This window comes from Curtobacterium sp. TXMA1, assembly GCF_020162095.1.
In the GTDB taxonomy this organism is placed as follows: Bacteria; Actinomycetota; Actinomycetes; order Actinomycetales; family Microbacteriaceae; genus Curtobacterium.
The window spans coordinates 2,917,523-3,370,840 of sequence record NZ_CP083910.1 but is presented as its reverse complement, the minus strand read 5'-3'; the positions used below and the strand labels follow the sequence as shown (position 1 = coordinate 3,370,840).

At 71.7% G+C, this 453,318-nt stretch carries 429 protein-coding genes, 4 tRNA genes, 5 rRNA genes, 2 pseudogenes and 1 riboswitch (2 of these 441 only partly in view); of the genes and pseudogenes, 293 read left to right on the top strand and 147 right to left on the bottom strand.

Translation table 11 applies throughout. The features are described from left to right. Positions 1-269, top strand: partial view of an SDR family NAD(P)-dependent oxidoreductase gene (locus tag LCG91_RS15960; protein ID WP_224441987.1) — the 3' end only. The gene continues 466 nt to the left of window position 1, outside the view; 269 of the gene's 735 nt are visible here — the last part of the coding sequence; its start codon lies beyond the left edge, outside the window; it ends in the stop codon at positions 267-269. Between the two features lie 99 nt (positions 270-368). Beyond that, positions 369-725 (top strand): hypothetical protein, encoded by a 357-nt coding sequence (locus tag LCG91_RS15955; protein WP_058749069.1) that lies wholly within the window; start codon positions 369-371, stop codon positions 723-725. Positions 726-770: 45 nt separating this feature from the next. On the opposite strand, the gene LCG91_RS15950 is transcribed toward LCG91_RS15955, so the two are convergent. Genes LCG91_RS15950 through LCG91_RS15940 form a run of 3 tightly spaced genes read right to left on the bottom strand, consistent with a single transcriptional unit; the run spans position 771 to position 2,496 of the window. Continuing rightward, positions 771-1,325, bottom strand: coding sequence for a GNAT family N-acetyltransferase (locus LCG91_RS15950; protein WP_224441986.1), 555 nt, complete (start codon positions 1,323-1,325; stop codon positions 771-773). 25 nt (positions 1,326-1,350) lie between these two features. Continuing rightward, a complete protein-coding gene (locus LCG91_RS15945; RefSeq protein ID WP_224441985.1) occupies positions 1,351-1,833 on the bottom strand; it encodes a MarR family transcriptional regulator in 483 nt (160 codons plus the stop codon). A gap of 9 nt (positions 1,834-1,842) precedes the next feature. Beyond that, on the bottom strand, positions 1,843-2,496 hold the full coding sequence (locus LCG91_RS15940) for a response regulator transcription factor (RefSeq protein WP_058728709.1): 654 nt from the start codon (positions 2,494-2,496) through the stop codon (positions 1,843-1,845). 191 nt (positions 2,497-2,687) lie between these two features. Here LCG91_RS15940 and LCG91_RS15935 point away from each other — a divergent pair, with 191 nt between their 5' ends. Genes LCG91_RS15935 through LCG91_RS15920 form a run of 4 tightly spaced genes read left to right on the top strand, consistent with a single transcriptional unit; the run spans position 2,688 to position 7,153 of the window. Further along, positions 2,688-3,605 carry a bacteriorhodopsin gene (locus tag LCG91_RS15935; RefSeq protein WP_224441984.1) on the top strand — a complete coding sequence of 306 codons (918 nt, stop codon included), beginning with the start codon at positions 2,688-2,690 and terminating at the stop codon, positions 3,603-3,605. Then, positions 3,583-4,914, top strand: a complete 1,332-nt coding sequence (locus LCG91_RS15930; RefSeq protein ID WP_224441983.1) for a lycopene cyclase family protein — start codon at positions 3,583-3,585, stop codon at positions 4,912-4,914. Before LCG91_RS15935 ends, LCG91_RS15930 begins: the two co-directional genes overlap by 23 nt. After that, positions 4,911-6,056, top strand: a complete 1,146-nt coding sequence (locus tag LCG91_RS15925) for a Brp/Blh family beta-carotene 15,15'-dioxygenase (RefSeq protein WP_224441982.1) — start codon at positions 4,911-4,913, stop codon at positions 6,054-6,056. Before LCG91_RS15930 ends, LCG91_RS15925 begins: the two co-directional genes overlap by 4 nt. Further along, positions 6,053-7,153: an AI-2E family transporter gene (locus LCG91_RS15920; protein WP_224441981.1), complete on the top strand. Its 1,101-nt coding sequence runs from the start codon at positions 6,053-6,055 to the stop codon at positions 7,151-7,153. Before LCG91_RS15925 ends, LCG91_RS15920 begins: the two co-directional genes overlap by 4 nt. A gap of 105 nt (positions 7,154-7,258) precedes the next feature. Here LCG91_RS15920 and LCG91_RS15915 read toward each other — a convergent pair whose 3' ends face one another. Next, positions 7,259-7,912 (bottom strand): NAD(P)-dependent oxidoreductase, encoded by a 654-nt coding sequence (locus LCG91_RS15915; protein WP_224441980.1) that lies wholly within the window; start codon positions 7,910-7,912, stop codon positions 7,259-7,261. Between the two features lie 62 nt (positions 7,913-7,974). Here LCG91_RS15915 and LCG91_RS15910 point away from each other — a divergent pair, with 62 nt between their 5' ends. Continuing rightward, positions 7,975-8,574, top strand: a complete 600-nt coding sequence (locus LCG91_RS15910; RefSeq protein ID WP_224441979.1) for a TetR/AcrR family transcriptional regulator — start codon at positions 7,975-7,977, stop codon at positions 8,572-8,574. Here the strand turns inward: LCG91_RS15910 and LCG91_RS15905 are convergent. Continuing rightward, the gene (locus LCG91_RS15905; RefSeq protein WP_224441978.1) at positions 8,561-9,544 is read right to left on the bottom strand and encodes a TerC family protein; all 984 of its coding nucleotides are present in this window, start codon (positions 9,542-9,544) and stop codon (positions 8,561-8,563) included. The genes LCG91_RS15910 and LCG91_RS15905 overlap by 14 nt on opposite strands. Positions 9,545-9,621: 77 nt before the next feature. Beyond that, entirely contained in the window at positions 9,622-10,077 is a 456-nt protein-coding gene (locus tag LCG91_RS15900; protein ID WP_058749079.1) for a MarR family winged helix-turn-helix transcriptional regulator, read from the bottom strand. A 164-nt stretch (positions 10,078-10,241) separates the two neighbouring features. On the opposite strand from LCG91_RS15900, the gene LCG91_RS15895 reads away from it, so the two are divergent. From LCG91_RS15895 to LCG91_RS15860, 8 genes are all read left to right on the top strand, one after another. Continuing rightward, entirely contained in the window at positions 10,242-10,895 is a 654-nt protein-coding gene (locus LCG91_RS15895; protein WP_058749080.1) for a hypothetical protein, read from the top strand. A 320-nt stretch (positions 10,896-11,215) separates the two neighbouring features. Further along, positions 11,216-12,097, top strand: coding sequence for a S26 family signal peptidase (locus tag LCG91_RS15890; RefSeq protein ID WP_224441977.1), 882 nt, complete (start codon positions 11,216-11,218; stop codon positions 12,095-12,097). After that, positions 12,094-12,954 carry a LamG domain-containing protein gene (locus tag LCG91_RS15885; RefSeq protein WP_224441976.1) on the top strand — a complete coding sequence of 287 codons (861 nt, stop codon included), beginning with the start codon at positions 12,094-12,096 and terminating at the stop codon, positions 12,952-12,954. The genes LCG91_RS15890 and LCG91_RS15885 overlap by 4 nt, the downstream gene beginning before the upstream one ends. Before the next feature lie 177 nt (positions 12,955-13,131). Then, entirely contained in the window at positions 13,132-13,569 is a 438-nt protein-coding gene (locus LCG91_RS15880; protein ID WP_224441975.1) for an ester cyclase, read from the top strand. Positions 13,570-13,649: 80 nt separating this feature from the next. Further along, positions 13,650-14,384 (top strand): copper resistance protein CopC, encoded by a 735-nt coding sequence (locus LCG91_RS15875; RefSeq protein WP_058750735.1) that lies wholly within the window; start codon positions 13,650-13,652, stop codon positions 14,382-14,384. An 89-nt stretch (positions 14,385-14,473) separates the two neighbouring features. Further along, positions 14,474-15,097 carry an NUDIX hydrolase gene (locus tag LCG91_RS15870; RefSeq protein WP_224443172.1) on the top strand — a complete coding sequence of 208 codons (624 nt, stop codon included), beginning with the start codon at positions 14,474-14,476 and terminating at the stop codon, positions 15,095-15,097. Beyond that, the gene (locus LCG91_RS15865; protein ID WP_224441974.1) at positions 15,049-15,591 is read left to right on the top strand and encodes a VanZ family protein; all 543 of its coding nucleotides are present in this window, start codon (positions 15,049-15,051) and stop codon (positions 15,589-15,591) included. Before LCG91_RS15870 ends, LCG91_RS15865 begins: the two co-directional genes overlap by 49 nt. Positions 15,592-15,635: 44 nt before the next feature. Beyond that, a complete protein-coding gene (locus LCG91_RS15860) occupies positions 15,636-16,022 on the top strand; it encodes a DUF1304 domain-containing protein (RefSeq protein ID WP_126891089.1) in 387 nt (128 codons plus the stop codon). Here LCG91_RS15860 and LCG91_RS15855 read toward each other — a convergent pair. Continuing rightward, on the bottom strand, positions 16,019-16,456 hold the full coding sequence (locus LCG91_RS15855; RefSeq protein ID WP_224441973.1) for an arsenate reductase ArsC: 438 nt from the start codon (positions 16,454-16,456) through the stop codon (positions 16,019-16,021). The two genes, LCG91_RS15860 and LCG91_RS15855, sit on opposite strands and share 4 nt — an antisense overlap. 140 nt (positions 16,457-16,596) lie before the next feature. On the opposite strand from LCG91_RS15855, the gene LCG91_RS15850 reads away from it, so the two are divergent. Then, positions 16,597-17,148, top strand: coding sequence for an AAA family ATPase (locus LCG91_RS15850; RefSeq protein WP_224441972.1), 552 nt, complete (start codon positions 16,597-16,599; stop codon positions 17,146-17,148). Here LCG91_RS15850 and LCG91_RS15845 read toward each other — a convergent pair. Both LCG91_RS15845 and LCG91_RS15840 read right to left on the bottom strand, forming a co-directional pair. After that, positions 17,106-17,930: a DNA-formamidopyrimidine glycosylase family protein gene (locus tag LCG91_RS15845; protein WP_224441971.1), complete on the bottom strand. Its 825-nt coding sequence runs from the start codon at positions 17,928-17,930 to the stop codon at positions 17,106-17,108. The genes LCG91_RS15850 and LCG91_RS15845 overlap by 43 nt on opposite strands. A 76-nt stretch (positions 17,931-18,006) precedes the next feature. Beyond that, complete coding sequence (locus tag LCG91_RS15840) at positions 18,007-18,393, bottom strand: MerR family transcriptional regulator (protein WP_058749844.1); 387 nt, start codon at positions 18,391-18,393, stop codon at positions 18,007-18,009. Positions 18,394-18,486: 93 nt separating this feature from the next. On the opposite strand from LCG91_RS15840, the gene LCG91_RS15835 reads away from it, so the two are divergent. Then, positions 18,487-19,188 carry an SDR family oxidoreductase gene (locus LCG91_RS15835; protein ID WP_058749836.1) on the top strand — a complete coding sequence of 234 codons (702 nt, stop codon included), beginning with the start codon at positions 18,487-18,489 and terminating at the stop codon, positions 19,186-19,188. Positions 19,189-19,247: 59 nt separating this feature from the next. Here LCG91_RS15835 and LCG91_RS15830 read toward each other — a convergent pair whose 3' ends face one another. Genes LCG91_RS15830 through LCG91_RS15820 form a run of 3 tightly spaced genes read right to left on the bottom strand, consistent with a single transcriptional unit; the run spans position 19,248 to position 23,093 of the window. Then, positions 19,248-21,095 carry a BCCT family transporter gene (locus LCG91_RS15830; RefSeq protein ID WP_082687587.1) on the bottom strand — a complete coding sequence of 616 codons (1,848 nt, stop codon included), beginning with the start codon at positions 21,093-21,095 and terminating at the stop codon, positions 19,248-19,250. A gap of 33 nt (positions 21,096-21,128) precedes the next feature. Continuing rightward, the gene (locus LCG91_RS15825) at positions 21,129-22,406 is read right to left on the bottom strand and encodes a DUF2254 domain-containing protein (protein WP_224441970.1); all 1,278 of its coding nucleotides are present in this window, start codon (positions 22,404-22,406) and stop codon (positions 21,129-21,131) included. Between the two features lie 42 nt (positions 22,407-22,448). Beyond that, on the bottom strand, positions 22,449-23,093 hold the full coding sequence (locus LCG91_RS15820; protein WP_224441969.1) for an NAD(P)H-binding protein: 645 nt from the start codon (positions 23,091-23,093) through the stop codon (positions 22,449-22,451). A gap of 113 nt (positions 23,094-23,206) precedes the next feature. On the opposite strand from LCG91_RS15820, the gene LCG91_RS15815 reads away from it, so the two are divergent. Together LCG91_RS15815 and LCG91_RS15810 are read left to right on the top strand one after the other, a co-directional pair. Next, a complete protein-coding gene (locus tag LCG91_RS15815) occupies positions 23,207-23,692 on the top strand; it encodes a DUF4126 family protein (RefSeq protein WP_224441968.1) in 486 nt (161 codons plus the stop codon). Positions 23,693-23,874: 182 nt separating this feature from the next. Then, positions 23,875-24,846 (top strand): NAD-dependent epimerase/dehydratase family protein, encoded by a 972-nt coding sequence (locus LCG91_RS15810; RefSeq protein WP_224441967.1) that lies wholly within the window; start codon positions 23,875-23,877, stop codon positions 24,844-24,846. Between the two features lie 24 nt (positions 24,847-24,870). Here LCG91_RS15810 and LCG91_RS15805 read toward each other — a convergent pair whose 3' ends face one another. Beyond that, complete coding sequence (locus tag LCG91_RS15805; protein ID WP_224441966.1) at positions 24,871-26,055, bottom strand: PQQ-dependent sugar dehydrogenase; 1,185 nt, start codon at positions 26,053-26,055, stop codon at positions 24,871-24,873. A 131-nt stretch (positions 26,056-26,186) separates the two neighbouring features. Between LCG91_RS15805 and LCG91_RS15800 the strand changes: the two genes are divergently transcribed. Then, entirely contained in the window at positions 26,187-26,852 is a 666-nt protein-coding gene (locus tag LCG91_RS15800) for an SDR family NAD(P)-dependent oxidoreductase (RefSeq protein ID WP_058749831.1), read from the top strand. A gap of 13 nt (positions 26,853-26,865) precedes the next feature. Here the strand turns inward: LCG91_RS15800 and LCG91_RS15795 are convergent, their stop codons facing one another. From LCG91_RS15795 to LCG91_RS15760, 8 genes are all read right to left on the bottom strand, one after another. Continuing rightward, positions 26,866-27,627 carry an SGNH/GDSL hydrolase family protein gene (locus LCG91_RS15795; protein WP_058729048.1) on the bottom strand — a complete coding sequence of 254 codons (762 nt, stop codon included), beginning with the start codon at positions 27,625-27,627 and terminating at the stop codon, positions 26,866-26,868. Positions 27,628-27,745: 118 nt separating this feature from the next. Next, positions 27,746-30,556, bottom strand: coding sequence for a hypothetical protein (locus LCG91_RS15790; RefSeq protein ID WP_224441965.1), 2,811 nt, complete (start codon positions 30,554-30,556; stop codon positions 27,746-27,748). Continuing rightward, positions 30,553-31,287, bottom strand: coding sequence for an ABC transporter ATP-binding protein (locus tag LCG91_RS15785; RefSeq protein ID WP_224441964.1), 735 nt, complete (start codon positions 31,285-31,287; stop codon positions 30,553-30,555). Before LCG91_RS15785 ends, LCG91_RS15790 begins: the two co-directional genes overlap by 4 nt. Then, positions 31,284-31,910, bottom strand: a complete 627-nt coding sequence (locus LCG91_RS15780) for a PadR family transcriptional regulator (RefSeq protein WP_318010463.1) — start codon at positions 31,908-31,910, stop codon at positions 31,284-31,286. The genes LCG91_RS15785 and LCG91_RS15780 overlap by 4 nt, the downstream gene beginning before the upstream one ends. A 115-nt stretch (positions 31,911-32,025) precedes the next feature. Further along, positions 32,026-32,907, bottom strand: coding sequence for an aldo/keto reductase (locus LCG91_RS15775; protein ID WP_224441963.1), 882 nt, complete (start codon positions 32,905-32,907; stop codon positions 32,026-32,028). A gap of 161 nt (positions 32,908-33,068) precedes the next feature. Then, entirely contained in the window at positions 33,069-33,653 is a 585-nt protein-coding gene (locus LCG91_RS15770; RefSeq protein ID WP_224441962.1) for a YdeI/OmpD-associated family protein, read from the bottom strand. 43 nt (positions 33,654-33,696) lie between these two features. After that, positions 33,697-34,245 (bottom strand): acyl-CoA thioesterase, encoded by a 549-nt coding sequence (locus tag LCG91_RS15765; RefSeq protein WP_058729052.1) that lies wholly within the window; start codon positions 34,243-34,245, stop codon positions 33,697-33,699. A gap of 110 nt (positions 34,246-34,355) precedes the next feature. Continuing rightward, positions 34,356-34,589 (bottom strand): hypothetical protein, encoded by a 234-nt coding sequence (locus LCG91_RS15760; RefSeq protein WP_058729053.1) that lies wholly within the window; start codon positions 34,587-34,589, stop codon positions 34,356-34,358. Between the two features lie 95 nt (positions 34,590-34,684). On the opposite strand from LCG91_RS15760, the gene LCG91_RS15755 reads away from it, so the two are divergent. Both LCG91_RS15755 and LCG91_RS15750 read left to right on the top strand, forming a co-directional pair. Then, on the top strand, positions 34,685-35,671 hold the full coding sequence (locus tag LCG91_RS15755) for an aldo/keto reductase (protein WP_137768519.1): 987 nt from the start codon (positions 34,685-34,687) through the stop codon (positions 35,669-35,671). A 197-nt stretch (positions 35,672-35,868) separates the two neighbouring features. Then, the gene (locus LCG91_RS15750; protein ID WP_224441961.1) at positions 35,869-37,272 is read left to right on the top strand and encodes a nucleobase:cation symporter-2 family protein; all 1,404 of its coding nucleotides are present in this window, start codon (positions 35,869-35,871) and stop codon (positions 37,270-37,272) included. A gap of 26 nt (positions 37,273-37,298) precedes the next feature. Here LCG91_RS15750 and uraH read toward each other — a convergent pair whose 3' ends face one another. The 4 genes and pseudogenes from uraH to LCG91_RS15730 form a co-directional block, all read right to left on the bottom strand. Further along, complete coding sequence (gene uraH / locus LCG91_RS15745; RefSeq protein WP_224443171.1) at positions 37,299-37,637, bottom strand: hydroxyisourate hydrolase; 339 nt, start codon at positions 37,635-37,637, stop codon at positions 37,299-37,301. After that, positions 37,638-38,108: pseudogene (gene uraD / locus LCG91_RS15740) on the bottom strand (2-oxo-4-hydroxy-4-carboxy-5-ureidoimidazoline decarboxylase); the annotation flags it as partial. Positions 38,109-38,141: 33 nt separating this feature from the next. After that, positions 38,142-38,624, bottom strand: coding sequence for an FBP domain-containing protein (locus LCG91_RS15735; RefSeq protein ID WP_224441960.1), 483 nt, complete (start codon positions 38,622-38,624; stop codon positions 38,142-38,144). 211 nt (positions 38,625-38,835) lie between these two features. Beyond that, positions 38,836-39,486, bottom strand: coding sequence for an SAM-dependent methyltransferase (locus tag LCG91_RS15730; protein ID WP_224443170.1), 651 nt, complete (start codon positions 39,484-39,486; stop codon positions 38,836-38,838). 48 nt (positions 39,487-39,534) lie between these two features. Here LCG91_RS15730 and LCG91_RS15725 point away from each other — a divergent pair, with 48 nt between their 5' ends. Continuing rightward, positions 39,535-39,771, top strand: coding sequence for a hypothetical protein (locus LCG91_RS15725; RefSeq protein ID WP_058729055.1), 237 nt, complete (start codon positions 39,535-39,537; stop codon positions 39,769-39,771). Positions 39,772-39,814: 43 nt separating this feature from the next. Here the strand turns inward: LCG91_RS15725 and LCG91_RS15720 are convergent, their stop codons facing one another. From LCG91_RS15720 to LCG91_RS16490, 3 genes are all read right to left on the bottom strand, one after another. After that, a complete protein-coding gene (locus LCG91_RS15720) occupies positions 39,815-40,720 on the bottom strand; it encodes a helix-turn-helix transcriptional regulator (protein ID WP_058729056.1) in 906 nt (301 codons plus the stop codon). A 272-nt stretch (positions 40,721-40,992) separates the two neighbouring features. Continuing rightward, on the bottom strand, positions 40,993-42,324 hold the full coding sequence (locus LCG91_RS15715; protein WP_224441959.1) for a hemolysin family protein: 1,332 nt from the start codon (positions 42,322-42,324) through the stop codon (positions 40,993-40,995). A 124-nt stretch (positions 42,325-42,448) separates the two neighbouring features. After that, positions 42,449-43,075 (bottom strand): M23 family metallopeptidase, encoded by a 627-nt coding sequence (locus LCG91_RS16490; RefSeq protein WP_318010444.1) that lies wholly within the window; start codon positions 43,073-43,075, stop codon positions 42,449-42,451. Between the two features lie 613 nt (positions 43,076-43,688). Between LCG91_RS16490 and LCG91_RS15705 the strand changes: the two genes are divergently transcribed. Together LCG91_RS15705 and LCG91_RS15700 are read left to right on the top strand one after the other, a co-directional pair. Next, complete coding sequence (locus LCG91_RS15705) at positions 43,689-44,177, top strand: hypothetical protein (RefSeq protein ID WP_058729541.1); 489 nt, start codon at positions 43,689-43,691, stop codon at positions 44,175-44,177. A gap of 113 nt (positions 44,178-44,290) precedes the next feature. Continuing rightward, positions 44,291-46,501, top strand: coding sequence for an NADP-dependent isocitrate dehydrogenase (locus tag LCG91_RS15700; RefSeq protein ID WP_224441958.1), 2,211 nt, complete (start codon positions 44,291-44,293; stop codon positions 46,499-46,501). Positions 46,502-46,840: 339 nt separating this feature from the next. Here LCG91_RS15700 and LCG91_RS15695 read toward each other — a convergent pair whose 3' ends face one another. Further along, complete coding sequence (locus LCG91_RS15695) at positions 46,841-47,293, bottom strand: DUF3817 domain-containing protein (RefSeq protein ID WP_224441957.1); 453 nt, start codon at positions 47,291-47,293, stop codon at positions 46,841-46,843. 131 nt (positions 47,294-47,424) lie between these two features. On the opposite strand from LCG91_RS15695, the gene LCG91_RS15690 reads away from it, so the two are divergent. Together LCG91_RS15690 and LCG91_RS15685 are read left to right on the top strand one after the other, a co-directional pair. Next, positions 47,425-48,201 (top strand): ThuA domain-containing protein, encoded by a 777-nt coding sequence (locus LCG91_RS15690; protein WP_202596818.1) that lies wholly within the window; start codon positions 47,425-47,427, stop codon positions 48,199-48,201. After that, positions 48,198-49,349, top strand: a complete 1,152-nt coding sequence (locus LCG91_RS15685) for a PP2C family protein-serine/threonine phosphatase (RefSeq protein WP_224441956.1) — start codon at positions 48,198-48,200, stop codon at positions 49,347-49,349. Before LCG91_RS15690 ends, LCG91_RS15685 begins: the two co-directional genes overlap by 4 nt. Before the next feature lie 27 nt (positions 49,350-49,376). Here the strand turns inward: LCG91_RS15685 and LCG91_RS15680 are convergent, their stop codons facing one another. Continuing rightward, positions 49,377-49,808 carry a hypothetical protein gene (locus LCG91_RS15680; protein ID WP_153001741.1) on the bottom strand — a complete coding sequence of 144 codons (432 nt, stop codon included), beginning with the start codon at positions 49,806-49,808 and terminating at the stop codon, positions 49,377-49,379. An 80-nt stretch (positions 49,809-49,888) separates the two neighbouring features. Here LCG91_RS15680 and LCG91_RS15675 point away from each other — a divergent pair, with 80 nt between their 5' ends. The 8 genes from LCG91_RS15675 to LCG91_RS15640 all read left to right on the top strand — a co-directional run bounded on the left by LCG91_RS15675 (position 49,889) and on the right by LCG91_RS15640 (position 57,044). Next, the gene (locus LCG91_RS15675; RefSeq protein ID WP_224441955.1) at positions 49,889-50,608 is read left to right on the top strand and encodes a ScbR family autoregulator-binding transcription factor; all 720 of its coding nucleotides are present in this window, start codon (positions 49,889-49,891) and stop codon (positions 50,606-50,608) included. Between the two features lie 116 nt (positions 50,609-50,724). After that, positions 50,725-51,603 (top strand): aminoglycoside phosphotransferase family protein, encoded by an 879-nt coding sequence (locus LCG91_RS15670; RefSeq protein WP_224441954.1) that lies wholly within the window; start codon positions 50,725-50,727, stop codon positions 51,601-51,603. 57 nt (positions 51,604-51,660) lie between these two features. After that, a complete protein-coding gene (locus LCG91_RS15665) occupies positions 51,661-52,296 on the top strand; it encodes a hypothetical protein (RefSeq protein WP_224441953.1) in 636 nt (211 codons plus the stop codon). A gap of 298 nt (positions 52,297-52,594) precedes the next feature. After that, complete coding sequence (locus LCG91_RS15660) at positions 52,595-53,242, top strand: ABC transporter permease (RefSeq protein ID WP_058749446.1); 648 nt, start codon at positions 52,595-52,597, stop codon at positions 53,240-53,242. Beyond that, positions 53,229-54,521, top strand: a complete 1,293-nt coding sequence (locus LCG91_RS15655) for an ABC transporter ATP-binding protein (protein ID WP_318010443.1) — start codon at positions 53,229-53,231, stop codon at positions 54,519-54,521. Before LCG91_RS15660 ends, LCG91_RS15655 begins: the two co-directional genes overlap by 14 nt. Next, positions 54,518-55,297 carry an ABC transporter permease gene (locus tag LCG91_RS15650; protein ID WP_411955813.1) on the top strand — a complete coding sequence of 260 codons (780 nt, stop codon included), beginning with the start codon at positions 54,518-54,520 and terminating at the stop codon, positions 55,295-55,297. The genes LCG91_RS15655 and LCG91_RS15650 overlap by 4 nt, the downstream gene beginning before the upstream one ends. Then, a complete protein-coding gene (locus LCG91_RS15645) occupies positions 55,294-56,337 on the top strand; it encodes a glycine betaine ABC transporter substrate-binding protein (protein ID WP_224441952.1) in 1,044 nt (347 codons plus the stop codon). The genes LCG91_RS15650 and LCG91_RS15645 overlap by 4 nt, the downstream gene beginning before the upstream one ends. 179 nt (positions 56,338-56,516) lie before the next feature. Further along, positions 56,517-57,044: a GNAT family N-acetyltransferase gene (locus tag LCG91_RS15640; protein ID WP_224441951.1), complete on the top strand. Its 528-nt coding sequence runs from the start codon at positions 56,517-56,519 to the stop codon at positions 57,042-57,044. 6 nt (positions 57,045-57,050) lie between these two features. Here the strand turns inward: LCG91_RS15640 and LCG91_RS15635 are convergent, their stop codons facing one another. Continuing rightward, positions 57,051-57,326 carry a hypothetical protein gene (locus tag LCG91_RS15635; RefSeq protein ID WP_224441950.1) on the bottom strand — a complete coding sequence of 92 codons (276 nt, stop codon included), beginning with the start codon at positions 57,324-57,326 and terminating at the stop codon, positions 57,051-57,053. Between the two features lie 100 nt (positions 57,327-57,426). Between LCG91_RS15635 and LCG91_RS15630 the strand changes: the two genes are divergently transcribed. From LCG91_RS15630 to LCG91_RS15615, 4 genes are all read left to right on the top strand, one after another. Then, positions 57,427-58,113, top strand: a complete 687-nt coding sequence (locus tag LCG91_RS15630; protein ID WP_058749441.1) for a hypothetical protein — start codon at positions 57,427-57,429, stop codon at positions 58,111-58,113. 125 nt (positions 58,114-58,238) lie between these two features. After that, positions 58,239-58,955: a hypothetical protein gene (locus tag LCG91_RS15625; RefSeq protein ID WP_224441949.1), complete on the top strand. Its 717-nt coding sequence runs from the start codon at positions 58,239-58,241 to the stop codon at positions 58,953-58,955. A gap of 36 nt (positions 58,956-58,991) precedes the next feature. Then, entirely contained in the window at positions 58,992-60,437 is a 1,446-nt protein-coding gene (locus LCG91_RS15620; protein ID WP_058749440.1) for a phytoene desaturase family protein, read from the top strand. A 3-nt stretch (positions 60,438-60,440) separates the two neighbouring features. Further along, a complete protein-coding gene (locus LCG91_RS15615; protein WP_224441948.1) occupies positions 60,441-60,884 on the top strand; it encodes an SRPBCC family protein in 444 nt (147 codons plus the stop codon). A 115-nt stretch (positions 60,885-60,999) separates the two neighbouring features. Here LCG91_RS15615 and LCG91_RS15610 read toward each other — a convergent pair whose 3' ends face one another. After that, complete coding sequence (locus tag LCG91_RS15610) at positions 61,000-61,818, bottom strand: shikimate 5-dehydrogenase (RefSeq protein ID WP_224441947.1); 819 nt, start codon at positions 61,816-61,818, stop codon at positions 61,000-61,002. Positions 61,819-61,905: 87 nt separating this feature from the next. Between LCG91_RS15610 and LCG91_RS15605 the strand changes: the two genes are divergently transcribed. Next, a complete protein-coding gene (locus tag LCG91_RS15605) occupies positions 61,906-63,279 on the top strand; it encodes an L-serine ammonia-lyase (protein ID WP_058749456.1) in 1,374 nt (457 codons plus the stop codon). Positions 63,280-63,296: 17 nt separating this feature from the next. Here LCG91_RS15605 and LCG91_RS15600 read toward each other — a convergent pair whose 3' ends face one another. Further along, positions 63,297-63,518 (bottom strand): hypothetical protein, encoded by a 222-nt coding sequence (locus tag LCG91_RS15600; protein ID WP_058749437.1) that lies wholly within the window; start codon positions 63,516-63,518, stop codon positions 63,297-63,299. A 102-nt stretch (positions 63,519-63,620) separates the two neighbouring features. Here LCG91_RS15600 and LCG91_RS15595 point away from each other — a divergent pair, with 102 nt between their 5' ends. From LCG91_RS15595 to LCG91_RS15570, 6 genes are all read left to right on the top strand, one after another. Further along, complete coding sequence (locus LCG91_RS15595) at positions 63,621-63,869, top strand: hypothetical protein (protein WP_058729524.1); 249 nt, start codon at positions 63,621-63,623, stop codon at positions 63,867-63,869. Positions 63,870-63,980: 111 nt separating this feature from the next. Then, complete coding sequence (locus LCG91_RS15590) at positions 63,981-65,666, top strand: bifunctional 3'-5' exonuclease/DNA polymerase (RefSeq protein WP_224441946.1); 1,686 nt, start codon at positions 63,981-63,983, stop codon at positions 65,664-65,666. A gap of 52 nt (positions 65,667-65,718) precedes the next feature. Then, positions 65,719-66,618, top strand: coding sequence for a phosphatase PAP2 family protein (locus tag LCG91_RS15585; RefSeq protein WP_224441945.1), 900 nt, complete (start codon positions 65,719-65,721; stop codon positions 66,616-66,618). Positions 66,619-66,628: 10 nt separating this feature from the next. Continuing rightward, entirely contained in the window at positions 66,629-68,332 is a 1,704-nt protein-coding gene (locus LCG91_RS15580) for a serine/threonine-protein kinase (RefSeq protein ID WP_224441944.1), read from the top strand. 56 nt (positions 68,333-68,388) lie between these two features. Continuing rightward, positions 68,389-68,619: a hypothetical protein gene (locus tag LCG91_RS15575; protein ID WP_058749433.1), complete on the top strand. Its 231-nt coding sequence runs from the start codon at positions 68,389-68,391 to the stop codon at positions 68,617-68,619. Positions 68,620-68,676: 57 nt separating this feature from the next. Next, entirely contained in the window at positions 68,677-68,880 is a 204-nt protein-coding gene (locus LCG91_RS15570) for a hypothetical protein (protein ID WP_224441943.1), read from the top strand. Positions 68,881-68,932: 52 nt separating this feature from the next. Here the strand turns inward: LCG91_RS15570 and LCG91_RS15565 are convergent, their stop codons facing one another. The 5 genes from LCG91_RS15565 to LCG91_RS15545 form a co-directional block, all read right to left on the bottom strand. Next, positions 68,933-69,871, bottom strand: a complete 939-nt coding sequence (locus tag LCG91_RS15565) for an aldo/keto reductase family oxidoreductase (protein ID WP_152999107.1) — start codon at positions 69,869-69,871, stop codon at positions 68,933-68,935. 143 nt (positions 69,872-70,014) lie between these two features. Next, positions 70,015-73,371, bottom strand: coding sequence for a carboxylic acid reductase (car, locus tag LCG91_RS15560; RefSeq protein WP_224441942.1), 3,357 nt, complete (start codon positions 73,369-73,371; stop codon positions 70,015-70,017). Between the two features lie 46 nt (positions 73,372-73,417). Then, entirely contained in the window at positions 73,418-74,077 is a 660-nt protein-coding gene (locus tag LCG91_RS15555) for a 4'-phosphopantetheinyl transferase (RefSeq protein WP_224441941.1), read from the bottom strand. Between the two features lie 90 nt (positions 74,078-74,167). Next, entirely contained in the window at positions 74,168-74,779 is a 612-nt protein-coding gene (locus LCG91_RS15550; protein ID WP_058749429.1) for a CG0192-related protein, read from the bottom strand. A gap of 75 nt (positions 74,780-74,854) precedes the next feature. Further along, on the bottom strand, positions 74,855-75,610 hold the full coding sequence (locus tag LCG91_RS15545; protein WP_224441940.1) for an SDR family NAD(P)-dependent oxidoreductase: 756 nt from the start codon (positions 75,608-75,610) through the stop codon (positions 74,855-74,857). Positions 75,611-75,644: 34 nt separating this feature from the next. On the opposite strand from LCG91_RS15545, the gene LCG91_RS15540 reads away from it, so the two are divergent. After that, the gene (locus LCG91_RS15540) at positions 75,645-76,535 is read left to right on the top strand and encodes a putative RNA methyltransferase (RefSeq protein WP_224441939.1); all 891 of its coding nucleotides are present in this window, start codon (positions 75,645-75,647) and stop codon (positions 76,533-76,535) included. Positions 76,536-76,539: 4 nt separating this feature from the next. Here the strand turns inward: LCG91_RS15540 and LCG91_RS15535 are convergent, their stop codons facing one another. Then, positions 76,540-76,959 (bottom strand): VOC family protein, encoded by a 420-nt coding sequence (locus LCG91_RS15535; RefSeq protein WP_058729516.1) that lies wholly within the window; start codon positions 76,957-76,959, stop codon positions 76,540-76,542. A gap of 62 nt (positions 76,960-77,021) precedes the next feature. Here LCG91_RS15535 and LCG91_RS15530 point away from each other — a divergent pair, with 62 nt between their 5' ends. The 12 genes from LCG91_RS15530 to LCG91_RS15475 all read left to right on the top strand — a co-directional run bounded on the left by LCG91_RS15530 (position 77,022) and on the right by LCG91_RS15475 (position 90,832). After that, positions 77,022-77,969, top strand: a complete 948-nt coding sequence (locus LCG91_RS15530) for a helix-turn-helix transcriptional regulator (protein ID WP_224441938.1) — start codon at positions 77,022-77,024, stop codon at positions 77,967-77,969. A 106-nt stretch (positions 77,970-78,075) separates the two neighbouring features. Continuing rightward, the gene (locus LCG91_RS15525; protein WP_224441937.1) at positions 78,076-78,216 is read left to right on the top strand and encodes a hypothetical protein; all 141 of its coding nucleotides are present in this window, start codon (positions 78,076-78,078) and stop codon (positions 78,214-78,216) included. Continuing rightward, on the top strand, positions 78,213-78,302 hold the full coding sequence (locus LCG91_RS15520; RefSeq protein WP_058729515.1) for a potassium-transporting ATPase subunit F: 90 nt from the start codon (positions 78,213-78,215) through the stop codon (positions 78,300-78,302). The genes LCG91_RS15525 and LCG91_RS15520 overlap by 4 nt, the downstream gene beginning before the upstream one ends. Beyond that, positions 78,302-79,993, top strand: a complete 1,692-nt coding sequence (gene kdpA, locus LCG91_RS15515) for a potassium-transporting ATPase subunit KdpA (RefSeq protein ID WP_058749425.1) — start codon at positions 78,302-78,304, stop codon at positions 79,991-79,993. The genes LCG91_RS15520 and kdpA overlap by 1 nt, the downstream gene beginning before the upstream one ends. An 11-nt stretch (positions 79,994-80,004) precedes the next feature. Continuing rightward, complete coding sequence (gene kdpB, locus LCG91_RS15510; RefSeq protein ID WP_224441936.1) at positions 80,005-82,116, top strand: potassium-transporting ATPase subunit KdpB; 2,112 nt, start codon at positions 80,005-80,007, stop codon at positions 82,114-82,116. Positions 82,117-82,119: 3 nt separating this feature from the next. Continuing rightward, entirely contained in the window at positions 82,120-82,725 is a 606-nt protein-coding gene (gene kdpC, locus LCG91_RS15505) for a potassium-transporting ATPase subunit KdpC (RefSeq protein ID WP_058729512.1), read from the top strand. 174 nt (positions 82,726-82,899) lie between these two features. Beyond that, positions 82,900-85,392, top strand: coding sequence for an ATP-binding protein (locus tag LCG91_RS15500; protein WP_058749422.1), 2,493 nt, complete (start codon positions 82,900-82,902; stop codon positions 85,390-85,392). Beyond that, entirely contained in the window at positions 85,389-86,090 is a 702-nt protein-coding gene (locus LCG91_RS15495) for a response regulator (protein ID WP_224441935.1), read from the top strand. Before LCG91_RS15500 ends, LCG91_RS15495 begins: the two co-directional genes overlap by 4 nt. 104 nt (positions 86,091-86,194) lie before the next feature. Further along, complete coding sequence (locus tag LCG91_RS15490; RefSeq protein ID WP_224441934.1) at positions 86,195-86,725, top strand: helix-turn-helix domain-containing protein; 531 nt, start codon at positions 86,195-86,197, stop codon at positions 86,723-86,725. Between the two features lie 75 nt (positions 86,726-86,800). Continuing rightward, entirely contained in the window at positions 86,801-88,948 is a 2,148-nt protein-coding gene (locus LCG91_RS15485) for a glycosyltransferase family 39 protein (RefSeq protein ID WP_224441933.1), read from the top strand. 61 nt (positions 88,949-89,009) lie between these two features. After that, positions 89,010-90,113 (top strand): bifunctional GNAT family N-acetyltransferase/class I SAM-dependent methyltransferase, encoded by a 1,104-nt coding sequence (locus tag LCG91_RS15480; protein ID WP_224441932.1) that lies wholly within the window; start codon positions 89,010-89,012, stop codon positions 90,111-90,113. After that, positions 90,110-90,832: an alpha/beta hydrolase gene (locus LCG91_RS15475; protein WP_224441931.1), complete on the top strand. Its 723-nt coding sequence runs from the start codon at positions 90,110-90,112 to the stop codon at positions 90,830-90,832. Before LCG91_RS15480 ends, LCG91_RS15475 begins: the two co-directional genes overlap by 4 nt. A gap of 75 nt (positions 90,833-90,907) precedes the next feature. Here LCG91_RS15475 and LCG91_RS15470 read toward each other — a convergent pair whose 3' ends face one another. Then, positions 90,908-92,263: an APC family permease gene (locus LCG91_RS15470; RefSeq protein ID WP_224441930.1), complete on the bottom strand. Its 1,356-nt coding sequence runs from the start codon at positions 92,261-92,263 to the stop codon at positions 90,908-90,910. A 217-nt stretch (positions 92,264-92,480) separates the two neighbouring features. Between LCG91_RS15470 and LCG91_RS15465 the strand changes: the two genes are divergently transcribed. The 3 genes from LCG91_RS15465 to LCG91_RS15455 all read left to right on the top strand — a co-directional run bounded on the left by LCG91_RS15465 (position 92,481) and on the right by LCG91_RS15455 (position 96,848). Beyond that, positions 92,481-93,242 (top strand): HAD family hydrolase, encoded by a 762-nt coding sequence (locus LCG91_RS15465; RefSeq protein ID WP_224441929.1) that lies wholly within the window; start codon positions 92,481-92,483, stop codon positions 93,240-93,242. 87 nt (positions 93,243-93,329) lie between these two features. After that, the gene (locus tag LCG91_RS15460) at positions 93,330-95,840 is read left to right on the top strand and encodes a glycoside hydrolase family 65 protein (RefSeq protein WP_058749417.1); all 2,511 of its coding nucleotides are present in this window, start codon (positions 93,330-93,332) and stop codon (positions 95,838-95,840) included. A 240-nt stretch (positions 95,841-96,080) separates the two neighbouring features. Continuing rightward, positions 96,081-96,848, top strand: coding sequence for an SDR family NAD(P)-dependent oxidoreductase (locus LCG91_RS15455; RefSeq protein ID WP_058729664.1), 768 nt, complete (start codon positions 96,081-96,083; stop codon positions 96,846-96,848). Between the two features lie 15 nt (positions 96,849-96,863). Here the strand turns inward: LCG91_RS15455 and LCG91_RS15450 are convergent, their stop codons facing one another. Then, on the bottom strand, positions 96,864-97,379 hold the full coding sequence (locus tag LCG91_RS15450; RefSeq protein WP_224441928.1) for a DUF1697 domain-containing protein: 516 nt from the start codon (positions 97,377-97,379) through the stop codon (positions 96,864-96,866). Between the two features lie 110 nt (positions 97,380-97,489). Here LCG91_RS15450 and LCG91_RS15445 point away from each other — a divergent pair, with 110 nt between their 5' ends. The 3 genes from LCG91_RS15445 (at position 97,490) to LCG91_RS15435 (ending at position 100,007) form a co-directional block, all read left to right on the top strand. After that, positions 97,490-98,062 (top strand): ArsR/SmtB family transcription factor, encoded by a 573-nt coding sequence (locus tag LCG91_RS15445; RefSeq protein ID WP_224441927.1) that lies wholly within the window; start codon positions 97,490-97,492, stop codon positions 98,060-98,062. Further along, positions 98,059-99,330, top strand: coding sequence for an MFS transporter (locus LCG91_RS15440; protein WP_224441926.1), 1,272 nt, complete (start codon positions 98,059-98,061; stop codon positions 99,328-99,330). Before LCG91_RS15445 ends, LCG91_RS15440 begins: the two co-directional genes overlap by 4 nt. Before the next feature lie 200 nt (positions 99,331-99,530). After that, positions 99,531-100,007 carry a hypothetical protein gene (locus LCG91_RS15435; RefSeq protein WP_058729660.1) on the top strand — a complete coding sequence of 159 codons (477 nt, stop codon included), beginning with the start codon at positions 99,531-99,533 and terminating at the stop codon, positions 100,005-100,007. Between the two features lie 153 nt (positions 100,008-100,160). On the opposite strand, the gene LCG91_RS15430 is transcribed toward LCG91_RS15435, so the two are convergent. Beyond that, positions 100,161-101,633, bottom strand: a complete 1,473-nt coding sequence (locus LCG91_RS15430; protein WP_224441925.1) for an NCS2 family permease — start codon at positions 101,631-101,633, stop codon at positions 100,161-100,163. 148 nt (positions 101,634-101,781) lie between these two features. On the opposite strand from LCG91_RS15430, the gene folE reads away from it, so the two are divergent. The 5 genes from folE (at position 101,782) to LCG91_RS15405 (ending at position 105,563) form a co-directional block, all read left to right on the top strand. After that, a complete protein-coding gene (folE, locus tag LCG91_RS15425) occupies positions 101,782-102,411 on the top strand; it encodes a GTP cyclohydrolase I (RefSeq protein ID WP_224441924.1) in 630 nt (209 codons plus the stop codon). Then, a complete protein-coding gene (gene folP / locus LCG91_RS15420) occupies positions 102,408-103,346 on the top strand; it encodes a dihydropteroate synthase (protein WP_224441923.1) in 939 nt (312 codons plus the stop codon). Before folE ends, folP begins: the two co-directional genes overlap by 4 nt. Continuing rightward, the gene (locus tag LCG91_RS15415; RefSeq protein ID WP_224441922.1) at positions 103,343-104,083 is read left to right on the top strand and encodes a pyrimidine reductase family protein; all 741 of its coding nucleotides are present in this window, start codon (positions 103,343-103,345) and stop codon (positions 104,081-104,083) included. Before folP ends, LCG91_RS15415 begins: the two co-directional genes overlap by 4 nt. Before the next feature lie 169 nt (positions 104,084-104,252). After that, the gene (locus LCG91_RS15410) at positions 104,253-104,906 is read left to right on the top strand and encodes an HAD-IA family hydrolase (RefSeq protein ID WP_224441921.1); all 654 of its coding nucleotides are present in this window, start codon (positions 104,253-104,255) and stop codon (positions 104,904-104,906) included. 111 nt (positions 104,907-105,017) lie between these two features. Next, the gene (locus tag LCG91_RS15405; protein WP_058750492.1) at positions 105,018-105,563 is read left to right on the top strand and encodes a type 1 glutamine amidotransferase domain-containing protein; all 546 of its coding nucleotides are present in this window, start codon (positions 105,018-105,020) and stop codon (positions 105,561-105,563) included. A gap of 115 nt (positions 105,564-105,678) precedes the next feature. Here the strand turns inward: LCG91_RS15405 and LCG91_RS15400 are convergent, their stop codons facing one another. Beyond that, on the bottom strand, positions 105,679-106,242 hold the full coding sequence (locus LCG91_RS15400) for a molybdenum cofactor biosysynthesis protein (protein WP_224441920.1): 564 nt from the start codon (positions 106,240-106,242) through the stop codon (positions 105,679-105,681). Positions 106,243-106,543: 301 nt separating this feature from the next. On the opposite strand from LCG91_RS15400, the gene LCG91_RS15395 reads away from it, so the two are divergent. The 5 genes from LCG91_RS15395 (at position 106,544) to LCG91_RS15375 (ending at position 112,492) form a co-directional block, all read left to right on the top strand. Further along, complete coding sequence (locus tag LCG91_RS15395) at positions 106,544-108,118, top strand: DNA-3-methyladenine glycosylase 2 family protein (protein ID WP_224443167.1); 1,575 nt, start codon at positions 106,544-106,546, stop codon at positions 108,116-108,118. Then, on the top strand, positions 108,115-108,723 hold the full coding sequence (locus tag LCG91_RS15390) for a methylated-DNA--[protein]-cysteine S-methyltransferase (protein ID WP_224441919.1): 609 nt from the start codon (positions 108,115-108,117) through the stop codon (positions 108,721-108,723). The genes LCG91_RS15395 and LCG91_RS15390 overlap by 4 nt, the downstream gene beginning before the upstream one ends. Positions 108,724-108,999: 276 nt before the next feature. Beyond that, entirely contained in the window at positions 109,000-109,788 is a 789-nt protein-coding gene (locus LCG91_RS15385) for an alpha/beta fold hydrolase (RefSeq protein WP_224441918.1), read from the top strand. 98 nt (positions 109,789-109,886) lie between these two features. Further along, positions 109,887-110,759 carry a hypothetical protein gene (locus tag LCG91_RS15380; protein ID WP_224441917.1) on the top strand — a complete coding sequence of 291 codons (873 nt, stop codon included), beginning with the start codon at positions 109,887-109,889 and terminating at the stop codon, positions 110,757-110,759. A gap of 257 nt (positions 110,760-111,016) precedes the next feature. Continuing rightward, complete coding sequence (locus tag LCG91_RS15375; RefSeq protein WP_224441916.1) at positions 111,017-112,492, top strand: APC family permease; 1,476 nt, start codon at positions 111,017-111,019, stop codon at positions 112,490-112,492. Positions 112,493-112,642: 150 nt separating this feature from the next. On the opposite strand, the gene LCG91_RS15370 is transcribed toward LCG91_RS15375, so the two are convergent. Further along, positions 112,643-113,425 (bottom strand): LysE/ArgO family amino acid transporter, encoded by a 783-nt coding sequence (locus tag LCG91_RS15370; protein ID WP_224441915.1) that lies wholly within the window; start codon positions 113,423-113,425, stop codon positions 112,643-112,645. Positions 113,426-113,495: 70 nt separating this feature from the next. On the opposite strand from LCG91_RS15370, the gene LCG91_RS15365 reads away from it, so the two are divergent. Continuing rightward, positions 113,496-114,416: a LysR family transcriptional regulator ArgP gene (locus tag LCG91_RS15365; protein ID WP_224441914.1), complete on the top strand. Its 921-nt coding sequence runs from the start codon at positions 113,496-113,498 to the stop codon at positions 114,414-114,416. 74 nt (positions 114,417-114,490) lie between these two features. Here the strand turns inward: LCG91_RS15365 and LCG91_RS15360 are convergent, their stop codons facing one another. Further along, positions 114,491-115,057: a TetR/AcrR family transcriptional regulator gene (locus LCG91_RS15360; protein ID WP_224441913.1), complete on the bottom strand. Its 567-nt coding sequence runs from the start codon at positions 115,055-115,057 to the stop codon at positions 114,491-114,493. Between the two features lie 112 nt (positions 115,058-115,169). Here LCG91_RS15360 and LCG91_RS15355 point away from each other — a divergent pair, with 112 nt between their 5' ends. From LCG91_RS15355 to LCG91_RS15335, 5 genes are all read left to right on the top strand, one after another. Then, a complete protein-coding gene (locus LCG91_RS15355; protein ID WP_058750487.1) occupies positions 115,170-116,204 on the top strand; it encodes an aldo/keto reductase in 1,035 nt (344 codons plus the stop codon). 464 nt (positions 116,205-116,668) lie between these two features. Continuing rightward, the gene (locus tag LCG91_RS15350) at positions 116,669-118,579 is read left to right on the top strand and encodes a glycosyltransferase family 2 protein (RefSeq protein WP_058750486.1); all 1,911 of its coding nucleotides are present in this window, start codon (positions 116,669-116,671) and stop codon (positions 118,577-118,579) included. Then, on the top strand, positions 118,576-119,316 hold the full coding sequence (locus tag LCG91_RS15345; protein WP_224441912.1) for an HlyD family efflux transporter periplasmic adaptor subunit: 741 nt from the start codon (positions 118,576-118,578) through the stop codon (positions 119,314-119,316). Before LCG91_RS15350 ends, LCG91_RS15345 begins: the two co-directional genes overlap by 4 nt. 84 nt (positions 119,317-119,400) lie before the next feature. Next, entirely contained in the window at positions 119,401-121,392 is a 1,992-nt protein-coding gene (locus LCG91_RS15340) for a glycosyl hydrolase (RefSeq protein ID WP_224441911.1), read from the top strand. Positions 121,393-121,516: 124 nt separating this feature from the next. Continuing rightward, positions 121,517-122,014, top strand: coding sequence for a hypothetical protein (locus LCG91_RS15335; RefSeq protein ID WP_058728574.1), 498 nt, complete (start codon positions 121,517-121,519; stop codon positions 122,012-122,014). A gap of 22 nt (positions 122,015-122,036) precedes the next feature. Here LCG91_RS15335 and LCG91_RS15330 read toward each other — a convergent pair whose 3' ends face one another. Beyond that, the gene (locus LCG91_RS15330; RefSeq protein WP_058728575.1) at positions 122,037-122,816 is read right to left on the bottom strand and encodes an Fpg/Nei family DNA glycosylase; all 780 of its coding nucleotides are present in this window, start codon (positions 122,814-122,816) and stop codon (positions 122,037-122,039) included. 260 nt (positions 122,817-123,076) lie between these two features. Then, a complete protein-coding gene (locus LCG91_RS15325; RefSeq protein ID WP_224441910.1) occupies positions 123,077-127,855 on the bottom strand; it encodes an ATP-dependent helicase in 4,779 nt (1,592 codons plus the stop codon). A 150-nt stretch (positions 127,856-128,005) separates the two neighbouring features. On the opposite strand from LCG91_RS15325, the gene LCG91_RS15320 reads away from it, so the two are divergent. Continuing rightward, positions 128,006-128,686, top strand: a complete 681-nt coding sequence (locus tag LCG91_RS15320) for a PadR family transcriptional regulator (protein WP_224441909.1) — start codon at positions 128,006-128,008, stop codon at positions 128,684-128,686. A gap of 167 nt (positions 128,687-128,853) precedes the next feature. Here the strand turns inward: LCG91_RS15320 and LCG91_RS15315 are convergent, their stop codons facing one another. Continuing rightward, the gene (locus LCG91_RS15315; RefSeq protein ID WP_224441908.1) at positions 128,854-129,474 is read right to left on the bottom strand and encodes an alpha/beta hydrolase; all 621 of its coding nucleotides are present in this window, start codon (positions 129,472-129,474) and stop codon (positions 128,854-128,856) included. A gap of 73 nt (positions 129,475-129,547) precedes the next feature. Between LCG91_RS15315 and LCG91_RS15310 the strand changes: the two genes are divergently transcribed. Further along, on the top strand, positions 129,548-130,090 hold the full coding sequence (locus tag LCG91_RS15310; RefSeq protein WP_058729559.1) for an NUDIX hydrolase family protein: 543 nt from the start codon (positions 129,548-129,550) through the stop codon (positions 130,088-130,090). Between the two features lie 82 nt (positions 130,091-130,172). Here the strand turns inward: LCG91_RS15310 and LCG91_RS15305 are convergent, their stop codons facing one another. Both LCG91_RS15305 and LCG91_RS15300 read right to left on the bottom strand, forming a co-directional pair. After that, positions 130,173-130,373, bottom strand: a complete 201-nt coding sequence (locus tag LCG91_RS15305) for a CsbD family protein (RefSeq protein ID WP_058750558.1) — start codon at positions 130,371-130,373, stop codon at positions 130,173-130,175. Positions 130,374-130,592: 219 nt separating this feature from the next. Beyond that, positions 130,593-132,242: a DEAD/DEAH box helicase gene (locus LCG91_RS15300; protein WP_224441907.1), complete on the bottom strand. Its 1,650-nt coding sequence runs from the start codon at positions 132,240-132,242 to the stop codon at positions 130,593-130,595. 269 nt (positions 132,243-132,511) lie between these two features. Here LCG91_RS15300 and LCG91_RS15295 point away from each other — a divergent pair, with 269 nt between their 5' ends. Then, complete coding sequence (locus tag LCG91_RS15295; protein ID WP_224441906.1) at positions 132,512-133,342, top strand: endo alpha-1,4 polygalactosaminidase; 831 nt, start codon at positions 132,512-132,514, stop codon at positions 133,340-133,342. 176 nt (positions 133,343-133,518) lie between these two features. Here LCG91_RS15295 and LCG91_RS15290 read toward each other — a convergent pair whose 3' ends face one another. From LCG91_RS15290 to LCG91_RS15275, 4 genes are all read right to left on the bottom strand, one after another. After that, positions 133,519-133,878, bottom strand: a complete 360-nt coding sequence (locus tag LCG91_RS15290) for a GntR family transcriptional regulator (protein ID WP_058729563.1) — start codon at positions 133,876-133,878, stop codon at positions 133,519-133,521. A 46-nt stretch (positions 133,879-133,924) separates the two neighbouring features. Beyond that, positions 133,925-134,494: a DUF1684 domain-containing protein gene (locus tag LCG91_RS15285; protein WP_058729570.1), complete on the bottom strand. Its 570-nt coding sequence runs from the start codon at positions 134,492-134,494 to the stop codon at positions 133,925-133,927. Between the two features lie 172 nt (positions 134,495-134,666). Beyond that, positions 134,667-135,149: a hypothetical protein gene (locus LCG91_RS15280; RefSeq protein WP_058750555.1), complete on the bottom strand. Its 483-nt coding sequence runs from the start codon at positions 135,147-135,149 to the stop codon at positions 134,667-134,669. Positions 135,150-135,299: 150 nt separating this feature from the next. Further along, a complete protein-coding gene (locus LCG91_RS15275) occupies positions 135,300-135,932 on the bottom strand; it encodes a GNAT family N-acetyltransferase (RefSeq protein ID WP_224441905.1) in 633 nt (210 codons plus the stop codon). Positions 135,933-136,040: 108 nt separating this feature from the next. Here LCG91_RS15275 and LCG91_RS15270 point away from each other — a divergent pair, with 108 nt between their 5' ends. Next, positions 136,041-136,667: a hypothetical protein gene (locus LCG91_RS15270; protein ID WP_058729566.1), complete on the top strand. Its 627-nt coding sequence runs from the start codon at positions 136,041-136,043 to the stop codon at positions 136,665-136,667. Between the two features lie 55 nt (positions 136,668-136,722). Next, positions 136,723-137,025, top strand: a complete 303-nt coding sequence (locus tag LCG91_RS15265) for a DUF427 domain-containing protein (protein WP_058729567.1) — start codon at positions 136,723-136,725, stop codon at positions 137,023-137,025. A 33-nt stretch (positions 137,026-137,058) separates the two neighbouring features. On the opposite strand, the gene LCG91_RS15260 is transcribed toward LCG91_RS15265, so the two are convergent. The 6 genes from LCG91_RS15260 to LCG91_RS15235 all read right to left on the bottom strand — a co-directional run bounded on the left by LCG91_RS15260 (position 137,059) and on the right by LCG91_RS15235 (position 142,524). Beyond that, positions 137,059-138,357, bottom strand: coding sequence for an Nramp family divalent metal transporter (locus LCG91_RS15260; protein WP_224441904.1), 1,299 nt, complete (start codon positions 138,355-138,357; stop codon positions 137,059-137,061). Between the two features lie 60 nt (positions 138,358-138,417). Next, positions 138,418-139,119 (bottom strand): CGNR zinc finger domain-containing protein, encoded by a 702-nt coding sequence (locus tag LCG91_RS15255; RefSeq protein ID WP_224441903.1) that lies wholly within the window; start codon positions 139,117-139,119, stop codon positions 138,418-138,420. Between the two features lie 47 nt (positions 139,120-139,166). Then, a complete protein-coding gene (locus tag LCG91_RS15250; protein ID WP_224441902.1) occupies positions 139,167-139,652 on the bottom strand; it encodes a SprT-like domain-containing protein in 486 nt (161 codons plus the stop codon). Continuing rightward, positions 139,649-140,524 carry a hypothetical protein gene (locus tag LCG91_RS15245; protein WP_058729569.1) on the bottom strand — a complete coding sequence of 292 codons (876 nt, stop codon included), beginning with the start codon at positions 140,522-140,524 and terminating at the stop codon, positions 139,649-139,651. Before LCG91_RS15245 ends, LCG91_RS15250 begins: the two co-directional genes overlap by 4 nt. A gap of 167 nt (positions 140,525-140,691) precedes the next feature. Beyond that, on the bottom strand, positions 140,692-141,501 hold the full coding sequence (locus LCG91_RS15240) for a DUF4064 domain-containing protein (protein ID WP_224441901.1): 810 nt from the start codon (positions 141,499-141,501) through the stop codon (positions 140,692-140,694). Positions 141,502-141,681: 180 nt separating this feature from the next. After that, a complete protein-coding gene (locus LCG91_RS15235) occupies positions 141,682-142,524 on the bottom strand; it encodes a spermidine synthase (RefSeq protein ID WP_224441900.1) in 843 nt (280 codons plus the stop codon). Positions 142,525-142,655: 131 nt separating this feature from the next. Here LCG91_RS15235 and LCG91_RS15230 point away from each other — a divergent pair, with 131 nt between their 5' ends. From LCG91_RS15230 to rpoC, 6 genes are all read left to right on the top strand, one after another. After that, entirely contained in the window at positions 142,656-143,156 is a 501-nt protein-coding gene (locus LCG91_RS15230; RefSeq protein WP_224441899.1) for a hypothetical protein, read from the top strand. Continuing rightward, positions 143,153-144,361, top strand: a complete 1,209-nt coding sequence (locus tag LCG91_RS15225; RefSeq protein WP_224441898.1) for a histidine kinase — start codon at positions 143,153-143,155, stop codon at positions 144,359-144,361. The genes LCG91_RS15230 and LCG91_RS15225 overlap by 4 nt, the downstream gene beginning before the upstream one ends. Beyond that, positions 144,358-145,038 carry a response regulator transcription factor gene (locus LCG91_RS15220; protein ID WP_058730141.1) on the top strand — a complete coding sequence of 227 codons (681 nt, stop codon included), beginning with the start codon at positions 144,358-144,360 and terminating at the stop codon, positions 145,036-145,038. The genes LCG91_RS15225 and LCG91_RS15220 overlap by 4 nt, the downstream gene beginning before the upstream one ends. 357 nt (positions 145,039-145,395) lie before the next feature. Beyond that, a complete protein-coding gene (locus LCG91_RS15215) occupies positions 145,396-145,989 on the top strand; it encodes a hypothetical protein (protein WP_224441897.1) in 594 nt (197 codons plus the stop codon). A 366-nt stretch (positions 145,990-146,355) separates the two neighbouring features. Continuing rightward, positions 146,356-149,844 (top strand): DNA-directed RNA polymerase subunit beta, encoded by a 3,489-nt coding sequence (gene rpoB, locus LCG91_RS15210; RefSeq protein WP_058728466.1) that lies wholly within the window; start codon positions 146,356-146,358, stop codon positions 149,842-149,844. A gap of 47 nt (positions 149,845-149,891) precedes the next feature. After that, positions 149,892-153,773, top strand: a complete 3,882-nt coding sequence (gene rpoC / locus LCG91_RS15205; RefSeq protein ID WP_058728465.1) for a DNA-directed RNA polymerase subunit beta' — start codon at positions 149,892-149,894, stop codon at positions 153,771-153,773. Between the two features lie 145 nt (positions 153,774-153,918). Here the strand turns inward: rpoC and LCG91_RS15200 are convergent, their stop codons facing one another. Then, a complete protein-coding gene (locus tag LCG91_RS15200) occupies positions 153,919-154,284 on the bottom strand; it encodes a VOC family protein (RefSeq protein WP_058728464.1) in 366 nt (121 codons plus the stop codon). 376 nt (positions 154,285-154,660) lie between these two features. Between LCG91_RS15200 and LCG91_RS15195 the strand changes: the two genes are divergently transcribed. The 43 genes from LCG91_RS15195 to map all read left to right on the top strand — a co-directional run bounded on the left by LCG91_RS15195 (position 154,661) and on the right by map (position 189,869). Then, complete coding sequence (locus LCG91_RS15195; protein ID WP_224441896.1) at positions 154,661-156,331, top strand: GspE/PulE family protein; 1,671 nt, start codon at positions 154,661-154,663, stop codon at positions 156,329-156,331. Positions 156,332-156,349: 18 nt separating this feature from the next. Continuing rightward, positions 156,350-158,068 carry a PilT/PilU family type 4a pilus ATPase gene (locus LCG91_RS15190; protein WP_318010442.1) on the top strand — a complete coding sequence of 573 codons (1,719 nt, stop codon included), beginning with the start codon at positions 156,350-156,352 and terminating at the stop codon, positions 158,066-158,068. Further along, positions 158,068-159,300, top strand: coding sequence for a type II secretion system F family protein (locus tag LCG91_RS15185; protein ID WP_224441895.1), 1,233 nt, complete (start codon positions 158,068-158,070; stop codon positions 159,298-159,300). Before LCG91_RS15190 ends, LCG91_RS15185 begins: the two co-directional genes overlap by 1 nt. 185 nt (positions 159,301-159,485) lie before the next feature. Further along, positions 159,486-159,935: a type IV pilin protein gene (locus tag LCG91_RS16485; RefSeq protein ID WP_411955811.1), complete on the top strand. Its 450-nt coding sequence runs from the start codon at positions 159,486-159,488 to the stop codon at positions 159,933-159,935. 79 nt (positions 159,936-160,014) lie between these two features. After that, a complete protein-coding gene (locus LCG91_RS15175) occupies positions 160,015-161,412 on the top strand; it encodes a prepilin-type N-terminal cleavage/methylation domain-containing protein (protein ID WP_224441894.1) in 1,398 nt (465 codons plus the stop codon). Beyond that, positions 161,409-162,137, top strand: coding sequence for a type II secretion system protein J (locus tag LCG91_RS15170; RefSeq protein WP_058728460.1), 729 nt, complete (start codon positions 161,409-161,411; stop codon positions 162,135-162,137). The genes LCG91_RS15175 and LCG91_RS15170 overlap by 4 nt, the downstream gene beginning before the upstream one ends. Further along, positions 162,134-163,888: a hypothetical protein gene (locus LCG91_RS15165; protein WP_224441893.1), complete on the top strand. Its 1,755-nt coding sequence runs from the start codon at positions 162,134-162,136 to the stop codon at positions 163,886-163,888. Before LCG91_RS15170 ends, LCG91_RS15165 begins: the two co-directional genes overlap by 4 nt. 5 nt (positions 163,889-163,893) lie before the next feature. Next, positions 163,894-164,718 carry a prepilin peptidase gene (locus LCG91_RS15160; RefSeq protein WP_224441892.1) on the top strand — a complete coding sequence of 275 codons (825 nt, stop codon included), beginning with the start codon at positions 163,894-163,896 and terminating at the stop codon, positions 164,716-164,718. A 21-nt stretch (positions 164,719-164,739) separates the two neighbouring features. Beyond that, a complete protein-coding gene (pilM, locus tag LCG91_RS15155) occupies positions 164,740-165,792 on the top strand; it encodes a type IV pilus assembly protein PilM (protein ID WP_224441891.1) in 1,053 nt (350 codons plus the stop codon). Next, positions 165,789-166,574 (top strand): hypothetical protein, encoded by a 786-nt coding sequence (locus tag LCG91_RS15150; RefSeq protein WP_224441890.1) that lies wholly within the window; start codon positions 165,789-165,791, stop codon positions 166,572-166,574. Before pilM ends, LCG91_RS15150 begins: the two co-directional genes overlap by 4 nt. A gap of 1 nt (position 166,575) precedes the next feature. After that, a complete protein-coding gene (locus LCG91_RS15145; RefSeq protein WP_224441889.1) occupies positions 166,576-167,328 on the top strand; it encodes a hypothetical protein in 753 nt (250 codons plus the stop codon). A gap of 171 nt (positions 167,329-167,499) precedes the next feature. Continuing rightward, a complete protein-coding gene (locus LCG91_RS15140; protein WP_411955810.1) occupies positions 167,500-168,081 on the top strand; it encodes a CBU_0592 family membrane protein in 582 nt (193 codons plus the stop codon). Between the two features lie 52 nt (positions 168,082-168,133). Further along, positions 168,134-168,592, top strand: a complete 459-nt coding sequence (locus tag LCG91_RS15135) for a DUF6121 family protein (RefSeq protein WP_058749814.1) — start codon at positions 168,134-168,136, stop codon at positions 168,590-168,592. 128 nt (positions 168,593-168,720) lie between these two features. Beyond that, positions 168,721-169,854: a hypothetical protein gene (locus LCG91_RS15130; RefSeq protein ID WP_224441887.1), complete on the top strand. Its 1,134-nt coding sequence runs from the start codon at positions 168,721-168,723 to the stop codon at positions 169,852-169,854. Positions 169,855-170,267: 413 nt separating this feature from the next. Next, complete coding sequence (gene rpsL / locus LCG91_RS15125) at positions 170,268-170,636, top strand: 30S ribosomal protein S12 (protein ID WP_058728453.1); 369 nt, start codon at positions 170,268-170,270, stop codon at positions 170,634-170,636. 5 nt (positions 170,637-170,641) lie between these two features. Beyond that, complete coding sequence (rpsG, locus tag LCG91_RS15120; RefSeq protein WP_058728452.1) at positions 170,642-171,112, top strand: 30S ribosomal protein S7; 471 nt, start codon at positions 170,642-170,644, stop codon at positions 171,110-171,112. Between the two features lie 101 nt (positions 171,113-171,213). Further along, on the top strand, positions 171,214-173,328 hold the full coding sequence (gene fusA / locus LCG91_RS15115) for an elongation factor G (protein WP_224441886.1): 2,115 nt from the start codon (positions 171,214-171,216) through the stop codon (positions 173,326-173,328). Positions 173,329-173,464: 136 nt separating this feature from the next. Further along, entirely contained in the window at positions 173,465-174,652 is a 1,188-nt protein-coding gene (tuf, locus tag LCG91_RS15110; RefSeq protein ID WP_058728450.1) for an elongation factor Tu, read from the top strand. Positions 174,653-174,809: 157 nt separating this feature from the next. After that, positions 174,810-175,787 (top strand): DNA topoisomerase IB, encoded by a 978-nt coding sequence (locus tag LCG91_RS15105; protein WP_058728468.1) that lies wholly within the window; start codon positions 174,810-174,812, stop codon positions 175,785-175,787. An 81-nt stretch (positions 175,788-175,868) separates the two neighbouring features. Further along, positions 175,869-176,684 carry a DarT ssDNA thymidine ADP-ribosyltransferase family protein gene (locus LCG91_RS15100; RefSeq protein WP_224441885.1) on the top strand — a complete coding sequence of 272 codons (816 nt, stop codon included), beginning with the start codon at positions 175,869-175,871 and terminating at the stop codon, positions 176,682-176,684. Positions 176,685-177,416: 732 nt separating this feature from the next. Then, positions 177,417-177,725, top strand: a complete 309-nt coding sequence (gene rpsJ / locus LCG91_RS15095) for a 30S ribosomal protein S10 (protein WP_022903286.1) — start codon at positions 177,417-177,419, stop codon at positions 177,723-177,725. A gap of 13 nt (positions 177,726-177,738) precedes the next feature. Then, entirely contained in the window at positions 177,739-178,392 is a 654-nt protein-coding gene (rplC, locus tag LCG91_RS15090; RefSeq protein ID WP_022903285.1) for a 50S ribosomal protein L3, read from the top strand. Between the two features lie 2 nt (positions 178,393-178,394). Further along, on the top strand, positions 178,395-179,054 hold the full coding sequence (rplD, locus tag LCG91_RS15085) for a 50S ribosomal protein L4 (protein WP_058728263.1): 660 nt from the start codon (positions 178,395-178,397) through the stop codon (positions 179,052-179,054). Next, positions 179,051-179,350: a 50S ribosomal protein L23 gene (gene rplW / locus LCG91_RS15080; RefSeq protein ID WP_022903283.1), complete on the top strand. Its 300-nt coding sequence runs from the start codon at positions 179,051-179,053 to the stop codon at positions 179,348-179,350. The genes rplD and rplW overlap by 4 nt, the downstream gene beginning before the upstream one ends. 18 nt (positions 179,351-179,368) lie before the next feature. Further along, positions 179,369-180,208 (top strand): 50S ribosomal protein L2, encoded by an 840-nt coding sequence (gene rplB / locus LCG91_RS15075; RefSeq protein WP_022903282.1) that lies wholly within the window; start codon positions 179,369-179,371, stop codon positions 180,206-180,208. Between the two features lie 11 nt (positions 180,209-180,219). Next, entirely contained in the window at positions 180,220-180,501 is a 282-nt protein-coding gene (gene rpsS, locus LCG91_RS15070; RefSeq protein WP_017885529.1) for a 30S ribosomal protein S19, read from the top strand. A 25-nt stretch (positions 180,502-180,526) separates the two neighbouring features. Then, the gene (gene rplV / locus LCG91_RS15065; RefSeq protein ID WP_035809257.1) at positions 180,527-180,919 is read left to right on the top strand and encodes a 50S ribosomal protein L22; all 393 of its coding nucleotides are present in this window, start codon (positions 180,527-180,529) and stop codon (positions 180,917-180,919) included. Beyond that, positions 180,919-181,716, top strand: a complete 798-nt coding sequence (gene rpsC, locus LCG91_RS15060) for a 30S ribosomal protein S3 (protein WP_022903280.1) — start codon at positions 180,919-180,921, stop codon at positions 181,714-181,716. Before rplV ends, rpsC begins: the two co-directional genes overlap by 1 nt. A 2-nt stretch (positions 181,717-181,718) precedes the next feature. Next, complete coding sequence (gene rplP / locus LCG91_RS15055) at positions 181,719-182,138, top strand: 50S ribosomal protein L16 (protein WP_022906346.1); 420 nt, start codon at positions 181,719-181,721, stop codon at positions 182,136-182,138. Next, positions 182,138-182,455, top strand: a complete 318-nt coding sequence (rpmC, locus tag LCG91_RS15050) for a 50S ribosomal protein L29 (RefSeq protein WP_058728265.1) — start codon at positions 182,138-182,140, stop codon at positions 182,453-182,455. Before rplP ends, rpmC begins: the two co-directional genes overlap by 1 nt. Then, on the top strand, positions 182,455-182,739 hold the full coding sequence (rpsQ, locus tag LCG91_RS15045; protein ID WP_058728266.1) for a 30S ribosomal protein S17: 285 nt from the start codon (positions 182,455-182,457) through the stop codon (positions 182,737-182,739). The genes rpmC and rpsQ overlap by 1 nt, the downstream gene beginning before the upstream one ends. A gap of 31 nt (positions 182,740-182,770) precedes the next feature. Beyond that, on the top strand, positions 182,771-183,139 hold the full coding sequence (rplN, locus tag LCG91_RS15040; protein ID WP_017885523.1) for a 50S ribosomal protein L14: 369 nt from the start codon (positions 182,771-182,773) through the stop codon (positions 183,137-183,139). A gap of 3 nt (positions 183,140-183,142) precedes the next feature. After that, positions 183,143-183,502: a 50S ribosomal protein L24 gene (rplX, locus tag LCG91_RS15035; RefSeq protein ID WP_058728267.1), complete on the top strand. Its 360-nt coding sequence runs from the start codon at positions 183,143-183,145 to the stop codon at positions 183,500-183,502. Then, a complete protein-coding gene (rplE, locus tag LCG91_RS15030; RefSeq protein ID WP_058728268.1) occupies positions 183,502-184,092 on the top strand; it encodes a 50S ribosomal protein L5 in 591 nt (196 codons plus the stop codon). Before rplX ends, rplE begins: the two co-directional genes overlap by 1 nt. A gap of 180 nt (positions 184,093-184,272) precedes the next feature. Beyond that, entirely contained in the window at positions 184,273-184,671 is a 399-nt protein-coding gene (gene rpsH, locus LCG91_RS15025; RefSeq protein ID WP_058725384.1) for a 30S ribosomal protein S8, read from the top strand. A 6-nt stretch (positions 184,672-184,677) separates the two neighbouring features. Then, positions 184,678-185,214: a 50S ribosomal protein L6 gene (gene rplF / locus LCG91_RS15020; protein ID WP_058728269.1), complete on the top strand. Its 537-nt coding sequence runs from the start codon at positions 184,678-184,680 to the stop codon at positions 185,212-185,214. Between the two features lie 2 nt (positions 185,215-185,216). Next, positions 185,217-185,588 carry a 50S ribosomal protein L18 gene (gene rplR / locus LCG91_RS15015; protein ID WP_058725386.1) on the top strand — a complete coding sequence of 124 codons (372 nt, stop codon included), beginning with the start codon at positions 185,217-185,219 and terminating at the stop codon, positions 185,586-185,588. Between the two features lie 5 nt (positions 185,589-185,593). Beyond that, entirely contained in the window at positions 185,594-186,328 is a 735-nt protein-coding gene (gene rpsE / locus LCG91_RS15010) for a 30S ribosomal protein S5 (protein ID WP_058728283.1), read from the top strand. Then, complete coding sequence (gene rpmD / locus LCG91_RS15005; protein ID WP_031273241.1) at positions 186,328-186,513, top strand: 50S ribosomal protein L30; 186 nt, start codon at positions 186,328-186,330, stop codon at positions 186,511-186,513. The genes rpsE and rpmD overlap by 1 nt, the downstream gene beginning before the upstream one ends. Continuing rightward, a complete protein-coding gene (rplO, locus tag LCG91_RS15000; protein WP_058728270.1) occupies positions 186,510-186,974 on the top strand; it encodes a 50S ribosomal protein L15 in 465 nt (154 codons plus the stop codon). Before rpmD ends, rplO begins: the two co-directional genes overlap by 4 nt. Positions 186,975-187,120: 146 nt before the next feature. Further along, positions 187,121-188,443, top strand: coding sequence for a preprotein translocase subunit SecY (gene secY, locus LCG91_RS14995; RefSeq protein WP_058728271.1), 1,323 nt, complete (start codon positions 187,121-187,123; stop codon positions 188,441-188,443). Continuing rightward, positions 188,440-189,030, top strand: coding sequence for an adenylate kinase (locus LCG91_RS14990; protein ID WP_058728272.1), 591 nt, complete (start codon positions 188,440-188,442; stop codon positions 189,028-189,030). The genes secY and LCG91_RS14990 overlap by 4 nt, the downstream gene beginning before the upstream one ends. Before the next feature lie 8 nt (positions 189,031-189,038). Beyond that, on the top strand, positions 189,039-189,869 hold the full coding sequence (gene map, locus LCG91_RS14985) for a type I methionyl aminopeptidase (protein ID WP_224441884.1): 831 nt from the start codon (positions 189,039-189,041) through the stop codon (positions 189,867-189,869). Positions 189,870-190,117: 248 nt separating this feature from the next. On the opposite strand, the gene LCG91_RS14980 is transcribed toward map, so the two are convergent. Then, positions 190,118-191,395 carry an LCP family protein gene (locus tag LCG91_RS14980; protein WP_153001827.1) on the bottom strand — a complete coding sequence of 426 codons (1,278 nt, stop codon included), beginning with the start codon at positions 191,393-191,395 and terminating at the stop codon, positions 190,118-190,120. 296 nt (positions 191,396-191,691) lie between these two features. Between LCG91_RS14980 and infA the strand changes: the two genes are divergently transcribed. From infA to LCG91_RS14940, 8 genes are all read left to right on the top strand, one after another. Beyond that, positions 191,692-191,913: a translation initiation factor IF-1 gene (infA, locus tag LCG91_RS14975; RefSeq protein ID WP_017885509.1), complete on the top strand. Its 222-nt coding sequence runs from the start codon at positions 191,692-191,694 to the stop codon at positions 191,911-191,913. 70 nt (positions 191,914-191,983) lie between these two features. Beyond that, on the top strand, positions 191,984-192,100 hold the full coding sequence (gene rpmJ / locus LCG91_RS14970; RefSeq protein ID WP_022903266.1) for a 50S ribosomal protein L36: 117 nt from the start codon (positions 191,984-191,986) through the stop codon (positions 192,098-192,100). A 147-nt stretch (positions 192,101-192,247) separates the two neighbouring features. Then, the gene (rpsM, locus tag LCG91_RS14965; RefSeq protein WP_058728274.1) at positions 192,248-192,622 is read left to right on the top strand and encodes a 30S ribosomal protein S13; all 375 of its coding nucleotides are present in this window, start codon (positions 192,248-192,250) and stop codon (positions 192,620-192,622) included. 9 nt (positions 192,623-192,631) lie between these two features. Continuing rightward, the gene (gene rpsK / locus LCG91_RS14960; protein WP_017885507.1) at positions 192,632-193,030 is read left to right on the top strand and encodes a 30S ribosomal protein S11; all 399 of its coding nucleotides are present in this window, start codon (positions 192,632-192,634) and stop codon (positions 193,028-193,030) included. Between the two features lie 205 nt (positions 193,031-193,235). Then, a complete protein-coding gene (locus tag LCG91_RS14955) occupies positions 193,236-194,231 on the top strand; it encodes a DNA-directed RNA polymerase subunit alpha (protein ID WP_058728275.1) in 996 nt (331 codons plus the stop codon). A gap of 66 nt (positions 194,232-194,297) precedes the next feature. Then, positions 194,298-194,870 carry a 50S ribosomal protein L17 gene (rplQ, locus tag LCG91_RS14950; RefSeq protein WP_224441883.1) on the top strand — a complete coding sequence of 191 codons (573 nt, stop codon included), beginning with the start codon at positions 194,298-194,300 and terminating at the stop codon, positions 194,868-194,870. Between the two features lie 189 nt (positions 194,871-195,059). Continuing rightward, complete coding sequence (locus tag LCG91_RS14945) at positions 195,060-196,172, top strand: FUSC family protein (RefSeq protein WP_224441882.1); 1,113 nt, start codon at positions 195,060-195,062, stop codon at positions 196,170-196,172. 89 nt (positions 196,173-196,261) lie between these two features. Further along, complete coding sequence (locus LCG91_RS14940; protein ID WP_224441881.1) at positions 196,262-199,516, top strand: BTAD domain-containing putative transcriptional regulator; 3,255 nt, start codon at positions 196,262-196,264, stop codon at positions 199,514-199,516. Positions 199,517-199,551: 35 nt separating this feature from the next. On the opposite strand, the gene LCG91_RS14935 is transcribed toward LCG91_RS14940, so the two are convergent. Further along, the gene (locus tag LCG91_RS14935; protein WP_058750047.1) at positions 199,552-200,394 is read right to left on the bottom strand and encodes an ABC transporter permease; all 843 of its coding nucleotides are present in this window, start codon (positions 200,392-200,394) and stop codon (positions 199,552-199,554) included. Next, positions 200,391-201,389 (bottom strand): ATP-binding cassette domain-containing protein, encoded by a 999-nt coding sequence (locus tag LCG91_RS14930; RefSeq protein WP_224441880.1) that lies wholly within the window; start codon positions 201,387-201,389, stop codon positions 200,391-200,393. Before LCG91_RS14930 ends, LCG91_RS14935 begins: the two co-directional genes overlap by 4 nt. Before the next feature lie 165 nt (positions 201,390-201,554). Here LCG91_RS14930 and LCG91_RS14925 point away from each other — a divergent pair, with 165 nt between their 5' ends. The 6 genes from LCG91_RS14925 to glmM all read left to right on the top strand — a co-directional run bounded on the left by LCG91_RS14925 (position 201,555) and on the right by glmM (position 208,840). Next, a complete protein-coding gene (locus tag LCG91_RS14925; protein WP_224441879.1) occupies positions 201,555-202,487 on the top strand; it encodes a tRNA pseudouridine synthase A in 933 nt (310 codons plus the stop codon). Further along, positions 202,484-203,230, top strand: coding sequence for an MBL fold metallo-hydrolase (locus LCG91_RS14920; protein ID WP_058750049.1), 747 nt, complete (start codon positions 202,484-202,486; stop codon positions 203,228-203,230). The genes LCG91_RS14925 and LCG91_RS14920 overlap by 4 nt, the downstream gene beginning before the upstream one ends. Before the next feature lie 149 nt (positions 203,231-203,379). Further along, on the top strand, positions 203,380-206,160 hold the full coding sequence (locus LCG91_RS14915; RefSeq protein WP_224441878.1) for an ExeM/NucH family extracellular endonuclease: 2,781 nt from the start codon (positions 203,380-203,382) through the stop codon (positions 206,158-206,160). A 312-nt stretch (positions 206,161-206,472) separates the two neighbouring features. Next, positions 206,473-206,919 (top strand): 50S ribosomal protein L13, encoded by a 447-nt coding sequence (rplM, locus tag LCG91_RS14910; RefSeq protein WP_022904636.1) that lies wholly within the window; start codon positions 206,473-206,475, stop codon positions 206,917-206,919. Positions 206,920-206,955: 36 nt separating this feature from the next. Continuing rightward, the gene (gene rpsI / locus LCG91_RS14905; RefSeq protein WP_058749472.1) at positions 206,956-207,441 is read left to right on the top strand and encodes a 30S ribosomal protein S9; all 486 of its coding nucleotides are present in this window, start codon (positions 206,956-206,958) and stop codon (positions 207,439-207,441) included. 22 nt (positions 207,442-207,463) lie between these two features. Beyond that, positions 207,464-208,840: a phosphoglucosamine mutase gene (gene glmM, locus LCG91_RS14900; RefSeq protein WP_224441877.1), complete on the top strand. Its 1,377-nt coding sequence runs from the start codon at positions 207,464-207,466 to the stop codon at positions 208,838-208,840. 123 nt (positions 208,841-208,963) lie between these two features. Here glmM and coaA read toward each other — a convergent pair whose 3' ends face one another. Both coaA and LCG91_RS14890 read right to left on the bottom strand, forming a co-directional pair. Continuing rightward, entirely contained in the window at positions 208,964-209,908 is a 945-nt protein-coding gene (gene coaA / locus LCG91_RS14895; protein WP_058727560.1) for a type I pantothenate kinase, read from the bottom strand. A gap of 139 nt (positions 209,909-210,047) precedes the next feature. Then, positions 210,048-210,533, bottom strand: coding sequence for a glutathione peroxidase (locus LCG91_RS14890; protein ID WP_058727561.1), 486 nt, complete (start codon positions 210,531-210,533; stop codon positions 210,048-210,050). Positions 210,534-210,603: 70 nt separating this feature from the next. Between LCG91_RS14890 and glmS the strand changes: the two genes are divergently transcribed. The 5 genes from glmS to tsaE are packed head-to-tail and all read left to right on the top strand — an operon-like array spanning position 210,604 to position 215,601. Continuing rightward, positions 210,604-212,451, top strand: a complete 1,848-nt coding sequence (glmS, locus tag LCG91_RS14885) for a glutamine--fructose-6-phosphate transaminase (isomerizing) (protein ID WP_058749469.1) — start codon at positions 210,604-210,606, stop codon at positions 212,449-212,451. Positions 212,452-212,460: 9 nt separating this feature from the next. Further along, positions 212,461-212,835 carry a holo-ACP synthase gene (locus LCG91_RS14880; RefSeq protein ID WP_058749468.1) on the top strand — a complete coding sequence of 125 codons (375 nt, stop codon included), beginning with the start codon at positions 212,461-212,463 and terminating at the stop codon, positions 212,833-212,835. Then, the gene (gene alr, locus LCG91_RS14875) at positions 212,832-213,935 is read left to right on the top strand and encodes an alanine racemase (protein WP_224441876.1); all 1,104 of its coding nucleotides are present in this window, start codon (positions 212,832-212,834) and stop codon (positions 213,933-213,935) included. Before LCG91_RS14880 ends, alr (LCG91_RS14875) begins: the two co-directional genes overlap by 4 nt. Then, positions 213,932-215,092 (top strand): alanine racemase, encoded by a 1,161-nt coding sequence (gene alr / locus LCG91_RS14870; RefSeq protein ID WP_224441875.1) that lies wholly within the window; start codon positions 213,932-213,934, stop codon positions 215,090-215,092. Before alr (LCG91_RS14875) ends, alr (LCG91_RS14870) begins: the two co-directional genes overlap by 4 nt. Further along, the gene (tsaE, locus tag LCG91_RS14865) at positions 215,089-215,601 is read left to right on the top strand and encodes a tRNA (adenosine(37)-N6)-threonylcarbamoyltransferase complex ATPase subunit type 1 TsaE (protein WP_224441874.1); all 513 of its coding nucleotides are present in this window, start codon (positions 215,089-215,091) and stop codon (positions 215,599-215,601) included. The genes alr (LCG91_RS14870) and tsaE overlap by 4 nt, the downstream gene beginning before the upstream one ends. A gap of 10 nt (positions 215,602-215,611) precedes the next feature. Here tsaE and LCG91_RS14860 read toward each other — a convergent pair whose 3' ends face one another. Then, entirely contained in the window at positions 215,612-215,791 is a 180-nt protein-coding gene (locus LCG91_RS14860) for a hypothetical protein (protein WP_224441873.1), read from the bottom strand. Between the two features lie 80 nt (positions 215,792-215,871). Between LCG91_RS14860 and tsaB the strand changes: the two genes are divergently transcribed. The 4 genes from tsaB (at position 215,872) to LCG91_RS14840 (ending at position 219,095) form a co-directional block, all read left to right on the top strand. Further along, positions 215,872-216,498 (top strand): tRNA (adenosine(37)-N6)-threonylcarbamoyltransferase complex dimerization subunit type 1 TsaB, encoded by a 627-nt coding sequence (gene tsaB, locus LCG91_RS14855; RefSeq protein WP_224441872.1) that lies wholly within the window; start codon positions 215,872-215,874, stop codon positions 216,496-216,498. Next, positions 216,495-217,037, top strand: a complete 543-nt coding sequence (rimI, locus tag LCG91_RS14850; RefSeq protein ID WP_224441871.1) for a ribosomal protein S18-alanine N-acetyltransferase — start codon at positions 216,495-216,497, stop codon at positions 217,035-217,037. The genes tsaB and rimI overlap by 4 nt, the downstream gene beginning before the upstream one ends. Then, positions 217,024-218,079 (top strand): tRNA (adenosine(37)-N6)-threonylcarbamoyltransferase complex transferase subunit TsaD, encoded by a 1,056-nt coding sequence (tsaD, locus tag LCG91_RS14845; RefSeq protein ID WP_200884118.1) that lies wholly within the window; start codon positions 217,024-217,026, stop codon positions 218,077-218,079. The genes rimI and tsaD overlap by 14 nt, the downstream gene beginning before the upstream one ends. A 170-nt stretch (positions 218,080-218,249) precedes the next feature. Beyond that, positions 218,250-219,095, top strand: coding sequence for a DUF4190 domain-containing protein (locus tag LCG91_RS14840; RefSeq protein WP_224441870.1), 846 nt, complete (start codon positions 218,250-218,252; stop codon positions 219,093-219,095). A gap of 147 nt (positions 219,096-219,242) precedes the next feature. Here LCG91_RS14840 and LCG91_RS14835 read toward each other — a convergent pair whose 3' ends face one another. Then, a complete protein-coding gene (locus tag LCG91_RS14835) occupies positions 219,243-220,445 on the bottom strand; it encodes a THUMP-like domain-containing protein (protein WP_224441869.1) in 1,203 nt (400 codons plus the stop codon). A 159-nt stretch (positions 220,446-220,604) separates the two neighbouring features. Here LCG91_RS14835 and groES point away from each other — a divergent pair, with 159 nt between their 5' ends. Further along, positions 220,605-220,901, top strand: coding sequence for a co-chaperone GroES (groES, locus tag LCG91_RS14830; protein WP_056121496.1), 297 nt, complete (start codon positions 220,605-220,607; stop codon positions 220,899-220,901). A gap of 168 nt (positions 220,902-221,069) precedes the next feature. Further along, positions 221,070-222,032 (top strand): EamA family transporter RarD, encoded by a 963-nt coding sequence (gene rarD, locus LCG91_RS14825; RefSeq protein ID WP_224441868.1) that lies wholly within the window; start codon positions 221,070-221,072, stop codon positions 222,030-222,032. A 145-nt stretch (positions 222,033-222,177) separates the two neighbouring features. On the opposite strand, the gene LCG91_RS14820 is transcribed toward rarD, so the two are convergent. Then, positions 222,178-223,512, bottom strand: coding sequence for an ABC transporter substrate-binding protein (locus LCG91_RS14820; RefSeq protein ID WP_058727577.1), 1,335 nt, complete (start codon positions 223,510-223,512; stop codon positions 222,178-222,180). Positions 223,513-223,772: 260 nt separating this feature from the next. On the opposite strand from LCG91_RS14820, the gene LCG91_RS14815 reads away from it, so the two are divergent. After that, complete coding sequence (locus tag LCG91_RS14815; RefSeq protein WP_058727578.1) at positions 223,773-224,591, top strand: SDR family oxidoreductase; 819 nt, start codon at positions 223,773-223,775, stop codon at positions 224,589-224,591. Between the two features lie 138 nt (positions 224,592-224,729). On the opposite strand, the gene LCG91_RS14810 is transcribed toward LCG91_RS14815, so the two are convergent. Further along, complete coding sequence (locus tag LCG91_RS14810) at positions 224,730-225,611, bottom strand: hypothetical protein (RefSeq protein WP_058749461.1); 882 nt, start codon at positions 225,609-225,611, stop codon at positions 224,730-224,732. Between the two features lie 132 nt (positions 225,612-225,743). After that, on the bottom strand, positions 225,744-227,246 hold the full coding sequence (gene guaB, locus LCG91_RS14805; protein ID WP_058727580.1) for an IMP dehydrogenase: 1,503 nt from the start codon (positions 227,244-227,246) through the stop codon (positions 225,744-225,746). A gap of 307 nt (positions 227,247-227,553) precedes the next feature. Between guaB and LCG91_RS14800 the strand changes: the two genes are divergently transcribed. From LCG91_RS14800 to LCG91_RS14770, 7 genes are all read left to right on the top strand, one after another. Beyond that, on the top strand, positions 227,554-228,990 hold the full coding sequence (locus tag LCG91_RS14800; RefSeq protein WP_224441867.1) for a branched-chain amino acid ABC transporter permease: 1,437 nt from the start codon (positions 227,554-227,556) through the stop codon (positions 228,988-228,990). A gap of 12 nt (positions 228,991-229,002) precedes the next feature. After that, positions 229,003-229,989 (top strand): branched-chain amino acid ABC transporter permease, encoded by a 987-nt coding sequence (locus tag LCG91_RS14795; protein WP_058727582.1) that lies wholly within the window; start codon positions 229,003-229,005, stop codon positions 229,987-229,989. Next, positions 229,982-230,914: an ABC transporter ATP-binding protein gene (locus LCG91_RS14790; RefSeq protein WP_058727583.1), complete on the top strand. Its 933-nt coding sequence runs from the start codon at positions 229,982-229,984 to the stop codon at positions 230,912-230,914. The genes LCG91_RS14795 and LCG91_RS14790 overlap by 8 nt, the downstream gene beginning before the upstream one ends. After that, positions 230,911-231,753 (top strand): ABC transporter ATP-binding protein, encoded by an 843-nt coding sequence (locus LCG91_RS14785; RefSeq protein ID WP_224441866.1) that lies wholly within the window; start codon positions 230,911-230,913, stop codon positions 231,751-231,753. Before LCG91_RS14790 ends, LCG91_RS14785 begins: the two co-directional genes overlap by 4 nt. 374 nt (positions 231,754-232,127) lie before the next feature. Next, positions 232,128-232,313, top strand: a complete 186-nt coding sequence (locus LCG91_RS14780) for a hypothetical protein (RefSeq protein WP_224441865.1) — start codon at positions 232,128-232,130, stop codon at positions 232,311-232,313. An 85-nt stretch (positions 232,314-232,398) separates the two neighbouring features. Then, positions 232,399-233,520: a GuaB3 family IMP dehydrogenase-related protein gene (locus LCG91_RS14775; protein WP_224441864.1), complete on the top strand. Its 1,122-nt coding sequence runs from the start codon at positions 232,399-232,401 to the stop codon at positions 233,518-233,520. Positions 233,521-233,610: 90 nt separating this feature from the next. Continuing rightward, complete coding sequence (locus tag LCG91_RS14770; RefSeq protein WP_224441863.1) at positions 233,611-235,533, top strand: glycerol-3-phosphate dehydrogenase/oxidase; 1,923 nt, start codon at positions 233,611-233,613, stop codon at positions 235,531-235,533. Between the two features lie 117 nt (positions 235,534-235,650). Here LCG91_RS14770 and LCG91_RS14765 read toward each other — a convergent pair whose 3' ends face one another. Continuing rightward, positions 235,651-236,169 carry a hypothetical protein gene (locus LCG91_RS14765; protein ID WP_224441862.1) on the bottom strand — a complete coding sequence of 173 codons (519 nt, stop codon included), beginning with the start codon at positions 236,167-236,169 and terminating at the stop codon, positions 235,651-235,653. A gap of 74 nt (positions 236,170-236,243) precedes the next feature. On the opposite strand from LCG91_RS14765, the gene LCG91_RS14760 reads away from it, so the two are divergent. The 5 genes from LCG91_RS14760 to guaA are packed head-to-tail and all read left to right on the top strand — an operon-like array spanning position 236,244 to position 241,096. Next, entirely contained in the window at positions 236,244-236,774 is a 531-nt protein-coding gene (locus LCG91_RS14760; protein ID WP_058728934.1) for a cation:proton antiporter regulatory subunit, read from the top strand. A gap of 3 nt (positions 236,775-236,777) precedes the next feature. Next, the gene (locus LCG91_RS14755; protein ID WP_224441861.1) at positions 236,778-238,265 is read left to right on the top strand and encodes a cation:proton antiporter; all 1,488 of its coding nucleotides are present in this window, start codon (positions 236,778-236,780) and stop codon (positions 238,263-238,265) included. A gap of 5 nt (positions 238,266-238,270) precedes the next feature. Then, entirely contained in the window at positions 238,271-239,047 is a 777-nt protein-coding gene (locus LCG91_RS14750) for an SURF1 family cytochrome oxidase biogenesis protein (protein ID WP_224441860.1), read from the top strand. Positions 239,048-239,057: 10 nt separating this feature from the next. Continuing rightward, a complete protein-coding gene (locus tag LCG91_RS14745) occupies positions 239,058-239,504 on the top strand; it encodes a DUF3817 domain-containing protein (protein ID WP_058728931.1) in 447 nt (148 codons plus the stop codon). Beyond that, positions 239,501-241,096 (top strand): glutamine-hydrolyzing GMP synthase, encoded by a 1,596-nt coding sequence (guaA, locus tag LCG91_RS14740; protein WP_224441859.1) that lies wholly within the window; start codon positions 239,501-239,503, stop codon positions 241,094-241,096. The genes LCG91_RS14745 and guaA overlap by 4 nt, the downstream gene beginning before the upstream one ends. 294 nt (positions 241,097-241,390) lie before the next feature. On the opposite strand, the gene LCG91_RS14735 is transcribed toward guaA, so the two are convergent. Further along, the gene (locus LCG91_RS14735) at positions 241,391-242,266 is read right to left on the bottom strand and encodes a Bax inhibitor-1/YccA family membrane protein (protein WP_058728929.1); all 876 of its coding nucleotides are present in this window, start codon (positions 242,264-242,266) and stop codon (positions 241,391-241,393) included. Positions 242,267-242,297: 31 nt separating this feature from the next. Next, a complete protein-coding gene (locus tag LCG91_RS14730) occupies positions 242,298-243,365 on the bottom strand; it encodes a DUF817 domain-containing protein (protein ID WP_224441858.1) in 1,068 nt (355 codons plus the stop codon). Positions 243,366-243,478: 113 nt separating this feature from the next. Here LCG91_RS14730 and LCG91_RS14725 point away from each other — a divergent pair, with 113 nt between their 5' ends. After that, complete coding sequence (locus tag LCG91_RS14725) at positions 243,479-244,492, top strand: glycerophosphodiester phosphodiesterase family protein (protein ID WP_224441857.1); 1,014 nt, start codon at positions 243,479-243,481, stop codon at positions 244,490-244,492. Between the two features lie 4 nt (positions 244,493-244,496). Here the strand turns inward: LCG91_RS14725 and LCG91_RS14720 are convergent, their stop codons facing one another. Further along, positions 244,497-245,000 carry a hypothetical protein gene (locus tag LCG91_RS14720; RefSeq protein WP_224441856.1) on the bottom strand — a complete coding sequence of 168 codons (504 nt, stop codon included), beginning with the start codon at positions 244,998-245,000 and terminating at the stop codon, positions 244,497-244,499. Positions 245,001-245,118: 118 nt separating this feature from the next. Between LCG91_RS14720 and LCG91_RS14715 the strand changes: the two genes are divergently transcribed. Continuing rightward, entirely contained in the window at positions 245,119-247,584 is a 2,466-nt protein-coding gene (locus LCG91_RS14715; protein WP_224441855.1) for an ATP-dependent helicase, read from the top strand. Positions 247,585-247,605: 21 nt separating this feature from the next. Here the strand turns inward: LCG91_RS14715 and LCG91_RS14710 are convergent, their stop codons facing one another. From LCG91_RS14710 to LCG91_RS14670, 9 genes are all read right to left on the bottom strand, one after another. Further along, complete coding sequence (locus tag LCG91_RS14710; protein ID WP_224441854.1) at positions 247,606-248,097, bottom strand: GNAT family N-acetyltransferase; 492 nt, start codon at positions 248,095-248,097, stop codon at positions 247,606-247,608. A 140-nt stretch (positions 248,098-248,237) separates the two neighbouring features. Then, positions 248,238-248,873 (bottom strand): pyridoxal 5'-phosphate synthase, encoded by a 636-nt coding sequence (locus LCG91_RS14705; RefSeq protein ID WP_224441853.1) that lies wholly within the window; start codon positions 248,871-248,873, stop codon positions 248,238-248,240. Positions 248,874-248,891: 18 nt separating this feature from the next. Then, a complete protein-coding gene (locus LCG91_RS14700; protein ID WP_224441852.1) occupies positions 248,892-249,545 on the bottom strand; it encodes a hypothetical protein in 654 nt (217 codons plus the stop codon). Then, positions 249,542-251,113, bottom strand: coding sequence for a nicotinate phosphoribosyltransferase (locus tag LCG91_RS14695; protein ID WP_224441851.1), 1,572 nt, complete (start codon positions 251,111-251,113; stop codon positions 249,542-249,544). The genes LCG91_RS14700 and LCG91_RS14695 overlap by 4 nt, the downstream gene beginning before the upstream one ends. Further along, entirely contained in the window at positions 251,110-251,940 is an 831-nt protein-coding gene (locus LCG91_RS14690; protein WP_224441850.1) for a ribose-phosphate pyrophosphokinase, read from the bottom strand. The genes LCG91_RS14695 and LCG91_RS14690 overlap by 4 nt, the downstream gene beginning before the upstream one ends. Before the next feature lie 49 nt (positions 251,941-251,989). Beyond that, the gene (locus LCG91_RS14685; protein WP_224441849.1) at positions 251,990-252,916 is read right to left on the bottom strand and encodes an oxygenase MpaB family protein; all 927 of its coding nucleotides are present in this window, start codon (positions 252,914-252,916) and stop codon (positions 251,990-251,992) included. Further along, complete coding sequence (locus tag LCG91_RS14680; protein ID WP_058748720.1) at positions 252,913-253,275, bottom strand: hypothetical protein; 363 nt, start codon at positions 253,273-253,275, stop codon at positions 252,913-252,915. Before LCG91_RS14680 ends, LCG91_RS14685 begins: the two co-directional genes overlap by 4 nt. A gap of 50 nt (positions 253,276-253,325) precedes the next feature. Beyond that, positions 253,326-253,619: a hypothetical protein gene (locus tag LCG91_RS14675; RefSeq protein WP_058728846.1), complete on the bottom strand. Its 294-nt coding sequence runs from the start codon at positions 253,617-253,619 to the stop codon at positions 253,326-253,328. A gap of 325 nt (positions 253,620-253,944) precedes the next feature. Next, positions 253,945-255,576 carry a RecQ family ATP-dependent DNA helicase gene (locus LCG91_RS14670; protein ID WP_224441848.1) on the bottom strand — a complete coding sequence of 544 codons (1,632 nt, stop codon included), beginning with the start codon at positions 255,574-255,576 and terminating at the stop codon, positions 253,945-253,947. 300 nt (positions 255,577-255,876) lie between these two features. Between LCG91_RS14670 and sucC the strand changes: the two genes are divergently transcribed. The 8 genes from sucC to LCG91_RS14630 all read left to right on the top strand — a co-directional run bounded on the left by sucC (position 255,877) and on the right by LCG91_RS14630 (position 267,366). Further along, the gene (gene sucC, locus LCG91_RS14665) at positions 255,877-257,046 is read left to right on the top strand and encodes an ADP-forming succinate--CoA ligase subunit beta (RefSeq protein ID WP_224441847.1); all 1,170 of its coding nucleotides are present in this window, start codon (positions 255,877-255,879) and stop codon (positions 257,044-257,046) included. Positions 257,047-257,060: 14 nt separating this feature from the next. Further along, positions 257,061-257,954: a succinate--CoA ligase subunit alpha gene (gene sucD / locus LCG91_RS14660; protein ID WP_058728843.1), complete on the top strand. Its 894-nt coding sequence runs from the start codon at positions 257,061-257,063 to the stop codon at positions 257,952-257,954. A gap of 140 nt (positions 257,955-258,094) precedes the next feature. After that, on the top strand, positions 258,095-260,254 hold the full coding sequence (locus tag LCG91_RS14655; RefSeq protein ID WP_224441846.1) for a DUF6350 family protein: 2,160 nt from the start codon (positions 258,095-258,097) through the stop codon (positions 260,252-260,254). Positions 260,255-260,285: 31 nt separating this feature from the next. After that, positions 260,286-260,879 (top strand): phosphoribosylglycinamide formyltransferase, encoded by a 594-nt coding sequence (purN, locus tag LCG91_RS14650; protein WP_058728841.1) that lies wholly within the window; start codon positions 260,286-260,288, stop codon positions 260,877-260,879. Beyond that, entirely contained in the window at positions 260,876-262,534 is a 1,659-nt protein-coding gene (gene purH, locus LCG91_RS14645; protein ID WP_224441845.1) for a bifunctional phosphoribosylaminoimidazolecarboxamide formyltransferase/IMP cyclohydrolase, read from the top strand. Before purN ends, purH begins: the two co-directional genes overlap by 4 nt. A gap of 631 nt (positions 262,535-263,165) precedes the next feature. After that, the gene (locus tag LCG91_RS14640) at positions 263,166-264,989 is read left to right on the top strand and encodes an ABC transporter ATP-binding protein (RefSeq protein WP_058728839.1); all 1,824 of its coding nucleotides are present in this window, start codon (positions 263,166-263,168) and stop codon (positions 264,987-264,989) included. Further along, positions 264,986-266,908, top strand: coding sequence for an ABC transporter ATP-binding protein (locus LCG91_RS14635; RefSeq protein ID WP_224441844.1), 1,923 nt, complete (start codon positions 264,986-264,988; stop codon positions 266,906-266,908). The genes LCG91_RS14640 and LCG91_RS14635 overlap by 4 nt, the downstream gene beginning before the upstream one ends. Positions 266,909-266,940: 32 nt before the next feature. Beyond that, entirely contained in the window at positions 266,941-267,366 is a 426-nt protein-coding gene (locus LCG91_RS14630; RefSeq protein WP_224441843.1) for a DUF805 domain-containing protein, read from the top strand. Positions 267,367-267,385: 19 nt separating this feature from the next. On the opposite strand, the gene LCG91_RS14625 is transcribed toward LCG91_RS14630, so the two are convergent. Further along, entirely contained in the window at positions 267,386-267,757 is a 372-nt protein-coding gene (locus LCG91_RS14625; protein ID WP_058748725.1) for an MGMT family protein, read from the bottom strand. Between the two features lie 8 nt (positions 267,758-267,765). Further along, positions 267,766-268,221 (bottom strand): GNAT family N-acetyltransferase, encoded by a 456-nt coding sequence (locus LCG91_RS14620; protein WP_058728836.1) that lies wholly within the window; start codon positions 268,219-268,221, stop codon positions 267,766-267,768. Between the two features lie 133 nt (positions 268,222-268,354). On the opposite strand from LCG91_RS14620, the gene LCG91_RS14615 reads away from it, so the two are divergent. Then, the gene (locus LCG91_RS14615; protein ID WP_224441842.1) at positions 268,355-269,605 is read left to right on the top strand and encodes an ROK family transcriptional regulator; all 1,251 of its coding nucleotides are present in this window, start codon (positions 268,355-268,357) and stop codon (positions 269,603-269,605) included. A 48-nt stretch (positions 269,606-269,653) separates the two neighbouring features. On the opposite strand, the gene LCG91_RS14610 is transcribed toward LCG91_RS14615, so the two are convergent. Further along, complete coding sequence (locus LCG91_RS14610; protein ID WP_224441841.1) at positions 269,654-270,082, bottom strand: hypothetical protein; 429 nt, start codon at positions 270,080-270,082, stop codon at positions 269,654-269,656. Between the two features lie 246 nt (positions 270,083-270,328). Here LCG91_RS14610 and LCG91_RS14605 point away from each other — a divergent pair, with 246 nt between their 5' ends. The 9 genes from LCG91_RS14605 (at position 270,329) to LCG91_RS14565 (ending at position 283,882) form a co-directional block, all read left to right on the top strand. Beyond that, entirely contained in the window at positions 270,329-272,881 is a 2,553-nt protein-coding gene (locus LCG91_RS14605) for a lamin tail domain-containing protein (protein ID WP_224441840.1), read from the top strand. 186 nt (positions 272,882-273,067) lie between these two features. Next, entirely contained in the window at positions 273,068-273,910 is an 843-nt protein-coding gene (locus LCG91_RS14600; RefSeq protein ID WP_224441839.1) for a PhzF family phenazine biosynthesis protein, read from the top strand. Positions 273,911-274,394: 484 nt separating this feature from the next. Then, positions 274,395-275,756 carry an extracellular solute-binding protein gene (locus LCG91_RS14595; protein WP_058728831.1) on the top strand — a complete coding sequence of 454 codons (1,362 nt, stop codon included), beginning with the start codon at positions 274,395-274,397 and terminating at the stop codon, positions 275,754-275,756. A 109-nt stretch (positions 275,757-275,865) separates the two neighbouring features. Continuing rightward, positions 275,866-276,816 (top strand): carbohydrate ABC transporter permease, encoded by a 951-nt coding sequence (locus LCG91_RS14590; protein ID WP_411955809.1) that lies wholly within the window; start codon positions 275,866-275,868, stop codon positions 276,814-276,816. Positions 276,817-276,818: 2 nt separating this feature from the next. Further along, positions 276,819-277,718, top strand: a complete 900-nt coding sequence (locus LCG91_RS14585) for a carbohydrate ABC transporter permease (protein WP_224441838.1) — start codon at positions 276,819-276,821, stop codon at positions 277,716-277,718. A 59-nt stretch (positions 277,719-277,777) separates the two neighbouring features. Next, on the top strand, positions 277,778-280,906 hold the full coding sequence (locus tag LCG91_RS14580; protein ID WP_224441837.1) for an alpha-mannosidase: 3,129 nt from the start codon (positions 277,778-277,780) through the stop codon (positions 280,904-280,906). 334 nt (positions 280,907-281,240) lie between these two features. Continuing rightward, positions 281,241-282,200: a hypothetical protein gene (locus tag LCG91_RS14575; RefSeq protein ID WP_224441836.1), complete on the top strand. Its 960-nt coding sequence runs from the start codon at positions 281,241-281,243 to the stop codon at positions 282,198-282,200. 70 nt (positions 282,201-282,270) lie between these two features. Further along, positions 282,271-283,011: a histidine phosphatase family protein gene (locus LCG91_RS14570; protein ID WP_224441835.1), complete on the top strand. Its 741-nt coding sequence runs from the start codon at positions 282,271-282,273 to the stop codon at positions 283,009-283,011. Continuing rightward, positions 283,001-283,882, top strand: coding sequence for an NAD(P)H-hydrate dehydratase (locus tag LCG91_RS14565; protein WP_224441834.1), 882 nt, complete (start codon positions 283,001-283,003; stop codon positions 283,880-283,882). Before LCG91_RS14570 ends, LCG91_RS14565 begins: the two co-directional genes overlap by 11 nt. A gap of 211 nt (positions 283,883-284,093) precedes the next feature. On the opposite strand, the gene LCG91_RS14560 is transcribed toward LCG91_RS14565, so the two are convergent. After that, positions 284,094-284,531 carry a YdeI/OmpD-associated family protein gene (locus tag LCG91_RS14560; protein ID WP_224441833.1) on the bottom strand — a complete coding sequence of 146 codons (438 nt, stop codon included), beginning with the start codon at positions 284,529-284,531 and terminating at the stop codon, positions 284,094-284,096. Between the two features lie 184 nt (positions 284,532-284,715). Between LCG91_RS14560 and LCG91_RS14555 the strand changes: the two genes are divergently transcribed. The 4 genes from LCG91_RS14555 to LCG91_RS14540 all read left to right on the top strand — a co-directional run bounded on the left by LCG91_RS14555 (position 284,716) and on the right by LCG91_RS14540 (position 288,894). After that, the gene (locus LCG91_RS14555) at positions 284,716-285,870 is read left to right on the top strand and encodes an ABC transporter substrate-binding protein (protein ID WP_224441832.1); all 1,155 of its coding nucleotides are present in this window, start codon (positions 284,716-284,718) and stop codon (positions 285,868-285,870) included. Positions 285,871-286,049: 179 nt separating this feature from the next. Next, positions 286,050-286,955 (top strand): ABC transporter permease, encoded by a 906-nt coding sequence (locus LCG91_RS14550; RefSeq protein WP_224441831.1) that lies wholly within the window; start codon positions 286,050-286,052, stop codon positions 286,953-286,955. Between the two features lie 23 nt (positions 286,956-286,978). Beyond that, positions 286,979-287,827, top strand: a complete 849-nt coding sequence (locus LCG91_RS14545) for an ABC transporter permease (RefSeq protein WP_224441830.1) — start codon at positions 286,979-286,981, stop codon at positions 287,825-287,827. Then, on the top strand, positions 287,824-288,894 hold the full coding sequence (locus LCG91_RS14540; RefSeq protein WP_224441829.1) for an ABC transporter ATP-binding protein: 1,071 nt from the start codon (positions 287,824-287,826) through the stop codon (positions 288,892-288,894). Before LCG91_RS14545 ends, LCG91_RS14540 begins: the two co-directional genes overlap by 4 nt. 161 nt (positions 288,895-289,055) lie before the next feature. On the opposite strand, the gene LCG91_RS14535 is transcribed toward LCG91_RS14540, so the two are convergent. Beyond that, the gene (locus tag LCG91_RS14535) at positions 289,056-289,535 is read right to left on the bottom strand and encodes an NUDIX hydrolase (protein WP_224441828.1); all 480 of its coding nucleotides are present in this window, start codon (positions 289,533-289,535) and stop codon (positions 289,056-289,058) included. A 70-nt stretch (positions 289,536-289,605) separates the two neighbouring features. On the opposite strand from LCG91_RS14535, the gene nagB reads away from it, so the two are divergent. Then, entirely contained in the window at positions 289,606-290,391 is a 786-nt protein-coding gene (nagB, locus tag LCG91_RS14530) for a glucosamine-6-phosphate deaminase (RefSeq protein ID WP_224441827.1), read from the top strand. Between the two features lie 19 nt (positions 290,392-290,410). Here the strand turns inward: nagB and LCG91_RS14525 are convergent, their stop codons facing one another. Then, entirely contained in the window at positions 290,411-291,580 is a 1,170-nt protein-coding gene (locus tag LCG91_RS14525) for a MalY/PatB family protein (RefSeq protein WP_058750218.1), read from the bottom strand. Between the two features lie 31 nt (positions 291,581-291,611). Continuing rightward, the gene (locus LCG91_RS14520; protein WP_224441826.1) at positions 291,612-292,550 is read right to left on the bottom strand and encodes an SDR family oxidoreductase; all 939 of its coding nucleotides are present in this window, start codon (positions 292,548-292,550) and stop codon (positions 291,612-291,614) included. 122 nt (positions 292,551-292,672) lie between these two features. On the opposite strand from LCG91_RS14520, the gene LCG91_RS14515 reads away from it, so the two are divergent. The 3 genes from LCG91_RS14515 to LCG91_RS14505 all read left to right on the top strand — a co-directional run bounded on the left by LCG91_RS14515 (position 292,673) and on the right by LCG91_RS14505 (position 295,745). Then, entirely contained in the window at positions 292,673-293,500 is an 828-nt protein-coding gene (locus LCG91_RS14515) for a helix-turn-helix transcriptional regulator (protein ID WP_224441825.1), read from the top strand. Positions 293,501-293,554: 54 nt separating this feature from the next. Beyond that, positions 293,555-294,094 (top strand): hypothetical protein, encoded by a 540-nt coding sequence (locus LCG91_RS14510; RefSeq protein WP_224441824.1) that lies wholly within the window; start codon positions 293,555-293,557, stop codon positions 294,092-294,094. 91 nt (positions 294,095-294,185) lie between these two features. Next, positions 294,186-295,745, top strand: coding sequence for an alpha-L-fucosidase (locus LCG91_RS14505; protein ID WP_224441823.1), 1,560 nt, complete (start codon positions 294,186-294,188; stop codon positions 295,743-295,745). A gap of 27 nt (positions 295,746-295,772) precedes the next feature. Here the strand turns inward: LCG91_RS14505 and LCG91_RS14500 are convergent, their stop codons facing one another. From LCG91_RS14500 to purU, 4 genes are all read right to left on the bottom strand, one after another. Continuing rightward, positions 295,773-296,168, bottom strand: coding sequence for a VOC family protein (locus LCG91_RS14500; RefSeq protein WP_224441822.1), 396 nt, complete (start codon positions 296,166-296,168; stop codon positions 295,773-295,775). Positions 296,169-296,199: 31 nt separating this feature from the next. Then, complete coding sequence (gene nagA / locus LCG91_RS14495) at positions 296,200-297,360, bottom strand: N-acetylglucosamine-6-phosphate deacetylase (RefSeq protein WP_411955844.1); 1,161 nt, start codon at positions 297,358-297,360, stop codon at positions 296,200-296,202. Between the two features lie 143 nt (positions 297,361-297,503). Beyond that, positions 297,504-297,917: a YrdB family protein gene (locus LCG91_RS14490; protein ID WP_224441821.1), complete on the bottom strand. Its 414-nt coding sequence runs from the start codon at positions 297,915-297,917 to the stop codon at positions 297,504-297,506. 7 nt (positions 297,918-297,924) lie between these two features. Next, positions 297,925-298,785 carry a formyltetrahydrofolate deformylase gene (gene purU / locus LCG91_RS14485; RefSeq protein ID WP_058728587.1) on the bottom strand — a complete coding sequence of 287 codons (861 nt, stop codon included), beginning with the start codon at positions 298,783-298,785 and terminating at the stop codon, positions 297,925-297,927. A gap of 158 nt (positions 298,786-298,943) precedes the next feature. Between purU and LCG91_RS14480 the strand changes: the two genes are divergently transcribed. Both LCG91_RS14480 and LCG91_RS14475 read left to right on the top strand, forming a co-directional pair. Beyond that, positions 298,944-299,267 carry a hypothetical protein gene (locus LCG91_RS14480; protein WP_058750211.1) on the top strand — a complete coding sequence of 108 codons (324 nt, stop codon included), beginning with the start codon at positions 298,944-298,946 and terminating at the stop codon, positions 299,265-299,267. Between the two features lie 26 nt (positions 299,268-299,293). After that, entirely contained in the window at positions 299,294-299,926 is a 633-nt protein-coding gene (locus tag LCG91_RS14475; RefSeq protein WP_224441820.1) for a nucleotidyl transferase AbiEii/AbiGii toxin family protein, read from the top strand. 34 nt (positions 299,927-299,960) lie between these two features. Here LCG91_RS14475 and LCG91_RS14470 read toward each other — a convergent pair whose 3' ends face one another. From LCG91_RS14470 to LCG91_RS14460, 3 genes are read right to left on the bottom strand one after another with little or no spacing between them, the layout of a single operon-like run. Then, positions 299,961-301,505 (bottom strand): MFS transporter, encoded by a 1,545-nt coding sequence (locus tag LCG91_RS14470; protein ID WP_224441819.1) that lies wholly within the window; start codon positions 301,503-301,505, stop codon positions 299,961-299,963. Then, the gene (locus LCG91_RS14465; protein ID WP_224441818.1) at positions 301,394-301,813 is read right to left on the bottom strand and encodes a MarR family winged helix-turn-helix transcriptional regulator; all 420 of its coding nucleotides are present in this window, start codon (positions 301,811-301,813) and stop codon (positions 301,394-301,396) included. Before LCG91_RS14465 ends, LCG91_RS14470 begins: the two co-directional genes overlap by 112 nt. 48 nt (positions 301,814-301,861) lie before the next feature. After that, entirely contained in the window at positions 301,862-302,320 is a 459-nt protein-coding gene (locus LCG91_RS14460) for a MarR family winged helix-turn-helix transcriptional regulator (protein WP_224441817.1), read from the bottom strand. Between the two features lie 60 nt (positions 302,321-302,380). Between LCG91_RS14460 and LCG91_RS14455 the strand changes: the two genes are divergently transcribed. Next, positions 302,381-303,259, top strand: a complete 879-nt coding sequence (locus LCG91_RS14455; protein ID WP_224441816.1) for an NAD(P)H-binding protein — start codon at positions 302,381-302,383, stop codon at positions 303,257-303,259. Positions 303,260-303,295: 36 nt separating this feature from the next. Here LCG91_RS14455 and LCG91_RS14450 read toward each other — a convergent pair whose 3' ends face one another. After that, entirely contained in the window at positions 303,296-303,772 is a 477-nt protein-coding gene (locus LCG91_RS14450; protein WP_224441815.1) for a DUF2017 family protein, read from the bottom strand. Continuing rightward, on the bottom strand, positions 303,769-304,068 hold the full coding sequence (clpS, locus tag LCG91_RS14445) for an ATP-dependent Clp protease adapter ClpS (RefSeq protein WP_058728592.1): 300 nt from the start codon (positions 304,066-304,068) through the stop codon (positions 303,769-303,771). Before clpS ends, LCG91_RS14450 begins: the two co-directional genes overlap by 4 nt. 78 nt (positions 304,069-304,146) lie before the next feature. Continuing rightward, positions 304,147-304,232: riboswitch (ZMP/ZTP riboswitch) on the top strand. 68 nt (positions 304,233-304,300) lie between these two features. On the opposite strand from clpS, the gene glyA reads away from it, so the two are divergent. The 3 genes from glyA (at position 304,301) to LCG91_RS14430 (ending at position 307,125) form a co-directional block, all read left to right on the top strand. Continuing rightward, complete coding sequence (gene glyA, locus LCG91_RS14440) at positions 304,301-305,572, top strand: serine hydroxymethyltransferase (RefSeq protein ID WP_224443162.1); 1,272 nt, start codon at positions 304,301-304,303, stop codon at positions 305,570-305,572. Further along, positions 305,569-306,492, top strand: coding sequence for a tetrahydrofolate dehydrogenase/cyclohydrolase catalytic domain-containing protein (locus LCG91_RS14435; RefSeq protein ID WP_224441814.1), 924 nt, complete (start codon positions 305,569-305,571; stop codon positions 306,490-306,492). The genes glyA and LCG91_RS14435 overlap by 4 nt, the downstream gene beginning before the upstream one ends. A gap of 183 nt (positions 306,493-306,675) precedes the next feature. Then, positions 306,676-307,125: a hypothetical protein gene (locus tag LCG91_RS14430; RefSeq protein ID WP_224441813.1), complete on the top strand. Its 450-nt coding sequence runs from the start codon at positions 306,676-306,678 to the stop codon at positions 307,123-307,125. A gap of 159 nt (positions 307,126-307,284) precedes the next feature. Here the strand turns inward: LCG91_RS14430 and galK are convergent, their stop codons facing one another. Next, the gene (gene galK / locus LCG91_RS14425) at positions 307,285-308,421 is read right to left on the bottom strand and encodes a galactokinase (protein WP_224441812.1); all 1,137 of its coding nucleotides are present in this window, start codon (positions 308,419-308,421) and stop codon (positions 307,285-307,287) included. Beyond that, positions 308,418-309,515: a galactose-1-phosphate uridylyltransferase gene (gene galT / locus LCG91_RS14420; RefSeq protein WP_058728596.1), complete on the bottom strand. Its 1,098-nt coding sequence runs from the start codon at positions 309,513-309,515 to the stop codon at positions 308,418-308,420. Before galT ends, galK begins: the two co-directional genes overlap by 4 nt. Before the next feature lie 64 nt (positions 309,516-309,579). On the opposite strand from galT, the gene LCG91_RS14415 reads away from it, so the two are divergent. Both LCG91_RS14415 and LCG91_RS14410 read left to right on the top strand, forming a co-directional pair. Further along, complete coding sequence (locus LCG91_RS14415) at positions 309,580-310,431, top strand: DeoR/GlpR family DNA-binding transcription regulator (protein WP_137768328.1); 852 nt, start codon at positions 309,580-309,582, stop codon at positions 310,429-310,431. Beyond that, positions 310,428-311,363: an aldose 1-epimerase family protein gene (locus tag LCG91_RS14410; protein ID WP_058728598.1), complete on the top strand. Its 936-nt coding sequence runs from the start codon at positions 310,428-310,430 to the stop codon at positions 311,361-311,363. Before LCG91_RS14415 ends, LCG91_RS14410 begins: the two co-directional genes overlap by 4 nt. A gap of 285 nt (positions 311,364-311,648) precedes the next feature. On the opposite strand, the gene LCG91_RS14405 is transcribed toward LCG91_RS14410, so the two are convergent. The 3 genes from LCG91_RS14405 to LCG91_RS14395 all read right to left on the bottom strand — a co-directional run bounded on the left by LCG91_RS14405 (position 311,649) and on the right by LCG91_RS14395 (position 312,499). Then, positions 311,649-311,969, bottom strand: coding sequence for a hypothetical protein (locus LCG91_RS14405; protein ID WP_224441811.1), 321 nt, complete (start codon positions 311,967-311,969; stop codon positions 311,649-311,651). Positions 311,970-312,208: 239 nt separating this feature from the next. Then, positions 312,209-312,284 (bottom strand) — tRNA-Lys (locus tag LCG91_RS14400). A gap of 53 nt (positions 312,285-312,337) precedes the next feature. Beyond that, the gene (locus LCG91_RS14395) at positions 312,338-312,499 is read right to left on the bottom strand and encodes a DUF2207 domain-containing protein (RefSeq protein WP_137768325.1); all 162 of its coding nucleotides are present in this window, start codon (positions 312,497-312,499) and stop codon (positions 312,338-312,340) included. 126 nt (positions 312,500-312,625) lie between these two features. On the opposite strand from LCG91_RS14395, the gene LCG91_RS14390 reads away from it, so the two are divergent. The 3 genes from LCG91_RS14390 (at position 312,626) to LCG91_RS14380 (ending at position 315,365) form a co-directional block, all read left to right on the top strand. Further along, positions 312,626-313,255, top strand: coding sequence for a hypothetical protein (locus LCG91_RS14390; protein ID WP_058750221.1), 630 nt, complete (start codon positions 312,626-312,628; stop codon positions 313,253-313,255). A 596-nt stretch (positions 313,256-313,851) separates the two neighbouring features. Next, the gene (locus LCG91_RS14385) at positions 313,852-314,451 is read left to right on the top strand and encodes a sigma-70 family RNA polymerase sigma factor (RefSeq protein WP_058728600.1); all 600 of its coding nucleotides are present in this window, start codon (positions 313,852-313,854) and stop codon (positions 314,449-314,451) included. Next, positions 314,448-315,365 carry an anti-sigma factor domain-containing protein gene (locus LCG91_RS14380; protein ID WP_224441810.1) on the top strand — a complete coding sequence of 306 codons (918 nt, stop codon included), beginning with the start codon at positions 314,448-314,450 and terminating at the stop codon, positions 315,363-315,365. Before LCG91_RS14385 ends, LCG91_RS14380 begins: the two co-directional genes overlap by 4 nt. A gap of 342 nt (positions 315,366-315,707) precedes the next feature. Here the strand turns inward: LCG91_RS14380 and pstB are convergent, their stop codons facing one another. From pstB to LCG91_RS14350, 6 genes and pseudogenes are all read right to left on the bottom strand, one after another. Next, positions 315,708-316,487, bottom strand: a complete 780-nt coding sequence (pstB, locus tag LCG91_RS14375) for a phosphate ABC transporter ATP-binding protein PstB (protein ID WP_058750201.1) — start codon at positions 316,485-316,487, stop codon at positions 315,708-315,710. A 60-nt stretch (positions 316,488-316,547) separates the two neighbouring features. Continuing rightward, positions 316,548-317,621: pseudogene (pstA, locus tag LCG91_RS14370) on the bottom strand (phosphate ABC transporter permease PstA); the annotation flags it as partial. 13 nt (positions 317,622-317,634) lie between these two features. Continuing rightward, positions 317,635-318,507: a phosphate ABC transporter permease subunit PstC gene (gene pstC, locus LCG91_RS14365; protein WP_224441809.1), complete on the bottom strand. Its 873-nt coding sequence runs from the start codon at positions 318,505-318,507 to the stop codon at positions 317,635-317,637. Between the two features lie 349 nt (positions 318,508-318,856). Continuing rightward, complete coding sequence (locus LCG91_RS14360) at positions 318,857-319,963, bottom strand: phosphate ABC transporter substrate-binding protein PstS (protein WP_058730112.1); 1,107 nt, start codon at positions 319,961-319,963, stop codon at positions 318,857-318,859. A 640-nt stretch (positions 319,964-320,603) separates the two neighbouring features. Next, on the bottom strand, positions 320,604-321,557 hold the full coding sequence (locus LCG91_RS14355) for an NUDIX hydrolase (RefSeq protein WP_137768322.1): 954 nt from the start codon (positions 321,555-321,557) through the stop codon (positions 320,604-320,606). Further along, positions 321,554-323,719 carry an RNA degradosome polyphosphate kinase gene (locus LCG91_RS14350; protein ID WP_058730110.1) on the bottom strand — a complete coding sequence of 722 codons (2,166 nt, stop codon included), beginning with the start codon at positions 323,717-323,719 and terminating at the stop codon, positions 321,554-321,556. Before LCG91_RS14350 ends, LCG91_RS14355 begins: the two co-directional genes overlap by 4 nt. A 251-nt stretch (positions 323,720-323,970) precedes the next feature. Here LCG91_RS14350 and LCG91_RS14345 point away from each other — a divergent pair, with 251 nt between their 5' ends. From LCG91_RS14345 to LCG91_RS14325, 5 genes are all read left to right on the top strand, one after another. Beyond that, positions 323,971-324,252, top strand: a complete 282-nt coding sequence (locus LCG91_RS14345; protein ID WP_058729289.1) for a hypothetical protein — start codon at positions 323,971-323,973, stop codon at positions 324,250-324,252. Positions 324,253-324,366: 114 nt separating this feature from the next. Continuing rightward, positions 324,367-329,706 carry a DUF6531 domain-containing protein gene (locus LCG91_RS14340; RefSeq protein ID WP_224441808.1) on the top strand — a complete coding sequence of 1,780 codons (5,340 nt, stop codon included), beginning with the start codon at positions 324,367-324,369 and terminating at the stop codon, positions 329,704-329,706. Positions 329,707-330,454: 748 nt separating this feature from the next. Then, the gene (locus LCG91_RS14335) at positions 330,455-330,832 is read left to right on the top strand and encodes a hypothetical protein (protein ID WP_224441807.1); all 378 of its coding nucleotides are present in this window, start codon (positions 330,455-330,457) and stop codon (positions 330,830-330,832) included. Between the two features lie 1,227 nt (positions 330,833-332,059). Then, on the top strand, positions 332,060-332,722 hold the full coding sequence (locus tag LCG91_RS14330; protein ID WP_224441806.1) for a hypothetical protein: 663 nt from the start codon (positions 332,060-332,062) through the stop codon (positions 332,720-332,722). A gap of 22 nt (positions 332,723-332,744) precedes the next feature. Further along, the gene (locus LCG91_RS14325; RefSeq protein ID WP_224441805.1) at positions 332,745-333,746 is read left to right on the top strand and encodes a DUF3592 domain-containing protein; all 1,002 of its coding nucleotides are present in this window, start codon (positions 332,745-332,747) and stop codon (positions 333,744-333,746) included. Between the two features lie 121 nt (positions 333,747-333,867). On the opposite strand, the gene LCG91_RS14320 is transcribed toward LCG91_RS14325, so the two are convergent. After that, positions 333,868-334,833, bottom strand: a complete 966-nt coding sequence (locus LCG91_RS14320; RefSeq protein ID WP_224441804.1) for a hypothetical protein — start codon at positions 334,831-334,833, stop codon at positions 333,868-333,870. A 276-nt stretch (positions 334,834-335,109) separates the two neighbouring features. Here LCG91_RS14320 and LCG91_RS14315 point away from each other — a divergent pair, with 276 nt between their 5' ends. The 3 genes from LCG91_RS14315 to LCG91_RS14305 are packed head-to-tail and all read left to right on the top strand — an operon-like array spanning position 335,110 to position 343,719. Further along, a complete protein-coding gene (locus LCG91_RS14315; RefSeq protein WP_224441803.1) occupies positions 335,110-337,884 on the top strand; it encodes a hypothetical protein in 2,775 nt (924 codons plus the stop codon). Next, a complete protein-coding gene (locus LCG91_RS14310) occupies positions 337,881-339,335 on the top strand; it encodes a hypothetical protein (RefSeq protein WP_224441802.1) in 1,455 nt (484 codons plus the stop codon). The genes LCG91_RS14315 and LCG91_RS14310 overlap by 4 nt, the downstream gene beginning before the upstream one ends. A gap of 52 nt (positions 339,336-339,387) precedes the next feature. Then, positions 339,388-343,719 carry an FtsK/SpoIIIE domain-containing protein gene (locus LCG91_RS14305; protein WP_224441801.1) on the top strand — a complete coding sequence of 1,444 codons (4,332 nt, stop codon included), beginning with the start codon at positions 339,388-339,390 and terminating at the stop codon, positions 343,717-343,719. 111 nt (positions 343,720-343,830) lie between these two features. On the opposite strand, the gene LCG91_RS14300 is transcribed toward LCG91_RS14305, so the two are convergent. From LCG91_RS14300 to LCG91_RS14290, 3 genes are read right to left on the bottom strand one after another with little or no spacing between them, the layout of a single operon-like run. Beyond that, on the bottom strand, positions 343,831-345,861 hold the full coding sequence (locus LCG91_RS14300; protein ID WP_224441800.1) for a protein kinase domain-containing protein: 2,031 nt from the start codon (positions 345,859-345,861) through the stop codon (positions 343,831-343,833). A 48-nt stretch (positions 345,862-345,909) separates the two neighbouring features. Beyond that, the gene (gene mshD / locus LCG91_RS14295; protein ID WP_224441799.1) at positions 345,910-346,770 is read right to left on the bottom strand and encodes a mycothiol synthase; all 861 of its coding nucleotides are present in this window, start codon (positions 346,768-346,770) and stop codon (positions 345,910-345,912) included. After that, a complete protein-coding gene (locus LCG91_RS14290) occupies positions 346,770-347,453 on the bottom strand; it encodes a winged helix-turn-helix domain-containing protein (RefSeq protein WP_224441798.1) in 684 nt (227 codons plus the stop codon). Before LCG91_RS14290 ends, mshD begins: the two co-directional genes overlap by 1 nt. Before the next feature lie 122 nt (positions 347,454-347,575). Between LCG91_RS14290 and LCG91_RS14285 the strand changes: the two genes are divergently transcribed. From LCG91_RS14285 to LCG91_RS14275, 3 genes are all read left to right on the top strand, one after another. After that, positions 347,576-347,857 carry a hypothetical protein gene (locus LCG91_RS14285; protein ID WP_137768304.1) on the top strand — a complete coding sequence of 94 codons (282 nt, stop codon included), beginning with the start codon at positions 347,576-347,578 and terminating at the stop codon, positions 347,855-347,857. Positions 347,858-348,033: 176 nt separating this feature from the next. Beyond that, on the top strand, positions 348,034-348,636 hold the full coding sequence (locus LCG91_RS14280) for an FABP family protein (RefSeq protein WP_058729297.1): 603 nt from the start codon (positions 348,034-348,036) through the stop codon (positions 348,634-348,636). Then, entirely contained in the window at positions 348,636-349,703 is a 1,068-nt protein-coding gene (locus tag LCG91_RS14275) for a YgfZ/GcvT domain-containing protein (RefSeq protein ID WP_224441797.1), read from the top strand. Before LCG91_RS14280 ends, LCG91_RS14275 begins: the two co-directional genes overlap by 1 nt. Before the next feature lie 96 nt (positions 349,704-349,799). Here LCG91_RS14275 and LCG91_RS14270 read toward each other — a convergent pair whose 3' ends face one another. Further along, positions 349,800-350,573 carry a hypothetical protein gene (locus LCG91_RS14270; protein ID WP_058749610.1) on the bottom strand — a complete coding sequence of 258 codons (774 nt, stop codon included), beginning with the start codon at positions 350,571-350,573 and terminating at the stop codon, positions 349,800-349,802. A 44-nt stretch (positions 350,574-350,617) separates the two neighbouring features. On the opposite strand from LCG91_RS14270, the gene LCG91_RS14265 reads away from it, so the two are divergent. After that, entirely contained in the window at positions 350,618-351,364 is a 747-nt protein-coding gene (locus LCG91_RS14265; RefSeq protein ID WP_224441796.1) for a phosphoglyceromutase, read from the top strand. Between the two features lie 122 nt (positions 351,365-351,486). On the opposite strand, the gene LCG91_RS14260 is transcribed toward LCG91_RS14265, so the two are convergent. Together LCG91_RS14260 and phoU are read right to left on the bottom strand one after the other, a co-directional pair. After that, positions 351,487-352,035 carry an AAA family ATPase gene (locus tag LCG91_RS14260; protein WP_224441795.1) on the bottom strand — a complete coding sequence of 183 codons (549 nt, stop codon included), beginning with the start codon at positions 352,033-352,035 and terminating at the stop codon, positions 351,487-351,489. 170 nt (positions 352,036-352,205) lie between these two features. Further along, on the bottom strand, positions 352,206-352,877 hold the full coding sequence (phoU, locus tag LCG91_RS14255) for a phosphate signaling complex protein PhoU (protein WP_058729302.1): 672 nt from the start codon (positions 352,875-352,877) through the stop codon (positions 352,206-352,208). Between the two features lie 158 nt (positions 352,878-353,035). Between phoU and LCG91_RS14250 the strand changes: the two genes are divergently transcribed. Continuing rightward, on the top strand, positions 353,036-354,202 hold the full coding sequence (locus LCG91_RS14250; RefSeq protein WP_224441794.1) for a sensor histidine kinase: 1,167 nt from the start codon (positions 353,036-353,038) through the stop codon (positions 354,200-354,202). Then, positions 354,199-354,879, top strand: a complete 681-nt coding sequence (locus tag LCG91_RS14245) for a response regulator transcription factor (protein ID WP_058749612.1) — start codon at positions 354,199-354,201, stop codon at positions 354,877-354,879. The genes LCG91_RS14250 and LCG91_RS14245 overlap by 4 nt, the downstream gene beginning before the upstream one ends. A 126-nt stretch (positions 354,880-355,005) precedes the next feature. Here LCG91_RS14245 and LCG91_RS14240 read toward each other — a convergent pair whose 3' ends face one another. Beyond that, entirely contained in the window at positions 355,006-355,659 is a 654-nt protein-coding gene (locus LCG91_RS14240; RefSeq protein ID WP_058730174.1) for a hypothetical protein, read from the bottom strand. 157 nt (positions 355,660-355,816) lie between these two features. Here LCG91_RS14240 and LCG91_RS14235 point away from each other — a divergent pair, with 157 nt between their 5' ends. From LCG91_RS14235 to rlmB, 4 genes are all read left to right on the top strand, one after another. After that, complete coding sequence (locus tag LCG91_RS14235; RefSeq protein WP_017888066.1) at positions 355,817-356,299, top strand: CarD family transcriptional regulator; 483 nt, start codon at positions 355,817-355,819, stop codon at positions 356,297-356,299. 51 nt (positions 356,300-356,350) lie between these two features. Then, positions 356,351-357,532, top strand: a complete 1,182-nt coding sequence (gene ispD, locus LCG91_RS14230) for a 2-C-methyl-D-erythritol 4-phosphate cytidylyltransferase (protein ID WP_224441793.1) — start codon at positions 356,351-356,353, stop codon at positions 357,530-357,532. A 104-nt stretch (positions 357,533-357,636) separates the two neighbouring features. Beyond that, positions 357,637-359,046: a cysteine--tRNA ligase gene (cysS, locus tag LCG91_RS14225; protein ID WP_224441792.1), complete on the top strand. Its 1,410-nt coding sequence runs from the start codon at positions 357,637-357,639 to the stop codon at positions 359,044-359,046. Positions 359,047-359,074: 28 nt separating this feature from the next. After that, positions 359,075-360,085, top strand: a complete 1,011-nt coding sequence (gene rlmB, locus LCG91_RS14220; protein ID WP_058730177.1) for a 23S rRNA (guanosine(2251)-2'-O)-methyltransferase RlmB — start codon at positions 359,075-359,077, stop codon at positions 360,083-360,085. A gap of 261 nt (positions 360,086-360,346) precedes the next feature. On the opposite strand, the gene LCG91_RS14215 is transcribed toward rlmB, so the two are convergent. Next, positions 360,347-361,657: a DUF4032 domain-containing protein gene (locus tag LCG91_RS14215; protein ID WP_224441791.1), complete on the bottom strand. Its 1,311-nt coding sequence runs from the start codon at positions 361,655-361,657 to the stop codon at positions 360,347-360,349. Positions 361,658-361,760: 103 nt separating this feature from the next. Further along, positions 361,761-362,861 carry an ABC transporter ATP-binding protein gene (locus LCG91_RS14210; protein ID WP_058729943.1) on the bottom strand — a complete coding sequence of 367 codons (1,101 nt, stop codon included), beginning with the start codon at positions 362,859-362,861 and terminating at the stop codon, positions 361,761-361,763. 254 nt (positions 362,862-363,115) lie between these two features. Here LCG91_RS14210 and LCG91_RS14205 point away from each other — a divergent pair, with 254 nt between their 5' ends. Continuing rightward, the gene (locus LCG91_RS14205) at positions 363,116-364,030 is read left to right on the top strand and encodes a DsbA family protein (RefSeq protein ID WP_224441790.1); all 915 of its coding nucleotides are present in this window, start codon (positions 363,116-363,118) and stop codon (positions 364,028-364,030) included. A gap of 105 nt (positions 364,031-364,135) precedes the next feature. On the opposite strand, the gene LCG91_RS14200 is transcribed toward LCG91_RS14205, so the two are convergent. After that, entirely contained in the window at positions 364,136-365,035 is a 900-nt protein-coding gene (locus tag LCG91_RS14200; RefSeq protein WP_224441789.1) for a neutral zinc metallopeptidase, read from the bottom strand. Between the two features lie 78 nt (positions 365,036-365,113). Here LCG91_RS14200 and LCG91_RS14195 point away from each other — a divergent pair, with 78 nt between their 5' ends. After that, positions 365,114-366,055: a 2-deoxy-5-keto-D-gluconate 6-phosphate aldolase domain-containing protein gene (locus LCG91_RS14195; protein ID WP_058729939.1), complete on the top strand. Its 942-nt coding sequence runs from the start codon at positions 365,114-365,116 to the stop codon at positions 366,053-366,055. A gap of 24 nt (positions 366,056-366,079) precedes the next feature. Here LCG91_RS14195 and LCG91_RS14190 read toward each other — a convergent pair whose 3' ends face one another. Next, complete coding sequence (locus LCG91_RS14190; protein WP_224441788.1) at positions 366,080-366,850, bottom strand: NAD(P)H-hydrate epimerase; 771 nt, start codon at positions 366,848-366,850, stop codon at positions 366,080-366,082. A 34-nt stretch (positions 366,851-366,884) separates the two neighbouring features. Here LCG91_RS14190 and LCG91_RS14185 point away from each other — a divergent pair, with 34 nt between their 5' ends. Then, positions 366,885-367,676: an alpha/beta fold hydrolase gene (locus LCG91_RS14185; RefSeq protein WP_224441787.1), complete on the top strand. Its 792-nt coding sequence runs from the start codon at positions 366,885-366,887 to the stop codon at positions 367,674-367,676. Between the two features lie 225 nt (positions 367,677-367,901). After that, complete coding sequence (locus LCG91_RS14180; RefSeq protein WP_224441786.1) at positions 367,902-368,933, top strand: aldo/keto reductase; 1,032 nt, start codon at positions 367,902-367,904, stop codon at positions 368,931-368,933. A gap of 134 nt (positions 368,934-369,067) precedes the next feature. On the opposite strand, the gene LCG91_RS14175 is transcribed toward LCG91_RS14180, so the two are convergent. From LCG91_RS14175 to msrB, 3 genes are all read right to left on the bottom strand, one after another. Further along, the gene (locus LCG91_RS14175) at positions 369,068-370,669 is read right to left on the bottom strand and encodes a DUF2142 domain-containing protein (RefSeq protein ID WP_224441785.1); all 1,602 of its coding nucleotides are present in this window, start codon (positions 370,667-370,669) and stop codon (positions 369,068-369,070) included. 28 nt (positions 370,670-370,697) lie between these two features. Next, a tRNA-Thr gene (locus LCG91_RS14170) sits at positions 370,698-370,770 on the bottom strand. Between the two features lie 36 nt (positions 370,771-370,806). Then, complete coding sequence (gene msrB, locus LCG91_RS14165) at positions 370,807-371,214, bottom strand: peptide-methionine (R)-S-oxide reductase MsrB (protein WP_058750676.1); 408 nt, start codon at positions 371,212-371,214, stop codon at positions 370,807-370,809. 65 nt (positions 371,215-371,279) lie between these two features. Here msrB and LCG91_RS14160 point away from each other — a divergent pair, with 65 nt between their 5' ends. The 7 genes from LCG91_RS14160 to LCG91_RS14130 all read left to right on the top strand — a co-directional run bounded on the left by LCG91_RS14160 (position 371,280) and on the right by LCG91_RS14130 (position 377,187). After that, positions 371,280-371,747: a GNAT family N-acetyltransferase gene (locus tag LCG91_RS14160; protein ID WP_224441784.1), complete on the top strand. Its 468-nt coding sequence runs from the start codon at positions 371,280-371,282 to the stop codon at positions 371,745-371,747. After that, positions 371,744-372,757 (top strand): DUF2332 family protein, encoded by a 1,014-nt coding sequence (locus LCG91_RS14155; RefSeq protein WP_224441783.1) that lies wholly within the window; start codon positions 371,744-371,746, stop codon positions 372,755-372,757. Before LCG91_RS14160 ends, LCG91_RS14155 begins: the two co-directional genes overlap by 4 nt. A 97-nt stretch (positions 372,758-372,854) precedes the next feature. After that, positions 372,855-373,148: a DUF3263 domain-containing protein gene (locus LCG91_RS14150; RefSeq protein WP_224441782.1), complete on the top strand. Its 294-nt coding sequence runs from the start codon at positions 372,855-372,857 to the stop codon at positions 373,146-373,148. Further along, a complete protein-coding gene (locus LCG91_RS14145; RefSeq protein ID WP_058750673.1) occupies positions 373,145-373,735 on the top strand; it encodes a LytR C-terminal domain-containing protein in 591 nt (196 codons plus the stop codon). Before LCG91_RS14150 ends, LCG91_RS14145 begins: the two co-directional genes overlap by 4 nt. Positions 373,736-373,917: 182 nt before the next feature. Continuing rightward, positions 373,918-374,121, top strand: a complete 204-nt coding sequence (locus LCG91_RS14140) for a cold-shock protein (protein ID WP_058726184.1) — start codon at positions 373,918-373,920, stop codon at positions 374,119-374,121. A 266-nt stretch (positions 374,122-374,387) separates the two neighbouring features. Then, complete coding sequence (groL, locus tag LCG91_RS14135) at positions 374,388-376,007, top strand: chaperonin GroEL (RefSeq protein ID WP_058729929.1); 1,620 nt, start codon at positions 374,388-374,390, stop codon at positions 376,005-376,007. Between the two features lie 304 nt (positions 376,008-376,311). Continuing rightward, the gene (locus LCG91_RS14130) at positions 376,312-377,187 is read left to right on the top strand and encodes a hypothetical protein (RefSeq protein WP_224441781.1); all 876 of its coding nucleotides are present in this window, start codon (positions 376,312-376,314) and stop codon (positions 377,185-377,187) included. A 190-nt stretch (positions 377,188-377,377) separates the two neighbouring features. On the opposite strand, the gene LCG91_RS14125 is transcribed toward LCG91_RS14130, so the two are convergent. From LCG91_RS14125 to LCG91_RS14105, 5 genes are all read right to left on the bottom strand, one after another. Next, positions 377,378-379,075, bottom strand: coding sequence for a sensor histidine kinase (locus tag LCG91_RS14125; protein ID WP_224441780.1), 1,698 nt, complete (start codon positions 379,073-379,075; stop codon positions 377,378-377,380). A 61-nt stretch (positions 379,076-379,136) separates the two neighbouring features. After that, positions 379,137-379,832, bottom strand: coding sequence for a response regulator transcription factor (locus LCG91_RS14120; protein ID WP_058729983.1), 696 nt, complete (start codon positions 379,830-379,832; stop codon positions 379,137-379,139). Between the two features lie 55 nt (positions 379,833-379,887). Continuing rightward, positions 379,888-381,582 (bottom strand): DNA repair helicase XPB, encoded by a 1,695-nt coding sequence (locus tag LCG91_RS14115; protein ID WP_058750589.1) that lies wholly within the window; start codon positions 381,580-381,582, stop codon positions 379,888-379,890. 98 nt (positions 381,583-381,680) lie between these two features. Next, positions 381,681-383,444 carry a helicase-associated domain-containing protein gene (locus LCG91_RS14110; RefSeq protein ID WP_224441779.1) on the bottom strand — a complete coding sequence of 588 codons (1,764 nt, stop codon included), beginning with the start codon at positions 383,442-383,444 and terminating at the stop codon, positions 381,681-381,683. 19 nt (positions 383,445-383,463) lie between these two features. Then, positions 383,464-383,763, bottom strand: a complete 300-nt coding sequence (locus tag LCG91_RS14105; protein ID WP_058729980.1) for a hypothetical protein — start codon at positions 383,761-383,763, stop codon at positions 383,464-383,466. A 53-nt stretch (positions 383,764-383,816) separates the two neighbouring features. Between LCG91_RS14105 and LCG91_RS14100 the strand changes: the two genes are divergently transcribed. Then, complete coding sequence (locus LCG91_RS14100; protein WP_058729979.1) at positions 383,817-384,194, top strand: cold-shock protein; 378 nt, start codon at positions 383,817-383,819, stop codon at positions 384,192-384,194. Continuing rightward, positions 384,194-384,889 (top strand): DUF3027 domain-containing protein, encoded by a 696-nt coding sequence (locus LCG91_RS14095; RefSeq protein WP_224441778.1) that lies wholly within the window; start codon positions 384,194-384,196, stop codon positions 384,887-384,889. The genes LCG91_RS14100 and LCG91_RS14095 overlap by 1 nt, the downstream gene beginning before the upstream one ends. Before the next feature lie 105 nt (positions 384,890-384,994). Here the strand turns inward: LCG91_RS14095 and serC are convergent, their stop codons facing one another. After that, positions 384,995-386,113, bottom strand: coding sequence for a phosphoserine transaminase (gene serC, locus LCG91_RS14090; RefSeq protein WP_224441777.1), 1,119 nt, complete (start codon positions 386,111-386,113; stop codon positions 384,995-384,997). A gap of 165 nt (positions 386,114-386,278) precedes the next feature. Between serC and LCG91_RS14085 the strand changes: the two genes are divergently transcribed. The 6 genes from LCG91_RS14085 to argG all read left to right on the top strand — a co-directional run bounded on the left by LCG91_RS14085 (position 386,279) and on the right by argG (position 392,112). After that, positions 386,279-386,974 carry a metal-dependent transcriptional regulator gene (locus tag LCG91_RS14085; RefSeq protein WP_137768274.1) on the top strand — a complete coding sequence of 232 codons (696 nt, stop codon included), beginning with the start codon at positions 386,279-386,281 and terminating at the stop codon, positions 386,972-386,974. Positions 386,975-387,265: 291 nt separating this feature from the next. After that, positions 387,266-388,213, top strand: a complete 948-nt coding sequence (locus LCG91_RS16480; RefSeq protein ID WP_318010441.1) for a C40 family peptidase — start codon at positions 387,266-387,268, stop codon at positions 388,211-388,213. A gap of 378 nt (positions 388,214-388,591) precedes the next feature. Continuing rightward, positions 388,592-389,086, top strand: coding sequence for an HNH endonuclease (locus LCG91_RS14075; protein ID WP_224441776.1), 495 nt, complete (start codon positions 388,592-388,594; stop codon positions 389,084-389,086). Between the two features lie 258 nt (positions 389,087-389,344). Continuing rightward, on the top strand, positions 389,345-390,448 hold the full coding sequence (locus LCG91_RS14070; protein ID WP_224441775.1) for an epoxide hydrolase family protein: 1,104 nt from the start codon (positions 389,345-389,347) through the stop codon (positions 390,446-390,448). Positions 390,449-390,461: 13 nt separating this feature from the next. Further along, positions 390,462-390,536: transfer RNA gene (locus LCG91_RS14065), tRNA-Arg, on the top strand. Between the two features lie 133 nt (positions 390,537-390,669). Then, entirely contained in the window at positions 390,670-392,112 is a 1,443-nt protein-coding gene (argG, locus tag LCG91_RS14060; RefSeq protein ID WP_058729646.1) for an argininosuccinate synthase, read from the top strand. Positions 392,113-392,357: 245 nt separating this feature from the next. Here the strand turns inward: argG and LCG91_RS14055 are convergent, their stop codons facing one another. Continuing rightward, on the bottom strand, positions 392,358-393,494 hold the full coding sequence (locus tag LCG91_RS14055) for an AI-2E family transporter (RefSeq protein ID WP_224441774.1): 1,137 nt from the start codon (positions 393,492-393,494) through the stop codon (positions 392,358-392,360). A 387-nt stretch (positions 393,495-393,881) separates the two neighbouring features. Here LCG91_RS14055 and LCG91_RS16445 point away from each other — a divergent pair, with 387 nt between their 5' ends. The 4 genes from LCG91_RS16445 to LCG91_RS14040 all read left to right on the top strand — a co-directional run bounded on the left by LCG91_RS16445 (position 393,882) and on the right by LCG91_RS14040 (position 396,912). Continuing rightward, on the top strand, positions 393,882-394,010 hold the full coding sequence (locus LCG91_RS16445) for a hypothetical protein (RefSeq protein WP_263480165.1): 129 nt from the start codon (positions 393,882-393,884) through the stop codon (positions 394,008-394,010). 162 nt (positions 394,011-394,172) lie between these two features. Continuing rightward, complete coding sequence (locus LCG91_RS14050) at positions 394,173-394,340, top strand: hypothetical protein (protein ID WP_161968445.1); 168 nt, start codon at positions 394,173-394,175, stop codon at positions 394,338-394,340. Between the two features lie 76 nt (positions 394,341-394,416). Continuing rightward, complete coding sequence (gene nadE / locus LCG91_RS14045) at positions 394,417-395,244, top strand: ammonia-dependent NAD(+) synthetase (RefSeq protein ID WP_058750655.1); 828 nt, start codon at positions 394,417-394,419, stop codon at positions 395,242-395,244. 219 nt (positions 395,245-395,463) lie between these two features. Further along, on the top strand, positions 395,464-396,912 hold the full coding sequence (locus tag LCG91_RS14040) for a flotillin family protein (RefSeq protein WP_224441773.1): 1,449 nt from the start codon (positions 395,464-395,466) through the stop codon (positions 396,910-396,912). 33 nt (positions 396,913-396,945) lie between these two features. Here the strand turns inward: LCG91_RS14040 and LCG91_RS14035 are convergent, their stop codons facing one another. From LCG91_RS14035 to LCG91_RS14025, 3 genes are all read right to left on the bottom strand, one after another. After that, entirely contained in the window at positions 396,946-397,431 is a 486-nt protein-coding gene (locus LCG91_RS14035; protein WP_224441772.1) for a hypothetical protein, read from the bottom strand. A gap of 196 nt (positions 397,432-397,627) precedes the next feature. After that, entirely contained in the window at positions 397,628-397,903 is a 276-nt protein-coding gene (locus tag LCG91_RS14030) for a GlsB/YeaQ/YmgE family stress response membrane protein (RefSeq protein ID WP_058730098.1), read from the bottom strand. A 126-nt stretch (positions 397,904-398,029) separates the two neighbouring features. Next, positions 398,030-398,293, bottom strand: a complete 264-nt coding sequence (locus LCG91_RS14025; protein WP_224441771.1) for a glutaredoxin family protein — start codon at positions 398,291-398,293, stop codon at positions 398,030-398,032. A gap of 73 nt (positions 398,294-398,366) precedes the next feature. Between LCG91_RS14025 and LCG91_RS14020 the strand changes: the two genes are divergently transcribed. The 7 genes from LCG91_RS14020 (at position 398,367) to LCG91_RS13990 (ending at position 405,670) form a co-directional block, all read left to right on the top strand. Next, positions 398,367-399,317: a PrsW family intramembrane metalloprotease gene (locus LCG91_RS14020; RefSeq protein WP_224441770.1), complete on the top strand. Its 951-nt coding sequence runs from the start codon at positions 398,367-398,369 to the stop codon at positions 399,315-399,317. A 105-nt stretch (positions 399,318-399,422) separates the two neighbouring features. Further along, complete coding sequence (locus LCG91_RS14015) at positions 399,423-401,168, top strand: adenosylhomocysteinase (protein WP_224441769.1); 1,746 nt, start codon at positions 399,423-399,425, stop codon at positions 401,166-401,168. Next, positions 401,165-402,628 (top strand): amidohydrolase family protein, encoded by a 1,464-nt coding sequence (locus LCG91_RS14010; RefSeq protein ID WP_318010440.1) that lies wholly within the window; start codon positions 401,165-401,167, stop codon positions 402,626-402,628. Before LCG91_RS14015 ends, LCG91_RS14010 begins: the two co-directional genes overlap by 4 nt. Then, on the top strand, positions 402,625-403,119 hold the full coding sequence (locus tag LCG91_RS14005) for a cupin domain-containing protein (RefSeq protein ID WP_224441768.1): 495 nt from the start codon (positions 402,625-402,627) through the stop codon (positions 403,117-403,119). Before LCG91_RS14010 ends, LCG91_RS14005 begins: the two co-directional genes overlap by 4 nt. A gap of 106 nt (positions 403,120-403,225) precedes the next feature. Then, on the top strand, positions 403,226-404,050 hold the full coding sequence (locus LCG91_RS14000) for an ABC transporter substrate-binding protein (RefSeq protein ID WP_224441767.1): 825 nt from the start codon (positions 403,226-403,228) through the stop codon (positions 404,048-404,050). 4 nt (positions 404,051-404,054) lie between these two features. Beyond that, a complete protein-coding gene (locus LCG91_RS13995; RefSeq protein ID WP_224441766.1) occupies positions 404,055-404,933 on the top strand; it encodes an amino acid ABC transporter permease in 879 nt (292 codons plus the stop codon). Between the two features lie 8 nt (positions 404,934-404,941). After that, entirely contained in the window at positions 404,942-405,670 is a 729-nt protein-coding gene (locus LCG91_RS13990; protein WP_318010439.1) for an amino acid ABC transporter ATP-binding protein, read from the top strand. A 23-nt stretch (positions 405,671-405,693) separates the two neighbouring features. Here the strand turns inward: LCG91_RS13990 and LCG91_RS13985 are convergent, their stop codons facing one another. Next, positions 405,694-406,659 carry an NAD(P)H-quinone oxidoreductase gene (locus LCG91_RS13985; RefSeq protein ID WP_224441764.1) on the bottom strand — a complete coding sequence of 322 codons (966 nt, stop codon included), beginning with the start codon at positions 406,657-406,659 and terminating at the stop codon, positions 405,694-405,696. A gap of 106 nt (positions 406,660-406,765) precedes the next feature. Between LCG91_RS13985 and LCG91_RS13980 the strand changes: the two genes are divergently transcribed. Next, positions 406,766-407,254: a hypothetical protein gene (locus LCG91_RS13980; protein ID WP_224441763.1), complete on the top strand. Its 489-nt coding sequence runs from the start codon at positions 406,766-406,768 to the stop codon at positions 407,252-407,254. 61 nt (positions 407,255-407,315) lie between these two features. Here the strand turns inward: LCG91_RS13980 and LCG91_RS13975 are convergent, their stop codons facing one another. The 3 genes from LCG91_RS13975 to LCG91_RS13965 all read right to left on the bottom strand — a co-directional run bounded on the left by LCG91_RS13975 (position 407,316) and on the right by LCG91_RS13965 (position 409,736). Continuing rightward, entirely contained in the window at positions 407,316-408,191 is an 876-nt protein-coding gene (locus LCG91_RS13975) for an aldo/keto reductase (protein WP_224441762.1), read from the bottom strand. A gap of 177 nt (positions 408,192-408,368) precedes the next feature. Next, positions 408,369-408,839, bottom strand: coding sequence for a DUF6264 family protein (locus LCG91_RS13970; protein ID WP_224441761.1), 471 nt, complete (start codon positions 408,837-408,839; stop codon positions 408,369-408,371). A gap of 9 nt (positions 408,840-408,848) precedes the next feature. After that, a complete protein-coding gene (locus tag LCG91_RS13965) occupies positions 408,849-409,736 on the bottom strand; it encodes an HpcH/HpaI aldolase/citrate lyase family protein (RefSeq protein ID WP_202596862.1) in 888 nt (295 codons plus the stop codon). Positions 409,737-409,849: 113 nt separating this feature from the next. Between LCG91_RS13965 and LCG91_RS13960 the strand changes: the two genes are divergently transcribed. The 3 genes from LCG91_RS13960 (at position 409,850) to LCG91_RS13950 (ending at position 414,652) form a co-directional block, all read left to right on the top strand. Further along, positions 409,850-413,677: an AAA family ATPase gene (locus tag LCG91_RS13960; protein ID WP_224441760.1), complete on the top strand. Its 3,828-nt coding sequence runs from the start codon at positions 409,850-409,852 to the stop codon at positions 413,675-413,677. An 88-nt stretch (positions 413,678-413,765) separates the two neighbouring features. Next, entirely contained in the window at positions 413,766-414,050 is a 285-nt protein-coding gene (locus tag LCG91_RS13955) for a hypothetical protein (RefSeq protein ID WP_224441759.1), read from the top strand. Positions 414,051-414,067: 17 nt separating this feature from the next. Then, positions 414,068-414,652 carry a CDP-alcohol phosphatidyltransferase family protein gene (locus LCG91_RS13950; protein WP_224441758.1) on the top strand — a complete coding sequence of 195 codons (585 nt, stop codon included), beginning with the start codon at positions 414,068-414,070 and terminating at the stop codon, positions 414,650-414,652. Positions 414,653-414,775: 123 nt separating this feature from the next. On the opposite strand, the gene mscL is transcribed toward LCG91_RS13950, so the two are convergent. Genes mscL through LCG91_RS13935 form a run of 3 tightly spaced genes read right to left on the bottom strand, consistent with a single transcriptional unit; the run spans position 414,776 to position 416,206 of the window. Then, on the bottom strand, positions 414,776-415,276 hold the full coding sequence (mscL, locus tag LCG91_RS13945; protein WP_058729911.1) for a large conductance mechanosensitive channel protein MscL: 501 nt from the start codon (positions 415,274-415,276) through the stop codon (positions 414,776-414,778). A gap of 56 nt (positions 415,277-415,332) precedes the next feature. Beyond that, positions 415,333-415,620, bottom strand: coding sequence for an FmdB family zinc ribbon protein (locus tag LCG91_RS13940; protein ID WP_058750452.1), 288 nt, complete (start codon positions 415,618-415,620; stop codon positions 415,333-415,335). 1 nt (position 415,621) lies between these two features. Beyond that, positions 415,622-416,206: a 5-formyltetrahydrofolate cyclo-ligase gene (locus LCG91_RS13935; protein ID WP_058729913.1), complete on the bottom strand. Its 585-nt coding sequence runs from the start codon at positions 416,204-416,206 to the stop codon at positions 415,622-415,624. A gap of 113 nt (positions 416,207-416,319) precedes the next feature. Here LCG91_RS13935 and galU point away from each other — a divergent pair, with 113 nt between their 5' ends. The 4 genes from galU (at position 416,320) to LCG91_RS13915 (ending at position 419,389) form a co-directional block, all read left to right on the top strand. Then, a complete protein-coding gene (galU, locus tag LCG91_RS13930) occupies positions 416,320-417,210 on the top strand; it encodes a UTP--glucose-1-phosphate uridylyltransferase GalU (protein ID WP_058729914.1) in 891 nt (296 codons plus the stop codon). An 89-nt stretch (positions 417,211-417,299) separates the two neighbouring features. Further along, complete coding sequence (locus tag LCG91_RS13925; RefSeq protein ID WP_224441757.1) at positions 417,300-417,959, top strand: GNAT family N-acetyltransferase; 660 nt, start codon at positions 417,300-417,302, stop codon at positions 417,957-417,959. 129 nt (positions 417,960-418,088) lie between these two features. Next, complete coding sequence (locus LCG91_RS13920; protein ID WP_224441756.1) at positions 418,089-419,219, top strand: hypothetical protein; 1,131 nt, start codon at positions 418,089-418,091, stop codon at positions 419,217-419,219. A 94-nt stretch (positions 419,220-419,313) separates the two neighbouring features. Continuing rightward, a tRNA-Ala gene (locus tag LCG91_RS13915) sits at positions 419,314-419,389 on the top strand. 58 nt (positions 419,390-419,447) lie between these two features. Here LCG91_RS13915 and LCG91_RS13910 read toward each other — a convergent pair. Further along, positions 419,448-419,831: a hypothetical protein gene (locus tag LCG91_RS13910; protein WP_224441755.1), complete on the bottom strand. Its 384-nt coding sequence runs from the start codon at positions 419,829-419,831 to the stop codon at positions 419,448-419,450. 74 nt (positions 419,832-419,905) lie between these two features. On the opposite strand from LCG91_RS13910, the gene LCG91_RS13905 reads away from it, so the two are divergent. Further along, entirely contained in the window at positions 419,906-420,958 is a 1,053-nt protein-coding gene (locus LCG91_RS13905; RefSeq protein WP_224441754.1) for an amidase domain-containing protein, read from the top strand. A gap of 15 nt (positions 420,959-420,973) precedes the next feature. Here LCG91_RS13905 and LCG91_RS13900 read toward each other — a convergent pair whose 3' ends face one another. Beyond that, positions 420,974-422,209 carry a mannosyltransferase family protein gene (locus tag LCG91_RS13900; protein WP_224441753.1) on the bottom strand — a complete coding sequence of 412 codons (1,236 nt, stop codon included), beginning with the start codon at positions 422,207-422,209 and terminating at the stop codon, positions 420,974-420,976. 145 nt (positions 422,210-422,354) lie between these two features. Between LCG91_RS13900 and LCG91_RS13895 the strand changes: the two genes are divergently transcribed. Continuing rightward, entirely contained in the window at positions 422,355-423,194 is an 840-nt protein-coding gene (locus LCG91_RS13895; protein WP_058750447.1) for an alpha/beta fold hydrolase, read from the top strand. A 122-nt stretch (positions 423,195-423,316) separates the two neighbouring features. On the opposite strand, the gene LCG91_RS13890 is transcribed toward LCG91_RS13895, so the two are convergent. Continuing rightward, complete coding sequence (locus LCG91_RS13890; protein WP_224441752.1) at positions 423,317-425,185, bottom strand: glycoside hydrolase family 2 protein; 1,869 nt, start codon at positions 425,183-425,185, stop codon at positions 423,317-423,319. Between the two features lie 103 nt (positions 425,186-425,288). Here LCG91_RS13890 and LCG91_RS13885 point away from each other — a divergent pair, with 103 nt between their 5' ends. Together LCG91_RS13885 and LCG91_RS13880 are read left to right on the top strand one after the other, a co-directional pair. After that, positions 425,289-426,272, top strand: coding sequence for a phosphotransferase (locus LCG91_RS13885; RefSeq protein ID WP_224441751.1), 984 nt, complete (start codon positions 425,289-425,291; stop codon positions 426,270-426,272). A gap of 10 nt (positions 426,273-426,282) precedes the next feature. Further along, a complete protein-coding gene (locus LCG91_RS13880) occupies positions 426,283-426,567 on the top strand; it encodes a hypothetical protein (RefSeq protein WP_224441750.1) in 285 nt (94 codons plus the stop codon). Positions 426,568-426,645: 78 nt separating this feature from the next. Here LCG91_RS13880 and LCG91_RS13875 read toward each other — a convergent pair whose 3' ends face one another. Continuing rightward, positions 426,646-426,993: a DUF1844 domain-containing protein gene (locus tag LCG91_RS13875; protein WP_058729925.1), complete on the bottom strand. Its 348-nt coding sequence runs from the start codon at positions 426,991-426,993 to the stop codon at positions 426,646-426,648. Positions 426,994-427,297: 304 nt separating this feature from the next. Here LCG91_RS13875 and infC point away from each other — a divergent pair, with 304 nt between their 5' ends. From infC to LCG91_RS13770, 21 genes are all read left to right on the top strand, one after another. Then, on the top strand, positions 427,298-427,957 hold the full coding sequence (gene infC, locus LCG91_RS13870) for a translation initiation factor IF-3 (RefSeq protein ID WP_082687698.1): 660 nt from the start codon (positions 427,298-427,300) through the stop codon (positions 427,955-427,957). Between the two features lie 78 nt (positions 427,958-428,035). Beyond that, entirely contained in the window at positions 428,036-428,230 is a 195-nt protein-coding gene (gene rpmI, locus LCG91_RS13865; protein WP_022903519.1) for a 50S ribosomal protein L35, read from the top strand. Positions 428,231-428,258: 28 nt separating this feature from the next. After that, on the top strand, positions 428,259-428,642 hold the full coding sequence (rplT, locus tag LCG91_RS13860) for a 50S ribosomal protein L20 (RefSeq protein ID WP_058730008.1): 384 nt from the start codon (positions 428,259-428,261) through the stop codon (positions 428,640-428,642). A gap of 71 nt (positions 428,643-428,713) precedes the next feature. After that, positions 428,714-429,577, top strand: coding sequence for a TrmH family RNA methyltransferase (locus LCG91_RS13855; protein WP_224441749.1), 864 nt, complete (start codon positions 428,714-428,716; stop codon positions 429,575-429,577). A 71-nt stretch (positions 429,578-429,648) separates the two neighbouring features. Next, positions 429,649-430,689, top strand: a complete 1,041-nt coding sequence (pheS, locus tag LCG91_RS13850; RefSeq protein ID WP_058750716.1) for a phenylalanine--tRNA ligase subunit alpha — start codon at positions 429,649-429,651, stop codon at positions 430,687-430,689. Next, positions 430,689-433,181: a phenylalanine--tRNA ligase subunit beta gene (gene pheT, locus LCG91_RS13845; protein WP_224441748.1), complete on the top strand. Its 2,493-nt coding sequence runs from the start codon at positions 430,689-430,691 to the stop codon at positions 433,179-433,181. The genes pheS and pheT overlap by 1 nt, the downstream gene beginning before the upstream one ends. 71 nt (positions 433,182-433,252) lie before the next feature. Continuing rightward, positions 433,253-434,350: an N-acetyl-gamma-glutamyl-phosphate reductase gene (locus LCG91_RS13840; protein WP_058750718.1), complete on the top strand. Its 1,098-nt coding sequence runs from the start codon at positions 433,253-433,255 to the stop codon at positions 434,348-434,350. Next, positions 434,347-435,546: a bifunctional glutamate N-acetyltransferase/amino-acid acetyltransferase ArgJ gene (argJ, locus tag LCG91_RS13835; RefSeq protein ID WP_224441747.1), complete on the top strand. Its 1,200-nt coding sequence runs from the start codon at positions 434,347-434,349 to the stop codon at positions 435,544-435,546. The genes LCG91_RS13840 and argJ overlap by 4 nt, the downstream gene beginning before the upstream one ends. Beyond that, positions 435,546-436,583, top strand: a complete 1,038-nt coding sequence (gene argB / locus LCG91_RS13830; RefSeq protein WP_058730013.1) for an acetylglutamate kinase — start codon at positions 435,546-435,548, stop codon at positions 436,581-436,583. The genes argJ and argB overlap by 1 nt, the downstream gene beginning before the upstream one ends. Beyond that, positions 436,580-437,803, top strand: coding sequence for an acetylornithine transaminase (locus LCG91_RS13825; RefSeq protein ID WP_058730014.1), 1,224 nt, complete (start codon positions 436,580-436,582; stop codon positions 437,801-437,803). Before argB ends, LCG91_RS13825 begins: the two co-directional genes overlap by 4 nt. Then, a complete protein-coding gene (argF, locus tag LCG91_RS13820) occupies positions 437,800-438,789 on the top strand; it encodes an ornithine carbamoyltransferase (RefSeq protein WP_082687762.1) in 990 nt (329 codons plus the stop codon). The genes LCG91_RS13825 and argF overlap by 4 nt, the downstream gene beginning before the upstream one ends. Before the next feature lie 20 nt (positions 438,790-438,809). Next, the gene (locus LCG91_RS13815; RefSeq protein WP_058750720.1) at positions 438,810-439,913 is read left to right on the top strand and encodes an argininosuccinate synthase domain-containing protein; all 1,104 of its coding nucleotides are present in this window, start codon (positions 438,810-438,812) and stop codon (positions 439,911-439,913) included. A gap of 88 nt (positions 439,914-440,001) precedes the next feature. Beyond that, positions 440,002-441,450 carry an argininosuccinate lyase gene (gene argH, locus LCG91_RS13810; protein ID WP_058750806.1) on the top strand — a complete coding sequence of 483 codons (1,449 nt, stop codon included), beginning with the start codon at positions 440,002-440,004 and terminating at the stop codon, positions 441,448-441,450. Next, positions 441,447-442,142 carry a DNA-3-methyladenine glycosylase gene (locus tag LCG91_RS13805; RefSeq protein ID WP_224441746.1) on the top strand — a complete coding sequence of 232 codons (696 nt, stop codon included), beginning with the start codon at positions 441,447-441,449 and terminating at the stop codon, positions 442,140-442,142. The genes argH and LCG91_RS13805 overlap by 4 nt, the downstream gene beginning before the upstream one ends. A 59-nt stretch (positions 442,143-442,201) precedes the next feature. Then, entirely contained in the window at positions 442,202-443,515 is a 1,314-nt protein-coding gene (gene tyrS, locus LCG91_RS13800; RefSeq protein ID WP_224441745.1) for a tyrosine--tRNA ligase, read from the top strand. A 583-nt stretch (positions 443,516-444,098) separates the two neighbouring features. Then, a 16S ribosomal RNA gene (locus LCG91_RS13795) occupies positions 444,099-445,620 on the top strand. A gap of 425 nt (positions 445,621-446,045) precedes the next feature. Continuing rightward, positions 446,046-449,173 (top strand): 23S ribosomal RNA (locus LCG91_RS13790). A 141-nt stretch (positions 449,174-449,314) separates the two neighbouring features. Further along, positions 449,315-449,431 (top strand): 5S ribosomal RNA (rrf, locus tag LCG91_RS13785). A gap of 220 nt (positions 449,432-449,651) precedes the next feature. After that, a complete protein-coding gene (locus LCG91_RS13780) occupies positions 449,652-450,491 on the top strand; it encodes a GNAT family N-acetyltransferase (RefSeq protein ID WP_224441744.1) in 840 nt (279 codons plus the stop codon). A 490-nt stretch (positions 450,492-450,981) separates the two neighbouring features. Beyond that, positions 450,982-452,503 (top strand): 16S ribosomal RNA (locus tag LCG91_RS13775). Positions 452,504-452,928: 425 nt separating this feature from the next. Beyond that, a 23S ribosomal RNA gene (locus LCG91_RS13770) occupies positions 452,929-453,318 on the top strand (it continues 2,739 nt past the right edge of the window). Together the 16S, 23S and 5S rRNA genes form the textbook arrangement of a ribosomal RNA operon.

The following is a 453,318-nucleotide window of genomic DNA, read 5'->3' as shown; positions in this document are numbered from 1 at the left end:
AGGCGGCGCTGGTCCTGCTCACGAAGTCCTGGGCGGCCGAGTTCGGCCCGTCCGGCGTCCGTGTGAACGCCGTGAGCCCCGGACCGACCCGCACCGAGGGCACCGCGGCCATGGGCGAGGCGCTCGACCAGCTGGCCGCCGCAGGTCCGGCGGGGCGCCCGGGGTCCGCGCAGGAGGTCGCCGAGGCGATCGCGTTCCTCGCCGCCGACACGGCGTCCTTCGTGCACGGCGCGGTCCTGCCGGTCGACGGCGGACGCATCGCCGTCTGATCCACCGAGGCACCGACCGCGACGGCCCTGCCGCGTCCGGGAGGCACGTGGCGGGGCCGCGGGAGGCGCCTCCCGGCCGGGACGACCTACCCTGGACGGATGCTCTCCCGCCGCGACGCCGCCATCCGGCTCGACATCCCGCTCGAGATGGCCGCTCGGCACGGCATCCCGTCCCACCTCAGCGAGTCCGAGCTCGAGCGGATCGAGCAGGACCCGCCCGCCTGGCTCGTGCAGTCGCGGAGCAACCGCACGGGCGCGAAGAAGGTCTGGGCGCACCTGGAGTGCGCCGTCTGCGGGTTCTCGGAGCAGGAGCGGCCGAAGAAGTGGTGGCCCGAGTGGACCCTGCTGGTGTGCCACGACCACGACGAGGTGCCGGCGCCCGCGCCCGGGACCACGCGGCACCTCGTGTACGGCGTCGGTGGTCGCTTCACCGCGCTGGTCGACGAGCCCGCCTGAGCGGGACCGCCCGGTCGAGAGCCGGACGAGGCCCGGACGAGCCGGTCAGCCGTCGAGCGAGACGTCACCCCAGCGGACCGGTGTCACCTCGCCCGTCTCCCAGTCGCGACGGAGCACCCCGTACGCCACCGACGCCTTCGGAGTGCCGCCCTCGACCGGCCACGACTCCCGGTAGTGCGCCTCCTGCACCCACCCGGCGCGCAGGAACACCCGGCGCATGGCGGTGTTGTCCTCGCGCGTCTGCCCCTCGAAGCGCGTGACCTCCGGCATCGTGCGGAACACCTGGTCGGTGACCGCGCGCAGGGCCGGCAGCCCGAGTCCCCGCCCACGGAACGCCGGCGCGAGCCGGAGGTCGAGCAGTGGGGCCGGGTCCTGCAGGTCCTCGAGCACGACCAGGCCGACGCGGCCGAGCCGGTCGTCGTCGAGCCACCAGGAGTCGTGCTCGTCGTCGCGGAACGCGCCGCGGTCGACCGCGCGCTCCAGGTCGGCGCGAGTGGGGTGTGCGCGGACGTGGAAGGGGAAGTCGGCCGACGTGTGGAAGGTGACCAGGGCCTCCCGGTCGGCACCCTGCGGGTCGGTCCTGGTCAGCGCGATCGTCACGCGACCACGCTACGGCCCGGCCTGATCAGCGCCCGGGCGGCGCGGTGGCGAGCAGGATCTGTGCGTCGAGCACCGGCTCCGCCCCCGTGGCCCGGACCAGCGCGTCTGCTGCGGTGCGGACCGCGGTCCGCTCCTCGGGGGTCATCCGGCGCAGCGCCGTCCGGATCTCGACCGCCCGGCGGGCGAGCACGTGCTCGACGAGTGCTACTGCCTCGTCACCGGCGGTGACCAGGACCTCGCGACCGGACGTCCGCCGGGTCACCCAGCCGTCACGGACCAGACGGTCGACCATACGCGTGATGCCCGACGGCAGCAGTCCGAGTTCGACCGCCAGGTCCCCGGCGCGCAGCGAGCCGCGGGTGACGAGGAGGACGAGGATCCGGTACTGCTGCAGCGTCACCTGCTCGAGCGCGGGTGCGAGTGACCGGAGCACGATGCCGAGTCCGACGACCGACGCGTCCACCACGGACGACTCCGTTCGTGACTGCTGCTCATCGTCGTCGCTCACCCGGCCAGCCTACGGCGAGGGCGTCCGGTCGACACTGCGGTGGTCCGGACGGAAGCCGTGGTCGGTGCCCCAGAGGACCGCGTCGACCCGGTTCACCGCGCCGATCTTGCTGTAGAGCGTCCGGATGTGGGTCTTGACCGTGTTCGGGCTCAGGTGCGTGAGCTCGGCGATCTCGTCGTTCCGCTTGCCCTGCGTGATCAGCGCGAGGATCTCGGACTGCCGGTCGGAGATCCCGTGCTCCCGACCTGGCCAGTCGACCCCGGGACCGCTCGGGACCCGGCGCCGAGGGGCGTCGAGCACCCGTTCGCCGGCGGCGACCCGGAGGAGCCCGTCGGCGAGTTGCTCGCCGGTCGAGCTCTTCGCGAAGTACCCCGTGGCGCCCCGGGCGACGGCCGCGTCGATGAGGTCCTGGTCCATCTTCCACGTGAACACGGCGACGGTCCGGATGCGCGGGTTCGACGCCAACCGGGTCACGTCCTCGTCGTCGGGCTCCGGCTGCGCGAACGTGTCGTAGAGCGCCACGTCGACGTCCACGGTGACGCGCCGTCGGGCGTCGAGCTGCACGACCTCGAGCCGGTCCGCGAACGGCGCGAGCAGGTCGGCGAGGCCTCGGAGGACCAGCTCGTAGTCGTTGACGAGCGCGACACGGATGCGGTCGGGCATCTGGATCCTCTCAGGACCACCCCTGGGGGTGAGACGGGTACTGGTCGACGCGAGTTCCGTCGGGATCACCACGCTACGGACGTCCTTGTACCCCGTCTGCAGCCGGGCCTGGGAACCGCGACGGTTGCCCGGGAGCAAGTTTTCCTGGTCGGCCGTCACACGCCGCCCCTCGATCCCCTGGAAGGAACCTCATGTCGGATGCACTCGCTCCGTGGAACGCGACGCTGACGCTCGCGGAGCACTCGATCATCGTCTACGCACTCTCCGTCGCCGGACTCGCGCTCCTCGCGTTCTTCGTGAAGTCGATCGTGTCCACGAACGAGGTCACCGGTCGCTACCGGACCGGCGTCTACGCCGGGACGGCGATCACCGGCGTGGCCTTCCTGTCGTACGTCGTGCTCGTCGCGTCCTTCGCCCTCGGCTACGACCGCAAGGGTGACTCGTGGGTCCCGAACGCGAACGCGATCCTGTCCTGGGCACCGCGCTACTTCGACTGGACCGTCACCGTCCCGCTGCTCGTCATCGAGCTCCTGGCCGTCGCCACCCTGGCCGGCGTCGCGGCCCGTCGCCTGCGCGCGGTCGGCGTGGCCGCTGCGTTCCTGATGATCAGCACCGGCTTCGTCGGCGGCGTCGTGATCGACTCCGGCACGAGCATGCCGGCCCTCTGGACCTGGGGCATCATCTCCGGCGTCTTCATGGTGATCCTGTACCTCCTCGTGATCTACGTGGTCGTCAAGGGCGGCCGCGACCTGAAGGGCTCGGAGGCGGCGACGACGCTCCGCAACGCGGGGATCCTGCTCATCGTCACCTGGATGGCCTACCCGATCATCTTCGGACTGCAGGGCTGGGGCCACGGTGGCGCCGTCATCACCTGGATGCAGGTCGTCCTGTCGGCCGCGGACATCGTCGCGAAGGTCGGCTTCGGCGTGATGATCCACAAGGTCGCCAAGTTCCGGTCCGCCGAGGACGTCCGCGCGGGCGTCGACACCCTGCCCGAGGCGCTGTGGGTCTCGTCCGAGAAGCTCGCCGACGGCACCCTGCCCGACACCGCGTCCGGGTCCGACACCGCCACCGTCGCTGGTCGCGGTGAGCACCGTGTCCGTCGCTGACACCGGCACGACCACCACGGGGGCCGGAGCGCGTGTCGCTCCGGCCCCCGGCCCCGTCGCGGGGCCGCTGCCCGCCACCGTCGACGTCGCCGTGGTGGGCGGTGGCTGCTCCGGTCTGGCGACGGCCGTCCGGCTCGCCGCGCTGCCGGGTGACCGGTCCGTGCTGGTGCTCGAGGGCCGTTCCACACCGGACCCGCGCGCGTGGTGCTCGTGGGACGACGGCAGCGATCCCCTCCCCGAGGCCCGCTCGGCGTCGTGGGGGCGGTGGGAGGTCCGGACCGACCGGGGAACGAGCGTCGGGACGGACCCCGAGCACCCGTACGTCCTGGTGCGGGCTGCCGACCGACGTGCAGCGGCCGAGCGACGGCTGGCCGCGCTCGGTGGCGTCCGGCTCGTCGACGGTGCCCCGGTGACCGCGGTGACGGCGGTGTCGGTGACGGACGGGTCGGGCACCCCGGTCCACTCGGCCCTCGGCACGGTGCGGGCGGCGAGCGTGCTCGATGCCCGGGGACCGCGCTGCCCGGAGCACGTCGGTGCCGGCCGGGTCCTGCTCCACCAGCGGTTCGTCGGACACTGGATCACCGCGGACCGGCCGGTCTTCGACACGAGGACCGCGACGCTCATGGACTTCAGCGGGCAGGCGGCCTCCGGACCAGTGCGGTTCGTGTACGTCCTGCCGGTGTCCCCCACCGAGGCCCTCGTCGAGAGCACGCTCTTCACGCCGGACGCCGCAGACCCGTTCGACCACGAGGACCACGTCACGCGCTACGTCGAGCGGCGCTGGTGCCTCCGGCCGGACGAGTGGCGCACGGTCGACTCGGAGCGGGGGTGCATCCCGATGACCGACGCCCCGCTCCGACCCGGTGCGCGGTGGCCGGGTGCGGAAGCCGTCGTCGGGACGACCCGGCCGAGCAGCGGCTACGGGTTCGCCCGAGGCAACCGGCACAGCGCCGTCGTCGCGCAGCACCTGGCGGCCGGCACGCCCGTCCCCCCGTTCGTCGACGGCTGGCGCACGCGGTTCCTCGACGCGGTCTTCCTCCGGTTCCTGCGGGACCGGCCGGAGCAGGCGCCCGAGGCGTTCCGTCGTCTGTTCGCGCTGCCCGGGCCGCTCGTCGTCCGGTTCCTGACGGAACGCTCGACCCCCGCGGACGACCTGCGGATCGTGCTGGCGCTGCAGAAGCCACCGTTCCTCGCGGCGCTCGCGCGCACCGTGGTCGACGCGGTCACCCGCCGCCGGACAGCAGTGGTCGCGCACAGCGCGCCCGACGCCGTCGCCCGTCGCACCCGTGCGGCGCGGAGCGCGCGGTGACCGCCGTGGACCCCGTGCTCGCGCAGCCGGAGACCGCTCCCCACGCGCTCCGCACCTGGGTCGCCGACCACGTGCTGGCACCCGTGACCGCGGTCCTGACGGTCGTCGCCCTGGTCTGCGCGGTCCTCCGGCTCACCGGCACACCGGTGCCGATGATCGTCCAGCTCGTCCCCTTCGCCGTCAGCGTCCTGGTCTTCGGGCTCCCGCACGGAGCGCTCGACCACCTCGTGCCGGCCCGGCTGCGCCCGGGGACGAGCACGGCGCGCTCGGTCGTGGTGGTCGTCGCCCTGTACCTCGTCGTCGGTTCGGCCACGGCGGCGCTCTGGATCGCCGCGCCGCTGCTGGGCTTCGCCGTGTTCGTCGCGATCACGTGGTTCCACTGGGGGCAGGGGGACCTGTTCATCGACCGGCTGCTGGGTGACGGCGTTCGGGGACGTGCCGGCTCCGTCCTCATCGTGCTGGTACGCGGCGCGCTGCCGATGGTCGTCCCCTTCGTGGCGCAGCCGGGTGCCGCCGTGCAGGTCGTCGTCGAGTCCGCGGCCGTGGTCGACGGCGGGATCGGCCGCGCCGTCCTTGTCGTCCCCGCGGTCGTCCGGATCGCGGGCGCCGCCCTCGTCCTCGTGCTCGTCGTGCTGCACGTCGTGGTGGTCGGGCGATGGGGCGGGCCGCGCTGGCGGCAGGTCTCCGAGGACCTCGTGCTCGTCGCCTTCTTCACCGTCGTGCCGCCCGTGCTCGCGGTCGGGCTCTACTTCACGCTGTGGCACGCGGTCCGGCACATCCTCCGGCTGGAGCTCACGGACCCGACCAGCGCGTGGCAGCTGCACCGCGGGCGACTACTCGCGCCGTTCCTCCGCTTCGCTCAACAGGCGTGGCCGATCACGGCGATCGCGGTGGCGGTGCTCGTGGTGCTCGCCGTCGTCGTCCGGCGGGTCGACCTCGGCGTCTACCTCGCCCTCATCGCCGCACTCACCACCCCGCACACGGTGGTTGTCACCTGGATGGACCACGTCCAGCGCACGTGGTCCCGACGCGCACCCGAGCTCGCACGCTCCGCACCCGAGCTCGCACGCTCCGCACCCGAGCTCGCACGCTCCGCACCCGAGCTCGCACGCTCCGCACCCCGAACGAAGGACGCCCCGTGACCGACACCCCCACACCCCGTGCCTCCGGCCTGCGCACCGGCGCGGTCTTCGCCGGTCGGATCCTCGTCATCGCCGCGGCCGTCGGCCTGGTCGGCTGGATCGCCTTCACCCTGTCGAACGTCGTGGTGCCGTTGCTCATCGGTCTGGTGGTCGCGGCGCTCCTCGTCCCGTTCAGCGCTGTGCTGCAGCGCCACGGCGTCCCGAAGTGGCTCGCGATCGTCATCGCGCTGCTGTCGCTCGTGGGCGGGATCGCGCTGCTCGTGTTCCTGGTCGTCTGGCGCGTCAGCGAGCAACTCCCGAGCCTCGAGGACCGGACGGTCGCGCTCATCGGGACCGTGCAGGACCTGCTGCGGCACCCGCCGTTCGGCCTGCCGTCGGTCGACCTCGACACCCTGTCAGCCGACGCCCGGTCGTTCGTCGAGCAGCACGCCGCCGAACTGCAGCAGGGCATCGTCGTCGCGGGGGCGACCCTCGTGCACCTGGGCGAAGGGCTCTTCATCGTGACCTTCGTGACGATCTTCGCGCTCACCGGCGGCCGCCACATGTGGGAGTGGGTCGTCTCGCTCTTCCCGCGGGCCGCGCAGCACCGGATCGGCGTCGCCGGTGAGGCCGGGTGGACGACCCTGACGCACCTCATCCGGGTGCAGGTCGTCATCGCCGCCACGGACGCGATCGGCATCGCCCTCGGCGCCTTCCTGCTCGGGGTTCCCCTCGCCGGACCCATCGGCGTGGTCGTCTTCGTCGGCGCGTTCATCCCGGTCGTCGGTGCCTTCGCCGCCGGGGCGGTCGCGGTGCTCCTCGCACTCGTGTTCAAGGGGTGGGTGGTCGCCCTCGTCATGCTCGGGGTCGTCGTGCTCGTGCAGCAGCTCGAGGGGCAGGTGCTGCACCCGTTCCTGACGGGCTCGGTCGTCGCGGTCCACCCGCTCGCGGTGCTGCTCGCCGTGATCGCGGGCACGACGATCGGCGGCATCGCGGGCGGGTTCTTCGCCGTGCCGCTCGCCGCGACCGCGAACTCGATGATCCGTGCAGCCCGGCAGGACGACCCCGACGTGGAGATCGCGCTGCCGATCCCGAAGAGCGCCGAGCCGGCCGGGTGACGGGTCGGCCCGGCGACGAGCCGGCCGGTCCGGTCCGCGCGGCGCCGCTAGCCCGCCGCCCACTGCGGCGCCGCTAGCTCGCCGCCCACCGCCGCGCCGCGCCGCTCACCGCCCCCGGCGGTAGGCGCTCCCGTCGCACGTGTGCACGGCGTCGTCGTCGAAGAGCAGGCGCAGCGAGTAGGCCGCGCAGTCCACGAAGGTCGCGATGCTGATCCACGTCCGGGACCGTCGCAGCTCGCCCTTCGACGGGCCGTCCGAACCGATGCCCGCACGGTGCACGACCCAGGCGATGTCGCGGGCCTCGGTGTCGAGCCAACGCATCACGGCCTCGTTGTCGCGGTGCTGCCCGTCGTACGAGCGCGCGATGGTCGCGCGGACGAGCCGCAGCACGGGCATCAGCCGCTTCCCCGGCGCCGCGCTCAGTCCACCCGCCTGGTAGAGCAGACGACGGACGCCCTTCCGGCGCATGACCGGGACGAGTGCCTGCACGAACGTGGTGTTCACCGGGCGGTCACGCTGCGCCACCACGTCGCCGAGCATCAGGACCACCGCGTCGACGCCCTCGAGCAGGGCGTCGAGGTCGAGCGGTGCCGAGATCGACCCCTGCACGACCTCGAGCCCCTCGTGCTGCAGCGAGAGCTTCGCAGGGTTCCTGGCGAGCGCCCGGACCCGGTGGCCGGCGTCGAGGGCGAGTCGGGTGAAGTGCTGACCGGTCTGGCCGGTCGCGCCGAGCACGAGGATCGTCTGTGTCGAGGTCATGCGGCCAATCTAGGCACTGACAAGAAAGTAGTCAATGACTAGTTCCGCGGTAGGATGGTCCCGTGAGCGACCGGCCCTTCCACCACGGGAACCTGCGCACCGCGCTGCTCGACGAGGCGCTCGTCGTCCTCCGCGGGTCCGGCGTCGACGGGCTGTCCCTCCGTGACCTCGCCCGACGGGTGGGCGTGAGCCACGGCGCACCGCGGAGTCACTTCGTGGACCGGCAGGCACTGCTCGACGCGCTGGCGGAGGCCGGATTCCACCGCCTGACGAACGAGGTCCGTCGCGCGGTGGCGGGGCAGCACGACGTCCGGGAGCGGTTCCTCCGCGTCGCCCGCGCCTACGTCGACTTCGCCATCGACGACGCCGCACTCATGGACCTGATGTTCCAGACCGGCCCAGGCGGCCGCTCGGAGGCCGTCTCGAGTGCCGCGCGGGACCTGTTCGACGCGCTCGACAGCGCGATGGGCCCGCGGGACGGGGGCACGGACGAGGGCGCCCGCGACACGTTCAAGATGCTGTTCGCCGCGTCGATGCAGGGCATCGCCGCGCTCGTCGCCGCACACCGGATCTCCCGCGGGGACGGGGACCGGCTCGTCGGTGACGCGATGGAGATGATGCTCGGGTCGGACCTGGCAGCCCGGACGGTCAGCGCCCGCTGACCTCAGTGTCCCGCCGCATCCGCACCAGGCTCGCGCCGGTCGCTCCCGCCATCGCGACGAGGATCACCACGAGCGACACCCACGTCGGGATCTCCGGCGCCCACGAGAAGCCCTCGCCGCCGTTGAGGAAGGGCAGCTCGTTCTCGTGCAGGGCGTGCAGCACGAGCTTCACGCCGATGAAGGCCAGGATGAGCGCGATCCCGTACTTCAGGTAGACCAGGCGCTCCAGCAGTCCACCGAGCAGGAAGTACAGCTGCCGCAGGCCCATCAGCGCGAAGACGTTCGCGGTGAAGACGATGAAGGCGCTCTCGGTGATGCCGAAGATGGCCGGGATCGAGTCGAGCGCGAACAGCAGGTCGGTGGTGCCGATCGCGATGAGCACGATGAGCAGCGGGGTGAAGTGCTTCGCGCCGTCCTGGGACACGCGGAACTTCATGCCGTCGAACTCGTCCGTGATGCGGACCCGTCGACGCAGCAGGCGGACGAGGGCGCTGTCCTGCTGCTCCTCGTCGTCGTCCTCGCGGAGCTGCTGGATCGCGGTCCAGATCAGCCATGCTCCGAACAGGTAGAAGATCCAGGTGAAGTCCTCGATGAGCTGCGCGCCGACCAGGATGAACACCCCGCGGAGCACCAGGGCGATGATGATGCCGAGCATCAGCACCTCCTGCTGGATCGCCTTCGGCACGCTGAAGCGCGCCATGATGATGACGAAGACGAACAGGTTGTCGATGCTCAGGCTGTACTCGGTCAGCCAGCCGGCGACGAACTGCCCCGCCGCGTCCCCGCCGGCGAAGACGAGCATGAGCACCGCGAAGACGAGCGCGAGCCCCACGTAGACGCCGACCCACGCCCCGGACTCCCGCAGGCTCGGCACGTGCGGTCGCCGGGCGACGATGAGCAGGTCGACGAGCAGGATCGCGACGAGCGCGATGATGGAGCCGACCTCGAAGACGACGGGGAGCTGGGGCATCGTCCCAGTCTGGGGCATGCGGACGGGAGGCGCGCGGCGGGGTCGCCCCGTGCCTCCCGTCCGTCGCGTTCCCGGGCTCAGTCCCCGCGGTCGCCGACCGCGTCGGCCGCCTGCTCGTAGAGGCTGGTCGCCAGGGCGTTGAGCACCTCGTGCAGCTCGCCGCCGTGCGCGCCGTCGACGGCGCGCAGCATCGCGCCGTACCGGGCCCGGTAGTCCTCGACCACGGTCTCGCCCGGGGGCAGCAGGCGCAGCAGCGATCCGCGTCGGTCGGCGGGGTTCGGTGCCCGCTCGAGCAGTCCCGCGGTGGTCATGCGGTCGATCATGTTCGTCACCGCCCCTGAGGTCAGGCCGAGGTACCCCGCGACTTCGGTGGGGGTCGAGTACCCGGTGTCGCTGACGAGCACGAGCGCACGCAGGGCGTTCTCGTGGATGCCGGCCCGTGCGCTCAGTTGCCCGATCAGGCTCGTGTTCGCGCGGACGACCGCGGCGAAGGCTGCCATGAGGTCGGCGTCGTCGTCGCTGGTGGGGGCCACGGGACCTGCTTCCGTCGAAGGGGGGACACGGGGCGTCCCCCGCTCTGGGGTAAGTGTACGAGTAGTCCATTTGGTGAATCAGTGACTATCTTGATGATTGAAGCAAGTCGGCCCGAACCCCTTGCTCCCCGACTCCCGCACCACACCGAACGAAGAGGTCCACCGTGTCCACCAAGCTCCGCACCTCCGCACTGAAGCGGATCCGTTTCGCCCCCGTGGCGCTCCTGGCCGGCATCTTCGCGGCCGTCCTGCTGTCGCTCTCGCTGACCGGCACCCTGTCCGGGTTCGCCGCGAGCATCACGAACTCGAGCAACACCGCCGCCACCGGCACCCTGGTCATGCAGGAGCAGAACGCCGGCGCGACCGTCACCTGTCTCAGCACCGACGGCGGCTCGGTCTCCACCAACTCGGCGACCTGCTCGACCATCAACAAGTTCGGTGGCAGCACGACGATGACGCCGGGCAACACCGTGAACACCGCGATCTCGATCAAGAACACCGGTACCGCGAACGCTGCGACCTTCACGCTCACCCCGGGTGCGACCTGCACGCAGTCGGCCAACGGCGCCCAGAACGGCACCGCGACCGACCTCTGCGCCAAGATGAACCTCGTCATCACCTCGGGTTCGACCACCGTCTTCAGCGGCACCCTCGCCAGCTTCAAGGGTGCGCCGGCCTCGTCCTTCACGATGCCGCAGGCCCCCGCAGCCGGCGCGACCGTCCCGTTCAACTTCGCCGTGACCCTCGACCCGTCGGCCGGCAACACGTACCAGGGTCTCGCCGCCTCGGTCCCGATGACCTGGACCTTCACCGCCTGATCCACGAGGAGCGAGCCGGCGTGACGCTCTGATCCCGCCCCGCCGGCACCGCTTGCGCTCCTGCAGCACGCAGCCGGCTCCCCGGGCCGACCTCCCAGACCGACGCCCCCCGACCGGCCTCCCCCTTCCGGCCGGGTGACGTCACCCCCGGCGCAGTCCGACCGTCATCCCCCCGTCCGGTCGGACCGCGCCCACCCCGGCGGCACTCGGACGACCCCCCACGTCCGAGTGCCGCCACCCCACTCCCACAGCTCTGCTACCACGCAGTCCCCCGCACCACCCGCCGTCCCCCGGGCCGGCCGACCCCACCGGAGCACCAGATGAGCCAGACCGCGGCGATCCCGCTCAGCGGCACGCTCGACCGGCCGGTCCTGCGCGGCCGGGCCGTCTCCCGTTCCGAGACCGTCCTCGCCTGGACCGTCGCCGCGACCGCCGCCCTGCTGCTCGCCGCCGCCGTGCTGTTCCTGTCCGCCGGCGGTCGCTGGTTCGTCGTCGAGACCCCCTCGATGGGCGAGGCGGCCCCGGTCGGCACGCTCGTGCTCGACCTGCCCGTCGACGTGGACACGCTCGCGGTCGGCGACGTCGTCTCCTTCGAGACCGACGCGAACCCCGGTGTCGTCTACACGCACCGCATCATCGGCATCGACGGGGCCGGACTCCACACCCGCGGGGACATCAACGGCGCCACCGACCCGTGGGCCCTGACCCAGCGCGACGTCATCGGCACCCCGGTGGCCCTCGTGCCGCACGTCGGCTGGCTGTTCCGCGCCGCCCCGATCCTGCTCGTCGGCACCCTGTTGATCTGGACCCTCACGAGCGCCTTCACCGACCGCGTGACGCGCACCTGCCTCCGCATCGCCGGTGGCGCCCTCACGACCTCGTACGCCGCGTTCGTGCTCAAGCCGTTCGTCAACGTCACGACGATCACGAACACCTCGAGCCCGCACGGCGTCGAGGCGACGATCGTCTCCTCCGGCATCTTCCCCGTCCGGGTCGACGCCCACGGCGGCACCTCGGTGCACCTCGTCGACGGCCAGGTCGGCCGTGTCGTCATCCACGAACTCACGGCGAACGGGCACTACCAGCTGACCTCGAACATCGACCTCGACCCGATGGGCTGGGCCGCCCTCGTCGCGGTGTGCCTCGTGCCGCTCGTGCTCTGCCTGGCGGTCGGTCGTGTCGAACCGGTGCGTGCCTCGTGACCGGCCACCCCCTGCGCTCCCTGCGTGACGGCCGGGTCGTCGCCGCCCTGCTCGTCGTCGCCCTCGCCGTGGTCGTGCTGCTGAACCAGTTCGCCCCGACCCGCTCCGCGTACAGCGCGACGGTCACGAACACCGGCAACACCGCGGCGACCGCTCCGTACTTCACCTGCGGCGCTGCCGCCCGCGCCGACGCGACGGGCGCCCTGTTCGCGTACGACCTCGACGAGGCCGCCGGGTCGCGCACCGCCGCGGACTCCTCCGGCAAGAACGCCGCTGGCACGTACCAGGGCAGCATGACGACGACCGCGAACCCCGCTGCCTGCGCGCGCGACGGCGGCACGGCGTACACGCTCAACGGGTCGTCGAGCTTCGTCTCGACCCCGCGTTCGTACGCGAACCCGACGACCTTCAGCGAGGAGGTCTGGTTCCGCACGACCGTCGCGGGTGGGCTCCTCATCGGGTTCGGCAGCAACCAGGTCGCCACCTCGGGGCAGCACGACCGGCAGATCTACGTCAACACCGCGGGGCAGCTCGTCTTCGGTACGTACAACTCGACGACCCAGGTGGTCACCTCGCCGAAGGCCGTCACCGACGGTGCGTGGCACCACGTCGTCTCGACGATGTCGCCGACGAACGGCATGCGCCTGTACCTCGACGGCACGCTCGTCGCGTCCAACGCCGCGTTCAAGTCCCCCGAGAACGCCACCGGGTACTTCCGGATCGGGTACGACACGATCACCGGGTGGCCGGGTGCCCCGGCGAACTACTGGTTCACCGGGTCGATGCGCTACGCCGCCGTCTACTCCACCGAGCTGTCCGCAACGCAGGTCGCGAACCACTTCGCAGCCGGTCGCTGACGCGACCACGAGGCGCAACGGGAGGCCCGTGGCGGGCGTGCCACGGGCCTCCCGTCCGGCTCCCCCACCGTCCCGGGCGCGTGCGCCGACCGGACAGCGTGTCCCTCGATGCCAGGGACCCTCCTGGTTGTCCGGCGTAGCCAGGACCTTCACCGTCCGACCACGGGAGGAACCCACATGACCAAGGACGCGAACGCCGCCACGCAGGAGAAGCTCGGCGGGATCCTCGAGGCACGCGACTGGAGCCGCATGCACGAGGCCTGGCACGAGGACGTCGTCGACCACGACCCCGCACCCGACCAGGCGCCGGGGCTCGCCGGCATCGTCGACTTCTGGAAGGAGTTCACGACGGCGTTCCCGGACGTCACGCTCGAGGCGGACCCGCTCGTCGTGACCGACGACTTCATCACCGCGGTGTTCACGATCCACGGCACGCACACCGGGCCGTTCCAGGGGCACGAGCCGACCGGCCGCGAGTTCACGGTCCGCGGCATCCAGGTGTCGAAGTTCGTCGACGGGAAGATCGCCGAGCGCTGGGGCTCGACGGACCAGAAGGGAATCGAGGAGCAGCTGCAGCTCGGCTCGTCCGACGCGCAGTTCGTCAGCAAGGACTGACCCGCGCCGCTGCACCGGACGGCCCGGGTACGCTCGGGGCGTCCGGTACCAGCCGGGTCCGCCGCCGATGAAAGGCACCCGTGCGTCTCCGAGCCCTCCTCGCCACCGTCGTCGTCGCAGCGTTCGCGCCCGTCCTGCTGGTCGCCGGACCCGCATCGGCCCACGACGTGCTGGTGGCGTCCGATCCCGTCGCCGACGCGACGGTCGCGGGCGACGTGGACCACGTCCTCCTGACCCTGTCCGAACCGCCGCTCAGCGGGCTGCAGACCGGCATCGTCATCAGCGTCACCGACGCGGAGGGCGCCGAGCACACGTCCGGTGACGTCAGCGTCGAGGGCAACACCATCGCGAAGGACCTCGACATCTCCGAGGCGGGGTCGTACCTGGTGCGGTGGCGGAGCGTCTCCGTCGACGGGCACCCGATCTCGGGCGAGTACCGGTTCCGGTCGAGCGGGCCGGCGGCGCTGGACTCCTCGACGGAGTCGGGCATCGCGGAGTCGCCGGCGCCGAATGTCACGGCTGCGCCGACCGCGACCGCGACGGCGACGGCGGATGCTGCGTCCGGCACCTCGAAGGACGTGTCCGCGACACAGGCGGCTGCACCCGCAGGTGGCCACCAGCACCACACGATCCTGCTGCTGATCGTCGCGCTGGTCGTCGTCGGGTTCGCCGGTGTCGTCGGCATCCGCGCCCTGCTGGCCCGTCGGAACGGCGTCCCCGCCGACGGCCCGGACGGGGCCGGACCGGACGGGGCCGGATCGAACGGGGACGACCCGGCAGCCGGCAGCACCGCCGAGGACGGCACGCGCCGGTGACGCGGACGGACCGTTCGCCGTCGGTCGACGCCGCCCGCGCGGCGCTCGCCGCGGTGGCCGGTCCCGGAGCCGCCCCGCTGGTCCCCGCGATGCCGACCACAGCGGATCCCCGCGCGGCGGCCGTGCTCATGCTCTTCGGCGTCCTCGACCAGGTGCCCGCCGATCGGTCGGCCGCGGCCGACGCCGTCCACCGCGACCTCGACGTCCTGCTGCTCGCCCGGGCATCGACGCTCCGGTCGCACCCGGGCGAGGTCGCCTTCCCCGGAGGGCGCATCGATCCCGACGACGCGGACGCCCCCGCGGCGGCCCTGCGCGAGGCCCGCGAGGAGACCGGGCTCGACCCCTCCGGAGTGGAGGTCCTCGGGACCCTGCCCGCCGTGCCCCTCGCCCACTCGAACCACCTGGTTCGGCCCGTGCTCGGGTGGTGGCGCGACCCGACGCCCGTGCGGGTCGTCGACCAGCGGGAGTCCGCCGCGGTGTTCCGGACGCCGGTGGCCGAGCTGCTCGACCCGGCGAACCGCGGCGTGACGGTCCTGCGCCGGGGTGGTCAGGAGTGGCGCGGACCGGCCTTCACGGTGCAGTCCGACCAGGGCGTCCACACGCTCTGGGGGTTCACCGCGATGCTGCTCGACGCGCTCTTCGACCGACTCGGCTGGACGGAGCCGTGGGACGCGTCGCACGAGCTGCCGCTCCCTGCGCACCGAAGGACCTGACCCTGCTCTCCACCCTGCTCGTCCCGGTGCCGTGGCTGCCCTTCGGTGTGCTCGTCGCACTCGTCGTCGTCGCCCCGTTCGTCGGAGTCCTGCTCGCGCGGGCTCCTCGGACGACCACCGTGCTCGCGGTCCTGGCGCTGGTCGCCGTCCTCAGAGCCACCCTGTACCCGGAGGGCACGCCGTCCGCCGCGGTGGGGTGCTCGGTCGGGCTGCCGTACCTGGCACCGACCGCCTCCGAGTCGGTCGCGAACGTGCTGCTCTTCGTCCCGGTCGTGTTCCTGGCAGGGCTGCGCACCGCCAGGCCGCTGCTGACGGCTGCTGCCGGGATCGGCCTGTCCGCCGGGATCGAGGCGGCGCAGGTATTCGTGCTCGGCATCGGCCGGGCGTGCGACACGAGCGACCTCGTGACGAACGCGATCGGCGCGGTCATCGGTGGTCTGCTCGCGGCCGCCGCGCTCGGGCTCGTGCGGCGACGGGCGACGCGACGGCGCTGACCGGGCGACGCAACGGCGCTGACCGGGCGTCGTAGGGTCGGGACATGACCGTCGTCGCGCTCGTGTTCGCCGCCCTCGCCGCGCTCCTGCACGTGTACATCTTCGTGCTCGAGTCCGTCCTCTGGACCACCCCGCGGGCGCGGAACACCTTCGGCACCTCGGAGCAGGAGGCCGCCGCCACCCGGTCGCTCGCGTTCAACCAGGGCTTCTACAACCTGTTCCTCGCCGTGCTCGTGCTGGTCGGCATCGTCGTCGTCGCCTCCGGCGGGACCGCGGTCGGCCTCACCCTCGTCGTCGCGGGCACCGGGAGCATGCTGGCCGCCGCCCTGGTGCTGTTCACGAGCGACGCGACGAAGCGCCGCGCCGCGAGCACCCAGGGCGCGCTGCCGCTCCTGGCGCTGGTCGCGCTCGGGATCGCCGCGCTGGTCTAGACGAGCTCGGCGAGCAGGGTCTCGACGCGACGCCGGACCTCGTCGCGCACCGGACGGACCTGCTCGATCGGCAGGCCGGCCGGGTCGGTGAGCGCCCAGTCCTCGTAGCGCTTGCCCGGGAACACCGGGCAGGCGTCGCCGCACCCCATGGTGACGACGACGTCGGCCTGGCGGACCGCGTCGGTGGTCAGGACGGCGGGTTGCTCACCCGCGATGTCGATGCCCTCCTCGGCCATGGCCTGCACCGCGACGGCGTTGATCCGGTCGGCGGGCTCCGACCCGGCGGAGAACACGTCGACGCGGTCGCCCGCCAGGTGCCGCAGCCACCCGGCCGCCATCTGGGAGCGGCCAGCGTTGTGGACGCAGACGAACAGGACGGCGGGCTTCTGGTCGGGCACGGTGACTCCGGGGGTGGGGGCGACGGGTGGGGTCATCCTGCCGCACCGAGGTGAACGGACGATCCGTCCGGCGGACGGGAGGCCCGTGGCGGGCCGCCACCGCGCCTCCCGTCCGTCCCGCAGCCGGTGCCGGATCGTGACCCACGCGCCTGGACCGGTGCGGTAGCGTCCGCAGGGTGATCGTGTGGATCAACGGCACCCACGGGGCCGGCAAGACGACGACGGCACGTCTGCTGCAGCCGATGCTGCCCGACGCCCACGTGCTCGACCCCGAGAAGATCGGCGAGGTCCTGATGGACGTCCGGCCGCCGCTGCCGGACCACGGTGACTTCCAGCACTGGGACCCGTGGCGGCCGCTCGTCGTCGAGACCGCGCGTCGGGTGCTCGACCAGGTCGGCGGCACCCTGGTGATGCCGCAGACCGTGCTCGTCGAGGCCTACTGGCGGGAGATCGCCGACGGGTTCGCGCAGCACGGGATCCCGGTGCGGCACGTCGTGCTCCACGCCGACCAGGACACCCTGCGTCGACGGATCGAGGACGACGCGGTCGTCGGGTACTCGACGTTCCGGATGAGCCGGCTCGCACCGTACGCAGAGGCCGCGGACGGCTGGTTGCACGAGGCCGCCGAGGTCGTCTCCACCGTCGACCGCACGCCCGAGCAGGTCGCCCGGGACATCGCCGACGGTCAGCCGGCAGCGGTCGCCGCCGCCTCGACCGTCACGGGCTGACAGCGGGGGCACCACCAGACGCGTCGGGGCACGGAACCGACCACCTCCACGTCGTCGCGGGCGCGCACCCGCGTCCCGCAGCGCAGGCAGGGCCGTCCGGCCCGGCCGACGACCCAGTGGCGCTCGCCGCGACGGAGCACCCCCGTCGTCACCTGGTACGCGTCGGGTGTGGTCGCGGAGTGGCGGAGCATGCGCTGCGCCGTGTCGAGCAGTGCCCCGACGTCGACCGTGCCGACCGGCCGGTCGGGGTGCAGCCCGCGGACGAAGCCGAGCTCGTTCGCCCAGAGGTTCCCGAGCCCCGCCACGCGCCGCTGGTCGAGCAGGACGGTGCGTACGGGCAGGTCGGGGTCGGACGTGCAGCGACGGACCGCCTCGTCACGGTCGAAGTCGTCGTGCAGCAGGTCCGGGCCGAGGTGCCCGACCGCCAGGTGTTCGTCGCGGGTGGGGAGCAGCTCGACCACGGGCAGCGCGATGCCCCACACGGTGCGGCCGTCGTCGAGTGCCATCCGGACGCGGGCGTCCCGTGCGGCGTGTGCGGGCAGGCGCTTCCCGGTGCCCGTCGTCGTCCACGAGCCGGTCATCCGCATGTGGGTGTGCAGCGTGCTGCCGTCGTCGAACCGGGTCAGCAGGTGCTTGCCGTGGGTCGCGTGCCCGACGATGCGGCGGCCGCCGAGCGGGGTGCCGGCGTCGGCACCACCGCGCAGTTCACCGCGGGCGACCAGGGCGCCGTCGACGACGCGGAGGCGCGCTGCCAGGCGATGGACGGAGTCACCCTCGGGCATGTCGTCACGCTAGGCGGGGCCACCGACAGCGGCGCCGTTGCGTCGTCACGGACCGCGGGCGGGCGTCGACCGTCCGTCAGGCCGCTGCGGGCTGCTCCCGCAGTGCCGGGCAGTGCTCGGCGGTCGGGTGCTCGGTGATCGCGATGACCTCGTCGAGCCGGTCCCGCGCGGCCTCGAGCTCGGCGAGCTGCGCGGAGATCCGGTCGCGCTCGGCGACCAGCAGGGCGAAGGACTCCGGCGTCGCCACCCCCGCGTCGACGCACGGCAGGAGCTGCACGATGGTGCGGCTCGCCAGCCCGGCGGCGAAGAGCTGCTGCACGAGCTGCACCCGCTCGACGGAGGACACCCCGTAGGTCCGCTGCCCTCCGGCCGTCCGGTCCGCGACGAGCAGCCCCTGCTCCTCGTAGTACCGCAGCGAGCGCACGCTTGCACCCGTCGCCGCCGCGAGGTCACCGATCCGCATGATGTCTCCGCTCCGCACTTGCACCTGACACCGATGTGAGGTCCTACCGTAGCCGAGCCGCCGCGGGAAGTGCCCGCTCGGCAGGAGGACACCATGGACATCGCCGGATCCGTCGCACTCGTCACCGGGTCGAACCGGGGCATCGGCCGCCGCTTCGTCACGCAGCTGCTCGAGCGCGGCGCGTCGAAGGTCTACGCGACCGCACGCCGCCCCGAACTCGTGGACATCGAGGGCGTCGAGGTGCTGCCGCTCGACATCACCGACGAGGCGTCGGTCGCCGCCGCGGCAGCCGTCGCGCAGGACGTCACCCTGCTCGTCAACAACGCGGGGATCGCCACCACCGGATCGCTGCTCCGCGACGACCTGACCGACGCCCGTCGCGAGATGGACACGCACTACTGGGGCACGCTCTCGGTGCTGCGGGCGTTCGCACCGGTCATCGAGCGGAACGGGGGCGGCGCGATCGTGAACGTGCTGTCGGCGCTGTCGTGGTTCGTGTACCCGGGGTCCGGCGGCTACGCGGCGGCGAAGGCGGCGGAGTGGAACCTGACCAACGCCGTGCGGCTCGAGCTCGCCGGGTCGGGCATCAGCGTGCAGGGCCTGCACCTCGGCGCGGCCGACACCGACATCATGGCCGGGTACGAGGGCTCCATGGTCGACCCCGCCGACGTCGCCCGCGCCTCGCTCGACGGGGTCGAGCAGGGCGTCGCGGAGGTCCTGGTGGACGAGTGGAGCCGCGGCGTGAAGGCGTCGCTGCAGGGGCGGCCGGAGTCGTTCTACGCGCAGTTCGCCTGAGCTGGACGGGAGGCGCGGTGCCAGCCGGCACCGCGCCTCCCGTCCGTCACCGGGTCACGTCAGGACCGCGGCTGCTCCTCCTGAGCGTCCGCTGCTGCGTCGGCCGGCGCCGGGTCGAGGCTGCCGTCGATGCCGGGATCCGGCGAGACGGTCTGCGTGTGCACCGGGAAGGCGTCCGGCGAGGTGCTGACCGCGCCGACGGTCGATCGGCTGCTGCCGCGACTGCCGCGGAGCCGCCGCACGAGGTCCCAGGGACGTGCCGTCTGCCGCTGCTCGGGAGCGTCGACCTCGAGCCCGTAGTACGCACCGACGTGCTCGAGCAGGACCTCGCGCTCCGCCTTGTCGTACGCCCGGCGCTCGCGGTTGAACGCGATCACCGTGGACCAGCAGGTCATCAGCAGCACGATGCTGAACGGCAGCGCGGTGGTGATCGCCGCCGTCTTCAAGGCGTTCAGCCCACCGGTGAGGAGCAGTGCGACGGCGAGCAGCGCGGCCACCACCGCGAAGAACACGCGCAGCCAGTTCTTCGGCTCGATGTCGCCACCCGACGCGATCATCGCCATCACGAGTGAACCCGAGTCCGACGACGTCACGAAGAACACGCCGATGAGCAGGATCGCGCCGAAGGTCAGCACGACGCCGGCGGGTAGGTCGGCGAGCAGCGTGAAGAGCGAGCCCTCGACGTCGACCGAGCCGTCCGCGCCGACGAGACCGCCGGTACCGTCCGTCTCCTGATGGATGGCGGCACCACCGAGGACGGCGAACCAGAGGAAGGTCAGGGCCGTCGGGACGAGCAGCACGCCGAAGACGAACTCACGCACGGTGCGGCCGCGCGAGATGCGGGCGATGAAGATGCCGACGAACGGCGCCCACGACATCCACCAGCCCCAGTAGAACGTGGTCCAGGCGCCCTGCCACTCCTCGCCGGCCGCACCCTGCTGCGCGGTCACGTTGAAGGAGAGGCCGACGACGTTCTGCAGGTAGGCGCCGATCGACTGCACGAAGTCGCGCAGCAGGAACTGCGTGGGGCCGACGATCAGGATGAAGAGCAGCAGCGCCGCCGCGAGGATGAGGTTGAAGTTCGACAGGATCTTCATGCCCTTGGCCACACCGGTGACCAGGGAGACGATCGTCACCGCGGTGATGACCGCGATGATCGCGATCTGGCTGACCGTGCTGCTCTCGGCGAGACCGGCGCTCTCGAGTCCGGCGCCGATCTGGATCACACCGAGGCCGAGCGAGGTCGCGACACCGAACAGCGTGCCGATCAGGGCGATCACGTCGATGAGGTTTCCCCACCCGCCGCGGACGCGGTTGCCGAGCAGCGGTTCGAGTGCCCACCGGATCGAGACCGGACGGCCGCGACGGTGGATCGCGTAGGCCAGTGCGAGGCCGAGGACGACGTAGATGGCCCAGGCGTGCAGGCCCCAGTGCAGGAAGGTCTGGGTCATCGCCTGCTGGGCGAGCTGGTTCTCGGTGCCCGTGACGCCGGGCCGGGGTGAGGCGAAGTGGCTGAGCGGCTCGGAGACACCGTAGAAGACGAGTCCGATGCCCATGCCCGCCGCGAAGAGCAGGGCGAACCACGAGCCGGTGGAGAACTCGGGCTCGTCCTGGTCCTTGCCGAGCTTGATGTCGCCGAACTTCGAGAAGCCGACGAACAGCGAGAACCCGACGAAGAACGCCGCGATGAGCACGTAGTACCAGCTGAAGTTGCGGACGATGCCGCTCTGCAGGGCGGTGAAGACGGCCTCGGCCGAGGACGGTGCGACGAGGGTCCAGGCGACGAAGCCGAGCACGATGACTGCGGCCGGCCAGAAGACCCAGCGGGCGAGCTCGGGGGTGGTGCGGACCGGCTGCCCGGGGCGGAGCTGGTCGGTGGATGGTGCTGGTGGTCTGGTCGTGGCCATCGGTCCATGGTGCCTGACGTGCTGTGTTTCCGTTCAGGTAGCCGGCCCGGCGTCGGGGTCGGAGCGCCCTGCCCGCGTCGCCGCGACCAGTCCACGTCGGTGCTCCGGTGCCTGCTGTTCGAGTCGTTCGGCCAACCGGTCGGCGGCCCGCTCGACGAGCGGTTGTCCGGCGCCGTAGTGCCCGACGGTCGCGAAGAGTCCGGCCACCAGCTCCTCGGGCGACGGCCAGTGCTGCAGGATCCGCGGCGTGCCGTCCGGCCCGAGCAGTGCCGTCACGGCGCTCCGGTCGCGCCAGAGCGGCACCAGGACCGGCGTCGCCATGTCCAGGGCGCTGACCGCCGTGTACGGGTCGTTCGAGCCGGACGCCAGACCGCGGACGGCGATCTCGACGAGCTGCTGGAGGGCGAACTCGACGTCCTGCACGGGCGTCCGGGCGGTACCGAGGACCACCGCGGCGCGCAGCGTCCGGGAGGTCGCCGCGTCGATCTTCGGGGTGCTGTCGTCGCCGCGCGATCGGTCGGCCGGGTCCCCGTCCGCGCGGACGCGCACGCGGACGACGACGTCGCCCTGGATGACGTACCGGCCCGGGGTCGCGACGACGTCCACCAGACGGTCGTTCCGGACCGCCCATGCCGTCAACGTCCGCCACTCCACCGACTGCGCGTAGCCGTCGGAGGCTGCCCGGACCGCGTACCACCCGTCCTCGGGGACGGTGACGGGCTGGATCGTCCGTCGCTCGTCGTCGCCGTCCCGGTAGGCCTCGTCGACCGCTGCACGCAGGTCGGTCTGCACCTGCCGCTGCAGCGACGTGATCTGCGTGCTCGACGCGATGTGGTGGATGAAGAAGACGAGCACGCCGACGTCGAGCACGGCGAGCAGGACTGCGACGTGGATGGCGACGACGGGCACGAACGCATCGCCGTCGTCGACGTCGGTGTGCACGGTCCGCAGCACGACCATCGCGTACAGGAACGTCGAGGTGAACGCCGCGAGCACGAGCTGGTTCGCCCGGTCCGCCGTGAAGTTCCGCACGAGCCGCGGCCCGTACGTCGACGACGTGGTCGCGAGGACCGAGATCGTGATCGAGAACGAGGTGCCCGCCACCGTGAGCATGGCCGTGCCGATCGTCGTGAGGATCGACCGACCACCGCCGGCGCTCAGGGCGTCGAGGAACGGCACCGCCGGCACCTGCCCGTCCAGGACCTCGCGGTCGAGCGTGACGAGCAGCTGCGCGACGACGATCGCCACGACCCCGAGCAGGGCGGGCAGGAACCAGAACGACTCGCGGACGCGGACGAGCAGCGCGTGCATCAGCAGGGCCGACCCGACCGGTCCGTCACCGACACCCGCGCGTCACCGCTGCTGCAGGAACTCGGCGATCGCCGTGCCACCGCCGTTGAAGCGGAACGTGCGGCCGGCCGTCGACGGGTCCTCGACGACGTCGGCGACCACGTGCGCCACGTCGCCGCGCGGGACCTGCGTGGCCGAGCCGTCCCAGTCCACCGACCCGGTCGGCTCGTCGTCGGTGAGGGTGCTCGGTGCGACGACGGTCCACTGCAGACCGGAGTCGCGGAGCACCGCGTCGGCGATCATCTTCGACTGCGCGTAGGCGAAGAAGTCCTGGTCCTGCGGGATCCCGTGGTCGAGCGTCGACCCGGACCACGAGACCATGACGTACCGGTCGACCCCGGCCTGCGCGGCGCCCTGCACGGACAGCACGGCGGCGTCGCGGTCGATCGCCCAGGTGCGGTCCGCAGAACCGCCGCCGGCACCGGCCGACCAGACGACGGCGTCGTGCCCGCGGATCAGGTCGGCGAAGTCGGTGAGCGACTGCTCCTGCACGTCGGCGACGCGCGGCTCACCGCCGTGCGCCCGCACCTCGTCCTGCTGGTCCGGGTTGCGGATCACCGACGTGACGCTGTGGCCGCGCCCGGTGAGGATGCGGGTGGCGAGGAGTGCGACCTTGCCGTGGCCGCCGAACAGGATGACGTTGCTCATGGCCCGGACGGTACGCGGCACGGCTCGGAGGGGGCGGCGGCGGTCCGTCCCCCAGCGCCCGGCGAGTACCGTCCGACCGGACACGACGTCCGAGCGGACTCGACAGGAGAACCATGAGCAAGCACGACGAGCAGCACACCCTGGTCCGGACCCTGGCACTCGGGTTCCTCAGCGGCGGACGGAGCAGCACCCCGCTGGCCGTCCTGGCGCTGAACCACGACAACAAGGCCGTGAAGGGTGACTGGCAGCAGTGGAAGGCCTTCAGCACGCCGCTCGGTCGCGGCCTGCTCGTCGCGTCGGCCATCGGCGAGCTCATCGGCGACAAGTCCCCCAAGGCTCCTGCCCGCATCTCGCCGCTCGGGCTGATCGGGCGCATCGGTGCCGGAGCGTTCGCGGGCGCGGCGCTCGGCACCACGGGCCGCCGCGACCTGCGTCTCGAGGGCGCGGTGCTCGGCGGGATCGGTGCGGTCGTCGGCAGCTTCGTCGGCTGGGCGGCGCGCAAGGCGCTCAGCAGCTCGGGCCTGCCCGACCCGGTCGGCGCGCTCGCCGAGGACGCCGCGGTCATCGCCGGTTCCGTCAAGGCGGTCAGCGGGTCCTAGACCCGACCACCAGACGGACGGGAGGCCCGTGGCGGACGCGCCACGGGCCTCCCGTCCGTCCGCGGTCCAGTCCGAATCCGGTCTGGTCACGTCGGGCCTGAGCCGGCCCGTCCGCGTCGCGTCCACCGGGGAGCACCGCCAGGACCTGCCGCGCACGGACGCACGCGCCTAGCGTGGCCCGCATGGACATCGTCGTCATCGGAGCCACCGGCCACATCGGCACCTTCCTGGTCCCCCGCCTCGTCCGGGCCGGCCACCGCGTCACCGTCGTGACGCGCGGCACCAGCACCCCGTACGCGGACGCCCCGGAGTGGGAGCAGGTCGAGCGGATCACCGCCGACCGTGAGCAGGAGGACCGCGACGGCACCTTCGGCGACCGCATCGCCGCGCTCGGTGCCGACGCCGTCGTCGACCTCGTCTGCTTCACGCTCGACTCCGCGGAGCAGCTCGTCCGGGCCCTCCGCGGCAGCCGCACCCACCTCGTGCACTGCGGCTCGATCTGGCGCGCCGGCGTCTCGCACGTCCTGCCGATCACCGAGGAGACCGCCACCCCGCCGTTCGGCGAGTACGGCACGCAGAAGGACGCGATCGCCCGGATGCTGCAGCAGGAGACCGCCGATGGTGGTGTCACGACGACGTCGATCCACCCCGGGCACATCAGCGGTCCGGGCTGGATGCCGATCGGCCCGCTCGGCAACCTCGACCCCTCGGTGATCACGCGGTTGGCCACCGGCGAGACCGTCGAGGTCCCCGGTCTCGGCGCGGAGTCGATGGCCCACGTGCACGCCGACGACGTCGCGCAGCTCTTCCAGCTGGCGGTCGAGCAGCGCGCCGCCGCGACCGGACGGGCCTTCTTCGCGACGGCGCCGACCGCGCTGACCGTGCGCGGGTACGCCCACCTCGTCGCGTCGTGGGCCGGCCGGGAGGCACGACTCGAGTCCGTCAGCTGGGACCGGTTCCGCGCGACCACGGCGCCCGAGCACGCCGACGCGAGCTGGGAGCACCTGTCGCGCAGTCAGGTCTTCAGCACCGAGGAGCCGCAGCGGGTGCTCGGCTACGCGCCGGCGTACACGGCGTCGGAGACGGTCCGCGACGCGCTGCGGTGGCAGGCGGCGCACGGCGACCTCGACGTGCCGGGGACGTTCCACCCCTGAGCGCCGTCCTGGCCGCCCGCCTGGTCAGCGCACGGTGGTGAGCGGCACGGACAGGATCCGGTCGTCGCCGTCGCGGGGGTCGCCCCGGCCGTCGGTGTTGTTCGTCACGAACCAGAGCGTGTCGTCGGGTCCTGGCAGCACCGTGCGGATGCGCCCGTGCTCGCCCTGGAAGTACACGGTCGAGCTCGACGGGTCGGACACCGGGACGGCGCGGACGGACTCCCCCTTGAGGTTCGCGACGAAGACGGTGTCGCCGATCACGGTCAGGCCGCTCGGAGACGCCTCGTCGGTCGACCACTGCTGCACGGGGTCGACGAACCCGCGGTCCTCGCCGCCGGTGCCCTCGACCTCGGGCCACCCGTGGTTCTCCCCCGGCTCGATGACGTTGAGCTCGTCCCAGCGGTTCTCCCCGAACTCCGCCGCGAACATCGTGCCGTCCTCGGCCCAGCCCATGCCCTGCACGTTCCGGTGCCCGAGCGACCAGACGGGCGACCCCGCGAACGGATTGTCGTCCGGCACTTCGCCGTCCGGGGTCAGCCGGAGGATCTTGCCCGCCCGGGAGTCGCGGTCCTGTGCCTCGGACCGCTGCCCCGCGTCGCCGACACTCGCGTAGAGCATGCCGTCCGGGCCGAAGGCGATGCGCCCGCCGTCGTGGAAGGTGTTCGCGGGCAGCCCGTCGATCACGGTGGTCGCCTCGCCGAGCCGGTACGAGCCGGTGTCCCCGGTCAGGTCGTACCGCTCGATCCGGTTGCCGTCGTCGGCGGTCGAGTACACGAACAGGTCGTCGTCGTGCAGCGCGAGGCCGAGCAGTCCGCCCTCGCCGCCGTGCCGGACGCCCTCGACCGTCCCGACCTCGCGGGTCGAGCCGTCCGCCGCGAGCTCGAGCACCCGTGCGGAGTCCCGTTCGCTGATGAACGCGTCTCCGTCGTCGCCGACCGGCACCACCGACCAGGGTGCCTCCAGGCCGGAGACCACGTCGGTGGTCCGCCCGTCCGGGGCGAGCTGCCCCGCGGCGAGGTCGGCCGGCGGGCTCGCGGTGCTGCGCTGCCCGGCGGAGTCGTCCGGACCGGTCGCCGCCCGGTCGTCGGAGCAGGCGGTCAGGCCGAGGGCGGCCACGGCTGCCAGCCCGATGGCAGACCAGGTACGGCGGCTGCGGCGTGCGCGTGCGGGGGCGCGGGTGCCGGCGCCTGTGGTGCGGGTGGTGTCCACGGTGATCCTTCCGGGTCGTGCGCCGAGTCCACACGGTCCCGTCGGGAAACGGCTGGGGGTTCCCGGCGGAACCCCTCACCGCTGCGCACCCCGGCCTACCGTCGGTCGCACACCCACGGAAGGACCACCGCATGACCACCATCGCCATCGTCGGCGCCGGCAAGGGCCTCGGGCTCGCCGTCGCGGACCGCTTCGGCCGCGAGGGCTTCGACATCGCCCTGATCTCCCGCAACCAGGACCGGCTCGACTCGCTCGCCGCGGAGCTCCGGTCGTCCGGGTACCGCGCGCAGGGGTTCGCCGCGAACGTCCGCGACGGGGACTCGCTCCGCGCCGCGCTCGAGGCCGCCACCGAGCAGCTCGGCCCGATCGAGGTGCTGCAGTACAGCCCGCTGCCCGCCAAGGAGTACATGCGCCCCGTGCTCGAGACCACGGCCGAGGACCTCGTCGGTCCGATCGAGTTCTCGGTCTACGGCTCGGTGAACGCCGTGCGCCAGGTGCTCCCCGGCATGCGGGCGATCGGCACGGGCACCATCCTGTTCGTCAACGGCGGCAGCGCCGTCCGACCGGGCGCGCGGGTGACCGGCACCTCGGTCGCCTTCGCCGGCGAGAGCGCGTACGCGCAGCTCCTGCACGACGCCGTCGCCGAGGAGCACGTGCACGTCGGCCAGCTGATCATCCCGTTCGGCATCGACGACGGGCAGGACGACCACTCGTCGGCCGCGGTCGCCGAACGCCTCTGGACCATGCACACCGAGCGCGGGGACTTCCGGACGTACGCCGAGCCGCTGCCGGAGTGACCGGACGGGGGGACTAGCTGGCGGTCCGTTCGATCGCCGTGGCCATCGCGGCAGCGACCGAGCGGTTGGCCTCGGCGGTCGGGTGGATGCCGTCCGGCGAGGTACCGGGCCGGTACGCGCCGTCGGCCGCCCGGAGGGCCCGGAACGGGTCGACGAACGCCCAGCCGTGGGAGTCGGCGTCGGCGTGCAGGGCGTCGGTCAGGACGATCTGCCCCGAGCGGCGATCTGCACCCCACCGGCTCCACGTCCAGTCGGACGGCGGACCGGCGACGACGAGCACGCGCTCGGCGCCGACCTTGCGCACGATCGCGTCCACGTTCGCGATGGTGCGGTCCAGCGGGACGGCCTGGTTGACGTCGTTCGTCCCCACCTCGACCACGAGCACGCGGGCCTGCGGCACCGGACCGATCTCGGCGAGCACCTGGTCGGCGCGGTACCCGCTGTGCGCGTAGCCGCCGACGGCGTGCAGCCGGTCGTCGCCCTCGAGCTGGTGCAGCCACGAGTCGGGGCGCGCGGTGATCGAGTCCCCCGCGTACGCGAACGGCACCGCGTCGGCCAGGGCCGGGGTGTCGAGCGCACCGGAGACCACCTGGTCCGGGGTGCTCGGACGCGGCAGGTCGGCCTTCCGCTCCACACGGGACGCCGCTGCGGTCGCGACGGGCCGGTCCTCGGCACTCGCCGTGTGGGGGGCGGCGACGACGAGGACGCCGGCCCCGACGAGGCAGGCTGCGGAGACGATGCTCGCGACGAGGGCGAGGCGGGTGGTGCGGGTCACGGGTACAGGTATCCCCCGGATCGCCCGACGGAACCAGTCCCCCGACCTGGGGAACGTGCGGTCCGGCTGAGGGTCCTCGTGGCCGTTCACAGGTTCGCGACCGCCGACGGTCTCGTCCTCAGTGCGCACGGCGCACCGCCACCCGGCGTCCACGGCCGGCGGTCAGCCAGGTCCCGGCCGTCACGACGAGCGGGAGGCCCAGGGCCAGCAGCGCGAGCACCGGCCAGTCCGCCACGAACGGCAGGTGCGTGGTCCCGGTCGGACCGGCATCGAACCGAAGGGTGAGCGCCCGGATCGGCAGCAACCCGAGCAGCGTGCCGACGACCGCGCCGACCGTGGTGAGGATCGCCGCCTGCCACGCCGACACGCGTCGACGCAGGACCGGCTCGGCTCCGATCGCGTCGAGGACCTCGTCGTCGCGACGACCGTCGGACCGGGCGAGTCCGACGGCGACCGCCGTGGCGCCGATCGTCACCGCCGCGGCGAGGGCGAGCACGAGGGCCTGTACCGTCGCCTGTTCGTCGACCGGTCCGCGTTCGTAGACGAAGCCCGGACCACCCCATCGTTCCCGGTCCGCGCCGCCACCGCTCTGCCACGCGGACGACAGCTCGTCGTACTGCGCCGGGGTCAGTTCCTGCGACAGGTGCATCGCGAGCATGCCGTCGACCAGCGGGACCGCGGTTGCCGCTGCCGTCTCCCGCGTCATGAAGACCCCGACCTTGATCCGTGGCGTCTGCACGTCGAGCACGGCCGGGATCGTGGTGGAGGTGTCGGGGCTGGTCGCACCGAGCGACGTGGGATCGTCGATCGTGCGGTTCCGGAAGGTGTCGATGCGGACTGCCCCGTCGTGCACGTACTCGGGCCAGAGCGACACGGCTTCGCCGTCCGCGAGCGCCCGTCGGACCTCGGCGGACGGGCGGTGCCCGGTGAGCAGGGCGTAGTCGTCGACCGTCCCCGCCACGATGTGCGGCTCGCCGCTCCCGACGCTCTGCAGGAAGGTCGCGCAGCCGGTCGTGTCGGAGGTCGGGCAGTCCCGCTGGACGAAGTCGTGCGGCGTGGTGATCGTGGTGGGCCCCTTGCCGGTGTCCTCGCGGTTCACGGCGAGCACGTGCAGCCGGACGCCGTCCAACGCGCCGGAGAGCACCCGCGCGGCCCGGTCGGTGACGGCGGCGTCGTACCCGTCGCTGTACCCGTCCCGGTCGGTCAGCGAAACGTTCGCGGTCGCGACCCCGACGGCTGTCGTGTACTCGTACCCCCGCACGAACCGGGCGTGCTCCGAGGCGCTCCACGTGATCACGACCGAGGCGACGAACACGACGCTCATCACGCTCGCGAGCACCGGGACCGTGCGGACCGGGTTTCGTCGGGCGTCCCGCGCGGCGATCCGGGCGGACAGACCGAGGCGGGCCGAGAGCCGTGCGAGGCCGGCCAGGACCCACGGCGACGCCAGCGCGACGCCGAGCTGCACGAGGCAGGGCCCGATCGCGACGCCGACACCGACGAGCACCGCCCACCGGTCCTGCTGCACGGGGCGGTCGTTGAGCAGGAGCACCCCGGCGCCGCACGCGAGCGTCATCACCGCCCCGGTGACGACCAGGACGGGGACCCAGGTGCGACGTCGACGCTCCGCCCGGGGACGGGGGACAGCGGGTCGCAGGGATCCACGGAGGGCCGCGAGGACGTCGATCCTGGTCGCCGCCCGTGCCGCGACCAGGGCCGCCACGAGACCGGCGACGACGGCGGCCGCCGCGATCGTGACGATGGCGAGTCCCGGGACGTGCAGCCCCGGCCATGTCCCGACGTTGCCGTCGTCGAGCAGACGGAACGCGAGCACACCGAGTCCTGTGCCGAGTGCGGTGCCGAGCAGCGCACCCGTCACACCGAGCACCAGCCCGGAGCCGGCGACGACGGCGCGGACGAAGCCACGACCGCCGCCGACACTCGTGACGATCGCGTGCGTGCGGGTGTCCGCCCGTGTGCCGACCAGGAAGGCGGCACCGGCGAGCAGTGCGACCTCGAAGGCGGCGAACACCCCGACGAGCGCCATGGCTCCGAGGTACGCGTCCACGGTCGTCCCGGTCGGGGCTCCCTCGAGTCGGTCCGACGGCGGGTCGAGCACGACCGGACGGGACTCGACGACGATCCCGTGCGCGTTGAGCGCGCGGATCTCCGACCATGTCGGGGCGACGTCGGGTAGGTACACGGTCGTGTCCGTCCCGTCGCGCGGGAACGACGCCGGGAGGTCGGCAGGAAGTGACCCCGACGGCAGGAACACGCCCTCGGCATCCGGGCCGGTCGCGGCATCGCGCATGGTGCCCGTGACGGTGAAGCGCTCGCGGACCGGATCGGTGACGGTGATCGCGTCACCGACGGACACGTGGAGGCGTTCGAGTGTCGCCGGGGTCGCCATCGCCTCGTCCGGCGCGGCCGGCGCACGGCCGGAGAGCACGTGCCAGTGCCCGTCGAGGGCGGGCGACCACGTCGCTCCCTCGTCCGCGGTGACGGCGACGGGGACCTCCGGGCCGCGGACGACGACCTGCGTGGTCCGGACCGTGATCGCATCAGCTCCCTCGGGCACGTGGTCGAGCAGTTCGGCCCAGGGTGAGTCCTCGTCTGCCGTCGTCACCGGGCTGTCCCGTGCGGAGTCGGTCAGCTGCCACTGGACGGGGTCCTGCCGCATCCCGGGCACGTCAGGACCGGACAGGCGCATCTGGGCCGCCGCGTGGCCGAGGTCGTACCGGAGCTGCTCCTGCACCGTGGGCAGTGTGGACTGGATGACCACGGCCCCTGCCGCGAACCCTGCAGTGGGGACGCCGATGAGCGACACGATCAACACCGCGCGGCCGACCTTCGCGAAGGCGAGGCGACGACCGAGACGGAGGGCGGCCCCGATCGCGACGGGCGTGCGGGTGCGGCGCCGGCCCCTCACGATGCTGCTCGGCCGACGAGGTCCTCGACGCCGGCGTACACCGTCTCGTCGACGACCCGGCCGTCGCGAAGGAAGACCACCCGGTCCGCCCACGCGGCGTGGCGCGCGTCGTGCGTGACGAGCAGTGCGCCCGCGCCGTTGTCGACGTGTCGACGGAGCATCCGGAGCACGACCTCGCCGGTCTGTGAGTCCAGGGCGCCGGTCGGTTCGTCGGCGAGCACCAGGCGCCGTTCACCGACGACCCCGCGGGCGATCGCGACGCGCTGCTGCTGCCCACCGGACAGGTCGTCGGGGAAGGCGTCGGCACGGTCCCCGAGCTCGACGTTCTCGAGCGCCAGCTCGGCTGCGCGTCGGGCCCGGCTCGCCTTCCAGCCGTCGAGCTCCAGCGGCAGTGCGACGTTCTCGACCGCGGTGAGCGACGGGATGAGGTTGAAGTCCTGGAACACGAAGCCGACCAGGCGTCGACGGAGTGCTGCGAGCTCGCGGGCGGGGCGGTCGGAGACCCACTCGCCGTCGATGCGGACCTCGCCGCTGGTGGGCGGCAGCAGGGTACCGGCGCATGCCAGGAGGGTCGACTTGCCGGACCCCGACGTCCCCATCACGGCGACCATCTCGCCGCGCTCGACCGACAGGTCGACACCGGCAAGAGCGGTTACCGCTCGCTCCCCGGAGCCGTACTGGACGCTCACCGCGTCGAGGGACAGCAGCGGAGCGGTCGCTGTCGTGCTCATCGGACGGCCTCACGTGCCGCTGCGGCAATGGCCCTGCCCTGAGCCGGTGCGTCGTGTACCGCGGGCGGCATGTACCGGCCGACGGAGCTCTCCACGTGGTCGAGCCACCGCACCTCGGCTTCGGCTTGGAAGATCATCGACTCGAGGACGAGCGACCACGCCAGGTCCTCGGCCGGGTCGGCGGTCCGCTTGAGCCTGGTCAGGTCCTGCAGCGCGCGCATCGCCGACGCCCGTTGGACCTGCACGAGTCGCGGGACGTCGACCCCGGGGACGGTGACGGCGAGGGCGAACTTGATCGCGAGCTCGTCGCGACCGCGCTTCGCGGGCACCGGTTCGCTGAACCAGCGTGCGACCTCCTCGCGGCCCGCGACGGTCGCCGTGTAGACGACGTGACCGTCATCGTCGGCTTCGCCGCGGGCCACGAGGCCGTCGCGTTCGAGGCGGTCGAGCGTCGTGTAGACCTGGCCGATGTTGAGCGGCCAGCTCCCCCCGGTCCGGTGCTCGAACTCCCCCTGAGCTGGTACCCGTAGCCGGGTCCTCCCACCAGCAGCGCGAGTACGCCCATCTTGACGCTCATCGTGACTCCCCCGTCTCCGTCCGCTTAGGACATACCGAGTATGCACATACGCGGTAGGCGCCGACAAGCCGAGCCGGGTCACGAAGTGGTCACGAGACGACGGGAGGCCCGTGGCGGCATCGCCACGGGCCTCCCGTCGGATGTCGGCCGGCCCCGGGGGCTCACTCCCCCAGCTTCGACAGCTCCGCGAACTCCTCGTCGGTCAGCTCGATCGTCGCGCCCTGCAGGTTGTCCTCGAGGTGGTCGACGCTCGACGTCCCCGGGATCGGCAGCATGACGGGCGAGCGCTTCAGCAGCCAGGCGAGCGCGAGCTGTGCCGGCGTCGCACCCTTGCGCTCGGCGATCTCGGTGAGCGGCGAGTCGTCGCCGGTCAGGCCGCCGGTCGCGAGCGGGAACCACGGGATGAAGCCGATGCCCTGCTCCTCGGACCAGTCGAGGAGCTCCTCGGCGTCGCGCTTCTGCAGGTTGTAGAGGTTCTGCACGGAGACGATGGTGGCGATCTCCTGCGCTGCCTTCACCTCGTCGACGGAGACCTCGGACAGGCCGATGTGCCGGATCTTGCCCTCGTCCTGCAGCTTCTTCAGCTCGCCGACCTGGTCCTCGAGGGGGACCTTCGGGTCGATGCGGTGCAGCTGGAACAGGTCGATGCGCTCGAGGCCGAGCCGGCGCAGGCTCATCTCGGCCTCCTGGCGGAGGTACTCCGGACGGCCGACCGGCGGCCACTCGTTCGGGCCTGTGCGGGTCAGGCCGGCCTTGGTCGCGATGACGACGTCGTCGCCGTACGGGTGCAGCGCCTCGCGGAGCAGGTCCTCGGCGACGTAGGGGCCGTACGAGTCGGCGGTGTCGAAGAAGTCGACGCCGAGCTCGACCGCGCGCTTGAGGACGCGGACCGCCTCGTCGTGGTCCTTCGGCGGGCCCCAGACGCCCGGGCCGGTGAGCTGCATCGTGCCGTAGCCGAGGCGGTGGACCTCGAGGTCACCACCGATGCGGAAGGTGCCCGAGGCGGCGGCAGGACGGTTCGTGGTGTCGGTACCAGTGGTCATGCGCCCGGTCTACGCCCGTCCCGTGACCCGTTCCTGGGTCGGTGTCCCCCTGGCGCGCGCACCGGATCGGGAACCGGACCACGTTCCCGACATCGAACCACGGCGTGCGGCTGGTTCGATGTCGGGATCATGGTTCGACGCGCCCCGCGGGGGCACGTCGGTCAGCGGGTCGGACGCGGGTGCGGCGTCTCGCCCGCGGCCAGGCCGGCGACGAGCTTCACGATCCGGTTCGCCCGCGCGGCGTCGCTCGGCGCCGTCACGACCCGGTGCAGCACGGCGTACCGGTTCGTCGCGTCGAGCTCGGCGAACAGCGCGGCCGCGGCGGGAGCGGCGTCGAGCGCCGCCCGGAGGTCGTCGGGCACGGTCACGGTGGCCGCTCCGGCGTAGGCGCGGTCCCACCGGCCGTCGCCCTTCGCCCGGTCGACCTCGGCGCGACCGCGCGGGCGCATCCGTCCGCCGTCCTCGAGCGCCGCGACCAGACCGATGTTCCGCTGCGACCAGAGGGACGCCCGGCGACGCGGGGTGAAGCGCTGCCGGAAGGTCCCGGCATCGCGGCCGCGCTTTTGTCCGTCGATCCAGCCGGAGCACAGGGCCTCGTCGAGCGCCTGGTCGTACGTCAGCGAGGTCGGCTCCGTGGTGCCCTTCTTCGCCAGCACGAGCCAGACGCCGTCGGGATCGTCCTCGTGCTCGTCGAGCCAGGTACGCCAGGCGGCCGCGTCGGTCAGCACCAGGTCGTCGTCGTCCACGTGGTCATCGTAGGACGGTCGCCGAGCCGGGCGGGTGCCCGGGTCAGCGCACGCTGCCGCCGCTGCTGATCCGCACCGCGTCGGCCCACTCGTGCACCCATCCCGGCAGCGTGAGATCCCGCGCCGCGCCGCCCGCTGCGGCCACCACCTCGTCGGGCGTCACCTGGCCGCCCTCACGCCGCAGGAACCGCGCCTGGACGACCGCCCGGGCAACGACCGCGCCCTGTCGGACGAAGGTCTGCTCCATGTACACGGCGCGCTCGTCGACGCCGAGCACCCGGGTGTGCAGGGTGAAGCGTTCCCCGAGCGTCAGGGAGCGCTTGTACGTGATCGTCTGCGCAGCCACGACGGCGTACCAGCCGCGGCGGGCGGACTCCTGCCAGAAGCCGGACCCGTGCAGCAGGTCGTAGCGGCCGAGGTCCATCAGCGTCAGGTACCGGCCGTTGTTCACGTGCATCAGCGTGTCCAGGTCCGTCGGCAGGACACGGAAGGGCGTGCGGGCCTCGTCCCACAGCGAACGGCGCGGCCCCGGGCGCAGGGCGGCCAGCCGGAGGCGCAGACCGAGCAGGAAGAGCCGGAGGTACAGGTTCACCGGTCGATCACACCAGTGCCGGGCTGTGCGTCCGATCCCGTTGGAGGAACCGCACGAGGGTGTCCGGTGCCGAGTGCAACACGGTGCAGCGGAACCTGCAACCGAGTGGGTCAGCCCGGGAAGGCACCGCCTGCGCCGCTGATCCCCGGGTGGGCGGACTTCGCCATGCCCTCGATGATCGCGTGCTCCCCCGACGCCTCGGACATCGCGCGCTCCCCGACGCGCGGGTCGACGGGCTCCAGGTGGGCGAGGGCCTTCCGGCGCCGGACGTTCTGCACCTCGAGCACGACGAGCGCGGCGGCGATGACCACCACGACCCCGATGACGATCCAGACCACGGTCATGACGTTCCCCTTCCGTCGTGGACACTGTCCGTCCCCTCAGCGTAGCCGTGCCGGTACCTCCCTGACGAGGGGCCGCCAGGAGTAGACCTGCAGGCATGCAGACACGCACGCTCGCAGACCTCGAGGTCGGTTCCGTCGGCCTCGGCACCATGGGCATGAGCGCCTTCTACACGGGCGCCGGCACCGACGACGACGAGTCGATCCGCACGATCCACCGCGCGATCGACCTCGGCGTCACGCTCTTCGACACCGCCGAGGCCTACGGCCCGTACACGAACGAGGAACTCCTCCGTCGTGCCCTCGGCGACCGCCGCGACCAGGTCGTCATCGCGACGAAGTTCGGTCTGTACCGGCACGAGGCCGGTGAGCAGACCCCCACCCAGCAGCGCGGCATCTCCAGCGCCCCGGAGTCCGTCCGCGAGGCGCTCGAGGGCTCCCTCCGCCGCCTCGGCACCGACCACATCGACCTCTACTACCAGCACCGCGTCGACCCGGCCGTCCCGATCGAGGACGTGATCGGCCAGCTCGCCGGCTTCGTGCAGGAGGGCAAGATCCGCCACATCGGGCTCTCCGAGGCGAGCGCAGCCACGATCCGGAAAGCCCACGCCGTGCACCCGATCACCGCACTGCAGAGCGAGTACTCGCTCTGGACGCGCGACCCGGAGGGCGACGTGCTCGACACCCTCCGCGAGCTCGGCATCGGCCTGGTGCCGTACTCGCCGCTCGGCCGCGGCTTCCTGACCGGCGCGATCACGAAGCCGTCCGACCTGGACGAGGACGACTTCCGACGCCAGAACCCACGCTTCGCGGAGCAGGCGTTCGCCGAGAACATGAAGATCGTCGACGCCGTCAAGGAGATCGCCGCCGAGGTCGGCGCGACGCCGGGACAGGTCGCCCTCGCCTGGCTGCTCGCGCAGGGCGACGACGTCGTCCCGATCCCCGGCACGAAGCGGGTCTCGCGGCTGGAGGAGAACGTCGGTGCAGCCGACGTGACGCTGTCCGCCGACCAGCTCGAGCGCCTGTCGGCGCTGCCCGTCCCGACCGGTGACCGGTACCCGGACATGTCGTCCATCGGTCGCTGAGGCGACCAGGAGACGGTCTGGAGGCTCGTGGCGACCCCGCCACGGGCCTCCCGTCCGTCCCGGTGGCGGCCAGCGGCCGGAACGTGCGTTCCGGGGTCGGGTCGCGTGATCCGCGCGACCCGTGCTCGTCACGGCGCGGAAACAGGGGCTCCCTAGCGTCGAGGTGACACGTGACCGGCGACGCGACGGGGGCACCCATGACCAGCACGAGGACACCACGCACGACCACCGGGCAGGACGGGGTCGACACGATCCCGCCGCTCGCCAGGCTGCTGCCGCTCGGGCTGCAGCACGTCCTGGCGATGTACGCGGGGGCGGTCGCCGTCCCACTCATCGTCGGTGGGGCGCTCGGGTTCGACCGGGCCGACCTGGCCTTCCTCATCAGCGCCGACCTGTTCGTCGCCGGCCTCGCGACCATCGTGCAGTCCGTCGGGTTCTGGCGCTTCGGGGTCCGGCTGCCGCTGGTGCAGGGCGTGACGTTCGCCGCCGTCGGGCCGATGATCGCGATCGGCGGCGCGCACGGCATCACGGCGGTCTACGGGGCGACCATCGCCTGCGGCGTGTTCATGGTGCTCGTCGCGCCGTGGTTCTCGCAGCTCGTGCGGCTGTTCCCGCCGATCGTCACCGGCACCGTGATCCTGATCATCGGCGTCTCGCTGACGAGCGTGGCCGCGGGGTGGATCACCGACGGCGGCAAGGACGGGGCCGCCGATCCGCTCGACGTCGCCTTCGCGGCCGGGGTGCTGCTGGCGATCGTCCTCGTCGAGCGGTTCGCGCCGCGGGGTCTCGCACGGGTGTCGGTGCTGCTCGGGCTCGTCCTCGGCACCGTCGCCGCGCTGTTCGTCCCCGGCATGGTCGACGGATCCGGCATCGGCGACGCGGCTTGGTTCGCCGTCGTCACCCCGTTCCACTTCGGCCTGCCGACGTTCGACCTCGCCTCGATCGTGTCGATGCTCGTCGTCGGGCTCGTCATCATGACCGAGACCACGGGCGACATGGTGGCCGTCGGCGAGGTCGTCGACCGTCCGGTGTCGCGCCGCACCCTGGCCGACGGACTGCGGGCGGACGGCCTCGGCACGGTGCTCGGCGGTGTGTTCAACACGTTCCCGTACACGGCGTTCGCGCAGAACGTCGGGCTGGTGGCGCTGACCGGCGTGCGCTCCCGGTACGTGGCCACGGCGGCCGGCGGCATCCTCGTGGTGCTCGGGCTCGTGCCGAAGGTCGCGGCCGTCGTCGAGGCGGTGCCGCACGCGGTGCTCGGCGGAGCGGGGGTCGCCCTGTTCGGCATGGTCGCGGCGAGCGGCATCCGGACGCTGTCGAAGGTGCGGTTCGACAACCGGAACGTGCTCGTCGTGGCGCTCCCGCTCGCGATCGCGCTGCTGCCGACCGTCGCGCCGGAGATCTACGGCGCGTTCCCGACATGGTTCACGCTCGTGTTCGACTCCGGCATCTCGGCGGGTGCGGTCGCGGCGATCCTGCTCAACCTGCTGCTCGGGTCGCGCGGCCTGCGGGAGCGGTACGGCGACGACCCCGTGCCGGGGTCCTACGACGCGGTGCGTTCGACGGCGCCGGTCGCCACGGTCGGCGACGGTCGCGCCTGACGCTGGCCAGCTCGCGCACGGCGAGGTCAGCTGCCGCGGTAGGTGCTGTGCGCGAAGGGGCTGAGCAGCAGCGGCACGTGCAGGTGGTCGGTGCCGGTCACCGTGAACGCCACGACGACGTACGGGTGGAAGGTCGGGACCCCGGCTGCGCGGTGGTGGGCGCCGGTGTCGAACCGCAGCTCGAGGTCGCCCCGGGGCAGCACGTCCGGCCCGAGCCCGGCACGACCGTCGGCGTCCGTCTCGCCGGTGGCCAGGACGTCGCCGGCGGCCGTGCGCAGGGTGAGCGCGATCCCCGCGGCCGGGGTCCCCGTTCGAGCGTCGAGCACGTGCGTGGTCAGGTGCGGGACGCCGAAGGTCGCACGGATCCGGTGCACGGCGATGTCCGCCAGGGCGGCGGTGGCCTCGGTGACCTCGGCGTCCGGCTCCCCCGCGAGACGCCGTTCGAGCTCGGCGAGGAGTTCCTCGGGCGTCCGACCGGCGGCACGCACGAGGAACACGCGGTCGAACCGGTCCTCGTAGGCGGCGTTCCCGCGTGCGATCGCCGCTGCGACGTCGTCCGCCGCGGTCGCCATCGCGCCCTGCTCGCGGGCCGACGACGCCTCCGTGGTGCGCTCGCCGATGCGGGGGTGCTCGGCGAGGGCGGTGTCGAGGTCCGCCGCGGTCCAGTCCGCCGCGGCCTCGGTCGCCGCCGCGATCAGGGCCGGCACGGTGCGGAACGGTCGGGCGGCCACGAGGACGTCGGCCCAGGCCGGTACCGCCGCCCAGTGCAGGGCGGTCCGTCGGGCGTCGTCGGCGGGGGCGGAGTCGAAGTCGCGGAGGTCCACCCGCCACACCATAGGGATGCCGCGTTACGCCGGCGTTTCCCGGCGTCAGAGCTCGGCGGCGAAGGACGCGATCCGGAGCTGCAGGTCCTCGATCCGCCGGACCCGGGCGGCCTCGACGTCGTAGCCCTCGTACGCCGGGGGGACCGGGCGCCGGACGTTCCGGGAGCACTGGAAGTCCTGGCAGACGAGCGTCCCGACGGTGTTGCCGTTCCGGCCGGCCTTCCCCGAGCGCTTGGCGGAGTAGAACACGACGTCGTTGGGCAGCTTCACGTCCTGGCACCACGAGCACTGCGCCCGTGCACGCGGCGACGCCTCGGCCTGCCGGAACAGGATGCCGACGAGGTCGCCCTCGAGCGTCGGCACCACGGCGTACGCGCGACGTGCGGTCTTCGGATCGCGCCAGCCGAGGAAGTCGAGCGACTCCCAGTCCAGCGTCTCGAGGTCGGTGGGCAGCGTCAGGTCCGTGACCTCCTTGCGGGAGGCGTTGACGAAGGACGAACGGATGGTCTTCTCGCTGATGGGCAGCACGGTGTGGTCGCTCTCGACGGGCCCGGGCGCGGTGGTCGCGCCGCACGGGCGGGGGTGTGGTCAGGGTTCGACGAACGCGGCCGTGCCTTCGGGCACAGCCGGGGGCGTCACGCCCTGATGCCGGCGCTCTGCGCGCCGACCACCTCCTGCTGACTCACGGCTCCAGCCTACGACGGCGTGTCAAGCCGGGCGTGTCGTGGCCGCGGAACGGTCAGGGGACGGAGCGCAGCAGGACGACCGACCCGTCGAGCACCGGCTGCCGGCGGAGTGCCCCGAAGCGGGCGTCCCACTCGCCAGACGCGAGCGCGGTGCGCAGGGCGGCGACCGAGCGGCGGGCGGTCAGGTCGTCGACCAGGCGCCAGGCGGGATCGGCGGCGCGGACGTCGGCGTCGAGCAGCCGTTCCGGTCGCGCGTAGTACCCCTCGCTGAAGCCGTCCACGCAGGTGAAGGGCACGGGCAGGCGCACGACCTCGGCGGACGGTCCGACGAGTGACGCGAGTGCGTCGACGGTCGGCAGGGTCCGGACCTCGGCGGTGACCACCTCGGACGCGTACGCGGCGAGCCACCCGGCGCGCAGGCGGTCCGGGTCGCGCGCGAGCACCACCACGCGGCTGCCGGCGGACAGCGCGAGGGCGGCGAGGGCGTCCACGGTCGGGAAGGTCAGCAGCGTGGCGTCGGCACCCCTGTCGGCGTCCCCGTCGGCGACGAGCTCGCGGTCCGCGGGCACGTACGAGACCGGCCCCGGGCTCACCTCACGCACGGTGTGGGCGTCACCGAGTGCCTTCGCGACCGCGCGGACGAACGACGGCTCCGGTCGGCGGTGTCGACGCACCAGCGCCGCGAGGTCCCCGTCCGCCGGCATGGTCGTCACCGGCCCCACCCTACGGAGCGTCCCTGCTAGCGTCGCTGCATGCTCTCCGGGGGATTCGCCGTCGTCAGTCTCGTCTACCTGGCGGTCGTGCTGCTGCTGCTCGTGCTCGTCATCGCGCTCATCGTGCTGGTGTTCGCCGCGGTCCGGGTGCTGCGGCTGACCGCGATCGAGAAGGAGCTGCGCATCGACCGGCTCCGTGTGGACGCGCTCGTCGACACGCTGGGTGGCGACGACGAGGACACGAGCGACCGCCCGGCGGGGCCGACGGCACCCTGACCCCGTCCGACCGCGCTCGCCCAGGACGCGCGACGCCTGCCGGTCAGTCGTCCTGCTCCGCCTCGCCGGCCCGCACGGCGGCGAGCCGCTCGGACCGCTCGGTCGCGGCCCAGGTCCCCAGCAGTGCGAGCGACCGCTCCGACTCACTGCCCGGCTCCGCTGAGTACGTGAACATCGTCAGTCCCGGGTCGGCGACGAGTTCGAGCGCCTCGAAGTCGAGCTGCAGTTCGCCGACGATCGGGTGCGCGATGCGCTTGCCGCCGCGTCGGTGCACCCGCACGTCGTGCGCCGCCCACCAGCCGCGGAACTCCTCGCTCCGGGTGGAGAGCTCGCCGACGAGGGTCACGAGACCGGGCTCGCAGGGGTTCGCGACGGCCGCGGCACGGAGGACGGCTACGGCCTCGCGTGCGGTGGCGGCCCAGTCCGGGAAGAAGTCGCGCGCGGCCGGGTCGAGGAACGTGAACCGCGCGGTGTTCACCGGGCGTCCGGGCCCCGCGAACATCGGTGCGTACAGTGCGCGACCGAGCTCGTTCGTCGCGACGACGTCGCCGCGCTCGTTCCGCACCCACGCGGGCGCGCCGGTGATCGCGTCGAGCAGGCGCTGCACGCCCGGTCGGACCCGCGTCGGCACGTTCCGGTGCATGACCTTGACGCCCGCGTTCGCGAGCCGTGCCAGGTCGAACAGGTGCACCCGTTCGTCCTCGTCGAGCTGCAGCGCACCCGCGAGGCCCTCGAGCACGCTGTCCGAGACGCCCTTGAGCGACCCGCGCTCGAGCCGCGTGTAGTAGTCGACGCTCACCCCGGCGAGCATGGCGACCTCGTGGCGGCGCAGCCCGGGGACGCGGCGCACACCGCCGCCGAACGACGGCATCCCGACCTCGTCGGGGGTGAGCCGCGCCCGTCGCGAGGACAGGAAGTCACGGATCTCGTTGCGCACGTCGATACCCATGCGACGAGCGTACGTGGCGGTGCGGTCGCGGCGACAGGCACGGGCGGTACCCGCCACGGCGCCGGGGGAGCGAGATGCGGGCGGAAGAGCGAGACGCCGCCGAACGACCGAGACGCCGCCGGAAGCGGCGCCTGCGGATGACGGGGCGTCCCGCACTGCGGGACCCGCGCGACCCACGGGACCGGCTGGACCCGCGAGCACGACGCGACCGGTGACGGACGGGAGGCGCGGTGCGGGCCGGCACCGCGCCTCCCGTCCGGTGGACGGACCGGTCAGGCGACGGGCGGGGCCGCGCGCGTCGACTCGGTGGCCGTCGGCACCGCCGCGACGGCGTCCGCCGTCCGCGCCGTGACCCGCACCCGGGCCACGCGGTGCCCGTCCATCTCGGTGACCTCGAGGCGGTGCTCACCGGCGTCGACGACGTCGCCGACCTGCGGGACCCGGTCGAGGTGCACCTGCACGAGCCCACCGACGGTCTCGTAGTCGCCGTCCGGCAGCTCCGGACCCCCGTCGGCGGCGAGGTCCTCGAGCACGGTCGCACCGTCGATGCCGTCGGCCTGGGCCGCAGCCGGGTCGTACTCAGCTGCGTCCCATTCGTCCCTGATGCGGCCGACCAGGTCCTCGAGCAGCGCCTCGAGCGTGACCATGCCCGCGCTGCCGCCGTACTCGTCCACGACGAGCGCGATCTGGTGGCCCTCGGTGCGCATGTCCGCGATCGCGCTCGACAGCGACTTCGTCTCCGGCAGCGCGAGCACCGGGCGGACGAGCGTCGAGACGGGCGCCGTCGGGTCGGTCGGACGGAGCAGGTCGCGCAGGTGCACGAAGCCCGAGACGTCGTCACGGGAGCCCTCGGTGACCAGGTATCGGGTGTGACCCTCCTCGATGGCGTGGTCGGTCGCGTCGGCGATGCTCAGCGACGCGTCGATCGTCGAGACGTCGTACCAGGGGCGCATCGACTCGCGGAGGATCCGGTCACCGGCGTCGAGCGCGCTCCGGGCGATGCGTCGGCCCTGCGCGTCGATGGCGTCGTGGTCCTCGACCAGGCCGCGGAGCTCCTCGGTGCTCATCGACTCGCTGCGGGCGTCCGGATCGCCGCCGAGCAGCCGGACGACGCCGTTCGTGGTCTTCGACAGCACCCAGATGACCGGGCGCATCAGGGTCGCGAAGCGGTCGAGCGTCGGTGCGACGGCCATCGAGAAGCCCTCGGCGCGCTGCAGGGCGAGGCGCTTCGGCACGAGCTCGCCGAACACGAGCGACAGGTAGGCGATGACCAGTGTCATCAGGACCAGCGCGACCGCCTCGGCCGCACCCTGGTCGAGTCCGAGGCCGGACAGCAGCGGTGCGACGTCCGGGGCGATCGACGACGCACCGTAGGCGGCCGAGAAGAACCCGGCGACCGTCACGCCGATCTGCACGGCCGACAGGAAGCGGTTCGGGTCGCGGCCGAGCGCGGCGACCCGGGCCCCGCGGGAGCCGCGACGTTCGAGCTGCTGCAGCTGGGACTCGCGGAGCGAGACGAGGGCGATCTCCGCCGCGGCGAAGACACCGCCGACGAGCACGAAGAGGATGACGAGCCCGAAGGCGATCCAGGTGTCGGCGTCCATCAGCAGGTCACCACCGAGGATCGGCGACGGGCGGGCGGTCTGTGGTGATCGTCCATGCTGTGATCCTGCACAGGACTGCTGGGACGTCGCCGCACCCGTGCTGCGCGAGTGCTGTGCGTCCGGGTCAGATCGTGAGCGAGCGGCCGATCCGCGCCTCGAGCCAGGCCTCGGGGTCGATCGGGGTCACGCCGTCCATGAGCACCTCGAGGTGCAGGTGCGCACCCGTCGAGACCCCGGAGGAGCCCACCTTGCCGATGAACTGTCCTGCGGCGACCGTGTCACCGGCCCGCAGCGGCGAGGAGCCGGGGATCATGTGCCCGTACAGCGTCGAGACCCGACGGCCGTCGATCACGTGGTCGATGATCACGGCGGTGCCGTACGAGAAGTACGTGCCCGAGACCCGGACCTTGCCGGCGGCGACGGCACCGATCGGTGCGCCCATGCCGGGGTTGAAGTCGAGGCCCTGGTGCAGTGAGGAGCACGCGGCACACGGGGCGGAGCGGTAGCCGAAGCCCGAGCTCATCCGCACCGGCCCCGGGAAGGGCGAGCGCACCTCGCCGCCGTACGAGACCGCCCCGTCGGCGCTGCCGTCGCCCGCGACGACGACCTGCTGGCCGCCACCGACCGTGAAGTCGTCACGGTCGAGCGTGGCTGCCGTGACCGCCTGGGTCACGGCGTAGTCCTGCGTGCGGACCTGCGGGGCAAGGGTCGAGGTGGCGGTCGACGTCCCGGCGCTGGCGTGGGCGGGCATCGCGGACGCGGCGAACATCGCGAGGGCGGCGGCGGCGCTCGTGAGCGTGATCCGGCTGGCACGGTGCGTGCGACCCGCGCGTGCGGGTCGTGCTGCGGAGGGCTTCGGGGCAGTGCGACGGACGACGCGGGTGATGCGGGCGTCGACGTGCTCGGTGGTCGCACGTGCCTCGGTCGCGCGCCGGCCCGAGCGTGCGGCGACGGCGACCGTGTGCGGAGCCGGAGCGGCCGCCGCGACGGTCGTGGGCGCCGGAGAGCCGCTCGCGGTCGTGGGCGCGGGGGAGTCGCTCGCGGTCGCGGGGGGCGACGTCCGGGCGGGCGGGGCGGGGAGCGCGGGAGCGGCGGGCCGGCTTCCCGGCTGCGGCGCGCTCTGCCTCGAGGGCGGCGCGACGGGACAGGTGCACGACCGGGGTCTCCGGCTGCTGCTGGTCGGTGTCGTGTGTCGTCGTCATGGCCGCAGACCATTCTGCACGAGTCTGTCGCTTTGTACAGGCCCTTCCGTGATCTCCCCGTTACCGAACTGCTGGCAGTCCGCCGCCGTGTCACCGGCGCTGCGTACCAGCTGGGCGTCTCGTCGGTAGTGTCCGAGTCCAGCGACCGGAAGGACCTGCGCCATGGCCCGAACGCCGCGGGAACGACACGAACCCATCGACCTCGCGACCGCCGAGGTCGTGCTCGCGGGCACGCAGGAGCTGCTGCCCGTGCTCCGCGCATCCGCCGTCCGAGCGGGGGTCGACGCCGCTCGGATGCGCGTCGTCGGGGTCGACGACCTGCCCGACCCGCACGACCACGCCGACGCCGACCTGGCCGTCATCGCGATCCGACGTCCCGGCGACGACCCCGCGTTCCACCGGGCACAGGAGGCCGCCGAGCTCATCGCGCCGCTGCTCGCACCGAACGCCGTGCGCATCGTCATCACGGTCTCGGGCGTGACCCGGCTCGCACCCAGGGTGGAGCGCACGCTGACGTCCGAGGTCCTCCACCAGATCGGCGTCGCCTCGGCCCGTTCGGGCTTCACGCGCCCCTTCCGGAGCATGCGGACCCGGCTCGGCACCGCGGGGCTGCGTGCCGCCGGCGTCCGGGTGTTCCGGATCTTCGTCTGACGCCCACCACGGCGGGGCCCGGACCAGGTATCTTGACGTCGAGAGAATCCGCGCCGCGAGTACCGTGGACGGACCGAGGTCCGGCACGGTCGAACAAGGGAGTACCCGCCAGCATGGCCAAGATCATCTACACGCTCACGGACGAGGCACCGTTCCTCGCCACCCACTCGTTCCTGCCGGTCGTCGAGGCGTTCGCGCGCACCGCGGGGGTCGACGTCGAGACCCGCGACATCTCGCTCTCCGGCCGGATCATCGCGCAGTTCCCGGAGCGGCTCACCGACGAGCAGCGCCTGGACGACGCCCTGGCCGAGCTCGGCGAGCTCGCGAAGACGCCCGAGGCGAACATCATCAAGCTGCCGAACATCTCGGCGTCGATCCCGCAGCTCAAGGCCGCGATCAAGGAACTGCAGGGGCAGGGCTACGACCTGCCCGCCTACCCGGACGAGCCCTCGACGGACGAGGAGCGCGACGTCCGCGCCCGCTACGACCGCGTCAAGGGCAGCGCCGTCAACCCGGTGCTCCGCGAGGGCAACTCCGACCGCCGTGCCCCGCTGTCGGTGAAGAACTACGCCCGCAAGCACCCGCACCGCATGGGTGCCTGGAGCGCCGACTCGCGGACGAACGTCGTGACGATGGGCAAGGACGACTTCCGCTCGAACGAGCAGTCGTGGATCGCGCCGGCCGACGACACCCTGACGATCGAGTTCGTGGCCGCCGACGGCTCCACGACCGTGCTGAAGCAGTCGATCCCCGTGCTGCAGGGCGAGGTCGTCGACGGCACCGTCCTGCACGTCCGCGCGCTCGAGGCGTTCCTCCGCGACCAGATCGCTGCCGCGCAGGAGCAGGGCGTGCTGTTCTCGGTGCACCTCAAGGCCACGATGATGAAGGTCTCGGACCCGATCATCTTCGGCCACGTCATCCGCGCGTTCTTCCCGACCGTGTTCGAGCGCTTCGGAGCCGACCTCGCCGCCGCCGGGCTGAACCCGAACGACGGCCTCGGCTCGATCCTCGCCGGGCTCGACAGCGTGCCGAACGGTGCAGAGATCGAGCAGGCCTTCGCGGACGGCCTGGACGCCGGCCCCGAGCTCGCGATGGTCGACTCCGACAAGGGCATCACGAACCTGCACGTCCCGAGCGACGTCATCGTCGACGCCTCGATGCCCGCGATGATCCGGACCTCCGGCCACATGTGGGGCCCGGACGGCGAGGAGCACGACACCCTCGCGGTCATCCCGGACTCGAGCTACGCCGGCATCTACCAGGCCGTGATCGAGGACTGCCGCGCGAACGGCGCGTTCGACCCGTCGACCATGGGCTCCGTGCCGAACGTCGGGCTCATGGCGCAGAAGGCCGAGGAGTACGGCTCGCACGACAAGACCTTCGAGCTGCCGGGCGACGGGAAGGTCCGTGTCGTCACGAGCTCCGGCGAGACGGTCGTCGAGCACGACGTCGAGCAGGGCGACATCTGGCGGGCGTGCCAGACCAAGGACGTCGCGATCCGCGACTGGGTGAAGCTCGCGGTCACGCGTGCCCGCGCCACCGGGTCGCCCGCGGTGTTCTGGCTCGACGAGACGCGCGCGCACGACGCGAACCTGATCGGTCTCGTCCGCACCTACCTCGGCGACCACGACACCGACGGACTGCAGATCGAGGTCATGGCCCCCGAGGACGCCATGCGCTTCTCGCTCGAGCGCATCCGCCGCGGCGAGGACACCATCTCGGTCACCGGCAACGTCCTCCGTGACTACCTCACCGACCTGTTCCCGATCATGGAGCTCGGCACCTCGGCGAAGATGCTCTCCGTCGTCCCGCTGCTCGGCGGCGGCGGCCTGTTCGAGACCGGCGCCGGCGGATCGGCCCCGAAGCACGTGCAGCAGCTCGTCGAGCAGGACTACCTGCGCTGGGACTCCCTCGGTGAGTTCCTCGCGCTCGCGGTGTCGTTCGAGCACCTCGCCGGTGTGACCGGCAACGCGCGGGCGAAGGTGCTGGCGGACACGCTCGACCGTGCCACGGGGACGTTCCTCGACGAGAACAAGTCGCCCGGTCGCAAGATCGGCACGATCGACAACCGCGGCAGCCACTTCTACCTGGCGAAGTACTGGGCCGACGAGCTCGCCCGCCAGACCGAGGACGCCGAGCTCGCGGCGGCGTTCCAGGGCCTCGCGGCGCAGCTCGACGAGCACGAGTCGCAGATCGTCGACGAGCTGAACGCGGTGCAGGGGAAGCCGGCCGACATCGGCGGGTACTACCGCCCCGACACGGCGAAGACGAACGCCGTGATGCGGCCGTCCGCCACCCTCAACGAGGCGCTGGCCGCCCTGTAGGGACGCACCCCACGACGGACGGGAGGCGCGGTGCCGGCCGGCACCGTGCCTCCCGTCCGTCGTCGGCCCGCCCGCCGCCCGGCCCGGCCCGCCCCGCCCCGCCCGCCCGCCCGCCCGGCCCGGCCGGTCCGCCCCGCCCCGCCCCGCCCCGGTCCGTTCTGGTCGCAGGACATGCCGTCGCGGCCGAAGGTGAGCGGCAGGTCGTGCGACCCGAGCGACCGCGGGCGGCGGGTCGTGCGACCTGGCGACCTGGCGACCCGGCGACCCGTCGACCCGGCGACCTGGCGACCTGGCGACCCGGCACGTCGCGAGGCAGCGAGCCAGCAGCAGCGCGCCGCGTCAGCCCTTCGGTACCGGGGGGCCGAGGACCAGCAGGGCCGAGAACACCAGCGCGACGGCGACGACACCGATGCCGGCCGACACCGCCGGGCGACGCACCACGAAGAACAGCAGGCGGTCCCAGAGCCCCGAGCGGTCGTCGGGCGATCGGCGCCAGGGCCCCGCGAGCATGCCGCGCCGGGCGACCGCGACCTCGAACGGCACGGTGGCGTAGGGCACGACGGCACTGACCCAGCCGAGCACGAGCGCCCCGGCCGACCAGCGCTGGTTCACCGCGACGACGGTCGTCACCACGAGGTACGCCAGGAACACGAACCCGTGGATGCTCCCACCGATCCGCACGCCCCGGTCGCCGGCGTCCAGCCCGTACTTCAGCACCATGCCGGCGATCAGGAGCGTCCAGGTCACGAGTTCGGCCACCGCAGCGGCACGGAACAGGGAGCGAGGGGTCATGCCCACATGGTCGCGCACCCGTCCGGGAGAAGTCCCGACAGCCGCCCGCACAGTCCCGCCACGGCCCCGCCACAGCCCGACACACCGGCGGTCGTATCGATTCGACCGGGGGAGCGGGTAGCGTCGGGGGCATGTCAGCGCCGACCGAGAGCCGTCCCCTGAACATCGTCGTCTGGAACGAGAACGTGCACGAGAGCCGCGGCGACGCGACCGTGCTCGGGCACTACCCCGACGGCATGCACTCCGTGATCGCCGCCGCGCTCCGGGAGCTCCACCCCGAGGCGTCGGTCAGCACCGCCACGCTGCAGGAGCCCGAGCACGGCCTGACCGCCGAGCGGCTCGCGCAGACCGACGTGCTGTTCTGGTGGGGCCACGTCGCCCACCAGGACGTCTCCGACGAGGTCGTCACCCGCGTCGTCGAGGCCGTGCACGCCGGGATGGGCCTGGTCGTGCTGCACTCCGGGCACTACTCGAAGCCGTTCACCCGGCTGATGGGCACCACGTGCTCGTTGAAGTGGCGCAACGACGGGGAGCGCGAGCTCGTCTGGACGATCGCCCCCGAGCACCCGATCGCCGCCGGCGTCCCGCACCCGATCGTCATCGACCGCCAGGAGATGTACGGCGAGTACTTCGACATCCCCCGCCCCGACGAGGAGGTCTTCCTGTCGACGTTCGCCGGCGGCGAGGTCTTCCGTTCCGGTGTCGCCTACCGCCGCGGCCTCGGCCGGGTCTTCTACTTCTCGCCGGGCGACCAGGAGTACCCCGTCTACCACCACCCGGACGTCCAGCGGGTGCTCGCGAACGCGGCGTCCTGGGCGGCGCCGACGTCCGCGCGGCGCGCGCTGACCGCCGACCCCCACCCGCGGGACTGGTTCCTCGACGCCGGTGCGGGTACACAGGAGGGATGACCGACCAGCTCGACGGTGCGGACAGGCGCACCGCGGTGATCGAGGCGCTCGCCGTCCTGGGTTCCGGCCCGGAGGAGCGCTTCGACCGCATCACCCGCATGACCCACGAGGCGTTCGGCGTCCCGCTGACCTTCCTCAACCTGGTGCACGCCGACCTCGTCACCACGCAGTCCACGTACGGGTTCCAGCAGGGCACCAGCGTGCCGGCCACCGGGCAGTTCTGCGCCACGACCGTCCTGACGCCCGGACCCATGGTGATCCCGGACACGCTCCTCGACGTCCGGTTCGCCGACACGCCGGCCGTGACCGAGTACGGGGTCCGGTTCTACGCGGGAGCGCCGCTGACGATGCCGGACGGCACCCGCGTGGGGACGCTGTGCGTGATGGACGCCGAGCCGCGGGTGTTCTCCGACGAGGACCTCGCGCTCCTCGGGGACCTCGCGCGCTGGGCGGAACGCGAGCTCGGACACTCGATCGAGCAGGGCCGGGTGCGGCGGGTGCTCACCGGGCTGGTGCCCGAGCCCGTCACGGTACCCGGAGCCGCGGTGGACGGGTTCCTCGAGCCGGACGAGCACGGCGGCGACCTGGTCGACTGGCGCGTCGCCGCCGACGGGACGGTCCAGGCCACCGTCGGGACGGTCGCCGCGGCAGGTCGGGCCTCGGCGCTCCTCGCCGCCTCGGTGCGGGCCGCGGTCGTCGCGCGCAGCGACCTGCCGCTCCGTGACGCCCTCGCCGGCCTGGAGGCGCAACTCGCCCCCGACCTGTCGGCCGGCGGTGCCGTCGGGTCGGTCCTGCACGTGCGCCTCGACCCGACGACGGGTCACGCGGAGTGGGCCGACGCCGGACACGGGCCGGCGCTGCTCGTCCGTGCCGACGGGACCACGACCGCCCTGGGGTCGTCGGACCTGCCGATCGGCCTGCAGCCCGTGGCCGTCCCCCGGACCGTCGGCGCGCTCGACCTCGCGCCGGGGGACCGGCTGGTGCTCGTCACCGACGGCACGCTGGCGCTCGACGGGATCGGTGACGTGCAGGCCCTCGCGGCGGCGGCAGCGGCCCACCCCGATGACCTCGTCGCGCACGTCCGGTCGCTCGTACCGGCCGGCGGCGGCGCCGCGGACGTCGCCGTCGTGGTGCTCACGCGCACCTGACCGCGCGGAGTCGCCGGGAGCGGGTGGTCAGCGGTCCCGCGGGGCCGGGCGTCCGGTCGCGGTGGCGACGAGCAGCGTGGCCAGGAGCGCGACGCCGGCGAGCTCGATGCCGAGGCCCGCGGTCTTCCAGTAGGCGCTGCCGACGACCTGGGGCTGCGTGATCGCGTCCGGCCACCACGGGTCGAGGAACGGCACGGTGCCAGGGAACGGGTCGAGCCCGAGCACGACGAGCCCGCCGAGGAGCAGCACCACCCCGAGTCCGGCCATCGCGCCGCGGGACCGGTGGAGCATCCGGACGACGAGCGCGCCGACCATGCCGACCATGCCGAGCACGGCGATCAGGAAGGCGATGACGACGACGGGCTGCGGCGCGAGGGCGACCCAGTCGAGCACGGCGATCGGCAGCAGCAGCCACCGTCCCACGCGTGCCCAGCGCCCGGGCTCCAGCCTTCCTTCCATGGCGGTCACCGTACGGCAGCACTCCGGGGGGTCCCCTGAGGGCCCCCTTCGAGCAGTGCCTCCTGGCTACCATCGACGGCATGGCGCAGGACGGCCGGATCAGGCAGGAGCGGGCGGTGGCGACCCGCGCGGCCCTCATCGAGGCTGCGGCGGCCGAGTTCGACGAGCGCGGCTTCGTGGGGGCGTCGATGGACGGCATCGCGGAGCGGGCCGGCATGACGAAGGGCGCGCTGTACTTCCACTTCCGGTCGAAGGTCGACATCGCGGGCGCGGTGATCGCCCGACAGGACGAGATCTCGCGGCGCTACGCAGAGGTCGCGGCTGCGCGGTCGGCCTCGCCGCTCGAGTCACTGATGTGGATGTCGCAGGGGGTGGCGTCGCAGATGACACGGGAGGTCGTGGTGCGCGCCGGACTCCGGCTCGCCACCGACCCGAACGCCCGGGTGATACCGCGGGACCGGCCGTACGACCACTGGGTCGAGCACACCGCCGACATCGTCCGGCGGGCGATCGACGCGGGCGAGGTCGACCCGTCGTGGGACCCGAGGATGATCGGCCACGTGGTGAGCCCGGCGGTGGCGGGCGTCCAGATGTTCTCGGACATGCTGCACGACCGCGCCGACCTGTTCGAGCGGCTCCGTGAGCTGTGGACGGTGCTGCTGTCGGCGATCGCCAGCGAGCGGACCCGGGCGGACGTCCCACGACTCGTGGCGATCATCGAGCCGGAGCGCCCCGGGGAGGCCAGCACTCCCGGAGCCACCAGCGCACCCGGACGAACCGGCACCCCCGGAGAAGCCTGAGCGACGCGGGTCCCCCCAGGGACACCCACGTCGCTCCTCTTGGAGGATACCAAGGAGTACGTTTCCGCAGCAGCCCCACGTTCGCGGGGATCGCGCCACCGCCCTACCCTGGCGTGATGGGCACCCCGGCCGCCGAGTTCCACGTCGATGTCGACCTCGTCGCCGCGCTGCTCCACGACCAGCACCCGGACCTCGCCGACCTGCCGCTGCGGATCGTCGCGAGCGGTTGGGACAACGTCGTGGTGCGCGCCGGGGACTCCCTGGCCGTGCGGCTGCCCCGCCGTGCGGCCGCCGCCACCCTGGTCGAGCACGAGCAGCGCTGGCTGCCGACGATCGCCGCGCTGGTGGGCGACGTCGTCCCGGTCCCCGAGCCCGTCCGCACCGGCCGTCCGGCGCTCGGGTACCCGTGGGCGTGGAGCGTCGTGCCCTGGTTCCCCGGTCGCCCCGCGGGGGAGCACGCCCAGGGCGTCCGGGTGGCACGCGACCTCGCCGCCGTGGTCACCCGCCTGCACGTGCCCGCCCCGCCGGACGCTCCGGTGAACCCGGTCCGCGCCGTCCCGCTCGCGACGCGGAGCGACGCCGTCCTGACGCGACTGGCGACGGACGACGTGCCCCGGGCCGTGGAGCTGGCCGCGCTCTGGCGGACCGCGGCCGGGGCCTCGACGTACACCGGGCCTCCCGTCTGGGTGCACGGCGACCTGCACCCGTTCAACCTGCTCGTGGAGCCCGCGCCCCTCGGCGACCGACGGTTGTCGGCGGTGGTCGACTTCGGCGACCTGACCGCGGGGGACCCGGCGGTCGACCTCGCTACCCGCTGGCTGACGTTCGACGACGCCGGCGGGCGCACGTTCGGCGCGCTCGTCGACGCGGACCAGGCGACCTGGACCCGTGCCCGCGGATGGGCGGTCTCGATCGCGTCGGCGCTCGCCGTGACGGACGACGACGCCTTCCGGACGGTCGCGGCCCGTGCGATCGACGCGGTGCTGGACGGCTGAGCCCGCAGGGGTTACCGTTCCCTCACCTGTCCGTGCACTGGAGATCGGAGGGGCCTGATGACCCTCGAGTTCCGCGTCCCGCACGACGTCGACACCGACGCCTCTCCCGCCCCGTCCACCCCGACGGGAACCGTCCCGTCCGACACCACCCGCCGCACCGGGTTGCGCGGTGTGCTCGACCGACTGGCCGTCCGCCGCGCGGTCGCTCGTGACCGACGTCTGGTCGCACACCTGCACGAACTCGACGACCTGCAGCGGTTGCTCACCGGCGCGCGCGGAGTGGTCGAGCGCGGGTGGATCCAGCACTCGTGGTTCGCCTACCTCGACGAGCACGGGCACCTGCGCAAGGCGTCGAGTGCGGCGGCGCTCGCCGCGCAGGGCCGACCGCTCGTCGCCGCCTGCCTGGTCGGCGCGGTCGTCTCGGCGGCTGGTGGCCCGCAGGTCGTGCACTCGCAGCAGGTCCAGCGCGCGCTCGACCTCGTCTGGCACGCGCTGGCCACGGACGAGGGCCGGCCCGTCCTCTGGTGCCCGGCGCCGGACGTGCGGATGGCCCGGGTCCGCGACCTGACCACCTGGAACGACCGTCCCGGGCGCACCTCGGCCGAGGTGGCGTCGCTGCTGCTCACCGCGGAACGGGTCGCCGTGCACGAGGCCGAACGCGTCGCCGCACGGCGCGTTCCCGTGTCGGGGTGAAGGGCGGCCGCGCGACGCCCTGACCCGCCGGACGACCCGTCGTACCCCGTACGACGGGTCGTCCTCGTTCCACAGCCGGATCCCGAGGTAGCCGACGGCCGCTCGACATCGTTACCGTTCTCCCAGGTGGAAGGTCGGTACCGGCCGCTGAACGGGGATTTCCTCCTGCGGAGAATCGCAGGATCTGCAGCGATCAGACGTTTGCCGTTGGTCAAGTGCCCCGACCCCTGCGTACCGTCGGTCGAGTTCGTGCCCCGTCCGGTGGGGCGTTCGGCCGACCAGGGAGGGGCGCCCAACCGTGTTCCAGTACGTCGTGGAGCGATGGGACCAGATCTGGTTCTCGTCGTGGCAGCACCTCTCACTGGTCGTCCAGTGCACCGTGCTCGCCACGCTCATCGCCGTGGTGCTCGCAGCACTCGTCTACCGCAGTCCGCAGCTGACCTCGATCGCGAACGGGGTGTCCGCCGTCGGCCTGACCCTGCCGTCGTTCGCCGTGATCGGCCTGCTCATCGTGCCGCTCGGGTTCGGCGTCGTGCCGTCCGTCGTGACGGTCGTGTTCTTCGCCACGCTGCCGATCCTGCGGAACGCCGTCGTCGGCCTCGCCGAGATCCCGCCGACCGTCGTCGAGTCGGCGCGGGGGATCGGCATGAGCCGGATGCGCACCCTGCTGCAGGTCGAGCTGCCGATGGCGTGGCCGATCATCCTCAGCGGCGTCCGCGTCTCCGCGCAGATGGTGATGGGCATCGCCGCGATCGCCGCCTACGCGCTCGGCCCCGGTCTCGGCGGCTTCATCTTCTCCGGGCTCTCCCGGCTCGGCGGCGCCAACGCCCTGAACTCCGTCGTGGTCGGGGTGGTCGGGGTCGTCCTGCTCGCCTTCGTCCTCGACCTGCTCCTCATCGGCCTCGGCCGCCTGACCACCCCGAGAGGTATCCGTGTCCAGCACTGACCACGCCACCACCGACCACGCTTCCGGCACCGCGCCCGAGGGCGACGTCACCGGGCGCAGCATCCTGCTCGACGAGGTCACCAAGCGGTACCCGGGGCAGCAGAAGCCCGCCGTCGACGGCATCACGCTCGAGATCCCGGCCGGCAAGGTCGTCATGCTCGTCGGTCCGTCCGGCTGCGGCAAGACCACCACGCTCAAGATGATCAACCGACTCATCGAGCCCACCGAGGGGCGCATCGTCGTCGGTGACGAGGACGTCACCAGCATCGACGGCGACGAGCTCCGCCGCCGCATGGGCTACGTCATCCAGGCTGGCGGGCTCTTCCCGCACATGACGGTCGCGGCGAACATCGCGATCGTGCCGAAGATGCTCGGCTGGTCGAAGGAGAAGATCGCCGCCCGCGTCGACGAGCTCCTCGACCTGGTCTCGCTCGACCCCGACACCTACCGCGACCGCTTCCCGCGCGAGCTCTCCGGCGGCCAGCAGCAGCGCGTCGGCGTGGCACGCGCCCTCGCCGCCGACCCGCCCGTCCTGCTCATGGACGAGCCGTTCGGCGCCGTCGACCCGATCACCCGGCAGCGCCTGCAGGACGAGCTCCTGCGCATCCAGGAGGAACTGCACAAGACGATCGTCATCGTCACGCACGACTTCGACGAGGCCGTGAAGCTCGGCGACTGGATCGTCATCTTCACCGAGGGCGCGCACATCGTGCAGTACGACACCCCGGAGCGGATCCTGGCCGAGCCGGCCAACGAGTTCGTCGAGAACTTCATCGGCTCCGGTGCCGGGCTGAAGCAGCTGACGCTGAACCGCGTGCGCGACGTCGACGTGGTGTCCGCCGTGACGTGCTCGCCCGGCGAGGACGCGAAGGCCGTGCTGCAGCGCATGGACGAGGCCGGTCGGCACGGGCACGCCGTGGTCGTCGACCGCCGCCAGCGGCCGATCGGGTGGCCGTCGCGCCGGCAGCTCGAGCGCCTGGACCGCATCCCCGAGGGCATCGACCCCGCCCTGCCCGTCGTCGGCGAGGCCGCGACGCTCAACGACGCGCTCGACACCATGCTCGTCTCGAGCGCCGGTGCCGCGCTCGTCACCGGGCGCCGCGACGCGTTCCGCGGCGTGATCACCGTCGAGACCGTCATGGAAGCGATCACCCGCTCCCGCGCGGCCGCCGCCGACGAGCAGGCCTACACGCCGGTCGGCACGAACACCAACCCGATCGAGACCCTGCCGTCGTCGCCCACCTCGCCGACCCTCGCCACCTCCGGGGAGGACCTGTGACCGCCGTTGCGACGGACGCCCCCGCCGCGGCCGGCCCGGGCACCGCGCAGCGCACCCCGTGGAAGGGGCTGCTCGTCCAGCCGATCGCGATCCTGGTGGTCCTCGCCGCCTGGGTCGTCTGGCTGAACACCGCGGACCTCAGCGCGACCGAGCGCTCGACCCTGAACCCGACGGGGATCCTCGAGCTCACCGGCCAGCACCTCGTGCTGACGCTCCAGGCCACCGTGCTCGTGCTCGTGATCGGCATCCCGCTCGGGGTCCTGCTCACCCGCGGGCCCTTCCGTCGGGCGAGCACCACGGTCATCGCCGTCGCGAACTTCGGGCAGGCGGCCCCCGCCGTCGGGCTCATCGTGCTGCTCGCGGCGTGGCTCGGCCTGAACAGCTGGTCGGCGGTCGTCGCCCTCGTGCTCTACGCGATCCTGCCGGTGCTCCGGAACACCATGCTCGGGGTGCAGAGCGTCGACGACCGGCTCGTCGAGGCCGGTCGGGGCATGGGCATGAGCGCCCTCAGCGTGCTGCTCAAGGTCGAACTGCCGCTGGCGGTCCCGGTCATGCTCTCCGGCATCCGGACGGCCCTGGTGCTGCTCGTCGGTACCGCGAGCCTGGCGACCTTCGTCGGTGCGGGCGGCCTCGGGCTCCTCATCACCACGGGCGTGAACCTGTTCCTGCCGAAGGTGCTCGTCTCCGGGGCGCTCCTGGTGGCGCTCCTCGCCCTGACCATCGACTGGATCGGCCGCGTGGTCGAGACGGTCGCACGACCGAAGGGACTCCGATGACCACCGCCGAAGCGCCGGACGCGCGCCGCGCCTCCCGTCCGTCCGCCGGTCGCCGTTGGGTGACCGCAGCAGCCGTGGCGGGGGCGAGTGCCCTCGTACTGACCGGCTGCGGCCTGCAGCCGGCCGCGTCCTTCGTGCCGGGCGCCGCGCCGGGGTCGATCCAGCGGATCGAGGACCTGCCGGACGGTGCGGCGCTCACCGTGACGTCGAAGAACTTCACGGAGCAGCTCGTCCTCGGCAAGATCGCCGTCCTCGCCGCCAAGGCTGCCGGGTTCGACGTCACCGACGAGACGAACGTGCCGGGGTCGGTCGCGGTCCGCGAGCTGATGACCTCGCACAGCGCGGACTTCACGTACGAGTACACGGGCACCGCCTGGCTGACCTTCATGGCGCACGAGCAAGGGATCCCGGACAAGACCGAGCAGTGGCAGGCGGTCCGGGACGAGGACGCCGGCAACGGGCTGACCTGGCTCGAGCCCGCGCCGATGAACAACACGTACGCGTTCGCGGTGCGCGACGAGGCGGTGTCCGAGCTCGGTGACGTGCAGACGCTGTCGGACATCACGAAGCTGCCGGTCGACCAGCGCACGTTCTGCGTCGAGTCGGAGTTCAACTCGCGAGCGGATGGCTTCAAGCCGATGCTCGAGAAGTACGGCCTGGAGCTCGGCGGGGCGGGCGAGAACGGCGTGCCGACCTCGAACGTCAGCATCCTCGACACGGGCACCGTCTACACGGCCACCGACCGGGGCAAGTGCAACTTCGGCGAGGTCTTCACGACCGACGGCCGCATCAAGTCGCTCGGGTTGACGGTCCTCGAGGACGACCGTGGGTTCTTCCCGGCGTACAACGTCGCGCCCGTGATCGACTCCGAGACGCTCGAGGAGTACCCGCAGCTCCGCGACGTGTACGACCAGATCTCGCCGGAGCTCACCGATGAGGCGCTGCAGGAGCTGAACCGGCAGGTGGACGTCGAGGGGCGCGAGCCGGCGGACGTCGCGTTCGACTGGATGGTGGACGAGGGCTTCATCACGGCACCCTGACGGGGCCGCCGGACGGACGGGAGGCGCGGTGCCGGTGGGTGCCGCGCCTCCCGTCGTCCGTCGGGTCGCGTCGGGTGGCGCCTGGTCGCGTCGGGTGCCGTCGAGTCCGCGCCCGCTCGCTGCGGGCCGCATCGTGCCGGCTCCGGACGTCCCGGGCCGCCGTGCATAGTCTCGGACGCGTGGCGGCTTCGGGACGGGACCTCGGTGACGGGTGCACGCTGACGCTGCGCGACCTGAGCACGGTCGACGCCGTCCACGACCTGGTCCAGGCCAACCTCGCGCGGCTCCGGGCCGCGGAGCCGTGGGCGTGGGCGTCGGTCTCGCGGGACTCGCTCGTGCTGCACACGGAGCAGCTCCTCGGGCAGTACGCCATGGACCGGGCGGTCCCGTGCGTCATCCGGGCGGATGGGTGCATCGTCGGAGCGGCATCGCTCGCCCTCGACCCCTACCTGGGCCAGGCGTCGCTCGGCTACTGGATCGACGAGCGGTACGAGGGGCGCGGCATCGTCCGACGGGCCGCGTCCGCGCTGCTCGACGTCTCGCAGGAACGGGGGAGCGCCCGGGTGGAGATCCGGACCGGCGTCGACAACGTCCGGAGTCGGGCGCTTGCCGAGCGGCTCGGGTTCGTGCACGAGGGGACGCTGCGCAGCGCCCTGCCGCTCGGTCCCCGACGGGTCGACGTGGCGGTGTACGGGCTGGTGCCCTGACGGTCGTCAGCGGCCCTGCTGGACACGGGTCCACACCGCGACGGCCCCGCCGAGCACGAGCAGCACTCCGACCACGATCCAGACCGCCAGCGCGACGAGGTTGAGCAGGATGCCCCACCCCGCCCGGCCGCGCGCCATCGGCTCACGACTGCGGGAGGCGATGCCGAGGCAGAGGCCGACGACGGGGGCGAAGAAGGTCCACCCGGCGAGCAGCGAGCAGATCCCGAGCACGAGGCTCGCGGTGCCGAGGCCGGTCCGAGGGGAGTGCTGCATCGTGGTCATGCAGACGACGCTACGGGTCGGCTCGCTCCGGCACGTCCCTCGGCGGTGGGATCGCGGGTCCGCCTGCGGACGGACGGCCGGCCGCCGGTATCGTCGGAGCATGGCCCTGTTCGGACGACGCACCAGGAACGACGTTCGCGACCGACCCGTCAGCCAGGTGGAGCTGAAGCGAGCGGTGGACGAGGGCTTCCTCATCGCCAAGGCCGCGGTCACCGTCGCGGTGGCGAACCGGATCATCACGAACGCCCTGCGCGACCAGGGGTACTTCGACCACGCCGTGATCGCCGAGGCCGCCCGCGACGAACTGCACCGCATGGCCGAGGAGCAGCGCGGCGACGCCGCTCGCATGCGGGAGATCCGGTCCACGTCGAGCAACAAGCGAGGGCGCTCGCAGCACCAGCACGACTACAAGCGCGGTGACGACCTGAAGCTCCGGACGCGTGAGGCCACCTACGAGCAGCTCGCCACGATGCTCGACCGGCGGCGCGACGACCAGGGCTTCGTCGACGGCATCGTGCTGCAGGCCCGGGCGCGCGCGTGGGACGACATCGGCACGACGGTCGTCGGGCGACTCGGGTGGGCGCAGCGTCCGACCGAGGACTACGAGATCGGGCGCGACGAACGCCTGCAGCAGATGCTCGACGAGGACTTCGCCGCGCTGCTCGCCGAGCACCCCGCGGGCGCCGAGGCGCCGATCGCGACACCGGCCGACGCGGACGAGCCCGACGAGGGCGACGGCCCCGAGGACGGGACCGACCCCGCCGACGCGGACATCGCCCGCCCCTGATCTCCACGCACGTGGACTGGTACTTGATGTACCACCGAAACGCGTCTATCCTGGAGCCGTAACGCCCCAGGACCATTCGGCATCGCCGGACTCCTGGGGCGATCGTCGTCTTCGGGGGAGTTCGTGTGACCGGTCGATCAGCCGTCGTTGGGCTCGACATCGCCACGCTCACGGACTTACCGCGCCTCTGCAGCGCTGCTCGCCTGGGCCCCTACCTCGCCGCTTGCAACGGCGATCGTGCCGGCGCGCTCCGCCTCTACGCCTGGAACATCGAGATGACCGCTGCGTTCTGGGGCCCGATCGCCGTGCTCGAGATCGCCGTCCGCAACACGATGCACGACGCCCTGCGCGCTGGACGGAACGACGATTGGTGGAACGACGAGGCGGTGCACCTCATGCCGCGAGAGCGTCGCGCCGTCGACGGTGCCACCGACACCTTGGCGCGGCGAGGCGTCGCGCGACCGACCGCCGACCAGGTCGTCGCCGCGACGAGCTTCGGGTTCTGGGTCGGGCTGACCGACGCCGGGGTGCCCCGGCACCCGACCCTCAGCTACGAGACCGTGCTCTGGCAGCCGCGACTGAGGACGGCGTTCCCGCACCTCGGCACGCTCCGTCGCAAAGGACTGCACCGCCTGCTCGACGACGTGCGCCGGTTCCGCAACCGTCTCGCGCACCACGAGCCGATCCACACTGCCCCGCTGGGACGCATCCGTGACGACATCACCCGGATCGCGGGAATCGTGAGTCCAGATGCGGAGCGACTCATCGTCGATTCGAGTCGCATCGATCCCGTGCTCGCTCGTCGCGATGAGGCGCTGAACGCAGGTCGGACGGTCATCTGAGCGAACGCGCTGTGGGCAACTCCTAGGCTCGGGCACATGGTTGATGCGGTGGTCGTCGGTGCCGGGCCGAACGGACTCGCGGCGGCGGTGACGCTCGCGCGTGCCGGGCTGTCGGTCGAGGTCGTCGAGCGGAACGACACGATCGGCGGCGGCGCCCGCACGGCCCAGCTGACGCTGCCCGGCTTCCACCACGACGTCTGCTCCGCCGTGCACCCGATGGCGCTGCAGTCCGAGTTCTTCCGGCTGTTCCGGATGGAGGACCGCATCGAGCTCCGGCTGCCCGAAGTGCAGTACGGACACCCCCTCGACCGCGGTCGCGCCGGCATCGCGTACCGCGACCTCGAGCGCACCGCCGACGGCCTCGGGGTCGACGGTCGGGCGTTCCGGAACCTGATGGCGCCCCTGTCGGGCAACGCCGACCAGGTCGCCGACTTCGCCACCGACGCGCTGCTGCACGTCCCGCGCCACCCGCTGACCGTGCTGCGGTTCGGCCTCCGCGCCCTTGAGCAGGGCAGCGCCGCCTGGAACGCCCGGTTCCGCGACGAGGTCGCGCCGGCGATGGTGTCCGGCGTCGCCGCGCACTCGATCCAGCACATGCCGTCCCTGTCGACCGCCGCCGCGGCGCTGTCGCTCGGGTCGTACGCCCACGCCCGCGGGTGGCCGGTGCCGATCGGGGGCAGCCAGGCGATCGTGGACGCGCTCGCCGCAGACCTCGTCGCGCACGGCGGCACGATCGAGACCGGCCGCGAGGTCCGCTCCCTCGCCGACCTCACCCCGGCGAAGGCGGTCCTCTTCGACACGAGCGTCCCGGGCATGCTGCACATCGCCGGGAAGCAGATCCCCACCCCGAAGCGCGGGGCGCTCCGCCGCTTCCGGTTCGGCAACGCGGCGGCGAAGGTCGACTTCGCACTGTCCGACCCGGTGCCGTGGACGAACACCGAGCTCCGGAAAGCCGGCACGGTGCACATCGGCGGCACCCGCGCGGAGATCGCCGAGGCCGAGCGGGCCGTCGCACAGGGGCGGCACGCGGAACGACCGTACGTGCTCGGCTCGGAGCCCACCGTGGTCGACCCGGGTCGCGCGCCCCGCGGCAAGCACGTCTTCTGGGCGTACGCGCACGTGCCCGCCGGCTCCGACGTCGACCCGACCGACGCGATCGTCCGGCAGATCGAGCGCTTCGCTCCCGGGTTCCGCGACACGATCCTGCAGTCGAGCAGCCGCACGGCCGTGCAGATGGGGGAGTACAACCCGAACTACGTCGGTGGCGACATCGCCGCCGGGGCCGCGAGCTTCTGGCAGCTCGTGAAGCGGCCCGTCCTGTCGTCGGACCCGTGGCGGATGGGCGGCGGCATGTACCTGTGCTCGGAGGCGTCCGCGCCCGGCCCGGGTGTGCACGGCATGGCGGGCTGGCACGCGGCCCGCAGTGCGCTGCGCCACACCTTCGGGCTGTCCGAGCACGTCGACCTCGCACCGGAGGACTGAACCATGGCGAAGAACGTCCGCATCGTGCACTGCAGCCCGGAGGCCGTCTTCGACGTGCTCCTCGACGGCTGGCTCTACCCGACCTGGGTCGTCGGTGCCTCGCGCATGCGCGGCCAGGACCCGACGTGGCCGGCGGTCGGATCAGAACTGCACCACTCGTTCGGCATCTGGCCGTTCCTGATCAACGACGTGACGACCGTGCTCGAGGTCGACGAGCCCCGCCGCCTGGTGATCCAGGCGAAGGGCTGGCCGGTCGGCGAGGCCCGCGTCGAGGTCGAGGTGGAACCGCACCCGCGCGGGAGTCGTGTCACCCTGCGCGAGAACCCCGTGCGGGGTCCTGGGTCGCTCGTCCCGGGGTTCATCGCACAGCCCGGCATCTGGGTCCGCAACAACGAGAGCATCCGACGGCTCCGCTGGGTCGCGGAGGGTCGCGCTGGTACCCAGTAGACGGACTGGCGCGGCCCGCTCAGCGGTGACGCGCCAGCGTCACGCGGGCCGCGCCGACCGAGCCTGCGAGGGAGGACGTGGCGGCGCCGCCACGATCCTCCAGTCCGTCATCCGGTCACTCCGCGCGACTGAACTCGCTCGCCCGACGGACCTGGTCGTCCGTCAGGGCGACGCCCGTGTACCGCTCGAACTGGCGTGCTGCCTGCAGCGCGATGACCTCGGCACCCGTGACCACACGCTTCCCGGCGGCGCGACCGGCTCGGACGAGCGGGGTCTCGGAGGGGAACGCGACCACGTCGAAGACGGTCGACGCGGCCTCGATGCGGTCCTGCGGGAAGGCGAGTGCGTCCTCGTCCGGACCGCGCATGCCGAGCGGGGTGACGTTCACCACGACGTCGGCGTCGGGTGCTTCCTGCTCGGTCGCGACCCAGTCGAAGCCGTACTGCTCGGCGAGAGCGGGCCCGCTCCCGGTGTTGCGCGCGACGACGGTGAGCTGCTCGAAGCCCGCGCCGCGGAAGGCCGCCGTGACCGCCTTCGCCATGCCGCCGGAGCCGCGGAGGACCACGCGGGCGGTCGGGTCGACCTCGTGCGTGCGGAGCAGGGAGGCGACGGCCTCGTAGTCGGTGTTCGACGCGGTGAGCACGCCTTCGTCGTTCACCACCGTGTTGATCGACTGGATGGCGGCAGCGGACTCCTCGACCACGTCGACGAGGGGGATGATCGCCTCCTTGAAGGGCATCGAGACCGAGCAGCCCCGGATGCTGAGTGCCCGGATGCCGGTGACCGCGCCGGGCAGGTCGGTCGTCGTGAACGCCTTGTAGGCGAAGTTCAGCCCGAGCTCGTCGTACAGGAAGTTGTGGAACCGGGTGCCGATGTTGCTCGGGCGGGCCGCGAGGGAGATGCAGACCTGCATGTCCTTGTTGAGGATGGGCATGGCACGAGTCTCGCACGCCCGTGCCGATGGAGCGGTTCACCCTCCGCTCCGCAGGGCCGCGCCGTCCGGACGGGTTAGTGTGGCGTGGTGCCGGTCTCCGTCTTCGATCTGTTCAGCGTCGGGATCGGTCCGTCGAGTTCCCACACCGTCGGGCCGATGCGTGCCGGAGCGGCCTTCGCCGCCGAGCTCGCGGACCTGCCCGTCGCCGGGCTCGACGTCCACCTGTACGGCTCCCTCGCGTCCACGGGGCAGGGGCACGGCACGCTCGGCGCGGTGCTCGCCGGCCTGATGGGTTCCGACCCCGAGACCGTCGACCCCGATGCGATGGCGGCCTCGCTCGACGAGCTCGAGCACAGCGGCGTGCTGCGGCTCGCGTCCGGCGCGACCGTGCCGTACCGCCAGGCCGACATCGTGCTGCACCCGCTCACCATGCTGCCCCGCCACCCGAACGCCATGCGGCTCACCGCGACCGCCGCCGACGGCGCCGTGCTCGTCGAGGAGACCTACTACTCGATCGGCGGCGGGTTCATCACGACCGACACCGAGGGCGCCGTGGCCGAGGCCGCGATCCCCGTCGACGACGCCGTCCCGCACCCGTTCTCGAGCGGTGCCGAGCTGCTGGCCGCCTGCGCGGCGACCGGCCTGCCCGTGAGCGGCATCGCGATGGCGAACGAGACCGTCACCCGGAGCGAGGCCGAGGTCCGTGCCGGACTCCTGCACGTGCACGGCGTCATGCGCGAGAGCGTCGACCGCAGCATCCGTCGCACCGGCACGTTGCCCGGGGGCCTGACCGTGCGGCGCCGCGCGGCGAACTGGCACGAGCAACTCACCCGCGACGACCCGCACCACGACCCGCTCTTCGCGATGGAGTGGGTGAACCTCACCGCGATGGCGGTCAATGAGGAGAACGCCACGGGCGGTCGGGTCGTCACGGCGCCGACGAACGGCGCCGCCGGGATCATCCCCGCGGTGCTGTACTACGCCCTGACCTACGTCTCCGAGGTCGCCCCGGAGGACCGCGACGACGCCGTGGTCCGCTTCCTGCTCACCGCCGGGGCGATCGGCTCGATCTACAAGGAGCGGGCGTCGATCTCCGGCGCCGAGGTCGGCTGCCAGGGCGAGGTCGGCTCCGCGGCGTCGATGGCGGCCGCCGGGCTCGCCGAGGTCCTCGGTGGCATCCCCGAGCAGGTCGAGAACGCCGCCGAGATCGCGATGGAGCACAACCTCGGGCTGACGTGCGACCCGATCGGCGGTCTCGTGCAGATCCCGTGCATCGAGCGCAACGCCATCGCGGCGAACAAGGCGATCAACGCGGCGCGGATGGCGCTCCGGGGCGACGGTGTGCACCACGTGTCCCTCGACCAGGTCGTCGAGACGATGCGCCAGACGGGCGCGGACATGTCGACGAAGTACAAGGAGACCGCGATGGGCGGCCTGGCGGTCAACGTCCCGCTCTGCTGAGCGTGGTGCCCGGTCGGTCAGCCGACCTGCATCTCGAGCGGGATCGCGCGCGGCGCCACGTGGTGCTGGCCGTCCTCGGTCCGCACGATGAGCGCGGGACGACCGGGGGTGTCGAGGACGTCGACCGTCGTCCCGGCGACCAGTCGTCCCCGGTCGCGGTACCGGACCACCGCGTGGATCGGGACGTCGTCGGCGGGGACCGGACGCCACCGTGGTGCTCGTGCGCGTTCCGTCTCCATCACTCCACCTTGGAGTCTGTCCACTTCACGCACCAAATCGGTGATGGCTGCTCATGTGCACTGCCGAGAGCCGTCGCGTCGGTCGCGGGTACGGTCGGTCGCATGAGCGACACGGACCACGACCACCTCGGCGACGGCGTCGACATGTCCTTCGAGGAACGACGCCAGGACACCTTCCGACGCATGTCCGGCTCGGACGCGCACGACGCCGACCCGCGCGTCGAGGTCTCCCGGGCCGAGGACGGGGACATCCGCATCGACGTCACCGACTCGGCAGCCGTTCGCCCGGGCGACGCCGCCGGCACCGACCCCCGCACGGACGCGGCGCAGGACCCCCACCACGCCGACTGACCCCTTCCTCCTCCTCCGCCGCAAGACGCGACCAAGGCGACATCTCGCAGCGCTGTACCGCTGCGAGCACCCGCCGACGTTGCGTTCCGCGAAAGGGGGGATGATCGTCGGGTGCACCTCGTCCTCCACCGCGTCGACGGCGGCGTCACCGCGACGCCCCTGACCGACGCGGGGGAGTCGGCCGGCGAGCCGACGCGCGTGGACGAGCCGGGCCTCCCGGCCTTCGTCGCCGCGCACGACGCACCCGACGTGCGCTGGGTCTGGGACGACACCGCCCGCTGGTACCCGGCCGTCCTGGCGGCCGGCGGACGCGTCGGCCGTTGCGTCGACCTCCGACTCTGCCGCCGCATCCTGCGGGGCGCGCTCGCCGCCCGGGGCACCGCCCTCGCAGCGGCTCCCGTCGACACGTGGGATGCACCCGGCCAGGAGGCCCGCCCCACCCGTCCGACGCAGGCCCGGCTCTTCGACGACGCGCTCTTCGCCGTCGGGCCGGCCGACGACGCGGCCGACCCGGTCACCGAGTTCCGGCTGCAGCTCGACGCGATCGCCACGTCGACGACCCCGGGGGCCCTCCGCCTGCTGACGACCGCGGAGTCGGCCGGGGCGCTCGTCGCGGCCGAGATCCTGCACGCGGGACTGCCCTGGCGCGCCGACGTGCACGAGCGACTGCTCGAACAAGAACTCGGACCCCGGGTGCCCGCAGGGGTGCGGCCGCGTCGACTCGAGGAGCTCGCGGTGGAGATCCGCACGCACCTCGGCGACCCCGGTCTCAACCCGGACTCGCCCGCCGACGTCCTGCGGGCGCTCCGAGCGGCCGGACTCATGGTGTCGTCGACGCGCAAGTGGGAGCTGCAGGAACTCGAGCACCCGGTCATCGCGCCGCTGCTCGAGTACAAGAAGCGCTCCCGCCTGCTCACCGCGAACGGCTGGGCCTGGCTCGACGAGTGGGTGCAGGACGGCCGGTTCCACCCGAAGTACGTCGTCGGCGGGGTCGTCACCGGGCGCTGGGCGGCCGACGGTGGCGGCGCGATGCAGCTGCCGAAGACCGTCCGCAGCGCGGTCGTGGCCGACGAGGGGTGGGCCTTCGTGGTGGCGGACGCGGCGCAGCTCGAACCGCGGGTGCTCGCAGCCATGGCCGGCGACCGGGCCATGGCGACAGCCGGCGACGGACGGGACCTGTACGACGGTGTGGTGGCCTCGGGTGCGGTGGAGACCCGGCAGCAGGCCAAGGGCGCGATGCTCGGCGCGATGTACGGCGCCACGCAGGGGGACGCGGGGCGGCTCGTCCCGAGGCTCGCCAGGGCGTTCCCCGCGGCACTCGGCCTCGTCGACCGCGCCGCCCGCGCCGGGGAGCGCGGCGAGCCGGTGACGACGCTGCTCGGCCGGACGTCACCCGTGCCCGACGAGGCCTGGTTCGCCGCCCGCAACCGCGCGTGGTCGGTGGACGGCACCCCGGCGCAGCAGCGGGCGGTCGAGGGACGCGCGCGCAGCTGGGGTCGGTTCACCCGGAACTTCGTGGTGCAGGGCACGGCGGCCGAGTGGGCACTGGCGTGGATGGGATCGCTCCGCACCCGGCTCGCGACGCGGTTCCCCGGCCCGCTGACGGCCGGCCCGCACCTGGTGTTCTTCGTGCACGACGAGATCGTGGTGCACACACCGGTCGAGCACGCGGCGTTCGTCGCCGAGCAGGTCCGGGCGGCCGCGGTCGACGCCGGACGGCTGCTCTTCCGGGACTTCCCGGTGGTCTTCCCGCTGAGCGTGTCCACCGTGCGCGACTACGGCGCCGCGAAGGACTGAGACCGGCTCCCCGCGCCGTGCGCTCGCAGCGTCGGACGGGCAGGGTGGGACGATGCAGCGCGCCGACCACGAGGACCCGACCGACCCGCTCGCGGCCGCCGCCGCACGGGTCGACCGGGACGAGCGCTCCGCCGTCGACGCGGACCGCCACGTCGGTGACGTCGACCTGACCTCGTGGCGATCCCGTGCCGGGCACGCGGTCGCCGAGGCATGGGCCGCGCTCGGCCGACGGTACGGGGCCCTCCCGCTGCTCGTGCTGACGCTCCTGGTCGGCATCGGCATCGCGGTGACCGCGACCTGGGCGGCGTCCGAGGTGTACGACGCCGTCCGGGAGTCCGACGACGTCGCCGTGCTCGACCGTCCGGTGCTCGACTGGATGCTCACCCTGCGCTCGCCGTTCGCGGACCAGGCGGTGACGTGGTGGACCGACATCGCCGGGACGATCGGGATGCCGATCGTCGCCGTCGCATTCCTCGTCGGCTTCACGGTGCAGCGCCGGGCATGGACCCCGCTGGTGCTGCTCGTGGCGGCGAGTGGCGGCTCGCTCCTCATGACGATCGCGGGCAAGGACCTGATCGGCCGTGCCCGCCCGCCGCTGTCCGACGCGGTGCCGCCCTACGAGCACTCGCCGTCGTTCCCGTCCGGGCACACGCTCAACGCCACGGTCGTCGTCGGCACGATCGTGTACCTGCTCATCCTGCGGCAGTCCCGCACGGTGACCCGCGTGTGGACGATCGTCGTCGGGACGCTCTTCGTGCTGTCGATCGGCGTCTCGCGGATCTTCCTCGGGCACCACTGGACGACGGACGTGCTCGCCGCGTGGGCCCTCGGCCTGGCCTGGCTGGCCCTGGTGATCACGGCCCACCGGCTCTACCTGACGGCCCTGCACCGGGGTGCCGAACCCGTCCGCCGCGGCGGGGGACCGGCGCGCCCGGTCAGGTCGCCACGGTAGGTTCACCCGCATGGAAGAACGGGTCTTCGGCGGCAGGTACCGCGTCACCGGCACGCTCGGACACGGCGGCATGGCCTCGGTCTACCGCGCGGTCGACGAGCAACTCGGCCGCGAGGTCGCCGTCAAGGTCTTCCGGATCGGTGCCGTCGACCACGGGGAACGCGCCCGGGCCGAGGCGGAGATGCACACCCTCGCCGCGCTCCGCAGCCCCTCGCTGGTCACGCTCTACGACGCGGCACTCGACGACGAGGACGGCGACTCCTACCTGGTCATGGAGCTCGTCCCGGGCAGCGACCTCGACACCCGGCTGCGTGAGGGTCCGCTCGACACCACGACGACCGCCCGCACGGGAGCCCAGGTCGCCGAGGGGCTCGCCGCCGTGCACGCGCAGGGCATCGTGCACCGTGACGTGAAGCCCGCGAACGTCCTGCTGGAGAGCGACGGCGAGCACGTCAAGCTCGCCGACTTCGGCATCGCCCTGCTGCGCGACGCCGCCCGGGTGACCGGCACGGGGACCGTCATCGGCACCGCCGCGTACATCTCCCCGGAGCAGGTCCTCGGTCGCGAGGTCACCGGCCAGGCCGACGTCTACGCCCTCGGGCTCCTGCTGCTGCAGTGCCTGACGGGCGAACGACCCTTCCCCGGCACGGCCGTGGAGTCCGCGACCGCCCGGCTCACCCGCGGCCCGGAGATCGACCAGCACCTGCCCACCGCCTGGCGGACGCTCCTGCACGTCATGACGGCGCAGGACCCGTCCGAGCGGCCCACCGCGGCCGAGGCGGCCCGACGCCTCCGGGCACTCGAGCGGGACGGTGCAGCTCCGGCGACCCAGCTGCTGCCCGGCGGTCCCGGTACCCTGACCCGTGCCGCCGGTGGTGCGGCCGGCGCGGCTGCCGGTCTGGCGGGTGCCGCACTCGGAGCCGGCGGTCCGGACGCCGCACACGCTGACCAGGCGACCCAGGCGATGCCGGGTGTGGTGGACGGCGACCAGGCCACGCGAGCCATGCCGACCGCGGGCGGCGCCGAGGCCCCGACGCGGGCGTTCGACCGGACCGGTGGACAGGACGACGTCGCGACGACGGTCCTCGGTGCCCAGCGCGGCGCCGGAGGAGCTGGTGCCGCTGCCGGCGGTGGTGCTGCCGTCGGCGGTGCCGCTGCGCGCGGTGCCGGCGGCGCGACGGACGCGGCCGGACGCGGTGGTGCGGCCCCGGACGAACCGAAGCGTCGACGTGCCGGCATCATCGCTGCGGTCGCCATCGGACTCCTCGTGCTGGCCGGCATCGGCGTCGCGCTGTTCGCGCTCGGCGGGCGGGACGACCCGACGCCCGCCCCCACCGGGTCGAGCGAGCCGTCGACCTCGACGGACGAGCAGACGAGCGAGCCGGAGCAGCAGCCGAGTCAGGAGCAGCAGCCGAGCGAGCCCGCGCAGGAGCCGAGCGAACCGGCCGAGGAGCCGAGTCAGGAGCAGGAACCGAGCGAGCCTGCGCAGGAGCCGAGCCAGCCCGCTGACGACGCGAGCGTCGGGCCGCAGCCGGGCGGCCCCGCGTCGAACCCGGTCGAGGCACCCCAGGGCGGCCCCGGCGGCAACGGCAACGGCAACGGTCCAGGGAGCAACAGCGGCAAGGGCAAGGGTGCCGGTGCCGCGGACACGACGCTGGACACCACGGTCGGGACGCTCACCGGTGACCCCGGCAAGGGTCCCGGGCGTGGCTGACGCGGCGGACGGACAACGTCCACCTGCCGTCCACCGGCGGGGAGCACGCTCGGCGCATGTCGATGAGCACACCGTTCGATCCGCAGCAGCCCGGTGCCGACCTCCCCGTGGACGGCAGCGACCAGACCGAGATCGAGGTCGAGGAGGACCGCGGCGCCGACGTCGGCCCGGACGCGGTCGACCCGAGCACCTCGCCGGTCTCCCACGAGGACGAGGACGAGGCCGGCGGCGGCCCGGTCTTCCGCCGACCGCAGGCGGGCGACCGACTGCACGCCGACGACCTCTGACGGACACCGTCGACATCTGACACCTCGCTGCCAGCCGGGAGCGGCATGCTCGTGCGCATGTCGTTCGCGAACGCGTGGGACCCGTCGCAGGGTCGCGCCATCCCAGAGGACCAGGCCACCGAGGACGGGCTCGAGCTCGACGAGGACACCGCCGCCGAGCTCGGCATCTCGTTCGACGTGGTCGGGGGCGCGTCCGCCGATCCGACGCGGGTGTCCCCCGTCGACGTCCGCGTGCCGAGCGCGCCCGACACCGACGACTGACCGCCTGCTCCGGGCCCGCCCGGTGCGCTCACCGAGCGGGCCCGGGATCCGGTCAGGGGACGGTGTGCCCCGCCGCCGTCAGGACGCGGTACCACTCCTCGCGGGACAGCTCGACGTCGGAACCCGCCGCCGAGTCCCGGACGCGCTGCGGGTTCGTCGTGCCGAGGACGACCTGGAAGTGCGCGGGGTGCCGGGTGATCCACGCCACCGCGATGCCGGTCGGGGTGACCCCGTGGGCCGACGCCAGCTCCTCGAGCACGTCGTTCAGCTCGGCGTACTGCTCGCGGTCGCCGAGGAAGACGCCGTCGAAGAAGCCCTTCTGGAACGGTGACCAGGCCTGCAGCGTCACGTCGTGCAGGCGTGCGTGGTTGAGGATGTCGTTGTCGCGGTCGATCGACTGGTCGAGACCGGCCATGTTCGCCGTCAGGCCCTGCGTGATGACGTTGGCGTGCGTGATGCTCAGTTGCACCTGGTTGAACGCGAGCGGTTGGCGCACGGACTTCTTCAGCAGCTCGACCTGACCCGGCGTGTGGTTCGAGACCCCGAAGTGGTGCACCTTGCCGGCCGCGTGCAGCTCGTCGAACGCGCGGGCGACCTCGTCCGGTTCGACGAGCGCGTCGGGACGGTGCAGGAGCAGCACGTCGACGTAGTCGGTCTGCAGTGCCTCCAGCGACTCGTGCACGGACTCGATGATGTGCTCGTACGAGAAGTCGAAGTACGCGCCGTTCGGCGTCGGGCGGATCCCGACCTTGGTCTGCAGCTGGATCGCGGCACGCTCGGACGACGACAGGGTCACGGCCGAGCCGAAGCGCTGCTCGCACCCGTGCCAGACGCCGTACACGGCAGCGTGGTCGAACATCGTGACGCCCGCGTCGCGCGAGGCGGTGTACAGCTCGCGGATGTCCTCGTCGCTCATGTCGTTGATCCGCATGAGCCCGACGACGACGTCGGACGCGGTGAGGTCGGTCTGTGGCAACTCCAGTGTCTTCACGTGCTCGATCCTGCCAGCAGGTCACCGTGCGCAGACAGGCCCTGCCGGTGCCCGTCGGGACCGGTCCGGCAGCGGCGCTCGCCGTGACCGGGTGACGGACGGGAGGCGCGGTGCCGGCTGGCGCCGCGCCTCCCGTCCCGTGGTCAGCGCGCGGTCGTCGCGGCCGGCCGGAGCAGACCGAGGAACGCCAGGTCGTCCGCCACCTTCGTGATGAGCGCGTGGTCGAGCGACGGGATGTCCGGTGCCCCGAGCGGGCACACCGCCCGCACGGCCGCCGCGAACGCGTCGGCCGGGATCGCGGACCCGGCGTGCGGGGACTCCGGCACCGCGAACGCGTGCAGCAGCGGGAGCACCGAGCGGGCGCGGTCCTCGTCCGGCATCGCCCCGAGCGCCGACCGGAACCGGTCGACCCACTCGGCGTGGTCCTCGACGCGCTCGATCGCGTGCCCGTCCTCGACCAGCCAGTCGACGAAGGTGTCGAGCGAGACACCGTCGTCGTGCGGGTTGACGACGTTGAAGGTCCGGTGACCGTCGATCACAGACGCGCTGATCGCGTCGATCGCCGCCGCCGTGAAGTCGGCGGGCAGGCCGTCGTAGTGCGAGCGCTGCACCCGGCCGTCCGGGGTCCGCTGCACGAAGGACGCGGGCGCGAGCCCGGTCGCGAGCACGCTCCAGACCAGGCGGGTGAACACGTCGGGCAGGTTCACCTGACCGCGCCAGCGCGGGTGCGCCAGGACCATGTCGGAGCGGAACACCGCGACCGGGACCCCGTGCTCGTCGTGCGCCTCGCGGAGCAGCACCTCGCTGGCCCACTTGCTCGCGCCGTACCCGTTCGCGTACTCGTCGGCGACCGTCCACTCGGGGATCGTCGTCCGGATGTCCGCCCGCTCGTCGAGTGCGGCCGGGGCGTCGGGAGCGACGTCCTCGGTCGCGCTCGGCCGGGCGCCGCCGGCGACCGCGACGCTCGACACGAAGGTGACGGGGACGCTGCCGGCGGCGATCGCGAGGCGGACGACCTCGGCGGTGCCGACGACGTTCGGGCCGAACAGCGCGGGGTACGGCAGGACGTGGTTCACCAGGGCGGCGGCGTGCGCGACCAGGTCCACCCGGGCGGCGAGCTCGCGCCACCGTGCTTCCTCGAGGCCGAGCAGGTGCTCGCTGACGTCGCCGGCGAGGACCTCGAGCGACCCCGAGAGCTCGGCGAACCGGTCGGCGAACGCCGGGTCGGCAGCGAACGCGGCGTCGAGCCGACGACGGGCAGCGGCGTCGTCCGACCCGCGTACGACGCAGACCAGCGTGCCGCCGACGGGTGCGAGCCGCTCGAGCCAGTCCATCGCGGTGAAGCGGCCGAGGTAGCCGTTCGCGCCGGTGAGCAGGACGGTACGGGGCGGCGCGGACGGGTCGCGGGGCGCGCGTGCGACCGGGGCGGGGACCTCGCCGAGCAGGCGGTCCACCCGCAGGTCGGTCGCCCGCAGCACCGTCGGGTCGGCGCCGTGCACGCGGGTGACCGTCGGGCGGTCGTCGGTGGCCGAGCGGTCGACGTACGCGGCCACGGCGGCGAGGTCGTTCGTCGGGTCGGTGATCACGCCGACGGGCACCTCGGTCTCGAAGACGTCCTCGAGGACCCCGGAGAACGTCAGCGCCGACAACGAGTCACCGCCGAGGTCCGAGAACCGGGCGGCCGACGCGGACTCCGTGCTGACCTCGGCGCCGAGCAGGTCCCGGGCGGCACGGACGACGGTGTCGACGGTCGGTTCGTCACCGACGTGCTCGCGCAGGGTCGCGACGAGGGTGCCGCTCTGCTGCTCGGCGACCGCGTCGTACAGCGCGGCGAACCGGTCCCCGAAGCGGGCGGTGACCCGGGGACGGAGGAGCTTCCGGGCGTCGGACAGCATGCCGTTGTCGACCGTGAAGGGGTCGGGCTCGACGACGAGCGCGCGGGGTACCTCGTATGGTGCGAGCCCCTGCGCCCGGGCGGTGCGCTGCAGGGCGGCGAGCAGGTCGCCCTCGGTCGCCCCCGGGTCGGTGGGCACGACGACGGCGACGAGGAAGGCGTGCCGGCTGTCCCCGTGCAGCGCGATCTGCCGGACCTCCGGTGTCCCGCCGTAGGTCGCCTCGAGGGCCGAGACCGCGACGAACTCGCCCTGCGAGAGCTTGATGACGTTGTTCCGGCGGTCGAGGTACTCGTACGTGTCCGGACCGGTCTGCGCCATCACGTCGCCGGTCCGGTAGAACCCGTCCTCGTCGAACACCGCGGCGGTGACGTCCGGGCGGCGGAAGTACCCGGGGATCACCGCGGTGCTCTTCACGAGCAGCTCGCCGCGGGGGAGCGGTCGGTCGGTCGTGCGGTAGCCGAGCTCGGGGACGTCGACGAGCTTGTGCTCGGTGACCGGCGGCTGCTGCACCACGCCGTCGCGCAGGATGCTGCCCGCCTCGGTCGAGCCGTACAGGTCGTGCAGCGGGATGCCGAGGCACTGTTCGAGGTACGCGCGGAGCTCGTGCGTGAGCGGGGCGCTGGCGCAGACGGCCTGTGCGACGCGACCGCCGAACGCGCGCGTCCGGAGGTCGTCCTGCACCTGGGCACGGACGGTCTCGGCGGCGTCGGCAGCGTCGGCACCGGCGGCTCCCGCCGCGAGGCGCCGCTGCTCCTCGCGTGCACCCTCCTGTCGGACCATCTCGGCGATCCGCGGGACGAGGACGAGCTCGGTCGGTGCGTAGACCCGCAGGTCCTCGAACAGGGCCGACAGGTCGGTCGAGGTCGCGAGGGCCACGGTGCCGCCGCGGCCGAGCGTCGCGAGCAGTGCCGCGCGCCCGGTCAGGTGGCTGAGCGGCAGGTAGGCGTAACCGACGGTCACGGCGTCCGGGTGGTCCGGGGGGAGCGCGTGCCAGAGCCGCTCGACCATCGACCGGGTGTACATCGCGCCCTTCGGGGTGCCGGTGCTGCCCGACGTGTAGAGCAGCAGCGCGAGCGGGTCCTCGTCGGGGGCCGGCCGCCACGGGGTCGGCTGCGGCAGACCGCGGCCCCGCGCCTCGAGGTCGGCGATCGTCGGCAGCGCTGCCGTGTCCTCCGTGTCGGCCGTGTCGTTCGTTCCGTTCGTGTCGAGCAGCACGGTGCGCACCTCGGCGGCGGCCTCGGTGACGGCCTGCGCGGTCGCGGCCTGGTCGGCGGTGGCGCCCAGCCACACCGGTGTCGTCTCGTCGACGATCGCGCGGAGCTGCTCGACGGGCGCGCTGGACTGCAGCGGCACGCTCACCGCGCCGAGCACCGAGCACGCGAGCTCGAGCGCCACGACGTCGGCGCTCGGCGGACCGAGCACCGCGATCCGGTCGCCCGGCGACACGGTCTCGCCGAGCACCGCCGCGAGTGCCCGCGCACGGTCCCGGAGTTCCCGGAAGCTCGTGTCGGTGACGGCCTCGCCGTCCCGCTGTCGGAGCGCCGGTCGGTCGGCGTACCGGTCGAACACCGCCTCGACGGAGGTGTCCTCGTCCTGCTGCACCATGGTGGTTCCTTCCTCGTTCGTCCGACGCGCCCCCGCGCGCCGCGTCTCAGCGCGCGGCGAGCACGATGCCCGCCCGCGCCGTCCCCCGGTCCACTGCCCACCGCCCGGTCGCCGTGAAGGCCCTCCCGCGACGTGCCCGGGCCGTGAAGCTCCCGTCCTGGCGCAGTTCGACGTGGGCGCCGTCGATGCCGAACCAGCCGTCGTGCGCCGACGAGCGGGCCTTCGCGACGGCCTCGGCCGCGGCGAGCAGGACGCTGTCCGGACTCTCAACCCCGGATCGCCGGAGCGCGGCGAGACCCTGTGCGACCCGTACGTCCGAGACGTCCGCGATGCGCCGGAGCACCCCCGACGGCAGGGGTCGAGCCGGGGTGGCGTCGATGCCGATGCCGGCGTGCTCGTCGCGCCGGGCCACCGCGCAGGCACGCACACCGTGGCAGTGGGTGATCGTGCCGACGACGCCGTCGGGCCACCGGGGGGCGCCGTTCCGGCTCGTGGGCAGCGAGGTCACGGGGGTGCCGATCGCCGTCAGGGCGCGGCGGGCGAGCACGCGGCCGGTCCGGAACTCGGCGCGGCGTGCCGGGACGGCGTGGGCGACGGCCGCGCGTTCCTCGTCGGTGAGTGTGCCGCTCAGGTCGTGGTCGACGGCGGCGACGACCACCGAGGCAGGGAGCAGCCCCGCCCAGTCCGTCCCGCCTCGAAGTTGCACATTGCAATCAGACGCCGGGAAGCTCCGAGTCCCCCGAACAGGGCACGCCGCGGACGGGGCGTGTCACGGAAGGGGTGGTCGGGGTGTCCGTCAGGCGGGCAGCACGGCGACGACGGCCGAGCGGCCGCCCCACGTCGCGGTCAGGGTCTCACCGTCCGGCACGGGCAGCCCGACCACCCGCAGCACGACGAGGTCGCCGTGGTCGGTGTCCACCGTCGTCTCGGTCCCGTCCGTGGTGGCCGTGACCGTCGTCACCGTGGGGGAGTCGGGCGCCGAGCCGCTGCCCGTCGCCGTGCCCTCCTTGTCGAACCGTCCGGAGCCGTCGGCCCGCTCGAGCTCCGCCTCGTGCCCGCCGGTGGCGATCGCGCGGCGCAGGACGTCCGCGTAGACCGGGTCGGCCACGGCGTCGTAGACCCAGCGGCGGCCGAGCACCGAGTGGTCCATCTCGCACACCAGGGCGGCCCGGGTGTCGTCGAGCGGAGCGCCGCGGTAGGTCAGCGGTGTGTGCAGGAGCCGGCCCTCGGGCGTCCGCACGATGATCTCCTCGACGCCGACCTCGCCCTCGGGGTCGTCGAAGCGGAAGCGGGTGACGACCTCGACGGGCTCGCCGGCCGTGAGTCCGCTCCACGGCTGCGCGGGCAACCAGGCGGCGAGGGCCTCGGCCTTGGACGGTCGGAGTTCTGCGCGGTGGATGACGGCCATGCACCGACGCTACCGAGCAGACCTCGACTCCCGCCGTCGGCCCACCGCGTCGACGCCCGCACGCTGCGCCGGTGGTCAGTGCACCGAGAAGCCGCCGTCGACCGCGATCGACTGGCCCGTGACGTACGCGGAGCCCGGCCCGGCCAGGAACACCGCCGCGGCCGCGAAGTCCGACGGCTCGCCGTTCCGGCCGACGAGCGTCCGCGCGGCGAGCGCGGCGACCCGTTCGGGGTCGGCGGACAGTCGCCGGTTGAGCGCGGTCTGCACGAAACCGGGGACGAGGACGTTCGAGGTGACCCCGCTGCCGGACCAGGCCTCCGCCTGGGAGCGGGCCAGTGCCTCCAGACCGGCCTTCGACACCCCGTACGCGCCGCTCGCGGCGAAGGGGCGGTGCGCCTGCTGCGAGCTGATCCCGATGATGCGGCCGTACCCGCGCGCGGCCATCCCGGGCGCGAGTCGCTGGCCGAGCACGAAGGGTGCGTCGAGGTTGACGGCCATCGTCGCGTCCCACGTCGCCTCGTCCAGGTCGGGCATCGGCGGCCGCAGGTTGACGCCCGCGGAGTTGACGAGGACGTCCACCTCGCCGACGGCGTCCGCGAGCGCGTGCGCTCCCGCCCGCATCGACAGGTCGGCGACGACGCCCGCGGCCGACCCGCCGCCGTCGGCGATCGTCGCGACGGTCTCGTCGATCGTGGCCCGCGTGCGCGCCGCGACCAGCACCTGGGCGCCGGCGTCCGCGAGGGCGAGCGCGATCGCCCGACCGATGCCGGAGCTGCCCCCGGTGACCAGTGCACGGCGTCCGTCGAGGCCGAAGAGCTGCTCCAGTGCCATCCGGTCAGGCTACCGACGCCCGTACGCTGGGTCGGTGCGCGACGACCTGCTCCCCGTGCTCGCCTGCCCCGTCTGCGCCGAGCCCCTCGCCCGTGTCGACGGCGGACAGGTCGGCTGCGCGACGGGGCACCGGTTCGACGAGGCGAAGCAGGGCCACCTCACGCTGCTGCCCGCGAAGCGCCGGGCACTCACCGCGGACACCCCGGAGATGGTCGACGCCCGCATCCGCTTCCTCGGTCGCGGGCACTACGCGCCGGTTGAGCGGGCGCTCGCCGCGGTGGTCGCCGCCACGAAGGCGCCGGGCGTCGTGCTCGACGTCGGCTCCGGCCCCGGCACCTACCTCGCGCGCGTGCTGGACGCGGGTGGACCGGACGTGACCGTCACGGACGGACCGGACGGGAGGCCCGACCCGGCCCCGGCAGGATCCGTCACCGGCCGCCTCGGGGTCGCGCTGGACCTGTCCGCGGTCGCGATCCGACGGGCGGCACGCGTCCACCCGCGGGCGGGAGCCGTCGTCGGCGACGTGACCGAGCGCCTCCCGGTCGTCGACGACGCGGCGGCCGTGGTGCTGGACGTCTTCGCACCGCGGAACCAGCGCGAGTACGCGCGGGTGCTGCACCCGGCGGGCGTGCTCGCGGTGGTGACCCCGCGGACCGGGCACCTGGCCGAACTCGCCCAGGCGACCATCGCCGTCGACCCCGAGAAGGAGCGGCGGCTGCGGGACTCGCTCGAGCCGACCTTCGTGCAGCGGTCCTCCGAGGACCTGACCTGGACGATGGACCTGTCCGCCGAGGACGTGCACGACGTGGTGCACATGGGTCCGAGCCACCACCACGTCGACCCGGACCGGGTGTTCGCCCCGACGACCGTGACGGCGGCCGTGACGGTCAGCACGTGGACGGTCGTCGGACCGCCCACGCGCTGACGGCTCAGTCCTGCGGTGCGGCCACGTCGAGCTGCCACACCACGCCGAACCGGTCGCGGAGCTGACCGGCGAGCGGGGCCCACGGCGACGGGGCGAGCGGCTGGCGCACCTCGGCACCGTCGGACAGGGCCTCCCAGTAGCGGGTGACCTCGTCGGCGTCGTCGCCGTGCACGAACACGTAGAAGGCGTTGGCGCCCTGGTCGTACGGCTGGTCGGGCCAGACGTCGAACGCCATGATCCGGAAGCCGGCGTCGGTCGTCACCTGGCCGAACACGATGCGGTCCGCCCAGGCGGGGTCCTGGGACGCGCCCATCTGGCCGTAGGTGGCGGCGGTGACGGTGCCGCCGAAAGCGGATGCCCAGAAGTCGAGGGCCTCCCGTGCCTGTCCGTCGAAGTTGATGTGGGTCGTGGTCTCGATGCTCATGGGTCGAGTGTCGACCGTGTTCCGGTCAGATCGTGACCGCTTCTCCCACGAGGATGGACGACATGGCCGGACCGTCCTCGCGCATGCTCGCCCTGCTCTCGCTGCTGCAGGTGCACCGGGAGTGGACGGGCGACGAACTCGCCGGCCGCCTGACCGTGAGCCCCAGGACGCTCCGCCGTGACGTCGACCGGCTCCGCGACCTCGGCTACCGCATCGACTCCGTCCGCGGGCCGGCCGGCGGCTACCGCCTGGCCGCCGGATCGGACCTCCCGCCGCTGCTGTTCGACGACGACCAGGCGGTGGCCATCGCCCTGGCCCTCGCGGTCGCCCCGGCCTCCGGCGCGGACATCGCCGAGTCCGCCGTCCGCGCGCTCGCGACGGTCCGGCAGGTGATGCCGGACCGCCTCCGGCAGCGTGTCGACCTGGTGGACGCCGTCGTCGGGTCGTCGGGCCCGCGGGTCGACCCGGACGTGCTGGTCGCCGTCAGCGAGGCCGTGCACCGGCACGAGGTCCTGCGGTTCGGGTACGGCGGGCGGGACGCCCCGCGCCGGGTCGAGCCGCACGCGGTGGTCGCCCGGTACGGCCGGTGGTACCTGCTGGCGTGGGACCCCGAGCACGACGACTGGCGCACCTACCGCGTCGACCGCATCGCCCCGCGGATGCGGACGCGGCTCCCCTTCGCGCCACGGCCCGTTCCCGGTGGGGACGCTGCGGCGTTCGTGTCGGCACGCTTCAAGGGGTCCGACCACGAGGACGCGTGGCCGTGCCGCGGTTCCGTCCTGCTCAGCGCTCCCGATGCCGCGCGGGTCGCACCCTTCCTGCCCGAGGATGCCGTCCTCGAGCCGCTCGAGGACGGCCGTCGACGGCTGACACTCGGCTCGTGGTCGTGGGACGGGCTCGCCGGAGCGGTCGCCGCGCTGACGGTGCCGCTCGTGGTCGAGGGGCCGGAGGAACTCCGGGCTGCCGTGCGCCGATCGGCGGAGCGGCTCGAGCGCGCGGCGGTGCGTTAGGGCGGTGCGTTAGGGCGGTGCATGCGTCCGTCAGGACGCCGTCAGGAACCCGTTAGGACCGACCTGGAGGCGCGACACCGGATCCAGCATCGGTACCGCACCACCCGTGGTGCGGTCCGCGCCGCCCGGCGTCGACCCGCAAGCAACCTCATCGGAGTCCCTCGTGTTCGACGTCTTCGTCGTCGCCGGTGTCCTCGCCGTGTTCGGCGTGGTGGCACTCATCGCCAAGGGGGTGGAGCGGCTGTGATCGTCGTCACCATCGCCGCCGCCGTCCTCGGCATCGCATCGGTCGTCTACCTCGTGTGGGCCCTCGTCCACCCGGAGCGCTTCTGATGGCGGGCTCCCCTGCCGACACCTGGGCCGGCATCGCCCAGGTCGCCACGCTCGTCCTGCTCCTGGTGGTCGCGTACCGCCCGGTCGGTGACTGGATGGCGCACGTCTACACGCCGACGAAGCACGCCCGGATCGAGCGCGGCGTCTACCGCGTGATCGGGGTCGACCCGGACGCCGAGCAGTCCTGGCCCGCGTACCTGCGGGGTGTGCTGCTCTTCAGTGCCGTCGGCGTGCTGCTCGTCTACCTGCTGCAGCGGATCCAGGTCGTGCTGCCGGGAGACCTCGGGCTGCCGAACGTCGGGCCGGCGCTCGCGTTCAACACCGCGGCGTCCTTCGTCGCGAACACGAACTGGCAGTCGTACTCGCCCGAGGCGACCGTCGGGTACTCCGTCCAGATGGCGGGCCTCGCGGTGCAGAACTTCCTGTCCGCCGCGGTCGGCCTCGCGGTCGCGGTCGCCCTCGTCCGCGGGTTCGCACGACGGAAGAGCGGCACGCTCGGCAACGTCTGGGTCGACGTCGTCCGCGGCACCGGCCGGCTCCTGCTCCCGGGCGCCTTCGTCTTCGCGATCGTCCTGGTCGCCGGGGGCGTCGTGCAGTCGTGGGGCAGCGGCATCGACGTCACCACCCTCGCCGGTGGCACCCAGCACATCCCGGACGGCTTCGTCGCGTCGCAGGAGGCCATCAAGGAGCTCGGCACGAACGGTGGCGGCTACTTCAACGCGAACTCGGCGCACCCGTTCGAGAACCCGCAGGCGTGGACGAACCTCGTCGAGGTCTTCCTCATGCTCGTCATCCCCTTCTCGCTGCCCCGCACCTTCGGGCGGCTGGTGGGCGACGACCGTCAGGGGTACGCGATCCTCGCCGTGATGGGGGCGATCTTCCTCGTGTCGCTCTCGGTGATGTCGATCGCCGAGCTCGCCGGCGGCGGCAGCGCCACGCAGGCTGCCGGTGCGGCCATGGAGGGCAAGGAGGTGCGCTTCGGCATCCTCGGCACGACCCTCTTCGGCACGACCTCGACCGCCACGTCCACCGGTGCGGTGAACGGCATGTTCGACAGCTTCACGCCGATCGGCGGCATGATGGCGCTCCTCAACATGATGCTCGGCGAGATCAGCCCCGGCGGTGTCGGCTCCGGCCTGTACGGCATGCTCGTGCTCGCCGTGATCACGGTGTTCATCGGCGGTCTGCTCGTCGGACGGACCCCGGAGTACCTCGGCAAGAAGATCCGTGCCCGCGAGATGACCTTCGCCGCGCTGTACATCCTCGTCACGCCGACCCTGGTGCTGCTCGGCACCGGACTCTCCCTGGTGATCCCGGGCGTCCGCGAGCAGGTCCTCGGCACGAGCATCTTCAACCCCGGCAACCACGGGCTCTCCGAGCTGCTCTACGCCTTCACCTCGGGCGCGAACAACAACGGCTCCGCCTTCGGTGGGCTCACCGCGAACACCACGTGGATGAACTCCGCGCTCGGCGTCGTGATGCTGCTCGGCCGCTTCGTGCCGATCGCCCTCGTCCTGGCGCTCGCCGGGTCGCTCGCCGCGCAGGACAAGGTGCCCGCGACCGTGGGGACGCTCCCCACCCACCGGCCGCTGTTCGTCGGCCTGCTCGGTGCGGTCGCCGTGATCGTCACCGCCCTCACCTACTTCCCGGTCCTCGCCCTGGGCCCCCTCGCCGAAGCGCTCGCACGATGAAAGCCGCATCGATGACACACGACACCACGACCACCGCGACCGCCGAGGCGGAGGCGTCCAGTGCCTCCCGGCCGGTCACCCGATCGTCCGCCTTCGGACCCCGACAGCTGGCGGCCGGCCTGCCCGGCGCCCTCCGCAAGCTCGACCCGCGCCTGATGTGGCGCAACCCCGTCATGTTCATCGTCGAGGTCGGCGCCGCGCTCACCACCGTGACCGCGTTCGTCGAGCCGTCGGTGTTCACCGCCGCGATCGCGGTGTGGCTCTGGCTGACCGTCGTCTTCGCCAACCTGGCCGAGGCCGTCGCCGAGGGCCGGGGCAAGGCGCAGGCCGACACCCTGCGGAAGACCCGCTCCACGACCAACGCCCGCCGGGTCCTCCGGTGGGACGCGTCCGACGCCGCCGCGCTGTCGAACGACACCGAGGAGGTCGCCTCGGTGGACCTCGCCAAGGGGGACGTCGTGGTGGTCGTCGCGGGCGAGGTGATCCCGGGCGACGGTGACGTCGTCGAGGGCATCGCCAGCGTCGACGAGTCGGCGGTCACCGGCGAGTCGGCACCGGTCATCCGCGAGTCCGGTGGCGACCGGAGCGCGGTCACCGGGGGCACCCGGGTGCTGTCCGACCGGATCGTGGTCCGCATCACCTCGACCCCCGGCGAGACGTTCATCGACCGGATGATCCGGCTCGTCGAGGGCGCCGCGCGACAGAAGACGCCGAACGAGATCGCCCTGAACATCCTGCTCGCGTCGCTGTCGATCGTCTTCGTGATCGTCTGCCTGACGATGCAGCCGATCGCCGGGCTGGTCGGTGCGACGGTCAGCGTTCCGGTGCTCATCGCCCTGCTCGTCTGCCTCATCCCGACCACCATCGGCGCGCTGCTCTCCGCGATCGGCATCGCCGGCATGGACCGGCTCGTGCAGCACAACGTCCTGGCGATGTCCGGCCGCGCGGTCGAGGCCGCCGGTGACATCACGACGCTGCTGCTCGACAAGACCGGCACGATCACGTACGGCAACCGCCAGGCCTCGCGCGTGGTGCCCGTCCCCGGTGTCACCGAGGCGGAGCTCATGGAGGCCGCCGCACTGTCGAGCGCCGCGGACAGCACGCCCGAGGGTCGTTCCATCGTCACGCTCGCCGAGCAGGACGGCATCGCGCCGGGCAACCCGTCGGGCGCGGTCGAGGTGCCCTTCACGGCGCAGACCCGCATGTCCGGGCTCGACCTGGCCGACGGGTCGCAGATCCGCAAGGGTGCGGCGGCCGCCGTGCTCGCGTGGGCGGGATCGACCGACGCGGCCGTCGTCGCGGCGATCGACACCGCGGTCGCCGAGATCTCCGACCAGGGCGGGACACCGCTCGTCGTCGGGCGTCGCTCGGCCTCGGGCTCCGTCGCCCTGCTCGGCGTCGTGCACCTGAAGGACGTCGTCAAGGACGGCATGGCGGAGCGCTTCGCCGAGCTGCGGTCGATGGGCATCCGCACGGTGATGATCACCGGCGACAACCCCCGCACCGCCGCTGCGATCGCGGCCGAGGCCGGGGTGGACGACTTCCTCGCCGAGGCCACGCCGGAGGACAAGCTCGCCTACATCCGCAAGGAGCAGGAGGGCGGCAACCTCGTCGCGATGACCGGTGACGGCACGAACGACGCCCCCGCGCTGGCGCAGGCCGACGTCGGCGTCGCGATGAACACCGGCACCACCGCTGCGAAGGAGGCCGGCAACATGGTCGACCTCGACTCCGACCCGACGAAGCTCATCGACGTCGTCCGGATCGGCAAGCAGCTGCTCATCACCCGCGGGGCACTCACCACGTTCTCGATCGCCAACGACGTCGCGAAGTACTTCGCGATCATCCCCGCGATGTTCCAGGCGGCGTTCCCTGGCCTGGCGGCGCTGAACGTCATGGGGCTGCACAGCCCGTCGTCGGCGATCCTGTCGGCCGTCGTGTTCAACGCGCTCGTCATCGTGGCGCTCATCCCGCTGTCGCTGCGCGGCGTCAAGTACCGCGCCGCCTCGGCGTCGTCCGTCCTCGGACGCAACCTGCTCGTCTACGGGCTCGGCGGCGTCATCGTCCCCTTCATCGGCATCAAGGCGATCGACCTCGTGGTCGGTCTCATCCCGGGGTTCTAGACCATGGCTTCCTCATCACGTTCCTTCTTCCGTTCCACCGGTGTGGCCGTGCGCCTCACCCTGCTGTCCACCGTCGTGCTCGGCATCGCCTACCCGCTCGCGGTGTGGGGCGTCGGCCAGGCGGCCTTCCACGACCAGGCGAACGGCTCGATGGTCACCGACTCCTCCGGCAAGGTCGTGGGCTCGTCGCTCATCGGGCAGTCGTTCTCCGGGAAGGGCGCCGACCGCTGGTTCCAGTCGCGTCCGAGCGCCGCGGGCGAGGACGGCTACGACGCGAACGCCTCGTCCGGCTCGAACCTCGGGCCGAACAACCCCGACCTGCTCAAGAGCATCGAGGAGCGCCGGGCGGCCGTGGCGAAGGCCGACGGGGTCAGCGCCGCCGAGGTGCCCGCCGACGCGGTGACGGCATCGGGCTCCGGCCTCGACCCGGACATCAGCCCGGAGTACGCGCTGCAGCAGGTGTCCCGGGTGGCCGAGGCCCGGGGGCTCTCGGAGTCCACCGTCCGCGCGCTCGTGCAGCAGCACACCGAGTCGCGGCAGGCCGGGTTCCTCGGCGAGCCGGTCGTGAACGTCCTCGAGCTGAACCTGGCGCTCGCCGCGACGCGCTGACGCCGGCCGGTCCGGGCCAGCTGGGGTCGAACCACGGATCCGACGTCGAACCAGGCGCTGCACCTGGTTCGACGTCGGGAACGTGGTTCGACATCCGACGAGACGACGCGCACCGCCACCGGGTCGCGAGCACCACCACACCACACCAGCAGCGACAAGCGAGAGGATGAGCACGTGAAGCGCGGGAAACTCCGGGTGCTGCTCGGCGCCGCTCCTGGTGTCGGCAAGACCTACACGATGCTCGAGGAGGGCCACCGGCTCCGTGCCGAGGGCCGGGACGTCGTCGTCGCCGTCGTCGAGACCCACGAGCGAGCCGCCACGGCCGCGCTGGTCGACGGCCTCGAACTCGTCCCACGCCGGGTCGTCGAGCACCGCGGCGTCGCGCTCGACGACATGGACCTCGACGCGGTCGTGGCCCGCGCACCCGACGTCGCCCTCGTGGACGAGCTCGCCCACACGAACGCCCCCGGCAGCCCGAACGAGAAGCGCTGGCAGGACGTCGAGGTGCTCCTCGCCGCGGGCATCAGCGTCATCTCGACGGTCAACATCCAGCACATGCAGTCCCTCGGGGACGTCGTCCGCGAGATCACCGGGACGGTGCAGCGCGAGACCGTCCCGGACGCCGTGGTCCGCGCCGCCGACCAGATCGAGGTCGTCGACCTGTCCCCGGCATCGCTGCGCGAACGGCTCTCGGACGGGCTGGTCTACCCGGCCGCCCGCATCGACGCGGCGCTGTCGAACTACTTCCGGCTCGGCAACCTCACCGCCCTGCGCGAGATCGCCCTGCTCTGGCTCGCCGACGAGGTCGACGACGCACTGAAGGCCTACCGTGCCGAGCACGGCATCGACCGCCGGTGGGAGACCCGGGAGCGTGTGCTCGTGGCCCTCACCGGCGGCCCCGAGGGTGAGACCCTGCTGCGCCGCGGCGCCCGCATCGCCGCCCGCAGCGCCGGCGGGGAGCTCGCCGCCGTGCACGTCACGACGAACGACGGGCTGCGCGAACGGCACCCCGGCGCGCTCGGCAAGCAGCGCACCCTGCTCGAACAGCTCGGTGGCACCTACCACCAGGTGGTCGGCGACGACGTGCCGAGCACCCTCGTGCGGTTCGCGAAGTCGGTCGACGCGACCCAGATCGTCATCGGCGTCAGCCGCCGCAGCCGCGTCGCTGCCGCGCTCACCGGTCCCGGCATCGGCAACACGGTCGTCCGCGAGTCGGGCGACATCGACGTGCACGTCGTCACCCACGAGCGGGCCGGCGGCGGCTTCGCCCTGCCGAAGCTCGGCGGCAGCCTGTCGCGCGGGAGGATCGCCGCCGCGTTCGCGGTCTCGCTGCTGCTCGGACCCCTGCTGACCTGGCTGCTGTCGTTCGGCAACGACCCCGACGCCATCACTGTGGACGTGCTGTCGTACCAGCTGCTCGTGCTCGTCGTCGCGCTGATCGGCGGGATGTGGCCGGCGGTCTTCACCGCGGTGCTGTCCGGGCTGAGCCTCGACTACTTCTTCGTGCAGCCCCTCTACATGGTCACCGTCCAGCAGCCGTGGCACCTCGTGGCACTCGTGATGTACGTCATCAGCGCCGTGCTGGTCAGCTTCGTGGTCGACCGGTCCGCCCGTCGCAGCAGGGCCGCGCGCCGGGCAGCCGCCGAGTCCGGGCTCCTGGTCGGGATCGCCGGCAGCGTGCTCCGCGGCGACGACGCGCTGCAGGCGTTGCTCGACCGCACCCGCGAGGCGTTCGGCTTCACCGGCGTGCGGATCCGGCAGGGCGACGAGGTCCCGGCCACGTCCGGGACGTTCGCCGACGGGCCGGACGCGACCACGAGCCTCCCGTCCGGCGCCGTCCTCGAGTTCGCCGGCGCACCGGACGACCCGACCCAGCGGCGGCTGCTGCGCGTCGTCGAGCAGCAGCTCGACGCCGCCGTCGACCACCGGCGCCTCACCCGGACCGCGGTCGACGCGGAGCGGATCGCCGCGGCGGACCGCGTCCGGAGCGCCATCCTGGCGGCCGTCGGGCACGACGTGCGCCGGCCGATCGCCGCGGCCTCCGCCGCCGTCCAGACCCTGCACGCCGCCGACATCCAGCTCTCGCCGGCCGACCGGGAGGCGCTGCTCACCACCGCCGACGAGAGCCTCCGGCAGCTGGCGGTGCTGCTGGCCGACCTGCTCGACGTCAGCCGGGTGCAGGCCGGGGTGCTCGCCGTCACTCCGCTGCCCACCGCGCTCGAGACGGTCGTCGCCCCCGCGCTCGACGAGCTCGAACTCGGCCCGGACGACGTCGACCTCGACCTGCCCGCCGACCTGCCGCCCGTCCTCGCCGACCACGGGCTGCTGCAGCGCGTCGTGGTGAACCTGCTCGCCAACGCCAGCCGTTACGCACCGGAGGGCACGCGCGTCCGCATCGCGGCGAGCGCCTTCGGCGGCGGGGTCGAACTGCGCGTCGCCGACCACGGCCCCGGCATCCCCGAGGACCGGCGCGGCGAGGTGTTCCAGCCCTTCCAACGACTCGGCGACACCGACAACGAGACCGGACTCGGGCTGGGGCTCGCGCTCGCACGCGGCTTCACCGAGGGCATGGGCGGCACGATCGAGGTCGACGACACCCCCGGCGGCGGGCTCACCGTCGTCGTGCGGCTGCCGATCGCCGGACACCTGGGAGTGGATGTCAAGTGAGCACGAAGGTCCTCATCGCCGACGACGACGCGCAGCTCGTCCGGGCCCTGTCCGTCACGCTGGCCGCCCGCGGGTACGACGTCGTCACCGCGCGGGACGGCCGGGCCGCGATCGACGCGGTGATCACCGAGCGGCCGGACATCGTGATGCTGGACCTCGGCATGCCCCGCCTCGACGGCATCGGCGTGCTCGAGGGCATCCGTGCCTGGTCCCAGGTGCCCGTGCTCGTGCTCTCCGGCCGCACCGACTCGTCGGACAAGGTCGACGCGCTCGACGCCGGGGCGGACGACTACGTGACGAAGCCCTTCCAGATGGACGAGTTGCTCGCGCGGCTCCGGGCGCTCGGTCGGCGGCAGGCGACTGCGGCAGCGACCGCGGGGGTGACCCCGACGGTGACGATCGGGGACCTCGTGGTGGACCTCGTCGCGAAGCAGGTCACCCCGCCGTCCGGGCCCGCGATCCGCCTCACCCCGACCGAGTGGCGGCTGCTCGAGGTCCTCGTGACGAACCCCGGGCGGCTGATGACCCGCGAGATGCTCCTGACCGAGGTGTGGGGTCCGACGCACGGCAACGACTCCGGGTACCTGCGGCTGTACATGGCCCAGCTGCGGCGGAAGCTCGAGCCGGAGCCGTCGCACCCGCGGTACCTGGTGACCGAGTCGGGGATGGGGTACCGGTTCGACCCGAACGGGGTGTGACGGGCGGTGGCCGGCCGGTGGCGGGAGGTCGTCGTGTCGCTGTCGTGTCCTTGTCGTGGTGCTGTCGTGGTGCTGTCACCCCGGTCCTTCCTAGGCTCGGCACCATGAACGAGATGCGGATCGCCACCCTCCGACGAGAGCGTGGCTGGACCCAGGAACGCCTGGCCGAGACGAGCGGCGTGGCCGTCCGGACCGTGCAACGACTCGAGGGCGGCAAGGAGGCGAGCCTCGAGACCCTGTCGGCGATCGCCCGTGCGCTCGAGGTGCCGGTGCGGGAGCTCTTCGCGCAGGAGGACCCCGCCGAGCTGGAGCCCGGCGTCCGCGGGCTCGACGAGCGGACGGAGGCGGCGGAGGCTGCGGCTGCCGCGGCGACGATGCAGCAGGACGCACGGGACCGGTTCGTCGCCGGGTTCTGGTCGTTCTCGACCGCCGTCGGGGTCGTGTTCGGCATCGTCACCGTCCTGCTCCTGGTCCTGCACGTGTGGTCCCCGCTGGTGTTCCTGCTGGTGGGGGCGTACTGGGCGGTCCGGCGGCCGGTCGGGCGGTTCCTGCTCGACTCGGTGCTGGGGGCGCGGCTCGACCGGCGGTGGCCGCTCTCAACCGCGACCGACGTGCCGGTCCGTGCCGCTCGCTGAGTCGACGCCGGTCCCTTAGGCGCGTCCAAGGCTGCGCCGACGATGCGCGCACGTGGGGGTCGCACGCTCGGGAGCATGACCGAGACGATCCCCGCCGAGCGCCCGCGCCTCCTGCCACCACCGACCCGCGACCGACCGGCACTCCGCGAGCGGCTGGCGGGGCTGGTCCGCGGTCGCGCCGACGCCGCGCGGTGGGAGCGCCCGGCGTTCCTCGGGCTGCTGCTGGTCACCGGCGTGCTCTACGTCGCGAACCTCGGCGTGAACGGCTGGGCGAACGCGTTCTACTCCGCGGCCGTGCAGGCGGGGAGCCAGAGCTGGGAGGCGTTCTTCTACGGCTCCTCCGACGCCGCGAACGCGATCACGGTCGACAAACCGCCGGCGTTCCTCTGGGTGATCGGCATCTCCGTCCGGCTGTTCGGGCTGAACTCGTGGTCGATCCTCGTGCCGCAGGCGCTCATGGGCGTCGCGTCGGTGGCGGTCCTGTACCGGATCGTCCGGCGCCGCTTCTCGGCCGGCGCAGCACTGACCGCGGGTGCCGTGCTCGCGACGACCCCGGTCGCGACCCTGATGTTCCGCTACGACAACCCGGACGCCCTGCTCGTGCTGCTCACCGTCGGGGCGATCGCCCTGACGCTGCGCGGCATCGAGTCCGGGCGGATGCGGTGGGTGGTCTGGGCCGGGGTGCTCGTCGGCCTCGGGTTCCTGACGAAGCAGTTGCAGGCGTTCCTCGTGCTGCCGCCCCTGGTCGGGGTCACCCTCGTCGCGTCGCCCCGCCCGGTGCTGCGGCGGATCGGGCACCTGCTCGCGGCGGCGCTCGCCGTGGTGGTCTCCGCCGGGTGGTGGGTCGCGATCGTCGAGCTCGTGCCGGCCTCGGCGCGCCCGTACGTCGGCGGCTCGCAGACGAACAGCTTCCTCGAGCTCACCTTCGGCTACAACGGCCTCGGTCGGGTCACGGGCGACGAGACCGGGAGCGTCGTGCCGGGCGGGACGACCGGAGCGGGGTCGTGGGGCTCGACCGGTCTGACCCGCCTGTTCGGCTCGGAGTTCGGCACGCAGGTGACCTGGCTGCTGCCGACCGCGCTCGTGCTGCTCGTCGTGTCCCTCGTCGCGGTCGGGGTCCGCCGGCGCCGTGACCCGCGCCTGGCGACCGTCCTGGTGCTCGGTGGCTCGTTGCTCGTCACCGGGCTGGTCTTCAGCTTCATGGGCGGGATCTTCCACCCGTACTACACGATCGCACTCGCGCCGTACATCGCAGGCCTCGTCGGCATCGGCGCCGGGCTCCTGTGGCAGCGACGAGCGGTGCTCGCGTGGCGCATCGTCGCTGCGGCGGTCGTGGCAGTCTCCGGCGCCTGGTCGTTCGTCCTGCTCTCCCAGGCGTCGTCGTGGCAGCCGTGGATCCGCTGGGTCGTGCTCGCTGCGACCGTGGTGGGGGCGGCGCTCGTCGTGCTGCGCCCTCGGGGGCGTGGACTCGCCGGAGCGACCGTCGCGACGGTGCTCGTCGCGGCGCTGCTCGGGCCGACGGCGTTCTCGGTGCAGACCACCACGGTCGGGCACACGGGCGCGCTCCCGTCGGCCGGGCCGAGCGTCACGACGAGCGGGTTCGGCGGCGGTCGCGGCGGCATGCCCGGTGGCCAGGGTGGCCCCGGCGGCCAGGGCGGTGCCGGCGGCCAGGGTGCGCCCGGTGGCCAGGCAGCGCCCGGCGGCCAGGGTGCACCCGGTGGAGCACCGGGCGGCCAGAACGCATCCGGCCAGAACACGACCGGCCAGAACACGACGGGTCAAGGCGCTGCCGGCCCGGGGGCCGCGGGCGGCACGACCGACGGCGGTGGGAACACCCCTGGCGGCGGCACGAACCTGCTCGGTGGCTCGACCGAGGTGTCCGACGAGGTCGTCGCCGCGCTCTCCGCAGACGCCGACGAGTACACCTGGGCCGCCGCGACCGTCGGGTCGAACAGCGCCGCCACGTACCAGCTCGCCACGGGTGACCCCGTGATGGCGATCGGCGGCTACAACGGCACCGACCCGGCCCCGACCCTGGCCGAGTTCCGGGCACTCGTCGCGGCCGGGAAGGTGCACTGGTTCATCGGCGGCGCATCGCAGTCGGGCGCGGGCAGTAGCACCGGGAGCGACGCCGCCGAGCAGATCGCCGAGTGGGTCGCCGCCCACTACGAGGCGACGACGGTGGACGGCGTGACGATGTACGACCTCACGCCCGCATCCTGACCACGGAGACCGACGGTTCCGCCCGCGTCCACCGGATGAACGCGGGCGGTACCGTCGATCCGTGACCATCGAGCTGCGCCGGGTGACCGCGGAGGACTGGGCCGTCTGGCGCTCGGTCCGCCTCGCCGCCCTCGCGGACGCCCCACAGGCGTTCGGTTCCCGCCTCGAGGACTGGCAGGACGCCCCGGAGCACCGGTGGCGCACACGCCTGTCGCTGCCGGGAGCGGTCGACCTGCTCGCGGTCGAGGACGACGACGTCGTGGGGATGGCGAGCGGGGTCCCGGACCCGGACGACCCCGCGCTCGCCGAGCTGATCTCGATGTGGGTCGCGCCGGCCGCTCGTGGCCGAGGAACGGTCGCGCTCCTGGTCGACGCGATCGCGCTGGTGCTCGCCGCGCAGGGCGTCGAGCACCTCGAGCTGTCCGTGATGCCCGACAACGACCGGGCCCGTCGGGCGTACGAGCGCATCGGCTTCACCTCTGTGGACACCCTCGGCGACAGGGTCCCGGACGGTCGGCACGAGACGGTCATGCGCCGCGAGCTCACCGCCGAGCGCACGCTCCTCGCCTACGAGCGCGGCGCCGACCGCTACGCGGAGCGGACCGACGACCACCGAGCGGGGCTCGTCGACGACCTGCTCGCCCTCGTACCTGTCCACGCCCACGTGCTGGAACTCGGCTCCGGCCCCGGGCGTGACGCTGATGCCCTCGAGGCTGCGGGGCTGCGTGTCGACCGCACCGACGGCAGCGCCGCGTTCGTCGACCGCCTCCGCGACGCCGGCCACCAGACCCGCGTGCTCGACGTCCGCCGCGACGGCTGGGGCGGCCCGTACGACGCCGTATTCGCGAACGCCGTCCTGCTGCACGTCCCACGGTCGGACACCGGCGCCGTGCTCGAGCGTGCGCGCCGAGCGGTCCGCCCGGGCGGGGTCCTCGCGGCGACGGTGAAGCGGGGTGATGGCGACGGCTGGAGCGACCGCAAGCTCGCCGACCCGCGTTGGTTCACCTACTGGGACGAGGACGCGCTCGCTGCCGCCGTCACGCGCGCCGGGTGGGCTGCCGTCCGCGTGCGTGAGACCACCCGCCCCGGCGCCGAGGAGCGCTGGCTGACCGTGACGGCCCGTCGGCCGGAGGAGGACCGACCCGACGAGGAGGACCGTCCGTGAACCGAGCACTCCGCTGGACCGCATGGGTCGTCACCGTCGTCGTGGTGCTCGCGGTGGTGTTCCTCGTGTACGCGAACATCGTCATGCAGGGCACCCGGAGCGCCGCGCTGCGGGTCTGGCGCGACGACCGCGTCGCCGTGCGTGACGCCGGGGACAGCGTCGTGATGACCCCGACCGGCTCCGGGGACGGGACGGGCATCGTCTTCATCCCGGGCGCGAAGGTCGACCCGTACGCGTACATGGCGACCTTCCGGCAGGTCGTCGCCTCGGGCACCACCGTCGTCATCACGAAGCCGACGCTCAACCTGGCGTTCTTCGACACCCGGCCGCTCTCGACCTTCGAGGCGCACGCCCCGAGCGTCCGCACCTGGGCCGTCGGCGGGCACTCGCTGGGCGGGGTCCGGGCGTGCCAGCTCGCACAGGACGCCGACGGGCTGCTGCTGCTCGGCAGCTACTGCGCGAACGACGTCGCCCGCTCCTCCATCGACGTCCTCAGCGTCTCCGGCTCACGCGACGGGCTCTCCACACCGGAGAAGGTCGTCGCCGCCCGGCACCTCCTGCCGACCACGGCGACCCTGGTCGAGATCGAGGGGGCGAACCACGCCGACTTCGGCGCCTACGGCGACCAGCCGGGTGACCGCACCGCGACGATCTCGCGTGCGGACGCGCGGGCGCAGATCAGCGCGGCCGTCGAGGACTGGGTGCGCACCCTGCGCTGACGCGAGTGGACGACGGACGGGAGGCTCGGTGCCAGCCGGCACCGAGCCTCCCGTCCGTCTCGTGGTCCGCGCCCGTCAGTGGATGCGGCCCGCCTCGTGGTCGCGTCCGGTCCGGCGGCCCGTCGCACGGGCGATGAAGTACAGCACCACGCCAACGGCCAGCAGCATCGCGGCGTACAGCCAGACCTGCCCGCTCTGCTGGGTGAGCAGCAGGATGCAGGACGCCACCCCGAGCACGGGCACCCACGTCCACACGCGGAAGTGGTCGTGCTCGACCCGGTCCTTCCGCAGCACCAGCACCGCGATGTTCGTGCTGATGAACACGAACAGCAGCAGGAGCACGACAGTCTCGGCGAGCGTGCCGACGTCGCCGACCAGGGTGAGGGCCATCGCGACGACCGTCGTGGCGACGATGGCGACCCACGGGGTCTTCCGGTTCGGCAGGACCTTCGCGAGCACGGCGGGCAGGAGGCGCTGCTCGGCCATGCCGTAGGTGACCCGGCTCGACATGATCATGGTGAGGAGCGCGCCGTTCGCGACGGCGACCAGGGCGATGATGCTGAACACCCAGTCGGGGATCGGCACGCCGGTGGCCGACACGACGGCCAGCAGTGGACCGCTCGACGCCGACAGCTCGGACGCGGGCAGGGCGATCGAGCTCGCGAGTGCGACGAGCACGTAGACGACGCCGGCGGTGGCCAGGGCGCCGAAGAGTGCGCGGGGGTAGACGCGGCGGGGCTCGCGGACCTCCTCCGCGATGTTCGCCGAGGTCTCGAAGCCGACGAACGAGTAGTAGGCGACGATCGCGGCGCTCAGGGTCGCGAGCGCGGGGTTCGCCTCGGCGGGGAAGGCGCCGATGCGCGAGACGTCGCCGCCTCCGCCGCCGAGCATGACCGCGACCACGACGATGACGATGACCAGGCCGGAGACCTCGATGATCGTCATCACGACGTTGCTCTTCAGCGAGTCCGAGATGCCGCGGGCGTTCAGGCAGGCGATGAGTGCGAGGAAGACGATCGCGGTCGGCACGGGCGGCAGGTCGACGAACGTGCCGAGGTAGTCACCGGCGAACGCCAGGGACAGGCCGGCGGCGCTCGTGACCCCGGCGGCGAGCATGCTGAAGCCCACGAGGAACGACACGATCGGCGTCCTGTAGGCCCGTTCGGCGAACACCGCGGCGCCGCCGGCCTTCGGGTACTTCGTGACGAGCTCGGCGTAGGAGCCCGCGGTCAGCAGGGCCAGGAGCAGCGCGAGGACCAGCGGTGCCCAGAGCGCCCCGCCGACGTCCTTCGACAGGGTGCCCATCAGGGCGTAGATGCCGGCGCCGAGCACGTCGCCGAGGATGAAGAGGAACAGGAGCGGGCCGGTGATCGCTTGCTTGAGCTTGGAGCCCGCGCCGTTCTGCGGGGGAGCGCTGGTGTCGCTGGTCATGGTGGTGCCTTCCGTCGTTCCCAACCTCGACGGGGAACGGTCCGGGTCGTCTCGGAAGGTCCGTTCGGCGCGGTCGACGTCCGGGTGGACGGTCCTCCACAGGTTCCCCGCGAGCCTGAACGCCCGGGCTGGCGCGGTCCTAGACTCGGTCGGAGCCGAACCGCCCGCCGAGACCCTCGGTCGCGGGCGGACCGCCACCGAGACCAGAGGAACCCCGATGACGATGCCGGACCGGCGCACGCCCGCACGACTCGCCGACACGCGGGCACTCCTGTTCGACCTGGACGGCGTGCTGACCCCCACCGCCGACGTGCACATGCGTGCCTGGAGCCGCCTGTTCAGGCCCTTCCTGGCGGACCGTGGCGTCGCGCCCTACAGCGAGCAGGACTACTTCGACCACATCGACGGCAAGCCGCGCTACGACGGCGTGCGGTCGCTGCTCGCGTCGCGGGGCATCGATCTCCCGCAGGGGTCGCCGGACGACGCCCCGGGGAGCGACACCGTGTGCGCGCTCGGCAACCGGAAGAACGCCGAGTTCACGGCCGAGCTGACCGAGCACGGCGTCGAGCCGTACCCGGGGTCGCTCCGGTTCCTCGTCGCCGCGATCGCCTCCGGCATGCAGGTCGCCGTGGTGTCGAGCTCGGCGAACGCGCCGCAGGTGCTGCGCACGGCGGGCATCCTCGACCACTTCCCGGTCGTCGTCGACGGGCTCGTCGCGCGCCAGGACGGCCTGGCCGGCAAGCCCGCACCGGACACCTACCTCGACGCCGCCGGGCGCTTCGGGCTCGCCCCTGCCGAGTGCGTCGTCGTCGAGGACGCCACCAGCGGGGTCGAGGCCGGTCGGAACGGCGCCTTCGGGCTCGTCGTCGGCGTCGACCGCGGTGCCGGCGCCGACGCACTGCGCGAGCACGGCGCCGACGTCGTCGTCCAGGACCTCGCCGAACTGGTCGACCAGCTCCCGGCACCCCGCACCCACTAGCGTCCCCTCCCACCCGGAACGGCCCCGACGGCGTGGCCCGACCGTCCCGACCACCCCACGACTCCTCCCTCCCACGGAGCACACGCCATGAACCCCATCACCTCGGATCCCCTCGACCGCGTCCGCTACCCGGTCGACGAGTGGGCGCTCGTCGAGACCGAGTACGCGCCCGACGAGCAGGGCGTCGCCGAGACCAACTTCGCGGTCGGCAACGGCTACCTCGGCCTGCGCGGCAACCTCGACGAGGGCCGCGGCGGCGTGCAGTACGGCACGTACGTCAACGGCTTCCACGAGACCTGGCCGATCCGGCACGCCGAGGACGCCTTCGGCTTCGCCAAGACCGGGCAGACGATCATCAACGCGCCCGACGCCAAGGTCATCCGGCTCTACGTCGACGACGAGCCGCTCGTGCTGGCCGAGGCCGACATCCTCCGGCACACCCGACGACTCGAGTTCCGCGGCGGGTACCTGTACCGCGAGACCGAGTGGTCGACGCCGTCCGGCAAGCGGGTGCTCATCCGGGCCCGGCGCCTGGTGTCGTTCACCGACCGGCACCTCGCCGTCATCGACTACGAGGTCACCGTGCTCGACGGCGACGCGTCGATCCTGCTCTCGAGCCAGGTCCTCAACCGGCAGGACGTGCAGGACGAGTACCACGCGGGCATGCGCGCCGCGGCGAACGCCTTCGACCCCCGCAAGGCCGAGGCGTTCACGGAGCGCGTGCTCGAGCCCGTGATCAAGCGCAGCACGGGTGGGCGGTCGCTGCTCGGGTACCAGGCGGCGAGCTCGGGCATGACGATCTGCGTCGGTGTCGAGCACCACCTGGAGACCGAGAACCCCTGGGACGAGGCCTCGTCGATCGAGGACGACCTCGCCAAGCACGTCTACCGGGTGCAGGCCCGTGCCGGGGTGCCGATCCGACTCGTGAAGCACATGGTCTACCACACGTCCCGCGGGGTGCCGGCGCGCGAGCTCGCCGACCGGTGCGACCGCACGCTCGACCGTGCGCGCGCCGAGACGGTCGAGCAGACCTTCGCCAAGCAGCGCGCGTGGATGGACGACTACTGGACCCGCAGCGACGTCGAGATCCCGGGGCAGCCGGCGATCCAGCAGGCCGTCCGGTGGAACCTGTTCATGCTCGCCCAGGCCACCGCCCGCACCGACGGGCACGGCATCGCGGCGAAGGGGGTCACCGGCTCCGGGTACGGCGGTCACTACTTCTGGGACATGGAGATCTACGTCCTGCCGTTCCTGTCGTACACGGCGCCGATCGTCGCGCGGAACGCCCTCCGTTTCCGGTACAACATGCTCGACGCCGCTCGGTCGCGGGCACGCGAGCTGAACCAGCGCGGGGCGCTCTTCCCGTGGCGGACGATCAACGGTGAGGAGTCGTCGGCGTACTACGCGGCCGGTACCGCGCAGTACCACATCGACGCGGACATCGCGCATGCGCTCATGCAGTACGTGCGGGCCTCCGGCGACACGGACTTCCTGAAGCGCGGCGCGATCGACATCCTGGTCGAGACCGCCCGCCTGTGGTCCGACCTCGGGTTCTGGCGCTCGAACGGCGACAAGAAGTTCCACATCGACGGTGTCACCGGGCCGGACGAGTACACGACGGTCGTCGACGACAACCTGTACACGAACGTCATGGCGCGGGCGAACCTCTGGTTCGCGGTCAACGCCTGCCGGCAGCTCGCCACCGACGACCCGGAGGAGTACGGCCGCATGGTCCGGCGCACCGGGCTCGTCGACGACGAGGTCACCGAGTGGGAGCACGCCGCCGAGTCGATGGAGATCCCGTTCGACCCGCACCGCGGCATCCACCCGCAGGACGCGCAGTTCCTCGACAAGGAGCTCTGGGACCTCGAGAACACTCCTGAGTCGAAGCGGCCGCTGCTGCTGCACTACCACCCACTGGTGATCTACCGGTTCCAGGTGCTCAAGCAGGCCGACGTCGTGCTCGCGCTGTTCCTGCAGGGCCACGAGTTCACGGCGGCCGAGAAGCGTCGTGACTTCGACTACTACGACGCCCTGACGACCGGTGACTCGACCCTGTCCGCCGTGGTCCAGTCGATCATGGCGGCCGAGGTCGGCTACCACGACCTGGCCGCGCAGTACTTCCTCACCGCGCTCTACGTCGACCTCGCCGACCTGCACGGCAACACCTCCGACGGCGTGCACATCGCGTCGACCGGCGGCATCTGGGGTGCGCTCGTGAACGGCTTCGGCGGCATGCGCGACCACGGCGGACGGATGACCTTCAACCCGCGGCTGCCGAAGGACTGGGACCGCCTGACCTACCGGATCCAGGTGCACGGGTCGCGCGTCCGGGTCGACCTCGAAGAGGACGCGATGACCTTCACGGTGGAGACCGGCGACGGCTTCACCGCGTGGGTGCACAACCAGCAGTGGGACGTCACCGCCGGTGCGCCGACCGTCGTGCCGCTGGCCCACCACGGGCCGCGGATGACCGGGCACGCGCCGACCACGAGCGACATCCAGGGCACCCTGCGGGCGGACGGTTCCGTCATCACCGCGTCGATCCCGATGATCTCGCTCGACCGCGACCTGGACGTCGACGAGACCACCGCCTGACGATCCGGTCAGGAGGCGCGGTGCGGGTCCGTCCCGCGCCGCGCCTCCTGCCTGCTCCCGTCCGCTGCCTGCTCCCGCCTGCTGCCCGCTGCCTGCTGCCGCCTCCGCGCCGCCGACCCGCACACCACCTGCGGGTCCGCCTGCACGCGCGTCCAGCCGGGCACGGGCAGCGTGGTCGTCCGTGCCCCCGGGCCGACGGCGTCTCCTGCGGCACGAGCAGTGCATCGAGAGGAGACACACATGGGCAAGCGGTTCGAGGGCAAGGTCGCGATCGTCACGGGGGCCGGGTCCGGCATCGGCGAGGCCACCGCGCGGGCGTTCGTCGACGAGGGCGCGGACGTGCTGCTCGTCGACAGCGTCGAGGACAAGGTCCGTGCGGTCGCCGACAGCCTGCCGACCGGTCGTGCGGTCGCGCTGCAGGCCGACGTGGCCGACCCGGCGGCGTGGGAGACCATCGTGTCCGACGCGGTGGACCGGTGGGACCGCATCGACGTGCTCGTGAACAACGCCGGCACGTTCACCTCCGGGGACATCACCGACATCGAGCCCGACGAGTGGCACCGGGTCATCGAGACCGACCTGTCGAGCGTGTTCTACGGCACGCGGGCCGCGCTGCCGTTCCTGCGCGAGACGAAGGGCTCGGTCGTGAACACGTCGTCGGTGTCGGGCATGGACGCCGACTGGCGGATGAGCCCGTACAACGCCGCGAAGGGCGGGGTCTCGAACTTCACGAAGGCCGCCGCGCTCGACAACGGGCAGTTCGGCGTCCGGGTGAACGCCGTCGCGCCGGGGCTCATCTGGACGGACATGACCGAGCAGCAGGCCGAGGACGAGGAACTCCAGCACAAGTTCGCCGAGCGGGTCTCGCTCGGTCGTGGTGGGCGCTCGGAGGAGGTCGCCGCGGCGGTGCTGTTCCTGGCGAGCGATGCGGCGTCGTACATCACGGGCGCGGTGCTGCCGGTCGACGGCGGCACCACCGCGAGCAACGGGCAGCCCGCGCAGTCCTGACGCCCCTCGCGCGGCTCAGAGCAGCTTGCGCAGGGTGTTCACGTTGCGGGTCGTCGTCGTGCGCTTGAAGCGTGCGGCGGCGGCCCGCTTCGCGAAGGCGGTGTCGGTGCTCGACCCCTTCGGGCAGGACCAGTAGACGACCCCGTCCCCGCGTGCCACCCGCTCGACGGCGTCGTCGGTGTCGAGGTCGGCGATCAGCTCGTCGAGCGCGGTGTCGTCGGACCCGAAGACCGCGTAGTCGTGCCGGTCGGGTGCGGACCCGAACGGGAAGCCCTCGACGATCGCGGCCAGTCGTTCGTGCGGCACGAGGACGATCCAGGCGTCGTACCCGAACCGGTCCCGCAGCCCCTGCTCCACGGCAGCTTGCACCTCCGACGCCTCGCCCGGTGCGGTGAAGACGACGTTGCCCGAGGCCAGGACCGTCCGCACGTCCGCGCACCCGAGTTCCCGGAACAGCGTCGCGAGGTCGGCGTTCCGGATCGTGATGCCGTTGACGTTCACCCCGCGCAGCAGCGCGACCCACCTGGTCATGCCGGAACCGTAGCGCGCTCACCGGGCGCGGGCGAGCCTCCGGGATGACCCGCAAGAACCATTGCGCAAGAAGTCTTGCACAACATCTCTTGTGCACCTATGTTCGAGCCATGGACGTGCAGCGACTCGACGACGCGGCGCAGATGCGTGCGCTCTCCCACCCCACCCGGTTGCGGCTCGTGGGGTTGCTGCGGACCGGCGGCCCGCAGACCGCGGCGATGCTCGGCGACCAGGTCGACGAGGCGCCGGGGACGATCAGCTACCACTGCAAGCGCCTGGCCGACGCCGGCTTCATCGAGCCCGCGCCGGAGCTCGGTACCGACCGACGCGAGCGCTGGTGGCGGGCGGTCGCGCAGCACACGTCGTGGAACCTCGCGGACGGGTTCGACGACCCGGAACGGATGGTCGCCGGCGTCGCGCTCGACCACGCCGTCGCACAGGCGTACGCCGACGAGTACCGGGCGTTCCTCGACCAGGTGCCGGCGCTCGGACGCGAGTGGGTGGCGGCATCGAACAGCGGTGACCGTGCCCTCCGGCTGACCGTCGGCGAGCTGCAGGCCCTCGGCAGCGAGCTGCAGGGCGTCCTCGACCGGTGGGAGGCACGGAGCGCCGAGCACGAGCCGGGCGACGGTTCCGAGCGCGTGACCGCGGTCGTCCAGAGCTACCGGTCGGCGCGCCCGTGAACGCGCACTGGCGGCTGCGGTCGCTGCTCGCGGTGCAGGTCGTGTCGCGGACGGGCAACGTCGCCACGACCATCGCCGTGCCGTTCGTCGTGCTGTCCCGCGGCGGCTCGGCGACGGACGTCGGCACCGCGGCGTTCGCGGCGACGGTCCCGATCGTCCTCGGTGGGGCGTTCGGCGGCGTGCTCGTCGAGCGCTTCGGCTTCGTCCGGTCGAGCGTGGTGTCCGACCTGGTCAGCGCTGCGACCCTCGTCGCGATCCCGCTCCTGGCGTGGACCGTCGAGCTGCCGTCCTGGGCCCTGCTCCTGCTCGTGTTCCTCGGCGGCCTGTTCGACACCCCGGGGGAGTCCGGCCGACGGGTGCTCCTGCCCGGGCTCGCGACGGCTGCGGGCATCCCGCTCGAACGCGCCGTCGGGCACTTCGAGGCGTCGGTCCGGTTCTCGGTGCTGCTCGGGGCGCCCGCGGCCGGCCTGCTCGTCGGGGCGGTCGGACCGCTGCCGGCGCTCGCGGTGACCGCCGGTGTGTTCACGGCGGCGGCCGTGCTCGCTGCCCTGACGCTCCGCGGTGCGACGGTGCACCCGGAACCGGACGCAGCGCCCGTCGAACCGTCCGCCGGGTACTGGCGCGATCTGGCGTCGGGACTCCGTTTCTGCGCGCGGGACCCGCTCTTCCGGCTCGTCATCGCGCTCGTGCTCGTCACGAACCTGCTCGACGCCGCGCGGTCGACGGCCCTGCTCCCGCTCTACGCCGACCAGCTGCTCGACGGGGCGCAGTCGCTCGGGATCGTCAGCGGCACCTTCGGTGGAGCGGCCTTCCTCGGATCGCTCGCATTCGGGTACGTCGCGCACCGGGTGCCGCGACGGATCACGTTCGTGGTGTGCTTCGTCCTGGCCGGCGGGCCGTCGCTCGTGGTTCCGGCACTCGGGCTCGGGTTGCCGTGGGTGCTCGGCGCGTGCGTGCTGTCGGGGCTGGCGGCGGGTGCGCTCAACCCGATCCTCGGGGCCGTGGAGCTCGAGCGCATCCCGTCGCACATGCGGGCCCGCGTCTTCGGGCTCCTGTCGGCGGGATCGTGGGCGGGCATCCCGCTCGGTGGGCTCTTCGGGGGCATCGCTGCGGACGGCATCGGCGTGACGGCGACGTTCGGGGTCGTGGCGGCGGTGTACACGGTCGTGACGCTGTCGCCGTTGCTCGGAGGGTCCTGGCGGTTGATGGAGCGCCGGCCGGTCGTCGCGGAGGCGCCGGCCGAGTCGCCGACGGTCCCGGTCCCGTAGCCCGGACGGGACGCGCGTGTGCGCCGGTGCCGCGGGTCGTCTCGGCGCCGCACAACGGGAAGCAAGTCGTGCCACACGAACTCCTGGCGCGACGTGCTTCCCGTTGTGTGCGAGCACGCCGAACCACCGCACGTCCGGCCGGCGCGGCGGTCCCGCACTTGCTCGGAGCGACCCGAGCGACGCTCCGGTAGACGAGGAGCATGACGGACGAGCGCAACGACGACCAAGCAGCCGACGGACAGGGACCGGACGACGCACACGTGGTGCCCGAGGGGGTGTCCGAGGCGACGGTCGAGGCGCTCGGCACGCTGTCGGCCGCCCTCGAGGTGCTCGAGCACGCACGGGGCCTGCTCTACGGGTTCCACAGGCTGACCGGGACCGCGGACCTCAACCTCGGCGAGGCCGTCGAGCAGCTCCGGAAGGCCGGGCACACCGAACTGGCCGAGCGGATCGACACCGAGCTCGTCGGCCGCAACGTCATCGACGGGCGCTGGACGTTCCAGATCGTCGAGGACTACGACGACAACTACTACGCCCTCGCCAAGGAGCTCGAGCAGACCGCCCGCGACCAGCTCGTCGGCGGCAAGCGCCACCTGTACGAGGCGAGCATGAAGGAGGACCGGCGTACCGCGGGCCGACGCCGCCACGAGGCCAAGCCAGCCGACCTGCGGGACTGAGGCCGCGCCTCCCGGCCGCGCGCACACGGACCGTGTGATGCGCGAAAGCGACAGTCCTCGACGAACGGTTCGTCGAGGACTGTCGCTTTCGCGGAACGGCCCGGAACGGGCCGGAACGGAACGGGCCGGAACGGGCCGGGGCCGACCCCAGCGCTACCCGACGCCGAGCAGCGCCTCGAGCGGCCCACGCGCGAAGTACAGCAGGAAGCCCGCGGCGACGACGTAGAGCAGCCACGAGACCTCACGGCCGCGGCCGGACAGCAGCTTGATGAGGACCCAGCTGATGAAGCCCGCGCCGATGCCGTTCGCGATCGAGTAGGTCAGCGGCATCACGACGATCGTCAGGAACGCCGGCAGCGCCGCCCCGAAGTCGGTCCACTCGATGTCCTTCACCTGCGCCACCATGAGCGCACCGACGACGACGAGCCCGGCTGCGGCGACCTCGAGCGGGACGACCTGGGTCAGCGGCGTGAGGAACATCGACGCCAGGAACAGCAGACCCGTCACGACCGAGGCCATGCCGGTGCGGGCGCCCTCGCCGATGCCCGACGCCGAGTCGATGAACACCGTGTTCGACGACACCGAGGCGCCACCGCCGGCGATGGCGCCGGCACCCTCGACGACGAGCGCCGACTTCAGGCGGGGGAAGGTGCCGTCGGGCTTCGCGACGCCGGCGGCCTTCGCGAGACCGGTCATCGTGCCCATCGCGTCGAAGAAGTTCGTGAAGACCAGCGTGAAGACGAGCATCGACGCGGCGACCGGGCCGATGCGGGTGAAGGCCCCGAAGACGTCGGCGTGCCCGACGAGCGACAGGTCCGGCAGGGCGAAGAGAGCGTTCGGCAGGCCGGGGGCGTTGAGGTTCCAGCCCGTCGGCGAGTCCACCGAGGTGGGCACCCTGAAGATCGCCTGCAGGATGATCGCGACGATCGTCGTGCCGACGATGCCGATGAGCAGCGCGCCCTTCACCCGGCGCGCCATGAGCGTCCCGATGACGACCAGGCCGATCAGGAAGACGATGGTCGGCAGGGCCGCGACGGAGCCGTCCTCACCGAGCTGCAACGGCGGCGAGGCGTTCTTCGTGGTGCGGACGAACCCCGAGTCGACCAGACCGATGAACGCGATGAACAGGCCGATGCCGACGGTGATCGCGGCCTTGAGCTGCGCGGGCACCGCCGTGAAGATCATCGTCCGGATGCCGGTCAGCGCCAGGATGACGATCACCACGCCGTTGATGACGACGAGCCCCATCGCCTCGGCCCACGTGACCTGGTGCACGACGCTCACGGCGAGGAACGAGTTGATGCCGAGGCCCGCTGCGATGCCGAAGGGCAGGTTCGCGACGAGGCCCATCGCGATCGTCATCACACCGGCGACGAGGCCGGTCGCGGCGGCGACCTGCGCGTTCTGCAACCAGCCGCCCAGGACGTCCTGCGGGGCCTGGTCCTGGCTGAACCCACCGAGGATCAGCGGGTTGAGGATGACGATGTAGGCCATCGTCACGAAGGAGACGAGACCACCACGGATCTCGCGGGGGATGCTCGACCCGCGTTGCGTGATCGAGAAGAAGCGGTCGAGGCCGGATGCGAAGCGGTTCCGGGGCGGGGTGTCGGTCTGCTGGGCGCTCACCGAACGAGTTTACAGAACGCTGGGAGTCCGAGCGGTCCGCGTGTCGCTGCGCGGGCACCGGCCTGGAGGCACGGGTCACCGACCCGGGGGACAGTGCGTCCGACAGGTGGCCGCGTTCTCCGGCCAGCCCACGGTGTTGGATGAGTGCGTGAACGAACGTCTGGACCGCGCGCGGGTCGAAGCCGCCGTGCGTGAGCTCCTCCTCGCCGTCGGCGACGACCCCGACCGTCCCGAGCTCGAACGGACCCCCGCCCGCGTCGCGGACTCGTACGCCGAGTTCTTCGCCGGCATGGGCGTCGACGCCACCGCGATCGCCCGCGACGGCGCGGTGCACTCGGAGGACGGCGAGCGCGGACAGCTCGTGGTCGTCCGCGACGTGCGCTTCCGCTCGATGTGCGAGCACCACCTGCTGCCCTTCATCGGGGTCGCGCACCTGGCCTACGCCCCCGGGGAGCAGCTCATCGGGCTCGGGACCCTGTCGCGCGTGCTCGACGCCGTGGCCTCGCGGCCGCAGCTGCAGGAGCGGCTCGGGGAGCAGGTCGCGGCGGCCGTCACCGAGGGCCTCGACGCCGACGGCGTGCTCGTCGTGCTCGACGCGATGCACCAGTGCGTGACCGCCCGCGGCGAGCGGCAGTCCGGCTCGTCGACGGTGACCGTCGCGGCCACCGGCACGCTCGCCGACGCGGCAGGACGGGCCGAGGCGATCGCCCTGATCGGTGCCGGCGCCGGTGCCGGCGCTGCCACGGGTGCCGGGCCCGACCACGGGGTGGACGCATGACGACCGAGCAGCCGACCACGAGCCTCCAGGCCGCGTCCTCCGCACCGGGCTGGGTGGTGCCCGACCTGCGCGACCCGGTGCGCACCATCGGGCGCCGCACCTTCGACTTCGACCACCGCGTCGCGGTGATGGCGATCGTGAACCGTACCCCGGACTCGTTCCACGACAAGGGTGCGACCTTCGCCCTCGACCGTGCCGTCGAGGCGGCCGTCCGTGCCGCCGACCAGGGTGCCGACTGGGTCGACATCGGCGGGGTGAAGTTCGCACCGGGGCCGGAGCTCCCTGCGGACGAGGAGATCGACCGGGTGCTGCCCGTCGTGTCCCAGCTCGCCGAGCAGTCCGACGTGGTGATCTCGGTCGACACCTTCCGGCCCGAGGTCGCGGCCGCGACGATCGCAGCCGGCGCCAGCGTCGTCAACGACACCACCGGCCTGTCGGACCCGCGGATGGCGTCCGTCGTCGCCGACTCCGAGGCGACCATCGTCATCACACACTCGACGGCACCACCGCGGCAGCAGCTGCCCGAACCGCCCCGGTACGCGGACATCGGCCGCGAGGTCGTCGACTTCCTGCGCGAGCGGGTCGATCGGGCGCTCGCCGCGGGCATCCCCGAGTCGCGGATCATCGTCGACCCCGGGCACGACCTCAACAAGACCACCGTGCACACGCTCGAGCTGACCCGTCGTCTGCCCGAGGTCGTCGCGCTCGGGTACCCGGTGCTCGCCGCGGTGTCGAACAAGGACTTCGTGGGGGAGTCGCTCGGGCGTCCCCGCGGCGAACGGCTGCCCGGGTCGCTCGCTGCGGCCACGGTCAGCGCGATGCTCGGTGCCCGGATCGTCCGGATGCACGACGTCGTCGAGAGCGTCGACGCCATGCGCATGGTCGAGGCGGTCCTCGGCTGGCGTGAACCCGTGGAAGCGAGGCACAACACGTGACCGTCCTGCCCCCGTCCGTCGCGGACCTGTCCGACGACGACCTGCTCGACCTGTACACCGCGGACGTGCCCGACGGGCCCTGGCTGCGCGTCAACTTCGTCGCGACGCTGGACGGCTCGGCCTCCGCGTCGGGCCGCACGGCCTCGCTCGGCGGGGACGACGACCTGCGGATCTTCGACCTGCTCCGACGGGTCGCCGACGTGGTGCTCGTCGCTGCCGGCACGGTGCGCGACGAGGAGTACGGGCCGATGGTGCTGCACGACGAGGACGTGGCGTGGCGTCGGGCGCACGGGATGTCCGACCACCCGGTGTTCGCGATCGTCACGAACTCCGGGTCGATGGACGCCGGCTCGCGGGTCTTCACCGAGGCGCCGGTGCGGCCGATCGTGCTGACGTCGGGGTCCGGTGCGTCGTCCTCGTCGGGGCGGGCGCTCGCGGACGTCGCCGACGTGGTGGTCTGCGGAGACGACTCCGTCGACGTGGACGCGCTGCGGGCCGCCCTGGCCGACCGGGGGCTCGACCGGATCCACTGCGAGGGCGGGCCGTCGTTCCTCGGGGCACTCGTCGCCGGCGATGCGGTCGACGAGCTGACGCTGACGGTCGACCCGACGCTCGAGGGCGGGGAGGGACCGCGGATCGCGACGGGGGCTTCGCCGGAGCTGCGGCGGATGCGGCCCGCGCACGTGCTGCTCGGCGACGGGGGCGTGCTGCTGACGCGGTGGGTGCGCGACCGGTAGGCGCAGGCCGGCGCCCGGCGCGTTCCCGTACGCGCTGCGTGGCGTGGCTCGTTGCCCAGCGCAGGATTCGCGCTGAGCGACACCTCACGGAGGTCGGTGAGCGTGATGTGTCGCTGAGCGCGTGGATTCGTCGCTGTTCGGGTGGTCCAGCGGCGCTAGGGTCGGACGCGTGATCGACGTCGTGGTGTCCGGGGTGCTGTTCGACATGGACGGGACGCTCGTCGACTCGACCGCCGTGGTCGAGGACGCCTGGAGCCGCTTCGGAGCGGAGCACGGCATCGACCCGGCCGAGATCCTCGGCTTCTCGCACGGTCGCCAGACGATCGACACCGTGCAGCGCTTCCTGCCCGAGCTGTCCGCGGACGAGCGGCGCGTGATCGTCGGCGCGATGATCGCCGCCGAGATCGGGTACACCGAGGGCATCGTCGAGGTACCGGGAGCCGCGGCCTTCGTGCAGCGCCTGCTCGACGCCGGTGTCCCGGTCGCCCTGGTCACGAGTGCCCCGCGGGAGCTCGCGGTCGAGCGGATGCGCGCCGCGGGCGTCCCCGTACCGGAGGCGCTCGTGCCGTCCGAGGACGCCGAGCGGAGCAAGCCGCACCCGGAGGGGTACCTGCGGGGCGCCGCGCTGCTCGGGGTGCCGGCCGAACGGTGCCTGGCGTTCGAGGACGCTCCCGCCGGTGTCGAGGCCGCCGTCGCATCCGGCGCGACGACCGTCGTCGTCGGGACGCTCGAGGCAGCGGTGACCGAGGGCCTCCCGCGCATCTCGGGGTACGACGGGCTCGAGGTCGTGCGCGAAGCGGACGGGTTCCGCATCCGGGGCTGAACGTCGGCTCCGGACTGCGAACGTCCCCAGGCCGACCGGACGACCGTGGCCGTCGCGCCGGGAGACCCCCGGCAGCACGCCGGGAGACCCCCGGCATCGGAAGGAGCGACCATGGCAGCCCTCGACGGCAAGAAGATCCTCGTCATCGCGACGAACTACGGCGTGGAGCAGGACGAGATCGTCGTCCCCACCGACCAGCTCCGCGAGCGCGGCGCCGACGTCACGGTGGCGGCGCAGGAGTCGGGTTCGATCGAGACCCTCGTCGGCGACAAGGACCCGGGCAAGTCGGTGTCCGTCGACACCACCATCGGCAGTGTCAGCGGCGCGGGCGACTACGACGCACTCGTCGTCCCCGGTGGCACCATCAACGCGGACACCATCCGCCAGGACTCGGACGCGGTCGCCCTCGTGAAGGCGTTCGCCGAGGCCGGCAAGCCCGTCGCCGCGATCTGCCACGGCCCGTGGACCCTCATCGAGGCCGGTGTCCTGCAGGGGAAGACGATCACCTCGTTCCCCTCGCTGCAGACCGACGTGCGCAACGCCGGCGCCGAGTGGGTCGACCAGGAGGTCCAGGTCGACGGCGGCCTGATCACGTCGCGGAACCCCGACGACCTGCCGGCGTTCGTCGACGCGATCGAGCAGGCCCTCACCGCCTGACCCACCCCGTCCGCACCACGCAACGTCGGCGGCTCCCCGCAGCGGTACATCGCTGCGTCGCGCCGCCGACGTTGCGGTTCGCGAGCGCGCGGCGCACGACCCTGCGTGCACCCCGTCAGAGCGCGACCGGGCGTGCCGTGCGGAGCAACGCGTGACCGAGGGCGAGCACGCCGTCGGACTCCGGGTCGCACCGCACCCCGCCGCGTCCCCGCATCGCCCGGAAGGCTCCCGGCGCCACCTCGTGGTCCATCCACGCGCACGGGTTCGCCGGCCGGTACCCGCGGAAGCGGACCGGACCGCCGGAACCGGGGCTCTCGAGCGAGAACGGCTCACCCCGGAGCGCCTCGACGTCGGCCCCGCGCAGGTACACGTTCCGCCGCGTGGCAGCGGGGTCGATCGCCGCGCCCACCGCACCGGCGACGGCGTCGAGCCCCTCGAGGCCGATCACGGTCACGGTGGCGTGCACGTGCGCCCGTGCGGCGAAGTAGCGGTCCCCCACGATGCCGAGCCCCGCGCGGAGGTCGATCCGGTCGCGCAGTTCCGGCCCCTCGGCGGGCAGCGCACCGTCCGCCGGGCGCCCCTCGTACCGGTGGCGTGGGGAGACGAGCAGCAGCGCGACCTCGACGTCCGTGCGGAAGGGCAGGTCGCCGGGGCCGGCCACGTCGTCGACGGAGGTCACGGGGCCCACGGTAGTCGTGCCTCCCGGCCGGCTGCGTGGGATCGAGGCGGGCGCGAGACGCTGGAGCGGACCCGGGATGCCGGCGTGTGTGCGAGACGCCGCCGGATCTCGCGGCGTCTCGACACGGTCAGTGCGTCTCGACGCGACGCCGTCGTCTCGATGCCCCCCACCGGACGACGGGCAGCGACCGCCCCACTGTCGTGTCCGATTCCCGCCAGTGGCTGTCGGCGGCCCGTGCCAGGCTGACGGCGTGACGATCCCCGCACCACGCACCGAGCCGCGGCTCGACGGGCAGCCCGACCTGCAGCCCGACGCGCTGCACGCCGAGCGTCACCGGGCGGTCGCCTCCCGCGACGCCCGGTTCGACGGCCAGTTCGTGACCGCCGTGCACTCCACCGGCATCTACTGCCGCCCGAGCTGCCCGGCCCGCACCCCGCGCGCCGAGGGCGTCACCTTCTACCGCACCAGCGCCGCCGCGCACCTCGCCGGCTTCCGCGCCTGCAAGCGCTGTCTGCCCGAGGCGACCCCGGGCAGCCCGGAGTGGGACCTCCGCGAGGACGTCGCCGGCCGCGCCGTCCGACTCGTCCTCGACGGTGTCGTCGAACGCGAGGGCGTGCCCGGCCTGGCGGCGCGCGTCGGCTACTCGGAGCGGCAGCTGGGCCGGATCCTGACCGAGGAGCTCGGCGCCGGACCGAAGGCGCTCAGCCGGGCGCACCGTGCGCAGACCGCCCGGACGCTGCTGACGTCGTCGGACCTGCCGGTCGCCGACGTGGCGTTCGCGTCCGGCTTCACCAGCGTGCGGCAGTTCAACGACACCGTCCGCGAGGTCTTCGCCCTCACCCCCTCCGAGCTCCGAGCGCGCCGGACCGACGGTCGCACCCACGGTGCGCCGACCGCCGACGACGGATGGCTGCACGTGCACCTCCCGGCACGCCCACCGTTCGACCTGCAGGGCCTGCTCGACTGGCACGCACTCCACGCCCTGCCGGGGCTCGAGCACGTGGAGCGGGCCGCCTCGGGCCGCGTGACCGCCTACGGTCGCCTCGTCAGCCTGCCGGGAGCCCCGGCCCGCTTCACCGCCGCGGCCCCCGCCGTCGACGGGGCCGGCCGGGGCGCGGGGCGCACCGGGGTCGCCCTGCGCGTCCGGCTCACCACGCTCTCCGACCTGCCGACCCTCGTGGCGCGGGTGCGGGCCCTGTTCGACCTCGACGCCGACCCCGAGGCGGTCGACGCGGTCCTCGCGGCGGACCCGGTGCTCGCCCCCGCGGTGGCGCGGGTCCCGGGCATCCGCCTGCCCGGCGCCGTGGACGCGCACGAGGTCGTCGTCCGCACCCTGATCGGGCAGCAGGTCTCGGTGGCCGCCGCCCGCACCGCGCAGACCCGGCTCGTGACTGCCCTGGGGGAGCCGGTCGACAACGGCCTGGCCGAGGACGGTCTGCTGTTCCCGACCGCGGCGACGATCGCGTCCCGCGGGCACGAGGTCCTCCGGGGCCCTGCGGCGCGCGTGGACACGATCCTGCGCGTCGCAGCCGCGCTCGCCGACGGGTCGCTCGTCGTCGACGCGGGGCAGTCCCTCGCGGAGCTGCGCGCCGGGCTCCTGGCGGTCAAGGGCATCGGCCCGTGGACGGCGGACTACGTCGCCCTCCGGGTCCGACACCACCCGGACGTGTTCCTGCACAGCGACCTCGCCGTGCGGAACGGTGCACAGGAACTCGGCCTGCCCGGTGACGCCCGCGAGCTCTCCATACGGTCGGAGCAGGTGGCGCCGTGGCGGAGCTACCTGACGATGCACTGCTGGCGTCCGATCGTCGACCGCGCGAGCGCGGCGGCGGAGACGGCAGCGGCGACCCACCAGCAGCAGGAGGAGGAGCGATGAGCGACCCCACGACGACCGACCCCACGACGACCGGCCCCACGACGGCCGACTCCAAGACGACCCGACCGGCGACGCTCGGATCGGCGACGCCCGGACCGGCGGCGACGTTGCAGACGCTCGACACCCCCGACGGCCCCTTCACGGTGCTCGAGGACGCCGACGGGCACGTGCTCGCATCGGGCTGGACCGACGACTCCGCACGGCTGCTCGCGCGGTTGGCCGAACGGCACCGCCCCCGTCGACTGACCGACGGCCGGGTGCGGTCCGCCGACGCGGTCGAGGCCTTCTACGCGGGCGAGGTCGAGGCGGCGATGCGGGTCCCGGTCCGCCAGCACGGGACGGACCTCTTCGCGGAGGGGTGGCGCCAGCTCCGCGCGATCCCGGGCGGAACGGTCCTGACGTACACCGAGCTCGCGGCGGCGATGGGCCGGCCGGACGCCGTCCGCGCGGCCGCGAGCGTCTGCGCCCGGAACGCCCCGGCGCTCTTCGTGCCCTGTCACCGCGTGCTCCGCTCCGACGGGACGCTCGGTGGGTTCGCGTGGGGGCTCGACGTGAAGCGGGCCCTGCTGGAGCGCGAGTCGGTCGGGGTGACCGCGCTGGTCTGAGACGGTCGAGCGGTCTGCTCGGACAGGGCGACCTGCACAGGGAACGTGGAGCGCTCCCCCTGCTTGTGGGTGGTGACGCTCACGGCCCGGACTGTCATGCTCTGGGTACCGATTCGCACGGTCCCTCCGCAGGACCCGACGCAGTGCCGTCGCCCCACCTCGGAAGGACCTATGCCCGCTGACCAGCACGCTCCGCCCGGACAGCCGAACGGGCGCACATCCGGACGATCGCCCGGCCGGTCGTCCGACGCTGCCGGGCACATCGACCGCACGGTCGTGTCCGCCGACGGCACGCCGATCGCGGTCGCCGAGAGTGGTTCCGGGCCCGCCCTGGTGCTGGTCGGCGGCGCCTGGGACCACCACGGCAGCCCGGCGGTCGAGCGGGTCGTCGAGGCGCTCCGCGACCGCTACCGGGTCGTCACGTACGACCGGCGCGGCCGGGGTGCGAGCGGGGACACCGCGCCGTGGTCGGTCGAGCGCGAGGTCGACGACCTGGCGGCGGTCACCGCCTCGGTGGACGGTCCCGCCGATGCGATCGGGTGGTGCGTGGGCGCCGGCGTGGTGCTGCGCGGCCTCGCCGCCGGCGTACCGTTCGGGCGCGCGGTGCTCTGGGAGCCGCCCTACCGGGCAACGGTCGACCCGCAGGGCGACGACGTCCTGTTCGCGGACTTCCTCGACGGGCACGTCGCCGCCGGACGCCGGGCGCAGGCGGTCCGGGCGTTCCTGTCCCGCGTGCTCGGCGTCCCGATCCCGCACATCACCGCCGCTCGTCTGAAGCCCGGGCTCTGGCGGTCGCTCCTGGCCGACGCACACGTGCTCGCGCGCGACGTCCGGGTGCTCAACGGACTCTCCGTCCCCGAGCGGGTCGCGGCGTCGATCGGGGTGCCGGTGCTCGTGGCCTCGGGCGACGGCGGCCCCGAGTGGATGCGTCAGGCCTCGGTCGCGCTGGCCGAGGCGGTCCCCGGCTCCCGGCACCTCGTCGTCCCCGGCCAGGGACACGTGCCGGAGCCGAGGGTGCTCCGCCACCTGGTCGACCGGTTCGTCGGCATGCCGACGGAGGAGTGACCGCTCCGGCCACCGGGAGGTCGCGCGCGGGCGGGTGCACGGCAGTCGGCCCGGTCGTCGCGGACGGGCAGGCCGCACGGGTGCGAGAGGATGGGGTCGTGACTGCTCCCCGCCTCGGCCTGCTGCTCGACGTCGACGGACCCATCGCCAGCCCGGTGACCCGCACGATCGCGATCCCGTCGATCGTGGCCGACCTCGTCGCGCTCGCCGCCGAGGGGGTCCCGATCGTCTTCAACACGGGCCGCAGCGACGCGTTCATCCGCGAGCAGGTCGTCGGTCCGTTGATCGCCGGCGGGCTCACCGAGGGCGGTCGGGTCCACGCGGTGTGCGAGAAGGGCGCGGTCTGGTGCTCGATCGGCCCGCAGTACGAGGGCGGGATGAGCGACCTGGTCGTCGCCGAGGACCTCGCCCTCCCGCGGGACTTCGCCGACGAGATGCGCGACCTGGTCCGCGACGAGTACGCCGACCTGGTGTTCTTCGACGAGACGAAGCACGCCATGGTGTCGATCGAGCAGCGTGTCGACGTGCCGAACGCCACCTACCTCGACCGCCAGGCCGAGTTCGACGCGAAGGCGATGGCCGCGCTCGAGCGGCGCGGGCTCGGTGTCCGCCGGCTCGACGACGTCCGACCCGACGCCGACGGCGCCGTGCAGTGGCGGGTCGACCCGACGATCATCTCCACCGACGTGGAGTCCGACCGGTCCGGCAAGGACATGGGCGCCGAGCGTGCCCTCGAGCTGCTCGCGCAGGACGGGGAGCTCCCGGTGACGTGGCGGACCGTCGGAGACTCGCGGAGTGACTACGCGATGGCCGACTGGCTGCACGCGAACGGCCACGACGTCGCGCACGTGGACGTCCGGCCGGCCGACGGGGTCCCGGAGACGCCGTACCCGGTGCTGACCGCTCCCGACGGGGTCATCCACGACGAGGCGGGCGCACGCTTCCTGGCCGACTGGCGTCGCGGGGCCTGACGGTACCGCGGCGCAGGCGACGCGCGGGGCCTGACCGGTACCACGGCGCAGGCGACGCGCGGGGCCTGACCGGCACCGCAGCGCAGGCGACGCGCGGGGCCCGACCGGTACCGCAGCGCAGGTGACGCGCGGGGCGGACCCCAGCCGCGCCTCCCGTCCGGACGGCTCGTGCCGCCGGGCCGGCACCGTTTGCGAGCCGGGGTGGTACACCAGTACCCTTCCGGGGTCCACCGCCAGCCGATGACGGGAACCTCCCCATGGCAACACCGCTCCGCATCAAGTCGATCGAGGCCTCCCTCGCCGACTCCGAGGAGAAGGGCCGCTCGCTCAAGCGGTCGCTCAAGACGTTCGACATCGCCGCGATGGGCATCGCGGTCGCCGTCGGCGCCGGCATCTTCTCGGTCGGCGCGAACGCCGCCGCGAACTTCGCCGGACCGAGCGTCATCGTCTCGTTCCTGCTCGCCGCCGTCACCTGCGGCCTCGCGATCATGTGCTACGCCGAGTTCGCCTCGACCATCCCGGTCGCCGGCTCCGCGTACACCTTCACCTACGCGACGATGGGCGAGCTGCTCGCCTGGATCGTCGGGTGGGACCTCATCCTCGAGACCCTGACCGCGAGCGCCGTCATCGCGAAGTACTGGGGCATCTACCTGAGCACCGCGTTCGGGGTCTTCGGCATCGACCTGCCCGACACGATCCAGCTCGGCCCGATCGGCTTCACCTGGGGGCCCGTCCTGATCGTCGGCGTCTTCACGCTGCTGCTCGCCTTCGGGACGCGCCTGTCGTCGCGCGTCTCGGCGGTCATCACGATCATCAAGGTCGCGATCGTCGTCTTCGTCATCGTCGCCGGGGCGTTCTTCGTCAAGGCGGCGAACTTCGCGCCGTTCGTCCCGCCGGCGGAGCCGTCCAAGGGTGCCGAGGGCGGCGTCCTCACCCAGTCGCTCGTCTCGTTCGTCACCGGCCAGGCCCCGGCGCAGTACGGCGTGTTCGGTCTGCTCGCCGCGGCCTCGCTGGTGTTCTTCGCGTTCATCGGCTTCGACGTCGTCGCGACGAGCGCCGAGGAGACCGAGAACCCGCAGAAGACCCTGCCCCGAGGCATCTTCATCGGGCTCGGCATCGTCACGCTGCTCTACATCGGCGTCAGCATCGTCATCACCGGCATGGTGTCCTACCAGCGCCTCGCCGACGAGGAGGCACCGTCCCTCGCCTCGGCGTTCGACATCGTCGGCCTGCCGTGGGCCGCCGGCATCATCGCGATCGGGTCGCTGATCGGCCTGACGACGGTCGTCATGGTCCTGCTCCTCGGGCTGTCCCGCATCGTGTTCTCGATGAGCCGCGACGGCCTGCTGCCGCGCTGGTTCTCGAAGACGAACCCGAAGACGCAGACGCCCGTGCGGGTGCAGGTCGTCGCCGGTGTCGTCGTCGCGTTCATCGCCGGGTTCACCGCCGTCGAGCGCCTCGAGGGCATGATCAACATCGGCACGTTGTCGGCCTTCGTGCTCGTGTCGATCGGCATCGTGGTGCTGCGCAAGACCCGTCCGGACGCGCCCCGGGCCTTCCGGGTGCCGTGGGTGCCGGTGCTGCCGATCCTCTCGGCGGTGCTGTGCTTCTGGCTGATGCTGAACCTCGAGGTCGAGACCTGGCTGCGCTTCATCGCGTGGCTGGCGATCGGGTTCGCGATCTACTTCGGCTACAGCCGCCGGCACAGCCGGGTGGGCAAGGGCCTGCAGTAGCGGACGCCGCCTCGCCGGCGGCCCCGCCGCATGCACAACGGAACGCACCTCGCGCCACGGATCGCCGTGGCGCGAGGTGCTTCTGGTTGTGCCGAAGCAGCCCGCGCCGCCGCCCGCCGTACCAGGTGCCGCATGCCCCCCCCGCCGCGCCTACGCACCGACGGCGAGCGCGGCGCCGAACGACAGCATCACGACGGCGACGAGCCCGTCGAAGACCCGCCAGGTGAGGGGCTTCGCGAACAGTGGACGGAGCAGCCGTCCGCCGAACCCGAGCGCGCCGAACCACAGGCAGCTCGCGGCGACGGCACCGACCGTCCACCACCAGCGGTCGTCGACGCCCTGCTGGTTCGCCACCGAGCCGAGGAACACGAGCGTGTCGAGGTACACGTGCGGGTTCGCCCACGTGAAGACGAGCATCGTCGCGACCGCCGCACCCAGCGTCGGGACGGCGCGTGCTGCGGAGGCGGTCCGGCTCGCGAGGCTCGAGCCTCGGCCGGGAGGCTCCTCCGCACCCCGCCCCGCCGCTCCGGCCGTCCCGTGCGCGGCTCCCACCCGTGTGACCGTCGTCCGCGCAGCAGCCGTCGGGACCGCCACCCCGTCGTCCGCAGCGTCCTGCTCGACGGCCATCGCCTCCCCGGTGGGACGCAGCGCCCGTCGTGCTGCGAGCACCCCGTACACGACGAGGAACGCCGCGCCGACGAACCGCACCACCACGAGCGCGACGGGGAACCGTTCGACGACCACCCCGACACCGAGGACCCCGGCGACGATGAGCACCGCGTCGGACACGGCACAGACGGCGACCGCGGCGGCGACGACGCGCACGGGAGCGCTGACGGCGAGCCGGAGCAGGTACGCGTTCTGCACGCCGATCGCGACGATGAGGGCCAGGCCGGTGCCGAGGCCGGCGAGCAGGGGGAGGAGTGCGGTCACGACCCCGACGCTAGGAGCACCGGTGGGTTCAGTACAGCTCACGTTCCTGCAGCACCGTAAGCTGCGCTGCATGCTCCGTCTGCAGCGGGACCACCTCGAGACGCTCCTCGCCGCGGCCGACCACGGCACGCTCGACGCCGCGGCCCGCGCGCTCGCGATCACGCCGTCCGCCGTGTCGCAGCGCATCAAGGCGATGGAGCAGCAGCTCGGTCGGGTACTGCTCCAGCGCACGACCCCTGTGGTGCCCACCGCCGACGGCGAGGTCGTCCTGCGGCACGCGCGCCAGGCCCGGCTGCTCGAGGACGAGACCGCCCGGGCGCTCGGCGCGGTCGGAGACGCCGACGGTCCGGCTGTGCCGTCGATCCCGCTCGCCGTCAACGCGGACACGCTCGGCACCTGGTTCCTCGACGCCCTCGCCCTCGTCAGGGTCGACACCGAGGTCGTGTTCGACCTGCACCGCGAGGACCAGGACCGCACCGCCGAGCTCCTCCGCGCCGGCACGGTGATGGCCGCGGTGACCGCCGAGGCCGACCCGGTGCAGGGCTGCTCGTCGGTACCGCTCGGCGTCGACCGCTACCGGGCCGTGGCGTCACCCGCGTTCGTCGACCGGTACCTCGCCGGAGCGGTGTCCGAGCGGCAGATGACGACGCGGCTGGACGCGGTCCCGTTGGTCGACTACGACCGCGACGACGACCTGCAGCAGGGGTACCTCCGCCGGGTCCTCGGGCACGCCCCGCGTGGGCCGCGGCACTTCGTCCCGACCTCGGCGGACTTCGCGCGTGCGGTGTCGCTCGGCTTCGGGTGGGGGATGCTGCCCGAGGCCCAGTGCCTCGACGGCCTGCGCGACGGCGCGCTGGTCGAGCTCACCCCGGGCCGACGGGCCGACGTGGCGCTGTGGTGGCAGCGGTGGAACCTGGCGTCGCCGCTGCTCGAGCGCGTGACCGAGGCCGTACGGGCGACCGCGCGCGAGCGACTGCACCAGCCGGGCTGAGCGCCCGAGCGGCGGACGGGGGCGGGCCGGGGACACCCGGGGCCGCCGGCGCCTGCGGCTGCGGCTGCTGCGGGTCAGACGGTCGCCCGCCAGCGCAGTCCGTCGACCAGCACCCCGACCAGCTGCTGGCTCTGCTCGGTGGTCGGTGCCCCGTGGCAGAGGTCCGCGACCGCGCGGAGCAGCTGCGTGGCGTCGAGGTCGTTGCGGATCGTCCCCGCGGAAGAGGCGGCGTCGAGGAGTCCGGTCAGCGCCCCGCCGAGCCGGCCGATGAACCAGGGGTGCAGCCCCTCGAACGCCGGGTCACCGGACTGGAGTGCGGCGGCCAGGCCGCGCTTCGTGGCGACGAACCCCGTGAACCGCTGGAGCCATCGTGCGAGGGCCTCGTCGGGGGCGTGGTGTTCGGCGAGTTCCGCGGCGGCGTCCGCGCACTCCTCGACGGCCTGCTGGAACACCGCGACCACCAGGTCGGAGCGCTGCGGGAAGTGCCGGTACAGCGTGCCGACGCCGACACCGGCGCGATCGGCGACCACCTTGGCGGGAGCGTCCACGCCGTGGTCGGCGAACACCTGACGGGCGGCCTCGACGAGGGCGTCGAGGTTGCGGCGGGCGTCGGCGCGCACGGAGTCTCCGATCGAGGTCACGAGATGGGGTTGCGGAAACGGAAAGCCGTTCCGTATGCTTCCGGAAGAGCGTTCCGCTTCACGTCAGCCTACGACAGCCGGCACCGGAGCGCCACCGACAGGAGGCACCACCATGCAGTACCGCACCCTCGGCCGCACCGGCATCCAGGTCAGCCCCTTCGCGCTCGGCGCCATGATGCTCGGCACCGACGGCCGCATCGGCAACGGCGACGAGCAGGACTCCATCCGCATCGTCCACCGTGCGCTCGACGCCGGCATCAACCTCGTCGACACCGCGGACCGCTACTCGCAGGGCGGGTCCGAGGTGCTGGTCGGCAAGGCGATCAAGGGGCGGCGCGACGACGTCGTCCTCGCCACCAAGTTCAACGGCCCGATGGGCGACGACCCGAACCGGCGCGGGAACTCCCGTCGGTGGATCACCACGGCGGTCGAGGACTCGCTCCGCCGCCTGCAGACGGACCACATCGACCTGTACCAGGCGCACCGCCCCGACGACACGGTCGACCTCGAGGAGACCCTGTCCGCCCTGACCGACCTCGTGCGGAGCGGCAAGGTGCGCGCCATCGGGTCCTCGGACTTCCCGGCCTCGATGCAGGTCGAGGCGCAGTGGACGTCCGAGCGCCGCGGGTTCGAGCGCTTCCGCTCCGAGCAGCCGACGTACTCGATCCTCAGCCGTGGCATCGAGCGCGAGGTCCTGCCGGTCGCCCAGCGGTACGGCATGGGCGCACTCGTGTGGAGTCCCCTCGCGGGCGGCATGCTGACCGGGCGGTTCCGTCGCGGCCAGCAGAACGACCTGTCGCGGGCCGGCATGTTCCGACACGACCAGGACGACCGGCGGATCGACGCGGTGGAGCAGGTCGTCGCCCTCGCCGAGGAGACCGGCATACCCACGACCCACCTCGCCCTCGCGTTCGCGATCGCGCACCCGGGCGTCACCAGCGCCCTGATCGGACCGCGGTCGGTGGAGCAGCTCGACGACCTGCTGGCCGCGGCCGACGTCGCGCTCTCCGACGAGGTGCTCGACCGGATCGACGCGATCGTCCCGCCGGGCACCGACGTCACCCGGCTCGACCAGCAGTACCAGCCGCCCGCGCTCCTGCGTCCCGAGCTCCGTCGTCGCCCCGTCGCCGAGCGCTCCGCCGCCTGACTACCCCTCCGCGGGACGCAACCCCGGCGGTTGCTCGCAGCGCTGCACCGCTGCGAGCAACCGCCTTCGTTGCGTCCCGCGGAACGAGAACCGGAGCCGGAGCAACCGGAAGCGGACCGGGCCGACCGCATCCCGGGTCCCGCACCGCGGCGTTGCGGGAAACCGCAAGAAGCGGCGGGGTCCTGCGGGATTCACGGGACGGACACACGGGCGAGCAGAGCGGGTCGTAGTGTCGCAGACGACCGACGGCACGGGCCGTCGCCGCACGACCGCTCTCGACACACCGAACACCGCGACCGCACCCTCGGTCGCGACCTCCCCGGCGCAGGATCCCTGGTCCCTCGCCGAGCCGGACCCCGAAGGATCCGGACCCATGTCGCCACAGTCGCCGACGCCCGTCTCGCGACCCGTCGGCGTCCCTGCCTGCGGGCCGTGAGTCTCTCCCGACCCGACAGGAGACCCTCATGTCCGCACCCACGGACGTCCGTCGCTCGCGCCCGGACGCCAGTGCTCCGCAGTACCACCGGAGCGCTCCACCGCAGTCACCCGACGTGGCGCAGCTCGTCCAGCAGCCGCTCCCGCAGCAGCTGACCCCGCGTGACCGCGAGCGTGCCCGCCGTCGTCGGCAGACCGAGCAGGTCGCGCACGTGCGGCCCCGTTCCGAGAGCCGCGCGCACAGCCCCGTCATGGTGCTCATCGTGCTCGTCGCGACCCTCGGTGTGATGGCCTACGCGGTGTTCCTCCTCGACCCGGCGAACCGCGGCGACTTCCTGCCGTACGGCCTGGTGATCGTCGCGGAGAGCGTGCTCGTCGGCCAGGCGCTGCTGTCGATGTGGACCATCCTGTCCGGTGGTGCCGACCCGCGGGACTTCGCGTTCCACCACACGCAGGACACGCTGTTCGACCGGGACACCATCGACCGCGACGGCCTCACCGACCAGCCGCACCGCTGGCCGATGCACGTGCGCGGGCGCCGGGTCGTGGTCGACGTGTTCATCACGGTCTACGGCGAGGAGCTGTCCAAGGTCGCCGCGACCGTCCGCGCCGCGGTGGCGATGCGCGGCGAGCACCGCACGTGGGTGCTCGACGACGGCCGGAGCGACGAGGTCCAGGCGCTCGCCGCACAGCTCGGCGCACGGTACGTCCGCCGCCTGTCGTCGCACGGCGCCAAGGCCGGCAACATCAACCACGCGCTCACCCTGGCCAAGGGCGACTACTACGCCGTGTTCGACGCCGACTTCGTCCCGGAGCCGGAGTTCCTGTTCGAGACCGTGCCGTTCTTCGCGGACGACACGATCGCGTTCGTGCAGACGCCGCAGACGTACGGCAACCTGCACAACCTCGTGTCGCGCGGCGCCGGCTACATGCAGACGGTGTTCTACAAGTTCATCCAGCCCGGTCGGAACCGCTTCAACGCGGCGTTCTGCGTCGGCACGAACGTCATCTTCCGCCGCAGCGCGATCGACGACATCGGCGGCATGCACACGGACTCGAAGTCCGAGGACGTGTGGACCAGCCTGATGCTGCACGAGCGCGGGTGGAAGTCCGTGTTCATCCCGATGACCCTCGCCGTCGGCGACGCCCCGGAGACCATCGAGGGCTTCACGAAGCAGCAGCTGCGCTGGGCGACCGGCGGGTTCGAGATCCTGCTGACGCACTTCCCGTTCAACCCGAAGCACCGCCTGACGATGGACCAGCGCCTGCAGTACCTCGTCACCGCGAGCTTCTACCTGACGGGCATCGTCCCCGGCCTGCTGCTCCTGGTGCCGCCGCTCGAGATCTTCTTCGACCTGCGCCCGATGAACCTGTCGATCGGCGCCGGTGAGTGGGTGCTGTTCTACCTCGGCTTCTACCTCATGCAGGTCGTCCTGGCCTTCTACGCGCTCGGATCGTTCCGCTACGAGACGCTCCTGCTCGCCGCGGTGTCGTTCCCGATCTACGCGAGCGCGCTCTGGAACGTGCTGTGCGGCAAGGAGCAGGCCTGGCACGTCACCGGCGCGAACCGCGGCCGGACACCGTCACCGTTCAACTTCATCGTGCCGCAGGTGCTCGTCTTCGTGTTCCTCGCCCTGACGAGCGTCGTGGCGGTCTGGCGGGACACCGGCAACGGCCAGTTCACCCTCGCGACGGCCTGGAACATCACGAACACCCTGGTGTTCGCCGCGTTCATCGTGGCCGCCTTCCGCGAGCAGGCCCGGAACCGCGTCGCCGACCGCCAGCGCGGCCGCGTCGAGCCGGTCCGTCCGGCCGCGCTGCTCGCGCAGGCGCCCGCCAGCCCCGTCCGGACGACCGTCGTCCGACCCGACACCCTCGAACCCCAGCGCGCCGCGATCGCCGGCGTCGCGATGCAGATGCAGGACGGACCCCGCGCATGACCTGGACCAACCGACTCCGACTGTTCGGCGGCCTCGTCGTCGTCCTGGTGATCGTCGCCGCGTGCACGCTCGTCTTCAACCAGCGGCAGAGCGCCGTGGCCAGCACATCGGCCGCGATCGCCGCGCAGGAGTACGCCGTGGGCACCGACTACGGCGGCACCGTGACCGAGGAGTACGTCCAGGAGGGCGACTCCGTGGAGAAGGGCGAGAAGCTCCTGCAGGTGCAGAGCCTGCAGCTCGCCCAGGACATCCGCAAGGGCGTCGTCGGCGCCGACACGCAGACGAGCGCGTACGACATCGGCGAGGACGGCTTCATCACGTTCAAGGCCGAGGTGTCCGGCACCGTCGCCAAGATCGACGTGAAGACCGGCGGGTACGTGCAGGCGGGCTCCGAGCTCGGCACGATCCACAAGGCGGACAGCCTCTTCGTCACCTCGAACTTCACGGTGACGCCCCGCGACTACGGCCGGATCCAGAACGGCGCCGAGGTCGAGCTCCGCCTGCCCGACGACCGCACCATCACCGGCACCGTGAAGAACGTGAGCGTGGAGACGAACGACGCCGGTCGCGCGAAGACCACCGTCGACGTCGAGAGCCCCGAGCTGTCGGCCTCGCCGTCCACGGGCATCACGAGCCCCGGGACGCCGGTCGACGCGACCCTGCACCTGCGCGACGACGGCACGCTGGCGGGCGTCACCGACGCCGTGCGCGACTTCTCGCGCCAGATCGGGCTCTAGGAGGTGCGGCACCACCTGCGCAGCGGCGGCCGCCCTGCGGGCGCACGCCGGGCCTCCCGACCGGCGCTCCTGGTCGTCCCCCTGGTGACGTCCGTCGCGCTGCTGTTGAGCGCGTGCACCGGGACGGGAGGCACGGACCGCCCGACCCCGTCGGCCACCGCGACCGACTCGTCGGCCCAGGCGCGCGCGGTCGCCGCCCTGGGCGACGTCGCGTCGTCCACGGTCGGCACGATGCGCCTGGCCGAGGGGCTCGTGCCACCGACGAACCGCTGGTTCTCCGGCCTGGTGTTCGGGGACGCCCCGCAGCCGGTGTTCCCGACGCCGATCTCGTGGCAGGTCACCTCCGACGGCTTCGCGGCCGGACTGCCGGACGTGACCGCGACCGAGAAGACCATCGCCGGCGGTGCCGTGCCGCAGGTCGGTCTCGACCTCGGGGCGACGAACACCCTCGTGTCGGCGTACGACGCGGTCTCGGTGACCGTCGAGCACCGCGACGGCGACACGGTGCTCGGGCACTCGGTCGTCGCCGAGGGCTCGCCGCTGGTGACCTACACCGCCGACCGCGACCAGACGGTGACCGGCACCTCGCCGCTCGACCGGACCGGCGACGACACGGCGACGATGTCGGGCGGCGGCCGCACCTGGCAGGTCGTCGTGCGCGACGGCTCCGTCTCGGCGTCGGGCGTGACCCTGCGCCGCGGCGGGTCGGTGGTGCTCCTGCCGACGCCGGACGGAGCGTCGTCGTCGCAGGTCGCCCGGCTCGTCGACGCCGCACGGCCGCTGTCCGGCACGTCCCTGGAGCGCAGCGCGTCCCGCGGTTCCCAGCGCACCACGCTGTCGTACGACTTCGACGGCGGTGCCGGCGTGCTCGTGCCGCAGCCCGGCCAGGGCACCGAGGGACTGACGTGCACCGACCTGCGCATCGCGACCATCACGGGGCGGGCGCCGGTGTGCACCGGGACGGCGCTGCGCTACGCCGTCGACACGGTGGAGCCGTCCGACCGGCTCGACCTGTCCGGCCTGACCGACGGCCAGCGGGACACCCTGGCGGCACAGGTGCGGCAGGACGCGTCGAAGGTCGACGCGTCGTCGTACGCCGCGGACTCGTACGGCGGTGGGAAGGACCTGTACCGCGTCGCGACGCTCTACCGGCTCGCCGTCGCACTCGGGCTGGACGACCAGGCCGCAGCGCTGAAGACGTCCGTCGTCGGCGAGCTCGACCAGTGGTTCGACCCCGCCGGGTGCGGTGGCCGCACGGCACGGTGCTTCGCGTACGACCCGGAGGTGCACGGCCTCGTCGGGCAGCAGGCGTCGTTCGGGTCCGACGAGTTCAACGACCACCACTTCCACTACGGCTACGTGCTGTCCGCCGCCGCGATGGTGGCCGACGGCGACGCGTCCCTCGTGCAGAAGTGGCGCACCGTCGCGGACCTCGTCGCAGCGGACATCGCCTCGCCGACCGCGACGGCGTCGTTCCCCGCGCTCCGCGTCTACGACCCGTACGCGCAGCACTCGTGGGCGTCCGGCTACTCGCCCTTCGCCGACGGCAACAACCAGGAGTCGTCGTCCGAGGCGGTGTCGGCCTGGAACGGTCTCGCCCGCTGGGGCGCCGTGTCCGGGTCGTCGACGCTCGAGCAGACCGGCACGTGGCTGCTGTCGAACGAGGCCGCCTCGGCGCAGCGCGACGTGCTCGACCCCGACCTGTCCGCGTTCCCGGGCTTCACGCATCGGATCGTCTCCCTGAACTGGGGCGGCAAGCGCGACCACGCCACGTGGTTCAGCGCGGCCGCAGCGGCCCCCGCGGGCATCGAGCTCATCCCGATGCCGGCGATGGCGGGCGAGTACGTCGACGCGGGCGGGCGGCAGCAGATCCAGCGGGTGCTCGACGAAGCCGTGCCGGACGGCCGGTACGACGTGCAGTTCGGCGACTACCTGCTCATGTACCGGGCGCTCGGCGGGGAGGACGACGCGGCGGCGGCACTCCGCGACGCGGAGCGGTTGCCGGACGCGGTGATCGACTCGGCGAACACGCGGTCGTACCTGCTCGCGTGGATCATGACGCGAGGTCGGTCGTAGCGACAGGTCCTCGCACGCCCACCGGACGGGCGGCACGGCGGTCCTCCGACCGCGGTGCCGCCCGTCGTTCGCTTCCCGGACGCTCTGGGGTCCTGCACGGGGACAGCGGCCTACCGTCCAGGGCATGACCACGCGAGCCAAGACCGCCACGGCGCTGCTCGGCGCTGCCACCCTCGCCCTGCTCCTGACGGCGTGCGACCCGGGCGGCGCCCAGAACATCGACCCGGTCGGCAAGGTCCCGGGGGACGAGCAGAAGTCGCAGTCCGCGGAGTGCGCCGTCGCCTCGAGCAACGCCGTCGACGCCATCGGCACCGCCGTCGGCCCCCACGACACCACGGACTTCGCGAACGTCGCCGAGGGCGACGGCGGCTGGTACCTCGCCGCGTCGATCGTGCCGTCGGACAGCAAGGACGCCAACGACGACGAGCTGACCATCTGGGCGACGGAGACCGACCCGACGGCGCAGGACTGGGACGGCACCATCTACGCCGTGAACCAGACCGCCAAGGACGCCACCTCGGACGAGTCGAAGTCGGCCTCGCCGGCGCCGAGTGCGTTCAGCGCGGACTCCGACGCCGCGAAGCGTGCCGAGAGCTGCGCGGTCGAGGCCGCCGACCGCTGATCCCCGGCTCGGGGCGGTCGGCTCAGGTCTGGCAGCGCGGGCACCAGTAGGTGTCCCGCAGCGTGAGCTCCGAGTCGCCGAGCTCACCCCGCCGCACGGGCGTCCCGCAGCGCAGACAGGGCTTGCCGGCGCGGCCGTAGACCCAGAACCGGCGCCCGGGCCGGTCGACCCCGGTCGTGACCCGGTTGCTGCGGTCGCGGTTCATCGTGATGAGCCGGTGCGCCAGCGCGACGGCCCGCCCCGGGTCCGACACCTGCCCCACGGGCCGCGTCGGCAGCATGCCGCGCAGGAAGCAGAGCTCGTTCCGGTACACGTTGCCGAGGCCGGCCAGCACCCGCTGGTCGAGCAGCGCGAGGCCGATCGGGCGCGCCGGGTCCGCCGTCAGGTTCCCGATCGCCCGGTCGCTGTCCCAGTCGGGGCCGAGCAGGTCGGGACCGAGGTGCCCGACGACCTCGGACTCCTGGTCGCGCGGCACGACCTCGAGCACCCCGAGGGTGAACCCGACGGTCGAGACGTCCGCCGCGTCGAGCACGACGCGCGCCTGGTGCGCCGGTCGCCGCCACCGCTCTCCGGGTGCGTAGACGTCCCAGCGGCCCTCCATCTTCAGGTGCGAGTGCACGGTGAGGTCGCCGATGCGGTGCAGCAGGTGCTTGCCGCGTGGCACGACCTCGTCGACGGTCCGTCCGACCAGGTCGAGGGTCGCGAACGCGGGGACACGGAAGTCCGAGCGGGTCAGGACCTTGCCCGCGAGCGCGGTGTGCAGGCGCCGGGCGGCGCGGAAGACGGTGTCACCCTCGGGCACGGTCCACCTCCGCTCTCGCTGTCCGGACCCTGCGGGCTGCGTCCGACGTGACGGCCTCTGCCCGGTCGGGTCCGGCTCGGTCGGGTCCGGCTCGGTCGGGTCCGGCTCGGTCGGGTCCGGCTCGGTCGGGTCCGGCTCGGTCGGGTCCGGCTCGGTTGGGTCCGGCTCGGTCGGGTCCGGCTCGGTCGGGTCCGGCTCGGTCGGGTCCGGCTCGGTCGGGTCCGGCTCGGTCGGGCCCCGGCCGGGAGGCCCTGGTCGCCTCAGACACGCAGCCGCAGCCCCTGCGGGGTCGCCGTGAACCCCGCCTCGCGCAACGCCGACCCGAGCGGTGTCTCGAGCACGAAGTCACCGTCCACCCGCTCCACCGAGAGCTTCCTCAGCCCGCTCCGCACGGTGGCGGCGATCGAGCGCGCGGCGACCGCGAGGTCCGCCGGGTCGTCGGTGAAGGTCAGGACGGACTTGCCGCCGCGCTCCACGTAGACCGCGAGGCGCCCGTCGACGGTGGTCACGAGGGCGCCGGCCTTGCGTCCCGGTCGGTGTCCGCGGCCGGTCGTGGTCGTCGAGCGGGTGGGTGCGGGCGCCGCTGCACCACGAGCACCGGTCGGGGCGCCGGCATCCGACCCGGTGACCGCAGCAGCGGGGTCGACGTCCGGGTCCGCCGACGCGTCGTCCGATGGCCACGGCAGCGCCGCGCCGTACGGGTTCGCCGGGTCCGTCGCCGCCAGGGTGAGTGCCTGGCGCTCGCGGTCCGGGTCGGCTCGTTCGTCGTCGTCGAGGTCCCGCGCGTACGTCCGGAGCCGGTCGACGGTCGGGCTCGTCGCGAACTGCGCCGCCCCGAGGCCCTCGACGAAGTACCCCCGCCGTGCACGACCGGACTCCTCGAACCGGCTGAGCACGCGGTAGACGCCGGCGAACCCGCCGCGGACGCCCTCGACCTGCACGGCTCCGCGGGTCACGACCCCGTACCGCTCGAGCAGCTGCTCCGCGGTGGCGGCCGCACGCAACGTCGAGTCGGACTCGGCGAGCGGCAGGATCGACCACCGACCGCCCACCGACGGCGGGCCGGACTGCGAGGGCAGCGTCGGGCGCCGGCGACCCCGGTAGGCCCGGGCGCGGGGCGCGCTGGTCGACCTCGCCTTCCCGCCGAGCATCGCGCGGAGCGGTGCGAAGGTGTCGTTCGTGATCTGGCCCGCCCACACCAGGTCCCACAGCGCGGTCGTCAGCGCCTGGTCGTCGGTGCTGCCGACCGCCTGGCCGAGCTGCCGGAAGAAGTAGGCGCCGCCGCCGGCCAGGGCCCCGAGCACGTCGCGCTGCAGCTCGGTGGTCTCGCCGCCGTCGGGCTCCGCCAGGGTCGTCGACGCGGTCTCGGCCAGGTGCAGGCGCACCCACCCGTCGTTCCCGGGCAGCGTGCCACCGCCGGACCAGAGGACCTCGCCGGTGGCCGTCAGCTCGTCGAGCATGCTCGTGGAGTAGTCGGTGACGCGGGACGGCAGCACCAGGGTCTCCCACGCGCTCGCGGGCAGGGCGACCCCGGCCAGCTGGTCGATGACCTGCAGCACGCCGTCCACGCCCCGGAGTCCGCCGCGGGTCCCCGATGCCTGGACGTGCTGCCACGCCGGCAGGAACCGGGCGAGGGTGTCCGGCGAGACCGGCTCGACCTCGTGCCGGAGCGCCGCGAGCGATTTCGTGCGGATGCGGCGGAGCACCTCGGCGTCGCACCACTCGGCGCCCTGGCGGTCCGGGCGGAACTCGCCCTCGACCACCCGGCGGTCGGCGACCAGTCGGCGCAGGGTGTCCTGCACGACGGCGATGCCGAGCCCGAGCCGGCTGGCTGCCTCCTGCGCGGAGAACGGCCCGTGCGACCGGGCGTACCGGCCGACCAGGTCGCCGAGGGGGTCCGCGACGGGTTCGACGAAGGCGGTCGGCACACCGATCGGCAGCGGGACGCCGAGGGCGTCGCGCAGGCGGGAGGCGTCCTCGATCACGGACCAGCGCGTCGCGCCGCCCTGCGAGAAGGAGAGCACGCGGCGGTCGCGCTCGAGCGTCTCGAGCGCCGACCGGACCGTGGCGGCCGCGCCGTCGGCGTCGTCGACTCCCGCGTCCGCCACCCAGCTCCGGGCGACGAGCTCGTCCAGCTCGAGGGCGCCGACCAGACGCAGCACGTCGACGAGTCCCTCGGCATCGCGTGCCCGACGATCGGGGGAGAGCCGCTGCAGGTCGCGCTCGACCGAGGCGATGACCGCGGGGTCGAGGAGCTCGCGGAGCTCCGCCCGCCCGAGCAGTTCGCCGAGCAGGGTGGAGTCGAGCGACAGCGCGGCCGCTCGGCGCTCGGCCAGGGGCGAGTCGCCCTCGTACATGAACGCCGCGACGTAACCGAACAGGATCGACCGGGCGAACGGCGACGGCTGCTCGGTCTCGCGCTCGACCAGGCGGATGCGGCGCTCGGCGATCTGGTCCGAGATGCCGAGCAGCGCCGGGACGTCGTACACGTCCTGCAGGACCTCGCGCACGGTCTCGAGCACGATCGGGAACGTCGGGTACTTCCGGGCGACCTCGAGCAGCTGCGACGCCCGCTGGCGCTGCTGCCAGAGCGGGGACCGCTGCCCGGGGTTCCTCCGTGGCAGGAGCAGCGCACGTGCCGCACACTCGCGGAACCGAGCCGCGAAGAGCGCCGAGCCGCCGACCTCGTCGGTGACCAGTGCCTCGAGGTCGTCGCGCTCGAAGACGAACAGGTCGGCTCCGGGCGGCTCGGCGTCGGTCTCCGGGATCCGCACGACGATGCCGTCGTCAGCCGCCATCGCGTCGCCGTCGATGCCGTGCCGTTCGCGCAGGCGCGCGCCGACCGCCAGGGCCCACGGCGCGTGCACCTGCATGCCGTACGGCGAGTGCAGGATGAGCCGCCAGTCGCCGAGCTCGTCGCGGAACCGCTCGACCACGAGCGTGGTGTCGTTCGGCACGTGCCCGGTGGCCGCGCGCTGGTCGCGCAGGAACGTCAGCAGGTTCGTCACGGCACGTTCGTCGAGCCCGCCGGCGGCGACCCGGGTGCGGGCGTCGTCGTCGGACGCGGCGTCGACCTCACGCACGAACGCACCGGTCGCCCGGCCGAGCTCGGCGGGACGGCCGATCCCGTCGCCCTTCCAGAACGGCACGCGTCCGGGCTGCCCGAACGCCGGGCTGACGATCACCCGGTCGTGCGTGATCTCCTCGATCCGCCAGCTCGTGGCACCCAGGGCGAAGACGTCGCCGACGCGGGACTCGTAGACCATCTCCTCGTCGAGCTCGCCGACGCGCGAGGCCTTCTCGCCCACCATGAAGACGCCGAACATGCCGCGGTCGGGGATGGTGCCGCCGCTCGTCACCGCGAGCCGCTGGGCGCCGGGACGGCCGGTCAGGGTGCCGTGCACGCGGTCCCACACGAGACGCGGCCGGAGCTCGGCGAACTCGTCGCTCGGGTAGCGCCCGGTCACCAGGTCGAGCGTCGCCTCGAACGCCGACCTGGGCAGCGAGCTGAACGGTGCGCTGCGTCGGACGAGCTCGAACCAGTGCTCGACCTCGACCGTGTCGACCGACCCCGCCGCGACGGTGTGCTGGGCGAGGACGTCGAGCGGGTTCGCGGGCACCGAGATGGCCTCGATCTGCCCCGAGACCATGCGCTCGACGGTGACCGCGCTGTTCACCAGGTCGGCGCGGTGCTTCGGGAACAGCACACCGCGGGAGATCTCGCCGACCTGGTGCCCGGCACGACCGACGCGCTGCAGGCCGCTGGCGACCGAGGGCGGTGCCTCGACCTGCACGACGAGGTCGACCTCGCCCATGTCGATGCCGAGCTCGAGCGAACTGGTCGCGACGACGCAGCGGAGGCGCCCGGACTTCAGGTCGTCCTCGATGATCGCGCGCTGGTCCTTCGAGACGGAGCCGTGGTGGGCGCGGGCGAGTGCGGGGACCGCCGGATCGGACCCGCCGCCCTCGGTCTGCCCGGACTGTCCGATCACCTGTGCCGGGGGTCGCTTCGGCTGCGCGACCGGGGCGTGCGCGGACGCCCGGCCCGGTGACTGCGTGACCGGGGCCGCGCCGACGGCGGCGACCTCGGCCTCCGGTCCGGCGACCGCGGCGAGCACCCGTTCCTCGTGGATCTCGTTGAGACGGGCGGTCAGGCGCTCCGCGAGCCGCCGCGAGTTGGCGAAGACGATCGTCGAGCGGTGCTCCTCGATGAGGTCGACGACGCGCTCTTCGACGTGGGGCCAGATCGACCCGTTCGTCGGCGACTCGGTCGCGTCGGCACCCACGGGCGGGGCGCCGAGCTCGGTCATGTCGTCGACCGGCACGACGACGCGGAGGTCGAAGGTCTTCTGCGCCGGCGGGGCGATGATCGACACGGGCGCGCGGCCGCCGAGGAACCGTGCGACCTCCTCCGCAGGGCGCACCGTCGCGGACAGGCCGATGCGCTGCACGGGCTTCTCGAGCAGGTCGTCGAGCCGCTCGAGCGAGACCGCCAGGTGCGCGCCGCGCTTGGTGGACGCGACCGCGTGGACCTCGTCCACGATGACCGTGTCGACGTTCACCAGGGTCTCGCGCGCCTGCGACGTCAGCATCAGGTAGAGCGACTCGGGCGTGGTGATGAGGATGTCCGGCGGCTGCCGCAGGAGCCGCTGCCGGTCGGAGGACGGGGTGTCACCGCTCCGGACACCCACCGTGACCTCCGGCGGTTCCGTCCCGAGGCGCCTGGCGGTCTGCGTGATGCCGACCAGCGGACTGCGGAGGTTCCGCTCCACGTCGACACCCAGCGCCTTGAGCGGGGAGACGTACAGCACGCGGGTGCGCTGCTTCGCCGGCGGTCGGTCGGTCGCGCTGATGAGCCGGTCGATCGACCACAGGAACGACGCGAGGGTCTTGCCGGAGCCGGTCGGGGCGATCACGAGCGCGTGCTGTCCGGTGGAGATCGCGTCCCAGGCGCCAGCTTGTGCCGCGGTCGGGCCGGGGAACGCGCCGCGGAACCACTCCGCGGTCGCGGGGGAGAAGCGCTCGAGGACGTCCGTCATGGTCCGTCCCATCCTGCCCGCCGCCACCGACAGCGGTCCGAGGGATCGGAACCACTTGACAGAGCGGAAGTTACCGATCTATCGTTGAGCCATCGCGACTGGTACACAACTGATCGCGAGCCCACTTCACCACGACAGGAAGGAGTCATCATGCGCCCCTCGTACGATGACCTCGACAGCACCACGCCCCGCCGCGGCACCCGCGGCACCGGTCCGCGCGGCCCCCGCTTCGGCGGCGCGCGGCAGCACCACGGCCACGGCTTCCCCGGCCGCGACCGCGGCGACCACGACCACGGCGGTCGCGGCGGCTTCGGTGGCTTCGGCCCCGGCGGACGCGGCTTCGGCCCGGGCTTCGGTCCCGGGTTCGGCGGCGGCCCCGGGTTCGGACGCGAACGCCGCCGTCGCGGCGACGTCCGCCTCGCGATCCTCGGCCTGCTCGCCGAGGGCCCGCAGAACGGCTACGCCGTGATCAAGACCATCGCCGAGCGCACCGGCGGCGCCTGGAAGCCGAGCCCCGGTTCGGTCTACCCGACGTTCCAGCAGCTCGTCGACGAGGACCTCGTCGTCTCGACGGGCGACGGCCGCAAGACGCTCTTCGAGCTCACCGACGCGGGCCGCGCCGAGGCCGAGGCGAAGGCGGACGAGATCGCCGCCGCGTTCGACGCCGCGCCGGGCATGCCCGACACGCAGCGCGAGTTCGTCGAGGCGCTCCGCAAGGCCATGGGTGTGCTGCACGTGTACCGCACCAGTGCCTCCGACGAGCAGACGAAGGCCGCGACGGCGAAGGTCGACCAGCTCCGCAAGGACCTGCTGCAGATCCTCGCCGAGTAGCGGCCGGCGGTCCGCGCGACCAGCACCGGACGGGAGGCCCGTGGCGGGCCCGCCACGGGCCTCCCGTCCGTCAGCCGGTCACCCGGACAGGACCGCGACGGCGACTGTCCTACGCGCACCATCCGCGGCGGGACGTCGCCGTCGTGGTTCCGTCGCGGGCCCGCTCGTCAGGAGGCGTCGACGAAGGCGGCCACGTCGGCGACCTCCTCGGCGGACACCGCGTGCGGCAGGCCGGCGTAGGTCCGGTCGGTCACGTCGGTGTGCGCGGCGGCCCACGTCTGCGTGCGGGCGGTGGCCTCGGCCGGGATCACCGGGTCGAGGTCGCCGTGCCCGAGGAAGACCCGCGGCCGGACGGTCGCGACGGCCTCGTCACGCGAGTCCGTCACCCCGGGCACGACGAACCCGGAGAGCGACACGGCGAACGCGAACGCCCCGGGTCGGGCGCGGAGCAGCTGCAGCGCCATCGACCCACCCTGCGAGAACCCGAGCAGTCCGATCCGCGGATGATCGGCGGACACGGCGTCGATCCAGTCCAGGACACCCTCCACGGCGGCGTCGACCGGCTCGAGCGCGGGAGACCCCGGCGTCCCGAGCGGGTACCAGGAGAACCCGGGCCCCCAGGGCATCGGTGCGCGGAGCGACGCGATCGTCCACGCGGACGGCAGCGCCGGCGCCAGGCCGAGCAGGTCACGCTCGTTCGAACCGACCCCGTGCATCGCCACGAGCAGGGGCGTCCCCGCGCGCTCGTCGGCCGGGCGGGTCCACTGCACGATGTCCGCATCGATCACGTGGACAACGCTAGCCGTCCACAGCGACCGCGCCTTCCGCCGAACTCGCCGGGGCGACTGGTAGACACGGTGCATGGCCTCGCTCCGCACCCCCGACCCCGACTCCGGCTGGCTGTCCGACGAGGAACTCGCGAACGTCCGTCGTCGACTGCCCATCTGCTACGTCGAGGCACTGCCCGTCCGGACCGACGGGCTCGGCGTCGTGACCGAGGTCGGCGTCCTGCTCCGCGTCGCGCCGAGCGGCTCGATCGCCCGCACGCTGGTCTCCGGCCGCGTCATGTTCGGCGAGTCGATCCGCACCGCGCTCTTCCGGCACCTCGAGAAGGACCTCGGCCCGATGGCCTTCCCGCAGCTGCCCGCGAGCCCGACGCCCTTCACGGTGGCCGAGTACTTCCCGCTGCCGGGTGCCTCGGTGTTCACCGACGAGCGGCAGCACGCGATCTCCCTCGCCTACGTGGTGCCCGTCACCGGGACCTGCGAGCCGCGGCAGGACGCCCTCGAGCTCACGTGGATGAGCCCGATGGAGGCAGCGTCGGACGCCGTGGCCGAGGAGATGGAGGGCGGTCGCGGGGCACTCCTGCGCGCCGGCCTCGCCTCGGTCGGCGCCCTGCACTAGTCGTCCACTCGACACCGATACACGACGAAGCCCCCGGAACCGCATGGTTCCGGGGGCTTCGCAGCGCGGTCGTGGACCGGCTTCAGTGCTTCTCGTCGCGGAGGGAGTCCGCGACGCCGTGCGCCGCGTCCTTCACGTCGTCGACGCCCTGCTTGGCCGAGGCCTTGGCCTGGTCGGTCTGACCCTCGGCCTTGAGCTTGTCGTTGCCGGTCAGGTTGCCGAGACCCTCCTTGACCTTGCCGACGAGCTTCTCGCCGGTGTGGTTCTCTTCGCTGCCAGCCATACGGTCTCCTTCCAACGACGGACGATTCCCCGTCGGCAGCTCGCGCCGCCTTCGGTGAAGGAGAACGTACGCGGGGGCACTCCCGCTGCTCCCACCGGACGTCCAGGTTCCGGATGCCGACGCGGAAGCGACAGGACGCCGCTGAAGACCGGCGGCATCCTGTCGCTTCGGCGGATCACGCAACCCGAGCAGGCCCGAGCGGCCCGAGCGCGTCGAGGCTCAGTGGCGGTCGGCGGCTCCGGCCGGACGCGACGCGCGACGCGAGCCTCCGCGGCGACGACCGCCGCCGGACTCGCCCGCACCGGACCGACCCGCCGCGTAGCCGCCCTCGGACGACCACACCGGAGCGGACCCGCCACGCACGACGTCGCTCGACGCCCGTCGGCTGCCGCCCGAACGGCGCTGACCGCCACCCGTCGCACCGCCCGACGCCGCAGCGCCCGAGCCGTTCCCGCGACCGGCACCTCCGGCCGGGGCGCCCGCGGCGGCCGGACGGCCACCGCGACCACCGGCGGCGCGACCCGAGCCGCGACCTGCCGAGGCCGCCTCCGGAGCCTGTGCCGAGCCTCCCGACCGTCCGCCGCGACCACGACGACGACCGCCGCCCGCCGACTCGGCGCGACCGCTCTCGGTCGCACGCGGCTGCCGCTGGCGCTGCTGCTGCGCCGGCTGCTCCGGCTCGAGGTGACGGATCGGCGCGACCTCGCCCACGAGCGCGGTGACGGCCGGCGAGGTCGCGGTGACCTGCTGCGGAGTCACCTTGATGGCCGCGGCACGCATCATCTGCGCGACGTCGCGGCGCTCGGCCGGCAGCGTCACGGTGACGACGTCGCCCGACGAACCGGCACGCGCGGTGCGGCCCGAGCGGTGCAGGTACGCCTTGTGCTCGGTCGGCGGGTCGACGTGCACCACGAGCTCGACGTGGTCGACGTGCACACCGCGGGCGGCGACGTCGGTGGCGACGAGCACGAGGGCATCGCCGGACGAGAACTTGGCGAGGTTGCGCTCCCGGGCGCCCTGCGACAGGTTGCCCTGCAGGTCGACGGCCGGGATGCCCTGGCTGGTGAGCTGCTTCGCCAGGCGCTTCGCGTGGTGCTTCGTGCGCATGAACAGGATGCGGCGGCCGGTGCCCGAGGCGAGCGCGCGGACGAGGTCCTTCTTCGCGTCGGCGTCGGCGACCTCGAACAGGTGGTGGGTCATCGCCTCGACCGGGCTGGTCTCGTCGTCGACCGAGTGCATCACCGGGCTGTGCAGGAACTTCTTGACGAGCTTGTCCACGCCGTTGTCGAGCGTGGCCGAGAACAGCAGGCGCTGCCCCTGCTCCGGCGTCGCCTGCATGATCTTGGTCACGCCGGGCAGGAAGCCCATGTCGGCCATGTGGTCGGCCTCGTCGAGGACGGTGACCTCGATGTCGCCGAGGCTCACGTGCCCCTGCTGCATGAGGTCGGCGAGGCGACCCGGGCAGGCGACGACCACGTCGACACCGGCGCGGAGCGCGTCGACCTGACGGCCCTGGCCGACACCGCCGAAGATCGTCGTGGTGTTCAGGCCCATCGACTTCGCGAGCGGCGCGAGCGTCGCGTCGATCTGGGTCGCGAGTTCACGGGTCGGGGCGAGCACCAGCGCGCGGGGACGACCGGCGCGGCGCGGCCGACGGCTCGCGGCGAGGCGCGCTGCCAGCGGGATCGCGAAGGCGATGGTCTTGCCGGAGCCGGTGCGCCCGCGACCGAGCACGTCCTTGCCCTGCAGGGAGTCGGGCAGCGTGTCGGCCTGGATGGGGAACGCGGTCTCCTTGCCCTGCTGGGCGAGGGACTGGACCATCGGCGCCGGGACGCCGAGGTCGGAGAAACGGATGTCCTGGTTGGTCATGGTGACCTTTCGAGCCGGCACGTGCCGGCCGTGGGCGCGCTGGCATGTGGCGCGCGGGCGGGAACCCCGCGTCAGCAGAGGCTGACGCGGTCGCCGCAGCAGAGAGCCTGGCACCGGGTGACGGTGCGCGATCATCGACCGGTTGAGGGTCGGGAGTCGGGGGCGTCCGTACGACGCACGAGGCGATCGGCGCCTCGAGTCCCACCAGCATAGCGGGTGCACGGTGAACGGCGCGGGGCCGTTCGCGTCCGGCGTGCGATGATCCCCTCGTGCGCACGCGACCCGCTCTGCTGACCACCGCGATCGCGCTGGTCGCCGTCCTCGGGAGCGCTGGCTGCGCCGAGGGCACCGCCCCCGCCGAGTCCTCGTACCGGGACCTGCCGACCGCTGGCCTTCCTGACTACCAGCTCGGCGGCGGGTACACACCGCCCGCCGGCGTGACGATCGTCGAGCGGGACAGCACCGACCGCCCGGCCGCCGGGACGTACTCGATCTGCTACGTCAACGGGTTCCAGACGCAGCCGGGGACGCTCGCCGACTGGGAACGCCGCGCGCCCTCGGCACTGCTGCGCGACGACGCCGGCCAGCCCGTCACCGACCCGGGGTGGCCGGACGAGGTGCTGCTCGACACCCGCACCGCCGCGGAGCGCGCCGTGATCACGAAGGCGCTCTCGCGGTCGATCGCCCGGTGCGCCGACCGGGGCTTCGCCGCCGTCGAGTTCGACAACCTCGACTCGTGGACGCGGTCGGGGAAGCGTCTGACCCGGTCCGGGAACCTCGCGCTCGCGAAGGCGCTCGTCCGGCTCGGGCACGAGCACGGCCTGGCCGTCGGACAGAAGAACACCCCGCAGCTCGGCGAGGCCGGTCGGGAGTCGACGGGCTTCGACTTCGTCGTCGCCGAGGAGTGCGTGCAGTACGAGGAGTGCTCGGCCTACACCGATGCGTACGGGGAGCGCGTGATCGACATCGAGTACGCCGACACCCTGGACCGGTCGTGGGCGTCGGTCTGTCGGCTGCGCGACCGTCCGGCGATGACGATCCTGCGGGACCGCGACCTGCTCCCGCCGTCGTCGGACGAGTACGTCTTCGAGCACTGCTGACCGCGGGCGCCACGATCCAGGCCCGCACGACGCAACGTCGGCGGCACGGCGCAGCGGTACATCGCTGTGAGATCTCGCCGCCGTTGCGTTCCGCGGGACGCGGGGTGGGCGGCCGGGAGGCTCGGTGCACGCCCGCCCCGTCCGTGACGCGGGTGGTCGGGTCGGGTCGGTCGGGGTCAGGCGGGCCAGGCGTCGCGCAGGGCGGCGGCGGCCTGGTCGGCGGACAGTCCGGCCTCGCGCGCGGCGGTCGCCAGGGCGTGCGCCGCCGTGGCGACGGCGTCGGGCACCTCGGCCGGGCGCACGACCCGCGTGCCAGCACCCCGCGCGGTGTGCACGAGCCCGGCCTCCTCGAGCAGCTGGTAGGCCTTCGCGACCGTCCCCGGCGCGAGCGAGAGCTCCTCGGCGAGCGCCCGGACGCTCGGCAGGCGCTCCCCGTCCACCAGGTACCCGGCGGCGATCTGCGCCGCGATCTGCGAACGGACCTGTTCGAAGGGCGGCACCCGGCCGCCCGCGTCGAGGGCCACGAGTCCCGTCATGCGATCCACCCTTGTGTCCTGTCCGTGTGCTCGTACCGGCGTGGTGTCAGAAGTCGTACTGCTCGCCGACCGGTACCGGCACGGCGACGGTGTTGCCCGGGGGTGCGAGGGGGCACGCCCACGCGGGGTCGTACGCGCACGAGGGGTTGTACGCGAAGTTGAAGTCGAGGACGAGCTCGCCGTCGTCTCCGCCGAGGTCCGCACCCTTGATGGTGTCGAGCAGGTAGCGGCCGCCGCCGTACGTGCCACGGGCCCGACCGGCGCTGGCGTCCTTCACCGGGACGAAGACCCCGCCCGCGTAGCCGCCGTGCGACCACACGTCGAGCGTGCCGATGCCCGGTAGTCGGACGACGCCGAGCCGGTCGAAGTGCACGGTGCCGTCCGTGCCCGTCTCGACGTCCATCGCCCGGGGCTCGGCGGACTCGACGCGCGCCCGGAAGCGCCACTCCGGGTCGTAGTCCGGCACGGGCAGCGCCTCGAAGTCGCGGGCGTCCTCGTCGAGCAGCGGACTGGCCGGGTGCTCGGCGAACATCGCGTCGCGGGTCTCGCGCCACATCGCGTGGGCGGTCTCGGGGTCGGCCGTCGCCCGCACCCGTCGGTACAGGTCGAACGTCATCCGCCGCCAGTCCACGGTGGCGAGCGTGCTGTGCACGCGGTCCTGGGCCCTCGGCTCCTGCGTCTGGCTCACGGTGCGAGCGTACGCCCGGGCGCTCCGGACCCGCCAGCGACCGGCCGGTCCTGTGGACGGTGCCGTCCGGTCCTGCCGCGGCTCGGACCGGGCGAGGAGGTCACCGCGCGGAGGGACGCCAGGACGGTGCGAGCTGCCGCATCCGGAGCGCCCGCCACTGCCAGATCACCCACATGCCCGGCCAGAGCGCAGCGCCGAGGACCGCTGGACGCATCCGGTAGGTCAGCCGGTCGAGCAGCAGGGTCCGACCGTCCCCGAGGTCGACGGTGGCCATCCGGTGCCGCATGGTCATCCGGCCGAAGAGTCCCGAGACGCCGCCCCCGTTGTCGCGCTGCACCGGGACGCCGTCGACCTCGTACAGGTCGATGTCCACGTGCGTGTCGCCGCTCGGCACCACACCGAACGCGTCGGCGGTGATCGGGTGCGGGACGCCGGGGGTCCAGCGCTCCGGCAGCCCCTCGGGCGACCGCGACCGGTAGACGAGGAACGGCTTCGTGACGGCGACCATCACCGACGGCGACAGCAGGGCGTCGCGGACGGCGTCGACCGGGGCGTCGAGGACGATGCGGAGACCGACGTGCATGCTGCGGACGCTACGCCGAGGCTCTGGACGGGTGGCGCGCCGACGGGGGACGCCGCTGGTACCAGGCGTGCCGGGTTCGTAAGCGTGTCGAGCGTGTCGAGCGTGTCGAGCGTGTCGAGCGTGTCGAGCGTGTCGAGCGTGTCGGGCGCGTCAGGCGTGCCGGGCGGCCCGGCGGCGGGCGCCCTCGGCGCGGTCCCGCGTCCGCAGGCGCTCGGTGAGCGACAGGCGCACCGTCGGCCACTCGGCTGCGGTGATCGAGAAGACCACGGTGTCGCGCAGCGTGCCGTCGCGACCGATCGAGTGACTGCGCAGGACACCGTCCTGCTTCGCCCCGAGCGACGCGATCGCCGCCCGCGACTGCTGGTTGTGCCAGTGGGTCCGGAACTCCACCGCGATGCAGTCCCAGGCGTCGAACGCGTGCGAGAGCAGCAGCAGCTTCGCCTCGGTGTTGATCCCGCTCCGCTGCGCGGCACGCGCCAGGAACGTGTACCCGATCTCGACGCGACGGTTGGCGGTGTCGATGTTCGCGAAGGTCGTGGCCCCGACGACCCGACCGGTCGGACGGTCGCGGATCGCGAAGGGCACCATCCGTCCCGCCGCGTGCTCGCCGAGGCGTCGGTCGATCTCGGCGTCGACGCGATCGGGAGCCGGCACCGAGGTGTACCAGGTGCGCCAGAGGTCGCCGTCCGCCACCGCCGCCCGCAGGTCGTCCGCGTGCTCGGCAGCCAGGGGCTCGAGGGTGACGCGGTCGCCGGTCAGGGTGGGGACGGTGGCGATCTCCATGGTCACCGATCCTACGGTCGCCGGACCGACAGCGGGGTCGGCGGACGGGCCCCGCGCAGCGCGGTCCTGTGGGGACGGACAGGTGCGGACCGCGGTTATCGTGGAGCGGTGGCAGCACGCACCCAGGAGAAGTACCAGGTCCGGTTCGCGTGGGGGAACGCCGGTGCCGACCGCATCGCGCACGGCACGCACCTGGTGGTGTGGGCGGACGTGCTGCCGGACCGGGCGCCGTCGGCCGCCGCGCACCCGGGGCGCGGGGACGACCGCGTCGCGCGTGCACGGGCCGCGGCAGCCCTGCTGCCGGACGGTCCGGAGGTGGTGCTCGGCCACCTCGGCAACGCGGCGGCGATCGCCGAGCGGGTGACGAGCCTCCAGGCCGAGCGCGGCGACCGGTGCGTCGTCGCCGTCGTCGCCGCCGGTCGCACCGCCGAGGGTGCCGCGACCGTCGCGGACGCGGCGGGCGAGCCGAGTGACACCGCCGAGGTGCCCGAGCCCGCGGTCGAGGACCTGCTCGCCGCCGGCGCGGTCGTCGACGCCCTCGTCACGGTCGGGATCGACCACACCTCGCCCGAGGCGGCCGCGGCCTGCGCGGCGTACACGGGCCTGCGTCGTGCGGTGAAGCACCTCGTCAGCGCCGCCGAGGGCGCCGCAGACCTGGACCGCGAGACGGTGCACACGGCGCTCGCCGCGGGACCCGAGCTGGTCGTCCTGCGGGAATCCGGGGTCCGGGCGTAGCGTTCCGGATCGCACCAGGCGTCGCGAGGACGCCGCTGATCGCAAGGAGCACGTCATGAAGGCAGTCGTCGGCGACACCGTGATCGCGGAGGCTCCGCAGGAGGACCTCATCCAGATCGAGGGCAACTGGTACTTCCCGCCGTCGAGCGTGAAGCCCGAGTTCTTCTCGGAGAGCGACACCCAGTACCACTGCCCGTGGAAGGGCGACACGCAGTACTACACCGTCACGGTCGACGGCCAGGAGCTGCCGGACCGCGCCTGGACGTACCCGACGCCGATCCCGTCGTCGTTCGACCGGGTCGGGAAGGACTACTCGGGCTACTACGCCTTCTGGAAGGACGTCCGCGTCGTCGACTGACGCACCCGCGGTCCGGCTGACGGAGCCTGCGGTTCAGGCGGCCCCGGTCAGGGTCAGCACCACGAGCGCCACGTTGAGGGCGACGATCACCAGCGCGATGACCCCCGCGACCACGCGGGTGGTCATCGCGTTGGCGTCCGCCCCCATGACGCTCCGCCGCGAGGTGTAGACGACGAGCGGCACGATCGCGAAGGCGATGCCGAAGCTCAGCACCACCTGGCTGAGCACGAGCAGCATCGTCGGGTCTGCGCCGACGGCCAGCAGCACCACGGCGGGCAGCAGCGTGACGAGCCGACGCACCACGAGCGGTACGCGGACGTGCAGCAGCCCGTGCATGATCTCCGCACCGGCCATGCAGCCGACCGACGTCGAGGCCAGGCCGGACGCCAGCAGACCCACCGCGAAGAGCACGCCGACGACCGGGCCGACGTTCGCCTCGATCGCTGCCTGCGCGCCGGGGATGGTGTCGGTGCCGGCGACCCCCGGCAGCGTGGCCGCGGCGAGCACGAGCATGCAGACGTTGACGCCGCCCGCGACGACGAGGGCCAGGGCGACGTCCCAGCGCGTCGCGACGAGCACCCGGCGGCGCTCCGGACCGGCGGGGACGTCGCCGTGCCGGTCCCGGGCCAGGGCGGAGTGCAGGTAGACCGCGTGCGGCATCACCGTCGCGCCGAGCATCGACGCGGCGAGGAGGACGGACTGCACGCCCTCGAAGCGGGGGACCAGGCCGCCGACCAGTTCGCCGGGGGAGACCTGCGCGAACAGCAGTCCGGCGCAGAAGCCGACCGTCAGGACCGCGAGCATGGTCGTCACCACGGCCTCGAAGGTGCGGGTGCCCCGACGGCTGTGCAGGAGCAGGATCGCCATCGACACGACGCCGGTGAGCACGCCGCCGGCGACGAGCGGCAGACCGAACAGCAGGTGGAGGGCCAGCGCGCCGCCGATGACCTCGGCGACGTCGGTGGCTGCGGCGACGATCTCGGCCTGCACCCAGAACAGGAGCCGGGGCGTGCGACGCATTCGGAGGCCGAGGTGTTCCGGCAGCGAGCGACCGGTGACGACCCCGAGCTTCGCCGACAGGTACTGGACCACGACGGCGCTGGCGTTCGCGGCGACGAGCACCCAGAGCAGCAGGTACCCGTACTGTGCGCCCGCGGTCAGGTTCGCGGCGACGTTGCCCGGGTCGACGTAGGCGATCGCGGCGACGAACGCGGGCCCGAGCAGCGACAGGCCCGCGGCACGGCGGCGTGGCCGACCGGGACCGGGTGCACCGGAACCGGCGCGTCCGGGCCGTCCGGGGTGGGCGCGTCGAGCGGCGGCGGTGTCGGCCATGCCGACAGCCTGCCAGGTTTCGGCGGACCGAATCCACAGATTCGGCTGGCGCAGGTCCGCTCAGGCTGCGGCGCGGCGAGCGCGGTGCGCCCGCACCTTCGCCCGGTTGCCACACCGCTGCATGGAGCACCACCGCCTGGTGCCGCCACGCGAGGAGTCGTAGAACACGAGCCCGCAGTCGTCGGCCGAGCAGCGGCTCAGGCGGGTCGGCTGTCCGTCGGCGGCGACGTCGTCGAAGCCGACCTCGGTGAAGAGCGCCACGGCGTCACGTGCCACGCTCGACAAGGCCTGGGCGAGGCGGACCCGGCTCGCGCCCGCTCGACGTCGGCCCCCGGGCAGGCTCGGCGGCACGTCCGGCAGCGCCGCGAACAGGTTCACCGTGTCGATGTCGTCCGGTGCCGGTCGGGTGCGGCCGGTCCCCGCGCGGAGTCCGACGGCGACGGTGGTCCGGGCAGCGGCGTCCGACGTCCCGACAAGGGCCGGGGCCGCGGCGACGGCCAGTCGACCGATCGCGGACCGGAGGGCGCGGGCGTCCTGCAGCTCCCGGGCCGTGGCGCCGACGTCGATCGGCTCGGTGTGGTCGCCGAGCCACTCGTCCAGGTCGGCCGGGGTCACGAGGAGCTCCCCGAGTCGAGCGCGGGGGCGGCGCCCGTCGGGGTCGTCCGCGAACCCGCCGGTGTGGGCGAAGTCGAGCGCGATCCGGCCGGCGTCGAAGAACCACGACGACCCGCTGTCCGTCCGGATGTGCTGCCCCGTGTGCATCCGACCAGGCTAACGGCTCCCCGGCGCGCCTCCACGTGCCGGATCGATCATGCGGTAGCCGTGCGACGCTCCCAGGTGATGAGGTTGCGGCCGTCGAAGCGCCGCGAGCACCGGGCACACGCCAGCGGCCGGGTGGGCGTGCGGTAGCGGAAGTGCTCGTGGCCCGCCGGGCAGGTGCCGACCCAGGGCGCGAGCTCGGACGCGACCGGCCCGTCGTACAGGCGGGACCCGGTGTACCCGATGCCGGCGGCGGTGCGACGCCACACGGGGCCGTGCCCGGCGCGGGGGCCGGCGAGCGCGTGGGCGACCTCGTGCAGCAGGACCTGGTCGACGTCCTCCTCCGTCACCCGGCTGGCGATGTGCCGGCTCACCGTGATGCGTCGCCGGCCGAAGTCGCACTGGCCCGCGCGGGTCTTCGCGTGGTCGAACGCGAAGGTCCACCCGCCCGGACCGAGGTGTGCGGCCAGGAGCTGCTCGGCCCGAGCGCGGACGTGCTCCAGCGTCGGAGCGGACGCGGACTGCGCCGTCGTCACCGGCGGTCGGAGCCCGGCAGGTCGTCGGAGGGCTCGTCGCGCGGCGCCTGGCCCCGCTGTGCCGCCCGCGCGGCGATGCGGCCCCAGATGTCGTCGGCGTCGGTGCGTGCCGCGTCCGGGGCGCCGAGCACACGACGGCGCACCGGCGGGACCTGCTTCACCGGCTCGGCGACGCGGGTCGGCTGCGGCTCGTCGTCCTCCGCACGGCGGGCGGCGACCTCGCGTGCGGTGCGGGGTTTGTCCTCGGCGGCCTTCGGCTGCGCGACCGAGGCGCGGAGCGCTGCCTCGACCGCGGTACGGAGCGCCTCGGTGCGCTCGGACGGCGCCCCCGCCTGGCGGAACGCCTGGTACGCCCGTGAGAGCGCCGAGCGGGCCTCGTCGAAGCGGGACAGCTCGAACAGCGACCAGCCCTCGAGCTCGGCGGCGGCGCCCTCGAGCTCCGGCCACTCCTCGGTCCGGGCGGTGTCCCGGGCCATGGCGGCCTCGGTCGCGGCACGCTCGTGGCGACCGAGGTCGTGCAGCACGTGCGCGCGGCGGATGCGGGCGGCGACCTTGTCCGACCGTTCGCCGGTGAACATCGTCAGGCGGAAGACCTCCTCCGCGACGACGAGCGACTCGTCGAGCCGACCGAGCAGCCGGAGGAGCTCGGCACGTTCGGCCAGGGCCTCGGTGCTGCGGCTCTGGCCGAGGTCGCGCAGCCGCTGCTGCACGGCGTCGGCGTCCACGGCGGGCCGCAGGCTGATCGGCGCGAAGGTGCTCCCCGGGCTCACACCCGCGGTGACCGGGGCGGCGTCGCCCGGTGCGGCGTGACGGGGTTCCCGGGCGCGGTCGGCGCGGTCGGGCTGCTGGCTGTCGTCGGGCGGGAGGGACATCGGTTCGAGGGTAACCGCGGCCTCCCGTGAGCGGGCGGTGCCACGCGCACGGGGGGTGCGAGAACGCGGCAGGGCGCCCGGACGTGGCAGGGCACCCGGACGCGGAACGGCCCGTCCCGCTGCAGCGGGACGGGCCGTCGGAGTGGTGCGTCGGCAGCGCCGCGGCGTCAGTTGCTGCCGGTGACCGCGGCAGCTGCGGCGACGGTGACCGCGATGAACGTCGCGAAGGTGGCGACGACGGCGAGGATGATCGCGAGGACGCCCCAGACGCGCCCCCGGCCCGCGACCGCCGCGATGATGCCCTGCACGAGGGCCCACAGGCCGAGGACGGCCGCGATGAGGACGACGATCGAGCCGCCACCGAACTGGCTCAGCGCAGCCGGGTCGTTCATGAGCTGCTGCTGCATCTGTTCCTGCTGCTGCACCGAGCTGCCGCCGTTCCGCGCGATCTCGGCGAGTGCGGCGTTGCCCGCGAAGGCGGCACCCAGCACGGCGCCGCCGACCACGCCGAGCACGAGCGACAGGATCCCGAGTGCGAACGCGATCACGCCGACGGTCTTCTTCTTCTTCGCCGGCTTCGGCTCCTCGTACGACTGCCACGTCGGGCTGCCCGCACTCGCCGGCGCCGATGACGCTGCGTACGGCTGGTGCGTCCCCTGGTGCTCGCCCCACGTCGGGGAGTCCGGGCGGCCGTCGCGCTGGTCGTACCCGCCGCGCTCGCCGTGCTGCTGCTGGCCGTACTGCTGGTGGTCGTACCCGCTGCGCTCGCCGTACTGCTGCTGCCCGTACTGCGGCTGACCCTGGTCGCGCTCGCCGTACTGCGGCGCCGAGCCCGGTGCCGGGTCGACACGCTCGCCGTAGCGGGGTGCGTCCTGGCGGTCGTGCTGCGGCGCACTGCCCCAGACCGGCGCGTTGGTGCTGCCCGGCGTGTTGCCGTCGCCCGTCCGGTCCTCGTTGCTCCGGTCGTCGTTCGTCATCAGGGGACTCCCTCGGTCGGTCGCGCAGCTGCGCGGTCGTTGTCCCCCATCCTGGCAGCCGGATGCCCGACGTGTTCAGGGGGACACGGTGGTCCTGAACCCGTTCCACGGACTGGAGGCACGGTGGCGGACCGGTACCGCGCCTCCCGTCCGGTGGGTGGTCGCGCCTCGACCGCGGGGTCAGCCGCCGAAGACGCTGCGGTTCGGCTCGGGGGACGCGACCGCGGTCCCGTCGGTGACGATGGGCGCCCCCGCCGTGAAGGCGCGGAGCTCCTGCCCGTGCACCACCTTCGCCGGCATCGGGTCGGAGGAGTACCGCCGGGGCATGTCCGCCACCGGCAGGTCGGTCCTCGATCCCAGCAGCACGATGTTGCCGAAGCGCCGCCCCTTGAGCATGCCGGTGTCGGCGACCGCGGCGACCGACGGCAGCACCGCCTGCAGCGTCGATGCCTGCCCGCGCGCGAACGCCAGTCCGGCTCCGTCGGCGACGTTGACGGCGACGATGCCGGTGGGGGAGAGGAACTCGGCAACCGAGCGGTAGAACTCGACGCTCGTCACGTGTGCGGGGATCTGCGAGCCGCCGAACACGTCGACGACCGCCAGGTCCACGGTGCCGCGGAGCCCGGCCGGCAGCTTGCCGAGGACCTCGCGGGCGTCCCCGTACCGGACGCGGATCGACGCACCGCGGGGGAAGGGGAGCACCTCGCGCACGTGCTCGACCAGGTCCCGCTCCAGTTCGACGACCTGCTGCCGCGAACCCGGACGGGTGACGGCCACGTAGCGGGGCAGGGTCAGCGCGCCCGCGCCGAGGTGCAGCGCCGTGATCGGACCCTCCGGCAGCAGGTCGATCGCGTGCCCGATGCGCCGGATGTACTCGAACGCCAGGTGCGTCGGGTCCTCGAGGTCGACGTGCGACTGCGGCGTGCCGTCCACCACGAGCGTGAAGGAACCGGGGCGGTGCCGGTCCGGCTCGACCGACGCCCAGCCCGCACCGATCCGGAACCCGTCGAACGCATCAGCCATGCCCCCATGGAACACCACCGTGATCCCCACCCCGACCACCACCCGTGGGTGGTGTGCCGCCGACCGCCGGCTCGCGAGGCTGGGAGCACCGGTCGGGGACCCCCGCCGGACACCTCGACGGAAGGCACACCGTGTCCACCCAGCTCATCGCGAACGCCGTCATCGGCCTCGTCCTCGTCGGCTTCCTGGCGTACCGGCAGGCGACCTGGCGGGCGTTCGACCCGGCACGCGTCTGGCGTGCCCCGCTCGTCCTCGGCGTCGTGGGCGTCGTGGTGCTGGCGCAGTCCTCGGCCGCGGTCACGTCGCTCGACGTCCTGCTCCTCGGGGTCGAGGCCCTGCTCGCGGTCGCGGCCGGTCTGGCGATGGGGACGATGACCCGCTTCCGGACGGCACCGACCCCGGACGACCACGGCCGCACGCTCCAGTCGCGCACCGGCTGGGCGGGTGCCGGGCTGTGGCTGCTCGTGATCGCCGTCCGCGTCGGTCTCGACGTCGTCGGCGGGCACCTCGGTGCACACCTGCTCACCTCGACCGGGGCGATCCTGCTCGTCCTGGCGCTGAACCGGGCCGCGCGGGCACTGGTCGTCGACCAGCGGATGCCGCGCGCCGCCAGCGGCATGATGGTCCGGTGAGCAGCAGTCCGGACCCGGTGCGCACCGCTGCCGTGCGGGACGACCTCGTGCGCGGGCGGTCCGGCTCGGTGACCACCCGAGCGCTGAACCTGCTCGGCGTCCTCGTGGTCACCTACTGGTCCGTGCGCACCGGGACGGCCACCGGACACCCCGCGTGGGTGTGGGTGGTCGGAGCCGTGGCGCTCGCCGCGTGGCTGCTCCGGATCGCAGCGCGACGGGAGCGCGTGCTGCTCGTCGCGGCCTGGGTCATGGTCGTCGCCGGGGCGGCCGTCGTCGTCGCCACGGGTGCGGTGGCGGTCGCGGTGCCGCTCGTGGGCGTCGTCGTCCTCGCTGCGAGCGCGCTGCAGCCCCCGTGGGCAGGACCCGTCGCCGCGGTCGTGGCGATGGTCGAGGTCGCGGCCACCGCGGTGCCGGCCGGCGTGCCGGTCACGCTCGTGCTCGGCTCCGGCGGCGGACTCGTCCTGGCGGCCGTGGTCGGATTCAGCCGCCGCCAGGCCCGCCTGGTCGAGGACCGCACCCGGCAGGCCGAGGCCGAGCAGCAGCGCGCCGAGCTGCTGGCGGACCGGTCGCGCGCGGCCCGCGAGGTCCACGACGTCCTCGCCCACTCGCTCGGCGGTCTGGTCCTGCAGCTCGACGCCGTCGAGGCGCTGCTCGAGGCGGGTCGCGTCGACGAGGCAGCGCGTCGTGCCGGCGCTGCGCGGGCCCTCGCGGCGTCCGGGCTCGCCGAGGCCCGCCGAGCGGTGCACGCGCTGCGCGACGACACGGCTGCGCCGACGTCGCAGCCGACGGACCTGGCGGGGCTGGTCGACGCTCACCGAGCCTTCGGCGGGGTGCTCACCACGCGCGGTGACCTGGGCCTGCCGTCGGTCGGTGCGGCGCACCGCGCCGTCGTGGTCGCGGCCGCCCGGGAGGCACTGAGCAACGCCCGCCGACACGCCCCCGGCCGCGCCGTGGAGCTGTCCGTCCGCGCGGCCGGCCCGACGGTCGACGTCACGGTCACGAACGCGCTCGACCCCGCTCCCGCCCCCGCGGGTGCCGTGGCGGGGGTCGGTGCGGGAGTCGGTGCGGGACTCGGTCTCGTGGGGATGCGGGAGCGGTTCGCGGAGCTCGGCGACGACTCGTCCGTCGTCGCCGGTGTCGAGGCCGGCACCTTCGTGGTGGCGATGCGCGTGCCGACGACCGGCGCGGCAGGGGAACGGGCATGACGATCCGGGTGCTCGTGGTCGACGACCAGGCGATCGTGCGGGACGGCCTGGTGACGGTGTTGTCGCTGGAGCCCGACCTCGAGGTCGTCGGCGAGGCCGCTGACGGCGCAGCGGCGATCTCGATGGTGGACGACGACCCGCCGGACGTCGTGCTGATGGACCTGCGGATGCCGGGCACCGACGGCCCGACCGCCACCGCGGCGATCACGGCCGCGCACCCGGGGGTCGCCGTGCTGGTGCTCACGACCTACGCCGACGACGCCTCGATCGTCGGCGCGCTGCGGGCCGGGGCGCGCGGGTACCTGACGAAGGACGCGGGCCGACGGGAGCTCGCGACCGCCGTGCGCGCCGTGGCATCGGGGCAGGCGACGTTCGACGCCGGGGTCGGGGCACGGCTCGTCGCACAGCTCGGTGCGGCTCCGGCGACGCGGACCGTGCCCGACGTGGTGCCGGAGCCTCCGCCCGCTCCGGCACCCCACACGGTCCGCGACCGCTTCCCGGAGCTCACGCCGCGGGAGACCGACGTGCTCGAACGGATCGCCGCCGGGCGGACGAACCCGGAGATCGCCGCCGAGCTCTTCCTGACCGTGCCGACCGTGAAGTCCTACGTGAACCAGGTCTTCGCGAAGCTCGGGGTCCGCACCCGTGCCGAGGCGGTCGCCCGCGTCCTGCGCTGATCGGGCGGCGCTGATCGACCGTGGCGCTGATCGGATGGCGGTCCCCCGGTGACCAGCCGACGCCAAGGACGGTGCCGTACCGTACCGGGCGTCGTCACCCGACGGGTGTCGAGTGCCCGGCCGCACGGTCGTGACGCTCCGCCCGTCGACGTGACCACGACGTGGACCGGACCGGCCCCGCGCAACCCCACCGCGCCCGGGCGGCCGACCCGTCGTCGGCGTGCCCGCACCCCCACCGCTCGACCCCGGCACGCCGCCCTCCGGCGTGCGACGGCGCACGGCACGACGCGTGCGCCGACCGACGGTCCCGTGCGCCCGCGGCTGCGACACGACCCACGACTCCACCGGGAGACCGCGATGACCGACACCCTCAGCCTGCCCACCCTCCGACCGGGCGCCCCGGCCCGACCCGCGCGGACGCCCCGACCCGGCCGCGCGTCCCGGGCCGGCCGCGCCCTGCCGGCGGTGCACCTGCCCGCCCGCCCGCACCGTGCCTCCCGGCCGGTGGTCGCGGACGGTGAACGCGCTCCCCGGTGGATGCGCGCCGTCGGCGCCGTCCTGCTGCTCGGCGGAGGCGCGCTGACGGCGGCCGTGCTCGGCTGGCCGGGGGACGCGCCGGAGGTCGCGCTGCTGCTGCCGGGCGTGGTCGCCCTCGTCGCCGGAGCCCTGCTGCTGCTCGCGCGGACCGGCATCGCGGTGACCGACACCGACGTGGTGCTGCACTTCCGACCGCTGCCCGCGCGCCGCATCGTCCGTCGTCGGATCGCGGAGGTCACGGTCGTCGAGGCGGACGCGCGCACCTTCGGCGGGGTCGGGCTGCGCCTCGGCCGTGGCGTGCGGGCGCTCTTGCTCACCCCCGGTCGAGGCGTGCGGATCACCGACGACCGGGGTCGGGTGACCTTCGTGCGGGCGGAGCGCCCGGAGGAGCTGCTGCGCGCGCTCGCGGGCTGACGCGGTCGCCGCTCCCGCTGCCACCCCCGCTGCGGGGAATGCACGGGCGGCCTGCGTGCTTATACACGCCATCGCCGAATCCGGTCAAGCCAGGACTGGACAGCGCGCGCCGGGGCGACCTATGATGACAGTTCGCGCTCCCTGGCATTCGTGTGTCGTCATATTGCGGTCGAACACGCGCCCTGGTGAAGCCGGTCCCGTATATGGCGGCGGGTCCCGCTCACCGATCATCCCACAGGTCCTCGACGGTCGTTGTCGTCGGGCGTTCCGTGTCGGTGGTCCCAGGGTCGCGCCGAGCGATCAATCCACTCACCTACGTGCTGCTCGTCAGTACCGGCCCGACGGGGCCTACCGGAGGTCACACCCTTGGCTGCTGCGCCCAACGCATCCACCAACCCCAAGAACGGTCGCAACCACTCGCGACTCTCGTTCGCCAAGATCACGGACACCCTCACGGTGCCGGATCTGCTCGCCCTCCAGACGGAGAGCTTCGACTGGCTCGTCGGCAACGACGTCTGGAAGGCCCGCCTCGCCGAAGGGCAGGAGCAGGGTCGCACCGACCTCGCGCTGCACTCCGGCCTCGAGGAGATCTTCGAGGAGATCTCCCCGATCGAGGACCTCGGCGAGACCATGCAGCTCTCGTTCACGTCCCCGGAGCTCGAGGACCCGAAGTACTCCATCGACGAGTGCAAGGAGCGTGGCAAGACCTACGCCGCGCCGCTGTACGTCAACGCCGAGTTCATGAACCACATGACCGGTGAGATCAAGACGCAGACGGTCTTCATGGGCGACTTCCCGCTCATGACCGAGCGCGGCACGTTCATCATCAACGGCACCGAGCGCGTCGTCGTCTCGCAGCTCGTCCGTTCGCCCGGCGTGTACTTCGAGCGCCAGCAGGAGAAGACGTCCGACAAGGACATCTACTCCGCCCGCGTCATCCCCTCGCGTGGTGCCTGGCTCGAGTTCGAGATCGACAAGCGCGACCAGGTGGGCGTGCGCATCGACCGCAAGCGCAAGCAGTCCGTGACCGTCTTCCTCAAGGCCCTCGGCCTGACGAGCGAGGAGATCATGGAGGAGTTCCAGGGCTTCGCCTCGATCGAGTCCACCCTCGAGAAGGACGCCGTCCTCACCAAGGAAGAGGCGCTCAAGGACATCTACCGCAAGCTGCGTCCGGGCGAGCAGGTCGCCGCCGAGGCCGCGCGTGCGCTCCTCGACAACTTCTACTTCAACCCGAAGCGCTACGACCTCGCCAAGGTGGGTCGCTACAAGCTGAACCGCAAGCTCGGCATCGACGCGCAGCTCTCGGACTCGGTGCTGACCGTGCAGGACATCGTCCGCACCATCAAGTACCTCGTCTCGCTGCACGCCGAGAAGACCACGCTGAACGGTGTCCGCGACGGCGAGCCCGTCCAGCTGCGCCTCGACGTGGACGACATCGACCACTTCGGCAACCGTCGCATCCGCGCCGTCGGCGAGCTCATCCAGAACCAGGTCCGCACGGGTCTGTCCCGCATGGAGCGCGTCGTCCGCGAGCGCATGACCACGCAGGACATCGAGGCGATCACCCCGCAGACCCTGATCAACGTGCGACCCGTCGTCGCCGCGATCAAGGAGTTCTTCGGCACCTCGCAGCTGTCGCAGTTCATGGACCAGAACAACCCGCTCGCGGGTCTGACGCACAAGCGTCGCCTGTCGGCCCTCGGCCCGGGTGGTCTGTCCCGTGAGCGTGCCGGCGTCGAGGTCCGCGACGTTCACCCGTCGCACTACGGCCGCATGTGCCCGATCGAGACCCCGGAAGGCCCGAACATCGGCCTGATCGGCTCGCTCGCGTCGTTCGGTCGGATCAACTCGTTCGGCTTCATCGAGACGCCGTACCGCCGGGTCGTCAACGGCCAGGTCACGACGCAGATCGACTACCTGACCGCGTCGGAGGAGGACGACTTCGTCGTCGCTCAGGCCAACGCGCCGCTGACCGACGACTTCCACTTCCAGGACGACAAGGTGCTCGTCCGGAAGAAGGGCGGCGAGGTCGAGCTCGTCGGCAAGGACGAGGTCGACTACATGGACGTCTCGCCGCGCCAGATGGTGTCGGTCGCGACCTCGCTCATCCCGTTCCTCGAGCACGACGACGCGAACCGCGCCCTCATGGGTGCGAACATGCAGCGTCAGGCCGTCCCGCTGCTCCGTTCCGAGTCGCCGCTCGTCGGCACCGGCATGGAGGGCTACACCGCCATCGACGCCGGTGACGTCGTCACCGCCGACAAGGCCGGTGTGGTCTCCGAGGTGTCGGCCGACGCCGTGACCCTGCAGCTCGACGAGGGCGGCACGCAGACCTACTACCTGCGCAAGTTCGACCGCTCGAACCAGGGCACGAGCTACAACCACCGCGTCATCGTCTCCGCAGGCGAGCGCGTGGAGCAGGGCGAGGTCATCGCCGACGGCCCCGCGACGGAGAACGGCGAGCTCGCGCTCGGCAAGAACCTCCTCGTCGCGTTCATGCCGTGGGAGGGCTACAACTACGAGGACGCGATGATCCTGTCGCAGAACCTCGTGAAGGACGACACGCTCTCCTCGATCCACATCGAGGAGTACGAGGTCGACGCCCGCGACACGAAGCTCGGCAAGGAGGAGATCACCCGCGACCTCCCGAACGTCAGCCCGGACCTCCTGGCCGACCTCGACGAGCGCGGCATCATCCGCATCGGTGCCGAGGTCCGCCCCGGTGACATCCTGGTCGGCAAGGTCACGCCGAAGGGCGAGACCGAGCTCTCGGCAGAGGAGCGCCTGCTCCGCGCGATCTTCAACGAGAAGTCGCGCGAGGTGCGCGACACCTCGCTGAAGGTGCCCCACGGCGAAGAGGGCACGATCATCGGCGTCAAGGTGTTCGACGCGCAGGACGGCGACGACGAGCTCGGCTCGGGCGTCAACCAGCGCGTGGTCGTCTACATCGCCCAGAAGCGCAAGATCACCGCGGGTGACAAGCTCGCCGGTCGTCACGGCAACAAGGGCGTCATCTCGACGATCCTGCCGGTCGAGGACATGCCGTTCCTCGCGGACGGCACCCCGGTCGACATCGTGCTCAACCCGCTCGGCGTCCCCGGCCGCATGAACTTCGGCCAGGTCCTCGAGATCCACCTCGGGTGGCTCGCGAAGCAGGGCTGGAACGTCGAGGGCATCCAGGAGTGGGCATCGGCCCTGCCGGAGGCAGCGCACAGCGCGGCGCCCGGCACGAAGGTCGCCACCCCGGTGTTCGACGGTGCGTACGAGCGCGAGATCGAGGGCCTCCTCGACAGCACGCTCCCGAACCGCGACGGGGAGCGCCTGATCGGCTCCTCCGGCAAGGCGCAGCTCTTCGACGGCCGCTCCGGCGAGCCGTTCCCGGAGCCCGTCTCGGTCGGCTACATGTACATCCTCAAGCTGCACCACCTGGTCGACGACAAGATCCACGCCCGTTCGACCGGCCCGTACTCGATGATCACGCAGCAGCCGCTGGGTGGTAAGGCGCAGTTCGGTGGACAGCGATTCGGTGAGATGGAGGTGTGGGCGCTCGAGGCGTACGGCGCCGCCTACGCCCTCCAGGAGCTCCTGACGATCAAGTCCGACGACATCCTCGGCCGCGTGAAGGTCTACGAGGCGATCGTCAAGGGCGAGAACATCCAGGAGCCCGGCATCCCCGAGTCGTTCAAGGTCCTCATGAAGGAGATGCAGTCGCTCTGCCTGAACGTCGAGGTCCTCTCGGCCGACGGCCAGGCGGTCAGCCTCCGTGACACGGACGACGAGGTCTTCCGTGCCGCTGAAGAGCTCGGCATCAACATCTCCTCGCGGTTCGAGTCGTCGTCCGTCGACGACATCTGAGCCGGCCCGTACCGAACACGTTTCGAACTCAGCAAGAGAGAAGAACATTGCTCGAAGCAACGTCATTTGACGCCATCCGGATCGGCCTCGCGACCGCCGAGGACATCCGTCAGTGGTCGTACGGCGAGGTCAAGAAGCCGGAGACCATCAACTACCGCACCCTGAAGCCCGAGAAGGACGGTCTGTTCGGCGAGCAGATCTTCGGTCCGTCCCGTGACTGGGAGTGCGCCTGCGGCAAGTACAAGCGTGTCCGCTTCAAGGGCATCGTCTGCGAGCGCTGCGGCGTCGAGGTCACCAAGTCCTCGGTCCGCCGTGAGCGCATGGGCCACATCGAGCTCGCCGCACCCGTCACGCACATCTGGTACTTCAAGGGTGTCCCGTCGCGCCTCGGGTACCTCCTCGACATGGCGCCGAAGGACCTCGAGAAGGTCATCTACTTCGCGGCGTACATGATCATCGACATCGATGAAGAGGGCCGTCACGCCGACATGCCCGGTCTCGAGAACGAGATGCGCCTCGAGATCAAGAACCTCGAGGGTCAGCGCGACTCGATCATCGCCGACCGCCTCAAGAAGCTCGAGGACGACCTCGCAGCGCTCGAGGAAGAGGGCGCCAAGGCCGACGTGAAGCGCCGGACCAAGGACACCGCCGAGAAGGAGATGTCCCAGGTCCGCAAGTCCTTCGACGAGGACATCACCCGCCTCGAGCGCGTGTGGGAGGACTTCCGCAACCTCAAGGTCGGCGACCTCAAGCCCGAGGACGCCGTGTTCCACGAGCTGCAGGACCGCTTCGGGATCTACTTCGACGCCTACATGGGCGCCGAGGCGATCAAGCTGCGGCTCGAGGCGTTCGACCTGGCCGCCGAGGCCGAGTCGCTGCGCCTGCAGATCGCCGAGGGCAAGGGCCAGAAGAAGATCCGCGCGATCAAGCGTCTGCGCGTCGTCAGCTCCTTCCTCGCCACCGGCAACTCGCCGGCCGCGATGGTGCTCGACGTCGTGCCGGTCATCCCGCCGGAGCTCCGCCCGATGGTGCAGCTCGACGGTGGCCGCTTCGCCACGTCGGACCTCAACGACCTCTACCGTCGTGTGATCAACCGCAACAACCGTCTCCGCCGCCTGCTCGACCTCGGTGCCCCCGAGATCATCGTGAACAACGAGAAGCGCATGCTGCAGGAGGCCGTCGACGCGCTGTTCGACAACGGTCGTCGTGGTCGTCCGGTCACGGGTACCGGCAACCGCGCCCTGAAGTCCCTGAGCGACATGCTCAAGGGCAAGCAGGGTCGTTTCCGCCAGAACCTGCTCGGCAAGCGCGTCGACTACTCGGGTCGTTCGGTCATCATCGTCGGCCCGCAGCTCAAGCTGCACCAGTGCGGTCTGCCGAAGCAGATGGCGCTCGAGCTGTTCAAGCCGTTCGTCATCAAGCGCCTCATCGACCTGTCGCACGCGCAGAACATCAAGTCGGCCAAGCGCATGGTCGAGCGTTCGCGTCCGCAGGTGTGGGACGTGCTCGAGGAGATCATCCGCGAGCGCCCCGTCCTGCTGAACCGTGCGCCGACGCTGCACCGCCTGGGCATCCAGGCGTTCGAGCCGCAGCTCGTCGAGGGCAAGGCCATCCAGCTCCACCCGCTCGTGTGTGCTGCGTTCAACGCGGACTTCGACGGTGACCAGATGGCCGTGCACCTGCCGCTGTCGGTCGAGGCCCAGGCCGAGGCCCGCATCCTGATGCTCGCCTCGAACAACATCCTCAAGCCGTCGGACGGCCGTCCGGTGACCCTGCCCGCACAGGACATGATCATCGGTCTGCACCACCTGACGACCGTCCGCGAGGGCGCGCTCGGCGAGGGCCGTGCGTTCTCGTCGGTCGCCGAGGCGATCCTGGCCAAGGACCAGAACACGCTGCACCTCAACGCGATGGTGAAGATCCGCATGTCGGGTGTGCACTTCGCCGAGGGCGAGGCGCCGGAGGGCTACGAGGTCGGTCAGCCGATCCTCCTCGAGACCACCCTGGGCCGTGCGCTCTTCAACGAGACGCTGCCGGCGGACTACCCGTTCGTCCAGCGCGTCACCGACAAGGGCACCCTCTCCGCGATCGTCAACGACCTCGCCGAGCGCTACTCCAAGACCGAGACGGCCGCCGCGCTGGACCGGATCAAGGACGCGGGCTTCTACTGGGGCACGCGCTCCGGTGTGACCGTGGCGCTGTCGGACGTCGTGACGCCTCCTCGCAAGAAGGAGATCATCGCGGGCTACGAGGTCCAGGCCGCCAAGGTCCAGGGCGAGTTCGACAAGGGTCTGATCACCGACGCGGAGCGCCGCGCCGACCTGATCAAGATCTGGACCGAGGCCACGAACGAGATCGCGCAGGAGATGCGCGACAACTTCCCGATCGACAACACCATCAACCGCATGGTCTCGTCGGGTGCTCGTGGTAACTGGCTGCAGGTGCGCAACATCGCCGGTATGCGTGGTCTGGTGAACAACCCGAAGGGTGAGATCATCGCCCGCCCGATCATCAACTCGTACCGCGAGGGCCTGACCGTGGCGGAGTACTTCATCGCCACGCACGGTGCCCGCAAGGGTCTGGCGGACACGGCTCTCCGGACCGCCGACTCGGGCTACCTGACCCGGCGTCTCGTGGACGTTTCGCAGGACGTCATCATCCGTGAGGACGACTGCGGGACGACCCGTGGCCTCGAGCTGCCGATCGCGACCAAGGGCGAGGACGGCAAGCTCGTCCGCGACCCGCGCGTCGAGAACACGGTGTACTCGCGCACCCTGGCCGTCGAGGCCGTGGACGCGAACGGCACCGTGGTCGCCGAGGCCGGCTCGGACGTCGGTGACGTCCTGCTGGACACGCTGCTCGAGGCGGGTGTCGAGAGCATCAAGGTGCGCTCGGTCCTGACCTGCGAGTCCGCCGTCGGCGTCTGCGCGAAGTGCTACGGCCGTTCGCTCGCCACGGGCAACCTCGTCGACATCGGCGAGGCGGTCGGCATCATCGCCGCCCAGTCCATCGGTGAGCCCGGTACCCAGCTGACGATGCGTACCTTCCACACGGGTGGTTCGGCCTCGGCCGACGACATCACGCAGGGTCTGCCCCGCGTGACCGAGCTCTTCGAGGCCCGCACCCCGAAGGGCGCGTCCCCGATCGCCGAGGCCCCCGGCCGCGTCACGATCGAGGACACGGACAAGGGTCGTCGGATCATCCTCACGCCGGACAACGGCGACGAGCCGTTCATCTACCCGGTGCTCAAGCGTGCGACCCTCCTCATCGAGGACGGCCAGCACGTCGAGCTCGGCGAGCAGTTCATCGCCGGCACGGTGGACCCGAAGGAGGTCCTCCGGGTCAAGGGTGTGCGCGAGGTCCAGAAGCACCTCGTCAACGGTGTGCAGGACGTGTACGGCTCGCAGGGCGTGCCGATCCACGACAAGCACATCGAGGTCATCGTCCGCCAGATGCTCCGCAAGGTCACCGTCGTCGACCACGGCGACACCGACCTGCTGCCGGGTGAGCTCGTCGACCGGTCGCGCTACAACGCGCTGAACCGTGCGGCGCTGCAGGAGGGTCGCAAGACCGCCTCGGCTCGCCAGGAGGTCATGGGCATCACGAAGGCGTCCCTCGCGACCGAGTCGTGGCTGTCCGCCGCGTCCTTCCAGGAGACCACCCGCGTCCTCACGCAGGCGGCCATGGAGGGCAAGCAGGACCACCTCGTCGGCCTCAAGGAGAACGTCATCATCGGTAAGCTCATCCCCGCCGGGACGGGCCTCAGCCGGTACCGTGACGTGGACGTCGCCGCGACCGAGGAAGCCAAGGCGGAGCGGTACCCCAACCGCATCTTCGCCGACGACTCCTCGTTCTCGGACGCCGACCTGAGCTTCGTCGACTTCGACAGCTTCTCGTCGGACGACTTCACCCCTGGGACCTACAACTGAACAGGCACAGCCAACTGAGCCTGAGCTGAACCCGGAAGGCCCCCGCATCCTCGGATGCGGGGGCCTTCCTCGTTGCTGCACCAGGGCCGGACGGGAGGCTCGTGGCGGGCCCGCCCCGCGCCTCCCGTCCGCCGGTGGTCCGGTCTCAGGCGGTGCGGCCCTTCTCGTCGACCAGCGAGTACAGGCTGAGGACGTTGCCGTCGGGGTCGCGGACGTCGAACCAGTCCACGGCACCGTCGACGCACTCGACCGGGCCGACGTCGATGCCGAGCGAGCCGATGCGGGCGTGCTGCGAGCGGACGTCGTCGACACCGAAGCGGACGGTCGCGGGGCGTCGCTCGGCGTCGGCGTCGAGGTACAGCTGCAACCAGATGCCACCGATCTCGTACTCGACCACGCCGTCCTCGGGCTCGAGGTCGGGGTCTGCCCGCTGGAACACAGCGCCGTACCAGAGGCAGGACGCCTCGATGTCGGAGACGGGGAGCCCCACGGTCACGCTCGTGATGTCCATGTCTCATCATGGCGCGCAGCGGCCCCGCGCGTCGAGGGGTTCCTCGTGCACGCGCCCCGAGCCGGTGCTCGACCGTTCGTCCTGCACCTGCTGGCCCCTTCCTGCACAGGGTGCCACCGTCGACGTCTCGTCCACCGGCACCCGGTCCGGGCCCCGCGCCGACGTGGTGGAGCCGGAGCATCGACGCATGACGACCGCGAGACGCGCCTCTCGGTACCCGTCGGTACCCCAGCACTGGGGGCACACGCCACCCCGTCGCCCCCTCGTTGTGGGACTGCGGGGGCCGCACCGGGCGGCCGTAGCGTGGACGGGCGCCGCGCCGCTGCGGGGCACACCCCCACGACCCGGTCTCGACCCGAAGGAGGCCCCGGGACACATGGCCACCCTGTCCGAGATCCTCATCCTCAACGGCGCACTGCCGATCGAACACCTCGACTCCATGACCGGCGACGAGGCGATCGACGAGCGTGCCATCCGCTCCCTGGTGGACCAGGGCGTGGTGAGCGAGGCGCAGTACATCACGGCTCGAGCGGCCTCGAACAACTCCCACACCGTGCCGCTGACCGACTACCCGGTCGACGGCACCGCGGTGTCGATGCTGCCCGCGGCGCTCTGCCGTCGCCACGGAGTGCTCGGCATCGGGTTCGAGGGCGAGACGCTCGTGCTCGCGATGGTGAACCCGTCGAACGTGCTCGCGATCGACGACGCCCGCACTGCATCGGGTCGCGCGATCAAGCCGCTCCAGGTGGAGGAGCGCGACCTCGTCAGCGCCCTCGACCGGTACCTGCGAGCGGACGACGAGCTGAACGACCTGACCTCGTCGCTCGAGGACCAGTCGGCCGCGCAGACCCAGCAGCAGGTGGACCTGACCGACGGCGCGCTCGACGACGTCCCGATCGTCCGCTTCGTCAACCTGCTCGTCTCGCAGGCGATCCAGGACCACGCGTCGGACATCCACATCGAGCCGGGCGAGCACGAGGTCCGGGTGCGCTACCGCATCGACGGTGTGCTGCACGAGATGGCGCCGGCCCCGAAGAACATCCAGAACGGCGTCATCAGCCGGCTCAAGATCATGAGCGACATCGACATCGCCGAGCGTCGGAAGCCGCAGGACGGCCGGATGTCGGTGCGGCACGGCGGTCGGCAGATCGACCTGCGCGTGGCCACGCTTCCCACGGTGTGGGGCGAGAAGGTCGTCATGCGCATCCTCGACAACACGAACACGTCGCTGACGCTCAAGGACCTCAACCTGCTCGAGCAGAACTTCCAGGCCTACCAGCGGTCCTACTCGAAGCCGTACGGCATGATCCTGGTCACCGGGCCCACCGGTTCGGGCAAGTCCACCACGCTCTACACGACGCTCAACGCCGTCGCGAAGCCCGAGATCAACGTCATCACGGTCGAGGACCCGGTCGAGTACCGGATGGCCGGCATCAACCAGGTGCAGGTCAACCCGAAGGCCGGCCTGACCTTCGCGTCGGCGCTGCGATCGATCCTGCGCTCCGACCCGGACGTGGTGCTCCTCGGTGAGATCCGCGACCACGAGACCGCGCAGATCGCGATCGAGGCGTCGCTGACCGGTCACCTGGTGCTCTCCACCCTGCACACGAACGACGCCCCGTCGGCCGTCACCCGTCTGACGGAGATGGACATCGAACCCTTCCTGGTCGGGTCCGCGCTCGACTCGGTGGTCGCCCAGCGTCTGGCCCGCCGGCTCTGCGACCGGTGCAAGGTCCCCGCTGTGTACGAGGCCGAGCAGCTGCACGCGCTCGGGTTCCTCGACCGTCCGGACGCTGCCGTCCCGGAGTTCTTCGCACCGATCGGCTGCGCCGTCTGCTCGAACACCGGGTACCGCGGCCGCATCGCCCTCCACGAGGTCATGACCGTGACCGAGGAGATCGAGCGCCTCGCGGTCGCGCGGGCTTCGAGCGCCGAGATCAGCCGTGTCGCCCAGCAGCAGGGCATGCTCACGCTCCGGCAGGACGGGTGGGAGAAGGTCAAGCTCGGCATGACCAGCGTCGACGAGATCCTGCGCGTGGTCGCGTAGCCCGGGAGCACGAGGACGATGAACGAATCGGTGTACGACATCGAGGCCGGCGACGACCCCGTCGCCGGGTGGCACCCCGGGAGCCCGGGCAACGAGGTCGGTGGTCGTCGGGCTGCGCGGCTCGCGGCGGCTGCTGCGGCCGCTGCGGCGTCGGCGCACGCGGTCACGCCGACCGACCACCCCGCCGTGCCGACGTCGAGCAACGCCGTCTACGACCTGTCGGCCGAGGGTGGCTGGGGCGCGCCGACTGCCTGGGGCGACCCGGCCGACGCGGTGGCCACAGGGACGACCCCGGCCGGTGGGTCGTCCTGGCCCCCGCCTGCCGGTGACCCCGTCGCCGTGCCGGTGGCGCAGCCGCAGGCCGCGCCGGCCACGCCCCCGGCGGCGGTCCCGCCGTCCACCGCGGCGTACGGGTACGCGGATGCGGTGACCGAGCACCTGCCGGTGGCGCCCGCGGTGGCGACCACGAACCTCCAGACCGTCGCTCCGGCGGTGTCCGGACGCACGCTCACCGGCGCCGCGGTCTCCGGGCCCGCGGTCGATCCTGCGTCGCACCCCGAGATCGGCTTCACGCGCCACGCTCGCGAGGTCGCCGACGGCGACCTCATCACGGCGCTGTCGCAGGTCGTGTACCAGGGAGCGTCCGACCTGCACGTCACCGCGGACGCTCCGCCCACCGTGCGGGTCGACGGGTCGCTGCGTCCCGCGGTGCCCGGGGGACCGTGGGCACGCAACAAGGTCATCGCCGCGCTGAAGACGCTGCTCACGCCCGAGCAGGCCGGGCAGTTCGACCACGAGCAGGAGCTCGACTTCGCCTACTCGCTCTCGCCGGAGTTCCGCTTCCGCGTGAACTACTACCAGCAGCGCGGCAACTGGGGCGCGGCGTTCCGCATCATCCCGACGAAGATCAAGACGCTCAAGCAGCTCGGCATCCCCGCGCACGTCGGGGAGTTCGCGAAGCTGCCCCGCGGACTCGTGCTCGTGACCGGACCGACCGGCTCCGGCAAGTCGACGACCCTCGCCGCGCTCATCGACCTGGTCAACGAGACCCGCGCCGATCACATCGTGACGGTCGAGGACCCGATCGAGTTCATGCACGAGCACAAGAAGGCCATCATCAACCAACGCGAGGTCGGGGCGGACACGCACTCGTTCGCCGCCGCGCTGAAGCACGTGCTGCGACAGGACCCCGACGTCATCCTGATCGGTGAGCTCCGCGACCTCGAGACCATCTCCGTCGCCCTGACCGCCGCCGAGACCGGACACCTGGTCTTCGCGACGCTGCACACGCAGAGTGCTCCCGGCACCATCGACCGCGTCATCGACGTGTTCCCACCGCACCAGCAGGGGCAGATCCGCACCCAGCTCGCGGCGACGCTCGAAGGGGTCGTCTGCCAGACCCTCGTGCCGAAGGCGAACGGGTCCGGCCGCGTCGTCGCCACCGAGATCATGAAGACGACGCCTGCGATCGCGAACCTCGTGCGCGAGGGCAAGACGTACCAGATCACCTCGGCGATGCAGGCCGGGCGCGACGCCGGGATGCACACGATGGACCAGGACCTCGCCGAGCTCGTCAACGTCGGGACCGTCACCCGGGCCGCGGCGATGGAGAAGGTGCACGACGAGGACGGCTTCGATCGGCTCGTGCAGCGCGTCGAGTCGCCGTCCGACTCCTCCGCAGCGGCGATCGCCGCCTCCGAGATCGACTTCGGCGACAAGTACTCCGGGGGTCACTGATGTCACTCGCGTTCGACTACCGGGGCCGCGACGGTGCCGGCAAGCTCGTGAAGGGTCGGCTCGACGCGGCGTCCGAGGGCGCCGTCGTGCAGCGGCTCCGGACGATGGGCGTCTCGCCGATCGCGATCACCGAGGCGAAGCCCGGCACCGGACTGCAGACCGAGATCAAGATCCCGGGGTTCGAGAAGGGTGTCGGGCTCAAGGACCTGGCGATCACGGCGCGTCAGGCTGCCACGATGCTGAGCTCGGGCCTCTCGCTGCTCCGGACCCTGAGCATCCTGGCCGAGCAGACGCAGTCCGCGAAGCTCCGCGGCATCCTCGAGAAGGTCCGCGACGACGTCGAACGCGGCGTGGCGCTCTCGGACGCCGTCGCGAAGTACCCGGTCGACTTCCCGCCGATCATGATCAACATGATCCGGGCGGGGGAGACCGGCGGCTTCCTCGACCAGGCGATGGCGTCCGTCGCGACGAACTTCGAGAAGGAGCAGAAGCTCAAGACGACCATCAAGTCGGCGATGACCTACCCGGTGGTCGTGTTGGTCATGTCGCTGCTCAGCGTGGTCATCATGCTGGTCTTCATCGTGCCGATCTTCCAGAAGATGTTCGAGGGACTCGGCGGTGAACTCCCGCTGCCGACGCAGATCCTCGTCAGTCTGTCGGCGTCCATGGTCTACGTCGGACCCGTGCTGGCGGTCGCGATCATCGTGTTCGTCCTCTGGTGGCGTGCGAAGAAGAACACCGACGCGGTGCGTTCGGTGTTCGACCCGTTGAAACTGCGACTTCCGGTCTTCGGCAAGTTGAACAAGAAGATCGTCATCGCGCGGTTCTCGCGGAACTTCTCGAACATGATCGGCGCCGGTGTGCCCATTCTCCAGGCATTGCAGATCACCGGAGAAGTGTCTGGGAACATCGTCGTGCAACGCGCACTGGAACGTGTTGCTGAATCGGTCCGGAAAGGCAGTTCGATCGCTGATCCGCTGTCGGTGGAAACGGTGTTCCCGTCGATGGTCTCGCAGATGGTGGCCGTGGGTGAGGATGCCGGTTCCATGGAGGTCATGCTCGAGAAGATCGCCGTCTTCTACGACGAGGAGGTCACCGCCACCACGGAGGCACTGACGTCGCTCATCGAACCGCTGCTCATCGCCTTCCTCGGCGTCGTGGTGGGCGGCATGATCATCGCGCTCTACATGCCGATCTTCCAGATCTCGTCCGTCATCCAGCAGTCCGGGTGACTCCGCGCCCCTCGTCCGAGGGGAGACCGGATGCATTCTGCCCCCGGTACTGGGGGCATTTTGCTGTGCCGATCACCCCCGTTCTCGGGATTATGTCGAGAATCCGCCCTGCATACAGTTGGGCAGGCGGCAGGGCACTGCTCCCGAACGCAATCCCACCCCATTTCCGAAGGAACGGAACAACAATGTACTTCGCTCTCATGGGCAAGCTCGAAGCTCGCCGCAAGGGACTGCTGGAGCAGAACGACAAGGGCTTCACCCTGATCGAACTCCTGGTGGTCGTCATCATCATCGGCATCCTCGCGGCCATCGCGATCCCGGTGTACCTCGGCATCCAGTCCAGCTCGAAGGACGCGGGCGTGAAGTCCGACCTGACGAACGCGAAGACCGCGGTCGTCGCGTACTACACGGACAACCCGAACCCGTCCGCTGCTCCGGCGCTCGCGACGGACCCGCTCGGAAAGTACGGATTCCCGTCGAACCTCACCAAGCCGATCACCTTCGCGAAGGCCTACTCGGCAGGGAGCTTCTGCCTGGTGGCAGACGCTCCGAGTGGCGATTCGAAGAAGTTCTACGTCACCGACTCGAGCTCGGTCCAGGGTCCGACGGCCACGGCGCCGGCCGGCTGCAGCTGAGTCGTACCAGGAGCGGGGGAGCGAGTCGACGGGACGTCGGCTCGCTCCCGTCAGTTCGAGGACGATGAGAGGAGGAACGATGATCGCCATCCGCCGCGCGCTCCAGCGCGTGCGCCGGTCTGACGAGGGCCTGTCCCTCGTCGAGGTCGTCATCGCCCTCCTCATCTTCACGGTGATCGTCATGGGCGCGCTGGCGTCCACCACGCTCGTCCTCCGCATGACCGCCGACAACCGCGGTCGTGTGGAGGCCGCCAACCTCGCCCAGCAGTACATCGACGTCGCGCGGATCGACGGCCAGAACGACCTGAACAGCCTGGCGAACAAGACCTACCCCGCCATCACCGTCGACGGGGTCGACTACACGGTGACGCGGACCGTGTCCTGGATCAACACGAACAACGTCGACACCGGTTGCACGGTCGCCGGCCTGTCGGGCAACGGCTCCCTGCTCTTCCGTCGCGTGAACATCCGCGTCTCCTGGACCGGTCAGTCCTCCGCCACGCAGAAGATCGCGGCCGACACGGTCCTCGCACCGACCAGCAAGATCAACGACCCCGCGCTCGGCACCGTCCTCATCTCCGTGACCTCGATCAACGGCGGCGGGACGAGCAACGTGACGGCGACCCTGGCCCCGGACCGCACCGTCCCCGGCAACACCGCGCGGGTCCTCGACGGCAGCGCGCAGCCGGACGTCACCAACGCGGACGGCTGCACCGTCGCGAACAAGGTGCCACCCGGGACCTACACGGTGACGCTCAGCCCGCCGTCCGGGCAGTACCGCGACCAGGAGCAGGCCGCGAACCCGGTGAAGTCGGTCACGGTCGCCGCAGGGGACTCCGGCGGCGCGGCGTTCACGTACGACCCCGCCTGGGACTTCCAGAACCGCTACACCTCCGGAGTGAGCGCGTCACTGCCCACGAACCTCACGACCTCGTACGTCAGCACCCTCGGCGTGTACCAGACCGCGGCGCCCGTCAGCGACCAGTACCTCAGCCCGATCGCGTCGGGCTACGCCGTCTACGCCGGGAAGTACGCCCCGACGGGAACACCGGGCGGCTCCTGCCTGTCGACCGACCCGACCGCGTGGCCGACGAGCGCGGACGGTCGGACAGGGAAGGCCCCGGCACAGGTCGCGCCCGCGACGGGGAACTCGACCGCGACGCCGACCGTCGCCATGGGCGCGACGACCATCAACGTGAAGGCCCGGACCACGACCATCCGGGCCACCACCACGACCGCGGCCAACGGCGATCCCGGGTGTGTCGCGGGGATGACCTACACCTTCACCCGCACGGCGACGAGGAGCGACGGTACGGCGACCATCGCCCTGCCGTGGGGCACGTGGGCCGTGACCGAGAGTTCGGACGCGATCAACTTCAACCCCATCTCGCTCGGCAACATCATCGGTGGTCTGCTCGGCATCGTGGTCCCGGGTACCGCGAACGTCGTGACGCTCGACCCGAGGACCGCGGGATGAGCGGGGTGCTGCTGCGGGTCGTGGACCGTGTCCGGCGCGACGACCGCGGGCTGAGCCTGCCCGAGCTGCTCGTCACGATCATGATCTTCGCGATCGTGCTCGCCGTGGTCTCCGGCACGTTCGTCACCATGCTGCGGGCGACGTCGTACGCCAACGCGACCGACACGAACGCCCGCTCCGCGTCGACCGCGATGAACGAGATAACCCGACTGCTGCACGCCGCGATGCGGAACCCCCAGCAGAACGCGGCCGACGCCCCGGCCTTCGCCGTCGCTCGGACCGAGTCCATGACCTTCACCACCGCCGTGGACCTGTCGGGTGCGGCCCCGGTCGCGAACGCCGGCCCCGATCCCCGTCCGCAGCAGGTGGTGCTCACGCTCGACTCGTCGCGACGCCTGGTCGAGACGATCACCCCCGGACAGCCGGTCGTGTCCGGATCGAGCTACTACCGCTTCACGGGAACACCGACGACGCGGACCCTCGCACCGCCCGTGTCGGTGACCCCGAGCGGGCAGCAGGCCCTGTTCGTCTACTTCGACGCGACCAACACTGCGCTCGTCCCTGACGCCACGGGTGCTCTCAGCGCCGCGCAGATGCAGTCGGTCGTCTCGGTCGGCGTGACCCTCCGCCTGTCGAACAACGGCTCGGTCGCCGACAACAGCGTGACCCTCAGCAACCAGGTGAGCCTCCCGAACCTCCTCTCGACCGGAAGGGTCGGACCGTGAACGGACTCCGACGACGCATCGACCTCACCCGCGCGCGCGACGACCAGGGACTGGCGATGGTCATCGCGCTCATCTTCGGCATGGTGATCGTCGCCTTCGTCGCGACGTCGCTGTCGATCGCGACGTCCGGGCGGGTGAAGGCGAACGCCGACCAGAACTTCAACGCGGCGTTGAGCGCGGCGTACGCCGGCATCGCCGACTACCAGGCGCGGCTCTCCAACGACAACACGTACTTCCAGTACGGCAACCCCGCCTCCGCGTACAGTCGCGGCAGTTCGGTGTCGATGCCACCCTCGGCGAAGACGAACCCGGCGTTCGGCGTGGGCGCCGGAGGGTCGTGGGCGAAGGTCCCGGTGACGGCACCGGACACGCCGACGTCGTACTACCGGTACGAGGTCAACACCGCGCAGTACGGCACGAGCGGGACGATCAAGGTGCGGTCCACAGGCATGGTGGGCAATGCCGTGCGCTCGGTCGTCGCGTCCATCCGGCAGCAGGGGTTCATCGACTTCCTGTACTTCACCGACCTCGAGATCCAGGACCCGCAGATCTCCGGCGCCAGTACCGCGAACTGCGTCCGGTACGCCTACCAGGGACGGCCGACGACCGGCTGCAACGAGATCGCCTTCGGGAGCGGGGACGTCATCGCCGGTCCCGCGCACTCGAACGACACCATGCGGATCTGCGAGGCGAAGTTCACCGAGACACCCTCGACGTCCTACCAGCCGACCGGCACCGCCCTGCGGTACACGGCGAGGAACTCGCTGAACCAGGCGTGCGCCGGGCAGCAGTTCCCGGCCGGCGTCGACCAGCCGTCGTTCGCGTCCTCCATCGGCATGCCGTCGACGAACTCGCAGCAACTCCAGGAGACCCGCTCCGACCTCGGCGCGACCGTCCCCCGCCCGGGATGCCTGTACACCGGGCCGACCGACATCGTCTTCAACGCGGGCGGGACGATGACCGTGAAGTCGCCCGGTACGAAGTTCACGAACACGACCGGTGACGGCGCCACGGGCGGGTCGAACCCGGCGCAGTGCGGTCAGCCGGGCACGTCCTCGGGGCAGCTCGGCTCACCTGCGGGGGCCACGATCCCGGTACCGGAGAACAACATCGTCTACGTCCAGAACATCCCGACGGACGCATCGAACAAGAACGCTTCCTCGGCGGTCGCGACCTGCAGCAACAACGGCGTCGGGTACCCGCTCGCGGGCGAGGAGCGACCTGCTCTCGGGACCGCGCCGTGCGCGTACGGCTCGCGCAACGGTGACGCGTTCGTGAAGGGCGACTTCCACGGGCAGCTGACCATCGCCGCGCAGAACTACCTGTACGTCACGGGCGACCTGCGCTACGTCGACTCGAGTGCGGACATCCTCGGCCTCACCGCGACGAACGCGGTCTGGGTCTGGAACCCCTACGGCTCCGTCTCGTGGAACCGGAACGGGGCGATGCTGGACGACGACGGGCGCGAGATCGATGCCGCGATCATCTCGGCCGCGCACACCTTCCAGGTGCAGAACTACGACCGCGGTGGCGCTCGCGGCAAGCTCACCGTCAAGGGTGCGATCGCCCAGCGCTTCCGCGGCATCGTCTCCTCGGGCAGCAACGGGTACGTGAAGGACTACCAGTACGACGCGCGACTCAAGTACACCGCTCCCCCGCGGTTCCTCAGCCCGGTGACCACCTCCTACGGCATCACGACGGTGGGCGAGGTCAAGGCGGCATTCCGCACCGACGGGAGCGCGGCATCGTGATCGGCGTGCCCCCTGTCCTGTTGCTCGCTGTCCTCAGCGGCGGTGTCGGCCTCCTCATCGGCTCCTTCCTCAACGTCGTCATCCACCGCGTCCCCGCCGGCCTGTCCGTGGTGCGCCCTCGGAGTGCCTGTCCGACGTGCCACACCCCGATCCGCCCACGCGACAACGTGCCCGTGCTGTCCTGGGTGGTCCTGGGTGGCCGTTGTCGGGACTGCAGGACCTCGATCTCCCCGCGGTACCCGCTGGTCGAGCTCGCCACAGGACTCCTGTTCGCCGTCGTCGCCTGGGGTGCCGTGGCTGCGCCGCCGATCTCCTCTGACGGGACGGCAGGGCTGCCGGTGGTGCTCGCCTTCCTCTACCTCATGGCGATCAGCGTGGCACTGACGATGATCGACCTGGACGTGCACCGACTGCCCGACCGCATCGTCCTGCCGGCGTACCCGGTGCTGCTCGTGCTGTTCGCGCTCGGGAGCGCGCTGAGCGGCGACTGGGTCTCGTTCCTCCGCGGACTGGCCGGGATGGCAGCCCTGGCCGCGTCGTACCTGCTGCTCGCCGTGCTCGTCCCGGGCGGGATGGGCTTCGGCGACGTCAAGCTCGCCGGCGTCCTCGGGCTCGCGCTCGCGTACCTCGGTTGGGGACCCCTCGCAGTGGGTTCTTTCGCAGCGTTCCTGCTCGGCGGTACGTTCGCCCTCGTCCTCGTCGCCACGAGGCGTGCCGGTCGCCGCAGCGGGATCCCCTTCGGGCCCTGGATGGTGTGCGGCGCCTGGGTCGGCGTGCTCTTCGGCGCTGACCTCTGGAACGCGTACCTCGCTCTCCTCGGCATCGGTTGAGGACCGGACGGAAAGACCACCATGGGAAAGAACATCGTCGGGCTCGACATCTCCGCACAGTCGATCCGTGCGGTCGAGGTCGCCGACGCGGACAAGGCGAACCCGACCGTCGTCCGCGTCGCGGAGGTCCCGACGCCCGAAGAGTCCGTGACCCGCGGCGAGGTGCTCGAGCCCAACACCGTCGCCGGTGCGGTCAAGCGGCTCTGGTCCCTGGGCCGGTTCCGATCGCGGGACGTGGTGCTCGGGATGGGGAACCAACGCGTCCTCGCGCGTCCACTGACGGTGCCGCGCGCCCCTCTGGCGCAGGTCCGGGAGTCGCTGCCCTTCCAGGTGCAGGACATGCTGCCCGTCCCCGTCGGCGACGCGATCCTCGACTTCTACCCGACGAACGAGGGCGTCCAGGACGGAGCGCCCGTCCTCGAGGGGTTGCTCATCGCCGCGGTCAAGGACGCGGTCCTGAACAACGTGCGCGCGGTGCAGCTCGCCGGCCTCAACCCGGTCGGGGTCGACCTCATCCCGTTCGCACTCAGCAGGGTGCTCGCGACCCGGCGGTCCGTCGCGGGGACCGTCACCGTGATCGATCTCGGTGCGCAGACCACGTCGGTCGTGATCCTGACCGACGGCGTCCCGCAGTTCGTCCGCATCATCCCGACCGGAGGGGCCGACGTGACGAAGGCCCTCGCTGCGCGCATGTCCATCTCGTGGGACGAGGCCGAGATGGTGAAGCGGCACCTCGGCCTCGGGGCGGCCGCCAGGACGCCCGATGACCACCGAGCCGCTGGAGTCGTCCGCGAGTCTGTCGAAGAGCTCTACTCCAGCCTGAGGAACACCGTGAACTACTTCGTCAACACGCACCCGGACCAGCCGGTCCGCGAGGTGGTCCTCGCTGGCGGCGGCGCTGCCCTCGGCGGCTTCGCCGACGGCTTCGGCGATCGGGTGGGCGTACCGGTCAGGGTGGCGTCCGCCTTCGACGGGGTGGCTCGTGCCCGGTCCGTCCGTGACGACGACCTGGAGTCCCGCGGATCGTCGGTCGCGGTCGCCTACGGCCTCGCGGTCGGGGGACGAGCAGCATGACCAGCGCAGGAGTGAACGCCCAGCCCGCGGGGAGCCGACGCACCCTGTTCCGTCGCGCGCCGGCGGTGCCGTCGCAGGGACAGCCGGCGCCGCGGACCCGGTCAGGAGGACCGGACCGCCGGGGCGGGCGGGTCGCCGTCACCGTCGGGTACGAGCCGCGAGTGCACCTGCTGCCCGTCGAGGTCCTGATCGAACGACGGCAACGAGCAGGCATCAGGCGTGCGTGGCTGGTGGTCGCGCTCGTCGCGGCCGTGGCGCTGCTCGGGACCGGTGCGGCGTACGCGACCGCGGCGAACGCCGAGTCGGACCTCACGATCGCCCAGGAGCACACCGTTTCCCTGCTCAAGCAGGAGCAGGGCTTCGCGGAGGTCAAGACCGTCCAGTCGCAGTCGGCGCTCATCACCTCTGCGCAGCAGGTCGGCGGTTCGACGGAGATCGACTGGGGCACGACGCTCGAGGGCATCCAGGCATCGCTGCCGTCCGGGGTCGCCATCACCGGCGTCCAGGTCGACAGCGCGACGCCGCTCCAGGCGTTCTCACAGTCGACGGCCCCGCTGCAGGGCCCTCGCGTGGCGACGGTCACGGTGACCGCGACCACCGCCGTGCTCCCGTCGGTCTCGGACTGGATCACGGCCCTCGAGCAGATCCCGGGCTTCGTCGACGCCAACGCCAACTCGGTGACGCTCGGCACGGACGATACCGGTGGGTACACCGCGAACCTCACCATCCACCTCGACACCGGCGCGTTCGACGGCAAGTACGCCGCCGAGAAGGGGGAGTGACGTGTCCCGCAACCGACTCATGCTCCTCCTCGCTGTGATGGCCAGCGTGGTGGTCGCCGTCGGCGGCTTCTTCCTCGGCGTGCAGCCGCAGCTCGCCAGGGCGGACGCCAGCGCCGAGCAGCAGGCGTCGGCCGAGCAGAACAACGCGACGGCAGAGGGGCGCATCGCGAAGCTGCGCGCCGAGAGCCAGACGCTGCCGGCGCAGAAGGCCGAACTCGCGGTCCTCGAGGGGTCCATCCCCTCCTCACTCGACCAGGCATCGTTCTACCGGGAGCTCGCGGAGCTCGCGGACGCGGGCGGGGTGACCATCTCGTCGCTCACCACGTCCGATGCGCAGTCGTACGCTCCGCCGCAGGCTCCGGGCACGAGCGCCGAGGCGTCCGGCACCGCCTCGGCCGGCGCGACGTCGGAGCCCAGCGCCTCAGCCACGCCCGGAGCGGCCGCGGCGCCCGCCGTGACCACGAGCCCGGCGATCACCAGCGCGAACTTCTCCGCGGTGCCGGTGACCGTCGGGATCCAGGGATCCTTCGCGCAGGCGACCGCGTACATGAAGGCTGTGCAGAACGGGAAGCGGCTGTTCCTCGTCTCGTCGATCGTCTCGTCGTCCTCGGCGAGCGGCTCGGACGCGACCAACGACGCCGGTCCCACGACGTGGACCCTCAGCGGCTTCATCTACGTCCTGCAGGACGCCGCCACGACGCAGGCGGAACAGGCCGCGGCAGCGTCCTCCAGTAGCGCCTCCACGAACGGCTGACACCGCTTCCGAGAGCCCCCGCGAAGTGGGTCCGACACGCCACGCCGCACCCGCTTCCGCGACACCCGTCGGTGTGCCTACGATGCTCCCGACGCCGCACTCGCGGCTGCTCACACCCCTCTCGGACGGTCGCCTCAGGACGGCCGCTCCTCGTCGTGCCCGGAGTCGCGCGTGTTGGTCGGAATCGTGGAGTTCCTCGGCTGGTTCGGAGCCGTAACCGTTTTGGCAGGTTACCTGCTGTTCTCACTGGGCAAGATCCCGAACGGGCCGCTCTACCAGTTCCTCAACCTGGTCGGCGGGCTGTCCGTCGCCATCAACGTCGCCGCGCACCACGCGATCCCGTCGACGATCGTGAACGGCGTCTGGGCCGTCATCGCCGTCGTGGTCCTGGTGCGGATGGGCCGCGCTCGCCGTGCCGCCCGTCGAGGGGTCCCCGAGGCTCCGACGCTCCCCGTCCTGCACGTCGAGCCCCCGACGACGACCGCCGTCCTGCCGGTCGTCGGACCGGCGCTGCGCGACCACGAGGCGACGCTGGCCGAGAACCAGCCCGAGGCGGAGCCGGGGGAGGGCGAGCGTGCCGAGCCGCGCCTCCAGGACGACACCGTGACGACTCCCGTCGTCCCCATGACCGAGTCCGTCCCGGTCATCACCGCGACGATCGCGCTCGCGCTCGTCGCGGCCGCGCAGCAGCACGAGCAGCAGCACGAGCAGCAGCCCGAGCCCGAGCGCGCCCAGGAGCACACCGCGCGCTGACGCGGCGACGACGGGACCCGTCACCCAGGGCGGCCGGCAGTACGATCGAGCCATGTCCCGGTGGCTGATCGCGACGATGACGTCGGTCCTCTTCATCGCGCTCGTCATCGCGGTGACGGGCTTCGAAGCCCTCCTCGCCGACGTCGAGGCGATCCCGCAGCCGGACGCGAGCCCCTACCTCGGACCGACGATGGTGGTCGCGGCAGCAGCGGTCGTGTTCCTCGCCACGGCCGCGGGGATCCGCGAGGGCAACCCCGGCGTCACCGGACTCGTCGCCGCAGCCGGCACCTACCTGGCGATGCTCGCGACGGGAGCGGTGGGCTACTCGATGACGCGTGGGGACGGCACGGAGCTGCTCGTGTTCCCCGCGGGCTCCGCGCTGAGTCCGTTCGTGGTCGGCTCGGTGGTCGTCGCCCTGCTCTGCGTCCTCGGCGGCGTGTCCGCCGCCCGCTACCAGGCGCGCCACCGTTCCGCGGACGCGGCTCCCGGCGGGGAGGGCGACCGGCGCTGAGTCCGGTCGCGCCCGAGCGGATCGTCCCCCGCCCGCCTGTGCACAGGTCCACCGCTGTCCACAGCCCGGTCGCGTGACACCGCCCGGCGGTACGATCTCGGAGCACGCACAGGCACGACGGGGGACGCATGACCGACAACCAGCCGGACGGGTGGGCGCAGGTCCCGCACGTCGACACGCTCCGCGGCACGCAGGAGCCGCCGGTGCCCGTCACCGGCCCGTCTGCGCACCGCCCGCGTCGCCGCCTGCGCCGCGGCGCGCTGGTGGGCATCATCGCCGGCGGTGCGGCCGTGGTGCTGCTGCTCGCCACGGGCGTCGTCGGGTACGCGGTCCAGTCCTCGTCGCACTCGGCCGACCGGCCGGTCCGCGCCTTCCTCGACGACCTGACCGCCGGCCACGTGGACGACGCGCTGCGTCTGGCGGGTGTGGACCACGACGACGCGGACGTCCTGCTGACCGACGCGGCCTACGCGAAGGCCACCGACCGCGTCACCGGCTACCGCATCGCGGCGACGCGCACCGACGGTGACACCGCGACCGTGCGCGCCTACCTGCGGCAGGGCGGCCGGGACGTCGCGTCCACCTTCACGCTCGACCGCACGGGGACCGACTGGGGCGTCTTCCCCGTGTGGGAGCTCCACGCTCCGGACCTCGGCCGGGTCCAGGTCTCGGTCCGCGGGCCGGGCGGGACGCCGGTCGAGGTCGCGGGCCAGCGCGTCCGGACGTCCGACGACGGCATCGCGAACCTGACCGCCCTGCCGGGCTCCTACGCCGTGACGGTCGACGGTGGCAAGTGGTTCACGGCAGCGGACGCGACCGCCCGCATCTCCGGCTTCGACGGGACCAGCTCGGCCCCGGTCTCCATGACGACGGAGCTCACCGACGACGGCAAGCAGGCGGCGCAGCAGGCGGTCGATCGCTGGGTCGACGGCTGCATCGCCTCCACCGACCCCGCCCCCGCGGGCTGCAGCTTCTACGCCTACGGCGAGGACCCGGCCTACACCTACACCAACCAGAAGTGGACGCTCGAGCAGCGTCCGCAGGTGACGGTCGGCGGGTGGCTGTCGCGCGGGTGGACGGTCTCGACGACGAGCCTCGGTCGCGCCACCTTCACCGCCGACATCTCCGGTCCGGGCGGCGTCGGCACGGCCTCGGCGGGCCCGATGAACGTCAACGCGAGCGGCTACGTCTCCGGCTTCTCCGACGCCGGAGCGACGTTCGAGTCCGCCGTCGGCAACGGTTCGTCCGACACGGGTTCCTGACAGGGGCGCGCGCCCAGGTCGCCGGCCTGGAGGCCCGCCCCACCACCGCGGACCGCTCCGGCCGGGCGGTCGACGGTCCGGGAGGCCCGTCCCACCACCGCGGTCACGTCGCGGTCCGCACGGGGGTCGGCCGTGCGGCGTCGCGGTCTGCAGACACGGCTGCCGTCCGCCCCGTCGGCCCGCTCCGGGCGCGACGCGCCCGGATTGATTTCGCCGTGTGACGCGGGTAGTCTCTACCGGGTGTGCGCCCTCGGGCGCGCCCGAAATCCCGGGTCACCCTCGTCGACCTCGACGAGACCGTACCGGGTCATCCATCCCACGACCTCCCTCCGCCGTCAGGCGGTGATCAGCGTGGGATGAGGAAGCCGACGGAAGGCGTCGGCCAGAGCACGAGCGAAGAACCAGGAGAACAGTTGCCTACCATCCAGCAGCTCGTTCGCAAGGGTCGTACGCCCAAGGTCGTCAAGACCAAGGCGCCGGCACTGAAGGCGAACCCCCAGCAGCGTGGTGTCTGCACCCGCGTCTACACCACCACCCCCAAGAAGCCGAACTCGGCCCTGCGCAAGGTCGCTCGTGTGAAGCTCTCGAACGGCACCGAGGTCACGGCCTACATCCCCGGTGAGGGCCACAACCTGCAGGAGCACTCGATGGTGCTCGTCCGCGGCGGTCGTGTGAAGGACCTCCCCGGTGTGCGCTACAAGATCATCCGCGGTGCCCTGGACACCCAGGCCGTCAAGAACCGTAAGCAGGCCCGCAGCCGCTACGGCGCGAAGAAGGGTTGAGATAGATGCCTCGTAAGGGTCCCGCCCCGAAGCGTCCCGTCGTCGCCGACCCGGTGTACGGCGCGCCGATCGTCTCGCAGCTCGTCAACAAGATCCTCCTGGACGGCAAGAAGGGCCTCGCCGAGCGCATCGTCTACGATGCACTCGAGGGCGTCTCCGCCAAGAACCAGCAGGACGCCGTCGCGACGCTGAAGAAGGCGCTCGACAACGTCCGTCCGACCCTCGAGGTCCGCAGCCGCCGCGTCGGTGGCTCGACCTACCAGGTCCCGGTCGAGGTCAAGCCGCACCGCGCGAACACCCTCGCGCTCCGCTGGCTCACCTCGTACGCCAAGGCCCGTCGCGAGAAGACGATGACCGAGCGTCTCATGAACGAGATCCTCGACGCGTCGAACGGTCTCGGTGCCGCGGTCAAGCGCCGTGAGGACACCCACAAGATGGCCGAGTCGAACAAGGCCTTCGCCCACTACCGCTGGTAATCCCGGCCCGGTAGTCCCGGCTCCGATCGGGCGTCGGTGGTCACGCACCGCCGACGCCCGCCCGGGCGCCAACCTCTCCTACAACTCTTCCGGAGGAACCTGTGGCACAGGACGTGCTCACCGACCTGAACAAGGTCCGCAACATCGGCATCATGGCGCACATCGATGCCGGCAAGACCACGACGACCGAGCGCATCCTGTTCTACACGGGCATCACGCACAAGATCGGTGAGGTCCACGACGGCGCTGCCACGATGGACTGGATGGCGCAGGAGCAGGAGCGCGGCATCACGATCACGTCGGCCGCGACGACCTGCTTCTGGGACAACAACCAGATCAACATCATCGACACCCCCGGTCACGTGGACTTCACGGTCGAGGTGGAGCGCTCGCTCCGCGTCCTCGACGGTGCCGTCGCCGTCTTCGACGGCAAGGAGGGCGTCGAGCCCCAGTCCGAGACCGTGTGGCGTCAGGCGGACAAGTACAACGTCCCCCGCATCTGCTTCGTCAACAAGATGGACAAGCTCGGCGCGGACTTCTACTTCACCGTCGACACGATCATCAACCGTCTCGGCGCGGAGCCGCTCGTGCTCCAGCTCCCGATCGGTGCCGAGAACGACTTCATCGGTGTCGTCGACCTCATCGAGATGCACGCCAAGGTCTGGCCCGGCGACGCCAAGGGTGACGTGACCATGGGCGCGCAGTACGAGGTCCAGGAGATCCCCGCGGACCTCCAGGCCCGTGCCGAGGAGTACCGCGCCAAGCTCGTCGAGCGCGTCGCGGAGTCCGACGATGCCCTGCTCGAGAAGTTCTTCGACGGCCAGGAGCTGACGAAGGACGAGATCCGCGCCGGCATCCGCAAGCTCACGATCGCGTCCGAGGTCTACCCCGTCCTGTGCGGCTCGGCGTTCAAGAACCGCGGTGTCCAGCCGATGCTCGACGCCGTCATCTCGTACCTCCCGTCTCCGCTCGACGTGCCGCCGATGATCGGCCACGACGTCAAGGACGAGGAGAAGGAGATCATCCGCAAGCCCGACGCCACCGAGCCGTTCTCGGCGCTGGCGTTCAAGGTCGCGGTGCACCCGTTCTTCGGTCGTCTGACCTACGTCCGCGTGTACTCCGGCTCGATCGAGTCCGGTGCCCAGGTCATCAACTCGACCAAGGGCAAGAAGGAGCGCATCGGCAAGATCTTCCAGATGCACTCCAACAAGGAGAACCCGGTCGACAACGTGACCGCGGGCCACATCTACGCGGTGATCGGCCTCAAGGACACCACCACCGGTGACACGCTCTGCGACCCGAACGACCAGGTCGTCCTCGAGTCGATGACGTTCCCGGAGCCGGTGATCGAGGTCGCCATCGAGCCGAACACGAAGGCCGACCAGGAGAAGCTCTCCACGGCCATCCAGAAGCTCGCCGAAGAGGACCCGACGTTCCGCGTCGAGCTCAACGCCGAGACCGGCCAGACCACCATCAAGGGCATGGGCGAGCTCCACCTCGACATCCTCGTCGACCGCATGAAGCGCGAGTTCAAGGTCGAGGCGTCGGTCGGCAAGCCGCAGGTCGCCTACCGCGAGACGCTGACCAAGCCGGTCGAGCGCTACGACTACACCCACAAGAAGCAGACCGGTGGTTCCGGTCAGTTCGCGAAGGTGCAGATCGCGCTCGAGCCGATCGAGGTCACGGCCGAGAAGGTCTACGAGTTCGAGAACGCCGTCACCGGTGGCCGCGTCCCGCGCGAGTACATCCCCTCGGTCGACGCCGGTATCCAGGACGCCATGCAGGTCGGTATCCTCGCCGGGTACCCGACCGTCGGTGTGAAGGCCATCCTCAAGGACGGTCAGTCGCACGACGTCGACTCGTCCGAGATGGCGTTCAAGATCGCCGGTTCGATGGCGTACAAGGAGGCTGCCCGCAAGGCCGGCCCCGTCATCCTCGAGCCGATCATGGCCGTCGAGGTCCGTACTCCGGAGGAGTACATGGGCGACGTCATCGGTGACCTGAACTCCCGTCGTGGCCAGATCGCCTCGATGGAGGACGCCTCGGGCGTCAAGGTGGTCCGCGCGAGCGTGCCGCTGTCCGAGATGTTCGGCTACGTCGGCGACCTTCGTTCGAAGACCTCCGGTCGTGCCGTCTACTCGATGACCTTCGAGACCTACGCACAGGTCCCGAAGAAGGTCGAAGAGGAGATCATCGAGAAGGGCAAGGGGAACTGACGCTCTGAGCGTCTTCTCCACAGGCGGGGGCGCCCGGCGACGGGCCCCTCGCCACCAAGTAATGTAAGACACACACCCTGCACGCCAACGGTCGAGAACCGGGGGCATGCTCTCCGAGTCCTGAGGAGGACCCACAGTGGCCAAGGCCAAGTTCGAGCGGACCAAGCCGCACGTCAACATCGGAACCATCGGTCACGTCGACCACGGCAAGACCACGCTCACGGCGGCGATCACCAAGGTTCTGCACGACCAGTACCCGGACCTCAACGAGGCCCGTGACTTCGCTCAGATCGACAGCGCTCCCGAGGAGCGCGACCGCGGCATCACGATCAACATCTCGCACGTCGAGTACCAGACCGACAAGCGCCACTACGCGCACGTCGACGCTCCGGGTCACGCTGACTACGTCAAGAACATGATCACCGGTGCGGCCCAGATGGACGGCGCGATCCTCGTGGTCGCCGCCACCGACGGCCCGATGCCCCAGACGCGTGAGCACGTGCTGCTCGCCCGCCAGGTCGGCGTCCCCTACATCGTCGTCGCGCTGAACAAGTCCGACATGGTGGACGACGAGGAGATCCTGGAGCTCGTCGAGCTCGAGGTCCGTGAGCTCCTCGGCTCGCAGGAGTTCGACGAGGACGCCCCCGTCGTGCAGGTCTCGGCGCTCAAGGCGCTCGAGGGCGACGAGAAGTGGGTCAAGTCCGTCCAGGACCTGATGTCCGCCGTCGACGAGAACGTCCCGGACCCGGTGCGCGCCACCGACCAGCCGTTCCTCATGCCGATCGAGGACGTCTTCACGATCACCGGTCGTGGCACCGTCGTCACCGGTCGCGTCGAGCGTGGCACGCTGGACCTCAACTCCGAGGTCGAGATCGTCGGCATCCGCCCGACGCAGAAGACCACGGTCACGGGCATCGAGATGTTCCGCAAGCTGCTGGACAAGGCTGAGGCGGGCGACAACACCGGTCTCCTCATCCGTGGCCTCAAGCGCGAGGACGTCGAGCGCGGCCAGGTCGTCGTGAAGCCGGGTTCGGTCACGCCGCACACCGAGTTCAAGGCGAACGCGTACATCCTGACCAAGGAAGAGGGCGGTCGTCACAACCCGTTCTACGCGAACTACCGTCCGCAGTTCTACTTCCGCACCACGGACGTCACCGGCGTCATCACGCTGCCCGAGGGCACCGAGATGGTCATGCCGGGCGACACCGTCGCCATGTCGGTCGAGCTGATCCAGCCGATCGCGATGGAGGCCGGCCTCCGCTTCGCCATCCGTGAGGGTGGTCGTACGGTCGGCGCCGGTACGGTCGAGGAGATCGTCAAGTAACTCCCGGTTCTCCGGAAGACACTGCGTCAGCGGGGTCGGGCCTTCGGGCCCGGCCCCGCTTCGTCGTTCCCGGCGTGGCCCCGGTCCGCTCCTCCGGCGCGGCCTCGGATCGTCTCCCGGTGACCGGTCCCAGGCAGTGACGGGCAACATCGTGCGGGTGACCCGTCTCCGCCGCTCCGCGACCAACGGTCGTGGGTACCACCGTGTCCGCAGCGGCAAGGGCTTCTCGTACCGCGACCCGGACGGCAGGACGGTGACCGACAAGGATGTCCGCAAGCGCCTGGACGAACTCGTCATCCCGCCGGCGTGGGACGACGTCTGGATCTCGCCGTACGACAACGGGCACATCCTTGCGACCGGCATCGACGGCGCCGGCCGGCGGCAGTACATGTACCACCCGGGCTGGCGCGAGCGGATGGACCGGATCAAGTACGACCGCGCGCTCGCACTCGCCGAGTCGCTGCCGTCCGCCCGTCGGATGGTGACACAGGACCTCCGACGGCCTGAGCCCGATCGGCGACGTGCTCTCGCCGCGGCCTTCCGGATGCTCGACCAGGGGTCGCTCCGGGTCGGGTCCGAGCGCTACGCGACCGAACACGGCAGCCGCGGGCTGTCGACGCTGCTCTGCGCGCACGCCCACGTGTCCGGCGACGACATCGAGCTCGACTTCCCGGGCAAGAGCGGGCAGGAGTGGTCGTCCACCATCCACGACCACGACCTGGCGCGGGTCATCGCCGGGATGAAGCGACGTGGCCCGACCGCCCGCCTGCTGTCGTTCCGTGCCGAACGCGGTGCCGACTGGGAGCCCCTCGCAGCGGAGGACATCAACGAGTACGTGAAGGAGCGCGCCGGGGACGAGTTCACCGCGAAGGACTTCCGGACCCTGCACGGCACCGTGGCCGCCGCCGTCGACCTGGCGCGCACCGGTCCGCAGCCCAGCGAGGCGAAGCGCAAGAAGGCCGTCTCGCACGCCGTCAAGGCCGCCAGCGAGGAGCTCGGCAACACCCCCACGGTGTGCCGGCAGAGCTACATCGACCCGCGGTTGCTCGACGCCTACCAGCACGGCGAGACCATCGATCCCGAACGCCTGCACGCTGCCGAGTCCGAGGTGCGTGCCCTGCTCTACCGACAGTGACGGACGGGGACGGTTCATGACGTACGGTTGGACACCGTGCCCGACCTCCCCCACCCGGGCACGGAAGGACCCCTCCCAGTCGTGACCGACGAGTGCATCCACGGTTTCCCCACCGAACTCTGCGACATCTGCTCCCCCCGACAGGCCGAGGCGCCTGCCGTCCCCACCACGCCGACGCCCCGTCGGACCCGCATCACCACCGACCTCCGCTCCACCCCGGCTCCCGCGCGCGGCTCCTCGTCGCTCCGCTCGCCGGCCGCTCCCGAACTGCCCGAACCCCGTGTCTTCGCGTCGCTCCGGGCGCACCACGCCACCCACGTCGACAACCTGACGTCGATCGTCGCCGAGGGTGCGATCCTCGCCGCCGACACGGCCACCCCGGCCGTCGACGTCAGCTCCGCCGAGACGCGTGCCGCGCGTGCCGAGGCGACCGCGCCGGACGGTGGCCCGGTGGCCGGTCACGTCTCGTTCACGCTCTCGCCCGACGCCACGCGTTGGGACGAACTCCGCCGAGGGGCCGAGGGGCCCCGTTGGTCGGACGCCGCCCGTCGGACCCGCGCCACGGAGTACGTCGTCCTCGTCGTACCGGTGTCCGCCTTCGGTGCATCGGTGATCGTCGCCGATCAGGACGCCGAGGCCGACGACGTGCGCTTCGCGGTCGGACCCGAGGCGGCGACGAACCTGATCCGCCGGACGGACTTCACCGACCCGGAGATGCACGGTCTCGAGCTGCTCGCCGGGCCCCGTGTGCCGTTCTCGTCGGTCGCCGTCATCGGCGTGCCGAACGACCGCGTCCGGCAGCAGGTCAAGTCGCTGCTCGCCGAGCACCGGGTCACCGGCCCGCGCGTCGCGGTCTTCCCGCCGTGGTTCGTCCCGCCGGTGTCCGAGGAGTCCTGACCGCAGACTCAGGAGCACTGCACCGTCGTGCCCGCTCGGCCTGTCCGAGCGGGCACGACCTGTGTGGGGAGGCCCGCCCCCCCGGCCCCCGCCGAGCGGGCGACATCCGTCACGCTCGGCGCCGCGACGGGACCGATCGCACCCGGCCGGCGCCCACCGCGCGACGTGTCGTGCCCGCTCGCGGTCCGGGACCGACCAGTCGGAGGCCGCGCGGAGGACGTACCGGCCACCCCGGGGAGGTGCGCGACGCGCCCGGGGTGGGGCGGGCCTCCAGACCGACGACAACCGCGTCGTTCCGGGGCAACGTGCCGCACCGGGGCGACCCAGATCCCGCGACACGCCCGGGTTGCACGGATGCCGTGCCTATGGGAGACTTGTCCGGTTCCGAATTCCGCGGGCGTTCGCGCGCGCAGGATCACTGCTCTGGCAGTGCACAACCCCTCCGTCCAGCGGAGCTGGGTTGGGCCGCAGGCAGCAGAACACGATCGAATCCCCACGAAGCGCGACGAGCAGCGCCGTGTCGAGAGACACGGTTGTGCCCGGAGTGCGGGGAAGCGACATGCCCACGCTGGACGGCCACGGTCGCCCTGCGCGGTTGACAGGAGAACAGCGGTCATCCCCCGAGGATGCGGCCGGTTGGTTCAGGAAAACAGCCAAGCCCTGCAGGAATGCACGGTGACGGCGGCGTCAGGCGGCCCGAGGGTGCGCGGCGCAGAGAGGACAGAGAGACACATGGCGGGACAGAAGATCCGCATCCGGCTCAAGTCGTACGACCACGAGGTCATCGACACGTCGGCCCGGAAGATCGTCGACACGGTGACCCGTGCCGGTGCGACCGTGGTCGGCCCGGTGCCGCTCCCCACCGAGAAGAACGTGGTCACCGTGATCCGTTCGCCCCACAAGTACAAGGACTCGCGCGAGCACTTCGAGAAGCGCACGCACAAGCGGGTCATCGACATCGTCGACCCGACGCCGAAGGCCGTCGACTCGCTCATGCGACTCGACCTCCCGGCCGACGTCAACATCGAGATCAAGCTGTAAGGGGGACTGACCAATGGCGAACTCAACCAAGACCGTCAAGGGCCTCCTCGGCAAGAAGCTCGGGATGACCCAGGTGTGGGACGAGAACAACAAGTTCATCCCCGTCACCGTGATCGAGGTCGGCCCGAACGTGGTCACCCAGATCCGCAACGTCGAGCGCGACGGCTACGAGGCGATCCAGATCGCCGCCGGCGCCATCGACCCGCGCAAGGTGAACAAGCCGGCTGCCGGCCACTTCGAGGCTGCTGGTGTGACCCCGCGTCGCACCCTCACCGAGATCCGCACCAACGACTCCGCCGAGTACACGCTCGGCCAGGAGCTCACCGTCGACACCTTCGAGGCCGGCCAGAAGGTCGACGTCGTCGGGACGTCGAAGGGCAAGGGCTTCGCCGGTGTCATGAAGCGCCACGGCTTCGCCGGTGTGTCCGCTTCGCACGGTGCCCACCGCAACCACCGCAAGCCCGGTTCGATCGGTGCTTCGTCGACCCCGTCGCGCGTCTTCAAGGGCATGCGCATGGCTGGTCGCATGGGTGGCGAGCGCGTGACCGTCCTCAACCTCACGGTGCACGCCGTCGACGCCGAGAAGGGTCTGCTGCTCGTCAAGGGCGCCGTCCCCGGTGCTCGCGGTCGCTCCGTCTTCGTCCGCACCGCCGTGAAGGGTAAGTGATCATGGCCACCGAGACCGCAACCACGATCGACGTCCTCGACGCGACCGGAGCCGTCGCCGGCAGCATCGAGCTGCCCGCCGAGCTCTTCGACGTCGAGACGAACGTCCCGCTGATCCACCAGGTCGTCACCGCGCAGCTCGCCGCCGCGCGTCAGGGCACCCACAAGACCAAGAACCGCGGCGAGGTCCGCGGTGCTGGTCGCAAGCCGTTCAAGCAGAAGGGCACCGGCCGCTCCCGTCAGGGTTCGGTCCGCGCTCCGGAGCACACCGGCGGTGGCGTCGTCCACGGACCGACCCCGCGCGACTACTCGCAGCGCACCCCGAAGAAGATGATCGCCGCGGCGCTGCTCGGCTCGCTCTCGGACCGCGCCCGCGGTGGCCGCATCGCCGCCGTCGAGTCCTTCGTCCCGGCCGAGGTGCCGTCGACCAAGACCGCTCGCACGCTCATCGAGAAGGTCGCGCCCGTCAAGAACGTGCTCGTCGTGCTCGAGTCGGACGACGAGCTCACGCTCAAGTCGGTCCGCAACCTGCCGGGTGTCCACGCGCTCTCGTACGGCCAGCTCAACGCCTACGACGTGCTCAAGTCCGACGCCCTCGTCTTCAGCAAGAGCGCACTCGACGCCTTCATCGCGTCGAAGACCGCGAAGGAGATCTCCGCATGAGCGGCTTCAACAAGGACCCGCGCGACATCATCATCTCGCCGGTCGTCTCGGAGAAGAGCTACGGCCTGATCGACCAGGGCAAGTACACGTTCATCGTGGACCCCCGTTCGAACAAGACCGAGATCAAGCTCGCCATCGAGAAGATCTTCGACGTCAAGGTCGCCAGCATCAACACGCTGAACCGTCCGGGCAAGACCCGTCGCACGCGTTTCGGCATGGGCAAGCGCAAGGACACCAAGCGCGCCATCGTGACGCTCAAGTCCGGTTCGATCGACATCTTCACGGCTGTCGGCTGAGGACCAGAGGGATAAATCATGGCTATTCGTAACTACAAGCCGACGACCCCCGGTCGTCGCGGCTCGTCGGTCGCCGACTTCGCTGAGATCACCCGTTCGACGCCGGAGAAGTCGCTGCTTCGTCCGCTGCCGAAGACCGGTGGCCGCAACAGCTCGGGCCGCATCACCACGCGCCACATCGGTGGTGGCCACAAGCGCCAGTACCGCGTGATCGACTTCCGTCGTCACGACAAGGACGGCGTGGACGCCAAGGTCGCACACATCGAGTACGACCCGAACCGCACCGCGCGCATCGCGCTCCTGCACTACGTCGACGGCACGAAGCGCTACATCATCGCGCCGAACAAGCTGAAGCAGGGCGACGTCGTCGAGCAGGGCCCGGGCGCCGACATCAAGCCCGGCAACAACCTGCCGCTGCGCAACATCCCCGTGGGTACGGTCATCCACGCCATCGAGCTCCGCCCCGGTGGCGGCGCGAAGATGGCGCGCTCGGCCGGTGCCTCGGTCCGCCTCGTCGCCAAGGACGGCCCCTACGCGCAGCTCCGTCTGCCGTCGGGCGAGGTCCGCAACGTCGACGCCCGCTGCCGCGCCACCATCGGTGAGGTCGGCAACGCCGAGCAGTCCAACATCAACTGGGGCAAGGCCGGCCGCATGCGCTGGAAGGGCGTCCGCCCGACCGTGCGTGGTGTCGCGATGAACCCGGTCGACCACCCGCACGGTGGTGGTGAGGGCAAGACGTCCGGTGGTCGTCACCCGGTCAGCCCCTGGGGCCAGGCCGAGGGTCGTACGCGCAAGCCGAACAAGCCGAGCGACAAGCTCATCGTCCGTCGCCGTAACGCCGGCAAGAAGCGCAAGTAGGAGTTCAGAAGATGCCACGCAGTCTGAAGAAGGGCCCCTTCGTCGACGAGCACCTGCTCCGCAAGGTCGTCACGCAGAACGAGGCCAACACCAAGAACGTGATCCGCACCTGGTCGCGTCGCTCGATGATCGTCCCGAACATGCTCGGGCACACGATCGCCGTGCACGACGGCCGCAAGCACATCCCGGTGTTCGTCACCGAGTCGATGGTCGGTCACAAGCTCGGCGAGTTCGCGCCGACCCGCACCTTCCGTGGTCACGTGAAGGACGACAAGAAGGGCCGTCGCCGCTAACGCGGGGACGAAGAGGAGGAACGAAATGGTGGAGTCGATCGCACGCGTGCGACACATCCGCGTCACGCCTCAGAAGGCCCGTCGCGTCATCGAGCTGATCCGCGGCAAGCAGGCCCACGAGGCCCTCGCCATCCTGAAGTTCGCCCCCCAGGGCGCTTCGGAGCCCGTGTACAAGCTGGTCGCCTCGGCGATCGCCAACGCACGTGTCAAGGCGGACTCGACGAACAGCTTCCTCGACGAGCGCGACCTCTACGTGAGCCGCGTCTTCGTCGACGAGGGCACGACCCTGAAGCGGTTCCAGCCGCGTGCTCAGGGCCGGGCCTTCCGCATCAACAAGCGCACCAGCCACATCACGGTCGTCCTCGCGACGCCGGACGAGGCCGAGGTCGCCGCGACGAGCAAGAAGGCGAGCAAGTAATGGGCCAGAAGGTCAACCCGTACGGCTTCCGTCTCGGGATCACGACGGACCACGTCTCGCACTGGTTCACCGACAGCACGAAGGCCGGTCAGCGCTACGCCGACTACGTGGCCGAGGACATCAAGGTGCGCGAGTACCTGAAGAAGACCCTCGACCGCGCCGGTGTCGCCCGCATCGAGCTCGAGCGCACCCGTGACCGCGTCCGCGTGGACATCCACACCGCGCGTCCGGGCATCGTCATCGGTCGCCGTGGCGCCGAGGCGGAGCGCGTCCGTGGCGAGCTGGAGAAGCTCACCAAGAAGCAGATCCAGCTCAACATCCTCGAGGTCAAGAACCCCGAGACCGAGGCCCAGCTCGTCGCGCAGGGCATCGCCGAGCAGCTCTCCGCTCGTGTCGCGTTCCGTCGCGCCATGCGCAAGGGCCTGCAGGGTGCACAGCGCGCCGGCGCCAAGGGTGTCCGCATCCAGGTGTCGGGCCGTCTCGGCGGCGCCGAGATGTCGCGCTCGGAGTTCTACCGCGAGGGCCGTGTGCCCCTGCACACGCTCCGCGCGAACATCGACTACGGCTTCTACGAGGCGCGCACCACCTTCGGTCGCATCGGCGTGAAGGTCTGGATCTACAAGGGCGACATCACGAACAAGGAGCTCGCTCGCGAGCAGGCGAACCAGCGTTCGTCGCGCCCGGAGCGTCGTGGCGGCCCCCGTGGCGAGCGCGGCGACCGTCGTGGCGGCGACCGTGGCGGCCGTCAGCAGCAGGCCCCGCAGGACGCGCCGGCCGGCGCAGGAGTTGAGGCGTAACCATGCTTATTCCCCGTCGAGTCAAGCACCGCAAGCAGCACCACCCGAAGCGTTCGGGTCAGGCCACCGGTGGTACCAAGGTCAGCTTCGGCGACTACGGCATCCAGGCCCTCACCCCGGCGTACGTGACCAACCGTCAGATCGAGTCCGCTCGTATCGCCATGACGCGTCACATCAAGCGTGGCGGCAAGGTGTGGATCAACATCTACCCGGACCGTCCGCTCACCAAGAAGCCGGCTGAGACCCGCATGGGTTCCGGTAAGGGCTCGCCCGAGTGGTGGGTCGCCAACGTCAAGCCGGGTCGTGTGCTCTTCGAGCTCTCCGGCGTCAACGAGGACATCGCCCGCGAGGCGCTGACCCGTGCAATCCACAAGCTGCCCCTCAAGGCACGCATCATCAAGCGCGAGGAGGGCGACGCGTAATGGCGATCGGTTCCAAGGAGCTCCGTCCCACGGAGCTCGACACGTTCGAGAACGAGCGTCTCGCTGACGAGCTGAAGAAGGCCAAGGAGGAACTCTTCAACCTCCGCTTCCAGTCGGCCACCGGCCAGCTGGAGAGCCACGGTCGTCTCCGTGCCGTCAAGCGCGACATCGCACGCATCTACACCGTCCTCCGCGAGCGCGAGCTCGGCATCCGTGCCACCCCCGCGCCCGTCGAGACCGCCACCAAGGCCAAGAAGACGAAGAAGGCTGACAAGCCGGCCGAGTCGACCGAGGCCGCTACCGCCGAGGAGAACTGATGGCGAACGAAGAGAAGAACTCCGCCGCCTCGACCCGCGGCTACCGCAAGACGCGTCGCGGCTACGTGACGAGCGACAAGATGGACAAGACCATCGTGGTCGAGGTCGAGGACCGCGTGAAGCACGCGCTCTACGGCAAGATCATCCGCCGCACGTCCAAGGTGAAGGCCCACGACGAGCTCGGCACCGCGGGTGTCGGCGACCTCGTCGTGATCAGCGAGACCCGTCCCCTCAGCGCCTCCAAGCGCTGGCGCCTGGTCGAGATCCTCGAGAAGGCCAAGTAGGCCCCGGCCTGCTTCGGAATAGGAGACAGCAGTGATTCAGCAGGAATCCCGCCTGAAGGTCGCCGACAACACGGGTGCCAAGGAGATCTTGACCATCCGCGTGCTCGGTGGCTCGGGTCGTCGCTACGCCGGTCTCGGTGACGTCATCGTCGCCACGGTGAAGGACGCCATCCCCGGCGGCAACGTGAAGAAGGGTGACGTCGTCAAGGCGGTCATCGTTCGCACCAAGAAGGAGACCCGTCGTCAGGACGGCTCCTACATCAAGTTCGACGAGAACGCGGCAGTGATCCTCAAGGCCGACGGCGACCCGCGCGGTACGCGCATCTTCGGTCCGGTCGGTCGTGAGCTCCGTGACAAGAAGTTCATGAAGATCATCTCGCTCGCGCCGGAGGTGCTGTAAGCCATGGCGAACATCAAGAAGGGTGACCTCGTCCAGGTCATCACGGGTGCCAAGCAGGAGCGTGGCGGCGACCGTGGCAAGCAGGGCAAGGTCATCGAGGTCCTCACGGACAAGAACCGTGTCGTCGTCGAGGGCGTGAACTTCGTCACGAAGCACGTCCGCGTCGGCCAGACGCAGCGTGGGTCGAAGACCGGTGGCATCGAGCAGCACGAGGCTCCGATCCACGTGTCGAACGTCGCCATCGTCGACCCGAAGACCAAGAAGCCGACCCGCGTCGGTTTCCGTACCGAAGAGGTGGAGAAGGACGGCGTGAAGAAGACCGTCCGCGTCCGCTACGCCAAGAAGTCGGGTGAGAAGCTCTGATGACCGACACGACTGCCGCGCCGGAGACCAAGGTCGAGCCGCGCCTCAAGCAGAAGTACAAGAACGAGATCAAGGCTGCCCTCACCGAGCAGTTCGGGTACGCGAACGTCAACCAGGTCCCCGGCCTGGTCAAGGTCGTCGTGAACACCGGTGTCGGTGAGGCCGCTCGTGACTCGAAGGTGATCGACGGGGCCGTCAAGGACCTCACCGCGATCACCGGTCAGAAGCCGGTCGTGACGAAGGCCCGCAAGTCCATCGCGCAGTTCAAGCTGCGTGAGGGCCAGGCCATCGGCGCGCACGTCACCCTCCGCGGTGACCGCGCGTGGGAGTTCATCGACCGCCTCGTCACCCTCGCACTGCCCCGCATCCGCGACTTCCGCGGTCTGAGCGACAAGCAGTTCGACGGGAACGGCAACTACACGTTCGGTCTCACGGAGCAGTCGATGTTCCACGAGATCGACCAGGACCGCATCGACCGCGTGCGTGGCTTCGACATCACCGTCGTGACCACCGCGAAGACGGACGACGAGGGCCGCGCGCTGCTCCGCCAGCTCGGCTTCCCGTTCCGTTCGGCCGACCAGACGGTCTAAGATAGTCCGGGCGCTGCGGGCCGGAGGATGTACGTCCTCCGGCCCGCACGCACGAACACCGGTCGTCGGCGTCAGCTGACGACCTCCAGGTCTCCGGGAACCGCTCGGAGACCACCCCGATCGCTCAGGTCGGCATTCGTGGAACGGGTGTCGAAACCAGGCGAAGAATGGACGACCATCATGACGATGACCGATCCGGTCGCAGACATGCTGACCAGATTGCGGAACGCGAACTCGGCGCACCACGACGCCGTCTCGCTGCCCAGCTCCAAGCTGAAGAAGAACATCGCCGAGATCCTCAAGCGCGAGGGTTACATCAGCGAGTGGAAGATCGAGGACGCCCGCGTCGGGCAGACCCTGACGATCGACCTCAAGTACGGCCCCGAGCGCGAGCGTTCGATCGCCGGCATCAAGCGCGTCTCGAAGCCCGGTCTCCGGGTCTACGCGAAGTCGACGGAGATCCCCCAGGTCCTCGGTGGCCTCGGCGTGGCGATCCTCTCGACCTCGTCGGGACTGCTCACCGACCGTGAAGCCGAGCAGAAGGGCGTGGGTGGGGAAGTCCTCGCCTACGTGTGGTGACCGACAATGTCTCGTATCGGACGTCTTCCCATCGACATCCCCGCCGGCGTGACCGTCTCCGTCGACGGCCAGACCGTTGCGGTCAAGGGCCCGAAGGGTGAGCTCGCGCTCACCGTCGCCGAGCCCATCCAGGCCAAGGTCGAGGAGAACCAGGTCCTCGTCACCCGCCCGGACGACGAGCGTGAGTCCCGTGCGCTGCACGGCCTGACCCGCACCCTCATCGCGAACAACATCGTCGGCGTGACCCAGGGCTACTCCAAGGGCCTCGAGGTCGTCGGCACCGGTTACCGCGTGCAGGCCAAGGGCAGCAACGTCGAGTTCGCGCTCGGCTACTCCCACCCCATCACGGTCGAGCCGCCGGCGGGCATCAGCTTCGCCGTCGAGGGCAACAACAAGCTCACCGTGTCGGGCATCGACAAGCAGGCCGTCGGCGAGGTGGCTGCCAACATCCGCAAGCTGCGCAAGCCCGAGCCCTACAAGGGCAAGGGTGTCCGCTACGCAGGCGAGGTCGTGCGCCGCAAGGCCGGAAAGTCAGGTAAGTGATCATGGCTCTCGGTATCCGAGGAAAGAGCAAGTCGGCCGCCAAGGCGCGCCGTCACAACCGTCTCCGCAAGAAGATCACCGGCACCGAGGCGCGTCCGCGTCTCGCTGTCACCCGGTCGTCGCGTCACGTGTTCGTCCAGGTCATCGACGACGCGAAGGGCCACACCCTTGCCAGCGCGTCGACGATGGAGGCCGACCTCCGTTCGTTCGACGGCGACAAGACGGCCAAGGCCCGTCGCGTCGGCGAGCTCCTCGCCGAGCGGGCGAAGGCCGCCGGCGTCGAGGCCGTGGTCTTCGACCGCGGTGGTAGCAAGTACGCCGGTCGCGTCGCCGCGATCGCCGATGGTGCCCGTGAAGGAGGGCTGAACCTGTGAGCGACATCGCGAACAACAACGAAGCGGCCGAGACCAAGGCCACGACCGGCAAGGAAGCGGAAGCCGCTGCCGTCGCCGAGCGTCCGGTCGAGACCGCCGCGGGCTCCGCGTCGAACAACCGCGACAACGCCGACCAGCGCGGCCGTCGTGGCGGTGGGCGTGACCGTCAGCAGGGTCGTGACCGCAACAACCGCGGTGGCGACAGCCAGTTCCTCGAGCGCGTGGTGACCATCAACCGCGTGTCGAAGGTCGTCAAGGGTGGTCGTCGCTTCAGCTTCACGGCGCTCGTCGTCGTGGGTGACGGCAACGGCCTCGTCGGTGTCGGTTACGGCAAGGCGAAGGAAGTCCCGACCGCGATCTCGAAGGGCGTCGAGGAGGCGAAGAAGAACTTCTTCCGCGTCCCGCGCGTCGGCAACACCATCCCGCACCCGGTGCAGGGTGAGGCCGCTGCCGGTGTCGTCCTGCTCCGCCCGGCCGCTGCCGGTACCGGCGTCATCGCCGGTGGTCCGGTCCGCGCCGTGCTCGAGTGCGCCGGCATCCACGACGTCCTGAGCAAGTCGCTCGGCTCGTCGAACACCATCAACATCGTGCACGCGACCGTCGAGGCGCTGCAGCAGCTCGAGGAGCCCCGCGCCGTCGCGAGCCGTCGTGGCCTCGACGTCGACCGGGTCGTCCCGGCTCGTCTGCTCCACGCCGAGGCTGCGGCCCTGCGTGCCGCGACCGAGAAGGCAGGTGCGTGATGGCGATGCTGAAGATCACGCAGACGAAGTCCGTTATCAGCGAGAAGCAGTACCAGCGCGACACCCTGCGCAGCCTGGGCCTCAAGCGCATCGGCCGTACGGTCCTGCGTGAGGACAACGCCCAGAACCGCGGGTACATCGCGACGGTGGCGCACCTCGTGAAGGTCGAGGAGGTCGACGCATGAGCGACGAGAAGAACGAGCGCGTGCAGGTGCTGAAGCTGCACCACCTCCGCCCCGCTGCGGGCGCCAAGAAGGACCGCACCCGCGTGGGTCGCGGTGAGGGCTCGAAGGGCAAGACCGCCGGCCGCGGTACCAAGGGTCAGAAGGCCCGGTACCAGGTCAAGGTCGGCTTCGAGGGTGGGCAGATGCCGCTGCACATGCGCACCCCGAAGCTCCGCGGGTTCAAGAACCCGTTCCGCGTCGAGTACCAGGTCGTGAACCTGGACAAGATCGCGGAGCTCTACCCGAACGGTGGCGACGTCACCGTTGCGGACCTGGTCGCCAAGGGCGCCGTCCGCAAGAACGAGAAGGTCAAGGTTCTCGGTCAGGGTGACATCAGCGTGAAGCTGACGGTCTCGGTCGACAAGGTCTCGGCGTCCGCCGCCGAGAAGATCGTGGCTGCTGGCGGAACCGTCTCCCAGTAACCCCCGTCGGCGGCCCGTGCGTTTGCGCACGGGCCGCCGTTACGGTTTCCTTGACAGTGGTCGACGTCCGTCGGCCAGGTCGGCGCTGCCGATCGACACCGTGATGACCCCGATCGGGTCGCCGGTCCCAGAAGTTCGGAGTCCTCGTGTTCAGAGCGGTCGCGCGCATCATGCGCACCCCAGATCTTCGCAAGAAGATCGGCTTCACCCTCGCGATCATCGCGCTGTTCCGTCTCGGGTCGTACATCCCCGCGCCGTTCGTCGACTACGCCGCCGTGCAGAGCTGCCTCGCCAGCGCGTCGTCCTCCGGTGGCCTCTACGACCTGATCAACCTCTTCTCCGGCGGCGCGCTGCTGAAGCTGTCGGTCTTCGCGCTCGGCATCATGCCGTACATCACGTCGTCGATCATCGTGCAGCTGCTGCGCGTGGTCATCCCGCACTTCGACGCCCTCTACAAGGAGGGTCAGTCCGGCCAGGCCAAGCTGACGCAGTACACGCGCTACCTCACCATCGCGCTCGGTGTCCTGCAGTCGACGACGCTCATCACGGTCGCGCGCTCCGGTGCCCTCTTCGGCACGAACGCCTCCGCCTCCTGCTCGTCGATCATCTCGAACGACAGCTGGTACGCGATCATGCTCATGGTCGTCACGCTGACCGCCGGCACCGGCCTCATCATGTGGATGGGCGAGCTCGTGACCGAGCGCGGCATCGGCAACGGCATGTCGCTGCTCATCTTCACGTCGATCGCGGCGCAGTTCCCGTCGGCGCTCTGGGCGATCGAGCAGTCGCAGTCCTTCGAGCTCTTCCTGTTCGTCATCCTGGTCGGCCTGGTCATCATGATGGCGGTCGTCTTCGTCGAGCAGTCGCAGCGGCGCATCCCCGTCCAGTACGCCAAGCGCATGGTCGGCCGTCGCACCTACGGCGGGAACAACACCTACATCCCGATCAAGGTGAACATGGCCGGCGTCGTGCCCGTCATCTTCGCCTCGTCGCTGCTGTACCTGCCGGCCCTGGTCGCGCAGTTCAACCAGCCCTCCGACGGCACCGAGCCGGCGGCGTGGGTGACCTGGATCCAGAACAACCTGACCTCGGGTGACAACTGGTTCTACATGGTCCTGTACTTCCTGCTCATCGTCGGGTTCACCTACTTCTACGTCGCGATCACCTTCAACCCCGAAGAGGTCGCCGACAACATGAAGAAGTACGGCGGCTTCATCCCGGGCATCCGGGCCGGTCGTCCGACGGCCGAGTACCTCGACTACGTCCTGACCCGGGTGACGTTGCCCGGCTCGCTCTACCTCGGTCTCATCGCGCTCATCCCGCTGGCAGCACTGGCGCTGTTCGGCGCGAACCAGAACTTCCCGTTCGGCGGCGCGAGCATCCTCATCATCGTGGGTGTCGGTCTCGAGACCGTGAAGCAGATCGACTCGCAGCTGCAGCAACGTCACTACGAAGGGCTTCTCCGTTGAGCGCACGTCTCATCATCGTCGGACCTCCCGGAGCCGGGAAGGGCACCCAGGCCGGCCGGATCGCCGAGGGCTTCGGCGTCCCGGCGATCTCGACGGGTGACATCTTCCGCAAGAACGTCTCCGAGGGCACCCCGCTGGGCGTGCAGGCGAAGGCGATCATGGACGCGGGCAACTACGTGCCGGACGAGCTGACGAACGAACTCGTCAAGTCGCGCCTCGCCGAGGCCGACGCCGCGCAGGGCTTCCTGCTCGACGGGTACCCCCGCACGGTCGGTCAGGTCGAGTACCTCGACGCGCTGCTCGCCGAGCAGGGCACCGCGATCGACGCCGTCGTGCAGTTGGTCGCCGACCAGGACGCACTCGTGGCGCGACTCCTGAAGCGTGCCGAGGAGCAGGGCCGCAGCGACGACAACGAGGAGACGATCCGTCGTCGCCAGGAGGTCTACACGGAGCAGACCGCCCCGATCGTGGCTGCCTACGCCGAGCGCGGCCTCGTGGTGGACGTCGACGGGCTCGGCGGCATCGACGAGGTCGGCGACCGCATCCAGGCGGCGCTGTCGTCGCGCGGCCTCACCGCGGGCGTCTGATCTCCGTCGTGCGGCGCCGGAAGCCCTCGATCTACAAGTCGCCGGAGGAACTCCGGGCGATGGTCCGTCCCGGGCTGCTCACCGAGTCGGCGCTCACCGCGGTGCGCGCCGCGATCCGCCCGGGCATCACGACGGGCGAGCTCGACGCGATCGCCGAGCGGACGATCCGCGACGGCGGCGGCGTGCCGAACTTCCAGCTCGTGCCGGGGTACCGGCACACGTTGTGCGTCTCGGTGAACGACGAGGTCGTCCACGGGATCCCCGGTGACCGCGTGCTCGCAGCCGGTGACATCGTCTCGGTGGACGCCGGTGCCGAGGTCGACGGCTGGAACGGCGACAGCGCGTTCACGACGGTGCTCCCCGGCGGGGACGCCACGCTGACGACCGCTCGACAGACGCTCTGCGACACCACGGAGCGCGCGCTCTGGCACGGCATCGCTGCGCTCGCGCACGCCCGGTCCCTCAACGAGGTCGGCGCGGTGATCGAGGACGCCATCGACGAGACGGGTGCCTGGGGCATCGTCGAGGACTTCACGGGCCACGGCATCGGTCGGTCGATGCACGAGGACCCGCCCGTCTTCAACCACCGCGTCCGCGGCGCTGGTCCGGCGGTGAAGCCCGGGCTGGTCGTCGCGATCGAGCCGATGGTCACCGCCGGGACGATCGACAGCTCGACGGACGACGACGAGTGGACCATCCGGACCCTGGACGGTTCCGACGCGGCGCACTGGGAGCACTCGGTCGCCGTGCACGCCGACGGCATCTGGGTGCTCACCGCTTCCGACGGGGGTGCCTCCGGTCTCGTGCCGCTCGGCGTCACGCCGGTCCCTGTCCCGTAGGACAACCCGCCTCGCCGGTCGTGCGGTCCCGACGGGGCGGTGCGGACCCGTCGACCGTGTGTGGGTGCGTCGCCCGTCCCGCCGGGAGGCTCGTCCCACCTCAGCACGTCGACACCCGTCCCGACGTGCTGACGCCGGCAGCTGTCACGGCTCCGCGCCCCCGGCACCCGTCCGTGTCGTGCACGACCGGATCGTCCAGCACCGTGGCGCTGCTGCGCGACGGCGCGCGGACGGCCGCCCAGACGGGCTCAGTTCCCGACGGTGCAGGTCTGCTCGGACGCGGACTGCCCCGAGATGCTCGAGGGCAGCGGCGTCGCCGAGGGCGTCCCCGCGGAGCCGGCGGCAGCCGACGGGGCACCCGACGCGGTACCGTCCGACGCGGCCCCACCGCCAGCCGGCGCCTGGCTCGGCGACGTGTCGCTCTCCGGCGTGCTGCCAGCGGTCGGCGACTCCTCCGACGCCCGGCCCGTGGTCGAGTCGCTGAGCGACGTCTTGCGGTCCTGCTGCAGCACGACGTTGAGCTCGTGGGCGGCTGCCTCGTCGACGAGCACGTGTGCGGTGTCGGACGGGTCGTCGACCACCGGGTACTGCACGAACAGCATGTCCGAGGTGCTCATGCCCCGGAGCGTGGACGCGAGCCCGACGAGCGTCCGGGTCTGCGCCAGGCCGTCCGACAGCGTCATGTTCGACAGCGCGGCGCCGGCCAGCTTGTACAGGGTGACCGGGTTCGACAGGGTCCCGTCCGAGGTGACCTTCCGCAGCAGGGCCGACAGGAACACCTGCTGCGAGCTGATGCGGGCGAGGTCGCTGCCGTCGCCGACGCCGTGCCGGCTGCGCAGGAACGCCAGCGCGTCCTGCCCCTCGAGCGTGTGCTGCCCGGCGGAGAGCTGCAGGCCGGTGTACGAGTCGTCGATGGGCTTGGCGACGCAGACGTCGACGCCGCCCAGCGCGTTCGACATCTCGATGACGCCGTCGAACGTGATGAGGCCGGCGTACGGGATGGTGAGCCCGGTCAGGTTCTCCACCGTGTCCACCGCGCAGGAGATCCCGCCGTGCCCGAGCGACTCGTTGATGAGCTCGCTGCTCGCCGCCGGGTACGAGGTCCCCGTCTCGGGGTTCGTGCACGCCGGGATCGGGACCTTCAGGTCGCGGGGGAAGCTGACCGCCGTGAGCTGCTGGTGGTCCTGGGAGATGTGCACGAGGATCGTGACGTCGTTCCGGGCGCCCTCGACGTTCTCGTCGGAGTCGAACTGGCCGACCCGGGTGTCGCTGCCCAGGAGCAGGATGTTCGCGCCGCCCTGCATCGCGGTGATGTCGGCGGTCTTCGCGGTGTTCTGGTCGTCGGTGCTGAGCTCGACCGTGTGCGGGGCGCTGGCGAGCTGGGCGCCGGCGATGGCGGCGACGCTGGTCCCGCTCACCAGGACGACGGCCACCGCGGCGGCGACGAACCCCAGGAGCGTCCCCCATCCGCGACGGCGTGGCAGCCGGCCGTGGCGGGCGAGGGGGCGGCGGGGTGCATCAGGCACGTGGTCTCCGATCGGTTCTCCGGCGCAGGCGCCGGGCGGTCAGCGGTCGCCAGGCTACGGCGGTGGGACCGGCGCGCAGCCGGGAACCGACCGAGGATCCACTCTGGACCGTTCAGCCGGGTCCCCGACAGCCCCAGACGGAGGGACCTCCGGCGGGCGGGACCGGCCAGCACTTGGCAATCGGCGCCTGATCCCATACGATTGATCTTTGGTGTGTCATGCCCTTCGGCGTGGCGCCCGACCCGCAGACCGGCTCGGGGATCACACCGGTAATCCAACCAAGCGACAGTGAGGCTATGGCCAAGAAAGACGGCGTCATCGAGATCGAGGGCTCGGTGCTCGAAGCTCTGCCCAACGCGATGTTCCGCGTTGAGCTGACCAACGGACACAAGGTCCTCGCGCACATCTCCGGGAAGATGCGCCAGCACTACATCCGCATCCTCCCCGAGGACCGCGTGATCGTGGAGCTGAGCCCGTACGACCTGACCCGCGGCCGGATCGTCTACCGCTACAAGTGATCCGCGAGCTGGAAAGGAACGGCTCGGCGAACCCGCCGGGCACGAAGCCAGCGAGCAACAGGAAGCAATCATGAAGGTCAACCCCAGCGTCAAGCCCATCTGCGAGCACTGCCGTGTCATCCGCCGCAAGGGCCGCGTCATGGTGATCTGCAAGAGCAACCCGCGCCACAAGCAGCGCCAGGGCTGAGCTCCCAGCAGGACCCACAACTCAACACTGAACACGCAGTACCAGAACCCCGCCCCGACCTCGGTCGCCGGCGGGGGACACCTCGGGGCGGAGGCCCGGGCACCGGTACTGCGCCACACCTCCACCGAAAACAGGAGCAGCCAGCACATGGCACGTCTAGCAGGCGTCGACATCCCGCGCGAGAAGCGCGTGGAGATCGCACTCACGTACATCTACGGCGTCGGCCGTACCCGCGCGGTCCAGGCACTCGCCGAGACCGGTATCTCCGGTGACATCCGCGTCAAGGACCTGACCGACGACCAGCTCGTCGCCCTCCGTGACTTCATCGAGGGCAACTTCAAGGTGGAGGGTGACCTCCGCCGCGAGGTCGCCGCCGACATCCGCCGCAAGGTCGAGATCGGTAGCTACGAGGGTCTCCGCCACCGTCGTGGTCTCCCGGTGCGTGGTCAGCGCACCAAGACCAACGCGCGTACCCGCAAGGGACCGAAGCGCACCGTGGCAGGCAAGAAGAAGGCCCGATAGGAGATCATCATGGCTACCCCCAAGACTGCCGCGCGCAAGCCGCGTCGCAAGGAGAAGAAGAACGTCGCCGTGGGCCAGGCCCACATCAAGAGCACGTTCAACAACACCATCGTCAGCATCACCGACCCGTCGGGTGCCGTCCTCAGCTGGGCGTCCTCGGGTGCCGTGGGCTTCAAGGGTTCGCGCAAGTCGACGCCGTTCGCGGCGCAGCTCGCCGCCGAGTCCGCTGCGCGTCAGGCGCAGGAGCACGGCGTCAAGAAGGTCGACGTCTTCGTCAAGGGTCCGGGCTCGGGCCGCGAGACCGCGATCCGTTCCCTCCAGGCCGCCGGCCTCGAGGTCGGTTCGATCAACGACGTCACCCCGCAGGCGCACAACGGCTGCCGCCCGCCGAAGCGTCGCCGCGTCTGACGCGAGGAGCAACCGGCCGTTCCCCGCTCGTCCCCTGACCGGGGCGAGCGGGGCCGGCCATTCCTGGTCGTTCGATCGCGCACGTCGGGCCCTCCCGGCCCCGCGCTGCGCGTGATCACAACTCAACAGACCCGTCGGGGCCCGGTCGGCCCCGTCGTACCGCCGAGTGTCATATAGCGGACACTCCGCCGAAAGGAATCCCACAGTGCTCATTGCACAGCGCCCCACCCTGACCGAGGAGTCGATCTCCGAGTACCGCTCGCGCTTCGTCATCGAGCCGCTCGAGCCGGGCTTCGGTTACACCCTCGGCAACTCGCTGCGCCGCACGCTCCTCTCCTCGATCCCCGGCGCGGCTGTCACCAGCATCCGCATCGACGGCGTCCTCCACGAGTTCAGCACCGTCCCCGGTGTCAAGGAAGACGTCACCGAGATCATCCTCAACATCAAGAGCCTCGTCGTCTCCAGCGAGCACGACGAGCCGATCACCGCGTACCTGCGCAAGCAGGGTGCCGGTCAGGTCACCGCGGCGGACATCTCCGCCCCGGCCGGCGTCGAGATCCACAACCCGGACCTCGTCATCGCGACCCTGAACGACACCGCGCGCTTCGAGCTCGAGCTGACGATCGAGCGTGGCCGTGGCTACGTGTCGGCGACCCAGAACCGCTCGGAGTTCAGCGAGGCCGGTCAGATCCCGATCGACTCGATCTACTCGCCGGTCCTCAAGGTCACCTACCGCGTCGAGGCGACGCGTGCCGGTGAGCGCACGGACTTCGACCGCCTGGTCGTGGACGTCGAGTCGAAGCCGGCGATCTCGCCGCGCGACGCCATCGCCTCGGCCGGGCGCACGCTGGTCGAGCTGTTCGGTCTCGCTCGCGAGCTGAACACGGCGGCCGAGGGCATCGAGATCGGCCCCGCGCCGGTCGACGCGGTGCTCTCGAACGAGCTGCAGACCCCGATCGAGGACCTGGACCTGTCGGTCCGCAGCTACAACTGCCTCAAGCGGGAGGGCATCAACACGGTGTCCGAGCTCGTCGCCCTCTCGGAGACGCAGCTCATGAACATCCGCAACTTCGGTCAGAAGTCGGTGGACGAGGTCAAGGACAAGCTCACCGAGCTCGGCCTGTCCCTCAAGGACACCGTCCCCGGATTCGACGGCGCCCACTTCTACAGCGGGTACGACGAGGACGAGTCCAACAACTGACCTCGCGCTGACGCGCACGCGCGCCGATGAGTCGGTGCGCACCACCATCACCACTGGAGAACTGACATGCCGAAGCCCACCAAGGGCCCCCGCCTCGGTGGCGGCCCCGCCCACGAGCGCCTGCTCCTGAGCAACCTCGCCAACGCCCTCTTCACGCACGGTCGCATCACGACCACCGAGACGAAGGCCAAGCGCCTCCGTCCCGTCGCCGAGCGTCTCATCACGTTCGCGAAGCGTGGCGACCTGCACGCTCGTCGTCGGGTCATCGCGCAGCTGCGTGACAAGTCCGTCGTGCACACGCTGTTCACGGAGATCGCCCCGCAGGTCGAGGACCGTCAGGGCGGCTACACCCGCATCACGAAGCTCGGCTTCCGCAAGGGTGACAACGCGCCGCTCGCCTCGATCGAGCTCGTCCTCGAGCCGGTGTCCAGCACGCCGGCCCCGGTGAAGCGCTCCGCGGCCCCGGCCGCTGCCGCTCCGGCCGAGGAGACCCCGGCCGAGGAGACCCCGGCCGAGGAGACCCCGGTCGAGTCCACGGAGACCACCGAGGAGTCCGCTCCGGTCGAGGCCGAGACCGAGACCCCGGCTGCCGCCGAGGTCGAGGCCGACGCCGACGCCAAGTCGGACGACGCCAAGTAGGTCCAGCACCACCACACGGAACCCCGCGACGCTCGTCGCGGGGTTCCGTCGTCCCCGCGGGTCCGTGTCGGCGGACGGGCGGCGCGGGGGGGGGGGGGGGGGGGGGGGGGGGGGGGGGCCGCCACGGGCCTCCCGTCCGGCACGCATCCGCGTCCCCTCCCAGCGTCACCGCCGTACGGTGATCGCGACATGGCGAGAGCAGAGCGGATCACCGGCGCCGGGCGCCGTCTGTGGCGGTGGAGCCGCGACTCCGGGACCCAGCCGCGGCTGCTGCTCGCCGGCAAGGCGGCGCTGGCCGCCGTGATCGCGTGGACGCTGGCGAGGTACGCTCCGGGCGTCGCCGCCGAGTACCCGTACTACGCGCCCCTGGGGGCCATCGTCGCGATGCGAACGACGGTCTTCGCGGGGATCCGCGCCGGCGTCCAGACGCTCGTCGGCATCACGCTCGGGATCCTGATCGCCGGCTTCACGATGCTCGTGGGCGATCCCGGCGTCATCGCCGTCGCGCTCGTCGTGGGGCTCGGCGTGCTCGTGTCCGGGTTCCGGATCCTCGGCGAGGGGTACTCGTGGGTGCCGATGGCAGCGCTCTTCGTGCTGCTCGTCGGTGGAGGCAACGCGGAGGGCTACTCGTTCGCCTACGTCGTGCAGATGGCCATCGGGATCGCGATCGGGCTCGCGGTGAACTTCGCCGTCGTCCCGCCGCTGCACTTCTGGGACGCGGAGCGACGGATCGACCAGGTGAACGGCGTGCTCGCGCAGCAGCTCGACGACCTGGCGGACGTGCTCGTCGACGGTGAGCCGGACACCGGGGCCTGGGACCGCCAGCAGGAGCGGTTGGACAAGGCGATCGCCGACGTGCGGGACCGCGTCTCGACGGCGCAGGAGGCCCGGCGGATGAACCCGCGCAGCGTGCTCCGCGGGTCGCGGGCACGGCTGCAGACGGACGGCGCGCGCTTCCGGGCGCTCGAGCGCGTCGCCTGGTACACGACCGACCTCACGGAGCTCGTCGCACGCTCCGGACCGGTGGCGGAGAACCTCGGTCGCCCGGACCCGGCGTTCGCCGAGCCCTTCGCAGCCGCGCTCCGCCGGGTCGCCTGCGTGGTCCGCGGTGACTGCGCCGAAGACGGGGCGGACGAGGCGATCGCCGAGCTCGAGCGGGCGCTCGACGCCAGCGACGCCGACCCGTCGCAGGTCACGGTGACCTCGAGCGCGATCGTGGCGCTGCGCGGTGTGCTCGAGTCCGAGAAGCGGGCGACCGCCGACGTGGACACCGAGACCGGTCCGTCCGGCCGACGCGCCTGATGCCGCGGACCGCACCGCCGTCGCGGACCGCACCGCCGTCGCGGACCGCACCGCCGTCGCGGTCCGGCACCGACCGTCAGTAGGATCCGATGGTGTCCGTCGCGTCCCGTGTCGCCGTCCTCGGACCGGTGACGGTCGCGGGGCCGGACGGCGCCCCGCTGGCGGTCCCCGGCGCCCTGGCCCGGTCGTTCCTGACGGCGCTGGTGCTCGCGCACGGCCACACGCTGGGCACGGACACGCTGATCGACGAGCTCTGGGGCGAGGACCGGCCGAAGGGTGCACGCGCGGCCCTGCAGACCCTGGTGTCCCGACTGCGCCGGACGACGGCGGACGGGCTCGTCGTGTCGACCAGCACCGGGTACGCCCTCGGCGGCGATCCGGCAGGCATCGACCTGGTGGCCGCCGAGCAGACCGTGCACGAGCCCGACGCCGACACCGAGGCCGTCCGCACCGCGCTCGACCGGTGGCGGGGGACGCCGGGCGGCGACGTCGACGGCGACCTCGGCACCGCCCTGTCGGACCGTGCCGCGGCGGCGGAGCACGCCCTCCGTCGGCGGTTGGCGGCCCTGCAGCTCGCGGACGGGGACCCGGCCGCCGCCGCGGCCACCTGGGCCGCCGAGGTCGAGGCCGCACCGTTCGACGACACCGCCGCCGCCGGTGCGATGCGCGCCCTCGACACGGACGGGCGCACGGCCGAGGCGCTCGCGGTGTTCGCCGCGCACCGGGAGCGGTTGGCCGACGGACTCGGGGCCGACCCGTCCGCGGAGCTCGTCCGGCTGAACGCGGAGCTCCTCCGACGATCGGCGGCCGCGGAGGACCACCCCGTCCGGCGCACCGGTCTCCGGGTCGCGCCGAACGAGCTCGTCGGCCGAGGGGACGACGTCGCCCACGTCGCCGCGCTGCTCGACGAGCACCGCCTGGTCACCGTGCTCGGTCCGGGCGGACTCGGCAAGACCCGGCTCGCGCAGGCCGTCGCCGCCCAGCTGCCCCCGACCACGGGCGTCGTCGTCTGCGAGCTCGCACCGATCGGTGACGGCGAGGACCTGCTCCCCGCCCTCGGCGCGCTGCTCGGGATCGCCGAGGTCCGGACGGCCCGCATGCTCCAGGACGCGGTCGTCACGGACCTGTGGGCACGGCTGGTCCGCGCCCTCGACGGCGGTCCGACCGTGCTCGTGCTCGACAACTGCGAGCACCTGCTGCAGGCCGTGGCCCGCTGCACGGCCGACCTGCTCGCCGCCGTGCCCGGACTGCGGGTGCTCACGACCTCCCGGGCGCCCCTCGCGATCGCGGGCGAGGTCGTCGCACCGCTCGGTCCGCTGCCGGTCGAGGCCGACGGGGCCGCCGTCCGCCTGTTCACCGAGCGAGCCCGGGCCGCCCGACCCGGCGCCGTGCTGCCGGTCGACGCCGTCCGCCGGATCTGCACCCGGCTCGACGGGTCGCCGCTCGCCATCGAGCTGGCCGCCGCCCGGATCCGAGGGATGGCCGTCGACGAGGTCGAACGACGCCTGGACGACCGCTTCGCCCTGCTGCGCGGCGGCGACCGCAGCGCACCCGAGCGGCACCGGACCCTGCTCGCGGTGATCGAGTGGAGCTGGCGGCTCCTCGACGAGGGTGCCCAGGACCTGCTGACCCGGTTGGCGCTGTTCCCGGACGGGGTCGCGGTCGACGCCGTCGAGTCGGTCGCGGAGCCCGGACGGCGGTGGGACGCGCTCGACGACCTGGCGGAGCTCGTCGAGCAGTCGCTCGTGCAGCTCGTCGAGGCCGAGGGCGAACCGGTCCGCTACCGACTGCTCGAGACCGTGCGCGAGTTCGGTGCCGCACGACTGGCCGAGCGGGGCACCACCGAGGCCGTCCGCACGGCGATGACCACGTGGGGTCGGGAGCTGGCGGCGGCACGCAACCTGTTCGCGCTGCGGGGCCCGGTACAGCTCGTCGCCTTCACCGAGGTCCGGCGCGAGGCCGACACCCTCGTCACCCTGCTCCGCTGGGCGCTCCGTGCCGACGACGTCCCGACGGTCACGCACGTCTTCGCCGCGCTCGGCGGGTACTGGACGCTCCGCGGGCTGCACCGCGAGGTGGTCGCGACGGCATCCGACGTGGTCGCCGCGCTCCGGTCGTGCGTCCCGCGGCCGGAGGACCGGACCGCCGCGGTCGTCGGGCTCGTGATGGCCGGGGCCACGTCGGCGTTCTCGGACCTGCGCACCACGGCGCGGGCGATCACCGGCCTGCGGACCCTGCACGCGTCCGGCCGTGCCGAGGACCCGGTCGTCGACGCGCTCGCGTCGCTCCTGCTCTCGGTCGCGCGACCCGATCAGGGCTTCGCCGAGCTCGCGCGCCTCCGCGAGGACCCGGAGCCCGCGGTGGCGTGCCTCGGCACGATGCTGAGCGCGCCGCTGGCCGAGAACGCCGGCGAGCCCGTCGCGGCCCTGCGGTACGCACGCCGGGCGAAGGCGCTGGCGGAGACGACGGGCGAAGCGTGGACCACCGGTACCGTCGCGGTCACGCTCACCCAGTTGCTCGCGCAGTCGGGGCGGTACAGCGAGGCCCTGGCCGAGGCGGTCAGCGCACGCGAGCACCTGGAGCGCTTCGGCGCCGACGACGACCTGTACGAGATCGGCTGGACGGTGGGCCTGGCCTCCGCCGCGACCGGGGACGTGGAGCGCGCCCGGTCGATCGCCGCGGACCTCCGGCACCGGCCGGCGGGCGGTCGCGGGGGCTTCGACGACCGCGGGCTCATCGCGGTCCTGGCGGTCGCCATCGGTGCCGAGTGCGCGCGGTGGGAGGGCGACCCCGAGGCCGCGGCGGCCGGGTACACCGAGGCCTGGGACGTCGTGCAGCCGGGGCGCGGCGCCGCTGCGCACTGGGCGCTCATGGCGGGGGCCGCACGGATCGCGGCGGTGGACGAGGCGGCGGTGCGTCGGGTCGAGGACGCGGCCACGGGCCTCCCGGCCGCCGCGGTCGGAGCGGAGCCGGCACACACGTCGTTGCCCGCGGCGGAGCTGGCGATCGCTCGACGGGTGCGGGTCGGCACGCTGGTGCAGCTGCGCCTGCGGCAGGTCCGCCGGGACGTCCCGGTCATCGGCACGGCGCTCGCCGGACTCGCGATCGCCTACGCCCGCACCGGACGTCCGGACGCGGCGGTCGCGTGCTGGGGCACCCTCACCCGGATCGGGTCACGGCAGGACTTCGCGGTCCTCGCCCACGCCCGGCTCCGACCGCTGCTCGCCGAGGTCGTGGGGGAGCAGGCGCTCGCCGACGCCGAGACGGCCGCGGCCGGCAGGGACCGGGCCGAGGCCGTCTCGTGGGTGCGGGCCGTGCTCGAGGACGCGCGCCTGCCCGCCTGAGCCGGGCACAGGGCCCCGGCCGGGTCCGCGGGCCGTCAGGCCTTCCGCATGTAGGCGCGGACGGTCAGCGGCGCGAAGACCGCCACCACCACCGCGGCGCCGAGCAGGCTGAGCCAGAGGTCACCGCCGACCGTCCCGTGGTTCACCAGGTCGCGCACCGCGGTGATGAGGTGCGAGACCGGGTTGACCTCGGTGAACCAGCGGAGCCAGCTCGGCAGCGTGTCCGTCGGCACGAACGCGTTCGACAGGAAGGTCAGCGGGAAGAGCACGAGGTTCGCGATGCCGGAGACGCTCGACGCCGTCCGCGCGATCACGCCGAAGTACGCGAAGACCCAGCTGATCGCCCACGCCACCACGATGACGAGCAGCGCCGCCAGCAGCACGGCGCCGAGGCCCCCGGCGGGACGCAGGCCCATGACGATCCCCACCACGAAGGTGATCGTCGTCGCGATCGCGTAGCGGACGGTGTCGGCGAGCAGCGCGCCGGCGAGCGGGGCGATCCGGGCGATGGGGAGCGAGCGGAAGCGGTCGAAGACGCCCTTGTCCATGTCCTCGCGGAGCTGCACCCCGGTGACGATCGACGAGGTGATCGCCGTCTGCACGAGGATGCCCGGGATGATGACGGGCAGGTAGCTCCCGACGTCGCCGGAGATCGCGCCGCCGAAGATGTACGTGAACATCACGGTGAAGACGATGGGCATGAGCGTGACGTCGAACAGCTGCTCGGGTGTCCGCCGGATCTTGACGAGCCCGCGGTACGCCATCGTGAACGACTGGCGGACCGTGGCCGCGAGGCCGGTGCCGCCGACCCCGGGACGCGGGGTGACACGCGGTGCCGAGGACGGCGTGGTGGTCGGGGTGAGGGTGGTGGCGGTCATGCGAGGCTCCCTTCGAGCGCGCGGTCGGTCGTGGCGGTGTCGGCGTCGGCCGGTGCACCGGTGATGGTGAGGAAGACCTCGTCGAGGGTCGGCTTCTGCACGCTCATCTCGGCGAGGGAGACCCCCGCCTCGCGGAACGAGACGAGCAGGTCGGTGACGCGGTCCGGGGCGGTCATCGGGGCGGTGAGCCGCGCGCCCTCCGGGCTGACGACCGCCGGGGTGCCGAGCACCCGCTCGACGAGTGCGGCCGCGGTCGCGAGCGCGCCCGACTCCGCGTCCGCCAGGCGGAGCTGCAGCGAGGCGGTCCCCACCGAGGACTTCAGGTCGTCGGCGGTGCCCTCGGCGACCACGCGGCCGTGGTCGATGACCGCGATGCGGTCGGCGAGCTGGTCGGCCTCGTCCAGGTACTGCGTCGTGAGCAGGACGGTCGACCCGGTCGCGACGAGCTCGCGGATCGTGTCCCACATCTGCGCACGGGTCCGCGGGTCGAGCCCGGTGGTGGGCTCGTCGAGGAAGATCAGCGGCGGCTGCGCGATGAGGCTCGCCGCCAGGTCGAGGCGCCGCCGCATGCCGCCGGAGAACGCCTTGAGCGGGCGGGACGCGGCATCGGTCAGCCCGAAGCGCTCGAGCAGCTCGCGGGCCTTGCGCTTCGCGTCGCCGCGGGACAGCCCGAGCAGCCGCGCGAAGATGACGAGGTTCTCGGTGGCGCTGAGCGTCTCGTCGACGCTCGCGTACTGCCCGGTCACCCCGATCAGGGAGCGGACGGTCTGCGGCTCGCGGCGGACGTCGTGCCCGAAGACGCGGGCCTCGCCCCCGTCCGGCCGCAGCAGGGTCGCGAGCATCGAGATGGTGGTCGTCTTGCCGGCACCGTTCGGGCCGAGCACGCCGTAGACCGTGCCGGCCTCGACACGGAGGTCGACACCGTCCACGGCGCGGTTGTTGCCGAACGTCTTGACGAGGCCGGTCGCCTCGACGGCGAGTGGTGTGGTGGTCATCGCAAGGTCCTTTCGTCGATGTCGGGACCGATGCTCCCGCCCACCGCTCACGCGGCACTGACGCGGCGCTGACACCGGCGAGCGGTCGCCGTCAGCGACGGGACGGACGGTCGCCGACGACGGACCGGACGGGAGGCACGACCCGGCCCCGGTACGCTCGCTCCCGTGGCAGGGACGGACGACTCGGACGCCGGCGCGAGCGGCGCGGTGCGGCTGCGGCTGGACGTCGCGTACGACGGCGCGGCGTTCTCCGGATGGGCCCGGCAGCCCGGGCTGCGGACCGTGCAGGGTGCGCTCGAGTCCGCGCTCGCGACGGTCTTCACCCGGTGGGGCGCGCCGCCGCTGCTCACGGTCGCCGGGCGGACGGACGCCGGGGTGCACGCCACCGGGCAGGTCGCCCACCTCGACCTCACGTCCGAGCAGTGGGGCGCACTCACGAGGCCGCGGCGGTCGTCGCCGGACGGGCCCCCGCGAACCTCGCTCGACGGACTCGTCAAGCGGGTCAACGGCCTGGCCGGTGCCGCGGGGGACGTCGTCGTGACGCGGGCGTCGGTCGCGCCGGACGGGTTCGACGCGCGGTTCTCCCCGCTCTGGCGGCGCTACGAGTACCGGGTGGCGGACGCCGACGCCCCACGCGACCCACGTCGGCGGGGGCACACGCTCTGGCACCCGGCGCGCCTGGACCCGGCGGCGATGGAGCGCGGTGCGCTGACGCTGCTCGGGCTGCACGACTTCGCGACGTTCTGCAAGCCGCGCGAGGGCGCGACCACGATCCGGACGCTGCAGGAGTTCCGCTGGGACCGCGAGCCGGACGGCGTGCTGGTGGCGCGCCTCCAGGCCGACGCGTTCTGCCACTCGATGGTGCGGGCGATGGTCGGGGCGACCATCGCCGTCGGCGAGGGCCGCTTCGGCCCGGACCGCCTCGAGGAGCTGCGGATCGCGCAGCAGCGCACCAGCGCCTTCACGGTCGCACCCGCGGTCGGCCTGACGCTCACCGAGGTCGGGTACCCGGGGGACGACGAGCTCGCCGCCCGGGCCGCGCAGACCCGCGCACGCCGCACGGACGACGAGCCGGACGCCGGTAGCGTCGGGGGATGAGCTCCCGCAGGCCCCGGTCCGTCGTCTCCGTCGCACCCGGGGTGGTGTTCGTCGAGGGGCCGGTCTCGAACTGGGTCGTGCTCGCCGAGGAGGACGGTGTCGCGCTGATCGACGCCGGCTACCCGGCGGACAGCGGCCTCGTCCTCGACACCGTGCGCTGGGCCGGCCACGACCTCGGCGACCTGCGGCGCATCTACGTCACGCACGGGCACGTCGACCACGTCGGCGGCATCCCGGGGATCCTCGAGCGGTACCCGCACGTGCAGGTCCTGGCGCACGCCGACGAGCTCGTCAACGTCCGCGGCCCCCAGCGGCAGCAGGTCCGGCCGGCGGAGATCGGTGGACGGCTGGCCGCGCCCCGGACCATGCGCTGGCTGGCGCGCGCGATCGGCTCCGACGCCCTGCGTCCGGTGACCGTCCCCGGCGCCCGGGCCTTCACCGCGCAGGACTTCGCGGGGCGCGCGATGACACCGTTCCCCGCCGTCGGGCACACGGCCGGCTCCACCGCGTACCTGCTGCCGGCCGCGAACGCGATCGTCACCGGCGACGCGGTGGTCTCGCACCACGACACCCTGCCCGGGTCGTGGCAGCCGCGCCCGAGGATGATCACGCCGTTCTTCACCGCCGACCAGGCGACGGCCCTCGAGTCCGCGCGGGCACTGCCGATCCCGGAGATCGTGCTACCGGGGCACGGACCGGCCGTGCACCGTGTCGGCAGCGGGTGGGTGCCGGTCGTCGGCTGAGCACGCCGGGGGGCACGGCGATCGCGCGCCGACGTGCCCGGGGCCGCACCCCGGACGGGGGTGGACCGCATCGTTCACCTGCCGGAAACCTGAGCGACCCTGCAGGTGGCTAGCGTGACGAGGTCCCCCTCCTCCTGCCGAAGGTCAGCATGCCCAACCTCCTGCGGCGCACCGTGCTGTGCGCCACGGTGGCGGCGACGCTCGTCGCCGCCCCCCTCGTCTCCGTCTCCACCGCCCTCGCGGACCCCGCGGGCACCGGCCTCGTCATCTCCGAGGCGTACCTGAAGGGCGGCAGCGCGAACGCCTTCTACAAGGAGAAGTTCGTCGAGATCGCGAACCCGACCGCGACGCCGGTGTCGCTCGCCGGTTGGTCGCTCCAGTACCGCGCCGCCGGCAGCACCGGGAACTTCTCGGTGAGCGCCCTCGAGGGCACGGTGCCCGCGAACGGCACCTTCCTCGTGTCGATGGCGGGCAACGGCGGCGCGAACGCCGTCGGCGCCGCCCTGCCGACCGCCGACGACACCGCCTCCCTCAACCCGTCCGGCACCACCGGCACCCTGGCGCTCTCGAGCGGCACCGGGGCGCTGGCGCTCCCCGCGGGTCCGGTCGCGACCGGGACGCCCGGCGTCGTCGACCTGCTCGGCTACGGCGGGTCGAACACGTACGAGGGCACCGTCCGCACGGTGACCGGTGGGAACAGCGAGCCGAACGGCCTGACCCGGAACGGTACGACGGACACCGACGTCAACGGCGCCGACTTCTCGGTCACCACGACCCTGACACCGACCAACGCCGCGGGTGAGACCGGCAGCAGCACCCCGACCGACCCCGAGCCGACCGACCCGGGCACGCCGACGGGTCCCGCCGAGGCCGTCACCATCGCGCAGCTGCAGGGAACCGGCACGGCGTCGCCGTACGTCGGGAAGCGCGTCGTCACCGAGGGCGTCGTCACCGCGGTCTACGCCACGGGCGGCCTGAACGGCTACACGGTCCAGACCGCCGGCACCGGCGGTGCGCTCGACCTCGCCACCCACACCGCGTCCGACGCCGTGTTCGTGTACTCGGCCGCGACCGCGGGCAGCGTCTCGGTCGGCGACGCCGTGCGCCTCACGGGGTCGGTGGCCGAGTTCAACGGACTCACCGAGCTCGAGGTCGCATCGATCGCCGACGTCGTGCGCCTCCCCGCCACGGGCGTCGTGCAGCCGGTCCCCGCCACCCTGACCCTGCCGCGCACCGACGCCGAGCGCGAGTCGCTCGAGAGCATGCTCGTCGCACCGCAGGGCGACTACACGGTCGCCGACAACTACACGACCAACCAGTACGGCGAGATCACCCTGGCCGCCGGCACGGAGCGCCTGGTCCAGCCGACCGAGGTCGCCCGCCCGGGCAGCCCCGAGGCCGCCGCTGTCGCCGCCGACAACGCCGCGCGCAAGGTGGTGCTCGACGACGGCGCGAGCACCAACTTCCTCAGCGCCGGGAACCAGTCGGTCCCGGTGTCCTGGCTCACCCAGGGTCCGGTCACGGTCGGCGCCGCCGCGACCTTCACGAAGCCGGTCGTCCTCGACTACCGCAACGACGCGTGGAAGTTCCAGCCGACCGCGCCGATCACCGGCGCGACCCCGGCTGCCGACCTGCCTGCGTCGTTCTCGGACGTCCGCACCGCGGCGCCCGAGGAGGTCGGTGGTGACCTGAAGCTCGCCGGGTTCAACGTGCTCAACTACTTCCCGACCACGGGCGACCAGCTCACCGGCTGCACGTACTACACCGACCGCGACGGCGACCCCGTGACCGTCCGCGGCGGCTGCGACGCTCGTGGTGCCGCGAACGCGGACGACCTCGCCCGCCAGCAGGTGAAGATCGTGAAGGCGATCAACGCCCTCGGCGCCGACGTCGTCTCGCTCGAGGAGATCGAGAACTCCGCACGCTTCGGGAAGGACCGCGACGCTGCCGTGGGCACCCTCGTCGCCGCGCTCAACGCCGCCACGGGTCAGGACACCTGGGCCTACGTGCCGTCCCCGGCGGTGCTGCCCGCGACCGAGGACGTCATCCGCCTCGCGCTCGTCTACAAGAAGGACCGCGTCGCACCCGTCGGCGAGTCGACCATCCTCGACGACCCGGCCTTCGTGAACGCCCGTCAGCCCGTCGCCGATGCCTTCCGGCCGGTGGGCGGGAGCGCGGACGACGACTTCCTCGTCATAGCGAACCACTTCAAGTCGAAGGGCTCCGGCTCGGGCGAGAACGCCGACCAGGGCGACGGCCAGGGCGCGTCGAACGCCGACCGCGTGCGCCAGGCGACGGCGCTCGCCGCGTTCTCGACGACCGAGCAGCAGAAGTACGGCACGGACAAGGTGTTCATGCTCGGCGACTTCAACGCGTACAGCGAGGAGGACCCGATGGTCGTCCTGCGCGAAGCGGGCTACACCGACCTCGGTCCGGCGGAGGACTCGTCCGAGTACTCGTACGTCTTCAGCGGCCTGAGCGGTTCGCTCGACCACGTGCTGGCGTCCCCGGCCGCCCTGGCGACGGTCACCGGTGTGGACATCTGGAACATCAACTCGACCGAGTCGGTGGGCCTGGAGTACAGCCGCTACGACTACAACGTCACGGACCTGTACCGCGACGACGTGTACCGCGCCAGCGACCACGACCCGATCCTGGTGGGCTTCGACACGACCGCCGTCGAGACCCCTGCTCCGGGCGACGGCGGGACGACGGCTCCGGTTCCGTCCCCGGCTCCGTCCGCGGGTGCCGGCGCGGGACAGACCACGGTCACGCCGGGGCCGGCACCGATCGCCGCGACTGACCGTGACGGCCGACTGGCCTTCACCGGTACCGAGCTCACCGGCGGGCTCGTCGCCGCGCTGCTCCTGCTCGCGGCCGGCACCGGCCTGGCCGTGGCACGACGCCGTCGGGCGGCACGGACGGACTGACCTTCGCGCCGACACCGATCAGCGACGTCGCACCCGTCGATCGACGGGTGCGACGTCGCTGTCCGCGCGTCGGTCCGCGACCACGGACGGACGGGAGGCGCGTGGCGGGCGGGCCCCGCGCCTCCCGTCCGTCGACCGGTCGCGTTCGACAAGGCGAGCCGCGTCGGGTAGGCTCTCACCTTGGTCTGCGCGCCCCGTGCGCCGGACAGTCAGATGAGCCCTCCACCGGGCAGTTCCACGAGCATCGCCCGCGGAACACCCACCGGAGCGGGATTCACGGACTCCTCACCTCGACACGAAAGCAGCACACCTGTGACTCGTACGTTCTCCCCGAAGCCGGCAGACGTCCAGCACGACTGGATCGTCATCGACGCGACCGACGTCGTCCTCGGCCGTCTCGCCACGCACGCTGCGGCGCTCCTGCGCGGCAAGCACAAGGCCACCTTCGCCCAGCACATGGACATGGGTGACTACGTCATCATCATCAACGCGGACAAGGTCGCCCTCACCGGCTCCAAGCTCGCCAAGAAGGTCTACTACCGTCACTCGGGCTACCCGGGCGGCCTCACGGCGACCTCCTACCCGGAGATGCTCGAGAAGCACCCGACCCGCGCCGTCGAGAAGGCGATCCGCGGCATGCTGCCGAAGAACACCCTCGGTCGTGAGCAGCTCAAGAAGCTGAAGGTCTACGCCGGCGCGGAGCACCCGCACGCCGCGCAGCAGCCCAAGGCGTACACCTTCGACCAGGTCGCGCAGTAACGACGGCCACGACGACTTCAAGGACTGATAACACTCATGGCTCAGATCGCTGACTCCCTCGACCAGACCCCGGAGAGCTTCACCACCGAGAGCGCCCCGGCGTCCTCGGAGACCGCTCCCCGCCAGATCCTCAACGTCTCGGGCGGTGCCGTCGGGCGCCGCAAGGAGGCCATCGCCCGCGTGCGCCTCGTCCCCGGTGGCGGCTCGTTCACGGTCAACGGCCGCACGCTCGAGGACTACTTCCCGAACAAGCTGCACCAGCAGCTGATCAACGACCCGTTCAAGGTGCTCGAGCTCCTCGGCGCCTACGACGTCACCGCCCGCATCACCGGTGGTGGCCCCTCGGGTCAGGCCGGTGCGCTCCGCCTCGCCATCGCGCGTGCGCTGAACGAGATCGACCGCGAGAACAACCGCGCCACCCTGAAGAAGGCCGGCTTCCTCACCCGTGACGCGCGCGTCATCGAGCGCAAGAAGGCCGGTCTCAAGAAGGCCCGCAAGGCGTCGCAGTTCTCGAAGCGCTAGTCGCTCGACGAACCCGATCGCAATGCCGCGTCTGTTCGGTACCGACGGTGTTCGTGGACTCGCCAACGGCGAGCTGACGGCCGCGCTGGCACTGGGTCTCGCCCAGGCCAGCGCGGCCGTGCTCACGCACGGACACCATGCGGACGCCCGCCGGGCGTCCGGCCGACCGCGCCCCCGCGCGGTCCTGGCGCGCGACCCGCGCGTCTCCGGTGAGTTCCTGGGTGCCGCCGTCGCGGCCGGTCTCGCCTCCGCCGGCGTCGACGTGCTCGACGCCGGGGTCATCCCCACACCCGCTGCGGCGTTCCTCGTCGCGGACATCGACGCCGACTTCGGCGTGATGATCTCCGCGTCGCACAACCCCGCACCCGACAACGGGATCAAGTTCTTCGCGACGGGCGGCCGCAAGCTCCCGGACGAGGTCGAGGACCGCATCGAAGCGGCCATGCACGACCAGTCCGCGCCGACGCCGACCGGCGCCGAGGTCGGTCGGATCACCCGGTTCGCCGACGCCGAGGACCGCTACGTCGTGCACCTGCTCGGCACGCTGCCGCACCGGCTCGACGGCATCCACGTCGTGCTCGACTGCGCGAACGGTGCCGCCGCGGGCGTCTCGCCCGAGGTGTTCGTCAACGCCGGTGCCCGGGTCACGCTCATCGGCGCGGACCCGGACGGCATGAACATCAACGACGGTGTCGGGTCCACGCACATCGACAACCTCGCTCGGGCCGTCCTCGAGCACGGCGCGGACGTGGGCATCGCGCACGACGGCGACGCCGACCGGTGCCTCGCGGTGGACGCCGCCGGCAACGCGATCGACGGCGACCAGATCATGGCGATCCTCGCGCTGTCGCTGCAGGAGCGCGGGCGTCTCGCCTCGGACACGCTGGTCGCCACCGTGATGTCGAACCTCGGGCTCACGCGCGCGATGGCGGACGCCGGGATCGAGGTCGTGCAGACCGCCGTGGGCGACCGCTACGTGCTCGAGAAGATGGTCGAGGGTGGCTTCTCCCTCGGCGGTGAGCAGTCCGGACACGTCATCTTCAACGAGTTCGCGACCACGGGCGACGGCGTCCTGACCGGGCTCCACCTCGTCGCGGAGATGGCCCGCACCGGCAAGAGCCTGCAGGAGCTCGCGTCGTGCATGACGGTCTTCCCGCAGGTGCTCCTGAACGTGCGCGGTGTCGACCGGCAGGGTCTGGACGACCAGGGTGTGCAGGACGCGATCGCCGCGGCCACCGAGGCGCTCGGCGACTCCGGCCGCGTGCTCCTGCGCCCGTCGGGTACCGAGCCGGTCGTCCGCGTCATGGTCGAGGCCGCCTCGCAGGAGGACGCCCAGCGCGTCGCCGAGGAGCTCGCCGACGTCGTGCGCGACCGACTGTCGATCGACGCGGCCGCGTAGGGCGCTGCGTCGCCGTCGCCGTCGTAGCGTTGCTCCGAACCACGGAACCGACATCGAACCCGGTACTTTTCCTGGTTCGATGTCGGTTCCCGGGTTCGACATCAGGGAAGCGGCGCCCCCGCGTCAGATCTTGCGGAGCAGGACCGAGTTGACCTTGTGGTTCGCGCCCTTCTTGAGCACGAGCGTCGCCCGGGAGCGCGTCGGCAGCACGTTCTCGAGCAGGTTCGGCTCGTTGATCGCGCGCCAGACCTCGGTCGCCGTCCGCACCGCGTCCTCGCGGGACAGCGACGCGAACCGGTGGAAGAACGAGTCCGGGCTCGAGAACGCCTCCTCCTGCAGCGCCAGGAAGCGGTCGACGTACCAGGACTCGATGTCCTTCGTCTTCGCGTCGACGTAGATCGTGAAGTCGAACAGGTCCGACAGCGCGAGCCGCCCGTGCACCGGCGGCGCGAGCACGTTGAGGCCCTCGACGATGAGGACGTCCGGCTGCCGCACGACGATCTCGGCGTCGGGCACGATGTCGTAGACCAGGTGCGAGTAGAACGGCGCGCGGACCTCGGCTGCACCGCTCTTCACCTGGCTGACGAACCGTAGCAGCGCGCGCCGGTCGTACGACTCCGGGAAGCCCTTGCGGTCCATGATCCCGCGGCGCTCCAGCTCGGCGTTGGGGTACAGGAACCCGTCGGTCGTCACGAGCTCCACCCGAGGGGTGTCCGGCCACCGCTTCGTGAGCTCCCGCAGCAGCCGCGCGACGGTCGACTTGCCGACCGCGACCGACCCGGCGACGCCGATCACGAAGGGTGTCCGTCCGGCCCGCTCGCCGAGGAACCGGCTCGTCTCCGCGTGCAGGTTCCTCGCACCGGCCGCGTAGAGCGTCAGCAGGCGGGACAGCGGCAGGTAGACCTCCTGCACCTCCTGCATGTCGAGCCGGTCGCCCAGGCCGCGCAGCTGCACGACCTCGGTCTCGGTCAGCGACAGGTGCTCCTTCGGCGCGAGCTGGGACCACTCGTCGCGCGGGATCTCCACGAACGGGGTCGGGTGCGCGACGGTGGCTTCCGTGATCGGCATGGGGACGAGCGTACAGACGGGAGGCGCGGCGGACGCGGGCGGACCGGCGCACGTGCACCGCGCCTCCCGTCCGGGGCACGGTGCCTGTCCGCTCGACGCGGCAGCCGGTCGGCTGGACCGACGGACGGGTGGGCTGCCGTCAGGCCGGGAGTGCCGCCTCGATGGCGGCGACGACCTCGGGTGCGTCCGGCTTCGTGGTCGGACGGAAGCGGGTGACGGTGCCGTCGGGGGCGACGAGGAACTTCTCGAAGTTCCAGCTGACCCGGCCGGCCTTGCCGGACGCGTCCGGCGTCTCCTTGAGTGCCCGGTACAGCGGGTGGGCGCCCCCGCCGTTCACCTTGACCTTCTCGGACATCGGGAACGTCACGCCCCACGTGGTGGAGCAGTACTCCTCGATGGCCTCGGACGAGCCGAGCTCCTGCAGGAACTGGTTGCTCGGGAAGCCGAGGACCGTGAAGCCGCGCTCGCCGTAGGTCTTCTGCAGGGCCTCGAGCTGCTCGTACTGGGGCGCGAGCCCGCAGCGCGACGCGACGTTCACGACGAGGACGGCCTTGTCGGAGAACTGCCCGAAGGTGGTGTGCTCCCCGTGCAACGTGGTGATCTCGATGTCGTCGAAGCGTCCCATGACCAGAACGTTATCCCCGCCGCCGGTGCTTCGCAGGGTGGGCGGTCAGCCAGACCGTAGGATCGAGCGCATGTGTGGAATCGTGGGCTACGTCGGCAGCAAGAGCAGCCAGGAGGTCCTCCTCGGTGGGCTCCGTCGTCTCGAGTACCGCGGCTACGACTCGGCGGGCATCGCGGTCGTCGACCGGCCGGGTGACCTCGTCTCGGCGAAGAAGGCCGGCAAGCTGCAGGCCCTGGTCGAGGAGCTCGAGTCGCATCCGATCGCGGACGGCGCCACCGGCATCGGGCACACCCGCTGGGCGACCCACGGCGGCCCGACCGACGGCAACGCCCACCCGCACCTGGCGGACGGCGGCAAGCTCGCGCTCATCCACAACGGCATCATCGAGAACTTCTCCGAACTGAAGCAGGAGCTCCTCGCTGAGGGCGTCGCGTTCACCAGCGAGACCGACTCCGAGGTCGCCGCGCACCTCGTCGGTCGGGCGTTCCGTGAGACCGGCGACCTGACCGCCGCCATGCAGCAGGTCGTGCAGCGGCTCGAGGGCGCCTTCACGCTCCTCGTCGTGCACGCCGACCAGCCCGGTGTCGTCGTCGGTGCGCGTCGGAACTCGCCGCTGGTCGTCGGCCTGGGCGAGGGCGAGAACTTCATGGGCTCCGACGTCGCGGCGTTCGTCGCGTACACGCAGCGTGCCCTCGCGATCGGCCAGGACGAGATCGCCACGATCCGTCCCGACGGCGTCGAGGTCGTGCACTTCGACGGCTCCCCGGCGTCCCCGGAGGAGTTCGAGGTCAGCTGGGACGCCTCCGCCGCGGACAAGGGCGGCTGGAGCTCCTTCATGGCCAAGGAGATCAGCGAGGAGCCCGAGGCCGTCGCGAAGACGATCCTCGGTCGCGTGCACGACGGTGCCGTGACGCTGACCGACCTCGACCCGATCGCCGAGCGCCTGCAGCAGGTCGACCGCGTCATCGTCATCGCCTGCGGGACCGCCGCGTACGCCGGGATCCTCGGCAAGTACGCCATCGAGCAGTGGGCCCGCGTCCCCGTCGAGGTCGAGCTCGCCCACGAGTTCCGCTACCGGGACCCGGTGCTCGACGACCGCACGCTCGTCGTCTCGATCAGTCAGTCGGGCGAGACCATGGACACGCTCATGGCGGTCAAGTACGCCCGCGAGCAGGGTGCCCAGGTGCTCTCCATCTGCAACACCCAGGGCGCCACGATCCCGCGCGAGTCCGACGCGGTGATCTACACGCACGCCGGACCCGAGGTCGCGGTCGCGTCGACCAAGGCCTTCATCGCGCAGGGCGTCGCGCTGTACCTCCTCGGGCTGCACCTGGCGACGCTCAAGGGCACGCTGACCGCCGAGCAGATCGCGGAGCAGGTCGCCGAGCTCGAGGGCCTGGCCCCGAAGCTGCAGCAGACCATCGACGACGCCTCCGGGGTCGCGGAGCTCGCGAAGTGGATGGCGGACACCCGGAGCGTGCTGTTCCTCGGCCGCCACGTGGGGTACCCGATCGCGCTCGAGGGCGCGCTCAAGCTGAAGGAGCTCGCGTACATCCACGCCGAGGGCTTCGCCGCCGGCGAGCTCAAGCACGGCCCGATCGCCCTGATCGAGCCGGGCCAGATCGTCTTCGTCATCGTGCCGTCGCCGCGCGACCCGCGTTCGCTGCACCCGAAGGTCGTCTCGAACATCCAGGAGATCCGCGCCCGCGGTGCCCGGGTGATCGCCATCGCGGAGGAGGGCGACGCGGCGGTGCTGCCCTTCGCGGACGAGGTCCTGCGCATCCCGCTCGCGACGCCGCTGTTCGAGCCGCTGCTGGCCGTCGCGCCGCTGCACATGTTCGGCATGGAGCTCGCCGCAGCCAAGGGCCTCGACGTCGACCAGCCGCGCAACCTGGCGAAGTCGGTCACCGTCGAGTAGACCAGCGTCGTGATCATCGGCATCGGGGTCGACGTCGTCGACACGGAGCGGTTCCGGGGAGTGCTCGAGCGCACCCCGGCGCTCCGGACGCGTCTCTTCACCCCGGCCGAGCAGCTGCGAGACGGAGAGCCCCGCCCGGTGTCGTCGCTCGCGGCCCGCTTCGCGGCGAAGGAAGCACTCATCAAGGCGTTCGGCTCGAGTGCCGGGCTGAGCTGGCAGGAGCTCGAGGTCGTCGCGGACGACCAGCGGAACCCGTCGCTCACCCTGCACGAGGGCGCTCGTCGTGTGGCGTCCGACCGCGGTGTGACGAACGTCCACCTGTCGCTGTCGCACGACGGCGGGATCGCGACGGCGTTCGTCGTCATCGAAGGAGGGGACGCATGAGCGCGTTCACGGGGATCACGGTCGACCGCGAGGCCCTCATCGCGAACTACGCCACGGTGTCCGAGCGGGTGGCACCGGCCGGTGTCATCGCGGTCGTCAAGGCGAACGCGTACGGCCACGGGGCCGTCGACGCCGCGCGGGCGTTCGTGGACGCCGGTGCCGAGTGGCTCGGGGTCGCCGACGTCGACGAGGGCATCGCCCTCCGCCGCGCCGGCATCGACGAGGGCGTCCGGATCCTGGCGTGGCTGCACGCCCCCGACGAGGACTTCCGCCGAGCCGCGCAGTACGCCGTGACACCGGCGGTGTCGAGCGTCTCGCAGCTCGCCGCCGCCGCCGACTCCGAGGTCCCCGCACTGCACGTCTGCGTCGACACCGGGCTGAGCCGGAACGGTGCCGTCGAGTCCGAGTGGGCCGAGCTCTTCGCCACCGCCGGACGGATCGCGCGCTCCGGTGGCCGCACCCGGGTCGAGGGCCTGATGTCGCACCTGTCGAACGCGTCCCTCGCCGACGACCTCGACCAGGACGCCGCCCTCCAGCGTGCGCTCGACGGGCTCGCCGCGAACGGCATCGTGCCCGACGTGGTGCACCTCGCCGCCAGTGCCGGCAGCATCGCCGTCCCGGAGACCCGGCACGACGCCGCGCGCGTCGGTCTCGCGCTCTACGGCCTCAGCCCGTTCCCGGACCGCACCTCGGCCGACCTCGGCCTCCGCCCGGCGATGCGCGTGACCGCCGCTGTGCTCCGGACCGTCCCGGTGGCCGCTGGGGAGGGCGTCAGCTACGGCTACACCTGGCGTGCCGCGACCGACACCCGGCTCGCGGTGATCGGGCTCGGGTACGCCGACGGCTTCGACCGCGACCTGGGCAACCGGGTGTCGGTGCGGATCGGCGACCGGACGTTCCCCGTCGTCGGCCGCGTCGCCATGAACGCCATGCACATCGACATCGGCGACGCCGACGTCCGCGTCGGTGACGAGGTCGTGCTCTGGGGCGACCCTGCGGACGGCGACCCCGCGGTCGAGGACTGGGCGGCAGCCGTCGACACCATCAACTACGAGGTGGTCGCCAGGGTCGGCCGCAGCGTGGAACGGAGGACGACGTGAACGCGCCGCTGCGCCGGGCCCGGATCGACCTCGACGCCTACCGGTCGAACCTCGACCTCGTCCGCGAGTGGATGCAGCCCGTCGAGGTCATGGCGATCATGAAGGCCGACGCCTACGGGCACGGCCTCGAACCGATCGCGCTCGCCGCCGTCGACGCCGGGGTTCGTTGGATCGGTGTCCTGACGGTCCCCGCGGCGCTGCGGCTCCGGGCGATCGGTGTCGGCGAGGACGTCCACCTGTTCACCTGGCAGCACGACCCTGCGCTCGACTTCCGCGACGCGATCGACTCCGCGATCGACCTCGGCGTCTCGAACGCCGCCGAGCTGCAGCGGGTCGTCGAGGCCGTCGACCAACGCCCGGCGCGTGTGCACCTCGGCGTGGACTCGGGTCTGCACCGCGACGGCGCGACGCCGGACGCCTGGCCCGAGCTGGTGTCGCTCGCCGTGGACGCCCAGCGGGCCGGTCGGATCGAGGTCGTCGCCGCGTACACGCACCTGGCGGAGACGTCGGACGAGGACGACAGTGCCGCGGTCGCCGTGTTCGACCGGGCCGTCGAGACCGCGGAGGACCTCGGGCTCGACCTGCCGATGGAGCACGTCGCAGCGTCGCTCGCGGGCCTTGAGCGGAAGGAGTTCCGCAAGGACATGGTGCGGATGGGGGCGAACCTGCTCGGCATCCCCGGAGCCGAGGGCGTCTCCGCCGCCGACCTCGGGCTCGAGCCGGTGATGACGCTCACCGCCTCGGTCGCGAAGACGAAGCGGGTGCCGGTCGGCACGGGCGTGTCCTACGACTACACGTACCGCACCGCGTCGGAGACCACCCTCGCGCTGGTGCCCGTCGGGTACGCGGACGGGGTCCCGCGACGCGCGCAGGGGCGCGTCGAGGTCGCCATCGGCGGCAAGCGGTACCCGATCGCCGGACGTGTCGCGATGGACCAGTTCCTGGTCGACGTCGGCGACGACGAGGTGCGCGTCGGTGACCAGGTCGTGCTGTTCGGCACGGGGGAGCACGGCGAGATGACCGTGCTCGAGTGGGGCGAGGCGCTCGGCACGATCGGCGAAGAGGTGACGTGCCGCATCGGCGCCCGTGTCCCGCGCGAGGTCGTCGGGCACCAGGTCGAGGGCCGCGTCGGCGACTACCTGCGGGAGCAGCCGTGACCGACGCCCGGGTGCTGCTCGACACGACGGTGTCGACGACCGACGAGATGGGTGCGCTCGGAGCCCGGCTGGCCGCGGTCCTGCGCGCGGGGGACCTCGTCGTGCTGACCGGCCCGCTCGGTGCCGGCAAGACGACGCTCACACGGGGCCTCGGCGCCGCGCTCGGTGCCCGCGGGCAGGTGTCGAGCCCGACCTTCGTGCTCGCCCGGACCCACCCCACGACCGCCGGACCGGACCTCGTGCACGTCGACGCCTACCGGCTGAGCGACCCGGTGGAGCTCGACGACCTCGACCTCGACTGGGACACCTCGATCGTGGTCGTCGAGTGGGGGAGGGGCTTCGTCGACGGCATCGCGGACGACGTGCTCGACGTCGAGATCGTCCGCGCCACCGGAGCCGACGCGACGGACCCCGGGATCGACGACCTCGACCCCGACGACGTCCCCGACGAACCCCGGCGCGTCGTCGTGACGGCCACCGGCGACCGCTGGGCGGACGTCTCCCTCTGACCGGGCCCGGTCACTCGCCCGGCAGCGCCGCCGTCGGGTCGGTGAAGAAGTCGGCGTAGGCCGGGTCCTCGACGGCCAGCCAGCCGAGCCGGGCACGCACGAGTGCGTCGAGTTCCGCGGGCGGCAGCAGCCCGCGGCGACGCCACTGCTCGGGGTCCCGGTGCGCCGGAGACCGGGGTGTCCAGGGCATGCGTGACCTCCCTCGTGCCGTGGAACACCACCGGACACCACGCCGTCGTCCGTCGTGCCGTTCGCGCCTACGATGGACGGGTGCTCCTCGCCATCGACACGTCCGCCGGCACCTCCGTCGCCGTCGTCGACCCGGCCAGCGGCCGTGCCGTCGCCGAGCGCAGCACCGACGACTCCCGCCGCCACGCCGAGGTGATCGGGCCGTTCCTGGCCGACGTCCTCGCCGAGGCCGGCATCACCGGCACCGACGTCACCGGTGTCGTGGCCGGCATGGGGCCCGGTCCGTTCACCGGTCTGCGTGTCGGCATCGCCGCCGCCCGCACCTTCGCCGCCGCCCGCAGTGTCCCGCTCCTGCCGCTCGTCAGCCACGACGCCATCGCTGCCGACCAAGCCCAGGACGGACCGTTCGTCGTCCTGACGGACGCACGCCGCCGCGAGGTCTACTGGAGCGCGTACGACCAGACCGGCACCCGCGTCGCGGGTCCGGGACTCGCGAAGCCGGCCGACCTCGACGAGGCGATCCGCGCCTCCCGGGCGGACGCCGTCGACTGGCCTCGCGCGACCACCGCGACCGTCCCGGCCGGGAGGCTCGGGACACTCGCCGCGGACCGGCTCGCCTCCGGCGCGCCCTTCGCCGACGACACCCCCCTCTACCTGCGCGACCCCGACGTCACGGTGCCGGGCGCCCCGAAGCGGGTCGTCCGGTGAGCGGACTCCCCGCTGGGCTGCGGCTGCGCCGCGCGGTGCCGCAGGACCTCGACGACGTCATGTTCCTCGAGCACGCGTCCTTCCCGACCGACGCGTGGTCCTCGTCGCAGATGGCGGGGGAGCTGTGGTCGCCGCACGGGTACTACGTCGTCGTGGAGACGACGGAGGGCGGGGCGCCGACGGTCGTCGGCTACGCCGGACTGTCGTCGCTCGCGGGCAACCCCGTCGCCGACGTGCAGACGATCGCGGTGGCCGCGGAGCACCGGGGCAGGGGCATCGGGAAGGTGCTCTTCACCGAGCTCCTCGACGAGGCCGGACGGCGCGGCGTGCACGAGGTGTTCCTCGAGGTGCGTGCGGACAACCCCGTGGCGCAGGCGATGTACACGGCGGCCGGGTTCGAGCGGATCGCCGTCCGCCCTCGCTACTACCAGCCCGACGGTGTCGACGCGTGGGTGATGCGGGCGGAACTCCCCGTCGCGCCCGGTGCGTCCTCCGGTGTCGGGCCGATCGGACAGGAGACCCTCGGTGAGCGCGACTGAACCCCTGGTGCTCGGCATCGAGACGAGCTGCGACGAGACGGGCGTGGGAATCGTCCGCGGCACCACGCTGCTGGCCAACGTCATCGCGTCGAGCATGGACGAGCACGCCCGCTACGGCGGTGTCGTGCCCGAGGTCGCCGCACGCGCACACCTCGAGGCGATGACCCCGACCCTGCACGAGGCCCTCGACCGGGCCGGCGTCACCCTCGACGAGCTCGACGCCGTCGCGGTCACCGCGGGTCCCGGCCTCGCGGGCGCCCTGATGGTCGGCGTCGGTGCGGCCAAGGCCCTCGCCGTCGCCACCGGCAAGCCCCTGTACGGCGTGAACCACCTGGTCGGGCACGTCGGTGCCGACGTCCTGCGCGCCGACGGCAGCGCGATCGAGCTGCCGACCGTGGCGCTGCTCGTCTCCGGTGGGCACACGTCGCTGCTGCTGGTGCGGGACCTGGTCGGCGACGTCGAACTGCTCGGCGAGACGATCGACGACGCCGCGGGTGAGGCGTTCGACAAGGTCGCCCGACTGCTCGGCCTGCCGTACCCGGGCGGTCCGCAGATCGACCGGGCGGCGGCCGAGGGCGACCCCACGGCGATCCGGTTCCCGCGGGGCCTGACGCTGCCGAAGGACATGGCGCAGCACCGCTACGACTTCTCGTTCTCCGGGCTGAAGACCGCCGTCGCGCGGTGGGTCGAGAAGTGCCGCGACGAGGGGCGCGAGGTCCCGGTCGCCGACGTCGCTGCCTCGTTCCGCGAGGCCGTCGTCGACGTGCTCCTGACGAAGGCGCTCGCCGCCTGCCGGGACACCGGTGTCGACCGGCTGCTGCTCGGGGGCGGGGTCGTGGCGAACGCTCGACTGCGTGCCGTGGCCGAGGAACGCTGCGCGGCGGCCGGGGTGGCGCTGCGGATCCCGCCGTTCGACCTGTGCACCGACAACGGCGCCATGATCGCAGCGGTCGGAGCGCGCCTGGTGGCCGAGGGGCACGCGCCGAGCGACCTCGGCATCGCTGCGGACTCCACGCTGCCGGTGACGACCGTCCAGGTCTGATCGACAGGTCCCGGACGGAGTCTCGGCCCGGTCCTGTCCTCCGTCTCGGGCGCGAGCCCCGGCGCGGAGCGGGCACCGAGGCGGTGTACTCGGCGCCTGAACCCGCTCGCGGCCCGTGTGGGAGGATGCTCAGCAGGCACCGACCGACCGGGTGCCGGGAGGGGTGGACGGTGTCCGATCAGAACCAGTGGCCGAAGCCGGGCGAGTCGAGCGGGGGCGACGACGGTCGAACCCAGCACGACGGGCAGCCGGACGGCCAGCAGTCGGGCACGCAGCAGCCGGACGGTCGGCAGAGCTCGCCGTCCGCGCAGTCGTCGCACGGCAACCCGTACGCGCAGCCGTCGCAGGACCCCCCGTACGGCCAGGGCCAGCAGTCCGCGAACCCGTACACGCAGCCGTCGCAGGACTCCCCGTACGGCCAGGGCCAGCAGTCCGCGAACCCGTACACCCAGCCCCAGCAGTCGTCCGGCAACCCGTACGCGCAGTCGCAGCAGCAGAACCCCTACGCGCCGCAGTCGCAGCAGGGGAACCCGTACGCGCAGCAGCAGCCGGGGAACCCGTACGCACAGCAGCAGCAGTCGCAGCCGGGGAACCCGTACGCCGCCTCGGGTCCCCAGCACAACCCGTACGCGCCGCAGCAGGGGAGCAACCCGTACGCGTCCCCGTACGCCACCGCCGGGTACCAGCCGTACGCCCAGCGCCCGAAGACCAACACCCTGGCGATCCTGTCGATCGTGTTCAGCGGTGCCGCCGGCCTGTCGCTGCTGACCTTCGTCTTCGCGTTCTTCGCGGTGCTCGCCGGTCCGGCGGGGGCGATCCTCGGACACCTGGCACTCGGCAAGACGAAGACGACGGGGGAGTCCGGTCGGGGCTTGGCACTCGCCGGCATCATCGTCGGGTGGGTCGCGACGGGCATCGCCCTGATCGGCATCATCGTGTTCTTCGTGCTGATCGCGGGCTCCGGTGGCGGGTACTCCGACCCGTACGACTACGACTCGGGCGCCTTCATCCGCTGACCCGGAGCGAACCGATCGCGACCGGCCCGCTGCGGCCGACGGTTCCGCGAGCGCGACAGGACCCCGCCGATGATCGGCGGGGTCCTGTCGCTTCCGTGGAGGGGACCGGACGGACGCCCGCGGAGCCCGCGCGCGCCGCCCCGCGGCCTACCCGGCCACGTCGGTGAGCCGCTCGCACAGGAGCGCGGTGTGCCGCCCCTCCAGACGGGTGAGCACGAGCGTGACCGACCGCCGCCCCCGCAGTCGCAACCGCTTCCGGAACTGCGCCGGGTCCACGTCGACGCCGCGCTTCTTGATCTCGACCGTGCCGACGTCCTCCGCTACCAGGCGCGCGGCGAGCTGCTTCACGTCGAGCGGCATGGTGTCGAGCACACGGAACCCCTGCGCGAACGGCGTCGTCACGGCGCGGTCCGAGGTGACGTACGCGATGCCCTCGGACAGCATGCGCCCATCGACCGCGCGGGCCAGGTCCCCGATGAGTCGGGCGCGGATGACCGCGCCGTCGGGCTCGTACAGGTAGGCGCCGACGGGGCCGACCTCGACGTCCTCGGCGTCGGCCGCTCCGGTGAGCTCGGCGGTGCCGTGCGCACCGACGACCGTCGCCGCGCGCCGGACACCCGCGCGCGCGAGGGGCCCGGACCAGAGGACGAGCTCGACGACCTCGCGGTCGACGGAGACCCACTGCGCCTCGAGCGTGTCCGGGATCAGGTCGCGGTCGATCCCGGGCCCGAGCTTGACGCCGGTCGGGGTCGTCGTCGCCGCTGCGAACACGGTGTCGAGCGACGGCGACCAGTCGTCCGGGTCGGCCAGGCGCTTCGTGTTCGCATGTCCCGCCGTTCGTCGCGCGGGGTCCATCCACACGCCGTCGACGCGCGACAGGTCGAACGCGGCCGCGTCGCCGAGCTCGACCCGCGCGTTCGGCCACAGCGCGAGGTTGTGCGTCGCGACCGCGGCCGTCACCTCGTCCCGGTCGACCGCGGTGACGTCGAGGTCGAGCGCCGCCATCGCCATCGCGTCGCCGCCGATGCCGCAGCCGAGGTCGGCGACCCGGGTGAGGCCCGCCGCGGCGAACCGACCGGCGTGCTGCGCGGCGACCTGCAGCCGGGTTGCCTGCTCGAGACCCGCCTGGGTGAAGAGCATCCGTGCGGCGAAGTCCCCGAACTTCGCACGGGCCTTCTGCCGCAGCTTCGCCTGGGTCAGCACGGCGGCGACGAGGCCGGGATCGTGACCCTCGCCCCGCAGCCGGGAGACCACCCGGACGATCTCGCCCCCGTCCGAGACGCCGGGGGTACGGTCGAGCAGGGCCATCCCCCCGGGGGTCAACAGCTGGGCGAGGTCGGCGGCTTCCACCCGACGATCCTCCCAGGTCGCCGGGGAGCCCGACACGTGCTGGCACTCGGATTGACCGAGTGCCAGACTGTCCCTAGAGTTGTGGTTGGCACTCTCCTGTGCGTAGTGCCAACCGGTTCCCATCTGTACCGAGTCAGTACCGAGAAAGAAGAGGTCACCGTGGCCGTCACCATCAAGCCGCTCGAGGATCGCATCGTCATCCGCCAGGTCGAGGCGGAGCAGACCACCGCTTCCGGTCTCGTCATCCCGGACACCGCGAAGGAGAAGCCCCAGGAGGGCGAGGTCGTCGCCGTGGGCCCGGGTCGCATCGACGACAACGGCAACCGCGTGCCGCTCGACGTCGCCGTCGGCGACAAGGTCATCTACTCGAAGTACGGCGGCACCGAGGTCAAGTACTCCGGTGAGGACCTGCTCGTCCTCTCGGCGCGCGACGTCCTCGCGGTCATCGAGCACTGAGCCCAGCAGCTCTCGTCACGAACGCCCCGTCCGGCTCGCAGCCGACGGGGCGTTCGTGCGTCCAGGCCCATCGGTCGGTCGGCCCGTCGGTCGGTCGGCCCATCGGTCGGTCGGCCTGGAGGCGCGCTGTCCGCCCGCAGCGTCGGCACGGCTTCCTAGGATGGTTCCGTGAGTGAACCGACAGCGGCCCGTCCGGCACGCAGCGAAGCCTCCGTCGGTGTGGTCCAGGCGATCGTCGCGTACGGCCTGTGGGGGCTCATGCCCCTGCTCTTCGCCGCGATGTCCCCCGCCGGCGCGTTCGAGATCGTCGCCTGGCGGATCGTCTTCGGCCTGGTCTTCTGCGCCGTGGCGATCGCCGTCACCCGGTCGTGGCTCCGCACCCGCTCCTTGCTCGCCCAGCGTCGGGTGATGCTCGTGATGGGGCTCGCGGCCGTCCTCATCCTGGTGAACTGGACGGTGTACGTCGCCGCGACGACGACCGGCCACACGGTCGAGGCCGCGCTCGGGTACTTCATCAACCCGCTCGTGACGATCGCACTCGGTGTCGTCGTGCTCCGGGAGCGCCTCCGTGCAGCGCAGTGGGCGGCCGTCGGCATCAGCGTCGGCGCCGTCGTCGTCATCGCGGTCGGCTACGGACAGGTGCCGTGGATCTCGCTCGCACTGGCGTTCTCGTTCGGCCTCTACGGCCTGGTGAAGAAGCGGGTCGGCGGCACCGTCGACGCGCTCAGCGGGCTGACGATCGAGACCGTGTGGCTGCTGCCGATCGCGGTCGGGGCACTCGTCGTGCTCGGCGTCACCGGCCTCGGCGGCGGGGTGACGTTCGCGAGCGAGGGGTGGCCGCACGCCCTCGTCACCGTGCTCACCGGGCCGGCGACCGCGGTGCCGCTGCTGCTCTTCGCGTCGTCGGCACGGCGGGTGTCGCTGTCGACGCTCGGACTGACGCAGTACCTGGCGCCGGTGATGCAACTGCTGGTCGGGGTGGTCGTGCAGCACGAGGCGATGCCGCCCGCGCGGTGGATCGGCTTCGGGATCGTCTGGGCAGCGCTCGTGGTCCTGACGGTCGACAGCTTCGTGGCGGCCCGGGCCGCGCGGCGGCGGACGCTCGCACCCGCGGCGGCCGAGCCGGCCTGACGGAGGGGAGCCGCGCCTCCCGTCCGGCCGCCGCTCGTGCCGGGCACCGCATGAGTCCGCTCGCGTGTCCACCCCGCGGAGTGGAACGCAAAAGCGACAGTCCCCCGCCGAAGTTCGGCGGAGGACTGTCGCTTTCGCGGTGGTGTTACTTCGAGACCGAGCCCTGGATGGCGCTCTGGTACACGGGCTTGTTGTCGCCGTCGAACTTGTAGATGCCGATGTAGGCGCTCGACGGGTCGTTCTTGCTGTCGAACGGACCGATGCCCGACGGGCCGGTGTACTGGATGGACTCGCCCTTGTCGAGCAGGTCCTTGCACGCCTTGAACGTCTCGCACTTGGTGCCGCCGTCGGCGCCGGACACCGCAGCCATGTTGGCCTGGATGGTGCCCGAGTCGGTGCCCTTGCCCTTCACCGCGGCCAGCGCGGCCAGGGTGGTGGCGTCGTACGACTCGGCGGCGTACGAGTAGTCGGTGAGCCCCTTGCCCGCGGACTTCTGGTAGAAGTCCGACAGACGCTGCTTCAGCTCGTCCTTCGGGCTGGCGCCGGGGATGGTGCCCTGCGCACCCTCGAGGGTGCCCGGGTCGAAGTCCTTCGAGTAGTCCGCCGTGTTGCCGTCGGACATGTAGATCTTCGACATGTCGGCGTTCTGCGACTTGAGCTCCGGGATGATCGACTTCGTCTCGTCGAAGGCGAGCACCACGATGGCGTCCGGCTTCGCGGCGAGCGCAGCGGTGACCTCGGACGAGAACGTGGTCTGGCCGGGCGGGAACTCCTGGCCCTTGCCCTTGCCGCCGTAGACGACCTGGCCACCCGAGTCCTCGACCGCCTTCTGCACGGTGTCGCGGAGGCCCGTGCCGTAGGTGTCGTTGAAGACCAGGAACGCGACCTTGGCGTTGCCGTCACCGGTGATGAGCTGGCCGAGCGCCGAGCCCTGCACCGAGTCCGGCGGCGCGGTCCGGAAGTAGTGCGACGAGTACCCGGACAGATCGGTCGCGGTGTTCGCCGGCGAGATCTGCACGATGCAGTTGCTCGTCAGCTGGTCGATGACGTTCAGCGTGACGCTGGACGACTCCGCACCGATGACGACCGGCACCTTGGCGTTGACGAGCTTCGTCGCGGCCGAGCTCGACACGGTCATGTCGTTGCTGTCACCCGAGTCGGTCGCGGGGTCGATGCTGACGTCCTTGTCGAGCACGCCACCGGCCGAGTTGATGTCCTCGACCGCGAGGCCGACACCGGCCTCGGCGGGCGGGTTGAGGTACGACAGGGTGCCCGTGAGCGGGAGGATCGTGCCGATCTTCAGCGCGTCGGTGCCCGGCGTGTCGGGGGCCTTGCAGCTCGCCGCCGGGTCCTTCTTCGCACCGCCGGCGGAGGCGGACGAGGTGGATTCGGCGCTGCCGCTGGTGGAACACGCGGCGAGGAGGAGCGCTGCCGCTCCCGCCACTGCCAGTGCCGTGGTGGCACGGGTGGTTCTGGTCATCCGTGGAGCCCTTTCTCTGCGCGGAGGCCCAACCGCATCGGGTCGAGCGCGGTCTCCTCCGCGTGGGTTGCCGAGAAAACTAGGGCCGAAGTGTTTCGCGTGTGTGTCCGAGATCGACACCTGGACGTTTCGTTACACACCCGTGACGAAACTGAGGAGGCGCACGGGAACCCCTGATGAGGAGTCCGTCCGGACGGTGCGCTGTACAGGAGGCGCGGTTCCGGGCGGCCGATGCGGCGCTCGCGCGTACGGTCCGGGCCATGAGCGACGCTGCTTCCACGACCACATTCCGTCCCACCCGCGCGATCGTCACCGGTGCCGAGTCCGGCATCGGGAAGGCCACCGCGGTGGCGCTCGCCGCCGCCGGCATGGACGTCGGCATCACGTACCTGTCCGAGCCGGAGCGCGCCGAGGAGACCGCCGCAGAGGTCCGGCAGGCCGGTCGGCAGGCCTTCGTCGAGCAGATCGACGTGACACAGCTCGACCGGGCGGGTGCCGTGATCGACCGGCTCGTGGCGCAGCTCGGCGGCGTCGACGTCATCGTGGCCGATGCCGGGACGGGCGACAACGCCCCGTTCCTCGACATCACGCTCGAGCAGTGGCGGCACACGGTCGCGACGGACCTCGACGGGGCGTTCGTCACCGTCCAGGCAGCCGCACGGCACATGGTGCGACAGGGCACCGGTGGGCGGATCATCGGCATCACGAGCGTGCACGAGCACCAGCCCCGGTACGGATCGAGCGCGTACGACGCTGCGAAGCACGGCCTCGGCGGACTCCTCAAGACCATCGCGATCGAGCTCGCAGAGCACGGCATCACCGCGAACGCGGTCGCGCCGGGCGAGATCGCGACCCGGATGACGGGCGCCGAGGACGAGGACCCGCACACGATCTCCCGTCCCGGGGTCCCGCTCGGGCGGCCGGGCAACGCGTGGGAGATCGCCGCCGCGGTGGCCTTCCTGGCGTCGCCGGCATCGTCGTACATCACCGGCGTGTCCCTGCCCGTCGACGGCGGCATGCTGCAGATGGGCCCCCACGGCGGCAGCCACATCACCTCCGACGACTGGCGCAGCGCGTAGGCCGCAGCGGCCGTCCGTTCGTCCGTCCCGTCCGTTCCGCAAAACGCAACCTTGGCGAGTGCTCGCAGCGTTGCATCGCTGCGAGCACTCGCCAACGTTGCGTTCCGCGAGGCTGGCTTCGGCGATCGTCGCGTTCCGTCATGCGCCGGTCGGGAGGCCCGCGGTGCGCAACACGGTCTGCAAGCGTCCCGGCGTGCGCACCTCCGACCACCCCCACCGCACGACGCGACGCACCTCCGGCCGGAGCAGCAGCTCGTGTTCGCGGGACTTCTCGCGGCGGACCGCCTCCGGCCCGTCGTACTTCTCGAGACCGTCGAACTCGCCCACGACCCCAGCGCGCGGCCACCAGAAGTCGACACGGAACGGGCCGAACGCCTGCTGCAGGACGGGCGGCGGGAACCCGTCCTCGTCGATGCGGACCCGGCTGACCGACTCACCCGGCGATTCGGCTCGACCGTCGGCGAACCGGAGCGCTCGCCGTGCCCTGGTCATGCCCCGTGGCGTCGGCCACGCAGCGAACGCTCGCCGCAGTTCGTCGACATCGAGCAGATGTCGATGCAGCACGTGATCGAACACCGCGACCCCGTTCTCGTACGAGGTGCTCCGGACGATGTCGACGACGGTCCGCAGGAGCGTGGTCACGCGGCGCCCGTCGAACGTCGTCACCTCGTCAGCCCCGAGTCCGGCGGCGTGCCGCACCACCCGCCGGCCGGAGTGGGTCGTCCCGAGCAGTGGATCGGTGACGTGGACCCGTCGGTCGGGACGGTCGACGTCCGGCAGGTCCCAGAGCAGTGCTGCCGACCGGTGCGAGAGCACGCGCCATTCGCCTACCGTCGTCATCACGGCCTCGAGTCCGACGCGCTGGCGTTCTCGCACGGACGCCGTCTGCCACGCTCTGGCGTCCACGGCGATGCCGCGCGTGACCCGGACCAGTTCGCCCCGTCGAACGGCCTGCTGCAGGGCGTGGTCGTCGGACGTCAGGAGGACCAGGGGCATCGGCTCGTGCATGTGCTCGAGCATCGGCGAGTCCGTCCGCGCGCACGACGCCCTGATCGCTTCTGTGGACAACTGCCCCGCAAAACGCAACGTCGGCGGCCCCTCGCGGCGCTGTAGCGCTGCGTGGAACCGCCGACGTTGCGTTTTGCGGAAGGGTCAGCCGCGGTAGTTCGGGGCCTCGACGACCATCTTGATGTCGTGCGGGTGCGACTCCTTGAGCCCGGCCGCGGTGATGCGGACGAACTTGCCGCGGGCCTTGAGCTCCGGCACCGTGCGACCACCGACGTAGAACATCGACTGCCGCAGGCCGCCGACGAGCTGGTACACGGCGTTCGCGACCGAACCGCGGTAGGGGACCTGACCCTCGATGCCCTCGGGGATGAGCTTCTCGTCCGAGGGGACGTCCGCCTGGAAGTAGCGGTCCTTCGAGTACGAGGTCTTCTCGCCACGGGTCTGCAGCGCGCCGAGGGAGCCCATCCCGCGGTACGCCTTGTACTGCTTCCCGCCGACGAAGACGAGCTCGCCCGGGCTCTCGTCGGTGCCCGCGAGGAGCGAGCCGAGCATGACGGTGTCGGCGCCGGCGACCAGGGCCTTCGCGATGTCGCCCGAGTACTGCAGCCCGCCGTCGGCGATGACCGGCACGCCGGCCTCACGCGCGGCGAGCGACGCCTCGTACACGGCGGTGACCTGCGGCACGCCGACGCCGGCGACCACGCGGGTGGTGCAGATCGAGCCCGGGCCGACGCCGACCTTGACCGCGTCCACGCCCGCGTCGATGAGGGCCTGCGCACCCTGACGGGTCGCGACGTTCCCGCCGATGACGTCGATGCCGGCGAACGACGGGTCGGCCTTCAGCCGGCGGACCATGTCGAGCACACCCTCGCTCTCGCCGTTCGCGGTGTCGACGACGAGGACGTCCACGCCCGCGTCGCGCAGCGCCTCGGCGCGCTGCCAGGCGTCGCCGAAGAAGCCGATCGCAGCACCGACCCGCAGGCGGCCCTCGTCGTCCTTCGTGGCGTCCGGGTACTTCTCGCTCTTGTCGAAGTCCTTGACGGTGATGAGGCCGCGGAGCTTGCCGTCCGCGTCGACCAGCGGGAGCTTCTCGATCTTGTGCTGCGCGAAGATCGCGACGGCGTCCTCGGGGTCGATGCCCTCGGCCGCGGTGATGAGCGGCGCCTTCGTCATGACGTCGCGGACGAGCGTCGTGGTCATCTCGAACGGGGCGACGAAGCGCATGTCACGGTTCGTGATGATGCCGACGAGCGTGCCGTCCGCCTCGACGACCGGCAGGCCGGAGACGCGGAACTGCCCGCAGACGGCGTCGACCTCGGCCACGGTGGCCTCCGGGCTCGTCGTCACCGGGTTCGTGATCATGCCCGACTCGGACCGCTTGACCTTGTCGACGTACGCGGCCTGGTCCTCGATCGACATGTTGCGGTGCAGGATGCCGATGCCGCCCTGGCGGGCCATGGCGATCGCCATGCGGGCCTCGGTCACCGTGTCCATCGCGGCCGACAGCAGCGGGACGTGCACGTCGATGCGCTTGGTGAGCCGGGACGTCGTGGACGCCTCGCTCGGGATGACGTCGGTGTGCCCGGGCAGGAGCATGACGTCGTCGTACGTGAGTCCGATGAATCCGAACGGATCCGGCTGGTCCATGGGTCCCCTTCGTGGGCGAGGTGAAGTGGTGGCACCGGGGCGCGTCGTCGGGTTCCCGATGGGCCATGGTAACGCGCGCGACACGCGGAGCATTCCGGCGTCCCCCGCCGGGTGGACCTGAGGGGCAGCTGTGCACGACGCCGCAGCCGCTTCCTGAGAATCCTGTACCGGCCGGACGGGCGGATCCATGCGGATCGAAGGGGTGTCGGTCACGAAAGCAGCACGATTTGTGCAGGAGACGTGCTGGAAACACGGGGGACACAAAAAATCCCTATGGTCCTCGACTATCCGAACGAGAGGCTCATCCGTGGGTTCCATCACTCCGCCGGGGTCAGCGCTCATGCGCCGGCTCCGCCGTGGGGCACCAGACCGCCGCAAGCGCCTGGTCCTCGCCGCAGTACTCTTCCTCGCTTTCCTCGCCACCTTCGCGGTCGACTGGGCAGTGTCGCCCGCGGCCGACGCGGCGACGAGCAGTCCCTCCGCCAGCAGCAGCCCGAGCACCGGCAGCGCGTCCACTGCCGAGGGCCCCTGTGCCGTCAGCCCGACGAACGGCTGCATCCGGGGCACCATCCTCGACTCCGAGCGGAAGCCCGCGACCGGGGTCGACGTCGACGTCGCCGGACCGGGCGGGTTCGCCCAGACCGCGACCACCGACGACTCCGGGCGCTGGTCCGTCACGGTCACGACCGCGGGGCAGTACACCGTGAGCGTCGACCAGGACTCGCTGCCGAAGGGGCAGTACCTGACCAACGCCGGCGACGCCGAGCGCAAGGTGAACGCGACGCTCAACGCCAACGTCGGACAGATCTTCCAGCTGTCCGACCAGCAGGGCGTGACCACCAGCGACGACACGAGCAGCGTGAGCGCCGCACGGGCCTGGCAGCAGCTCGCCTCGGGCATCCGGCTCGGGCTCCTCATCGCCCTGGCGTCGGTCGGCCTCTCGCTCATCTACGGCACCACCGGCCTGTCGAGCTTCTCGCACGGGGAGCAGGTGACCCTCGGTGGTCTCCTCGCCTACGTCTTCGCGAACCAGCTCGGGTGGAACATCTGGGTCACCGGCATCGTCGTGACGCTGCTCTGCGCCGCGACCGGGTACCTGCAGGACGCGGCGATCTGGCGACCGCTCCGCCGCCGCCGGATCAGCCTCACCCAGCTGATGATCGTCACGATCGGCCTGTCGATCGCCGCGCAGTACGCCTTCCAGTACTTCTTCGGCGCCTCGACCGTCCGCATCCAGCAGGGCAACCCCGAGACGGTGACCTTCGCCGGCCTGACGCTGACCGTGCAGTCCTACGTCGCCATGGGCATCGCGCTCGTCGTCCTCGTCGGCACCGGCCTGTTCCTCGCCAAGACCCGCTTCGGTCGGGCGACCCGCGCGGTGTCGGACAACCCGGCGCTCGCCGCGGCGTCCGGCATCGACGTCGACCGGGTCATCCGCTTCGTGTGGACGCTCGCGGCCGGCCTCGCGGGCCTGTCCGGCGTGATGCTCGGCCTCGTGCTCAACGGCGTGAACTGGCAGACCGGCCTCCAGCTGCTGCTGCTCATGTTCGCGTCCGTGACGCTCGGCGGTCTCGGCACCGCGTACGGCGCCCTCGTCGGCTCGATGATCATCGGCATCGTCGTCGAGCTCACGAACCTCGTGCTGCCGGGCGACTTCAAGTACGCCACGGCCCTCGTGATCCTCATCCTCATCCTGCTGTTCCGGCCGCAGGGCATCTTCGGTCGCGCCGAGCGCATCGGCTAAGGGAGCACCGACATGGACTACATCCTGAACCTGCTGTCCTCGCTGACACAGGAGGCGCTCGCCCCCACCACGGCGGCGTTCGCCCTGGCCGCGATCGGCCTCAACGTGCACTTCGGTCTGACCGGCCTGATCAACATGGGCCAGGCGGCGTTCCTGCTGCTCGGCGCGTACGGCTTCGCGATCTCGATCACGAACGGCCTGCCCTTCGTCATGGCGGTGCTCGTCGCGCTGGCGGTGGCCATCGTCTTCGCGGTCATCCTCGGCATCCCGACCCTGCGGTTGCGCGGGGACTACCTGGCGATCGTGACGATCTCCGGAGCCGAGATCATCCGCATGGTCGGACGCTCCAGCCTGCTGACGACCACCACCGGTGGTTCGAACGGCATCGCCGGCTCGGCCTACCGCGACCCGTTCAACGCACTCAGCCCGCTGCCCGACGGCACCACGAGCATCCTGTGGTTCACGTACTCGAACAACGGGGTCAACGGCTGGTGGATCCGCATCGCCGCCTGGGGCCTCGTGGCGCTCTTCACCCTCGTGCTCTTCCTGCTCATGCGCAGCCCGTGGGGCCGCGTCGTGAAGGCGATCCGCGAGGACGAGGACGCCGTCCGCTCCCTCGGCAAGAACGTCTACTCGTACAAGATGCAGGCGCTCGTCTTCGGTGGTGCCCTCGGGGCGCTGGCCGGCGTCATCTACGTGCTGCCGAGCTCCGTGCAGCCCGACGCGATGGGTCGATCGATGACGTTCTTCATCTGGACCGCGCTCATCCTCGGCGGCGCCGCGACCGTCTTCGGCCCGGTGCTCGGGGCGATCCTGTTCTTCGTCGTGCGGCTCTTCGTCCGCACCCTGGCCGGGGACTTCATCCCCGACTCGATCATGAACGCGCAGCAGGCGGAGCAGTTCTCCTACGTGCTCGTCGGCGTCGCGCTCATGCTCCTCATCGTGTTCCGGCCACAGGGACTCCTGGGCAACAAGAAGGAGCTGTCGTTCAGTGTCTGAGACCTACACCCACACGAAGTCCGACCCGATCCTGACGGTCGACGGCGTCACCCGGCACTTCGGCGGCATGACGGCGGTCGACGTCGACCACCTCGAGGTGCAGCGCGGCACCATCACCGCGCTCATCGGGCCGAACGGCGCCGGCAAGACGACGTTCTTCAACCTGCTCACCGGGTTCGACAAGCCGAGCCCCGGAGCGACGACCCGCTTCAACGGCGACACGCTGCAGAAGACGAGCGCGACGCACATCGCGAACAAGGGCATGGTGCGCACGTTCCAGCTCACGAAGGCGCTCAGCCGCCTCACCGTGATGCAGAACATGCTGCTCGGTGCGCGCGACCAGCCGGGCGAGAACTTCTTCGTCGGCCTGGTCCCGGCGCTCTGGCGGAAGCGCGAGCGCGAGATCACCGCGAAGGCCGAGGACCTGCTCGCGCGCTTCAAGCTCCTCGAGAAGAAGGACGACTACGCCGGCTCGCTGTCCGGCGGGCAGCGGAAGCTGCTCGAGATGGCACGGGCGCTCATGTCCGACCCGACGATGATCATGCTCGACGAGCCGATGGCCGGCGTGAACCCCGCGCTCACCCAGTCGCTGCTCGGGCACATCCAGTCCCTGCGCGACGACGGCATGACCGTGCTCTTCGTCGAGCACGACATGCACATGGTCCGGCACATCTCGGACTGGGTCGTCGTGATGGCCGAGGGCAAGGTCGTCGCCGAGGGGCCGGCGGACACGGTGATGGACGACCGCGCCGTCATCGACGCGTACCTCGGTGCGCACCACGACACCGACCTGGGCGACGACTCGCTCCTCACCGAGGAGACCTACGAGGAGCTGGCCGAAGAGGTGGCGGAAGAAGAAGCGGCGGACGACCACCACAAGGCGGACGACCACCGCAAGCAGGACGAGCAGGAGGCGACCCGATGACCGACGCACCGAACGCAGCGGACGCGAGCCGCGCCTCCAGTCCGGCGACCGGCGGGACCGCCGCGACCGGCGCGACGGGCGCGACCGCGACGATCGACCGTGGCGAACCCGTCCTCACCGCGAAGAACCTCGTCGCGGGGTACCTGCCGGGCGTGAACATCCTCAACGGCTGCGACCTCGACTGCTACCCGGGCGAGCTCATCGGCATCATCGGACCGAACGGCGCCGGCAAGTCGACGCTCCTCAAGGCGCTGTTCGGCCTGGTCTCGATCCGCGAGGGCTCGGTGTCCCTGCAGGGCGAGGACATCACGAACCTCAAGGCGAACAAGCTCGTGCAGGCCGGCGTCGGCTTCGTGCCGCAGACGAACAACGTGTTCCCCTCGCTCTCGATCGAGGAGAACCTGCAGATGGGCCTGTACCTGCGCCCGAAGAAGTTCGCTGAGCGGCTCGAGGTCATCTACGACCTGTTCCCGGTCCTCGGCCAGCGGCGCAACCAGCGGGCGGGTTCCCTGTCCGGTGGTGAGCGGCAGTCGGTCGCGATGGCCCGCGCGCTGATGATGGACCCGAAGGTGCTGCTGCTCGACGAGCCCTCCGCGGGCCTGTCGCCGGTGCGTCAGGACGAGACCTTCATCCGCACACGCCGGATCAACAAGGCCGGGGTGTCGATCATCATGGTCGAGCAGAACGCGCGACGCTGTCTGCAGATCTGCGATCGTGGGTACGTGCTCGACCAGGGGAGGAACGCGTACTCGGGCACCGGGCGCGAGCTCGCCGACGACCCGAAGGTCATCGAGCTCTACCTGGGGACGCTCGCCAAGGACGTCGACTCCGCTCGCTGAGCGGGGTCGACCCGCGGGTACTGCTGTGGGGGTGGTACCCGCACCCCGACGGGGCCGCGCTGGCTGCTGATGCGCCGCGCGGCCCCGTCCTCACGCCGGGTGGTCTGCGGGCAGCCGTTGGGCGCCGTTGGTCGCCGCCCCGAGACGTCGGCGTCCGCCCGAGGCCCCGGCGTCCGCCCGAGACGCCGTGATCACCCCGGGACACCGCCGGATCCGGGGGGCGTCTCGCGCCGTCCGGTGCGTCTCGCGTCGACACCGGCGTCTCACGCGTGCCGCGCCCCCACCCGCGGCCGGCCTGGAGGCACGACCCACCCCCGCCCCGCCGCGCGCGTCAGCACGCCACCGGCTCCCGCCCGTCGGCTAGCGTGACGCACGTGCGCACCCCCGGCCCCCTCGTGCTCGACGCCCTCGTCTGGGTCGTCTTCGCGGTGCTCTTCGTCGGTGCCGCCCTGCTGGTGAAGGTCGCGGCCGCGCTCCTCGTGGTGCTGATCGTGCTGGCGCTCCTGCTCGGGCTCGTCCTGCGGGCGCTCCGGAAGCGACGGGCGCGACCCCGGCGGTGACGATCCCGGTGGCGCGCCCGTCCGACGGGTCCCGCTGCACCGTCCACCCGTCCCACTCCCGGACCCCGCCCGCTAGGCTTGCCCGGTGACTGAAGTCGAGATCGGTGCAGGCAAGCGCGGCCGTCGGGCCTACGCGTTCGACGACATCGCGGTGGTCCCCTCGCGGCGCACCCGCGACCCGCACGACGTGAGCGTGCAGTGGTCGATCGACGCGTTCACGTTCGCATCGCCGATCCTCTCGGCGCCGATGGACTCGGTGTCCTCGCCGGCGACGGTCATCCAGATGGGCAAGCTCGGGATCCTCGGCGTGCTCGACCTCGAGGGCCTGTGGACCCGGTACGAGGACCCGACGCCGTACTACGACGAGATCAAGACCCTCACCGACGGCAACGTCACCAAGCGCATGCAGGAGATCTACTCCGAGCCGGTCAAGGCCGAGCTGATCACCGCGCGCCTGGCCGAGATCCGCGCCGCCGGGGTGCCGGTCGCCGGGTCGCTCAGCCCGCAGCGCACGCAGGAGTTCTCGCAGACGGTCGTCGACGCCGGTGTCGACCTGTTCGTCATCCGCGGCACGACGGTCTCGGCGGAGCACGTCTCCCAGAACCAGGAGCCGCTCAACCTCAAGAAGTTCATCTACGAGCTCGACGTGCCGGTCATCGTGGGCGGAGCCTCGACGTACACCTCGGCGCTGCACCTCATGCGGACCGGTGCCGCCGGCGTGCTCGTCGGCTTCGGCGGTGGCGCTGCCTCGACGACCCGCGCCGCGCTGGGCATCCACGCGCCGATGGCCACCGCGGTCGCCGACGTCGCCGGTGCCCGTCGCGACTACATGGACGAGTCCGGCGGCCGCTACGTGCACGTCATCGCGGACGGCGGGCTCGACACCGCCGGTGACATCGTCAAGGCGATCGCCGTCGGTGCCGACGCGGTCATGCTCGGCACCGCGCTGGCCCGCGCGACCGAGGCCCCCGGCGGTGGCTTCCACTGGGGTGCCGAGGCGCACCACTCCGAGCTGCCCCGCGGCCGCCGGGTCGAGGTCGGCCAGATCGCCCCGCTCGAGAACGTGCTGAACGGCCCGACCCCGTCGTGGGACGGCCGCGCGAACCTGGTCGGCGCACTGCGTCGGTCGATGGCCACCACCGGGTACTCCGACGTCAAGGAGTTCCAGCGAGTAGAAGTGGTCGTGGCGCCGTACCACCAGCAGTGACGGTGGCACCCGTGCTCCCGCGCGGGTGACGCCTCGGCGCTCCCGTGCGCGGAGGCCGGCTCCGTGCGCGCAACCCGCACGGAGGCGACGATGGCCAAGCCAGCCAGCAGCACCACGCAGACCAGCACGGACGCGACGACGGCAGGTGCCGAGAGCACCGTGGACGGCGCTCCGGGAGCGACGTCCACGGGCGTCGGGTTCGACCCGTCCGCGAAGCTCGGACCGGACGAGCGTGCCGCGGCGATCGAGGCACTCAAGACGAAGGAGCTCGACGTCCTGGTCGTCGGCGGCGGCATCGTCGGCGGCGGCAGTGCGCTCGACGCGGTCACCCGCGGCCTGAGCGTCGGCATCGTCGAGGCCCGCGACTGGGGCTCGGGCACGTCGAGCCGCTCCTCGAAGCTCGTGCACGGTGGCATCCGCTACCTCGAGCAGCTGAACTTCGCGCTCGTCCGCGAGGCCCTCATCGAACGCGGCCTGCTGCTGCAGCGCATCGCCCCGCACCTGGTGAAGCCCGTGCGGTTCCTCTACCCGCTCAACCACCGCGTGTGGGAGCGCTTCTACATCGGCATCGGCATGGCGATGTACGACGTCTTCAGCTGGTCGGGCGGCCGTCCGCCCGGGGTCCCGCACCACCGGCACCTCAGCCGCAAGCAGGTCCTGAAGAACATGCCGGGCCTGAAGAAGGACGCCTTCATCGGCGGCATGACCTACTACGACGCCCAGGTCGACGACGCCCGCTACGTCGCGTCGCTCGTGCGCACCGCCGCGTCGTACGGCGCCCACGCCGCGAGCCGGGTCCGGATCGAGGGCTTCATCAAGGTCGGGGAGCGGGTCGTCGGGGCGCACGCGCACGACATCCAGACCGGCGAGAAGTTCGACATCCGGGCGAAGCAGGTCGTGAACGCGACGGGTGTCTGGACCGACGACACCCAGGCGATGGTCGGCACCCGCGGGCAGTTCAAGGTGCGGGCGTCGAAGGGCGTGCACCTCGTGATCCCGCGCGACCGCTTCCAGTCGAACACCGGCATGATCCTCCGCACCGAGAAGAGCGTGCTGTTCGTCATCCCGTGGGGCCGGCACTGGCTCGTCGGCACGACGGACACCGACTGGAATCTCGACAAGGCGCACCCTGCGGCGACCGCGGCGGACATCGACTACATCCTCGAGCACGTGAACAAGGTGCTCGCGGTACCACTCACCCGCGAGGACGTCGAGGGCGTCTACGCCGGCCTCCGACCGCTGCTCGCCGGCGAGTCCGACCAGACGTCGCAGCTCAGCCGCGAACACGTCGTCGCGCACACCGCCCCCGGTCTGGTCGTGGTCGCGGGCGGCAAGTGGACCACCTACCGCGTGATGGGTAAGGACGCCATCGACGAGGCCGTCGCCGCGATGGACGGCAAGATCCCGGCGTCGACGACCGAGGACATCCCGCTGCTCGGTGCCGAGGGCTACCCGGCCGCGTGGAACCGTCGTGGACGGACCGCGAGGCGATTCGGCGTGCACAAGGTCCGGATCGAGCACCTGCTGAACCGGTACGGCACACAGGCGACCGAGGTGCTGCAGCTCGTGCAGCAGGACCCGTCGCTCGCCGAGCCGCTGCCGCAGGCGGACGACTACATCGGCGCCGAGGTCGTCTACGCGGCCTCGCACGAGGGGGCCCTGCACCTGGAGGACGTCCTCGCCCGGCGCACCCGCATCTCGATCGAGGCCTGGGACCGCGGCGAGGAGGCCGCCCCGGTCGCCGCCAAGCTCATGGCCGGGGTCCTCGGGTGGGACCAGGAGACGACCGAGCACGAGGTGTCGAACTACCTGAAGCGCGTCGCCGCCGAGCGCGAGTCGCAGCTGCAGCCCGACGACGAGTCCGCGGACCGCATCCGGCTCGAGGCGCCGGACATCGCGTTCGGCTTCGACGAGGACGACGTCGTGGTCGGCGGCGGCCGTTCGAGCGGCGCCGAGGGCGCGAAGGCGACCGACGAGCAGGTCGAGGGCGAGAAGACGAGCGAACCGCGGTAGGCGACGGACGGCAGGCGCGTGGCGGCCCCGCCCCGCGCCTCCCGTCCGTCACCGGGTCGCGCCCCGCCTGGTCCCGCCCCGTCCCACGAGACGCAACGTGGACGGTTCCGCGCAGCGCTACCCCGCTGCGAGCCGTCGCCGACGTTCCGTGTTGCGGGTGCGGACAGCGGTGAGGAACAAGACGACCGGGATCGCGATGAACGCGGCGAGGCTCGTCAGGTACAGCACGCCCGCCCAGATCGTGTGCGCGCCGCCGCTCGTGCCGAACGTGTCGGCGACGTCCATGCCGAGCCAGAACCCCGACTGGAAGGTCGCGAGCGCGCCCGCGGCGAGGACGCCGAGGTGCATCACGGCGACCACCGTCGCGGGCAGCCGGGCCGCGAGCCCGACGACCGCCGCGGCGAGGGCCAGGACCACCCCGATCGACGCGACGACCACGACGCCCCGGACGTCACCGGCGACGGAGAACCCGGCAGCGCCGACGCGGGCGTGGACCTCGGGCAGGGTCGCCCCGGGCACCGCCGCGAGCGGATCGAGCACGAGCGCGTTGACGGCCAGCAGTGCCGCGTACGCCGCGACGACCACCACCCCGACGACGGCGACGACGATGCGGACGGCCCCCCGTGTGTTCCCCATGGCACGACCGTAGCGTGCGGAATGGCCGGAGCGACCCGGTGGTTATCATCGGGGTACTCACCAAGGGAGCCATCATGGTCGACGTCCATCGCGTCAAACTCCCCGGAGTCGGCGTGCTGCACAGCTTCTACACCGACGACGGTGGCAAGTGCGGTGTCATCACGCACCGGTCGGGGCACTCCGACCTCATCTCGTTCGCCGACGTCTCCGACGGCGCGGACAAGTCCGAGAAGGTCTCGCTCCGCCTGAGCGAGGACGAGGCGCACACCCTCGCCGAACTGCTCGGCGGTACCCGGATCACCGAGGGCCTCGACAAGCTCGACGAGATCCCCGGCCTGTCGATCGACTGGTTCAGCGTCGACTACGAGGACGCCATCGCCGGCAAGCCCCTCGGCGACCTGCACGACTCGGGCTTCATCGGCCTGACCGTCGTCGCGGTCGTCCGCGGCGACAGCGCGAACCCCGCGCCCTCGCCCGACTTCGTCGTGTTCCCCGGTGACACCATCGTCGTCGCCGGCGCACCCGAGAAGGTCGCCAAGGCGTTCTCCTTCTACCGCAGCGGTCAGCTCGCGGCCGCGGCCGCCGAGGCGCCGCCCGGGAGCTAGCGGATGCACCTGGGTGGTGAGCTGCTGACCATCGGCGGCCTGTTCATCATCGCCTACGTCCTCGGACGCCTGGGCAAGACCATCGGCCTGCCCGCCATCCCCATCTACATGGTGGTCGGGCTCATCGCGAGCCCGCACACCCCGTGGATCGGCCTGAACGTCGAGTCGCACACGATCGAGTTGATCGCGACCTTCGGTCTCATCCTGCTGCTCTTCAACCTCGGGTTGGAGTTCGACCAAGAGGAGTTCTACGGCAACGCCGGGAAGCTCCTGGTCTCCGGTGGTACCTACGTCGCGATCAACATGGGGATCGGCTTCGCGTTCGGGTTCTCGCTCGGCTGGGGCACCCGTGAGGCCCTGATCATCGCGGGCATGACGGCGACGTCGTCGAGCGCGATCGTGACGAAGCTGCTCATCGAGCTGCGGCGCCTCGCCAACGACGAGACCCCGATGATCCTCGGCGTCACCGTGATCGAGGACGTCTTCATCGCCATCTACCTGGCGATCGTCTCGGTCGTGCTGTCCGGCGACACGAACCTGTGGGCCGTGGTCGGCAAGCTCGCCCTCGCCTTCGGGTTCCTCGTCGTGATGTTCACCCTCGCCCGGTTCGCCGGCAAGTGGGTGTCGAAGATCTTCGCGACCCGTGACGACGAGCTGTTCACCGTGCTGTTCTTCGGCCTCGCGGTGATGTTCGGCGGCATCGGCGACCTGCTCGGTGTGACCGACGCCATCGGGGCGTTCGTGATCGGCCTGCTCTGCGGTGCGACCCGCTACCGAGACCGCATCGAGCAGCTCGCCCTGCCGATGCGCGACGTCTTCGCGGCGTTCTTCTTCGTGAACTTCGGCCTCGGGCTCGACCTGTCGACCTTCGGCGAGGTGCTCTGGCCGGTCCTCGGCGCGATCGGCATGACGGTCGTGCTGAACGCCGTCGCCGGGCAGATCGTCGCCCGGATGAACGGCTTCGACGTCCAGCAGGGCATCAACACCGCGGTCATCCTGGTGAACCGTGGCGAGTTCGCGCTCATCCTCGCGACCCTGTCGGCTGCCGCCGGCCTGGAGGCGCGGATCACCGCCTTCGCGGGCCTGTACGTCCTCGTGATGGCCGTCCTGGGCCCGCTGCTCGCCGTGAACTCGGACCGGATCGGCCGCCTCGTGGTGCGTCCGGCCCGGGTGGCGCGGCTGCGCCAGCGCCTGCGTACGCGGCTCGGTCGCGGCGGGGCAGGCGCGGTCCCGGCCGGGCCGGCCCTCGACGAGGCGATCGACACCGCTGCCGAGGCTGCCGTGGCCGACCAGGACGCCGCGGCCGCGGCCCGTCGTGCCGAGCGCGACCGGCAGTTCGCCGAGGAGTTCGCCCTCGTGGAGGCTGCGGGCAGGGAAGAGCGCGAGAATGGGTCACCGGAGCCGACGACGAGCGAACCCGTGACGTCGCCGGTGGACGTCCCTGCCGAGCGCCCGAAGCGCCCGGTCCGCCAGCGCGATCCGGAGTACTGATACAGATGTGGGCCGTAGCCCGACGACCGAGGTGGATCGCACTGCTCCTGCTGGCGCTCGTGCTCGCGGGGGTCTTCGCCGGCCTCGGCAAGTGGCAGCTCGAGCGGAGCATCGCGAACGGCAAGCCCCTGCCGGCGACGACCGAGACGCGGAAGTCGCTCGACGACGTCACCGAGCCCGGCCGTGCGGCGTCGGAGAGCATCGCAGGGCAGCGCGTCACCGTCACCGGCACGTTCGTCGCCGGCGACACCACGATCCTGACCGGACGCTCCGGCGGCGGCACCTACCAGGCGATCGGGCACCTCGTCGACACCGAGACCGGCGCGAGCCTGCCGGTCGTCATCGGGTGGGCGGACCAGCGGCGTCAGGCCGAGGCCGGGGGCGAGCGCCTGACCGACGGCCAGGAGCTCACGGTGCAGGGCCGCTACTACCCCGCCGAGTCCCCGGACCAGGACGCCTACAGCAAGGGTGAGTACTCCGCCGTTGCGCCGGCTCGGTTCGTGAACACCTGGAAGGCCTTCGACGACCGGATGTACATCGGGTACGTCGTCGCCGACGGCACCACCGCGAAGGCCGCCGACCTCGGCACCATCGCCGACCGTGCCCCCACGCGCGAGGTCCGCTTCGACTGGCTGAACCTGTTCTACGCGATCGAGTGGGTCGTCTTCGCCGGGTTCGCCGTGTTCCTCTGGTACCGGTTCGTGAAGGACGCCTGGGAGCGTGAGCAGGAGGACGCCCGCGAGGCCGCTCAGGCAGCCGAGCCCACCCCGGTGCGACGGTAGGATCGACTGCATGGCCCTGACCGTCCGCACGCGTGACATCCCGAAGATCCCGGGCGCGGTGAGGTGGTACCGCATCTCCGCGTACATCACCGGCGTGCTGCTGCTCGCCCTCGTCATCGAGGTCGTCATCAAGTACACGCCGCTGCAGCTCGAGATGCAGCTCGGCAACGGCCCGTTCTTCGTGCCGAACGGCACCGCGGGCGAAGCGCCCGGCACGTTCAACCTGTCGATCGCGATCCTCATCGCGCACGGCTGGCTCTACGTGCTGTACCTGTTCACGGACTTCCGCCTGTGGAGCATCATGCGCTGGAGGCCGTCGCGCTTCCTGCTCATCGCCCTCGGCGGCATCATCCCGTTCATGTCCTTCGTGGTCGAGCACCGCATGCAGCAGAAGGCCATGGACACCTACCACGAGCTGACCGCTGCCCAGCAGCGTGAGAAGGAGGCCGCTCGGTGAGCGAGACCGAACAGCGCCCCGTCCTGGTCGTCGACTTCGGCGCCCAGTACGCCCAGCTGATCGCACGGCGCGTGCGTGAGGCGAACGTCTACAGCGAGATCGTCCCGCACTCGATCACGGCGGACGAGGTCCGCGAGAAGGACCCGGCGGCCATCGTGCTGTCCGGAGGCCCCTCGTCCGTGTACGAGGACGGTGCCCCGTCGCTCGACGGCGAGATCCTCGACCTCGGCGTCCCCGTCCTCGGCATCTGCTACGGCTTCCAGGCCATGGCGAAGTCCCTCGGCGGCGAGGTCGCGCACACCGGGCTCCGCGAGTACGGCGCCACCGACGTGACCGTCTCGGGCACCGACAGCGTGCTGCTCGGCGACCAGCCCGAGTCCCAGGTCACCTGGATGTCGCACGGCGACTCCGTGGCGAAGGCGCCCGAGGGCTTCGAGGTCCTCGCGTCGAGCGCCTCGACCCCCGTCGCCGCGTTCGCGTCCGACGAGCGCAAGCTCTACGGCGTGCAGTGGCACCCCGAGGTCAAGCACTCCGCGTACGGCCAGGCCGTGCTCGAGAACTTCCTGCACCGTGCAGCAGGCCTGCCCGGCGACTGGAACTCCGCGAACGTCATCGAGGAGCAGGTCGCCCGCATCAAGGAGCAGGTCGGCTCGGCACGGGTCATCGCCGGGCTCTCCGGCGGGGTCGACTCCGCCGTCGCCGCTGCCCTGGTGCACGAGGCCGTCGGCGACCAGCTCACGTGCGTCTTCGTCGACCACGGGCTCCTGCGTGCCGACGAGCGCAAGCAGGTGGAAGAGGACTACGTCGCCTCCACAGGTGTCCGCCTGGTGACGGTCGACGCCGAGCAGCAGTTCCTCGACGCCCTCGCCGGGGTCAGCGACCCGGAGCAGAAGCGCAAGATCATCGGGCGCGAGTTCATCCGCACGTTCGAGGCGGCTGCCGAGGCCCTCGTGCTCGAGGCCCGTGCGGACGCAGCGGCGTCCGACTCCGACGCCGGCGAGGTCAAGTTCCTCGTCCAGGGCACGCTCTACCCCGACGTGGTCGAGTCCGGCGGCGGTTCCGGTACGGCGAACATCAAGTCGCACCACAACGTGGGCGGTCTGCCCGAGGACATGACGTTCGAGCTCGTCGAGCCGCTGCGGACCCTGTTCAAGGACGAGGTCCGTGCGGTCGGTCGCGAGCTCGGGCTGCCCGAGGTCATCGTCGGTCGCCAGCCGTTCCCCGGCCCCGGGCTCGGCATCCGCATCGTCGGTGAGGTCACGAAGGACCGCCTCGAGCTGCTCCGTGCCGCTGACAAGATCGCGCGCGAGGAACTCACCGCAGCCGGCCTCGACGAGGAGATCTGGCAGTGCCCGGTCGTCCTGCTCGCCGACGTCCGCTCCGTGGGCGTCCAGGGAGACGGCCGGACCTACGGGCACCCGATCGTGCTCCGTCCGGTCTCGTCAGAGGACGCCATGACCGCCGACTGGACGCGTCTGCCGTACGACACCCTGGCGAAGATCTCGAACCGCATCACGAACGAGGTCCCGGACGTGAACCGCGTCGTGCTCGACGTCACGTCGAAGCCGCCGGGGACGATCGAGTGGGAGTAGTCGCTCCCTGACGCCGAGGGCCCGGTACGCACTGCGTGCCGGGCCCTCGGCGCGTCCGGGCGCCGGTGTGGGCATCCGTCGCCCGTCGTGCCCGGGCTCCCGTTGCACGACAGGCCGCCGCCGATCGTTCCCGGTCGCACGACATGCCGTCGGCGGCGAAGTCGAGCGGCAAGTCGTGCGACGAGAGCGGCGCGGTACCAGGCGTCGTGCCGGGGGACGGACGCGGAGCATCGGCCTCGGGTACGACGAAGGGCCCCGGCGTGTGCCGGGGCCCTTCGGCCGATCGGGTGTGCGCTACTCGCGGTTGCTCGCGAGCAGGGCGAGGATGCGCAGGATCTCGATGTAGAGCCAGACGAGGGTGACGATGAGACCGAACGCCGCGGTCCACGCGTAGATGCGAGGAGCACCGCGCTGCACGCCGGTCTTGATCTGGTCGAAGTCGAGGATCAGCGAGTACGCCGCCATGAGGACCACGAAGACGCCGATCAGGACACCCCACGGGATGCCGAACAGGAAGCTCGGCTCACTGCGCAGACCCTGCGCTCCCGAGGTCACGCCCGTGAGCATCAGGACGAGGTTGACCAGCGAGAAGGCCAGGTACCCGACCATCGCGATGAGGAAGAACCGCGTCAACTTGGGGGTGGCGCGGACCTTGCCCGAGGAGAACAGCAGCAGCGTCACAGCGAAGACGCCGAGCGTGCCGAACACCGCCTGCGCGACGATGCCGTCGGACTGCGCGTTGAACGCGGCGGAGATGCCACCGACGAACAGGCCCTCGAAGAACGCGTACGCCAGGACGAGCCCCGGCGACGGCTTCTTCTTGAACGTGTTCACGAGCGCGAGCACGAACCCGACGATTGCGCCGACGATCCAGACGATCGGCGGCAGGTTCCAGCCGGCGACGGCACCCACGAGGAGCACGCCGAACGCCAGGAGCGTCTTGACGATGGTGTCCTCGTACGACATGCGGTCGGTGTCGACCGGGCTCGCCGTCGGGCGGTCGTACATGTACTGCAGCTGCTCGGGCGTCATGCCGCCCTGCTGCGGGTACTGCCCCTGCTGTGGGGTGCGTCCCCAGCCCGCCTGCTGTTGACCAGCGCCGGCACCCCAGGCGTTCCGGCCCTGGTCGTTGAAGGCGGGGGACTGGTCGAAACCGGGCTTGAAGGCCATGGTGTCCTCTTCCTCGGAGATTTACGTCCTCTCAGCCTAGGGGCGCTTCGTCGCGGAAGGCTGAGGATTCGCGGCGAGCGGAAGCGGGTCCGTCAGGGCCCGACACCTTGAGCCTACGGTCGCGGTCTGCGTGGCTGCCCCGAGGTCGTCGTGAGCCAGCCGACCGCCGGACGGGTGCGGACGTTGCGGTGGTGGGGCGCGCCTCCAGGCCGGACGGTGCCGTGCGTCCGCGGACCGCGACCCCGGGGGCGGACCGGACCTGTGGGTACAGCCATGCGACCAGCGCGACCGAGATCACCATCAGCAGCAGCCAGGCGACGACCTTGGTCGGGGCCACCGGTTGCCAGCCGTCCGTCTGGTCCGGGTAGGTCCAGGCTCCGGCCCAGGTCGCGACGTTCTCCGCGAGCCAGATGAACAGCGCGACCAGGACCATCGCGACCAGGACCGGCATCCGCACCGTCGCGCGGTGCACCCGGACGTGCACGGTCGTCCGCGCGAAGAGCGCCACGACCAGCGCGAGCAGGACGGAGCGGGCGTCCCACAGGAAGTGGTGGCCGAAGAAGTTCGCGTAGATCCCGGCGGCCACGACGACCAGCAGCCACTGCCGCGGCCAGCGGTCGAAGCGCAGGTCGAAGAGCCGCACGACCCGGACCGTGTACGAGCCGACGGCGCCGTACATGAACCCCGAGAACAGCGGGACGCCGGCGACCACGAGCCAGCCGTCGTCGCCGTACTGCCAAGAGCCGACGTGGGTCTTGAAGACCTCCATCACGGTGCCGACCAGGTGGAAGACCAGCACCACGCGCAGTTCCCGCGCGGTCTCGAGCCCGAACACGAGCATGCCGACCTGGATCGCCGCGGCGGACACCGTCAGGACGTCGTTCCTGGCCGCGGGCGGCACGGTCAGGTGCACCACGACCATCGTCGCGAGCAGCAGCGCTCCGAACGTGCACGCCCAGGCCTGCTTCGCGCCGAACACCAGGAGCTCGGTCACGGCGAGGCGGAGCGGGCGGCGCGGCTGGTGCCCGGCGTCGAGGAGTCGGCGTGCGGCGCGGTCGATGCGGGCCTCGACGGCGGTGGACAGGTGTCGGACGGTCACGGTGCGACCCTCCGTGCGCCGGCTGTGAACAGCGGGCCCGGGCTGAACGGATGTGTCCACAGGCACACCTGCGGGACACCCGCCGGCAGGACGGAGCCGCTACCGTTCGGCGCATGACCCGTGTGATCGCCCACCGAGGAGCCTCCGGCCACCGACCGGAGCACTCCCGGAGCGCCTACGAACTGGCCGTGGAGCTCGGCGCCGACGCCATCGAGCCCGACCTCGTGCCGACGAAGGACGGCGTGCTCGTGCTCCGCCACGAGAACGAGGTGTCCGGCACGACCGACGTCGCCCACCGCCCCGAGTTCGCGCACCTGCGGACGACCAAGACCGTCGACGGGCAGAGCGTGACGGGCTGGTTCACCGAGGACTTCACGTGGGACGAACTCCGGACGCTCCGGGTGCGCGAGCGGCTGCCGCAGCTGCGTCCGGCCTCCGCCGCGCACGACGGCGAGGACGGGGTGCTGCGCCTCGAGGACCTGCTCGGCATCCTCGACGCGGCTCCGCGGCCGGTCGGGCTGGTCGCCGAGGTGAAGCACGCGCACTACTTCGAGCAGGCCGGGTTCCCGATGGCGCAGCTGCTCGACGACGCGCTCGGGGCCGCCGGTTGGCGGGGCGACGACCGGCTGACGATCGAGTCCTTCGAGAAGACGGTGCTCCGCCAGCTCGGCTCGCTCGGCACGGGCGGTCGGCTCGTGTACCTCCAGGAGGCCCGTGGTAGCGCCGCGGACGAGGTCGCCGCCCACGGGTCGGCGGCTCCCTCGTGGGCATCGGAGCGCACGGACGCCGCGTTGGCCGGGTTCGCCGCGGAGTTCCACGGGATCAGCGTCGACCTGAAGACCCTGATGGCCGGGGCGGACAGCGTCGCCATCGAGGACCCACGACCGGTCCGGAGTGTCATCGTCGAGCGGGCGCACGCCGCAGGCCTCGCCGTCTACACGTGGACGCTCCGGCCGGAGAACCGGTTCCTGCCGGCGCCGTTGCGGCGCGGGGGAGACGTGGCGGCGCACGGCGACTGGGAGCGGTGGTTCACCTCGGTGCTGCGGACCGGGGTCGACGGGGTGTTCGCGGACCACCCGGACCTGGCGGTGCGGGCGCGGTCACTCGTCGGCGGCGCCGCCGCCTGACCCGTCAGCTCCGCACGTCCGCACGCGGCCGGGGCGCCGTCGCTGCGGCCCCACGGCCCCTACTGTCGGTCCGCCACGTGGCGATCGCAGCAGCGGCAGCCGCCGAGACCGCAATGAGCAGGCGGAGGTACGGGAGGGGCGCCCACGCGTGGGACCAGTACGTCTCGAGCAACCAGACGCAGAGCGCCGCGAGGCCGCCGGCGAGCAGTGCGTGCGCGACGATGTGCACGCTGCATCGGGCGGATATCCGGGCGAGCGCCCAGCCGAGTGCGTACGTGCACGGGAGCGCCACGATCCCCCCGCCGACGGTCACGAGCCCCGCGACGACGACGAGGATGAAGACGGTGAGGGCGAGAGCGGGCGGGCCCTCGGGCCTCCCGATGCCCCCGTCGGCGAGGAAGGACCAGCCCGCTCCGACCGTGATCGTCACGGGCGTCGTGACGAATGCCATCCAGACCCAGCTCCGCTCGACGAGCGCGACGGCGTCCCACACGGTCCACGTCCTCATGCCCGACAGCATGTCTGCCGACCGGGCCGTTCCCCGTCCTCGTGGGTCGCAGTGTGTCCCGCGGCCCACGACTCGAGCCGCTGCGCCTGTCGGAGGGCGCGCCTAGACTGACCCGGTCATGACGATCGTGCTCGACCCCTTCGACCAGTCCCCCGAGCCGGGCACGGGCAACCGCCCCGGCGGGTACGACGACCCGTTCACCGCGGGTCTCAACCCCCAGCAGAAGGAAGCCGTCGAGTACCGCGGTGAGTCCCTGCTCATCGTGGCCGGTGCCGGGTCGGGCAAGACGAGCGTGCTCACCCGACGCATCGCCCTGCTGCTGGCGAACCGCGAGGCCTGGCCGTCGCAGATCCTCGCGATCACGTTCACGAACAAGGCCGCCGCCGAGATGCGCGAGCGCGTGCAGGCCCTGGTCGGCCAGGCTGCCGAGGGCATGTGGATCTCGACGTTCCACTCGGCGTGCGTGCGGATCCTCCGACGCGAGGCCGAACGCTTCGGCTTCCCGCAGTCGTTCACGATCTACGACTCGGCGGACTCTCGCGCGCTCCTCAAGCGGATCATCAAGGAGCTCGAGGCGGACTCCCTCGGGCTGACCGTCGGCGCGGCCTCGTCGAAGATCTCGAAGCTCAAGAACGAGCTGCAGGACGTCGAGACCTACGCACGGAACATCAACGCGAACGACCCGCAGGAGGTCATGTTCACCGAGGTGTTCCGGCGCTACACGAACGAGCTCCGCCGGGCCAACGCCTTCGACTTCGACGACCTGATCGGGCAGACGGTCTTCCTGTTCCGGGCTTTCCCCGAGGTCGCCGCGCTCTACCAGCGCCGCTTCCGCTTCGTCCTGGTCGACGAGTACCAGGACACCAACCACGCGCAGTATGCCCTGATCCGCGAGCTCACCCGCCCGGTGCCCGTCGAGCAGGTCGACAAGCTCGAGGACGCCGGGCAGCACGTCGCCCGGATGCGCGAGGCCGACGGGTCGATCGCCCCGGCGTCGCTCACGGTGGTCGGTGACTCCGACCAGTCGATCTACGCCTTCCGCGGTGCCGACATCCGGAACATCGTCGAGTTCGAGCGTGACTTCCCGAACTCGAAGGTGATCCTGCTCGAGCAGAACTACCGCTCGACGCAGACGATCCTGGACGCCGCGAACGCCGTCATCGCGAACAACTTCGACCGACAGGCGAAGAACCTGTTCACCGACGTCGGCGCCGGCGACAAGATCGTGGGCTTCACCGGGTACACCGGCCACGACGAGGCGCAGTTCGTCGCCGACGAGATCCAGCGCCTGCACGACGAGGGCACGTCCTACCGGGACATGGCGGTCTTCTACCGGACGAACTCGCAGACGCGTGCGCTCGAGGAGATCTTCATCCGGTCGGCGATCCCGTACCGGGTGCTCGGCGGCACGAAGTTCTACGAGCGAGCCGAGATCAAGGACGCGATGGCGTACCTGATCACCGTCGCGAACCCGGCGGACCCGCTGTCGCTCCGGCGCATCCTGAACGTTCCGAAGCGCGGCATCGGTGCGGTCACGGAGACGGCGCTGCAGCGCTATGCCGACGAGCACGAGACCTCGATGCGCGAGGCCCTTCGGCACGCTGACGACCTCGGGTTCGGCCCGAAGGTCCGCAACGCGATCACCTCGTTCGCCGCGCTGCTCGACGACGTCGCCTCGCGCGCCGCGACGCAGCCGGTCGTCGACACGCTGACACAGCTGCTCGACGGCTCCGGGCTGCTCGAGAACCTGCGGAAGTCGCCCGACGCGCAGGACGCCGCCCGCGCCGACAACATCGACGAGCTCGTCGCGGTGACGCGGGAGTTCCAGAAGAACAACCCCGAGGGGACCCTGTCGGACTTCCTGACCGAGGTCTCCCTCGTCGCGGCGGCCGACGAGCTCGACGACTCGTCCGGAACGGTGTCGCTCATGACGCTGCACACGGCCAAGGGCCTGGAGTACGACGCGGTCTTCCTCACGGGTGTCGAAGAGGACCTGCTGCCGCACCGGATGTCCGCGAACGAGCCGGGCGGTCCGGCCGAGGAACGTCGACTCTTCTACGTCGGCATCACCCGCGCGAAGAAGTCGCTCTTCCTGTCGCTCGCGATGACCCGCGCGCAGTTCGGCGACGTCAACGTGGCGATGCCCTCCCGGTTCCTGCAGGAGATCCCCGAGGGCCTGATCGAGTGGAAGCAGTCCCCGGGCATGGCGAACAGCCGCGGCGGCACCGAGCCCCGCGCACTGAACGCCCGTCGCGGCGGCGGCCCCGGTGGCTTCGGCGGCGCAGGCGCGGGCGGCGGCGGGTACCGCGGCGGTGGCGGCTTCGGCGGAGGATCCTACGACCGGGCGGCCGCGGCGGCGAAGACCCGTCCGAAGACCGAGTGGGCGAACCGGGTGTCCGGGCAGGTCCGCGACAACGGCGACATGGAACTCGTCGCCGGCGACCGCATCAAGCACGTCGACTTCGGCGAGGGTACCGTCTCCGCGGTCACCGGTCAGGGTGCGAAGCGCATCGCCGAGATCGCGTTCGATGCCGCCGGGCGCAAGAAGCTCCTCATCAAGATCGCGCCGATCGAGAAGCTCTGACCGCAGCGAGCGCGGCGGTCGTCAGCGCACCATCCGGACCGCGTCGAGCCCGTGCGGCCCGATCGGTTCGTGCTTGACCGTGCCGTCGCGCTCGAAGCCGTTGCGTCGGTAGAAGGCCTCGGCCCGAGGATTCCGGTCGGCGACCCAGAGGAACGCGGGTCCGGTGCCGATCGCGGCGTCGAGCAACGCCTGTCCGGCGCCCGACCCGTGGTGCTCGGCGAGGACGTAGATGCCCTCGAGCTCGCGGTCGCGCGGGCGGTCCCCGCGTCCGGGTCCCGCCGAGGCCCAGCCGATCACCGCGTCACCGACCGTGGCGACGAGCACGTCGCCGTCGGGCTCGGCGATGATCCCGCGCCACCGTGCTGCGCGGGCGTCGACGTCGAGGGCGGCGAGGAAGTCGGCGGGCAGCAGGTGGGCGTACGCCTCCCGCCACGCCTGCACGTGCACGGCCGCGATCGCGTCGGCGTCCCGGACGTCTGCCGGCCGGACAGTGAGCGCGTGCGTGGTCCCCATCCGACGACGCTACCGCGGGCCCAGCGGTGGGTGTCGAACCACGTTCCCGACGTCGAACCAGCGCGACCGCCTGGTTCGATGTCGACTTCCTGGTTCGACCTGCGCCAGCACACCGCGCCGCGCGAGCGCCCAGCGCGCGCCTACGGCTGCAGTCGCGCCACGTCCCAGCCGTCGCCGGCGCGGACGTACTGCAGCCGCCGGTGCATCCGGTCGCGACTGCCCTGCCAGAACTCCACCACGTCGGGTTCGAGCCGCCACGCCACCCACCCCTCGGGGCGCGGCACGTCGTCGTCGTTCTCGTCGAGCAGCACGTTCGCGTCGTCGATGAGGTCCTGCAGCGTGCGCGGTTCGAGCACGTCCGACTGGTCGGCGATCGCGGTCGCGGCGCGGGACTTCGGTGAGCGGTCGGCGAACAGGGCGTCGGACTCCTCGTCGGACAGCTGCACGGCCCGACCCTCGAAGCGCAGCTGCTGCATGCTCTCGCGCCAGTACACCTGCAGCGCGGCGTGCGGGTTCTCGGTGAGCTGCCGACCCTTCGGGCTGAGCGTCGAGGTGCCGAACACCAGCCCACGGTCGTCGAGCCGCTTCACGTCGACGGTGCGGGCGGACACCCGGCCGTCGGCGCCGGCGGTCGCGAGGGTCATGGACATCGGCTCGGAGACCTCGCGGTCGGCGGCGCCGTCGAGCCAGGCCCGGGCGACGTCGAACGGCGACGCGGGCGGCACATCGAACTCGGGCAGGTGCAGGGAGTCGTCACCGGAGAGCGAACTGGACATGCCCCCACCCAACCGCGCTCAGTCGGTCCACGTCCAGGTCGCCGGGGGACGCCCGCCCCGCACGGTCGACGCCGGCGCGGCGTCGGTCCGCACGAGCGCGGGGTTCGTCCGGAGCGCCCGGTTCAGGTTGCCGGCGTCCGGGGCGGTCCCGTGGAGCGCCGTGTGCAGGGCGGCGGCGGCACTCGTCGGGAACACGTCCCCGAGCAGCGCGCGCGTCATCGGGACGTCCCGCCACAGCCGGGTGCGCACCTGGTCGAGGGCGGCACGCACGATCGCGTCGTGGTCGAACGGGAGGCCCAGGTCACCCCCGCCGAGCGGGCGCCACACCGCGGACCCGCCGTCCACCCCGGGGGCCACGACCGCCGTGAACGCGATGCTGATCGCGGTGTCGCGCGGGTCGCGGGACGGCCCGTCGAACGCGCCGACCTGCGCGAGGTGCCGCACCGCCCCGGGACCGATGCCGGCCTTGGTGCGCAGGGCGCGCCGTGCACCGTCGGCGAGGCGTTCCGCAGCGTCCAGGAGCACGCCGGGCAGTGCCTCCCGGCCGGCGTACGGGTCGTACGCCCGACGCGCGGTGGCGACCCGCAGGCCCTCCGTCACCGTGAACGACACCGGGACGACGTCGATCGCGATGAGCGGCTGGTCGCGGGCCGCCGAGGCGGCGTCGGTCACGCCGACGCCCGACGGGCGGCACGGGCCGCGCGCTCGGCACGGAGCACCTCGCGGACGTCGGCGAACGACTGGTGCACCTGGAAGCGGCCGTCGATCCAGACGGGCTGGAGCAGGCTGGTCGCCTCGTCGTCCGGCGTGGCCTGGTCGGTCTGGCGGATCTCGCCGGTCTCGTCGCGGTGCAGGGCGATGCGGCCCTTCGCGCTCTTCTTGCCGCTGCCGGTCTTCGGGTCCTTCTGGATGTCGACCGGCTCGCCGTCGACCAGGGCCCACGTCGCCTTCACGGCGCTGCCGAGGTTGTCGCGGGTCATGTACTGGTACGTGTACGAGCCGATGCCGAGCACGATGTTGTCGCTCGCGTAGCCCTTCGCGGCGAGGCGTTCGTAGATGCGGCGGGCGCGGTCGAGGGTGATGCTGTCGCCGTAGATGACGCCGATGTGCTGGTCGAGGACCTTGTAGCCCTCGTCGTTGACCGTGTGGCCGAACAGCTCGTCGAGGAGCTCGACGACGCCCTTCTCCTCGTGGCTGCGGTCGGGTCGCAGCAGCTCGTCCTCGGGCACGCCGTGCACGGTGCCGGTGACGATGTCGACCGGGTCGCCGGAGTCCGGGCGGATGACGAGCTTGCCGTCGCGGGCCCTGATGCGGTCCTCGAGCTGCGGCAGCGTCTCGGTGATCACCTTGAAGAGGTCGAAGCCGTCGCTGACCGCCGAGACGATGCCCGTCGGGTAGACGTCGAGGATCTGCGCGAAGGTCTCGAGCTCGCCGTCGGCGCCGCGGACGCACATCACGCTGTGCTCGGTGGCGGGGACGCTCGCCGCCACCCAGCCGTTGTCGCCGGGGTAGTAGCGGTCGATGAAGTCGAGCGACGGCATCGAGTCGGTGCCGAGGAACGAGAGCAGGTGGCCCGCTCCGCCGGCCGCGGCGGACTCGATGCTCGTCTGTCCGCGGAACGAGAAGTCGTGGGCGGCGAAGTCGATGCTCGCCGGGTCGGCGCCGGTGCGCTCGGCCCACTCCTCCAGGAGATCGCGGTACTCGAGTGCCTTCGTCGCGACGGTCGAGGGGTGCCAGATCGACGCCGACAGGGCGGTCTCGACGTAGTTCGGCAGCCAGAAGAAGTCGTCGAGGGTGTTCTCGACCGTCAGGGTGGCGACGCCGATCGGGGCGAGGGTGCCCTCGGGGAGCGCCCGGATCTCGAGCGGCAGGTACCCGAGACGGTGCAGGGCGCGGACGTGGTCGACGCCGATGTGGTTCGGGCCGAAGTAGCCCTGCAGTGCCTGTTCGAACAGGCGGGCGACCTCGTCCTCGTCGGCGGCGAAGAACGGCGCCCACGCCTCGACCAGGTACCGCTGCACGAAGGCCTGCAGTCCGAAGACCACCGCGTGCGTCGACTCGGGCATGTGCGCGTTCGAGCGGTTCGTCCAGTTGATGAGGATCCGGGTGGTGCCCTGCGGGTAGACCTGCCGGTGCGAGTGCTTGTAGCCGTCCACCGCGAGCAGCGGCGCGATCGGGCTCGCGGCGGTGGTGCGGGGCTCGAGGCCCGTCGTCGAGGCGGTGCTGGCGGTGTTCGTCATCGGATCTCCTTCGTGAGGTACGGGCTGAGCGGGACGGTGCGCAGGCCCGGGACGTCCTGCTGCGCGGGGTAGCTGTCGGTCGTGACGATCTCGCCGAAGTGCTCGGCGAGCTGCGGGGCCCGACCGGAGAAGACGCCGTGCGAGACCCAGAGGCCGAGGCGCTCCGCCGGCAGGCCGGTCGAGCCGGCGAGACCCATGAACGTGCCGCCGCCGTCGCAGATGTCGTCGACGACGAGCAGCCGCCCGGTCTCGGGGAGCGGCTCGCACGAGAACCCGTCGAGCCTGCCGGTGTCGGGGTTGCGGTGCTTCTCCGCACGGAACAGGGGGAGGCCGGCGGCCTCTGCCACCAGGGACGCCCGGCCGACCGCGCCCGCGTCGGGGGCGATGATGCCGCTGTAGTCGGAGCCGGCGAGGACCGCGTCGTGCACGACCTGCTCGCTCGGCACCACGGTGAGGCGTTCGACCAGGTCGACGATGACGGGCGAGTGCGGGTCGAAGGCGATCACCTGGTCGATCTGGAAGCCGTTCAGGACGTCCGCGTAGACCTTCGCCCCGAACGGGAGTCCGCGGTCCTGGCGCGCGCCGGGCAGGTACGGGACGAGGGCGACGGACCGTGCGCCGCGCTGCCGGACCGCGTCCGCCCACATGCCGAGCGCGACGAGGTCGTCGCCGCTGGTGCCGCGCAGGGTCGCGATCTCGGTGGTCGCCCCCGCGTCGGCGTCGTCCCGGACCTTGACGTGCGCTTCACCGGCGGGGAACCGCATGGTGGAGAACGTCGGTGTCGTCGGTGTGCCCTGGGCGTCCCAGGTGCTGAGTTCGACTGCCATGACCCGACCGTACCACGGTACTTGTCACTGTGACAAGAACTCGTCGGGATCAGGGGGCGTACCGCGCGGCGATCCGGTGCATGGCACGCAGCAGCAGCGGTCCCGGGAGTCGGAGCACCCACCCGGGCACGAGTCCGCGGACCCGGTGGACGAACGCGACGGTGCGCCGGAAGCGCCGCTGCTCGCGCGGCCCCCATGCGAAGCCGTACGCGGTCCGCAGGGCGTCCGGCAGCATGCCGACGGTGACGACCCGGACGAGCGGCATCGCGGCGCGGACCCACAGGGGTGCGAACCGCGGGTGCAGGAGGTCACGCACGATGCCCCGCGCGTCGTCGGTGACCTGCAGGGAGGGCAGGGTCGCGTCCCAGTACGCGTCGAACGCGGCGACGGAGTCGAACCAGCCGTCGGCCGGCACGCGCAGCGAGGTCGCGATCGGTGCGTACGCCGCCAGCACCCGCTCGGCGTCCCGCTTCGTGAGCGGGTCGCCGAACAGTTCGTGCGCCTGCCGGGCGGAGTCGAACAGCGTCGCGGCCACCCACCGCTGCCGGTCGATCTCGTCAGCGCCGGCGACGGGTCGGTGCGCCCGGTCCACGAACGCGGTCGCGACGGCGGCGTCGGCCTCGGTCCCGATCACGACGGCGTAGACGAACATGAGGGTGTGGGCCAGCCGCTGCTGCGGTCGGCGGGCGAAGTCGGAGTGCCGGCGGACCCCGGCCGCGACCACCGGGTCCGCGATCTGCAGCAGGATGGCGCGGCCGCCGGCCGCGACGGGGGTGCTGTCGGCCAGCCACCGACGCAGGTCGCGGTCCGCGACGCGATCACGTGCCGGACGGGAGGCCCGTGGCGAGCGCGCCGCACGGGTCCCGTCCGCCGCCCGGTCACCGTGGCCGGCGGGGCGGGGGTGGGCGGTGCCTCCCGGCCGGTCCGCTGGGTCCTCCCGGCCCGCCGCGCCGAGCCGACCCGCGGGCCCGGTCACGGACGCGACCCGGGCCGTCGTGCCCGCCGCAGCGGGGCGGTGTCCACGAGCAGAGCGGCGACCAGGGCGGCCGCGCCACCGACGAGCGCGCCGACCAGCCATCCGGTGCTCACGAGCCTGCCGCTCGCGGCCGCCAGCAGCGTCACGACCAGCCAGATCGCCGGCAGGGGCCAACGGTGCGTCGTCGCACCGGTGACGAGGGCCAGCACGACGCCGGCGACGAGGAGCGGGAGCCACGCGAGGCCGCCGGTCCGGGCGCCCGAGTGGGCGGCCGCGGCGACGAGCAGCAGGGACGCCAGCGAGAGGAGCCGTGCCAGCGCGGGCGTCGCACGGACACGGTCGCGGACGCCACGGAGCACGGCCCGATCGTACTGAGCCGTGCTCCGTGGGGGTCGTGCGGGGGTGTCGCTCAGAGCGGCTTCGTGCCGAGGTCGCCGCCGAGGTCCGGGCGCTCGGTGTCGTCGTCGTGTTCCCACAGGTCGGGCGACCCCTCGCGCGGGGCGCCACCGGTGGGGCCGTCGTCCGACCCGTCGCCCGGCTGGGGCTCGACGGTCTCGCCGGCGACGGCGTCGTTCGTGACGGTCTCGAGGGACTCCTCGGACTCGTCGACCTCGTACGGGCCCACGTGCTCGCGGTCCAGGTCGTCGGTGCGGCGCTCCTGGGCGTCGAAGTCGTCGACGGGGCTGATGCCGGGGTCGCTCATGGTGCAGTCCTTCCGTGGGTGTCGGGCTCCGCCACCGGTGGTCGCCGGAGCCGTCGGGGCTTCCTGTGTACGCCGCCCGCCTGACCGGTCGTCCGGATCGGTCGGCCGGGCTGGTCGGTCGGGGCTGGTCAACCGGGGCTGGTGGTCCGGCTGCGGTGGTCCGATCTGCGCACTCCTGGCCCGGTTTCGCGTGCCGTTCACCTGCAGGTCACCTGCGGGCCACGGTTGCGGGTCACACTCGCCGTGCTCGGGGGAGTGGAGCGCGGTCGCCGACGGGTGGTCGAGCGACCGCGCCTTCCCCGTCCGAGCAGGTGGCCTGTGCGGGTCAGACGCGCTCGAGCAGGTGCCGCTCCTCGACGTCGGCGAGCGCGAGGGTCTTGTACCCGGCGGACTCGAAGAACACCGTCACGCGGTCGTCCTCGGTGCTCATCACGATGCCGTGGCCCCACTGGGCGTGCTGCACGGCGGACTCCGGCGGCCAGGCGTCGTCGTTCGCGCCGTCGGCACCGTGGGCGGCCTCGTCGTAGGCGGTGCCCGACGTGCAGGTGTCGCAGTTGCCGCAGGGCTCGGCGAGCTCGTCCCCGAAGTACGCGAGCAGGAACTGCCGGCGGCAGCCGAGCGTCTCGGCGAAGCGGCGCATCATCGCGATCCGTGACTGCTCGACCTCCTCCCGCTGCTCCGCCCGCTCCGTGGCGGCCTTCGCCGCGGCTGCAGCCGTCGTCGGACCGCCCGCGACGCGGGCGACGCCCTCGGACCCGTCCTCGAGGACGCCGGCCTCGATCAGGGTGTTCGCCGCGCGCCCGGCCGTCCGCGAGGACAGTCCGGAGGCGTCGGGCAGGGCCGACCGGGCGATCGTGCCCTCGGCGGGGACCGCGTCGAAGACGGCCCGGAGCGAGGCGGGCTTCGGCGTACCGGTGGCGAAGAAGCGGCGGAGCCCGAGGTCCTCGGACCGGTAGTGCAGGGTCGCGGTGGCCGGAGCGCCGTCACGCCCGGCGCGACCGATCTCCTGGTAGTGCGCGTCCACCGACTCGGCGATGTCCGCGTGCAGCACGAACCGGACGTCGGGCTTGTCGATGCCCATCCCGAAGGCACTCGTCGCGACGACCACGTCGACGTCGCCGTCGTGGAAGGCGTGCAGCACCGACTCCCGCTCCTTGACACGCATGCCCGCGTGGTACGGCCGGGCGTCCTTCCCGCGGGCTCGGAGCGCGTCGGCGTACTCCTCGGTCTCCTTGCGGGTCGCGACGTAGACGATGCCGGTACCGGTCGCCGCCGCGGCCTGCTCGATCACCGCGTCGCGCTTCTGGTCGGCGTCGCCGTAGCGCTCGACCTCGATCCGGATGCCCGGACGGTCGAACCCCGCGGACAGCACGAGCGGGTCCCGCATGCCGAGGCGTTCGACGACGTCCTCGCGGACCGGTGCCGACCCGGTCGCGGTCAGCGCGACGATCGGCGGGCGGCCCAGGCGTTCGGCGGCCTCACCGAGGGCGAGGTAGGCCGGACGGAAGTCGTGCCCCCACGACGAGACGCAGTGGGCCTCGTCGACGGCGAGCAGCGAGACGCCGGCGTCGGCGAGGCGCTCGACGACGTCGTCCTTGGCGAGCTGCTCCGGCGCGAGGAAGACGTAGCGGACGTCACCGGCGGCGACGGCGTCCCAGGCCTCGTCCACCTCGGCGACGCGCTTGGTGGCGTTGACCGCGACGGCCCGCGGGGCGTCCTCGTGGCGCTGGAGTCCGACGACCTGGTCCTCCTGCAGGGCGACGAGCGGCGAGACCACCACGACCAGCCCGTCGAGCGCGAGCCCCGCGACCTGGTAGATCGCCGACTTGCCCGAGCCGGTCGGCATCAGCGCGAGGGCGTCACGGCCGGACAGGACGGCGTCGATGACGGTGACCTGGGCGTCTCGGAGGTCCCAGCCGAAGACCTCGGCGGCGCGGGTGCGGAGTGCGGTGTCCATCGGGACCACGCTGCCCCGTGGTGCCTGGTGACCCGCACCGGGTTGCGTCCCCCGGCCAGGCTGCAGGCCGGTCAGCCGGCCGGACGGACGACGGATGCGGCGGGGCGGGGGCGGGGCGTGCCTCCAGGCCCGCGTGCTGACGTGCGGACACGACCGACGTCCGGACGGACGTGTCCCGCGTCCATGTGGCGGCAGTAGGGTGGTCGCGGCCGTTGTCTCGACATCGAGCGACCCTCGACGTTGAGTGCGCGACCCGATGACCGATGCCGATCGCACGAACCGTGCGGGAAGAAGAACAGCGTGGATCTTTTCGAGTACCAGGCCAGGGACCTCTTCGAGTCCTACGGCGTCCCTGTGCTGCAGGGCATCACCGCCGACACCCCGGAAGAGGCGAGGGCGGCCGCCGAGCAGATCGGCGGCGTGGTCGTCGTCAAGGCGCAGGTGAAGGTCGGCGGGCGCGGCAAGGCCGGCGGCGTCAAGGTCGCGAAGACCCCGGACGAGGCGTACGAGCACGCGAAGGCCATCCTCGGCCTCGACATCAAGGGCCACACCGTCCAGCGCGTGATGGTCGCGCAGGGTGCCGACATCGCCGAGGAGTTCTACTTCTCGGTGCTGCTCAACCGGGCGAACCGCTCGTACCTGTCGCTCGTCAGCGTCGAGGGCGGCATGGAGATCGAGCAGCTCGCGGTCGAGAAGCCCGAGGCGCTCGCGCGCGTCGAGGTGAACCCGCTGACGGGCATCAACAAGGAAGCGGCGCTCGACATCGCGCGCCAGGCGAACTTCCCCTCCGAGCTCCAGGACCAGGTCGCGGACGTCTTCGTGCAGCTCTACGACGTGTTCGCGGGCGAGGACGCCACGCTCGTCGAGGTCAACCCGCTGGTCCGCACCGGCGACGGGCAGATCCTGGCCCTCGACGGCAAGGTGTCGCTCGACGACAACGCCGACTTCCGCCACGAGCAGCACAAGCAGCTCGAGGACACCGCGAGCGAGGACCCGCTCGAGGCCAAGGCGAAGCAGCACGGCCTGAACTACGTGAAGCTCGACGGCGAGGTCGGCGTGATCGGCAACGGCGCGGGACTCGTCATGTCCACGCTCGACGTCGTCGCCTACGCCGGTGAGCGCCACGGCGGCGTGAAGCCCGCGAACTTCCTCGACATCGGCGGCGGTGCCTCGGCCGAGGTCATGGCGAACGGCCTCGACGTCATCCTCGGCGACCCGCAGGTGAAGAGCGTCTTCGTGAACGTCTTCGGCGGCATCACCGCCTGCGACGCCGTCGCGAACGGCATCGTCGCCGCGCTCGGCATCCTCGGCGACTCGGCGACCAAGCCGCTCGTCGTGCGCCTGGACGGCAACAACGTCGACGAGGGTCGTCGGATCCTGAGCGAAGCGGCGCACCCGCTCGTGACGATCGCCGAGACCATGGACGATGCGGCCGAGCAGGCCGCCGAGCTCGCCGCGGCCGCGGCGTAAGGAGCACCAGAGCAATGTCGATCTTCCTCAACAAGGACTCGAAGGTCATCGTCCAGGGCATCACCGGCGGCGAGGGCACGAAGCACACCGCACTCATGCTCAAGGCCGGCACGCAGGTGGTCGGCGGTGTGAACGCCCGCAAGGCCGGCACCACCGTCACGCACGGCGACGTCGAACTCCCCGTGTTCGGCTCGGTCCGCGAGGCCGTGGACACCACGGGCGCCGACGTCTCGATCGTCTTCGTCCCGCCGGCGTTCGCGAAGGACGCGGTCATGGAGGCCATCGACGCCGAGGTCCCCCTCGTCGTCGTCATCACCGAGGGCATCCCCGTGCAGGACTCCGCGGAGTTCTGGGCGCACGCCAAGGCCCTCGGCGGGAAGACCCGGATCATCGGTCCGAACTGCCCCGGCATCATCACCCCCGGCGAGGCGCTCGTCGGCATCACCCCGGCCACGATCACCGGCAAGGGCCCGATCGGCCTCGTGTCGAAGTCCGGCACGCTGACCTACCAGATGATGTACGAGCTGCGTGACCTGGGCTTCTCCACCGCCATCGGCATCGGCGGCGACCCCGTCATCGGCACGACGCACATCGACGCGCTCGCCGCGTTCGAGGCCGACCCCGAGACGACCGCGATCGTCATGATCGGCGAGATCGGCGGCGACGCCGAGGAGCGCGCAGCCGACTACATCAAGGCGCACGTCACGAAGCCGGTCGTCGGCTACGTCGCGGGCTTCACCGCACCCGAGGGCAAGACGATGGGCCACGCCGGCGCGATCGTGTCCGGTTCCGCCGGCACCGCCGAGGCCAAGAAGCAGGCGCTCGAGGCCGCGGGCGTCAAGGTCGGCAAGACGCCGTCCGAGACGGCAGCGCTGCTGCGCGAGGTGGTCGCCGCCGCGACCGCGTAGCGGTCCGGACGACCCGACGGACGGGAGGCGCGGTGCCGGTGGGCACCGCGCCTCCCGTCCTGCTGTGGACGGTCGGTCAGTCTCCACAGGTGCCGCGCGGCTCGCTCGGCGACCGCGGGACGGCACGTACCCTGACCACGATGAACCGCCTGGGAACCGCACTGCTGGCCGCCGTCGAGGCGATCGTGACGGTCGGCGTGGGCGTCGGGATCGCCCTCGTGCCGCTGACCCTGCTCTGGGGCTTCGAGTACGGGCTGCAGATCGACTGGGACGTCTTCTGGAAGGCCGCGGGCAGCGTCTGGCTCGTCGGCCACGGCGTCGACGTGACCTTCCGGCTCGGCAGCGACGTCGCCGGGGCCTCCGGGGTCCAGGGAGCGGCCGACCCCATCCACGTGACGCTCGCGGCCCTCGGCTTCGCGGTCGTGACCGCCTGGCTCGGCGGGCGCGCCGGACGCCGGTTCGCCGAGACCGAGCACCGGACGACCGGGCTGCTGGTCGGCACCGTCGCCGTCGCGCTGCTCGGGCTCGCGGTCGCGCTGTCGTCCACCTCGGCCGCGTCCGTCCCCGTGGTGTGGCAGGCCGTCGCGCTGCCCGCGCTCTGGTTCGCGGTGCCCGCCCTGGTGACGAGCGAGGTGTGCCGGGTCCGCCGAGGACTGCCGGCCGACCCGCTCACGCGGCGTCTGCTCGACCAGGTCGACCGGATTCCCGTGCTCTGGCGTACCGTCGCCGGCTTCGCGCTGCGCGCCGGTACCGCGGTCACCGCGGTCGTGGTGGCCGCCGCCGGGATCGTCGTCGCGTTCCTGCTCGTCACCTCGTTCGCCGAGGTCATCGCGCTGTACGAGCGCTCCCATGCCGGCATCGTCGGCGGCATCGCGCTCACCGTGGGGCAGCTCGCCTTCCTTCCCGACTTCGTGGGCTGGGCGGTCGCCTGGCTGGTCGGACCGGGCTTCGCCATCGGCACCGGCTCGAGCGTCTCACCGATCGGGACGTCGCTCGGTCCGATCCCCGGTGTCCCGGTGTTCGGCGCGCTGCCGGCGTCGGGGCACACCTTCGGGCTGCTCGGGGTGCTCGTCCCCGTCGTCGCCGGGTTCGTGGTCGGCGGACTCATGCGTCCCGCGCTCGTCCGCGCCCTCGGCGCCGACGACACCCCGCTCCGCCGCGCGCTCGCCGGTGTCGCGACCGGTGTCGTGGCGGGGGTCCTGACCGGGGTCGCCACCGGGCTCACCTCGGGATCGCTCGGTCCGGGGCGGCTCGCCGAGGCCGGACCGGACGGGCTGCTCGTCGGACTCCTCGCGGCGCTCGAGGTCGGGCTGCCCGCCGCGGTGGCACTCGCCGTCGGCAGCGATCTCGTGCGCCTGCCCGAGCGCTCGTGGGGCCGCGAGCGCTGGGTCGAGGCCGGCGACGATGCTGCTCCGGACGCCACCGCCGCCCGCGCTGCTGCCGAGGCGGCGGAGGACGACGACCGCGCCGGCTCACTCGTCGCCGCGCTGGACGAGGCCGGAGCGGGTCGGCCACGTGCGCCGCACCGGTTCTCGGTCACCGAGGCGCACGACTCCGTGACCCACGCGACCACGTCCTCGGTGACCGGGTCGCGCCACGGGGACGACCAGCCGACCGAGACGATCACGGACGACGAGCCCGTGACGGCGGCCGCGGCAGCGCCCGTGCGCGCCCTTCGGACCGACGGTGCTCCTGCGACCGAGGAGCCCACGCGCAGGCCCGCTGCGTCGTCGGGCACCGAGCACGAGCGCAAGCCTGAGCGCGATCGCAAGCACGAGCCCGAGCCCGACCGCGAGCACGAGCCCGAGCCCGAGCCCGAGCGCGACCGCGGTCCCGTGGCCGAGCCGGACGACGTTCCGCTGCCCGACTGGGCGCGGACGGACGCCGTCGCCGCGGAACGGGTCGCACCGGGACCGGCACCGCGTGCGCAGCCGTCCCGGGGCGGTGTCAGCGGCCTGCGCGACCGACTGCGCGGTGCCGCCGGCGACGTCCGCGCCCGTGCCGGCGAGCTGCGCGACCGGGTCGGCAGCAGCCACGCACACCACTCGTCGAACGACCGCTCGGAGCGCGACGAGACGCTGCCGCACGCCCCCGGCACCGAACAGCAGCCGGCGTTCCCGTGGAGCACCGAGGAGTTCGTGGCCGGTCGCGACGACGCCGACGGGTCCCGCGACGCCGAGGACACCGGCCAGGACCGCACCGCGTCGACGCCGACCGGCGCCGGGACCCGGTGGGACCAGACCGACCAGATCGCCGAGGACGAGCTGCCCTGGTGGCGCCGGCCGAAGCACGACGCGTAGCGTCCGTCCCACCGCCGCTAGGCTGGTCCCCGTGCTCGAACTGGTCGTCCTGATCTCCGGTACCGGCTCGAACCTCCGAGCCCTGCTCGAGGCGACGACCGACGCCGAGTACCCCGCCCGCGTGGTCGCGATCGGGGCCGACCGCGACGCCGAGGGCCTCGGCCTGGGCGAGGAGTTCGGGATCCCGACCTTCACGGTGCCGTTCTCCCGCTTCGCCTCGCGAGACGAGTGGGGCGCCGAGCTCGCCGCACAGATCCGTCCGTGGTCGCCGGACCTCCTCGTGCTCTCCGGCCTCATGCGCCTGCTCCCGCACGCAGTCGTGTCCGAGTTCGCCCCCGCGGTCATCAACACCCACCCCGCGTACCTGCCCGAGTTCCCCGGTGCGCACGGCGTCCGTGACGCCCTCGCCGCCGGGGTCGAGCAGACGGGCGCCAGCGTGATCCAGGTCGACGACGGCGTGGACACCGGCCCGATCCTGGCCCAGGAGCGCGTCCCCGTGCTGCCGGGCGACACCGAGTCGACGCTGCACGACCGCATCAAGCCGGTCGAGCGCCGCCTGCTCATCCAGACCATCCTCGACATCGCCAACGGCACCACCGACCTGAAGGGCACCCCGAGCGCATGAGCGTGCACGCCGCCGACCCCAGCCTCTACCGCCACCGCGACATCGTCCCCGTGCGGCGCGCCCTCATCTCGGTGAGCGACAAGTCCGGCCTGCTCGAGCTCGCCGGTGCCCTGGCCGACGCTGGCGTGGAGCTCGTGTCGACGGGCAGCACGGCGCAGACGATCCGCGACGCCGGGTACGCCGTCACCGACGTGTCGAGCGTGACGGGCTTCCCGGAGTCGCTCGACGGCCGCGTGAAGACCCTGCACCCCGCCGTGCACGCGGGGCTGCTCGCCGACCTGCGGTTGGAGTCGCACGAGCAGCAGCTCGCCGACCTCGGCATCGCCCCCTTCGAGCTCGTCGTCGTGAACCTCTACCCGTTCGTCGAGACGGTGGCCTCGGGCGCCGACAGCGCCACCGTGGTCGAGAACGTCGACATCGGCGGTCCGGCGATGGTCCGCGCCTCGGCGAAGAACCACCCGAACGTGGCGATCGTCGTCGCGCCGTCGTCCTACGCCGAGGTCGTCGAGGCCGTCCGCGCCGGCGGCACCACGCTCGAGCTCCGCAAGCGCCTCGCGGCGCAGGCCTTCGCCCACACGGCGTCCTACGACGCAGCGGTCGCGTCGTACTTCGCGACCGACGTGGTCGCGTCGGACGCCGCTGCCGTGGCGGACCACGCTGCTGCACCCACGGTCGACGGCGACCTCGAGACGCCGGGCTCGTTCGACGAGACGCTCCGCATCGAGGCAGACCTGACCGCGACGCTCCGCTACGGCGAGAACGCGCACCAGGCCGCCGCGCTCTACACGACCACCGGTGGGGCGGGCATCGCGCAGGCCACGCAGCTGCACGGCAAGGAGATGTCGTACAACAACTACGTCGACGCTGACGCCGCCGTCCGGGCCGCGTACGACTTCGACACCCCCGCCGTCGCGATCATCAAGCACGCCAACCCGTGCGGCATCGCGACCGCCCCGGCCGACGCTGCCGACCCGATCGCCTCGGCACACGCGGCCGCGCACGCGTGCGACCCGCTGTCGGCATTCGGTGGGGTCATCGCCGCCAACCGCCCGGTCACGAAGCAGATGGCCGAGACCGTCCGCGACATCTTCACCGAGGTCGTCGTCGCCCCGGCGTTCGACCCCGAGGCGCTCGACGTCCTGTCGCAGAAGAAGAACATCCGACTCCTCACGCTGCCGTCGGACTTCGCGCTCGCGACCCGTGAGCTCAAGCAGGTCTCGGGCGGGTTCCTCGTGCAGGACGCCGACCGCTTCACCGCCTTCGACCAGTCGACCTGGACCCTCGTGTCCGGCGAACCGGCCGACGACGCGACCCTGGCGGACCTCGCCTTCGCGTGGAAGGCCAGCCGTGCGGTGAAGTCGAACGCCATCCTGCTCGCCGACCAGGGCGCGAGCGTCGGGGTCGGCATGGGGCAGGTCAACCGCGTCGACTCGTGCCACCTCGCGGTGGACCGCGCCGGTGACCGTGCCCGCGGGAGCGTCGCGGCGTCGGATGCGTTCTTCCCCTTCGCCGACGGCCTGCAGGTCCTGCTCGACGCCGGTGTCCGTGCCGTCGCCCAGCCCGGTGGCAGCGTCCGTGACGACGAGGTCATCGCGGCAGCGCAGGCCGCCGGCGTGACGATGTACTTCACGGGCGAGCGGCACTTCTTCCACTGAGCCGGCGGCCCACGCAGGACGGGCGGGCCCGAGGAGCCAGCGAGCACCGCGGGGCCGACGGGCCCCGCTACGCCAGCAGATCGACGGCGTCCAACAATGCCGGGACCATTGCGCGACACGAGCGACTGTGAATAGTCTGTAAGGCTCCGCACCGCACCGGACGATCGCAACCGGATCGGCCGTGCCCGCGGACACAACGGTGACGAAGACGACGACTGGAGTGACGATGGACGCGACGACCGGAACAGTGGCGACGGCTGCCCGGACGGGTCTCGTGTCCCTCGTGGGGACCACTCCCGATCCGCGACCCCGGACCCGGACGGCGATGCCGATCCGCACCCCGGGCACGGCCGCCGTCTAGCCAGGCCCCTCCCACGGCCCCGCGCCCGACGACACCGTCGGCGAGCGCGGACCACCTGCTGAGAACCCGGGGACCCGTGTCCCCGGTGCCCTCCGGCCCGGTCGACGTCACGCGAGTGACGGCGACGGCGCGCGACCACGCGCCCGGCCGACGACCACCGCACTGCCACACCGCGCCTCCTGGCCGGACCGCCCGCAGCCGACGCGACCCGTCGACGGGACCGGTGACCGGACCGGACGGACGCGGCTCGACGCTCGAGGACGCAACCGCATGTCCACAACGCCCGACCAGGCGACCCCCTCCACCGTCCGCCCTTCGACCCTGCGCGCCATCGGCCGCATCTGGCCCTACGTCAAGCCGTACCGGTGGCGACTCATCGGCGGCATGGCCGCCGCGATGGGTGCATCGCTCGTCGCCCTGGTGATCCCGTACGTGCTCCAGTGGCTCGTCGACGGGCCACTGTCCTCGCGCGACGCCGCGCTCATCTGGCCCGCCGGACTCGGCGTGCTCGCACTCGGTGCCCTCGAGGCCCTCTTCATCGCGTCCCGCCGTCGACTGGTGATGCGACCGTCGACGCGCATCGAGACGAGCATGCGCAACGCGCTCTACGCCAAGCTGCAGGACCTGCCGGTGGCCTTCCACGACCGCTGGGAGTCCGGACAGCTGCTCTCCCGCTCGGTCTCCGACCTGTCGCTGATCCGTCGCTGGCTGGCCTTCGGCGTGGTGCTGCTCGTCGTGAACATCGTCACGATCGCCGTCGGGTTCGTCGTGCTGTTCACCTTCGGGTGGCTGCTCGGCCTGATCTTCCTGGTGGCGTCGATCCCGCTGTGGATCAACGGCCTGCTGTTCGAGCGGAAGTACTCCGTCGTCGCGCGTCGCAGCCAGGACCAGGTCGGTGACCTCGCGACGAGCGTCGAGCAGTCGGTGCACGGCATCCGCGTGCTGAAGGCGTTCGGTCGCGGCCGCTTCAAGCTCGACGAGTTCAGCGAGCAGGCCGAGGCGCTGCGAGGCACCGAGATCGAGAAGGCGAAGGCCATCGCGAGCATCTGGCTGTGGCTGCTGCTCGTGCCGGACGTCGCGTTCGCACTCTGCCTGCTCGCCGGCATCTGGCTGGCGTCGCAGGGCGAGCTGACGGTCGGCCAGCTGTTCGCGTTCTTCGCGACGGCGACCGTGCTGCGGTTCCCGATCGAGTCGATCGGGTTCTTCCTGTCGATGACGTTCGACACCCGCACCGCGGTCGACCGGTTCTTCGAGGTCATGGACTCCGAGAACACGATCCAGGACCCGACAGCACCGCGGACGATCGCCGAGCCGCACGGTGCGCTGTCCTTCAACGCCGTGCACTTCCGGTACCAGGACTCGCCGGACCACGTGCCGGACCTGGTGGACGGCGTCGAGCTGCAGCTGCACCCCGGCGAGACGATGGCACTCGTCGGCCTGACCGGCAGCGGCAAGACGACGCTGCTGTCGCTGGTGCCCCGGCTGTACGACGTCACCGGCGGCTCGATCACGATCGACGGCGTCGACGTCCGCGACCTCACCCGCGCGGAACTCCGCCGACACGTCGGGGTCGCGTTCGAGGACGCCACGCTGTTCTCGACGAGTGTCCGCGACAACGTGCTGCTCGGTCGCCCGGACCTCGAGGGCGACGAGGCCGAACGCATCATGCGCGAGGCGCTCGACATCGCGCAGGCGTCGTTCGTCGACGACCTGCCCGAGGGCGTGGACACCCGCGTCGGCGAGGAGGGCCTGTCGCTCTCCGGTGGCCAGCGGCAACGTCTGGCGCTGGCGCGTGCGATCGCCGCCCGGCCGTCCGTCCTGGTGCTCGACGACCCGCTGTCGGCGCTCGACGTCGACACGGAGGCGCGGGTCGAGGCGGGCCTCCGCCGCGTCCTGGCGGACACGACGTCGCTCATCGTCGCCCACCGTCCCTCGACCGTGACGCTCGCCGACCGCGTGGCGCTCATGGAGGGCGGCCGCATCACCGCCGTCGGCACCCACTCGGAGCTGATGGCCACGAACGACCACTACCGCTACGTCATCTCCTCGCTCGACGAGGACGACGCACCCGCCCGAGAGGAGGCGATGGCATGACCCAGCAGGACCAGGTACCGCCCGTCGACACGGCAGCCGGGCCGGGAGGCCCCGATCCCGACCTCGACGACACCTCGGCCACCAGGGCGGCCGGCCCCGTCACCGCCGCGGTCACCACGCTCGGCGTGCGCGGCGAGGAGCGCGAGGACTTCAGCAAGGCGGAGAGCAAGCGCCTGCGGCGTCGCTCCCTCGCCCTGCTCGGGTCGCTCGCGGCTCCGCTCAAGGCACGACTGGTGCTGCTCGGCGTGGTCGTGGTGGTCTCCACCGCGGGCACCGTCGCCGGCCCGGCGCTCATCGCGTGGGGCATCGACAACGCCCTGCCCCGGGTGCTCGATGCGAACGACTGGGTGCCCGCGTTCGCCGTCGTGGCGACGTACATCGTCGTCGCGGTGCTCGGCGCGGTGCTCACCGCCTGGTACACCGTGCTCGCGGCCCGGATCAGCCAGGCGATCCTGTTCGACCTGCGCAAGCGGGTGTTCCTGCACACGCAGCGGCTGTCGCTCGAGTTCCACGAGACCTACACCTCGGGTCGGATCATCTCCCGCCAGACGAGCGACCTCGACTCGATCCGCGAGCTGCTCGACTCCGGGCTGAACCAGCTCATCCAGGGCGTGCTCTACATGGTGTTCACGGGCATCGCGCTCGTGGCGCTCGACCCGACGTCGGGGCTCGTGCTCGCGGTGTCGCTCGTGCCGCTGTGGTTCCTGATCCGCTGGTTCCAGACGAACTCGCAGACGCTGTTCCGCGCGACGCGCGTCACGTCCGCCCGGGTCATCGTGCACTTCGTCGAGACGATGACCGGCATCCGGGCGGTGCAGGCGTTCCGCAAGGAGTCCCGCAACCGCGACGAGTACGGCCGCTACGTCGAGGACTACCGGGTGGCGAACACGAAGGTGTTCAACCTGTTCGGGACCTTCGACCCGGTGCTCGTGCTCATCGGCAACGCCACGCTCGCGGCGGTCGTCATCGTCGGCGGCTTCCGGATCGTCGGCGGCTCGCTCGAGGTCGGCGCGCTGCTCGCGGTCGCGCTCTACGCCAAGCGGTTCTTCGACCCGGCGCAGGAGCTCGCGATGTTCTACAACGGGTACCAGTCGGCCTCGGCGGCGATGGAGAAGATCTCCGGCGTCCTCGAGGAACGTCCGTCGGTGCCGGACCCCGTGAAGCCCGTGCGGCTGCCCGAGGCCACCGGGGCGATGGACTTCGACGACGTCGAGTTCGCGTACAACGCCGACAAGGTCGTGCTCCCCGAGTTCGACCTGCACATCCCGGCGGGGCAGACGATCGCGCTCGTCGGGTCGACCGGTGCCGGCAAGTCGACGCTCGCGAAGCTGATGGCGCGGTTCTACGACCCGTCCAAGGGCTCCGTGCGGCTCGACGGCGTGGACCTGCGGGAGATCGACCCGAAGGACATGCGCCGTGCGATCGTCATGGTCACGCAGGAGGCGTACCTGTTCTCCGGCTCGGTGGCGGACAACATCGCGCTCGGCAAGCCGGGGGCGACGCGCGACGAGATCGTCCGGGCGGCGAAGGCCGTGGGCGCGCACGCGTTCATCGAGGCCCTGCCCGACGGGTACGACACCGACGTCAACAAGCGCGGCGGCCGGGTGTCGGCCGGGCAGCGGCAGCTGCTGTCGTTCGCCCGGGCGTTCATCGCCGACCCGAAGGTGCTCATCCTCGACGAGGCCACGGCGTCGCTCGACATCCCGTCCGAGCGGCTCGTGCAGGAGGGGCTCGAGACCCTGCTCGCGGACCGCACGGCCGTGATCATCGCGCACCGCCTGTCGACCGTCGCGATCGCCCACCGGGTGCTCGTGATGGAGTACGGCCGGATCGTCGAGGACGGGACGCCCGACGACCTGATCGCCGGCACCGGGCGGTTCGCCCAGCTGCACGCGGCCTGGCGGGACTCGCTCGTCTGACGGACCGGGCTGCACGTGGTTGGCTTGCTCCCATGAGCAACGACAGCGTGCAGCCCGGCGGCGTCGCCCTGCGCGACCCGTTCTACGGGGCACCCTTCGCCGAGGCCGTGCGACGGTTCTGGCGGAAGTACACCGTGTTCACCGGCCGTGCGTCACGCGCCGAGTACTGGTGGTGGTGGCTGACGACGTCCGTGGTCGGACTCGTGCTGCTGCTCGTGCCGCAGCTGTTCACTCCGGGGAGCCCTGTGCTCGAGAACCCGCTCGGCTCCTACCTGTTCGTGCTCTGGGGACTCGTGACGCTGATCGGGTCACTCGCCCTCGGTGCCCGACGCCTGCACGACGCGGACCGCTCCGGGTTCTGGCAGTTCCTGCACGCGCTGCCGGTGCTCGGCGGGATCGTGCTGCTCGTGATGTTCCTGCTGCCGCCGAACCCGAAGGGCGTGCGGTTCGACGCGTGAGGCGACCTGCGCGGGTCGCTCAGAACGGATCGTCCGTGTCCGTGGTGGGTGACCAGCGGGCACGACGCATGTCGATCCTCCAGACCGACGAGCCAGACCTGCTCGACGACCGCTCTGCGAGCGGTGTGCCCTCGGCGCGGTAGTGCTCGAGCGCCCGGGCCTCGTGCCGGACCGGCGGCAGCCCGCCGGCGCGCACCACACGCCACCACGGCAGGTCGGCGCCCTCGTGCGCCATCACCTTGCCGACCGCGCGCGACGCCCGTGACCCGAGTGCGGCCGCGACGTCGCCGTACGTCATGACGTGACCGGCCGGGATGCACCGCACCACCTCGGCGACGGCCGCGCCGAAGTCCGGCTCCGACAGGGTCGCGCCGTCGTCGGGCTCCTCCACCCGGCCGGCTACAGCGCGAGGGCGGCGAAGTGGTCGCCGTACTGCGTCTCGCGCAGGGTCTCGAAGCCCAACGCGCGGAAGAACGCCTCGGGTCCGCCGTTGCCGCCGGGCTCGTAGACCACGGTCAGGCGCTCGAAGCCGCGGCTCCGCGCCTCGTCCGCCAGACCGTGCACCGCGAAGCGACCGACGCCGCGGCCCTGCGCGTCAGCGGCGACGTTGACGCGCCAGATCGCGCTGCGCAGTTCCTCCTCGGCGTTGTCCTGGTCGAAGGTGCCGATGATCATCCCGACCACCCGGTCACCGTCGAGCACCACGCGGGTCCACGCCGAGCTCGGCTTGACGTCCGACTCGGCGACGCCGTACGTCGTCGGCTGCACGAACTGCTCCTGCCCGGGCTTGAGCGTCAGCGAGTTGGCCGCGGCGGCGGTCGACGCGGAGAGGGCTTCGAGGCGGAGGTCCGTCATGCCGCTCAGGGTAGCGGTGCACCCCGTCCGGGTGCCAGGACGGCCCGCGAAGCGTTGCCGCACCGTTGTGGACCGCGTGGTGTGGACACCCGTGCCGCCGTCCGGGGCCTGTGCGCGACGGTAGGGTCACGGCATGGCGGAGCATCGGCGAGGGGCGAACCTGCCGTCGATCGGCGGCTTCAACCGCACGGTCGTGCTCGACGCCGTCCGCCGCTCGCCCGACGGGCTGAGCCGCGTGGAGCTCGCCGCGCGCACCGGCCTCAGCGCACAGACCGTGTCGAACGTCACCCGCTTCCTCATCGAGGCCGGCATGATCGCGGAGTCCGGCACCGTGGTCGCCGGTCGCGGGAAGCCCCGGACGATCCTGCGCCTCGAGGCCACGAGCCGGTACGCGGTCGGGGTGCACGTCGATCCCGCGGTCGTGACCTACGTGCTCCTCGACCTCGCCGGGAGCGTCGTCGCCGAGACCACCACGTCGACGCCGTCCGCGGACGACCCCGCCGAGGTCGTCCGGACCATCGCGACCGCCGTCGACGGCCTCGTCGCGGAGGCCGGGGTCGCCGGGGAGCACGTGCTCGGTGTCGGCATCGCGAGCCCCGGGCCGATCGACGTCGACGCCGGGGTGGTGCTCGACCCGCCGTTCCTGCCGCGGTGGCGGGACGTCCCGCTGCGCGACGCACTCGCCGAGGCGACGGGGTACCCGGTGCTGCTCGAGAAGGACGTCACCGCCGCGGTCGTCGGCGAGATGTTCCTGGCGGGGGAGTCCTCGGCGCGGAACTTCGCCTTCGTGTACTTCGGCACCGGCTTCGGCGTCGGGCTCGTCGTCGACCACGAACCCGTGCGCGGCGTCGGCTCGAACGCGGGCGACGCCGGGCACATCATGGTCGACCAGGGGGCGCTCGCCGGCACACCGGACGGCTCCGGCCCGCGGGGCGAGGTCGGCGCCGCCGTCGCTCCGGCACGGCTGGTCGAGGTGGCGCGGGCCCGCGGGCTCCGTCTGACCGGCGGCGCACCGACGGACGACGTCACCGCCGTGCAGCAGGCCTGGGACGCCCTCGGCGACGCGATCGCGTCCGGTGACGAGGTCGCGTCGGGGCTCGCCGCCGACGCCGGTACCGCGATGGGTCGGGCCGTGGTGGTCATCGTCAACCTGCTCGACATCGACCGCGTGGTCTTCGGCGGGCCCTTCTGGTCGCGGATCGCACCCGTCGCGCTGCCCGCCGCGCGCCAGGCGATCACGGGCTCGCCGCTGCTCGTGCCCAAGCACCCCGTCGCGGTCGTGGACAGCGGACGGGGTGCGGACGTCGCGGCGGTCGGCGCCGCCTGCCTGGTGCTCGACGCGGCGCTGTCACCGCGCGCGAGCGCGTTGCTCATCCGGCGCTGAGCACCGACGTCGGTCCACCCCGCGCCGCCCGTCCGGCAGCACCATCGGTCAGACGGCGCCGAGGACCTTCCGCCACACCGCCGTCAGGGTGTCGTACTCGTCGTCCGCCAGCAGGTCGCGCACACCGGTCGCCAGCACCGCCGACCGGACGGCCTCCTCGGCCCCGGCGCGGTCGCGGAGGTGTGCCTCGGAGTGCTTCACCGCGCGCCCGGCCTCCTGCGCGGCCTCGATCTCGTCGACGCGGCCGGCCGTGCCCGCGGCGTCGAGTGCGTGCTGCCACGCGGCCAGCAGGTCGGCGTTCGTCACCATCCGGCCGTCCGCGCCGCCCTGGACCGCGAGCGACGCGCTCGACACCGGCACGACGATCTGCTCGTCGGCCTTCCATGCCTTGTCGAGGGCCTCTGCCTCGTCGGCGGTGATCCGCCCGGCACGCTCGATCATCGACTGCAGTGCGGTGTTGCTGGTGTCGTCCGTCACGGTTCCCTCTCCGACCGAACGCGCTCGCGTGGTCGGTCCCATCCTGTCGGCGTCCCCTGGGAGGAGTCGCGAGTGGGGCCGTGGACCGGCACCGACGGCGGACGGGAGGCGCGGTGCCGGCCCGCACCGCGCCTCCCGTCCGTCACCTGCTCACGACACCCGTCGTTCACCCGCCCGCCACCGGCCGGACGCCGGGATGCTGAACAGTCGTGCAGGTCCCACTGACCTCCCCGAGAAGGACCCTGCATGCGCACCCCTGCCCTGCGGCTCGGTGCCGGCCTCGCGACGGGCATCGCCCTCGCCGCCGGCGTGCTGACCGCCACCCCAGCCGTCGCCGCGGTCGGTGACGACGACCCGACCGTCGGCGCCCGCGTCACCACCGGCCCCGCCGCCGGCCTCGCGATCAACGAGGTGGAGTCGAACGCCGACGACACCGACTGGGTCGAGCTGGTCAACACCTCGTCCGCCGCGATCGACCTGAGCGGGTGGCGCTTCCTCGACTCGGACTCGTCGCACACCGCGTGGACGCTGCCGCAGGGGTCGACGATCGCCGCCGGCGGGTACCTCGTCGTCGACCAGGAGACCACCACCCGCCCGGGCTTCGACTTCGGGCTCGGCGGTGCCGACGCCGTGCGGTTCTACGACGCATCGGGCGCGCTGGCGCTGCGGTACGCGTGGACCACGCACGCGGCCGTCACCTGGGGCAGCTGCCCGGACGGCTCCGGCACGCTCGTCGACACCACCGCGTCGACCAAGGGGAAGCCGAACGACTGCTCCTCGCCGGTCCGCATCAACGAGGTCGAGTCGCAGGACGGCACCCCCGGCGACTGGGTCGAGCTGACGAACGTCGGGACGACGGCGGTCGACCTCGGCGGGTACGTGCTGCGGGACAGCGAGGACGACCACGCGTGGACGATCCCCGCAGGCACCACCGTCGCGTCGGGCGGGTTCACCGTGCTGGACGAGGCGCAGGCGGGCGCGGGTTCCGGTTCCGGCTCCGGCTCCGGGTTCGGCTTCGGGCTCGGGAAGGCCGACAGCGTGCGGCTGTACGACGCCCGCGGGACCCTGGTTGACCAGTACTCGTGGACGGCGCACGCCGCGACCACCTACGGCCGGAACCCCGACGGCACCGGCGACTTCGCCGAGACGGCCGAGCCGACCAAGGGCGCAATCAACCGGTTCGCCGGTGTGGTCACGGCCGAGGCATGGCCGGGTGGACCGGACGAGACCGTCCTGGACGCCGAGGACACCTTCACCGGTGACATGAGCGGCCTCGACTGGACGACCTCCGCCTCGTCGGCGGACGGGCAGCTCTGGGCCGTGCAGAACGGCGACGGCCTGCTCTACCACCTGGCGTCGGACGGGCGGGGCGGGTGGGCCCCGACGAACGCGGCGGGCGTCGACCTGCGCTACGCGGACGGCACCGGGACGCCCGACGCCGAGGGCGTCACCGTCACGGCGGACGACCCCGGCGCGGTGTACGTGTCGACCGAGCGCGACAACGACGTGTCGAAGGTCAGCCGCCCATCGGTGCTGCGCTTCGCCACGACGGACGGTTCCGAGTCGGTGCTCCGTGCGACGGACGAGTGGAACCTCGCCGCGGACTTCCCGGGCCTGGGTGCGAACGCCGGGCTCGAGGGGGTGACCTGGGTGCCGGACGCGTGGCTGACGTCGCACCAGTTCGTCGACCAGCACACCGGGTCGGCCTACGCGCCCGCCTCGTACCCGGGTCACGGCGACGGACTCTTCCTCGTCGGGGTCGAGGGCACCGCGAGCGTGTACGCTTACGCGCTCATGGACGACGGCTCCTCCCAGCGCGTCGCCACGATCGCGACGCCGTTCTCGCTCGTCGCCGAGGTGCAGTTCGACCCGACGCTCGACGCGCTCTGGGTCGTCTGCGACGAGGCCTGCTCCGGGCGCACTGCGCTGTTCGACCTGCAGGACGGGGCGTTCACGCTCGCCACCCTGTACGAGGCTCCGGCGAACGCCGACCGGGCGCTCGCCAACGAGGGCTTCGCGATCTCGGGGCGCTGCGTGGACGGTGCCCGGGCGACCTTCTATGCCGACGACAACGACACGAACGGGTCCTCGCTGCGCACCGGGACGTACCCGTGTGACGCGACGACGGAGCCGGGCGACGGCGACGGTGGGACGCCTGGACCGGGCGACGGCGACGGTGGGACGCCTGCGCCGGGCGACGGCGACGGTGGGACGCCTGGACCGGGCGACGGCGACGGTGGGACGCCTGCACCGGGCGACGGTGACGGCGGGAGCACCCCGACCCCGACTCCGACCCCGGGCACGGGCGGCGGGGCGGGCGGCAGCACGCCCGCCCCGACCGCTCCCGCTCCGACCACCCCGACCACTCCAGCGACGCCGGTCGCGCCGGACGCCTCGGCGCTCACCGACGGGGACCGCGGCTCGGTGTCCGCACCGTCCGGGATCCGCGCGAGCTCGTCGGTGACGATCACCGTCGGGACGCAGCACGCCGGGCAGCGCGTGGCGGTCTGGCTGTTCTCCGAGCCGCGGCTGCTCGGTACGCCGGTCGTCGCCGTCGACGGCACCGTGACGGTCGTCGTCCCCGCAGACGTGCCGGCCGGGCAGCACCGCATCGTGGTCGCCGCGTTCGACGGCACGGTGCTCGGCTGGACCGGGGTGAGGATCGACCCCGCGACGGGGGCGCTCGCGTTCACCGGTGCCGAGCTGGGTGGCGGGATCGCGGCGGCGCTCCTGCTGCTGGCGGCCGGCGCCGGTGTCCTCGTGGCACGTCGCCGCAGGACGGTCGGCTCGCCGGCCTGACCCGCGGTTCCTGCGCGCCGACGCCCCGTCGTCCACGGGACGGCGGGGCGTCCGCGTCGCGGGGCGGTGCCCCGCGGGTGTCCGCGTCGCGGGGCGGTGCACCGCGGGTGTCGGCGTCGCGGGGCCTCGTGTCGCGCGCGGCGTCGGCGTCACGGGCCGTCGGCCTCGCCGCGGTAGCGTCGGGGGATGCACTCCGAGGTCCTCCGCTACACCGCCTTCGCCGCCGAGCCCGGGGGTGGCAACCCCGCGGGCATCGTGCTCGACGCCGAGGACATGACCGACGACGAGATGCTCGCGGTCGCGCAGCAGGTGGCGTACCCGGAGACCGCGTTCGTGGTCGCACGGACCGAGGACGGTGCACGTCTGCGCTACTTCTCGCCGGCCGCCGAGGTCCCCTTCTGCGGCCACGCCACCGTCGCCACCGCCGTCGTGCTCGCCGAACGCGAGGGCACGGGCGCCCGGGTCTTCACCACAGCAGCCGGGGACGTCGCCGTCGACGCCACGACCGCACCCGACGGCAGCGTGCAGGTCGCGATGACGAGCGTCGAACCCGCCACCCGTCCGATCGACCCCGAGCGGTGGGAGCGGCTCGCCGTACTGCTCGGGCTCGTCGACGGAGACGTCGCCGAGGGCTTCCCCGTGCTCGAGTCCTTCGCGGGCAACTGGCACCCCGTGGTCGTGCTCGCCGATCCCGAGCTGTTCCACCAGTTCCGGTTCGACCCCGCCGCGCTCGCCGCACTGAAGCGCGAGTCCGGGTGGGAGGGCACCGTCACGGTCCTGCACCGAACGGGTCCGCTCGAGTTCGAGGCGCGCAACCTGTTCCCGGCCGGCCGCATCACCGAGGACCCAGCGACCGGCTCCGCCGCGGCCTCGACCGGCGCGTACCTGCGCGCTGTCGGTGCGGTGTCGCCCGGGAGCCGCGTCGTGATCCGGCAGGGTCGACACGTCGGGCGTCCGAGCGTGCTGCTCGTCGACGTGCCCGCGTCCGGCGGCATCACGGTGACCGGCGGCGCCACCCCCATCGCCTGACCCGGCCGCGGAGCGCCCGCGCGCGCGATGCCTGGCGCCCGTTCCTTCCCATGACGCCTGCGATGCCTGGTGCTTTCGGGCGTACCGGGTCGTTCCGGCAGACCAGGTACGCCCGTTCCGACCCGGTACGCCCGATCTCGTCCGGCGCGCGGCGTTGCTCCCTCGTGCCGTGTCGCCGAGCACCCGTTCCTTCTCAGAACGCCCGCTATCCCTGGCGCTTCCGGGCGTACCGGGTCGTTCCGTCAGACCAGGTACGCCCGATCCGACCCCCTATGCCCGTTCCGACCCGGCGCGCGCGACAGTACCGAGCCCGCGCGGGCACCGTTCCGACCCGGCGCGCGCGACAGCACCGAGCCCGCGCGCCCCGCAGCGCGACCGTTGCCGAGCCGTGACGAAAAGTGCTTGACACGAATAAGTCCATCCGTTGTACTAATCCTGCGCGCGGGTGACGGAGCCCGCGGACATCCCGTGCAAAGGAGCACCGATGAAACGCCGCACCCGAATCATCGCCGGCCTCGCAGCCGTGGCAGTCGCCGCGGTCGGGCTGGCGGGTTGTTCCAGCTCGTCCTCTGCCTCGAGCGACACCATCAAGATCGCGTACCAGAAGTTCGGCGCCTTCCAGCAGCTCGACGCCCAGATGAAGGAGGTCAAGACCGAGTACGAGAAGGCGAACCCGGGCAAGACCGTCACCCTCGTCCCGATCCAGGCGCAGGGCAACGACTACTACACGAAGCTCGCGCTCATGAACAAGGCGCCCGCGACGGCCCCGGACGTCATGTACGAGGACACCTTCCTCATCAAGTCCGACGCCGAGGCCGGCTACCTGCTGCCGCTCGACCAGTACGTCGACAAGTGGGACGAGTGGGACCAGTTCTACGACAACGCGAAGCAGGCCGGCCAGGGCGACGACGGCAAGATCTACGGCGTCTCGATGGGCACCGACACGCGCGCGCTCTGGTACAACAAGGACCTCTTCGAGAAGGCCGGTCTCCCGGTCCCGTGGAAGCCGAAGACCTGGGACGACGTGCTCGCCGCGGCCAAGACGCTCAAGGAGAAGGACCCGAACGTCATCCCGTTCAACATCTACTCCGGCAAGGCGCAGGGTGAGGCCTCGACCATGCAGGGCTTCGAGATGCTCCTGTACGGCGCGGACGGCGACGGCAACACCCTCTACAAGGACAAGAAGTGGGTCGTCGGCTCGAAGCAGTTCGAGGACTCCCTGAAGTTCATCAAGGAGGTCTACCAGGGCGGCCTCGGCCCGACCCCGCAGCAGGCGCTCGACACGAACGTCGGCACGACGATCGCGCAGACCTGGCTCCCCGAGGGCAAGCTCGCCATCGACCTCGACGGCTCGTGGCAGTCCGGTACGTGGCTCGAGTCCGGCACCGCTCCGTGGAAGGAGTGGAACGACGTGATGGGCCAGGCGGCCTTCCCGACCCAGAACGGCCAGGCACCGGGCTACAACTCGATGTCCGGCGGGTGGACGCTCGCGGTCGGCTCCAAGTCGAAGAACCCGCAGGCCGCGTTCGACTTCATCACGACGTTCCTGAGCAAGGACGGCTCGCTGAAGTACGACACCGAGAACAGCCAGATCGCGGTCCGCAAGGACGTCGCCGAGGACCCGGCGTACACCGGCGCCAACCCGACGTTCGAGTTCTTCTCCGGCCTGGTGCAGCACACCAACTTCCGCCCCGCCACGAGTGACTACTCGCAGGTCTCGAACGCCATCCAGGTCGCGATGGAGTCGGTCATGACCGGGCAGCAGACACCCGCCGAGGCCGCGAAGGTCTACGACCAGTCCGTCGAACAGGTCGTCGGCAAGGACAACACCGTCGACGCCGGGTAGCGGCGCGACCACCTGACGGTCTGGAGGCGCGGCTCACGTCGTGCACCGCGCCTCCAGTCCGTCCCATCCCACCTTCGGAACCCTCTCCGCACCCGGAAGGCAACCACCCGTGTCCAGCACCCCCCTCGCGCCGACGCTGTCGGCGCCCGGTGCGCCGAAGCGCACCGATCCTCCCGTGCCGCGCAAGCGGCGACCGCTGCGGAACGCGACGCGTGTCGTCCCGCTCCTGCCCGCGGTGGTCCTCCTCGTCGTCTTCCTGCTCGGCCCCGTCATCTCGTCGTTCTACGGGTCGTTCACCAACTCGGCACTGACCGGTGCGAGCGCGGCGAACCAGCAGTTCGTCGGCTTCGCGAACTACGTCGAGCTCTTCCAGGACCCGGACTTCCCGAAGTCCGTGGTGCTCACGATCGTGTTCCTGCTCGCGTCCGCCGTCGTCGGGCAGAACGTGCTCGGTCTCGGGCTCGCGTTCCTCATGCGCAGCGCCAACAAGGTCGTCCGCGCCGTCGTCGGCACCTTCGTCGTCGCGGCCTGGGTCCTGCCGGAGATCGTCGCCTCGTTCGCCGCCTACGCGTTCTTCAACGACACCGGCACCCTCAACACGTTCCTAACGTCCATCGGCATCACCGGGGCGAACTGGCTCTACACGTACCCGATGCTCGCGGTGATCCTGGCGAACATCTGGCGCGGCACGGCGTTCTCGATGCTCGTGTACTCGGCCGCAGTGTCCGAGGTGCCCGAGGAGATCACCGAGTCCGCCGAGGTCGACGGCGCCACCGGGTGGCAGCGCCTGATCTACATCACGCTGCCGGTCATCCGCCGGTCGATCTCGACGAACCTCATGCTCACGACGCTGCAGACGCTGTCGGTCTTCACCCTCATCTTCGTGATGACGGGCGGCGGCCCCGGCACGAACTCGTCGACCCTGCCGATCCTGGCGTACCAGGAGGCGTTCAAGTTCTCGCAGCTCGGCTTCGGGACCGCGATCGCGACGATCCTGCTGGTCGTCGGCGCGGTGTTCTCGATCATCTACATCCGGGCGCTCAAGCCGGAGGTGGACTGACCATGGCGCTCACCGCTGACCGTCCCGTGTCGAACGCGACCCGCTCCGTGACCGCCCCGGGTGCCCTGCACATGACCTCGCCGCGCGGCCGCACCATGCGCTGGGTGTCGAACGTCGTGCTGCTCGTCATCGCCGTGTGCTTCGCGGTGCCGCTGCTCTGGCTCGTGCTCGCCTCGGTGGACACGCAGGCGTCGCTGTCCGTGAAGATCCCGACGCAGTTCACGCTCGACAACTTCACGCAGGTGCTCACCCCGGAGCTGTCGTTCATCCCGCTCGCGAACAGCCTGCTGCTCTCCGGCGGCACCGCGGTCGTCACCGTGGTGTTCGCCCTGCTCGCCGCCTACCCGCTGTCCCGGTACAAGATGCGCGTGAACAAGCCGTTCCTGTACAGCATCCTGTTCGGTACCGGCCTGCCCATCACCGCGATGATGGTGCCGGTCTACGCGCTGTTCGTGTCGCTGAACCTCATCGACAACGTGTGGGGCTGCATCTTCTTCCTCGCCGCCACGTCGCTGCCGATGGCGATCTGGATGGCGAAGAACTTCATGGACTCGGTGCCGATCTCGCTCGAGGAGGCGGCCTGGACCGACGGCGCGTCGATGTTCACCACGCTGACGCGCATCGTCGTGCCGCTCATGCGCCCGGGGATCGCCGTGGTGTTCATCTTCGTGTTCATCCAGGCGTGGGGGAACTTCTTCGTCCCCTTCGTCCTGCTGCTCTCGCCCGACAAGGTGCCCGCCGCGGTGAGCATCTTCAACTTCTTCGGGCAGAACGGGGCCGTCGCCTACGGGCAGCTCGCCGCGTTCTCGATCGTGTACTCCGTGCCGGTCATCGCCCTGTACGTGCTCGTGTCCCGCGGTCTCGGTGGGGGCAACGCCCTCGCCGGCGGTATCAAGGGCTGACGCGCCCCGCACGCTCCGGGCCCCGCGCCCGACCGTCCCTGCTGGAAAGGAACCACTCCATGCACCACGACGAACCCCTCGTCGAAGCCCGGATCGCCCGTCTCGTCCGGGACCGCATCGACCCCGCCGTGCACCGTCGCTCGGTCCCGGTCACCGTCGACGCCTGGCAGGTGCCGGACGAACCGGTGCCGTTCGCCGACGCCGTCGCCGCCGAGTACACGCCGTTCACCGTGGGCGACGCATGGGGCGGGCGGCCCTGGGGGACCACCTGGTTCCGCGTGCGCGGCACCGTGCCGGAGGACTTCGGCGTCGCCCCGGGCACCACCGTCGAGCTCCGAGTCGACCTCGGGTTCTCGAAGCGGCAGCCCGGGTTCCAGGCCGAGGGACTCGCCTGGCGCACCGACGGCTCGACGATCAAGGGCATCGAGCCGCGGAACGACACCGTGCCTGTCGAGGTCGGCCCCGGCGGCTCGTTCGAGCTGTACGTCGAGGCCGCGGCCAACCCGGACATCGGCGGCGACGACTTCCAGGGCGCGACCCCGCTCGGGTCGAGGACGACCGCCGGGACCGAGCCGATCTACCGCCTGCGCGCGCTCGAGCTCGTCGAGCGGGACGACACCGTGTGGGAGCTCCAGCAGGACGTCTGGGTGCTCCGCGGACTCATGGCCGAGCTGCCCACCGACGGCACCCGCGGCGCCGACCTGCTCCGCGTGCTCGAACGGGCCGCAGACGCCCTCGACCCCGACGACGTCGCCGGGACCGCCGCCGATGCCCGGGCCGTGCTCGCCCCGGCGCTCGCCGTCCCCGCCAGCGCGGCCGCGCACCGCGCCGTCGCGGTCGGTCACGCCCACATCGACTCCGCCTGGCTCTGGCCGGTCCGCGAGACGATCCGGAAGTGCGCCCGCACGTTCTCGAACGTGCTCGACCTGATGGACCAGGACCCCGACTTCACGTTCGCGTGCTCGTCGGCGCAGCAGTACGCGTGGATCCGGGACGGCTACCCGTCGATCTGGGCCCGGATCAAGCAGCGCGTCGCCGAGGGCCGGTGGATCCCGGTGGGCGGCATGTGGGTCGAGTCGGACACGAACCTGCCCGGGGGCGAGGCGCTCGCTCGGCAGTTCGTCGCCGGCAAGCGGCTCTTCCTCGAGGAGTTCGGCATCGACACCCCCGAGGCCTGGCTGCCCGACTCGTTCGGGTACACCGGGGCACTGCCGCAGATCGTCCGCGCCGCCGGGTCGAAGTGGTTCGTCACGCAGAAGCCCTCGTGGAACGAGACGAACGTCATCCCGCACACGTCCTTCCACTGGGAGGGCATCGACGGCTCCCGCGTCCTGACGCACCTGCCCCCGGCCGACACGTACAACTCGGACGTCTCCGCGGCCGACCTGCACCGCGGCGAGCGGGGCAACAAGGAGCGCGGCGTCGCGAACACCTCGATGCTCCTGTACGGCTTCGGCGACGGCGGCGGTGGACCCACCCGAGAGATGGTCGCCGCCGCCCGACGCCAGCACGACCTCGACGGCTCACCCCGGGTCGACCTCGGCACCCCGGCCGACGTCTTCGAGGAGCTCGAACGCGTCCTGCCGGAACCCGCGGTCTGGTCGGGGGAGATGTACCTCGAGTTCCACCGCGGCACGTACACGTCGCAGATCCGCACGAAGCAGGGCAACCGGCGCTCCGAGCACCTGCTCCGCGAGGCCGAGCTCTGGGCGGCGACCGCTGCCGTGCGACTCGGCACCGAGTACCCGTACGACGAACTCGAGTCCGTCTGGCACACCGTGCTCCTGCAGCAGTTCCACGACATCCTGCCGGGGTCGTCGATCGCCTGGGTCTACGAGAACGCCGAGGCCGAGTACGCCCGCGTCGCCCAGGTGCTCGAGGGCCTGATCGGTGCCTCGACGACCGCGCTCGCGAGCGGTGGGGCGCCGGCGCTCGCCGGCGTCGGGGCGTCCGCGACCGCCTTCGCCGGGGACGGCGGAGCCGCGCTCGACGCGCCCCGGGACCCGGGTTCGGTCGGGACCGGCGGCAGCGCCGAGGTCGGGACCGTCGTGCGCTTCAACGCCTCGCCCGTGACGGCGGGCGGGGTGACCGCCCTGGGTGGTTCCGCGGTGTCGGCGGCGGAGGCGGTGCCTCCCGTCCGGAGCGGTGACCGCTTCGTCTTCGACACCGGGGTCGTGACCGCGACCGTCGACGCCGAGGGCCACGTCGTGTCGTTCGTCGACCACGCGACCGGACGCGACGCGATCGCACCCGGTGCTGCTGCGGCGCAGTACACGGTGTTCCGGGACACCCCGAACCAGTGGGAGGCGTGGGACATCGACCGCGCGTACCAGCGGAGCGGCACCGTGTTGTCCGCGGCGTCGGTCGACGTGGACGGCGATGCCCTCGTCGTGACGCGGCCGTTCGGCTCGTCGTCGGTGACCACCCGGTACACGGCCGTCGCGGGACAGCCCGAGCTGCACGTCGAGACCGAGGTCGAGTGGCACGAGAAGCAGAAGCTCCTTAAGCTCGCGTTCCCGCTCGACGTCCGGGCGTCCGTCGCGTCGAGCGAGATCCAGTTCGGGCACATCGACCGGCCCACGCACCAGAACACCTCGTGGGACATGGCCCGCTTCGAGACCTCCGCGCACCGCTGGGTGCACGTCGCGGAGCCCGGGTTCGGCGTCGCGGTCGCGAACGACTCGACCTACGGACACGACATCACCCGGTCGACCCGGCACGATGGCGGGACGACGACCCTGGTACGGGAGTCGCTGCTGCGCGCGCCGACGTTCCCGGACCCGCACGCCGACCAGGGGCACCACGTGTTCCGCACGGTCCTGCGGACGGGAGCCTCGGTGCTCGACGCGGCGGACTCCGGGTACCGGCTCAACCTGCCGGTGCGGTCGGTGCCGGGCTCAGCCACGGTCGAACCGCTCGTCACCGTGTCCTCGCCCCAGGTGCTCGTCGAGGCCGTGAAGCTCGCCGAGGACCGCTCCGGGGACGTCGTCGTGCGGCTGTACGAGGCGTCGGGCGGTCGGGCGACGGACGTCGGGGTGTCGTTCGGGTTCGACGTGGACGCGGTCGAGGCGGTCGACCTGCTCGAGCGGCCGCTCGGGTCGGGCTCGGGTTCGTGGCTCGCGGGCGAGCCTGTCGTGCTCACGCTGCGCCCGTTCGAGATCGTCACGCTGCGGGTGCGGCGGGCCTGAGGCTGCGTCGGCCCCGAGGCAGCGGGGCCGGCGGTGGTGCTGCGGCGCCGGGGGAGCACGGGTGCGTTCCCCCGGCGCCGCGTCGCGTGCGGGGTGGGGCGGTGCGGTGCGGTGCTGCTGCGGCGCTGCGGCGTGCCCGGCAGAATCGGGCGTACCTGGTCGATTCGGGCATGCCTGGTCTTTTCTTCCGACCAGGTACGCCCGGAAACACTTGGCATCGCACTCGCTCTGGGAAAGACCGAGCGTCCTGCACAGGGCACCCGGCCTGGAGGCTCGTCCACAGTCGCCGCCATCGGCCTCCGTCGACGCGTGGAGACCGGGCACGATCGGCGGCATGGAACAACCACTCCCCATCCTCCGTGCGGGCCCGGCTCGCGAGGTCTCGTGCGACCCGACGACCTTGCGCCGCCGAGCGCGATCGAGCGGTGCTGACCGGCTGGTCCGGGTCGGCCCGAACGCCTTCGTCGAGGGGGCCCGCTGGGACTCGGCGGGTCCGAGGCAGCGCTACGTGACGCGTGTGTACGCCCGACTCGGACGGATCGGCACCGCGGCGGTGGCGTCGCACGCGTCAGCGGCAGCGGTGCTCGGGCTCCCGGCGCTCGGTGGGTGGGAGGTCCCGGTGCACGCGACCGTGCCCGAGACGATGTACCGCGGACGGACGCGCGACCTCGTCCTGCACACGCGCTCCGTTCGTGCCGACGAACGACTGACGGCTCAGGGGATCCGGGTGACGACCGTGGCGCGCACCGTCGTCGACATCGCGATGCGGGACGACCTGCGCACCGCGGTGGTGGTGGCGGACGGGGCGCTCCGAGCCGGCGTCGGAGCAGCGCAGCTCGCTGCGGCGGTCGATCCCCGAGCACGCGGGCGCTGCCGAGCGGAGCACGTGCTCGGCCTCGCGGACGGCCGCGCCGGATCGACCGCAGAGTCCCTCGCTCGCGTCGTGTTCCTCGAACTCGGGCTGCCGGAACCGGTCCTGCAGCAGGAGTTCGTGGTCGGTGGGCGCCGGTTCGCGGTCGACTTCTGGTTCCCGGAGCAGGGCGTCGTCGTCGAGATCGACGGGCGAGCGAAGTACACCCAGGAGCGGTACCTCGCAGGTCGGAGCCCCACCGAGGTGTTCCTCGACGAGAAGCGGCGGCACGAGCAGCTGTTGACCGTGCCCGGCGTGCGGACGATCATCCGGCTCGAGTGGCGCGACCTGTTCGATCCCGAGGCGCTGGTCCGACGCTTCCGGGCAGCGGGACTGCCCTGCCCGGTCCGACCCGTGAGGAGCGCACGACCAGGGGCAGCCTGATCCGGCGGGCGCTGGTGTGGCGGTCCCTGACCGGGAGGTGGCCCAGGGAATCGCGGTTAGCCTCGCGCCCATGGCTGTCACCGAGATCTGGCTCGTCCGCCACGGGGAGTCGACCGCGAACGTCGCCGCCGCCCGAGCCGAGGCCGCTGGAGCCGACGTCATCGAGGTCGACCACCGCGACGCCGACGTCCCGCTGAGCCCGCTGGGCGAGGAGCAGTCCCGAGCGCTCGGGCAGGAGCTCGCCGATCGCGGCGTCGACGACGTCCCGGTGGCGCTGTGGGTCTCGCCGTACCGCCGGGCGCAGCAGACGATCGGCATCGCGCTCGACGCCGGCGGACTGACCGAGCCGCCGAAGCGCGTCGACGAGCGGCTGCGCGACCGTGAGCTCGGCGTCCTCGACCTGCTCACCCGTCACGGTGTGCGGAACCGGTACCCGGACGAGGAACGCCGACGACAGTGGCTCGGCAAGTACTACCACCGCCCTGCCGGCGGGGAGTCCTGGGCGGACGTGATGCTCCGCCTCCGCACCGTGCTGACGGACGTCGACCGGCTCGAGGGCACCGAACGGCTGCTCGTCGCCGCGCACGACGCGGTCGTGATGCTCACCGTGGCCGTCTGCCTCGACCTCGACGAGCACGCGCTGATGGCCTTCGCCGAGGACCACACGGTCGCGAACGCCTCGCTGACACGACTGCACCGCGACGGAGCGGGCTCCCCGTGGACCCTCGAGGAGTTCTCCGCCGTGGGGCACCTCGACGACGACGAGGTCACCGAGCACAGCGGCCGGAAGGACGACGCCCGTGTCGACTGAGGAACCGGCAGCGCCGCAGCACATCACGCCCAACGTCCTGCGCGAGTGGGCGCTCCCCGACCCCGGCGCCGGCAAGTACGGCCGCGGGCAGGTCCTCGTCGTCGGCGGCGCGGCGCACACCCCCGGTGCCGCGATGCTGTCGGCGCTCGCCGCACTGCGTGTGGGAGCCGGACGACTCTCGCTGGCGGTCGGGTCGAGCGTGGCGAACCACGTCGCGGTCGCCGTTCCCGAGTCGGGCGTCGTCCCGCTCGACGAGGACGAAGCCGGACACGTCGCCGTCGGCGCGATCGACGCCGTCCGTGACTCGGCCGGCGCTGCCGACGCGGTGCTGGTCGGTCCCGGGTTGGACGAGCCGGACGGTGCGCGGGACCTGGTCGCAGGCATTGCGGACGCCGTCGGCCCGGACACCCTCGTCGTGCTCGACGCCTTCGCGCTCGGTGTGGCCGCCGACGTCGAGGACCGGCTCCGACCCCTGCGAGGGCGGCTCGTGCTCACGCCGAACAGCGGTGAGGCAGAACGGCTGCTCGGTCGGGACTGCGGGGACGACGACGTCGCCGACGCCCGGGAGATCGCCGAGCGGTACGGCGCCGTGGTCGCACTGTCCGACGTCATCGCTGCCCCTGACGGTCGTGCCTGGGTGAAGGGCACCGGCTCCGGCGGACTCGGGACGAGCGGCAGCGGAGACGTGCTCTCCGGCGTGGTCGTCGGACTGCTCGCCCGTGGAGCCGAACCAGCACAGGCCGTCGCCTGGGCGTCCTACGTGCACGCTGCCGCGGGGGATCGGCTCGCGGTGCAGGTCGGACCGCTCGGCTACCTGGCCAGCGAGCTCCTCGCCGAGATCCCGCGCGTCCTGGTCGAGCTCGGCGCCTGACCATGTCGCCCGTTCCTTCCCAGAACAGCTGCGATACCTGGTCGAACCGGGCATGCCTGGTCGAACAGAAGGACCAGGTACGCCCGGAACGACCGGGTACGCCCGATTCCACCTGGCCCCAGGAGCGCCAGCCAGCGCCAGCGCCGGGCGAGTCCCACCCCGCCTAACCGCGGAACAGCCACCCCGCCGACCCGCGGAACAGCCACCCCGCCTACCCGCGCAACGCCTCCACGGCCTTGTCGACCCGCCGCTGCCGCGTCTCCGGGGCCTTCGCCGCGAGCACCGGGTCGACGAGCGCCCGCTGCCGTGACGCCGACAGGGTCTCGTAGGCCGCCCGGACCCCGGCCTCGTCGAACGCCGATGCCAGGTCCGTCGGCAGCTCGACCGTCCGCGGCAGGGTGTCGACCTCGAGCGTCACCTCGACGGTGTCCCCGGCGGCGATGCCCGCGGCGGTCCGGTGCTCCGCGGAGAGCGGCACCAGGAACTGCCCGCCCATCACCCCGACCGTGGACCGGTAGGTGTAGCCGCCGTCGATCGTGACGACCACGGCCGGGCGCTTCCCGGAGCCGAGCGCCTCGATGACGTCGTCGGGGACGGGCAGCCCGGTGGCCGTCTTCCTCGCCTGCAGGACCGTCGTCGTGAACCGCACCCGTGCCTCCCGGCCGTCGAGACTCGCCGGGAACCGTCCCCGGCAGCGAAACCGTACAGCCGCACCCGCTGTTCCGCCACCGTTCACCGCCGCAGCACGACCCCGAAACCGGACCCGTCCAGCATCGTGCCGAACCCGGACCCCCGGACACCCGAACCCCCACAGCACCCGGAAGGCACACCCCGTGCAGCACACCCGCACCCTGGCCGGCATCGCCCTGGCCGCAGCAGCAGTCGTCACCCTGGCCGGTTGCTCGGCCACGAGCTCGGCGAGCACGAGCTCCGGCTCCGGCGGAGGCGACTCCGACTGGAAGACCGCCACCAGCGCCGAGTCGGCCGGCGGCATGGACGCCCTCGTGAAGGCCGCGAAGGCCGAGGGTCAGCTCAACGTCATCGCCCTCCCGCCGACCTGGGCGAACTACGGCAAGATCATCGACGGCTTCGAGAAGAAGTACGACATCAAGGTCAACTCGGCGAACCCGAACGGCTCGAGCGCCGACGAGGTCGCCGCCGTGAAGTCGCAGAAGGGCCAGTCGACCGCCCCCGACGTGCTCGACCTCGGCAACGCCGTGATGCAGCAGAACCTCGACCTGCTCACCGACTACAAGGTGGCGAACTGGTCGGACATCCCCGACACGCTCAAGGACGCGGACGGCAAGTGGACGCGTGACTACACGGGCCTGATGTCGATCGGGTACGACTCGTCGAAGATCCAGGACGCCCCGAAGGACCTGAACGACCTGCTCGACAGCGAGTACAACGGCAAGGTCTCGATCGCGGGCGACCCGACGCAGGCGAACCAGGCCGCGTCGGCGGTGTACCTCGCCGCGCTCGAGAACGGCGGCTCGGCGGACGACATCACGAAGGGCGTCGACTACTTCGGGAAGCTGAAGCAGGCCGGTAACTTCCAGAACGTGCTGCCCACGCAGGCGACGGTCGCCTCGGGTGAGACACCGGTCGTCATCCAGTGGTCGTACAACAACCTCGCGTGGGGCCCGGCAGCCGGTTCGAGCGGCAACAAGAACTGGAAGACGGTCGTCCCCGAGGGCCAGGCGCTCGGCTCGTACTACTCGCAGGCGATCAACAAGGACGCACCGCACCCGGCGGCGGCACGCCTGTGGCAGGAGTACATCGCCAGCCCGGACGCCCAGAACCTGTACCTGCAGGCCGGTGCGTTCCCGTCGACCCTCGCGGCGATGGAGCAGTCGGGCACGGTCGACAAGGACGCGCTCGAGGCCGCCGGCGGCATGCCGAAGGACTACGTCGAGCTCACCGACGCGCAGGTCACCGACGCGGCGAAGGTCCTCGCCGCGAAGTGGTCCGCCACGATGGGGTCCTGAGCAGCATGACCACCGCATCGGCCCCGAGCAGCGGCAATGCCTTCGTGCCGGGACAACCGGGACCGGCAGGGCAGTCGGGACAGGCGGGACACCCTCCCGTCCCGGCCGCCACCGGCATCGCTCCCGCAGGGGGCAGCGCCACCGGCGTCGCTCCAGCGGGGAGCGCTGCCGTCGGCTCGGTGGCCGATGCCGCTCCCTCGCCAGCACCGACACCGCAGCGGCGGCGGGCACCGTCCCGCCGCCGCCCCGGCGTCGCCTGGCTCGGCCTCACCCCGTTCGCCGCCTACGTCCTGCTGTTCCTGGCCGTCCCCGCCCTGATCGCGGTCGGCAGCGGCTTCACCACCGGCGACGGAGCGTTCACCCTCGCGAACCTCGCGGCGTTCCGCGACCCGTCCGTCCTCCGTGCCTTCGGCGGCTCGTTCGGCCTGTCCGCGGTGTCGGCCGTGATCGGCGCGGTGATCGGAGCCCTCGTCTGCTGGGCGCTCTCCGCGCTGCGCCCGGACGGCCTCGTCCGCTCGATGATCGACTCGGCAGCCAGCGTGCTCGCCCAGTTCGGTGGCGTGATGCTCGCCTTCGCGTTCATCGCCACGATCGGCGCGCAGGGACTCGTCACGACCTGGCTGGTGTCGGCCTTCGGGCTCGACCTCAACGCCGACGGTGCCTTCCTCTACACGGTGCCCGGCCTCGTCATCCCCTACGTCTACTTCCAGGTGCCGCTCATGGTCCTCACCTTCATGCCCGCGCTCGAGGGGGTCCGCTCCCAGTGGGGCGAGGCCGCCGCGACCCTCGGTGCCTCGCGCGCGACCTACTGGCGGCGCATCGCCCTGCCCGTGCTCGCGCCGGCGTTCTGGGGGTCGCTGCTCCTGCTCTTCGCGAACGCGTTCTCGTCGTTCGCGACCGCTGCGGCGCTCATCTCGCAGGGCGGGATCGTCCCGCTGACGATCCGCACGCAGCTCACCAGCGAGACGATCATCGGCCTGCAGAACGTCGCGGGCGTACTCGCCCTCGGCATGGTCGTGGTCATGGCGGTCGTGATGGGCGCCTACTCGCTGCTCCAGCGTCGCGCTGCGCGGTGGCAGCGGTGACCGCCGTCTCGTCGGTCCGACCCGTGGCAGCCCCGCGCCGGCCTGGAGGCACCACCCGCGTCGGCCGCTTCGGCGTCGCCCCGGCTCGGGTCACCGCCGTCGTCGTGCTCGCCCTGGTCGGACTCGTCTTCGCCGTGCCGCTGGTCGCCCTGGCACAGTTCACCTTCCGGCAGGGCACCGACGGCGGACTCACCCTCGCCCACTACGCGGCGATCGTCGACCCCGCGAACACCGCCACGTACCAGCCGGTCTTCGACGGTCTCGTGGCGTCCCTGCTCATCGCCGCGATCACCGTCGCGATCGTGCTGTTCGTGCTGCTCCCCGCCCAGATCGTCACCGCACTCCGCTACCCGCGCCTGCGTCGCGTGCTCGAGTTCGTCTGCCTGGTGCCGATCACCGTGCCCGTCGTGGTGCTCGTCGTCGGCTTCATCCCCGTGTACCAGGTCGTCGCCCAGGTGTTCGGCTCGGGCGCCTGGACCCTCGCGTTCGCGATCGGCATCGTGTCGCTGCCCTTCGCGTTCCGTCCGATCGCCACCGCGCTCACCGCGGTCGACGTCAGCGTGCTGTCCGAGGCCGCCCGATCGCTCGGTGCCTCGTGGTGGACCGTCACGTGGCGGATCCTGCTGCCGAACCTCCGTCGCGGCATCACGGCCGCGTGCTTCCTGACCATCACGGTCGTCCTCGGCGAGTACACCCTCGCCTCGTTCCTGTCCCGCACCACGTTCCAGACCGCGCTCGTGCTCGTGCAGCAGACCGACCCGTACGTCGCCGCGGTCTTCTCGCTCGCCGCACTGCTGTTCGGCTTCGTGCTGCTCGTCGTCATCGGCCGGGTCGGCGCGGGCCGCCGGCGCACCCCGAAGGAGTCCGCATGACCGTCACCGCTCCCGCCGCCCCGGCGTCGCTGTCCACCGAGGGCGCGACCGTCGAGCTCGAGGCCGTCGAGAAGCACTACGGCTCCCACCGTGCGCTCGCCGGGCTGTCGCTCCGCATCGAGCCCGGTGAGTTCGTCTCGCTGCTCGGGCCGTCCGGCTGCGGCAAGACCACCGCGCTCCGGGCGCTCGCCGGCCTCGAGGCGATCGACGCCGGCGCGATCCGCATCGACGGGGCCGACGTCGCTGCCGTGCCGGTCGAGCGGCGCGACATCGGCATGGTGTTCCAGCAGTACTCGCTCTTCCCGCACATGACGGTGCGGCAGAACGTGTCGTTCGGGCTCGAGATGCGCCGGGTCGCAGCCGCAGCACGCCGGGAACGGGTCATCGAGGCGCTCGACATGGTGCACCTCGCCGACTTCGCCGACCGGTACCCGCACCAGCTCTCCGGCGGACAGCAGCAGCGCGTCGCCCTCGCCCGTGCCCTGGTCACCCGCCCGCGCGTGCTCCTGCTCGACGAGCCGCTCTCCGCGCTCGACGCCAAGGTGCGGGTGTCCCTGCGCGACGAGATCCGCCGCATCCAGAGCGACCTCGGCATCACGACCGTGTTCGTCACCCACGACCAGGAGGAGGCCCTCGCCGTCTCGGACCGCATCGCGGTGATGCACGCCGGCGGCATCGAGCAGGTCGGCACGCCCGAGGAGCTCTACCGCCACCCTGTCTCGGCCTTCACGGCGGACTTCGTCGGGCAGTCGAACCGCCTGCGGGGTGACCTGCGCGGTGGCGACGTCTTCGTCTACGGATTCCGGGTCCCGGCGCTCGCTGCGGAAGCCGAGGACGGTCCCGTGACCGCGTACGTCCGCCCCGAGGACGTCGCCTTCGCCGCCGAGGGTGTCACCGGCACGGTCGTCGCGTCGAGCTTCCTGGGCTCGATCCGTCGCACCACGGTCCGGCTCGACGACGACACCGTCGTGACCGTGCAGCACGAGGTCGGCGACCGTCGCGCGGCCGGCGACGCCGTGGCCCTGCGGCTGCTCGGTGCGCCGGTCGCGGTCGCCCCGCTCGCGTAGCGCCCCGCGCCCAGGCGCCACCGTCGCGGAGCGTTCCGCGAAGGCGACACCCTGCCGCGAACCGGTCGCGGTGGACTGTCGCTTCCGCGGGGGTGAAGGCGACCCGGTTCCGGACGGGAGGCGCGGGGCGGGCCCGCCCCGCGCCTCCAGACCGGTGCGGGTCAGCGCTCGAAGCGCGCGGCCGGCTCGTCGGTCAGGCCTGCCTCGACCCGTGCCAGCATGTCGGCGGACATCGCCGGGAGCGCGTCGAGCCGGGCCCAGAAAGCCTCGGTGTTCTCGCCGTCGGCGGGCGCCGGCGTACCGGACACGTACCGGCATGCGAAGACCAGGTCGAGGTACTGCGCACGGTCGCCGTTCGGGTAGGTCATCTCGGGCAGGACGTGCACCCACGTCAGGCGCTCGGCGACCGCGACGACGTCGGCCTCCTCGAGGACCTCGCGCTCGGCGGCAACCGCGGGCTCCTCGCCGGGGTCGACGATCCCCGTCACCGGGGTGAGCGCTCCGTTGTCGGCTCGACGGACGACGAGCAGCTCGCGGGCCGGGCCCTCGCCGCGCGTGACCACGGCGGTGATGCCCGTCATCCAGAGCGGGTCGTTCCCGACCTTCTCGCGCAATGACAGGACGAAGTCAGGGGTGGGCATGCCCCCACGCTACCGATGCCGTGCTGCCCTCCCTCTGTCGTCGACTGGTCATGACCAGTAGGGTGACAGCGTGGAGATCATCATCCTGCCGACGCCGGCCGAGGTCGGACGCGTCGCCGCCGCCAAGATCGCCTCGGTCGTCGCCGAGAAGCCGTCCGCCGTCGTCGGCCTCGCCACCGGGTCGAGTCCGCAGGGCATCTACGCCGACCTGCGCCGCCGGGTCGAGGCGGGCGAGGTGTCCTTCGCCGCCGCCCGCGGGTTCGCCCTCGACGAGTACGTCGGCATCCCGCTGGAGCACCCGGAGTCGTACGCCTCGGTGATCGCGCGCGACGTGGTCGAGCCGCTCGGGTTCGACCCCTCGCGCGTCCGCGTGCCCGACGGCCGGGCCGGAGACCTGGCGTTCGCGGCCAAGGAGTACGACGCCGCCATCCGTGCTGCCGGCGGGGTCGACGTGCAGATCCTCGGCATCGGCGCGAACGGGCACATCGGCTTCAACGAGCCGACGTCGTCCTTCGCGTCCCGGACCCGCATCAAGACCCTTGCGCCCTCCACTCGCGAGGCCAACGCCCGGTTCTTCGACTCGCTCGACGACGTCCCCACGCACTGCATGACGCAGGGGCTGGGCACGATCCTCGAGGCGCGCGAGCTCGTCCTCGTCGCGCAGGGCTCCGCGAAGGCCGACGCGGTGGCTGCCGCGGTCGAGGGGCCGCTGTCGTCCTTCGTGCCCGGGTCGGCGCTGCAGCTGCACGAGCACGCGACCGTCGTGGTGGACGAGGAGGCGGCCGCCGGGCTGCGCCTGGCCGACTACTACCGCTACACGTACGCCAACAAGCCGGAGTGGCAGCGCTTCGAGTGACCCGCGGGCGGGCGCGAGGTCAGCGGGCTGACGCCAGGCGGGCCAGGCCCTCGCGCAGGGTCGCCTCGGAGCACCCGAAGTTGAGCCGGGCGTGGCCGATGCCCGGTCGGCCGAAGTCGCGCCCGTTCGTCAGCGCGACCTTCGCCGCGTCGACCAGGTGCACGGCGGGGTCGTCACCCCACGGCAGTGCTCGCAGGTCGAGCCAGGCCAGGTAGGACGCCTGCGGCTGCCGGTACCCCGCGCCGGGCACGGCCGTGCCGAGCTCCTCGGCGAGGATGCGTCGGTTCCCGGTCAGCTCCGCGAGCAGCGACGCGAGCCAGGGCTCTCCGTCGCGGAAGGCGGCGACGCTCGCGGTGTAGCCGAGGATCCCCGTGCGCTCGACCACCTCGACGGGCAGGCCGTCGAACCAGCCGCGCGCCCGTTCCGACGCGCCGACCATGAGCGCGCACTTCGTCCCCGCGAGGTTCCACGCCTTGCTCGCGCTCGTCAGGGCGACACCGTGCTCGACGGCCTCGGGTCCGCAGGTGAGGAACGGGGTGAACACCGCGTCGGCGTGCACGAGTGGCGCGTGGATCTCGTCTGAGACGACGACCGCGTCCCACTCGGCGGTGAGCCGGGCGAGTGCCACGAGGTCCTCGCGCGCGTGCACGAGGCCGAGGGGGTTGTGCGGGTTGCAGAGCAGCACGGTCCGGGCGCCGTCGGCGAGGGCGCGCTCGATCCCGGCGAGGTCCATCCGCCACCCCGCCGTCGTGTCGAACGGGTCGGGCTCGCCGTCCGGGGCGAGCAGTGGGACCTCGGTGGCGGACCCGCCGGCCTCGCGGACGTACTCCCAGAACGGCGGGTAGACCGGCGGCATGAGGACGACCTGGTCGCCGGGGTCGATGATCCGGCGGAGCACCTCGACCACAGCGACGGACACGTCCGTGGTCGTCCGGACCAGGTCGGGGTCGACGTCCCATCCCCAGCGGCGGCCGGCGAAGTCGGCGAAGACCTCGGGGAGCGCCCGGGTGTGCCCGACGTACCCGGTGTCTCCGTTCCGGATCGCTCGCTCGAGGGCCTCACGCACGGGCTCGGCGGGCACCGAGTCCATCTCGGCCACGAACATCGGCAGGACCTCGGGCGGGTAGGTGGTGTACTTCTCGCTCGTGCGGGTCCGCTGTGCATCGAGGACCGAGACCATGACGCTCATGTCGTCATCCTGACAGCCCGGCGGCCGCAGGTCACCCGAGGGTGGTGCCGAGCAGCTCCTCGGACAGCTCCCACACGCGGCGGGCGTCCTCGGCGCTGCACAGCGGCTTCCACAGCGGTGTCCGCCCGGGAGCGCCGCCGACGCCGCCGGGCCCGGTCGGTCCCACGAACCCGCCGTCCCGCACGTCCGGGGCGGTGGCCGCCACGAGCGCCGGCAGCCCGGCGGTCCGCGGCGTCCCGACGAGCAGCCCGCGGGCGGACAGCCACCGGATCACCCGGACCTGGGGCGTGTCCCCGCTCCGCCCGAGCTCCGGCCGCGCTGCGAGCAGGCTCGTCGGGGCGACACCCGGGTGCGCGAGGTTGCTCGTGATGCCCCAGCCCTGCTCGGCGCTGCGCCGGCCGAGCTCGAGCCCGAACAGGCCGAACGCGATCTTCGACTGTCGGTAGGCGCGCATCCCGTCGTAGCTGCGCTCCCAGTTCGGGTCCTCCCAGTGCACGGACCCGCTGCGCGCGACGATGCTGATCTGCGAGGTGACGTGCCCGCGCGCCGCACGGAGCAGCGGGAGGAGGCCGCGGACGAGTGCGACGTGGCCGAGGTGGTTCGTGCCGAGCTGCAGCTCGAAGCCGTCGGCCGTCGTCCGTCGCTCCGGCGGGGTCATCACGCCGGCGTTGCCCACGAGCAGGTCGACCGGCGTGCCCTCCGCGACCATCGACTCCGCGAACGCGTCCACCGACGCGATGGACGACAGGTCCATCGTAACGAGCTCCACGACGGCGTCCGGGTGTTCGCGCAGCACCCGGGTACGCGCAGCCTCGCCCTTCGCCGGGTTGCGCACCGGCAGCACGACCGCGGCGCCGGCACCCGCGAGCGCCGTCGCGATGCCCAGACCGATGCCGTCGCTGGCGCCGGTGACGACGGCGCGGGTACCGTCCAGTCGCGGCAGGGTGATGTCGATGGGTCGTCGCGGCACGGTGGTCTCCTCGTCGTCGTCGCCCGTGGTCGGGCTGGTGCCAGCCTGCGACGGCCGGCGGTCCGCAACCAGGACCTGACGGACCGTGGCTGCGGAGGACGTGCACCGGCGAGTATGGACCCGTGATCGATCGACCGGAGCTCGGCGCCTACCTCCGTGCACGCCGGGAGGCCCTGCAACCGTCCGACGTCGGCCTCCCACCCGGGCAGCGGCGACGGACCGCGGGACTGCGCCGCGAGGAGGTCGCGGCGCTCTGCCACATGTCCGCGGACTACTACGCGCGGCTCGAGCGCGGTACGGGTCCGCAGCCGTCCGAGCAGATGGTCGCTGCGATCGCCCAGGGACTCCACCTGAGCCGGGCGGAGCGCGACCACGTCTTCCGGCTCGCCGGGCACCGCCCACCGGAGTCCGGCGCCGGCTCAGACCACGTCGGCCCGGGCATGATGCGCATCTTCGACCGCCTGGTCGACACCCCGGCCGAGGTCGTCACGGAGCTCGGCGAGACGCTCCTGCAGACGCCGCTCGCCGCCGCACTGTTCGGCGACGCGAGCCAGCGGCAGGGACCGTCGCGCTCGATCGGCTGGCGCTGGTTCACCGAAGCGGGTGCGCGGGACCTGTTCCCACCCGAGGACCGGGACACGACCGCACGGCTGTACGTCTCGTCGCTGCGTGAGGTCGCGACGCGGCGTGGAGCCGGGTCCCGGGCGGCGCAGCTCGCGGACGAGCTCCTGCAGCGTTCCGACGAGTTCCGGGCGCTGTGGGACCGACACGAGGTCGGCCTCGTCCCGGGGTCCGTCAAGCGCTACGACCACCCCGAGGTCGGCCGGATCGAGCTGCACTGCCAGGTGCTCCTCGACCCGGAGCAGGCGCACGTGCTGCTCGTCTACACCGCAGTCCCGGGGACCGAGAGCCACGACCGGCTCCGGCTGCTGTCCGTCGTCGCGGCCTGAGACCGACGCCGGATCGTGACCACCCGGTCACGGGCGATCGACGACGATGGTCGCATGGGTCGGGGGATCACGTTCGGGGCGACGGCGACGGCGACGGCGACGGCGACGGCCGTGCTGGTACTCGTGACGACCGGGTGCGCCGGTCTCGGACCGACGGCGTGCACTGCCGTCGGCTACAGCGACACCGTGCTCGTCGAGATCCCGGGATCGGCGGACCCGGCGTCCGGGGTCACGGGCGTCGTCGTCTGCCAGGGCGCGGGCTGCACGCCCGGCGAACCCTCGCCACCGGTACAACCGACCGCGCCCGGGGACGCCACACCCGGCGGACCACCGGTCGGCGTCCCGTCCGCGGACGCGCTCGGTCCGACGGACGACACCGCCCGCTCACTCGTCTTCCCCACGGCAACGCCGGACGGCGACGTCTGGTCGGTCCCGACGACGACGGGGACCGACGACCTCGGTCGCGTGGCGGTCCTCGGTGCGGACGACCGGGTGCTCGTCGAGCGGGACGTCCGCTTCACGTGGGTCCGGCACGGCGGCAGCGAGCAGTGCGGCGGCCCGTCGACGGCACAGGTCGTCGTCCGGCTGCCCTGACCGCGCGGCGCGCGCCGCACGCGATCCACCGGACGCACGGGCGCGACCGGTAGGAGTGGTGGACCGCAGTCGACGCACGAAGGAGTGCCGCATGCCAGAACGCGCCGTGTCGGGCCGTCCCACCCCGCTCGACCCCGGGTCGCTCCCGGAACCGGTCGACGTGAGCGACAACAGCGCAGCGCTCCGGGCCGTGCACGAGGTCGTCGCCGCCGGACCCTTCGACGCGACGTGGGAGTCCCTCGCCGCCTACGAGCCGCCGCGCTGGTACGAGGACGCGAAGTTCGGCGTCTTCCTCCACTGGGGCGTGTACTCCGTCCCGGCGTTCGGCAACGAGTGGTACTCCCGCGAGATGTACCGGCAGGGCACCGACGCCCACGAGCACCACCGCGCGACCTACGGCGAGCACCGGGACTTCGGGTACAAGGACTTCATCCCGTCCTTCACGATGGAGCACTTCGACCCGGCCGAGTGGGCCGCGCTGTTCCGTCGGGCCGGCGCGCAGTTCGTCGTGCCCGTGGCCGAGCACCACGACGGCTTCGCGATGTACGACACGGACCGGTCCCGGTGGAGCGCGGCGCGGATGGGGCCACAGCGTGACGTCTTCGGAGAGCTCTCCCGCGCGGTCGACGAGGCCTGGATGGTCCGCGGTGCCTCGTCGCACCGTGCCGAGCACTGGTTCTTCATGAACGGCGGTGCCCGGTTCGACTCCGACGTGCTCGACCCGCGGTGGTCGGACTTCTACGGTCCGGCACAGCGGGAGGAGACGGCTCCGAACGAGCGGTTCCTCGAGGACTGGCTCCTGCGCACCGTCGAGGTGATCGACCGGTACCGGCCGCAGGTGCTCTGGTTCGACTGGTGGATCGAGCAGCCGGCGTTCGCCCCGGTGCTCCGGACCCTCGCCGCCTACTACTACAACCGTGCGGCCGAGTGGGGGCGCGAGGTCGTCATCAACTACAAGTGGGGGGCCTTCGCACCCGGCACCGCCGTGTACGACATCGAACGCGGAGCCGTCGCGGGGGTCGAGCCGACGGTGTGGCAGAACGACACGTCGGTGTCCCGGACGTCCTGGTGCTGGGTCGAGGGACACGAGTACAAGAGCGTCCGCGAACTCGTCGCCGAGCTCGTCGACGTCGTCGCGAAGCGCGGGGTGCTGCTGCTCAACGTCGGTCCGAAGCCGGACGGCACGATCCCGGCCGAGGAGCAGCGCCTGCTCGAGGGCATCGGGCACTGGCTCGGTCTGCACGGCGAGGCGATCTACGGCACCCGCCCCTGGACGGTGCCGTCCGAGGGGCCGACCGTGGTCGCGGCGGGGTCGTTCGTCGACGGTGCCGCCCCCGCGTACACGGCCGAGGACGTCCGCTACACGGTGCGGCACGACGTCACGGGCGACGCGCTCTACGCGGTCCTGCTCGCGCAGCCCGACGACGGCGTCGCACGGTTGCGCGCGCTCGCGTCGACCTCCGCGCTCCTCACCCGCACCATCAGCGACGTCGCGGTGCTCGGATCCGGCACCGTCACCCGGTGGGACCGGACTGCGGACGCCCTCGAGGTCGCGATCGACGGCTCCGCGACCGAGCACAGCGGCCCCGTGCTGCGGATCCGCTTCGCACCCGAGCCGGACCAGCCCCGCCAGGACTTCCTCCACCAGTGACCGCCCGGCGGGAGCGGACGGTCGGGGTCAGTCGTCGGTGGCGTCCGAGCGCATCCAGAACGGCGACCAGCCGTCGGGGTCGTCGAACTGCCGCTGGTACATGAACGGGTACTCGTCGGTGTCCCCGATCCGTCCGCCCGCAGCACGAGCCCGTTCGACGAGTTCGTCGACGGCCTCCCGACTGTCCAGGTCGAACGACAGCGTGACCTTCGACGGGGTGTCCGGGCCGCCGATCAGGTCCTCGGTGCCGCCGACGCTCGCGTACGCCTCGCGGCTGCTGAGCATCAGGTACTGGTCGGGCCCGAACGCGATGCACGAGACGTCGTCCCGCGACATCCGCGGATCGCGGGTCCATCCGAGCGCCGTGGAGAAGGCGGTGGCGCGCTCGACGCTCGCGACCGGGCAGGAGACGAAGAGGGTCATGCGGCGATGGTCCCGCCCGACCCCGTCGCGGTCAAGACCCGGCGGCCACCAGCTCGTGCCCCGCGCCCCACACCCGCCGCACCTCGAGCGACGGGGAGAGCGCCACGAGGTCCGCGGCGTACCCCGGCGCGATCCGACCCAGACGGTCGCCCAGCCCCAGCGCCGTCGCGGGGACGCTCGTCAGCGCCGCGACCGCCTCGGGTAGCGTGGCCCCGGCGGCCGAGACGGCGAGCCGCAGCGCTGCGTCCTGCGTCAACGTCGAGCCCGCGATCGTGTCCGTGCCGGCGACCCGCGCGACGCCGTCCACCACGTCGACCGCGAGCGACCCGAGTGCGTACGAGCCGTCGGGCGAGCCGGCTGCTGCCATGGCGTCGGTGATGAGGGCGACCCGACCGGGGGCGGCGCGCAGCAGCACCCGGGCGACGGCCGGGTGCACGTGCACACCGTCGAGGATGAGCTCGAGCGTCACCCGGTCGTCCTCGAGCGCCGCGGCGATCGGACCCGGCGCCCGGTGGTGCAGCCCGGGCATCGCGTTGCACGCGTGCGTGAGCAGGGTCGCACCGGCGTCGAAGGCCGCGCGGGCCTGGTCGTACGAGCAGACGGTGTGGCCGACCGCGACCGTGACCCCGGCGTCGACGAAGCGGCGGACGGCGTCGAGCGCTCCCGGCAGCTCGGGCGCGATGGTGACCTGTCGCAGGACCCCGGCGCCCGCGTCGAGCAGGGCGTCCACCGACGCCGGCGACGGGTCGACCAGGTGCGCGGCGTCGTGGGCGCCCTTGTTGTCGGGGGAGAGCAACGGGCCCTCGAGGTGCGCACCGAGCACGAGCGGGTCGGCCGCTGCGACGGTGCGGATGCGGTCGAGCGACGCGGCGAGCGACGGCAGCGGGTTCGCGACGAGCGACAGGACCGAGCGGGTCGTCCCGTGCGCCCGGTGCACGGCGAGCGCGGCGTCGAAGGAGTCGTCCTCGTAGCCGGCTCCGCCCCCGCCGTGTCCGTGCAGGTCGACGAAGCCGGGGGTCAGGACGGCGTCACCGAGGTCGACGACCTCGGCACCCGGAGCGGCGTCCGGCAGGTCGGCACCCGAGCCGACCGCCTCGATCACGCCACCCGAGAGCAGGACCCAACCGTCGTCGACCACACCGGCCCCGTCGACGACGCGGGCGGCACGGACCAGGGTGCGCCGCGCCTCCAGACCGGAGCCGGACCCGGCCGACCCGACGGAGCCGGCCGACCCCGCCGACCCGGCCGACCCGACGGAGCCGGCCGACCCCGCCGACCCGGCCGACCCGACGGACTCGGCCGACCCGACCAGCCCGGCCGACCCCGCAGGCCGGCTCACGCCGTCTCCCGCCGGAACGCGACCACCCCGGACAGCGCCGCGACCAGCACGAAGACCAACCCGACCACCGGGTGCCCGAGCGACAGCCACGCGCCACCCGCCGCGATGACGAGTGCGGTCTCGACGACCACCTTGCCCACCACGTCCGTGTCGATCGGCGACCGCGGGGACCGGAAGAGGAACCAGACGACCGCGGCGAACAGCGGCGCCCCGACCATGAACAGCACGCCCGGGAACGGGAACGGCCACGCGAGGTAGCCCCAGTAAGCCAGCGAGAGCAGCCCGAACGCGCACACGAGCACGCGCAGCACCACCCAGCCGGAGACGGAGACCCGCCGGCGAGCGGGAGCCGGATCCGTGGGCGGCGGGACGTCGCCCCAGTCGACGGGGCTCTGCGGTGCGTTCGTCATGCGGTGCCTACCGGAAGATGATGGTGCGGGCGCCGTCGAGCAGGACACGGTCCTCCGCGATCCAGCGCACCGCCTGCGTCAGGGTGCGGGACTCCTCGTCCTGGCCGATCGAGACCAGCTCGGAGGGTTCCTTCGTGTGGTCCACGCGGACGACGTTCTGCTCGATGATCGGCCCCTCGTCGAGGTCGCTCGTCACGAAGTGCGCCGTCGCGCCGATGAGCTTCACGCCGCGGGCGTGCGCCTGCCGGTACGGGTTCGCGCCCTTGAAGCCCGGCAGGAACGAGTGGTGGATGTTGACGGCGCGGCCCTCGAGCGCGGCGCAGAGCTCCGGCGACAGGATCTGCATGTAGCGGGCGAGGACGACGAGCTCGATGTCGTGCTCCTCCACCGCCTCGAGGATGCGCCGCTCCATCGCCTGCTTGGAGTCCGCGTCGGTGACCGGTCGGTGCTCGAAGGGCACGGAGTAGAAGGACGCCAGACCGGACAGGTCGGCGTGGTTCGACAGCACGAGCGGGACCTCGATCGGCAGCTGCCCGCCGCGCTGGCGGTAGAGCAGGTCGTTGAGGCAGTGCCCCGCCTTCGACACGAGCACCAGGGTGCGCATCGGACGTCCGACCACGTCGAGCTGGACGCGCATGTCGTAGCGCTCGACGACCGGGGCGAGGGCCTGTTCGAAGGTCTCGCGGTCGACCGGCGCCATGACCTGCAGGCGCATGAAGAACGAGTTCGTGTCGGCGCTCGAGAACTGCTGCGACTCGGTGATGTTGCCGTTGGCCGCCACGACGGCTCCGGACACGGCGTGCACGATCCCGGGCTGGTCGTCGCAGACGAGCGTGAGGGTCCAGTGCGTGGGGTTCGGGTCGGTCACGGAGATCAGGGTACCGGGGCGCTCCGGCCTGGAGGCCCGTGGTGCGCCCGGCGTGCGCCCCGCGTTCCTGAGGAGCTGGCTCGGGCCCCGCGGGAACCATGTCCACAGGGGCTGGTCCGGTCGTGGGGGCCTCGGTACCCTTGCGTGGGGAGGGTGCCATGACGATCGACACGGCTGGTCGGGTCCGGACCGAGTCCACGCGCGGCTTCGCGGTACCCGCCAGTCTGGCCGACCTCGCGGGCCCGGCCGAGGGCTCCCTCCGGCTGCCCGACTCGGTGTACTGGGGGCCTGAGCCGATCGTCGACCTCGCCCACTGGGACGACGTCGCCAAGGCCTACGAGGCGACCTTGCGTGAGGGCACGCTGGCCGAGGTCCAGGCCCTGGTCAGTCCGACGATCCTGCGGCGGTGGTGGTCGAGCCTCTTCCTGCCCGTCCGGATCCGACGAGCGTGGGAGAGCCGGTTCCCGGAACTCGCGTCGTGATCGCCGGCGAGGAGATGCAGCGACGGGTGGCTGCGACCGCACTCGCCGCGACGCACGACTCCGGGTTCGCGCTCGCCGGGTCCGGTGCCATCCGTGAGCACGGGTTCACATCTCGTCCCACTGCTGACGTCGACCTCTTCACGGACCGACGGGATGCACCAGCGTTCGACCGGGCCCTCGACGACGTCGTCGCACAGCTCGTCTGCGAGGGGTTCGACGTCGACGTCGTCAGACGCTTCGAACTGTTCGCACGACTCCGGGTCGCGCTCGGAGACGAGGCAGTCGAGGTCGACCTCGGGGCGGACTGGCGCGCACGGCAGCCCGTCGTGCTCGCACTCGGTCCCGTCCTCGACGAGTACGACGCGGTGTCGAACAAGGTCGCGGCCTTGTTCTCGCGGGCGGAAGCGCGTGACTACCTCGACGTGGACGCGATCCGGCGGAGCGGGAGGTTCTCCGATGCCGAGCTCCTCGACGGTGCGGCCGAGCACGACGACGGCTTCGATCGACGACTCTTCGCCGACGCGCTCCGACAGGTACGGAGGATCGGTGTGCGGCGCGTCCGGGAGTACGGCGTGACCTCCGCCGAGTTGTCGGGCGTCGAGCGGCGGCTGACCGACCGGGCCGACGAGATCGAAGCAGCGACCCGCGCCGGCGGCTGAGACGCCCGACTCCGGGGGCGGTTCCCCCGCCGAGTCAGCGCGCGTCCGCCCGCGCCAGCGCCCGGTCCGCGAGCGTCAGCACGGCGAGCAGCACGCCGACGCCGAGCATCACCCACGCGAGCACGTGCAGGTCCGGCGTGGTCGGGGCCTGCCCGAACACCCCGCCGATGAGCGACGACGCCGCGATCGCGCCGATGTAGATGCTCGTGCGTGAGAGCCCGGCCGCGGTGCCGATGTACTCCGAGGGCACCACCTTGTAGAGCGCCGCCTGGTTCGACACGGACGCCAGGGCCTGCGGGACGCCGAACAGCGCCGGCACGACGAGCAGGAGCACGAGCGGCGACCCGGCGTGCAGCAGGAGCAGGAGCCCGGCCCCGACCAGGGGGACGAGCGCAGCGACGACGAGCGGTCGACGGACGGCGGTCCGCCGCGCGACGACGAACGACACCACCCCGGCCACGACGGCTGCGGGCAGCTGCAGGTACCCGGCGACGTCGCTCGGGTAGCCCGCGACGTCCTGCACCCACTGCGAGAACCCGTAGGTCATCGTGTACGCGAGCAGGTAGGTCAGGAACAGCCGGGCGTAGGTGCGGGACAGCGCACCGTTCCGGACGAGCAGCCGCACGTCGACGAAGGGCTTCGTCGCGCGCAGCTCCCACAGCACGAGTGCCACGAACAGCACGACCGCGACCGCGAGCAGCCACCAGAGCCCGGCGCCGAGGTCGAGCAGGAACACCAGCAGCGCCGACACCGTGCCGGTCATGAGCACCATGCCGAGCGGGTCCAGGGCCGTGCGGACCGGCAGCTGTTCGGCGTCACGGGGCCGGAGCCGGTCGGACGGCAGCCACATCGCGGCGACGACGATGCCGAACACGGCGAGCGGGACGTTCACCAGGAAGATCGCGTGCCACCCGAACGCCGCGATGAGCGCCCCGCCGAGGGGTGGTCCGGCCGCGGCGGACACGAGCGAGGTGATCGACAGGGCTCCGAGCACGAGCGGTGGGGTCGGCTTGCCGATGCGGGCGGAGTGCTGCCGCAGCGTGGTCAGGGCCGCCGGGTACGCCGACGACGTCCCGATCCCGATGAGCACCCGCGCGGTGACCGCTCCGCCGAAGCCGGTCAGCACCTCGGGCACGACGCCCGCGACGCCGACGATCACCAGCCCGGTGAGGAAGACCTTCTTCGGGCCGAACCGGTCGGCGAGCTTGCCCATCGTCGGCTGTGCGACCGCGCTCGCCAGGTAGAGCGCGGCGACGAGCCAGATCGCCTGCGAGGCCCCGATGCCGAGGTCACGGGAGATCGGCGCGAGGGCGACGGACACCATCGTCGTGTTGATCGGGTTGAGCAGCGGCCCGACCAGGACGGGGACGAGGAGCTTCGGGCCGAAGCCGCTCCCGCCGGTGGTGGCGGTGTCGGCGGTGGTCGGGACGGGGGAGGTCGACGTGGACGTGGTGGGCTTCTTCCGGGTCAGTCGTCGGTGAGCGGCAGGAGGATCGCGAGGGCACGGGCGACCGTGGCACGGTCGTCCTCGGGCAGGGCCGCCAGGCGGTCCGTGAGCACGCGGGACCGGTTGGTCCACGCGTCGGCGCGGGCCCGGGAACCGGTCTCCGTGGCACGGACGAGCGTGCGACGACCGTCCGCCGGGTCCGGACGGCGTTCGACGAGCCCGAGGTCGACGAGCGCCTGCACGGTCGCACCCATCGACTGCGGGCGGACACCCTCGGCGCGTGCGAGGTCGGCGACGGTGCTCTCCCCGTGGCGCAGGAGTCGGCCGAGCGCGACGGTCTGGGACGCGGTCACCTCGTCGGTCTTCCCGGCGAGGACCGTGCGGCGGATGCGACCGTGCAGGGTCAGCAGGTCGTCCGCGAGCGTCTCGATCGGTTCCACACCGGAACGGTACGACTCAGCAGGCCAACTTGCAAGGTTGCCTTCTGATCAGACGACGCCGTCCGCGGTGTTGCCGATGGTCCCGTCCGTCGTGAACGGGCGCAGCGTGCCCACCAGGCCGTCGACGTCGTCGCCGAACCAGGCGTTGCTCGCCTGCACGCGGGGCCAGGCGTCCGCCAGCAGCTCACGACCGTCCCGGGTCAGGCGCAGCCGGGAGGCCCGTCCCCGACCCGGCACGGCACCCCGCTCGACGAGTCCCCGCGTCTCGAGTCCGCTCACCAGGGCGGCCATGCTCTGCGGGCGCACGCCCACGGCGCGAGCCAGCTCGGCCTGGTTGTGCTCGCCGCCGGCGGCGAGCTGCACGAGCGCGCCGAACTCGACCGGACTCAGGTCGAGGGGTTCGAGTTCCTCGGCGAGCCGGCGGGCGAGTTCCCGCGCGGCGCGGATCACCGTCCATGCAGCGACGGCGTCGACGTCGTCGTGGTGCACCGAGAGTTCGCTGGACACGATCCGATCCTACCGGCGTAGCGTTGAGTAACAGGAAACTGATACCGAAGGAGGGGTCACATGACCGACACGATCGCGATCACGGGCGTCACCGGGGACGTCGGCGGGAAGACACTCGAGCTGCTGCACGATTCAGGGGCACCGGTGCGCGCCGTCGTCCGTCGTCCCGACCAGGCCGAGCGGCTCCGCGCGCGTGGCATCGACGCACGACTCGCGGACCTCGACGACCTCGACGCGCTGACCCGTGCGCTCGAGGGGGTCGACCGCTTCTTCCTCGTCACGCCGGTCAGCGAGCGCCAGGCGCAGCAGGGCGAGACCGGCGTCCGTGCGGCGCAGCGCGCGGGGGTGCCCCGGGTGGTGCACCTGTCCGGCGGGGACGCGGCGGAGCACTCGCCGATGCCCTGGGCCGCGGCGGCGTGGCGGACCGACCGGCTCCTGCGGGACAGCGGCCTGGCCTGGACGATCCTGCACCCGTCGGCGTTCATGACGAACCTGCTGCCCTCCGCGCCGGCGATCGGTCGCGGCTGGTACCCGCACACCACCGGCCGTGGTCGAGCGGGCTGGATCGACACCGCCGACATCGCCCGGACCGCCGCCACGGTGCTGACGGAGGACGGGCACGACGGCACCGAGCCCGTGCTCACCGGACCCGCGGCCCTCGACGCCCACGGGATCGCGGCCGGGCTCTCGTCGGGACTCGGACGCCGCGTGCGCCCCCTGCACCTGCCGAGCCGGGTGTACCGCGCCGTCGTCCGCGCCGGCGGTGTCCCGGCCTGGCAGGCGGAGGGGCTCCGGCAGCAGTTCGGGCGGGTGCTCCGCCGTGGACTCGACGGCGTCGACGTCATGAGCGACGACGTGGCCCGGATCACCGGGCGGCCGCCGCGCTCCCTGGCGGACTGGGCACGCGGGAACCGCGAGCAGCTGACGGGCCGGGGCTGACGCGGCGGACGTGTGCCGTGCCTCCCGGCCGTCCCGTCAGCCCGTGGTGGTGAGGGTGGTGACCAGGTGTTCCTGCACGTACCCGATCCAGTCGTAGACGTCGCGGAGGCCGAGGCCGGCGTCACCGGCGTACGAGGCCTCCTCGGACGCGGCGTCGGTGATGCCGAGCCGCTCCGCGATCGTCAGTCTCAGGTCGGTGAGGCACCGCAGCCACGCCTGCTCGTCCTGCGCGGTCAGTGCGCCGTCCCGCGTGCCGGTCAGCCAGTCGTGCACGACGTCGGCGTTCGCGGTCTTCTGCGTCAGCAGGTCCGCCTGCGTCCAGCGGCGGAACTCGTCGCTCGCCTCGGTGTCCGAGGGGTAGGCGTCCGGGAACATCCGCGCCGCGACGGGGTCGGCGGTCAGGTCGCCGGCGAGCACCTGCTGCAGCTGCTCCGTGAGCGAGGCGAGCACCGCGCGCTCGCCCTCGGACATCGCGAGGTGCACCCCGTCCCGCTGCCGGGTGAAGGGGATCACGCGTCCGGTCCCGCGGCGCGGTCGACCGTGGCCTGCAGGCCGTAGCCGTGCATCGCCTCGACGTGGCGCTCCATCGCCTCGCGGGCACCCGTGGCGACGATCGCCCGGCCGTCGTCGTGCACCTGGCGCATGAGCCGCTCGGCGCGGGCGTGCGAGAAGCCGAAGTAGCTCTGGAAGACGTACGTGACGTAGGACATGAGGTTCACCGGGTCGTCCCAGACCACGGTGACCCACGGGACGTCGAACCGGGCGGCGAGGTCGGTGCGCTCCTCCACGTCGGGGCTGGTCAGGGTCATGCGTCGCCGGTCATGCGTCGACGGGGATGCTCGGGTGCATGTCCCCAAGGGTGACACGAACGTGCCCGCTCGGTACGATCGAGGGGTCGCGACTGGCGTTGGATGGGTCACCATCGGGGAGCGACACCTGACACGGAGCGCGGCCGTACGCCTGGGCCGCGCCCACCCGTCCACCTCGTCGCGTCCGCGCGGCGATCAGACAACGAGGAGTCCCGTGTCCATCACCGATCTGATGCCTGCCACCGCGCAGTCCAGCTTCAACGCCCCGCTCGCCGAGGTCGACCCCGAGATCGCCGCCGTGCTGCAGGACGAGCTCGGCCGGCAGCGCGACACCCTCGAGATGATCGCGTCCGAGAACTTCGTCCCGCGTGCCGTCCTCGAGTCGCAGGGCTCCGTCCTGACGAACAAGTACGCCGAGGGCTACCCGGGCAAGCGCTACTACGGCGGCTGCGAGTACGTCGACGTCGCCGAGCAGCTCGCCATCGACCGTGCGAAGGCCCTGTTCGGCGCCGCGTACGCGAACGTGCAGCCGCACTCCGGCGCCAGCGCGAACGCCGCGGTCCTGCACGCCATCGCCTCCGCCGGGGACACCATCCTCGGCCTCGAGCTCGCGCACGGCGGTCACCTGACCCACGGCATGAAGCTCAACTTCTCCGGCCGCATCTACAACGCCGTGTCGTACGGCGTCGACCCGGAGACGTTCGAGGTCGACTACGACGACATCCGTGCGAAGGCGATCGAGCACCAGCCGAAGGTCCTCATCGCCGGCTGGTCGGCGTACCCCCGCCAGCTCGACTTCGCGAAGTTCCGTGAGATCGCGGACGAGGTCGGCGCGACGCTCTGGGTCGACATGGCGCACTTCGCCGGTCTCGTCGCCGCGGGCCTGCACCCGTCGCCGCTGCCGCACGCGCACGTCGTGTCCTCGACCGTGCACAAGACGCTCGCCGGTCCCCGCTCGGGCATCATCCTGTCCAACGAGGAGTCGCTCTTCAAGAAGCTGAACTCCGCGGTGTTCCCGGGCCAGCAGGGCGGTCCGCTCATGCACGTGATCGCCGCCAAGGCCACCGCGTTCCTGCTCGCGGGCCAGCCGGAGTTCAAGGACCGCCAGGAGCGCACGCTCCGCGGTGCTCGTCTGCTGGCGGACCGGCTCACGCAGGCCGACGCGAGGGCAGCGGGCATCGACGTCCTCACCGGCGGCACCGACGTGCACCTGGTGCTCGTCGACCTGCGCGAGTCCGAGGTCGACGGCAAGCAGGCAGAGGACCTGCTGCACGAGGTCGGCATCACCGTGAACCGCAACTCCGTGCCGTTCGACCCGCGCCCGCCGATGGTGACCTCGGGTGTCCGCATCGGCACGCCGGCGCTGGCGACCCGCGGCTTCGGCGACGCCGAGTTCACCGAGGTGGCGGACATCATCGCGCTGACCCTCATGCCGAACCCGGACATCGCAGCGCTCTCGGCCCGGGTGAAGGCCCTGACCGACGCGTTCCCGCTCTACGCGTGAGCACCGCGCTCCCTCGCGAGCGGTGGGCAGGTGAGGGCAGTGCCGTCCGCATCGACGGCACCGCCCTCGCCGCCCGCACGCTCGACGACCTGAAGGTCCGCATCGACCGGCTGCACGACCACGGGTTCCGGCCCGGGCTCGGCACGATCATGGTCGGCCAGAACCCGGGTTCGGTGTCGTACGTCGCCGGCAAGCACAAGGACTCGGCGCAGATCGGGCTCGACTCGGTCCGCATCGACCTGCCGGAGACCGCTTCGGCTGCCGACATCCGCGCCGCGATCCTGCAGATGAACGACGACCCCCGGGTCACGGCGTTCATCGTGCAGCTCCCGCTGCCGCAGGGCATCGACCCGATCCCGATGCTCGAGCTGATGAACCCGGCGAAGGACGCCGACGGCCTGCACCCGACGAACCTCGGCGAGCTCGTGCTCGCCGTGCCCGGAGGCGCCGGCACGATCGACGCGCCGCTGCCCTGCACCCCGCGCGGCATCGTCGCGATGCTCGAGGCCTACGACGTCCCGATCCGCGGGCGGCACGTCACGATCATCGGGCAGGGCCTGACGGTCGGTCGTCCGCTCGGGCTGCTCCTGACCCGGCTCGAGGCCACCGCGACGCTGACGCACTCCCTGACCGAGGACGTCGCCGCCGAGTGCCGTCGCGCGGACATCATCGTCGCTGCGGCCGGGGTCGCCGGGCTCGTGCAACCGGACTGGGTCAAGCCCGGTGCGGCCGTGATCGACGTCGGCATCAGCCGGATCGTCGACGAGACCACCGGGAAGGCGAAGCTGCGCGGTGACGTCGACCCCGCGGTGGCGTCGGTCGCCGGGTTCCTGTCGCCGACGCCGGGCGGCGTCGGGCCGATGACCCGCGCGATGCTCATGAAGAACGTCGTCGAGGCCGCCGAGCGCCACCTGCGGTAGCGCGCGCCGGGGCGGCCGCGCTGGTCGGGCTGGTCGGGGCCGGCCGGTTCGTTCCGCGAAGGCGACAGATCACCGTGGACGGCTCGCGGTGATCTGTCGCTCTCGCGTCGTGGTCGGCTATGCCCCGGCCTGGAGGCGCGGATCGCCTCCGCCACACACCTCGCGCGGTGCTACGGTCACCGCATGGGGGACGAACGACAGCTGACCGAACCGGTGCTGCGGCCGCGGCCCGAGCTGTCGCAGTTCACGAAGGACGCCCGCTGGCTGATCGTCATCGTGGCGCTCTGCATCCTCTTCCAGCAGCCCGGATCGACCTGGGGCGCGACGTTCTTCCACGCCGGCCAGGAGATCGACTTCCGGTCGTCCCCGTCGCTCGGGACGACGCTCCTGACCGTGGCGGTCGCCGTCGGCGGGTTCCTCGTCGCGGTCGCCCGTCGGGGCGCGAGCCGGTTCGACGAGCACACCGTGATGGGGCTCACGCTCGCCGGCGTGCTCGGCGTCACGGTGGCCGTCTGGCTGCTGATGCCCGTGCAGATGGCCTGGCTGCAGTGGTCCGTCGAGCACGGTCAGCCGCACCCGTTCGTGCTCGGGAACGTCGTCGAGACGACGCGGTACGCCGACTACCTGGGCTGACCGAGCGCCCGGCCGCCGATTGCCGTCCTGCCGGGTCGTTCGCCCTGCGGCCGTCGAACCACGCAACCGACATCGAACCAGCCGCGCGTGCTGGTTCGATGTCGAGAACGTGGTTCGACGCGCTCCGTCCGAGCCGCGGTGCGCGCCGCGCGCAGCGCGTCAGTCGCGCCGAGCGCCCTGCGCGGCGTGCACCGTGAACACGGTGGGCTCGCGGTACCCGGCGGTGGCGAAGGCGGAGGTGACGGCGTCCGTGATCGCGCCACGGGCCTCCCGGTCGACCAGTGCGATCGCCGCACCGCCGAACCCGCCACCCGTCATGCGTGCGCCGACCGCGCCGTGCGCCATCGCCGTCTCGACCGCCAGGTCGAGCTCCGGCACCGAGATCTCGAAGTCGTCGCGCATCGAGGCGTGCGAGGCGACGAGCAGCTCGCCGATCGCCCGCGGACCCTGCTCGCGGAGCGTGCGGACCGTGTCGAGGACGCGCTGGTCCTCGGTGACGATGTGCCGCACGCGCCGGAAGGTCTCGTCGTCGAGCAGCTCCTCGGCGCGGGACAGGTCCTCGACCGCGACGTCACGGAGCGCCGGGACACCCATCGCCGCAGCACCGCGCTCGCAGGACTCGCGACGCGCCTTGTAGCCGCCGGTGGCGTGCGCGTGCTCGACGCGGGTGTCGATGACCAGGACCTCGAGGCCGTTCGCCTCGAGTGCCAGGTCGACCACGGCGGTGTCGAGCGTCCGGCAGTCGAGGAACACGACCGCGTCCTGCTCCCCGAGCAGCGAGGCGGACTGGTCCATGATGCCGGTCGGTGCGCCGACGGCGTGGTTCTCGGAGTACTGCCCGACACGCGCCAACTGCTTGCGCGACAGGCCGAGGTCCCACAGGTCGGTGAAGGCCAGCGCGACACCGCACTCGATCGCGGCGCTCGACGACAGGCCCGCGCCCACCGGCACGTCCGAGTCGATGAAGACGTCGAACCCGGTCTTGCCGGACAGGTCCGCGCCCGCCTGCTCGCGCAGCGCCCAGGCGATGCCGAACACGTAGGCCGACCAGCCGTCCATGTTCTCCGGCGCCAGGTCGTCGAGCGAGAGCTCGTGCACCGCGTCCGGCTCGAAGGCCGAGGCAACCCGGAGCAACCGGTCGTCCCGCTGCCCGATCGAGGCCACCGTGCGGCGATCGATCGCGAAGGGCAGCACGTACCCGTCGTTGTAGTCGGTGTGCTCACCGATCAGGTTGACGCGACCGGGGGCGGAGTACTGCACCGCCGGCTCGTACCCGTAGACCTGCTGGAACGTCATGCGCGTTCGATCCCTCCTCGGATGAACTCGGCCGCCTTCTCGGGCACGAGGTCCCCGATCCAGGCGCCCATGGCGGCCTCACTGCCGGCCAGGAACTTGAGCTTGTCGGCCGCACGGCGCGGCGACGTGATCTGCAGCATGAGCCGCACGGTGTCCCGCGCGGTGTGCACCGGTGCCTGGTGCCAGGCGGCGATGTACGGCGTCGGGGTGTCGTAGAGCGCGTCGAGCCCGCGGGTGAGTCGCAGGTGCATGTGCGCGAGCTCGTCCTTCTCGGCGTCGGTGAGCGCGGCGAAGTCGGGGACGTGCCGGTGCGGCAGCATGTGGATCTCGATCGGCCAGCGCGCGGCGAACGGCACGAACGCGGTGAAGTGCTCGCCCTGCAGCACGACGCGCTCCGAGGCTCGCTCGTTCGCGAGGTGCTGCTCGAACAGGTCCGGACCGAAACGCTCGATCGACGCGAGCAGCCGCTGCGTGCGCGGGGTGACGTACGGGTACGAGTAGATCTGCCCGTGCGGGTGGTGCAGGGTGACGCCGATCGCCTCGCCGCGGTTCTCGAACGGGAAGACCTGCTGGATGCCGGGCATCGCGGACAGCGCGGCGGTGCGGTCCGCCCAGGCCTCGACCACGGTGCGGGCGCGCGACTCGCTGATCGAGGCGAACGAGCCGCTCGTCTCGGGGGAGAAGCACACGACCTCGCAGCGGCCGACGCTCCGGAGCTGACGGTTCAGTCCGACGTCGGACAGCGACTCGAGCGACTCCGGCGCGTCGTCCGCCTCGAGCAGGGGGCCGAACGACGGGGAGCGGTTCTCGAACACGGCGACGTCGTACCGGCTGGGGATCTCGGACGGGTTCGCGGCGGTCTGGGGCGCGAGCGGGTCCTGGTCGGCGGGCGGCAGGAACACGCGGTTCTGCCGGCTCGAGGCGATGGACACCCACTCGCCGGTCAGGACGTCCTGTCGCATCCGGGCCGTCTCGGGCCGGGGGTCGAGGACGCGCTGGTCGATGCTGCGCTCCGCGGGCAGCTGGGTGTCGGCGTCGTCGAAGTAGATGAGCTCGCGGCCGTCGGCGAGCGTCGTCACGCGCTTGGTGATCACCGGGACAGCCTACTCGCCTCGCGAAGCGTTGCGAAAGCATCCGTAAGTGCGCGAAACTCGTCCGGTGCGCGACGACCTCTCCTTCCTCGACGGGTCGCTGCCCGCGCCGCTGCGGCAGGACCGCATCGTCTCCATCGTCGAGGGTGCCCCGGGCCTGGTCCGGACCGCCTCCCTCGCAGCGGCGCTGGGGACCAGCGAGGTCACCGTCCGCCAGGACCTCGCCCTGCTCGACCAGGAGGCCCGCATCCGGCGGGTCCGCGGCGGTGCGGTCCGCCGCGGAGCCGGTTCCCCCGAGCGCCCCTTCGAGGAGACCGCCGTCGAGCACCAGGTGGCCAAGGCCGCCATCGGCCGCGCCGCGGCCGCGATGGTCCGGTCCGGCGAGTGCGTCGTGCTCGACGTCGGCACCACGCCGGCAGCGGTGGCCTCGGCGCTCGTCGCGCGGGAGGACCTGACCGACCTGACCGTCGTCACCAACTCACTGACGACGGCGCTCGCGCTCGAACCGGCGGTCCCTCGGTTCACCGTGGTCGTCACCGGTGGGACCCTCCGCCCGCTGCAGCACTCGCTCGTCGCGCCCTTCCTCGGCGCGGTCCTGCCGATGATCGCCGCGGACGTGGTGTTCCTCGGCGGCACCGGGCTCGACGTCGAGCACGGCCTGACGAACGTGAACCTGCCCGAGACCGAGGCGAAGCGGATGCTGGCCGACGCCGCCCGGCGTACCGTCGTGGTGGCGGACGGCTCGAAGTTCGGCCGGGCCCACCTCGGTGTCGTCCGCCCGCTCGAGGACATCGACGTCGTCGTCACCGCCGAGGTCACGGCGGACGCCGTCGCCCCGATCCGGGCGGCCGGGGTCCGGGTCGTCGTGGCCGACGAGGACGGCGGCGCAGCACCAGACGGAAGGAAGTCGCACGCATGACCGCAGCAGCACCCACCGGAGCGCAGTACCACCTCCGCCACGCCGGGCCGGACGGGGTCGTCGAGGCCGTCGTCACCGAGGTCGCAGCGGGCATCCGGGAGCTCCGCGTCGCCGGGTTCGACCTGACCGAGCCGTTCCCCGTGACCTCGCTGCCGCCGGGTGCCGACGGCATCGTGCTCGTGCCGTGGCCGAACCGTGTCGCCGGCGCCGTCTGGGACCTCGACGGGAAGCGGCAGCAGCTGGACGTCTCCGAGCCGAAGTACGGCAACGCCTCGCACGGGCTGCTGCGGTTCTCGCCGTACCGTGTGGTGGACCAGACCGAGTCGTCGATCGAGCAGCAGGCGACGGTCCACCCGCAGCACGGGTGGCCGTTCACCCTCGAGACCCGGGTGCACCACGAGCTCGTCGACGACGGCGTCCGGGTGACCCACACGATCACGAACCGCTCCGGCGTCCGCGCTCCCTTCGCCGTCGGGGCCCACCCGTACCTGCGCGCCGGCGACACCCCGGCCGAGGACCTCGTCGTCACCCTGGACGCCGCCACGGCCTTCACGGTCGACGAGCACAAGATCCCGGACGGCACGGTGCCGGTCGAGGGCACCCCGTACGACCTGCGTTCCGGGCAGCGCGCCGGGGACGCCGACCTCGACACCGCGTACCGGGACGTCGCGCCCGACGAGCACGGTGTCCGGCGCACGACGCTGCACGGCCCGGAGGGCGACGGCGTGGAGCTGTGGCAGGACGAGTCGTTCCCGTACGTGCAGGTCTTCACCTCCCGGGAGTTCCCCCGCGGTGACGGCACCGGGCTGGCCGTGGCGGTGGAGCCGATGACGGCGCCCGCGAACGCCCTGAACTCGGGCGAGGGCCTGCGCTGGCTCGAGCCCGACGAGACCTGGACCGGTACCTGGGGCATCCGCCGCGTCTGGTCCTGAGCGCCGGCGGGATCGCCCCGGCCGGCCCTTCGACGCGCACGTGCGGTCGGTCCGGGTGGGGCCCGGTCGCAAGACATGCCGTTCAGGTCCCTCGCCGGCGGCACGTCGTGCGACCGGAACGATCGCGGGCGGCGCGTCGTGAGACCGGAGCGGCGCGGGCGGGCGGGTCGTGCGACCGGAACGGCGCGCAGGAGGCCCGCGAGCGCCAGGTCGGCGTACCCGGCAGCCGCGGACATGACGAAGGCCGCCCACGTGGGGCGGCCTTCGTCGTGTGTGCGCTGGGCGTCAGGCGCGGCGCATGCGCAGTGCCTCGACCGCGAGGGACTCGGTGCCGTAGCGGCCGATCTCCTGCGCCCACGCCGGGTCGTCGCCGCGCAGGGCGGTGTACTCGCTGCCCTGTCGGCACACGTACCCGAGGACGGCGGTGGCGGTGGCCACCTCGACGAAGTCGGTGCGGATGTGCCGCGTCGTGACCCGCGCGCTGCGGCGCAGGGTGTCGAGGAGGAGCTGGTTGCTCATGGTGGTGTTCGTCGCTGCTGCGAGCTCGACGATGCGGCGCGCGTCAGCGGTGGTGCTGGTCTGCGTGGCGTCGATGGGCTCGGTCACGGTGTACCCCGATCGTTCTCTGGTGCTGCGGTGCTGTTCGGTCCGTGGATCAGGACCGGGAACGACACTATCGGCGTCGTGCAGGCAAACCGCTGAGCGGGGACTGGACTGTGCACAAGACGCACCATGAACATCCTGTGTCCGGGTTGTACCCCGGTGGGGCCTCGCGCGGGGAAGAAGGTGGGCCCCGTGGGGCTCGAACCCACGACCCTCGGATGAAGAGCCGGAGTCCGGGAGACTGGTGGGCCCCGTGGGGCTCGAACCCACGACCCTCGGATTAAAAGTCCGGTGCTCTACCAACTGAGCTAGAGGCCCTCACCCGCAAGGCTAGCGGGTGAGGGCCTCCAGACGAGAACCAGTGCCGTCGGTCAGCTGCGGCGCCCGGTGAGCGTCCGCAGGAGCCACATGATCACCGCGATGACGAGCAGCACGATGCCGACCCACAGCAGGAACTTCAGGCTCGCGGTGAAGCCACCGACGAACAGCAGGACGACCGCGATCACGGCCAGGATGACGAGCAGGGCGTTCATGGAGTCTCCTCTTCTCAACGTCCGGGAGGAGTGCCTCCCTGCCGGAGCACGGTACCCGCGCGCGCCCGGTTGCGTTCGTGGCGAACGGGGGACGTGCGCGTCGGCGGCCGCGCCTACACTCGCCGGGTGCCTCGCGATCACCACCGTCCCGTCCACTTCACCGACCAGGAGTTCGCCGCGATCCAGGGCGGCGATGACCCGGCCCTGGTGAACCGTGTCGCGCACGAGACGGCGAACGCGCTGCTGCACCGCGTCCGGCAGGACCCCGACCCGGCGGTGGTCGAGCGGCTCGTGACCTACACCGACGTGCACGGCATCGACGCGATCGCCGAGCTGTGGGCCCGCGTCGGCGCGCACACGCTCCCCGGGGCGCTGTGGCGGATCTACCTCGTGCGGGTCGTGATCCGACAGAACCCGGAGGAGGTCTCGTACTTCTTCGAGCGGGGCACGGCGCAGATCGGCACGATCGACGAGGCCGTCGCGGGTGCCGAGCAGCCGACGGGTCCGGCGGAGATCCTGACCCTGGCGGACAGCATCCTGCACGGGCTGTACACGGGTGACCTCGCGGTGGCGCTCGACCGCGGGGCGGCGTTCTGCCGGCTGACCGCCGCGGGTGCGACCTCGGTGGCGGACGACGCGGACCTGACCGCGGGGGAGCGCGCGACCGAGCTGACCCGGCGTGCGCTGCGGCTGACGGAGCTGGCGGCCGACCTGACCGAGGCGGCGGCGCTCTGGCGTCGCGACAGCCTGGACTGAGCAGAGGGGCGGGGCGGACCGACGCCGCGCGCCTCCAGACCGGCATGACCACCGCGACCGCGACACCGGACAGGCTGCGACGACCACCGCGACGGCGACGCCGGTCAGGCTGCGACGATCACCGCGACCGCAACGCCGGACGGCGCCGGACGAGCGCACGGCGTGGCCGCCCCCGGACATGCGAAGACCGGGCCGCAGAAGCGCCTCTCGGCGCGAGGCCGCTCGAAGCGGCGAATTTTGGAGCCCGGGGCTTGCTGCGGCCCGGCGACACCAACTCTACGAGACACGTGCTGTGCGCGTGGCCGTGTTCACTCTCGGTGGACACGATGCGCGGCCGGGCGTGCCCCGGACACGAGGACGACGCAGCTCTGCCCAATCCGGTCCGGCGACGGTGCCGAACAGAGGGTGTGACGCTCCTCGCGGACGTCACAGCGAGGGCCCGCTCGACCCGGTCCGGTACCCGCCGGTCAATTCCCTGCGGGCCGTGCGGCCCTCGCCCCGACTCCACCGCCGCGAGGATCCGAACGACCCGAACCCGACCTGCGAAGTGATTGCACATGTCGGACGCAATGCCACCGAGAGGGGGGAAACCTGCAATGCTTGCGCTCGTGGAACACGACACCGAGGCCTGGAGCTCCACCGAGCCCACACCCGTGTCGCCCGACGATCTGCTCGCCCGTGTCGCCGACGGCGACCAGGCAGCCTTCTCCGACCTCTACGACGCCCTGTCCGGCCGTGTGCTCGGTCTGGTGACGCGCCTCCTGAAGGACCGTGCCCAGTCCGAGGAGGTCGCGCAGGAGGTCTTCCTCGAGGTCTGGCAGCAGGCCACCCGCTTCGACCGTGCACGCGGCACCGCCGCCAGCTGGGTGCTCACCATGGCCCACCGCCGCGCTGTCGACCGGGTCCGCGCATCGCAGGCGTCGCACGACCGGGACACCAAGATCGGCATCCGCGACCTGGAGTCCGGTTTCGACCAGGTCTCCGAGTCGGTCGAGATCCGGATCGAGCACGAACGGGTCAGCCGGGCGCTCGGCAAGCTCACCGAGTTCCAGCGGCAGGCGGTGCAGCTCGCGTACTACGGCGGCTACTCGCACAGCGAGATGGCCGAACGGCTCGGTGTCCCGATCGGCACCGTCAAGACCCGTCTCCGTGACGGGATGATCCGACTCCGAGACGAGATGGGGGTGACGTCATGACCGAACGCCACGACGACCCTGCCCTGCTCACCGGGTCGCACGCCCTGGACGCCCTGTCGGACGACGAGCGCGCGCTCCTCGAGCACGCCCTGACGACCTCGCCGGAGCTGCAGTCGGAGGCGGACTCGCTCCGCGAGACCGCCCTGCAGCTCGCGTACGCCGTCGAGCCGATCGAGCCGCCCGCGTCGCTCAAGGCCTCGCTGATGGCGCAGATCGCCCGGACCCCGCAGGCAGCTCCGTCGGACGCCACGGCTCCGGTCGCCGGCCTGGAGGCCCCACTCGCCTCCGTCTCGTCGTCCGACCCCGCCGTCGGTGTGGCTCCCGCCCCCGCACAGGTCGCCGACACCGCGAACGTCGTCGCGTTCGGAACGGCTCCCGCCGCTGCGGACGGGGAGGGCGCGGCATCGGCGAAGGCCCGCCGCCGCTGGTTCCAGCGTCCGGTGGCCGCCCTGTCCGCCGCAGCAGCGGTCGCGGTGGTGTTCCTCGGCGTCGGACTCGGCGTCGGCACGAACTTCGGCCAGTCCGACGGCTCCGGCACCGGCACCACGCAGGCCTCGGGCACGCTCGACTCGATCTACGCCGCATCCGACTTCCAGCGCACGACCGCGAAGGTCCCCGGTGGCGGCTCGGCGACGGTGGTGTGGTCGCACGACGTCGGCAAGTCCGCGGTGATCCTCGACGGAGTCGAGCAGGCTCCGGCGGGCAAGACCTACGAGCTCTGGTACATCGGTTCCGAGGGCACGAAGGTGGTGCCGGCCGGCCTCGTCGACGGTGCCCGGAACGGCGTGCACACGGCGGTGCTCGAAGGCGACCTGACCCCCGGCGACGCGATCGGCATGACGGTCGAGCCTGAGGGCGGGTCCGACCAGCCGACCTCGACGCCGCTCATGGCCGTCCCCACGACCCAGGCGTAGCACCGACTCCGACGCAGGACGGCGGGCAGCGGACCATCTGCTGCCCGCCGTTCTGCGTCGGGGGTCGTCGTGCTCCCGCGACAGGTCCGTCGTCGTGCTCCCGCGACGGGTCCGTCGCCGTGCGACAGCGGGGTCGTCGCGGCGAGCCGCGAGCCGTGCGCCGCGAGCCGTGCGCGTCCGCCGTGCGCCGCCCGGCGTCCGCCGTCCGTCGCGCGCCGTGCGCCGCGCGCCGTCCGCCGTGCGTCGCACGCCGTGCCCCCGACGACGGGAGGCCCGGTGCCGTCCGTGGCGGACGTGCACCGGGCCTCCAGACCGACCGTCAGGAGACGGACCGGGTGCCGATCACCCGAAGCGACCCGAGACGTAGTCCTCGGTCGCCTGCACGGACGGGTTCGAGAAGATCGTCGCGGTGTCGTCGAACTCGATGAGCTTGCCCGGCGCACCGGTGCCCGCGATGTTGAAGAAGGCGGTCTTGTCGCTGACACGCGACGCCTGCTGCATGTTGTGCGTGACGATGACGATCGTGAAGTCCTTCTTGAGCTCCTCGATGAGGTCCTCGATCGCGAGCGTCGAGATCGGGTCGAGGGCCGAGCACGGCTCGTCCATGAGCAGGACGTCCGGCTGCACAGCGATCGCGCGGGCGATGCACAGACGCTGCTGCTGCCCACCGGAGAGACCCATGCCGGGCTTCTCGAGGCGGTCCTTGACCTCGTTCCACAGGTTCGCGCCCTGCAGGGAGCGCTCGACGATGTCGTCGCTCTCCGACTTCGAGACGCGCTTGTTGTTGAGCTTCACGCCGGCGAGGACGTTGTCGCGGATCGACATCGTCGGGAACGGGTTCGGGCGCTGGAAGACCATGCCGACCTGGCGCCGGACGAGCACCGGGTCGACGCCCTGGCCGTACAGGTCGTCGCCGTCGATCTTGACAGAGCCCTCGACGTACGCGCCGGGGATGACCTCGTGCATGCGGTTGAGCGTGCGGAGGAAGGTGGACTTGCCGCAGCCCGACGGGCCGATGAAGGCGGTGACGGTGCGGGGCTCGATCGTCATGTCGACGCCCTCGACGGCCTTGAACTTCGAGTAGTAGACGTTGAGGCCGTCGACCTCGATGCGCTTGGACACGTGGTTTCCTTCGGGGTGGGTGGAGATGCCGCTTCGCTGGCGCTCGGCGCTAGCGGGGAGCTTGGGGGCGAAGAGTCGGGTGATGAAGCGGGCGAGCAGGTTGAGCAGCATCACGATGAGGATGAGCACGAGCGCTGCGGTCCAGGCCCGGTCGACGAACGGCACCGGGTTGGCGCCCTGCTGCGAGTACTGCGTGTACGCGAACACCGGGAGCGTCATCATCGGGTTCTTGAACAGGTCGTAGTTCATGCTCGCGGTGAAGCCGGCCGTGACGAGCAGCGGCGCGGTCTCACCGATGACGCGGGCGATCGACAGCATGACGCCCGTCGTGATGCCGGCGAGGCTCGTCGGCAGCACCACCTTGAGGATCGTCAGGTACTTCGGCACGCCCAGGGCGTACGAGGCCTCGCGGAGCTCCATCGGGACGATCTTCAGGACCTCCTCGGTGGAGCGGACGACCACGGGGATCATCAGCACGCTCAGCGCGATCGAGCCGACGAGACCGAAGCGGGCGCCCGGGCCGAGGAACAGCGCGAACAGCGAGTAGGCGAAGAGACCGGCGACGATCGACGGGATGCCCGTCATCACGTCCACGAAGAACGTGATGCCCTTCGCCAGGGCGCCCTTGCCGTACTCGACCAGGTAGATCGAGGTGAGCAGGCCGATCGGCACGGAGATGAGCGCGGCGAACAGCGTGATCTCGAGCGTGCCGATGAGGGCGTGCAGTGCGCCGCCGCCCTCGGAGATGACGCCGCGCATCGAGGAGTTGAAGTACTGGGCGTCGAAGCGGGCCAGGCCGTCGGCCAGGACGGTCCAGAGCAGCGACACCAGCGGCAGCACCGCGATGACGAAGGCCGTGACGACCAGCGAGGTGATGAGCCGGTCGACCGCCTTGCGTCCGCCCTCGACGATGCGCGACACGACGACGATGAGGACGTCGAACAGGACCGTGCCGAGGAACAGGGCGGCGACGACGTTGAAGTCCTTCACCGCGCCGCCCGCGTTCAGCAGGGCGAAGACCGCGATCAGGGCGACCCAGGAGCCGATGAGGAGGAGCCACGGCACGGACTTGTGCAGCTTGCCGTTGGCGTAGACGTTGCCGGCGGTGCCGGTCTGACGGAGGGCGAGGGACATCGGGCGTGACCTCTCAGGAGACCCGCTTGCGCACGATGTAGCGCGCCAGCATGTTGATGACCAGGGTGATGACGAAGAGGATCAGACCCGACGCGACCAGCGCGTTCAGGGCCGTGCCCGAGGCCTCGGCGAACTGCAGCGCGATGTTCGCCGCGATCGTCGAGGGGTTGAGCGACGTCAGCATCTGGAAGGTGACGTTCGTCGAGACGGACAGCACGAGGGCGATCGCCATCGTCTCGCCCAGCGCACGGCCGAGACCGAGCATGATCGCCGACACGATGCCCGACTTCGCGAACGGCAGGACCGACAGGCGGATCATCTCCCAGCGCGTCGCACCGAGGGCGAGCGCGGCCTCCTCGTTGAGGGTCGGTGCCTGCAGGAAGATCTCGCGCATGACCGCGGTCATGATCGGGATCGCCATCACCGCGAGGACGATCGACGCCGTCAGGATCGTGCGGCCGGTGCCGGACACCTGGCCGGAGAACAGCGGGAACCAGCCGAGGTACTCGTTGAGGAAGCCGTAGAACGGCTTGAGGAGCGGGGCGAGGACGACGATGCCCCAGAGGCCGTAGACGACCGACGGCACCGCGGCCAGCAGGTCGATGACGTACCCGAGCACCGGCGCGATCCGGCGCGGTGCGTAGTGCGAGATGAAGAGCGCGATGCCGAGCGAGAGCGGCACGGCGATGACCAGCGCGATGAGGGCCGAGTAGACGGTGCCGAAGACGAGCGGACCGACGTAGTCCCAGAAGCTCGTCGCGTTGTTCGGCAGCTCGCCGACCTTCGCCGTGAAGGCGGGGATGCTCTGCCAGACCAGGAAGGCGGCGACGAGCACGAGCACGAAGAGGATCAGGCTGCCGGCGACCACCGAGGCGGTCGAGAACACCCGGTCGCCGACGCGGACGACGGCCTTCGGCTTGGTGGGGAGACGGTGGCCCCTCGCTGGGCCGGTGCGGTCGTCATGGGACTCCTGTCGGAGGGGGAGGCCGGGCTCCGTGGGGGAGCGGCCGGGGGAGGCGACGGGGGTGGTGCTGGTGCTGCGTCCGGCCGGGCCGGCGCTGCTGGTGCTGCGTCCGGCCGGGCCGGCGCTGCTGGTGCTGCGTCCGGCCGGGCCGGCGCTGCTGGTGCTGCGTCCGGCCGGGCCGGTGCTGCTGGTGCTGCGTCCGGGCTGGACGGGCGAGAACCCGGACGCCGGTCAGGATGGGTGGGACCGGCGTCCGGGTGCTCAGCGGGCCTTACTTGATCGAGGCGACGGCCTTCGCGGCCTTCTCCGACAGGTCGGAGGAGAGGGCGGCCGACTTGGCTTCCTTCGCGGCGGCCTCCTGCGCGTCCTGCGTGACGACGTAGTCGAGGTAGCCCTTCACGAGCGCACCCTTGTCGGCGTCCTTGTACTCCTGGCAGGCGATCGCGTAGGAGACGAGCACCAGCGGCCACGCACCCTCGGCGGTGTCCTTGCGGTTGATGTCGATGGCGAGGTCGTTCTCCGAGCGGCCCGAGACCGTGTCGGAGTCCGCGACGACCTTGGCAGCACCCTCGGCCGAGATCTCGGTGGCCTTGTCGCCGACCATGAGCTTCGCCTTGTCGAGGTCACCGGCGCCGGAGTCGTCGATGTAGGTGATGGCGTTCGAGGCGCTGGCCATCGCCGACGCGACGCCCGAGGTGCCCTTGGCCGAGTCGCCGACCTGGTACGGGAAGGTCTGGCTGGGGGCCTCGGTCCAGACGTCCGACGCGTTCGCCGAGACGTACTCGGAGAAGTTCTGCGTGGTGCCCGAGTCGTCGGAGCGGTGGATCACGGTGATGTTCGCGTCCGGGAGGTCGACGCCCTTGTTCAGGTCGGCGATCTCGGAGGCGTTCCACTTGGTGATCTTGCCCGAGAAGATGCCCGCGATGGTCTTCGCGTCGAGCGTCAGGTCGGAGACGCCCTCGACCTTGTAGGCGATGGCGATCGGGGAGATGTACACCGGGATGTCGATGGCCTTGTCCGTGCACAGGTCGAACGAGCCCGAGAGCTCCTCGTCCTTGAGCGCGGCGTCAGAGCCGGCGAAGTCGGCGGCACCCGAGATGAAGTTCTTGCGGCCGGCGCCGGAGCCGTCCGGCGAGTAGTTGACCGTCACGCCGGAGGCGACGTTCTGGAAGTTCGCGGCCCAGGTGGCCTCAGCGGTCTGCTGCGCCGACGAGCCGGAGCCGGTCAGCGTGCCCGAGAGCTTCGAGTAGTCGGTGCCCGAGCTCGAGGTCGGCGCCGCGGTGTCGCCGCTGCCACTCTCGTTCGCCGCGCAGGAGGACAGCACGACGGCGCCGGCGATCGCGATCGCTGCGATCGAACCGATTCGCTTGATGTTCACAGGGGTCCCTTCGGGAATGTCATTGCAGGCGGGACCGCTGCTGGTCCCTCGGGCCGGTGCTGACCCGGGAGCGACTGTAGGGACGCGAGGTGACGGGGATGACGCTCCTCGGTGAACGGAAGGTGAACGAGGGGTTGTCCCGGCTCGGGCGCCGGACGCCCGGCCGGAGGAGGGTGCAGGATCGGGTCACCGTGCGTGTGTGCGGACGATGCGATCGCATCGGTTCACGAAGGTGTCGCAGCAGTCCTGTCGGCGGTCTGCGCGCGCTCTCCCGCGACGAGTTGCGCGCTGCTCGGACGGGCGCGCGTTGCTCAGGCGGGCGCGTGCTGCTCGGGCGGGCGTGCGCGCTCCGGGCTGGGCACGCGCTCGCAGGGACGGGTGGGACGGCGCGGGCTCCGGTCTCGGCCTGGAGGCGCGCCTCGCCACCGCCCCGTCGCCCGCGGTCCGGCGGTCCCGCCGTGACGGGCGCGGTTCGGCTCGCTCGCGCCGGGCGCGGTCCGGCTGGGCCGCGCCGGGCGCGGTGTGGCCAGGCCGCGCCGGGCGCGGTCAGGCCCGGTTGCGCCGTGTGCGGTCCGGCCAGGTCGCGCCGGGCGCAGCGCGCTCCGGTTGCGGCACGGCCCGGTCGCGCCGGGCGCTCGACTCAGGCTGGGATCGTGTTGCGGTGGGTCTCGACGGCGACGAGCTTCTCGCCCGCGATGTGCAGCACCGCGAAGTCCCCGACCGAGAGCATCGCGGCCCGACGGAGGTCGAAGCGACGGCGGTCGTCAGCCGTGGCCGAGGCGATGCGCGCGATGATGTCCGGCAGCACCGGACCGTGCGAGCAGAGTACGGCGGACTTCGCCTTCGCGATGCGCTTCTGCACCACACCCTTGACGTCGGCGGCACCGCGGTCGTGGGCGTCCTGGCTGATGTCCGTCGTGCTCGAGACCCCGACCTTCGTCCGGGCGGAGAGCGGCTCGACGGTCGCGAGGCACCGCGCCGCCGTGCTGCTGACGATCTTCTTCGGACCGAACGCCGCGACGGGTGCCGCGACGGCCTTGGCCTGGGACCGTCCGACCGGCAGCAACGGGCGGGTGGCGTCGGGGCCGTCCCAGTCCGAGCCGGGCACGGTCTTCGCGTGGCGGAGGGCGATCAGCGCGAACGTCCGGTGCTCGCCCGCTGCGACGCGATCGGCGAACCGGTCGAGGATCGCGACGTCGCGTTCGTACGTGAGCCGTGCCCGTGCCTTGTCGACGGTCACCCACTCGATCGCGGCGACCTCGTCGTTCGGCCGGAACTTGCCCGCGCGGTCGTACTCCTTCGAGCCGACGCGGGCGGACCAGTAGTGCACGACCTTGTCGCGACCGCTCGGGAGGACGTACTCCGCGGTGCCGAGCGGCGCCCCGAGGTGGACGCGGTACCCGGTCTCCTCGTCGATCTCCCGCACGGCGGTCGTCGGGATGCTCTCCCCGGGGTCGACCTTCCCCTTCGGCAGGGAGACGTCCTGGTGGTGGTCCCGGTGGACGAGCAGCACCAGCGGCATGCCGTCCCGTTCGCGCTCGCGCCAGACGACCGCACCCGCCGCGACGACGGGCCCCGTGGGGCCGCCGCTCACCGAGCCGAACGCTTCCGCGCCGAGATCTTCCGCATGAGCACATTCTGCACGTCGTCGAGCGGACGGCCGTCCGGGTCCGTGGAGTGGCGCGTCCACTCGCCGTCGGACTCGAGGTGCCACGAGCTCGTCGATTCCGCCATCGCCAGGTCGAACATCTCCTCGACCTCGGCCACGTGGGCCGGATCGGTGAGCCGGACCAGCGCCTCGACGCGACGGTCGAGGTTGCGGTGCATCATGTCCGCCGACCCGATGAACACGACCGGGTCGCCGTCGTTGTGGAACGTGAAGGCGCGCGAGTGCTCGAGGTACCGGCCGACGACGCTGCGCACGCGGATCGTCTCGCTGACCCCCTCGATGCCGGGCTTGAGCGAGCAGATGCCGCGCACCCAGACGTCGATCGGCACACCGGCCTGGCTCGCGAGGTAGAGCGCGTCGATGACCTGCTCGTCCACCATCGAGTTGACCTTGATCCGGATGCCGGACGGCTTGCCGGCGCGGGCGTTCGCGGCCTCGGCCTGGATCCGCTTCACGAGCCCCTTGCGCAGGTGCAGCGGCGCGACGAGCAGGCGCTTGAACTTCTTCTCGATCGCGTAGCCCGACAGCTCGTTGAACAGGCGGGTGAGGTCCTTGCCCACGGTGTCGTCCGCGGTGAAGAGCCCCATGTCCTCGTAGATGCGTGAGGTCTTCGGGTTGTAGTTGCCCGTGCCGATGTGGCTGTAGTGCTTGAGCGTGCCGCCCTCCTGCCGGATGACGAGCACGAGCTTCGAGTGCGTCTTCAGTCCGACCAGGCCGTAGACGACGTGCACGCCGGCCTTCTCGAGCTTCCGCGCCCAGGTGATGTTGTTCTGCTCGTCGAAGCGTGCCTTGATCTCGACGAGGGCCAGGACCTGCTTGCCCGCCGCGGCGGCGTCGATCAGGGCCTCGACGATCGGGCTGTCACCGGAGGTGCGGTAGAGCGTCTGCTTGATCGCCAGGACGTTCGGGTCGGCGGCGGCCTGCTCGAGGAACGCCTGCACGCTCGTCGCGAAGGACTCGTACGGGTGGTGCACGAGGACGTCGCGCGAGCCGATGGCGCGGAACAGGTCGGGCTTGGTGTTCGGTTCGCCGGGCTGGAACTGCACCGGCGTCGTCGGGACGTGGCGCGGGTAGTGGAGGTCCGGGCGGGCGATCTTCGCGATCTCGAACAGACCGCCGAGGTCGAGCGGGGACGGCAGGCGGTAGACCTCCTGCTCGGTGACGTCGAGCTCACGCACGAGCAGGTCGAGGGTCACCGGGTCCATGTCCTCGGTGATCTCGAGACGGATCGGCGGACCGAAGCGGCGACGGAGCAGCTCGCGCTCGAGCGCCTGGATGAGGTTCTCGGCCTCGTCCTCCTCGATTTCGACGTCCTCGTTGCGGGTGACGCGGAAGACGTGGTGCTCGAGGACCTCCATCCCCGGGAACAGGTCGTCGAGGTGGTTCGCGATGAGGTCTTCGAGCGGGATGAAGCGCATCCGCCCCGAGCCGTCGTCGGGCAGCGCGATGAAGCGCGAGAAGTTCTGCGGCACCTTGAGGCGCGCGAACTCCTGCCGCTGCGACTTCGGGTTGCGGACCCGGACCGCCAGGTTCAGTGACAGGCCGGAGATGTAGGGGAACGGGTGCGCGGGGTCGACCGCGAGCGGCATGAGCACCGGGAAGATCTGCTCGTTGAAGTACTCCCGCATGCGCAGGCGGTCGGCCTCGTCGAGGTCGGACCAGTGCTCGATGTGGATGCCCGCGGCGTCGAGGTCCGGCTTCAGCGACTCGATGAACGCCGCCGCGTGCCGGTCCTGCAGCTCGTGGGCCTTCGCGGCGATGTCCCGCAGGACGTCGCTCGGAGCCCGCCCGACGTTGGTCGGGACCGCGATCCCGGTGTCGATGCGGCGCTTGAGTCCCGCGACGCGCACCATGAAGAACTCGTCGAGGTTGGACGCGAAGATCGCCAGGAAGTTGGCCCGTTCGAGCAGCGGTTGCGTGCGGTCCTCGCCCAGTTCGAGCACGCGCTGGTTGAACCGCAGCCAGCTCAGTTCGCGGTCGAAGTAGCGGTCCGAGGGCAGCGACTCGTGCTCGATCTCGACGACCTCGTCGAAGTCGTCGAGGTCGGGAGCGACGGATTCGCCGTCGAGCTGCGGTTCGGTGTCCATGTCGACATCCTGCCACCAGCCCCCTCCACCCGGAGGAGCACAGGTGACCGCTGGGGAAAGCGCGTGTGAACGACCGAGCTGTGCAGGAGTGCCGCGCGGGTGCCCGACCGTGCCCCTTGGACTGGGGGAGGAAACGTCACGATATACGGACGGTGACATGGTCGGGCTTCGCGGGTATGGTGGGCGGCGTTCAGGCCTCCGGGGGGATTCCACTGCGCGGGGGTGCAGGTACGAAGAGAATGAGGTTGACCATGTCGCGTGTCCTTTCCACCGAGCAGGCGAAGACCGCCATCCGCCAGATCCAGTCCATCGTGAACGGCGGGTTCACGGACCAGATCTCGCAGCTCGACGCCCAGGGGCGCATCCTGTCCGACTCGAACGTGTGGGACGGCCCGCTCGCCTCGACCTTCCGTGGGTCGACCTGGCCCGAGACCAAGGCGGCCCTCGACAAGGCGAAGACCGAGCTCGAGCAGCTCCGCACGCAGCTCGACAAGATCTCGCAGGACATCTTCACCGCGGGTGGCGGCGCGTAAACACCCACCCCACGCCCGGTCCACCGTCTCGGTGGGCCGGGCGTTCGCGGTCGGGGGGCCGACCGAACCACAGCACGATCAGTACGACCAGCACCAGCTTCGGGGGGAACGACCATGGCCCAGATCCACGCCAACATGGATCCGATCGAGTTCGACGACGCGACGGCCGATGCGCTGCAGAGCGCGATGAAGTCGGCGGCGGGGGCGATCAACGGCCAGCGCGGTTCCCGTCGCTCGTACGTCTCCACGGCGTCGCAGGAGTTCCGCGGCCGCTTCGCCCAGCTGTTCTCGTCGAACGCCGATGTGGCCGACTCGGACGCCGAGCGGATCGCGACGGCGCTGGAGAAGATCGCCGGTTGGGTCGGCCAGATGAAGGAAGCCGCGGCGAAGGAGCGGGACAACCGCAGGCGCGCGCGCGAGTGGCAGGAGCGCGAGGACGGCCGGAACGGCTTCCAGGACTTCGTGAACGACACGGTCCACTACGACCCGATGCCGGACATCAAGAACGAACCGGCACCGAAGTTCAAGCAACCCGACGTGCGACCCAAGCCCCGTGAGACGCCGAACCCGGGTTCCGGTGGGGGCGGAGGCGGCGGGACGTCGTCGGCGCGTCCGAGCGACCTCCGCTCCTTCGCGACCGGTTCGGTGTCGCTGGACAGCGCCCTCGAAGGACGACCCGCCGCACTGCGGGGAAAGCTCACCGACTTCGCCGCACAGTGCTCGTGGGGCCACATCGACGCTGACAGTGTCGTCACCGCCTTCGAGCAGTGGCTCGACGCGAACGCCCAGGACGCGAAGTGGGCCACCACCATCGCGGATGCCTTCACCGCGGCCGGTGGCGAGGGCAACGTCTCGACGGTCGCGGACTCCGCGCTCGCCGCGGCCCTCGCAGCCGCCGGTGTCTCCGAGACCCGTCAGGACCTGCAGTTCGAGCCGCCGTCGGCGTACGGCGCCCAGCCCACGACGGGCTTCTCGATGGACCCGGTCAACACCACGACCGGCAACTTCCTCGAACCGGAGCTCGACCTCGGGTTCACCGGCGCCTCGGCCTCGCTCGAGGTCACCCGCATGTACAACTCCCTCGACGAGCACGTGGGGCTCTTCGGCCCGGGTTGGTCGTCGATCCTCGAGACGCGTCTGCTCCTCGACGACGAGGGCGCCACCTTCGTCGGCGCCGACGGCCGGCAGATCCGCTTCCCGCGTTCCGGCGAGGGCTGGGACCGCGGTGTCGGCGAGAACCGCTGGCTCGCCGCGGAGGGCGACCTGCTCGTCGTGCGCGACAACGCCGGGGTCCGGATCGACTTCACCCCGTCCGGTCTCTGGACCGGACTGCGCGGCGGTGTCGGGACGGCGGTCCGGGTCGTCCGCGACGCCGACAACCTCGTCTCCCGTCTCGAACACGAACGCGGCCGCTGGGTCGAGATCGACCACGTGGACGGACGCGTCGCGGTCCTCCGGTCCTCCGACGGCCGGCGGGTCGAGTACGGCTACGACGACCGTGGGCGCCTCGTCAGCGTGACCGACCCGATCGGCACTCGCCGCTACGGGTGGAACGACGACGACCTCGTCGTCACCGTGACATCGGCCGCCGGGGTCGTCGAGGTCGACAACACCTACGACGACCAGCGTCGCGTGGTCGAACAGGTCAGCCCGTACGGCCGAGCGGTGCGCTTCGCCTACCTGCCCGGTCGTGTCACGGTCGTGTCCGACCACGACGGCTCGCGCGCGAACTCCTACATCGCCGACGCGAAGGGGCGGCTCGTCGGCGTCATCGACTCCGACGACCGACGACAGTCGATGAGCTACGACCGGCACGGCAACCTGGTGTCGGCCATCGAACGCGACGGGTCCGTCACGGTCCACGCGTACGACGAGCGTGGTCGGAGGACCCGTACGGTGACCCCCTCGGGCGGTGACATCACCTACGGGTACGACGATCAGGACCGGGTGACCACCGTCGTCACCGAGGCCGGCGCGGTCGTGTCCTACGAGTACCGCGACGACGACCGCGACCCGTCCGTCATCGTCGACCCGGTCGGCGGACGCACCGAGCTCACGTGGACGAACGGGGTCCTCACCCACGTCGTCGACCCGACCGAGGTCGTCCTCGACCTCGAGCACGACGACTTCGGTGAGCTGGTCGCGACCACGAACGCAGTCGGTGACACCGCCCGCATCGAGCGTGACGCAGCTGGTCGTCCGGTCGCTGCGGTCAGCCCGTCCGGCGCGCGGACCGAGTACCGCTGGGACGCAGCGGGGCTCCTCGTCGAGCGCCGCGACGCCGACGGTGCCGTCTGGCGGTACGAGCACACGGCCGGTGGTCGGGTGGCAGCGGTCACCGATCCGCTCGGCGCCCGCACCACCTTCGAGTACGCGGCGAGCGGCGAGCTGACGACCACCGTCGACCCGCTGGGTCGGCGGGTCACGCGGACGCTCGACGACCAGGGGAACGTTGCCGCGCTCGCCCTGCCGGGTGACGCGGTCTGGACGTTCGCGCACGACGGGTTGTCGCGCCTCCAGGCCGTCACCGACCCAACGGGCGCGACGTGGCGGCACGAGTACGACGCCAACGGCGGCCTCGCGGCCACCGTCGACCCGACCGGCGTGCGACAGGAGGTCGCACACGACGTCGCGACCGGCGCCGCGACCCTGCGCGATGCGTTCTCCGTGACCACCGTCCGCTTCGACGAGTTCGGGCGGCCCGTCGAGCGGACGAGTGACGAGACTGGTTCCGAGCTCGTGACGTACGACGCAGCCGGCAGGCCCGTCGAACTCGTCGACGGCGAGGGCGGCCTGACGCGCATCGAGCGCGACCTGGGTGGGCGGGTGACCGCGATCGTCAGCCCGTCCGGTACCCGCTCGACCTACGAGTACGACGCGTGCGGCCGGCCGTCCGCAGCCGTCGACGCCACGGGAGCGCGCACGACGCTCACGTACGACGCGGACTCCCGCGTCGTCGCCCGGACGCTGCCCACCGGCGAGGTCGAGGAGACCACCTACGACGCGGTCGGCCGCGTGGTCGCCCAGACGACCGCGGGAGCCGGGACGAGCCGGTACCGCTACGACCGCGCCGGGAGGCTCGTCTCCGTCCACGACGCACGCTTCGGTCAGCGTTGCTTCCGCTACGACGCTGCGGGGCAGCTGGTCGAGGCCGTCGACGGGCTCGGTGGCACCACCCGTTTCGCCTACGATGACCGGGGCCGACTCACCGCGGTCACGGACCCCGCCGGCGGTGTCACGCGGCGCCGGTACGACGCAGCAGACCGCGTGGTCGCGGTCGTCGACCCGCTCGGGCGTGAGACGTCGGCGCGGTACGACGCGGCCGGTCGTCAGGTGGAGCGGACCGACCCCGAGGGGCAGACCACCGGCTGGACCTTCGACGCCGCGGGCCGCGCGACCAAGATCCTGGTCGACGGACAGCTGGTGAGCGAGACCCGGCGCGACGCCGTCGACCGCACCGTCGTCGTCACCGATCACACGCGTGGCGCTGGGCGGACGGTCGACCACGAACTCGAGTACGACCGCCGCGGGTTCCTCGTCCGACGGAGCCGCGGCGGACGCTCCGTGCGGTGGGAGTACGACGCCGACGGCAACCGGACCGCGCGGATCGATCCGACGGGCAAGCGGACCGAGTGGCGCCGGGACGCAGCGGGTCGTGCTGTCGCTGTCGAGCGGCAGGGGCTCGCCGCGGCGACCTTCGGCTACGACGCAGCAGGGCGGATCGTCCAGGCGTCGACCGGCGACGTCGTCCAGTCGTGGTCGTACGAGCGCGGCGCCCTGGTCGCGCACACGACGACGACGCCCGAGGGTGCGACGGTCACGCGCATCGAGCGCGACGACCAGGGCCGGATCACGGCGATCGACGGTCCGGACGGTGGTGTCGAGTACGCGTACGACGAGGCCGGGCAGCTCGTCCGTGCCGGGGACTCCGCGTGGGAGTACGGCGACGGCGGGCGGCTGCTCCGCGAGTTCGTCGACGGCGTTGAGACGACGTTCGAGTACGACGCTGCCGGGCAGCTCATCGCGTCCGTCCGTGATGGGGAGCGCTCGGAGTACCTGTACGACGGACTCGGTCGACGGGTCCGGCGTACCCGAGTCGACGGGTCGACCGAGGAGTACGCGTGGTCCGATCTCGGGTCCTTGACCGCCGTCGTCTCGCGGGACAGCTCGTACGACGAGACCGGTCGGGTCGAGGTGTGGACCGACGTGCTCGGGGAGCTCGCCGAGGTCGGCGGCGCCGAGGTGTGGTGGGATTCCGCCGCGCCGCTGCCGACGATGGTGTCGATCGGCGCGGAGAGCGTGCTCGACCTGCCGGGCGGTGCGGTCGCCGTGGGCGACGCTTGGTCGACGGCTGGCTGGCGGAGCGCCCGTTCGACGGATGCATCGGACCCGTGGGCGGTGCTCGCATCGGTTCAGGGTTCGGCTCTGCCCACCGGTGTCTCGCTCACCGCTGACGGCGGGCTGTCGATCGCCGGGCTGGAGTGGCTCGGGGCGCGCGTGTACGACCCTGCGGCGCGGGGGTTCCTGTCGACGGACCCGTTGGCGCCCGTGCTCGGTGCCGCCTGGTCGGGGAACCCGTACTCGTACGCAGGGAACGACCCGATGCACGCGATCGACCCCCTGGGGCTCCGACCGGCGACGGACAAGGACCTGGCGGCGTACCGGGATGCGAACCAGAGCTTCCTGTCGAAGGCGGCGGGCTGGGTCGGTGACAACTGGGAGTACATCGCAGCCGGGGCAGCGATCGTCGCTGGTGTGGCGCTCATGTTCACCGGCGTTGGCGGACCGGCGGGGGTCGCACTGATGATGGCGTCTGGGGCGCTGGTGAGCGGTGGCGTCGAGATTGCCTCTCAGAAGCGAGAGCGCGGTTCGGTCGACTGGACCAAGGTGGGTGTTCAGGCCGGTATCGGAGCGGCCTCCGGGTTGGCTGGAGGTTTGGGAGCTTTCGGGCTGGCGAAAGCCGCGGCGGGCGCATCTCGTGCGGCTCGTCCGCTCGTCCAGAACCTAGGATCTAAACTCCTGACCAAGACAGGTCAGGCGGCCGGATCATCTGGGCTGTCTGGAGCTACCTCAAACTTCCTGACGTACGGCAATGAGAATCAATGGAAGGGTGACGGCTGGGGGTACGCGGGCTCGACAGCCCTCGGATTTGTGACCGGTGCTGCATCAAGCGCAGCGTCGACGAAGGTATCTGGCTCGTTCCTAGACAACATCGACCTATCGGGGTTGGCGCGACAGACTGGTAGACACGTCGCGGTGGGCGAGCATGTGATGCCTCTCTCTGAAAGGATTGTCCGAAGGGGAGTCGAGGGGTTCGTGGATCACGCAGCTGGAGGTGCACAAGGTGCCGTGAACGAGTGGCTCCGGCCCGGCGGTGAAGGGCCGGAGCGGGGCTTCCTGAACGGTTTGCCTTCCGGCGCGGAGGGCTTCACCTGGTCGCAGAATCGACACTGATTCCTACGAACTGAGAGGTATCGTGTGGTAAAGAAGCAGTCAAGGACTGGAAGTAGCGACGTTCATCCGAGGCGAAAGCGTGGGAACAAGTTCGTATTCGGATGGCTAGGATTCATCATGCTCGTCATTGCGGGCGTGCTCCTAGGGGGCAGCTTTTCCGATCATACGATCGTACGCATCAAATGACAGTTAGCTGCTCAGTGACATCTGCAGCTGCTGGAACAGGCGGGTCTACTTCGGGTCGCGGTGTCGGGACTCTTTTCGACCAGGTGGAGATACAGACGTCGAATTGCGGGCCGCTCGTGATTAGACGTGGCATCGACGCGGAGAACAAGCAGTCTGTTGCGTCACAACTGGACCAGGGGGGCGCCCACGAGTTTCAAGTCGGCGCCGCTTCGTTCGAATGGCGAGGGTTGCTTGAATTCTTCAAGACACCGGTCATCGTTACGGAAGCTGAGTGATTCCGTTTGGCTTGTGCGCTCCTCGTAGTACTCGGAACCGCGATGCTCCGGGTGGGGTGGCGCTATGACGAATGAATGGTTACGGCCTGGCGGTGCAAGGACGCGTAAGAGAATGATGCAACCGTTTGGTACAGGGATCCTTTCTCGTGTAGAGGGGCCTACGGCCCGCGCACGACGGGCGGGGTGATCACAGCCTGTCTCACCTGCCGAGCCACACTCTCGACGATCAGACCCCTGACGGGACGAGGAAATCCCACGTCAAGAGGAAGCGCATCATCGCGGCGATTGTGTTTGTCGTCATCGTTGTCGGGCCGTTCCTCCTGTTCTTCCTTGGGCCGCTGGCTGTAGGGGCTTACGACGCGCATCGCCCGTTGACACTGCGCTGTACGGTCGACTCTGCTGCCGCCGGCACGAGTTCAACGCGGTCGCTAAAGGGAATCGGGGCTCCGTCGACGCTCGTAGTTATCAACACCAAGACCTGCGGTGAGCTGCTACTGGATCGCGGCGTCAACGCTCAGAACGCAGAAGAAATCGCTGCTCGCTTCCGGAAAGGTACGGTGTACGACTTCACCGTCGGGGAAGCTACTTGGAATCTGCGAGCGTTCTTCGCGGTGCTCAAGGTCTCGCCGGACGTGCTCCGCTACGAATCTGTCCCCCGATCATAGACGTTCACGTACTTGGTGGTCACGCTGCGAACACGTCCGGGATTGCTCTGTTCAATGAGGCCACGGCGTTCGCGACGAATCCTGTCGTTCGGGCTGGCCCAGCATGAGCCAATGAGATGCTTCGACCGAACGGGGATCGCGGTTCTGACCTGTGGACGGACGCCGCAAACAGCTTGATATTGCGGGCACGTGGACCACGAGGGATAGGGCAACTGTGGCGGCGAGGTGGGGGACTGACGAGAGAACCGAAGGCGTGGAGGGATACTGGTCGCTGGTGCCGTGATCGAAGGACCTATGAGGACGAATGACGAGGAGGTGTCCCGGCTTTGCGAAGAGGTCAGCGGTTACCTGCGCGGAGCACGCCAAGAAGAGGCCGCTAGCTGGAACGAACAACAGGCGCGGGCGCTCGGGAGCGACGTGGGGGCCGAACGAGCGGCGCGGATGCGGGCAATACACGAGTCGGTCTCGGCTGGGGCTGGAGGTCCACTCGGCGCCGTGGTGACCGACGGCAGAGGAACCGCTGACGACGAGGCGACAACTAGGTACAGGGGCGCTCTTGATCGTCTGTTCCGCTTGACTACGCAGTCGCGCTGGCGTGATTGGCTGCGAACCTGGACGGGATGACGGCGAGCAATCATCGAGGAGAACCCATTCGTCTACAGCGCGACCGTCACCTCCTCCGTACGTATTCAGAATGGGTGCCGACGATCACACAATTGACATCTGGCGGCTCAACGACGTGCTGACGGAAGTGGCTCGTCAAGGTGATCGACGGGCGGATGTCGAACGGCATCCGCGCTTCAGATTCTCTCGCGGTGCCACGCTGTTGAGAAGAGCAGCTTTGACAAGCCGCGGAAGGACCTTGGTGAGCTTCGATCGCGAGGGCCGACTCGTCGTCTTCATGGCAGCAGCCCAGGTCCTACCCGTAGTGGCGGCGTCCTTCATGTGACAGAGGCACTGCTGACATGGGCCTAGGCGGCTTGCCTGCGCGATGCGGCTCGGTGCGGTGGCGCTGCCGCGACTGACCGTGACGGAACGGGAGCAGGGTCGGAGCCATCCCAGCCTGATACGTTGGATGCAGGCGCCGGCCCAGCTGGAGCCTGACATCGAGTACCGCGCACAGGGGGCGCCGGCGCTCGAGGGGGCGTGGACGACCGGTCGCGGAGCGGCTGGAGCACGGATCTTCGGGGACGTCCGGCGCGCGAGTGCTGACCGCGAAGGACCATCATGACGACGCCGAACAACGGGCAGCCCGGCGACTGGCAGCCGAACAACGGCCAGCCGGACCAGCAGACGCCCGGATTCCAGCAGCAGAACCAGCAGGCGCCGGGCTTCGGGCAGGCGAACGAGCAGCAGATGCCTGGCTTCCAGCAGCCGGGCCAGCAGGCGCCCGGGTACCAGCAGCAGCCCTACGCCGGCGCGAGCGTGAGTGTGCCGCCCTGGCAGCCGCCCGCCCCGGAGAAGAAGGGCAAGAGCGTCGCGCTCCGGATCCTCATCCCGGTCGTGTCCGTCCTCGCCGCGGTCGGCGCGTCCCTCGGCGTCCGCGCGTTCTTCAACGCCACCGCCGAACCCTCCCCGTCGGCCCTCGCGACCGAGGCGGCGAAGCAGGTCAACGAGAACTACACCTTCCCGCTCGAGCTCGACGAGGTGACCCGCTGGGACGGTGTGACGGCTGACGGCGCGCAGCTCGAGTACGCCTACACGATCGACTCCTCGGTCGATCCGGCGAGCCTGACCGCGGCGGACCTCAAGTCGTCGGTCGTTTCGAACGTCTGCCAGAAGAAGGATTCGCGTGACCTGCTGTCGAAGGCGATCGTGATGCGCTACTCGTACGTCTTCGAGGGCACCGACCGCACGCTCGACTTCTCGGTCACCAGCGCCGACTGCTGACCGCGGCGGGGGCTGAGGAGGGGTGACTCCTGCACGTCGGGTCTTCCACACGCTCCTCGCGGCGGTGGCACTGACCAGCAGTGGGCTGATCGAGGTCGGGCACTTCCGCGTCCATGGCTGGGCGTTCGCCGTCGTCACCGTCCTCGGACTCGGCTATGGTGCGGCGCTCGTGCGCGTCGGCGCAGCGGGCTGCCTCGTACCGACGGTGATGTTCCTCGGGAGTTTCGTCGTGCTCGTCGTCCTCATCGACTACGCGTCGGACTGGGGGCCGCTGCAGTACGGGTGGCTGCCCGCGGTGCTCGCCGGTGCGCTCCTCGCCCGGGTGCTGTTCCCGGACGTGGGGGCGAGGCGGCGCAAGGAGACGGCGGGCCGCGGGCTGCGCACGGCGGGTGGGGAGTGGCTGCGCGAGCTCGGCCCGTTCATGCTGTGCACGGGCGCGTTCTGCGCCGCCGCGCTGGGGGCGATCCTGCACGGCGAGGGTGACGAGGCGCTGCGCTACGACGACGCTCTCCGGCGGACCGGTGTGGTCGTCACCGGTGAGGTCGTGCACGTCGAGCGTGTGCACGTCACTGGGTACAAGGGGCGAGGGCACAGCGAGTACACGCCGGTGACGCGGCAACGGTACGAGGGTGTGGAGTACGAGACGACGCTCGACGAGTACACGGTGGCGAGTGATCCAGACTTCTACCGCGTCGGGCAGCGTTTGGAGATCATGGTCGACCCGGACGACCCGACGTCCGCCGGAGTCCGGTCCGAGGAGCTGCACGGAATGTTCGTGCGGAACGTCGATGACGGTCGCAACTACGCGTTCACAGCACTACCGCTGCTGACTGTGGGAGCGCCGCTCCTCGCGGTGCAGACGGTCGCGGGCATCACACGAAGGATCCGGACCAGGCACACCCGGCGGTGGGCGAAGGCCAGACGACAGGTACTCGCCGCTCGACGGCGCGCTCGACGTCTGGCCGCCGGTGTCGCGTCAGCCCACCGCGCTGGATCGTTCCCGCCACACACCCCGACCGGGTGAACGCGGGCGACCGTCACCGGAGCAGCACGCGACAGGGTGAGGCGACCGACCCGACAGGGTGGGCGGTCCGTCGGACCGGCACCGCGCCTCCAGGCCGGATCGTGGGATCAGCCGCTGACGGTCATCGCGGAAGACCGCTCACCCACGCGCGGAACGTGAGGGCGTCGCCGTCGCGCAGAACGACCGCCGGTGCCTCCTGCGCGTCGTACAGGAGCGCGAGGCTCTCCGGCGGCAGGCCGGCCAACTGCCGACCCCCGAGCGACGTCGGGTCGACGAGCGCCGGACTCGCCAGGAACGCGAGGGGCTGCGACTCGGACTCCACGACACCCGTCCGGCCGTCGATGAGAGCGCGGACCTCGGCGGGGTGCAGCACGACGACGTCGCCACCGACGAACAGGCGGATCACCGGACGCACGCGACCGCCGCGGCCGAGCGGGACCGTGGTCCAGTCGGCGCTGCACGCGACACCGCGCCAGGGCGGGACCGAGACGCCGTTCGGTCCGAGCCCTGCGGGGGCGGTCATGCGGGGACGGACGACGCGTTCCTGCAGGTACGCCTCGAGCTCCGCGTACCCGCGCGCCAGGCCCATCACGTGGAAGAGTCGCTTCCCGGTCACGTCGCGCGCCTGCAGGCCGCCGTACTGGTTCGCGATCGGCAGCACTGCCGCGATCTGGGGCAGGTCCACGCGGCGCTCCCGCTGGAGGCCCTGACGGACCAGCAAGTGGTCCTCCATCGCGAGCACGCGTGTCCGGCGCAGCGAGCGGGACAGCAGGATGCCACCGATGCCGGCCAGCAGGACGACGATCGCCACGATGAGCAGACTGGGATCGATGCCGGTCGAGATCGTCGTGGCGGCGCCCAGCGACAGCAGGGCTCCGACCACGACGAAGACGATGGCGACCACCCGGATGAGGACCCACTGGAACGTCCGCAGGCGCACGGTGACGAGCGCACCACCCTCGTTCGGCAGTGGCTCCCCACGCTCGCGACGGCGGCGGTCGCTGCGCTTGGTCGCCGCCGTCACGGATGTCGTGATTATGAACGCCGCGACCATCGCGATGCCCACGGACGTGATGGTGATCCACATGTGTCGTCCCCCTCGTGCTGCGGCCCCTCGACCGAGTGGTCGACCGCCACGTTCGGAACGGTCGACCACTCGATCATGCATCCCCGACCACCGCGTGGTGTTCGGCGATCCCCCCAGGGTGCGTTGTGCAGAGTATCAATTCCAGCGGCGACCGCAAGTTCGTATGTCGCCCCGTTGTGGCTCGAACGGGGGTGGTCTCCTCCTGTGGAGGACGGAACCTCACGGTATTTCAGCGGTTAGGATCGACCACGCAGTCGATTCTTGAGGGGGACGATCGTGATGTTGACGCGCGCCGGGGGTACCGGGACTCGGTCGGGGAGCCGCATCGCCGGAGTGGTGGCCGTCGCGGGCGCACTCGTGCTGGTGCTCTCCGGGTGCACCGCGGACCAGGACCAGGTGACGGATCCGTCCCGTGTGCTGCAGACCGTGGACACGACCCTCACCACGAACGGTGCGGTGAACGCGATCTCGGACACGACGATCTCCGTCGCCGGGAAGCGCTCGTCCTCGAAGACCGTCGACCACGACGTCAAGGACGCGGCCGGAGACCTGCCGCTCCGGATCACCACCCAGTACACGACGGACAAGCGATCCGGTACCGACCTCGCCGACCTCGACGGGTACTCGGGGCGCGTCGAGATCGACGTGACGGTCGAGAACCTCACGGTCCGGTCCGAGGACCTGACCTACGACGTCGCCGGAGCGTCGCGCTCGACCCCGGCGCTGGTCGGCGCACCCTTCAGCATCGCCGCCTCGACCGTGCTCGACGGCGTCGCCCCGGACCGCATCGTCACCCAGTCGGTCGACGGCGGCGCTGCCACCGACGGCGTCGTGAGCACGAACGCCTCCGGCGACGCCGTCGTCCAGTGGGGACGGCTGCTCGCGCCGCCGACCTCCGGTGCGAGCAGCACGCTGCACCTCGTCGCAGACGTCCGCGACTTCTCCACGCCCGCGATCGACGTCGCCGCACAGCCCGGTCTGACGACCGACCTGTCGACCAGCGGCGTGATGAACGGGGCGTTCGGGTCCGAGACGGACTCCGAGCTCGCCCTGCAACGTCGGACGATCGACCTCATCGCCCAGGTGAACGAGGTGCTCGCCCGGGCCGGTGGCACCATCACCGAGGTCCGCACGAACCTCGAGTCGACGTCCGAGACCCTCGGCGTGCGGACGGCGGAGCGACTGCAGGAGAGCAGTGCTTCGCTCGCGAGCACGATGCAGTCGCTGTCGGGTGAACTCGGTTCGCTCAACGGCGACCTCGGCTCGACAGTGCAGGCCACCCAGTCGACGGTGCTGCAGCAGCTGCAGCAGACGACGAGCAGCCTCGATGCGCTGCTCGGCGACACCTCGGCGACGGCCCCGGCGCCGACCCTGAAGGACAACGGCTGCAAGGCCGTGCCGCAGACCGGTGCAGCAGGCTCCAGCGTCTACGGGAACCTGCTGCGCGTGTCCGCCCAGCTCGAGGGCTACGCCGAGGCGAGTGAGGCGTGCAAGCAGCAGGTCAGCGCCCAGCTCGCGTCGTCCGTCGGACCGGCTTCGCCGTCCGCCGAGGCGTGCGCCGCCCCGGAGGCCCGTGGTTCGTTGACCTGCGCGCTCTGGGAGTCGTCGGCTGCGGTCAACACCTCGCTGATCGGCCTGGTCAGCAAGGGGCAGCAGCTCGCCGACGGGTTGAACCCGGACCTCGCGGACACCGCGATCGAGCAGTCCGACGCACTGAACGCGCAACTGCAGGAGATCGCCGGCAAGCTCGACGCACTCGGTAGCGACCAGGACGGCTCCGTCGAGCAGGCACTGACCGCGCTGGACGCCCTGGTCACGACCAGCGAGCAGTCGGTGCGCCCGGTGCAGGAGGCCGTCGCGAACGTCCGGGGCCGTGCCCAGGCTGCGCGCGGCCAACTCGGCGCCCTGGACTCCCGCTTCGACGGCTCGATGCAGGCGCAGAACCGAGCGCTCGCCGACCGCCTGTGCCAGCTCGCGCAGCCGGGTCTGCTCAGCGATCCCGAGCTCGACCAGGACGAGGTGGACGCGCTCCGCGGGTACCTCACCGCGACAACGTGCCCCGGGACGGACCAGCCGGAGGGGACGACACTCCTCCCGGGTCTCGGCTTCAGCACCCCGATGGACCAGCGCCTCGACGCGCAGGCCACCGCGTGGGACGCACTCATCGCCGAGACCGACCCGCAGGCCACGACCGGTGTCGGCGCTGCCGTGAACCAGCTCGCCACCGCAGTGGCCGCGCTGCGACAGGGCGTCCAGGACGTGCGCACCGCGGTGCAGCGGGACGGCGGCTCGGTCGAGGGATCGGTGCAGCAGCTGCAGGGCCTCCTCGGCGAAGCCACGAAGTCCGGCGCGGTCGTCACCGGCCAGCTGCAGCAGGTGCGCGACCAGCAGACGACGCTGCAGGACGCCGTTCGCGAGGCCTTCCAGCAGGCATCGGACGACTCGGGCAAGCAGGTCCAGGCCCTCATCGACGACCAGGTGCGCAAGGTCAGCGACACCGCCGGCACCAGCCGGAAGGCGGTCGTCGATGCGTTCGACAAGTCGATCGCCGGCCTCCGCGCCACCTCGGGCGAGGTGACGAGCGACTCGAAGGGCACCATCGACGAGCAGAAGGGTGCGCTCCAGCAGCAGGGCAGCAGCCTCGCCTCGGCGGTGGACGAGCAGACCGCGGCGAGCCTGCAGCGCATCGACGCGAGCACCAGCGCCTCGGTCCGCGACGTCGAGGGCGCGAGCACACTCCTGACCGGCGACCTCAACCGCGTGATGCTCGACCTCGGTGACCGCAAGGTCAACGGCTCCGGCATCCTCGGCGCGATGGCCACGAGCGCGGCGAAGTCCGACTCCGCCGACTACCAGCTCGCCCTCGCGTCGCAGAACGCCTCCGGCTACGCCAACGTCCGAGCCGAGGACGTCGCCGGCATCCTCCTGCAGCAGGAGCAGTTCCGCGCCTCGCTCGACCGGGCTGCGAAGCTCCCCGCCTTCCGTCTCGACGTGCCATCCAGCGCCACGTCGACGACGCTCTACGCCTTCCGGATCGGAGCCGAGCGATGAGCCACGTGCAGGACCAGCCGACCGGGTCCGCCGCTGACGAGCAGGGCACCGACGACCCGACCACGACGGACGCTGCCCTGACCCGGAAGCGTCGCCGCACCGCGGTCGTCGTCGCGATCGCCGTCCTCGTCGTCGCCGCCGTCGTCACCGCGGTGCTCGCGGTGCGCGTCTCGGCCTCGACCCCGGCCGAGGCGGTCTCCGCGACGGCCCCGGTGCCGATCAGCGTCGCCCACGTCCCCGACGGCACGAAGATCGGCGTCGTGGTCACGCTCGGTGACGGCGAGGGTGCGCAGTGGGACGACGCCGCACAGGGCGCTCTCGTCGCGCAGCGTCGCCTGGAGCTCGGCGGTACCGACGTGCAGCTCGTGACGAAGAACGACGGCGGGTCGACCGACGGCGCCCGGAAGGCCGTCGAGGCCCTCGCGGCCGACGGTGTCTCGGGCATCGTCGTGGCGTCGTCCGGCGACCACGTCCGCGGTGCCTTCACCGCAGCGGAGGATGCCGGCATCCCGGTCGTCGCGCCCTACGCGGCCGGTGCCGACGACGCCTGGTCGACCGCACCGTCGACGGAGTCCGTCGCCGCGGCACTGCAGGACGCGCTCGGCGACGCAGCGTCGCCGCTGCTCGTCGACCTGGGTGGCGGAGCACCGTCCGGCGTGCGGTTCGCCCACGTCCTCGACGCGACGAGCACGCCCGACCTCGGCGCACTCGCCGCGACCATCGCGCAGCGCACCGGCGCGGCGGCGGGCTCCACCGACGCCTCGACGACCGACGCCACGACGACGGACACCTCGACTGCAGACGACCAGGGCGGCGCCGGCACCGAGCAGGCGGCGCCCGACTCGGACGCCGTGGTCGTCAGCGGCCCGGCCGGTCGTCAGGGTGCCCTCGTCGCCGCCCTCCAGGAGGCGAACGTCACCGCGCCCGTCGTCCTGACCCCCGACGCCACCAGCCCCGCCTTCGCAGCGGCCCTCGCCCAGGCCGGCGGCAGCCTCAGCGGCACGTTCCGCACCGTCGGTGTCGAGACCGACGACGCCCGCGCCCTGTCCTCGAACGCCGAGGGCCGCGCCATGTCGGCGTTCCTCGGCGGCGTGCGGGTCCTGGCGGACGACGCGGACACGAAGAACCTGACCGGCGACCGCTCGTTCGCGTCGGTCGCGTCCGTCGCGGACGCCCGCAGCCACGACGCGGTCGTGGCGCTGGTGGCGGCCGTCGGTTCGGCCCGGAGCACCGACGCTGCCGAGGTGTCGGACGCGCTGGCCGTACTCGACCTGGACGCCGGCGACGGACTCGCAGGCCCCGCGCTCGACTTCGGCTCGCGGCAGGCCCTCGGCGACCGCGCCGGTGTGCTCGCCGCGTCCGCGCAGGACCTCGGGCTCCGGCCCGCCGGCGCGACCGAGGACGGCGGGGCCACACCCGCGCTCGTCTGGTTCGCCGACTCGTCCGACTGACCGAGCCCCACCCGCACCACCCGCACCGCACCACGCCCAGGGAGGACTGCCCATGCGCCTGCTGATCGAGCTCGACGACCGCCGCGAGACGATCGAGGCCGACGGGTGGGCGGAGTCCTCCACGCTGGGGGACCTCGTCGCGGCATCGCTCGGCACTCCGCTCGACTCCGGGACGCCCTTGGCGGTCGACGGGCACCGCACGAGCTCGGACACCCCGTTGCGTGACCTGGTGCTCCTCGAGGGGTCCCGGGTGGCCCGCACCACCGAGGAACCGCCTCGCACGGTGGACGGCTGGAGCGTGACCCTGGCGGGCGGCCTCGAGGCAGGGCTCGTCGTGCCGGTGCCGCGCAGCCGCCGGCTCGTCGTCGGGCGTGCTCCGCAGGCCGACGTCGTGCTCCCCACCGAGAGCGCGTCGTGGGAGCACTGCACCGTCGAACGCGAGGACGACGGTGTCCGGGTGCGGGACTCCGGATCGACGAACGGCACCGTGATCGCGGGGGAGCGCATCGACGACGAGGGCGTCCTGCTCACCGGCACCACGAGCGTCATCGTCGGGGGCGCGGTCCTGCTGCTCCGGCCGGAGATCCCGGAGACGTCGGTCCCGGCGGCGGGGTCGCTCCCGAACCTCACTCCGGCGGCCACCGCACCCTTCAACCGCCCGCCCCGCCCGGGCCGGATCACCGACACCGAGCCCGTGTCCCCGCCGACGCGCAAGGACGTCGCCCCGGCGTCGAAGTTCAGCTGGATCACGGTCGCGGCTCCGCTCGTGCTCGCCGGGGCGATGGTGCTCCTGCTCGGCGACGCCCGCTTCGCCCTGTTCGCGCTGCTCAGCCCCGTGACCGCGATCGGCATGTGGTTCGAGCAGAAGCACCGACGGGCGAAGAACCTCAAGGAGGAGGAGACGCGCTTCTCCGAGGCGGTCGAGGGCTTCCGCGGCGAGATCGCCGCCGCGGCTGCCGTCGAGGCGGCGCGCCGGCAGGACCTCGTGCCCGACCCGGCCACCGTGGTCCGCCGGGCGCTCCTCCCCACGACCGACCTCTGGCAGCGCCGGTCGGAGGACGACGACTTCCTCAGCCTGCACGCCGGCACCGGTGATGCACCGTGGCGTCCCGAGGTCGACCAGCGCGCGGCGTCGGCGAAGCTCGAGGACGAGGCGAAGGCCGCGATCGCGGACAGCCGTCTCACGGCCGCGCCGGTCGTCGCCGACCTGTCGGACGCCGGTGTCGTCGGCATCGTCGGTGACCGCGACGGTGCGCTCGCCCTCGCCCGCAGCCTGCTCGCCCAGGCGACCGTGCACTGCGGGCCGGCGGACCTGACGGTCGGGGTGTTCTGCGACGCGGGCCGGCAGGACGACTGGTCCTGGGCCTCCTGGCTGCCGCACACGCGCGTCGCGGGCAGCAGCACCGGCGCCCGGTGGATGTCGGCGCAGCGCGACCAGAGCGCCGCCGTCCTGCGCGGGCTGCAGGAGTCGCTCGACGAGCTCCCCACGCCGAACCTGCTCGTCGTCGTGGACTCCGACGTGCTCACCGAGGGCCGCGACGCCCCCGCGCGCAGCCTGCTCGGCCAGGGCCGGACGGTCCCCGGGGTCTCGCTGCGCCCGGGGGAGCGGCGACGGCGGGTGAGCGGCATCGTCATCGCCACGAACGAGCAGCAGCTGCCCGCCGCCTGCACGTCCATCGTCACCGTCGGGGCGGATGCGGCCGCGACGGTCTACCGCCCCGAGGACCGCACGCGGGTCGAGGACGTCGTGCTCGCCGGCCTCACGGCGGACACCGCGGAGCGCGCCGCCCGCGCCGTCGCGCACTTCGACGACCCGGAGCTCACGGTCCCCGGCGCATCGCTGCCGTCGCTCGTCCGCCTGCCCGAGCTGCTCGCCCGGAGCGCCGCGGCCCACGGCAGCACTGCCCGGAGCGTCGCGGCCCACGGCAGCACCGCCCGGAACGCCGCAGCCCACGGCGCTCCGGTCGACACCACCACCGCCGAGGGCATCCGCACGCTGTGGCAGACCAGCACCGGGACCTCGACCCCCGTCGGTTCCTCGGAGTCCGGCGTCCTCGAGATCGACCTGGTGCGCGACGGCCCCCACGGCCTGGTCGGCGGGACCACGGGGTCCGGCAAGAGCGAGTTCCTCCGCTCGTTCGTCGCCGGCCTCGCGGCCCGGAACGACCCGACCCGGCTCAACTTCCTGCTCGTCGACTTCAAGGGCGGCGCCGCGTTCGCCGCCTGTGAACGCCTGCCGCACACGATCGGCACGATCAGCAACCTCGACGAGCAGCTCGCCGACCGGGCGATCCGTGCGCTCGAGGCCGAGCTCGAGCGACGCCAGCGGGTCTTCGCGACCGCCGGCGCCGACATCGACAACCTCGACGCCTACCTCGCGACCCGGCCGACCGAGCCGATGCCGCGCCTGCTCTTCGTCGTCGACGAGTTCGCGATGCTCGCGAAGGAGTTCCCCGACGTCCTGACATCGCTCGTCGCGATCGCCGCGGTGGGCCGCACGCTCGGGGTGCACATGGTGCTCGCGACGCAGCGCCCCGCGGGCGTCGTGAGCGAGGACATCCTCGCGAACACGAACCTCCGGGTCGCGCTCCGCGTGCAGAGCCGCGAGGACTCGACCAACGTCATCGGCGTCCCCGCAGCCGCCGGCATCGGTCGGCAGCAGACCGGCCGCGCGTACGTGAAGCTCGGGCAGGACGACATCACCCCGGTGCAGACCGCGCTGGTCACCGGCCGCGCGCGCGACGAACGGGTCGAGCAGCCGGTCTCCGTCCGCCCGACCGACGTCTTCGGCGTCCCGGCTCCGGCGCCGGCACCCGCACCGAGCGCGTCGGACGACACCGACCTCGACGTCCTCATCGAGGCCGTCCGCGCCGCGAACGACGCCGCCGGGTACGCCGCTCCCCGTCCGATCTGGCCCGAGGCGCTGGGGATCCGCGTCGACCTCGCGGACGTCCCCGAGCCGAGCGGCGACGGGGGCCGCCGCTTCGTGCCCGTCGCGCTCGCCGACGACCCCGACCACCAGCGCCAGGTCGCGGGCGGCTGGGACCTCGACGAGGGCAACCTCGTCCTGATGGGCATCCCGGGCAGCGGCACGAGCACCGCCCTGTCCGCACTGGCGCTGCGCCTCGCGAGGACGACGAGCCCGGACGACCTCGACCTCCTCGTGCTCGACATGGGGCCCGGTGACCTGGCGCCGCTCGCGCAGCTGCCGCACACCACGGCCTACGTCGGCTCCGGGGCGGGTGCGGGCGAGCTGCAGGCACGCTTCCTCCGGCACCTGCGCGCGGACCTCGAGCGTCGGCGCGCGAGCCCCGGCGGGCGTCGGGCGGTCGTGCTCATCGACGGCCTCGCGGCACTCCGGGACGAGTACCAGGACTTCGAGGGCCAACAGCTGCTCGACGCCCTGTACCGCGTGTACGCGGAGGGGCCGGCACTCGGCATCTCGTTCGCCGTCTCCACGACCCGCGCGAAGGCCGTGCCGTCGGCGATGGACGAGGTCACGACCCAGAAGTGGATGTTCCGCCTGGCCGACCCGTACGACTACGCGTCCATCGGCGTCCGCCAGAAGGACGTCCCACCGCCGGTGCCCGGGCGGTACGTCGACTCGACGACGAAGCTGCAGAGCCACGTCGCGACGCCCGCGGTGCCCCTCGCCGAGGCCGTCGCCGAGATCGCCGCCGCGTGGCCGGACGCCGCGCCGAAGACGAGCGCCGTCGGCCGGCTGCCCGACGCGGTCCGCGTGCAGGACCTCGGTGCGCCGGCGCGCTTCGACACCGAGCCGTGGCGCCTGCCGGTCGGGATCGCCGAGGACGACCTCGGCACCGCGGCACTCGAGGTCTACGACGGCGAGCACGTGCTCGTCGCCGGCCCGGCGCGCTCCGGCAAGTCGACGGTGCTCCTCGCCCTGGCCGACCAGGCACGGTCCGCCGAGAGCGTCCGTCCCGCCGTGTGGGCCATCTGCGACCGCCGGTCCCCGCTCGCCGACGGCGTGTTCGACCGCCTCGCCGTCGGTGCCGATGAGGTCCCCGCCCTGCTGGCCGGCCTCCGCCTGGAGCGCGGTCCGGTCCTGCTGCTGGTCGACGACGCCGAACGATTCGACGACGCCGACCAGGCGATCGCCTCGCTGCTGTCCTCCGAGCGACCGGGACTCTGCGTGGTCGCCGCCGGCCGGTCCGCCGACCTCCGGTCGCTCTACAGCCACTGGACGCGGGCGGTCCGGAAGTCCCGCTGCGGCGTGCTCCTGCAGCCCGACGTCGACTACGACGGCGAACTGCTCGGGGTCCCGTTGCCCCGCCGCGCGCCCGTCGCACTGACCGTCGGCCGCGGCTACGCCGCGTCGGGCGGCACCGTCCGCCTCGTCCAGACCGCCGCACCCGGCGCCTGACCGACCGCACCACCACCGGACGGGAGGCACGGCGCACCGCCGCCGCGCGCCTCCCGTCCGTCGGGTCCCCGGCTCGTACCCACGGGCGACCGGACGGGTCCGGGAGATCGCTCAGTCGCGAGTGGTGATGCCGAAGGGCGAGCTCTCGAGGTCCGTGAAGTTGCCCACCGTCGCCCGGACCGTGCACGAGGGCGCGACGGACAGCGCGGTCACGACGAGACCGTCCGACGACACCGCCAGCGCGCCCGAGCACCCGTCGGCGAAGCGCACCCCGGGCTCCCCGCCGGCCACGTCGGTGAGCATCTCCGACGGGGCACCGGTCGAGGGACTGCGGTAGAGCGGGTTCAGTTCGTCGGCGCCGCTCGGCCACACCGGCACGAGGGTCACCGGCAGCGTGGTCTGGCTGACCGTGCGGTCGGGGGTGCGGACCTCGACCCCCTGCAAGCGCTGCACGGGGTACGACGTCCCGGTCACGGACTGGTCGGTCACGGCCGTCGTGGTCGCGCTCCCGGCGGCGTCCAGCCACTCCTGCAGACCGGCCTGGTCGGGCACGTCGGCGAGCCGCACGATGGCCTGGACGGTGACGTCCTCGCCCGCCGGGACCACCACGTCGGACAGCGTCCACCCGCACCGGACGTCGACGCCGGTCACCGACGGCTGGTTCCGGGCGCCGGTGACGTCGTCGCCCGCCGCCGCGTCCCCGTCCCACGTCACCGCGGGACACTCGGAGCGTTCGCCGACACCGGGTACCACCTCGAGCAGCGGCCCGCGGAGCGTCGCGGCCTGCGCGGCGTAGGTGATCGACAGCGCGACGGTCCCTGCCTGCGGGTCGACGGTCGCCTTGCGGGTCGTCGAGAGCCCGGTCGGCAGCGGGCGGTCCTGCTGGTAGGCGCTGGCCGCCTGTGCGGTGCGGGCAGCGCTCGGCGTGCCCTTCCCGCCCAACGCGCCGGGGAGCCAGACGACCCCGCCGACGACGAGCGCCGCGACGAGCACCACGCCGAGGGCGCCGAGGCCGAGCATGCGGTTGGTCAGCCAGTCCGGGCGCTGCCACCGGCTTCGTGCGGGGGCCTCCGGTTCGCGGGCGGGCACGACCGGCGGTCGGGCGAGCGGCCGGAACACCGTCTGCGAGCCCGCCCGCCCGAGCACGGGAGCGGGGCCCGCGTCGTCCGCACCTGCCGTCGGTGCCGGAATCGGGGTCTCGTCCCCCGGCCGGACGCCGCGCACCACCGTGGCCGGCCGCTCGACCTCGGCGAAGGACTCCGGGTCCGACGTCGGGCGCAGCGCGGGAGCGTCGGCGACCTGCCGGGCGAGCCGGCGCAGGGTGGCCGCGGCATCGGCGGCCGCGGGGCGGGCGGCCGGGTCCTTCGCGAGCATCGACGACACCGCCGACCAGAGCGCCGCGGGGACCTCGAGCTGCGGCGGATCGGAGGTCACGTGTCGGTAGGCGACGGCGAAGTCGGTCCCGGGTCCGGCGAAGGGAGTGCGGCCGGCGAGCAGCTCGTAGAGCATCACCCCGGCGCCGTACACGTCGGCCGCCGGCCCAGAGCGTCCCTGGCTGATCGACTCGGGCGCCATGTACTGCGGCGTGCCGAGCAGCCCGGTCGTGGTGCGCTGCCGGTCGGCCATCACCGACGCGATGCCGAAGTCCGACACCCGTACGTCACCCGTCGTGCCGGGCGTCCACGGTGTCGCGAGCAGCACGTTGTCGGGCTTGACGTCGCGGTGTGTGACGTCCTGCTCGTGTGCGGCGGCGAGGGCGTCGAGCGTCTCGGCGGTGATCGTCAGGGCGTCCCGCGGCGGCAGGGTCCCCGCACCGGCGAGCAGGTCCCGCGCGGAGCCCCCGCCGACCAGGTCCATGACGATCGCGAGCCGGTCGCCCTCGACGACGAGGTCACGGACCCGGACGATCGACGGGTGCTGCAGACCGAGCAGCACGGTGCGTTCGCGCACGAAGCGTTCGACGACGGTCGGGTCTGCGGCGAGTTCGGCGCGCAGCAGCTTCGCGGCGACGTGCTCGCCGGTCGCGGTGTGCTCGGCGCGCCAGACCTCGCCGGTCGCGCCGGTGCCGAGCAGGTCGACCAGCCGGTACGACGCTCCGAGCGGCTCGCCGCGGCCGTACTGCGCCCGACCCTGCTCCGTCACGTTGCCCCCGACTGCCCCTGGCCGACCCCTCGTCGACCTCGCGTCATGTTACCGGCCGGGGCCGCGCGCGTACTGCACGTCGATCGCGTGCTGGGCGAACCCCGATCGGCGGTACAGCGCGAGTGCCGGCTCGTTGTCGCCCTCGACGTAGAGCGCCGCGGCGGTCAGCCCACGGCCGGCGAGACGGGCCGATCCCGCGCGCATCAGGATGCCGCCGAGCCCCTGGCCCTGCAGGTCGGGCCGGACCGCCACCGCGTAGAACTCGCCGGTGCCGTCCTCGACCTTGAGCCAGCACGACCCCGCGAGCGCGCCCGACTCGTCCCGCAGGAGCAGCAGGTCGTCGCCGGAGAACCAGGGCTCGGCCTCGCGAGCGCGCAGGTCGTCCAGGGGCATCCGGCCCTGTTCGGGGTGGTGCGCGAAGGCCGCGGCGTTGAGGGCCAGCCAGGCGTCCTCGTCCTCGGGGTCGCCGGCGCGGAAGGCGTCGAGCCCGTACCCGACCGGCAGGTCGACCGGGTCGACAGCGTCCGCGATCGGCGCCCGGAGCTGTAGCAGCGTGCGCACCGGCGTCCAGCCGTACCGGCCGGCGAGGGCCCGCGCGGCGGGGTGGTCCCCGTGCGCCCAGGCCAGCCGCGGGACACCCGTGTCGGCTGACGCACCCGGGTCCGCCGTCGCGCCCCCGGCGCCCTGGCCGGTCACCTGCGCGACGAGCGCCGACCCGACGCCCTGGCCACGGGCCTCCCGGGCGACGACGAGTTCCAGCTCGCCGTCACGGACCACGGCGACCCCGCGCTCGTCCCCGACCACGGTCGCACGGCCGGCACGGACGTCGATCAGGGTCTGGTCGGAGAACGGCGGCGCCTCGCCCGCCGCGACGGCGGCGGCGGCGAGCATCTCGACGACGGCGAGCACTACTGTCCCACGAGGCGCTCGGCCTCGTCGTCGTGCACGTTGAAGCGGTAGCCGACGTTGCGGACCGTGCCGATGAGCGACTCGAGGTCGCCGAGCTTCGCGCGGAGGCGTCGCACGTGCACGTCCACCGTGCGGGTGCCGCCGAAGTAGTCGTAGCCCCAGACCTCGCTGAGGAGCTGCTCGCGGGTGAACACGCGCGACGGGTGCGAGGCGAAGAAGCGCAGGAGCTCGAACTCCTTGAAGGTGAGGTCGAGCGGCCGACCCCGCACCTTCGCCGAGTAGCTCGCCTCGTCGATGACGACGCCGGAGGCCTGGATCTTCGACCCCGAGGGGGTCTTCGCGGCACGACCCGTGGTGAGCCGGATGCGGGCGTCGACCTCGGCGGGGCCGGCGCTCTCGAGCACGACGTCGTCGACGTTCCACTCGCTGTTCACCGCGGTGAGCCCGCCCTCGGTCACGACGAGGATGATCGGCGTCGTCGAACCGCTCGTCGCGAGGATCTTGCACAGGGCCTTCGCGCTGACGAGGTCGAGCCGGGCGTCGACGAACATCAGGTCGCTCTGCGGGGCGTTGACCAACTGCGCGGCCTCGGCGGGGACGTGGCGGATCCGGTGGCTCAGGAGACCGAGACTCGGCAGGACGTCGCCGGGCGCGGCTGAGGTGAGTACCAGGAGCTGGGCCACAGGACCTCCAGAACGAGGGAACGTCGTGGAGTCATCCTAGTGATGCCTCGGCAGCGGCCCGCCGACCGGCCGGTCGGTCGGGGCTCCGACGGCGCAGGCGCGGCCCTGTCATGATGGAGCGCGTGACCGAGCCCGTCCCGCCCCTCGACCAGCGCCGCCTGCGCCTGACCTCCGTGCTGCCGGTCTGGGTGCTCGCGGTCGTCGGCGCCGTGCTCGTGCTGACCCTGACGCAGAAGGACTCGTTCGCCTGGCTCCTGCTCGTCTTCGTGCTCTGCGTGCTCGTGAGCTTCGTGCTGCAGCTCATCACGGCGACGAAGGACGGGCTGGTCGAGCGGATCAGCATCGCGTCCTCCGGGGCCTTCGTCGTGGTGCTCGTCACGGCCGTGGTGCTGCTGGCGCGCTGAACACGGCAGCGACCCGCGGCGTCCGGCCCTGGCGCCGTCAGGCGTCCCGCGTAGACTCGGCGCATGGATTCGCTGCTTGCGCTCGAGCTGTTCTACGTGGGCCTCCTCGGCCTGGCGTCGCTCGCGATCGCGTTCATCTCGGTCGTCGTCGTCGTGAAGCTGTTCAAGGGTCAGCGTTGATCGAACTGCCGGAGGGCCTGGCGCCCGAGCTCGTGCCGCTGTCCTGGCTCGTCGGTGTCTGGGAGGGCACGGGCGTGGTCGAGTACCCCGTGGGTGACGAGGACGAGCCCCGCAAGTACGAGTTCGGCCAGCGCGTGAGCTTCAGCCACGACGGGCTGCCGTACCTCAACTACTCCTCGACGACGTGGCTGCTCGACGACGAGCACACGCCCCTCGCCGCCGAGATGGGCTACTGGCGCATCGACCGGCCGAACGAGCCGGGCGACCGCGGCCCCGCGATGCTCATGGGTGACGGTCCGGCCCCGTTCAGCACGGTGGAGAGCGTCGAGACGCTCCGCAACACCACCGACGGCTTCGACGTCGAGGCGGCGATCATCCACCCGACGGGCGTCAACGAGCTCTACGTGGGCCGCGTGAAGAAGGGGCGCATCGACCTGGCCACCGATGCCGTGATGCGCTCGCCGAACGCGAAGGACTACTCGGCGGCGACCCGCCTGTACGGCCTGGTCGAGGGCAAGCTCTTCTGGGCCTGGGACATCGCCGCGCTCGGGCAGCAGCTCACCTCGCACGCCTCGGGGCAGCTCGCGAAGGTCGACTGATGTCGGTCTTCGCCGGTCGCGACGGCTTCGTCGCATCCGAGGCCGGTCCCGCCGCCCACTTCGGCAACCCCGTCGGCGAGCAGCGGGCGCTCGACGCCGGCCGCGCCGTCGTCGAGCTCGGCCTCGGCGTCGTGACGGTCAGCGGACCCGACCGCCTGTCCTGGCTCAACTCGATCACGTCGCAGTTGCTCACGGGGCTCGCACCGGGCACGAGCACCGAGACGCTGGTCCTCGACCAGTCCGGCCGCGTCGAGCACGCCGCCCGGGTGGTCGACGACGGCGAGGTCACCTGGCTCCTCACCGAGCCCACGGACGCCGCCCCGCTCGCGGCCTGGCTCGACTCGATGCGCTTCATGCTCCGCGTCGAGGTCGCGGACCGCTCGGCCGACCTCGTCACGCTCGGCCGGTTCGACGGCTCGGCAGCGCCGGACGACGTGGTCGTCGAGTGGGTCGACCCGTGGTCGTCGGTCACGCCCGGTGGGTGGGGCTACGCCGCCCTGGAGGCTCACCCCGGCACCGACTGGACCCTCCGCATCGACGTGGTCACCCCGGACACCGCGGTCGCCCTGGCCGGTTCCGGTGCGCCGGTCGCGGGGCTCCTCGCATTCGAGGCGCTGCGGATCGCCGCGTGGCGCCCGGTGCTCGGCGACGTCGACGAGCGGACGATCCCGCACGAGCTCGACTGGCTCCGGTCCGCCGTGCACCTGTCGAAGGGCTGCTACCGCGGGCAGGAGACCGTCGCGAAGGTGCACAACCTCGGGCACCCGCCGCGCCGCCTCGTGATGCTCCACCTGGACGGGTCGGACGGAGTCCTGCCCGGGCCCGGCACCGCGGTCGAACTCGACGGCAAGGACGTCGGGCGGCTCACCGCGTCGGCGCTCCACCACGAGCTCGGGCCGATCGGGCTCGCGGTCGTGAAGCGCTCGCTCGACCCCGCGGCGACCCTGACCCTGACCGTCGACGACGTCGTGGTCACCGCGGCGCAGGAGACGATCGTCCCGCCCGAGGCCGGGGCCACGGCGAACGTCCCGCGCCTGCCCCGACTCGGAGCGGTCCGCCGCAGCTGATCCGCGTCACGTCGGAACCTGGTCCCGGACACGGCACCGTGCTCCGTGCGTCCGTTCCGTGGTGCTGCCGGCGGAACCTCGTTCCCACCGGAGCGGTCAGGCGGGGGCGACCGCCGACCAGGGGACGCTGAGCTCGCCGAGACGCCAGCGGGTCACCCCGTGCAGCACCGGCCACCCGCGGTCGCGCACACCCTGCACCGTGGCGATCCACCGCTGTCGCGGGCCGTAGGTGCCGAGCGGTGCGGCGACGGCCCACGCGCGGTCGAGGTCGAGCAGGAACGCGTGCACCCGTTCCCCGGGGACGTTCCGGTGGATCAGCGCCTTCGGCAGCCGCTCGGCGACGATGCTCGGCAGCTCGAGGTCGGCGACCCGCAGTGACACCGTGAACGTGTGCGGCGCGTGCTCGTCGAGCGTGACCCAGGACGCCACCCGGCCGACCTCGTTGCAGGTGCCCTCCACGAGCGCACCCCCTGGTTGCAGGCGGTCCTGCATGATCCGCCACGAGTCCACGACGGCGGACTCGTCGTACTGCCGGAGCACGTTGAACGCCCGGACGACAGCGGGCCGGCGACCACCGGGCGTCGGTGTCTCGAACCCGCCCAGCCGGAAGGTCACGCCGTCGCGCGTGCCGGCGTTCGCCAGCGCCACCCGCGACGGCTCGATCTCGATGCCGGTCACCTCGACGTCGGGCCGGACGCGGGCCAGACGGTCCCGGAGTTCGAGCGTCGTCGTCGGCCGAGCACCGTACCCGACGTCCGCCACGAGCGGGTCGTCCGTCCGGCGCAGGACCGGGAGCGCGGCGATCCACCGGTCGACACGGCGCAGCCGGTTGTACCCGGTGGTCCCGCGCGTGACGTTCCCGATGGGCATGGACCCAGGGTAGCGAGGCACACCCGCTCGGTAGACTCGGACGCATGACCTCCACGCTCGTCCTGCTCCGTCACGGCAACAGTGACTGGAACCAGAAGAACCTGTTCACCGGTTGGGTCGACGTCCGGCTCAGCGAGCTGGGCGAGAAGGAGGCGAAGCGCGCCGGCGAGCTCATCGCCGAATCGGGCATCGTGCCGGACGTCCTGTACACGTCGCTCCTGACCCGCGCGATCCAGACCGCCGACATCGCCCTGCTCGAGGCCGACCTCGCCTGGCTGCCGGTGAAGCGCGACTGGCGCCTCAACGAGCGCCACTACGGCGACCTGCAGGGCAAGGACAAGGCCCAGACGCTCGAGCAGTACGGCGAGCAGCAGTTCATGGAGTGGCGTCGTTCGTTCGACGTCCCGCCGCCCCCCATCGCCGACGACGCCGAGTGGTCGCAGGCAGGGGACCGCCGCTACGCCGGCCTCGGCGAGCAGCTGCCCCGCACCGAGTCCCTCAAGCTCGTCATCGACCGGCTGCTGCCGTACTGGGAGTCGGACATCACGAAGGACCTCGGCGAGGGGAAGACCGTCCTCGTCACCGCGCACGGCAACTCGCTCCGCGCGCTCGTGAAGCACCTCGACGGCATCTCCGACGACGACATCGCGGGCCTCAACATCCCGACGGGCATCCCGCTCGTGTACGAGCTCGACGACGACTTCCGCCCGACGAAGCCCTCGTACTACCTCGACCCCGAGGCCGCCGCTGCCGGTGCCGCCGCCGTGGCCGCCCAGGGCGCCAAGAAGTAGCACCAGACCGATCCGCGAGAGCGACAGTCCACCGCCGGACATCCGCGGCAGACTGTCGCTCTCGCGTTGCTGTCGGTGCGCCGACTGCGCGGGCATCGGCGACCCGGCGGACGTCCGGCGGCTCAGACGAAGTGGTCCGCGATCTGCTGCACGAGCGCCCCGACGTCGTACGGCCGACCGGTGTCGACCCGCACGACCGGCACCCCGGTCAGCCCGATCGGCGCAGCCTCGTCGCCGTGCTCGTCCCAGAACGCCAGGACGTCCGCCAGGTCCCCGTGCACCTCGTGCCGGACAGGCAGCGTGCCGGGCTCGTACCGGTCGCACAGCCGGTCCGCGGCGGTGGCCCGGTCGACCTGGCAGAACACCTCGACGGCGCGCGGTGACCCGGCGGAGGCGAGTCCGGCCTCCAGACGGTCGCGATCCCGGGACGGCAGCCAGACGGCGTCGAGGACGACGCCGTTCTCGACGGCCCGCGCCATCGACCACATCGTGTCCATCGCGATGCCGCCGAGTGCGCGCGATCCGATCATCGGTCCGACCACGTCGGCCAGCGGCTCCTTGATGCGGTCCTTCGACAGGAAGGGGCAGCCGAGCACCTCGGCGAGGGCGGCGCCCACCGTGCTCTTGCCCGAACCGGGCATCCCGTTGACGACGATCGCGACCTGAGCCATGTCACGATCCTCCCGCCCCCGTCACCCCTTCGCAAAACCCGACGAAGGCGGCTGCCCGCAGCGGTACAGCGCTGCGAGCAACCGCCGAGGTCGCGTCCCGCGGAACCCACCGGATCGGCGGGACCCACCGGATCGGTGGGACCCACCGGCTCGGAGGGACCGGCCGAGGGTCAGGCGGGGGACGCCGTCACCGACGCGGCGCCGGTCCAGTCGCCCGTCGCCAGGTACTCGACCTTCTTGGCGATCGAGACCGCGTGGTCCGCGAAGCGCTCGTGGTACCGCGAGGCGAGGGTCGCGTCGACCGTGTCGATCGGGTTGCCCTTCCAGGTCTCGCCGAGCACGAAGTCGAACACGCTCGCGTGCAGCTCGTCGACGGCGTCGTCCTCGTCGCGGATCTCCGCGGCCAGGGCGATGTCCTCGGTGGCGAGCAGGCGCGTGAGCTTCTGCGCCATCTGCACGTCGTGCGCGCCCATCTGCTTGAAGGTGCCGCGCAGGCCCTTCGGCACGACCTTCTCGGGGAACCGCTGGCGGGCGAGCTGGGCGATGTGCTCGGCCATGTCGCCCATCCGCTCGAGCGACGAGCTGACCCGCAGCGCGGTCACGACGACGCGGAGGTCACGGGCGACGGGAGCCTGCCGGGCGAGGATGTCGATGGCGATCTCGTCGAGGCTGTTCGCGGCCTGGTCGATCTTGGCGTCGTCGGCGATCACCTCCTCGGCGAGGGCGACGTCGGACTCGCTGAACGCCTGCGTCGCACGGGTGATGGCGGACTCGACGAGCCCGGCGATCTCGGTCAGACGCTCCTGGACGTCCTGGAGCTCCTGCTGGAAGACTTCGCGCATGGGGGATGTGCCTCTCTGATGCGTACCGGACGAGTGTCGTCAGCCCAGGTGAACGAACGGTGACCTGCGGCTGAACACCTCTCGATCCACGGGCGGAACTGCGCCGGAGCGGGGTGAACGGCGTCGGAACCCCGCGTGACGATCCCTACACTGGCGGCATGGACAACGCGTGGCTCGTGCCACTGTCGATGCTCCTCGGCGGGGTCTTCGGCGCAGGGGTCGTGGTGCTGGTCATCACGGCGGAGCGCACGGCCCGGGCAGCCGACGTCGCGGAACGGACGCTGCCCGACGGCGTCGCCGCGGTCATCGCAACGATGCACAACCCGGCCGTGGTCGTCGACCCGTCGAACACGGTCGTCGCCGCATCACCGCAGGCACTGACCGTGGGGCTCGTCGTGCGCCGCAAGCTCGTGCACGCCGAGCTCGTCGACCTGGTGGACCGGGTGCGCAGGAGCGGGGAGATGGGGTCCGAGGACCTGGAGCTCCCCCGCGGTCGCAGCGGGGAACTGGTCGGCTACCTGAGCTTCCGGGCGGCGCAGCTCGGCAACCGCTACGTGCTCGTCACCGCGGACGACCTGACCGAGAGCCGCCGCATCGACGAGGTCCGACGCGACTTCGTGGCGAACATCTCGCACGAACTGAAGACCCCCATCGGGGCGATCGGCCTCCTCGCCGAGACCCTGGCGGTCGCCGCCGACGACCCCGACCACGTGAAGAAGTTCGCCGGACAGCTCATCACCGAGTCGGAGCGCCTCGGGGCCCTGACGAAGGACATCATCGAGCTCTCCCGACTGCAGTCCGTCGACACGCTCGAGAGCAGCGAGGAGACCTCCGTCGACAAGATCGTGCAGGCAGCGGTCGACGCGAACGAGGTCGTCGCCCGTGCCCGCGAGATCGAGATCGTCCGGGCGAAGCGGTCGAAGCTGCGGGTCATGGGCGACCCCGGGCTGCTGCAGGTCGCGGTGTCGAACCTCATCGCGAACGCCGTCAAGTACTCCCCGGACCACACCCGCGTCGGCGTCGGCGTCCGGTCCACCAAGGGGTTCGTCGAGATCGCCGTCACCGACCAGGGCGTCGGCATCCCGGAGGCCGACCTCGACCGTGTGTTCGAGCGCTTCTACCGCGTCGACCCCGCGCGGTCCCGGGCGACCGGCGGCACCGGCCTCGGTCTCGCCATCGTCAAGCACGTCGTCGGCAACCACGGCGGCGACGTCCGCGTCTGGTCGCAGCCCGGCAAGGGCTCGACCTTCACGATCCGCCTGCCCGAGGCGGATCCCGAACTCACCACCGCACTCGAAGAGCAACTGGAAGAGCAGCCATCGTGACCAAGATCCTCATCGTCGACGACGAGCCGGCCCTGAGCGAGCCCCTGGAGTTCCTCCTGCAGCGCGAGGGGTACGAGACCTCCGTCGCCGCGGACGGCGTGACCGCGCTGTCCAAGTTCGACGCCGAGAACCCCGACCTGATCCTGCTCGACCTCATGCTGCCCGGGTTGAGCGGCACCGAGGTGTGCCGCCAGGTCCGCACGCGGTCGAACGTGCCGATCATCATGCTCACCGCGAAGGACTCCGAGGTGGACATCGTCGTCGGGCTCGAGCTCGGCGCCGACGACTACGTGACGAAGCCGTACTCGACGCGCGAGCTGCTGGCACGCCTGCGAGCGGTGCTGCGCCGGCGGACCGAGGACGACCCGGGCGACAGCGGCATCCTGCAGGTCGGCGGGATCCGGATGGACGTCGAGCGGCACACGGTGTCGGTGGACGGGTCCGAGACGCCGATGCCGCTCAAGGAGTTCGAGCTTCTCGAGCTGCTGCTCCGGAACGCCGGCCGCGTGCTCACCCGCGGGCAGCTCATCGACCGGGTGTGGGGCTCCGACTACTTCGGCGACACGAAGACGCTCGACGTGCACATCAAGCGCATCCGCTCGAAGATCGAGCGGGTGCCGAGCACCCCGGAGATCCTGGTGACGGTGCGCGGCCTGGGGTACCGGATCGAGGGCTGAGCCCGGCGGCCGGCGCCAGCGACTGCTGACCGGCGACGCACTGGAGGCCCGGTGCCGGTTCCGAGAACCGGCACCGGGCCTCCAGTGCGTTGCGTCCGCTCGCCGCGCCGGTCCGGCGCGCGAGGATCAGTTGCTGCCGCTGTCGCCCTCGGACGAGTCGGTCTGCGAGTCGCCCGACTGCGTGCCCGGGGCGGTCGCGTCGCCGGTCGGCTCGGAGCCGCTCTCCGACGGGGAGGTCGACCGCATCGACGGCGTGGCCGACGGCGAGGTCGACGGGGCGAGCGTCTGGTACTCCTCGAGCGCGCTGGTCAGCACCGGGACGCTGGCCGAGACGCCCTCGGCGCCGGAGTACGAGAAGTACGTCTTGACGAGCGAGCCGGGGACGACGTCGGAGGCGTCGAACAGCACGGCCTTCGGGTCGGCGACCTCCGAACCCTGGCCGGTGTTGCCGTCCGCCGAGTCCCCGCCGGAGTTGCGGGAGGCGCTCGGGTCGTTCGAGCCGAGGTCTGCGCGGCCGTTGCCGGGGACGACGACGGTCTGGGTGTCGCCGCCGACCTCGATCGAGAGCGTGACGTCCTCGGACCCGGTGTTGACGATCGTGCCGACGAAGCGGGCGTCGTCCTCCTGGTCGCTGATGAACAGCGCGTTCCGGATGTCGATCGAGCCGGTGCTGACGTTCACGCCGTCGGTGATCTGCTTGATCTCCGTGGTGTGCGCGGGCGACATGAACTCGCAGCCGGTGGCGCCGAGCGCGATGGATGCCGCAACGGCGACGGACACGAGTACCCGAGCTCGCAAGAGATTCCTCCGGAAGATCACGATGTGGACCAGACGGTCCGCGCCCATCCTACCGATCGTCGGGGGTGCGGGCCGCCCAGGCCCCTTACCCGAAACGCCCTTGTGGTAAACTGGGGGTCCTGGGAACGGAGCCTGATACATGCAATTCGAGGTCGGCGAGACCGTCGTCTACCCCCACCACGGGGCGGCAACCATCTCTGAAGTCAAGACGCGCGTCATCAAGGGCGAGGAAAAGGTCTACCTGAAGCTGCGTGTCACGCAGGGTGACCTGACGATCGAGGTGCCGGCGGACAACGTCGACCTGGTCGGCGTCCGCGACGTCATCGGCAAGGAAGGCCTCGACAAGGTCTTCGAGGTCCTGCGGGCACCCTTCACCGAAGAGCCCACCAACTGGTCGCGCCGGTACAAGGCGAACCTGGAGAAGCTGGCGTCGGGCGACGTCATCAAGGTGTCCGAGGTCGTCCGCGACCTCTGGCGCCGTGACCAGGACCGCGGGCTCTCCGCGGGCGAGAAGCGGATGCTGGCCAAGGCCCGGCAGATCCTGATCTCCGAGCTCGCCCTGGCCGAGAAGACCGACGAGGACAAGGCATCGACCGTCCTCGACGAGGTCCTCGCCTCCTAGCGCGAACCGCAGCTGGACCACACGACGACGACCGTCCTGCTCCCCGACCGGGTGAGCAGGGCGGTCGTCGTCGTCGCAGCGGGTTCGGGTACACGGCTCGGCATCGGCGACGCGAAGGCGTTCGTCCCCGTCGCCGGGGAGCCGATGCTCACGCGTGCGGTCCGCACCGTGCTCACGCTGGCCGAGCCGACCGTCGTCGTGGTGGTCGCGCCCGCGGCCCGGCTCGACGAGTGCCGCGCCCTGGTCGCCGCCGTCGCCGGACCCGCGGTCGACCTCACCGCCGTCGTCCCGGGTGGCGCGGACCGGCACGCGTCGGTGCAGGCGGGTCTCGACGCCCTGCCGGACGGCATCGAGTGGGTCGGCGTCCACGACGCGGCGCGCTGCCTGACCCCGGCCGCCCAGTTCGACGCGGTGTTCACCCGTGCGCGGGAGACCGGCGACGGCGTCGTCCCGGCCCTGCCCGTCACGGACACGGTCAAGCGGGTCGAGGGTGACGTCGTGGTCGAGACCGTGGACCGGTCGGCGCTCGTCGGGGTGCAGACGCCGCAGGTCTTCCCGCTCGCTCGGCTCCGGGACGCCTACGCGGTCGCGGAACGGTCCGAGACCGACGACGCGGGGGTGTACCGGGCAGCGGGCGGCACCGTGCGGACGGTGCCTGGCGATGCCGACGCGTTCAAGATCACCACGCGGTGGGACCTGGCACGGGCCGAGGCGCTCGTGGCGGACCGCGCCGGGGCGGTGACGGCGGCGGCCCCGCCGGCCCCGGTCGTCCGTGTCGGCCTCGGCGTCGACGTGCACGCCTTCGACGCTGCGTCGCCCTGCCGGGTCGGGCTGCTCGACTTCCCCGGCGAACCCGGCCTCTCGGGCCACAGCGACGGCGACGCGGTGGCGCACGCGGTCTGCGACGCCCTGCTGTCGGCGGGCGGGCTCGGGGACATCGGCGGCCGGTTCGGTACCTCCGACCCGCAGTACGCCGGTGCCGCCGGCGACGTCTTCGTCCGCGGCGCCGTCGAGCTGCTGCGCGCTGCCGGGCTGGTGCCGACGTCGGTCACGGTGCAGGTGATCGGCAACCGCCCCCGCATCGGCGCGCGTCGCGACGAGATGCAGGCCGCCCTGGCCGCGGTCGTCGGCGCTCCGGTGGCGGTCTCCGGCACGACGACGGACGGCCTCGGTCTGACCGGGCGCGGCGAGGGGCTCGCGGCGATCGCGACCGCCGTCGTGCGCCCCGCCTGAGGACGGGGCCCGCCTGGGCACAGGGCTCGTCGGAGCGCCGGGCCTGCCCGGGCACCGCCGCCCGGCTCCGGCTCCCGCAGCGCCCGACGTCCTAGGCTTGTGGTGTGACCGTTCGCCTGTACGACTCCCGCGCCGCAGCCGTCGTCGACCTCGTCCCGCTGGTCGACGGACAGGTGAGCATGTACGTCTGCGGCCCGACCGTGCAGTCGTCCCCGCACATCGGACACCTGCGCTCGGCACTCGTGTACGACGTCTGGCGCCGGTGGCTGACGTACCGCGGGTACCGGGTGACCCTCGTGCGGAACGTCACGGACATCGACGACAAGGTGCTCGACCTCGCCGCGGGCTCCGACGAGCCGTGGTTCGCCCGGGCGTACCGCGTCGAGCGGGAGTTCACCGCGGCCTACGACGCCCTCGGCATCCTGCCGCCGACGTACGAGCCCCGGGCGACCGCCAGCGTCCCGCAGATGCACGAGATCATCGAGCGGCTGATCGAGCGCGGGCACGCGTACGCCGCTGCCGACGGCACGGGCGACGTGTACTTCGACACCGGCAGCTGGGAGTCGTACGGCGCCCTGACGCGCCAGCGTCGCGAGGACATGGTCGAGGCGACCGACGCCGACCCGCGCGGCAAGCGGGACCCACGGGACTTCGCGCTGTGGAAGGGCGCCAAGCCGGGGGAGCCGACGACGGCGACCTGGGACTCGCCCTGGGGTCCGGGTCGCCCGGGCTGGCACATCGAGTGCTCGGCGATGTCGCGGCGGTACCTGGGCCCGGCGTTCGACATCCACGGCGGCGGCCTCGACCTGCGCTTCCCGCACCACGAGAACGAGCTGGCCCAGTCCACCGCAGCCGGTGACGCCTTCGCGAGCCACTGGCTGCACAACGGCCTCGTCACGGTCGAGGGACAGAAGATGTCGAAGTCCCTCGGCAACTCGATCTTCGCCGCGGAGTTCCTCGGGGCCGCCCGTCCCGCCGTGGTCCGCTACTTCCTCGGTGCCGCGCACTACCGGTCGTCGATCGACCACCACGAGGGGTCCCTGGCCGAGGCCGAGGCGGCGTACGACCGCATCGAGGGCTTCCTCGCCCGGGCGGAACCCCGGCTCGCGGGGGTCGTCCTCCGCGACGCATCGTCCGTGCCCGACGCCTTCGCGGCCGCGATGGACGACGACCTCTCGGTGCCCCAGGCGCTGGCCGTGCTGCACGACACCGTGCGTGCCGGGAACGCCGCCCTGGACGCCGACGATGCGGAAGCGCTCGGGACCGCGTACCATCAGGTGGCCGCGATGGTCGAGGTCCTCGGCATCGACCCGCGAGCGGCCCACTGGTCCGGCGGTGCGCAGGACGTCTCGGCCGCACCGCTCGCCGCGCTCGTCGACCGCCTCGTGCAGGAGCGCGCCGACGCCCGTGCGGCACGCGACTTCGCCACGGCGGACCGGGTGCGGGACGACCTCGCAGCCGCGGGGATCACCATCGAGGACACCGCAGCAGGAACACGCTGGAGCATCGCCTGACAACGGCCGTGCCGGACAGGAGAGAGCAATGAAGAACGTCTCGGGGAGCAAGAAGGGCCGGCCCGGCGCCGTCCGCTCCGGCCGCAAGGGCAACAAGCAGGTCGGCTCCGGCGGCCAGGGCGCGCAGGCGCTCGAGGGCCGGAAGCCGACGCCGAAGGCCGAGGACCGTCCGTACCACCCCGCCGGCAAGCGCAAGGCGGCGAAGGAGCGACTCGACGCAGCACGTGGACGCCACGGCGCCTCGAGTGCGCCGCAGCAGCGCACCGGTCGCCCGCCGCAGCGCAAGAGCGACGACTCGGAGCTCGTGACCGGGCGCAACTCCGTGCTCGAGGCCCTGCGGACGAAGACCCCGGCGACGACGCTCTACGTCGCGGCGCGCATCGAGGTGGACGACCGCGTCAAGGAGATCCTGGCGCTCGCGAACCACCGCGGCGTGCCGATCATGGAGATCATGCGGCCGGAGCTCGACCGCATCACCGGGCACGACAGCGTGCACCAGGGTGTCGCGCTCAAGGTCCCGGCCTACGAGTACGCCGTCGCCGAGGACATCGCCGAGCGCGCGTTCTCGCGCGACCAGGTCCCCCTCATGGTGGCCCTCGACGGCATCACCGACCCGCGGAACCTCGGTGCGATCATCCGGTCGACCGCGGCCTTCGGCGGGCACGGCGTCATCGTGCCGCAGCGTCGCTCGGTCGGCGTGACCGCGTCGGCGTGGAAGACGAGTGCCGGTGCCGCTGCCCGGACGCCCGTCGCGATGGCGCCGAACCTCACGCAGACCCTCAAGTCGCTGAAGTCGATGGGGCTCTTCGTGCTCGGTCTCGACGGCGACGGGGACGTCGAGCTCGACGCCCTCGAGCTCGCCGACCGGCCGATCGTGATCGTCGTCGGCTCCGAGGGCAAGGGACTCTCGCGCCTGGTCACCGAGACCTGCGACGCGATCGTCTCGATCCCGATCTCGAGCGCCACCGAGTCGCTCAACGCGGGCATCGCCGCGAGCGTCACGCTGTGGGAGGTCGCCCGGCGCCGTCGCGCCGAGTAGCGACACCGACCCGGCCACCTGGAGGCCCGGTGCCGGTCCACGAGACCGGCACCGGGCCTCCGGTCCGTCCGGAGACCGTCGTGCCGAGTCGCCCTGCCGAGCGAGCCGCCGAGCGAGCCTGCCGAGCGAGCCGCCGAGCGCGCACGACGCGCCGCGTCGTGGGCGCCGGGCGGGCGGGATCTGTCGTCGAACGACGCCGAGCGTGACCGATCCGGCCCGCTCGCGCGAGCGGGCCAGGGCGAGCGGGTCAGGGCGAGCGGGTCAGACCGTGGCGCGCCAGTCCTCGACGTCGTCCTCGTCGGACGCTGCGACGTCGTCGTCGACCACGGGGATCGGCAGCGTCATCGACGAGGTCGGCGGGTTGATGAGCAGCCGCTCGTCCCGACGGTGGCGCAGCACGTCGTTGATGTAGGCGGTCGTGGCCTCCGGCAGGGAGACCGAGCGCTCTTCCTCCTGCGACATGTACCAGCGGTGCTCCAGTAGCTCGTGGAACACCTCGGCGGGTTCGAGTCGCCCGCGCAGGTCCCGGGGGATCGACCGCACGACGGGCTCGAAGACGCGGGACACCCACTCGTGCGCCACCATCTCCTCGTCGAGCTGGTCGCGCCCGTTCCGCGCCCGGTAGGCGTCGAGGTCGTTGAGCAGCCGCCGCGCCTGGTTCTCGCCCGCGTCGAGCCCGGTCAGGCGCAGCAGCCGACGCTGGTGGTGCCCGGCGTCCACGACCTTCGGCTGGATCCGGACCTGCGAGCCGCCCTCGGTGGTGTGGATCGAGAGCTCCTCGATGTCGAACCCGAGCGCGTTGAGCCGCTCGACGCGGTCGTTGATGCGCCAGCGTTCCTTGACGTCGAACTGCTCGGTGCCGGTCAGTTCCTTCCAGAGCGTCCGGTACTGCGCGACGATCCGGTTCGACACGTCCACGGGGTCGGCGTTCTCGTCGAGGCGGCCGCCGGCCTCGAGGTCGAGGAGCTCACCGGCGATGTTCACCCGGGCCACCTCGAGGTCGTTCTCGCGCTGGCCGTTCGACAGCCCGCCCGGGTAGAGCTTGCCGGTCTCGGCGTCGACCAGGTACGCGGCGAAGGCTCCGGCGTCGCGGCGGAACAGGGTGTTCGACAGCGAGACGTCACCCCAGTAGAAGCCGATGACGTGCAGCCGGACGAGCAGCAGGGCGAGGGCGTCGACGAGACGCGTTGCGGTCTCCGGTCGCAGGGTCTGCGAGTACAGCGCCCGGTAGGGCAGCGAGAACCGCAGGTGCCGGGTGACGAGCACCGGGTGCAGCGGCTCACCGTGTTCGTCGACGCGGTTCGTGATCACCGCGACCGGGTCGACGCACGGCACGTCCATGCGCTGCAGGGTGCGGAGCATCTCGTACTCGGCGCGGGCGACCTCCTCGCCGGTCTCCTTGACGGCCGCGACGTACCCGCTCAGGTGCACGAACCGCACGAGGTGCCGCGAGATGCCCTTCGGCAGGGCGACGATGACGTCGTCGGGCCAGTCCTCGAGCGGCAGGTCCCACGGCAGGTCGAGCAGGCCGGGGTCGACGGTGGCGGCGGTGATGGACATGGAGTCGGGCACGGGTGGCTCCTGTTGGTGCGGTGACCGGGATCGGTCCGGCGGTCTGACGGACGGGAGGCGCGGTGCCAGCTGGCACCGCGCCTCCTGTCCGGCTCTTCCAGCGTTACGCGCTGACGACTGCCTTGTCGTCCAGGCGCTCGCCCGACTCGGTGTCGAAGGCGTGCACGTGGCCCTGCTTCGGGGAGATGACGATCGTGTCACCGATCGACGGGTGCGAGCGGCCGTCGACGCGGGCGACGATGTCGGCGCGCTGGCCGTTCACGTCGGCGTGACCGTACAGGTAGCCGTCGGCGCCGAGCTCCTCGACCACGTCGACCGTGACCGGCAGGCCCTCGCCCGACGGGGACACGATGACGTCCTCGGGGCGGATGCCGACTGTGATCGAGCCGGAGCGGGCGTTCGACAGGGTGTCGCGGTCGAGCGGGTGGTTCAGCGTGCCGAACTTGATGCCGCCCTCGATGACGTCGGCGGGCAGCAGGTTCATGGCCGGCGAGCCGATGAATCCGGCGACGAACACGTTGTTCGGCTTCTCGTACAGGTCGCGCGGCGTGCCGACCTGCTGCAGGATGCCGTCCTTGAGCACCGCGATGCGGTCACCCATGGTGAGCGCCTCGGTCTGGTCGTGCGTGACGTAGACCGTGGTGACGCCGAGACGACGCTGCAGCGAGGCGATCTGGGTGCGGGTCTGGACGCGGAGCTTGGCGTCGAGGTTCGACAGCGGCTCGTCCATGAGGAACACCTGCGGCTGACGGACGATCGCGCGGCCCATCGCGACGCGCTGACGCTGACCACCGGAGAGCGCCTTCGGCTTGCGGCCGAGGTACTGCTCGAGGTCGAGGAGCTTCGCGGCCTCCTGCACGCGGGTGGCGCGCTCCTCCTTGCCGACGCCGGCGATCTTGAGCGCGAAGCCCATGTTCTCGGCGACGGTCATGTGCGGGTACAGCGCGTAGTTCTGGAACACCATCGCGATGTCGCGGTCCTTCGGCGGGACGTCGGTGACGTCGCGCTCGCCGATGCGGATGGCACCGGAGTTGACCTCTTCGAGGCCGGCGAGCATGCGCAGCGAGGTGGACTTGCCGCAGCCCGAGGGGCCGACGAGGACGAGGAACTCGCCGTCGGCGATGTCCAGGTCGAGGGAGTCGACCGCGGGGCGGGTGCCTCCGGGGTAGAGACGGGTTGCCTTGTCGTAGGTGACGGACGCCATGAGCGTTCGATCCTTCCTTCACCGGCAGGTACGTGCCGGACGATCCGTAGTGAAGCGGTTGCCCGTTGGGGCCCCGGATGGTCGCCGTCGACCATCGCTGCTCATACAACACGACTTCCCCCGCCAGCGCCAGTGTCCGGTCCGACCTGGTTGGCTGGTCCCAGGAAGGACCACTACGATCGGCGGGTCCGTCCGGCGTACGGGGGAAGGCGAGGCCGTGCGGACGTCAGGATCAACGTGAGGACCATCGACGCATGACCAACCGCCCCGAGGGTGACGCAGGCGCCGCGCGCAACGAACGACGAGAGGCCGCACGGCAACGGGCCCAGCGAGCACGGACGCAGCAGAAGCGCCGGCAGCGCGGGACCCGTCTCGGGCTGCAGATCGGCCTCGGGGTCGTGCTGCTCGCGGCGGTGGCGGTCGTCACCCTGGTGCTCGTCGACTCGGTCAAGCCCGCGGGTCCCGGTCCGTCCACGATGTCCCAGGGCGGCATCACCATCGGACAGGACCTGCAGGCCGTCGACGCCACCGCAGCCCCGTCGCCGAGCGCGACCGGCGCCTCCGACCCGGTGCGGATCACCATGTACGTCGACTACCTCTGCGACACCTGCGCCCAGTTCGAGAAGGCGAACGGCGACTACATCGCGAGCCTCGCGGAGTCCGGTGCCGCGACGGTGGACATCCACCCCGTCGCCGTGCTGACGAACCGCTCGCAGGGCACGAAGTACTCGCTGCGCGCCGCGAACGCCGCCGCCTGCGTCGCGGACCGGTCGCCCGACCAGTTCTACGCCGTGAACCAGGCGCTCTTCGCGCGCCAGCCCGACCAGGGCACCTCCGGGCTCACCGACGCGCAGCTCGAGCGGATCGTCACCGGGGTCGACGGGGTGCAGGACACCGCGGCGATCCGCGACTGCATCCGTGACCAGACCTACGCCAAGTGGGTCGACGAGCGCACGGCCGACGTGACCGGCGGGGACATCCCCGGGTCGTCGCTCAGCGAGTTCCCCGGGCCGCCCCTGGTGCTCGTGAACGGCAAGCAGTACGAGCTGACCGCGCCGATCACCAACGACGACTTCCGGACCTTCGTGGTGTCGGCGGCGGGCTCGACGGAGGCGACGCCGTCGCCGACGGCCACGCCGACCCCCTCCGCGAGCGCATCCGCCGGCTGACGTCACGAGACGGTCGGCCGATCGACGGACGGGAGGCTCCCCACCGGACCGGTGGGGAGCCTCCCGTCCGTCACGGCTCGGTTCCGGGCCTCGGTCGCGGCACGTCTAGAGCTGCGAGCCGGGCACGCTGAAGGTGTCGCAGGCCGTCGCGCCGCGCTCGTACCCGCGCGTGAACCACGCCTGCCGCTGCGCGCTCGAGCCGTGCGTGAAGGAGTCGGGGTCGACCCGGCCGGTCGCCCGCTCCTGGATGCTGTCGTCGCCGACGGCGCTCGCGGCGGACAGCGCATCGGCGATCTGCGCCCGGGTGACCGGTTCGAAGAAGGTCTCGCCGGATGCGTCACGGGTCGTGGCGGCCGAGCCGACCCAGGCGCCGGCGTAGCAGTCCGCCTGCAGCTCGACTCGGACGCTGCCCGACGACGCGCCCGTGCCCGAGCGGTCGGTGTCGGCGAAGGTGCCCTGGAGCTGCTGCACGTGGTGGCCCCACTCGTGCGCGACGACGTACATCTGCGCGAGCGGCCCACCGGACGAGCCGTACCGGGACTGCAGGTCGTCGTAGAACGCGGTGTCGAGGTAGATCGAGCGGTCCGGCGGGCAGTAGAACGGGCCGGTCGCTGACGACGCCTGGCCGCACCCGGTGTCCGTCGACCCGTCGAAGAGCCAGAAACCCGGCGTCGTGTACGCGATGCCGAGGGAATCCGCCTCGCCGGTCCAGTAGGCGTCGAGCGACTCCGCGGCACCCTCCATGCGGCACTCCACCCGCTGGTTCGCGTCGCGGCCGGTGCGGCACTCCTCGGCCGGTTGCACCGTCTCGTCCTGCTGCTGGATCTGGGTGGTGCCGCCGTCGCCGAGCAGCGACGTCAGGTCGACGTTGCCTCCGCTGAAGGCCGTGATGAGCAGCGCGACGATCGCCACGATGCCGACGCCCCCGCCGCCCGCGATCGCCGCCGTCCGCCCGCGGCGCTTCACCTTCCCGCCGCTGAGCTGCGAGTCCTCGTTGAACGTCATGCCGCCGACCGTACCCGGAGCCCGCGCTGTACCGCGTCCACTGAGCGCGGCCGGAGGGGGTGCGAGCAGCATGGCGGCATGGCCGACCTCGACGAACAGCACCCCCTCTTCCTCCTCGCGATGGACCAGCGGTCCTCGCTCCTGGAGCACACCTACGGCGACGAGTCCGGCGAGCCCGCTGACGAGGCGGACGCCGAGCGCGTCCGCGCCGGCAAGCAGCTCGTCTACCGTGGCGTGCTCACCGCACTCGCCGCGGGGGCGTCCCGCGCCCGCACCGGCGTCCTCGTCGACGAGCGCTACGGCGCCGACGTCGCCCGGCTCGTCCGCGAGGCCGGGCTGCAGCTCGCGATGCCGATCGAGCAGTCCGGCCGCGACTGGTTCGAGCTCGAGTACGGCGACGACTGGCTCGCCCACGTCGACTCGTTCGACCCCGACTTCGTGAAGGTGCTGGTCCGCGACAACCCCGCGTTCGACGCCGGCGACCGGCAGGCGCAGGCCGAGCGGCTCGCCGAGGTCTCGCGGGCACTGCACGACGCCGACCGGGCGTTCCTGGTCGAGCTCCTCGTGCCGGGGACCGACGAGCAGCAGGAGCAGGCCGACGACTACGACCGCGACGTCCGGCCCGGACTCGTCGTCGAGACGATCGGCTACCTGCAGGAGCACGGCGTCGAGCCGGACGTGTGGAAGCTCGAGGGCCTCGACCGCACCGAGGACGCCGAGCGCGTCGTCGCCGCCGTCCGTGCCGGCGGTCGTGACCACGTGCAGTGCATCGTGCTCGGACGGGACGCCCCGCAGGACCAGCTCGACCACTGGCTGCGCATCGCGGCGCCCGTCGACGGCTTCGTCGGCTTCGCCATCGGTCGGAGCAACTGGGAGGACGCGCTCGACGACGTCGTGCAGCGGGGGCTGGACCACGAGGCCGCCGAGCAGGTCGTCGCCGCGAACTACCGGCACTTCGTGGACACCTGGCTCGAGGCCCGTCCGGACGTCGTCGACGGGGTGGACGCCGGCGCGGCCTGAGCTCGGGTCCGCGTCCGGTCGGCGTCAGGTGCGGACCAGCGGCTCCGTCGCCGCCAGGTCTGCACCGATGCCGACGTCGACGAGCTCGATGCGCCCCGCGAGCGTCGCGCCGGGGCCGGTCAGCAGCCCCGCCTTGACCCCGCCGAACGTGACCGTGACGTCGGCGTGGAGCACGTGGTCGTCCGCCACGGCACCGGTGTCGACGTCGATGCCGCTCGGCACGTCGACGGCGACGACGAACGGGGCGCGCTGGTCGCGTGCGAGCTCCCGGATCGCGTCGACGACCTGCCGCGCGGGGGAGCGGAGCGAGGTCCCGCCACCCGCTCCGATGCCGAGGATGCCGTCGAGCACCAGGTCCGCCTCCGCGGCGGCCTCGGCTGCGACCGCCGCCAGGCGGTCGGCGTCGGGCGTCACGGCTGCCCGCAGGATGTCGGCGGCCCCGGCGGTGCCGGTGCCGGTGTCCGCGTCGGACGGGCCGTCCAGGAGGCGCGCCCCGGCGTCCAGCGCCGCTGCCAGGCCCGCCCCGTGGACACGCGAGCCGACGCGCAGCACCGCCACGTGCCTCCCGTCCGCCGCCAGGCGTGCTCCCGCGAAGAGGGCGTCACCGCCGTTGTCACCGCTCCCCACGAGCAGCAGCACCGAGCCCGGACCGTCCTGCGGACGGACCGCTGGGTCGTCGAGCAGCTCGCCGACGATGCGGGCGAGCCCGTCCGCCGCGCGCTGCATGAGGGGTTCCCCCGCCTCGAGGTGCGGCCGCTCCGCCGCCCGGACCTGACCGCCGCCGTAGCCGTCCATGGGGTCCACCCTGCCCCGGTAGCCTGGTGGCGCCATGTCACTCGTCCCCGAAGCGCCCCGTCCCCGTGCCGTGATGTCCCCGGACGGCCTGAAGCTCGCGACCTACGACTTCGGTGACCCGGACGCCCCCGTGGTCGTCGCCGTGCACGGGTTCGCGTCGGGCGCGGTCCTCAACTGGCACGCCTCCGGGTGGACCCGCGACCTCGTGCGCGCCGGGTACCGGGTCGTCGCGCTCGACCAGCGGGGGCACGGCGCCTCGTCGAAGCCGCACGACCCGTCCGCGTACTCGATGGACCTGCTCGTCGCCGACGTCACCACGGTCATCGACACCTACCTGCTCGCCGACGTCGCCTTCCTCGGGTACTCACTCGGCGCGCGGGTCGGTTGGCACACCGCCGAGCGGATCCCGGACCGGATCTCGCGGGCGGTGCTCGGCGGGATCCCGGACGCGGACCCGATGCGCCGGGTCGCCGTGGACCAGGCGAAGGCGTACATCGCCGACCGTACCCCCGTCGAGGACCGGGTGACGAACGGCTACCTGCAGATGGCGGCGAACGTCGAGGGGAACGACCTCCGGGCGCTCGTCGCGATGGTCGAGGGGATGCGGAACAGCGTCGAGCCGACGCCCGAGAACGCGCCGACGCAACCGATCCTGATGGCGGCGGGCAGCGAGGACGGGATCCGGGACAGTGCCGTGCGGTTGGCCGGGGCGGCGCCGGACGCGTCGTTCTTCGAGATCCCGCGGAGGAACCACTTCAACGCCCCGACGTCGCGTGACTTCCGGGAGGCGGCGATCGCGTTCCTGAGCGGCGGAACCACACTGTGACACCGGTTCGGCGCCCCGACGTCGCGTGACTTCAGGGAGGCGGCGATCGCGTTCCTGAGCGGCGGAACCACACTGTGACACCGGTTCGGCGCCCCGACGTCGCGTGACTTCCGGGAGGCGGCGATCGCGTTCCTGTCCGAGGGGCGGTGACAGGGCAGTGCGCTTCCCCTGACGGGTACTGGCGGGTCCCCTCGGGGCCAGCCGACCGGGCGTAGCGTCCCGGCCATGGACTACAGACTCCTCGGCAACAGCGGGACATCGGTGTCGACGCTGACCCTCGGCACCATGACGTTCGGCAGCGAGGCCGACGAACCCACCTCCCACCGGATCCTCGACACGTTCGTCGCAGCGGGCGGCACGCTCGTCGACACCGCGGACGTGTACTCCGGCAACGAGTCCGAGCGCATCATCGGCCGGTGGCTCGCCGCCCACCCGACCGAGGCGCAGCAGGTCGTCATCGCGACGAAGGGCCGGTTCCCCCAGGGCGACGGACCGAACGACCTCGGCCTGTCCCGCCGTCACCTGCGCGTGGCCCTCGACGCCTCGCTCGAACGGCTCGGCGTGGACCACGTCGACCTGTACCAGATGCACGCGTGGGACGCGCTGACCCCCATCGAGGAGACCCTGCGCTTCCTCGACGACGCCGTCTCCGCCGGCAAGATCGGCACGTACGGCTTCTCGAACTACCTCGGCTACCAGGTCACCAAGGCCGTCTACGAGGCGAAGGCCCACGGCTGGGCGCCGCCGGTGACGCTGCAGCCGCAGTACAACCTGCTCGTCCGCGACATCGAGCACGAGATCGTCCCGGCCTGCCTCGACGCCGGCATCGGCCTGCTGCCCTGGTCGCCCCTGGCCGGCGGCTGGCTGTCCGGGAAGTACCAGCGCGACGAGGCGCCGACCGGAGCGACCCGTCTCGGTGAGGACCCGCAGCGCGGCATGGAGGCGTGGGAGGCCCGGAACGCCGACGAGCGCACGTGGAAGGTGCTCGACGCGGTGTCCGACGTCGCCGACGCACACGGCGCCTCGCGGTCGCAGGTCGCCCTCGCCTGGCTGCTCGCCCGCCCCGCGGTGACGAGCGTCATCCTCGGTGCCCGGACGGTGTCGCAGCTCGAGGACAACCTCGGCGCGGCCGACCTCGTGCTCACCGACGACGAGCTGCGGACGCTGACCGACGCGAGCGCCCCGCGGATCGACGACTACCCGTACGGCACCGCCGGTGTCGCGCAGCGCGAGCGCCGGATCACGGGAGGGCGCTGATCACCAGCTGGCACTCAGCGCGGGCGCAGACGACGGGGCCGGATCCTGCACATCCGTGCGGGTTCGCGCTGATCGGACCGGAAGCGTGGACACGTCACCGGCTGGGGTGACACCATCGAGGGACGACCGGCTGGTTACCGCGTCGAGCGCCCGGAACGCCTCCTGATCCGCGTTCCGCGTGCCGAGGGGCCCGGACGCACCGTCGTCCGGGCCCCTCGTCGTCCGTCCGGCCGGTCCGGGTCGATCCGCAGGACCGCCGACCGCAGCGCCACCGACCCGGGGGACGCCGACGTCGAGACGGCGAGCGCCCCGCCGGCCAGCGCCAGGCCGACGAGCAGCAGCACGAACGCCAGGACCGTGCCGCCGAACGGGTGCCAGGCCTCCGCGCCGAAGACCGAGGCGAACGGTGCCGAGACCCCCACCGCGTACCGGCGGAGCACGACCGCGAAGGCGACGACCTGGCCCACGGCGGCGAGCACCGGGACGACGACCACGAACGGCCGCAGCGCCCGTGCACGGAACACGTCGCGGTCCGCGGCGAGCCCGACCACCAGGAGTGTCGCGACGAGGAGGGGCAGGCCGTAGCGCCCCTGCCAGATGATCCCGTACTCGGCGGCGCCGATCCCCTGCAACACCGCGGGCACCAGCACGGTGGCGGCGATCAGGAACACCGTGCCGGGCAGCGCACGCCGACGCACCGCGAGGCCGGCCAGGACGACGAGCCCGATGCCCATCGCCCACGCCGTGACGACCCAGGCGGGCAGCGTCGTGTCGAACCAGCCGAACACGCCGACCATCTGCTCGCCCCACTTCGGGGTGAGGGCCAGCGTCCGCAGCGTGCCCTCGACGAAGCCGTAGCGCTCAGGCGACGACGGGATGTACCCGGCCGGACCCGCGACGAACGCCGACCAGAGCACCGCCGGCACGAGGAGGACGACCGCGGCGCCGAGGGCCGTGAGCACCGATCGGCGGCGGAGGAGCTGCACGGCACGCGGCACGTCGGTGAGCAGGACCCCGAGGACCACGACGACGACCATGAGGGGCGACGCGGTCCGCATCGAGCCCGCCACGACCCCGCACACGACCAGCAGCGTGAGCCACCACCGGAGCCGCCGGCCCTCGCCGTCGTGCAGGACGAGCCAGGTCACGGCGGCGAGCGCGGCGCACCCGGCGATCTCGACGGAGCTCGGGTTGACGAGCGCGCCGACGTAGACGCTCATCGGCGTCACGGCGACCGCCGCCCACGCGGGCAGGGCGTGGCGGTACCGGAGCGCGGCCCCGACCAGCACGACGACGGCCGCGAGTGCCGAGGTGACGAGGGCCGACACGAGCCGGACCGCGAGGTAGCCGTGCGCGCCGTCGAGCAGCAGCGTCGGCCAGCCCACGAGCAGGTAGTAGCCCGGGAAGTAGTCGCCGACGCCGGTCGGCACCTCGACGTCACCGGCCGCGGTCGAGAACGGCGGCATGCAGGTGGCCGACTTGGCGGCGTCCCGCGCGGCGCACGGGACCGCACCCTGCGGGTCCGTCACGGCCCTCGGCACGTGGACGGTCGTGATGCCCTGCGCACCGGTGGGGACGCCCGTCCACTGGCCGCGCACGGTCGCCGTGGCCTTGGCGAAGTGGTTGGACTCGTCCGGGCCGTTCCCGATCGGGGTCGCGAGCACCCACGCGGCCGTGAGGAGGAAGACTCCGATCCAGGCGACCAGGGCGACGAGCAGGAGACGGGTCCGGTTCACCCGGCAACAGTACAGACCACTCGGAGAGGGCCGGCAGCGGGACTCGAACCCGCAACCCCCGTATTACAAGTACGGTGCGCTACCAATTGCGCCATGCCGGCTGACGCGCCCATCCTAGCGGCGGGCGCGTCGGACCATCACTCGGTCGGCTCGGCCGAGAAGTTCAGCGACAGCGAGTTCATGCAGTAGCGGTCACCGGTCGGGGTGCCGAAGCCGTCGGGGAACACGTGCCCGAGGTGCGAGCCGCAGTTCGCGCAGCGGACCTCGGTCCGGACCATGCCGAGCGACTTGTCCTCGATGAGCTGCACGGCCTCGGGCCGCACCGACTCGTAGAACGACGGCCAGCCGCAGCCGGAGTCGAACTTCGTGCCGCTCTTGAACAGCTCCGCGCCGCACGCCGCACACGTGTAGATGCCGGCGCGCTCCTCGTCGAGCAGCTCGCCCGTCCACGGACGCTCGGTCCCGGCCTGCCGGAGCACGGCGTACTGGTCCGGGGAGAGCTCCTCGCGCCACTGGGCGTCCGACTTGTCGACGTTGTACGCCATTGCTTCCTCCTGCTTCCGGTCGGGGCTCGATGGTGATGCCCGACCCCTTCAGTAAACTCGCGACGATGTCCGAGCATTCCGTCCGCCACGCCCGCTGGACCCGCCTGACGACGGACGAACTGTACGGCATCGTGCGGCTGCGGAACCGCGTCTTCGCGCTCGAGCAGCGGGTCACCGCCGAGGACCTCGACGGCCGTGACCGCGAGCCCGACACCGAGCACTGGTGGTTCGGAGCGGACACCGATCCGGTCGGGTACCTCCGCCTGGTCCGCCCCGCTCCGGACGAGGCGCACCCCGCCGGCTCCGCCGCGCCGGCGTGGGTGATCGGGCGGGTCGCCACCCACCCCGACCACCGCGGGCAGGGGATCGCCGGCCGTCTGGTCGCCGCCGCGCTCGACGCGCACGGGCACGAGCCGTTCGTCCTGCACGCCCAGGAGTACGTCGCGGGGCTCTACGAGCGCCACGGCTTCGTCCGGTTCGGCGCACCGTACGACGAGGCCGGCATCCGCCACGTCGGCATGCACCGCCCGTGACCGGCACGCGGGAGCGCTGGGCCGCCTACGCGGAGCGGATCGCCCCGGTCTCGCCCTCGTACGCCGCCTGGGCGCGTTCGGTCGACGACGACCTGGTCGCGCTCCTCGACGCGGTACCGGAGCAGCAGCGGCAGCCCGAGCTGGTGTTCGCGGTCGCGCGGCGGCTCGGCGCGGACCCGTCGGACCCCGGGTCGCTGCGCGCGCTCGGCCGGGAGGCCCGCCCCGCCCTGGTGGCGGCCCTCTCGACCGCCACGGTGCAGGCGAACGACCCGCGGCGGCTCGGTCCCGTCGTCCCGGTCCTGCAGGCGCTCACCGCCGCTGCCGCGCAGGCCGGTGACCCGCGACCGCTCGGACTCGTCGACGCCGGTGCCGCGGCGGGGCTCTGCTCGGTCCCGGACCGGGTCACGCTCGACCACCGCGGCCCCGACGGCGTCGTCAGGGTGCACACCGCCGTCGCTGAGCCGTCCGTGCACCTGACGGTCGAGGCCAGCGGGACGGTCCCCGAGCCGACGACCACCCCGATCCGGATCGGTGCACGGGTCGCCCTCGACCCGAACCCGATCGACCTCGCCGAGCCGGGGGCGTTCGACCGCCTGGTGGAGGCCGTGCCGCCCGAGGCGACGGACCGCACCGCCCTGATGCGCGAGGCGGCGCGTGCGACGCTCGCCGTGCCTCCCGTCCGGATCCGCGGCGTGCTGCCCGGCGACCTCGACCGTGCCCTGGACGCGCTGCCGGACGGCGTCCGACCCGTGGTGCTCACCACCGGGACGCTCGTCTACGTGCCGGGGCCGGACCGCCAGCGCGTGGTCGACCGGCTGGCGGAGCGCGGCGTGCACTGGGTGGCCCTCGAGCGCACCGGGATCCTGCGCGGTGTGGCCGCGACGCTGCCGGACGACGTCGACGCGACGGACCCGGACGCGTTCGCGACGGTCTCGCTCGACGGGGTCGCGCTGGCGGTCTGCGACCCGTTCGGCGTGCGCGTCCGGTGGTTCCGTCGACCGGGAGCCTGAACCGGGTCTCGCGACAGTCCAGCCGCGTGCCAGGGTCGGACCGCCGGGCACCCCTACGATGTGCGAGACCCGTGACCGAACCGTGACCGGAAGTGCCGTGACCGCCCTCCCCACCGACGAGCTCAGCGAGCTCGACAAGCGCGTGCTCGCGTTCGAGCACGACCGGGCGCGACACGACCGCACCAAGGAAGCGGAGATCCGGGTCGCGTTCGACATGTCGCCGGCGCGCTACTACCAGGTGCTCGACCGCGTGATCGACCTGCCCGCCGCACGCGCGTTCGACCCGCAGCTGGTCGGGCGACTGCAGCGGCTGCGGCACGCCCGCACCCGAGCACGAGCGGCGCGCACGTTCGTCGCCCCCGCGCCCGATCCCCGTGAAGAGGAACGATGACCGAGAGATTCCCGCGAGACCGGTTCGACGACGTCACCGACGGCCCCCGGGTGGGAGCGCACCGCGGTGCCCGTCGTCGTGGGCGCGGGTGGATCGCGTTCGCGTGGGGCGCCCTGGCCACCGGCGTGCTCGTGCTCGTCGGTGTGCTCGTGCTCGCGCTGCTGAACGGCAGCTACTCGTTCCCGGGGTCGACCTCGACGCCGCGTCCCTCGACGAGCTCCTCGGCGTCCGCCGCGCCCTCGGAGACGCCGTCGGAGACCCCGTCGGCACGCGCGTCCGAGGAGCCGAGTGCAGCGGAGCCGTCGGCGCAGGGCACGACGAGCGTGGTCGTGCTGAACGGCACGACCACGACCGGACTGGCCGCCCGTGGCAGCCGCGCGCTGACCGCTGCCGGCTGGAAGGTCACGTCGACGGGGGACGCCGGCACGACGGGGACGACGACGTCGGTCGTCTACTACCAGCAGCCCGAGCAGCAGGCCGTGGCGCAGGGGGTGGCGAAGGCCCTCGGCATCGCGACGGTGGAGCAGTCGTCGGCCTTCCCGAACGCCGACGTCAGCGTCGTGCTCGGTGCCGACTACGGCGGCTGACGCTCGATCCCCGGCAGTGCCGGCGCGCGGTTTGTGACAGGGGTGTTTCGGGCACGTTGATTCTTGACGGAATCGGCGTGAAAGAACGTCACACCTCTTGCCTTGCCGCGGTTGTTGCACGAGAGTCATCGCCAGACGGCGACGGCGTCGTTCGCAACAGCAGCACCAGGGAGCAAGAGATCATGGCCAACGGAACCGTGAAGTGGTTCAACGCCGAGAAGGGCTTCGGCTTCATCACCGTGGATGGAGGGGGCCAGGACGTGTTCGTGCACTACTCGGCAATCGACATGTCGGGGTACAAGGTCCTCGAGGAGGGCCAGGCGGTCACCTTCGACGTCGGCACCGGGGCCAAGGGCCCGCAGGCAGAGGCGGTCCGTCCCGCCTGACACCGGGACCACCCGTCGACGCGCCGTCCCCTCGGGGGCGGCGCGTTCGTCGTGTGCGGTGGGGCTGCGGTGCCGCCGCGGTGGGACCGGCGCCGTCGGTACCGGCTGGTGGACCCGGTGCCGTACCGTCTCCTGGGAAGTCGAGCCGCGCCTCCCGGCTGTGTTGCACTCGCACCCGGCGAGTGCCAGAATCGGCGTTGGCACTCGCTCACGCTGAGTGCCAGCACGACCCCCATGACGACGTCCGGGAGGGACGAGAAACTCACATGGCTAAGATCATTGCTTTCGACGAGGAGGCCCGCCGTGGCCTCGAGCGCGGCCTGAACACCCTGGCCGACGCCGTGAAGGTGACGCTCGGCCCGCGCGGCCGCAACGTCGTCCTCGAGAAGAAGTGGGGCGCCCCCACGATCACGAACGACGGTGTCTCCATCGCCAAGGAGATCGAGCTCGACGACCCGTACGAGAAGATCGGTGCGGAGCTCGTCAAGGAGGTCGCCAAGAAGACCGACGACGTCGCCGGTGACGGTACGACCACCGCGACCGTGCTCGCCCAGGCGCTCGTCCGCGAGGGCCTCCGCAACGTCGCCGCCGGTGCCGACCCCGTGTCGCTCAAGCGCGGCATCGAGAAGGCCGTCGCCGCCGTCTCCGACCAGCTCCTCGCCAACGCGAAGGACATCGAGACCAAGGACCAGATCGCCGCGACCGCGTCGATCTCGGCCGCTGACTCCACCATCGGCGAGCTCATCGCCGAGGCGATCGACAAGGTCGGCAAGGAGGGCGTCGTCACCGTCGAGGAGTCGAACACCTTCGGCACCGAGCTCGAGCTGACCGAGGGCATGCGCTTCGACAAGGGCTACCTGTCGCAGTACTTCGTCACGGACCCGGAGCGCCAGGAGGCCGTCTTCGAGGACCCGTACATCCTCATCGTCAACTCGAAGATCTCCAACATCAAGGACCTGCTCCCGGTCGTCGACAAGGTGATCCAGGCGGGCAAGCAGCTCCTCATCATCGCCGAGGACGTCGACGGCGAAGCCCTCGCGACCCTCGTCGTGAACAAGATCCGCGGCATCTTCAAGTCCGTCGCCGTCAAGGCCCCGGGCTTCGGCGACCGTCGCAAGGCCATGCTGCAGGACATCGCGATCCTGACCGGCGGCCAGGTCATCTCGGAAGAGGTCGGCCTCAAGCTCGAGAACGCGACCCTCGACCTGCTGGGCAAGGCCCGCAAGGTGATCATCACCAAGGACGAGACCACGATCATCGAGGGCGCCGGCGACGACGAGCAGATCGCGGGCCGCGTCCGTCAGATCCGCTCCGAGATCGAGGCGACCGACTCCGACTACGACCGCGAGAAGCTCCAGGAGCGCCTCGCGAAGCTCGCCGGTGGCGTCGCCGTCATCAAGGCGGGTGCCGCGACCGAGGTCGAGCTCAAGGAGCGCAAGCACCGCATCGAGGACGCCGTCCGCAACGCGAAGGCCGCCGTCGAGGAGGGCATCGTCGCCGGTGGTGGCGTCGCGCTCATCCAGGCGTCCGTCGCGCTCGACTCGCTCTCGCTCGAGGGTGACGAGGCGACCGGTGCGAACATCGTCCGCGTCGCGATCGACGCGCCGCTCAAGCAGATCGCGCTGAACGCCGGTCTCGAGCCGGGCGTCGTCGCCGCCAAGGTCCGCGAGCTCGAGTCGGGTCACGGCCTCAACGCCGCGACCGGCGAGTACGTCGACCTGGTGGCCGCGGGCATCATCGACCCGGCCAAGGTCACGCGCTCGGCGCTGCAGAACGCCGCGTCGATCGCCGGTCTGTTCCTCACGACCGAGGCCGTCGTCGCCGACAAGCCCGAGAAGGCCGCGGCCATGCCGGCCGGCGACCCCACGGGCGGCATGGACTTCTAGTCCCGGTAGCCGGAAGGGCCCCGCACGCTGCGCGCGTGCGGGGCCCTTCCGCGTGCGGTGCGGCGGGCGGTCCGGCGGTCCGGCGGTGCGGCGGCGGTCTCGGGGCCCGGGCGCTTCTAGTCGCGCGACTTGCCGTTCAGCTTCGTCGCCGACGGCACGTCGTGCGACGAGAACGTCCGCGCGCGGCACGTCGTGCGATCCGGTCGCGAGCACCTGTCCCGCACAGGAGGCTCAGCCTCGGTCGGTCTCCACAGGTGCGCCCGCCTCGACCAGCGGTGACGCGTCGCGCGTCCAGGATGCGGACATGACCACCCCTCGCGCACTGCCGGAGAGGCTGGCGAACCGGGCCTTCACGGTCGCAGAAGCACGGCGGTACGGCGAGGGACCGAATCGCATGCGTCGTGCCGACCTCCGGAGCCCCGTCCACGGCGTCCGCGTGCCTCGCGACCGCGAGGTCGGGCTGGTGGAGTGCATCGCCCTGGTGCTCCGCCCCGACCAGCGCTTCAGTCACACCACCGCGGCCTGCCTGTGGGGAGCGCCGGTGCCGCGAGCGTACCGAGACGCGACGTCGGTCCACGTCGCGACGGTCGGCACGGCGAGTCTCATGCGGCGCCCGGGCGTCACAGCGCACCGGGCGACCGACCACGACACCGCAGTGCTCGACGGCCTGCCACTCAGTGCGCCCGCCCGTGCGTGGGCAGAGTGCGCCACGCTCCTCGACCTCCGGTCACTCGTCGTCCTCGGCGACCACCTCGTCGGCCGCGCGAGGCTCGCCACGATCGAGGACCTCGGACGAGCACTCCGTCCGCGCGGGCACGGGGTCGTCCTCGCGCGAGCAGCCCTGGAGGCAGTGCGACCGGGGAGTGAGTCACCGATGGAGACGCTGATCCGTCTCGACGTCATGGACGCCGGGTTCCCCGAACCCGAGCTGAACCGCGAGGTGTTCGACGAGCGCGGGACCTTCCTGGGGCGTGTGGACATGTGCTGGCCGCAGCTCCGGATCGCACTCGAGTACGACGGCGACCACCACCGCGAGCGCGAGGTCTTCCGGCACGACCAGCGCCGCGGGAACGGGTTTGCCGTCAACGGCTGGATCGTGGTGCGCGCGACGGCTGCCGACGCGGCTCGCCCCGCGGTCCTGTTCGAGCGGCTCCGTCAGGCCTTCGCCTCCCGGGCGTGAGTCGGTCCGCGGCACGTCCCTTCCGTGTCGCCCTCCGGTCGCACGACCTGCCGCCGGCGGGCGCTCAGGTCGCATGACTTGCCGCGGAAGCCGGAGATGAACGGCAAGTCCTGCGACCAGAACAACCAGTGCCGCCGGGGTGGGCGGCCCGGGCCGGGGCGGACGCCGAGGCAGGGCGGCCGGGCCGGGGTCAGGCGGCGGGGGCCTTCGGGGTGGGGGTGTAGTCGCGAGGGAGCAGGGGGAGCCAGACCCGGAAGGTCGCCCCGCCGCCCGCGGTGTCGAAGACCTCGACGGAGCCGTTGTGCGCCTGCACGATGCCCGAGACGATCGCGAGACCGAGGCCCGACCCGCCGGTGTCCCGCGCGCGGGAGGTGTCCGCACGCCAGAAGCGCTGGAAGATCTTGTCGCGGAGCTGCGGCGGGATGCCCTCGCCGTGGTCGATGACGTCGAGGTGCGCCATGCCGCGGTCGTCGTCCACGCCGATGCCGATCTCGATGGGGTCGTCGTGCTCGGTGAACCGCATGGCGTTGCCCATCAGGTTCGTCACGACCTGGCGGATCTTGTTCTCCTCCGCCAGGACGATCGGGGGACGGGCCGGCAGCACGACGGTCGGCAGGGGCGTGGTCTCGTCGGTCGGGACGGTGCCGTCGACGCCCATCGCCCGGGTCCGACGGGCACGGAGTCTCGCGATGGTCTGCCGCGAGAACGCGATCGGGCCGGTCGTGTTGGCAGACGGCGGGGACACCGGGGTCTCGCCGGTGTCCTGTCCGAAGGCGCCGGGTCGCACGGCCTGCGGCACGCTGACACCGGTCACGGCGTCCTCGACCAGCACCTGGATCTCGCGGTCGGGGTTCGACGCCATGGTGTCGAGCGCCGAGTCGCGGGCGATGGCGACGAGGTCGACCGGGCCGAGCTCGAGCGGCTTCGACTCGTCGATCCGGGCGAGCTGCAGCAGGTCCTGCACGAGCAGGCCCATCCGCTGCGCTTCCTTCTCGATGCGGTCCATCGCCTGGGCGACGTCCTCCTCCTTGCGGAGGGCCCCCATCCGGTACAGCTCGGCGTACCCGCGCAGCGACACCAGTGGGGTCCGGAGCTCGTGCGAGGCGTCACCGACGAAGCGGCGCATCTGGTCGATCGTGCGCTCACGGTCCTCGAACGCGGAGTCGATCCGCTCGAGCATCGCGTTCAGCGAGCGGTTCAGTCGACCGACCTCGGTGTTCGGGGTGTCCGACTCGAGGCGCTGGTTGAAGTCGCCCGCCGCGAAGCGGGCCGCGGTGTCCTCGACGTCGCGCAGCGGGTCGAACGTCGCGGTCACGAGGAGTCGGGTGAGCATCGCGCCGAGCAGGATCACCGAGATGCCGAAGCCGAGGAAGATGACCGTGAAGCGCGCGATGGTCTGATCGGTGTCGGCGCTGGACACGGCGACGAGCACGTAGCCGGTCTCGGACGTGCCGCTCGACTGGTTCTGCAGCGACGCGGGGATGATCTGCGCGCGCCACTCGTGGTCGTGCTGGCTGTCGTACAGCGAGAACCGCTGCGAGCTCTGTGCCGCGGCGGAGAAGTCGAGCGAGCGGATGTCCGGTCGGCTGGACGCGCGGGTCTGGCAGATCTTGTCGCCGCGGGAGTCGTAGGCGGCGACGTACGCGCTCTGCGACAGGACGATCGACAGCGTGCAGTACTGCTGGCCGTCGCTGATGTTCTGGCCCTCGAGCTGCTCGGTCGTCTGCTTGACCGTGTTGTCGAGCTGCTGCATGAGGTACGTCGACAGCACCGTCATGGTGCCGAGGCCGGCGACGAGCAGTCCGAGCGCGACGAGCAGCACCGTGATCCCGGTGATCTTGGTGCGGAGGGAGATCCCGTCCCACCAGCGGCTCATTCGCGTGTGCATGCTGCCCCAACGATAAGCGGCGACCGCCCGGTGAAACCGGACGGTCGCCGTGTGCCCGGCGTCAGGACGCCTTGGACGCCTTCAGCATGTAGCCGAATCCGCGCTTGGTCTGGATGATCGGCTCGCTCGAGTACTGGTCGAGCTTGCGGCGGAGGTACGAGATGTACGACTCGACGATGCCCGCGTCGCCGTTGAAGTCGTACTCCCACACGTGGTCGAGGATCTGCGCCTTCGACAGCACGCGGTTCGGGTTCAGCATGAGGTAGCGCAGGAGCTTGAACTCCGTCGGGGACAGCTCGATCTGCGCGTCGCCGATCGTGACCTCGTGCGTGTCCTGGTCCATCGTGAGCTCCCCGGCGCGGATGATCGCGTCCTCTTCGTCGTTCATGGTGCGACGGAGGATGGCCTTGATGCGCGCGACGATCTCGTCGAGCGAGAACGGCTTCGTCACGTAGTCGTCACCGCCGACCGTGAGCCCGGTGATCTTGTCCTCGGTGTCGTCCTTCGCGGTGAGGAACAGGATCGGCGAGGTGTACCCGGACGAACGGAGGCGCTTGGTGACACCGAAGCCGTTCATGTCGGGGAGCATCACGTCGAGGATGATCAGGTCGGGCTCCTCCTCGAGCACGGCCGAGATCGCCTGGGCCCCGTTGCCGACCGCACGGACGGCGAACCCGGCGAAGCGCAACGAGGTCGTGAGGAGGTCGCGGATGTTCGGCTCGTCGTCGACGATCAGGATCTTGGGGCCATCGGTCATGCCCCTATCCTCTGACCGTTCCCTAGAGGTTGCCTGGGAGCGGGTCGTGTGATGGCTACGCGGCTGCCAGGACCTGATCGGCGTCGAGGATCGTGTACGCGTACCCCTGCTCGGCGAGGAACCGCTGCCGGTTCTGCGCGAAGTCCTGGTCGACGGTGTCGCGCGTCACGAGCGTGTAGAAGGACGCGGGCAGGCCGTCCTTGTTCGGGCGGAGCAGACGGCCGAGGCGCTGCGCTTCCTCTTGACGCGACCCGAACGAGCCGGACACCTGGATGGCGACGGTCGCGTCGGGCAGGTCGACCGAGAAGTTCGCGACCTTCGACACCACGAGCACGTCGATCGAGCCCTCGCGGAAGGCCTGGAACAGCCGCTCCCGCTCGTCCACCGGGGTCGAGCCGGTGATCTCGGCGGCGTCGAGTGAGGCGGCGAGGTCGTCGAGCTGGTCGATGTACTGCCCGATGACGAGGATCTGCTCGCCGTGGTGCTTCTCGATGAGCTCGCGCACGACCGGGGTCTTCGCGGGCGAGGTCGCCGCCATCCGGTAGCGCTCGTCGTCACCCGACGCCGCGTACTCGAGGCGGTCCTGGTGCGGCAGGTCGATCCGGACCTCGTAGCAGGCAGCGGGGGAGATGTACCCCTGCGCCTCGATCTCCTTCCACGGGGCGTCGTAGCGCTTCGGGCCGATGAGCGAGAACACGTCGCTCTCGCGGCCGTCCTCGCGCACCAGGGTCGCCGTCAGTCCTAGGCGACGGCGGGCCTGCAGGTCGGCGGTGAGCTTGAACACCGGCGCCGGGAGCAGGTGGACCTCGTCGTAGACGATGAGCCCCCAGTCGAGGGCGTCGAGCAGCGACAGGTGCGTGTACTCGCCCTTCCGGCGCGCGGTCAGGATCTGGTACGTCGCGATCGTGACCGGCCGGATCTCCTTCGAGGTGCCGGAGTACTCGCCGATGTCCTCGGGGGACAGGGTCGTGCGGCGCAGGAGCTCGTCCCGCCACTGCCGTGCGGAGACGGTGTTCGTCACGAGGATGAGCGTGGTCGCCTTGACGGTCGCCATCGCCCCGGCGCCGACGAGGGTCTTGCCGGCGCCACAGGGCAGCACGACCACCCCGGAACCCTGCGCGAAGAAGGTGTCGACGGCCTGCTCCTGGTACGGCCGCATGTGCCACGACGCGGTGTCGAGGTCGATCGGGTGCGGCTGGCCCGGTGTGTAGCCCGCCAGGTCCTCCGCCGGCCAGCCGAGCTTGACGAGCTCCTGCTTGACCTGTCCCCGCGCCCACGGCTGCAGCTCGATCTCCGAGGGGGAGCGCTGGTCGCCGAGCAGGGGCTTGATGCGCTTCGACCGGGTCACCTCGGCCAGCACCGACGGGTCCTCGGCGGTGAGGAGCAGGACCGGCTGGCGCTCGAGCTCCTCGGTCGGGGAGTTCGCGATCGCCGGGGCGTCCTCGCGCTCCTCACGCCGGATGACGAGCCGTCCGTACCGCGAGACCGTGTCGCGGATGTCGACCGTGACGCTCTGCGGGACCGGGAACTTCGCGAACCGCTCGAGCGTGCCGATCATCGACTCGGCGTCGTGGCCGGCCGCCCGGGCGTTCCACAGTCCGAGCCGCGTGATCCGGTACGTGTGCACGTGCTCGGGCGCGCGTTCGAGCTCGGCGAAGGCCGCGAGCTCGTGCCGCGCGTCCTCTGCCTGGGGGTGCGCGACCTCGAGGAGCACGGTGCGGTCACTCTGCACGATCAGCGGTCCGTTCATGACGGATCAGCCTAGGCGGCGTGGCTGCGAGCGGGGCCGCCGGGTGCGCATCGGTGGAGAACCGGCCCCGGCGCCGTGGCTGTGCAGGACCGCGCGGCTCAGGCTTCGCTCTCGACCGCGACGACGAGCGACAGCGGCAGCGTCCGCTCCACGTCGACGGCGGTGTCCCGACCGCGCACCCGCCCGGCGGCGACCGACGTCGGCACGATCGACATCGGGCGTTCCGACCCGTCCGGCATGCGGACCGTCAGCCGGATCGGCGTCTTCCCGCGCACCGCCAGGTCGATCTGCCGTCCGAGCCACTCCTGCTCCGGCTCCGCGTCACCGCGCTCCGTCGTCAGGCGGAGTCGTTCCACGAGCGCGTGCGCGGCCTGCTCCGGCGTGCGTCCGGAGCCACGGCGACGGCCGGGAGGCGCGTCCTGCGTCACCGGGCGGGCCGCAGCCGTCAGCACGGCCGGGTACCGCTGCTCCTCGAGCGCCGCGTGGACCACGTGCGGCGGGTGCGGGGCGGTCAGGGTCGTCAGGTCGACGCGCTCCCAGGTCAGCTGCCGCAGCTCGGCGTCGACCCCGACCAGGTCGAGCTGGTCCGGCGTCCCGTGCACGACCGCTCCGCGGCCGTCCGGTGCGACGTCGACCACGAGCCCGCCGTCCCGGGAGGCCACCTGGTCGACCAGGTAGCGCAGCGGCTGCGGCACGTCGGTCGCCGAGAGCCGCTCGAGCAGGGCGAGCAGGTCGTCCCGCGTCGTCCCCGCTCGGAGGGCACGGCGCACGGAGTCCTCGGAGACGCGGTACCGCGCGGCCAGCCCCGGCGCCTCGAGGTCGGCGACGGTGCGGAGCGCGTCGTCGTCGGCCGGGGACAGCGGTCCGGGGGCGATCACCGTCAGGTCGTGCTGCAGGTAGACGCCGTCGACGGTCGGCGGCAGGTCCCCCGCAGCGGCAGCGACGTCGCCGTCGAGGACCGCGCGACCCGTCGTGGTGACCGTGCCGTCGACCGCGAGCCCGAGGACCTCGGCGGTGCCGACGACGTCGAGCAGCACGGCGTCGAGCCACCGCGCCCCTGCCGGGAACGCCCAGCGCCCGACCGCGACCAGGTCGTGCAGGTCGTCGCCGGCCGTCCGGAGCACGTCGTGCACGGCGGGGTCGAGCGAGCGCCACCACCGCCCGGCGAGGTCGACCCAGCGGTCCGCCCAGGCGGACACGAGCCAGCTGCGTCCGTCGGACGTCACGGCCCACCGGCCCTCGCCGGGGTCGGCGAACCCGCAGCGCTCGAGCAGTCCGAGCCGGTCGGGCACGACGTCCGGGTCGGCGCCGACGCGCTCGCCGAGGGTCCGGGCGAGCGGCGTGCCGATACCGCCCTTGACGAGTTCACGCACTTCGCCGGCCTCGGCCGCCCGCAGCAGCTCGGCGAGCACCGTCATCGTCGTGAACGCGCGCTCGGCGCCGGTCGCGCGGGCGCGGTCCTGGTCGGCCGCCTGCTCGTCGGGAGCGGCGGGGCGGGCCGGCGGAGTGCCTCCAGGACGGAGGTCGGCGAGCTCCGGGTGGGCGGCCAGGCGTGCGGCGACCGCGTCGTCGACGGCGCCGGAGTCGTCGGCCAGGCCCAGCGCGACCGCGGGGGCGAGCGCGTCGGCGTCGCTCGACCCGTCGCGCAGCGCGAGCAGCGCGGCCCGGGGCAGGTGCTCGAGTGCTGCGTCGACCGCGTCGTCGGTCCGGAGGGCCTCGGCGAGGTCGAAGAAGTCGGCCGCGTGCTGCGGGCCGGACTCGGCGAGGACCGCCGCGGGCAGGCGACGGGCGACGACGAGCCGCTCCAGGTCGTCGTCCGGCATCGCCCGCAGGCGGGCGGCGAGGTCGGCGGTGGTCGTCATCGTCCGCCGCTCCCGGTCCTCAGCGTGCCGACCGGTTCTCGCGGGCGCGCTTGGTCCAGGTGAGGCCGAGCAGCACGAAGACGAGCACCATGCCGATGGGCAGCCCGACCAGCGGGATCGCCATGATCACCGGCCAGGGCATGGAGCCCTGCGCGCTCGGGACGGTGAGCCACATCACGATCATCGCGGCGATGCAGAGGAAGGCGGCGATGAAGATGCCGCCGATCATGAACCCGAGGACGCGTTCGGTACGATTGAACGTCACCGGGGTGTCCGCGGGTTCGCGCGTGTTCCCGGTGGATCGGGTCGGCTTGGCCATCGACCCAGGATATCCGACGCACCACGGCCGTTCCAGACCACGAGGAGTCCAGCATGCCCACCGGCAAGGTCAAGTTCTACGACGACCAGAAGGGGTTCGGGTTCATCACCGGCGACGACGGTGAGCCGGTCTTCCTGCACGCGTCCTCGCTGCCGGACGGTGTCACCTCGGTCAAGGCCGGGACCCGCCTGGAGTACGGCGTCGTCCAGGGCAAGAAGGGCTCGCAGGCGCTGTCCGTGCGGCTGCTCGAGCCCGCGCCCTCGCTCGCGAAGATGTCCCGCCGCTCCGCCGACGACATGGCGGTGATCGTCGAGGACCTCGTGAAGGAGCTCGACCGGATCAGCGGTGACCTGCGCCACGGTCGCTACCCGAAGAACGGCGAGCGCATCGCCGCGATCCTGCGCCACGTCGCAGACCAGCTGGACGCCTGATGGCCGACCACACCGAGCTCGCGCGGAAGGCGCTGCTCGAGGTCACGCCGGAGTCGACCATCGGTCAGCCGGTCGGCACCGTGGACGAGGGCGACGGCGTCGTCTCGGTCCTCTTCTCGAACCGGATGCCGGGCTACCCGGGCTGGCGCTGGACGGTCTCGGTCGCGCAGGTCGAGGGCGACGAGCCCACCGTGCTCGAGGTCGAGCTGATGCCGGGCGACGGCTCGTTGGTCGCCCCGGACTGGGTGCCGTGGGCGGACCGGATGGCGGAGTACCGCGCCGGCCAGACGGACGAGGACGACGAGTCGGACGAGGACGACGACGAGTCGGACGACGACGACACGGACGACGACGACCTCGACGACGCCGAGGAAGCGGACTACGAGGACCCGGACGACGACGAGGCCGACGACGACGCGGCGGACGACGACGACGAGTTCGAGGACGACGAGGACGACCTCGCCGAGTCCGACGACGACGAGCTCGACGGGGTGGACGTCGACGCGGCGGACACCGACGACGACGCCGACGAAGCAGACGAGGACGAGGACGAGGTCGCCGCGGCACCCGCTCCGGCGCGCTCCCGCGGCTCGCGCCGACGGGCGTCCCGCGTCCGGCCGACCGACCCCGACGACGACCTCGAGCTCGACCGGCTCGACCCGTCCGAGACGGACCCGGAGCGGCACGGCGTCTGACGAGACGCGCAGACGGCGCAGACGCGCAGATGACGCGTCGCACAGACGGACGGGAGGCGCGGTGCCAGCTGGCACCGCGCCTCCCGTCCGTCGTGGCGGTGCGTCTCAGCCGCGCAGCTCGCCGACGACGAAGTCGATCGCCCGCACGAGCTTCGCAACGTCGTCCGGGTCGATCGCGGTGAAGGTCGCGACGCGGAGCTGGTTGCGGCCGAGCTTCCGGTACGGCTCGGTGTCCACGATGCCGTTCGCACGGAGCGTGGCGGCCACGGCCCCGGCGTCGATCGTGTCGTCGAGGTCGATCGTCGCGACGACCTGCGACCGGTGCGCGGGGTCGGTGACGAACGGGGTGGCGTACTCGGAGGCCTCGGCCCAGTCGTAGATCGTCGACGACGAGGTCCGCGTCCGGGTGTCCGCCCACGCCAGACCGCCCGACTCGTTGATCCAGCTGACCTGGTCGTCGAGCAGCAGCAGGGTCGCGAGCGCCGGGGTGTTCAGCGTCTGGTCGAGCCGCGAGTTGTCCACGGCGTTCTTGAGCGACAGGAACTCCGGGACGTACCGGTCCGACGCGGCGATGCGCTCGACGCGCTCGATCGCGGCGGGGGAGAACAGCGCGAGCCACAGGCCGCCGTCCGAGGCGAAGTTCTTCTGCGGCGCGAAGTAGTAGACGTCGGTCGCCGAGACGTCGAACGCGGCACCGCCCGCGGCGCTCGTGGCGTCGACCACGGTGAGCGCGCCCTCGTCACCGGTGGCGCGGACGACCGGGGCCATGACACCTGTCGAGGTCTCGTTGTGCGGGTAGGCGTACACGTCGACGCCGTCCACCGGCTCGAGGGTGGCGAGCGAGCCGCCGGGTGCCTCGACGACGTGCGGGGCCTCGAGCCACGGGGTCTTCGTGGCCTTGGCGAACTTCGAGCCGAACTCGCCGAAGGACAGGTTCTCCGCACGGCGCTCGACGAGCCCGAAGGCGGCGGCGTCCCAGAACGCGGTCGAACCGCCGTTGCCGAGGACGACCTCGTAGCCGTCGGGGAGCTGGAAGAGGTCCGCGAGGCCGCGGCGGACGCTGCCGACGAGGTCCTTGACGGGCTTCTGTCGGTGGGACGTGCCGAGGATCGTCGCCCCGCGGGTCACGAGCGACTCGAGCTGCGCGCCGCGGATCTTGGACGGACCGCAGCCGAAGCGTCCGTCGGTCGGGAGGAGTTCGGCGGGGATGACGATGTCTGCCATGTGCCGATCCTAGCCAGCGGTATCCCACCCGCACCGACCCTGCACCGGCCGGACGGGGCGGACCCGCGCCGCGCCTGCAGGCCGGTGAGCGCGCCCCGCGGTGCGGTTTCGTCGCACCGCTCAAGTAGGGTGGATCGGGCTGGGCCCAGACATGAGAGGCGGACCGTGACCGATCTCGTCGACACCACGGAGATGTACCTGCGGACGATCCTCGACCTCGAGGAAGAGGGGATCGTGCCGCTGCGCGCGCGCATCTCCGAGCGGCTCGGACACTCCGGTCCCACCGTCTCGCAGACCATCGCGCGGATGGAGCGCGACGGCCTGGTCGTCGTCTCCGGCGACCGGCACCTCGAGCTCACCGGCGAGGGGCGGTCGCGTGCCACGCACGTGATGCGCAAGCACCGGTTGGCCGAGCGCCTGCTCGCGGACGTCATCGGCCTCGACTGGGCGTTCGTGCACGACGAGGCCTGCCGGTGGGAGCACGTGATGAGCGAGCAGGTCGAGGTGCGCCTGCTCGAGATGCTCGGCAATCCGACGGAGTCGCCCTACGGCAACCCGATCCCGGGCCTCGCGGAGATCGGCGGCCCTGCGGCGGAGCAGTTCCTCGACGGCGTGCAGAACATCGTCGCGGCGACCGACGGCACGGACGCCGTCGCGTCCGGTGTCGTCCGCCGGCTGGGGGAGCCCGTGCAGTTCGAGCCCGAGCTGCTGCACCAGCTGCGCACCGCCGGCGTCATGCCCGGCAGGGTCGCACGGGTCCAGCGGGCCGGTGCCTACGTCGCCGTGCGGATCGACGGTGAGGACGCCGGCATCGAGCTCCCGACCGAGGTCGCGCAGCACGTCTACATCGAGCGCGACTGACGGCCCGGGGCGCGCTCCGAGCCTGAGAATCGGCACAAGGTCGCGAGTGCTGACCGCTGCTGATCAGGGGTTCGTGATCGTTCCGTTACCGAACCGTCGTTTCATCTCGACAAGGTAACGACCCCCACGTACACTCGTCGAGTCCCCGGGCCGCCCACGAGGCCCTGGACCCGTGGCAGGACGTCTCGAACCCGTCTCCTGCCTCGATCGGAAACGATGACGAACGGATGGGGTCCGCCCCTCCGCCCTGACCCAGGCGGAGACGGTGACGAGACGCCGGAGACACCACCCTTGACGCAGACCGGTACCGCCGCGGACGGCCAGACGCCCGCGAACCCGACGAACACCGCGAACGACGCCCCGCTCACCCGGCGGGCCGCGCGCCAGATCGGGGCCCCCGCCCGTCGCATCACCCCCGTCCGCGACGCCCCGCTCCCCGGCGGCCGCCGAGCCACCCAGGCCGCCCGCGCCGCCGAGGCCGCCAAGGCGAGCAGCTCGGCCCGCAAGCGCCGCTTCCTGGCCCCCGTCGTGCTGACGGTCGCCGTCGGCATGTTCGGCACGGTCGCGGTCGCCCCGGCCGTCGCCGCCACGCAGCAGGGCGGTACCTCCGCCGCCGACGCGCAGCGCCAGGTGCGTGCGACCCAGGCGCAGCAGTTCTCGGTCTCCGACGCGGTCGCCCTCGCCGGGACCTCGCGTGACGGCTTCGGCGCCACCTCGCAGTCCACGCTCGACGCCGAGGCCGCGCAGAAGGCCGCCGCCGAGCAGGCTGCTGCCGCGCAGGCGCAGGCAGCGGCGACCCAGGCGGCGCGTGCGCAGACCGCGAAGCAGTACTCGTCGTACAGCGGCCCGTCCGCGAACGAGATCGCGACGACCGCGGCCGCCGCGAACACTCCGTTCTCGCTGCCGGCCGTCGTGGCCACCGCGAAGCAGTACATCGGTACCCCGTACGTCTTCGGCGGCGCCGACCCCTCCGGCTTCGACTGCTCGGGCTACATCATGTACGTGTACGCGCAGTACGGCATCAGCCTGGCGCACTCGGTCCCGCTGCAGGACGCCGCGGGCACCACGATCCCCGAGTCCCAGGCGCAGCCTGGCGACGTCGTCATCTTCAACGACGGGTCGCACGACGGCTTCTACATGGGCAACGGCATGATCATGGACGCGCCGAAGCCCGGCGGTTCCGTCTCGATCCGCCCGATCTGGACGAGCAACTACCACATCGTGCGCTTCGGGATCTGATCCCAGGAGCCCGCGCAGCGACGACGACGAGTGTGTCGTTCCCGTGAACAGTCCCGGAAACCGGCCCGCACACCCTCGTGCCGGGCCGGTTTCCGACGTAGCCTGGGGTTGCACCGGTCCGATCCGGCCCGAACACGGGAGACCTCATGTCAGCGTTCCGCACGACCCGCACCACGGGTCGGCGCGCGCTCGTGGACATACGGTCGACCGCCCCCTGCGTGCACCATCACGCACCTGCATGACGAGAGCACTGCCCATCCGGGTGGTGCTCTTCGTGGTTCAGGGCGTGGTCGCAGGTCGCGGTCCCCTGTCGACGTCGATCGACCCGACGCACCCGCAGCGCCTGGAAGCCGTCCAGGCACCGTCGGAAGGGAACCCATGCGCACTCTCGTCCTCAACGCCGGTTACGAGCCCCTCGCGGTGATCTCGGACCGACGGGCCCTCGTGCTGGTCATGAACCAGAAGGCCGCCGTCATCGCCGCCGACGTCGACCACCCGGTCACCGGGTCGACCGCGAGCTTCGATCGTCCGTCCGTCATCATCCTCACCCGCTACGTGCGCATCCCGCACGCGAGACTCGTGCCCGTCTCGCGTCGCGGGGTCCTGCGGCGTGACGCCAACCGCTGCGCGTACTGCGACCGGCACGCCACCACGATCGACCACGTGCAGCCGCGGTCGCGCGGCGGCCAGGACTCGTGGGAGAACCTCGTCGCCTGCTGCCTGGCGTGCAACAACACGAAGGGCGACCGCACCCCGCAGGAGATGGGGTGGCGGCTGCGGTTCCGGCCGAAGGCGCCGCACGGCGCGTCCTGGGTGGTCCGCGGGATCGAGCGTCCGCAGTCGGACTGGGACGAGTACCTGGTGGCCGCGTAGCGGCGGCTGTCGCCGGTGACGGACGGGAGGCGCGTGGCGGGGCCGCCCCGCGCCTCCCGTCCGTCCCCTGGTCGCATCGGGCGCGCGCGGTTGCGTGGTCGGATCGGGCATCCATGGCGGGATCGGGCGTACCTGGCGGGATCGGGCGTACCTGGTGGGATCGGGCGTACCTGGTGGTCGAGAACGACCCGGTACGCCCGATTCCGCTTTCCATCTCGCGTGTCCTGGGAAGGAACGGGCCGGCGTAGCGTGTGTGCCATGACTGAGGCGCCCGTGATCGACGATGCCGTGATCGACGACCTCCGGGCTCGGCTGCGGAGCACGCGATGGCCGGACGTGCCGGCCGGCACCGGGTGGTCGCTCGGCGTCGACGTCGACGAGCTCCGGCCGCTCGTCGAGTACTGGGCGGACGGGTTCGACTTCGGTGCCCACCGGGAGCAGCTCGCCGCGCTGCCCTCCGAATGGCACGTCGTCGACGGCATCCGGGTGCACGTCCTGCGCGCTCGGGCAGGTCGGCCGGATGCGCTCCCGCTGCTGCTCGCCCACGGCTGGCCGGACTCCGGGTGGCGGTACCGAAAGGTCCTGCCGATGCTCGTCGAGGCCGGGTTCGACGTCGTCGTGCCGGACATGCCCGGGTACGGGTTCTCGGCAGCGCCGCCGCGGGTGCTCGACGCCCGCGACGTCGCCGGCATGTGGGCGACGCTGATGACGGACCTCGGGTACGAGCGGTTCGCGGCGTCCGGTGGGGACATCGGCACGCACGTCGTCCGGTACCTCGCGCTCGACCACCCCGACCGGGTCGTCGCCGTGCACCGGATCGACGGCGGGCTGGCCTGGCCCGGGATCGACACCACGTCCCTGTCGTCGGCCGAACGGGCCTTCGTGCAGGAGACCGACCGGTGGCGGACCGCCGAGGGCGCCTACGCGATGATGCACCGCACCAAGCCGCAGACGGCCGCAGTCGGGCTGACCGACTCGCCTGCGGGGCTCGCCGCGTGGATCGTCGAGAAGCTCCGGACGTGGAGCGACTGCGGCGGGGACCTCTGGTCGGTGTACACGCGGGACGAGGTCCTCGCGCTGCTGACCGAGTACTGGGCCACGGCGACGATCGGGTCCTCGATGCGGATGTACCACGCGAACGCTGCGATCCCCGCCGAGCAGTTGAGCCGGCGGGTGGAGGTGCCGTCGGGCTTCTCGGTGTTCCCGGGTGACATCGTGCGGGCGCCGCGGGAGTGGCTCGAGCGCACGACGAACCTCGTGTACCACCACGAGCTCGACCGGGGCGGGCACTTCGCGCCGTTCGAGCAGCCGCAGCTGTTCGTGGACGAGGTCTGCGCGTTCCTGGAGCCCTACCGCCGCTAGAGTGGACGGGCCAGCCTCTGTAGCTCAACGGAAGAGCAGTTCCGTCCTAAGGAAACGGTTGGGGGTTCGAGTCCCTCCAGGGGCACCAGTAGTCGTGATGGGGGTTCGAGTCCCTGCAGTGCTGATCCAGGGGCACTCCTCACCCGCGATCTGTCACCAGGTTCTCCACAACCGTCGCCCTGGACGGTAGCGGGGTCCGTGCGCCCCGTACGATTGACCCCGTGTCCAAGGTCCTGAGCAGTCTCCCCGTCGGCGAACGAGTCGGCATCGCGTTCTCCGGAGGTCTCGACACCTCCTGCGCGGTCGCCTGGATGCGCGAGAAGGGAGCGGTGCCCTGCACGTACACGGCTGACATCGGCCAGTACGACGAGCCGGACATCGACGCCGTCCCGGGCCGTGCGAAGGAGTACGGCGCGGAGATCGCGCGCATCGTCGACGCGAAGAGCGCCCTGGTGGAGGAGGGCCTCGTCGCCCTGCAGACCGGCGCCTTCCACATCCGCTCCGGCGGCAAGACCTACTTCAACACGACCCCCCTCGGCCGTGCGGTCACGGGCACCATGCTCGTCCGCGCCATGAAGGAGGACGGTGTCGACATCTGGGGCGACGGCTCCACCTACAAGGGCAACGACATCGAGCGGTTCTACCGCTACGGCCTGATGGCGAACCCGCGCCTGCGCGTCTACAAGCCCTGGCTCGACACCGAGTTCGTCGAGGAGCTCGGCGGCCGCAAGGAGATGAGCGAGTGGCTCGTCGCTCGGGGCTTCCCGTACCGCGACTCCACCGAGAAGGCGTACTCGACCGACGCGAACATCTGGGGTGCCACGCACGAGGCGAAGAGCCTCGAGGAGCTCTCGAGCGGCCTGGACATCGTCGAGCCGATCATGGGCGTCGCCGCCTGGCGTGACGACGTCGAGGTCGCCACCGAAGAGGTCTCCGTCCGTTTCGAGGCCGGCCGTCCCGTCGCGATCAACGGCGTCGAGTACGCCGACGCCGTCGCGCTCGTGTACGAGGCGAACGCCATCGGCGGCCGTCACGGCCTCGGCGCGTCGGACCAGATCGAGAACCGCATCATCGAGGCGAAGAGCCGCGGCATCTACGAGGCGCCGGGCATGGCGCTGCTCCACATCGCCTACGAGCGCCTGCTCAACGCGATCCACAACGAGGACACGGTCGCGGCGTACCACAACGAGGGTCGCCGTCTCGGTCGCCTGATGTACGAGGGCCGCTGGCTCGACCCGCAGTCCCTCATGCTCCGCGAGTCGCTGCAGCGCTGGGTCGCCTCGGCGGTCACGGGCGAGGTCACGCTGCGCCTGCGTCGTGGCGACGACTACACGATCCTCGACACCACGGGTCCGGCACTGTCCTACCACCCGGACAAGCTGTCGATGGAGCGCGTCGGCGACGCCGCGTTCGGCCCGGACGACCGCATCGGGCAGCTCACGATGCGGAACCTCGACATCGCCGACTCGCGCTCGCGGCTCGAGCAGTACGCGGCCGCCGGACTCATCGGCGGCGCGACGGGCGAGCTCGTCGGGCAGCTGCAGTCCGGGGAGGCCGAGGAGATCCTCGGCGGGGCGGTCGTCGCCTCCGCGGCAGACGACGCGCTCGGTCGTGCGACGGACGCCGCGTCGGAGGGCGCCGCGTTCGACTCCGGCACCGACTGACCCGCACCGCGCCGACACGAACGGGAGCCCCTGCCACGCGCAGGGGCTCCCGTTCGTCGTACCCGCGGGCACCGGACGTCCGTGTCGGGCGCGCTATCCGACGTCGCGCGCGTCGATCGACCGGTGCGACGTCGTCCTGTGCGCGCGCATCGGATGCGTCCGCACGATGCGACATCGCGCGTGTCGAGCGACACGTGTGACGTCGCGGAAGGCGTGTCGACCGACCCGCCGCCTCGTGGGGGCGTCTACCGCCGCTCGGCGGTCTCCGGACGCTTCTGCCGCCACGGCTCCGCAGGCTGGTCCGGGCCGCCCCAGACCTGCACGGCACCCCACGCGGCTGCCAGGAGCGGCACCGAGATGATCGCGCCGGTGATGCCCGCGAGCACCGTGCCCGCAGTCAGACCGATCAGGATGACCAGCCCGTGCAGCTTCAGCGTCTTGCCCATCAGCACCGGCTGGAGCAGGTTGCCCTCGAGCTGGTTCACGAGCACCACGATGCCGACGACGATGAGCGCGGCGACGGGCCCGTTCGCGACGAGGGCGACGAGCGCAGCGAGGATGCCCGCAGCGGTGGCACCGACGATGGGGATGAACGCGGTGATGAACACGACGACGGCGAGGGGGAGTGCGAGCGGGACACCGACGATCGCCAGGCCGACGCCGATGCCGATCGCGTCCACCGCCGCGACGCTCGCCGTCCCGCGCACGTACCCGCCGAGGGTCTGCACGACCCGGTCGCCGACGCGACGGGCGCGGTCGTAGCGGGCGCCCGTGAAGGGTCGGAGGAGGAACTCCCAGATCGCCGGCCCGTCCTTGAGGAAGAAGAACAGCACCACGATCATCAGGACGAGCCCGGTCAGGAAGTTCGCCGTGGCCGATGCGCCGGCCAGGGCGCCGGAGCCGAACTGCGAGCTGGTCAGGAAGCCCTGCACCCCGTCGACGACCTGGTCGACCTGCTGGTCGGAGATCGAGAACGGCAGGTGGTCGACGGCGTCCTGCAGCTGCTGGAACCCGCTGATCGCGGACTTCTGCAGGTCGGGCCACTGGGCGATCACGGCGACGACGATGAGCCACCCGACCAGGCCGAGGACCACGAGGACACCGAGCAGCACCGCGAGGGTCGCGAGCACCGAGGGCACCTTGTGCCGGCGGAGCCAGGACACGACCGGGTGCATGGCGGAGGCGATGATCAGGGCGAGGAGCACGGGGATCGTCACGACGCTCAGGGTCGCGGCGGCGTACACGATGCCGATCGCGATCACGAGCACGATGATCACCTGCAGGCACCGGGTGGCGAGGCTCCCGAACCCGTCGGTCCACTTGCGGGTGAGCGGACCGGGTTGCCGGTCGGGGTCGGTGTGCGGGTTGCCGAACAGGGGCATGGGGCTCCTCGTGGGTCGTGCGGAGTCTTCACGCTACCGATGCGGCCGGTCCGCGGCCGGTGCCGTCCGGGGACGCCGCTAAGCGCATCGACCTGGACGCGCTCCGATCTCGCTCCTACCCTTGAGGCACCGGGTTCACTCACAGGGTTCCGTCGTCACGATGCCCTCGCGGTCCGCGAGGTCTGGCACAGCGGGACGGCCCGGTCGGATCCGGGGTGAGCAACACCTCGATGAAGGGCTGGTCCTCATGACCGCCACGTACCCGTGCCCCGCGCACCGCGACTTCTCGGCGGGTCACACCCGCACCGCCGCCTCCGTCTTCGCCGCCACGACCCTGCAGGTGCTCTCGTGACGCCCCGCCCGACCGAGGACTGGCACCGTCACGGCATGCGTTCACCGGAGGAGGTCGCCGAGCTGATCGCAGACCGTGTCGGTGGCACCTCGGATGCCGCCGTGCCAGCGGGCCCGGAGCACGACGAGCCCTCGTACGCGGACTTCCTCGGCGACCAGCTCTGACGCGGCGTCCCGAGGCGGATCCCCGGCCCGGCGCGAGCCCCCGTCCGGGCGGTCCCCCGGACGGGGGCTCGCGCCCCCGTCGCCGTGCGTGCATGATCCTCGGCAAGGGCCACGCGCCCCGTCCCGTCTCACCAGCGGGACCCTGGATCAGGAGGACCCGACGTGCACGACCACGACACCCATCCGTTCGACCGCCACATCGGCCCGCCGCACATCGAGCGCTTCCGGCTCACTCGGACCGACGAGACACTGCGCGTGGTCTGCACGTGCGCGATCGGCACCGACCACGACAACACCATCCGGCACCCCGCAGCCCCCACGGTCGCCTGAGTCGAGCGGGTGAACGCGAGCCGGGTGCTCCCGGTGAATCCGGACGGGTGCGCGCGAGCAGCGGGATACTGAACCCGTGCGTGAACTCCAAGCCACCATCGCCGCGGACCTCGACGTCCAGCCGACCATCGACCCCGAGCAGGAGGTCGCCCGACGCGTCGGGTTCCTCCGCGACTACCTGACCACCACCGGCGCGAAGGGCTACGTCCTCGCCGTCAGCGGTGGCCAGGACTCGACGCTCGCGGGTCGACTCACCCAGCTCGCCGTCGAGTCCCTCCGTGCCGAGGGTCGCGAGACCGAGTTCGTCACCGTCCGCATGCCGTACCGGGTGCAGGCCGACGAGGAGGACGCGCAGCTCGCGCTGCGGTTCATCGCGGCCGACCCGGGGATCGTCGTCAACATCGAGCACGGTGTCGACGGCGTCGTCCAGGACACGACCGAGGCGGGCGTGCCGCTGAGCGACTTCGTCAAGGGCAACGTCAAGGCCCGCACCCGGATGGTGGCGCAGTACGCCGTCGCGGGTCAGCGCGGCCTGCTCGTGGTCGGCACCGACCACGCGGCCGAGGCCGTGACGGGCTTCTTCACGAAGTACGGCGACGGTGGTGTGGACCTCACCCCCCTGACCGGGCTCACCAAGACCCAGGGTCGCCAGCTCCTCGAGCACCTCGGGGCGCCGGCGCGGCTGTACGAGAAGGCCCCGACCGCCGACCTGCTCGACGACCTGCCCGGACAGACCGACGAGGCGAACCTCGGACTGACCTACGCCGAGATCGACGCCTACCTGCAGGGGCACGACGTGCCGGACGAGGTCGCCGAGGCGATCGAGACGCGCTACCGCGCGACCGAGCACAAGCGCCGCGTGCCCGCCACTCCCTTCGACAGCTGGTGGCAGCAGGGCGCGTAGGCGCGCCCGCACTCGATCCGGCCGGGAGGCGCGGTGCAGGTCCGACCTGCACCGCGCCTCCCGTCTCGTCTGCGGCCGGAGCGTGTGGTCGCTCCGTTCTCCACAGCCCCGGTCGAGGGGCTGCCTCCCCGACGCCGCCGCTCCTAGGATGGGGGCAACGGAACAACAGATGCGGAATCCCGGTCGCGACCGACCGTGACGGGGCCGCTGGGGGGAATCATGGAAGTCCTGCTCGCGCTCGGTGCCGTCCCGCTGGTCATCGTGGGGATCATCGTCCTCGCCGTGATCGCGCTCGTGTACGCCAAGCTCGTCTACCGGAACGCCGGTGCCGACGAAGCACTCATCATCACCGGCAAGCGCTCGCGCAAGGTGCGGAACCCCGACGGCACCGAGACCGTCGAGTCGGGCATCAAGGTCGTGCTCGGCGCCGGCGTGCTCGTCCGTCCCTTCTTCGAGCGGGTGGCGAAGATCTCGCTGTCGTCGCGGGCCATCGACATCAACGTGAACGCGCAGGACTCCCGTGGTGTCACGATCGACGTCGAGGCGGTGGCGCTCGTCAAGGTGGGCGAGGCCGACGCCTCCATCCGTGCCGCGGCGCAGCGCTTCCTCGGCCAGGAGAAGAAGATCGACGACTTCGCCCGTGAGGTCCTGTCCGGGTCCCTCCGCGCCTCGATCGGTGCGACGGACGTGTCGACCATCATCCGCAACCGCGACCAGCTGACCGTCGCGGTGCTCGACGTCGCGAAGGACGCCCTGCACAGCCAGGGCCTCGACGTGGACTCCTTCGAGATCAAGGGCATCTCGGACCGCAACGACTACATCAGCGACCTCGGTCGTGCCGAGCGCGCCCGCGTCCGGCTCGAGGCCGAGAACGCCGAGGCGCAGGCCGACCGCGAGGCGCGCGAGGCCCGGGCGACCGCGGACCAGGCGATCGCCGAGGCCGAGAACACCCTGGCCATCCGTCGTGCGGCGCTGCAGCTCGATGCCGACCGCGCGTCGGCCGAGGCAGCTGCGGCGGGTCCGCTCGCGCAGGCGCGAGCGTCGCAGGGTGTGGTCGAGCAGGAGCAGATCACCGCGCAGAAGCGCGCCGAGCTCCGACGCGCCGAGCTCGAGTCCGAGGTCACGGCGGTGGCCGAGGCGAACGCGCGGAAGACCCGCGTCGAGGCCGAGGCCGCCGCGGCGGCCCAGGTCGAGACGGCCCGCGCCCAGGCCGAGGCCCGTCGCATCTCGGCCGAGGCGGTCGCGGCCGAGGCGCAGGCCGAGTCCGAGGCCCGCAAGCTCGCCGCCGACGCCTCCCGTGCCGAGGGCGAGGCGGCCGCCGACGCCATCCGCGCGAAGGGTCAGGCCGAAGCCGACGCGACCAAGGCGCAGGCCGACGCGCTCGCGCAGCACTCCGAGGCGGTGCTGCGGGTCAAGGCGATCGAGACCCTGCCGAGCATCGCACGCGAACTCGCCGCACCGATGAGCAACATCGACAAGCTCACCGTGGTGTCCTCGGACGGTGCCGGCGCCCTGTCGAAGAACGTGGTGAGCCAGTTCAGCGAGGTCGACGCGCTGCTCGGGACCACCGCCGGCTTCACGCTGAGCGACATCGTCAGGAGCACGACGATCGGCCAGGCCGCTGCCCGGGCGGTCGCGCGCGAACAGGACGCCGCACCGATCGACTGACGCGTGGCCTCGTGCGAGCGGGCGCGGTCGGGGTCAGCCCCGGTCGCGCCCGTCGTCGTCGTCGTGGTGTCGCTGCTGGGCGCCGGCGTCCTCGCGGAGGTCGCTGCGGACGTCGCCGCGGGTGTCGTCGCGAAGCTCGTCGATCGGTCCGTCGTCGGGCGACTCCTGCGGCTGACCCTGCAGCGCATCCCGCTCGGCGGCCAGACGCTGCTGCCACACGACACTGCGCGCCGCACCCTCGAGCACGTCCTCGACGTGGCCGCCGGTCTTGGCCGCGAGCGCGCCGCTCAGTCCGGCCGTGAGCGTCCCGCCAGCCGACGCGAGTCGCTCGACGACCTCCTCCTGCCGGGGCGTCAACGGCTCGTCGACCATGCTGTCCACGGTCTCGCGGATGTTCTCCTCGCTGGCGTCGAGCGAGGCGTCGTCCCCGGCGTGCAGGGCGGCGGCCTCGCCGACGACGACGAGTCCGAGCCGTGCGGCGTCGTCCTCGGGACGGGGGCGGTCGTTCTCGTCGGTCATGGCGGGGACGCTACGCCCCGGGCGATGTGCGGCCGTCAGCCCGCTGTCCCCCCCCCCCCCGCCCTGCCCGTGCTCGGACGAGGCGTGCCCGTAGCCGTGGCGTGGACGACGAAGGACCCCGGACCGTGTGGCGGTCCGGGGTCCTTCGTCGTGCGTGTCCGACGCCCCCACATCGGTCAGCGGTGTGTGCAGCCGATCAGCGGCGCGCACCCCGACCGGCGAAGCGCGTGTAGAGGAACAGCACGATGACGGCACCGATGATCGAGCCGATGATGCCGGCGGGCTGGAAGAAGCCGTCCATCGGGTCGTGCTGGAAGATCAGGAAGCCGAGGAAGCCTCCGACGAACGATCCGATGATGCCGAGCACGATCGTCATGAGGATCGACATCTGCTGCTTGCCGGGGATGATCAGCCGGGCGAGGGCGCCGGCGATGAGTCCGATGATGATGAGGCTGATGATGAGACCGAGCACGGGGTCCTCCTTTGGTCAGACCCGCCGCGGTCCGGGGGTGTCCGCGGTCGTGGTCGGCCCCCGATTGAACTCCGGTCGTCCCCAGCGTGCTCACAGCCTGCGCGGAGGTACAGGCCCGGGCGGCGATCAGGCCGCGCCGGCGGCCTCGAGTTCGGCCTGCAGCTCGGCGTCCGAGGGCTCCACGAAGTGCTTGCCGTTCGGCAGCACCACGACGGGGATGTTCTTCCGACCGCTGATCGCCTCGGCACGGTCGGCTGCGGAGAGGTCGGCCTCGACGTCCACGTAGTCGTAGTCGACCCCGAGCCGATCGAGGAGCGCCTTCGACCGTCGGCAGTCGCGGCACCAGTCCGCCCCGAACATGGTCACCTTGTCGAACGTCGCATCAGTCATGTCCGTACAGTACGTCGGACCGCGGCCGGACATTCCCGCGACCGACTCCCGCGCCGGGGAGCACGATGGCGCCATGACCGCGATGACGGACGGCGCCGTCCACCCGCACCACCGCCACGGCTGGTGGTGGAAGACCCTGCTCGCCGGCTTCCTGCTGTGGGCAGCCACCATCGTCGTCACCGTCGTGACGAGCAACACGAACCTCGTGCCGACGATCATCCTGCTCGGCAGCTTCCTCGTCCCGTTCACCGTCGTGCTCTTCGTCATCGAACGGGTGACGGGCACCGTGAGCACGATGCAGCTCGTCACGGCGTTCTTCGTCGGCGGGATCCTCGGCGTGCTCGGCGCGTCACTGCTCGAGGCCGACCTGCGCCAGGACGCCTTCGTCTTCGTGCTGGTCGGCTTCGTCGAGGAGTTCGTCAAGGCCGTCCTGCTCCTCGTCGTCGGGTGGCGGGTCCGGCCGAAGTCCGCGCGGCAAGGGGCCCTGCTCGGTGCGACCGTCGGCGCGGGGTTCGCCGCCTTCGAGTCCGCGGGCTACGCCTTCAACGCCGCGATCACCCAGCGCGGCATCGACCTGTACTCCCTGCTGCAGACCGAGGTGGTCCGTGCCGTCCTGTCCCCGGTCGGCCACGTGCTCTGGACGGCGATCGTCGGCGCGGTGCTGTTCGGTGCGGCCCGTGGCGGCGTCCGGTTCCGCTGGTCGTGGTGGATCCCGGGCGCCTACGTCGTCGCGGCGGTGCTGCACGGGCTGTGGGACAGCAACGGGACCCTCTCGACGCTGCTCGCGTTCGTCCTCACCGGCACGCCGCTGTCCGCCGCGGCCGCAGGGACGGTGCCGCCGGGCCTCGCCGGCATCGCGACGACCCTGTACGTGGTGGGCCTGGCCGTCGTGACCGCGATCGGCGTGCTCGTGCTCGTCGCGGTGCTCCTGCACCACCGACGGGCGGAGCGCGCGCGGGGTCTCGTCGACCGTGACGCTGCCGTGCCGGTGTGGACGACGACCCCGCCGCCGCACGCGCTCTGACCGAACGCGCTCCGACCGCGGAAGGCGACGCCCGCGCGCGACGCCCAGCACACCCGGCCGCCCGCGCGACACCGGCCGGACTCCCGCGCCCCCTACGATGGCCCCATGCCGCAGCGACCCGAGCCCGAGCGGGCCGCCTGGGCCTCCGCCGCGGTCCGTCGCTTCGCTGCGGCGACGAACCTGCTCGTCGCCGGCCGCACGGTCCGCGTGCTCGGCGGCGATCCCCGCGACGCCGCGGCGCTCGTCGCGCTGCTCACCGGGCTCGGTGCGCGCGACGCCGCGGACGTCGGAGCGATCGACCAGCTCTGGTGCCTCGGCGACCCGGATGAATCGACGGCCGCCGTCGAACGCGAGGCCGACCGCCCGCGGGGCGCCACCCTCGTCGTCGTGGACGCCGGCCGGTACGCCCCCGCGGTCGACGAGGACGCCTTCGGCCCGGTCGCCCCGGCCCGGCCCGGGGTGCTCGCGGTGCCGACGCTGTCGGACGACGTCTTCCTCGTCTCCACGGGACGGGAACCCGAGGCCGACCCGGCCGCCGAGGCACGCATCCGCTGGGCCCGGCGGCACATGCCGGTTGCCCGCGCGACCGCCGCGGAGCTCCGCGACGGCGGCCTGCTCCACGGCACCAGGGTCGGCGTCGCGATGGTGCTCGAGCCGAAGACCGCCGTGCTCAGCCTGCTCCTGCGCGAGGCCGGTGCCGAGGTCGTCGTGTACGCCCACGCCGACGAGACCGACGACGCGGTCGCCGACGTGCTCCGCCGCAGCGGTCTGCCGGTGCACGCGGACAGCACGGCGTCGCTCGACGAGCAGCACCGCCTCGCACTCGCGATGCTCGACACCCGACCGCACGTGCTCCTCGACGACGGCTCCCACCTGATCCGCCTCGCGCACCAGGAGCGGCCCGACCTGCTCCCGACGATGCTCGGCGCGGCGGAGGAGACGACGAGCGGCCTCCGCCCCGTGCGCATCATGGCCGAACGCGGCGAGCTCGGCATCCCGGTGGTCGCCGTGAACGACGCCCGCACGAAGACGCTCTTCGACAACCGCTTCGGCACCGGCCAGTCGACGGTGTTCGCCACCCTCGACCTGGTCGACGCGCTCCCGTCCGGCGCGCACCGCGTCCGGTCTGGAGGCGCGGCCGTCGTCGCCGGGTTCGGTCCCGTCGGCGAGGGGGTCGCCCAGGTCCTCGTCGCGCTCGGCTTCCGGGTCACCGTCGCCGAGGTCGACCCGGTCCGCGCCCTGCAGGCGCGCTTCGCCGGGCACGCGGTCGCGCCGCTCGTCGACGCGGTCCGCGACGCCGACCTCGTGGTGAGCGCCTCCGGGGTCGCGGACACCGTGGACCACGCGGTGCTGCGGGCCTGCGCCGCCGGATCGGTGGTGTCCGTCGCCGGAGGCGTCGACGACGAGGTCGCCCTGACCGCGGCGACCGGCGCCGGCGCGGTCCGGACGACCCTGGCGCACCACGTGGAGCGCCTGACCTGGCCGGACGGCCACCACGTGCTCGTGCTCGCCGGGGGCAGCGGGGTGAACACGAGCGCCGCCGAGGGCAACCCGGTCGAGATCATGGACCTGTCCTTCGCGGTGCAGCTCGGCGCCCTGCGGATGCTGCTCGAACGCGGCGACGAGCTCCCGCGCGCCGTCGTGCCGGTCGACCCGGCAGTGGACGCCGCGACCGCCCGCGTGGCGCTCGCCGCCTGGGGGAGCCGGGTCGCGCCTCTCCCCACCGGCACGGCCGGTCTGCCGCTGGCGCGTCAGCCCGGAACCGGCGGCGTGGGCCCTGTCCGCATCGCCGAACAGCCCGCCGGCCGCGAGCCGGACGTCCGGACGCACCGCTTCGGGACGCCCCGGTGACGGCCCCGTCCGTCGTCGTGCACTCGGCGCGCGTCGTCGTCCCGATGACGGCGCCGCCGATCGCCGACGGGGCGGTCGCGGTGCAGGACGGACGGATCCTGCACGTCGGCGACCGGTCCTGGGTCGTCGACCAGCTCGACGCAGCCGGGCGCACGTGGACGGAGCGTCGGTGGCGGGGCGCGCTCCTGCCGGGGCTCGTCAACGCGCACACGCACCTGCAGTACACCGGCATGTCCAGTGTCGGGCAGCGGCAGTACAGCGGTTTCGAGGACTGGGCAGCGGCCTTCAACGACGACTACGCGCTCCCGCACGACTGGCGGGCCGAGGCGTCCGCGGGGGCGGTCGCGTCGATCGCGGCGGGTGTCACGAGCATCGCGGACGTGGTGACCGACATCGAGGCGGCGGACGTCCTGGAGCGGCACGGTCTCGGCGGCATCGCCTACTGGGAGGTCATGGACTGGGAGAACGCGGCGTGGGACTCCCACGGGCGCGCCCGGGTCCTCGACGAGCTCGCGCGCATCCCGACGACGCCGGGCGCCGGACTGTCGCCGCACGCGCCGTACTCCCTCGACGTCGCGCCGCTGCTCGAGCTCCCCGACATCGTGCGCCAACGGGGCCTCCGGCTGCACCTGCACCTGGGTGAGGCGGCGTTCGAGGGGGAGCGGGTCGCGCTCGGACCGGTCCCGGGGCTCGAGGGAGTCGACGGTGTCGGGCACACCGCGGACTGGCACCTGGCGAACGTGCCGTCCTTCCGGGCCATGCGCGCGCTCGGGTTCGGCGCCAGCGCCACGGCGTTCGTCGACCGCCTGGGCGTGCTCGGACCCGACTGCCACATCGCCCACGGCGTGTACGTGACGGCGTCCGACCGGGCGCTGCTGCGGGCACGTGGCACCGCGGTCGCGCTCTGCCCGCGGTCGAACGCCGTCATCGGCCTCGACCCGCCACCCGTCGCCGACTACCTGCGCGAGGGCAGCCCGATCGCGATCGGCACGGACTCGTTGTCGTCGTCACCGTCCCTCGACCCGATGGCCGACGTCACCGCACTGCACCGGATCGCCCGTTCGCAGGGGTACGGCCACCGCGACCTGCACGAGCGGTTGCTCGCAGCGGCGACCCTCGGTGGTGCCCACGCCATGGGGCTGGCGGTCGGACCCGACCGGACCGGACACCTCGCCGTGGGCGCACGCGCCGACCTGGCGGTCTTCGACGTCGACGCCCGCACCGTGCCCGACGCGCTCGCCGAACTCGTCGAGGACGGGGCCGGCCGTGCCGTCGCGACCGTGGTCCGGGGCGTCGTGCGAGCCACCGACGGCATCGTGCACCCGACCGTGCTCGATGCTCGCTCCGCATCCGCGCCGGTGCCCGAGCTCGCTGCCGGCCCCGTCGACGCGCCCACGCCCGTCCCCGCGCCCGTCCGCGCGCCCGACCCCGACCCCGCCCGTCCCCAGGAGGAACGATGACCGACACCGCACCCCGTCCCGGCATGGTCGCCCGCCGCACCGTCGGCGGCGAGCTGATCGAGTGGCTCGACGTCCCGCAGCGCGCCGCCGCCCTCGGCATGGACCCGCACCCGGAGGGCGGCTGGTACGTCCGCACGTGGACCTCGCCGTCGACCGTCGACACCCCGGCCGGCGAGCGCCCCGCCGCGACCCTGATCCACTTCCTGCTGCCCCCGGGCGAGGCCTCGGCCTGGCACCGCGTGACGAGCGACGAGATCTGGATGTGGCACGGGCCGGACACCGTCGTGCTCGAACTCGGCGGGTCGGGTGACCGCCCGGAGCCCGGCGACCGGATCACCCTCGGCCCGGACGCCGGGAGGCACCGGCTGCACGACGCCCAGGCCTTCGTGCGTGGCGGTGTCTGGCAGCGCACCCTGCCCGGTGACGGCGAGGTGCTCCTCAGCTGCATGGTCTCGCCGGGCTTCTCGTTCGACGACTTCACGATGGCGTAGCGACCGGCGTCGCGGGCGGTCATCCGCATCGCGCTGGTATCCCAGCCACCGGTACACTGCGTCCTGCCCGCTCCACCCGTCCTGTCCCGCTGACGAAGGCCCTCCCGTGACCCGTACCCGCCGTCTCTCCCTCGCCGTCGCCACCGCCGCGGTCGCCGCCCTCGCGCTCGCCGCCTGCTCCGCCGGCGGCAGCAGTACCGGCAGCGACGGCACCGTCACCGACGGCAAGCTCACGATCGCGACCGGCCAGCCGGCGTACTCGCCCTGGGTCGAGGACGACGACCCGCAGTCCGGCAAGGGCTTCGAGTCCGCCGTGGCCTACGCCGTCGCGAAGGAGATGGGCTACGCGAAGGGCGACGTCGTCTGGAAGCGCAGCACCTTCGACAGCGCCATCGCCCCCGGCGCGAAGGACTGGGACCTCAACGTCCAGCAGTTCTCGATCGACGCGAAGCGCAAGAAGGCCGTCGACATGTCCACGCCGTACTACACGACGACGCAGGCCGTCGTGACGACGTCGGGGTCGAAGGCCGCGAAGGACACGACGGTCGCCGCGCTGAAGGGCGACACCATCGGCGTCGCCGCCGGCTCGACGAGCATCACCTCGGTGAAGGACGTGCTCGGCGTCACCCCGCAGGTCTTCAACTCGAACGACGACGCGGTGCTGGCGCTCAAGTCCGGCCAGATCGACGCGATCGTCACCGATCTGCCGACCGCCTTCTACATGGCGTCGGCGCAGCTCGACGACGGCACGGTGTCCGCGCAGTTCCCCGAGGACGGCTCCGGCGACCAGTTCGGCTTCGTGCTGCCGAAGGGCTCCGCGCTGACCAGCAAGGTCGACGAGGCGCTCGCGAAGCTCGAGCAGGACGGCACGCTCGCCGACCTGCAGACGAAGTGGCTCTCCTCGGCGACGAACACCCCCGTCCTGGAGTAGCCCGGTGACCGTCCCAGCAGGCGCCGGTGCACCGGTGACCGCCCCCGCACCGAGCCAGGTCGAGCTGGAGCGACGGCTCTACCGTCGGCAGCGCGGCCGCCGCTCGGTCGTCGTGTCGGTCGTCTCGACGCTCGTCGTGATCGCAGTGGTCTGGGTCGGCGTCGTGAACACACCCGGTTGGGCTGCGGTGCAGCAGTCGTTCTTCGACCCGCAGACCGCGGTCGACACCTTCCCGGCCGTCCTGCTCGGGCTCTGGCTGAACATCCGGATCCTGTTCTTCAGCGCGATCGGGGTCGCGGTGCTCGGCACCCTGCTGGCCGTCGTGCGCGGCCTGCGGAACCCGGTGTTCTTCCCGCTGCGGGTGCTCGCCACCGCGTACACGGACCTGTTCCGCGGGCTGCCGCTCATCATCGTGCTGTACCTGGTGGGCTTCGGCATCCCCGGGCTCGGCATCGTCCCGCGGCAGCCGCCGGAGGTCTGGGGAACGATCGCGATCGTGCTGACCTACTCGTCCTACGTCGCCGAGGTGCTGCGGGCCGGCATGGAGGCCGTGCACCCGTCCCAGCGCCTGGCCGCCCGATCGCTCGGCCTGTCGCACGCCGGGACGCTGCGACTCGTCGTGCTGCCGCAGGCGATCCGCAAGGTCACCCCGGCGCTCATGAACGACTTCGTCTCGATGCAGAAGGACGTGGGCCTGGTGTCGATCCTCGGTGCCGTCGACGCGGTGCGGAGTGCGCAGATCGAGCAGGCCGACAACTCCAACTTCACGCCGTACCTGGTCGCCGGACTGCTGTTCGTCGTGATCAGCCTCCCGCTCATCCGGGTGACGGACGCGATCGCGCGCCGACAGCAGCGTCGCGAGCAGATCGGGGGGACGGTGTGAGCGGGTCGGTGGTCCTGGAACTGCGCGGACTGCGCAAGACGTTCGGCGAGCACGAGGTCCTGCGGGGGATCGACCTGACCGTGCACCGCCACGAGGTCATCTGCGTCATCGGGGCGTCCGGCTCCGGCAAGTCGACGCTGCTCAAGACGGTGAACCTGCTCGAGGGCATCGACGACGGCGAGATCCTGCTCCAGGGGACGGACATCGCCGACCCGCGGACGGACGTCGACGCCACCCGGGCCCGGATCGGGGTCGTCTTCCAGCAGTTCAACCTGTTCCCGCACATGCGCGTGCTCGACAACGTCACGCTCGCGTCCCGACGGGTGCACGGCATCGCGCGGGCCGAGGCGGAGGCGACCGCCCGTCGACTGCTCGAGCGCATCGGCCTGACCGAGTTCGCCGACGCCTACCCGGACCGGCTCTCCGGCGGGCAGCAGCAGCGCGTCGCCGTCGTCCGGGCGATCGCGACGTCGCCGGAGCTCCTGCTGCTCGACGAGGTGACGAGTGCCCTCGACCCGCAGCTCGTCGGCGAGGTGCTCGACCTCGTCCGTGAGCTCAAGGAGCAGGGCGCCACGATCCTGATGACCACGCACGAGATGTCCTTCGCGCGGAACGTCGCCGACCGCATCGTGTTCCTGCACCGCGGCGAGGTCGCCGAGCAGGGCGCCCCGGCCGACGTGCTCGACCGGCCACAGCACCCGGCGCTCGTCGAGTTCCTCTCCCGCGTCCACGCCTGACCGACGCCCGTGCCTCCCGGGAGCTACACGGCGAGCAGCACCTTGCCGATGACCTCGCCGTCGCGGACCCGGCGGTGTGCCTCCGCTGCCTCCGCGAGCGGCACCACCGAGTCGACGATCGGTCGGACGCTGCCGTCGGCGACGAGCGGCCAGACGTGCTCGCGGACGGCGGCCACGATCGCGGCCTTCTCGTCGAGCGGACGGGCACGGAGCGTGGTGGCGCTGATGGTCGCGCGCTTCCGCATCATCGCGCCGAAGTCGAGCTCGCCCTTCGCACCGCTGCCCGCGGCGATCACGGCGATGTGGCCGTTCGGGGCCAGCACCTCGAGGTGCTTCGCCAGGTAGTCCGCACCGACGACGTCCAGCACGACGTCGACGCCGCGGCCCTCGGTGAAGTCGAGCGCCCGCTCGACGAAGTCCTCGGTGCGGTGGTCCACCACGAGGTCCGCGCCGAGCTCCTCGGACGCACGCACCTTCCGCTCCCCGCCACTCGTCGCGATCACCCGGGCGCCGAGCGCTTTCGCCCACACGACCGCGTGCGAGCCCATGCCGCCGGTGCCGCCGTGCACGAGCAGGGTCTGCCCGGGCCGGAGCCCCGCGATCATCCCCACGTTCGAGTACACCGTGCACGCTGCCTCGGGGAGCCCGGCGGCCTCGACCAGGTCCACGCCGTCGGGCACGGGCAGCACCTGGGCTGCCGGGACCGCCACGAGCGTCGCGTAGCCACCGCCGGAGAGCAACGCGCACACCCGGTCGCCCACCGCGAACCCGTCCACGCCGTCGCCGAGCGCGCGGACGGTGCCGGAGACCTCGAGACCCAGGACCTCGGACGCCCCGGGCGGCGGCGGGTAGTTGCCCGCGACCTGCTGCAGGTCGGCGTTGTTCACGCCGGCGGCTGCCACCTCGACGAGGACCTCGCCGGGGCCCGCCACCGGGTCCGGGTGCTCGTCGAGTCGGAGTCCGCCGTCGTGTGCCGTGATCGCCTGCATGTTCCCGACGCTACGCCAGGGGCCGCGTCACCCTGGACACCTCCCGGTAGCCTCGGGTTCGATCCGCGCCGTGAGGTCGTGCGTGGACACGAACAGGGGGACACACATGCCCAGGAAGACCATCGCTCTCGCAACCGCCGTGCTCACGGCTGCACTGCTCGCCGGCTGCGCCTCGGGTGGCGCTGCTCCGGCGTCCGGCCGGTCCGGATCCGGGTCGGGCGGGACGGGGACGAGCTCGTCCTCGACACCGACCGCCGCGGCGCAGACACGCGCCGAGGCGTGCACGACGCTCCGCGCGAAGGTGGAGGACTCGGCGAAGGGCCTGCAGTCGCTCTCCGACATGCAGTCCGACCCGCAGGCTGCGGTGGCGCGGCTCGAGGAGTTCGACCGCTCGCTCACCGAGGGGATCGACGCCGTGCAGAACGCCGACGTGAAGCCGAAGGCCGAGGCGTTCCAGACGGCCTACCGGAACATGGTCGCGAAGATCCAGGGGATGGCGAAGGACCCGCAGTCGGTCGACGTCTCCGGCTTCAGCACCTCGGCGGAGCAGGTCCAGCAGGCCGCGAAGGACATCGACACGGTCTGCGCGGACTGATCAGGTCACGCTGGACACCCCGTCCGCGGCCGTCCCGGCCGCGGACAGGGCACCGCGCGGATCAGGCCGCAGGCTTCGCCGCGTCCAGCCGGGCGACGTCCTCGTCGCGCAGCTTCACGGTCGCCGCGACGACCGAGTCCAGGATCGACTGCGGCCGCGACGCCCCCGGGATCGGGATGACCACGTCGCTCTTCTGCAGCTCCCACGCCAGCGCCACGACCTGCGGGGACACGTCGCGCTCCCGGGCGATCACGGCGAAGTCCTCGTACGCGGTGCCGAGGTCGGCCGCCTTCGCGATGCCGCCGAGGGGGCTCCACGGCAGGAACGCGATGCCGAGCTCGTCGCAGAGCTCGAGCTCCGGCTCGCTCGACCGGAAGGCCGGCGAGAACTGGTTCTGCACCGACGCCAGACGCCCGCCGAGGACCTCGTTCGCCTCGCGGATCTGGTCGGGATCGGCGTTCGAGATGCCGGCCATCCGGATCACGCCCTCGTCGAGGAGCTCCGCGAGCGCCCCGACCGAGTCCGAGTACGGCACGGACGGGTCCGGCCGGTGGAACTGGTACAGCCCTACGGCGTCGACACCGAGCCGCTTCGCCGAGGCCTTCGCGGCCTCCTTCAGGTACTCCGGTCGGCCGTCCTGCGCCCACGCGCCCGGCTCCGGCCGCAGGTGCCCGCCCTTCGTGGCGACGAGCACCGCGTCGGTGTCGCCGTGGAACTCGCGGATCGCCTTCGCGATGAGTTCCTCGTTGTGCCCGATCTCGTCCTTCGCGGCCTGGTGGTAGGCGTCCGCGGTGTCGATGAGTGTCACGCCGGCCTCGAGGGCCGCGTGGATGGTCGCGATCGACTGCCGCTCGTCGGGCCGCCCCTCGATGGACATGGGCATGCCGCCCAGTCCGATCGCGCTGACCGACACGTCTCCGATGACTCGTTGCTTCATGCGCCCAGCATGCGCCGACGGGTCGGTGCGATGCCCAGCGTGCGCCGACGGGACAGGTGCGCCGACAGGACAGGACGCGCCGACGGGACGGCGTGCGCACGACCGTGCGGTGGGACGGGGCGGACGGGAGGCCCGTGGCCCGGCCGGCCCCGCGCCTTCCGTCCGGCGGGTGTGCGGCTAGTGCAGCGGCAGCGCGGTGACCTGGCCGGCTCCGGTCGCCGGATCGGTCGCCTGCGCGAAGACGACACCGCCCCAGGTGACGACCACGATCGCGAGGACGAAGCCCAGCGCGGCGATCCACCACGACGTGCGGCGTCGCACCCAGGCCCCGACCGCGAGGACGACCGTGGCGACCCCGATCACGAACGAACCGCCGACCGCGATCGCCGCTCCGCCGAGGAACCGACCGGGTGAGCACCCGGTGGCCGCGTCGCAGCCCGCGGTGGCCGAGACGACCGCGATGATCCCGATCACCAGGGTGAGGAGCGTCAGCAGGGCACCCGCCGCGAGCAGCAGCACGGTCGACACCCGGTCGGCGACGCGGCCGGCGGGGAACAGTGTCGTGCCGCCGCGCACCCACTCCGCGCGCTCGGTGCTGCCCGGGCCCGACTGCGGGCCCGACGGAGGGGACGGCTGCGACCAGGTCATGCGACCGGTCTACCGCGCCTCGACGCCGAACGCCCGGGCCAGCCGCTGGATCTTCTGCGCACGGCCGAGTCGCGGCAGGTCGGAGCCGTCGCGGATGACCTGCCCGCGCGCCTCGAAGTCGTCGAGGAAGTCCTGCGCCCACGCGACGTCGGTCGGCGTGGGGGAGATGACCTCGTTGATGACGGGCAGCTGCTCGGTGTCCAGGCAGAGCTTGCCGGTCAGGCCGAGCGACACCGCCACCTGGGACTGCTCGCGCAGGATGGCGTGCGCCGAGCCGACCGTGGGGCCGTCGATCGGGCCGGGCAGGTCGCCCACGCGCGAGGCCACGACGAGTCGCGAGCGCGGGTAGGCCATGGCGAGCGTGTCGGCCGAGGTGCCGGTGTCGCGGCGGTAGTCACCCGAGCCGAACGCCAGGCGGAACGCGCCCTGGGCCCTCGCGATCGACGTCGCCTCCTCGATGCCGAGGGCCGACTCGACCAGGGCGATCACCGGGGTGTGGCCGCCGAGCCGGTGCCACGTGTCGGTGACCTGCGCCGGCGACTCGGTCTTCGCGAGCATCACGCCCTGCAGACCCGGGAGCCCGCGGAGCTCCTCGACGTCGTCCGCCCAGAAGTCCGTCGTCACGTCGTTGATCCGGACCCACGCCTCGCCGCCGCCGGCCAGCCAGGATGCGACGGTCGAGCGGGCACCGGGCTTCGCGGCGGGGTCGACGGCGTCCTCGACGTCGAGGATGATCTGGTCGGCGCGCGACCGCTGGGCCCGTTCGAAGCGGTCGGCCGCCGTGCCGGGGACCAGGAGCCACGACCGGGAGATCTCGGCGGGGACCGACCGGCGCCGGTCTGGCCGGGCCGACGATGGTGCGGGGGCGGACGGGGCGGTGCGGTCGTCGATGGCCATGTCCACGTTGGTACCACACCGGCTGGTCGGACGAGGTGCCGGGCCCGCACGGAAAGCCGGAAACGTCGGGTCATTGCCAGGGAGGCCGCCCGCTTCCGCCTACAGTGTCGGATGTGTGGCGAGACAGGGTGACCGACGGCGCGGACGACGCGGATGACGACGTCCCCGTCCAGGGCGCCGACGCGCCCGCGGGCGGGCGCGAGCAGCGGGAGGGCGACCGGGCCGACGAACCGGACCGCACCCTCCGCCCGGAACTGCAGCTCACGAGCCCGCAGGCGATCAGCCTGGGCGACCCGCGCCTCCAGGCCGGCAACGCCGCCGAGCCCACGTGGGACGCCTGGCGGACGCAGCTGACCGGCGTCGGCGGCGCCAGCCCGCTGACCCACTTCAGCGACCACCCGCGCGCCCGCATCGAACTGTCCACCACCCACCCGGGTGGGCTCGCGCAGTTCATCACCGGCAAGACGACCCTGCTGTCCAGCCTGATCCGTGACGAGGTCGCGCTGCGTGCCGCGCGTGTCGCCGCCGCCCAGGTCGAGGCGAAGGGCACCGAGCTCGCGACGGTCCGGGGCATCGACGCGGTGAAGCTCGGCATCGGCATGGCCGACTGGCAGCACGGCGACGAGCACTTCCGCGGGCCGGTGCTGCTCCGCCCGCTCGCGATCCGTCGGCACGGCCGCGACTTCGAGGTCCGCCTGCTCGGCGAGCCCGTGCTCAACCCGGGTCTCGCGGACGCACTGCACGAGCAGTACGGCGTCATCCTCGACGCGCAGTCGTTCGTCGCGCTCGCGCAGCAGGACGGCTCGTTCACGCCGAACCCCGTCATCGACCGGCTCCGCGGGCTCACTGCGCACATCCCCGGCTTCTCGGTGCACGCGCGCCTGGTCGTCTCGACCTTCGCCGAGGTCGCCAGCGGCATGGTCGAGGACACCGGCGACCTGTCCCACCCGGTGCTCGACGCCCTCGCCGGCAACCCCAGCGCGAAGTGGCAGGTCGAGCAGTCCTACCACCCGGTCGAGCAGACGCCGTCGGACGAGCGCAGCCCGGAGACCGACACGCTGCTGCTCGACGCCGACGACGAGCAGGAGAACGTGATCGCGCAGATCACGGCCGGCAACTCGATCGTCGTGAAGACCCTGCCGGGCACCGGTGGCACGCAGACGATCGTCAACGCGCTCGGCGGCCTGGTCGCCGCGAACAAGCGCGTCCTCGTGGTGAGCCCACGCCGGGCGACCCTGCGGGGCATCGCCGCACGGTTCGCCGAGGTCCAGCTGCCGGGCGTCGCCGTGACGCCGGGCACCCTGCGCCGTGACGTCGTCCGGGCCATCGCGCGGAACGAGAAGGCCGCGCGTCCGAACCTCCGCGAGGTCGACGACGCCCTGGTCCGGCTCCGCAAGGTCCTCACCGACTACCGCGGCTCGCTGACCCGGGTCGACCCGGACTTCGGCGTCTCGGTGCTCGACTGCCTGGTCGAGCTGTCGCGCCTGTCGCTGCTGCCCGTGCCGCCGTCGACGACCGCGCGGCTGTCGAAGCGGTCCGTGACGAGCATGGTCGAGGGACGTTCGCGCGTCGCCGAGACGATGGTCAGCGCCGCGAACCTGGGCGAGTTCCGCTACGGCCCCGACGACTCGCCCTGGTACGGCGCGAAGTTCGGCTCGAGCGACGGCGCGCAGCGGGCGCACAAGACCGCGAAGGACCTCGACACCGACGGGCTGCCGACGCTCCTGCGCCGGGCGCACGACCTCGTGGCGTCGACGCACATGCGGCAGTTCACGACGATCAACGAGCTCGGCATCTACCTCCGCCTGCTCACCGAGATCCGGGACACCCTCGACCGCTTCCTGCCCGTCGTGTTCGACCGCTCGGTGTCCGAGCTCGTCGCCGCCACCGCTCCGCGTGGCGAGGGCGCCCCGATGTCGTCGACGAACCGTCGCCGGCTGAAGAAGCTCGCCCGCGAGTACGTCCGCCCGGGCGTGCACGTGTCCGACCTGCACGAGGCACTCACCCGCGTGCAGCAGCAGCGCGTGCTCTGGCAGCGGTACGTCGCCGCCGGCGTGAACCCCGAGGTGCCCACGGGCATCGGCGACGTCCAGGTGCTCTTCTCGAACGTCGTGCAGGACCTCGCGCGCCTGGACGAGCCGCTCGGCCGGACCGCACGCGACGAGCAGCTGGCGAACCTGCCGATCGACGAGCTCGTGCCGACGATCGCGCGCCTGGCCGAGGAGTCCGACGTCCTGCACAACCTGCAGGAGCGCACCGAGCTCATGCAGACCCTGCGCGACCTGCAGCTCGAGCCGCTCATCACGGACCTGGCGAACCGGCACGTGCCGGACACCCAGGTGCCCGCTGAGCTCGAGCTCGCGTGGTGGCAGTCCGCGCTCGAGACGATGCTCGAGTCCGACCGGGCGCTGCTCGGCGGCAACACCGACATGCTCGACCGGGTCGAGGCCGACTTCCGGCTCGTCGACGACGCCCACGCGGCCGGGGTCTCCCAGGGCCTGGCGTGGCAGCTCGCCGAGAACTGGAAGGTCGGGCTCGTCGACTGGCCGGACGAGGCCACGGCGCTGAAGACGCAGCTCAAGGAGGGCGCGATCACCTCGCGCCTGCTGCAGGACTCCGCGCCGCACCTGTCGCGGTCGATCGCGCCGGTGTGGCTCGCCTCGCCGTACGAGGTCCCCGAGATCGCCGACACGATGCCGTTCGACACGGTGATCCTCGTCGACGCCGGGGCCGTCACCATCGCCGAGACCGTCGGCGCCGTCCGTCGCGCCCGTCAGACCGTCGTGTTCGGGGACCCGGTGACGCAGACGCCGTCGCCGTTCCGGACCGCGGTCGACCCCGACCACCGGGCGCTGCAGGTGGACGAGGGCACCCTCGACGCCCTGCACGCCGACTCCGCGCTGGCCAAGCTCTCGACGCTCCTGCCGACCCTGTCGCTCACGCGGTCGTACCGCGCCGGCGGCGAGGACCTCGCCGAGCTCGTGAACCGTCGCTTCTACGGCGGCCGCATCGAGTCGCTGCCGTGGGCCGGTTCGTTCCTCGGGCACGGCTCGATCGCGATCGACTACGTCAGCGACGGCAAGGCAGTGCCGGACCCCGACTCGGGAGCGGTCGAGAGCGTCGACGCCGAGGTGGACCGCGTCGTCCGGCTCGTCACCGAGCACGCCCGCACCCGGCCGACCGAGTCGCTCATGGTCATCACGGCCTCGGCGAAGCACGCGGTGCGGGTCGAGCAGGCCGTCCTCACCGCGGCGCAGGGCCACAAGGACCTCACCGAGTTCGTCATCGGCGACCGCGCCGAGCCGTTCATCGTCGCGACGCTCGAGCAGTCCGTGGCGCAGAGCCGCGACCGCGTCGTGTTCTCCATCGGCTACGGCCGGACCCCGCACGGCCGTGTGCTGCGCGACTTCGGTCCGCTCGGCAAGCCGGGCGGGGAGCGCCTGCTCGCGGTCGCGATGACCCGGGCCCGTCGCTCGATGGTCATCGTCACGTGCTTCCAGCCGTCGGACATCGAGGCCGAGCGGATGGGCCACGGCACCGTCGCGCTGGCCGAGATCCTCGCCGAAGTCCGTGCCCGCACCACCGCCGAGTACGTGCCGGACGACTCCGACCCGCTGCTCGTCGACCTCGCCCGGCGCCTCGAGATGCGCGGCATCCCGGTCGCGCTCGGGCACCGCGGCAAGCTCGGCCTGGTCGCGGCGCACGGGGGCGTCTGCGTGACGATCGAGACCGACGCGTCGCTCGTCCGCGGCTCGCTGCGCGAGTCGCTGCGGCTCCGCCCCGAGGTGCTGCGTCGCCTCGGGTGGCACTACGTGCGCGTGCACGCGTTCCAGCTGTTCTCCGACCCCGACCGGGTGGCGGACACGGTGGCGTCGGTGCTCGGCGTCGACCGCGGGGCCACGCAGGAGATCTCGATCCCGCCGATCCCCGCCCGCCGGTGAGCACGTCGGATCTCCACCCCAGCGTGCCCGCGTCGGGCCCCGTCCGCCGGTGACAGGGTCCCGGCGCGCGTCCCGCGCGGCCGGTCCCGTGACGCCGGAGACGGACCAGCTGGTGGGCTCGTGGACGCGTGCCGACGACGCGGCGCAGGTCGTGCCTCCCGTCCGTCCCGCGGCGACCGCGGACGACACCACCGACGACGCCACCACCGTGGACGCCACGACCGGCCGGCCGGGAGGCCCTGCCCGCCGCACCAGGCGCGTCACCACCCAGCCGGTGCCGGGCAGCGACCCGGCCCCGGCCCCGGAGCCGGCCCGCCACCGCGACGGGGAGAACGACGCCCAGCTCCTGCGCGACGTGCCCCCACACTGGTGACGGGTAGCCTGGGGTCGATGACTGACACCGTGCGGCAGCGCCCCGACTGGCAGACGTGGCCCAACCTGATCACGGTGGTGCGCTTCCTGCTCATCCCCGTGTTCATCGGCTTCGTCGTCGCCGGGCACCCCGGGTGGGCGCTCGTCACGCTCGTGGTCCTCGGCGTCAGCGACTGGGCCGACGGCTTCATCGCCCGCCGGTTCGACCAGGGCTCGAAGCTCGGCAAGGCGCTCGACCCGATCGCCGACCGGCTGGCGATCATCGCGATCGTGCTCTCGCTCGTCCTCGTCGGCCTGCTGCCGTGGCCGAGCGTCGCGATCATCGTCGTCGTCGACGCGGTGCTGGCGCTGCTGTCCGGTCTGTGGTTCCGCGGCAACCCGGACCTCGACGTCACCTGGACCGGCAAGGTCCGCTCGGCGCTGCTCTTCGTCGGGCTGCCGCTGCTGCTGTTCTCGTCGACGTCCTGGGCGTCGGAGCACGACTGGATCCGCGTGCTCGCGCTCGTGTTCGTCTGGGCGGGCACGATCGGCCACGTGATCGCCGGCGTGCAGTACGCCACGGCCCTCGCCGCGAAGCACCGCGCGGTCGCCCGCACCGCCTGACGCGGACACGTGCGGCGTGGGCGACCGGCCGGCGCCCTCATGCCCCGTCGAACCAGGAAACCGACATCGAACCAACCCCGGGGGCTGGTTCGATGTCGGTTCCGTGATTCGGTACGACCGCGACTAGAGCTTCGCCGTGCCGCCGATCCCCGGACCCTCGGGAGCGGTCGACGGAGCGACGTGCGCGCCGCCGCCCGACGTCGCCGCGGCGCCGTTCTGGGTGCGGAGCAGGTCGCGGATCTCGAGCAGCACCTCGACGTCCGTCGGCGGGACGTCCTGCGGCGTCTGCTCCTCGTTCTTCTTGACCCGCTCGAAGGCGACCTTCTTGAGCCGGTTGACGGGGACGACGAGCGCGAAGTACACGACTGCGGCGACGATCACGAAGTTCAGGACGGCACCGATGATCGCGCCGAACAGGATGTCCGCGGACCCGCCGGAGACGGTCGGGATCGACACGATCAGTGCCTTGTCCAGGCTCGACGCGTTGAAGACGGCGCCGATGAGCGGGTTGATGAGCGCGTTCACGATGGTCGTGACGATCGCGGTGAAGGCCGCGCCGATGACGACCGCGACCGCCAGGTCGATGACGTTCCCGCGCAGCAGGAACTCCTTGAAGCCCTTCACGTGAGCCTCCTTCCGTGTCGAGGAGACCCCACCGTACCGACGGAGACGAGCCGTCGTCAGGAGGCGCTGGGCGCGGCCGGCTTCGACTCGGACTTCACCGGCGTGCTCGACGACGAGGAGGACGACGTCGAGGAGGACGACGCCGCCGACCCCTCGGCCTTGGGCGTCGACCGCGAGTCGGTGCGGTAGAAGCCGCCGCCGTTGAAGGTCACGCCCACCGGCGAGAACACCTTGCGCAGGGCGCCGCCGCACACGGGGCACTCGGTGAGGGTGGCGTCGGAGAACGACTGCTTGACGTCGAAGGCGTTGTCGCACTCGGTGCAGCGGTACGAGTAGGTGGGCACCCTAGCTCCGGAAGGTGATGATGCGCGACGGCGTGATGATGCCGTCGACGGGTTCGTCGTGGGCCTCGCGCGGGACCTCGTCGAGGTACTCCGCGTCGAAGATCACAGCATAGACGGGCGGCCGGTTCGCCATCGACCCGAGCGTCTTGTCGTAGTAGCCCCGGCCCCAGCCCATCCGGCACCCGTCGTGGCCGACCGCCGCCGCCGGGGTCAGGATCGCGTCGACGTCCCCGAGGGCGAGCGGGGAGAGCACCTCGCCGACGACCTCCGGCATGCCGTGCAGGCCCTGCTGCTCGGACACCCCGTCGCCGACGGCCCAGTCGAGCAGGCCGTCCTCACGGGTGATCGGCAGGAGCACCCGGACCCCCTGCTCGTGCGCCCACCGCAGGAAGGGTCGGACGTCGGGTTCGTCGGGCGCCGACAGGTAGAGCGCGAGCGAGCGGACCTGCCGTTCCTCCACGAACCGCTGCAGGGTCGCGGTCAGGGCGGTCGTGTCGGTGTCGCGCTCCGTCGTGGTCCGGGTGCGCCGCCGCTGCCGGAGCTCGGCTCGCAGGGCGCGCTTCTCGTTCCCGAGGTCGGCGGTCATGGCCGGGAGTCTACCGAGCGCGGGTTTGCGGCTTCCCGCCGTGGGGAGCGGGTTGCCGTGTCCTCCGAAAGGCCCATGCCGCGACCCAGTGACCTTCCGGTACGTTCGCTGACATGGGTTTCCAGATCTCGAAGGCGGTGATCCCGGCGGCAGGGCTGGGCACGCGCTTCCTCCCCGCGACCAAGGCGATGCCGAAGGAGATGCTCCCCGTCGTCGACAAGCCGGCGATCCAGTACGTGGTCGAAGAGGCCGTGAACGCCGGCCTGACCGACGTCTTGATGATCACCGGGCGCAACAAGAACGCGCTCGAGAACCACTTCGACCACGTGGCCGAGCTCGAGGAGACCCTCCGCAAGAAGGGCGACCACGAGAAGCTCCAGAAGGTCAACCAGTCGACCGACCTCGCCGACATGCACTACGTCCGCCAGGGCGACCCGCTCGGTCTCGGCCACGCCGTGCTCCGCGCGAAGATGCACGTCGGCCGCGAGCCGTTCGCCGTGCTGCTCGGCGACGACATCATCGACGCCCGCGACCCGCTGCTCAAGCGCATGATCGAGGTCCAGGGCGAGAAGAACGCCACGGTCGTCGCGCTGCTCGAGGTCCCCGCCTCGCAGACCCACATGTACGGCATCGCGACGGTCGAGGAGACCGACACCGACGACGTCGTGAAGATCACCGGCCTGGTCGAGAAGCCCCCGCAGGGCGAAGCCCCCTCGAACCTCGCCATCATCGGCCGCTACGTCATCCGTCCCGAGGTCTTCGACGTCCTCGAGAAGCAGGAGCCGGGCAAGGGCGGCGAGATCCAGCTCACCGACGCGCTCATGAAGATGGCCGGCGCCGAGGAGTGGACCGGCGGCGTGTACGGCGTCGTGTTCCGTGGACGCCGGTACGACACCGGTGACAAGCTGGACTACATCAAGGCGATCGTGCAGCTCGCCTCGGACCGCGACGACCTCGGCCCGGACCTCAAGGCCTGGCTGAAGGACTTCAACGCGGGAGAGTAGCCACCCCGTCACGAACGGGTCCGGGGTCCGCCCCGGGCCCGTTCGTGCGTCCACCCGGCCGACCACCGGGCACCGGAGGAACCACAGCGATGACGACGATCCCGACCCTGTCCCACGGGCGGGTCACCATCCGGCCCCTCCGGCTCCGGGACACCCGTGACCTCGACGTCGCCCTCGCGACGAACCGCTCGTGGCTGCGCACGTGGGAGGCCACCAACCCCTCCGGACACGTCTCGACCGACGTCCGGGGCAGCATCCGCGCGCTGCAGGCCAACGCCCGCGCCGGGCTCGGTCTGCCGTTCGCGATGGAGCTCGACGGCCGCTTCGTCGGGCAGCTCAACGTGTCCGGCATCAGCTACGGATCGCTGGCGAGTGCGTCCATCGGCTACTGGGTGGTCGAGGGCGCCGCCGGACACAACGTCACCCCGATCGCGGTCGCCATGGCCGTCGACCACTGCTTCCGCGTCGTCGGCATCCACCGCATCGAGATCTGCATCCGTCCGGAGAACGCGCCGAGCCTGCGCGTCGTCGAGAAGCTCGGCTTCCGCTTCGAGGGCCTGCGCCGCCGGTACATCCACATCAACGGCGACTGGCGCGACCACTTCTGCTTCGCCCTCGTCGCGGAGGAGGTCCGCGAGGGCGTCCTCGACCGCTGGGTCGCCGGCCGGGTGCCGCCCGGTGCCGGCAGCGTCCCCGACTCCGCCCGCGACGAGGCGGCGAGACCGCTCGACACCCGGCCGCGCATCTGACGGTCCGCCCCGTCACGCCCACCCACCGGCCGGGAGGCGCGACCCACCGCCCACGGATTCCGTCGCGACTCGCGCAACACGCGTCCGGCAATGGGCGGTCCGGGGAACGCGCACCCCTACCGTGTCCCCATGGCAGGTATCGGCTCCTGGGGCGGCGGCATCGTCCTGCTCATCGCGGCCGTGCTCTGGGTCGTCTACCTCATGCCGTCGTGGGCGGCTCGTCGGCAGTACCTCGCCACCGAACGCAACGCGATCCGGCTGCAGCAGACCCTGCGCATCCTCGCGCAGACCGCCGAGCTCCCCGACGAGGTCCGGGTCGAGATGAACGCGAAGTCCCTGGCCGAGGCGCAGCGGGTCGCCCGGTCCGAGGAGGCGAAGCGCGCCGCGATCGTCCGCGCCCACGAGGCCGCTCGGCAGCGTGAGATCACCCGACGGCTCGCGGAGCAGCAGCCGAAGCTCGAGCGGGCGTCCTCGGTGCCCGCGCTGACCGCGATGCGGATGCGTCGTTCCCGGCTCGGGGCGACCCTGTTCGGCACGCTCGGCGTCGTCGTCGCGATCGTCGTGCTCGTCGCTGCCCCCGGTGCCTGGCTCGTCGGCGTCGCCGGGCTCGTGGCGGCCGGTGGTTCCGCAGCCGTCCTCGCGCAGCTGCACCAGGTGGCGCAGGCGCGGAAGGCGCGTGCCGCGGCCGGTGCGGCGGAGGCGACCCGGGCCTCCCGGCCGGCGACCGCCTGGACGGACCCGGCGCCGCCGCTGTCCACCGAGCAGCCCGCGGAACCCGCGCGCGACCGGAGCTGGACCCCGGCCCGCGTGCCGAAGCCGCTGTACGTGGAGCGACCGGCCGCACCGGCCGCGTCGCCGGAGTCGTCGGCCGAGCTGGCTGCGCGGCTGCGCGAGCGCGTTGCCGAGGCGAAGGCCGAGGCCGAAGCGGAGGCAGCCGCGATCCGGGCGGGGGAGACCGACCCGACGCTCGCGCGGGTGTCGCGCATGCGCTCCGACGTCGAGGAGGCGGCCGCGTCGCTGTCCGCACACGACCAGGGCCGGCTGGCGGAGCGCCTGGGCCTGCGCGCCCCCGCCGCTGCGGCGCGTCCGGCCGTCCACGCTCCTGCGGCGACTCCTGCTCCCACGGCCGAGGCGCCGACCGCGTCGGAGCCCGAGCAGCCGGCGGCCCCGAGCCGCTGGGCCGGGATGGGCGTCATCGACGACGAGGCCTACCAGCAGACCGACCTCGACGCGATCATGCGTCGTCGCCGCGCGGTCTGACGCGACGCTCGGGGCTCCCGGGGTGCGGCGCGCCCGGACGTGGCGAGCCGATTTCGGTTCGCGCTCCCGGTGGTGCTAGTGTTGTCGAGCACTTGGGGCTATGGCGCAGTTGGTAGCGCGTCTCGTTCGCAATGAGAAGGTCAGGGGTTCGAATCCCCTTAGCTCCACCAAGCAGCAGCGAAGGGCCACCCGGTCGGGTGGCCCTTCGTCGTTCCCGGTGACGACCGGTCAGCTCGGGATGCTGTCCGTCAGGACGCCCGCCTGCGCGAGCGACGCGTGGATCGCGTTCGCGGCCTGCTCGAACGCCCGGTTGCCCCGCGCCACGCCGAGTGCACCGCCCTTGACCGCCGACCGGCCCGAACCACGGAGCAGTCGCGCGACCGCTCGTCCGTCGGGCGCGACCATGAGCTGCACGTCGAGGCGGGTGTGGAACGTCCGGTCGTTCAGCAGGCTGCCGACGAACAGGGTCAGTCCCAGGCTGCCGCGGGTGGCCAGCAGGGCCCCCTGGTCGCCGTCGGTGACGGCGTAGCCCTCGCGGACGAGGGCGTCGCGAACGATCGCTCGGGTGGTCTCGGGGTCGGCGGCGACGAAGAAGTCGTGGCTCTCGGGCATGTGCGGTCGGATCCTTCCGGCAGGTGGTGTGCTGCCAGCGATCCTGCCGTACGGTCGCCTACCCTGGTCGGGACATGACTGCTTCGTTCACCCGCCGTTCCCTGCTGTCGCTCGCCGGCGTCGCCGGCATCGGCCTCGCCGTCGCGGCCTGTTCACGCGGTGAGGATGCGTCGCCGAGCGCGACCGGTCGCGCCGGTGCCGGGTCCAGCGGGACGCCCGCGAGCGGGTCGTCGTCGGACGCTCGCCCCGTGGCCTCCTCGATCGAGCCCGCGCAGGTCCCGCTCGCCGGCGGCGTGACGGTGACGGTCACGGGGACCAGCCTCGCGGCGGTGCGCGGCGTGACGGTCGGCGGGATCGCCGCGCGTGACGTGCAGGCCTCCGCCACGACGGTCACCTTCACGGCGCCGCACCAGGCGATGTACAAGGCCGGGTCCGCCGACGTCGCGCTGTTCACCACCGCGATCGAGCCGAGCCCGTCGGCGAACCAGTCCTCGGACGGCAACGGCAGCGCCGCGAACGACGGGCAGGCCGGCGCCACCCAGGACCAGGCGACCGCGAGCCCGACGCCGACCGCCGCACCGACGCCGGACGCCTCCTCCGCGGTCGCGACGACGTCGGTGGCGTACACGGCGCTCACCGCGGTCGACCGGCAGCTCGAGTACGCGATGCGGTACTGGGAGGACTACAACCTCGCGGAGTACGGCACGATGAACCCGATCGGCGGGGACTGCGCGAACTACGTCAGCCAGACGCTCGTCGCCCGCGGGTGGCAGCAGCGCGACGACTGGTACAGCCGCTCTGCCGGCGCGCAGCACAGTGCCACGTGGACGTACTGCCCGGCCATGGACCCGTGGATGACGAAGAACGCCGCGACGTTCGGGTTGACCCGGCGGTCCCTGGACGAGCGCAGCAAGGTCAAGGTCGGCGACATCGTGTTCTACGACTGGAACGACAACCAGTCGCCCGACCACGTCACGATCGTGTCCGAGGTCTTCACCGAGCCGGACGGCACGGTCCGCATCAAGTCGGCGAGCCACAACCAGGACGGGCCGTACCGCGACCTCGACGAGATGATCACCGTGCAGCACCCCGGCGGCGCTGCCTGGTTCCACACGTTCGACGCGTAGCGGCGCCGGGGCCGCTCAGGGGTAGCCGAGGAACCAGGTCAGCACGACCGCGACCGCCTGCAAGCACATGCCGACGACCAGCCACGCGACGGTCCGCTCCCGGGTCCCCGCGAACACGTCCGCACCGAGCAGCGGTGCCGTCGGCATGAGCAACCGCGGCAGGCTCTGCTGCGGCAGGAACACCGCGACCAGGTAGAGCGCATACGCGGCCGTGAACGAGACGACGTCGACGCCGAGCGCGCGGACGTCGCGTCGGGTCCACAACCACGCAGCACCCGCCAGCACGACCACCACGAGCACGACCCCGCCCGCCCCGAGCCACGTCGACGCCATCGTGAACCACGGTGTCAACGGCGCGAAGTGCTGCCGACCGACGAACCCGACCCACCACGACAGCTCGGTCTCGAGGTACGCGTCCGGCCGCCCGGTCACCGCCGAGGCCACGACCGGCCACGCCAGACCCGCCACCGCGATCCCGAGGCCCGCGACGACGATCGCCACGGCGTCCCGCACTGGCATCGCCCGACGCTCCTGCACGAGTCGCGCGACCAGGTGCACCGCGAGGGCCACCGCGAGCGCGAGCACCCCCGGCTTCGTGAACGCCGCGACGAGCCCGAGCGGCAGCACGAACCAGTACCGCCGGCGCACCAGGGCGAGCAGGGCGCCGAACAGCAGGAGCAGGAAGGTGCTCTCGGCGTAGGCCACCTGCAGCAGGAACCCCGTCGGGGCGACGGCGAACAGCGCGGTCGCCCGCGTCGCCCGGCGGTCGTCGGACACCGCGCGCACCAGCCGCCAGAGCACGACGCACGCTCCCGCCCCGGCGAGGGTGGCGACGAGCACACCGGCCGCCCAGAAGGACCCGCCGACCAGCGGCTGCACCACCCGGGCCAGCGCCGGGAACACCGGCAGGAACGCCCACGGGTTCGGTAGCACGTGCCCGTCGGCGTCGGTCGGCAGCGTCGCCGGGTAGCCGTGCTCCGCGATGGTCCGGTAGAACGAGGCGTCCCACGACCCGAGGAACGACAGGAACGTCCCCTCGCGGCGGTACGACGCGAACGGCCAGCCGTTCGCCCGGGCGAGCAGCCAGACCGTGAGCAGCAGGACCGTGCTGACCACACGGGAGGCCAGCCACACGATCAGGGGAGCCGTCCACCCGCGGTGCCGTCCCTCCAGGCCGACCGCGAGCAGGCGACGGACGCGAGCCGCCAGCCTCGGCCGGGAGGCTCGGGTCGTCTCCGCCGGGTCGGTCACCGACCGATCCTCCCACCTCCGCCGCGCGGTGCCGGCCCGAGCGCTCCTGTCCGGTCGCCGCACGGGGGGCGCGCCGGTCAGGAATCGTCAGGTCGCGAGGCGTTGCATCGGGCACGTTCCCTGGAAACCATCGACAGGAGGAATCATGCCCTTCATCACCGTCGGCGCCGAGAACGGCCACGACATCGACCTGCACTACGACGACCTCGGCTCCGGCGACCCGGTCGTCCTGGTCCACGGCTGGCCGCTCTCCGGCCGCTCGTGGGAGGGCCAGGTCCCCGCGCTCGTCGAGGCCGGCCACCGCGTCATCGCCTACGACCGCCGTGGGTTCGGCCAGTCGTCGCAGCCGTGGGGCGGCTACGACTACGACACCTTCGCCGCGGACCTCGACAAGCTCATCACCGAGCTCGACCTGACGAACGTCACCCTGATCGGGTTCTCGATGGGCGGCGGGGAGCTCGCGCGCTACGTCTCGACCTACGGCACCTCGAAGCTCAAGAAGCTGGTGTTCGCGAGCGCGGTGCCGCCGTACCTGTGGAAGTCGGACGACAACCCCGACGGCGCGGTCGACCAGGACCTCGCCGACTGGTTCTCGAACGGCATCACGGGCGACCGTCCCGCGTTCCTGCACCAGTTCGTCGACATGTTCTACACGCCGGGGGAGTCCGGCGAGCCGATCGTGTCGGCCGACCAGCGAGCCTACGACCTGGCGATCGCCGAGCTCGCGTCGCCGAAGGGCACGCTCGACTGCACCGTGGCGTTCGCGACGACGGACTTCCGCGACGACCTGACGAAGGTCGACGTCCCGACGCTCGTCATCCACGGCGACTCGGACGGCATCGTGCCCTTCGAGGCGTCGGGCAAGCGCACCGCCGAGGCGATCCCGAACGCGCAGATCCACGTCATCGAGGGTGGTCCGCACGGCGTGCTGGCCTCGCACACGGACGAGTGGAACGAGGCGGTCCTGCGCTTCCTGGCGTCCTGACCCACCGGCCTTCTCCGGACGCAACGTGGGCGGTTCCTCGCAGCGGTACATCGCTGCGAGGAACCGCCCGCGTTGCGTTCCGCGGGTGGGGCCGCGGAGCCGCGCGCCGGGCCGCCCGGGTCTCAGCGCCCGGTGACCGCAGCGCGGATGCGCTCGATCGGGACCTTCGGGGTGCGGTCGGCGTTGAGCAGGCCGTTCGTCTCCTGCACCGTGTCCGTCAGCTGCGTCCAGCACGAGCCGGCCAGGAACGCACTCGCCCGGACCCCGTCGTAGAGCGCCGTGATCCGCGCCACCCAGTCGTCACCGTCGACCGCCGAGGTGTAGCCCCACCCGTCCTCGCGCTTCGCCCCCGGCTGGAAGTCCACGCCGCCGAACTCCGTGAGCATGACCGGCTGGCCCTCGTCCACCGCGCCACCGACCAGGATCCGACGGTCGGCCGGGCCCCGTCCGCCGAGCAGCGCCGTGCGTGCGGCGTCGTCGGCGTAGGTCGCTGCGAGCCGGGCACCGTCGCCCTCGTAGTCGTGCACGGTGACGATGTCCGAGTTCGTGTGCTCCCACCCGTCGTTCGAGATCACCGGCCGCGTGGGGTCGAGCGCCCGGGTGACGTCGGCGAGCGACCGGGCGTAGGCCTGCTGCGCGGGGTCGGTCGCGACGTGCTGGACGCCCCAGCTCTCGTTGGCCGGCACCCAGGTGACGATCGAGGGGTGCGATGCGTCGCGCTCGACGGCGTCCATCCACTCCCGCACCAGTCGCTGCACGGCGAGCGGGGAGAAAGCGTAGGCACCGGGTGCCTCACCCCAGACGAGCAGCCCGAGCCGGTCAGCCCAGTACAGGAACCGCGGGTCCTCGATCTTCTGGTGGTTCCGTGCGGCGGTGAAGCCGAGCTCCTTGATGAGCTCGACCTCGCGGCGGAGTGCCTGCCGTGACGGCGCCGCCAGGTGCGACTCCGGCCAGTAGCCCTGGTTGAGCACGCTCCGGACGTCGTACGCGCGGCCGTTCAGCAGGAAGGCGCCGCCGTCGATGCCCACGGTGCGGATGCCGAAGTAGCTCGAGACGGCGTCGAGGGGCTCGGTTCCGTCGGCGGGGAGCAGGCTGACGACGGCGTCCACCAGACGCGGGGTCTCCGGCGACCAGACGAGTTCGTCCTCGGCCTGGCCGTTCTGCTGCCGGGCGACCGGCACGACGACCTCGACCTCGTGCGCGTGCACCGGGACGACGGCCTCGACCGTCGCGAGGTCCTCGTCGCCCTCGTGCCACCGTGCCGCGACCCGGACGCGGGCACCCGCGGGGCGCTCGCCGGAGAGCCGTACGGTGAGCCGCATCGTCGTGTGGTCGACGTTGATCCACCGCAGGCCCGCGATCGACGCCGTCGGGACGGCCTCGAGCCACACCGTCTGCCAGATCCCGGTGGTGCGGCGGTACCAGATCGCGTGCGGGTGCTCGTGCCAGTCCTGCTTGCCGCGCGGCTGGGTGACGTCGTGCGGGTCGTCCTCGGCGCGGACGACCAGGGTGTGCGCCGTGTCCGGGTCGGTGCCGAGGGCCTCGGTCACGTCGAGCGTGAAGGGGGTGTGCCCGCCCTCGTGCTCGCCGATGAACTGCCCGTCCACCCAGATCCGCGCTCGGTGGTCGACGGCGCCGAAGTGCAGCAGGAGCCGTGGTGCCGCGTCGCCGTACCCGGCAGCGTCGAGCTCGGCGCGGGTGATCGTCCGCGCGTACCAGACCACGGGGTGGAACCCGGGCTCGTCGATGCCCGACGCGGGCGACTCGGGCGGGAACGGCACCACGATGTCCCGCGCGTCGGGGAACCCGGTGCGCCAGGCGGGGTCGTCGCCCGTGTTCCGGAACGACCACGTCCCGTCGAGGTCGGCCCACGCACCGCGGAGCACCTGCGGTCGCGGGTACGAGCCGTCCTGGTCGGACGCGCGGGGGAGCCCCGAGGACGGACGGAGCGGGGACAGTGGGGCGGCGACGGTGCCGTCGAGCGGGCTCATGCGTCCATGCTGGCCGATCCGTACATCGTTGTAAAGACCGCCGGACGCGGTGGGCGTGGATCGTCCGGGACGCGTCCCGGCGCCGGCGCGTACCGTTCGCTGCATGAGCGCCGAGGCACCCGAGCACGTCGACGACCGCACGCTGGAGGGCTGGATCGCACGCCAGCGCTGGTACGCCGCGAAGGGCGGGACACCGGCCCTGCGCACCCTCGCCGAGACCGACGGCACCCGGCTCGTGCTCGACGACGCCGCGACCGGTGCCGTGCTCTACCAGGTGCCCGTCGCGGCCGGGGGCGCGCCGGGCGCCGATCCCGTCGACGCCACCACCGACACCGACTGGGTGCAGCAGCTCGCCGCACGCATCGACGCCGACCCCGAGAGCCTCCGACCGATCGGCGAGGTCACCGCGTCACGGGTGCTGTCCGGCGAGCAGTCCAACACCTCGGTCATCTGCGACACGGCGTCCGGCGACCAGGTCATCGTCAAGCTCTTCCGCGTCCTGCACCACGGCGACAACCCCGACGTCACCACGCAGCTCGCGCTCTCCGCCGCGGGCAGCGCGCGCGTGCCGACCGTGTACGGCGCCCAGCGGGCGACCTGGCCCGACCCCGGCCGATCCGACGGCACGGCGACCGGACACCTCGCGTTCGCGCAGGAGTTCCTGCCGGGGCTCGAGGACGCCTGGCGCGTCGCCCTCCGCGACGCCCGGACCGGTACCGCGTGGGACGACCAGGCGGCCGCGCTCGGTGCGGCGCTCGCCGAGGTGCACCGCACGCTCGCCACCGCCCTGCCGACCGAGCCCGCCGACGAGTCCCGCCGCGAGGCCGCGATGGCGACGATGCGGGACCGCCTCGACGCCGCCGTCCGCGAGGCCCCGACCGTCGAGCCGCACGTCGACGCCATCCGTGCGGTGTACGACCGAGCCGCCGCCTCGCACTGGCCGGACCTGCAGCGCATCCACGGCGACCTGCACCTCGGCCAGGTACTCGCCGCACCGGAGCCGCGCGGGTGGGTGTTCCTGGACTTCGAGGGGGGAGCCGCTCCGCCCGCTCGCCGAACGGTCGCTGCCCGACTCGACGCTCCGTGACGTCGCGGGCATGCTCCGGTCCTTCGACTACGTCGCGGGCGCACTCGCACACGATGCCGAGTTCGTCGACGCGGGCGTCTGGGCGCAGGCGGCACGGCAGGCGTTCCTCGACGGCTACCGCCGCGGCACCGGCGGCGACCTGGCCGAGCACCGCGCCCTGCTCGACGCCTTCGAGCTCGACAAGGCCGTCTACGAGGTCGTCTACGAGACGCGGAACCGGCCGGACTGGGCCGGCATCCCCCTGGCGGCGGTCGCTCGGCTGGCCGCGGACGCAGCCCGATCCGACCCGGCGTGACCCGCTGACGGACGGGAGGCGCGGTGCCGGCCGGCCCCGCGCCTCCCGTCCGTCACCTGGTGACGTCGACCACCGTCGTCAGTTGACGGGTCCCGTGTACTTCTCGCCCGGTCCCTTGCCCGGTGCGTCCGGGATGCTCGACGCCTCGCGGAACGCGAGCTGCACCGACCGCAGGCCGTCGCGGAGCGGACGGGCGTGGTGGTCGCCGATCTCGGTCGCCGCCGCGGTGACGAGTCCGGCGAGGGCCGTGATGAGCTTGCGCGCTTCGTCGAGGTCGGTCTGCTCCTGCGGGTCGTCCGCCAGGCCGACCTTCACGGCGGCCGCGCTGAGCAGGTGGACGGCGACGGTGTTGATGAGCTCGACCGCCGGGACCTCGGCGATGTCGCGGGCCTCGTCGCCGGCGTCGTACCGCTCGTCGTCCTGCACGGTCTCGTTCTCGGGGGTGTCGGGCACGGTGCTCCTCTGCTAGACTCGTCGGCGGCAGATGCTGTCCGCGTGCCCCGGAACGTGTTCCGAGGTGTTCGAACGGCGTCGTAGAAGAGGAGTCTCTCCCACCCGCGGCCGTGCACCACAGGCTACCGGGTCCCAACCGCTCCGCCGGCGTCCGCGCCGGTCGGTCGTCCCGCACGGGGCGGCGTCGGGCGGCTGCCGAACGGGTTCCGATCCGTGCGTCAGATCTCCTCTCTCGTGCCGTCGTCCAGCGCAGCAGCGCCGGACGGCCACCACCTGATTGAAGGAGCTCCGCATTCCCGATCCCCGCACCAACGACCGAATCCGCGTTCCCGAGGTCCGACTCGTCGGCCCCCAGGGTGAGCAGGTCGGCGTCGTCCCGATCGCCATGGCCCTGCGTCTCGCGCAGGAAGCCGAACTGGATCTGGTCGAGGTCGCCCCGAACTCGAAGCCGCCCGTGGCCAAGATCATGGACTACGGCAAGTTCAAGTACGAGGCAGCGCAGAAGGCCAAGGAAGCGCGTCGCAACCAGGTGAACACGGACCTCAAGGAGGTCCGGTTCCGCCTGAAGATCGACACGCACGACTACGAGACCAAGCGCAAGCGCGCCGAGGGCTTCCTCCTCGGCGGCGACAAGGTGAAGGCGATGATCCTCTTCCGTGGTCGCGAGCAGTCGCGTCCGGAGCAGGGCGTCCGTCTCCTCCAGAAGTTCGCGGAGGAGATCGCCGAGTTCGGCGTCGTCGAGTCGCGTCCGACCCAGGACGGCCGCAACATGACGATGATCATCGCCCCCCTCAAGAACAAGTCCGACGTCAAGGGCGAGCAGAACGCGAAGCGTGCTGCGCAGAAGGCCGAGCGTCGTGCGTCGGAGCACGCGGCGAAGGGCAAGGAGGCCGACGAGGCCACCGAGTCCGCGCCGGCGGAGACCTCCGCCGAGTAGGTCCCTCCGGACCACCGCGCGCAACGCTCCCACCGCAACGGCGCGGCCCACCCACCCACCCCACGGAAAGGCACCACGATGCCCAAGCAGAAGACCCACTCCGGGTCGAAGAAGCGCTTCAAGGTCACCGGCAGCGGCAAGATCATGAAGCAGCAGGCCGGTATGCGTCACAACCTCGAGGTCAAGAGCGCCAAGCGCAAGGCCCGCCTGAACGAGGACCAGGTCCTCGCCAAGGCCGACGCGAAGAACGTCAAGAAGCTTCTCGGCCACTGAGCCGGCGGAAACGTAAAGGAACAGATCAATGGCACGAGTAAAGAGAGCGGTCAACGCCGCCAAGAAGCGCCGCGTCATCCTCGAGCGCGCCGAGGGCTACCGCGGCCAGCGTTCGCGGCTCTACCGCAAGGCCAAGGAGCAGGTCACCCACTCCCTCGTCTACGCGTACCGGGACCGCCACGCCAAGAAGGGCGAGTTCCGTCGCCTCTGGATCCAGCGCATCAACGCTGCGTCGCGTGCGAACGGCCTCACCTACAACCGCCTCATCCAGGGTCTGAACCTGGCCGGCGTCGAGGTCGACCGTCGCATCCTCGCGGACCTCGCGGTGAACAACCCCGACACGTTCGCGGCGCTCGTCGAGACCGCCAAGAAGGCCCTGCCGGCCGACACCTCGGCCCCGAAGGCCGCGTAGTCACGCCAGCTCCCGAAGCCCCCGCTCCGTCCTCGGAGCGGGGGCTTCGTGCATGCTGCGACACTGGACCCGTGAGCGATCTCCTCGAGAACCCCCGTGCCGGACGAGTGAAGGCCGTCGCGGCCCTGGCGAAGAAGGACGTCCGTGCCGACACCGGGCTCTTCCTGCTCGAGGGGCCGCAGGCCGTGCGCGAGGCGATCGAGTACCGTCCCGAGCTCCTGCGGGAGCTGTACGTCACGCCGACGGCAGCCGCCCGCTACGGGCTCGACGACGCACCGGTCGACACATGGTTCGTCACCGAGCAGGTGCTCGACACGATGGCGGACACCGTCACCCCGCAGGGGGTCGTCGCGGTGTGCCAGCAGTTCCCGACGTCGGTGCGCGAGGTCTTCCCGGACGCCGGACCTGGCCTGGAGGCACGGGGTGCGTCCGCCACGGACGGCGCCCTGCCCGGTCTGGTCGCGATCCTCGAGCAGGTGCGGGACCCGGGGAACGCGGGCACGATCATCCGCGCCGCCGACGCGGCGGGTGCCGACGCCGTCGTGCTCACCGGGCGGTCGGTCGACCCGTACAACCCGAAGGTGGTGCGCTCGACCACGGGGTCGCTGTTCCACGTGCCGGTCTCGGTCGGGGTGACGCTCGCCGACACGGTCGCCCGGGCCAGGGCGCTCGGGTACACGGTCCTCGCCGCCGACGTCTCCGGCGACGACCTGCCGGACGTGCGGGCCGACGGCATGCTCGACGGCCCGACCGCCTGGGTGTTCGGCAACGAGGCCCGCGGACTGACGACGGAGGACCTCGAGCTGGTCGACCGCGCCGTGAAGGTCCCGATCTACGGCCGGGCGGAGTCGATGAACCTGGCGACGGCCGCCTCGGTGTGCCTGTACGAGTCGGCGTTCGCGCAGCGGGTGGCTTCCTCCTCCACAACGCCCTGACCCGTCCTGCTCCTCCACCGTCCGCCCAGTGCAGGACGGCGGTATCCCGGGGGCCGGTAGGCTTGGGCCTCGTGTCAGAACACCTCGAGATCAGCGAAGCGGCCGTCGCCGACGCGGTCGACCGGGCCCTCGCCGCGGTCCGCGCGACGACGACCGTGGCCGAGCTGAAGCAGGCCCGGGCCGAGCACACCGGCGAGCAGTCGGCGCTCGCGCGGATGAACGCGTCGATGCGCAGCGTGCCGAAGGAGCAGAAGGCAGCGGCCGGCAAGCTCGTCGGCCAGGCGCGCGGTCAGGTGAACGCCGCGATCGCCGAGCACGAGTCGGTCCTGGCCGAGGCCGAGGAGCGCGCCCGGCTCGAGGCCGAGCGGGTCGACGTCACCGCGCTGCCGGTCCGTCGTGCGCCGGGCTCCCGTCACCCGCTCTCGGTCCTCAACGAGACCGTCGCCGACATCTTCGTCGGCATGGGGTGGGAGGTGGCAGAGGGCCCCGAGCTCGAGCACGAGTGGTTCAACTTCGACGCGCTGAACTTCGACCCGGACCACCCCGCGCGGGCGATGGCCGACACGATCTTCGTCGAGCCGGTCGACCGGCACCTGGTCATGCGCACGCACACCTCCCCGGTGCAGGTGCGCTCCCTGCTGTCCCGCGACCTGCCGCTCTACGTGATCGCCCCGGGACGCGTGTACCGCGCCGACGAGCTTGACGCCACCCACCTGCCGGTCTTCACCCAGGTCGAGGGCATCGCGATCGACAAGGGTCTGACGATGGCGCACCTGCGCGGCACGCTCGAGCACTTCGCGCGCCAGGTCTTCGGCGCCGAGGCGCAGATCCGCCTGCGCCCCAACTACTTCCCGTTCACCGAGCCGAGCGCCGAGATGGACGTCTGGCAGCCGAACGCCAAGGGCGGCCCGCGGTGGGTCGAGTGGGGCGGCTGCGGCATGGTGAACCCCAACGTCCTGCGGGCGGCCGGCATCGATCCGGACGAGTACCAGGGCTTCGCGTTCGGGATGGGCATCGAGCGGACGCTGCAGTTCCGCAACGGCCTGAACGACATGCGTGACTTCCTCGAGGGCGACGTCCGCTTCTCGCAGCAGTTCGGAACGGTGGTCTGATGCGCGTCCCACTCCGCTGGCTCGGCGAGTCCGTCGACCTGCCCGACGACGTCTCCCTCGAGCACGTCCACGCGGCACTCGTGTCGGTGGGCTTCGAGGAAGAGGACGTCCACACCTACGACCTCACCGGTCCGATCGTCGTCGGACGTGTGCTCGAGCGCGAGCCCGAGCCGCAGAAGAACGGCAAGACGATCAACTGGTGCCAGGTGGACGTCGGCGAGGGCGAGCCCCGCGGCATCGTCTGCGGCGCGCACAACTTCGACGTGGGCGACCTCGTCGTCGTGACGCTGCCCGGCGCGGTGCTGCCCGGCCCGTTCCCGATCGCCGCGCGCAAGACCTACGGTCACGTGTCCGACGGCATGATCGCCTCGGCACGCGAGCTCGGGCTCGGCGACGAGCACGACGGCATCCTGCGCTTCGCCGACCTCGCCATGGAGCCCGAGGTCGGGGCCGACGCGATCGCGCTGCTCGGCCTCGACGACGCCGCGGTCGAGATCAACGTGACCCCGGACCGCGGTTACGTGATGAGCATGCGCGGCGTCGCCCGCGAGTACGCGCACGCCACCGGTGCGAGCTTCCACGACCCCGCCGACCGGGTGACGCCCCGCTCGGGCGAGGGCTTCCGCGTGACGATCGACGACCGGGCGCCCGTCCGCGGTCGCGTCGGCGCGCACACCTTCGTCACGCGGGTCGTCCGTGGGATCGACCCGACCCGGAAGACACCGGCGTGGATGGTGTCGCGACTGGCACTGGCGGGCGTCCGCTCGATCTCGCTGCCCGTCGACATCACGAACTACGTCATGTTCGAGCTCGGCCAGCCCCTGCACGGCTACGACCTCGCGAAGGTCCGCGGCGGCCTCGGCGTGCGTCGCGCGGCGGCGGGGGAGACCCTGGTCACGCTCGACGACACCACCCGCACGCTCGACCCCGAGGACCTCGTCATCACCGACGACGAGGGCCCGGTCGGTCTCGCCGGCGTGATGGGCGGTGCCCGTACCGAGATCTCGGACACGACGACCGACGTGCTGATCGAGGCCGCGGGCTTCGACCAGGTCTCGATCGCCCGGACGGCCCGTCGGCACAAGCTGCCGAGCGAGGCGTCGAAGCGCTTCGAGCGCGGGGTCGACCCGCTCGTGGCCGAGGCCGCGGCGAACCGCGCGGTCGAGCTCCTCGTCGAGCTCGCGGGCGGCACGGCCGACGCCCTCGGGTCGACGCTCGTCGACACCGCGCCCCGCCCGACGATCACGATGCGTGCGTCCCGACCCGCCGAGCTCGTCGGTGTCGAGTACACCGACGCCGAGGTCATCGACACCCTCCGTGCGATCGGTGCCACGGTCGACGTCGACGGCGAGCTGCTCGTCGTCACGCCGCCGTCCTGGCGACCGGACCTCACCGACGACACCACCCTGGTCGAGGAAGTGGCCCGCATCGTCGGCTACGACCGCATCCCCAGCGTCCTGCCGATCGCGCCGCCCGGACGAGGTCTGACCCGGCACCAGCAGGCCCGCCGTCGCGTGTCCGCCGCCCTCGCAGCGCAGGGCCTCGTCGAGGTCGTGACCGCGCCGTTCGTCTCGCAGTCGACGCAGGACGCCTACCCGGGCATCGACGGCGACGGTGGGCCGAGCGTGGTGCTCGCGAACGCACTCGACAGCGAGCAGTCGCTGCTCCGTCGCAGCGGGGTGCCGGCCCTCGTCGACGCCGCACGTCGGAACGTGTCGCGCGGGCTCGTCGACGTCGCCCTGTACGAGACCTCGCGCGTGTTCCTGCCGACGACGGACGCGCAGCTCGGGACCGCCACCGTGCCCGCCGGTGCGGCTCGACCCGATCGGGAGACCCTCGCCGCGCTCGACGCGTCGCTCCCGCCCCAGCCGTTCCACGTGTCGGCGCTGCTGACCGGCAACCGTGTCGTGAAGCAGCCCGGGGTGCAGCCGGAGCCGTACGGCATCGCGGACGCGCTCGACGTCGCCCGCGAGGTCGCCTGGGCGGTCGGTGTCGAGCTCCGGGTCGCCCAGACGAGCCACCCGTCCCTGCACCCGGGGCGTGCGGCCTCGCTGCTGGTCGGCGACACCGTCGTCGGCGTCGCCGGCGAGCTGCTGCCCGTCCTGACCGAGGCCGCGGTGCTCCCGCGCGTGGTCGCCGTCGTCGAGATCGACCTCGACGCGCTGGTCGCGGCGGCGCCGGAGCTCGTCGCGGTCGCGCCGATCGTGTCCTACCCGGCGGCGACGCAGGACCTGTCCCTCGTGGTCGCGGTCGACGTCCCGGCGGGTGACGTGCTCGACGCCGTCCGTTCTGGCGCCGGAGAGCTGCTGGAGTATGCTCGGCTCGTGGACGACTACCGGGGCACGGGCGTGGACGAGGGACAGAAGTCCCTGACGTTCGCCCTGCGCTTCCGTGCCACGGACCGCACGCTGACCGCTGCCGAGGCCTCCGAGGCCCGTGACGGCGCCGTCCGACGTGCCGGCGAGCGATTCGGGGCGACCCTGCGCGACTGATCCACCGGATCACCGCCCGGGGCCGCCGCCTCCGACTCTCTCGACGACCAGTCCGACCAAAGGTGGAACCCATGTCCGTATCCGTCGCCGTGGCGGGAGCCTCCGGCTACGCGGGCGGTGAGCTCCTGCGCGTGCTCGCCGCCCACCCAGAGTTCGACGTCAGGACGGTGACGGCCTTCTCGAACGCGGGACAGCCGCTCATCGCCACGCAGCCGCACCTGCGGTCGCTGGCGCACCTGACGCTGGTGGAGACGACGGCGGCGAACCTGCGCGGGCACGACGTGGTGTTCCTCGCGCTGCCGCACGGACAGTCGGGCGCGATCACGGCCGAGCTCGACGACGACACCCTCGTCGTCGACTGCGGCGCGGACCACCGGTTGACCGACCCGGCGGCGTGGGACGCGTTCTACGGCGGCGAGTACCACGGCGCGTGGACCTACGGCCTGCCCGAGCTGCTCCACGCGGCCCCGACTCCGGGCACCGCGGACGAGTGGCGTGACGTCGAAGACATCACCGGGCTCGGTCGGCAGCGCACGGAGCTCGCCACGACGAAGCGGATCGCGGTGCCGGGCTGCAACGTGACGGCCGTGACGCTCGGCATCCAGCCCGGGGTCCAGGCCGGACTCGTCGAGACGGACGACCTCGTCGCGGTGCTGAGCGTCGGACCGAGCGGCGCCGGCAAGAAGCTCGCGACCACCTACCTGGCGTCGGAGATCATGGGGTCCGCCAGCGCCTACGCGGTCGGCGGCACCCACCGGCACATCCCGGAGATCCAGCAGAACCTGGTCGCTGCGGGGGCCGGTGACGTCCGGATCTCGTTCACGCCCGTCCTCGTCCCGATGGCACGCGGCATCCTCGCGACCACGACCGCACGACTCTCGCCCGGGGTCAGCGCCCGCGACGTCCGGCTCGCCTGGGAGCAGGCCTACGCCGACGAGCCCTTCGTGCACCTGCTCCCGGAGGGCGAGTTCCCGCGCACCGCGGACACCGTCGGCGCGAACACGGCGCTCGTCGGCATCGCCGTCGACGAGGCCGCCGGCCGCGTGGTGGCCGTGAGCGCCCTCGACAACCTGGCCAAGGGCACCGCCGGCGCGGCCGTGCAGTCGGCCAACATCGCCCTGGGCTTCCCGGAGACCCTCGGCCTGAGCGTGGACGGAGTCGCACCGTGACCGACGTGACCTCGACGGACCAGGCCGCGGCGGGCCTCCAGGGCGTGACCGCGGCCGCTGGGTTCCGCGCAGCCGGGGTGACCGCCGGACTCAAGGCGAGCGGGAAGCCCGACGTCGCCCTCGTCGTGAACGACGGCCCCGACGCCGCCGTGGCGGCGGTCTTCACGAGCAACCGCGCGCAGGCGCACCCGGTGATCTGGTCGCGCCAGGTCGTCGGTGACGGTGTCGCCCGGGCCGTGGTGCTCAACTCCGGTGGCGCGAACTGCTTCACCGGCCCGTTCGGCTTCCAGACCACGCACATGACGGCCGAGGCCGTCGGGGACGCCCTCGGCATCGGCGCCGGTGACGTCGTCGTGTGCTCGACCGGGCTGATCGGCCGCGGGGACCAGACGTTCCGCGACGGCGTCCTGCGCGGCGTCGACCTCGCGAGCCACGCGCTCTCGGCGGACGGCGGCCCCGATGCAGCGACCGCGATCATGACGACGGACACGACGCCGAAGCAGTCCGTCGTGACCGAGGACGGCTGGACGGTCGGCGGCATGGCGAAGGGGGCCGGCATGCTGGCGCCGGGCCTCGCCACGATGCTCGTCGTCATCACCACCGACGCGGTGCAGACGCCCGACCAGCTCGACCAGGCACTCCGCGCCGCGACCCGGGTGACGTTCGACCGCGTCGACTCGGACGGCTGCATGTCGACGAACGACACCGTCGTGCTGCTGTCGTCCGGTGCCAGCGGGGTCACCCCCGAGGTCGGCGACTTCCAGGAAGCACTGACCGCGGTCTGCGCCGACCTCGCCCGCCAGCTCCAGCAGGACGCCGAGGGCGCGAGCCACGACATCATGATCGAGGTCACCGGCGCGGTGTCCGAGGACGAGGCCGTCACGGTGGGCCGCAGCGTCGCCCGGAACAACCTGTTCAAGGCCGCCGTGTTCGGCAACGACCCGAACTGGGGCCGGGTGCTCGCAGCGATCGGGACCACCGACGCCGAGTTCGACCCGTACGCGGTCGACGTCAGCATGAACGGCGTCCGCGTCTGCCACGCCGGCGCACCGGACCGGCCGATCGACGAGGTCGACCTGACCCCGCGCGACACCCACGTCCTGATCGAGCTCGGGGTCGGCGTGCACGCGGCGACGATCCTGACGAACGACCTGACGCACGACTACGTCCACGAGAACAGCGCGTACTCCAGCTGATGAGCGACGACCTGACCAAGGAAGAAGAGCACGAGCTCGCCGCCGTCAAGGCCGCCACGCTCATCGAGTCCCTGCCGTGGCTGAAGCGGTTCTCGGGCAAGACCGTCGTCGTGAAGTTCGGCGGCAACGCGATGGTGAACGACGACCTCAAGCGCGCGTTCGCCGAGGACATGGTGTACCTGCGCTACGCCGGGCTCCACCCGGTCGTCGTGCACGGCGGCGGCCCGCAGATCTCGGCAGCACTGAAGGAACAGGGCATCGCGTCCGAGTTCCGCGGCGGCTACCGCGTGACGACGACCGAGGCGATCACGGTCGTGCGCGACGTGCTCGCCGGCGAGGTCAACCGCGAGATCGTCGACCTCGTCAACGAGCACGGCGACGGCCTGGCCGTGGGCGTCTTCGGCGACGGGGGCTCGCTGTTCACCGGTGAGAAGAAGGGCGTCGTCGTCGACGGGGAGCACTTCGACCTCGGGCACGTCGGCGACATCACGCACGTCGACCCGTCCGGTGTCCTGGCCGCGATCGAGGCCGGACGCATCCCGATCGTCTCGAGCATCGCGATCGACGACGCCCACCCGGACCAGGCGCTGAACGTCAACGCCGATGCCGCGGCCGGCGCCCTCGCCATCGCACTCGGCGCCGCGAAGCTCATGATGCTGACCGACGTGCCCGGCCTGTACCGCAACTGGCCCGACCGCGACTCGATCATCGACCTCATCGCCGTCGACGAGCTGCGCGAGCTGCTGCCGAGCCTCGAGTCGGGGATGATCCCGAAGATGACCGCGTGCCTCGACGCCGTGGTCGGCGGGGTCGGTGGCGCGACCATCATCGACGGGCGCATCCCGCACTCGATCCTGCTCGAGGTGTTCACCCTGCGGGGAGCGGGCACCGAGGTGATCCCGGACCCGAGCCGCCGCACCGAGAACCAGAACACCCACGCCGAGGTCGGCCGACGGGTGCCCGAGTCCGCGGCGGACCCGGGTCGACACGAAGCAGTCCACACCACGAGCACGACGCAGAAGGGGACCGAGCAGTGAGCACCGAGACGCAGACCCAGACCTGGAACGACCGGTTCGGGGCGTCGCTCATGCGATCCCTGACCCCGCCGAAGATCATGCTCGACCACGGCCAGGGCTGTCGGGTGTGGGACGTCGACGGCAACGAGTACCTCGACTTCCTGGCGGGCATCGCCGTGAACTCCCTCGGGCACGCCCACCCGGCACTCGTCGAGGCCGTCGCCGACCAGGCCGCGAAGCTCGTGCACGTGTCGAACTACTTCGCGACGCCGCCGCAGCTCGAGCTCGCCGAGCGCCTGAAGCGCATCACCGGGGCCGGCGACGCGGGCCGCGTGTACTTCGGCAACTCCGGCGCCGAGGCGAACGAGGCCGCGTTCAAGCTCGCGCGGCTGAACAAGGGCGCCGACGGTCGGAAGACCCGCATCCTCGCGCTCAAGCAGGGCTTCCACGGGCGCACGATGGGCGCGCTCGCCCTCACCGGCAAGCCCGCGCTGCAGGAGGACTTCCTGCCGATGGTCCCCGGTGTCGAGCACATCGACTCGACCGTCGAGGCGCTCGAAGCGGCGATCGACGACACCGTCGCCGCACTGATCCTCGAACCGATCAAGGGCGAGGCCGGCGTGGTCGACCTGCCCGAGGGCTTCCTGCTCGCCGCACGGCGCCTGACCGAGGAGCACGGCGCGCTGTTCATCCTCGACGAGATCCAGACCGGTGTCGGTCGGACCGGCAACTGGTTCACCTTCCAGGGCCACGGGTTCACCCCGGACGCCGTGACGATCGCGAAGGGCATCGCCGGTGGGTTCCCGATCGGCGCCCTCGTGACGTTCGGCTGGGCATCCGAGCTGTTCTCGGCCGGCCAGCACGGCTCGACGTTCGGCGGCAACCCGCTCGGCACCCGCGTCGCGAACGCGGTGCTCGAGGAGATCGAACGCGCCGACCTGGTCGCCGGCGCGGTCACCAAGGGCGAGCGCATCCGAGCCGGCATCGCCGCCCTCGGTTCCCCGCTGGTGCACGAGGTCCGCGGCACGGGCCTGCTCGTCGGCGTCGGCCTGACCGCCCCCGTCGGCCCGGCCGTCAACGCCGCCGCCCTCGAGCGCGGCCTCATCATCAACGCCCCGAACGAGTCGAGCCTGCGCATCGCACCGCCGCTCATCGTGACCGACGCCGAGATCGACGAGTTCGTGTCGATCCTCGGCCAGAGCCTCGCGGCCGTCGCCGCCGAGCAGGAGACCTCCGCATGACCCGCCACTTCCTCCGCGACGACGACCTGACCCAGGCCGAACAGTCCGCGATCCTCGACCTCGCCGCCCGGATGAAGGGCGACCGCTGGGGCGAGAAGCCGCTGGCCGGTCCGCAGACCGTCGCGGTGATCTTCGACAAGTCGTCGACGCGTACGCGGGTGTCCTTCCACGTCGGCATCTCCGACCTCGGCGGGAGCCCGCTCGTGATCACGACGGCGAACAGCCAGCTCGGCGGCAAGGAGACCCCGTCCGACACCGCCCGGGTGCTCGAGCGCATGGTGTCCGCGATCGTGTGGCGCACCTACGCCCAGTCCGGGCTCGAGGAGATGGCTGCGGGCACGCGCGTGCCGGTCGTCAACGCCCTGTCGGACGACTTCCACCCCTGCCAGCTCCTGGCGGACCTGCTCACCATCCGTGAGCACCGCGGCACGCTCGCCGGGCAGACCGTCGCCTTCGTCGGTGACGGCGCGTGCAACATGGCGCACTCCTACCTGCTCGCCGGCGCGACCGCGGGCATGCACGTCCGGGTCGCCGCGCCGGCCGCGTTCAGCCCGGACCCCCGGGTCGTCGCCGACGCCGAGCGTCGCGCCGCCGAGACCGGTGGGTCCGTCCTGGTCGTCACCGACCCGGTCGCGGCCGTCGCCGACGCCGACGTCGTGGTCACGGACACGTGGGTGTCGATGGGCAAGGAGGACGAGAAGCAGGCGCGACTCGACACCTTCGCGGGGTACCGCGTCGACGACGAGCTGATGGGGCACGCCGCCGACGACGCCGTGTTCATGCACTGCCTGCCGGCTGACCGCGGGTTCGAGGTGACCGCCGAGGTCATCGACGGGCCGCGGAGCATCATCTGGGACGAGGCAGAGAACCGCCTGCACGCGCAGAAGGCCCTGCTCGCCTGGCTCCTGGCCACGAACGCGACGGGCGGACCGGCCACCGCCAGCGCTCCGGCCACCGCGACCGCAGCGACCAGCCCGACCGCCTGACCCCGCTCGACAGGAGTCCCGTGACCGACCGCATCGTCGTCGCCTGCTCCGCCGGGGTGGACCCGGCGGCGGCCGTCGAGCACTTCGCCGTCGACCACGAGGTCCTGGCCCTCGTGGTCGACCTCGGCGGTCGCTCGCGCGAGGTCGATGCGGTGCGCGAGCGCATGCGGGTCGCCGGCGCGGCCGACGCCCTGGTGGTCGACGCGAAGACCGAGTACGCAGACCGGTACGTCGTCGGCGCCGTGCAGGCGAACGCCGGCGGTCCCGGTCGACCGCTGGTGCCGTCGCTGCGTCTGCCGATCGTCGCCGACCACCTGGCCCGGACGGCGCGGCAGCTCGGTGCCGTCGCGGTCGCGCACCTCACGTCCGCGCCGGACCAGGTGGCCCTCACCACGACGGTCGCCGGGCACGACCCCGACCTCCGGGTCCTCACGGTGCCGGCCAGGGTCGTGCCGGTCGGCGGTACCGAGCACGATGTCTGGGGCCGCCTGGTCGCCGAACCCGATCCCGAGGACCCGTGGGCTGCGGTCGACGCGGCGGCCTGGGCGCGGACCGCTGACCCGGCCGCGCAGCCGGACCCCGAGCCCGACGAGGTCACCGTGACCTTCGAGCACGGTGTCCCGGTCGCCCTCGACGGGCAGCGCTTCCCGGTCCTGCGCCTCCTGCGCGAGCTCGACGCCCTCGCCGGCCGCCACGGCATCGGTCGCCACGACCTCGTCGTCGACCTGCTCGACGGCCGCAAGGCCCGCCGCCTGGCGGAGACGCCGGGTGCGACGGCACTCGTCGCGGCACACCGGGACCTCGAACGCATCACCCTCGAACGCGAGGTGCTGCGCGTCAAGGACGGCGTGGACCGCGAGTGGGCGGACCTGGTCGAGGGCGGTCGGTGGGCGAGCGGGCTCCGCCGCGCGCTCGACGCCTTCGTCGAGCAGACGCAGCGGCACGTCTCGGGCGACGTGCGGCTCCGGCTGCACGGCGGGGTCGCCGCCGTCACCGGGCGCCGGTCGGAGCAGAGCCTGCTCGACTTCGAGCTCGCCGGGGTCGCGACCACCGCCGGCCCCGGGTTCGCCGACGTCCGGGCCCGGCCGACGCGGACCGCCACACGCCGTGACCGCGCGAACTGACGGCGCACCGCCGCACGAACCCCGCCGCACGACCCCCGCCCCACGAACTCCGCACCACCGACCAGCACCCCCTCCCAGGCAGGACGACATGACCGACGCGACGCAGCCCAGCAAGACCGACGCCACGAACACGGGCGCCCTCTGGGGTGGCCGCTTCGCCGACGGCCCCAGCGCCGAACTCGCCGCGCTGTCCCGGTCGACGCAGTTCGACTGGCAGCTCGCTCCGTACGACATCGCCGGGTCGCGTGCCCACGCCCGGGCCCTGCAGGCCGCGGGCTACCTGACCGAGGACGAGCTGGAGCGCATGACCGCCGGCCTCGACCGCCTGGCCGACGCGCACGCGACGGGCGCGTTGCAGCCGGACGACTCCGACGAGGACGTCCACGGTGCCCTCGAGCGCCTGCTCATCGCCGACCTCGGACCGGAACTCGGCGGGAAGCTCCGGGCCGGTCGGAGCCGCAACGACCAGATCGCCACCCTGGGCCGCATGCACATGCTCGACCACGGTCGGCGGATCGGGCGGCTCGTCATCGACCTCGTCGACGCGATCTCCCAGCAGGCCAGCGAGCACCCCGCGGCGATCATGCCCGGTCGCACCCACCTGCAGCACGCCCAGCCGGTGCTCCTCGCCCACCACCTCCTCGCGCACGCCTGGCCGCTCGTCCGCGACCTCGAGCGGCTCCGCGACTGGGCCGACCGTGCGAGCGTCAGCCCCTACGGCGCCGGAGCCCTGGCGGGGAGCTCGCTCGGACTCGACCCGGCGGCGATCGCCCGCGAGCTCGGCTTCGCGCGACCCGCGGACAACTCGATCGACGCCACGGCCGCCCGCGACGTCGTCGCCGAGTTCGCGTTCGTCCTCGCGCAGATCGGCATCGACGTGTCCCGCCTGGCCGAGGAGATCATCCTCTGGAACACGAAGGAGTTCGGCTTCGTCCGACTCCACGACGCCTTCTCGACCGGCTCGAGCATCATGCCGCAGAAGAAGAACCCGGACATCGCCGAGCTCGCGCGCGGCAAGTCGGGTCGACTCGTCGGCAACCTCACGGGCCTGCTCACGACGCTCAAGGGCCTCCCGCTCGCGTACAACCGCGACCTGCAGGAGGACAAGGAGCCGGTCTTCGACTCGGTCGCCCAGCTCGAGGTGCTGCTCCCGGCCTTCACCGGCATGGTCGCGACGCTGACCTTCGACACCGAGCGGATGGCCGAGCTCGCGCCGCAGGGCTTCTCGCTCGCGACCGACGTCGCCGAGTGGCTGGTCCGGCAGGGCGTGCCCTTCCGCGACGCCCACGAGATCTCGGGCGCGCTGGTCCGGTACTGCGAGGAACGCGGCGTCGAGCTCGACGAGCCCGGCGACGACGAGTACCGCTCCGTGTCCGAGCACCTCACGCCCGAGGTCCGCGGGGTCCTCACGATCGAGGGCAGCGTCGCGTCGCGTGCCGGCGTCGGCGGCACGGCGCCGGACCGCGTCGCGGAGCAGCTCGCCGCCCTGACCCGCCGCGTCCACGACCTGGCCGAGGGCGCACCCTTCACCCGATGACCGACGGGCTGCGCACGCTCCTGGCCGAGCCCGCCCCGATCTGCGCACCGGCACTGCTCGGCGCGACGATCGCGGGACGCGGTGTCACGCTGCGCATCACCGAGGTCGAGGCGTACTGGGGCCCGACCGACCCGGGCTCGCACGGCCACCGCGGCCCGACACCACGCAACCGGCACCTGTTCGGGCCGCCGGGAACGCTCTACGCGTACCGCTCGTACGGCATCCACACCTGCGTCAACGTGGTGAGCGGGCCGGAGGGCACCTCGTCCGGTTCGCTCCTGCGCGCCGCCGAGGTGGTCGACGGCATCGAGGTGGCCCGGGCGCGCCGCGGCCCGTCCGTCACGGACGTCGCCCTGGCCCGGGGTCCCGGCAACCTCGGGCGGGCCCTCGGCGCCGTGCTCGGCGAGGACGACGGGACCTCGCTCCTCGACGGATCCGGACCGTTCCGGCTCACGCTCGCACCCGGCCTGGAGGCGCGGCTCACCACCGCCGACCCGGCCGACGTGGTCGCGGAGCTGCTCCGCGAGACGGTGGCCGGTCCCGCGGGCGCGGCTCCGGTCCGGCGGATCTCCGTCGGACCGCGCACCGGCGTCGCCGGTGTCGCCGGTGGGGCGACGTTCCCCTGGCGCTCCTGGTCGACCGGTGACCCGACGGTCTCGGCGTACCGACGGCACCAGCGCGCGGTCGACTGACGGGGTCGGCCGCGCCTCCCGGCCGTCGCCACCGGCCCGCCGGTCGCTACGATGGTCCGGTGTCCAGCGCAACCGACCCCGATGTCCTGACACGCCAGCAGAACGACCCCACCTTCGCCTCGGTGTGGGACGAACTGCGCTGGCGCGGTCTGGTGCACGTCTCCACCGACGAGACGGCACTCCAGGAGGCCCTCGACGGTGGGACGATCACGTACTACTGCGGGTTCGACCCGACGGCACCGTCGCTGCACTGCGGCAACCTGCTGCAGCTGCTCACGATGCGGCGGCTGCAGCTCGCCGGGCACAAGCCGCTCGCGCTCGTCGGTGGCTCCACCGGGCTCATCGGCGACCCGCGACCGACCGCGGAGCGCACCCTGAACACCCCGGAGACCGTCGCCGAGTGGGTGAGCCGGCTGCAGGCGCAGGTGTCCCGGTTCCTCAGCCCCGACGGCGAGAACGGCGTCCGGCTCGTCAACAACCTGGACTGGACGGCGCCGCTGTCCGCCATCGACTTCCTGCGTGACATCGGCAAGTACTTCCGCGTGAACACGATGCTGAAGAAGGACGCGGTCGCCGCACGGCTGAACTCGGACGCGGGGATCAGCTACACGGAGTTCAGCTACCAGATCCTGCAGGGTCTGGACTACCGCGAGCTGTTCCGGCAGTACGGCTGCACGCTGCAGACCGGCGGTTCCGACCAGTGGGGCAACCTGACCTCGGGCACGGAACTGATCCGGCGCACCGAGGGTGTCTCCGTGCACGCGCTCGGCACCCCGCTCATCACGAACTCGGACGGCACGAAGTTCGGCAAGAGCGAGGGCAACGCGATCTGGCTCGACGCCGAGATGACCTCGCCGTACGCCTTCTACCAGTTCTGGCTCAACACGGCGGACGCCGACGTGATCGCCCGGTTGCGGGAGTTCACCTTCCTCGACCGCGCGGAGATCGGGCGGCTCGAGCAGGCGGTGGCCGACGAGCCGTTCCGTCGCGAGGCCCAGCGCACCCTGGCGTCCGAAGTCACCTCGCTGGTGCACGGAGCGGGGGCGACCCAGGCGGCGATCGACGCCTCGGCGGCGCTGTTCGGCAACGGGGACCTGGGCTCGCTCGACGCGGCGACCCTCCGTGCAGCGGTCGCCGAGCTCCCCGGGACGGTCTCGCTCCCCGGCGACGCCGATGTCGCTCGAGCCCTCGTCGACACCGGCCTCGTGAAGTCGCTCGGCGAAGCGCGCCGTGCCGTCGACCAGGGCGGTGTGTACGTGAACAACGTCCGCGCCGACGACACGACCGCGCAGCTCGCGGGCCTCGCGCTGCCCGGGGGAGTCGTCGTGCTCCGTCGTGGCAAGAAGACCCTGGCCGGCGTCACGCTCGGCTGACCCGCCCACCCTTCGTGCAGCTGGTGCCCGGTCTCCCGACGGAGGCCGGGCACCGCTGCGTCCGGGGAGGTGCACACCTGGAGTTGCAGAGTGCGACACGCCCGGACGACGGCCCGGTTGGCGCTCCCCGCCGTCGCTGCGTAGAGTTCTTACTCGTCACCCCAAAGGTGCGGCGGAGCGGCTGGAGCGAGAGCCCAGAGCCTGCCGGCCTCAAGCGGGACCATCCTCCACCGAAGTTCAGATCAAGCCTTGTGCTCGATCGCTTCGACGCTTAGGATGACTACTCCACCGGCCCTCTCCTACGGGATGAGCCACAGGACCTCGGTCCGACGAGTTGCCGGTGACACCAAGAACACAAAGCCCCTCTGGCGGAGCTCCTTCTGGGAGTCGAGTGGGGGGTGCGTCTGGTCCTTGAGAACTCAACAGCGTGCACATTGTCAATGCCAATTATTTTGACCCCGTGCCTGGTCGGCTTGCTGACCGGGTCGGAGACAATTCCTTTTGGATTGAATTGATTGTCAGTAGACAGTCTTTACAGTCAAGATCAACTCGGCCTGCTGCTTTGGTGGTGGGTTGGTAATTTTTTACGGAGAGTTTGATCCTGGCTCAGGACGAACGCTGGCGGCGTGCTTAACACATGCAAGTCGAACGATGATGCCCAGCTTGCTGGGTGGATTAGTGGCGAACGGGTGAGTAACACGTGAGTAACCTGCCCCTGACTCTGGGATAAGCGTTGGAAACGACGTCTAATACTGGATACGACTGCCGGCCGCATGGTCTGGTGGTGGAAAGATTTTTTGGTTGGGGATGGACTCGCGGCCTATCAGCTTGTTGGTGAGGTAATGGCTCACCAAGGCGACGACGGGTAGCCGGCCTGAGAGGGTGACCGGCCACACTGGGACTGAGACACGGCCCAGACTCCTACGGGAGGCAGCAGTGGGGAATATTGCACAATGGGCGAAAGCCTGATGCAGCAACGCCGCGTGAGGGATGACGGCCTTCGGGTTGTAAACCTCTTTTAGTAGGGAAGAAGCGAAAGTGACGGTACCTGCAGAAAAAGCACCGGCTAACTACGTGCCAGCAGCCGCGGTAATACGTAGGGTGCAAGCGTTGTCCGGAATTATTGGGCGTAAAGAGCTCGTAGGCGGTTTGTCGCGTCTGCTGTGAAATCCCGAGGCTCAACCTCGGGCTTGCAGTGGGTACGGGCAGACTAGAGTGCGGTAGGGGAGATTGGAATTCCTGGTGTAGCGGTGGAATGCGCAGATATCAGGAGGAACACCGATGGCGAAGGCAGATCTCTGGGCCGTAACTGACGCTGAGGAGCGAAAGCGTGGGGAGCGAACAGGATTAGATACCCTGGTAGTCCACGCCGTAAACGTTGGGCGCTAGATGTAGGGACCTTTCCACGGTTTCTGTGTCGTAGCTAACGCATTAAGCGCCCCGCCTGGGGAGTACGGCCGCAAGGCTAAAACTCAAAGGAATTGACGGGGGCCCGCACAAGCGGCGGAGCATGCGGATTAATTCGATGCAACGCGAAGAACCTTACCAAGGCTTGACATACACCGGAAACGGCCAGAGATGGTCGCCCCCTTGTGGTCGGTGTACAGGTGGTGCATGGTTGTCGTCAGCTCGTGTCGTGAGATGTTGGGTTAAGTCCCGCAACGAGCGCAACCCTCGTTCTATGTTGCCAGCGCGTTATGGCGGGGACTCATAGGAGACTGCCGGGGTCAACTCGGAGGAAGGTGGGGATGACGTCAAATCATCATGCCCCTTATGTCTTGGGCTTCACGCATGCTACAATGGCCGGTACAAAGGGCTGCGATACCGTAAGGTGGAGCGAATCCCAAAAAGCCGGTCTCAGTTCGGATTGAGGTCTGCAACTCGACCTCATGAAGTCGGAGTCGCTAGTAATCGCAGATCAGCAACGCTGCGGTGAATACGTTCCCGGGCCTTGTACACACCGCCCGTCAAGTCATGAAAGTCGGTAACACCCGAAGCCGGTGGCCTAACCCTTGTGGAAGGAGCCGTCGAAGGTGGGATCGGTGATTAGGACTAAGTCGTAACAAGGTAGCCGTACCGGAAGGTGCGGCTGGATCACCTCCTTTCTAAGGAGCATCTGATCGGCCCTGCTTGCAGGTGTTCGGTTCAGGCGCCGATGCAACCCGAGTGTGGTTGCCGGTAGCTCATGGGTGGAACATTGACAGTGCAGTCGGAAGCGCAGCTTCCGGCCTGAGTACGCCAGCTTGCTGGTTGGAACGGGTCGGGGTGAGCGGGTCGGCTGGTGCACGTTGTTGGGTCCTGAGGGACCAGGCTTCCCGGTCGTGATGATCGGGGGTTGAGCCGGCGGACAGATGTTCGCTTGGTTCTTCGAGTGGGCTGCATGAAGCGAACTGGTTGGTTCGGGGAGTGTGGTGCCGATCGTATGTTGAGAACTACACAGTGGACGCGAGCATCTTAGATCGCTCGAGACGATGATCATCTCCTTTCGGGGGTGGTCGGGTGTCGAGTCGATCGCAATTTTAATCTTTGTGGTCAAGTTTCTAAGAGCAAACGGTGGATGCCTTGGCATCTGGAGCCGAAGAAGGACGTAGAAATCTGCGATAAGCCTCGGGGAGCTGATAATCGAGCTGTGAGCCGAGGATTTCCGAATGGGGAAACCCCGCCAGGCGACTTGTCGACCTGGTGACTCCCGCCTGAATATATAGGGCGGGTAGAGGGAACGTGGGGAAGTGAAACATCTCAGTACCCACAGGAAGAGAAAACAACATGTGATTCCGTGAGTAGTGGCGAGCGAAAGCGGATGAGGCTAAACCGATCATGTGTGATAGCCGGCGGGCGTTGCATGGTCGGGGTTGTGGGACACGTCGCTCAGTTCTGCCGGACTGGGGCGGTTACAGCGCATCATAGTCGAACCGGTTTGAAAGCCGGGCCGTAGTGGGTGCCAGCCCCGTAGACGAAATGGTGTTATGGCCGGATGTGTATCCCAAGTAGCACGGGGCCCGAGAAATCCCGTGTGAATCTGTCAGGACCACCTGATAAGCCTAAATACTCCCAGATGACCGATAGCGGACAAGTACCGTGAGGGAAAGGTGAAAAGTACCCCGGGAGGGGAGTGAAATAGTACCTGAAACCGTTTGCTTACAAACCGTCGGAGCCTCCTTGTAGGGGTGACGGCGTGCCTTTGAAGAATGAGCCTGCGAGTTAGTGATATGTGGCGAGGTTAACCCGTGTGGGGCAGCCGTAGCGAAAGCGAGTCTGAATAGGGCGGTTCAGTCGCATGTCCTAGACCCGAAGCGAAGTGATCTATCCATGGCCAGGTTGAAGCGACGGTAAGACGTCGTGGAGGACCGAACCCACTTCAGTTGAAAATGGAGGGGATGAGCTGTGGATAGGGGTGAAAGGCCAATCAAACTTCGTGATAGCTGGTTCTCTCCGAAATGCATTTAGGTGCAGCGTTGCGTGTTTCTCGCCGGAGGTAGAGCTACTGGATGGCCGATGGGCCTCAACAGGTTACTGACGTCAGCCAAACTCCGAATGCCGGTGAGTGAGAGCGCAGCAGTGAGACGGTGGGGGATAAGCTTCATCGTCGAGAGGGAAACAACCCAGACTACCAACTAAGGCCCCTAAGCGTGTGCTAAGTGGGAAAGGATGTGGAGTTGCACAGACAACCAGGAGGTTGGCTTAGAAGCAGCCACCCTTGAAAGAGTGCGTAATAGCTCACTGGTCAAGTGATTCCGCGCCGACAATGTAACGGGGCTCAAGCACACCGCCGAAGTTGTAGATTTCGCACACAGACAAGCCTTCGTGGTTCAGTCGTGCGGAGTGGTAGGAGAGCGTCGTGTGGCGAGTGAAGCGGCGGAGTAATCCAGCCGTGGACGCCACACGAGTGAGAATGCAGGCATGAGTAGCGAAAGACGGGTGAGAAACCCGTCCTCCGAAAGACCAAGGGTTCCAGGGCCAGGTTAATCCGCCCTGGGTAAGTCGGGACCTAAGGCGAGGCCGACAGGCGTAGTCGATGGACAACGGGTTGATATTCCCGTACCGGCGAACAACCGCCCAAGCTAATCCAGTGGTGCTAAGAGTCCTAACCCGGATTACCGGATCCCTTCGGGGTGATGGTGTCCGGTCTAACGCTCGACCCCATGCTGGTGCGGCTAGCGTATGAACAGGTGTGACGCAGGAAGGTAGCTGAGCCAGGCGATGGTATCCGTAAGGTGAACCTGGTGTAAGGATGTAGGGCTGACGATAGGCAAATCCGTCGTCTGTATGCCTGAGATCCGACGCGTACCCGTTAGGGGAAATCAGTGATCCTATGCTGCCGAGAAAAGCATCGACGCGAGGTTGCAGCCGCCCGTACCCGAAACCGACTCAGGTGGTCAGGTAGAGAATACCAAGGAGATCGAGAGAATCGTGGTTAAGGAACTCGGCAAAATGCCCCCGTAACTTCGGGAGAAGGGGGGCCGGACACGTGATACGACTTCTCGTTGTTGAGCGTTGAAGGCCGCAGAGACCAGTGGGAAGCGACTGTTTACTAAAAACACAGGTCCGTGCGAAGTCGCAAGACGATGTATACGGACTGACGCCTGCCCGGTGCTGGAAGGTTAAGAGGAAGGGTTAGCCCTTGCGGCGAAGCTCTGAATTTAAGCCCCAGTAAACGGCGGTGGTAACTATAACCATCCTAAGGTAGCGAAATTCCTTGTCGGGTAAGTTCCGACCTGCACGAATGGCGTAACGACTTCCCAGCTGTCTCAACCGCGAACTCGGCGAAATTGCACTACGAGTAAAGATGCTCGTTACGCGCAGCAGGACGGAAAGACCCCGTGACCTTTACTACAGTTTGGTATTGGTGTTCGGAGTGGCTTGTGTAGGATAGGTGGGAGACTGTGAAGCGGGCACGCTAGTGTTCGTGGAGTCATTGTTGAAATACCACTCTGGTCACTTTGGATGTCTAACGTAGGACCCTGATCGGGTTCATGGACAGTGCCTGATGGGTAGTTTAACTGGGGCGGTTGCCTCCCAAAGAGTAACGGAGGCGCCCAAAGGTTCCCTCAACCTGGTTGGCAATCAGGTGGCGAGTGTAAGTGCACAAGGGAGCTTGACTGTGAGACTGACAGGTCGAGCAGGGACGAAAGTCGGGACTAGTGATCCGGCAGTGGCTTGTGGAAGCGCTGTCGCTCAACGGATAAAAGGTACCTCGGGGATAACAGGCTGATCTTGCCCAAGAGTCCATATCGACGGCATGGTTTGGCACCTCGATGTCGGCTCGTCGCATCCTGGGGCTGGAGTAGGTCCCAAGGGTTGGGCTGTTCGCCCATTAAAGCGGTACGCGAGCTGGGTTTAGAACGTCGTGAGACAGTTCGGTCCCTATCCGCTGCGCGCGTTGGAAATTTGAGAAGATCTATCCCTAGTACGAGAGGACCGGGATGGACGAACCTCTGGTGTGTCAGTTGTTCTGCCAAGGGCACCGCTGATTAGCTACGTTCGGACCGGATAACCGCTGAAAGCATCTAAGCGGGAAGCCGTCTTCGAGATGAGATTTCCATGCACCTTGAGTGTGAGAGGCTCCCAGCAGACTACTGGGTTGATAGGCCGGATGTGGAAGCGGGGACTAACGACCCGTGGAGCTGACCGGTACTAATAAGCCGAAGACTTGACAACACAACTATTACCTCCACCGGTTCACGGTGGGGGGCTCGCGTCCACTTTGTGGTTCCCGACAGACGATCGGGAATCAAACTGAATACTTCAGCAATGCTCTGAAGGAACAATGGTTTGATCCAGGATCTGGGTCGACAGTGTTCCGGTGGTCATAGCGAGAGGGAAACGCCCGGTCACATTCCGAACCCGGAAGCTAAGCCTCTCAGCGCCGATGGTACTGCAAGGGGGACCTTGTGGGAGAGTAGGACGCCGCCGGACTCAACTCCAGCAACACCAGGAAACCCCTGACCGTGAACGGTCAGGGGTTTCCTGCGTTCCCGGCGGCATCCTGCGTTCCAGGGGCATTCTGCGTTCCGAGAGCTTCCAGCGTTCGAGGGTTCCTGTGCGTTGGGGCGCGTTCGCCCGGCACGGAGGGCCGGCCCGCGCGGTCACCCGGACGGCAGTGGCGCCCTCCGGACGGGTCCGCGATGATGACTGCGTGGCTGGACGCATCGGTGACCTCTTCCGAGACGAGCCGGACCAGTGGGGTGGTCGTGGCGATCCGTGGTTGTGGCGCGCGTTGCGCACGCGATTCGCGGACGTGCCGCTCCCGAGTATCCAGGGAGAGCTCGAGGCGTTGTTGCGGAGGGCCTTCGCCGCGGAGGTCGGGCACGCGGTGTCGGACCTCGTCGGGGTCGGTGTGTACGTCGAGCGGTTCGCCCACGGTGGGATGTCGTCCGGGTACGTCTCGCTGACGTGGTGGTCGACGACGGGCATCCCGTTGCTGCTGTGTCGAGCGGCCCTCCCCGGCGCGCTGTTCTCGATCCGGAGGACATCGGAGCAGGACTGGCTATCGGTCCGGGAGATCAGACTCGAGAACGCGGAGGAGAACCCCGTGTCGTACGGGGCAGATCTGCGGACGACGCTCGCGATGACCGAGGACGACTGGCGAACCCGGGCGCGACGCGGTACCGGGAGCGACACCACCAACGTGGTGGCCGTGGCGGACGACGGTCCTTGGCTCGGGATCATGGCAGCGCAGTTGTGTGGTGATGGCGCTCCGCAGGCGCTGCTCACCGGAGTCTTCGTCCGTGCCGCGGCCCGGGGGAGGACGCACGGCGTCGCAGATGCACTCCTGGCGGAGGTCCTCGCGTGGGCGGTGCTCCACGCCCCGTCGATCCACCTCTGGGTCGACCGAGCACCGGCCGGCGCTCCTGCACGACGGTTCTACGCGCGTCACGGCTTCCGACCGACAGGACGGCGGCGCCCGGCAGCCGGATTCCCGGACGCGGAGATCGAGGAGATGACGGCCGCGCTCGAGCTTCCCGACCAGCCCTGAGCGCATGCCGCTGCGCTCGCCCCTCGGCACGGACCAGCGCCGGCTTCGAGCCTGCCCTCTGCGACACGCCCGGGATGCGGCTCTACTTGGCAGCGCGTTCACCTCCGCGTAAGGTTGTACCTCGTTGCCGCTGAGGCGGAGAACGGAACGGCCGAGACGGTCACCGGGTCGACGACCTGGAGATGCAGTCCGGACGGGGTCCCGCTCGGCAACCAACCACCGCGATGTCGAGCTGAACGGCTCGGCGTGTGGTGTCGAGAATCCAAGCCCCTCTGGCGGAGCTCCTTCTGGGAGTCGAGTGGGGGGTGCGTCTGGTCCTTGAGAACTCAACAGCGTGCACATTGTCAATGCCAATTATTTTGACCCCGTGCCTGGTCGGCTTGCTGACCGGGTCGGAGACAATTCCTTTTGGATTGAATTGATTGTCAGTAGACAGTCTTTACAGTCAGAATCAACTCGGCCTGCTGCTTCGGTGGTGGGTTGGTAATTTTTTACGGAGAGTTTGATCCTGGCTCAGGACGAACGCTGGCGGCGTGCTTAACACATGCAAGTCGAACGATGATGCCCAGCTTGCTGGGTGGATTAGTGGCGAACGGGTGAGTAACACGTGAGTAACCTGCCCCTGACTCTGGGATAAGCGTTGGAAACGACGTCTAATACTGGATACGACTGCCGGCCGCATGGTCTGGTGGTGGAAAGATTTTTTGGTTGGGGATGGACTCGCGGCCTATCAGCTTGTTGGTGAGGTAATGGCTCACCAAGGCGACGACGGGTAGCCGGCCTGAGAGGGTGACCGGCCACACTGGGACTGAGACACGGCCCAGACTCCTACGGGAGGCAGCAGTGGGGAATATTGCACAATGGGCGAAAGCCTGATGCAGCAACGCCGCGTGAGGGATGACGGCCTTCGGGTTGTAAACCTCTTTTAGTAGGGAAGAAGCGAAAGTGACGGTACCTGCAGAAAAAGCACCGGCTAACTACGTGCCAGCAGCCGCGGTAATACGTAGGGTGCAAGCGTTGTCCGGAATTATTGGGCGTAAAGAGCTCGTAGGCGGTTTGTCGCGTCTGCTGTGAAATCCCGAGGCTCAACCTCGGGCTTGCAGTGGGTACGGGCAGACTAGAGTGCGGTAGGGGAGATTGGAATTCCTGGTGTAGCGGTGGAATGCGCAGATATCAGGAGGAACACCGATGGCGAAGGCAGATCTCTGGGCCGTAACTGACGCTGAGGAGCGAAAGCGTGGGGAGCGAACAGGATTAGATACCCTGGTAGTCCACGCCGTAAACGTTGGGCGCTAGATGTAGGGACCTTTCCACGGTTTCTGTGTCGTAGCTAACGCATTAAGCGCCCCGCCTGGGGAGTACGGCCGCAAGGCTAAAACTCAAAGGAATTGACGGGGGCCCGCACAAGCGGCGGAGCATGCGGATTAATTCGATGCAACGCGAAGAACCTTACCAAGGCTTGACATACACCGGAAACGGCCAGAGATGGTCGCCCCCTTGTGGTCGGTGTACAGGTGGTGCATGGTTGTCGTCAGCTCGTGTCGTGAGATGTTGGGTTAAGTCCCGCAACGAGCGCAACCCTCGTTCTATGTTGCCAGCGCGTTATGGCGGGGACTCATAGGAGACTGCCGGGGTCAACTCGGAGGAAGGTGGGGATGACGTCAAATCATCATGCCCCTTATGTCTTGGGCTTCACGCATGCTACAATGGCCGGTACAAAGGGCTGCGATACCGTAAGGTGGAGCGAATCCCAAAAAGCCGGTCTCAGTTCGGATTGAGGTCTGCAACTCGACCTCATGAAGTCGGAGTCGCTAGTAATCGCAGATCAGCAACGCTGCGGTGAATACGTTCCCGGGCCTTGTACACACCGCCCGTCAAGTCATGAAAGTCGGTAACACCCGAAGCCGGTGGCCTAACCCTTGTGGAAGGAGCCGTCGAAGGTGGGATCGGTGATTAGGACTAAGTCGTAACAAGGTAGCCGTACCGGAAGGTGCGGCTGGATCACCTCCTTTCTAAGGAGCATCTGATCGGCCCTGCTTGCAGGTGTTCGGTTCAGGCGCCGATGCAACCCGAGTGTGGTTGCCGGTAGCTCATGGGTGGAACATTGACAGTGCAGTCGGAAGCGCAGCTTCCGGCCTGAGTACGCCAGCTTGCTGGTTGGAACGGGTCGGGGTGAGCGGGTCGGCTGGTGCACGTTGTTGGGTCCTGAGGGACCAGGCTTCCCGGTCGTGATGATCGGGGGTTGAGCCGGCGGACAGATGTTCGCTTGGTTCTTCGAGTGGGCTGCATGAAGCGAACTGGTTGGTTCGGGGAGTGTGGTGCCGATCGTATGTTGAGAACTACACAGTGGACGCGAGCATCTTAGATCGCTCGAGACGATGATCATCTCCTTTCGGGGGTGGTCGGGTGTCGAGTCGATCGCAATTTTAATCTTTGTGGTCAAGTTTCTAAGAGCAAACGGTGGATGCCTTGGCATCTGGAGCCGAAGAAGGACGTAGAAATCTGCGATAAGCCTCGGGGAGCTGATAATCGAGCTGTGAGCCGAGGATTTCCGAATGGGGAAACCCCGCCAGGCGACTTGTCGACCTGGTGACTCCCGCCTGAATATATAGGGCGGGTAGAGGGAACGTGGGGAAGTGAAACATCTCAGTACCCACAGGAAGAGAAAACAACATGTGATTCCGTGAGTAGTGGCGAGCGAAAGCGGATGAGGCTAAACCGATCATGTGTGATAGCCGGCGGGCGTTGCATGGTCGGGGTTGTGGGACACGTCGCTCAGTTCTGCCGGACTGGGGCGGTTACAGCGCATCATAGTCGAACCGGTTTG

What these genes read in the sequence shown, in the direction of transcription:
- LCG91_RS15955 (WP_058749069.1), top strand. Translation starts at nt 369, where the DNA reads ATGCTCTCCCGCCGCGACGCCGCCATCCGGCTCGACATCCCGCTCGAG.
- LCG91_RS15940 (WP_058728709.1), bottom strand. Translation starts at nt 2,496, where the DNA reads ATGCCCGACCGCATCCGTGTCGCGCTCGTCAACGACTACGAGCTGGTC.
- LCG91_RS15935 (WP_224441984.1), top strand. Translation starts at nt 2,688, where the DNA reads ATGTCGGATGCACTCGCTCCGTGGAACGCGACGCTGACGCTCGCGGAG.
- LCG91_RS15915 (WP_224441980.1), bottom strand. Translation starts at nt 7,912, where the DNA reads ATGACCTCGACACAGACGATCCTCGTGCTCGGCGCGACCGGCCAGACC.
- LCG91_RS15905 (WP_224441978.1), bottom strand. Translation starts at nt 9,544, where the DNA reads ATGCCCCAGCTCCCCGTCGTCTTCGAGGTCGGCTCCATCATCGCGCTC.
- LCG91_RS15890 (WP_224441977.1), top strand. Translation starts at nt 11,216, where the DNA reads ATGAGCCAGACCGCGGCGATCCCGCTCAGCGGCACGCTCGACCGGCCG.
- LCG91_RS15880 (WP_224441975.1), top strand. Translation starts at nt 13,132, where the DNA reads ATGACCAAGGACGCGAACGCCGCCACGCAGGAGAAGCTCGGCGGGATC.
- LCG91_RS15870 (WP_224443172.1), top strand. Translation starts at nt 14,474, where the DNA reads ATGCCGACCACAGCGGATCCCCGCGCGGCGGCCGTGCTCATGCTCTTC.
- LCG91_RS15860 (WP_126891089.1), top strand. Translation starts at nt 15,636, where the DNA reads ATGACCGTCGTCGCGCTCGTGTTCGCCGCCCTCGCCGCGCTCCTGCAC.
- LCG91_RS15855 (WP_224441973.1), bottom strand. Translation starts at nt 16,456, where the DNA reads ATGACCCCACCCGTCGCCCCCACCCCCGGAGTCACCGTGCCCGACCAG.
- LCG91_RS15845 (WP_224441971.1), bottom strand. Translation starts at nt 17,930, where the DNA reads ATGCCCGAGGGTGACTCCGTCCATCGCCTGGCAGCGCGCCTCCGCGTC.
- LCG91_RS15840 (WP_058749844.1), bottom strand. Translation starts at nt 18,393, where the DNA reads ATGCGGATCGGTGACCTCGCGGCGGCGACGGGTGCAAGCGTGCGCTCG.
- LCG91_RS15835 (WP_058749836.1), top strand. Translation starts at nt 18,487, where the DNA reads ATGGACATCGCCGGATCCGTCGCACTCGTCACCGGGTCGAACCGGGGC.
- LCG91_RS15830 (WP_082687587.1), bottom strand. Translation starts at nt 21,095, where the DNA reads ATGGCCACGACCAGACCACCAGCACCATCCACCGACCAGCTCCGCCCC.
- LCG91_RS15825 (WP_224441970.1), bottom strand. Translation starts at nt 22,406, where the DNA reads ATGCACGCGCTGCTCGTCCGCGTCCGCGAGTCGTTCTGGTTCCTGCCC.
- LCG91_RS15820 (WP_224441969.1), bottom strand. Translation starts at nt 23,093, where the DNA reads ATGAGCAACGTCATCCTGTTCGGCGGCCACGGCAAGGTCGCACTCCTC.
- LCG91_RS15815 (WP_224441968.1), top strand. Translation starts at nt 23,207, where the DNA reads ATGAGCAAGCACGACGAGCAGCACACCCTGGTCCGGACCCTGGCACTC.
- LCG91_RS15810 (WP_224441967.1), top strand. Translation starts at nt 23,875, where the DNA reads ATGGACATCGTCGTCATCGGAGCCACCGGCCACATCGGCACCTTCCTG.
- LCG91_RS15800 (WP_058749831.1), top strand. Translation starts at nt 26,187, where the DNA reads ATGACCACCATCGCCATCGTCGGCGCCGGCAAGGGCCTCGGGCTCGCC.
- LCG91_RS15785 (WP_224441964.1), bottom strand. Translation starts at nt 31,287, where the DNA reads ATGAGCACGACAGCGACCGCTCCGCTGCTGTCCCTCGACGCGGTGAGC.
- LCG91_RS15775 (WP_224441963.1), bottom strand. Translation starts at nt 32,907, where the DNA reads ATGACCACTGGTACCGACACCACGAACCGTCCTGCCGCCGCCTCGGGC.
- LCG91_RS15760 (WP_058729053.1), bottom strand. Translation starts at nt 34,589, where the DNA reads ATGACCGTGGTCTGGATCGTCATCGGGGTCGTGGTGGTCATCGCCGCC.
- LCG91_RS15755 (WP_137768519.1), top strand. Translation starts at nt 34,685, where the DNA reads ATGCAGACACGCACGCTCGCAGACCTCGAGGTCGGTTCCGTCGGCCTC.
- LCG91_RS15750 (WP_224441961.1), top strand. Translation starts at nt 35,869, where the DNA reads ATGACCAGCACGAGGACACCACGCACGACCACCGGGCAGGACGGGGTC.
- LCG91_RS15730 (WP_224443170.1), bottom strand. Translation starts at nt 39,486, where the DNA reads ATGCCGGCGGACGGGGACCTCGCGGCGCTGGTGCGTCGACACCGCCGA.
- LCG91_RS15725 (WP_058729055.1), top strand. Translation starts at nt 39,535, where the DNA reads ATGCTCTCCGGGGGATTCGCCGTCGTCAGTCTCGTCTACCTGGCGGTC.
- LCG91_RS15720 (WP_058729056.1), bottom strand. Translation starts at nt 40,720, where the DNA reads ATGGGTATCGACGTGCGCAACGAGATCCGTGACTTCCTGTCCTCGCGA.
- LCG91_RS15715 (WP_224441959.1), bottom strand. Translation starts at nt 42,324, where the DNA reads ATGGACGCCGACACCTGGATCGCCTTCGGGCTCGTCATCCTCTTCGTG.
- LCG91_RS16490 (WP_318010444.1), bottom strand. Translation starts at nt 43,075, where the DNA reads ATGCCCGCCCACGCCAGCGCCGGGACGTCGACCGCCACCTCGACCCTT.
- LCG91_RS15705 (WP_058729541.1), top strand. Translation starts at nt 43,689, where the DNA reads ATGGCCCGAACGCCGCGGGAACGACACGAACCCATCGACCTCGCGACC.
- LCG91_RS15700 (WP_224441958.1), top strand. Translation starts at nt 44,291, where the DNA reads ATGGCCAAGATCATCTACACGCTCACGGACGAGGCACCGTTCCTCGCC.
- LCG91_RS15695 (WP_224441957.1), bottom strand. Translation starts at nt 47,293, where the DNA reads ATGACCCCTCGCTCCCTGTTCCGTGCCGCTGCGGTGGCCGAACTCGTG.
- LCG91_RS15690 (WP_202596818.1), top strand. Translation starts at nt 47,425, where the DNA reads ATGTCAGCGCCGACCGAGAGCCGTCCCCTGAACATCGTCGTCTGGAAC.
- LCG91_RS15685 (WP_224441956.1), top strand. Translation starts at nt 48,198, where the DNA reads ATGACCGACCAGCTCGACGGTGCGGACAGGCGCACCGCGGTGATCGAG.
- LCG91_RS15680 (WP_153001741.1), bottom strand. Translation starts at nt 49,808, where the DNA reads ATGGAAGGAAGGCTGGAGCCCGGGCGCTGGGCACGCGTGGGACGGTGG.
- LCG91_RS15675 (WP_224441955.1), top strand. Translation starts at nt 49,889, where the DNA reads ATGGCGCAGGACGGCCGGATCAGGCAGGAGCGGGCGGTGGCGACCCGC.
- LCG91_RS15670 (WP_224441954.1), top strand. Translation starts at nt 50,725, where the DNA reads ATGGGCACCCCGGCCGCCGAGTTCCACGTCGATGTCGACCTCGTCGCC.
- LCG91_RS15665 (WP_224441953.1), top strand. Translation starts at nt 51,661, where the DNA reads ATGACCCTCGAGTTCCGCGTCCCGCACGACGTCGACACCGACGCCTCT.
- LCG91_RS15645 (WP_224441952.1), top strand. Translation starts at nt 55,294, where the DNA reads ATGACCACCGCCGAAGCGCCGGACGCGCGCCGCGCCTCCCGTCCGTCC.
- LCG91_RS15635 (WP_224441950.1), bottom strand. Translation starts at nt 57,326, where the DNA reads ATGACCACGATGCAGCACTCCCCTCGGACCGGCCTCGGCACCGCGAGC.
- LCG91_RS15630 (WP_058749441.1), top strand. Translation starts at nt 57,427, where the DNA reads ATGGCCCTGTTCGGACGACGCACCAGGAACGACGTTCGCGACCGACCC.
- LCG91_RS15620 (WP_058749440.1), top strand. Translation starts at nt 58,992, where the DNA reads ATGGTTGATGCGGTGGTCGTCGGTGCCGGGCCGAACGGACTCGCGGCG.
- LCG91_RS15615 (WP_224441948.1), top strand. Translation starts at nt 60,441, where the DNA reads ATGGCGAAGAACGTCCGCATCGTGCACTGCAGCCCGGAGGCCGTCTTC.
- LCG91_RS15610 (WP_224441947.1), bottom strand. Translation starts at nt 61,818, where the DNA reads ATGCCCATCCTCAACAAGGACATGCAGGTCTGCATCTCCCTCGCGGCC.
- LCG91_RS15600 (WP_058749437.1), bottom strand. Translation starts at nt 63,518, where the DNA reads ATGGAGACGGAACGCGCACGAGCACCACGGTGGCGTCCGGTCCCCGCC.
- LCG91_RS15595 (WP_058729524.1), top strand. Translation starts at nt 63,621, where the DNA reads ATGAGCGACACGGACCACGACCACCTCGGCGACGGCGTCGACATGTCC.
- LCG91_RS15585 (WP_224441945.1), top strand. Translation starts at nt 65,719, where the DNA reads ATGCAGCGCGCCGACCACGAGGACCCGACCGACCCGCTCGCGGCCGCC.
- LCG91_RS15580 (WP_224441944.1), top strand. Translation starts at nt 66,629, where the DNA reads ATGGAAGAACGGGTCTTCGGCGGCAGGTACCGCGTCACCGGCACGCTC.
- LCG91_RS15575 (WP_058749433.1), top strand. Translation starts at nt 68,389, where the DNA reads ATGTCGATGAGCACACCGTTCGATCCGCAGCAGCCCGGTGCCGACCTC.
- LCG91_RS15570 (WP_224441943.1), top strand. Translation starts at nt 68,677, where the DNA reads ATGTCGTTCGCGAACGCGTGGGACCCGTCGCAGGGTCGCGCCATCCCA.
- car (WP_224441942.1), bottom strand. Translation starts at nt 73,371, where the DNA reads ATGGTGCAGCAGGACGAGGACACCTCCGTCGAGGCGGTGTTCGACCGG.
- LCG91_RS15550 (WP_058749429.1), bottom strand. Translation starts at nt 74,779, where the DNA reads ATGGCCGTCATCCACCGCGCAGAACTCCGACCGTCCAAGGCCGAGGCC.
- LCG91_RS15545 (WP_224441940.1), bottom strand. Translation starts at nt 75,610, where the DNA reads ATGGCACTGGAGCAGCTCTTCGGCCTCGACGGACGCCGTGCACTGGTC.
- LCG91_RS15535 (WP_058729516.1), bottom strand. Translation starts at nt 76,959, where the DNA reads ATGAGCATCGAGACCACGACCCACATCAACTTCGACGGACAGGCACGG.
- LCG91_RS15530 (WP_224441938.1), top strand. Translation starts at nt 77,022, where the DNA reads ATGGCCGGACCGTCCTCGCGCATGCTCGCCCTGCTCTCGCTGCTGCAG.
- kdpA (WP_058749425.1), top strand. Translation starts at nt 78,302, where the DNA reads ATGGCGGGCTCCCCTGCCGACACCTGGGCCGGCATCGCCCAGGTCGCC.
- kdpB (WP_224441936.1), top strand. Translation starts at nt 80,005, where the DNA reads ATGACACACGACACCACGACCACCGCGACCGCCGAGGCGGAGGCGTCC.
- kdpC (WP_058729512.1), top strand. Translation starts at nt 82,120, where the DNA reads ATGGCTTCCTCATCACGTTCCTTCTTCCGTTCCACCGGTGTGGCCGTG.
- LCG91_RS15490 (WP_224441934.1), top strand. Translation starts at nt 86,195, where the DNA reads ATGAACGAGATGCGGATCGCCACCCTCCGACGAGAGCGTGGCTGGACC.
- LCG91_RS15485 (WP_224441933.1), top strand. Translation starts at nt 86,801, where the DNA reads ATGACCGAGACGATCCCCGCCGAGCGCCCGCGCCTCCTGCCACCACCG.
- LCG91_RS15470 (WP_224441930.1), bottom strand. Translation starts at nt 92,263, where the DNA reads ATGACCAGCGACACCAGCGCTCCCCCGCAGAACGGCGCGGGCTCCAAG.
- LCG91_RS15465 (WP_224441929.1), top strand. Translation starts at nt 92,481, where the DNA reads ATGACGATGCCGGACCGGCGCACGCCCGCACGACTCGCCGACACGCGG.
- LCG91_RS15460 (WP_058749417.1), top strand. Translation starts at nt 93,330, where the DNA reads ATGAACCCCATCACCTCGGATCCCCTCGACCGCGTCCGCTACCCGGTC.
- LCG91_RS15455 (WP_058729664.1), top strand. Translation starts at nt 96,081, where the DNA reads ATGGGCAAGCGGTTCGAGGGCAAGGTCGCGATCGTCACGGGGGCCGGG.
- LCG91_RS15450 (WP_224441928.1), bottom strand. Translation starts at nt 97,379, where the DNA reads ATGACCAGGTGGGTCGCGCTGCTGCGCGGGGTGAACGTCAACGGCATC.
- LCG91_RS15445 (WP_224441927.1), top strand. Translation starts at nt 97,490, where the DNA reads ATGGACGTGCAGCGACTCGACGACGCGGCGCAGATGCGTGCGCTCTCC.
- LCG91_RS15435 (WP_058729660.1), top strand. Translation starts at nt 99,531, where the DNA reads ATGACGGACGAGCGCAACGACGACCAAGCAGCCGACGGACAGGGACCG.
- folP (WP_224441923.1), top strand. Translation starts at nt 102,408, where the DNA reads ATGACGACCGAGCAGCCGACCACGAGCCTCCAGGCCGCGTCCTCCGCA.
- LCG91_RS15405 (WP_058750492.1), top strand. Translation starts at nt 105,018, where the DNA reads ATGGCAGCCCTCGACGGCAAGAAGATCCTCGTCATCGCGACGAACTAC.
- LCG91_RS15390 (WP_224441919.1), top strand. Translation starts at nt 108,115, where the DNA reads ATGAGCGACCCCACGACGACCGACCCCACGACGACCGGCCCCACGACG.
- LCG91_RS15375 (WP_224441916.1), top strand. Translation starts at nt 111,017, where the DNA reads ATGGCAACACCGCTCCGCATCAAGTCGATCGAGGCCTCCCTCGCCGAC.
- LCG91_RS15365 (WP_224441914.1), top strand. Translation starts at nt 113,496, where the DNA reads ATGCTCCGTCTGCAGCGGGACCACCTCGAGACGCTCCTCGCCGCGGCC.
- LCG91_RS15355 (WP_058750487.1), top strand. Translation starts at nt 115,170, where the DNA reads ATGCAGTACCGCACCCTCGGCCGCACCGGCATCCAGGTCAGCCCCTTC.
- LCG91_RS15350 (WP_058750486.1), top strand. Translation starts at nt 116,669, where the DNA reads ATGTCCGCACCCACGGACGTCCGTCGCTCGCGCCCGGACGCCAGTGCT.
- LCG91_RS15345 (WP_224441912.1), top strand. Translation starts at nt 118,576, where the DNA reads ATGACCTGGACCAACCGACTCCGACTGTTCGGCGGCCTCGTCGTCGTC.
- LCG91_RS15335 (WP_058728574.1), top strand. Translation starts at nt 121,517, where the DNA reads ATGACCACGCGAGCCAAGACCGCCACGGCGCTGCTCGGCGCTGCCACC.
- LCG91_RS15325 (WP_224441910.1), bottom strand. Translation starts at nt 127,855, where the DNA reads ATGACGGACGTCCTCGAGCGCTTCTCCCCCGCGACCGCGGAGTGGTTC.
- LCG91_RS15320 (WP_224441909.1), top strand. Translation starts at nt 128,006, where the DNA reads ATGCGCCCCTCGTACGATGACCTCGACAGCACCACGCCCCGCCGCGGC.
- LCG91_RS15310 (WP_058729559.1), top strand. Translation starts at nt 129,548, where the DNA reads ATGGCCTCGCTCCGCACCCCCGACCCCGACTCCGGCTGGCTGTCCGAC.
- LCG91_RS15305 (WP_058750558.1), bottom strand. Translation starts at nt 130,373, where the DNA reads ATGGCTGGCAGCGAAGAGAACCACACCGGCGAGAAGCTCGTCGGCAAG.
- LCG91_RS15300 (WP_224441907.1), bottom strand. Translation starts at nt 132,242, where the DNA reads ATGACCAACCAGGACATCCGTTTCTCCGACCTCGGCGTCCCGGCGCCG.
- LCG91_RS15290 (WP_058729563.1), bottom strand. Translation starts at nt 133,878, where the DNA reads ATGACGGGACTCGTGGCCCTCGACGCGGGCGGCCGGGTGCCGCCCTTC.
- LCG91_RS15285 (WP_058729570.1), bottom strand. Translation starts at nt 134,494, where the DNA reads ATGACGTTCGACCTGTACCGACGGGTGCGGGCGACGGCCGACCCCGAG.
- LCG91_RS15280 (WP_058750555.1), bottom strand. Translation starts at nt 135,149, where the DNA reads ATGCACGTCGGTCTCCGCATCGTCCTCGACGCCCCGGTCGACGCCGTC.
- LCG91_RS15275 (WP_224441905.1), bottom strand. Translation starts at nt 135,932, where the DNA reads ATGGAGATCGCCACCGTCCCCACCCTGACCGGCGACCGCGTCACCCTC.
- LCG91_RS15265 (WP_058729567.1), top strand. Translation starts at nt 136,723, where the DNA reads ATGAAGGCAGTCGTCGGCGACACCGTGATCGCGGAGGCTCCGCAGGAG.
- LCG91_RS15260 (WP_224441904.1), bottom strand. Translation starts at nt 138,357, where the DNA reads ATGGCCGACACCGCCGCCGCTCGACGCGCCCACCCCGGACGGCCCGGA.
- LCG91_RS15255 (WP_224441903.1), bottom strand. Translation starts at nt 139,119, where the DNA reads ATGCACACGGGGCAGCACATCCGGACGGACAGCGGGTCGTCGTGGTTC.
- LCG91_RS15245 (WP_058729569.1), bottom strand. Translation starts at nt 140,524, where the DNA reads ATGTCCCTCCCGCCCGACGACAGCCAGCAGCCCGACCGCGCCGACCGC.
- LCG91_RS15240 (WP_224441901.1), bottom strand. Translation starts at nt 141,501, where the DNA reads ATGACGAACGACGACCGGAGCAACGAGGACCGGACGGGCGACGGCAAC.
- LCG91_RS15235 (WP_224441900.1), bottom strand. Translation starts at nt 142,524, where the DNA reads ATGGCTGATGCGTTCGACGGGTTCCGGATCGGTGCGGGCTGGGCGTCG.
- LCG91_RS15220 (WP_058730141.1), top strand. Translation starts at nt 144,358, where the DNA reads ATGACGATCCGGGTGCTCGTGGTCGACGACCAGGCGATCGTGCGGGAC.
- LCG91_RS15215 (WP_224441897.1), top strand. Translation starts at nt 145,396, where the DNA reads ATGACCGACACCCTCAGCCTGCCCACCCTCCGACCGGGCGCCCCGGCC.
- LCG91_RS15200 (WP_058728464.1), bottom strand. Translation starts at nt 154,284, where the DNA reads ATGGACATCACGAGCGTGACCGTGGGGCTCCCCGTCTCCGACATCGAG.
- LCG91_RS15195 (WP_224441896.1), top strand. Translation starts at nt 154,661, where the DNA reads ATGGCCACCCTGTCCGAGATCCTCATCCTCAACGGCGCACTGCCGATC.
- LCG91_RS15190 (WP_318010442.1), top strand. Translation starts at nt 156,350, where the DNA reads ATGAACGAATCGGTGTACGACATCGAGGCCGGCGACGACCCCGTCGCC.
- LCG91_RS15185 (WP_224441895.1), top strand. Translation starts at nt 158,068, where the DNA reads ATGTCACTCGCGTTCGACTACCGGGGCCGCGACGGTGCCGGCAAGCTC.
- LCG91_RS16485 (WP_411955811.1), top strand. Translation starts at nt 159,486, where the DNA reads ATGTACTTCGCTCTCATGGGCAAGCTCGAAGCTCGCCGCAAGGGACTG.
- LCG91_RS15175 (WP_224441894.1), top strand. Translation starts at nt 160,015, where the DNA reads ATGATCGCCATCCGCCGCGCGCTCCAGCGCGTGCGCCGGTCTGACGAG.
- LCG91_RS15170 (WP_058728460.1), top strand. Translation starts at nt 161,409, where the DNA reads ATGAGCGGGGTGCTGCTGCGGGTCGTGGACCGTGTCCGGCGCGACGAC.
- pilM (WP_224441891.1), top strand. Translation starts at nt 164,740, where the DNA reads ATGGGAAAGAACATCGTCGGGCTCGACATCTCCGCACAGTCGATCCGT.
- LCG91_RS15150 (WP_224441890.1), top strand. Translation starts at nt 165,789, where the DNA reads ATGACCAGCGCAGGAGTGAACGCCCAGCCCGCGGGGAGCCGACGCACC.
- LCG91_RS15135 (WP_058749814.1), top strand. Translation starts at nt 168,134, where the DNA reads ATGTCCCGGTGGCTGATCGCGACGATGACGTCGGTCCTCTTCATCGCG.
- LCG91_RS15130 (WP_224441887.1), top strand. Translation starts at nt 168,721, where the DNA reads ATGACCGACAACCAGCCGGACGGGTGGGCGCAGGTCCCGCACGTCGAC.
- rpsG (WP_058728452.1), top strand. Translation starts at nt 170,642, where the DNA reads ATGCCTCGTAAGGGTCCCGCCCCGAAGCGTCCCGTCGTCGCCGACCCG.
- rpsJ (WP_022903286.1), top strand. Translation starts at nt 177,417, where the DNA reads ATGGCGGGACAGAAGATCCGCATCCGGCTCAAGTCGTACGACCACGAG.
- rplC (WP_022903285.1), top strand. Translation starts at nt 177,739, where the DNA reads ATGGCGAACTCAACCAAGACCGTCAAGGGCCTCCTCGGCAAGAAGCTC.
- rplD (WP_058728263.1), top strand. Translation starts at nt 178,395, where the DNA reads ATGGCCACCGAGACCGCAACCACGATCGACGTCCTCGACGCGACCGGA.
- rplW (WP_022903283.1), top strand. Translation starts at nt 179,051, where the DNA reads ATGAGCGGCTTCAACAAGGACCCGCGCGACATCATCATCTCGCCGGTC.
- rplB (WP_022903282.1), top strand. Translation starts at nt 179,369, where the DNA reads ATGGCTATTCGTAACTACAAGCCGACGACCCCCGGTCGTCGCGGCTCG.
- rpsS (WP_017885529.1), top strand. Translation starts at nt 180,220, where the DNA reads ATGCCACGCAGTCTGAAGAAGGGCCCCTTCGTCGACGAGCACCTGCTC.
- rplV (WP_035809257.1), top strand. Translation starts at nt 180,527, where the DNA reads ATGGTGGAGTCGATCGCACGCGTGCGACACATCCGCGTCACGCCTCAG.
- rpsC (WP_022903280.1), top strand. Translation starts at nt 180,919, where the DNA reads ATGGGCCAGAAGGTCAACCCGTACGGCTTCCGTCTCGGGATCACGACG.
- rplP (WP_022906346.1), top strand. Translation starts at nt 181,719, where the DNA reads ATGCTTATTCCCCGTCGAGTCAAGCACCGCAAGCAGCACCACCCGAAG.
- rpmC (WP_058728265.1), top strand. Translation starts at nt 182,138, where the DNA reads ATGGCGATCGGTTCCAAGGAGCTCCGTCCCACGGAGCTCGACACGTTC.
- rpsQ (WP_058728266.1), top strand. Translation starts at nt 182,455, where the DNA reads ATGGCGAACGAAGAGAAGAACTCCGCCGCCTCGACCCGCGGCTACCGC.
- rplX (WP_058728267.1), top strand. Translation starts at nt 183,143, where the DNA reads ATGGCGAACATCAAGAAGGGTGACCTCGTCCAGGTCATCACGGGTGCC.
- rplE (WP_058728268.1), top strand. Translation starts at nt 183,502, where the DNA reads ATGACCGACACGACTGCCGCGCCGGAGACCAAGGTCGAGCCGCGCCTC.
- rpsH (WP_058725384.1), top strand. Translation starts at nt 184,273, where the DNA reads ATGACGATGACCGATCCGGTCGCAGACATGCTGACCAGATTGCGGAAC.
- rplF (WP_058728269.1), top strand. Translation starts at nt 184,678, where the DNA reads ATGTCTCGTATCGGACGTCTTCCCATCGACATCCCCGCCGGCGTGACC.
- rplR (WP_058725386.1), top strand. Translation starts at nt 185,217, where the DNA reads ATGGCTCTCGGTATCCGAGGAAAGAGCAAGTCGGCCGCCAAGGCGCGC.
- rpmD (WP_031273241.1), top strand. Translation starts at nt 186,328, where the DNA reads ATGGCGATGCTGAAGATCACGCAGACGAAGTCCGTTATCAGCGAGAAG.
- rplO (WP_058728270.1), top strand. Translation starts at nt 186,510, where the DNA reads ATGAGCGACGAGAAGAACGAGCGCGTGCAGGTGCTGAAGCTGCACCAC.
- infA (WP_017885509.1), top strand. Translation starts at nt 191,692, where the DNA reads ATGGCCAAGAAAGACGGCGTCATCGAGATCGAGGGCTCGGTGCTCGAA.
- rpmJ (WP_022903266.1), top strand. Translation starts at nt 191,984, where the DNA reads ATGAAGGTCAACCCCAGCGTCAAGCCCATCTGCGAGCACTGCCGTGTC.
- rpsM (WP_058728274.1), top strand. Translation starts at nt 192,248, where the DNA reads ATGGCACGTCTAGCAGGCGTCGACATCCCGCGCGAGAAGCGCGTGGAG.
- rpsK (WP_017885507.1), top strand. Translation starts at nt 192,632, where the DNA reads ATGGCTACCCCCAAGACTGCCGCGCGCAAGCCGCGTCGCAAGGAGAAG.
- rplQ (WP_224441883.1), top strand. Translation starts at nt 194,298, where the DNA reads ATGCCGAAGCCCACCAAGGGCCCCCGCCTCGGTGGCGGCCCCGCCCAC.
- LCG91_RS14945 (WP_224441882.1), top strand. Translation starts at nt 195,060, where the DNA reads ATGGCGAGAGCAGAGCGGATCACCGGCGCCGGGCGCCGTCTGTGGCGG.
- LCG91_RS14940 (WP_224441881.1), top strand. Translation starts at nt 196,262, where the DNA reads ATGGTGTCCGTCGCGTCCCGTGTCGCCGTCCTCGGACCGGTGACGGTC.
- LCG91_RS14935 (WP_058750047.1), bottom strand. Translation starts at nt 200,394, where the DNA reads ATGACCGCCACCACCCTCACCCCGACCACCACGCCGTCCTCGGCACCG.
- LCG91_RS14930 (WP_224441880.1), bottom strand. Translation starts at nt 201,389, where the DNA reads ATGACCACCACACCACTCGCCGTCGAGGCGACCGGCCTCGTCAAGACG.
- LCG91_RS14920 (WP_058750049.1), top strand. Translation starts at nt 202,484, where the DNA reads ATGAGCTCCCGCAGGCCCCGGTCCGTCGTCTCCGTCGCACCCGGGGTG.
- LCG91_RS14915 (WP_224441878.1), top strand. Translation starts at nt 203,380, where the DNA reads ATGCCCAACCTCCTGCGGCGCACCGTGCTGTGCGCCACGGTGGCGGCG.
- rpsI (WP_058749472.1), top strand. Translation starts at nt 206,956, where the DNA reads ATGGCTCAGATCGCTGACTCCCTCGACCAGACCCCGGAGAGCTTCACC.
- glmM (WP_224441877.1), top strand. Translation starts at nt 207,464, where the DNA reads ATGCCGCGTCTGTTCGGTACCGACGGTGTTCGTGGACTCGCCAACGGC.
- coaA (WP_058727560.1), bottom strand. Translation starts at nt 209,908, where the DNA reads ATGCCGATCACGGAAGCCACCGTCGCGCACCCGACCCCGTTCGTGGAG.
- LCG91_RS14890 (WP_058727561.1), bottom strand. Translation starts at nt 210,533, where the DNA reads ATGGGACGCTTCGACGACATCGAGATCACCACGTTGCACGGGGAGCAC.
- glmS (WP_058749469.1), top strand. Translation starts at nt 210,604, where the DNA reads ATGTGTGGAATCGTGGGCTACGTCGGCAGCAAGAGCAGCCAGGAGGTC.
- alr (WP_224441876.1), top strand. Translation starts at nt 212,832, where the DNA reads ATGAGCGCGTTCACGGGGATCACGGTCGACCGCGAGGCCCTCATCGCG.
- LCG91_RS14860 (WP_224441873.1), bottom strand. Translation starts at nt 215,791, where the DNA reads ATGCCCTGGACACCCCGGTCTCCGGCGCACCGGGACCCCGAGCAGTGG.
- LCG91_RS14820 (WP_058727577.1), bottom strand. Translation starts at nt 223,512, where the DNA reads ATGACCAGAACCACCCGTGCCACCACGGCACTGGCAGTGGCGGGAGCG.
- LCG91_RS14815 (WP_058727578.1), top strand. Translation starts at nt 223,773, where the DNA reads ATGAGCGACGCTGCTTCCACGACCACATTCCGTCCCACCCGCGCGATC.
- LCG91_RS14810 (WP_058749461.1), bottom strand. Translation starts at nt 225,611, where the DNA reads ATGCTCGAGCACATGCACGAGCCGATGCCCCTGGTCCTCCTGACGTCC.
- guaB (WP_058727580.1), bottom strand. Translation starts at nt 227,246, where the DNA reads ATGGACCAGCCGGATCCGTTCGGATTCATCGGACTCACGTACGACGAC.
- LCG91_RS14795 (WP_058727582.1), top strand. Translation starts at nt 229,003, where the DNA reads ATGGACTACATCCTGAACCTGCTGTCCTCGCTGACACAGGAGGCGCTC.
- LCG91_RS14785 (WP_224441866.1), top strand. Translation starts at nt 230,911, where the DNA reads ATGACCGACGCACCGAACGCAGCGGACGCGAGCCGCGCCTCCAGTCCG.
- LCG91_RS14770 (WP_224441863.1), top strand. Translation starts at nt 233,611, where the DNA reads ATGGCCAAGCCAGCCAGCAGCACCACGCAGACCAGCACGGACGCGACG.
- LCG91_RS14765 (WP_224441862.1), bottom strand. Translation starts at nt 236,169, where the DNA reads ATGGGGAACACACGGGGGGCCGTCCGCATCGTCGTCGCCGTCGTCGGG.
- LCG91_RS14760 (WP_058728934.1), top strand. Translation starts at nt 236,244, where the DNA reads ATGGTCGACGTCCATCGCGTCAAACTCCCCGGAGTCGGCGTGCTGCAC.
- LCG91_RS14755 (WP_224441861.1), top strand. Translation starts at nt 236,778, where the DNA reads ATGCACCTGGGTGGTGAGCTGCTGACCATCGGCGGCCTGTTCATCATC.
- LCG91_RS14750 (WP_224441860.1), top strand. Translation starts at nt 238,271, where the DNA reads ATGTGGGCCGTAGCCCGACGACCGAGGTGGATCGCACTGCTCCTGCTG.
- LCG91_RS14745 (WP_058728931.1), top strand. Translation starts at nt 239,058, where the DNA reads ATGGCCCTGACCGTCCGCACGCGTGACATCCCGAAGATCCCGGGCGCG.
- LCG91_RS14735 (WP_058728929.1), bottom strand. Translation starts at nt 242,266, where the DNA reads ATGGCCTTCAAGCCCGGTTTCGACCAGTCCCCCGCCTTCAACGACCAG.
- LCG91_RS14725 (WP_224441857.1), top strand. Translation starts at nt 243,479, where the DNA reads ATGACCCGTGTGATCGCCCACCGAGGAGCCTCCGGCCACCGACCGGAG.
- LCG91_RS14720 (WP_224441856.1), bottom strand. Translation starts at nt 245,000, where the DNA reads ATGAGGACGTGGACCGTGTGGGACGCCGTCGCGCTCGTCGAGCGGAGC.
- LCG91_RS14715 (WP_224441855.1), top strand. Translation starts at nt 245,119, where the DNA reads ATGACGATCGTGCTCGACCCCTTCGACCAGTCCCCCGAGCCGGGCACG.
- LCG91_RS14710 (WP_224441854.1), bottom strand. Translation starts at nt 248,097, where the DNA reads ATGGGGACCACGCACGCGCTCACTGTCCGGCCGGCAGACGTCCGGGAC.
- LCG91_RS14705 (WP_224441853.1), bottom strand. Translation starts at nt 248,873, where the DNA reads ATGTCCAGTTCGCTCTCCGGTGACGACTCCCTGCACCTGCCCGAGTTC.
- LCG91_RS14695 (WP_224441851.1), bottom strand. Translation starts at nt 251,113, where the DNA reads ATGACGAACACCGCCAGCACCGCCTCGACGACGGGCCTCGAGCCCCGC.
- LCG91_RS14690 (WP_224441850.1), bottom strand. Translation starts at nt 251,940, where the DNA reads ATGGCAGTCGAACTCAGCACCTGGGACGCCCAGGGCACACCGACGACA.
- LCG91_RS14675 (WP_058728846.1), bottom strand. Translation starts at nt 253,619, where the DNA reads ATGAGCGACCCCGGCATCAGCCCCGTCGACGACTTCGACGCCCAGGAG.
- LCG91_RS14670 (WP_224441848.1), bottom strand. Translation starts at nt 255,576, where the DNA reads ATGGACACCGCACTCCGCACCCGCGCCGCCGAGGTCTTCGGCTGGGAC.
- sucD (WP_058728843.1), top strand. Translation starts at nt 257,061, where the DNA reads ATGTCGATCTTCCTCAACAAGGACTCGAAGGTCATCGTCCAGGGCATC.
- LCG91_RS14655 (WP_224441846.1), top strand. Translation starts at nt 258,095, where the DNA reads ATGAACCGCCTGGGAACCGCACTGCTGGCCGCCGTCGAGGCGATCGTG.
- purH (WP_224441845.1), top strand. Translation starts at nt 260,876, where the DNA reads ATGAGCGTGCACGCCGCCGACCCCAGCCTCTACCGCCACCGCGACATC.
- LCG91_RS14640 (WP_058728839.1), top strand. Translation starts at nt 263,166, where the DNA reads ATGTCCACAACGCCCGACCAGGCGACCCCCTCCACCGTCCGCCCTTCG.
- LCG91_RS14635 (WP_224441844.1), top strand. Translation starts at nt 264,986, where the DNA reads ATGACCCAGCAGGACCAGGTACCGCCCGTCGACACGGCAGCCGGGCCG.
- LCG91_RS14630 (WP_224441843.1), top strand. Translation starts at nt 266,941, where the DNA reads ATGAGCAACGACAGCGTGCAGCCCGGCGGCGTCGCCCTGCGCGACCCG.
- LCG91_RS14620 (WP_058728836.1), bottom strand. Translation starts at nt 268,221, where the DNA reads ATGACGGACCTCCGCCTCGAAGCCCTCTCCGCGTCGACCGCCGCCGCG.
- LCG91_RS14615 (WP_224441842.1), top strand. Translation starts at nt 268,355, where the DNA reads ATGGCGGAGCATCGGCGAGGGGCGAACCTGCCGTCGATCGGCGGCTTC.
- LCG91_RS14605 (WP_224441840.1), top strand. Translation starts at nt 270,329, where the DNA reads ATGCGCACCCCTGCCCTGCGGCTCGGTGCCGGCCTCGCGACGGGCATC.
- LCG91_RS14600 (WP_224441839.1), top strand. Translation starts at nt 273,068, where the DNA reads ATGCACTCCGAGGTCCTCCGCTACACCGCCTTCGCCGCCGAGCCCGGG.
- LCG91_RS14595 (WP_058728831.1), top strand. Translation starts at nt 274,395, where the DNA reads ATGAAACGCCGCACCCGAATCATCGCCGGCCTCGCAGCCGTGGCAGTC.
- LCG91_RS14585 (WP_224441838.1), top strand. Translation starts at nt 276,819, where the DNA reads ATGGCGCTCACCGCTGACCGTCCCGTGTCGAACGCGACCCGCTCCGTG.
- LCG91_RS14580 (WP_224441837.1), top strand. Translation starts at nt 277,778, where the DNA reads ATGCACCACGACGAACCCCTCGTCGAAGCCCGGATCGCCCGTCTCGTC.
- LCG91_RS14575 (WP_224441836.1), top strand. Translation starts at nt 281,241, where the DNA reads ATGGAACAACCACTCCCCATCCTCCGTGCGGGCCCGGCTCGCGAGGTC.
- LCG91_RS14570 (WP_224441835.1), top strand. Translation starts at nt 282,271, where the DNA reads ATGGCTGTCACCGAGATCTGGCTCGTCCGCCACGGGGAGTCGACCGCG.
- LCG91_RS14540 (WP_224441829.1), top strand. Translation starts at nt 287,824, where the DNA reads ATGACCGTCACCGCTCCCGCCGCCCCGGCGTCGCTGTCCACCGAGGGC.
- LCG91_RS14535 (WP_224441828.1), bottom strand. Translation starts at nt 289,535, where the DNA reads ATGCCCACCCCTGACTTCGTCCTGTCATTGCGCGAGAAGGTCGGGAAC.
- LCG91_RS14525 (WP_058750218.1), bottom strand. Translation starts at nt 291,580, where the DNA reads ATGAGCGTCATGGTCTCGGTCCTCGATGCACAGCGGACCCGCACGAGC.
- LCG91_RS14510 (WP_224441824.1), top strand. Translation starts at nt 293,555, where the DNA reads ATGGGTCGGGGGATCACGTTCGGGGCGACGGCGACGGCGACGGCGACG.
- LCG91_RS14505 (WP_224441823.1), top strand. Translation starts at nt 294,186, where the DNA reads ATGCCAGAACGCGCCGTGTCGGGCCGTCCCACCCCGCTCGACCCCGGG.
- LCG91_RS14500 (WP_224441822.1), bottom strand. Translation starts at nt 296,168, where the DNA reads ATGACCCTCTTCGTCTCCTGCCCGGTCGCGAGCGTCGAGCGCGCCACC.
- LCG91_RS14490 (WP_224441821.1), bottom strand. Translation starts at nt 297,917, where the DNA reads ATGACGAACGCACCGCAGAGCCCCGTCGACTGGGGCGACGTCCCGCCG.
- LCG91_RS14480 (WP_058750211.1), top strand. Translation starts at nt 298,944, where the DNA reads ATGACGATCGACACGGCTGGTCGGGTCCGGACCGAGTCCACGCGCGGC.
- LCG91_RS14455 (WP_224441816.1), top strand. Translation starts at nt 302,381, where the DNA reads ATGACCGACACGATCGCGATCACGGGCGTCACCGGGGACGTCGGCGGG.
- clpS (WP_058728592.1), bottom strand. Translation starts at nt 304,068, where the DNA reads ATGACCCTGACCAGCCCCGACGTGGAGGAGCGCACCGACCTCGCCGCC.
- glyA (WP_224443162.1), top strand. Translation starts at nt 304,301, where the DNA reads ATGCCTGCCACCGCGCAGTCCAGCTTCAACGCCCCGCTCGCCGAGGTC.
- LCG91_RS14430 (WP_224441813.1), top strand. Translation starts at nt 306,676, where the DNA reads ATGGGGGACGAACGACAGCTGACCGAACCGGTGCTGCGGCCGCGGCCC.
- galK (WP_224441812.1), bottom strand. Translation starts at nt 308,421, where the DNA reads ATGACGTTCCAGCAGGTCTACGGGTACGAGCCGGCGGTGCAGTACTCC.
- LCG91_RS14410 (WP_058728598.1), top strand. Translation starts at nt 310,428, where the DNA reads ATGACCGCAGCAGCACCCACCGGAGCGCAGTACCACCTCCGCCACGCC.
- LCG91_RS14395 (WP_137768325.1), bottom strand. Translation starts at nt 312,499, where the DNA reads ATGAACGCCCTGCTCGTCATCCTGGCCGTGATCGCGGTCGTCCTGCTG.
- LCG91_RS14385 (WP_058728600.1), top strand. Translation starts at nt 313,852, where the DNA reads ATGCTTGCGCTCGTGGAACACGACACCGAGGCCTGGAGCTCCACCGAG.
- LCG91_RS14380 (WP_224441810.1), top strand. Translation starts at nt 314,448, where the DNA reads ATGACCGAACGCCACGACGACCCTGCCCTGCTCACCGGGTCGCACGCC.
- LCG91_RS14350 (WP_058730110.1), bottom strand. Translation starts at nt 323,719, where the DNA reads ATGGACACCGAACCGCAGCTCGACGGCGAATCCGTCGCTCCCGACCTC.
- LCG91_RS14345 (WP_058729289.1), top strand. Translation starts at nt 323,971, where the DNA reads ATGTCGCGTGTCCTTTCCACCGAGCAGGCGAAGACCGCCATCCGCCAG.
- LCG91_RS14340 (WP_224441808.1), top strand. Translation starts at nt 324,367, where the DNA reads ATGGCCCAGATCCACGCCAACATGGATCCGATCGAGTTCGACGACGCG.
- LCG91_RS14330 (WP_224441806.1), top strand. Translation starts at nt 332,060, where the DNA reads ATGACGACGCCGAACAACGGGCAGCCCGGCGACTGGCAGCCGAACAAC.
- LCG91_RS14320 (WP_224441804.1), bottom strand. Translation starts at nt 334,833, where the DNA reads ATGTGGATCACCATCACGTCCGTGGGCATCGCGATGGTCGCGGCGTTC.
- LCG91_RS14310 (WP_224441802.1), top strand. Translation starts at nt 337,881, where the DNA reads ATGAGCCACGTGCAGGACCAGCCGACCGGGTCCGCCGCTGACGAGCAG.
- LCG91_RS14305 (WP_224441801.1), top strand. Translation starts at nt 339,388, where the DNA reads ATGCGCCTGCTGATCGAGCTCGACGACCGCCGCGAGACGATCGAGGCC.
- LCG91_RS14275 (WP_224441797.1), top strand. Translation starts at nt 348,636, where the DNA reads ATGTCGGTCTTCGCCGGTCGCGACGGCTTCGTCGCATCCGAGGCCGGT.
- LCG91_RS14270 (WP_058749610.1), bottom strand. Translation starts at nt 350,573, where the DNA reads ATGCCCATCGGGAACGTCACGCGCGGGACCACCGGGTACAACCGGCTG.
- LCG91_RS14265 (WP_224441796.1), top strand. Translation starts at nt 350,618, where the DNA reads ATGACCTCCACGCTCGTCCTGCTCCGTCACGGCAACAGTGACTGGAAC.
- LCG91_RS14260 (WP_224441795.1), bottom strand. Translation starts at nt 352,035, where the DNA reads ATGGCTCAGGTCGCGATCGTCGTCAACGGGATGCCCGGTTCGGGCAAG.
- phoU (WP_058729302.1), bottom strand. Translation starts at nt 352,877, where the DNA reads ATGCGCGAAGTCTTCCAGCAGGAGCTCCAGGACGTCCAGGAGCGTCTG.
- LCG91_RS14250 (WP_224441794.1), top strand. Translation starts at nt 353,036, where the DNA reads ATGGACAACGCGTGGCTCGTGCCACTGTCGATGCTCCTCGGCGGGGTC.
- LCG91_RS14235 (WP_017888066.1), top strand. Translation starts at nt 355,817, where the DNA reads ATGCAATTCGAGGTCGGCGAGACCGTCGTCTACCCCCACCACGGGGCG.
- rlmB (WP_058730177.1), top strand. Translation starts at nt 359,075, where the DNA reads ATGAAGAACGTCTCGGGGAGCAAGAAGGGCCGGCCCGGCGCCGTCCGC.
- LCG91_RS14210 (WP_058729943.1), bottom strand. Translation starts at nt 362,861, where the DNA reads ATGGCGTCCGTCACCTACGACAAGGCAACCCGTCTCTACCCCGGAGGC.
- LCG91_RS14205 (WP_224441790.1), top strand. Translation starts at nt 363,116, where the DNA reads ATGACCAACCGCCCCGAGGGTGACGCAGGCGCCGCGCGCAACGAACGA.
- LCG91_RS14200 (WP_224441789.1), bottom strand. Translation starts at nt 365,035, where the DNA reads ATGACGTTCAACGAGGACTCGCAGCTCAGCGGCGGGAAGGTGAAGCGC.
- LCG91_RS14195 (WP_058729939.1), top strand. Translation starts at nt 365,114, where the DNA reads ATGGCCGACCTCGACGAACAGCACCCCCTCTTCCTCCTCGCGATGGAC.
- LCG91_RS14190 (WP_224441788.1), bottom strand. Translation starts at nt 366,850, where the DNA reads ATGGACGGCTACGGCGGCGGTCAGGTCCGGGCGGCGGAGCGGCCGCAC.
- LCG91_RS14185 (WP_224441787.1), top strand. Translation starts at nt 366,885, where the DNA reads ATGTCACTCGTCCCCGAAGCGCCCCGTCCCCGTGCCGTGATGTCCCCG.
- LCG91_RS14180 (WP_224441786.1), top strand. Translation starts at nt 367,902, where the DNA reads ATGGACTACAGACTCCTCGGCAACAGCGGGACATCGGTGTCGACGCTG.
- msrB (WP_058750676.1), bottom strand. Translation starts at nt 371,214, where the DNA reads ATGGCGTACAACGTCGACAAGTCGGACGCCCAGTGGCGCGAGGAGCTC.
- LCG91_RS14160 (WP_224441784.1), top strand. Translation starts at nt 371,280, where the DNA reads ATGTCCGAGCATTCCGTCCGCCACGCCCGCTGGACCCGCCTGACGACG.
- LCG91_RS14145 (WP_058750673.1), top strand. Translation starts at nt 373,145, where the DNA reads ATGACCGAGAGATTCCCGCGAGACCGGTTCGACGACGTCACCGACGGC.
- LCG91_RS14140 (WP_058726184.1), top strand. Translation starts at nt 373,918, where the DNA reads ATGGCCAACGGAACCGTGAAGTGGTTCAACGCCGAGAAGGGCTTCGGC.
- groL (WP_058729929.1), top strand. Translation starts at nt 374,388, where the DNA reads ATGGCTAAGATCATTGCTTTCGACGAGGAGGCCCGCCGTGGCCTCGAG.
- LCG91_RS14130 (WP_224441781.1), top strand. Translation starts at nt 376,312, where the DNA reads ATGACCACCCCTCGCGCACTGCCGGAGAGGCTGGCGAACCGGGCCTTC.
- LCG91_RS14125 (WP_224441780.1), bottom strand. Translation starts at nt 379,075, where the DNA reads ATGCACACGCGAATGAGCCGCTGGTGGGACGGGATCTCCCTCCGCACC.
- LCG91_RS14120 (WP_058729983.1), bottom strand. Translation starts at nt 379,832, where the DNA reads ATGACCGATGGCCCCAAGATCCTGATCGTCGACGACGAGCCGAACATC.
- LCG91_RS14115 (WP_058750589.1), bottom strand. Translation starts at nt 381,582, where the DNA reads ATGAACGGACCGCTGATCGTGCAGAGTGACCGCACCGTGCTCCTCGAG.
- LCG91_RS14110 (WP_224441779.1), bottom strand. Translation starts at nt 383,444, where the DNA reads ATGACGACCACCGCCGACCTCGCCGCCCGCCTGCGGGCGATGCCGGAC.
- LCG91_RS14105 (WP_058729980.1), bottom strand. Translation starts at nt 383,763, where the DNA reads ATGGCCAAGCCGACCCGATCCACCGGGAACACGCGCGAACCCGCGGAC.
- LCG91_RS14100 (WP_058729979.1), top strand. Translation starts at nt 383,817, where the DNA reads ATGCCCACCGGCAAGGTCAAGTTCTACGACGACCAGAAGGGGTTCGGG.
- LCG91_RS14095 (WP_224441778.1), top strand. Translation starts at nt 384,194, where the DNA reads ATGGCCGACCACACCGAGCTCGCGCGGAAGGCGCTGCTCGAGGTCACG.
- serC (WP_224441777.1), bottom strand. Translation starts at nt 386,113, where the DNA reads ATGGCAGACATCGTCATCCCCGCCGAACTCCTCCCGACCGACGGACGC.
- LCG91_RS14075 (WP_224441776.1), top strand. Translation starts at nt 388,592, where the DNA reads ATGCGCACTCTCGTCCTCAACGCCGGTTACGAGCCCCTCGCGGTGATC.
- LCG91_RS14070 (WP_224441775.1), top strand. Translation starts at nt 389,345, where the DNA reads ATGACTGAGGCGCCCGTGATCGACGATGCCGTGATCGACGACCTCCGG.
- LCG91_RS14055 (WP_224441774.1), bottom strand. Translation starts at nt 393,494, where the DNA reads ATGCCCCTGTTCGGCAACCCGCACACCGACCCCGACCGGCAACCCGGT.
- LCG91_RS16445 (WP_263480165.1), top strand. Translation starts at nt 393,882, where the DNA reads ATGCGTTCACCGGAGGAGGTCGCCGAGCTGATCGCAGACCGTGTCGGT.
- LCG91_RS14040 (WP_224441773.1), top strand. Translation starts at nt 395,464, where the DNA reads ATGGAAGTCCTGCTCGCGCTCGGTGCCGTCCCGCTGGTCATCGTGGGG.
- LCG91_RS14035 (WP_224441772.1), bottom strand. Translation starts at nt 397,431, where the DNA reads ATGACCGACGAGAACGACCGCCCCCGTCCCGAGGACGACGCCGCACGG.
- LCG91_RS14025 (WP_224441771.1), bottom strand. Translation starts at nt 398,293, where the DNA reads ATGACTGATGCGACGTTCGACAAGGTGACCATGTTCGGGGCGGACTGG.
- LCG91_RS14020 (WP_224441770.1), top strand. Translation starts at nt 398,367, where the DNA reads ATGACCGCGATGACGGACGGCGCCGTCCACCCGCACCACCGCCACGGC.
- LCG91_RS14015 (WP_224441769.1), top strand. Translation starts at nt 399,423, where the DNA reads ATGCCGCAGCGACCCGAGCCCGAGCGGGCCGCCTGGGCCTCCGCCGCG.
- LCG91_RS14005 (WP_224441768.1), top strand. Translation starts at nt 402,625, where the DNA reads ATGACCGACACCGCACCCCGTCCCGGCATGGTCGCCCGCCGCACCGTC.
- LCG91_RS13985 (WP_224441764.1), bottom strand. Translation starts at nt 406,659, where the DNA reads ATGCAGGCGATCACGGCACACGACGGCGGACTCCGACTCGACGAGCAC.
- LCG91_RS13980 (WP_224441763.1), top strand. Translation starts at nt 406,766, where the DNA reads ATGCCCAGGAAGACCATCGCTCTCGCAACCGCCGTGCTCACGGCTGCA.
- LCG91_RS13975 (WP_224441762.1), bottom strand. Translation starts at nt 408,191, where the DNA reads ATGAAGCAACGAGTCATCGGAGACGTGTCGGTCAGCGCGATCGGACTG.
- LCG91_RS13970 (WP_224441761.1), bottom strand. Translation starts at nt 408,839, where the DNA reads ATGACCTGGTCGCAGCCGTCCCCTCCGTCGGGCCCGCAGTCGGGCCCG.
- LCG91_RS13965 (WP_202596862.1), bottom strand. Translation starts at nt 409,736, where the DNA reads ATGGCCATCGACGACCGCACCGCCCCGTCCGCCCCCGCACCATCGTCG.
- LCG91_RS13950 (WP_224441758.1), top strand. Translation starts at nt 414,068, where the DNA reads ATGACTGACACCGTGCGGCAGCGCCCCGACTGGCAGACGTGGCCCAAC.
- LCG91_RS13935 (WP_058729913.1), bottom strand. Translation starts at nt 416,206, where the DNA reads ATGACCGCCGACCTCGGGAACGAGAAGCGCGCCCTGCGAGCCGAGCTC.
- galU (WP_058729914.1), top strand. Translation starts at nt 416,320, where the DNA reads ATGGGTTTCCAGATCTCGAAGGCGGTGATCCCGGCGGCAGGGCTGGGC.
- LCG91_RS13925 (WP_224441757.1), top strand. Translation starts at nt 417,300, where the DNA reads ATGACGACGATCCCGACCCTGTCCCACGGGCGGGTCACCATCCGGCCC.
- LCG91_RS13920 (WP_224441756.1), top strand. Translation starts at nt 418,089, where the DNA reads ATGGCAGGTATCGGCTCCTGGGGCGGCGGCATCGTCCTGCTCATCGCG.
- LCG91_RS13910 (WP_224441755.1), bottom strand. Translation starts at nt 419,831, where the DNA reads ATGCCCGAGAGCCACGACTTCTTCGTCGCCGCCGACCCCGAGACCACC.
- LCG91_RS13905 (WP_224441754.1), top strand. Translation starts at nt 419,906, where the DNA reads ATGACTGCTTCGTTCACCCGCCGTTCCCTGCTGTCGCTCGCCGGCGTC.
- LCG91_RS13895 (WP_058750447.1), top strand. Translation starts at nt 422,355, where the DNA reads ATGCCCTTCATCACCGTCGGCGCCGAGAACGGCCACGACATCGACCTG.
- LCG91_RS13890 (WP_224441752.1), bottom strand. Translation starts at nt 425,185, where the DNA reads ATGAGCCCGCTCGACGGCACCGTCGCCGCCCCACTGTCCCCGCTCCGT.
- LCG91_RS13885 (WP_224441751.1), top strand. Translation starts at nt 425,289, where the DNA reads ATGAGCGCCGAGGCACCCGAGCACGTCGACGACCGCACGCTGGAGGGC.
- LCG91_RS13880 (WP_224441750.1), top strand. Translation starts at nt 426,283, where the DNA reads ATGCTCCGGTCCTTCGACTACGTCGCGGGCGCACTCGCACACGATGCC.
- rpmI (WP_022903519.1), top strand. Translation starts at nt 428,036, where the DNA reads ATGCCCAAGCAGAAGACCCACTCCGGGTCGAAGAAGCGCTTCAAGGTC.
- rplT (WP_058730008.1), top strand. Translation starts at nt 428,259, where the DNA reads ATGGCACGAGTAAAGAGAGCGGTCAACGCCGCCAAGAAGCGCCGCGTC.
- pheT (WP_224441748.1), top strand. Translation starts at nt 430,689, where the DNA reads ATGCGCGTCCCACTCCGCTGGCTCGGCGAGTCCGTCGACCTGCCCGAC.
- LCG91_RS13840 (WP_058750718.1), top strand. Translation starts at nt 433,253, where the DNA reads ATGTCCGTATCCGTCGCCGTGGCGGGAGCCTCCGGCTACGCGGGCGGT.
- argB (WP_058730013.1), top strand. Translation starts at nt 435,546, where the DNA reads ATGAGCGACGACCTGACCAAGGAAGAAGAGCACGAGCTCGCCGCCGTC.
- argF (WP_082687762.1), top strand. Translation starts at nt 437,800, where the DNA reads ATGACCCGCCACTTCCTCCGCGACGACGACCTGACCCAGGCCGAACAG.
- argH (WP_058750806.1), top strand. Translation starts at nt 440,002, where the DNA reads ATGACCGACGCGACGCAGCCCAGCAAGACCGACGCCACGAACACGGGC.
- LCG91_RS13805 (WP_224441746.1), top strand. Translation starts at nt 441,447, where the DNA reads ATGACCGACGGGCTGCGCACGCTCCTGGCCGAGCCCGCCCCGATCTGC.